This is a genomic window from Paenibacillus sp. J22P169 (assembly GCF_059691995.1).
In genome coordinates, this window is record NZ_JCAUAO010000001.1 from 2767188 (window position 1) to 3203519 (window position 436332).

Below are 436332 nucleotides of genomic sequence, written 5' to 3' on the forward strand. Positions count from 1 at the left end.
AAAAATCGGTTGAGCCAAACGGAAAGCGGTTTAGATTATTATTATTTGCTTCGCTATCCGTATAGGGACGCAAATCGCCTGTAGCTGCTAGTGAAATATCAGAATGATTGGTCAGCTCAAGATCTTGAATGGTAATATATTCCTGATCTCTGAGTCTTACAGTAAAGTGAGAAGTGCCATTGGTATGAATTTGAGGCTTCTCTCCCACGCCATATTTACCGATTGTAATGGGTTGACCCTCGCTTCCTGAACCTTTAGGCCAGAGGTAGGTATTCTCCCACACAGACCCTGCCTTTAACAAGATATTGTCACCGGGTTCAAACTTTCTGTTGTTAACGTTTTCAAATGTCTTCCAGGCACTGCCTTCACTAGTACCATTATTAGCGTCATTACCTTGTTCATTATTAATATAATAGGTAATTCCATTGCCTAAAGGATTATCTGTCACAGTTGAAGCAGTTGCATAATGCCCGAAAGGAAACAATGTAAACAACATCGTTAACATTAAAGTTATCGACAGTAATGATTTCATTCTTAGCAATTTCATTTTTTGTCCTCCTAATTTTGGAATAGCCTCTAGGCATTTGCCGAGGTAGATGGGATAAGGCTTTCCCCGACCCATCAAACTACTTTACCTGCGGTATCCTTGTCATCCATAGCAAACATTTGGCGCTAATATCTAAACTGTGGATTACAGATTTGTCTCACATTACGACGATTCTTGTGCCGCTTTTATGACGATAAGGGAAAAGGGAAAGAAAGCGCTTACCAATACTCCAGGAAGAGTTAAGCGATTAGTCGAATGGTTGATCCCACGACTTGATCAGAAGAAGTCTCTGCATTGTATGCGTTCTTCGAATACCAATTCCTTGCCATTTCTGCAAAGCTAGGCTTACTGGGGGACATGAGTCAGTTTAATGCCGCTTGTGATGGAACACCACTCGTCATATCCGCTCGCCTCCGCAGTAAGTCTACTTGCACTTGCAGTGCCCAAGGCCTTGCGAAATGCAACACCTTCGCACCTAACAATTAATTTATTTTTTTTTTGGAAATGAAGTTTTACGCAACAATGTATGTCCAATAGGAACGAAAGAAACTGACTGAGATTCTCCTGAGGAATCAGTTAGTTGGCCTTTCAATCGACTCGAAGGTTCATCCCACCCGATCGAATTCACTTCAGCCCGCTCATAGGTGAAACCAAAGTTTTCTTGAGAGGAATCCAGCATGGACTTACCTCGTTCAATCCCATCTGTTTGAGAAATCGCATCAAAATCAACAAAATCTTTGACATCATAGCTTTTTGTAATCACACGATGTTCAGAAATCGGTAATACATAAAGCAATGCACCTCTGTTAAGTGTGAATTCACCATTCGCTGCTTCTGATGATATAATCTCCGTTTTAAATAAAAGACGAACCTGATCTCGTGTTTTCCATCTTTTACTGATGATGAGGTATCCATCTTTCTCTACAATCTCCGCACCTTCAGCAACCACATCTGTATGAATAGACCATGCTGGAATACGGAAATAGATGGGACATGTCACCTCCTCTTCAACAGAAATGCTAAATAAAAGCTGCTCATCAAATGGATAGATCGTTGTAGTCGTAATTTCAAACTTCACACCTTGCACTTTGGTGTTGACACTGCTTGGGCCATACAAGACGGCAGCGAGTCCTTCTTGCTTCCCCGCTCCAACCTTCATCCACATACGGCTTACATAATTCGGCATATACTTCACCGAATTTCCCGCACAGCAAAGCGCGCCTGTTTCATGCGTGGGCGAATATTGAAACTTAGCTTGATGTCCATCGCTAATGGCTGCGCTATATCGGTTATCTTTGGTCAAATAAGAAATGGCTTTGCCATCCGCCGTCCTTGCTCCTTGTGCTGCATTAAAAGCAATACGTTCAATTCGATCTCCCCATTCTGGGTTACCCGTTTTCTGCAGAGCAGACTGAAGACTGACCGTCAGTTCGGTTATTCCGCAATATTCATAGGGTAAGGATGGATCTGGGTTACGACCCTCAACATTTTCATCACCGATACAAGAACCACTAGGAGCCAAATATCTTTTGATTTTGGTAAATGCGTTCTCGCTTGCTTGTTTCAACCTTCGATCGCCTGTTTCAACATATAACCAAATCGGAACACGCAAATGCTCCGTTGTATGTGGTGCGTGCCACATGAATGGCTTTTCTAGATCCAACAAATTTTCTAACTGATTATCCGTATCTCGAATGTTTGTTGCTGAGGAATAATCTTGATAACACCACAACGCAAATGAAAGAAATTCTCCCTCTTCCGTAAGCCGATACACCCATTCCAATGCCTCAATAAACATAAGCCCGTGACCCGTGCCTCCAGCAGGTTCTTCATTTCTAAAATATGATTTCCCAGTTTCAGGTCCATAATGACGCATGGTTAAGCGAATTGCCTTTGTCACTGCTTCCAAATATTCTGTTTTCCCAGTCAATTCGTAGTAAACCAGCATGACCATAAAGATACGGCTTTGCGTCCAAAACTCGCCGTTCTCCTTCTTATGCTGAAAACGCGATTGTTTTGTGTAGATGCCTAAATAGCCATCCTCATCCTGAGAATGCAGTATTTGTTCCATATATTGATCTGCTCGCTGAATGGCATCATCGTTCTCTGTTAAATAAGCCATCCGAACAAATCCGTCCAGCCAAAATGCCGTCTGTTCACCGCTCCACCAAGTTCTAGGTGTGTCATGAACCATGCCGGAAGGTGATATTTCGAAGCTGTTTACCCTCTCCTCATTAAAACCTTTTAGATTCACACTTGAAGTTAATTCATTTAAATGTCCTGCGATCCCCTCCTTTAAATCTCGTTGCATTTGATCTAAAATCCAACCTGTTGGTTTAATTTCTCCAATATCTAACATGGTGAAATATGGTGTGGGCTTTGTCTGATCTGTATTCATCTATGTCACAACCTTGTGGATTTATTATTGTTTAAACAACTTAGTATGCAGGCATTAAAATGTGGTTCAAATAGGTTTGTGGTGATTTTCCCACCAACAGCTGATTCCCGTCAGTATAACCTTCTTCCCTTCCAGACAATTCATAAATCAACCTGTTTCTCCAATTTAGAATTTCTGTTTCATAGTCCTTAGACATAATGAGGTTCATTAGTTCACTAGGATCACGCTCAAGGTCGAAAAACTGCTCATCTCCTGTTTGAGAGTACCAGATATATTTTCGCTTCCCATCAGTAACAAAATGATAGGACAAGTCACCATATTCATGCTCCCCATGAATGTAAGATCTCCAACTTACCGCACTAGCTTCACTACCGAGTGGCAGAACACTTGCGCCATCGACGGAAGCAGGAATAGCCACGTTTGCCGCATCAAGTAAGGTCGGCATAATATCGCGGAGCTCAACCACTTTATCTACCATTTTCCCTTTTTCTACCTGCAGTATCCCTGTAGGATCATTGAGAATAAAAGGAATTTTGGCACTGCCTTCGTAAGCGAGTCTCTTCTGGTAAAGCCGATGATCCCCCATTAAATCCCCATGATCAGAAACAAATAGGATAACGGTATCCTGACTTACCCCAAACTCGAACAGAGCATTACGCAGCCGTCCAATCTGATTGTCGATATGCGTAATTAGTGCATAGTACGCTGCGAGAGATTTTTGACGCATTCTTTCCTGCACAATCCCCCGTTTCGTGGTAGGATTCATCCCTTCTTTATCTGGATCATCCTGCATCGCCCAATCACCGATCGGCGGTTCTGGAAGCTCTATACCGTCATAGATATCGAGAAATGCCTGCGGCGGATCCAAAGGAGAATGTGGACGTACAAAAGAAGTCCAAAGAAAAAATGGTTTACTTGGATCTCTTCTTCGTAAGAAATCAATAGATTGCGTAACCGCCCAATTCGTTGGATGAAGTGACTCATCCAAATGCCACGGTCTTGCCACTGTAGATGAATTACAATCTAAGCCATGATCCATAATGTCTTGCTGATAGCCTGCTCTCTCCTTTAACCAAGGCAAGTAATCATCCGTTTGATCCCACCACTGTAGGGCAGTCGTTTGTGAACGATCCCGGTTATAATGCATATAACCGTCATGAAGAACAATGTTATGAAATCCACATAGGTTCCTAGTGGGATAAACGTGCATTTTCCCGATACACTGTGTGTGGTACCCTGCTTTAGACAGTTCTCCTGGCAGCGTATGCTCATACTTCCAAGGAATATTGTCTGCATAGCCTACTCGTCCGTGATGTTTAGGCTCCATCCCCGTGATAATAGAGGCTCTTGCTGGTACGCAAGAAGGTGTAGCCGTATATGCGTTTGTATATGTGACTCCAGTACGGGCCAAATCGTCTAAGTTAGGTGTTTGTATGACAGGATGGCCAAGATAATGGAGACAATCTCCACGCATTTGGTCCACAGAAATAAGCAAAATATTAGGTCTACTAGTCACAAGGGCACCTCACAATATGATATCTTCTTCCTAAAGGCGCAAGCCCATAAATTGTTATCCTTTAACGGATCCAAGCATAACGCCTTTATTAAAATGTTTCTGCATGAATGGAAAAACAATTAACAGCGGCAGCGCCGTCAAAATAATGGCCGACATTTTAGCAGCTGGCGTGTATCTGAAGGCAATACTTGACGCATTCGCGATAGACGGATCATCCTCAATCAACATTTGTCTTAGGAATACTTGTAATGGCATCAGTTTAGTATCGTTTAAATATAAAATGGCAGAGAAGTAGGTGTTCCAATTGTTCACCAAGTAAAACAGCGTAAATGTCGCAATGGATGGCAATGATAAAGGTACAATAATACTCCATAGCAAGCGCCACTCCCCACTGCCATCCATTTTGGCCGACTCTTCAAGCTCCATTGGAATAGACTGAAAGAAGCTTCTCATAACAATTACATTGAAGCCTGCGATTGCAGAACTTAACCAGATTGACCAGAAGCTGTCTAATAGATGAAGGGAACTAACAACCAAGTAAGTCGGAATCATACCGCCAGAGAATAACATGGTAAAAAATACCATAAAATTCAAGACACCGCGTCCCTTTAGCCAGCTTTTAGACAAGCCATAAGCCATCAAAGTCGTTAATGTGATATTGATTAGCGTACCTATAAAACTAATGATAATTGAATTACTGAAAGCACTTTTAAAGCCAGGGTGAGACATCAAATATAAATATCCGTCCAGTGTAAATGTTTTGGGAATAATATAAAACCCACGAGTCAAAAACTCCTTCTCCGTAGAAAATGAAACCGAAAGCACATAAAATAGTGGGAATAATACGATAAGTGAAGCTATAATTAACAGGCCGTATACCAGACTTTTAAATAATCGGTCTGATCCCGTTTCGCGTATTTCCATTAAAATACACTCTCCTGTCCCATTTTCTTAGCTAGTTTATTAACAGTGAGTACCATGATTAATCCAACAACGGATTTAAACAAGCCAACTGCTGTTGAATAGCTGTAATCTCCTTGATTAAGACCCACTTTATAGATGAACGTCTCAAACACTTCCGAAACTTGTTGATTCATAGGGTTCTGCAGCAGAAAGACATGCTCAAAGCCCATATCCATGATATGTCCAATTCTTAAAATGAACATAATCACAATAACGCTGAGAAGCGCCGGCAATGTAATATGCCATAATTGTCTCCATCGGTTTGCACCGTCCATGACAGCAGCTTCATATAAAGTTGGATCAATTGCTGCTAAAGCTGCAAGAAAAATAATCGCTCCCCAACCTGCGCCTTGCCATATGTTTTGAAACAACCACACCCAACGGAAATACTTCGGATCGGTTAATAATTCAATACGGTCGAATCCCCAACTTTGCAGAAGTTGATTGACTCCTCCTGACCCATTTGCGAATAAAACGATCGTAATCGAAACAATTACCACCCACGAAATAAAGTTTGGAGCATACAAAATCGTTTGGACGGAAGTTTTAAATTTACGCGACTTCACTTCATTTAATAACAGTGCTACCAAGATCGGAGCAGGAAAAAAGAAAATAACATCAAGTGCATTTAATACTAGCGTATTTTTCAAAATCAATAAGAAATCCCCTTCTGAAAACAGCCTACGAAAATTATGCATGCCTACCCATTCGCTACCTGTCATTCCTTTGAATGGACTATACTTCATAAATGCTATAGAAATGCCCAGCATAGGCACATACTTGAAAATGATAAAAAACAATAAGCCTGGTAAAATCATCATATAAACGGGAAGTGCCCGTTGCCAATATCTCATTACCATATACCTCCCGGGGGTATCATATTCATTAGAAAAACCGTGCGGCGACTCAAGCTACCGCACGGTACATTTGTCCAACTAACTATTTTTTTGCTTTGTAAGCATCATTCACTTCTTGAATAATTTTATCTCCGCCGCCTTGCTTCCACTCTTTTATCGCATCATCAATGCTATCAACAGGCTTTTTACCGGCAATAATTTCAACGACTGCTTTAAGGAATTTATCATCTAATTGTTTTCCTTTTTCCGTCAATGTAGGCGAAGCGTTGAGGTAACCATCAGATGCGTTCTTATACGGAAATTTCCCTGCATTATTGATAGATTTCTCAATAGCTTGTGCCCAGTCTTTTTCGCTCCATTTATACACATTGAACGTATTGGAATTTCTACGTAATCCCCAGTTCCATAATAAGCTTTGTCGTCCTTCACCTTCTGCTTTAAGGGAATCGGTCATTTCATACGAAGTTGCATTCTTTTTATAGTGAACACCTTCGATACCGTTCTTAAGAATATCTTCACCTTCTGGAGATACCCACCAATCCAGCATCTTCAAGATACGATCACGTTTCTTCGCATCCACATCTTTACCTAGAACAATCTTCGCCAACCCACTGCTAGGAGTAAGAGTTCCTCTCATGTTGTTAGCACCGATTGGAGGAGATAGCTCTACGAATTTAGCATTTGGACTACTTGTTTGAAGCTGCTGATTCGTTTGCTGGCTTAATTGAAATTGCATGTCACCGAATCCAACTTTACCTTGCGCATATTTCTCATTTATGTTCGTGTTGGTAATAAAATCTCGATCCAAAACACCTTCCGTATAAGCCTTATTTAAGAAGGTTAAATAAGCTTTCCATTCACTTGTTTGTGTTTGCATAGGAACGAGTTGTCCGTTTACATCTTTCCAGCCGTTAGCAATACCAAATGCTGCCTCTAGCTCTGGAATTCCCAAATTAATATTGTTACCAACCGCAGAGAAACCATATGTGTCTGGTTTGCCGTTGCCATCTGGATCCTTCAAAGCAAATGCTTTACCGATTTCGTAAAATTTATCGATTGTAAAATCGTTTTCGGATGGAGCAGGAATTCCTAACTTTTCCATCCAATCAGCCCGTCCATAAATGGAAGTTTGAGCAGTGTTATAATTCGGGATCCCATATATTTTGCCTTTGGGATTTAATAAGGCCCATTCTTCTGGCTTCGCAACGCTCTGTAGTGTTGGGTACTTAGCAATAAATGGCTGAAGATCCAAGAACACGCCTTGGTCAGCCCATTTCAAGAACAAATTTGAACCATCAAAGTCCATGCGGGAGACATCAGGAATCTTCCCAGAAGCCGCAACAACATTCATCTTCTCTGCAAAATTAGCTCCAGGAACCCATTGAATTTGCAAATCAATATTGAATTTTTCGTTGATATACTTGATGATCGGATGATTGTTATCCGGCCAGCCTCCGCCCTTCCACGATGAAAGCAACATATCAATCTTTATCTTTTCTGACATGTCGGAGGTTGCCGCGGGCGCTGCACTTACAGTTGTTTTTGAAGTCTCCTCTTTCGTGGTAGCACAACCAGCAGTTAAACTAATTACAATGGTGACCGCAAAAATTGTCGCAAACGTTTTTTTCATTTCTTATTGACCTCCCAATTGATATCCTTCATGTTGACCTTCATGTTGTTACTTAATTATATCTCTCGGTATGCGCCCATTTTTCTACTTTCTTATGATCTATTTATCTTATATTCTGATATTATTTTATCTTTTTCGGTACTTTCAACGTTACTACGCTCCCCATGCCAGGGAATGAATCAATACTCACGCCATAAGAAGTACCATAGTTCAATACCAGTCTGGCATGCACATTGATGATTCCTACCGACTCCTCCGAGGCAAATAATTCTGGCTGTTCAGTTACAAACGTTAGTCTCTCATTAATATGCTGTAGGACTTCCGCAGGAAATCCTTTACCGTTATCAGCAATTTCAATCTTCAAATCCCCTCGTTCTTCATATGCATTTACGATGATGCTTGCTTTTCCATTTCTTGGTTCAACTGCATACTTCACGGAATTCTCCACAATAGGTTGGAGAGATAGCTTAATAATATGACATTCCAGAAATTTATCTTCGACAATAATTTGACTCTTAAAGTTTTTAGAGAAACGAATGTGGATAATTTCTAGGTAGCTCCGCAGCGTATGTAATTCACTCCGAAGCTGTACTTCTGTGCCAGGCATTTTGGTTGTATAACGGTAAACACTAGCCAAATTAGTCGCCATCTTTTCAATCATCGGAACTTTTTGAATAAAAGCAATGCTCTTAATAATTTCAAGGGTATTATAAAGAAGATGCGGATTTATCTGATTTTGCAAGGCTTGGATCTGCGCTTCTTTCTGCCTAAGCTGCAGTTGCATTTTCTTAATTTCTAGGTCATGTACCGTATGAATTAAATCGTCCAGTCTCTCAGTCATCCTGTTAAAACTGCCATTTAGCCCCTGGATCTCGTCATGCCCTCTAATAACCTCTAATCTGACCGTCATATCACCATCTTCAACTCTGCTCATCGAATTTCTTAAACTGATAATAGGGCGTACGAGATTACTTACGATTCTTGGAATAAATAATAACGAAATCAGGATAATTGCTGCTAAAATGACTATCGTAGAATTTCTTGCTACAGTTAATCCACTTGCCATTTCATCCATCGGCACAATCGCAACGATATGCCAACCTGTTATGTCTGAGTGGTTATTGGACACCAGCATCGTCTCGCCTTTTAACTTCAACGTATCATTTTGTTTCGTCAAATCGAGATCTCTCAGCATGGTATCTAATAGTTCCAGACCGACCAAATTAACATCTGGATGGTATACAATTTCTCGATTTGAATTCACGATAAAGAGATAACCCGTCTTGCCCAATTTTGCTTGTCCGAGAATACTTTGTATTTCGGTTACGGACAAAGCGATATTTAGGTTGCCTATTAATCTGACCGTATTGGGATCATAAATAGGCACTACTAGTGTTATGTAAGGGTAACCGGATACTTTCATTCTTTCTCGATTTACATATGTAGGGAAAACCCTTAGCTTTTCTGCTAAAGGACCCACAAACCATGGAGGTGTAACGTACACGGGGAGGTTTAAAGCATTATCTTGGGAATAGACCAGCCTATTGTCTAAAGCTCTCAGTACAATGCCCAAAATGTTAGAGTAGTTGATAGCAATATATCTAGTCAGAATTCCCTCAACAAGCGCCTCCTGCTCCCGATTGAAGGTTCCCCCTGATTTAAGCCAATATTGAATCAGCCCACTTTCCGGATTTTCCCCAAGTAGAGGATTAGTTGGAAGTGGGCCAGCTACGGATGCATAAGTGGATTGTGCAAGTTGATTGAAGTAACGGTCAATCTGATGATTAATCCTATCTGTAGAATCTTGAGCAATCGTAAAAAAGTCATTCTTAGCAGACTCCGTGTAGTAATAGGAAGTGAAAGCCGCCATTAGAGCAATCGAGATAAAACTTAGGGAAAGTGCAAGAGCAAGTATTTTGGTTTTAATGGAGAACCGATAGTGCCAATAGCGTAACCTCATGGATTTAACCTCTTCCTATATTCGAGCGGCGCATGCCCTACAATCGCTTTGAATACTCGCGTGAAATATGGTAGTGTCGAGAACCCTACCATCTCTGCAATTTCAGAAACTGAAAATGATTTCTCAAGAAGTAACCGCTTGGCTTCATCGATCTTTAAACGGTTCACATAATTCACAAGAGAAGTACCCGTATGTTTCTTGAAAAGAGCACTGAAATGGGAGACACTAAAGTTCGTATATTCAGCCATATCTGTTAAAGTAATATCTTCTTTAAAATGAGTTTTTATGTAACTACAAGACCTTTCTATAGCATCAGGCAAACTGGATTTAGTTGTTGTTGGATTTGACAGATACCACTTTTCAAGTAAACTCTTGAAATAAGTCATTATGGAATTATCATTATTTGAATCATAAGTCGGTATATCTTTTATTATGATACCGAGTTCACTAAAAATCATTTTCAGCTTGTTTTCAAATATGTTAAGCAGACCAACCCTAGCGTTCTTGTTTAAATAATTTAACTGAAGAACAGATTGAACGAGTTCTAGTTGCTTTTGCATAGCTAATTTAGGGTTAATCCCTTGGCTATTATCTAATAAGGATTGAAATTTGATGATATATCTGTTTAAATCCTTTAATGATTCCAGTTTTTCCTTAGAGCGATGCAACGTTTCCTGCAACACCTCAAATTCAACAGGCTTCAGTAAATATTCTGACACACCAAAAGACATCGCTTTCTGAGCGTATTGAAAGTTATCATACCCGCTGATGATGATTGAGACTAGTGGTGTACGATGGTTTGCAATTCTCTGAATAAGAGACAATCCATCTAACTCAGGCATCTGAATGTCCGTTATTAGCAGCATTGGCCAGACTTCATGGATCATAGCCCAAGCTTCTTCTCCATTGGTACATGCACCGACGACTTCAAACTCTTCGCCTGCTGCTTCCACCATTTCAACGATCCCTTTCAAAACCCATGGTTCATTTTCAGCGACTAACACAGTGTACATGCCATCATCAACCTTCCCTGATAGTAAAACCAATCGGTAAAGACAATCTTACAAGTTTCATCATAGAAATAAAAGAAGCATCTTAGCCTCTATTTTTCCCAATCTTCAGGAGAAATAGAGGCTAGAAATGCGCCACTAAAAATGTTTTCTTAAGCACTTTGCGTAGCTGAGCTTTTATACCTAAACTGTTCAGGCATGAGAGCTAGCCAAGAAAGTAATAATTTCGAGTCGCTTCAATTGAATTACTCCACTAGGACTTACTATGATTACCTTAAATTATATCCCCTTTAGGTATTATTTTTTTCATAATTTTACGATGTATTTATCTGATTTTCTGATATTTAAGAATATCGCTAAAAACATTCTATTGCTTGTTTCGGAATACATCGCTGATCAGGCCTGCGAATTCCTCCGTGACTCCCTCCATCATTTTTAGGATTTGTCCTCTTACAAATGAAAGCCATCTCCTTAGATAAAAAGTGTTCCTTAGCCCATACTCCAACTCTGTTCACAATTAGCGATTATTTACCATATTTCAGCTGCGTGTACTACATTTTTCAAAAAATATCCTCCCGTTACTTTAATAAAGACACTTTCGTTAGAAACAAGGAGGAGACTTCATATGAAGTCTCCTCGCCATTATCCATTCAATTCGTAAAAGGAACACTTCGCTACGTTGAAAGGGGGCATCCTAAACCTAAATGCTTCAAGAACCTACATAGTAAAAAGACAGTTCCCGAATGTCAGGAATACCATCACTCCCTGTAACCTCCAGTATAACCCCAGCCACTTTAACTGTTGGAATCCTTATAATAGCTTTGTGACCTATGTTATTTCCTTCATAGATGGTGACAGGACTACGGGATTTCGCAGTTATAATCGAGATCCTAAAGCTGCATACGATTTCGCCGTTCAACAAGTTTTCTTGAATCACAATGTGGTCCAGTAAATGAGCTTCTATCGGCTCATAAAGCCATTTTCGTTCCTCATTTGAACAGTGCGCAATCGTTGCAATAGGATTCCCGAAGCGCCTGTGGATTTCTTCACCGAAACGGAGCAGCTGCTCAGTATCTTTTAATGGTAATAGTCCTTTGCGGTCAGGGCCGATGTTCAGCAGCAAGTTTGCTCCCCGGCCGATGGAATGATAGTAAAGCCCCATTAGCTCATCGACGCTTTTAACCATATGCTCATCATTGTCGCTGTAAAACCAGTTACATCGCATTTGTACGTCGCATTCCGCAGGAAGCCAAAGAAGCTCGGACAAATTTTCTTTTTCGTTGTTTAGAACAGAGAAATGAGTTGAATCGACTACATTCCAGCATGGACTCGGCGCAATGCCATCTTCGTTACCTACCCACCGGAAATCGGGATCACCCATATTAAAAATTAGAATTTCGGGCTGCATGCGTCGTATTTCACTGATAATCCGATTCCAGTCATACGTATGCCCCTCGGAGCCACAGCCGTCAAACCAAAGAATATCAATCTCGCCATATTCAGTGAGCAGCTCGGTTATTTGATTCACGAAGTAGTCGTCATACGCTTTTGCATCTTGTGTATAAAAATTGGCCGAACCGTCGAATGGGGAGTAATATAAGCCTGGTTTCACATCATACTTCCGGCATGCATCCACAAATTCGCGAATCACATCTCCTTTCCCCTCTTTCCATGGAGAGGCAGCGACGGTGAATTCACTATATCTGGATGGCCAATTGGAAAACCCGTCATGGTGCTTTGCGGTCAATACGGCATAGTTCATGCCAGCTTCTTTTGCTGTGCGAATCCACTGCTCGCAGTCTAAATTCTTAGGGTCGAAAGCTGATGGCATCATCGGCCTGTCATCAAAATCGATATAACCTTCATAAAAAGTACGCAATCCAAAATGTAAAAAAAGTCCGAATTCCCAGTCCTGATAAGCAAGCTTTCTTGCGGAAGGCATTACTTTTTGAACACTCTGCATATTCGCACTACCTTTCTATTCGCTGCAAATTTCACAAGTTCTGAAAAAATTGAATGTAATAACCTCTGTTATTGCCATCCTCATTTCCTCCAACACTTTATTACTCACCTTTTCTAAATTGCCCTGGCGTAATCCCCTCATATCTTTTGAATACACGAATGAAGGTATTGCTGTTCGAGAAACCAACTTTTTGCGTGATTTCTATTATCGTTTCATCGGTTTCCAGCATGAGCTTTTTGGACAATTGGACACGCTGTTTATTAACGTAATCCATAAACGTTTCCCCAGACTGTTCCTTGATGAATCGCGATAAATACGGAGCATTCACTTCGAATTTTAGAGATAGAGACGTTAAGCTCAAATCCATATCCGCCAAATGATCATCGATGTAGTTCAACACCTGATCTTTCAATGTCGTATTGTGGCTCTTCTTCTTAGAGTCAACATAGTCACACACCGTCTTCAAAAATGTATAAATCTCATCTTCAATCTCCGCGAATGACTCGCACTGGGTCAACAGTTTAATAAGCTCATGCTTCTCGACAGCTAACTCATTTGGACCATGATCCAGATGCTCAATGGCCTTTAAGATCGTGCCGATCAGCTCAAACATAAGAAGCTTACCAAGCTGAAGGGATAACGTACCATCTGATACATTCGTAACGATCAGCTCGCTGACGGCCTCCATGGCCTCCTCGTACTGACCCGTTTTAATATGATTAATTAACTGGCGCTCCATATCAAGCGGATAGTACAATTCATTCTTCGGCCGTTTGATCCGATCGTAAGTAATAATTTGACTGGGACCAATGACGAATTTATATTCTAGTGCCTCCAGCGCCTCCTCAAATCCATGCGGGATACCCGCCAAGGACGGATGGATATCGCTGATACCTATCGTCAGCTGAATGTAAAACTTCTCTTGCATGATGGTCTGCGCCTCTTGAGCTGCCTCAATCAAATCCTGTTTTGCAAGAACTTCATCTAATCCTTGTACATTGACTAGAAAAGCGACCATGCCATCCACTTCGGTCGTGAATGCGGTATGCTTTCGTCCGATTAACTCTTCAGTGATGTTCGTTACGATATAATACACGTATTGCAATTTGGACTCCGCATCGCGGTGACCGCTATCTGCAAACAGTGCAGCATAATCACCGATATGAAACAGCAATACAGCAAATCGGTTCGTCTCGAACCGCATGTGAAACGATTCCATGGACTGAGCCAGCGCAGAACCACTTTCTACTCTACCTTTCAGTAATCGTGCCAAGAAATGGCTTCGCAGTACATTTTGCTGCATCTTAATAGTTCGATCGGCCGTATCTTGCAAAGCTTCTTTCTCCGACATGAAGGATTGAAGCAATGAAAATTCATTTCCAATGCCTTCTAAATTCAGTTTCACCTTCGGTGAAACCAAATCTACCATACGACGGATAGGCATATAATGTCTCCGCGTCAGCCAAATGGACATTGGCCCCCCGACAAAAATACACAAAAATAAACCCGCATAAATCCAATTGCGCAGCTGACTTACCTTGGCAGAATAAATTTCCGTTGGAACGATGGATACATACTTCCACTCATTTTCAACCGAAGTAACGTAAGATACCGTCACTTCTTCCTTGTTCCATTGCTGGTTAAACGAACCTTCCGCAGAAGTGATCTGCTCGACATTCATATCGGATATATGCTCCGATTTACCTGCAATCATTATCGGTTTGTTCGTAGAATCGAGAATTAGCACAGTGCCTGCTTTGGCAATTTGAATATTCGAGATGGCTTCTTTCAATCGATCTGTATTCAACATGACAACAAGAGATGCTGGTGCTTCGTTCATATTCTGAATAGGCAAGGATTGCATGTAGACCATATCAACTGGAGATAATTGAAGAAAATTCCCGAAATAGGGTTGCTCAATTAAATCGCTCCATTGTTTCACTGTTATCCCCTTACTCTCGTGGAGTAATTGAAAAAGGAGCTCGGCTTGATTCATCGTCGAGGTTGTCACGCCGAAACGCTGTTTCTTCATATACACGTACAATTCTTTTATATTTCCATTCGATATCGCATACGATCTTAGCGAGTTGATGATATCCAATGTCTCTGTCTTCGCCTGTGAATTGTTAAAATCAGCATGATTAACATACTTTATAATCTTCGGATCCAGAGAAAGCTGCAGCCCCATCTGTTTAATATCTTTGAATTGATTGTCCAGTGATTGTTTAACCTGATTGAGCAACGCTTTATTGGAACGGATAACCTCTGAGCTCAATAAATGCTGAGACTGAATAAGAACTAACATCGTGATGAGGATGGGAATGCACAGAATCGTTAAATTCGAGTAAAGCCAAAATAAAAATACGCTCCGCTTCACAAAGAAGTCCTCCCTTACTCTTGCTGTACGTCGTATTATCCCATCTTCATCAGCGCATGTACATCTACAATTTTTGTTTCATCTTCATTTTTATTGATTTCAGTTGTTATTCTTTGATAGCACCGATCATAACTCCTTTTACAAAGTATTTCTGCAAAAAGGGGTAGACGATCAATATTGGCAGTGTGGCCACCATGATTGTTGCGTATTTAATACTCTCTCCAATGGCTTGCGTGTCGTTTGTGTTACCTGTTCCTGTTGTCATCGAATCTGTACTGTTCTGTACGAGAATTTCCCTAAGAATGAGCTGTAGTGGAAACTTCTCCCGATCTTGAAGAAACAACATTGCATTGAACCAGGAATTCCAATGAGCAACTCCATAGTAAAGCACCATTACAGCAACAACTGGCATAGACAGAGGCACTACAATCTGGAACAAAATGCGATATTCGCTTGCACCATCAATTTTCGCCGACTCTAGCAGCCCTTCAGGGATTGCTTCGAATGATGTTCGCATAATAATCAAATTCCATGTACTGACTGCTACGGGAATGATAAGCGCAAGCAGACTATTCCCTAAATGCAAGTAATTATTAATTAATAAATAGGTCGGAATTAATCCGCCGCTAAAATACATGGTAAAGACGATACCAATCATCAAAAACTTTCGAAGTACAAATTTTCTGGAAAGTGCATAAGCTCCGATTGTCGTAAAAAATAGGTTAATCGCTGTTCCAAGAATTAGAATAATTAATGTATTCCCATAACCTGTCAAGATATTCGGGTTATCTATGACCTTTTGGAAAGCACTGAGATTAAAACCAAGCGGTTTTAACAGCAGGCCTGTATGTTGGATAAGCAAATTCGAATCACTAACGGAAGCCATAAGTACATAATAGAACGGGTATAACGTACAGACGATAAGCAATAACATTAAAATAATATTACCGATATCGAATAAACGTTCAGATGCGCTTACTTTCATGTAAAGTTCCTCCTACCATAACCGGCTCCCAGAGAATCTGCGGGATAAGCTGTTTGCGCTAATAAGTAAAATGAAATTAATCATCGATTGGAATAACCCTACGGCTGTTGTATAGCTATAATCATTTCCTTGTGCAAGACCTTCACGATACACGAATGACGAAATTACATCTGAGGTCTCATATGTATTGGGATTATAAAGTAGGACAATTTTCTCGAAGCCTACCTCCATCAAACCGCCAATTCGAAGAATTAGCAATATCATAATCGTTGGAATAATTCCCGGAAGCGTTACGCTCCAAATTTGTCGGAATCTTCCTGCCCCATCCACACGAGCAGCTTCGAATAACTCTGGATTGATCCCACTTAGAGCTGCCAAATAAATAATGGACGACCAACCAAGCTCTTGCCAAATCCCAGTACTGATGAAGATCGTTCGGAAATTGTCCGCAGCATTCAATAGTGATGAGTCCTGACCGCCAAAGAAAATAATAATGGAGTTCACAAGTCCACCACGGTTCGTAAAGTCAATAATTAATCCCGCAATAACGACAATGGAGATGAAATGGGGCAAATAAGAAATCGTTTGTACGACTGATTTGAACAGCTTCAGACGAAGTTCGTTCAGAAGAATCGCGAGAATAATAGGTGCAGGGAAACCGAATATTAAGCTATAAAAGCTGATCAAAAACGTATTTTTAAGTACGCGAACGAAATAGTAGCTTTTGAAAAAAGCAGTGAAATGCTGAAATCCTACCCAATCACTTGCCCAAATCCCTTTCGCGGGACTGAAATCTTTGAAAGCAATAACTGCGCCGTACATAGGAAAATATTTAAAAATAAAGAAATACAGCGCAACCGGCAGTACCATCAGGTAGATTGCGCGATTTTTTCTCAAGTCAGCTGTTAGAACCTGAATGGACTTCGCCATGTTCTCACTCCTTACTGTTATATAAGAAGGGGAGGCCTTACCTCCCCTATCCATCGTTCAATTAACGTTTGTTGTAGCGATCCAGTGCCGCTTGGTTAATTTCTACAGCACGGTCGATGTTCATCTTTTTCACTTGCTCTAGCGTATTTTCATAATCTTCAAGCTTTGAGGAGCCCATGATTGTTTTGGTAACTTGTTCTTTCAATAAGGTCGATACATCGTTCATAATCTTTGCTGATTCCTTCGCTTCTTCAGGTGTAAGCACTACCGGAGGCAGCATCACGTTATACGCATTTTTCGCATACTTCGCATAGATATTCACAGCATCTTTTTGTTCTTGTAGTTGATAATATTGCTCATTGTAACGGTCATCGTCCAAACCTGTGAAGGAATAGTTGGCAATAAAATATTTAGCCATCGCTTGAGGAATTGGCAAGTTGTCCGAGTTTTTCAAAATCATATCTGTGTACTTAGGCTGGCCGTCTACTTTCTTGTAAGTTTGACCTTCTATACCGAAGTTTTTGAGTATTGATCCTTCATCACTAAATAAATAGTCCATTGCTTTGACGGTTTCGGCAGCATGCTTATTTGCACTTGTAATAACCGTCCCTACATTATCATATTCCCAAGCTGCTTGAACGAATTTAGGCTCATCACCTTTTTTCAATACAGGATATTGTACGGCAGCAAGCTTCGCTTTTGGATCAATTTTCTGCAAGGATGGCATATAAGTTCCTAGGCTTCCTCCAATGTAACCGAAGAATGCGCCTGCTTTGCCTGAAGTTATTTTCGCATCCATCGTTTTGCCATCATTGGATGCGAAATCCGGATCGATCAGGCCATCTTTATACCATCTCTGCATTGTTGTTAGATATTGCTTATATTCCGGTTGCGTCGGTCCGTACTTTACTTTGCCATTATCTACATAGAAGCTAATTCCCGGGAGACCGAATGCGCCTGCAAAATCAACATTTGAAATCGTATTTCCTTTATTCATTGTGAAAGGAATTGCACCCTTCTTTTCCTTAAACGCTTTAAGCACCGTTTCCCAATCGTCCATTGTTTCTGGAGCTTTCAATCCAAGCTCATCGAGCCAATCTTGACGAATCATCATGCCGGAGAACGTTTTGAATTGGCCGTATTGACCTACTCTCAAGTGAGGTAGCACATAAATATCACCGTTGTCCGCCTTGATTTGCTTCGCAATCTGAGGATTAGCATCCAGAATCTTTTTCAAGTTGGGTGCATTCTTCTCAATTAACTCATTTAGTCTAATGATCGTACCATCTTTAAACATTTTCGAAGTTCCGCCCTGAACATTACTCCAATTCCACAGCATAGAATCTGGCAGATTATTAGAAGCAACCATGACACCATACTGCTGCGTGTGATCCGAAGTAGTACTACCTGATGGATGTTGAAAATCAAACGTTACATTGGTTTTCTTCGCCCATTCCTGCACCATAGGCATTTCATTCATGCTCTTTACTACAGCCAATGCATTTCCATTTAGCGGTGTCCATAATGTCACCTTCACTGGATCTTTAGAAACTGATGACGTTGCTGCTGGAGCTACACTACCTGCCGCCTCTTTCGTTGCTCCTGAGTTACCGCAAGCAGTTGCCAACGATAGTACTAGAATGGATGCTAATACTGGCAAAACGGTTGAACGTAATTTTCTTTTCATGGATACACTTCCCCTTTTTAGTTATCTGACACTCCCACGGTGAAGTGGACTTGTCCTGTGATTGGAGCATACATCACGTTTATCCAAATCGTATATCGGCGATTTTTCAGTCGTATTGTTTTCTTCAGAATTGTCATCGCTTCTTTTTGTCGTATCCTCATTTAATGAGAAAACGCTATAATAACAGGCACAATCATTTTATCATCGACGATTCAATATGTATTGTGAATGAAGAAAAGCCCTCATTTTTCTGCATGTCACAGAAAAACGAGGACATCTATCCTATCGTTTAAGGCAGAATTCGTAAACCAGGTCTACTCGTAGCCGAAGCGTTCTCTTTCGTGGCGTAGCTCACAAAACTGCTCGATCCGCTGGTTATGGAAGAAATCTCAATGCCCACCTGTTTGCTTGTTGAGGATAAGGCATCCCTCACTTGATCTGTGACATCAATCCACACGCTATTCCCAGCTGCTGGCACTTTCCACTGTGCGATAAGCTGACCCGATGCTGGCTTATTGTTCCACGTCAACGCGCTCTCACTCCAAGGCTCCGTCACCACTTTGGCCTGATGATCAACCTCAGTATCCGGCGTTCCCGTTGGAGAAATCATAATCGCCGCTTGCGAGACGGTGCCTGTGTAGGCAGAAAGATCAAATTGCAAAAAAGCATTCCGGATATAACCTGCGGTATCTTTTTTTACTTCCATATAGCTAGTGCTACTATAATTCGTATTCGCATAACTGCCATCCCGCACCCAAGCGTCATCATGAGCGGATACGATTGTAGGAATCGCTGTGTTGAATCGAGCGTGGAACGTTTTCCCATAGGAGCCGTTCACGTCAATAGACAGCTTCAATGTCGGACTATATTGCGTCACGGTTATGCCATTATCCAGAAAAGCCGCGTTACTATAACTTCGATTCAATTCCACTTCTATCGTTCCTGTATTCGCCTGGGTTGGATCGGATAGGGATAAATCGAGTGTTCCTCCTTCTTCTTTGACCATCACGGACGATTTCTTATTAACGGTTATAAGGCTTCCACCGTTCCCATCGCCAATTGTTTTGCTGCCATCCGTCCAAATGTTAGCCCCAACGATATTCAAAGTCTTTTCTTTGACGGCTTGCGCGCTCGAAGTATTCTCTAAAATCACAATATCCGGATTAGCCGCATAGCTCTGAACTTGAGCACTGCTAGCATTAGGTAAGGTTACATAACTATAAGTGGCATTGCTTGGATTCGTGCCATGATCCAGCCACATGGTCATATAATTGGCCGTAATAGGCTCTTTGTAATTCGTTAATACGAGCTTAGGACGATAAGTGGCGTTTGCATGTTCCCGACTAGCGTAGTTGACCCAACTATTCGAATCAAAGGGAGAAGTTGCGTAAATCCGCAGTGAAAACACGTTCTGATTGTTCGCCAGCGCTGTTTGGAGTGCACTTGTAACATCAATGTTAATCGGGATGCCAACCTGCATGCCACTCCATCCCTGAATCGGATTCAATGAAACAGAACTAGGCTTGTTTGCCCATAGTAAGCCTGATTCAGACCATGAATTGTCCGATACCCACTCTGCTTTATGCTGAATCGGATTAGAAGTTGGACCTATTGCAGCGGGTACCAACGTGATTTGAGCGCTATTGAATGTAGCGCCATTCGGTACAAAAGAGCTCACATCGAACTTAACATAGCTCTCCCTTGCATAACCGCCTGAATCATTCTTCACCACCAATGTTGATTCAGTTCCATGATTGGCTTCATTTTGACGGACATAAGAATCCTCCGTATCGAAAACGGTGTATACATTCGGTGTAGCCTGATTAATTTCGTTCCATGTTCCGGTTCGTACTTCACGCTTGGCAAGGAGTGTAGTATTACTTGGGAAATAATAGCCGACACTGGAGCTATCACCACTCGTATTTCCCTGTAATTGAAGCCAATTTGTTCCTGTTAATGCTGCCGACCATCCCAAAGCAGTCGATTGGGCATTTCCATTCACTGTCAGTGCGTTGCTCCCATCAATTTTCCGATTCTCAACAATCGTTTCTACTTTACGCAGACTACCATCCCAACCATTACCCACCTGCCCTGAATTGGTAATGCCTGCACCTAGCGCAACAATCTCATTGTCGAAGGTGAACCAAGACTTCTTTGCAGTCAGGCTAGACGGCGTAAGTATAGCTCCTCCGGTACCAATATCTCCGGGAGATTTCAAATCCATACCTGTCGCGCCGTATAAACCAAGAAGCTCCGAGCCGCCTGTCCATGTGTTTGGACTCAAATAATTCAACCAGTTGCTGCTGGTGGTTCGTGTCTGGGTATCAATGGTTGTTCCCGGGAGACGATATGGATTCACCGTAGGCCAATAGTTATCGTATTGAGCAGTATCCGAATTATATAGATACGTCATTCCATCGCCGGTATACCAGCCTTTCACGTTATTTTTGTTCCCAGATTCGTACTTGTCTACACGCTTGGATGACATACTTATCCCGTAACCATATCCTGGTCGTAATTGAACCACACGATCTTGGTTTGGGTATTGAAACTGTCCGAATTTCTCTCCTCTGGAAGGAATCGTTAAGTCATTCATAATAGCTTTCAACTGAAAGTATTGATAGATGGATGCTGTAGACATGATTTGGTTGCTGCTATCTAACGTAATCCAATATTTTAACATGCTCTGAATCGCTTGCTTCGGATTCGCCGGGTACGCGGCCCCCATAAGTTGATTATCCTCAGGAGCTGAAATTAATAAATAGCATATAGATGAAATCAGTCCTTTTCCCGTAAGAACAGGGATCATATCCTTCACACCTAACGAGGGACCAAAAGCAATATTTCTCCCTCTGACCATATCCATGACATTCCCGTTATATATAAACGGCTCGACGGAGTCAAACACCCATTTGTAAGCATGCCATTTATTAGGATCCGTTACATCCCAACTTGAACCGCTGAGTATATACAACAGGATCCCAACATCGTTGAGCAGAGCAGTTCCGTACCCACCAATGTAGGGTATCGTTGCGTGCTGGATGAATGAACCGTCCGCATAGAAACCGTCACGAGCCGAAGTCCCCAATGCTGCCGAAGGAGCAACATAGCTAAATACACTACTAAGCGAATCGCGAGCATTCGTAATCTTGGCTGCTTCTTTAACGATAATGCCTCTATAAGCAACCCCAATCGCTTGATCCAGTAGGTTGGCTCCTGTCATAATTGGACTTCCGCTTACCGTTCGGGCGGTTGCAGTAGGAATAAAGCGATTTACCGCATTCATATAATTGGTAATTTGTGTGGAGGTCAAGTCGTTATACATTAGAATAACCGTCTTCGTCAGCAATTGAGGCACACCAATCTGCCAGTGAAACCAGTTACCATACGTCGTAACCGTTGTATTATATTTCTGTACATACAGCCAATCGAGTGCACTAATCACGTCTGCTTTTAGCGCAGCATTCTGATAAAAAGTAGATCCAGGTGTATAAAGGGTAGTAATCATCGCATATAAACGTCCGTAAGATAGAGAGATATCGCCGGAATTGGTAAAGCTATCCGTGCTCGTAAAAGGTAAGTCGATCCAAACATACGTGCGACTCACACTGCGATTCATGAGATCCCAATACCCTTTGCCACTGGAGCAAGGAGCCTGTGAAGCTGAACATGTGGAGACCGTGCTATCCATCTTAGTAATTTTGGTCTGGAGAATGACATCAGTAACAGGCAACGAGTACATCTCATCGCCAAGCAGCAATCGTTGAAGTTTGGCTCTCAATCCATCATATTCGTCACTTGCCTGCGCAGTCTGTGGATGAGCACCGAGGGTCGAAACAAACATGACAACCAAGCATAGAAACAGAATATTAACCGATCGATGCAACTTTAACATATTAATAATCCCTCCTCTATTTAAACTAGCTTTCGCTATTAAGATAGTTTGTAAACGCTTTCTAGTAAATCGGCAATTTTTTCCGAGTCGTTTATTTTTGCGAAAATGAGCTTGGTGTTGGGCATTCATACCTAAATATTCGAGATATTCGTCAATCCCCGATAACTATTCCAATACTAATTTTCCATCGAACTTTTTATAAAGTTGAAACTGATATAACTTCCAATTTTGTTTTACCATTGGTGCTTTTGAATCATGATTTAAAAAATCACCTACGTTAATATCCTCGAAAGCACGTCCTTCTATCGTCCAGAACTCTTTACTTAAGTATTGTACTCTTCCAACAACAACCGCTTCAATTCCATTCATCCCTCAGTTTCCTTCCGTGAGATAGGTTATCGTACCTCTTTACATAGAGAAGTCAACCAGTCTCTTCTCATATTGCTATTGAGCCACCATCGATAGAGACTAAAGTAACCTTAGCTACGATAGAAATTCCCGTTAAAACTCCTATTCTTATAAATGCGTCTTTTGTATCTCCTCTAACAAAGCTGACCAATATGTTGGTACTTTGAGCTGGAACAAAAACAACAGGAAAACATGAAATGATGTCAAGTCCGTGTCGTAAATCATTTAGTCTCTCTTCATTTGAGTACGCTTATCATTCCCTATAGAGTTTCGGTAAAACTGTTGCTGCTACCAATGACTAATTCTCCAAAAATATATTAAATAGAACACCTCCATAAACAACTAAATGGAGGTGTTCTATTCAATTGGACTAATTAATTAACATTATTATGACTTATCTCGTATTAGAGCAATAAATATTATACCCTGTACTAGTAATGATATTGAAAGTAAGCTAGGGAAAAACATGCTAATTACAAATGGAGTCACAATTATAACGGTAATATATAACCATGTTCTTATTCCCAACCCTCGTCTCCATTTTCCTTCAATAAGTATATTAAAAATTGAAAGCAAAAAGAGACAAGAGATCAGTATAGTCAAGTAGCTTGCCATCACATCTATTTTTGATATTAGAGTAGTTGCTTTTGAATAAGCCGAAAAATTTGCACCTAATATTAATAAAATAATAATGACCGTAAATAAAGGCCAAAGTGGTCTTAGAACTTTGCAATAAACGCAAAAATTTGGTCTAACATTAGAGTTTTTCCGCCAAAGGTCGATATCTTTTCTAGCTCTGAAGTTATTAATTTTTTTAGTGTTAGAATTGTCGCATCAGAACGATTTTCATAAAATAAACGGATCTTTTGTTTTATTTCCCAGGGGAGATAACCATAGCCTTCGCCGAGCTTTTCAATCAATTTATCTTGACATAAACGATCTTTTTCACTTTTTTCATAAATAACGATAGCTGCTTCAATTTTTGCTATTACTTCTCCTCCCTTTATCTTAATAGATTGAGATTGCTTATCTTCTTCAGAATACATATTAAAAAATGTTTTGTATAAAAAAACACAAATTCCAATAAAGAGTGAAACATAGAACTTTGAACTTGCGTCTAAATTATTAAATTGAAAATAAAACTCCCTAAGATCCACTAGCTACACTACCTTTGCTAATCAATATTTGTAGCATTCAAATTGTCTGTACCTATATTTCATTTTGGATATATTAGTCCTCAAAATCACTTTCATTTAAAATGCTCGGATAATTTATGACCAGTTTGCTGAATGAGATGAAACAGTTGTTCAAAATCTCTAACAGTAAATTCATTAGCACTTTTTTTTGCAAAAGACTCTCCTTTGTATTCAAATCCTTTGATTTGAATGTCATTATCCCATTCAACTAAATCTACGTGATATCCAAAAGGCACTAATTTTCTATGTTTAGTAATATTCACATACCCATTTAAATATTTAAACTCATTCGATTTCTGAAATTGTTCTAATTGTTCAACCACTTTTGAAGCAATATTTACTTTACTCATCAGTTCATATATTTTAGAAAGACTAATATCTCTTTCATTTTTAATAAATGATTCCAATTTCAATGAAAAAAATAGTACATGAGCAAAAATATCCGCTATTGAATGCAATGATTGGGCAAATGCAATGATATGTGCCTCAGCCTTAAAACAAGCTTCAGAAAACTCCTTTCCTTCAGTCGTTCTAGCTGCTTGGTTTAAGGCTTTTCCAACTGCATTAACCATAGGATGAAGATCGTCACGAAATGTTTCTAACAAAATTCGTTGATACTCTCCAGCATGATATTTACAAATATTAATTTTCCATACTATACCGTCCAACGATGTATTCAATTTTTCTAACGCATCTTGAGAAAGATGGGTTTTAATCAATTCCCGAAATTCAATTATGTTCCAGGATACATTTTGCATTTTGGAGCTCCCCCTTTCCAATTATTATTCATATACAAGTTCTCAAAATTTCTGTTTGTATCAACTTAATGGCTCTCTAAATTAATTAAATAGTAATTTGTGAAATATTATAATACGACTTTGGCCGCGGGCATCTTGTTAACAAAATCAGATGTTTTGTGAAGATGTAGTCTTGATAACATATAACAGTTCTTTATGCTGCTGCAACCACTTTTAATTCTATTCTATTTTCAAAAAACCGTTGGTTCAGCTGCGATACGAGATCTAGGTCTCTACCTCTCAGTTTAAACAAAGTTATTGGGAGGTAGTGTGAGAACATATCTCCAGGGTTTCCCCCATAAAAGCCCTTTGTTCTCCTCGCTACCGCAATCTTATATCAAAGCTAAATTAGCAAACTATATTTCCATGGTTTTTAGAGGGCTTCATTTTTCATCAACCTTAGGAAGTTGTTTTTGGATATTCTCGAGTACATTTAGTGCATGAGCAAAGAGATTTATCAGCATTATCATACTTTACCACAGTATTGACAGCAGGGACTTCCAAAAGTATTAACGGCATTATCAATTAAATCATAAACTTTGAATATTAACTATTAATTGATTTGATACAAACTTCATCATTTATTTTAACAATAATTATTACTATTAATTTCAAGAAGATCAAATAGTTTAATCTATGTAGCTCATCGTCATTTGTTTGTGTTCCATGTAAGTAACTATTACGCAAATCTAACGAATTACTAAACTTAGATTTGTTTAAGTGATAGTCGAAATAATCCTGCTCACCTTTATTAAAGAGTTTGTTATCGGTGAGAAATACATTTTCATTAATAAGAATATCAATCTCATCTCTTAATTCGGGGACGCAATTCCAATAACTAATTACTTCATTGAAATACATGTCAGCAAATAGATTTATCCTAATTGGATTTGTAAATCGCAAATATCCATTTTTGTCTTCTTCAACTAACTGATTATTGATAAGCCATTGAATACGATTGATCTGATACTCTTGAAAATCATTTAATTTAACTCTTTCATTACTTAATAATTGATAAAAGTTATTATATTGTTCACCCAATCTCGGTAAATAAAATATTGTGCTTTGGTCGGAGAAAAGAAGGTTTGAAGCAATATCAAATATGCCCTGGACGGAATACACATATTTTTTTTCAATACAAGTATTGCAGTCCTTGAAGAAGGTATGGGATGAGGATACCTGTAATAATTCTTGATCAATCACACCATCTTCCAAATAAAGGTTATATTGCTTTAAGATTCGGTCAATTTCTGGTAATACTGCTCTACACTTTTCAAAATAAGAGGACGCATCTGTTGGCATCTTTACAATAAAATTGCTAATCCCAAATTCTTTGGATAAATACTCCGTAAAGAACCACTCAATCATATCTTCTATCCTAATATGATAACTATTTAATACTTGCACATAACTTTGCATTTGAATTGTTGCCATCATATCCTTATGTCTAAATGCTGAAGAGATATTATAAAAATGTTGTGATCTAGTTATAAGAATTCTTTCGAAAGTTCCTATTTCATTTGATAGATTGACTAAGTTTAGCCTCATTTGTAAATCAAAAAACTCATAAATATAAATAAAGTTATTCCATAAGGTATAGAAATCTAGATTATTTTCAATCCAACTTCGATTTACACTACATTCAGAAACTAAACCATTTCGACTATAAATAACAGCTTCTTCTTGATCTGCAGGGTATTTTATTGTCACACCTGTTTCAATTCCATTTTTTCCATCAAATATCTTATCTATCTCTTCTTTGTACCTTCGTTTAGCTTTTAACTTAAGCCTGTCTCCGATTTTCAATTCGTTATTACTCGGAAAATTAACAATCATTTCAAGATGATTTATATTTGGACGTTCTGATTCGATATAATTTAGCACTATTTTTTCTTTATCGTTATCTGTTAATGAATTAGGTAAAAATGTTATATCCCCCTTTTCATTGTTATAAATGTATTTGTGAAGTAAAATTTCTGCCCCTGTACTATCTTGTAACATATGATTACGTAAAACCTCATCGAAATTATCTACTGTTTTCATATATTTTAATATTACCGAGTAATGAAGATTGCTTTCTTTTAGGAAGCTTCCAAATTCCACGTTTTCAATGTGTTTATAAATATTGTATTTATCTATTAACTCCCAAAAATCTTCTTTATAACTTATGTCAACATCATTATATAGACTTAAAAAATTATACGATTTGTTAAAACCAACATATTTGCCGATTACTCCTTGTATTATTTTTATTACTTCATCATCAATTTTTCCTTCTGTCTCTGTTTTAATTATATTTTTGAAATTCTCAACAGAATAAAACTTGATGATGTTGAAGTATTCAAGTATTCTATTAATCTCATCCTCACCAATAGCAACACTATAACAATTAGCAAATTCAATAATTCTGCTAATATTCATTCCGCTTGTCATATCATACTCCGAATAAAATTTAATCCGCTCCATATTTTTACTCCCATCTACGAATAAATATTCATATATCCATTTATCTCACAAATAACTAAGCGCTTTTATAAGCCTATTTTATAGGAAGTACTACAGAAAAGCCCCTTAACGCATACAATTTAAATTTGAATCATAATATTTTGGTGTGCATGTTGTCATCTCACTTCGAATATCATCATTTGAAGTACCTCTACAGGAACTCCTTTACGCAAACGAAATTTGGATACAACTTTTCCATTTTTTTATCCATTGCTGAAATATATCTTGGGCTTTATCCAAGTCCGTCAAATTTGTTTTGAAGGTTAACGTTACGAAATTTGTCCAACGGTTCCAATTCGCTTTTACAAGCGCCTTAAATTCGTTCAGTCGCCTTGCCTCGTTGTCTTATCTTGCCTTCAAAATAGCAAGTAAACCAAATAGTGAAACCAGACAATGAAAATGAACAAGTACTAAAGCATATCATCCAACGGCTGATATGCAAGATTGAAGTAGATGCGGAAGGTAGCATCAAGATAATCTCAATATCACCGCCCCGCTTTCGTTGGGGCATAAATCAAGCGGGGGACATCAATCTCCCGCCCATTTAAGTAACAATGAACTTTCCACATGTGACGAGGTGACAGGGAGTATAGGGCTAGCAACGGAATGATATTTGATCACTTAAGGGGCGGTTAAATTAACCCGCCCCTTCTTTATTCCATTTTATTTCATCATAAGCGAAGTGGGATGTAGCTTTAGTTTATCTAGAATTCTAAGTTCCTCTTCGACTACGACACCATTCTCTTCTATGTGATGGTAAAGCTTATCAACAATATCATCATTTCTTCCAATATTAATTGGGTGGTACATAGTACCAATAAACATATAGTCTCTCTCTAACTCCCTAGTTCTCAATTCAGCCTTACCATCGAGTACGACAGATTTCTTATCAATCTCAGCAACACCATCATCATACTCACCTCTTGTAATATACCTATCATTGAACCAAGCCGCTTCTTCATATTTATAAGATTGATTCCCATAAATCCCAAAGCTAGGCATAGGAGCGCATTGTAGCAATATATATTGATGATCTAATGAATAGCCATCTTTCTTTATCCATATTTCTTCAATTCTATGTTCTCCGTAATCTATAATCCAAGTATCTTCATCTAATTTCCTAATTTGATTATTAATAGGACAATTTGAGGAACCTTGCGTCCACCAAAGCCTTAATACATCAGCATTTTCTGCAAGCATTTCAAGCACGTCATTTATCTTTTCCTTGTCAGTCACTCTAATAATCCCAGTTTTTCCCGGGCATGCCAATCTTAATATCTCATCAAATTTTCTTAGAGCTTTCAAAACTTTTTCTTCTTCAGATTCCATTCTCTCTGGTGGTTTAAATGAACTATCCAGTAAACCCTGCACTTCATTAATATCTTGTGGTCTATTTTTGGGATCTTGCTGTAATAGTTTGTCTACAACATTGTCAAGAGGAGCAAACGAGTAATTGTAACTACTTAGTAACTCTCTTCCTAATCCTCTAGAAGGAATGTCCGTCACTAACCATTGTATGATTTGTCCCAAAGCGAATAAATCCATTGTCGGTTTCGGATCAGGATTGAGATGGAATTGTTCCGGTGCTGAAAACCCAAAATTGGCTAGTCTCTCTCTTCTCTCTGTCTTGACCAATCTTTCATAATGATTAGGATCAAACCATGAAATTCCAAAGTCACTTATGACTATTTCATTACTGTCATCAATGAGAATATTTTGTGGTTTCAAGTCTCTATGAACAATATTATTGTTATGAATGACATTAATACAATAAAGAAGCTGATTAATAATATCTAAAAGAACTTCTAGATTATCTATATTATTTTTCTTTTTCCATTCACTTAAAGTAAGAGGATACTTCTTCATAACCATGTAAGGAAAAACTTCATTATTGGCTTGTAAATGCCCCATAAAATAAATTGGTACTACTGCTTGAGTATCTGAAAGTAAAATAATCTCTTTAATTTCCGTTAGGAATCTTAAATATCGTGAAGATCTCGTTTGCGAACAATCTTCAGCCAACACCTTCACAGCAACTTTACTCTTTCCCCAATTTGCTGAATAAACTAAGGCGTTACCACCCTGTCCGATTTCTTCTTCAACAGTAAGACAACCAAGCATAGTTTCAATATCTTTATTTACCTTCAAATAATCTCTTATGCTATTTTTATGATCATCAACATTCGACAACATAAACACCGCTCTTCCACTAGTTAGTTCTGTAACACCTTAATTGATTCGACATTATCCATCATTTTCCTTTATCAAGGTCTACCCAGTGCCTAGTACTTTATAATTAATCTCTTCCGCAAGGTTTACCCTCATCTTATCCGCACAAAATTTTCTCAATATGCTCTACCTGTACTTATAAGTCTACATTTATGATCTATTTGTCTTATCCTCTTCACTCCATTAATCTCTAGAATTACTAGATTCCACCGACAAACACACTTGAAATGTTATCTTCGCTTTCTCGAGTTATTTACTTTTATTAGCGAGATGAAATCCTTTCCCACTTCTTGTTATTTCATGACAACCTGTTCTTATAATGTCATCAAAAGTATTTAGGAGGTGAAACATGATTATCAAAAGCAATAGGCTGATGTTAAGAGGCTGCTTACTTTATGAATCTTTCTATGCGAACCATTTACAGAAAGGTTTATGAGGGAGAACTTCTTGCCTACAAAGTCGGGGGAGTTTGGAGACTATAACCACAACTTGTCTATGAATATATTCATCAAAACAAACGAGTGGGAGCGAATGGGAATGGATAGATACTACACGTTGTCAGAAATAGCTAGAATGTTGTCCAAGAGAAAATCGTGGCGGTTCTTTACCGGAGATTCTGTTTGGGGTTGGGTAAGAATAGAAGATTACATGTCGAATTAGTCCCTCCAAATGTTCAGTCATAGGGAAAATCTTCGAGTAAAATATCTCAAACATTCCACTCCTAATAACGATGACCAATATGATATCATATAGAGCACTTCCAGTGGCTTTGGGGTAGCACACGTTTAATAACCGCCTCTGCGTTCACAAATAGGTGTTATCCCGTTAGATTGATAGGTAGTTTATTTGGAAGTGTGCTTCATCCTCAGATTCTACAAACATTTGTAGCCCCGTCACAGTCGCCTTAGAGCGAGGTATTCATGACAGAGATGTTAATAATATACATGCACGTGGTAAAGTCGTACCTGAGCCTACCTATGGCAAGCCCTTCTGTTTCTGCTTGTAACGGCCTTAATAAGCCCTATCGTCTTCAACAGGGCCTTTGTTGCACAGGATCACAAAAAAATAGAAATAGGACAGTGTAAAACAACACTGTCCTATTTGATTGCACCCCAGCCAAAAAAAGAGGGATTACGAGGCGGTCAACGGCTCCTGAGTCAATCGTTCAACCAACGAACGGCTCCAGTCGGTTGGTAAAATGACTGGCAATTTAGCTTCATGAAATCTAGACCATTTTTCCCAATCCAAAAACCGTTGTTGGAGGCTCACTAAATCGCACGGGATTAACTTTTCGGAATCATCGGGGCGGTAGTCACGAGAAATGTACATGTAACTCTCCGGCTGATGCGCGGTTTTACCGAAGATATACATGAAGGTATGACCGTGCAAGACGGACATCTCCTTGTACCATTGCATTTGAGCTTGATTGTTGTCATTACGCAACAGGTCTACACAAGTCTTATGCTCGTAAAAAATGGCATTCCCATTATAAAACTTCAGCCCTTCTACATCCCGAAGAAATCCCTTTTCCCACTTCGCCCTCAATTTCTTGAAGTCGATGAGAGTACTGAGATAAGTGAATTTATGATTAATTATCTCAGGTAGCTCAACCTCCTTGACACTAACACCGATGTGATTCAGCACGGTTGTAAGCTTATTAACCTCTTTTTCCAAGAATTGCTCTTGGTATTGATTTTTGGCTTTCATTACGAAAACTCGTTCTTTAATGGCTATCGCCTCTTCTCTGGGTATTCCCGCAGGAAAAAGAGATGCATAGAGCTAGAACGTTACCCCTGCTAAGAGTATGATTTTTCGGCATTTTTTTTGGGGGGCATTCATTTTCAGTCTTGACAGTTCTAAAACAATTAATCATAAAGTCATTTGAAAAATGTTCTATCTTAACTTCTAATTCATAGATTATAGTGACCCGCGCAACTGAGTGGAAAATTATAAGATGTACGCCTGAACTAAATTCCCCTGCTAAGAAGTAAATAAAACCATTCTCGCTAACCTGTGAGGATGGTTTTATTTTCGATCTGTTAAACCTTAATGTTGATAAACAGCAAATTACGAACGTTTGTGTATAATTGGAATAACAAATTCCCCGATTCCGTGAGAGTCAGCTCAAACGCAGCGGCAAGTCCAAAATGAGCGGTATTTCGCATGAGCAAGTTTGTGTTTTGGCCGTTCGCGACAGAACCAAAGCCATCGTATCCAAGGTATGACGAATCCTTAAAACTGAAGTCGACAAAGTGAACGGTTCCAAATTAACGTCTGACAACATGGGTCTACTCGCTTATTACATAATGAAAACAATTATTCTCACCAAATAATCTGAGTATCACTCTACGTACCCAGATTCAGCAGCGCCTCACTTCTAGTCATTGAAATAGCGTTTAGCATATTTTGAATAACGATAGGTGAAAAATGTGAACCATTACTATTTGAGCTACTGTTAAGTTTGAAAATGTGTTGTTTGAAAGAATAAAACTTAACAAAATCATTGTAAGAAAAACCAAACGGTCCTTTAATGTATCCTTTCACACTTAAGTGTTCGTATCCAAAATTAATAATAATACTTCCCCCTACACCGTTAAGTAAAAGAATAAGCCCACCTTAACCAAGGACAGCAGGTCAACGTTAATTCTCGTCGTTATTTCCGTTCCAAACTAATAGTTTGCAGCACTCCACAAGTGTCGTATGGCGGAAACCTCCCTGCTCGTCCAACAAAACTACATAGCTTCGTGTCCACAACCTCTTGTCTTTCTGGATGACAGCCACTTTAATTGCTTGTAAAATGATTCTGGGATTACTTACTTTAATTTTTCTTGTTTAAACTTCTTGGAAGTTCCTCATCATCCAGTCAAAATCCTATAAACACACAAATATTCTATTTATGTTCTGCTTTGTGATGAAACAAGTACTTACTTTTTATTATTGGAGGTTTACTATGAACAAGGTTCTAACAACAAATATTGAGCTCTTTACAGCTGCACTATCACAAACGTATGTGGTCGTTAGCAAAAACGATTTGCTCGAAAATGCAGGCATTATACGCGAGTATTGCGAAAATTATGTCAGAATCGGTGACTCTTGGTTCGCACGATCAATGTACCAATTCAACATTATACAGAGATAAATACCAAAGAAATAAGCAGCTAATTCCCTGAAAATCGCTTTACGCTCTTAGTTTTCTAGTAAGGCTTATTGTTTAAGTGAATGGGGATTTTTGTGTTTTTTACAGTAAATTGAACCCTTGTCCCAACTGAATATTAATTTACTTTTAAGAATTACAAAAAAGGGACACTCGCCAAATAGACGATATCCCTTTGGTTTGCATATAAGTGCCCAAGCTGACTACGTGCCCGCGCGCTGTTGTCTTTTCGTCACACTTTTAGTCTACATCAATCCACTCGTGACTAAATATAGCCTTTAATACATCCTTGTAGTTAATCCAGTCCCACTCATCAACTTCACGATCAATTCTAAATTCTCCTTGTTTACAGCGTGTCACAATGCCTGTAACGGTACGCATCTTATATTCACCGTATAAGGTGAGCTCCACCGACCTTTTGTACATTTGCGACTGACTTAACGTAGCTGAAATGTTTTGTACTTCTTGCTCATCGAGAACTAGCCTTTGGATACGATGCGATTCTTTCTGGCTTCCTATTGCTGACTCTTTATGTTGAGGAAGCATCATCCTACTAGATTCCCATAGACCATTCATTTCTAGTTTCTTACTCATCTATAGTGACCTCCAATTTTACTCGCTCTGTCTGTTGCAAGTCCTGCTTTCATAAGACTGGAAGCACGAACGATTGCTGTATTTCCAAATCGATCCTTTATGCCATCTACTACTCGATCAAGGTCACGTAATTTCTTTACATCTTCGAACAAATCAAGTTGAGTAACTTCTTCCACTGCAAGAGTTCCCAGTGTAACTCCTACCTTCCGTACGGGCAATCCGTTCCAATTGCGACGAAATATTTCACGTACAGAGTCGTAAACTTTCAACGTATGATTCGTATTCAGTGGCATCTTTCGTTGTTGACTGAAGCCAGTTGGAGAGTCATATGGCGAACACATACAGAAAACGTGAACTGTCCCGCTTGTAAAACCCTTCGATCTAGCATCGCGGCACACTTCTTCCGTTAATTCCAAAAGGACTATATCAACCTCTTCAACTGTCAAATAATCCCGAGGAAGCGTCATAGCGTGGCCGATCGATTTTGGTGCAATATCGAACGTTCCAGGCGTAACCGGACTATCGTCTAGTCCGTTTGCCGTTCTCCACATAACTTCCGCTTGAATATCCGATTGTTTCCCAAAACGTGCGCGGAATTTTTGTTTGAGTGTCGCCAGCGGAGTTTTAGCCACATGACCTATCGTGGTCATACCAAGTGCAACAAAATGACGCGTCATTCGTGAGCCAACTCCATACATCTTATCGATGGATAACGGCCAAAGGACTCGCTCAACATCATCTTTGCCTAGCGTAAAAATTCCACTAGCATTCTTCTTTGCAAAATTATCTGTTGCCTGCTTTGCAAGTATTTTAGTCGGTCCGATGCCTACTCGGATTCTTACGTTCATAGATGCAGCAACTTTCTGTTGAATCATTACTGCGAGCTCAGTTGGTGTACAGCCGAAATGTTTAAGCGAACCTGTCACGTCCAAGAACTGCTCATCAATTGAGAATATCTCAACTAGATCAGTATATTTTTCGTATATAGCTGTAATTGCGAGAGAGACATCAATATAACGCTGCATATGCGGGCGCATCACGATAGCATTTGGACACAGTTGCAACGCTTCACCAAGCCGTTGGGCCGTGGTAACTCCAAAGCTTTTTGCAATTGGACATGCCGCCAAAATAATCCCTGATCTTCTTGCGGGATCCCCAGCCACAACTACTGGCAGATTATCAAGTCCTGGATGAGTAGCCTTTTCAACGCTTGCATAAAATGACTGACAGTCTGATAGAAAAATTGTCCTCTCACATTTCTTGCTCATCTAAACGCGCCTCCGCATGTTCATCAGAGTAGTCATTAATTCTGCTTTAACTAAACTTCGTAGCATTGTGAAATAGTAGATGTATCCGCGGACTTTGTATTCTACATTAATACCGATAGCATTTGTGGTTGTGTTTAGCACTTTGATATCACGCTTTTTCATATTGTTCTTAATACTTTGTATTTGAGGGTAGATATCGCTCTCCACTTCTTTCAAATAAAAGAGAACATGGTTATATACGATTTTATCTTTATATATCTTCAGCTCCTCCATGTCCCTGGTTAACATATCGAGCAAAATGGGTAATAACGTATACTCTTTAATAATTTGAACATCCTCCGCATTCTCAACTCTTGATACAACACTCATCTTTTCACCACCATTATATAAAACATATGTTCGTATAAATTATTATATACCGAACACGTATTCGTTATGCAAGTACTAAAAATAAAAAAATCCCCACTGACCAATTACGGTCAATCAGGGATTTGCTATCTTTACTACTTCAACAAGTGGGGTTTTCTTCAATCAAAGACTAGTTACATCAATAAGCTCCGGAATGTGTCATTTAACGACAGCTTGTATTAATGCTATGCTAAGTTAATTACAAGGCTGCGAAGCCTAACTCGGAAATCATGACTCCGGGCTTATTCACCCCTGTGGTTCATCTTCCTTTAAGAGCGAAATATACTGGAAATGAGATAGCAGTTGCAATGCTCAAACAAACAAATGAACTAGGGATTACTATTTTTTTCATTTAACAAGACTCCTTAATTCCTCTAAATTCCATTAGTCACAGACTGCTCTAAGGTGTACCATTATTATGGGTGATGAAGAAAATGTTTATTCCTCCAATGCTTTTACAATACAGTAAAAACAACCTGGCATTTGATGACTCTGCCACTTTTGCCGAACTCAAGTGGGATGGCATAAGGTTGATTGTTTCTAATTTAGATGAACTAAATCTATATACAAAAAATACAAATGCAACAGCTAAATATCCAGAGCTACACAACCCGCCTATCCCGAAAGGGACCATACTAGATGGCGAAATTGTAGTACTTGATGAACAAGGTCGAGCCGATTTTGAAGCGTGTAACACAGGATTTCGATCCAGCAAGAGTAGAAAGCCAGTCGTATTTATGGCGTTTGATATCTTGTACCACCGCGGCGTAGATGTAACTAGTATGCCATTAGAACAACGAAAGCAGCTTCTTGAAGAGACTATGCAGGAAAGTGAAAACTACAGAATTGTACGGCCAATACAGGGCAGCACACAGGATTTCTTTAATATCGTATGTCAGCATGGGCTTGAAGGAATCGTGATAAAAAAGAAGGCTTCAAAGTATGAAACCGATTTACGATTATCGCGCTCAATTCGCTCGTGGTCATGGCAAAAGGTAATTAATTATCAAATAGCAGAAGTCTATATAACTGGATATAGCAAGAAGGAACATTCATGGCTACTTGGTTATCCCGACGGAGACAAGATTAGACCAATCGGTGCTTTGGAGTTGGGAATAACGCAGTCAGCTCGCCAATCCATGTGGCCAGTATTCCAGGCATACAAAAGTGGCGAGAGCAAAGATCACGTATTTGTCAAACCATTAGTTCGTTGTAAGGTAAAGTACCGGGACTGGTATAAATCAGGTTTAATGCGGTTGCCAGTCTTCGAGGAATTTATTGTTTAGGGGTTGAGGTCATGGAATACAAAGTAAAGCATAAGGTATCGGGCGAAGTTAAAACACTGAGTCATTTAGAGATTAATGACATGGTGTATAATGATGCTAAGCAGATAATTGTGTTTTTGATATAAGAATGGAAGCCTATATTTTACTTGATGATATTTATGAATAAAGTAATAATCAAAACCAAACAATTAAGCACAAAAAAGCCCTGGGGATGCTCCCTATGGGTTTATTCTTTTTGTTCGATAAAATTTATATCTTCATTTCATTCCTCGTTCTAAGCACCAACAGATGTAAAAATAAAATATTAGATTGATGTGTTGATCCCACACAACAAACTGCCAGAGTTCGTAAAATATTATTAGACTGACTCCAATAATAGAAACAGCGGCAGCCATGGACGAGAAAACAAAGTCCTGATACAACCATTAATTTCGCTTATTTATCTGAATAACATATTTTTTTTACACAACTTAAAGACGTTTAGGAGGTGAAAAAAATGTCTAATCTAAACAACAACCGTAATTCTCAAAATGTCTCAGAGAACATAAAGGATACCGCAGGGGCTGTATTTCATTCTGTTCATAAAGGGTTAGAAGCAACTGAAAATGCTGCAATGAATGCTGTTGATGCAACAACTAACGCAATTAACAATTTAACAAACAATGATAAGCGTTAATAGGGGTACCGCACGCGGATTACAACGTTAAGAACGTCTTATATGTGAAGTAGGTAAATCCCCCATTAATGTAGGCTACCATAAAGCAAAAAAGGCTGCCGCGGCAGCCTTTTTGTTATTCAACTATAGGTAACAATAGGTAAGCATTTGAAGTTATCTCCAGCTTTTTCCCTGTCCCACACGGAGCGTTCGCCGCGGGTAGGATTCATATAATAGTCCCATGTATCCGTGATTAAACGGTATCTCCTCTTCCCCATAGCATCTTCCTACGCAAAATTTTTAGCAATCATATCCGTAAAAGACTGCCTTTGTGTTTTAAAATAACTTCATGAGCTTGAGTTCATGAAGTTTTATTTTTCGGATTGGTGTGAAAACATATTTTTTTTTATTAAAAAGCGGCCTGGGGTAAGGCACATAATATAAAGAGTTTTTCGCATTTTTTTATCGGCTGACTTCAACACGTCGTAGCAATATGTTTTACTCGAGCCTTTTTTGTAAGTATTAGCCATTATAGAATAGCTTTGTTTTTGTACTAATAACCCTAATTGACCCTTAATTCCCCAACCAAGAAAAACAAGTTTTGCTTCTTTAATGGCTTTAGTGGTAAAAGACCAATTAATAGCCTCATATGCAAATTTTGATTGATTTAAATTACTACTCTTTCCATCAATAAAACTGGAAATGTTCACAACATATAATGCATTACACGCTTGAGCTTTAGCAACTTTTATTAACTGTTTCACTGTAGCATCAGTTTGATGATGTGCAGCTTTACTAGGATTCATCATTATCGCGGAAAGGATATCTCCTCCGGGTGCCCAGCGTTTTTCTAAAAAATAGCGCCGTGTACCATTTGTACTGAACACTGCACTTCCTGAAATACCTGCATATGCTCCACTTTGGAAAGATAATTGCTTACTTTAAGCCTATATTTTAAACCACAATTTTTATCCTCCCCTTCTAATATATCTACAATGGAAGTGGGTGTTTCTTTATCGAAGAATATAAGGATGATCTCTCGTTATCTATTGACTTGACGAATAATTCGTCCAGTCTGTTATATTGATTTCAAAAATATTCATAATTGATTTTTATCTAATACCATTAAGATTACTCCATCCTTTGACTTTCCCGCTTGCATTGAAATTAATGCTAGATAATCCATACATCCATGTATCTCCAGTTGCCGGAAGGTCAATAAGTGTATCGGGAGTTCCGTACAACTCAATTACTTGTTGTTCGGTTGAACCCTCTTGAATTGGGGCAGCGCCGGCGGTTTTTGAACCCATGAATGCTTTTCCGTTTTTGATGCTAGCCCATCCTTTGACATTTCCGCTTGTATTGAAATTAATGCTAGATAATCCATACATCCATGTATCTCCAGTTGCTGGGAGATTTATAAAAGTATCCGGCGTTCCCATGGCATCTACGACTTCTTGTTTGGATGAATTTAAAGTGAATGTAACATTGCCTGCTTTTTTATCGCCTAAAGTCGCTTTTCCGTTTTTGATGCTAGACCATCCTTTGACATTCCCACTTGTGTTGAAATTAATGCTAGATAACCCATACATCCATGTATCACCAGTTGCAGGGAGATTAATGATAGTACTCGGTTCTCCCATTACGGCTTTGACTTCATCTTTCGTTGAGCCAAGGGTGAATTGAGTTTGCGGTGGTTTTGGTTCAGGTGGTTTTGGTTCTGGTGTTTTAGTTTCAACCTGCTTTACTTCAGCCGGTTTTGGTTCAGGTTTTGAACCTTCTTTTTCTATCTGCTTCACGCTCACAGTAGCGGATTGCTCAGGAATGCTTTTACCTTTTTCGTTAATTGAAACCGGATCAGGCGTAGAGCTGGCTTCCGGAGTCGCGATGGGTGATTCACTGCTGCTTTTTACAGTGGATGCAGTAGGAGACGGGGTTGTAGTTGTATACGCCGTCAATGAAACACCACTTGAAGATGATTTCGTTTGGTTCCTAGCAAAATCTGAAACAACTAACGTAATAATCACCGTACCTAAAACAAGCGCAAAGGGTTTCCAGTGAAAACGAAAAACAGGTGCATGCCCCGCTCTCACATTTCCACTTGGTTCTTCGGGCTTATGATTTTCACTACTCGGTGCATTAAAACTAGTTTTTGAATCTGTGCAATGAATAAGTTTGTCATATTCTTTTCTTGATTTGGGATTGGATAAAATGTCATACGCAATTTTCAGACGCATGACATTCGCTTGATTTCCTGAGTCGAACTGGTTATCTCCTTTCATTTTTTTATGGTAAGCCATCCTTATTTCTTTTGTTGTAGCTGTTGTCGGAACGCCCAAAAATTTGTAGTAGTTATCCCGCATGATAAGATACCTCCGAATTAAGCGTCTAGATTTTGCGGTGAAGGAACATTGCCAGTGACCAAGTGTTTGAGCGCAACCAACATTTTGTAAGCGCCAAAGATAATAGGACCGTAAGCGACGAGGTAAGTCCCGCCGTCATTAGAGGCTTCGCCGTATGTAACTAGTGTGATGATGCCACCGATAGCAAGAAAAATTAGACCTATAAAGAATGGCTTTGCTGCTGCTTTTCGAACCGCTTCTTTCCTGTAATCCACACATGCACGGGCAATCGTCTCCGCGATATGTTCAGGGCATCCTTTTTGCATTAACAAAGGTGCAATTTGATTCCAACTGTTATTCTGAAAAGCCATTTCAAAAGCAATCGCATACATTTCTTCCACAAACATATTGGCAGCAGTTGCATCATCCATATGCCGCGACTCGTGCTGCGCAGCTTCGGTTTGGTCACCTCGTGCAGCATCATACTGTCTGCGAGATTCTGGGTTCGATAGCACTTCGTAGGCATAACTGATTCGTTTAAACCGCTCTGTAGCAACGTGAACATTGTCTCTATGTTTATCCGGATGCCACTTCATAGCCAGTCTGCGATACGCCTGTTTGATTTGTTCGTAGCTTGCATTTTTATCAATTTCCAAAGATTCGTAAAGCGTCCCAGATGACAGAGGCATTTTGCAAATTCCACATTTGGCGAGTGCTCTTTTTTCTGTTAAAACACGATTTTCATCACCGCAGTGTAGACAAGTAATCAATTCATAACTGTTCACTCTATCACTCACCTCACACGTGGAAATGGACTGTTTTTGTCAATTTAATCTCTACTGATTTTTTACCAGCAACGTCCACTTTGGCCATTTTATATCGGACTTGATCCATTCCAGCCGCGCATACATTGTGCACCTTTTAATTATTCCGATTAACTACTTCCGTACCAGCTATAAGGTCATGGAGACCTCTTTTACGAGCATGAAATGCTACCATGAAAAATCCTATACAAAAGAAAGCTCCTGAAAGGAAACTTGCCAAGTATCTTCCAATAGACCTGTCAAGTCTCAATCTATTACCATGGATATCCGTAATTTTTGCCCCAATAGCTGCCTTTCCTATCGTTCCTTGCAGGTTCGTTATGGGGAGTAAGATATAATACAAGGACACAACAAAGAATGGTAATACATTACCTTGGGCATGCAAAAACAAGGAGATTATCCCTAGAACAATCGCGTCAATAAATGTGGCAAACACTCGTCTCCAAAATCCCACTGAAGCTTTAATATTTGGATCCGAGGCATAATTATTAATGATAACGACTTTCTCATGTCCATCCTGTTGATTAAATCGTTCATGTGGCTTAATAGCTTGATACTTACTTTGTTCCATCTTATCTTTCCATTGTTTGAGTCTATCATTATTATTCGGCATGGGCTAAACTTCCTTTGATCAAATTGTTATATCCATATTACAACAAATAATTAATAATTCAGAGGTTTAATTTGTCAATTTTCCCATTTTGTATAGAGCGAATTATATTCTCCCCGTTACGCTAACTCGGGACGGGATAAATCGGAAAAAGTCCATGCTATGGTGTCAAACACCAGTTGCCGCGGCAACCTGCTCCCTGTTTATTGTGCTATCGTTATTTATTTAACTCTCTGTTCCCCGTTAGTCATATTGAACGAGGCGGACCTCATTCGCCTAACGTAGGTTGCTTTTGGTCAGAATGTGTAGTGGATTCTACTTAAAACCAAATGCAGAGCTACATTCGAAAGGAGCCGCTATTATGAAGGATTATACAAAATATGTTGGTCTAGACGTGTCAAAAGATTTAATCTCTGTTGCTGTTGCAGATTCTGGACGCGGTGAACCTCGTTTTCTTGGAAATATTCCGCATACACCTGAAGCAATCCGTAAGATCATGAAAAAAATTGGTCCTAATGAACAATTACATGTTTGTTATGAAGCAGGACCAACTGGATATGGCCTTTTTAGGTTTCTACTTTCTCTCGGAATTGACTGTATCGTTGTTGCACCAACACTCATTCCAAAGCGCGCGGGAGATCGCATTAAAACGGACCGAAGAGATGCATTAAGGCTTGCACAGCTTCTTCGAGCTGGCGAACTTACACCCGTTTGGACTCCCGACGAAGACCATGAGGCTTTGAGAGACTTGGTTCGCGCTCGTCATGACACTAAGGAAGACTTACACCGAGCTCGACTTCGCCTTGTTCAATTGCTTCGCCATGATCTGCGCCCAGAAAAAGGAACACGGAATTGGTCTGTTAAGCATAGAGAGTGGCTGGACAGTCTTCGTTTTGAAAAATCATCGTTACGAATCGTATCAATTGTATCTTCATACCATTGATGAAGTGACTGACCGAATGAAGCTCATCGAATCTGAAATTCACGAACAAGCAACAAGAAGTGTTCATGCGCCTGTTATCCAAGCCCTTCAAACTATGTGTGGAGTAGCAGAAATGGATTTTAGTACACAGGGGGAAATTCAAATAATTCAATATCTACCGCTAAATCCTGCCTCATAATGCAAAAGTGGTCTATAGGAGCTGGTATTTATATTCGATAAATTTATAGAATCTCTATTTTATGAAATAAGAAGACACGTAATGAGATCTTTTATAAAGGTCTTTTTTTTGTTGTCGCCTAAAATCGCCATGTATAACGTATTGAGATATATTTAAATAAATTAGGTATTCTGATTTTCCTATGGGTAGTACATAATATTGACCTACAAATCAGGATGAGGATGAAAAGATGATAAATCAATGATTAGGACGAAGAATGATGCACGAAAAGTAATTGGAAGGCTTGCAGACGATGAGATGATTAAGCTATATCCAAATGGATATTATGGTAATTTGGAAGTTTTCATCACCAAAGATGGATGCCGAGAATTTTGGAATGGATCGTTTGGCGAGATTGGAGATGATGATCAAGCTTCATCGCATCTATGCTCTATAAGTATCGTAAAACCTTTAATGAGAGATTAAAGCTAATGGTCTGACAATTTGGACACGAGTAAGATAGGTATATGGACTGGATGGCGGTTTACTATCGACCATTCCTCTAACACGTATGTTCACCCCGTACTCGTCGTTCCTGATGGCAAGGCATATGGGCAGGGAGACATCCAAAAAGAAATCGGCGAAAATCTCGGCTGGATCGAGCAGCGAGTGACTAATTACTACAAGGATGATCGCTTACCTTAACCCGACCAAAAAGTAGCTAATCGCCCATTATGGAAGAGTAAAATGATTGAGAATTTACGCAACTCTCAAAATGAGGTTCTTAACTATTTCCAGATCTTCCACCATAAAATCCGAATAATTTACTTAAAGGGAGTGGAGTCCATGATTACAAACATTGAGTTTGCTGCAGACATATTAAGAACTAAGAGGAACATACTTGTGCTCACTGGTGCTGGAATTTCAACTGCAAGCGGCATACCTGATTTCAGGTCAAAGACCGGTATATATAAAAACAACCCGAAATTAAGGGGAGAACGGATCCTTTCCCGAGAGTATTTCTATAGAAATCCTAAGAAATTCTATGAATTTCTAAAGGACGCTCTCTATTATCCCAAAGCACAGCCAAATTTTGGTCATCGAGTATTGGCTCGATGGGAACAAGAAGGGCGCATATCCCATATCGTCACTCAGAATATCGATGGACTTCATTCAGATGTCGGCAGTCAAAACGTCATTGAGTTTCACGGTACTATGCGTACAGCGACATGTAACGGATGCAGGAAAAAATACCTCATGAAGGAATTGTTGGAAAGTGAATCAGAGGAATTCTTTTATTGCGGCTGCACTGAAGATCGAAATCAGTGCATCATCAAACCAGACTTTGTTTTGTTTGACGAAAGTGGGTATTGGTTAAATGGTACTCCATTTTACAAAGTGCAATGTCTTGCCTATGATTCGGATGCGATCTTAATTCTGGGTACTTCACTTCAAGTCTATCCCTTTGCAAGCATTCCGGAATATCGTAATCAAGATGCCAAAACACCGATTATTATCATCAATCGAGATGAATCACCATTAGACAATATGAGAGATTTATATGTATTGCGTCATGATATTTGTAAATCGTTAGAGATGATCACAGCTTTGTTTAATCCTTAAAGAAGTGGGTGAAAATGCCCCCCTACTTTGCCTTACCATCCAGCGCAACACTTGAAAATATATGGTATTACTTTCTTGTGCCGGAAGCACCGGACAAAACGAAAAGCCCTAAGGGAAAGCATCCCCTAGGTCTTTTCGTTTTTTGTATTTTAAAGGTGTGTAGATCCTCTTCTCGTTGTCAGTGTTCTCCCATCATCTCAAGCGCCTTACTAACTGATTTACACTGAAAAAAGAAACAAATGAAAGCTACGAGCTTAAAAACCTAAACCAGTGTATTAAACTATTTTATGGCATATGATTATGGTCTTCAAAATCTGGAAAATGCCCCCGGCGGATTGACCGTTAATATGATACTGAAAACATGCGAGTTGAGGACTATGAGAATCAGAAACTATCAGTTTGAGTTAGCAAAAAGAAATCCAAGCTTTCGCAAGCACTTCATTTCCGGTCATCATTGCCCATTTAAGGGTGTTCGATAGGAGTCAGCTCTTCACTTATCACTACCCTCAGTAACATAATTATAAAATAAACTCTCGAGTAATCAAGCCAGTGTTTGATCGATTGCCATTTCTGTTGAAGTTTAAGCCAGGAGAGTACCTTTCCCCTTATTTCTAATTAAGGGAAACGGTCTTTATTGGTCTCCCATATATGGTTGCAATCAGGACATTGCCAATGAGTAATCCGATCCAATTCAAGATCAGTAATGCCGATTTTCCTTCGCCAATATTACGGTGGTTTATAGTGATGCCTGATTTCAACAGGAATTTCATCACCGATAATATCGGCTCCGCAATGCGGACAGAACTCTTCCGGTCTTTCCATACAAATTCTCCTTTATCGAACATCTTTATCCCATCTCCAACTGCGTCTTTTCACAATCGCAAGCTTGTTCCGCGCAACTTCGTCCGCTTGACCATTTTCAAAAAGAATAATCTAGTAATACAATTCCGCATGCATGATGTTAACGTTACACAGAACAATATTAAAACAACAAAGGTTTGCCGCGTTGCAACCCTTTGTTCCTCGTTGAAGCCAACTAATGTTCCTCTAGAAAATAAATCTTTAAATCACTCGCCAAAGCCTTAGAACCATTTATTCCTTTAATATACTTAAGTGGACCAGTTAAAGACCAATCCATTTTATTCATTTTCTTAATTTTTCGAACAATTCTACTATAGTCTATCTGCTTTTTTTCATTATTACTTCCCATTTGCAAAACGTCAGCGCCTGCAATGGCCAAAGCATTTAAGCAAACGATATGAGTTATTCGATATTCACTATAATCTAGCCATTCTTTATTAAACAGTTCTTTCACTCCGTTGAAATATACTAATGCAAGCATCAATTTTTCTTCTCTAGATACCCCACTTACATTTTTAAATAGAAATTCTAATATCTTATATAAATTTTGTAACGTAACATGCCTGCCAGCATTTCTCTTTCCAGTTATTGTACCAATATTATGAAATGGACTGTCACTTCTAGTTATTAATTGAGTAGAAATCCAGCTTAACTCATCAGTGTTTCTCGATAAATATCTACTTAGTGATGCTCCAATTCCTTTCTGTTTTGTATTAATAGTATCGAATAATTGAACTTCTTCATCCTCATCTAGAAAATGAAAGGCTAGAAAAGGAACATTTAAATCCGAATTCGTATCCTGTGTGTACCGCTTAACTCCACCTAGACGATGCTGACCATCCATAAGAGATGCCTTATCTTTACACAAAAGTCGTCCATATGTGGGGCGTGCTCGATCATACGGGATAAAGTCCCACCTTGATTCGGCATTTAAAAGGATCGGGGTAAATAGAGAGTTGTCTCCTTTCGAAAGATACTGTGCAAAATCATTGCATCTTTTTAGATCTACAGGTCGCTGATATCCTTTCCCAGACGGATGATCGAAAGGCTTAACATAAGTCAATTGCATTGCCGTAGATGCTGCTAAGTTACCTAGATAAGTAACTTTCCCACGCATTTTTGATAAAAGTACATTTTCTATTACATGTTGCTGATTTGTCATGTTGTCATCTCCATGGTGTAATTTCATTTAAAAATTTCAAGCAAATTAATGGGACAATCGACTTCACCGATTAGGATTTTAATACGCATGTTTGGTGGTTCATGATTCACCTTAGCTAAGAGACTCACCCCAACTGCAAAAAAAACTTGTTGTGTTTCACTATCAATGATTCGAGACATGGCATCAGATAATCGAATATAAAATGATCTAATGATATTATCGCTTTCTAAAATTAAATAAATCGCTTGTTCATCCATGTTGAATGTTCTAAGTTCATAACATATTGGATTAGATGAATCCCCACTTAAAATAATCTTTTTTATTGCATATGTTTCTTGTTCCTGTTGATTTCCTTGTTCGATAAAATCCCCTCCGGAAAAAGCACTTTATCTCTTTAATTAATATTATACCAAATTTGATTTATTTAAAATACCAAATTTGATCTTGTCGTTATTTACCAATCACGATAAGGTGAATTTGAGGTGAATGTATGAATATACTTCGAGGAAATCTAGGAGATTTGTTAAGAAGTCTACGTAAACAAAGAGGATTAACAATTGAACAAGTAGCAACAAACTGCGGGCTTCATTCTACCCATATTGGTAAAATTGAACGTGGCGAAACAAGCCCTTCTATTGAAAAGCTTGAACAAATCGTTGAAACCTATCATATTACATTAGAAGATCTATTTTCGATACTAGAGAAAAATAAATATAATGAACAATATACTCATGTCGAAGTTTCAATTACTAGTCGAGTTAAATCAATGTCGTTAGAAGAAAAAGAGAAGTTATTAAAATTTATTGAGTTGTTTTTTGAATAAAATCCAATTATTGAACACATTCAGCATGATACTGCACCTATTTATATGGAATTTTAGGAAAGGACACCTACTCCTGAGCTTTCGTCTCAGTAGTGGGTGTTTTTTACGTCCCATTTATATATCGCCGTCAACAGGCCTCTGAGATCTCGTAGGAGGGTCTCGGAAATAGGTTGCACAGGTTAGAACGAATTAAGAATAAATATATTTTCCTGCGAGTAAGAAGTATTTGGCACAGCAGCACATGCATTATCGATTCAAAGACGATTTCGTCATCGTGCCTTGGTGTTCACCTAATAAATAACGGCATTAAACGCGCATGAGTGCATCCATCAAATTTCAGAGATAGCTTCATTAAGTGTTCATTCATACAAGTAAAAAGGACTTTTCCTGTACACAATTAGGGGGGATCCTTTCAGCCTCCTTTTTCTTCTGCATGTATACCATTAACACAAAGTGTGTAAAATGTGTTATGTGAGGAGGTTTAATCGTAATGGAAAAACATGTGGACTTGTCCCCCCTTTTTGACATCCCTGATGATGTTGTAATGCATATCGAAGATATTGCTGAGCTGGTTGGAATGCACCAAGAATCTGTTCGCCGTTGGTGCAGAGATGGAAAAATGGCTTCATACTGTTTCGGGAACCGGTATATTGTAACGGGGCATGATTTTAAAGACTTTATGAAAGCATCACGAGTAAGACCAAAATGGACAAGGGAGTAATATAAATGGGGAAACATTATGTTATGTTATCCTTTTTTAAAACCAAAAAAATAGACTATATTTTTGATTCCAAAAATATGGTTATTCTTTTCCCCTGTCCACATTGTTGGGAACAAGCCAAAATGGATGCCGTATCAAGTCAATGGAAATGCAACAGTTGTAATCAATTTGGAAACCTCATTTCAGTGCTAAAAGCAAATGATAATGATCCTATAAAAGCGAAAGTTGAAGTTTATGATCCAAATAAGGAAAGGATACAAATTAACCATATTTTTGTAAAAATCTTTAACAATCAAATAGACTCTAGGTTAGAAAGTGATTTAATAAAGTTAAAGAATCAAATCAACAACCTTCTTGATTATCATGAAAAAAGCTTTATAACCAAGGCTTACTAATTACTGTATATTTTTAATAAGATCTTTGCGTGTTCTATGAAATAAGAATTCCTTTAAGTCTGATCCTTTTATAAAATAAGGTGGCCGTCCTGTGGTTGTCCTCAATTTCCAGGAACGACACCAGCGTCTAATCGTTTCTTCGGAGTAACCTGTTATCTCAGAAACATCCATCGGTGTTAACAAATCTTCATCATGGATTTTTTCAAAAACGTAAGGAATTCGCCCCTGAAGACCAAATTCAACAATATACTTTTCAAACTCATTCCATGTTGAATAATTTAAAATCAGTTCTTTGTCCAAGTCGTTCATTCCACAACTCCCCCTTTTGAGTTTACACCTCGCTAAGTAGCTTTTTTCTAGTCACTCCCTAAAGTAGGCATCCTCCGCGTAACCGTGTCGTTATAACATTTTAGATTTCAATAAATAAATCAAAAAGAAGCATCGGAAAATTGGGATTAAAATGTCAGCAGGTAAGGGACTACCATCATTTGATCCAAATAATCCGAGTGCTTCTCGTTGACTTATATTATATCTTCTTTGTTTGGGCATGGATAGAATGAGTACTTAAACATACTTTTAAACTTTTCGTAGTGCCCAAATAACTATAAAAAATCATTGGTAATTTCAACATCCTGCTCCATTACTAATGGATTTCATCTCACTTAGAAGTACTTCTCGGTTTTTTAACCATTCCTCCACAGTTAAGCCTTTAGGACGTTTTCGTAATTTATTATATTGTTTCTTGACCTCAATTAATCTTGGAGATTCATCAACTAATTTAACTGAATCTTCAATAGATCTATTCACATCGTTTAATGGCGTATGTGCATTTTGTTGAAGTCCACTGTTCGAGACTCCTACTTGGTGCCCTTGCATCACTTTTTTTTCCCATTCTGGTAATTCATTTAAATTCCACGGAAAGTTTATCGTATACTCCAGAACGGTATAAAAATCTTCTTCTGGAATTACGTCTGCATATCTCTTTTCACCAAGATCCTTTGCAAATTCATGACGCATTTGTATATCTGCTGCAACTTTTTGAATACGAACAGTCAACCGTTCGTCAGGTAATTTTACTGTATAGCCTTCAATTAAATTATTCATGCTGCGACGAGCTGCTTTTAGTTCAAAATCTTTACGTTGCTCAAGAGTAAGGAAATCTAATTGTTCTTTTAATCGCTTCCTATCAACCAATACCGATGATTTGTAGCCACTTTCCGGAAATAAATCAACGGGACGAAACATGAACCCTATCCCGACCGGTTCATTCCTTTGTTTCTTATATAAACGTTTGAGATACTCATTAACTTGCTTCACAGTACCCGGTGGGATAGGTGTACCAAAAGTAGGATGAGATGGAGTTCTTTCCTGTTTGGATGCTTCTTTGGGAAGGTGTAATACCCCCCAGCCTCTGTGATTAAGGTCTAAGAACCCTTTATTGTCTAACATAAAGTGTTCAATTCTTAACTTTTTAACCTCGTAGGGACGGAGGCCACTAACAAAACATAGTTCCCAAATAGTTGCATCTTTAAATGGATCCTCAGCGCAAGGATCGTTTAGTAATTTCATTTTCACAATGATTCCTTGCTCACGAGTCAAAAATGCTTTGTTTTTATAAAAGATCTCTTCCCCGGATGGGTGCTCATTATAATTTGTTGGGAACTGATTCAAGAAGGATTCTACCCTTATGTCCAATTGACCATATTCAAACCACTTTTCAGGTGTCGAAGATTCTGCTTTTTTTTTTTGCAAAATCCATGCGAAGAAAGGTTTAATACTTTGATATACGCTGACTGCAGATGTTGTTTTCAAGATAGTTGTAAAAGCAAAAGCATCATTCACCTCTATTTCTAATGGATTAAAAACATCAGGATTATAAAGATCTTTTTCTTTCTGAGTGAATGAATAATGTCTCATTTTCTGCTTTTGTTTTATTCCGCATCGTTCACAAATAACGCGGAGGAAGAATGTACTTAATGCACTTTTTAAAGTTTGAATAGTATCTTCTTTGTTCGCAATATGCAATTTTGGCCTAAAATTATTATGCGATATACGGCCACCTTTTGTCCGAAAGGATAAGTAATCTTCAATCATCTGGCGTTGTAACTGATTAAGTTGATTAAAATTCGATTTTTTTTGTTGAGTTTTTGTTGATACTGTTGCTTTTTCTTTCATAATATTTAATATAAGTATCTCTGCCTCATTTAAAGATACGGTATCCAGTCCATATTGATTAACTTTTGGTGTCAATTCACCGTTATTCTTATGCCTCAATATAGTAGTACTTGAAACTTTAATACCCCTTTTTTTAAGTGCTTTTACTACAAAACTCGTAGTAAGATACTCACATTTCTCTAAAAACTCATGTTTAAAGAAATATATATAATGACCAAAAACAGGATCGACTTTTTTACGTCGCAAGATCTTAACATACAAATGATTGTATTTATCTGAATCGACCATTTCTTTAATCTCAGTACTTGTTTGTAAAACACCTTTGATTAGGGTCCCAATATTAATATATTGAGGATCTTTGGTAAGTTCATCAAATTGCTGGACCGTTTTTATATACAATTCTTTTATTATATTCAAAGCGCTCACTAAGACTAAATCATCGCCATATCTTAAAGCATTCCCATTAAACCAAACAATGTTTTCTGGAATGGATTTCAACACCCCAAAGAATTCTTCTGGTATGCCCCATTTTCCACTTGCAGCATAAATGGTAATATAATTTTCATTTTTCATTATTTCACCTCTAATAGTTAGTTTATCCACATTAAAATTAGGCATACACACACAGCGCACAATATAACACTGTTTTTCCTATTCCCTGCACCAATGGAAAAGGTTAAACTGTAGGGTATTGTGTGTGGTGTGTGTATGTATTCGAAATCAACATTTTCCTTTTCCATAAACAAAGAGCACCATAAAATGGATCTACTTGTTTCGTAGACATTTTAATGGTGCTCCCACTATGTTTGATTATTCAATTTTTTTGAAATTGGATGTTTATATATTTATTTAAACAAATTAATTAGTATCTGGCAAGAAAGAGGCTAAAAGATTATTTTTTATAAAAGATCTGAAGTAAACAAGATCAAATTCATCTATGAACGACAACTCGATTTTCGCATTCCAAAAGAGTACCGCGACTTAACTAGAAACAAGCTAGGTAATTTAGAAGGCTCATGTAACTAAACGGTTTACCACTTTGAGAATAACTTTGCAAATGCTAGTTCAGGGTTTTAAAAAAACCTGCCATGGATGTTTTTGATCCATGACAGGTTTTAGATTGTTTCCTGCGTATGCAGCTCAAGGACTATGGTTGATCTATTCACGTCATTTACTGGAGTAAGTGCATTTTGTTGAAATTAACTGTGCGAGATTTTGCTTGATGACTTTACATCACTTTTTTTTCCCATTCTGGCAATTCATTTAAGTTCCATGGAAAGTTTATCGAATACTCCAATACTGCATAAAAATCTTCTTCTGAAATTGGTCTTGGATTAGTAATTTCACCAAAACCCAATGCAACTTGATGACGCATTTGTATATTTGCTGCTACTTTTTGTATATAACCATTCAACCGTTCATCAGGAAATTTAACTGTATAGCCATTAATTAAATTATTCATGCTGCGGCGAGCTGCTTTTAGATTAAAATCTTTACGTTGCTCAGGACTAAGAAAATCTAAATGTTCTTTCACTCGCTCCCTGTTAGCCCAAACCGATGATTTATACCTATTTTCCGGAAATACATCTTGAGGCCGAAACATGTACCCTATCCCGACAGGTTCATTCCATTGTTTACTATATAAACGTTTGAGGTACTCATTCACCTGCTTTACTGTACCCGGTGGGATTGGAGTACCAAAGCTAGGATGAGATGGACATCTTTCTTGATTGGATGCATCCTTAGGATAAAGTAGTACCCCCCAACCTCTGTGATTAATGTCTAAGAATCCGTTATCGTCTAACATAAAGTGTTCGATTCTTAGTTTATTAACCTCATAGGGACGTAGACCGCTAACAAAACATAGTTCCCAAATAGTTGCATCTTTAAATGGATCCTCAGCCCGAGGATCGTTTAATAATTTTATTTTTACGTTAATCGCTTGTTCACGAGTCAGAAATAACTTATTTTTATGCATGATAAATTCCCTATCAGTTTGCTTGTTAAAACTTCTTGGGAACTTATTCAAAAAGGATTCAATCCTTCTTTCCAATTGCATATATTCAAACCACTTTTCTTTTGTCGTAGCTTCTGCTTTCTTATTCTGCAAGATCCATGTGAAGAAAGGTTTGAGAATTTGGTATATGCCAACTGCAGTTGTTGTTTTCAATATTGCTGTATATGCAATAACATCGTTCGTCTCTATTTCAAGCGGATTAAAAACATCAGGTTTATAAAGATCTTTTTCTTTCTCACTTAATGAAGCATATCTCATTTTCTGCATCTGCTTTATTCCGCACCGATCACAAATTACGCGGAAGAAGAATGTACTTAATCCACTTTTTAAAAATTTAAAGGTATCTTCTTTATTCGCTATATGCAATTTATGCTTAAAGTTATTATGTGAGATACGCCCACCTTCTGCTCGATAAGATAAGTAATCTTCAATCATTTGTTGTTGGAAATTATTAAGGTGATTAAAGTTTGAGTTTATATAGAGAGTTTTTGCTGATACTGTTGCTTTTTCTTTCTTACTTTTTATTACAAGAATTTCAGCCTCATTTAAAGATAACGTATCCTGTCCATATTGATTAACATTTGATGTCAATTCACCGTTATTCTTGAGCCCCAATATAGTAGAAGTTGAAATTTGAATCCCCCTTTTTCTAAGTGCTTTTACTATAAAACTCGTAGTAAGGTACTCGCATTTCTCTAAAAACTCATGCTTAAAGAAATATATATACGGTCCAAAAACAGGATCGACCTTTTTATGCCGCAAGATCTTAACATACAAATGATTGTATTTATCTGAATCAATCATTACTTTAATCTCAGAACTTGTTTGCAATACACCTCTAATAAGAGTCCCAATATTTATATATTGAGGATCCCTATTATATTCATTAAATTGCTGAACCGTTTTTGTATACAGCTCTTTAATTCTAGCCGAAGTGCTTGCTAATACTAAATCTTCGCCATACCTTAAAGCATCCCCCTTAAACCAACTAGCGTATTTTGGAAAGGACTTCAAAACCCCAAAGAATTCTTCTGCAATGCCCCATTGTTTACTTGCAGCATAAATGGTAATAAAATTTTCAGTTTTCATCATGTCACCTCTAATAGTTTGTTTACCCTATCAAAAACAGGCATACCATAGACAAAGAGCACCATAAAATGGATCTACTTATTTCGTAGACATTTTAATGGTGCTCCCACTATGATTGATTATTCAATTTTGATATTGGATTGTTTATATATTTATTTAAACAAATTGAGAAGTATCTGGCAAGAAAGAGGTACAAAGATTATTTTTCACTAAACTCTGAAGTAAACAAGTTCAAATCCATCTAAGATCACCGATTCGATTTTCGGATTGCAACAGATATACCTGGACACTCAGCTTTAAAAAATGGTTATTATAATTTACATAAAGCGCACTGCAAGCAACCGTCTAATTAAAACTGGAAAACTTTAGATATTTCGAAATGCCCCATCTTGAAAGCCGTAAGGTCTAAATACCGCGGCAAATTACAAAGTTGTTCCCGTCCCTATATTTGCCTTGTGAGTGCCCCAACAGACCTTCAAGTGGATTTTTCATTCAAGGCTAAAGTAAGGCTTCACGGGCCTGTCAGAGTTATTTTGGATTAGATACATCTATCGCATACAGATTATTTTAGGAACAAGCCCAGTAACCCCAGGGAATTGAGCTCTTATACGTCGAATTATTCACGTAACAACTTATTAAAATGGATTAAAACATAGTTATTAAATAAAGTAAGAAATGAAAATGAAAAAAATTTCATTCTCTTTGCAGATGGATAGATAACAATTTTCATTACAGTTTTTATTACATATTTCATAAACAAAATACATAACAAAAACCATAGTGAATCAATCGCAACGTTATTATAGTTGGCTAAACTCCTTAAGAGATAAGGGGTTACCTAAATTTTTGATTTTTCAGAAAATAGAATTTTTGTTTAGGTCATTTGATGTAGAAGTCATAAAATTTATTACTATTTACCTAAATTGATTTTTAAACAGAAAGCTTTATTCTAATCTATGATAATAAATTCGTATTAAACGTTAGTTGAATCATTTTGTATAAAATTGGATGACTAGGCTTAAAAAAAACCTGTCATGGCTTATTCTTGCTTCCATGGCAGGTTTAAAATTATTTTCTGGGGATGCATCTGATTGTGTTTCTACACGATCTATCCTTATGTGAATAGCGAAAAAGCCGTTTGTCCAACTTTTTTAAAAAAAGTGACAACAGCTTATCTTTCTAATATCCAACTGTATAAAGGTTTCTCTTTCGTGTGCACGAGTTTGGATTCCTTTGGTTTTTCCTTATCAAGTTTATACTCGAATGGTAAGCTCTTCTTTTTAAAGAACCGAACAACTTGTTTGATCTTTTTAGTCTCTTCCTCAAGATCTTTTTGTTGTGAAAGAAGTGATTTTTTAGCTAAAGATACAATAAGCTCTCTAGTATTTATTTTGGCTAACGCCTCGAGCGTTGGAACCATTTCATTGCTTCTAAATTCTTTAGCGACCATTTGTTGTAATGTTATACCATGTCGAATGTAAACCGTTTCTATGGATTCGTGTAAGATTGTCCAAGGTTCGTCGCTTGATAATGAATCTGGATGCATGAGTTCATGGGCATATTTGATCATTTGAATATCCTGATCAATGAGAACTTTATGTTCATCACTGGAGTAAGTGATGAAATAATCTACTAATTTTGGAATAGATACTTCATCCAGGTTGTAGCCTGCAACATCCTCAGTTACCCCCTCCCCTATCGCTGATTTGAGCGCACCTAAAATAACCTTTTTGACCTCCTCTAATAGATAGAAGTCAGAAAAGTGATTCGCAGCTTTCCCTTGAAGATCGTAATAAAGAACATCAGAGTTTTTCTCTTGAAAATATTTCTTTAAGGAATATCGGTACATATCCAACCCGGCTTGTCCGAACAATTCCATAAATTTATTTTTCCTGCCGGTAATGTAATTAATCGTCTCGCCTCTCAAGTCCTCGTGGAACAACTGATAGCGGTCAGCAAACATGCGAAATTCTACTTCACTTGCGTGATTAATAATCGACGGCTGGTTAAATACATTAGGATTTACTCTTAATCCGATCACATGCTTATGTTTATTATATTTGCTTGTTCTTCCTTTTCTGTTATTAACAAAATCACAAGTACGATGGAATAGATTTTTGTGTTCAAGATTAGATCCTTCCAACGTTAAATAAGAGGAATCGCCTTTTGGGATACGGATGTTAATTAGCCCTTTATCATTAAGGACTAATATATCATCAGACACCCTTTTATAGGCATCATAAACACGCAAACCATGTTTGCTGTCATGAAGCTTGTTGTCGTATAAGTTTTCAATGGCAACCTTGTTGTATTGATTACGAATATTTGAAGTCAGGATATACAAGAAAAGACGTGTTTGGTTCAATGTTAAATTTAAAAATTCGCTTGCAAAGAGGATGGGCAAACTCCTCTGGTACGTGTTTTCACCGTTTGAAGACACATGAAAACCAGAAACATAGTACCCATTGACGCTGGATAACAGTTTCTTACCTTTGTATGTAGTTTCTATCAATTCATTAAGTGCACGTTTAAATACATGGCGGTCGCAAACCATTTCTTTCCTTAGAACTTCTTCGTCCATATGTATACGGCCATCACGATCAATATAGGGGGTTAGGCGGATAATGAGGTTAATGGCTGTTTTTGTGAGTTCGAGCTTTTTGTTAGCGAAATCTCTAAGTAGAAGTCTATCTAACTTTGGCGCACTAACATTAAACTTTGTCATTCTCCACCCCTCCTAACATTGTTCGGATATATTACTTTTTCATGAAAATGAAATTTTAAATAAAAAGGACACAAAGATTGCGAGGTGCAATCCATGTGTCCTGGTGCTTCCAGCGACCACTATCGATTCGATAATAATATGTAGTTAATTATGTACATTTAATACATAATTTTCATGTTGAATAAGATTTAAAATGTCTTTTTAAGACAGACATTAACCATTTTTGTTCGTCAAGTAAATATGAACAATTTCCTCTAATTATATTGTAAAAACTTCTTAATGTAAAGCGACCACGTGCATTACCCTAATTGTTCACAAATGTTCACATTAGTTTTTAACAAGGGAGTTATTCGTTAATTTAGATACGTTAAATCGCCTGATTTTAAGCCAAATTAACGCATTTTATTAAAATAACTTCGCTGGCAGCGATGAGGTCAGGGGTTCGATCCCCCTAGGCTCCATACACGAAAACCCTTGAGGAATCAGGGGTTTTTCTTATTTTACGGTTATGCATAAACTGTATATTTACCTGCTTGGGGACGAATTGGTGCCATATTGGTGCCCGTTAGTCCACTAAAGAATAATTTGGTGCCATTTTTGGAACAAAAAAAGAGAAGGGTTATCCCCTCCTCCATCTATCTATGCGCCTTGCAGCCACTTCTTAAATATCTCTTTATCCACGAAAACTCTTCTACCAACCTGGACGACATGAAACTTTCCCGACTTAAGAAGGTTATAAGACTGATCCCGGCCACTCCCTAAAAACTCTTTGATATGATCCGCGCTTAATACTTCTGGATACTCTTCAAGGCTTTTCTTGGGTTCACTCATTCTCATTGCTCTTCCCTCGAACGATTCTTTACTTATATCTAATGCAATCACCATCTTGTATGATTACTTCTCTTTACTCGTCTTCTTTTCCGCCGCTATACTCACCTTATACACTTCAATATCCAAAGCCAGCGCTATCTTATAGAACGCCTTATTCCTAATCTTCCTGTAGAACGTCTCACCGATCGGTGGGCTGAACTCATGGCAGTACACTTGATAGTCCTTAAGATAGTCCGCATCGTCGGCCAGATAACGTTTCTCCATCAAAAACCGTTCAAGTCTTGGTAACTTCCGTACAGCTACCTCTAACCTCTCGCAGTGCTTCTTCCTCCTGGCCGGCTCATCAACGTTGAAAATCGCGATATTGGCTGTTTGATCTGTCGTGACGTTCGAACGTTGGCTTTCTGTTGGTGTGTACGATGCTGTGATTGTAGCCTCGCGGGCTTCGAAATCAATGTGCTTATACATCCGATACTCCGCCAAATACCGCTCAACAGCCTTTTGTGTCAACTCTCTATCGATGTCCTTCAGAAAGTCATCACCCAAATTTAACTGTGCCAATTCAAGGGTCACTCCTTTGCTGGAGTTATTCTCCGTTACATTTACTTACGGTCTTGCTAGTTTTCGTTACCTCGCGGGCATACCTGTCCCTATAGATACACCCGCAACCATTGTTATAAGTCCTGCTTGATGTTCCCGACTGGTGTGATAATTGTTGTATACTGATCAATCTCGATAACTGCTTCTTTCTCAATGCTGTAGTATTCGGTTACTGTTCCGCTCTTGCCAGCTAAAGCACCTTTAAGGATTGTGGCTGATTCGTTTAGGATTGGTTGCATAGGCGACTCCTTTCATGCTAATTTACATTCTATCCCTCTGATAGGTCACTCCTAAGAAAAATCCCCACATGAACATGTTGGCGAGTAATAATTTCTCCGTGAAGTTGTCGTGGACCATAAGTCTTACGATCATGCTGGGTCACTCCTTATGAAACTTAATATTCAATATGTTGTATCGTCGTACTGTGTAGTAGTGCGCATTTGTTAGTGGAAAAGTTCTACACCACCTGCTACAATCAAAGAAAAAAGGTGGTGCGGTTTATGAGTTCGGATCTGGAAAACGATGTGAAAGCACTAGGATATACTGATGAAGAAATTGAGGCCATTAAATACCGGATTTCGTTAAGGTTATCCTATGAAGAATGGAAGTCCTTTGTAATTCAAGACGAAGGGTTTATCTATGATCCCTATGATGATGAGTATTTAAGACTCCCTACGGGTAGAGTAATCCTCATTCCTTATGATATTTACAGTAGGGATATTCTCAGCCAAGTTGATTAGTAAGGATCAAACTATGCAACAGACTTCATGTCTTACCGCCCTTTCTATTGAACAATATGAATCAACACGCCTGACTTCACTTTTCCGGTCGAACTGTACATTAGAATGCTCCGTGAGATTTATAGGTACTAGTTTTAAGAGGGCACTTGTGCGGACTAGTCGAGCCTTTAAAAATAATCGCCAACCCTTTTCATGCTTACATGTATGTGCATTCAAGGCGGCTGCCCACCGCCTAAATTCGCATTCGCTGCATTTCTTCAAATGGCACACTTTCTTTCACAATATGGATCTACTACGAACATTCGTATTCATTAAGTATCTAACTTCTTCCCCGACAGCTTCTTCTTATAAGTCATCTCATTCATCACATGATTAAGCTGCAGCTTCGTGACTCCTAACTCCTTCGCCAGCGAGGTTCTGCTCGATGTATTCAGGTTGTCTCGGATCTTCTGCGAAACAGCATCACTAATCTTTATGTCAGCCAACCCGTTGAGGAGTTTATCTTCCACTTCGAGATATTCACTTTGTTTACGCTCTTCTACGACCACATATGGCATATCAACTACAGAATAGATATAATGCTTTGCTGATCCTTCGCGGTTTAGTATCCCAAGATCAACCATTCTTTTGGCGTATCCATACGTTTTACGATCCTTATCATTTATTTCCTTGATGATTTGCGGCAGCTTCTTGCCAGCCTTAACACCTTCATAAATAGGGACTTCGTATGGTAGAAGTTTTATGTAGTCCATAATCAATATCCAGTAGCTTGCCGCTCATGATTGACTGCGTTTTTGTCCATGTAGGCAGCTTCGATCTGTTCCCAGGTGAATCCAAGGAGTTCACCAAGTGTAATGAAGACACATACCAGACTTTCGTAACACTTGCGCGTACCGGATACACTAATCTTTCTGTAATACTCCAAGTTCACTATCCAGTTAAAAGCATGCTGGAATGCTTCTATGGTTCCTGTTAACTCGTCATCATCTAGATTTTTATAAACTGAATCGCTGAGATCCAAATGCAACCCGATCGACAAGATGAAGTGGAGACAATCAACGTATTCGGTAAGCATCTTCTCAGTACGCGGTTCCCGACCCTTACTCCAATACTTGAACCCGCGCCATTCATTCGCACATTCCCCGAGCTCTACCTGAAGCGCCAGGATCAAGTAAGGCAGCCTATCCATGTCTTGCAAACCTTTTTCCTCGATGATCTTTGCATCCAATACCTTCTGCATCTCGTACATTTTTGTTAAGTTCTTCATCTAATCACGCCTCCTCATTTTATCTTTGATCCCATAGCAGCCTAGCCACCATTGTGATCTGATCGTAGTCATGCACGACTTGCCAGCCTTTTCCTTCGATCCAACAATCAACCTCTGCCCACTTCTTGCCTTTGATGTTCCATGTAAAGTTACTGGCCCTATACGTCCTCTTTCGAATTACAATAACAGGTAGGAGTTTTATCTCGACTTTGAGTTTGTTCATGGTGAGTTAGCCCTCCTTTATAGGAGCCCCCGCCGCAGCAGGGGCATTGACTGATTACCAGTTGTCTACTTCGTTGCTATCCACGAACGATAGGGGAGCATCAGGGTCTACCGGCTGTTCACGCTCTTCCTGAGAAATTTCACTTTCCATCGACTCGATTTCAAGCTCATCCTCGGAGGGCTCGCCGTCGTTCTCAGTCTCTGCAGCAGTTTCCTCAGTTTCTGAATCGATCTGCTCTGTATCGTCCTCATTAATCTCGTCGAATTGTTCTGCATCTGTCGCTTCAGTCTCTACATCTTCTATCGCCAGCTGCTCGCCTTCTTCGTCGGCCTCTTCATCAGACTTAACCGACTGCACTACGCCTGATCCTTCCACTTTTGCTTGATATCCGCGACGCGGTTCCAGGTAATCGCGCACTTCCATTTGTGAAACCCCGAGTGAAATGTAGAACTCATCGCGCTGCTTCAGCTCGCTCAATTCATCAAGGCTAACGCTGGATGGTAGTGAAAGAACGATCTCTACACCTTTGCCACTCGTAATTTTCTTGATATTTGCCGTTGTTTTAATAGTTGTCATATAAGATCACTCATCCTTTTGGTTTTAGTTTTCAGTGCTGTCTAGCACAGATTTGATTACTTCTAACTGATAAGGCATCCGGTCTAGTTCTGGAAGCAGTTCTCTGCGGCGATACACATTCCAAGCAATACGAGCGATCACATAAGCATCAACCACGTTATCTGACTTGTGTGTAAAGCCAAAGTGTTGTTCGACTGCTAGGGCCATTGCTGCTTTCTTCTCTTTATCCACGAGTCTGCGCTTTTTTCCGTTTTCATCCGTAGTCCAACCAGTTACTCCGACATACTTTTTCACTGAGTTTGGCGATACGATATTAAAGGCTAATTGCTTACGATAGATCATTGATCGGAGACCGCCGTGGACCATCCCTGTTGTAATCCCTTTTTGGGTACCTGGCGCCGCAGCCTCAATTACAACTTCATCACCCTTCATTAGTCTCTTAAAGAGCATATCTTCGAGTGATACGAGTTGCGGGATATCTAAAGGCGGCTTTCCTTTACCTTTTAAATCCTCAGCCTCAAGCACGTTTCCTCGCTCATCTAAAGCTACAAATCCCGTTTTAGTAGCTGGATCGACCCCTACATATCTAATGACTACCACCGCCATTAACGGGCATTGGCTTCTTCACAGCAGTGCCATTCTTAGTAACAGTCTGTGCATACAAAGGAGTTATCTCTTTAATTAGCCTGGCTATTTGCAAGTAATATTGGCGATGTTCATACGGCATTCTGTTGGCGTAATACTTCAACGTTTCTAACCGAATCGTTTCATGGTGATCGAGGCATAAAGGGAGTAATGCCCATGTCTTTCTCCCAACCGCTGTATGTTGTACTGGATGCTCGTGAGATAATTTTTTAATTCAAGTATGTTGTTCTCAATACGATTCCAGTCAGAGTAATTAATCCAATCGTTTTCGTTCCAGTCCACTTTAGGAGTAATCCACGCCATTAATTAACCACAGCCTTTTGATGATCCTTCCACCTACTTTGCAGAGCTTAAGTGGGACGGTATAAGATTGATCGTTTCTAATTTGGATGAACTAAATCTATATACAAAAAACACAAATGCAACAGCTAAATATCCCGAGTTGCACAATCCGCCTATCCCTAAAGGAACTATTCTGGATGGTGAAATTGTGGTCCTGGACGAACAAGGGAAAGCGGATTTTGAAGCGACCAATGCGGGATTCCGATCCAGTAAGATGCGAAAGCCTGTTGTCTTTATGGCCTTTGACATCTTGTACCACCGCGGCGTAGATATAACGGGATTGCCGTTAGAGCGTCGCAAGCAGCTGCTTGAAGATACACTTCAAGAGACAGAGCATTATAGAATCGTTCGACCGATACAGGGCAGCGCTGAGAGTTTCTTTGATATCGTTTGCCAGCATGGCCTTGAAGGTATTGTGATAAAAAAGAAGAATTCGAAGTATGAAACAGATCTACGCTCGATTAAATCTATTCGTTCCTGGTCATGGCAAAAGGTAATTAATTATCAGGGGACAGAAGTCTTCATAACGGGATATAGCAAGAAGGAACATTCGTGGCTTCTCGGTTATCCTGAGGGTGATAAGATCCGCCCGATCGGTGCAATGGAACTGGGAATAACCCCGTCAGCTCGCCAATCCATGTGGCCTGTATTTCAGGCTTATAAAAGCGGGGAGAGCAAGGAACATGTATATGTGCAACCGGTCGTTCGCTGCAAAGTAAAATATCGAGATTGGTATAAGTCCGGAGCAATGCGGCTGCCAGTGTTCGAGGAGTTTATTGTTTAGGGGATGAGATCATGGAATACCGCGTCAAACATAATGTTACAGGCGAAGAGAAGACGCTGAGCCATATAGAAGTGAATGACATGGTGTATGGCGATGGTGGGCAAGTAATAGTTTTTGATACAGCTATGGAACCATATTTGTTGCTCGATGATAATTAGTAATTGGTACAAAGTGGCTGCTTACATTACCCCTTAGATGAGTACAATATTTATGTTTTCAATAACTCAGATAGGTGGGCTAATGTCATGACAAATCAAAAGAAAAGTGTGAAATCAGAAAAGCAAAAAAATCAAAAACCAAGTAATAACAATAGTCAAAAAAGTAGCAGCAATAACGATATCTGATGCAAATATAAGAAATAAAAAAAGCCCTAGGGGATGCTTTCCCTCAGGGCTTTCTTTTTGTCCGATGCTTTCGGTACAAGAGTAATATTACCATCTACTTCCAGTCTTGTATATTATTATTTATCTTTTTTGATTTGCGTCTTTTAATTTTTTTATTTCGATTTTATTGCCCGGTCGATAATAGCAGCGGCTTCAGCGCGTGTAATCGTCTGACCCGGTTTATACGTGCCATCTTCATAGCCGTTAATAAAACCAGCATTTTTGGCAGCTGCAACGAGTTCCGGATGGAACGTTACCGAGGACGCATCTTTAAAGTCGCTAGTTACAGTTGCTTTTAATTTTGCTGCTCGTGCTAGATACACTGCGGCTTGCTGACGCGTAATATTATCTCCTGGGTGAAATGCTACGCCTTCTTCACTGCTAATAATTTGGTTTGAATAAGCAGATTCGATATATGTAGCGGACCAACGATCAGGCGTCACGTCTTTAAATGGCTGTTTGACTGGGTTGGTAGGAGTCGTGTTGTAAGCCGAAGCAAGCATTTTAACGAACTGTTCTTTTGTTATAGAGTCTTCGGGGTGAAAGAGCCCATCTTCAAAGCCGTTAACAATCCCTTTTGAGGACAGAGTTTTCACAGATGTGTAAGCCCAGTGATTAGCAAGGTCAATCAGTTTTGGTGTATACTGCGTAACTAAAATTCGGTTTGTAGCGCGGTCGCTTTCGGCAATATACAAAATGCCTTGATCGTCATAATAATACCGCGGCTCTGGATAGGGTAGTTTGGCAAGTAGATTGCCATCCAAGTCAAATATAAATGAACCCCAGTAAATCTTATCCTTTATGTGATACAGGTGTATAAAGGAGGCATATTGATATTTGGGTGTGGTATAGTCCCACTGAAGTTCTCCTTTGTCATCAAAAACATAAAGATGGTTACGAACTAGAGAATTTACCGCAATTTTTCCACTTGGTAAAGCTTGTATGATCTCTGTTGAAAAAGTAAGTGGGGTTGACCAATTGATAGTACCATCTAAATTTTTAGAGAAAAGTGTGCATTTGCTATTGGAATGCTGACAATCTGCATAAAATACGTGCTTACCGTCAGCAGATTCCGAAGCATATCTGCCTACATTATTTGCGATAGAGTACGTGTCTTCAAAGAGTAACTCATCACCTCTGTACCAGCGCTCTTTTCTATCAGTACCTTCTGAAGTTGTAGTCGAGTATACATTAGATCTGTCCAGCAATCCAATACGAGTTTTACCATCTACGTTGAGACGGGAAATTACTTCTCCATTTCGATCTATCTTTATCGCTGTATCCATATTTGGATTTCTTAGGATCGCGAGGTCTCCGAGCACTTCTAGTCCGTATTCACCGTTTAGGGGTTTTGACCACTTTAAGACACCGCTGCTGGTTATAAAATGAAGCGTCTTATCTAAATCGGGTTTCCCAGATAATACAAAAAGATTTCCTTCTGAGTCAGGCACTTTGTTGAGTATTTCTCCAGCTTTTCCGAGATAATCCCATAGAAAATCTCCACGTTTATCAAGAGAAATAATTTGAAAACGTTGTTCAGATGAATTCTTTGCGGTGATGTACACCGTGCCGCTGGGACCAAAAGAAAATCCGGCGTCTTCGTAACCTTCCGGAAGCGTATACGTAAAGCCTTTGACAAAATCACTACTCATCGGCTCGCTTTCTTTGGCAGAGGCAAAACCAATAGAAAAACAAGATAAAATCAACATCAAAGCGACCAACATAGCAAATTTTTTTCTCATAAAATCTATTCTCCTTTTAGGTGCAAATAAAAGAAAACTTGGAACGATCGTTATGTTTCGGTGTAAACTCTGATGGAATATTGCTGTGATATAACCAAGATTATAAACGCAATCTGAAGTATTGTTTGTCGATTGATGGAATCATAATTTTTTTTTGCATCTTTAGTCCTATATCCACCGACAATATCCGGCTCTTCCCCAGTATTGTTAGGTAATCAAAGATGGAGCGCTAAGAAAGAGTAGCAATTCTGTTTAACTTAGATTTGAGATAGTAAGACTAATTCCACCTAAATTTTTCCTAAATCCGATATTAATAGAACATTTGTTCGTGTATACTCAATTTAAGAGAGTATTCACGAATAATCTTTTAAAGAATACATACCTCAGGGGATGATTTTATTTGCACAAAAAGAAGATAAGTGACGCAGAAGACAATGCATATGAATTGGCGAAAATTCTAAACGTAGACATAGTTAGATTACCACTTGGGGATATCAGTGGAATATATAAGGAGCTATCCACCGATTGTTACCAGATATTTCTGAATAGTATCCTAGATGATCATGAGATTTTCGAAAAGACTTTATATTTGCTTTTGAAACACCACAGCAGTAGCCAAAAAGGAGCGACAAAGGTTTTATGCAACAATGATATTGAATATCTTTAGATGTCAAGTGTTCGAATGGTGTAGGACGTAGCCCAAGCGAAGGTGCGGGAGCGTTCTTTTTATTGAACTAACGGGCAGATTAACGTAACAATCAAGTTTTGTTATTCCATAATTATGGTAAAATAAGGGGTTACTATTAATTCCTTCGCTGTTGTCTCATCCACTTTGTAGATAGGTCCCCAAAAATTATCCAGAGGTAAATGAAATATTGAGACGAATTACTTACTTTATCAAGGCTGTTGGTGATTTTAATCAGTAGCGGACATAGTAGTACGCACAGCTGGTAAAAAGCAATCGAATTAAAGGCAGAGTCTCGCCTAGAGGTTTAGAGGTTACATATAAGAAAGCTAGGTACATTGATAAAACAAGAAAAACCGTCAGTTTCTCACTGACGGTTTTTTACATGGTATTAATCTTGTTTGCTACCTTTATTTTTCTCGTTCTTGTTGCCGTAGTCGTGTCCGTTGCCGTTCCCTTTTTCGCCGCCTTTGTGTTGGCTATGGTTCTTTTTCTCTTTTGCTATACTAGATTTATCTATATCCTGTTTGTCTTCGCCCTTCTTCGTTTGATCTGCCTTTTCCGTTACGAAGTGCTCCTGTATCTTTTGGTCCGAGACAGGCTCCTTTGTAACTGGCGTTGGAACTGGTGTTGAGGTTGGTGATGGAACCAGCGGAGCAATGAACTGCTCTTCCTTAGCTGTAACGTTTTCATTCTCCTGCCCCAGTTTCTCTTTACGTTCGATTTTGGCCAGTTTTTTATCTAGATGAGTAAACGACTTCTCTATATTTTTCATTAAAGCTAGCTGGGCTTTCGGATTCCCCGCCTTTTCCAATGCCGAGGTCAGGGCTAGAATGTTATGCTGCAAATCGGTCTTTACCTTCAGGACCTGCTCCGGATTTTCAACTTCCTTTACAGGAGTGGTCACGTCTTCGGTCTGCTCAGGATCTGCTGTCTGTTCACTGCTCGATATAGTTGCGATTGTTGTTGCAATATCTTTATGTGTTGAAGCCTCTGCTTCAGTAGCCGCCGCTTGGGTCGTATTTTCTGCTAGCGTAGTCTTAACGGTTATCGAAATACCAGTAGCCTGGTCTGTTTTTTGAACAGCACTTTGCTGAGTTTCCAGTGACTTCTGAAGAGATAGACTCGCCTCATTCGATTTTCCTTGAGCCATTAAGGCGTTCGCTTCTTTTAGTCGCTCTTGGGCAAATGCGGTAAGCAGTCGTGCCTCCTTTACGTCATTGACAGTTAGGGCCATTCGAATACTTTCGTACATTGTTTTTACAAAATAGAAGAAGTCTCCGGGCAAAAGATCTGGAGTCTCCGTTTCGGATTCGTTCAAAGTCGTGCCTGCTTGCGAGGAGACAGACGTATTCTGGGTGACGCTCACGGATGTGGGATTAGACGACGGTGCTGTTGTTGTTGTAATCTCCGAAGCCAATACGTTACCGGTACCCACGCTAAAAACGAGTATGCTGAGCATGACGCTCTTAGCGAGAAGGTTGTTTCTTTTGGACTCTTTTGTTAACTTCAATATCATGAGTATTACCGCCTTATTAAGGTATTTTAGCTGCAGCTGATACTAAGGTATACGAGATTCAAAAGTATTTTTAGGGGGCAGGTAGGATTAGGTGCGTAACGGTAACAATAGCTAAACAAACAAATAGGCTGCCACAAGGCAGCTTAGGGAATACTGTGAAATAATATTTGTAGAGTAAGTATACCCTCACAAAAATAGAAGAAGAATCCGAATATATTAACGTAGACAACTTAGGAGGCGTAAAAAGATGAAAAAAAGATGGATGGTTATCGCGTCATGTGTACTGGCAACGAGCCTTATGGCAGGATCGGCATTTGCAAAATCCGAAACAAGCAATGCTAATGAGGGCAAGTCGGATAATGTGAAAGTTAACGTTGATCTCAAGGTGAATGATAAATTGGATGTGACTGTTACATCCGATACTTATGGCAATCAAGGTCATAATGGATACAAGGGGCTGCTCAACGCGATCAACAATGTGAAGGACAAGCCTGCAGGGGCTGTTATTGCCGAGCTTCTTTTGACAAAATACGAGACTCAGCTTACTGCTGAAATGAAAGCTGAGCTTGAGGCCATCAAAGAGAAGGACGCAGCCTTATCGGCGTTTGCTGATCTGTTAGATAGAACCGGGAGCGTAACCGACGCGGTTTACGTTCAAAAGGAAGCTATTATTGCAAACGTTACAAATCTTGATTCTTACAAAAAACTTGGTAAATTGTACGATAAACTAGGGAAAAAAGGTGTGAAATTATACGTAAACGGTGAAGAGCCAACTTTCGAGGTAGCTCCATTTATCCGCGAAGGCAACACTTTAGTTCCATTCCGCGCTATCTCTGAGGCGTTGAAAGCAACGGTTACCTGGAATGAAGAAGAGCGTTCAGTTACTGTTACACGTGATGGTATCACAGTGAAACTCTTTATTGATAGTAAGACAGCAACTGTCAATGGGAATGAAGTTACTCTCGAAGTTCCAGCAGCGATTGAAAACGGCAGCACGGTTGTGCCGGTTCGTTTTGTAAGCGAAGCCTTAAAAGCAGCAGTTAAATGGGAGTCAGAGACCCAGTCTGTCGTTATTTACGAAGATTAATCCAGTATCAAATTCTAGGAGCCATCCAGTCGCGGATGGTTCTTTTCTCATTTACAATAGTTGAGGAACTATAATTCAGCAAACAGATGGATCCTAATATTAGGAGTGTTAATAATATATCCTCTTGGTTATTGATTCACTGCGAGGAGATCCGGATTGGAACCAGCCAATTTATCGCTTTAATTCACGAAACTTAGAAGAAATAACTAATAAAATCGAAGATGTATTAATCGAGATTTTTAAAGGGAACATGTAATCATTCGTTAAACTAACGAGGAACGTTAATTCAATTTCAACAAAAGAAGGCAGCCGACCTAGTGATCGGTTGCCTTTTCTCAACTAATGGGCAGGATTCTTGAGTAAATGCTTTACTATCTACAAAAGGAATTGGAAGAAAAAAGTAAATGTAATCGGGGTGTCTTAGTGGCATTGGAATTAATTGGAAGTGTTACATTTTTGGCGATTGCTATTTTTTACATATTGTTAGCTATGGGTTTACCTTACGGAGAGTTTGCAATGGGCGGTAAGTATAAAGCAATGCCAAAACAAATGAGAGTTGCATGTGCAATTTCGGTATTAATTCAGTTGGTTGCAATTATCTTTTTACTTCAAGCAGGGAATGTAATCTCGATAGATGCTTTATCAACCATTGCGAAAGGAGTATGTTATTTTTTTCATTTTATTTAATAGTAAATACCATAATAAATGCTTTGTCCAAAAGTAAAAAGGAAAAGTTTGTTATGACACCATTATCTTTTCTCACTGCAATTTGTTTCCTAATAACAGCGATGAATGGATAGATAACTCGTTATATATTCAGCTAACGGATAGTAATAGTTCAATAACAAAAGGGCTGCCGCGTGGCAGCCCTTTGCTGCACTAACGGGCAGGATAATGGAGTTATAGTTGGGGTTACTAAAGATAAAGTGATTTTTCAGTATGAAGAACGAGACTATTATCAATTACAATCTTCCTAACCGAGAACGGTCTAGAATACTCAACTTATGCAGACTGGCAGAAATTTCATTAAGTCAAGCCGATGCTCTTCATTTACTGCTTCCAAATTCTAGCATATCATTTATTTCAATGATATAATATTGTCGAATTATAGAACTTTGAGGGGGAAGGTCAAATGTTGAAAGACAAATTGAAAGGATTTGCGTTAGGTGTTATTGTAAGCACGTTGTTTGCGGGTACGGTTGCTTATGCGGCGACAGGTGGAAACATGATTGAAGTATTTTATAACGTCAACAATATTAAGATCGATAAGGTTTCTAAAATACCTACCGATGACAAGCCATTTATTTATAACGGTTCTACTTATGTTCCGCTCCGATTTGTCGCTGAAAATTTGGGTAAAAAAGTAGGTTGGGATGGTAATACAGGTACCGTATTAATTGGTGAAGTAGAAGGACCGAATGATGAATACCTTGGGGAACGTGTTCAGCCAATGAGTACCCAAGGAGTATCCATCTACGGCGATAGTATTTATTTAGAGTATCAAGGAAAAAAGATTCTTGACAATCTTTCGAATGAATATGGAAATTATATTTCCTTTATTGCAGGTTCTCATGGATTGGGTGAAGGGAAATCTATGTATCAAGATTATCCTTTAAACGGGCAATTTTCTACTTTTACTGCAAAATTGGGATTGAGGAAGGACTATCAAAATTCGAATAAAATATTAAAATTCGCAATCGAAGGTGACGGTAAGGAGCTCTATTCCCGTGAAATTAAAGCAGGTGATTTTCCGGATGATGTGTCAGTAAGTGTGAAAGGTGTAAATAAACTCACGTTTAAAGTTACATTGAAGGTGAATGGAATCGGAGATAGTGGAGGTATAGGATTATTTAACCCGACACTTGCAAAATAGTAAAATCCTTACGGGACTGCCAGTACAGTCCCGTTTTTATCGGGTGACAAGAACATTATCTTGGGACGCGGCAACTCATACAGTTAAAATCAATACACAGAACAATATTGAAAATAACACTTTAATCACTCTAATATGCAATGTAAGTAATTTTGATAATTGGTTGAGCTAACGCAGAACTATAGTTGAGGGGTTTGCTTCGCGGCAGCTCCTCTTTTGATTATTGAAGTAACGGGCAGATACCTTAACTGACTGGAGATAAACAACACAACCAACAAAATTAAGTGATACCGGTTCCCAGATAGTGCTATATTTGAATAATAAAATTAATTAGGGGGCTACTGCAGGTGTCTACAGTCAAACAACATTTTGTTCCACAATTTTATCTTAATAGTTTCCGAATTATGCCGGATACCTCAAATCGTAAAAAGATCTGGAGAATAAAGAAGTCTGATATTTCAGCAGGAGCAGTAGATCGTAGAATTGAGAACTATTGTTATGAAAATTTCTTTTTTAGTTTCACAGACGAAGTAGCAAAGTATTGTATCAGTTATATGAAGGATAACTTCGGAATAGACACCCCTACTGAATTCGTTGAAGACTATTATCTAAATAAAATGGATAGTTACATGTCTACGTACTGGCAGGAATTTTTTGCTTCAATTGAGGCAAATCCTCGACCTCTTACATTGCAAGAAATAAAAAATTTTGGTTTTATTATAGCATTTCAATATCTAAGGACAAAAAATTTCCGAGAGTTCCTTGTAGAACAGTTGAAGAATGACTCCGGGACTAATATTGAGGAAGGCATACTCCATTATCTTGTATTAAATAACGAGGAGTTAAGAAAGTTAGCTGAAACACTCTCACAAGGTACAATGCTTCTTGGGATTAATAATTCGGGTGTTCCTTTAGTGACGTCTGATACCCCCGTTGTAATTGATAAAAACTTTAGGGCTATATATTTCCCAATCTCACCTGTATACTTCATTGCAATTTATAATAAGGAACTCGAACAAAGTGGTATTTCACCTGAAGTAAATTATTTAACATTAAATAGTGATCAATCTCAATTTGCGATTCACCTTAATCAATTACAATTTCACCAGTGTCAAGAATATATTTTTTGTAATACGAACAATTTTCAGTTCCAATAGGGAGAATAACGGCAGTAGTATGACCAAGACTTATGATAAAGGTTGCGTATTGAAATTGTCGAATGACATAGTTGGTTATTGAGCTAACGAGGAACGTATGCTCAATAAAACAAGAGCAGACCTAAAGACAACAAAAAAGGAACCTCTGGAATTTATTCTCCAGAGGTTTCCTTTTATATAAGTGGGCGGTAGATTATTTTTATGCTACAAATGAATTACTACATATCAAGCAAAATAGGTAAAAGCGTGTATTCCTTGATAATTAAAACATCTTCTTCTTTCTCAATTCTTGAATTTAAACTCATATTACTTCACCGCCATACGCGAACATTCATTCGTGTTATTTATTATATACCGAACACGCATTCGCTATGCAAGCGAAATTTGTGAAAGACCAACAATTTACCGAACATGGGATAAAAGGATATTTAATGAAACTTTTGGTAGAAATTCCCGTATGTAATATGAATATTAATTTGATACAATTATTTCAGTCTTACCCATGATTTAGGGTATTGATATTTAAGGGGGAGCTATTTTGAAGAAGAAATTATTAGTATCGCTTGGATTAACAGGGATTATCGCAGCTTCAGTTGCTGTAGGAGCTTATGCTGCATCGGATATTAAGTTATTCATAAATGGGAAGTTGATCAATGCGGATCTTCAAATCGTGGATGGATCGAGTTATGTTCCACTGAGGGTTGTAAGTGAAACATTAGGTGCTGAAGTAAAATGGGATGGAGATAAGCGTGAAATCCAAATCACAGCTCAAGGATTCGACCCGGTTAAAGCGGCAAATCCTGCGAAATCCTACGATGTTAAAGTGAATGTCGCAAACGGACCCATGACAATGGACATATCGAAAGTAACTCTTGATCCTGCATTTAAAGAATACTCATTTTCTGAAGCAAAAGCAGCCATCATTCTTGATGTTACTGTTGAAAATACATCAAATGATAAAGTCCAATGGTATGTAGATCAATCCACAGTCGTACTGAATACAAAAGAGCAAATTGAAGATACAATATCTAGCGATGATCGTATTACTTCTGAATTCAACGGTAAGGTTGTCAAAAAAGGAAAGATTATCTTCCCTGTAAAAAACAGCAAACTTGAGGATATTTCAAACATCAAACTCTTGGTTAAATACGTTCTTGGTGATAAATTTAATCGGATAGCAGATGACAAAGAAACGCAAATCATTCTAAAATAAAAAAATCCCCCCACCAGCCATTTACGGCCAGTGGGGGATTCGTCTTTTGATTAGGAGTTTTCTTTTGGTCTTCCTGATGCAACACGTAGTACATCGGCTAACCGGCCAAGTTCAGGATTCGGCGCCAGCTTATAAATAGCCTGCAATAACTCAATCATTTCATCAGCATCTTCAACAGACAACATCGGCTCTTCCTCCTTCTTCGTACTGTTCCAAGATCCTTCGTTTCCATAGCCTTCGTTGAGATCTACACTAATTCCGTTCATCGTTATACCCAATCCTTTTGGCCCGCAGTCGTGTTGATATATGTTGGTATACGGGTGTATTGCCCCATAACTCCATGCCTTAGTTTGCCAATACCGGGAGCAAGCCTGAGATTTCCATGCCGCATCTACTACTGCATAAGAACCATACACACCACTTGTATATTCTGGAGTGGCTTCACTAGATGCCTTAATGTACTCAATAACCGTTGCCATTTGAGCCGCCGTAGCTTCAAAGTCCACAGCAAAGTAAATGCAGGACCCAACAGGCTGACCAACTTTCTTAGCGACCTGAACAGCAGTAGCACCGACCGCCAATCCCGCAGCGCGACCGCCTCTTGCTCTATCCGCAGTCGTTTCAAATACTGACACAATATCCATGCCTGCTTTATTAATTGTCTCAGCTTCACTCTTAGTCAGCGCCTTCCATCCACTCGGTACCAGGTAACGAGCTGCAAAAGAATATCCATCTAATGCGAACGCAGCAGCTGTTTTAGTTGTCAAAGGCGTAGCACAATCAATTCCCTTTATCATTGGAGACATCTCCTTTGCTCTTTAACACCTGGATAACCTGCTTCACTCCCGGTGGCAATGGGTAATTCATTCTACCTAGATTCTCAGTTATGCTGATTAACTCATTTGCACAATAAAAATAAATGGCCCCAGTCATTACGACAGTGGAGCCAAATAAAGTATCTATTTTGTGTGCGAGCATAACTACGAGAAGCATTACCCCTTTTTTCGCTAACCCCCTAGAACCTATACTACTGCTTAGGCCAGTCCCTTCTTTTAGAGAAGCACCAATACCACTAAGGTAATCAACGACCATCGCCCATAAAAATAAACTTAGCAAGTCACTCCACCCCCCGAATGAATATGTAAGTATCGCACCTAGAACTCCGGTGGAGGTTGTTACTGCTGCCTGTTGAGTAGTTGAGATACCAAGTAGATCGGTGAATAGTTTTTTAAGCATGATTTACGCTCCCGAAATAAAAATAGCCCCCAATGGCTCGGAGCTAGTTCTATGTTTTTTATTCAAGCAAATTTTTCTGACTCAACACTTTTGATATGTTTAGGGGAACGAGTTACAGTCAGGTACCTACCCAACTTAATTGAAGGTTTTTCAATAAACTTGTACATCAAAGTAGCGACCAAGAAAGAGAACAGCAATGACCCAATAAGAATTATACTGATCGGTACGCCCCTACTATGCAATGATTGCAGCAGCGTTAGAAGAATAACCACATGGATAAGATACAAACTGTAAGAAATATTTCCCAAGAAACTTACAAACTTGTTTCTCAATACTTTTGAAAACAAGTTCGAGTTAATGGCGAATATGATTAAGATCGTTGCGCCCAAAGTAACTGCCCATGAATCAATAACTGTTCTGTAAAAAGGAGATATCCCTTGATAAACAAAAGCTTTTATTGCAAACGATGGATGTATCAATAAGTAAGTTACCAAGCCTGCTGCGAAAATTAACGATTTAACCTTTTTGTTTAACAGATTAAATATACTTGAAATGAATGTTCTATATTTGGCTAGTAGAGCACCAATGATAAACATTGCAGTGTAATTAAGTGATGCTACGTACTCTACACCTGTGTTTTCAGGTTGGAAAATTCCAAACAATACTACCGACCCTAAAGTACAAAGAACACTCAAACTCAAACCTTTTTTCCAATCAAGTTTAACGATGAACAGCATAATTATTGGGAAGATAATTGATATCCTCATTTCATGTACAAGCGACCAAATTACTGGGTCTAGATTGCTAAGGAAAGTACCTAGCATAAGTAAATGATCCTTGACAGTTTGGAGAGTAACCTGCCCTGTCCAGAATGAATTTATCCAACCACTTAACCCATTCATTTTTCCAGAATAAAAGATCTCTCTACATCCAATTGCGATGAAAACCGCAACTAAGTAAGGTAAGTAAATACGGCAAAATCGCTTAATGATGAACGATGGATAACCAGATTGCTTGTTATTAAAATAGGGAAGAGATAAAACGAAACCACTTAGAATAAAAAACAAGATCACAGCCTCCCCGCCTGAAATAAACAAACGAAGAGGACTGAATTCAAAGATTATTTTAGATAATTTACTAGGTGGAATCACTTGGTACATGTGAAAAAGCACAACACATAATGCTGCTAAGCCTCGCAAGGAATCAAGTTCCTCATAACGTTTTAACACAAAAACACTCCTTATTGTTCTTAATATAAAACATATTGTTCTATATAAAGAATTTATCAGAGTATCTCATAAAAAACCATCTAAATTTTTAATTCTTTTTTGGGCAGAAAAATAACCCCGTTCGGCTCGGGGCGAAGTTTAGATTTTACCATATGCTTGACTCTTCTTTTTCTTTTTCCCTGTCAATTTCGCCATTTAAAATGTTCAGCGCCTTTTTTACAATGTTTTTAGAAACTCCGAAATAATGTTCGCAATCCTTTGATGCCCTGTCGTGTTCGGATGCAATCCATCAGGCATGTAGAGCGTTTTATGAGAACTAAAAGTAGGTTCTATTCCCGAGTTTCTATGCAAATCAAGTACGGGGATCGAGTAGTAATGACCAACTTCTAAAATAATGTCGGCCAAATTTTCAAGAGTCATGCCTGCCCCATTTGCTCCACGGCCCAATTTAATAACTCCTGTAGTTGCATTGTAGCCTGTAGACCTTCTTAATGGCGTGAATAAAGCGTACTTTGCATTAGGTTTATTGTTGATTAAATATTGACAGATATAATGCAAAGCTCCGTAGATTGTTGTGTCCGCAGTATTATTCATACTTCCAACTGCAATATCATTTCCAAAGTCATTAGTACCGCCGAATAATGTGTATAAATCTGCATTAGGTGCTGTTGTAACTTGATGCACCATATTATTTCCACCTAAGTTGGCTAATATAGAACCTGCAAATCCATTACTGTTGACGGTTGCCATATTTAGTTTAGCTTTAACAAATATTTGATACATTGTTGTAGAAGGCGCTTCGAAAACATCAGTTATACTATCGCCAATTGGAGTCCATGTTTTACCTTCCCATTGGTTAGATACTACAGTCGTAGATGTAGGTAAAGTTGTTGGAACCCACTTCGCACCGTTAGTTACGTCGCCGGCTGCGGTCGTGTCTGAGATATCAAACGTGACACGTGCTTTGGTTTTTCTGTCGGGGGCATAGATCCTAGTTTTAAACTTTTGAGATGTGCTTTGCACGTCCGGCGCACCCTATCTTTCCACTACATTGAATTTAAAATTTTGATACCTTGGTACACCTTGAAGGAAATCATACATTGGCACAGTGCGATCACCAGAATAAAACTTCTTTGTTAGGAAGCCGCCCTCTTTGGGATCGAAGTATCTTACATCAAATAAAAATGGATCTACCGCTGTTAGAATTTGACTCATCTGCGTTACATTGAGCAACTTCCAAGATAGTTCAAGTTTTATTTTTGTTGCGATTAACTCACCGATCAGATTCCCGTTAGTGTTTCTCTCGGCATCAGCTAAATCGGAAATGATTATCGTTAAATCAGAGGGGGTTGGCATATCGACCCCGCCGATATTTAATAATGCAGTCAATATATCCACCCGCCCCTATGTCGTTCTGATCATTGCGCCGCCGATCCGGCCGCTCTCTTTACTCATATACGGAGCAATAGCGCGAGCAATAGCAGTCCCATCAATATTCAATGTGACTTCTACTGGTCTCGAATTATTATTACCGCCCGATGATAATGCCCTTGTTATTGCAGATTGTATTGCATCCACTAGTGAAGTGTTTTCTCCTCCAGCAGCAGTCGTCTCGGTTATCTTTGCTGTGCTCGCCATCATTGTCGCCACCTTCCGGCGGCTTGACTAGGCCTGCGACCTTCCGATCTGATGCCGGTGTAAGCTTTAGCTCAGCCTGTAATTTACGTTGCTGCTCAACAATCTTTAAGACAGCATCGACCGATTTGTTCGACCTATACATTTCCTGCGTTCCGTTTTTGAATAATTCTACCGATCCGCGTTTCCGAATATCCTCAATATGCGCCCGCTTCAGTTGCTCAAGTAGCACGATATTATCAACCAGCATGATTGTTCGTTCACTCAGGTTGTTATCTATCTCAAGTTCCCTCACCAGAGTTTTGAATAACTCCCTCGCCGCAACCGTCGTTATAATAGCTTTGGGTTTAAACATTTGACCCCCCCTCCCATACGAAAATTTGTTATGCGCCGAAAACGAATGTGGACACGCGGTCTTGCCATTTAAAGCCCCTCAGAATCGAAGGCAGGGGGGCATGTCCCTGTTCTCGTCTGATCGGTCATCGGACATGCATGACGCCTCTGAAAGCCACTGAGAGCGTCTCATGATGTGCTTATTTTTACTTGTGTTCGCGATTAGCCACCGATTGAATGACGCGTGCCGCTCTCTTCTTAATCTTCGCCTTCTCTTTCCCTCCATGCTCTTTGTTATGGCATGGATTGCACAGACTCTCCAGGTTCTCGAGCTCTAATGCTTTATCCTTATCATCCCGAATAGGTACGATGTGATGGACCATCTCTGCCGGCACTAACTTCTTTTCTTTGAAACAGTGTTGGCATAAGTAATGGTCACGAATAAGAGCCTGCTCACGAACACTCAACCAGGATGAGGAGTTATAGAATGCTTTGGAATCTCGATCACGCTTGAACTTATCGTAATACCTATCCACTGCTGTCCTATCTCTAGATTGTGGATCCAAAGGTATCACCAGTCACCATCTCCCATTTAAGAATCATGTATCCATCGCTCCTCCATTTATGTTAATGGTAAGGCTATGTTAGACTTAGTTGTTGATTTTTGATTAAACTAACGGGCAGGATTGCGCAACAATACTATACTAGTTTCGTCTAATTACATGTGGGTTATTTAGAAATAAATTCAAATTATGATAGTCTAATGTATATATTGGTTATCGTTCCAATGCTTTAAAGAATATTTAGAAAAAGGGCGATAAGATGAAAAGAAATAGTAAAAGATGGTTAATAATTATGCTCCAATTACTAGGTATTTATATTATCTTTAAAGGAATCATCTATCTTTATCAAGTAATACAACTTATGTTTCTTTCAGCTAAGGGAATAGGGGTTGCAATAATAATAACTGATTTTGGTTTCAGAATACCTGCTAATCTTATTGTTCTATGTTTATTTGGAATAGCATTTTTACTAATAGGTTTAATTCTAGTTTTCTTACCAATAAGAATAAGTAAAATAAAGAGCGCTCGTTAAGCAATATGGTGTAGCCTCTACCAAGCAAATCCGCCCGTTATTTTACTTTTTTGGTGATCTACACATCAGGTCATTAAGCATTGAACGGGCAGTTTAACGCACTAACTGGAACCACAAACATTTTGAAGCGTATATCTCTCTGTATGATCGGAAGGAGGACCGCTTTTGAACAAGGAAATCTTTTGTGCTGAATGCAGTGGTGAAATCGAATCAAGGGATGATTTAATAATAGCTTATTCGATGTTTTGGGTTATTCCATACCATCACTCTTGTTATTCTAAAGCCTTAAAAGGTTGCCAAACATTTTTTGTGGGGAATGAACCGATAAATGGGGCGTCAGGCTTATTTAAAGTGTTCGTCTCGCTGTTATTTCTTGTATTCTTGTTCTTCTTACCAAGTGATTTTATTAGTTCTGGGGGCTGGTTACTAATCCCCTTGTCATTGCTAATTCCTTCTGTAAGGCTATATTCATGGATCCGTTACGAACGACATTTGCCATAAAAAACAATTTCTTTGATTAGTCTTTGCTGAACTAACGGGAGACGATAGTTAAATTGACCACCTCTTAACTGGGTGGTTTTCTTTTGCTCGAAAATCAACAACCAACGATAAAACTATTCATTTCATTTCGGTAACCGCTCGCCACGTCTTGGTGTGTTGATATATCTATCCATTCAACTTCTGTACACAATGAAATCCCTCCCTTTCCCCAGAAATAGAAAAAGCCCATTCTCGAAAGAACAGGCTTCGTTATCTTATGTAGTTTATTTAGAGCACTATAGAAGCGCCGCCAAGCGGTGACGTATGAGATAAGAGACCGTGGAACTCACCGTCGTTCCACACCTCACTCGACCATTTCATGGCCGTATGTTTTTATAATCGTTTAAATGACTCTGGAAGATCAGGTCAAGAGCACACAATTGCTGCGCTCTGTGTTTAATATCCTTGTACTTAGTTACTAGAGAGAAGAGAAGGACAAGGTCATTATACTTATAAAGCTCGACCTCGCAAAATTCCATTTTAGGTCATATTCAGTCATTTTCAGATGCAGATGATACTCGATCTTACGAATATTCGTTCCTGCGAACGTTTATTCTCTTAGTATTATAAACGTTGCGATTTTTTATCAAACCATTAAAATAAGTAATTAGGAATTCACCACTTGAAAGAAGGGGACAAATTGATAAGAGATCCATTTGAAAATTATCGAAATATGCAACAAGCATTAACAAAAATGATGGAACCGATGTTGCTCTATCAAAGACAAATGTCTAATGCTATTTCACCATTAAGACAGTATTTTGAGAATATTGATACGTTACAAAGGGACTCTCTTTCTCCAATGATAGTGGCCATTCAGGAACAGCAGGAGTTACTCCAACGCGTATTCCAACAAAGTTCAATAAGAACCACTATCGACAGTATTTATCAATCAATGGAGTTGTTGGCCAGATCTCCGTATAGCGATCAGGTTATAGACAGGCCAGATGATTGGTATGAAACGATAAATGAAATTGTTCAGCCGTTAATCGAATCTGAACCAGTCGAAAGCCAGTCTGATTTAGCATCATCTCTAATTGTTAGGACATCACCGGTGGCTCAAGATAATAAGTTTTCCTGGAAAGAATTAATTATGTTTATAACCAACATTTTAATACCTGCCATCATCGCTTATCACATCGCGGCTGGTGACGACAAACAACATCAAGAAGTAATCGATACACTCCAAGGACAAATCCAATTGCAACAAATGATGATCATGAGTTCAAACAAGAACCACATTAGCTTGGACGAAACGAATGAACGTCTAGAAAAATTGGAGAAAAAGTTAGATCAAATAATCGGTGAAATGGATGATAACCACTAGCCCCCGCTGGTGGTTTTTTGTAGTTTTCAAGCAGCCAATTAATAAACAGAGGTACTCGTCGCTTTCATAAACCTAGTAGGTCAACCTAACGGCTTAGATAGTGCCCAAAAGAACAATATCATGATGACGATGGCTGTACATAATACTCGTATCACCATTGTTTGTTGTTCGATTTTGTTTTGAAGTCTAGTAATGTACTTTGATAATTCAGGGTCAATTTGAGCCTCTTCCTTGCCTTGTTCCTCCATGACATCCTCCTTTTTAGTCTTTGATGTTATGATTATGATTGTCTTTTACTTTAATCTTCTTATTTTCATTTTCATGAGATGAATCTTTACGTGTAATTTGTTCCAACGCCACAAGAATTGCTACTCCGAAGCCGATAGCCCCTGTGTACTTATCATTTATATCAAAAAAACCCAACAGTAAAGATAAAAACAAACCACCTAAAATCCATACCAAAAGAAAAGTCATAATAACTTTAAACCAATTTACAGGGTTTCGTTTGGACTCGTTAATCTCTGTTGATTGATGGGACTCGTTAATCTCTGTTTCACTGGATAGTCGCACACCCTCAGCCAGTAACCTATTCCCACAGTGTCCACAAAACGCCTGCATGACGAACAAGTTACCATGTAAATCCCCCTTAACTCTTTTGATGGTACATACAACACATCTTTCCGAAGATTATTCTTCATGTTAGGTTTGTATACCTTTATTAAAATCAAACTGGTACCAATTAAGCGTAGATAATAGTAGAAATAGTTAGGTGTATCTTAAAATCACCTCATACAAAGCCCTCAGCGTCCGTATTAGCGTTTTGCGCTCACAGAACACACATTCGTGAGTGCTAAACCCAAAACGCCCCACAGACGCTTCTAGCCCCTTAACTCAACTTGTATCCTGCTCAATATCTCCTCGGTGCTTAACCCATTACTTTGATACCTTCGCCATAACCGGAAGAAGCTTTCCTTACCCATCTGATACCCATGCTTGTATCCATCACTGTAGATATTGGCATCATGCGCTTTCTCTGCTGCCCGGAGCTGCTTGGGCTTCTTCTTTTCTCGTTTGGGTTTGTTCAATGGGATCACCTCAATGAGTTTGTCGCGGTTTGTTGGGCAATAAAAAAAGCACCCGCAGTGGAGTGCCTCTATCCTTACTTGTAAATTACTAAAGCAGAATAAGTGGTTACGACCTCATCTTCTTTATTCATTACTGATGAGATTGAAAATTTTATATCAATTATTTCATGTTTCACTATCTTTTCCAAAAAAGTGTTGACTTTGTTGTTTAAGTACAATTCAAAATCAGAACTGAATGCTTCTACTTTTACCATTTCAAATTCACCTCCAACCTATATTTTCCAACATAGGTCATGGCTTGTCTAATCAAGTTTTAATAAAGAAAAAAGCACCCACAGTGGAGTGCTTATGAACTATGATGATTTTAGCTGCGTAATATAAATACCAATTTTATTTCCAATTATTTCGGATTGTTCCCTTACTTTAGCGACCTCATCTCCATCAAAAAGATCTTTGTATTGACCGATTGGATTTAGCCAGCAATCTTTTAAATATGTGTTAAATGTTTCCCAAGATTGTTTGATTAATAAGGCTTGATTGTCATCAAAATATTTTGCAATTTCAACTTCTGTAAGTCCAGATGTTCTTGGAATTGCTTTTATCATTGTAATATTAAACATCTGTTTCTGGTGTACCACCGCTTCCATGAGCTCATTCAGTTTGATTATTATATTATCAAGATATTGTTTTTTTGATGCTTTCTCCAACAACTCGTTTTGCTCTTGGATTCTCTTTGAATATTCAAAGCTTGAACGTGCTACTTCAGCGCTAACTTCTGTTGCTATTGCGCTTTGTTTTGTAGCTTTCCAAACAAGAACACTAAAGTATGCTGTTATCACAATTCCTAGTAAAGTCACAAGAGATCCAAATAAAGCAGCCCAATCACTAGGTTTTAATTGATCATTAGGATCAAGCCAATATAAAAAAGGATGTATTACTTCGAGCAAGTTAATTCCTCCATCGATTCATTATGACATCCATTTTCTAACATAGACTTCGACTTATCTAATCAAGTTTTGATAAATAAAGCAACCTAAATGTAACCCCATATGCTAGCAGTAATGTAGAATGTGGCTGCCGATACCCCCGCAATAATTATTAATTCTAGAATTTTTATTAATTCTTTACTCAAACCTTTTGATGAAGCTAGTATCGGTAGTAAAATAAATGCCGTAATCAATGCAGCCGCGGGTGTAATTAAAAACGGCCCTGCTACTTCCCAAAGTTTGCTCCAACTAAAAATATCAAAATCCAAATTCATCATCCTCCATTTAAACCCATTTATCGGAATAATGGAGAAGAATCTTTACTAAGAAAACCAAAAGAGGGCGACGATCCCCGCAATGAGTCGGTCTCACACGCATCTCTGCGCGGCCAATGCTCGTTAGCGTTCGGGGTGTCTTGCCCTCTTCTCGATTTCCTATGCTATAAATATACCATGGTTAAAACCTAATAACACACGCGGAACCCGTTTTACATCCTCTTCATTCCGTTGCGAGTTGATCTATAGTTTGCACTTACTAAAATGAACCTCGTGTAAATAAAGTCTTTTCAAGGATAACTTCGGATCCTTTAGTAACTTTAATGCTTGTTATAGGAATTCTTATACTTTCAAGTAATTCATTTAATTCGATTTCAAGTCTTTCTTCAGATGGAATAACTGTTGATAAATACTCTTTCCCCTTATGCTCATAGAATATTTTAATATTATCTGGGTTGTCTATATTCGCTCCAGATTTAATTACTGTACCATGGGCACCAGTACGCTTGCCAAAATCCCATCCAGGATCAATATCGTAATTAATCCAACGAGGGACGTCTTGACCCGCGTGTTTGTATATCTCGATAATTGCATCTCGTGCATCTGAAACATAGCTCTCAGCCACTGTTGATTCAGGAAAAAGCTCACTTTGTATTTGTATACTATGAATTAATTTATGTCTTTGGACTTGTAATTTAAGTAGTTTTTGCCAAACACCTTCACCCCAATTCACCCTTGGTAAACCTAGATTATTTAATGCACTATCGACATCTTCTTTAAATCGGTATCCAATGCGAGTTTCATTTAAAACTTGCCTAAAAACCATTTCTATGCAAATCCATGTTGTGATAATACACCACCTAACATAAGTTCCTCTATCCCAAGAGTTCAATGATTGTCTAGCTAAACTCCTAGCATGTAACACATCCGTCCAAAGGTGATTCTCGGAAGAATTAATATTAATATCAATTATCGAATTACTCAAGAAAATGCCTCCTATTAATCACTTGTGTTTTTTTAATTTTCCCTCATCTGAAGTATTCGAGAAGTAATTAAACTATTCTACCTAAAGCCTAAACCAATTTCTCCTGAGCGTTTATTTCTTCCCATCCCTCATCCTACGCTTCCACTTCTGCTCCATATGCAACTTAAGTAATCCTCGCCTCTCCAGTGCTTCATTACGCTTCAGCATAAACTTGAATGCCTGCCGCTGCGGTGTGATCGGGCCGCCGAATGGTGAGTTAAGAAAATGTTTCACTTTCTGTATTTAAAATATCACTATCGATATTTAATGTCAAATATTATATTTGCCTTTCTGTACTTTTTTTATTAGTATTGGTACATATAATACAGAAAGGGTGTTTTTATGCCATTTTCATATAAACCATTGTTTAAGCTCTTGATCGATAAAGAAATGAAGAAAACTGATCTACGACAACTAGGATTCGGTCCTTCAACAATAGCTAAGTTCGATAAAGGAGAAAACGTATCTCTCGATGTTATCGATAAGCTTTGTACATTCTTTGGAGTGCAGCCAAATGATCTTATTGAACATAAGGCTGGTGAATAGTCATGCCCGTCTACAAAGACGAAAATGCTAAAAAAAATCCTTGGTATTATGTAATTGAGATCGGTGCAGGTAAAGATCGGAAGAGAACAAAGAAGCGCGGTTTCAAAACGAAGAAAGATGCTGAAAAGGCTATGGTCGAGGTTCAGAGCGCAGTGAACTCTGGGACCTTCGTTGCGACAAATAAGAATAGAATCGGCGAGTTTATGGATACGTGGCTTGAATCTAAAGAACTAAAAAAAGTTACAAGAGATACTTATGAGCGGCACATCCGTATTCACATTGTTCCATTCCTTGGCCATATTGAACTACCAAAGCTATCCGTAACAGATTGCTTAGAATTCAAGAAACACCTTAGCGTAGAAAAAAAGCTAGGCGATCGATCGGTATTGGATATATTCAAAGTCCTTAAAAGCGCAATGGAATCCGCCTTCGCTTGGAGTCTTGTTCCAAAGAACGTTGTTGGTTTGGTGGACATGCCTAAGGTTGTGAAACAGGAGATTAAGGTTTGGGATTTCGAAGATGTTAGAAAGTTTGATAGTGTCGCCAAAGACCATCGAGAATATGTGGCTTTTCTATTGGCATTTGCCGCGGGTTTACGACAAGGTGAAATTCTCGGGGTTAGGTGGAAGGATCTTAATTTTGATAACAGAGAGTTGTCAATTGTTCAAACACTGTCCCATGATGGAAAAGAACTCTCCGCTGGTACTAAAACCTTATCCGGCACAAGACTCATATCACTTGATGAAAAAACAATCAGCAACTTAGGAAACGTAAAGCAAAGGTAGCCGAAGAGAAATTGAAGTGTAAACGTATATATCAGGATAACGATCTGATTATTGGCACTGCACTTGGCACACCAATTTCACCTAGGAACTTGCTTCGAACATTTTATGGGTTAATGGAAAAAGCTGAAGTCCCTCCTATTACTATTCATGATTTGCGACATACTCATGCAAGCATGCTGCTGAAACAAGGTGTTCATCCAAAGATCGTTTCAGAACGTCTGGGACATGCCAATATAAAAATCACATTAGATACGTACAGTCACCTATTGCCTAATATGCAAAAAGAGACGGCGGACAAGTTCGGTGAATTACTATTTGGAACAAAATAATGAATGGTGCCATTTTTGGTGCCAAACTGCAAATTTTTACTCAGGATTACTAAGTATTACTCAGAACGATAAATCGATGAAACCGCGATTCTAAAGGGGTTTCAAGTTTTTTCAAGTAAGTGAAAGTAATAACTCCCTTAGCTGGCAGCGATGAGGTCAGGGGTTCGCCCGCGCGGACGAAGCGAATGCGTAGGAGCACGGCGTCTGAATCCACCGCTAAAAGTCCTCCTCGAATAAGCTTCGTCAGCCATTTATTATGTGTCCTAATCTTTCTTGGACAACTTTTGTGTTTTCTTAATTGTAAGATGGTTGTTGAAAAGGAAGAGAAGCGTTTAACCTACGGAAATAGTTGATGTCCGTAGGTTAACGCTTCTTCTTGCAATCAGTGGAAAACCGTGAATTTATTCCAATTTCAATTTCGCCAAGTCGTGTTGTAAAGCATTGTTTCCTGTTTGCGGATTAAACAAAATATCACTAAGTCCAAAAACATTTGTAACAACATCTTTGTCCTCAGGATGGATTATTCTTACTTCATAAGCATAAAGTGTACCTGGAAGAGAGAATGATCTAAACGTTTTGTATTGATTAGGAAATAGTGTTTGTGACGAAGGATCTACCATTGGTAGAACAATAGGTGAACCTGATGACCAGTCAAACATTTGAACAGTTACTGTACGCACGTCATCTGGATCAACGTTCATAGCCTCAACAGTGAGAAACAATGTACTAGAATGCCTCCGTAATATACCAGTTGATAAAATGTTACTCATAGTAATCCCTTCCTTTTCTCATTATTATTTAGACAGTCCGTGCAAATTTAGAAATGTGTTAAAAGGTTTGATCTTTATAGCAATCTATCAACTCCTTTTTTAATAGAGTCAATAACATAATATGGAAAGTTTAGTAGTTTGTTCTAGGGAGCAGCTGAAGTTCCTTAAAATCAAACAATTTGTACACCCTCAAGCATTTCTTATCCTGCAATACTGTGTATCACATTCCGTATCATGTATGGGAAGACGAAAAAGGAGCACGCGAAGAAGGCTCATGCTTCTATCGGTACTCCTGGCGCGGTTACGAGGAAAGATTCGGTTTTATGCGTGATGTTGTTAAAGCCGAGATAATCAGGTGATTAAACTATACGTTCTTAAAAAGCTATGGGATAAAGAACTTCCAGAGCTTTTTTGTAATCAATACACTCAACCTGTATTTATTATCTTAATCCAAGTCCCAAGATCCTCAGTATTCAAAGCTGACCATTCCCAACCGTTCGCCTATATCGCAATTGAGTCTTTCGCAATGTTGAACCATCCTCAAGTATTTGATTATTCTTCAAAAATTTAATCAGCCAACGCCCATACCCTGAATGAATGTTTTGCATAAATTATGTTGCAAGTACTTGTTCAGGGAAGTGGTCATTTGCAGCTATACTATTTAGTATCTAAGCAAGACGTCATTGAACTCATCCGCGAATTTATTGATCATGCAAACTATAGTGCTGCCATTTATTTGCTCGAGATTATTCAGCAGATGGAGGAGGACAATCGAACCTCAGTACTCATTACTGTAAAAAATGATGACAACTCGGAGTGAGGTGATTCTCTCCCGGAGGTCCTGCTAGTGGTATTCATTTTGTCTCGGATCTTCTGCAAAACAGCCTCGCTAAACTTTAAGTCAAGCACCTTGGGGAAACCTAGAGGCTGCTTCTTTTATGTTAGATCACCGATAATTAACTAGATTAATAGCTTGTGTTTGGACTTTGCTGGTGCATGTTTATTTTACGTTTCAACTATTCAATCTCATTTATGGGGAAAATCATAAATAGAGATCATCTATCGTTATTCGGTAATACGCCTAATTTTCTTTGCCTGCAAAATCGTACAAACTCCCTAGCTAAGCTCTCCATATCTTAATAGAAAGCGAGTAAGGGAGGAGTTTACGATTAGCAAAATAAAAGTCATCGCGACGATCCAAGTGGGGAGTAAACCGTCGGATATTGCATTAAACAAACGAACGAATTTGTTATATGTGCCGAATAACGGAAGCAGCAGTTTATCCGTGATTAGCAGCCGAACGAATCGCGTGATCGCGACAATCGAAGGACTCAATGGGGCCGTCGCCGCGGCTGTCAACCCGCGAACGAATCAGGTTTATGTAGCCAGCTTGTCAGGTAAGCTTTTCATCATTGACGGCAAGAAGAATAAGCTGACTCATACTTTCGACGTTGGAGGTGGCTTTGCTTCCATCGCGGTGAATGTCAAGACGAATAAGGTGTATGCGGCTAATCTTGATAGAAATTCGGTCACGGTCATAAATGGCAATAGGAAGAAAATTGTTGCGACAATCGGGGTCGGTAAACAGAATCCGAACTTCGCGGCTCCTCATACGGTTGCCGTTAATCCGTTCACGAATCGTATTTATATACTGAATCCGGCAGAAGACACCGCGACCGTCATTAACGGTCGCACGAATCACGTGATTACCACGGTCAAAGTAGGTCAGGGACCCTCTTCACTCGCTTTTAATCTGCGCACGAATCGCCTATACATCGCGGTCGCAGAGAATAGCAGCGTCTCCATAGTGAATGGACGAACGAACAAATTGATCAAAACCATTCCGAATGTCGGTGATATCGACACGTTCGCGGTCAATCCTGAAACGAACCGCATCTATGCGCCGGACGATACGACTCAGAGCTTTAAGATCACCGTCATTTCAGGGAAAACCAATACAATCATCGACACGATCCAAGATGGCGAATCGCCTCGTATCCCAGTCGTCAACAGCAAGCTGAATCGCATCTACGTCGCAACTGCGGGGGAAGAAACTCCGCCAAGCAGGGCAAGTGTCATTAACGGAGCAAATAACAAAATCATTAAAGCGAACCTCCCTCTCGGACTTGGCGTATCGGCAGGCGTAGCCAACGAGAACAACAATCGTGTCTACTTTGCCAACGGGGCTGGGGATACGATAACCGTTCTTTCGGGATAGCCCTATAAAGTAAGAAGCCTTTAAACACAAGGATTTGCGTGTGTTTAATGGCTTTTTCTTTTTCTATGACCGCTACATGTACGCCTCGAGCAATCTCCATAAGCCTTTCCAACAAATACATCACAATAATTACTTTACAGGACACCAAATGGTGTTATATTATTAAATAAGACACTAATTGGTGTCATATAATAAAAATATAAATAAGAAAGAGGTCTCACATGTATATTCTAACCATCATTCTTCAAAGCTGGTTGCTTTTCTCCATGGCATTCTTTGGGGTAAGCAAGCTTGTAGGAGCCAAGCATCAAGTCGATCTGTTTGACTCAATTAAGCTTCCTCAATGGTTCCGCGTCATTACGGGCTACGTTCAAATTGTTGGATGTATAGGACTTATCCTCGGCTACTGGTATCCAGGAATTGCCGCATGGACCGGAATATTGATCGTCATTATGATGCTGCTGGCGTGCCTCTCGCATGTCAGAGTCAAACATCCAATCGGAAAAATGATACCGGCCTTATTGAATCTCGTAATTGCTATTTCAGTAGTACTCTTATATGCAGACGAACTGTCCAATCTTTTGGGGTAAGTTCATATCTACGCGATCCTTCGGGATCGTGTTTTTTTGTATAGCGGTCTTCTTCTTATTTATTTGGTATAATGCTAGACATACACAATTTTCCATACTGAACCCAGACATATGAAGACCACATTTAGGAGGTTGAATATGATAAGACGATACAGCCTGGCAACAATATGCCTACTCCTGTTGATTATTCTTGCGGCTTGCTTGGGGTCAAAAGATTCAGAGCCTTCCAGTATAACAACGAAAAGCATCTCGTTAGCACCTATTTTTGAGTCAACGATCTTCGATCATCCCGTAGGGCTTGAGCATCGCGTTGGCAAACCAGAACTTTTGTATATCGTAGAGCAGCCAGGCAGGATCAAAAGCGTAATTGTCGATAAGCCGAAAGAAAAGCCCTCTCTTATCCTCGATATTACTGATCGTGTCAACGACAAAGGGAATGAACAAGGATTACTTGGGTTAGCTTTCCATCCGAAAGATCCAACGCAGGCTTTCGTGAATTACACAACGGAGACCCATACGGTAATTGCCCGCTACAAAACGGATCCAAAAAATCCAGCTCTTCTAGATCCTACTAGTGAGCAAGTACTGCTAACTTTCAAGCAACCTTTCCCGAATCACAATGGCGGACAGCTCGCTTTCGGGCCTGATGGCTATTTGTACATTGCAACTGGAGACGGTGGAAGCAGCGGAGATCCCCAGAACAATAGCCAAAATCTGCAGTCACTGCTCGGTAAAATACTTCGTATTGACGTAGACAAGCAAGCTAGTGGGCTTCACTATGCAATCCCCGCTGACAACCCTTTTCTCAAAAGTGGAGCTAAGGAAATCTATGCTTATGGACTGCGGAATCCTTGGCGATTCAGTTTCGATACCGTTACTGGGAAGTTGTGGGCAGCCGATGTTGGACAGAATAGATTCGAAGAAATTAATATCGTGGAAAAAGGAAAAAATTATGGCTGGCGTATTCAAGAGGGTTTCGAATGCTACGAACCAAAGGTTGGCTGCAATAAAACAGGCTTAGAACAACCACTGTTTACTTATGGTCGTGATCAAGGCGTATCGATAACCGGAGGATATGTCTATAGGGGCAAAAAAAGGCCTGAGCTCGAAGGTTGGTACATATACGCGGATTTTGGTACAGGAAACATTTGGGCATTGTCTCAAAACAGTGATGGGACAGTCACGAACAAGACCCTACTACAATCGGGCTTGAATATTACTTCCTTCGGAACGGACGCAAGCGGAGAGTTATATTTGTGCACCATGGATGGCAAAATAATGAAAATCGTTTAACGGTTTATTCAATGGGGGGAAGCCAGTGTTACGGCTTCCCTCCTATTCTTGAACTGTAATGAAAGCTATTATAGCCGATCAAAGTTCAAATCTTTAAATTCAATCTTCCCGCAGAAAGCAAAATGTTTAATACTGCGCTTCTCTTCCTCAGGTAGCTTGGCGAGTTCGGGATTGCCTTGCAGGCTGCCAAGGCCAGACTGGTCCTGGTCAATCCACCGATTCATGATATCGCGGATAATCTCGTCTAGGCTCTGTTCTTGTCCAGATCGGTTCTTATGCATTACCGGTATCCACTTTTTACCAAACTTAACATGAGTTCGTTCGTCGATAATATCGATTTCCGCGGTCATTCCGGACAGCATATCACCTTTCTCGTAGAAGGACTCCATCGCATCCAAATAATCAACTCAGAAACCCCCATGTGATCATGAGGGTTTTAGTCAACGCTTCGTGTGGGTTTTCACATTCTTAGGTCTCCGTCATGATGCCTCCATTCACATGTAGAACTTGACCTGTCACGAAAGATGAGTCGTCTGAAGCTAAATAAATGTACGTAGGAGCCAGTTCGAACGGCTGACCAGCTCGTTTCATAGGCGTTTCTAAGCCAAAGGTTTTCACATATTCAGCTGAATAGCTGGAAACGATTAAAGGTGTCCATATGGGACCTGGTGCCACTGCGTTTACCCGAATTCCACGCTCTACTAGTTGAAGGGACAAAGAACGCGTAAAGGATACGACAGCTCCTTTCGTTGATGAATAATCAACCAATAGTGGCGCTCCCGCATAGGCAGTAACAGAGGCCGTACTGATGATAGAGCTTCCGGGGTGCAGATAAGGAAGTGCTGCTTTCGTCAAATAAAAGTGAGGGAAAATATTGGTTCGATACGTATCTTCCAGCTGTTCGTTCGTGATGTCCATGATGCTCTTCTGAGGGAATTGAACACCTTGATTTAATACTAATACGTTGATTTTGCCATAACACTCCAAGGCTTTTCGGACTATTTCAGTAGAGAAATCCGGATGGCGGAGATCGCCTTCGATCAACAAACAACGACCACCGTAATGCTCCACCATCTGCTTGGTCGCGACTGCGTCTTCCCGTTCGTACAAATAGACAATAGCTACATCTGCGCCCTCTTTGGCGAATCCAATCGCTACTGCACGGCCAATACCACTGTCTCCACCTGTAATGATGGCAACTTTGCCTGACATTTTCCCGCTTCCCTTGTATTCGGGGTTGTCGGATATGGGAATAGGGTTCATTACATATTCGAGCCCAGGCTGTCGGTCTTGATGCTGGGGTGGAAACGTAATGGGTACCTGCTTGCATTTCGTTTCTTGGCTGTAGTACGGATACATCGGAATCATTGGTGGACCTCCATTTTCGTATGTTGATCCATGATATTCACCTAGTCGATGAATGGTCCCCTTACCCTCTGCTCTCTCTCCAGCCCATGTTCTTAGTGAATATCGCTACGCCAAGATTCGCATTCTTTTCAACGTAACTACGACTTCAATCAAAGCCCTGTAGCTTCGAACAATCGACGTGCTTGAACCGAAGTTCATGACGATATGCGTTTCGGATTCAGGATGGCTGAACATATGCGTTCCCAGTATCCCGCTGTGCCCTTGGAGCCGTGGTAGTCCTCTGAGCAGAAAGAAAAATCCCTCGAAATGAAGCTCCATCATACCTAATCCATAATGAATACCACTTCGAAATTTGTGCGTGAAGGTAGTCATTGCCTGTAACGATGCTTCATTAATACATGTTCCATGATGGAGTGCTTTCTGAAAACGCAGGAGATCTTGGGGAGTCGTCACGATGCCCCCACCTGCCCAATCGCAGCTTAAGCTTGGAAAACGGCTGATTTCAACCTTGTTCAACCAAATGTCCTGAATCGGTTCGGTTGGGGTATGTTTCGGCTGCGAATAAAGCATCAAGTACGAATCGTGCATTTGTAGGGGCGTGAATAGCTCAAGATGCAAGTTCTCGCTAAAGGATAGGCCTGTGACACGCTCAATAATCCGCCCAAGCAGGATATACCCTGTATCCGAGTAATGATAACGCGATTCAGGCGGTCCCAGGTTGAATTGATTGTTCCTCGTAAAATCTATCAACGTATCCGGCGTCCACATTTCATTGGGATTGGCAATGATTCGTTGCATGAACGTGGGCTTGCGGACGACAGGGTCTTCAAAGTAATCAGCCAAACCAGAAGTGTGACCCAAGAGCTGTTTGATGGTCACTTCACTGGCATAGTCAACATCTCGATACACGAAGAGATTTTCCAACTCCAACAGTGTTAAATAGTTGCAAATCGGATCTTCTAGCGAGAGACTACCACGCTCAACGAGCATCATGATTAATACAGCAGTAAAAACTTTCCCAATACTTGCCGTATGAAAGGGCTGATTGGGTAAGATAGAGGCGCCCTTATAGGCTGTTATTCTCCCTGCGGCATAGCGATATGTAAATCTACTACTTTCAATCCATACTTGTAATCCTGTTTGATAGCGGCTGCTCTTAAGTGATTTCGTGAAGTACGCATCGAGATGCTTGGAAGCTCTTTCCTTGCTCCATGACTTTCGAACAATCATCGCCATATGGATCCTCCCTGACTCATTGTGTTCACGAACATCCAATGCTACTATTAGTAATATATCTCATCGTAGTGTAAGGACAAGTAGTACGTCAACACCAATAAGGAGAGTCGCAACATGGAATTTGTCATTCTCGGTTTATTAATTTTGAAGAATCAAACGGTTTATGAGCTCAACAAAGCATTTCAACAAGGAATTGCCTTGTTCTATAGCGCCAGCTACGGAAGCCTGCAAACGGCATTAAAGAAATTGCTTCTACAAGGTGATATTAGCTATGAGGAGCATGTGGATCGGGGACGGAATAAAAAAGTTTATGTGATTTCCGATAAAGGAAAAGAGACTTTCTACACTTGGATGGGCTCAGAAATACCAACAAGCAGATTAGAATCCACTGCCCTAGCTAAAGTATTCTTCTTGGGGCTAGTTGAGTCCATTGAAGATAAACGAGCCATACTAGACCAAATCATTGCGCAAATTGAAAAGGTTGAGAATGAACTCCTCCACATGGATGAGGGGCTTCAGAACGTGCAAATTCCAGCCCCTTATGCAGAAATCCTTACTTATCAAATCAAGACGCTTGATTATGGTATTCGTTCACATTCTTTTGCTAAACAGTGGTTTAAAGCCCTGCTAGCCGAGCTCCCACCCCATACACCCTAATTCGTAGTCAACGACAAATCCGCATTTCCAATTTAACGTCAGCTGCATATGAAAATAAGTTTGAAGCAAACTAAGCGTTGTCTTGCCTAACCAAACAAACTGGAGGAGTGATGTTCATGCGCGAGGGATTGATTCCTGCTGTTCTTGGAACTGTCGTTTCTGCATCTGGTGCTACCATGCTAAAAAGCAAGTATAAGCTTCTTGGTGTCGGCGTGCTCGGCTTTGGAGTTGCTCATGTGATTCTTGGAGCAATTGATTTAGTGGAACATCGTTAGGTTGGTGAGATTAACGAGGGAGGTTCTTTAGGACCTCTCTCTTTTTGTGTTTGTTACGCTATTCCTCATCGTTTCCAAACCTCTAGGCCAACTTTGCGCCAAGCTGCTTCACTTTCTCCAACCATTGGGCTCGCTTCTCAACAGAAGATGGCTTGACCGGTCCGATCTCGGTAATGCGCACGGGGTTAATTCCGCAGAATTGCAAAATGTTATGCTTCATTACGCGGTATCCCGCATGCCTGTTAATCCATCGACTGTACCAGGCAGGGGTATCGGTTGTTACAATGAGATGTGCAGATTTACCTATTAGCAGCTTATCCCACAGCGCAGATTTATCCCGATATTTGAAGGCGAAACCAGGTAAAAAGATACGATCAATAAATCCCTTCATCATCGCCGGCATAGCCCCCCACCAAGTGGGATAAACAAAGACGAGATGATCTGCCCAGCGGATTAACTCCTGCGCATGAAGCAAATCTTCCTCAAGCTCGGTGCGCTTGCGATAACCAAACTGCAGATTCGGATCAAACGTTAATGCGTGAAGATCAATCCGTTGAATGTCCAAGTTGCTGTTTGAGTTGCTGTTTGAGTTGCTGTCTGAGACCCCTGTAATATAAGCATTGGTTAAAGCTGCACAGTAGCTGTGTGGATCAGGGTGCCCGTTAATAACGAGAATATGTGATTTCAAGATGATTTCCTCCTTGTTTGCGTCTATAATCAGCATAGAATGATAACGACGAGAAATGAATGATCAAGTACGCAAAGCAATTGCTTATTTGCGCAAGGAGGGATTATGAACGTGATCAATCAAGGTGTGGCCATCTCGATGGTGTACCCCATTATGAAAACCATTGTGCATAAAGGCTATGACACCGAACAATTTTGTAAATATGCGTCATTCGATGCTAATCTCCTGCTGGATGTGGAGAAGCGGATCTCAGGTGAGGAATTACAGCGATTAACGTATGCGGCTGCCAGCTTCACAGAGGATGAGCATTTCGGTTTGCATCAAGGACAAATCATGGAATTCGTCGATATGGGCATCCTCGGTTATGTCATGATGCACTCCCGATCGGTCATCGATGCGCTAACCGCTTATCAGCGATATAATGTCATTCTTTGTAGTGGATTTAATTTGGGCTGGGACATTCAAGGCGACAATGTACGCATTACCATGTTTCTAGAATCCCTTGAACAAGATAAGCAGTCCCGTCATTGTATGGAAGATATGGCAAGCTCCTTATACCGATTGATCTGCAGACTGACTAATCGGCCTATCCCTTTGCACGAGGTAGCGTTTGCGCATGCAGCAACTGCTGATTTAACCCCTTACCAGACTGTATTCGGGGGGATCCCCCGTTTTGCAGCCTCTAGCAATTACTTACAATTCAGCAAGCATATCCTGGATTGCCCTGTTCTCTATTCCGACGCTAAGCTGTTGAGCATATTTGAGGGCGTTGCGCAAGCAACTAGACAAGAACTCACGTACACAAGCCGGTTTACAGACCAAGTCATGCAGTGGATTCGCACTTGCATGCCCTCCTATTTTCCTACCTTGCAGCAGACCGCGGACTACTTCCATATAAGCTCACGAACACTGCAACATAAATTGAAACTAGAGAATGCCTCCTACAATGATCTATCCGCCCAGGTACGCAAAGAATTAGCCATGGGTTATCTTCGAAAATGGGAGTTCTCCGTTGGGGAAATTGCTTACGCGCTGCATTTTTCGGAGCCTAGTGCATTCCAAAACGCTTTTAAGAAATGGACGGGTGTAACGCCTGGGCAATATCGAGCTAATATCCAAAGCGGTCAAGTTGGCATGAATGGATGAATGACAATGCTGAACGGCATGTTTAGCGAAATGACGATTCTACGAGTATGACGCTTGTAGCGTTGTTCATTTTCCCTATTTACAAACCGACGGTCTGTTTATATAATTACATAAAGGATAATTTCCCATTTACGGAGGAATAGCCACATGAAGAATGAGGAACGCAGAGAAATTACCACACGCAAACTACTTGAGGCAACGAAGATACTGCTGCAGGAAAAAGGCTGCCACGCCATCACCATGAAGGATATCATGGACCAATCGTCCCTCTCGAAAGGAGCCATCTTTCATTATGTGAAAAGCAAAGACGAAATTTATGCTTGGGTGCTGCATGAACGGCTCGAAGAGACCAATGCGAGATTCATACATGAGACGGAACAAGCAGCCAAAACCTTTGATGGACCGATGCGAAGCATCAGCAATAATCTTGCTGCCCTAGAAGATCCCAACGAGATCACAAACAAAGTACTCAAGTACTTGCTTGGCAAGGAAGATGATCCCACTGTTGCGGAAGTGCTTCAACATTTCTATGAGCGGTCTGTGTCATTTGCTAAGAAGTGGATCACTCTTGGCCAGCTACATGGTGTAATTATTGAAACCGTTGATCCGGACCAGACAGCTGAAATGTTCGTTCTTCTATCTCTAGGGTTACGGGTCCGCTCATCTTTTGCCTCGACAACCGCGCAGATCTCAACTGAGGTATCCACATTTATGTCCACGATTTTGAAAGCACAATCTTCATAAAATCAAGGAGGTATAGCATGGCACCTTTTATTGCACTTGTTTCATCATTTTTACTGTTACGTAGTGTTGGTTTCCTCGGATGGACCTATTTCAATGATTGGCACTCCGCGTTGCAAGGCGCTGTCGCTGTCATGTTTCTGCTCACAGCCTCAGCTCACTGGGGCACGAAACGCCAGGATTTAATCCGAATGGTCCCCCCTGCTTTGCCAAGACCTAACCGGATCGTATCGATAACAGGATACTTAGAAATTATGGGTGCGATCGGAATTGTGATTCCTGCAACTTCACTAATTGCTTCCATTGGTTTATCGCTCATGCTTATCGCTATGTTCCCCGCTAACATCTATGCCGCTGCTCAGCAGTTGACGATTGGCGGCAGGCCAGTTCCGCGCTTGGGGGTTCGGATTGTACTACAAGTTGTGTTTATGATTGCCGTTGTGCTCGCGGCACCTGTGTTTGAAGGATGAAGGTAAAGGATTCATCGACATTTGTGATACAATGGTTAAAAAAATGAAGGAGCTGCTGACATGCAAAAAATCTCGCCATTTTTATGGTTTGACGGCAATGCCGAAGAAGCAATGAACTTCTACACGTCGATATTCAGCGATTCCCAAATTGAAAGTATTAATCGTTCTGGTCCTGGCGACAGAGTCATCTCAGGTACGTTTTTGCTCAATGGGCAGCGGTTTATGGTTTTAAATGGCGGTCCTCATTTCAAATTCACGCCTGCCCTCTCCTTATTCGTGAACTGCGAGTCACAGGGTGAGGTAGACACCCTCTGGGAGAAGCTGTCTGAAGGCGGAGAACCGCAGCGCTGTGGTTGGGTACAAGATAAATTTGGTGTGTCGTGGCAGATCATTCCAACCACATTGGGGGAATTGCTTTACGACAAGGATCCCGTGAAAGCGGCACGCGTGATGAACGCAATGCTAGGCATGCAAAAGATTGATATTGCGGCACTCAAGCAAGCTTACGAAGGATAATCATTCAGAAATAAAAGCCGAACGACACCTGCTGTCGTTCGGCTTTTCGCATGCTATGGGCCTTACCTCATCATACTTCGCGTACTTACTCGCGCTGAGCTTCTCGGCGCACATTTGACGCACTAATTTGCTATCCATTATGATAGTAGCGTACAAATAACTTATTGAGGTGATCCTATCGTGGCGGCGGTTCAATCGGATAAAATTTTTGTGAATTTACCAGTTAAAGATTTGGACAAGTCTGTCGCTTTCTTCACCTCTATGGGGTTCACGTTCAACCCCCAATTTACAAATGAAAATGGAACTTGTATGGTGATCAGTGAGCACATTTACGTCATGCTATTGGTCGAGAAATTCTTCCAAACTTTTACCAAAAAAGAAGTAACCGATGCAACAAAAACGACAGAAGTAATCGTTGCTTTAAGCTTCAATAGCCGAGAAGAAGTGAACGAACTCATCGAAAAGGCCGTAGCTGCTGGAGGTACGCTTTATAGTGACCCTAATGATCACGGTTTCATGTATCAACACAGCTTTCAAGATCTTGACGGACACCAATGGGAATTGTTCTGGATGGATCCGAATGCAGCGAATCAATGATTACTATAGAGGCGGTGAGGGAGAATCTCGCCCCTCTTTTTTTATACCCTTCTCCCCCCATCCATTCACCTAACGAATACCATGCATATTCTTTGTTTTATACGGCATATTCTTTGAAATACTTCACATGTCGCCACTCTCTCTAGCAGGAAAAGATGCATCGTTGTATGATAGAAGAGATTCCTAATCCTAGTAGATAAGGGCATGGTGTGACCTCCATGAAGCTACTGCGTAGTCCAATAAAGACATTACGTGGAAAAATTCTAATTTCTTTATTTTTCTTGATTATTCTCCCCGTCGTTATCATTCTCTACCGATTCTATAAATCTTCTGAAGATATCGTGCAAATTCAGCTCAACCAATCCAATCAAGCGGCCGTAACTCAAAAAGCAACTGCTATGAACGATATGGCCGTACGTATGATCACTGCTTCAAGTCTAATTATCAACGACCCAGAAACAGAAAAATTTTTGAAAGAACCTGCAGATTGGTCTAATAACTACCTCTCCTTCATTAAGCTCACGAGCCTGCAAAAAAAAATGTCCAACGTTAAGGATCTTCTGCTCGACAGCACTACTCAGCTTGGCCTATTTGACAATAGAGGATATACCCATACGACATGGTCAGCCGTCACACCAACGAATGTCCAATCCTTCTATAAGGAAAGCTGGTACGAGCCCACTCTCAAGCGAAATGGCTTTCCCTACTGGACGGTTCCCTACTCACTTCCTTCACCCAACAATAGTCAAGATCTGATTGTTATGACGAGACAAATTAATGGTGAATACACGAGTAATTATGGTGTTTTTTTCATCAGCGTGCCGATCTCAGTCTTCTTCTATCCGAATACCGAGCTTCGCAAGCAGCAAGCTTCAGGCATCACCACTGTTCTCGTCGATCAAGACCAAAAGCTGTTAATCGGCGATCGTGAGGCTGCAGATTTATTAGCTAGTCATGCCCTTCAGAACGTGCGTACCAACGTAAATGGCATTCAAGAAGTGAAGGTCAATGACCATGTCTATTTTATGAATGACGCTCACGTTCCACAACTCGGATGGCGGCTAATTCAATTCATGAATCAGAAGGATTTCGCTACACAGCTTAGTCGAGAGAAAGACAAATCGATCACCTGGGTTGTCGCTTGGTTTCTCCTATTTGCTATAGCTTTCATCGTTCTCATGCTTCGTGTGACGAGTCCGTTCAAGCAATTGGCGAAGTCGATGACAAAGGTGGGTAAAGGGGAATTCAATACGCTGGTTACGATAAAAGGGGAAGACGAGATTGCCATGCTTGGCAATTACTTCAATCGCATGGTGCTGCATCTGCAAGATCTCATCTCCGATTTATACGATGAACAGCGGCGCAAGCAGAAAGCGCAGTTCCAAGCGCTGCAAGCTCAAATTAATCCGCATTTTTTGCTCAATACACTCAACTCAATCAAATGGATGGCGCTGCTCTCTGGGGCTGATCATATCAGTGAAATGATTACCAAGCTTGGTAAGCTGCTTAATTTCACCATGCGAAATGAACAAGAATTCGTCACGTTACAAGAAGAATTGGACTATCTGCAAGTGTACTTATCTCTCCAGGAAATACGCTATCATGATCAGATCACGTTTACTTATCGCATTCCTGAAGCTCTGCTCGACTGCGAAGTGTTAAAATTCACACTGCAGCCTGCCGTTGAGAACAGCATCATTCATGGCAATCGGTTCCCGCTTCTCATCGATCTTCAAGCGGAAGAAATGGGTGGGAATCTACACATTGTGATGCAAGATAACGGCGTTGGGATGAGTATGGAAATGATTGAGCAGGTCGAATCTTCCCTGAATCAGCCTCACGCAAAGTTCAGTGGCATCGGTATACGCAATGTCAACGAACGAATCAAGCTCCACTTTGGCATGCAGTATGGCATGCAGATCTCAAGCGTGGAGGGAGAAGGCGTCCGACTACTACTAGTGCTGCCTTTGAAAAGGAGGAATACAGATGCTGAGAATACTGATCGTTGATGATGAAATCCTTGTACGCATTGGCTTAAAAACGATCATTCCAAGAGATAACGAGGAGTTCCTCGTCATAGGTGAAGCTGCCAATGGATTGGAAGCGCTGAAACTGTTAGAGGCGCAGGCTTGTGACGTCGTGCTCACGGATATCCGTATGCCAGAGATGGATGGACTTGAATTGCTGAAACAGATTCGTGAACGTTGGCCAGCGATCAAATGTCTCATTTTATCCAATCATCACGACTTCAACTATGTGCAGCAAGCCCTAAGGCTAGGTGCAATCGAATACGTAACGAAATTAGAAATCAATCCCTCCGAGCTGATGGAGAAGCTGCGTGCCATCCGGGATCAACTGCTTATCGAAAAGCAAGGCCAGAACGCGAGAACCCAGCTTGAGCAGAAGGTGAATCAATATAGCAATGAGGTGAAAGAAAAACGGTTGCGCGAGCTCCTCCTCGCTCACGTTTCCCGTGGGGAAATCGAACAGGTCTGGCGAGAATTCCAGCTTGAGTTATTCGCAGCCCCCCTATCCGCAGCAGTGATCCAAATCGAAGCCTATGAGGAATTAACGCAGAATAACAGATTCCAAAGCGATCGTCTATTGACCTATACTGTTAAAAATGTCCTCAATGAAATTCTGAAGAAGTATGGGAATGGAGAATTAGTTGAAATTACAGCTGGCAAGTTTTGTGTGATTTCAAGCCAAATCAACCCAAATATGTTGTTAGAAATGCAGAGCGCTGTACAAGCTTTCCTGAAAATATCACTGGCCATCGGTGTGTCTCCCTCCTACGAGGACAAATTTGCGCTGCATCATGCCTACGAAAAAGCAGATCATGCCTTAAGTTACCGATTCTACTACGGGGGCTCCTGCATCATTTACTATGATCACTTAGATGTATCGCTTCCCACGCTATCTGAGCCATGGCAGGAAGAAGAATGGATGAAACATATTGAAGAAGGTGACGAAATCAGCTTGCGTGAGAAAATCACCGCTTGGACGGAGGACCTTTGCCGCAATAAGAATATCCCTCCCGCCCTATTGCGAGAGCAATGGCTTCGTCTGCTTCATATTTTTGCACGCTGCTTGAAGGCTGATGGCGGCGACATATACTCCGTCACGCTGCACGAACAGCAGTATCCGTACCATGTCATTCGTAATGCCGAAACCTTGCAAGCATTATCCAACTGGTTCATAGGATGGCTCCCCGTCTTCTTGGCATACAAGCGCGAACATGGGAAAGAAAAGCTTCGTCCTGAGATCCAAATGGTGATCAAACAGATTATGGAGAAGTATAATTTACCTCTCAAAGTAGCTGATTTAGCCAGCACGGTTGGCTATACCGAGAATTATTTGAGTATCTTGTTCAAGAAAGAAACCGGTAAAACCATCACTGACTATATGACGAATGTTCGGATGAAAAATGCCCGCGAGCTGCTCAAGAATCCTGATTATAAAATATTTGAAATTTCCGAGCTCATCGGGTATGCCGACCCGAATCATTTCAGCCGCAGCTTCAAGCAAATGGAAGGGATGTACCCTACCGAATTTCGAAAGCTCGTATTCGGTCATCGAACATCATAGAATAATGCTTACTTCGTAAAGAATACTCCGTGTCTTTTTGGGATCATTTGCATTACGATTTAACTACCAAAAGAAAAGGGGATGAACAAATGAAAAAAGTACTAGGCATGGGAGCATCAATCGCACTTGCTGTAAGCGTTCTCGTAACAGGCTGCTCCAAAGCACCTGAAGCTTCACCTTCTGCAGCTGCATCTGTTGCGCCTGCTGCAACTACAGCAGCGGCTACACCTACACCCACACCTGAACAGAAACCAGTTACACTTAAATTCTGGGGTGGTGTACCACCAGAAAGCGGACCGCAAGATGCGGTTGATGCATGGAATAAAGCTAATCCTAACATTAAGGTTGAATATACGCGCTATGTGAATGATGATCCTGGTAACCTCAAGCTGGAAACAGCCCTGCTCTCCAATACGGATGCGCCTGATCTTTATATGAACTACGGCGATGCTTATATGACGAAACGACAAGCTGCGGGTATGGCTGAGCCACTAGACGACCTGATCGCCAAAGCTGGCTTTGACGTTGAGGGTATTATCGGAGCCGCTAATATCAAGAAATTCGCAGACGGCAAATATTATTATCTACCTGCTAATAAGAACTTGGGTGCCGTGCTATTCAATATGAAAGCTTTAGATGCAGCCGGCGAGAAACTCCCAACCGCCTGGACATGGGATGATTTCAGTGTAATGGCCACCAAACTTAACAAAGGGGCAATGAAGGGTACAATGCTAGATCCAGCTTTGGGTTGGTTTGGTGATACGGTTCTACAAACAGCCAAACCTCAAGACTGGGTAATCGCTGCAGATGGCACTTCCAATTTCAACAGCCCAGCCATGAAGAAAGGGTTGGAAATGCAGAAGAGCCTGGAAGACAAGGGCATTATGATGAAATATTCCGAGGCTGTTGCTGGGAAAATTACCGTGCAGAATGAGCTTCTGACGGGTAAAGCTGCCATGATGGCTTCCCAAATTTACATCATCCGCTATATTAAGGATATTAAGAGCTTCCCGCATGATTTCAAAGTTGCTTTCGCTCCTTATCCGCAATTCACTGCTGGCAGCAACATCAATCCAGGCGGCGGTATGGGCGACTACATGTCTATTAATAAAAACAGTAAAAACAAAGAAGCGGCTTTCAAATTTATCTCATGGTATTTACAAGAAGGTAATATGGCCATGGTGCCAGGCGGACGTATCCCAACTAGCAAAAAGGCAGATCCTGCTAAAATCGCCTCTATCCTGATTGGTGATGCGAAAGATCTTATTGACGAAGCCTCCTTGAAAGCACTACTAGCTGGCAATTACACATTCCCAACTTCCTACAACGTACCTGTACCAACAGAATTACGTGCCATTTTTAAAGATGAGATGGAAAAATACCTGCTTGGTGCTCAACCGATCGACAAAGCTATAGAAACCATGAAAACGCGCGCCGATACGACGATCAAAGGTGCCAAAAAATAAGTCATATTCATTCATGCTTCATCGAAACCTCCGGCAGCTTCTTGTCGGAGGTTTTTTCAATCAAACTACAGAAAAGGTCACGTTCACGCTATGTGAATTCACTCTTGCGCTTGGTAAAGTGAAGGTAACACATGAATTCGAAAGGGTGTCCTACAATGAAGAAACGACATTTCTGGCATAACGCGAAATTCAGGGAAAACCTTGCAGGCTACCTGTTCATTTTGCCCAACTTCTCTGGGTACTTCATCTTTATATTGCTGCCGATCTTATTCAGTCTGTACCTCGTATTCGTCGATTGGGAATATTTAAAAGGATTTGCGGGGATTGAATGGGTTGGCTTCGATAACTTCAAAGCGCTGGGCAGTGATCCGAAATTCGTGAAAGCGCTGAAAAATAATTTGATTTTCACGCTAGTCAGTGTTCCCGCTTCCATCATCTTAGGACTCCTGTTTGCGGTTGTTCTCAACAAGTATGTGTTTTTCAAGCAAACACTACGGACGCTGATCTTCCTTCCCTATGTCAGCTCTCTCGTGGCCGTATCCGTCATTTGGAGCATCATGTACCGTGCTTCCGATGGTCCGATCAACCAGTTGCTCAAATCAGTTGGCATTGATCATCCACCAGGCTGGTTGTCGAGCCCCAATTCTGCTCTTTTCGCTATTATCATTATGCAGGTGTGGGTAACGATTGGGTACTCGATGGTCATTTACTTGGCCGGACTGCAAGGAATTTCCAAGGATTTGTACGAGGCTTCCGATATTGATGGGGCTTCGAAAATACGCCAGTTTTTCCAAATCACCATTCCTATGCTTACGCCAACAACCTTTCTCGTTGCCATAACGCTCATTATTGGATCATTCCAGATATTCGGACCGGTCAACATTATGACGCAAGGTGGCCCCATTGATTCGACGATGGTGTTATCCTATCACATTTACTTACTTGCTTTCCGATTCTACAAAATGGGCTATGCAGCTACCGTCTCTTGGGTGCTATTCGCCATCATCTTCGTTGTCACGATCATTCAATGGCAGAGCCAGAAACGTTGGCAGCAGCACTTCTAATTGTAAAGGAGCAACCCCCTATGGAAACTATCGTACCAATCGAATCTACACGCAATACATCCATTTCCAAAATCAGAAGGGGCAGCCTTTGGCTTAAGGTCCTCCTTACGATCATCTTGGCAGCGATCTCCATCGTCATGATTCTACCCTTTATATGGATGATCTCTACTTCCTTCAAAATTAATGGCGAGGTATTCAAATATCCGATCGATTGGATTCCGAATACGTGGCATTTTGAGAATTATAAGAAAGTCTGGGCCGGCACTGACCCCTTCTATTTATTTTATTGGAATTCGATCAAAATCACAGGAATTACGGTTGCAGGCAACCTTTTAACAAGTGCCATGGCTGGCTATGCTTTTGCCAAAATACGCTTCAAAGGCCGTAACTTCCTGTTTCTGCTCTACTTATCAACGATGATGATTCCGGGGCAGGTTTTGCTTGTTCCCCGCTTCATCTTGTTCGATCAGCTGCAGCTGATCAATACACATGCTTCCATTATTTTACCAGGTTTGTTCACGGTATTCGGCACCTTTTTAATGCGTCAGTTCTTCATCAGCCTTCCGAACGAACTGTTGGAGGCAGGTCGTGTTGATGGATCGGGCTACTGGCGAACCTTCTGGCAAATTTGTTTGCCGTTGATTAAGCCTGCGTTAGTCACTCTATTGATTCTCTCTTTTACATGGCATTGGAACGAATACGAAACCCCGCTCATTATGCTTCGCGAGAAAGACTTGTACACGATTCCATTAGGCTTAACGAGTTATGTTGAAGAGTTTGGAACGAATTATGTCCTCACCATGGCAGCTTCCGTTTCTGGGCTTGTTCCTCTGCTCATCGTCGTGGTTGTATGTCAAAAATGGTTCGTAGAGGGGATTGCAAGCTCGGGATTGAAAGGCTAGCCTCACAAAAGGAGGCCTCACCATGCTTTCCTTCAAAAAGTGGTTCATGCTTCTCTTCGCTGCTTTGCTTGTTCTAGGCGCTCTCCCCGCGAGTCGTGCGGAAGCGTCTAGCACAGCCGTTGTACCTATTTCTTGGAGCACATTTACAGCAGGCAATCCGACAGACGCCAATTCCTTACGGGTATTGGACATTTTACTGAATACGAACAAGTATGCATTAAGCACGTGGTGGACGAACAAAGGGTTTGCCGCACAAACCGGCAGCTATCTCACCTTCGGTGGTATTGATGAACCGAACATTCGGCCACCTGCCAGTGAGGCATTAGCATTGGCGATATCGTTAAAAACAGGCGCCTATAACGCTACGACCACAGGTGTCACACAGACGAATGCCTTGGCGATTGCAACCAAGCTTACGGCATCGCTCGCCTATCAGCACAAAATCAATACAACTTCAGGCTGGGGCAATGGCTGGCAGACGGCTTTCTGGGCATATCTTGCTGGAACTGCTGGTTACCTGCTATGGGATGACCTCTCCGTAACCGATCGTGAGTATGTCCGCAAAATGGTCGAATATGAAGCGAACCGTTTTAACAGCTATACAGTCCCTTACTATCGTAATGAAGCAGGCACCATCATCTCTGCTGGCGATACGAAAGCTGAAGAAAATGCCTGGAACTCCTCCTTGCTCCAACTTGCCACCGCCATGATGCCCGATCACCCCAATTGGAGCCTATGGATGAACAAAAACATCGAACTCATGATCTCCGCCTACTCTCGCCCATCCGATACGACAAGCACACGCGTCCTTCATGGCCAAACCGTAGCCGACTGGCTGCATGGCTCTAATGCGAACGAAGACGGTACCGTTGTGAACCACAGTATCATCCATCCCGACTATATGAATTCCATCACTCAACTGCTGAATGCCCCTCTTTTATACACACTGGCAGGTAAAGCTACACCTGAGGCAGCGCTCTTTAATGCTGATATTGTTTATGACTCGCTGGTTGATCTCAATTTTGCAAATCCGCCTTATGCTTCGCCTGGTGGAACGATTTATATGGATGGGAGCGCGAATGCCTACTATCCACAGGGGAATGACTGGGGAACGAAGCGTCGTATGCATTTTGCTTATATGGATGCTGCAGCATCTGCCTTCGGATTCGATACACTGGCCAGCCAAAAGGGTGACTATTGGGAGCCTTATCATGCCCAAATGGTGCTGGATATGCAGAATCGCACGGGTCACACCGATGGGCACACCTATGAAGCGTCATCGGAAGACACCTACGCAGGAAGAGAAGAATGGGTAGCGCAATTCGCAGGTCGAGACTATTTGACCAAATGGATTATGAAGCAAAATAAATACGTGGTCACCAACGAGACCTATACCGCACCACCGCCAGATCCAGCCCCCGTCAACCCTTTTAACTATACATTTGAAGACGGTACTTCAGTTGGTTGGACGCCTGTGAACGGCAGCTGGAGCGTGATCACGGATGGCACTAAGGTGTATAAACAAACCTCAACTTCGGGAGAAGCACTCGCCTTAGCTGGTGATGCCTCGGCATGGAGCAATTACAGCTATGAGGCTACCGTCAAATTATACGATGCGATTGCCAACAATGCCTCTGGTCTTGTCGGTCGTTATGCGGATAATAACAACTATTACTTGTTCAGGTTAACCACGTCTGGAAAAGCACAGCTGTATAAGAAGTCAGGAGGAACCTTTACCCTTCTACAGGAAGTGTCGATGACCGTAAGTACGAATACCGCCTATACGCTAAAACTCGTCCTGGACGGCTCTTCTATCTCCGGCTATGTGGGTGGTGTATTGAAGGTATCTGCAACCGACAGCACGATTCCTGCTGGCAAAATCGGCTTCCGGACCTACAATCAGACGGCAAGCATTGATAATATTTCCGTCGTGCAGAGTCTGCCTTTCGGAGATATGTACGAAGATGGCGATGCCTCATCTTGGGTTCCTTCGACTGGCGTGTGGAACGTTGTCACCGACGGAACCAAAGTCTTCAAGCAAACCTCGACATCGGGTGAAGCCCTCACTGTTACTGGCAACGCGAGCTGGAGCAATTATACCATGCAAGCTAAGCTCAAAATGTATGATGCCCTCTCCTTCAATGCCAGCGGCATCATTGGCCGTTATGTCGATGACAATAACTATTACTTGTTTCGATTGATCACAGCAGGATCTGCGCAGCTATACAAGAAATCTGGAGGAACCTTCACCCTGCTCCAAGAGGTTCCACTGACGGTGAACACGAACACCGCGTACACGCTTAAGTTAGTCTTGTCTGGTAGCACATTGACTGGCTATGTGAATGGTACACAGCTCGTCTCAGTGACGGATAGTACGTTCGCCAGTGGTAAAGTTGGTTTCCGAACTTATAAGCAAACAGCAAGCTTTGATGAGGTTGTGGTGAATTAAGGATTAGATCTCATGCGAAAAGGCTATCTCATGTAGATATTCTACTTGAGATAGCCTTCTTATTTGTTATTTGGGGTAATGAGAAAACTTCTATCGAAGCCATTCAAAGATGAGCGACCGCGTTTATCGGAAGGTTTTATCGCCAAATAGAAAGATGTTTTCGGGATCCGAAAACTTTACTTTCTATTGTGGTAGGAAAATCCAGGATATTTGACGACAGGCCACTTCTCCTTGCGCAACGCATTTAATAGTTCGGGTCCAACATGCAAATTCGTACTGACAAGGTTGCGTGGAGTAAGTGCCATCCATTGGTTCAACGACACATCCTCGAATCGATCACTCTTGAACATCTCCAAAAACCATAACGGTTGCGTACCTGTATTTTGTACATAATGTCCCGTTGCAAATGGCACATAGCCGACATCGCCAGCACGATAATCAAACGTACGTGCATTTCCATTACCTGTAAAAACGGTCATACGTGCCTGCCCCGTGAGATAATATTGCCACTCATCGTTATTCGGATGCCAATGCAGTTCCCTCATACCGCCGGGTTCAACTTCAACTAGCGCCGCTGCAATATTTTTGGAAATAGGGAAATTAGTTGAGTCTACGATTCGCACGCTGCCGCCTGGCGTTTTAATAGGGGTTTGCGCCAAAAGTTGATGCTTGAAGCTTTGGGGAATCGTTCCATAAGGTGACTGTACTTTCTCACTTTCCAGCGGACCGGGAACCTTGTCTTGATAAATATAAACCTGCTCAGAAGGAATTTGGTCAAAAGCACTCATGGGTACTCCGAAATTGGCTGATAGCACATCTTTCGGTGTTCGAGAAAACCAGTCGGAGATGGATATGGTATTCAAATCAGAAAAATTGCCGTCATCGAAAACAAGTAGAAACTCACAATGTTCTAGCCCCTGAATGGAGTGCGGGAGTCCAGGAGGAAAGTACCACAGATCTCCCGGACCTATATCCGCAATAAAATTTCGCCCTTCCTGGTCCATAGCGGTAATACGTGCTCGACCTAAGATCATATAGGACCATTCTGCTTGTGTATGCCAATGTAATTCGCGCACACCACCAGGAGATAAACTCATATTTACGCCCGCAAGTGTCGTCGCAACGGGTAATTCTCGAACCGTTACTTCCCGTGACCAGCCCCCGTAATTTAATTTCATTGAAGTGTCTGAAAAGGAAAACTTCAAATTAGGAAGCAAACCAGCATCCGTAATGGGTGGAACTAACATGTTGGGGTTCTCGATATCCCGCATAACATCTCGGGGCCCGGTATCTATTCCACCAGCGCCATCCGGTCGGATCGGTTGGGGCACATTTCCATACATGCCCTGATTCCTTTTCGGATTATCCATGCGGTCGTCTCCTCTCCATTTAAGTGAAATACGTTGTATCTCATCCTAATTGATATATGAGACTATTTCTGCGTTCATACATTAGAATCAACGAATGCCCCCTCATACAGTCATTTTAATTATTCGGAAAGAAGTTCACATATTTTCCATTAAAATTGGAATAATAAACCTGCTCCACTAACAAATTATAGAAGGAAATTTTTCATGGATATACAAAAGTTGTTCAGAAAAAGTAAAGCAACAGCACCAACTCCGGCGCCAAACACTAACATCCCTCCTCCTTCAGTGGAATTTCCTATGGCATTAACCATAGTAGAGAATAGAAAATGGATAGAGCAACAACTCGCGAATTGTTCCGATATTTGCTATCTCCCTAGATACTTTGGTGAGGATTTGCAATACGGAGCACTCGTTGTTTATTGCGATTCACTTATTAATGACAAAGAATTGATTTATCTAAAAGATGTGCTCCAAGATCTTGTTTTTCAAGAGGCCGACTTAGAAGCAGCAACCATTGATCTTAAAAAATTAATCTCATTCTTCGAGAATCATGGTGTCTCTTCTCGGAATGTGACGATTATTGATCAATTGCCAATTGCAGAATATAACATCCTGCGTGGTCAAGTTGTGATTTTTTTCGATCAATGGAATAAGGCACTGAGCTTTGATGCGCTTACTTTGGAAACAAGACAAATTAGTGAACCCATGAATGAACCTGTCGTTAGAGGACCTCAAGAAGCTGCGGTTGAGAATCTGAGAATCAATTTGGGGTTGCTGCGGAACCGTTTGAAAAGCGCCAATTTCAAGATTGAAAAGTACATTGCAAACGGAGAAACACAGACTGAGATTGCCATCGGTTATTTAGAGGGGACCGTGAACCCAACAACGTTAACCGAATTTAAAAAACGCTTTGATAAAGCTATTCAAGAAGAAATTTTGGAAGTCGCCTATATCGAAGAATTGATTGAAGACTCTACGTACTCTCCTTTTCCGCAATTTCGTCATACGGAACGTACGGATACGGCAGTTGCTGCGCTTCTTGATGGGAAAATCATTGTTATCACCTCGGGTTCTCCTTCCATTATGATCTGTCCTGGCCTCTTTATCGAGTTTTTCCAATCAAGTGAAGATTATTATATACGTTCCCTGTATTCCTCACTCATTCGATTACTTAGACTTTTCGCTTTTATTATGGCTCTTACATTGCCGAGTCTTTATATCGCTATCTCAACTTTTCACTCTGAGCTCATTCCAACAGTATTGCTATTAGCCATTCTGGATACCCGTGAAGGCATCCCTTTCCCCGCATTCATCGAAGCTTTGTTGATGGAATTTTTCTTCGAAATCATGCGCGAAGCCGGTATCCGTCTTCCTAAACCCGTAGGTTCAGCAGTGAGTATCGTCGGAGCTCTCGTCATTGGGCAAGCTGCCATTGAAGCCAAAATCGCTTCACCCATTATGGTCATCATCGTGGCACTTACAGGAATCGCTTCTTTTTCATTACCCAATTACAATATGGCCATCTCTCTACGCATCTTGCGCTTCCCCCTAATGGTTCTTGCTGCAAGCTTAGGAGGATTCGGTTTCATGATTGGTTTTTTATTTATTTTCCTTCATTTAGTTGGCCTACGATCTTTAGGACAGCCATATTTGACTCCATGGGCTCCTCTGAAAATGAATCAATTGAAAGATGGATTCATACGAGCTCCATTAAAATTTCTCCTTCGCTCACCGCGAAATCGACATCGGCATAACAGTTACAAAAAGTAACTGCATGACTGAGAAAGAAGGAAATACAACATGAGATGGTTAATGGTGACGACATTATCTGGACTGTTATTATTTTCCTTAACAGGCTGTTGGAACAAAGCCGAACTGGTTGAATATGCTTTTGTACAAGCTGTTTCTGTAGATCTATCCGACAAAGGCAAAATCAAATTAACCACACTTTTTTATAAGCCGAGCGGCAACAGTGCACTGTCAAAGGGAACTGATACTAAATCCTCGTTCACGATTAAGACGGAGGGCGAAAATGTCTTTGATGCTATTCGGGATATCACCATACATCTAGGACGAAAAGCCAAATGGGATCACATGCGTGCCATTCTAGTTAGTGACGAGGTTCTCAAGACACATGATATAGGCGTCATTCTTGACTTTTTTAGTCGAGATCATGAACCCAGACCTACCAATCTGCTCTTAGTTACAAAAGGGAATTCTGGCGAGTATTTGGATCTAGAGCCGTTTATAGAATATACGTTGGGACAACAATTGCGATCTATGGATGAAGGCTCCTCGCGATTTGCTGCTAAATCAATGAATCAGAATATCCTGAAAGTGATGATTCAAATGAAAAGCGAAACAGGAGTTGCTGAGATCCCTTACTTATATTTGAATAAAAAACGTGGGAGTGTCCCTAATATTGCTGGAGTCGTTTTAATCCATGAGCAAAAAATAGCCGAAATTATTCCGCCAGATGAATTAAAAGCCTTTCTTTTACTTACTCATCAATTTCGGGGCGGTATTATCATAACGTCTTGTGAAGGGGACAATGGTGACAGCAGTCACTCGCTGCAGGAATCATTCGAAATTTCCCAAGGAAGTACGAAGGTAACCACCTCTCTTAAGAATAATGCGGTGACCGTGAATATCTCGACAAAGTTGATCGGCGCAGCTGGGGAGCTCATCTGTACTTCTGTGAACACAGAAAAAGAAGAACAAGCTTACCAAACCCGTTTAAGTAACCAAGTTAAGAAAGAGATTCTTACATTAATTCATCATTTACAATCCAAAAAACTAGATGCCATTGGCATTGGTAACATGATTTATGCCAAAAATCCTCGTTTATGGCTAGCATGGAAGGATAACTGGGGAGAGCGTTTTGCAGATGTTCAATTTCATATCAAAGTCGATGTGACGATTACTAACTCAGGAATGAGCGGCGGTACGCCTCTAAATAAGTAACTGCTAAGTCAACGAGAGGATAAGATTACCTATGTTGCTAAAGCTAGTAATCCTACTAATCATTTGTGTCCCGTTACTGTTAATCGATAGGGTCCATTTAAAGAAAGAAAAGTCCCACGCCAAACTTATTTACACCTGCTTAGTTTTGGTAACGATCTATCTTAGCAGTATTTTCGTTTTTGACTTACATTGGCCCATCCTCTATGATGCAGCTGATTACTTGCTTGGAACACCTGCCCGTCTAATTGTTGAGTTCTTACATGTCACCCCTCAATAGCAACAGAAAGTCTAAGGAAAGGTGGGGGCTATGCAATGAGAATTGGAGAAGAAATTAGTCCGGGCCAAATGTCCGTCTTATTTTTCATCTATTTAACAGGCTCTTCGATCATCAACATTCCACAACCCTTAATTAGCTTCGCTAACAACGGAGCTTGGCTATCGCTTATCCTTTCCTACTTATTAGGCATTAGTTTTCTTGGTTGTATTTTGTATATGCACGGGAAATATCCTGACTTGACCTTTATTGAATATAGTAAGAAAACAGTTGGTACATGGATGACGATTCTACTCGCTATCCCTTTCATTTCTTTTCAGTTCCATATGGTAACTGGTATCGTCTTGGATATTGGCTTATTCATGACCACGACTTTAATGCGTGAGACACCGATCTATGTGTTTAACTCTCTCATATTTTTACTGGTTTTTGTGACGGTTAGAATGGGAATTGACATTATGGCTCGCATGTTTGTTTTACTTACGGTAATGGTCATGTTTTATGTATTGCTTATATTAGCATTGGCCAGCTTCAATTATCATCCATCTTACCTATTGCCTATCATCCCGTTTGGGGTTAAGCCTATCTTGCTCGGGGGTTATTTTTCCTATGGGTTTCCTTATGTTGAAATCTTTCTCTTCAGCATGATACTTCCATTTGTTTCCACAAACCAAAATAAACCACTAAAACGTGGTTTATTTTTAGCTCTTTCCATGAACGCTTTAAGCTTGGTTACTGTCACACTATGCACACTTATGACATATGGACCTATCGCTGGCGATCGCAAGTATTCCATGTTTCAGTTAGCTCGAACCATTGAATTTTACGAATTATTCCAACGTATTGAGTCGCTCATCGGTATTTCATTAATTGTAGCTTCCTATATGAAAGCCACCATCGTTTTATTTGCCTTAAATTTGACCTTTACTCATTTGTTTAATTTGCAAAACAATCGCTTGCTCATTTTGCCTCTAACCATGATTTGCTGTTTGTCATCTTTTATTACACAAGTTAAAGGTGAAGCTTTTTGGGACAACTTAGTATCCGTTATACATCCCTTATGGGGAACCTTCGGGTATTTAGCTCCTGTTCTTATTGTGACTCTCATACATGTTGTGAAGCGGAAAAGCAAATCTTCCTTCACCTCGAATGACTAGCCCTCTCATCAAATTGCTTTACCCATTCACCCTTACCTCAATCACTTCCGCACATGGACAGCCATTTGTCGCTTCCACGACAAGCCGCAAGCGATCGGTTGAAATGGCTGCCACCAACGTCAGCCTTCTTGTACGCTTCCGATTGTTCTCTACGCGCTGAAGCACCTTCCAGTCTCCGTCTTCCCACACCTCCAAGCGGTAGTCCCTCACCAACTCAGGTCTAACTTCATCGCTCGTTCGAAATGCATGAAGATTGATCAAATCCTCATGCACATTATCATTAAAGGTCACTTGTATCTGTCGCAGAAGATGAGGTTGATCCCAGCTAAGCTCCAGCCACTCTTCTCTCGCTGGAGTCATCGGCTCCGACATCCATTGATGTGGGGCGCCATACGGACGCAAATAACCATTCGTAGCCTTTTCTGCTGAGAAAGCACTCGTCTCTGAAGGGAGTCGGAAGCAGATTGGCTTGCGATCCACGCCATTTTTCATGCTCCACTGGACGACTGGCTGATCAGGTTGATGATTCTCCAGCTTCGGATCAACAATCGGCCTCGTGCCTCTTACAAAAGCAATCGCTCCCGTCTGCTGTTTATCGGAATGATAGACCACTACCTGTTCATTGGCTTTGATAATGACGAATGCATTCTGCGTCTCGTCAGGCTGCCAACTCAGTGGAAAGCTGATCCACTGCTGTTCCCCAGCTTGCGCAGCTGTCTCCGTCTGCATGATCATCATCGATGGCACATAGTTCTCTGCTCTGCCTGTATCCCACAGCTCCACTTGAATCGTCGTTGCTTCACTCACATCAACAAGCAGCTCGAAGCCACACAGTAGAGGTTCTACGGGGAATAACACCGCTACATCGTCGATCAGTCGCCTAGGCTCCACGGCATGCGACACACTCAGCTGCGTTAGTGTAGATGACGCCTTCAACCTGGCTCGGCGTCCAAGATCCAGCTCATCTTCATTGCGTATACCAATCAAGGAGGCATCCTGCCTTAGCAGTACCTGCTGAAGCTCCTTAACATGCTTTTGAACCAGCTCACGCGGTGTCACTTGCTTCTGAACACACAGAGCCGCACCCGTTCCAGCAGCCTCCCCAATCACAGCGCAAGTCGCCATGACGCGTGTTGTGCCAAAGGCCACATGGGATGCGCTTATATTGCGCCCTGCCATCAGCATATTGGCTACATTAACGGAATACAAACTGCGAAACGGAATATGATAGATGCCATCCGCATGCAAATGCTTTGAACCGCTTTCCGTTGAATACATCCCTTGCGGCGGGTGTAAATCTATGGACCAACCACCGAAGGCAATGGTGTCCTCGAACCGCGTCTGAGCCAGAATATCATTCTGATTCAGCATATAATCGCCGATGAACCGGCGGTATTCTCTTTTGCCAGGTAAAGCACCTACCCACTCTAGCGTCATATTCGCCGAATCAAATTGACCTGAATTTTTGATATAATCCCAAATCCCATAAATAACTGACCATAACTCGTCCCGAATACGTTCATTCTCATGTACAGTATCCAGCTCGCCGCCCCACTCAATCCACCAATAATGACAGCCCGAATCGCCGCTTCGAATCACACGTTTGATCGGAATTGAGGTCGTTGTGATGTCTTTGGCAAAGCTCGGCGGATGGTATTTAACAGGGTGGCCCACATCTTTGGTATAAAATAAAATCGTACTCCCGAGTGTAATGTCATCTGCTGTCTCAGGTGCCCACTCCTCTTGAAACTCTTCACGTGCCTCCCGGCCGATACGAAATTTAGCCCCCGCCAAAAAACCAATTAGGCCATCTCCCGTACAATCTAGAAACACTTCACTCTCAAAACGAATGCGACGCTCCGAGCCCATCATCCATCCCGTAACAGCGCGAATGATCCGATTGCTCTCATCCCCATCCGCTTCCACCTCATGCACATCCGTGTTAAGGAAAAGCTGGATATTCGCCTCAGCACGAACGGCTTCCAGCACAATCAAATCCCATAGATACGGATTTCCATCTGAATTCTGGTACTGATTCTCGACAAACAGCTCGCCCATGATGCCTGTTTCTCGTGCATAACGATTAATGCCATGCGCTGTTGCACCGCAAACCCACACACGAACCTCACTTGATGAATTCCCCCCGAGTACGGGTCTATTTTGAATCAGTGCCACCGACTGACCTAATCTCGCTGCAGCTATCGCTGCGCACACGCCTGAAAGCCCACCGCCGATGACGGTTATATCCCTTTTTACCAATTCTTCTCTCATAGGATAACCTCCATGAAAACTGTGATTACCCTTATTTTAAAGGATTAACAGCGCATTACACCATGCACGCTATTATCAATTACTTATACAAAATTTCAGTTATAAGCTTTCATCAGCAAAGCAAATCCACTATGATTAAAGGAGATATTTCCTTGTCAGTGTGATTCGAAATAAGAGAGGATGGCCAGGACTATGCAACCACAAGATGCAGCACGGGTACAACCAAAGCTGCTCAGCCATATGTATTGGAAGGAAAAGACGGCCTTCCAGCTTCACGAGGATTCCAATGAATTTTGGGTACTATTTGCTGTCGAGAACGGGAGCTTCACCTACCAAATCCAAGAACATGAAGGGACAGCTGGTGTCGGAGATCTTGTCTTGTGTCCACCAGGGGTTATTTTCCGAAGAAAAGTCGTTCAGCCCTTATCTTTCCACTTAATGCTGCTGCAATGGGTAGATGAGACAGGTTGTCCGCTAACTATCGAGAACACGATCCCATCAGGGAAAATTACTATTCATGACCTTCATCGACTATCTTCTAACTTTGCGTATTTGAAAAAATGGTTCCACCACGAAGGAGCCGTTGCCTCATCCCTGCGTCAACATGTGCTCACCGATCTATGGATGCAGGTTGTGGAGGAAGCCTATTCGGCAAGCCCGGAGGCGGCTTCCCATTGGACAGGCGGTAATTCGAACAGTAAAGACGCGCTTATTCAAGCAGCTGCGCAACGCTTGCACGAACAAGCGACATCCACCTGCATCATGAAAGAAATAGCCACGGAACTCGGTTTGACACAGGTGCAGTTTACCCGCAGATTCAAAAAATCGACCGGCATGCTGCCAATCGATTACTTAACTTCTCTTCGTATTCAGCATGTACAGAAACTGTTATTAGACGGCGATATGACATTAGCGCAAATTGCTGGACAATCCGGCTTTGAGAATGAATTTTATTTGAGCCGCGTATTCAAAAAGCGCGTGAACATGACGCCGTCCTCCTATCGCAAGCTGCATCGACTGTAAGCGGATGCCTACCACTCTATATAAAGACATTTTTTCGGAGAGCCTATACGTAGTTACTTAAACTTAGTATGATACAAGCAGTGCTGACAACCCCATTGCTGCTCGTTTGCGGGTAATTTTCAAATATCAGGAAAAGCTTAAATCGAAAGGTGGCAACCTATCTATGAATGTTCTCATTTTTGGAGCTACGGGTATGGTCGGACAAAGCGTTCTGCGTGAATGTTTACTCGATCCTCAAGTTAACCAAGTGCTATCTATTGGCCGGACGGCTTCCGCTCAATCTCATCAGAAGTTCCGTGAGCATGTCCTCAAGGATATCACCGATTTATCTACTTTAACGGATGAGCTTTCTAGTATCGATGCTTGTTTCTTCTGTCTCGGCGTTTCGTCTGTGGGGATGAGCGAAGAGAAGTATCACGCGATCACCTACGATTTGACCATGAACATTGCCACCACATTAGTCAAAATCCAACCACAGATGACCTTCGTCTACGTGACAGGTGCCAGTACGGATAGCACGGAACAAGGCAGCAGCATGTGGGCACGTGTAAAAGGTAAAACGGAAAATGCCCTCCTCAAACTGCCTTTCAAGTCAGCTTTTATGTTCCGACCTGGCGCGATTCTGCCGAAGAACGGCGTCAAATCCAAAACCAAGCTCTACCAAACCTTTATTGTCATCTTGAGTCCTATCTTCCCTCTTTTACAAAAATGGTTCCCTAATGCCGTCATTGATTCCGAGCAAATCGGCCGTGCCATGATCTCTGTGGCTAGAAACGGATACCCGAAAGCGATTCTGGAGAGCACAGATATCCGTGATGCGTCAGGGAGATAGCAGGTTGGGACTCTCCATCATAGAGTTGAAAGAATTCGATGAAAGATTACTTTACTTAAAAGAGATGAGTTTAGCGGAAGGACATCGCCATATCCAGAAGTTAGTTCGCGAATATCAAAATGGCGAGAAACAATTTCGAGCTAGCGGAGAAATACTTTTAGCAGCTTTGGTTGATGGGAAAATGGTAGGTGTGTGGCCTCAATCAAGCTAAAATCGACAATGGTGAGCACATTGGACGCGTACGAAGACTTTATGTTTTGAAAGCTTACCGAAAAATTGGCGTTGGAATTACTTTGATGACAGCTATTATCCAAGAGGCACGGCAACATGATCACGCATTAGTTTTATTTACCGATAACCCCGAAGCCGATGCATTATATCAAAATCTTGGGTTCATTCGCTGTTCAACAATAGGAAAATCTTCTCATTACCTAGATTTACGTAATGTAAAAAGCAGTGATCCGCTTTTGTGATCACTGCTTTTTGGGTTTTCGCTGGTAAGTCGTACCACTTGTGCGGCTATGTACGTGTCATGTGCGAAAATAGATGGATTTATTACAGCTAAATTTACTCGAATTAGCTTCTCTTTAGCAATAACTGGATTTTCTACAGTTAATTTTGGCAAATTGCTGCGTATGGCTCAAAGCCAGCTGAAATAACTACATAATTTCCAGTTAACTCGCGAAAAGGTGGAAATTCGGGATAAATAACTGGATATTATCCAGTTATTCGTGGGGGAGGTGTGCTGGCGGCATTCTTTGGCCACTGCTTTGGCAATCTTCGGCACCGCGTTGTCACTGCTACAACACTGCTTCAACACTGCTACAATATTGCTTCAACACTACTCCAGCACTTCGCACTGCAACAACACTGCTTCAATACTGCTTCAACACTGCTACAACACTTCTCCAACACTTCTCCGCGCACCGCTCACTCGCTACCCCACCACAAACGGATGCACGCTCGCCCCATCCGCCGACTCGATCGTCCATACCCCATCCTGGTAGGCGATATGGTACACACTTCCGCGGAAGTAGATATGCTTCATCGTGAAGTTCCCCCAAGGTGGAACCTTCAGATGCACCTTCTCCGCGTCCAAGCTAGGAAGTAGTCCGACGCCTCCCATGAGCATCGCCGCGGCAGGCATGGAACTCCAGCCTTGCAGGTTGGAGCCTTTGCCATACGTGGGACCATAGTACTCCACCGGAGTCAGCCAGCCATTGTCCATAGAAACCTGGAACCAGCGCGTTAGCGGATACCGCCACTCGGCATCCCCGCTCATCAGCTTGGCTAACGCATAGACGCCATCCCAATACGGCCAATCGCCGCCATTGTGATAACGGTAAGGCGCCATGCTTTTCTCCACCTGATGATGCACCTGATGATAGAATGGGAACACCGTCATAATACCCCAGTCTCCGTACTGCTGCGCTGTATTATTTCGAGTTTCCAGTTGAGCCGACATCTGCTCAAGTAATTCCGTCTTTTCCGCCGCATCCAATAAATCAAAAACGATCAATAAGCTCAGCTCGACGGATATATTCGGTTCCACGAAGCCGTTGCTATTTTTATAGTTAAAATAGCCGTGCTCACGGATCAGCTTCTGCAAGCTCTCTTTAGCATCATGATACAAAGCGCCATATTGCTCAGCTTTATCCATATCGCCAATAGCTGCAGATATCTTCTCCGACGCAAACAACGCACGGCAATACAGTGCCGAATCATACAACACATCACCTTCACGATAAACGTTGTCTACCCAGTCTCGGCGATTATCCGGCTTCTTGGCCAGCGATGAGCCTGCCATGTCATCCGTATGTTGAAGCAAATAGCCGATGCTATTTGCCATATGCGCCTTGATGGTTCTGCCATTCACGCTTTCAACCAATAGCTCGAAATCATGCGTCCACGCCAAATAATCATGAATCATCAATACGAAGAAGGACGGTGAGTCAAAATGGTCCGGCCAAAACGGCTCATACTTCCCACTCTCCTGATGATAGATCACAGCGCTAGGGCATTGACCGTCTGCGCCAATCCCTTGTGCCAAGGTAAGGATCTGCCCTCTCACTCGCTCTGGATGATAAGGCAAGCTCGGGGTCAGTGTCCAGTAGCCGTCTCTGTAATAGGTCCGAGGCGGACTTTGATAATCAATCCCAGCGAAATACCCCGTAAATCCCTCACCTAGATGCTTATAGGAAGAAATGGATGCATTCAAGCTATATCCATATAACGCATTCAACTCGTCATCCTCCGAGTGAAAGGTTTCCTTCAACCATGAATTCGCCCCATCTACCTCAGCAGAATACGTTTTCCAGCTCGCCAAATCGGCTTCTGCCGCAGTGCGATCGTACCCAACATTTGCCGCGCTGAGCAGCCATACAATTTGCCGCGTCGCGCCCGGCTGAATCGTGATTTCATGATGCAGATTCAATCGATTTTCCTCATTGAGCGCGAAAGAAGTCTCTTCGTTACTTGCCACATGAACGATGAAATCTTCGGCCAATTGAAACTCAAAATACGTTTGATTAACAGCACGGAACTCCGCCTCAACTTGTCTAGTCTCACCGAGTTGTCTCAGTTTCTCCATATGATACGAGATCATATCAACTTCAAAACCGACATGCATGTCCAACTGAGCCGGCTCAGAGCCATCATTTTGAACGTCATATACAACAAAAAGAACATTCTCACTCGGATGACTAAACAACGCAACACGCATACGCGTATTCGCGAAGAATTCGTACGTGATTTGCTGCTTTTTGCCAATACAAACAACTTGCTTCGTCAAAGTAAGCGGCATCGGCTGACCATTAATCGTCCAACCCGCATACCAGGAACCTTCTTTCACGATCTTCCACTTGCCTGCTACAGAATATTTACTAATTCCGCCAACACCATCAAATTGCCCCATTAACTGATCGTTCGCAATATCATAGGTAACAGGCAGATTACTATCGCCTTCTGAGCTAGAGCCTCCCCAAATCGGTACATGCTTCATAACTTTCTGGGTTCCCTCCTAACTGTTCGCTCCTCTAAGCTTCTTCTCGGAGGATTGATATTTTTTCAGACAAATGTATGCGATGACCAAAATCAGAACCGGCAATCCCCCAATGAGGAATCGGAAGCCATGAATAGCGCTAGTGACCTGAACTTCCTTATCCGCATCATAGCCGCTTGTCGCGAAGAAAATACCCATAATTCCATATTGAATGGACATCCCAATTCGAATGATAAAGCCATTCACGCCATAGTACATCCCCTCACGACGACGCCCCGTTTGCAGTGCATCGAAATCAACAACATCGGAAAGTAGAACATGCAAGGACAGCATGAAGCCTGAAACCGGAATACCTAATAAGGCACCAATGATGATAACCGTTACGGACGAATGGGCAAATAGGAAGCCCAGTGAGATGATCGCGTACAACACCGATGAAATCATCGCGACACGAACCGTCGATAAACGCACGCCGCTTTTCGCCCAAATGAACGACATCGGGATAGCCACGATAAATACAGCGCCTAGGAAAATCGAGTTTTGCGTGCCATTTAACACTACGACATATTTCGTGTAAAAAGCCGTTAACGAAACGAACATCGTCGTCGTCAATTGAATCAATAAATTCGCTACGACGTAGGAATTAAATAGTTTATTTTTGAACGTCTGAACCGTTGCTTCCTTGAAATGAAGGGGCTCTGACTTACTAGCTGCTGGATTCTCGAAGGAACCATACAGGGACACATACAGGGAAATGACCGCAATTATCGAAAATATTCCTGCCATAAGACCCCAACCTAAGGAGAGTCCTAACGACTTCGCAAGCGCGATACCGATGATCATACCGATGATGCTGAACATTTGCTGGAAAGCAGACACTTGATAACGATCCTTCTTGGTTTGATACATTTCCGGAAATAATGCGCCGGTATTAAGCCCGATGAACGAGTAAATCAAATCGAAGAAGAACGTTAACGTAAAAAAGTAGATTAACAGCATCGTCGTGCTGCCCGCAGGCGGATTAAAGAGGAAGAAGAAAAGCACACCAAACGGCAAACTTCCAAACAGGATATAGGGAATACGCCTGCCGAAGCGCGTTTTGGTACGGTCACTCACATACCCCGCAACCAGATTAAACAGGGCATTCAGGAAACCGTAAATGATCATCCCAATGGAAATCGATGTCCCGGAGACATTCAACACCGTAACATAATAGAAAACCGCAATGGCGCTAAAAGCTTGCCACAAGACGCTAAGTCCAATTTGATTTGAGCTGTAAGCGAGTTTCTTAGATAGGGATACCATTGGACTTGCCTCCTCCATAATTTGTATCAGCTTAGCTGTATAGTGCGGATGGGAAGAAGTGCAGCTGATGCGAAGTCAGTACTTTAAAAGCTTCAGCATAGCCCCTTGCTTCTGGGTCCTGTTTTAACTTGCCAAACAATTGTAGCGCTTGATAGTCAAAATACCCCTTAACCAAGGGCCAATTAATGTTGTCGAATTGACTCTTATGGGCCAAGATAGACGCAATTTTGGTTTCCCAATGTGCCGTAACGTCAATGAACGTATTCGGGTGCGAAGTCGCATAGAACGCGATTTGCGGCACTTCATGCGGCTTAGAGCCTGGGAATAGAATCTCATTTGATGAGAAGAGCATCGCCGAAGCAACCGCTTTTCCTGTTTTGATATGATCCGGATGTGCCTCATAGGGCATCCACGGATCTACCGTCATCAGTAAGTCCGGCTTCTCTTCACGGATAATCGGAATGAGCTTGGCAAGCAGTTCCTCTTCCGTGTAGTTCCCCATGTCTGGTAAATCAAGTGCAATTTGCTTGGACACGCCTAAAATGTCACCAGCAGCCATCCGCTCTGAACGGCGAATCGCAGCGATCGCTTCTGGCTCTACTTCGCCAGTTGATCCACTGCCTCTGCCATCCGTAACCGTAATGTAAACGATTTCACAACCGCGCTGTGCAAGTTCGTATAACGTTCCAGCTGCCCCAACTTCATTATCATCAGGGTGAGGTTGAACGCATACGACTTTTTTAACATCCAACAAATCAGGAAGACCTAATATTCGTCTAATATCCATGTGACATCCCTCCAATATGTCACATTCTATCATAAAAAGTGGAGAATTGTCGAAAATGTTCCCTCGTTAAATGAAGGGATTTCAGTTATGCTTATTTCCAAGAGACGAAGAACGTCCCTGTCCATTTTTCATTCATGGCACAGGGGCGTTTTTCTCATTTTATAGGAGGAGAAGAGCACATGAATTTCGAGCACGTACATGCTTTATGGATGCAAAACCATCTGGACCGTAGAACCGGAGAACGCAGAGGCCGCTTGGCGCGCGGACATCGGGAGGCCGAAAGACTCTTTTGTCAGGGAGTCTGGTGGGAGCTCCGAGGAAATTTCGATGAGTTACACCCAGAATTCGAAGTGTTGGATTGGCGTGGACGTTCGTATTTCTGCGATTTCGCCTGGCTGACGAAATTTGTGAAATTGATCATCGAGATCAAAGGATACGGCCCGCACGTAAGAGATATGGACAGGCAAAAATACTGCAATGAGCTAAATCGAGAAACCTTTCTTGCTGCGATGGGGTATCAAGTCATTTCATTTTCTTATGATGACGTCGCGAATCGCCCTGACCTATGTATCACACTGCTTCGCATGTTGATTAGTCGATTTCAAGCCATCTCTACGCCCACTAGTCTGAGCAATGTGATGGAACGGGAAATCATCCGGCTTGCCTATACGCTCGCGCAACCACTACGCCCAATTGATATTAGAACACATCTTGATATCAACTACCGCTCAACCGTTCGCGTGCTCCAAACACTCTGCGACAAAGGCTGGTTTATCCCACACACCGGAGCTGAGGGAAAGCATATTCTTCGTTATGAGCTAGTAAAAAGGGAGCATATTCGCATGTGGTGAGTTACGGTGGGTTTGGTGGGGGATGGTTGATGATTGGGTGGATAATGGTGGATGCATGGGTGGGGATGGTTGATGCGTCAGGATGGTGGGTCTGGTGAGTTCGGTGAGTTCGGTGAGTTCGGTGAGTTCGGTGGGTTCGGTGGGGTTGGTGGGGCGATGATTTGGATGCTTGGGTGGCGGTAATGAGGATGCGTTGATTGGCGGGGTTGGTGGGGTTGGTGGATAGTGATGGGTAGGTGGGGCGATGATTTGGATGCGTGGATGGCGGGGATGAGGAGGGGTGAATTGGCGGGTGATGGCGGGTGATGGTGGATAGTGATGGGTAGGTGGGGCGATGATTTGGATGCGGGGATGGCGGGGATGAGGAGGGGTGAATTGGCGGGTGATGGCGGGTGATGGTGGATGCGTCAGGATGGTGGTGGAGCTCTGGCAAGCTATTTAATTGGAAGTTGTTTGAGGCATATGCTGAGTAATGCTGGATTGATCTCTATGAAAAATGCAAATAGGCAACCTTTTCTCCTCATTCATGCCCGAAATTAGCAAATGCGTGCAAATAGGCAACCTTTTTATCGAATTTCAAGAATATCTTCTCAAAATACTCCAAATTGATGCCTTTTTGCATCAATTTCCAATACATGAGGGAAAACCGATTTCAAAACTGCACTTTTGCAGTTTTGACAGTGTTATCTGCCTTGAGGACTTGTAGTCCCCACTAGGTCATCTACCTAACTCTATCGGACATTTCATTCCTTGATTCCCGCTCCCAATTACTCAGTTCTCTCATTACTTAACTACTCTCACTACTCAATGCTCATACTACTTAACTACTCTCACTTTACTCTCCTAATTCTCTTTAATCTACCTACTCTCACATAATCCACCTTACTCTCCTTACTCCCCCTACTCTACCCAATCACCTTACTTTACCGTACTCTACCTAATCTCCTTACTTTACCTTACTTTACCTTACTTTACCTTACCCTCCTGACTCCACCTTACTCTCACTACTCTCACTTCTTTCACTAATCCACATTGCTGCTCATTTCTCCGTTTACGCCCACTCCTCCCATTACGCCTCATCAGGACATCTCATCCGTACATCGTGGCTTCAAACGCCATCTCAACGTAAAACGCCCCGCAACATCACATAAATTCTCTCCATGCCAATTGACATTAAATTTCAGGGATGTTATAAAGTTAGTGTATAGCACTCACGGCGTGCGAGTGCTAATTATTTATAAAACCCTGCTACATATCGAAAGGAGATCTATCCGTGGAAAAGAAACAGTTTCAAGCCGAATCCAAGCGTCTTTTGGAAATGATGATCAATTCGATTTACACACAACGTGAAATCTTTCTAAGAGAGCTTATCTCCAACTCCAGCGATGCGATTGACAAAATCTACTACAAAGCACTGACAGACGACTCGCTCGTTTTTGACAAAGATAGCTACTTCATCAAAATTACTGCCGATAAAGAAAATCGCATCTTAACGATTCGCGATACCGGTATCGGGATGACCAAAGAAGATCTTGAGAACAATTTGGGGATTATCGCAAAGAGCGGCTCACTTGCTTTCAAGAAAGAGAATGAAGCCAAAGACGGTCACAACATCATTGGTCAATTCGGGGTAGGCTTCTATTCCGCCTTCATGGTCGCTGACCACATCGCAGTAACAAGTAAAGCCCTTGGCAGTGACACAGCTTACAAATGGGAATCCGATGGCGCAGACGGGTATACGATTGCACCAGCAGAGAAGGATTCGATTGGTACGGAGATTGTCCTTTCCATCAAAGCGAATACCGAAGATGATAACTACGACGAATACTTGGACGAGTATCGCTTGAAAGCTATCATTAAGAAATATTCCGATTTCATCCGTTATCCTATTAAAATGGACATCACAGGCAAGCGTTTGAAAGAAGGCAGCGAGAGCGAATTCGAGGACTATCAAGAAGAGCAGCACGTGAACAGCATGGTGCCGATCTGGCGCAAAAACAAAAGCGAGCTTACTCCTGAGGATTACGAGAAGTTCTATCATGAGAAACACTACGGCTTCGACAAGCCGCTTAAGCATATTCATGTGAGTGCAGATGGCGCGGTAGTCTACCAAGCGATCCTCTTTATCCCTGAAAACATGCCTTATGACTACTATTCCAAAGAGTATGAGAAAGGCTTGGAGCTTTACGCGAACGGCGTTCTCATTATGAATAAATGTGCGGATCTGCTTCCTGACTATTTCAGCTTCGTTAAGGGTATGGTCGATTCCGAAAGCTTATCGCTTAACATCTCCCGCGAGATGCTGCAGCACGATCGTCAACTCAAATTAATTGCGAAGAATATCTCCAGCAAAATCAAAGGACAGCTGCAAAGCCTCCTGAAGGACGAGAGAGAGAAATACGAGCAATTCTACAAGTCCTTCGGCAGACAGCTTAAATTCGGTGTTTACAGCGACTACGGTACGCATAAAGAGCTTCTTCAAGATCTATTGATGTTCTCCTCCTCCAAAGAGAAAAAGCTCGTCACGTTGGACGAGTATGTAGCGAGAATGCCAGAAGATCAGAAGTACATTTACTATGCTTCCGGTGAGTCTATGGAAAGAATTGATAAGCTTCCGCAAACGGAGCTTGTGACCGATAAAGGCTACGAGATTCTATACTTCACAGATGATATTGATGAGTTCGCAATTAAAATGATTATGTCTTATAAAGAGAAAGAATTCAGATCGGTTTCAAGCGGGGATCTCGGTATTGATGTAGAGGATAACCAAAACGATTCTGAGTCTGACAAGAAGGAAAATCAAGATCTTTTCGACTACATGAATGGCTTACTGGCTGGTAAAGTGACAAGCGTTAAGGCTTCCAAGCGCTTGAGAAAGCATCCGGTATGCTTATCCACAGATGGCGATGTCACCATCGAAATGGAAAAAATCTTGAACGCAATGCCGAACAACCCTAATGTTAAGGCTGAGAAAGTATTAGAAATCAACGTCAATCATGACGTGTTCGCTTCCTTGAAGGATGCTTTCGAAAAAGATAAAGAGAAATTGAACCTGTACACGGCGCTCTTGTATAATCAAGCCCTTCTTATCGAAGGTTTGCCTTTGCAGGATCCAGTTGAATTCACGAATGATATTTGCAAAATCATGGTTTAAAGATCCATTCAAGCACAGCAACTTCCTTGTTGCTGTGCTTTTTTTATTTTTAGCTAGGATGGTTCCGAAGGAGAAACAGGCTCTACATGCGCATAGGCGTGAATAGCTTCTGGTCGATTATAGACATAAGCGAGTAAGCGAGCTTGATCAAGGCCAAGCGCCTCCGCTACCTTAACAATATCCAATTCATAAATATTTTTACTGGATTGTGGGCTATTGACGGACATATGCTTCAACCATCCTTCGAATTAATGTATTAATAGCACGATAATCCTAACCTGTGATATAGTTTTCATATAAAGACTCTATCGGTATGACAAAGGCAAAATCACTGAAAAGTGGTGACGCAAAGCTAGAGGGACTAATTTGGCAATTTGTCTATTGTCCAATATGTCAGCCAGCTACCGCCTCCATCCGATGATGAGAGTACGACAAAGGAGGAATCTACATCATGAATAAAACGGTGATTGACGGCAATATGAGTCTAGACGTAATGCAATTGATTGATAACTTGCACCTTCCTGATCATGATATTTTGGACATGTTCTCTTTCTCTTTTGGCAGTGACCTATTGACAGCTGAGGAAGCTATCCGATTTATTCAATTTCTTCGAGAAGAACTGGACAAACGCACTCAATAACCGAATTATGCCTTATCGCTAACAAAAATACAGTCGGTTGATGTCAATAGAATATTTTTTTTTCAAAAGCTCATGAGGGCGCGTCGTTATTGACTTTTCTCTCATAAAACAGCAAAAGACAGCGCACGAGTCGCTGTCTTTTTTTTATTTTTTGTCACATTTCGAAAAAAAACAAATCAATTCGTGTCATCCTCTGAATTTCCCAAACAAACAAGCTGTTTCTAGCATAATATATAGGACTACTAGATTGACAACTAATCACTCCCTGAAAGGAGGACAACCATGAGCTTACACTTGATTACCCTCCATTTAACGGCGACTAGTGTGGTTACTGGAACGATTACAACAACGACGACAACGACCCTTACCCCGCTTGTCAAACGATTCACAGCAAATGTGGTATTAGGAAACATTCTTGCAGGTGTGACAACGATTCCTTCATCTAGTTTCAGAGACGACTCAGGTGCTAACCTTCCTGCCAATAGCCTAACGGTACCTGGAAGTAACGGGTACTACAATGTATTCGTAAATGGTGTTCTTCTATTAGGCTACTTAACAACTTTAACGACCGCTAATTTAGTGATTAATAATGCGCTCACCATTGGGGTTACCGTCAATTTAGAAACGTTATCGTTCACAGCGTCCTCTACCTCCACCTCAACAACGAACAATCTGATTGTCACAACAACTATTCATACAAACTAGCATGGAATATAAACATAGAAAGCCGCGTCACCTCATGATACGTTCACGAGGTGACGCGGCTTTTGTAATTGATCAGTTCTACTTATTTGTCCCTAAGTAGACTGACATCATGCTTTCCCAATATTTGCGTTAACTCCTTCAAGAACATGTTAATGTCCTTGAACTGCCTATAGACAGAGGCGAAGCGAATGTAGGCCACTTCATCGACGGGGTACAATTGTTCCATCACAATTTCACCAATGCCTAGGCTATCGACTTCAGCATGTGCCGTAGTTCGAAGCTGCATTTCAACTTCAGAGACGAGCATCTCTAGCCGCTCCATGGAAACCGGTCTTTTTTCACAAGCGCGAATTAAGCCCCGTAAAATTTTCTCTCGACTAAATTCTTCCCGACTTCCATCTTTTTTAATCACAATTAAAGGTGTTTCTTCTACCATTTCGAAAGTCGTGAATCTTCTCGCGCATTTCTCGCATTCACGGCGCCGACGAATGGATTTATTCTCATTGGCAGACCTGGAATCAAGCACTTTCGTACCAGAATGGTCACAGAACGGGCATTTCATTCGCTTTCCTCTCCTTTCTCTCTTGGAAATATCTTTACCAGATGTTACATGTCTTGAAGTTTGGAGTTCTGCACACAATAGATTTACCAACCGACAAGGAGGTGAACAGACATGAGCTCAAGCAATACTTTAGTCGTTCCACAAGCTAATGCAGCCTTGGATCAGTTGAAGTACGAGGTAGCTCAGGAGCTAGGTATCGCTATCCCACAAGATGGCTACTATGGCAACATGACTTCTCGTGACACTGGCTCTATTGGTGGTAGCATTACTCGTCGCCTGGTGCAAATCGCAGAACAATCTCTAGCAGGTCAATTCAAGTAATCTTGATTAAACCAAGCTTTTGATTCTGCCAACAGGAAGTATTGGACTCTTCGCTCCCCCGGGAGCTAGTCCAATGCTTCTTTGTTTTGCTGAGATCTACTAAGCATCCCCGCTCCCTTGCCATTGCTCCGTGTAAAGCTTCGTATACTTCTCATAGTAATAGAGCACACGTTGCACATAATGTCGTGTTTCTCCAAAGGGAATATCACTGATATTCGACTCTGTTCCGTCCCACACATTATTGTTCTTCCATTTATTCACATTGCCTTGTCCCGCATTATACGCCGCTATCGCGTAGACTAAATTCCCGTTATAATGCTTGATCAACCAATTCAGATACCAAGATCCCAAATAAATATTAATATCTACACGAAGCAAATCTTCTTGCGTATGAGGCCCTAAATTCGACGATTCAACAATCCACTCTGCGGTATCAGGCATAAGCTGCATAAGCCCTAATGCCCCTTTTCTTGACTCTAAATGATATTTATAATTCGTTTCAACGCGAATAATGGCTGCAATTAGAAACGGATCTATATTGTGTTTCGCCGCGCTTTGCCTAATCTCCTGCTGAAAGTAGATCGGGTATAGCTTTCTACCTATAATTGCGCTATTCATGAAGAGGATCATGACAAAAGCAATAAGCAGAACAGCAAACATTCGTTTTTTCCGAAAGAACGTCATGCTAATCCCTTCCCTGCCCAAAACCGCTCCACCCTCATGTTGGTTTCTTCCCAAGTCCCACTATTATCAATTACGATATCCGCGAGTTTTCGTTTCTCTTCAATCGACATCTGTGCATCTAGCCGAAGCTGGGCAGTCTCTGCAGACAAGCCGTCTCGCTGCATCAGTCGTTCCAACTGCAAGTGCCGCGGAATATAAACAACCATGATCTCCTCAAACATGGAAACAAGATTTGATTCTATGAGTAAAGGAACATCGACCACAACCAGCTTTGTGGGAAAGTCCCGTTCATACGATGTCATCTGCTCGCGCATCCTTGCCCGAATAGGGGGATGAAGCAAGCCCTCTAACTGTATTCGTGCTTCAGGGGATCCAAAGATGATTTCACCGAGCTTCTTACGTTGCAGAGATCCATCAGGGCCAATCATAGCTTGTCCAAAAGCAGAAGCAACCTGTTCAAGAACAGGGCTGCCAGGCTCGACAACATCACGAGCGATCTGATCGGCATCGATTAAAAGGGCGCCACGGCTAACGAGCATGCGGCTGACCGTACTTTTTCCACAGGCAATACCTCCTGTTAAGCCGATATTCATAAGCTCTTCTCTCCTAAAAGTTCATTGATAGTGAACTATAGCATTTTCAAAAGTCCCATGATAATAAGTACACATCCTGGAAGGATAGACAGCTTTTTCATCCAGTTCATCTCGGCATATCGGAAACCAATCCGCAAACCGACTGCAAGCAAAGAACCACTTGAAATGGAAATGACAGAAGCCGTTAACAACGGCACAAAGCCGATAAGAGCAGCACCAATTCCCGCTCCGAAAGCATCCAAAGAGAGCGCTAAGCCGAGCAAAGTAGCCTCAGAAGCTGAAATATTCCCTGACTTATCTACATCCGCGATGGAAGGCGTTCTTAATATTTGAATCACAAGCCCAAAGCGTTTCAGCTCAATACTGAGAATCTCTTTGGTTCGCTGCAACGTGTCGAACGTCACAGGCTCTACATATCCGGAGTTGCGAATATCCGCATAGGGCATGCTGCTGACCATTGCTTGGTCTAGCGCAGCAGCTGTTTGCTCTTGTTGCGTTTGGTTCTTCTGCCCTTGTCTCATTTGAATAAGGGCCCACACGCCAATACCGATTAAAATGATAGCCCCAATACGCCTCGCAAATCCAGGGGACATGAAGGAAGACATCAAAACGCCGATCTGCATCGATGTAAAAATGATGATACCAGACCATAGCGATATAATTCCAATTGAAACAAGTGGTATCCGGATTTTGCGTAACCCATACATGACACCAACACCGAATCCGTCCAATGAAACCGCAAATGCCAAAATGAGCAGAGAAATGACAGGGAGCATACAAACCCTCCTAAGCGTTTTACCTAAATAACAAGCCTTGCGGGCTGTTTATCTGGGCTAAGTACTCCATATCATATGGGGAGGGTACGCTTCTCGTGCCTATTTCTCAGACTTCTTTACTGACCGCTTGGGCTTCATTGGTTGACAAGTGAGACAAGTGTGTGTCCCTCTGCCACCAACAACCGTTTTCACAATTTCATTACCGCACGTTTTGCAAGGCTGTGATTGTCTGCCATAGATGTTCAATTGGTGCTGGAAAAGGCCGATTTCGCCTTGACCATTCACATAGGATTTTATGGACGATCCGCCTACCTCAACCGAATCTTGGAGGGTACGAATGATCGACTCATGCAACAAGGCAAGCTCCTTCTTACTCAGTGAGGAAGCTTCCCTTTCGGGATGGATGCCCGCCAAGAAGAGGGACTCGTCTACATAAATATTCCCGATGCCCACGATATATGCTTGATTGAGCAGCAGCGGCTTGATCTTCGTAGCTCGATGGGCAATGACCCCACGAAAGGCTTCGAAAGTGAACGCCTCATCGAGCGGCTCAAGACCGAGTTTAACGAGCGGAGGCTGCGTAAGCTCTTCCCCCTTAGGGAATAGATGCATCGTGCCGAATTGCCGCACATCCTTGTACCGCAGCTCACTGTTATCCGTAAAACGAAACAATACATGCGTATGCGGCTCTAGCGGGTCATCGCCTGCATACAAGCCATAGCGGCCTTCCATGCGCAAATGGGAGACCATTACGTAGTCCGTGAGCACGAAGCGAAGAAACTTCCCTCTTCGTTCAATCGTTTCAACGGTTTGTCCTTGCAGCAACGTCTCAAACTGCTGAATATCATCAGGCTTTTGAATAATCCGAGGCAGCCTAACCTGGACATAGGCGATCGTTTTTCCAGTAATTAACTCATTAAGTGTTCGTTTGACGGTTTCGACCTCGGGTAGCTCAGGCAAGGTGTTCACCTCCTTCTAGTTGTTGGGAGCAGCTCTTACGCGGATGCAACCAGTTTACTTCGCATCATACCAAGTAAGTCCGAAATCGACGTCTGCACGTAACGGAACGTCCAGCTTCAGCGCAGCCGCCATGACTTCAGGCACAAGCAGACGCATCGTTTCCAGCTCATCTGCCGGCACCTCGAAGACCAGCTCATCGTGTACTTGAAGCAGCATGCGGCTCTTCAGTCCATCTTTCACCAAGCGATCTGCCATTTGAACCATGGCCAGCTTAATGATATCTGCGGCAGTACCTTGAATTGGTGTATTCATCGCCGTACGTTCGGCGAAGGAACGGATATTAAAGTTCGAATGTGTAATTTCAGGCAACATCCGCCGACGTTGCAGCAACGTCGTTACGAACCCATCCGCGCGAGCATCCTTGACGATTTCATCCATATATCGGCGAACCCCTTGGAATACTGCGAAATACTGTTCAATGAATTGCGCAGCTTCCCGACGGGTTATGTCTAAGTTTTGAGACAAACCATAATCGCTAATTCCGTATACGATACCGAAGTTAACGGCTTTCGCTTGACGGCGCATATTGCTGTCGACGGCACCTTCTTCCACACCGAAGACGTCCATTGCTGTCTTCGTGTGGATGTCCATATTCTGAAGGAACGCTTCCTTCAGCTTCTCATCCTGCGAGATATGCGCTAGCACGCGCAGCTCGATCTGGGAGTAATCCGCAGCAAGAATGTACCATCCAGGCTCGGATGGAACGAAGACCTTGCGGATCTTACGGCCCTCCTCCAGACGAATCGGAATGTTCTGGAGGTTCGGGAACTGGCTGCTGAGGCGCCCCGTCGCGGCAATGGTCTGCCGGTAATAGGTATGCACCTTACCGGTCTCAGGCCGCACCTCTTTGAGCAGCCCCTCGACGTACGTCGATTGCAGCTTCGCTAGTGAGCGGTAGTGCAAGATCTGCCCGACGACTTCGTTGTAGGGCGCAAGACGTTCCAGCACCTCGGCATCCGTCGAGTAGCCGGTCTTGGTCTTCTTCGAAGCTGGCAGCCCCAGCTTCTCGAACAGAATCTCACCGAGCTGCTTCGGTGAGTTGATGTTGAACTCGACGCCAGCGAGCTTGTAAATGCTGGACATGATCGTGTCCAGCTGTTTACCAAGCTCCATGCCGAGCGTTTTAAGCCCCTCGGCATCCACCGCGATGCCGCGCATCTCCATCTCCGCGAGAACGCCGGAGAGGGGCAGTTCAAGCTCGTAGAAGAGGCGGTGCATGCCGCTCTTCTCTAATTCATCGCGCAGCACGGGGACCATGCGCGCCATCGCCATCGCTTTGCGGCCCAAGTGGTCGCTAAGCGCAGCCAGTTCCGGCAGGCGAAACTTCGCGCCCTTGCCGAACACATCTTCGTCTGCCTTCACGGCCGGCAGACCATATTTCACAGACAGGCCGCTCATGCTGAGATTCGACTCCGTCGGATCGAGCAGATAGGCGGCCAGCAGCACGTCGAAATCCACCCCTGCGAGGTGGATGCCCTGCCAAGCCAGCGCCAGCTGCGCACGGTGCAGGTCGAAGAGCTGCTTCTTCTTCGAAGCATCGCTGAGCCAATCACGCAGCGGCTTGCCCGCATCGCTTTGCAGCAGAGCAAATGGGACGTAATACGATGTATTCCCACTCCCATCATCCACAAACCACACGACGCCTACCATGACGGCTTGATGGGGATTCTCACCAACAGCTTCCACATGGATAGCGGCATGGTCGTCCAACTGGGCAATCAGTGTACCTATATTGGCTTCAGTAACCGCAACAGCTTCCAGACTCTCGACGACGAGATCTTCCGCCTCAACGCTGACAGTACCGAAATCCAGCTTCTCTAGCAGTGATTTGAACTCCAGTTTGCGAAACATACTGGATAACGCTTGTCCATCGAAGCCATCATATCGGAACGAATCCCAGGCTGTTTCCATCGGAACCTCACGGTAAATGGTCGCCAATTCCTTACTCATGAGGGCACTCTTGGCATTTTCTTCAACTTTTTCTTTCATTTTGCCTTTCAGACTTGCTGTGTTTGCTAACACTTCTTCGACAGAGCCAAAGTCATGCAGCATTTTGAGAGCCGTCTTCTCACCTACACCGGGAATACCTGGAATATTATCGGACGTATCGCCCATGAGACCTTTCAAATCAATGATTTGATTCGGCGTAAGCCCGTATTTCTCTTTGATAGCTTCAGGATCGAAGCGGTCCATTTCACTGATGCCCTTGCGGGTAATCGCGACCGTAACTTGCTCTGAAGCGAGTTGCAGCATATCCTTATCCCCAGATACGAGAAGAACCTTCTCCCCTTTCGCATCCGCAGCTTTCGTCAACGTACCAATAATGTCATCCGCTTCATAGCCTGATAGCTCGAATTGCGGAATTTTGAAAGCCTTCAACAAATCTTTTATTAACGGAAATTGTTCAGAGAGTTCTGGAGGCGTTTTGGCGCGACCACCTTTGTACTCCGCATATTCTGTATGTCGAAACGTAATTTTCCCCGCGTCGAAAGCAACGAGAAAATGGGTTGGCTTTTCTTCTTCAATCAATTTCAGCAGCATGGTCGTAAAGCCATAAACCGCATTGGTATGTAATCCGCTTGAATTGCTGAGCAGCGGCAACGCATAGAAGGCACGAAACGCAATTGAGTTGCCATCAATAATAATAAGCTTATCCATAAGTTCCACCTCAATTTTAGACATACTTCCTTCATCATAGCATACGAAATTAAAATAAAAAAACGGTTCCCTACATAAACATGTAAGGAGTGCATGTAAGGATGGTCCGGTCTTCAGAAGGAGGTTCTCCGTATGAGTCCTTTTTTCTCACCCACACGTAAAAAGGTTATATTTTTTGATATGAATAATACAATCCTAGATCGCAGGCAATGCTTCGATTCCGCTTTTATTGAAGTTATGCAGGATTTCACGGCAAGGTGGGAAACAGAGGATACGAAACTGACCGCACAAGAGGCTCTGATTAGCTATAAGGCCGAGTGGAGCCGCCATCGTAAAACACCTATCCGAAGCCCCATCTCGCCCGACGAGCTGCGGCATATTTGTTTAATCAAAGCGCTCCACCCTTTTCCGATGCAGGTAAACACCGCGTTTACTCGCTCCTTTTTCCATCAAATTGAAGAAAAAGAGGACAATTTCGTCGCCTTATTCCCGGGGGTTGAAGATACGCTGGAAGTGCTGTCTCGTCACTATAAGCTGGCTATCATCAGTAATGGGAATCGGAATAGGCTGCAACGTAATTTGGAGAAGATGAAGCTGACCTCATGGTTTGATCAGGAGCGTTTATTTACGACGGAGAATGATGGACCGCGCAAGCCGCATCCCGCGATTTTTGAGCAAGCCCTAAAATCGATGAGTGCGGCTGCGTCTCAAAGTGTGATGGTTGGAAATTCATGGCGTAACGATGTGGTAGGCGCGGCTTCAACGGGGATGGATGCGGTATGGATTCACCCGGCCAATATTAAGAAAATATCGGAGAGGCGAATCGGTAAGCAAAAAGTCATCATCGTTCGTTCCTTCAAACAATTGATTTATACGTTCTGAGTGTTGTTAGATCATGATCTTATGTAAGCTCTATCCTAATGCTTGGAAAAAGTAAATACTGCCTTGATGCGCCTTCGCTTGCTTCTTTAACTGAGCAGCCGTTTGCGAGATGTGCTCAAGCGCAATGGGGGACTCACAACTGCACATGACTAACGACAGCGACAACGTGACCCCCTCGCTCTTCACCTGCATACCGCTCCGATCAACCACATGCTCCCATTCTTCTCCCTCGTAGAACAGCCTTACACCCGCTTCAAAGCGATTAATGATTTCCTGACAGAGCAGCATCGGCGATAGGGTCGTAGAGATCGCGATAAAATCGTCTCCCCCAACATGCCCTACAAAATCATGCGGTGTTCCATAAAAGGCAATCGATTGCTGCATCACATCCGCTGTGTACTGGATGAGTTGGTCCCCTTTTTGAAAACCAAATCGATCGTTGAACCATTTGAAATAATCCAAATCTGCATAGATGACATGAAAGGGCTGTTTCGCCGTAAGTCGCTTGTTCAATTCTCGATTAATTTGCAAATTCCCTGGGAGACCTGTCAGCGGATTAGCCACACGAGCGGACTCCATCCTTACATTCGTAATACTCTCAAGAATCGTTCGTATCGACGCAATACCCGCCATTTTCCCATGACTCGTAATAATAACAAGATCGTACAGATGGTGGATGGCACGCGAGGTTGCTAGAAGGGACACTTGCTCAACAGCCACCTGCTCGTCAACAATCAATGGGGAAGCATCCATCAGGCTATCAATTGTCCGATTCCAGTACAAGGAGTAAGCATATTGCCCCGCCAAATGCTGAAACAAGCGATCTCTCATCACGAGCCCCATCGGCCTCTCTTCATGAACGATGACCACCCCGACGGCTTCTTGATTCTTCTTGAAGTAATCCGCTACCTGTGAAATCATTGCTTGCATATGAAACATGCCTACAGGTGTTTTCAGCCCGCCGATATGCCAAGTCATATTGCCTCCTTGTACATTGCGATACTGCCAAATGATCATTTTATGCGTATCCTGAAGCTGTGCTGGTGATGTGGAGGGCTTTCCGAGCAGGAAGCCTTGCGCATAATGCACACCCATTTGTGTTAATTTGGCCAGCTCCTCTATTTGTTCAATCCCCTCAGCGATCAATGAAATGTTCATTTTATGGGCAAATGTAACGAAGGTTTCGAGAATATACGCTTTCACTTTATTCTTATGAATATTTTCAATCAGAGAACGATCTATTTTAATAAAATCCGGCTGCAGCTCAGCAATCGCTTGGAGTGACGAATAACCTGCTCCCGCGTCATCGATCGCGATTCGGTAGCCTTGCGTCCGATAATGGGCAAGAATTTTCTTGGCAAGAGAGAAGTCCTCGATTGAGCTCCTTTCTGTAATTTCAAACACCACATTGCTAGGGCTAAGTCCATATTTCTGCAAGATATCCAGTGTTTTACCTGGTACAAATCCAGGATCCTCTAAGACGTGAGATGAAATATTGATAAATAGCAACTGATCTTGGTGCTCCAAAATGGCGCCTTGGATGGCCTTCTCGCGTGCCAACTGTTCCAAACGATACAGCTCGCCTTGTTGTTCTGCATATTGAAACAATCCTAACGGGGAATGAAACGGAGAATCGGCGGGACCGCGGGTTAAGGCTTCATAGCCCATTACTTGACCATCCCGTAACGAAACAATCGGCTGATATACGGAAGAAATACGTTGATCCTCCATTAGCTTTTGGAACTGTACTGCAACGTCTGCCTGAGCATTCATGTCCATCATCCCTCATCTATTTCTGCATGTATACCCAGTCTATCAAACCAAATGATAGGCTTGATTAAGCTAATGTAAAATGTAGGTAAAGACTTTTGAAAAAAAAGAGGGAATTACACTTTTTCCTCGAAAAAGTGTGGTATGGATTGTTAGGTGCCTATAGCAGATCACGTGCGGAAAGGACAATAGATGGAACAACAAGTAAAAATCTTGGCGGTAGATGATCGCTATGAAAACTTGCTGGCTCTGAATAGCATTCTGGCCTCTTCTTCCTATGACGTTATTTCTTTACAATCAGGGGAGGAAGCACTTCGCTATTTATTAAAAGAACCTGCTGATCATATTGCAGTTATTTTGATGGATGTGCAGATGCCAGGGCTTAGCGGCTTTGAAACCGTAGAATTAATAAAGCAACGGAAAGCTTGTCAAGATATCCCAATCATTTTCTTAACCGCACTGAGCACCTCGATCGAGCATGTCTTGCGAGGCTATCACGTGGGCTCGATTGACTACTTATTTAAACCTGTGCATCCCAAAATGCTGCGCATGAAGGTCGATGGTTTCGTAAATATGCATCTGAACCATCAGAAACTGAAGGCACAGAGTGAACTTTTACATAAACGCACTTTGGATCTAGAAGAAACGAACCGCAAGCTCGCAGAAGCTGAGGAGAAACTCATTGAGCAAAACTTGCTTCTTGAGAATTGGGTAGAAGAACGTACGTCTGAGCTCGTCGATGCCCATGAGAGGCTTATGAACTCACAGGAGCATTTCAAGAAAATGTTCATTCTTTCCCCTTCATTAATGGCGATCCGGCGTTTGCCTGATCTTACTTATCTGGATGTCAATGAAAGCTGGAAGCAGCATACAGGCTATGGCGACGAGGTTATTGGTACATCCATGAATCTCATGCGCGACGATCTTAACAATGCAGCGAAATATGGCGATATTGTTCGTAATGAGAAGGTCCGCTACGTCACCAAGTCTGGCGACATTCGTACTGCTCTACTATCCACTGAGATTATCGATATTGAGGATGAAAACTGCTTGCTCCATGTTGCAGTAGACATTACTGAAAGCCTTCGTTTCGAAACCGAAATGGCGCGCTTAGCTCAATTAAATCTAGTCGGCGAAATGGCCGCAGGTATTGCTCATGAAATTAGGAATCCGATGACAACCATTCGTGGTTTCCTTCAACTTTTTCAAGAAAACGACCGCCATATGCAAAAAGAATATATCCCTATCATGTTAGAAGAATTAGATAGAGCCAACGATATCATCACGGAATATCTTTCTCTTGCCAAAAATAAGCAATCTTATCAGCGTCCTGAGAATATTAACCGCATCATTGAAAGCTTACTGCCATTGATTCAAGCAGAAGCTGTCATGTCAGGTAAGCATGTGAATGGTCAATTCGGCTATTGTCCGGAGATCCAGCTCGACGACAAAGAAATGCGTCAGCTTATTCTGAACATGTGTATGAACGGACTTGAAGCGATGAGCATCGGTGGAACATTGAATATTGAAACCTATCAGGAGACTGAACACGTCGTTCTCTTAATTGCTGACCAAGGCAGTGGCATCAAAACAGAGCACTTAGAGAAGCTAGGTCGCCCCTTCTTCACCACGAAGGATGAAGGAACTGGGCTAGGCTTAGCCATCTGCTACAGTATTGCTGCTAGGCATCATGCTACGATTGAAGTGAGCTCCAGCACGAAAGGCACGACCTTCTTAATTCGCTTCCCGCTACAGTCACAATGAAGAAAGGGCCATCCCCGCTAGTAGATTAACCTACTTGTGGGGACAGCCCTTTTATTTATTTCTTATACGTTCAGATCTTTACGTTTTCCAGTAACCATATAGATGACACCTTCGCCGATGTTCGTGGTATGATCTGCCACTCGCTCCAAGAAGTGTGCGACAAATAACAGATGAGTCAATTGACGATTCCGATGATAATCCGTCCCCATCATCCCCATTAACTCCTGCATCACCGTGCTATAAAGCTTATCGACACGGTCATCCTTCTCGGCAAGTGATGCCGCCCTATGTACATCACGTTCTGTATAGGAGAGAAGGCTCTCGTGCAGCATTTCGATGGCAATTTCGGCCATTTGCGGAATGACTTCAAGCGGCTTCACTAACTCTTCCCCCGCGAAACGAATCGTTATTTTGGCAATATCAACGGCATGATCCGCGATACGTTCCAAGTCCGTGGCAATCTTCAGTGCCGTTCCGATGATCCGAAGATCACTCGCCATTGGTTGTTGTAAGGCAATTAATCGTAAACACAGCTCATCGATGGTCGTTAAATAGTCATCAATGAGATCATCCTTCTGGATGACTTGCTGCGCAGCCTTCTCATCCAACTTAGCGAGCGACTCCACGGATGTATAAATTAAATCCTCAACACTTTCTCCCATTTGCTGTAATTCTTTTTGCAATAGTGCCAACGATTGATGAAACCCTGGTCTTGCGTCCATGTAAATCTCTCCCTTTGTGTGTTTTAGCCGAATCGTCCCGTAATATAATCTTCTGTACGTTGATCATTCGGATTCGTGAAGATCTTATCGGTTTGATCTGTTTCAACTAAATAACCGTTAAGGAAGAATGATGTCATATCTGATATTCTAGCTGCTTGCTGCATGTTGTGCGTCACGATGATGATCGTATACTTCTCTTTTAAGGTTTGTGTTAGTTCTTCAACTTTCAGTGTTGAAATAGGATCCAAGGCCGAAGTTGGCTCATCCATCAGCAGTACATCAGGCTCAACCGCAAGGAGACGGGCAATACATAACCGTTGCTGTTGTCCACCCGATAATCCCATAGCAGACTTATTCAGTCGATCCTTAACTTCGTCCCAAAGCGCAGCTTGTACGAGACTGCGTTCTACTATTTCATCTAACACTGCCTTCTTCTTGATACCATGAATCCGCGGACCATAGGCGATATTATCATAGATGCTCATTGGAAATGGATTCGGACGTTGGAACACCATGCCTACACGCTTGCGCAGCGAAACGACATCGGAATCAGATCCATAAATGTTGTTTCCGTCTACGGCTACATTCCCAGTGATCCGCACGCTATCAATAAGATCATTCATGCGGTTTAAGGTACGAAGGAAGGTAGATTTCCCACAACCGGAAGGACCAATCAACGCTGCAATAGTTCCGGTTTCAATACTTAAATCTACGTCGTGAAGTGCTTGATTATCTCCATAAAATAAATTTAATTTCTCTGCTTTAATCTTATACTTCGTCGCAATAGCCATGTGTTATTTCCCCCCGGAAAGTCTTTTTTGTAAGATTCGACTTGGTATCGAAACCAGAAGATTGAAGATTAGGACAACGATTAGCAGTAAAGCAGCACTGCCTTTAGCGATTTCTTTCGCATCTGGAACAAGTGATTCTGCACCGATGTACCAAAGATGTACGGAGAGCGTCTCTCCCATTTTGAGCGGATTGAAATCAGGGAAAAAGCGTGAAACGGACAAGCCAGCTGTATAAATGAGAATCGCTGATTCACCAAGCGCACGGCCGGCAATTAACGTGATTCCAGTAATCAAGTTTGGTAAAGCCGCTGGAATGAGTACTTTACGGATAGCCTGCCATTTCGTCGAACCCAGCGCCAAGCTAGCTTCCCAATAGGAGTCAGGTACCGTGCGAATGGCTTCCTCGGTAACCCGCACCATGACGGGTAAATTGAGCAGTGCAACGGTGGCCGCGCCACCAAGGATTGAAAATTTGAGCCCCAATAAATTAGCGAATAGTAGAAATCCGAAAAGACCAAAAACGATGGATGGTACAGAAGATAGTGCCTCAACAGAAATTCTGACGAGGTCAGTGAACCAGTTCTTTTGCGCATAAATAGCTAGGTAAATCCCTGAAAATAAACCGATCGGAATCGAAATTACGAGTGACAGGAACAACACATAAAATGAGTTGAAAAGCTGTGGTCCGACCCCGCCGCCTGCTTTAATTTCTTCCGGTTTACCGAAGATGAAATGCCAGGATAAGTGCGGGATACCATCGCCTAGTATGCGAATGAGAAACCATGCCAGAATCCCAATAATAAGAATGCCTGATGACCAGAAATAGATGGTTGCAATGCGGTCCGTTGTTTTACTTGTCATTTGAGTTCACTCCTCTTAGCTACAATACGAATAATGAGAATGAGAGATAAGGAGATGACAAGTAGAAGCAAAGCCATCAGATAAAGCGCATTGTTCCATGTTGAACCGTAATTGGTATTCCCCATATCTTTGACGATCGCGGTAGTTAGCACCGTTGTAGAGTCGAGCAGCGATTTCGGCATTTGCGGTGAATTCCCGATCACCATGAATACAGCCATTGTTTCGCCAATTGCGCGACCCATCCCAAGGATGATTGCTGTCAGAATCCCAGGTCTCGCGGCTGGCAAGAGTACACGCCACATGGTTTGCCAACGTGTTGCTCCCAAAGCCAGGGAGGCTTCTTCCAAACGACCAGGAAGCGAACGAATCGCATCTTCGGAAATGGACAGAATAGTAGGAAGGATCATAATGGCTAAGATAATGGCCGCGGGCAAAATACCATAGCCGACTCCGCCTGTTATTTTACCTAAAGCAGGTACAATGACGGTCATCCCGATCAGTCCGTATACAACGGATGGGATACCTACGAATAGATCCGTAGCAGGACGCATGATCTCGCGCATCCATTTGGGTGCGATTTTAGCCATAAACAAGGCACCTGACAAAGCTAACGGAACGGAAATGATGACAGCCACAAGTGTCATTAGCAGCGTGCTGTATAGAAAAGGAAATGCTCCGAATTTATTTTGGCCAGGCGTCCAATCTGTAGAGAAGAAAAATTCTAGCGGACTTACACCTTGAAAGGTCTTGATACCTTGCATACCTACGAAAATAATGATAGAGAAAATGATGGCAGAAACTAGTGCAGCACTACCTACAAACAACCACCTCATTATTCTATCTTGTCTATGCTGTCTTTGGGTCCATTTGGTGATGACTGGACGATTCCTCTCGTCCGCTTTGGCGCTGGTTAGTTGATCTACTATGGAATTCACGTCGTGATTCCCCTTTCTCTACATTACACAAGACTTACTATTATCATAGAATATGAATGTCATTGGATCGTAAATGATTTGTTAAGGGAATGTAAAAGTTTTGTTTTTATTAATAAAAAAAGAGCGCTGCATGGTATGCAGACGCTCCTTGAAGTTGTTCCTTATTTTTTCAACAAATCAGCTGGTAAGAACTTCAACTCACGAACTTGCTTCGCTTGGAATTCTTTGCTGGAGATATACTCGATGAATGCTTTAGCTGGATCTTTTGCTTCACCTTTTGTATACATGTGCTCAACACCGAACAATTTGTATGTGCCGTTTTTGATGTTATCTTCTGTGAAAGCTACGCCATCAAGTTTCAACGCTTTTACTGTGTCATCGATATAAGGTGTATCTACATAACCGATTGAACCGGATTGACCAACAACTGCTGTTTTCATTGCACCGCTGTTTTCTTGTGTAATACCATCTTTGGTAAATTCTTTACCATCAAGAATGATATTCTTTACTAGAGTACGGGAACCTGAGCTATCTGGACGGTGAACAAGAACGATTTTCGCGTCATTGCCGCCAACTTCTTTCCAGTTCGTGATTTTACCCATGTAAATATCAGCTGCTTGTGCTTTCGTTATGCTATCTACTTTCACATCTTTATTAACGATAAATGCGAATGGTGCGATAGCTACTTGGTGATCAACAAGGCCTTTATCTTTATATTCAGCAGCTGGCTCAACGTCGGAGTTACCAATGTCGGAAGTACCGTCAGCTACGTTCTTGATTCCTGTACCTGAACCACCAGCTGTTACGTTAATCGTTACCTTTGGGTTCTTTTCCATAAACTCAGTTGCCGCTTGTTTAACTAATGGAAGAAGTGCGCTGGAGCCAGAAGCTGTTACTGTACCCGTTAATTCTGTTTTAGGTGTATCAGAAGGTTTGGCAGAAGCTGATGCTGCTGTCGTAGCTGCTGTTGTTGCAGCTGCATTGTTCGTCTCTGTTTTAGCGCCGCAACCAACCAAAGTCCCCATCATTAATACCGCGGATAATGTAAATGTAATTCCTTTTCTCGACATGAAGTTAAACATAGTTAACATGTCCTCCTTTGAATGTATGTTGCTGGATTTGGTTTTGTTCGATCCCCATCTTCTTGTGTGTGTCGAACGACCTTACTTCCATATGGTAACAAGCGAATGTAAAATCCAAACCCTCGAAACGTAAACGTAATGTAAAACTTTTAATTTACAAATCGTTTACATAGTTCGACGCTTTAGTTAATAGAAGCCCCCTATATTAATAAGTAATTAGACGGATCATGTCTAAGCTTGTCTATTTATAGGAGGTATACATATGCGTTATATGTCTTTGTCCAACTTTTCTATGCGTGCCAAATTGATCGCAAGCTTCAGCGGCGTATTGCTCATTTTCTTGGCCGTGGCCCTGTTCAATCTTCATCAGGTGACGCAAATTAAGCAGCATATGACCGATCAGAACGATAAAGTGGATTTGAAAGTGATGGCGCTTGAGCTGAAAAATATGGTTCAGGAGATGAACATCATCGCTTCTGGCCTTGAGATTTCGAAAAAGCCCGAATTTATTGAGAAATACAATAGTAAACGAAAGCCCTACAACGATTTCATTAAGAAGATAGGCGATACCGCCAGTACCCCCGATCAGCAAAAATGGCGAAGCCAGTTAATCCAAGCATCCGTTGATTACATCAATAATTTCGATACCGCTGCTAAAATGGTTCAAGATCCGAGCATCAAAGCGAATGATCTACAAATTAATCTCCTATACTTATATAGTGAATCGCAAGAACTGAAGGATAATATTTTCGGATTAGTTGATAAGTTCTACATAACCTATGCGGACGGCGCTGCGGCTGCAATTGCTGACTCCTCCAAAGCACTGAATAATAGCCGCACGATCATGTTGGTTGCTTCCGCTTTCGTCTTCTTCCTAACCTTAGTCATCGCGTTTCTCATTATTACATCGTTCACACGACCTATCTTGATCCTGCAAAAAGCAGTAGCACGCATAGCTGCAGGCGATCTAACCCACACCATTAACTCCGCCGCTACCGATGAGCTAGGACAACTAAGCAACAGCTTTGACCAGATGATTAAGCAGGTTCGGCTCATGCTCGGAGCAACGAAAGGTATCGCTTCTTCTTTATCTGCCCATTCTCATGAATTTCATCGTTTCTCACAACTGACAGCTTCAGCTAATACAAATATTTTGAAGGCGATCCATGAGATCTCCACAGGTGCGGATGAGCAAGCGATGAAAACAGAGAGCAGCTCGATACTCATTGCCGAGCTGGAAGATGAGATTCGCGACATCAGCGCGTATACCAATGAAATGAAACGCAGCAGCGACGAGGCTGCTGTCGATGCGCAGCAAGGTACTGCGTCCGTGCAGGCGCTTAAAGCATCGACTGCACAGTCGCAGCTCCTGCTGCAGAAGGTCGACGCGGCGATGCAGACGCTGAGCGCCAGCTCGAAGCAGATCGGCGCCATCGTGCGCTCGATCATGGATATTTCAACGCAGACGAATGTACTTGCGTTGAATGCCGCGATCGAAGCGGCGCGGGCCGGCGCGCACGGGCGCGGCTTCTCTGTGATCGCGGACGAAGTGCGCGAGCTGTCCCTGCAAACGAACGGATCGTCGAAGACGATCAGCGGCATGATCGGGACGCTGCAGGCACAGATTAAGGAGCTGCAGCATTCTCTCGTTGATGCACGTGAATCTGCGTTAACGCAGAGCAACCACGTGGAGGAGACCTTCGGCTCCTTCAGCAGAATTGAGCAATCGACATTAGTCATTCGTGAGCAGATTGTACAGATTCATCAGAAAATCGAGCAAGCCCAATCGAAAAACGACCATCTGGTCGATTCCGTTCAGTTTGTTGCCGCCATTGCGCAGGAAACCGCGGCTGGCGTGGAAGAAGTAAACTCGACCAGCATCCAACAGGACGCTTCGATCCGGCGAATTGCCGAAGAGTCGGATGATATCCTTGAGCTGGCTCAGCAGCTTTTTGCAGAAATCAGTAAGTTTCAGATTGCTGAGGTTGTCGATGCGGATGAGAGCATGCTGATCGAATCAACTGGAGGGCCGATCGTGGAACAAATTGTGGAACAAATCGTTGCGATCGAAGAGGAAATGAACGTAGAGCGGGTATTTGAACAACATCGCGATCCGCTTAAACAGAAGGACATTAAGGGACGAGGAGCCGCTGCTTCAATCTAAAAAAGAATTGGTCGGGGTCAAATAACGACACAAGCGGAGGCAAAAAACAAAGGAGCTAAGCGCATATAAGCCGCTTAGCTCCTTTGTTTTTCAATTTTATTTCGCTATCTCATCGGTTGCTTTGATGTTACGGAGGATGCTTACTTCTACTCGGCGGTTTTTGGCTCGGCCATCTGTCGTCGTATTCTCGGCAATAGGACGATACTCGCCATAGCCAACTGAGGAATAAGACGCTGGCTGAATCTTCGTGTTAACGAGCAACAATTTCATAAAGTTCACGGCGCGCTTGGCACTTAAATCCCAATTGGTCTCAAAATCCGCACGGTGAATAGGGATATTGTCCGTATGCCCAGCCACCTCGACCTGATAGCCAGAGTATTGGCCCAGTAGATTAGACATTGACGTCGCCAGCTTTTGTGACTCTTGCTTGATCGTGGCAGATCCGGAATCGAATAGTGCCTTATCACTTATCGTAATCGTTAGCTTCTCATTATCAAGCTTTGTCGTCAGCTGCTCACTCATGTTGTTTTCTTTAATATAAGCATCCATGCTTTCCTTTAATTCTTTGAGATCCTTCTCTTCTTTCTGGAGCTTAGCAGCTAGCTGGCTTTCGATCTTATTCTCCTCTTTCGAGGGTGGATTCTGGTTCTTATTATTATTTTTGGTTGAATTCGCTGCATTATCAATGGGAATTAAATTCGACATGGCGAATGGCGCTTCGCCACCCGTGAAAGCACTGTTTAATGAGCGCATGATCGTGTCATATTTCTTCTGATCAACCTGTGTTGAAGCAAATAGAATAATAAAAAGGGCAAGTAGTAACGTTAATAAATCCGCATAGGGAATGAGCCAGGTTTCATCGATATGTTCTTCATGATCCTCATGCTTCTTTTTTTTACTCACTGTACGGATGCCCTCCCCTCCGCTCCTTCTTCATAAGAATCACGTTCTTTATTCGGAACGAAAATCATCATTTTTTGCTTCACGGAATTCGCAGAAACGCCAGATTGAATGGAAAGCAAGCCCTCAACCACCATAAGCTTGATTTCGACCTCTTTTTTGGACTTCTGCTTGAGCTTGTTTGCAAAGGGGTGGAACACAACATAACCTAAGAAAATGCCGAACATGGTGGCAACGAACGCTGCTGAGATCAAGTGTCCTAATTTCTCAATTTCACTCAAGTTACCAAGAGCAGCAATAAGTCCGACTACGGCACCAAGTACACCTAATGTAGGTGCGTATGTACCTGCTTGCGTAAAAATACTTGCAAATTTCTTATGTCTAGTTTCCATCTCAGCAATATCTTCAAGAAGAACATCGCGAACAAAATCAGGGTCATTCCCATCGATGATCAAGCGCATACCGCTTTTCATGAAAGGGTCTGAGAGCTCCTCTGCTTGCTTTTCCAACGACAATAGTCCTTCTCGACGAGTAATGCTTACCCAGTTAATGAACGTCTCAATCAACTCTTTTTTGGGCATTAATTTCTGTTCTGTAAAAATAATTTTTAATAAGACCGGAATTTTCTTGATCTCGTCCAGTGAGAAAGCAATAAGCAGTGCTGAAGCTGTTCCACCGAAAATGATTAAGGCCGCGGCTGGATTTAATAAGGCAGCTAGACTTGCTCCTTTTAATACCATTCCAAAGCCAATGGATACTGCAGCTAGCGCAATACCAATAATTGATGATTTTTCCATCCTTCATGCACCTCTTCAAGTAATCGATTATGTATTTCAACTTGTTCGACCAAGCTTTCGACAGTAAATGAGTCCTATATTCATAATAAGTTTAATTGCACATTACCACAATCCTTTTTCACAAAAATATTAGGTCTAAAGACCCATTCGTTCATGATTTCGAACTAATTAGGTCGAATCTTGACGATTAGCTCTTCCTTTTAAGTTACATGGAGATAAGTTGAATTCCTGCTTGTTTCGCTCTCTAACGAAATTCAAATCATATGTGATAGAATTGGTATGTCTTGGTATTCATTTTGGGAACGATAGGACAGTACAACTTCAGCATGCCATTGTAGGAGGAATGATTGGATTGGAGAAAAGACCGTTTGGCTCGACGGGAGCACATTTCCCACTATTAAGCTTTGGCGCTCAGCGTATTGTAGATGAACATAATTGTACGGAGGAACAAGCGATTCAGATTGTGAACCGTGCTATTGACGAGGGAATTACTTATTATGATACTGCGCCAAGCTATTCCAAGGGGCAGTCGGAAGAGCGCTTAGGCAAAGCACTTGCTCTACAAAACCGCAGGGATGAGGTGTGGATTGCCACCAAGACCAATGATCGCACGAGAGATGGCTCCTTGCGGCTTCTCGAAGAAAGCCTGAAGCGTCTGCAAACAGATCATGTCGAGGAATGGCGTCTACATAACATTATGAAAATGGAGGAGCTTGAACAATGCTTTGCCAAAGGCGGAGCACTTGAGGCCCTGATCGAAGCGAAAGAACAAGGCATGATTAAGCATATCTCGATCAGTGGTCATACGAATCCTCGGGTCCAGCTGGAAGCGATTGACCGCTATCCGTTCGATAGCGCACTTGTCGCACTGTCTGCGGCTGATCACCTCGTCTATAGCTTTGCTCATGAATTTCTGCCGAAGGCCAATAACAAAGGCATCGCAATCATCGGCATGAAGGTCATGGCGCTTGGTAAATTAGCGCCGTGGTATGAGAAAGCATTGCGGTATACATTGTCCTTACCGATCTCAACTGCCATTGTAGGCATGGAGTCTATGGAACAGCTCGAACAGAATCTGGCCATTGCTAACAACTTCACACCAATGACCGATCTCGAGCAGCTCGATTTTCTGAAGGAGATTATGCATCTGGCGAACCCGGACGTTCTGAAATGGAAATCGACAGATTGGGTTTCCGGCGAATGGTATGTGCGATAGAAACAGTGAAAGCCCGATAAGCTCAGATGAGCCTATCGGGCTTTATTTACTGGATAACTATCGTGTCAATGCAGGCTATTGTTTCGAATCAAAATAGAAATGTTCAGCCTTCCATTGCTCCCCTAATTGGAGAATCCCATACGAGTAGCGAGGCTGTCTTCTTTTATCCGTAGGTGAACCAGGATTGAACATGATCGTCCCTTGAACATTTTGCAGGTACGGAATATGCGAGTGTCCAAAAATCACCATATCAGGCCGCTCAACTTCGAATGCTTCACGAGCTCTTACCTCTGTCGTTTTCCGGAAGCCATCCCCATGGATAAGTCCTACGCGGAAATTACCGAAGGTTAATAGTTTCTTTTTCCCAAACCTCTCCACAATGTCTTCACCATCATTATTACCAGCCACAGATTCACACGGCGCAATCTGCTCGACAAGCTCGATGACATGCTCACTTACCCAATCTCCTGCATGAATAATCAGATCGACACCTTGTAAGCCTGCTATAAGAGCATCGGGCAGCTTCTGTGCTTGATAAGATAAATGAGTATCTGCTATAACACCTATTCGCATCGCCTTTTTACTCCTTCCAACATCAATTAGTCGTTTAATGATATACTAGTCAGGAAAAGGTAGGAATGCAAATAAGTTATTGGGATTAGTAAGTCAGCATACAAACAGCCGCCCCACATCACGTGGGACGGCTGTTTGTATGCTAATCCAATTGGCGAACATGCACGCCTTTGTCGCGAATGCGCTCGAGCGCATCCTTGCTAGTAAGTCGATCCGTAATCACATGTTGAATGTCGGACCAATCTGCGACTTGTGTTAAGTCTTGCATGCCGAATTTACTATGGTCAGCCAGCAGATACGTTTCGTCTGCGATGCTGATCATTTTGCGTTTAATCAACGCTTGAAGCTCATTCGATTCGCTGATCCCTCGCTGCACGTGAACCCCTTTGCATGAGAGGAAAAGCTTATGCGCATGGTACATATCCAAGGATCTCTCCGATAAGGGACCCACGTAGGATAAAGACTTCGGAGAAAGCAAGCCGCCCGTGGAGATGACTTGAATCTTCTCTTTGCTGCTTACCTCCAAGGCCACCTTCATCGAATTGGTGATGATGGTAATCGCCATATCTGGAATCATTTTCGCCATATACCAAGCCGTAGTACTCGCATCGAGAATGATGCGGTCCCCCTCCTGAATATGTGAAACAGCTTCCTTCGCAATGCTATTCTTGAAATCCGCGTGAGCCGTCTCCCGCTCCATAAAAGGAACTTCGGTCTGCGCCTCCTTCACACTCACCGCACCGCCATGGCTGCGCATGAGCTTTCCTTCGGCTTCTAACCGATCCAAGTCACGTCGAATCGTTTCTTCCGTGACCTGACACAGCTCGCTTAGCTCGGTCACCCGAATACTTCCTCTTTCATTTACCAATTGAATGATTCTCTGCCATCTTTCCGCTACCAGCATCGTTACCCCTCATTTCACCGTCGATCGGGAGGCCACTTGACAAAACACTGCATACGCTGCCTGCCAACCCGCGCCATCCGCTGGATGATACGTTTTGACCGGGAACGAATTCCGAATCAGCTTCCTGGCTTCGCGCAAATTCGCGATATACCCTAGTGCTATCCATTGTACTACAAGGTTTCCTAAGGCACTACCCTCTACTGGTCCCGCCCATACCTCTCGCTGTGTAGCGTTCGATGTGAATTGGCAAAGCAGCTCATTTTGAATCCCGCCGCCAACGATGTGAAGACCGCGATATGTTTTACCAGAAAGCTGCTCTGTACGCTCCAAAATAAAGCGATATTTCAGCGCTAAGCTTTCCATGATGCAACGCACGATTTCACCATCGGTTCGAGGTACCGCTTGCTGCGTGTCACGACAATATTGCTGAATTTGTTTCGGCATATGTGCAGGGTTAAGGAACATATCGTCATCCGGATCGATGAAGAATTGGAATGGCTTCACGACTTCCGCTTGCTTCACAAGTTCAGCGAAGCTAGCTGTCTTGCCTTCCTTTTCCCACGTCCGCTTACATTCTTGAATGAGCCATAAGCCCATAATGTTCTTCAATAAGCGGTTCGTGCCGTACACGCCGCCTTCATTCGTGAAGTTCCACGCTAAGGCTTGTTCAGTGAGCACAGGCGCATTCGTCTCTGTACCTAACAATGACCATGTTCCACAGCTGAGGAAGGCAAAGTCATCATCTAGCGCAGGAACGGCTACAACGGCAGACGCTGTATCATGCTCGCCAACGGCGATCACAGGAATGGAAGGAACATCCAGTTCTTCACAAACAGCTGGACTCAGCGCACCTACTCGTGTTCCTGAAGCAACGGGTTTCAAGAAGATATCCGCTGGAAGCCCAAGCTCGCCAATTAGTTCCATGTCCCAGGTTAAGCTAGTCGCATTAAATAACTGAGTCGTCGTAGCATTGGTATATTCGCTATGCTTTTCACCTGTTAAGAAGTAACGCAGCAGGTCTGGAATCATTAGAAATGTTTCCGCTCTGCTCAGCAAATCGGGATTGCTTTTTTGGATCGCATAGAGCTGGAAAATGGAGTTGAATTGCAAAAACTGCAGCCCTGTTAGCGCATACAGCTTTTCACGTCCGACGATATCCATTACTTCGCTCATGATACCGTCCGTGTGATGATCCCTGTAATGATATGGATTCCCTAACAGCTCACCGTTTGCAGCCAATAGTCCGAAATCAACTGCCCATGAATCTATCGCCAAGCTTTCGATATTTGAATAACCCAGATGCTTTGTTTGTAAAATGCCTTGCTTCAGCTCGTGAAGCAACCGCAAAATGTCCCAGTGAAGGTGGTTGCCCACCTGCACCGGATCATTCGAAAAGCGGTGAATTTCCTCGATCGTTATCCGGCCCGCTTCAGAATCAAGACGTCCGACGATCGCTCTGCCGCTGCTTGCTCCCAAATCAAAGGCTAGAACAGTCGATGGGATACTCACCAGCTTGCACCGCCTTTGCCACGCGCGTTAATTTTCTCGTCGTAGCCGCTTGCCAAGTAAGCTTTCATTGGATCTGCTGGCACTCCCATGTCCTCACGAACCGCTTGAAGCAGAGGCGTAACATCGAATTCAAATGCTTTGCGAACCGCATCTTCGGCGCCCAAAACATCTTGATTCTCTTGCGCAGCCCTAACTTCTTCGAGGTTAATTAGAAGTGCTTTGGCATATTGCGTTTGTACGTTAAGTACGGAACGCAGCATCGCTGGGATTTTACGCTCGATATTATGGCTTTGGTCAATCATATAAGCGATATTATTGGCTGCTTGACGAATCTGTGGATTCTTGTCATTCGCTGCATCAATGATTTGGTAAAAAATTAGGAACAATTCATACGGATTCACAGACCCAACGATCAGATCATCATCCCCGTACTTGCGGGAGTTGAAGTGGAATCCACCTAGTTTATTTTCATCCAACAAGTACGTCACGATATGCTCGATATTCGTTCCTTGCGGGTGATGACCTGTATCAACAAGCACTTCTGCTTGAGGACCCAATTTGTTCGCCAAATTGAACGCCATACCCCAGTCAGCAAGATCTGTGTGGTAGAAAGCTGGCTCGTAGAATTTGTATTCGATCAACATGCGCATGCTTGGTGTCATAGCATTGTACATTTCTTTCAGTGACTCATACATCCATGCTTTACGCGCACGAATGTCCACTTGACCAGGGTAGTTGGAACCATCTGCGAACCATAAACTCAACACATCAGAACCCACAGTTTTGGCAATGTCTACGCACTCCAACAGGTGGTCCGTTGCTTTGCGACGAATCGCAGCATTCGAGTTCGTTACACTTCCGAAGATATAATCATCTTCTTGGAAAAGGTTCGGGTTTACCGCACCGATGGAAACGCCGAGATCCGAAGCATGCTGCTTCAGCTTTGCGTAGTCATCTACTTTATCCCATGGGATGTGGATCGCAACCGACGGGCAAACACCCGTCAGTTTGTGCACTTGCGCCGCATCTTCGAATTTCTCGAAGGGATTACGCGGTACGCCTGTTTGTTTGTAGACTTTAAAGCGTGTGCCGGAATCTCCGTAGCCCCATGAAGGTGTCTCTACTTTCAATGCTTTCAGCTTCGCTTTGACTGCTGCTATATCAATGCCTCTTAGGGCTTGTTGCTCTTCGAATAATGCGTAGGCTTTGTCGCTCATCGGTTTATTGCCTCCTAATATAGATGAATTAGCGCGTGAAGGCAGCAGGTACGCCACCATCAACAGTGATCATGCAACCTGTTGTTTTTGCTGCTTTGGATGATGCGAAGTACACGATTGCTTCTGCCACATCTTTCGGGAAAATGTTAACGAGCAATGTTGTTCTTTTACGGTAGTGCTCTTCCAGTTGATCTGGTTCGATTCCGTAAGCCGCAGCACGCTCATTGCGCCAGCCGGAGTTCCAAATCGCAGAGCCTTGTAGAATAGCATCAGGCAATACGGAGTTCACGCGAATTCCGAATTCGCCGCCTTCTGCCGCGATACAACGAGCCAAGTGAATCTCTGCCGCTTTTGCAGTGGAGTATGCGGACGCATTTTTCCCAGCGAATACGGAGTTCTTGGAGCCTACAAATACCATGCTGCCGCCAACTTTTTGTGTTTTCATAATTTTAAACGCTTCTCTGGCTACAAGGAAATACCCTGTGCTAAGAACGTTCATGTTCAGGTTCCACTCTTTAAGCGAAGTTTCGTCAAAAGGACTGGAAGTCGCAAGTCCAGCGTTATTCACGATAATATCGATTCCGCCGTAGCTAAGGATGGATTCACGGAACGCTGCCACTACTTCCTCTTCCTTTGTTACGTCCATGCGAACAGCAATTGCTCTGTTTTCGCCATATTGTTCGTTCAATTCAGTTGCAAGCTTCTGTGCACCTTCAAGATTCAGGTCAGCCAATACAACATGCGCGCCATCTCTCAAGAATTGACGAGCTGTTACGCTTCCGATTCCGCCCGCGCCGCCAGTGATGAACGCGATTTGACGGGAGAATTCAGCTTCTGCAGGAGCCAATGTTAATTTATAAAGTTCAAGAGGCCAGTACTCAACATTATAGGATTCATTTTCGCTTAAGGAAACGAACGTTCCAAGAGCTGTAGCGCCTCTCATAACGGAAATTGCACGGTGGTAAAGCGCGCCGCTAATTTGTGCCATTGCCCAGCTTTTACCTGTGTTGATCATCCCGATACCAGGAATAAGGATAACACGCGGAGCTGCTTCATTGATAACGTCGCCTTCATTTTTGTTACGGTCAAAATAAGCTTTGTACTCTTCTTTGTATGCTTCGATACCGGCTTTCAAAGCTTCTGTTAAGCTTGCTGCGTCACCAGTTGTCGGATTCCAGTCGATATATAGTGGCTTCATTTTCGTATGAACAAGGTGATCTGGACAAGCTGCTCCTACTTGGGAAAGAACAGCAGCTTCGCGGCTATTTACAAATTGAAGCACATCGTCTGCACTGTCAATGGTGAGGATCATTTTCTTCTCGTTGCTAACTGCACCGCGTACGATCGGAAGAACTTGAGCCAATAGTTCGCTGCGAGCTTCAACGCTAAGGGATTCGTATTTGGAACCGCCGTATAGGTTTGCTTCGTTCACGCGAGCTTCGATGAAGCTTGCTGCCTCATTGATGATGGCAATTGTTTTCAAGTAGCTTTCTTCGGACGTTTCGCCCCAAGTCACTAAACCATGCTTCTCCATAAGCACAAGCTCAGCTTTTGGATTGTTGCGAACGCCTTCAGCGATCATTTTGGAAAGTGTAAAGCCAGGACGTACATAAGGTACCCACACGAAACGGTCGCCGTAAATTTCTTTCGCAAGCTCACGTCCATTGTGTGCGCAGCAGAGCGAGATAATCGCATCCGGATGTGTATGGTCAACGTTCTTGAATGGTAAGAAAGCATGTAAAAGCGTCTCAATGGAAGCACGCGGATGTTTGCTGTCGATCATACAGTTTGCAAGGTAAGCAACCATTTCTTCATCGGACATTTCGTCACGCTCGATCAAAGGACGAATATCTTCCATGCGAAGACCTGTGAAATTCTTTGCTTTCATCGTGCCAAGGTCGGAACCGCTTCCTTTGACCCACATCACTTCAACATCGCGACCACGGAAATCCTTCTCGATTGTTTTGTAAGAGGTGTTGCCGCCGCCCCAGTTACATACAGCGCGATCCGTGCCTAATAAATTAGAACGATAAACAATTTCCTCTACGCCTTTCGATACAGCATTTGCTTTTGATGCTTCCCATAAATTCGCAACCATTTAAGTACCCTCCTAAGTTTTACATCCCATGAGTATGTGTTTGTTTTTGATGGTTTCATCGTAACACATCTTTGTTTATTTTTGAATCATTATTTTTATGTTTGTTTTCTTGTGGGAAAAGTAGGTTCCTAATGGTAGCAAATGTGTTATTTGTTTTGTTTTCGATTGTCTTTATCTTTGTTTGTCTTCCTTTATAATTCTGAAAATGAAGAAAAGAGCTGCTGTAAGGGGGTTAACCCTGAGCGCAGCCCTATGATTCATTGCATTGTCAGCTTTCATGGCTCTCATTTCATTAATAACTGGAAAAACTCCAGTTAATTCTCGGACTATCTGCAAGTTCGAACCATTAACTGGAAAAGCTACAGCTAATTTCAGCCGAGACCGCTGATATCAGCTATTTACATAAAAATAACATCATAAATTCCATTTAATTCTCGAAATTGGCTCCAAACCACAGAATTAACTGTAGAAATTCCATTTAAGTTGCTCGATGGGGAGTTAGAGTGGCAAGTGGCCGGCAGGGGAACCGCTAGAGGGGAAATTAACAAACACAAATAAAAGTGGCTGCCTCAAGGTTTACAACCCATCCAGTCCAGCCACTTCCCGTTAGATATCATCATCGTAATGCCATTTATCTCCGCCGCTACTGTTACTGTTCGATTCGCCTGGCAGGTCATCCTGCATGTCACCAGGGTAATCCCCCGGTTCATCCTCAGCTACATTTTGCAAATCAAAAGCATTGATCGTCATAATCGGATACGTATGATTCGCCGCGATTTGAGCTGCCTGGAGCTTCATAAACTTCGGAGAGCCTTCTGTCTCTTCATCATAGACAAGCAAGATGCCATCTGAGTTGCGCAGGAGAAACTTGTCCCGCTCCTTGAACTGCCACGGTCCCTCATACTTGGTCTTCGTTACACTGTTCACGTAATTAGCACGCTGCATAACGCTCGCATAGCAGCCTTTCTTATCATCGCTCCATTTCTCTTCCTGCTCCAGAAAAGGAGTAATCACTGCTAGCTTCAATTCTGGATGCGTGCTCTCTCTCAGTTCAAGCACAGCCTCTGCCGCCCACAGCTCTACGCCCCATTGACCACTGACGACAACCCATTCAAGTCCATCATCCAATAAGGCGATGAGCCGCTTTTGAATTGCTTTTTTAATTATGGGAATGCCAGGATGCTTCAACGAGAATATCCCCAGCTCATTCGCCTTATAACCTGTAATAAGTACTCGTTTCAAGGAACTCACCCCTTGTTGATTATCCTAACAGGTTAGCATAGTTAGATCTAATAAGGAAGATTCAAACACCGCACCTCTATTATGTTAGAAAATGTGACACAATTGTTAATATTTGCGAATCAAAGACAACTAAATGACTGAATTTTTCAAAATAATGATTGAAATTAATAAAATTTTAAGTTAATCTGTACTCACACTCACATCAACGTCAGATTATATTACATATAAAATAAAGAGGCGGAGAGAAAATGAATATTGCACTTGTCGCGCATGATGTTTACAAGAACTTGCTCGTGGACTTTGTCATTGCTTATAAGCATATTTTCCAAAAGCACCAGCTTTATGCTACAGGTACTACAGGAAGAAGAATTAGTGAAGCCGCCAAGCTCGATGTCATTCGCTTGCGCTCAGGTCCATTTGGCGGGGATCAGCAGATCGGCGCGATGATTGCGATGGATGATATTGACTTACTTATCTTTTTTCGCGATCCGATCTCTGCATTGGGGCATGAACCCGATATTACAGCCCTCCTTCGCCTCTGTGATGTTCAACAAATCCCCCTTGCTACTAATCTAGGTACCGCAGAAATGTTGATTAGAGCCATGGAAAACGGCTTCCTCTCCTGGCGGGAAGAAATACGCAAATATGATTCTCCACGACTGAATGGTACAGAAAACAAATAATGCCCGGATTCGCTAATTTTCGCATTTGCAAGCCATTTGACCAAGCCAGTCCACTATGATTTGCATATCTTAATATCATCTCTTATTGAAAGGATGATAGAAATATGGCAAGAATCAAGCAAGGATCCGGCGGGTCCGTACAGTTCAGACATCGCATGGAGGGCTTAACGTCACGTGTAGAGAACCATCGGCATTCCTTTGGTAATTTAAGTGATATTGTAATCCCAGAGGATGGCAGACACCGCCACACCTTCCAAGGCATTACGACTACTGCTGACGGGCATCGTCATTCCTATTCTGGCCGTACTGGCCTCAACATCGGTACTGGACCGAACCATTTTCATCGTTTTCAAATTTCAACTAACATTGCAGATGGACATCGCCACATCATTTCCGGAAGAACAACAGGTGTCATTCGTCTTGGAGTCGTGGTTGGACACAAATTGATTATTGAGAGTATCGTCCGTCAAAGCGTAAAATAAATGACAAAAAAGACTACTGAACCATGTTCAGTAGTCTTTCTATTTATATTTACAAATTTTTAACCAACCATGGATACGCCTGACTCCCATTTACTTCATGCGCACCTTCATAGAGATGTACACCTAATCGCTCACTAGCGCTAACATCCGCATACACTTGTTTCAAATAGGCGACGGCCGTTTCCACGGTTTCAATTGGAAATATGGGGTCCCGTCTACCCGAAGCAATGAATAAAGGGCGCGGTGCAAGTAAACCGATCAATTCAGGAAGCTCTGCGTAGTTAAGCGCACTTGGCAGGTAGTTGTCGATACAATGGCGCATAGCCATAATACTGCCTTTGAATGTATTCGTAAACGCACATAGAACCGTAGCCTGGATGCGCTCATCCAAAGCGGCGGTATACGCAGCGAGCAGCCCGCCCCCTGAGAAGCCGAAGCACCCGATTCGACTAGCATCTACCTCGTCACGCGATACCAAATAATCGAGCGCTCGCATCGCTTCTTGTACACGCAGTCCAGCCAATGATAGTCCATATAGTAAAAGATGGGAGGCTAGCGTCTGACAAGACGAATTGCCGACTTGCCCATCACGTTGGTCAGCTTCCAACCGCCGATCACCGAACCCAATGATTTCCGGAACGACAACTACGAAGCCTCGTCTCACCATTTCCAAGGCATAGTTCCCATGGAGATCCGGCGCCCCTATATGGGCAGTGCCATCAGCTCTCAGACCAACGATCTGTCTGCTGCCAAAACCATGCCCGTGCAACGCGAGTACGGCAGGTAATTTTCCCGATGCTCCTTTGGGCAGCAGCACATAACAAGGAACTCGAAAACCCCACATCGTACCGAATTCAATTCGTTCACGAATGTGATCACCCAGCTCCACACGTTCAAGAAGAACAGGACGAAGCTCGTCCTGCCCTTCCATTGGCACTGCTAAGGAACTCGCCAATCGCTTTTTCATTTGATCCTTCGTCAGTTCTGCCCATTCCGCACGCTGCTGCTCGCGTTTCAGTGCGAAGGAATGGTAGAGCTTCTCCATGCTAGCATCCGGATTCCACATGCTTCTTTCCTCCGTCAAATCTTAAAATTTAACGAGCTTATCAACAGCAACCGGTTGCCCTGTACGTAGTGAGATATTTCCAGCAATACCTGTTAGAATCGACATCGCTCCGTCCACATGCGAAGCTGCACGATTGAAACGGTCATCAGATGGCTTATCAAAGATATCTTTCAACAACACAGGATCTCCGCCGCCGTGACCGCCAACACCTTCTTCGATTTCCACTTCATACGGTGCCGCAAACATCGGGAATACAGTAATCGTTTTTGCTTTCAATGCACCCTCATCTGCTTTTTCACCGCCGGAGTTCACGTAGGATTTCTCGACAACTTTCATTTCAATACGTCCCTTGCTGCCGTTAATATTCACATTGAAGCCTTCCCAAGGTAAATACGCATTCAGGGAATAAGTAAGAATCGCTTTGTTTTTATATTTCACCATCACACCCATTGTATCTTCGATGGAGATTCCGTCACCAAACACGCTTTGATCACGTTGATAACCATCCTCATGCTCAGCGTCCAAATATAACCCTTTCAGATTCGGATTGCTGTCCAGATGCAACGCAAAAGGATCCTCTTTCGCATACGCATTCCCTGTTGCACGTTGATAAAACTTTGTTTCTCCACGCTTCTCGGCATTGGCTTTCCCGTAGAACATCAAGTCACCCATAGCAAAAACCGTCTCAGGCTGTGTCCCTAACCAGAAGTTAACGAGATCAAAATGGTGGGTCGACTTATGCACGAGCAAGCCGCCACCATTGCGTTTATCGCGATGCCATCTGCGGAAATAATCGGCACCATGCTCCGTATTTAGCAACCATTCGAAATGGACAGAGTGCACATCGCCAATCGTTCCATCCATAATTAACTCACGAATTTTCGTATTATGTGGCGCGTAACGGTAGTTAAAAGTCACGCGAAGTTGTTTGCCTGTCCGTTTGATCGCATCAAGAATTTCTTGGCATTTCTCTTCATCAACTGTCATCGGTTTCTCTGAAATAACATCGCAACCGAGCTCCATCGCTTTGATAATGTACGTGTGATGCGTACGGTCAACTGTTGTTACAATAATCGCGTCCGGCTTTTCTTGACGAATCATTTCTTCGAATTGGTCAGCCTTATACGTAGGAACAGCATGATATTCATACTTCGTAGCAAGCAAGTCATTCGTAAAATTCATGCGTGTTTGATTAATATCACAAATCGCAACTAGCTCCGATGTATCTTGAAAATCCTTCACCATAGAACCATAGAAGAATTCAGCGCGTCCTCCGGTACCTACAATCGCATAACGTGTTTTTTTCATTTGGTCACCATGCCCCTCTCGATTAAAAACCTTAACAAGCCTTACAGCAAGATTAATACAATATTTGTTGCGTTTCTAATCAAATATTACTTAATCACTTTATTTCCTTGCATATATTGCTGTAAAATAGAACAGATATTGAGAATCAGAGAGGTGTCCACGTTGATTCATTACGAGATTGAACGACTGCGCAGGGAGCAATCCTACTCCATGCCAGTAAATCATTTTCATGACCATTACGAAATTTATTATTTGCTCAGTGGCAAACGTTACTATTTCATCCAGGATCGCTCTTATTTGATGCAAGAGGGTGATCTCGTTTTTATCAATAAAAATAAACTTCACAAAACGCTCGACGCCAATACGATGCCGCATGAACGTATTTTATTGAGTTTCAATGACACCTGGATCAGTGCGGCAGTTCATGATAATCATGAACTCGCGTTGGCTCCTTTTCGGCAAAAGCAAATCATTTTCTCACTATCAGGTGCGAATCGTACACTCGTCGAGAATCTTCTCTTTAGCTTAATACGCGAACAGCAGCAAGGCCAAAAAGGCTGGGAGCTGAATAGCAAAGCGCTGCTCACGCAATTACTCGTCTTTTGTACACGGCTGATTGATCAGCAAGGTCCTACGGAAGAGCACCCGCAGGCACATAATCCCAAAATTTTTGAGATTGTCAGCTTTATCAATGAACATTTCCAGGAGCGACTCAGTTTGGCGTCCATTTCAGAGAAATTCCATATAAGTCCCAGCTACTTCTGCCGTTCCTTCAAGGAAACAACCGGTTTCTCCTTCGTCGAGTACTTGAATAACATCCGTATCCGTGAAGCACAGCGGCTGCTGAGGGAGACGAAGCTAAAGGTCATTCACATCGCCGAGCAAGCCGGATTCGATAGTGTCGCTCACTTTGGGCGGGTATTCAAGCAAGTTACTTCGCAAACGCCTTTGGAATGTCGGAAGATGATGCATCTCGGGCTGTAACCATTTTCCGATATTCCGTCGGTGTCATCTGTTTAAGCGCCTTAAACGTTTTGATAAAATAACTAGGGCTCTCAAAGCCCACCTCACTGGCTACATCAATAATTCGGATCTTGGGATCTTCCAGACACTTCATCGCTTTCTCGACTCGATAAAAGTTGAGATATTCGATGGGTGTCTTTTTGACGATCGCTTTGAAAAAGCGACAGAAATGCCCCTCACTCATTGGTATCAAGGAAGCCAGCTCTGGAATGAGAATGCGCTCTTGATAATGCTCATGCATATAGTAGAGCACCGGCTTAATTCGCTCGATTTTGCCTGCTTGCGAGGAGCTGCGCGGCAGATCCGAAGACGGGTCACCGTGTGGCAGCAATACGGCAAATATAGCGAGCAAATCCGCTTTTATTTTCAACTCATAGCCTAACGGCGTCTCCTCATATTGCTTGATAATGTCCATTAATAGTGTCAGAACCTCTTGTTCCCAGTTATCCTTTGAACGATAGAGACCAGGCAGGATCAATCGTTGTTCGATCCACGGTTGCATGTATTTCCTTTGGATGACATCGTAAGCACTGCTGCTGAGCAGCTGAGGGTCGAATACAACCGCGTGAAAATACGCAGGTTGTTCATTCAAAGGATAACAGGCATGCAGCTGCCCGCTTGGAATGAGCAAGGCTTCACCTTGCAGCAGTTCTGTCATGGACGAGCCTATATAGAAGGATGCGCTCCCTTCTGTCATATAGATGAATTCGATTTCTTCATGCCAATGATAGTTGAAGAACACGTCATTTACTTTTTCAACACGGTACACACTCAGCGGAAACATGAGATCACCATGAATTCGTCCTTCATGCAAGTTTTCCAAATTCATTGATCCAGGCCTCCTAATATCAAAATTGTTATATATGAATGTCAGCATTCTGCAAGACAAATATACCATACTATTAGTATTATTTTGTTATACATGAATTCACTTTATCAATATCGTTATATGATTCGATGACGAGGAGATGGCAACATTGAAATTTAGTGATGGTCAATGGATGACACGTAAGGAATATCAGATTATTAGTCCTGTTGAAGTACATGATGCCTATACAACCGATCATTCGCTTACCCTATTCGGTCCGCCTAAGCCAATCATCGACCGTGCCGGTGAGCTGGATACGCCTCTTATTGAAGTGAAATTGTCCTCTCCAATCAAGGATGTCATTCGCGTGCAAATTTTTCATCATAAAGGTAAAAAACAAGTCGGACCTTATTTCTCGATTAATACCGATGAGGGGCATGCAGTTCACATTGAGACTAATCAACTAGAAGCAAGCTTAACCAGCGGCAGCCTGCGCGCAAGCATTCGAAGAGACCAGCCCTGGCATCTGCAATTTGATTATAAGGGGCGTAAGCTTACTTCCAGCGGATTCAAACACATGGGCTACGTGCTCTCAGATCACGGAACCACATATGTCAGAGACCAGCTTGATCTTGGCGTTGGTGAAAACGTTTACGGACTTGGCGAGCGATTTACCTCTTTTGTCAAAAATGGTCAGAGCGTTGATATTTGGAACCGCGATGGCGGAACCAATTCTGAGCAGTCCTATAAAAACATTCCTTTTTATGTAACCAATAAAGGGTATGGTGTCTTCGTCAATCATCCTGAGAACGTTTCCTTTGAGGTTGCCTCCGAGAAAGTATCGAAAGTGCAATTTAGTGTGGAAGGCGAATACTTGGAGTATTTCCTTATTGGCGGCGCTAATTTGAAAGAAGTCCTTGGCAATTACACGACGTTAACCGGAAAGCCTGCCCTGCCGCCAGCTTGGACATTCGGTCTCTGGCTAACGACTTCCTTCACGACGAATTACGATGAGTCTACGGTTACCAGCTTCATTGATGGGATGGCGGAGCGTGAACTGCCACTGCACGTTTTCCACTTCGATTGCTTCTGGATGCGCGAATTCCATTGGTGTGATTTTGAATGGGATACACGGATTTTCCCTGAGCCCGAGAAGATGCTGCAGCGCCTCAAAAACAAAGGTTTGAAAATTTGCCTGTGGATTAATCCATATATTGCACAGCGATCACCGATGTTTGAGGAAGGCATGGCGGATGGCTACTTACTGAAACGACCAAACGGCGATGTGTGGCAGTGGGATATGTGGCAGCCAGGTATGGGGATCGTTGATTTTACGAATCCTGCCGCGTGTGAATGGTATGCTGGAAAGCTGAGGAAGCTCGTGGATATGGGGGTTGATTCCTTCAAAACCGACTTCGGCGAGCGCATTCCGACCGATGTTGTGTATCATGACGGTTCTGATCCTGTTAAAATGCATAACTATTATACGCATCTGTATAACAAAGTCGTCTTTGGCGTGCTGGAAGAGAAGCTTGGCAAAGGTGAAGCTGCCTTGTTTGCCCGTTCTGCAACAGCTGGAGGACAGCAGTTCCCTGTACACTGGGGTGGCGATTGTACAGCCACGTACGAATCGATGGCCGAAAGCTTGCGAGGCGGCCTGTCCTTAGGACTTTCTGGCTTCGGATTCTGGAGCCATGATATCGGCGGCTTTGAAAGTACTTCCAGCACAGACCTATACAAGCGTTGGGCGGCATTTGGCCTGCTATCCAGCCACAGTCGCCTGCACGGCAGCCGCTCATACCGAGTTCCGTGGATGTACGATGACGAAGCTGTGGATGTATTGCGATTCTTCACTAAGCTCAAAAGCAAATTGATGCCTTATATGTTCCAAACGGCTGTTGATGCCACCCAACTGGGATTGCCGTTCATGCGTGCAATGGTACTCGAATTCGCCAAAGATCCAACTTGTGATCACCTAGATCGGCAGTATATGATCGGGGATTCGCTTCTCGTTGCACCGATCTTCGACGAGTCAGGTATTGTCTCCTATTACTTGCCTTCCGGTACGTGGACACATTTCTTGACCGGGGAGAAAGTCGAAGGAAGTCGTTGGTTCAAGGAGCATCATGACTACATGAGCATCCCACTGCTCGTTCGATCGAACACGTTACTAGCGGTCGGGACAGTTGATGCGAAGCCAGACTACGATTACACAGCCCACAGCGAGTTCCATCTATTTGAGCTGGAAGACGGACATGAAGCCGTTTCCCGTGTGTATCATCCGACAACGAAGGCTGAGCTTGTACTTACCGTTACGCGCAGCGGAAATGTCCTTCAAGCCGCAACATCCGGCGAGGTTGCGGCTAGTGGCCATGCATGGAGTATCGTGCTTAGAGGCGCCTTCTCGACTCCTCAGGTGGAGAATGGTACCGCAGCTTCACATGAATTCGGCGTGCGAATAACCGCTGACGATGCAAATACAGCAGTACGTATAACCTTCTAATATGACATCCAATGGCTTCCCTTTCACGATTTTATCGTTGTGAAGGGGAAGATTTGCTTCTATCCGTTATCCTGAATACGAAAATCACAGACTGAGTAGTGTAGTTGCAAGGTAATGATGGCGGAGGCTGTTCGGTACGGGATGAAAGGACCATTGGGTCGGTTCTTTGCAGCTAGGCTTCATTTAACTGGAAAATGTACAGCTATATTGGAGAAAACACCTCGGAATGCGATCTAGATGGAAAATATGTAGTTAATACAGCTGGTTTGATCCATGCCGAGTCGGATGTGAGAAATTAACTGTAGAAAATACAGCTATTGCTCATGAGTAGCCAATTTAGGAGAAATTAACTACAGAAAATCCATCTATTTTAATAGTGAGTCTGTCTAGTGGTGATTCTGCAAACCAGAGAGTCCGAACAACATGTTGCAAGTAACTCATCAAATCGATCGCGCGCAAGTAGCTAATCTCCACTAGGGCGGTGTCCCAGTGTTCAAAAGTAGAGGGACACCACCAACCACTCACCCCACTCACCCCGCCGCGGCAACCTGCCAAATAAAAAAACCTTCGTGCAAGCTCTCGCTCACACAAAGGTTTGTCACTTAAAATCCGAAATATTGCTTCGCATTGTTGTACGAAATGCCTTGAACCAATTGCTTCAACAGCTGCTCGTCATTCGGGAACTCGCCTGCTTCCACCCATTCACCGAACATGTTGCACAGAATACGGCGGAAATAATCATGACGCGTGTAGGACAAGAAGCTGCGCGAGTCTGTTAGCATACCCACGAAGCGTCCAAGCAAGCCGAAGTTACCTAGCGACTTCATTTGGGAGATCATGCCATCGCGCGTATCATTGAACCACCATGCTGCGCCTAGTTGGATTTTTCCTGCGATGCCGTCTCCTTGGAAGCTGCCCATCAAGGAAGCGAGGATTTCATTATCGCGCGCATTCAAGGAGTACAAAATTGTTCTTGGCAGCGAATCCGCTACAGCCAGGGATGACAACAAGCCAGTCAATGCGCCTGCTACTGGGCTGTCACCGATGGAATCAAAGCCTGTATCCGGTCCAAGCTTAGCAAATGCCTGTCCATTATTGTTTCGGGAAGCGTTGATATGGTATTGCATCGCCCAATCCAGCTTCTTATAGATGCCGCCTAGGAATAATAGCGTGTATGCTTTGTATTTCTTCTCGTCTTCTAAGCTAACCGGCTGACCAGCAAGTCCAGCAGCGAAGATCGCGTCCACTTCTTCTTTCGTCCCTACCGCAAATGGCACATAATCCAATGCATGGTCAGAAACTTTACAACCTACGGAATCAAAGAAAACCGCGCGGCTTTCTAATCCTGCTAATAGGTCATCGTAAGTACGAATCGGAGTACCTGTAGCTGCTTCTAATTGCGCAATCCATGGAAGGAACGTCGCGCGATTGATTTCTAGTGCTTTGTCCGGACGGTAGGAAGGCAATACTTGCGTATCGAAACCTTCAATGTCTTTAATTTTGATGTGGTATTCCAAAGAATCCACAGGATCGTCAGTTGTACAAATGACCGTTACTTTGGAATTTGTGATCAGATCTCTAGCGCGTGATCCACCTTCAGCCAGCTTTGCGTTCACTTTCTCCCAAATTGCTGGTGCATTCTGCTCATTAATGATATCGTACACACCGAAATACGTTTGAAGCTCCATGTGGGACCAGTGGTACAACGGATTACCAATGGCCATAGGCAGCGTGGAAGCCCATGCTACAAAGCGATCATAATCACTCGCTTCACCCGTAATCTTGGACTCGTCGATACCATTGGCACGCATCATCCGCCATTTGTAGTGGTCGCCATATAACCAAGCTTCCGTAATGTTGTTAAACTGTTTATTTTCATAAATTTCCTTAGGACTTAAATGGCAGTGATAGTCAATAATCGGCAATTCTTTGGCATATTCATGAAAAAGATGTACTGCGGTTTCATTCGTAAGTAAGAAATTCTCATCTAAAAACGTTTTCATAAAGCGATTTCCACCCTTCTCAAGCTGAATGATCTGCCCTCTATATTAGCAAAAGATCAGCTCGAAAATCTTGCGATTTCGTGCTTTTATTTCATAAAATATGCATATATTGACCTCCAGAAAAGCCCCCAACGCTATGGGAGCTGTTTGCCTACATTCGAATTCGTTTCAATTTCCTCTGGAATGGCTTCGGTTGCACCCGGTACATGGCGTGCTTTGAAATTAATAAGCTCCGAAGATGTAATACTGATTTGGACCCGGCCAGGCAACGTGTGCGCTCGAATTAAGATTGGCTGATTATAATCGTTTCTAAAACTAAAATCAGGCCCGCCCCAATTGACTGTCGCATCTCTTCCATGCGGTACATAGGGCACCGATCGGCTGTGCGAATACCTTTCAATAATGGTGAGGCCCGCTCGGTCTACAGCATTAAATAGCGTTGAGGATATTTGACAAATGCCACCGCCAATCCCCTCTGAGAATTCCCCTCTTACAATAATCTTAGCAGGCATATACCCCCTGTTTGGTGTTCGAACGCCGACTACCCGATTAAAGGAAAACGTCTCATTCGGTTGCACGACATAATTATTTATCGCTTGAGAGGCTAGTTTGAGATTCGTTACTCGATGTGTATTGCGCGAATTAAAATAGGTAACATAATAGCCGATTGGACGGACGCGTATGCTGGCAAGCAGTTCACTGTCTACTTTGGGATACATAGTCTGAAGCGGCAGATCCACCTTCATCGGTCCTTCTGCATAGAATTGCGCATAAAATTGATTGAGAAAAGCACGACGATTCAGCCTTACTCCCGCGACCTCTTTCACAATTCCCCCGCCATCATTAATACTGGCATTTATTGGTTTTCGATAAATCGACTTGTCAATCTGCTCCGCAAGACGGTCTAATTTCTGTGTGTCAACCATAGGAACGTCAAGAAGATGCAGCGTGTACGGTTCCCTCTGGATCTGGGCCATCCGTCCGCCATCCGAATTTTCTGATAGTTGAAATGTCATTTCTTTGGGCTGGGCAAGCAGCAGCAAGCCCAATAGCCATTCATAGCGCATGAACGCAATTCACCTCCTGCACCTAGTGTAAACAAATGTAAAAATTCCATTCAATGTAAACACAGATACATTTTGAAAAAGGATCATCTCAGACGGTAAAATTTATTTGACAGTCGGCGAGTAGAGCGATAAACTTCAAGCAAGACGTAGAAAAAGGAGGATTTTTCTAATGACTTTTGAACAAAATCTCGAGAAATATGCAGAGCTGACGGTACGCGTTGCTCTCAACATTCAATCCGGTCAATCGCTTTGGATTAATGCGCCCATTCAGCACCCCGAATTCGTACGACTCATTTCCCGCAAAGCCTATGAAGCTGGTGCTAAGCATGTACATATTGAATGGCAGGATGAAATCTGCACACAAATCCGCTACATACATGCGCCGGAGGAAGCTTTCAACGAGTATCCAACTTGGCGCGCGCAAGCACTAACAGAATTAGCTGAGATCAATGGCGCTTATTTATGGATCGATGCCGATAATCCTGAGCTGCTGAAGGATGTGGATCCTGCTCGTATTGCTGCAAATGGCAAAGCGGCGGGTCCTAAGCTAGTCAAATGGCGTGAATACATGTCCTCTTACAAAATGACATGGTCCATCATCGCAGCACCTTCACTCGCTTGGGCACAGAAGGTATTCCCTGATCTGGAAGATCAGGCAGCGGTAAGTGCCTTGTGGGATGCAATCTTTGAAGCCACCCGCGTACATCAAGAAAATCCTGTACAAACGTGGCAGGATCACAACGCTACTCTCCGCAGCAAACGTGAACAACTAAATGAGAAGCAATTCCATAAAATTCATTACCGTGCGCCTGGCACTGAACTTACAGTTGAACTTCCACCTCAGCACATCTGGCGAGGCGGTTCCGCAACGAATGAAACGGGTGGCTTCGATTTCAACCCGAACATCCCGACAGAGGAAGTGTTCATTTCCCCTAATCGTTTAGGAACGAACGGAACTGTCCGCAGCTCTAAGCCGCTTAGCTACCAAGGAAGCTTGATCGATAACTTCTCGATCACCTTCGAGCAAGGCCGCGTCACACACTATACGGCAGAGCAAGGCTTTGAATCGCTGCAAGCGATGATCGAAATGGATGAAGGTGCACATTTCCTAGGTGAAATCGCGCTTGTACCGCATGTGTCCCCTATTTCGAACACCAATCTAATCTTTTTCAACACACTCTATGACGAAAATGCTTCAAATCATTTGGCCCTCGGCAGAGCCTTCCCTACTTGTATCGAAGGCGGCACGAAGATGACCAAAGAGGAGCAGCTTCAAGCTGGATTGAATGACAGCCTCATACACGTTGACTTCATGATCGGCTCCGCTGACATGGATATTGACGGCGAACACGCAGACGGCACCATGGAACCGATCTTCCGCAAAGGAAGCTGGGCATTCTAATACAAAAAAGGCTCGGATTGTAGGTAACAAACTACGCTCCGAGCCTTTTCAATTAAGACTTATCTATTTTCTAATAATCTCCATTCTTCGAATTCGATTCGTGTCGCGTTCACGCACGATGAATGTCAAGTCTTGAAACAGCCATTCTTCACCGATTTGCAGCTCTGAGTTCGTACTGTACAGCCATCCACCAATAGAATCCACGTTCTCGTCTTGAATATCGAGTTCCAATATTTGGAGGTAACCGTTTGAACAGCTAGTGCATTTTTCTTGCCTTCCAGAACCATTTGATCGACACGGCTTGGATGAATTCGAATAACTGCAAATTCTGTCGCTACAAAAAAAGCGGTAAGTACAATCAAAACTGCAATTAAAAATAGATTGATAAACATGGTGACCTTCTTTCAGAGAGTAGTTTACAAGATTATCTCTCTTCGCCGAACTTATCAATATTTGCAAAACTTAGTAATTTTGTTTTCTCAATTCCATCTTTCTTAATTGCTAAGCTTTCTACCTTTACGTGTACCCCCACAACATCAAGCCCCGTTAAACTTTCGACATCTCCCCTAACGTTTTCTTGAAGATCAAGGCATACCCCCTGAATATGAGTACCGTAATGGACAATGACTCGAAGATGGATGGCCACTTTCGACTCCATAACCTCGACAACCACGCTTTTTTTCGCATTTTTTTCATTTAGGCGCTTAGTAAAGCCCTTGGAGAGTCCGCCTGACATTGAAGCAACACCGTCTGATCTTAGCGCGGCGAACGCAGCTATAGTTGAAATAACATCGTCTGAAATGCGTATTACGCCAGATGGCGATTTCTCGGACATATGGATCACTCCCTATTTTCAATGCTTTTTAGTGTCTGTTGAAATCCATGAAAGTCTTTAATTAAGTAATTAAGCCTCTTTAACTATTGCTTCGCGATATCCGAAGTTTTAGCAAATTCAATCTCATCGATTAGTTCATCCAACTCAGATCAACCCTTATATCCATATTTTTAAATAACAATATATTTGATTTTTTAGATATTACTAATTAATACTATAACTGAAAAGTAATAAGAAACGCAAAGGCTTTTGAAACTTGCTTCCATCCTTTCCGGTTTGTGATATGATAATTCTATATATTCAAATGTTCGAATATGAATTGTAGGGGAGAACGTTATGTATCAAGAAATACAGCATTTTAAAGCCGATTTTTTCAAGGCGTTAGCACACCCATTGCGTATAAGAATTCTTGAGGTTTTGGTCCAAGGCGATAAAAACGTAAATGAGATACAAACCATATTGGGCAGCGAAGGTTCTGCCGTTTCACAACAGTTAGCCGTATTAAGAAATAAAAATGTCGTCCGCGGGATTAAAGATGGAACCTCTGTGATTTACTCTCTGACAGACCCATTAATTAAAGACTTGCTTGTTGTTGCCAAACAGATTTTCGACAATCATCTTGTTAATGCTATTTCCATGTTAGAAAATATAAAAAATCAGTAAATGATTCTATTTTCACAAAAAGGAGTGAATCGGGTCCATTGTTCTCGATTTATATCCTTTTTTTGTTGTGATTTCTTAGTAGAAATATCAAATTGACACCCGTTTGTTTTAGATATATGATTTTATATATATTCAAATAATCAAATATTTAAGTTGGTGATATTCGATATGAAACTTTCATTTAGAGGCAGATTCCAAGGTTACAATAGAAAAAAATTCCAAAAAGACTTGGTTTCAGGTCTGATTGTAGGAATTGTCGCCATTCCCTTAGGAATGGCGTTTGCAATTGCTTCAGGTGTAAAGCCTGAGTACGGGTTATACACGACTTTTGTAGCAGGCATCCTCATTTCATTATTCGGTGGTTCCAAGTTTCAAATTGGCGGTCCGACAGGCGCATTTATCCCCATTCTCTTCGCGATTGTTATGCAGTATGGGTACGAAAACTTGCTTATCGCAGGTTTTATGGCTGGCGTCTTGTTGTTATTCATGGGGATATTCAAATTAGGTGGCGTCATTAAATTTATTCCACGTCCTGTCACGATCGGCTTTACCACAGGAATTGCCGTTACTATCTACACAGGACAAATCGCCAACTTTCTTGGCTTGCATGATCTCCAAAAGCATCAAGAATTTCTTTCCAATATGAAGGAATTAGGCATTCACATTTCAACAATTAATATGTACAGTGTTCTAACTGCAGTGATTTGTCTGATTCTTATTCTTCTCACACCACGCCTGTCTTCAAAAATTCCTGGCTCCTTGGTAGGCTTGCTGATTTCCGCAGTTGTCGCATCCCTCTTCTATCCAGACAAAGTTGCAACCATCGGTTCAATCTACGGCGCAATTCCGAATAGCTTGCCTAGTGTACATTTCCCTGCACTCACCCTAGAACGTATCCAATTTCTAATAAAGCCCGCTCTTGTCATCGCAATGCTTGGCGGAATTGAATCGTTGCTTTCTGCCGTAGTCGCTGACGGATTGTCCAGAACAAGGCATAACAGCAACCGGGAATTGATTGGTCAAGGTATCGCGAATATGATAACGCCGTTGTTTGGAGGTATCCCTGCGACCGGGGCTATTGCCCGAACGGCAACGAATATAAAGAGCGGTGCGGAGTCTCCTTTCTCCGGCGTCTTCCACGGTATTGTGGTGCTGCTGGTCTTGCTGATATTTGCTCCCTACGCTTCAATCATTCCGCTTGCAAGCATGGCGCCGATCTTAATGGTCGTTGCTTGGAATATGAGTGAACGCAAAGAGTTCGCTCACGTCTTAAAAACCAAAACTGCGGAGTCAGCTGTTTTGCTTATTACCTTTCTACTAACTGTGTTTACGGATCTAACCACCGCAGTCGAAGTTGGATTACTTTTGTCTGGCATCATTTTTGTGAAACATATGAGCGACTTGCTCAGTACTGCCAAGGTCTTGCCCAACCCGTCTGATAAGCATGAACACGTAGCCGCACATATCGTTACTGAACAGCATAATTGTCCTCAAATTAGTATCTACACCGTGGAAGGCGCTTTATTCTTTGGGGTTGCCAGTGCGTTTGAGCAATCCATTATGGCAGAAATCAATACTAACCCCAAAGTATTACTACTGAAAATGGGGAATGTCCCCTATATGGACACAACAGGGGCAGCCCATTTATCATGTATTCTCAAACACTTTAACGAGCACGGTTGCACCGTCATCATTTCCGAAGTACAAAACCAACCACGCCAGATGATGATAAAAACCAGATTGGACGCTTACATTGAACAGGAACACTTTTTCGATAAAACAGGGGATGCCGTTAACCTTGCCTTAACGAAACTTAACCACTCGCTATGTCTGGGGTGCAAGCACTTTGCATTCCGTGAATGCCAACACCTGTCTGACCCGAGGGTTATTAACGTTCGAACGCCCTTTGATTGATTAACGATTTCAAAAACAACCAAGCTGGACGCAGATGCGGCTGGCTTATTTGTTATTATTACCCCACACAAAAAAGGATTTTCCCAAACGAACAAAGAAAACATAGCTTCATATAGTAAAGAAGGATGGTTACATGAAGATTGCGAATGTTAGTCAAAGGAGCGAGGGCCCGAGGATTTATTGTCTAGTCATCCAATCAAAAGGAGTTGATCCGATGAGTATCAAACCGAACATCGCTGCAATCAGTGTCAACTTTGATCTGGGGGCAGGTCGCCGTGGTGCAAGTCATGGACCTAAGGCTATTTTTGAAGCAGGATTACTTCACGAGCTGCAGCAGTTAGCTTATACCGTAGATCATGTTGCTGATCTTCGTCTTGTAAATGACACAGCAACTCCCTTAGATGCACAAGTGGATTCACGCAACCTCAATTATTTCCCTGAAGTCATAGAGATTAATACCCAACTCGCCGAACAGGTTTCTCAGGTTGTTAGCCAAGGCAATTTCCCACTCATTATCGGTGGCGATCATAGTATAGCGATTGGCACAATTGCAGGGTTATCCTCTCACTATTCGAACCTCGGGGTCATCTGGATTGATGCCCATTCTGACTTAAACACACCGGATACAAGCCCTTCAGGCAATATACATGGCATGTCGCTTGCTGTCAGCATGGGAATCGGGCATCCCTTGTTAACCGATATCAAGGGAAAGAACCCGAAGGTGAAGCCGGAGCATATCGTTCTCATCGGGGCCCGCTCTCTGGATGAGGGAGAGAAGAAGCTGATTCGCTCGCTGGGAATCAAATGCTTTACCATGTATGATATTGACCGCAAGGGCATGGCCCATGTGATGCAAGAAGCCATTGATTATATTAAACCCAAAACGGATGGCGTTCATCTCAGTTATGATGTGGACTCCGTGGATCCGATTGAAGCGCCAGGAACGGGGACTGCTGTCAAAGGCGGGCTTCATTTCCGTGAAGCTCATCTCGCCGTCGAGATGCTGCATGAAGCAGGGATTGTGACTTCCGCTGAATTTGTTGAGGTAAATCCATTACTGGATGACAGTAACAAAACCTCACAACTAGCCGTAAGCCTCATTAGCTCCTTATTTGGTGAGCAAATACTTTAATAACCAAATACCCCCACTCTGTCAACAGAGATGGGGGTATTGTTATGTGAGCACCTGTGTTAGTCTGCTGGTCGAAGCAATCTATCGCCTGCTATGCCAGGCGTAGTCATTTGAATCGGATTCAGAATTTCTTCGATCTCCTCTTGCGTGAGAAGACCTCTTTCTAAGATGAGTTCCTTCAATGTGAGGCCTGTACGAACCGCCTCTTTCACAAGCTGCGCGGCAACCTCGTAGCCCAAATGAGGGTTGAGCGCTGTGACAATTCCGAAGCTTTGTTCCACATAATTCTTACAGCGCTCGCGGTCGGCCTCCAAGCCCTCAATGGCGAAGCGCTCAAATACGCTTGCTGCGTTGCGTAATATTTTTAGTGACTGCAAGAGATTAAAGGCTAAGACTGGCCCCATTACATTCAACTCGAATTGTCCCGCTTCACAAGCTAGACAAATCGTATGGTCATTCCCGATGACTTGGAAGGCTACTTGATTCACGACTTCCGGCATCACGGGGTTTACTTTGCCCGGCATAATCGAAGAACCAGGCTGTCTTGGCGGCAGCTTCAGTTCACCTAGCCCAGCGCGAGGTCCAGAAGCCATCATGCGAATATCATTGCAAATTTTCGAGAGGTTCACAGCACATACTTTCAAAGAAGCAGACAATTCCGTGTAGGCATCCATATTTTGGGTCCCATCGACCAGGTGCTCCGAGATCTCGACTGGAATTCCCACAGCGCCTTTCAGATGAAACATAACGCGTTCTACATACTCTGGCTTCGCATTAAGCCCCGTTCCTACGGCAGTAGCCCCCATATTAACGATTAATAGCCCACGCATCGCCTGCTTGATTCGATTAACATCACGCAGCAACACGCGCGCATAAGCGCCAAATTCTTGTCCCATTCGAATAGGCACGGCATCCTGTAGATGGGTTCGGCCCATTTTGATCACATCATCAAACTCAATTTCTTTCCGTGCAAACGCACTTTGCAAAGAGCTTAATGCTTCTATTAACTGCTCCGATAAGCGGTAAGCTGCTATTTTAATCGCGGTTGGAATTACATCATTTGTTGATTGCGACATATTCACATGATTGTTAGGGTTACAGTGAAAATAACTCCCTTTTTGCTCACCTAACACCTCTAAGGCCCGATTCGCCAACACTTCGTTCATATTCATATTAATGGAGGTACCTGCTCCGCCTTGAATGGAATCGACGATAAATTCCTCTACGAGACGTCCTTGGCTTACTTCTTCAGCTGCTTGTACTAAAGCCTCACCAATCTTCTTAGGCAGCATGTGGGTATCCATATTCGCAAGTGCGGCAGCACGCTTCACTTCAGCAAGCGCCGTAATTAACTCCACATGAATTGTAACACCTGTAATCGGGAAATTCTCAATTGCTCTCATCGTTTGAATGCCATAGTAGGCATGAGAAGGGACTTGCTTTTCACCTAAAAAGTCTTTCTCAATGCGAAAAGTCATCGGAACCATCCTTTACCACTTCATATTTCATTCCCTAAGCTTCCATGGAACCCATCGTGGCATCTAGCCCACTATCGTGGTTATTTTTAGCTTAAAAGTCAGGGATATGCACGGTCAGACTAATTTGAATAGCCTTACCTATTAATCAATTATATACTTAGGATGTCATCGTACGCTAATCCTAGAATACAATGAAGTACACCTGAAGAAGCTAGGACCTAATGACAGGGAGGAATTCACATGGCTAATCAAAGCTCCTATATCATTGAACAAACAGAGAAATATGGTGCACGTAATTACCATCCACTCCCGCTTGTTATTTCCAAGGCAGAAGGCGTTTGGGTAGAAGACCCCGAGGGCCGCCGGTATATGGATATGTTGAGTGCTTATTCCGCTTTGAATCAGGGTCATCGCCATCCGCATATCGTGAACGCACTGATTGAACAAGCAGGCAAGGTGACTTTGACTTCGAGAGCCTTTCACAGTGAAACGCTCGGGATGTTCTATGAGAAATTATCACAATATACAGGCAAACCTATGATCTTGCCGATGAATACAGGCGCAGAAGCAGTTGAAACAGCTGTCAAAGCCATTCGTCGATGGGGTTATGATGTCAAAGGAATTCCAGAAGATCAGGCTGAGATTATCGTCTGTGAGGGCAATTTCCATGGTCGCACCGTGACCATCACATCGTTCTCTTCCTCGCCCGAATATCAACGAGGCTTCGGTCCTTTCACGCCTGGCTTCCGCATCATTCCTTATGGAGATACACAGGCGTTGCGCGAGGCTATCGGGCCGAATACAGCCGGGTTTATTGTTGAGCCCATTCAGGGCGAGGCTGGTATTGTTATTCCACCAGAGGGCTACTTGCGTGAATGTTATGAGCTGTGTGAGGCGAATCAGGTTTTGTTCGTAGCGGACGAAATCCAGACTGGATTCGGCCGCACTGGCCGCCGCTTTGCCAGCGACTGGGAAGGCGTTACGCCGAACCTGTATGTCTTGGGCAAAGCCCTAGGCGGCGGTGTATTCCCGATCTCGGCGGTGGCCGGAGATCGGGAGGTTCTTGAGGTGTTCGAGCCCGGCTCGCACGGCTCGACGTTCGGCGGGAACCCGCTCGGCTCCGCCGTGGGGATCGCCGCTCTTGAGGTGCTCGAGTCGGAGCAGCTCGCAGCGCGCTCGGATGAGCTTGGGGCTTATTTCCTGAAGCGGCTTCAGGAAATCAAGTCGCCGCAGATCAACGAGATTCGCGGCCGCGGTTTGTTTATCGGCATTGATCTGACCGTAGCGGCACGCCCCTTCTGCGAAGCACTGAAAGAGAAAGGGTTGCTATGCAAGGAAACGCACGATCATATCATTCGCTTGGCGCCTCCACTTATCATTACGAAGGATGAGTTGGATTGGGCGTGGCAGCACATTTATGATGTGCTGCATGTTCGTTAACCAACAACAAACATTAGTCGACCTTCACCGTTACAGCTATCTAGCCGAATCTCAAACAGCAAAAGACTCTCACTCTTCCGTAAGGAAGGGCGAGAGTCTTTCATTAATCTTTAACAAACACGATCTCCCTGAATTGCTGAGGAATATGGAAATTGACCTTCCCCGTCGGGGACCATGCCGAATATTGCCGGATGCCATCGCGATCATCATCAATCCGAAAGACATTCCAATGCCAAACCGTTCCCGGCCCGGGCACGCCTGCATCATCCAAATCGGCAAATGGGATCTCGACTTCATAGATAAGCCAGCCTTCATCAGCACTTGGTGTGACCTTGGCCTGAAATCCTCTGGCGATCCAAGAAGTATCTACCTCTTTATTTCCATCCCGTGTATTATGGATCAACGCATCGAATAGTACGCCCCGTGGACTTACTTCAAACTCATAGTAGGTCGTGCCACCGCCGAATGGGTCAAGGAACACCTCTACGACGTCTTCCTCATATAGAGGTTCGTCGCGCTCCGTCATTGTCGCTACAACATGATCATCTTGACACTCGTATCGGATATGTAAAGATTCCTTTGTCCAACAGGCACGAAACTGTGTTTCGAGCCGCGGAGCTTCCTCGGTCACGACATCACGTAAATACGCAATTTGGGACTCTGAATAATCCCATTCACTAACTTCTTCCACGAAACGACATGTATACTTCATCCTCGTTACCTCAACCTCACTTTTTCATTTAACATTATCAACTCTTATACACAATATTAATATCAAACTCATTCGATAGATAGCGAGAAATTCGATCGCGTGATTCCGACTTCACATCTTTGAGCCATGAAGCATCAAATCGTTCAATCACTTCTATACGTAAGTCTTCATACTTACTCTTCGCCTTCTCTGTTTCGCGCGCACGGTTAGAGGTGTAGAGAAATAAAGAAATACAAGCGAGCAACAAGCCGCATAATAATTTATTCGCTATGATTAGCTCCAAAACAAGCAGAGCATTCCCACCTGAACGAACGATCACATGACGATATAACAAATAAATGACTAAAAGTAAGATGGCGCCTGTTGCAATCGATAGAATAGGTTGCATTTTTTTCATTTTGTCCCATTTGATCTTTCTATCTTGCAACTCTTTCAGCAACGCTTCTGTATCATCACTTACATTAATAGTAGGTCCAAGCACAGCATCTCCCCCTCATAATCATGCTATGCTTGTCTATTCTATTTCATCACTTTTCACGCCTCGCTCTCACCATATCGAACAAAAAAAAAAGACCCAGAGCATCACTCTTCACGCGTCGCTGAAGATGCTCTCGATCTTGACTTATAATTAGAAGAAATAACTTCAATAATTCCGATTAGAAGCGTTTTTTTCCTACAAGGAACTTTTTGTTTCCTTTTTTAGACGTTACGGGCACATGTTTGTAGCTACGCACCATTTGCGTTTTACAAAGCGGGCATGTCGGTAAAGCTTCCGTCACGAATTCTTTACGAACCCAAGCTTTACATTCTGTAGCTTTACATTTCCAAATCTCAATCTGTTCAACTTCTGGCTTCTGTTCTTCCGTTACAATACTCGTAGATGTAGACATTTCAATTATGTGCTCCCTGCTTCGTAGATTAGACTACTTATTATTATACAGATTGGATCGAATATCAAGTCTTTCCCGTGTTCAAAAGTATTTACCAGTGGTAGAATAGACAAAGCGATTGCAATTTAGACACAAAATACAAAGGCAGGATTATCGCATGACTAGTTTACTCCATGAATGGAAGCAGCAACTGCAAGGCTACAGCCGAAATATCAAGCTGTTTTTCTGGTTTAATTTTGTTTGGAACTTAGGCATCAGCATGTTTGGCCTCGTGTACAACCTATATGTACGCAGTCTAGGCTACGAGCAAACCATGGTCGGCAGCTTAGTCGGCATGACCTCTCTCGCCGCGGCCATCATTCTGATTCCAGCGGGTATTATGAACGATCGCTTCGGACCGAAGCGCGTCATCTCTTTCGGACTTATTTTTACAATTGCCGCACTCACCGCACGTTCCCTTATTGAATTGAAAGAAGGGATGATGATTTCAGCCTTCTTAGGCGGTATGGCACTAGCTGTTGTTTCAGCTACGATTCTACCATTTATGGCGAACAACTCTTCCCCCCAGCAAAGGGTGCATTTATTCAGCCTCAATATGGCGCTGGTTATGCTTGCCAATGTCATTGGGATTTCCCTCGGTGGCGTGCTGTGTGATTTCTTTCAGTTCTTAATCGGTGTAGACGAGATACATAGCCTTCGGTATACCCTATTAATTGGTGTGGCGATTGCAGCGCTTGGCGTCCTCCCTATGTCTCTATTCAAAAAGAGTGAACAGGAAGAAGCTGTAGCAGCACCACATAGCGAATCGTTAAACTGGAAACATACTTGGCGTGAACACAAAACGTCTATCCAAGTCATAGGTATTTTCTGTTTACTTGGCTTGCTCTCTTCACTCGGCGGCGGGATGATCGTTCCGTATCTTAACGTTTATTTTGAGGATCGTTTTGAAGCTTCCAAATCCGCCATTGGGATTGTCGTTGCCTTGGGACAAGCGGCTACAGGCGTAGCCTTCCTAATCGGACCTATGATCGCTAAGCGATATGGTGAGGTCAAGTCGGTTGTATATTTGCAGCTTAGCTCCATTCCTTTTCTGCTCATAACGGCCTTCTCAGCTAACTTCTACTTATCTTCTGGCGGGTATTTATTCCGTCAAGCACTCATGAACGCGGCAAATCCTTTCTATAATTCAATCAAAATGAGTTATGTACATCGCTCGCTTCGCGGGCTTGCATCGAGCTCAGGTGAAGCTGTTTTTAACCTCGGTTGGTTTATTGCTTCTCCCATTAGTACAGGCCTCGTCTTCCGATATGGCAGTTACTTCGGTTATGCGTACGCCTTTTGCATTACGGCAGTCGTATATTCCGTCATTTCCTTTTTATTTTATTTCTTCTTTGGGAAACAACGATTTAAAACCCTTGAATAATTAAACATGAATTACCTCTTTTCCATCGTTGACGTAGACGAAGGAAAGGAAATACAATAGAATGAGAGCGCATTCATGCTTACTTCTCGGTGCTCAAAGAAGAAACTTCGAATACGAGGGGGGTCGCTATCTATGCGAAATAAAATCATCTTTAATGGGCAAAGTATTGTATTAACATGGTTAATTTCATATATTGTAATCCTCTTGTTACCAGTAGTTATTGGCCTATTATTATATATTGAGTCCAACCGAACCCTGAAAGAAGAAATTCAACAAGCAAATGATTCCTTGCTAAAGCAAGTACGAGAAGTAATGGACAACCAGTTCAAAGCCATGGAACAGCTCAATTTCGAGATCACATGGAATGTGAGCATTCAAGAGTTGCTGTATTCCAACAAGTATGAAACGTATCCCAAAGATTTTCCTTATGATATGTATCAGATCGCAAAAAGCTTATCCCTGTACAAAACCTCCTACCCTTTGATCGACTCGTTTTATGTGTATTTGAACAAAAATCAGTCCGTCATTCTCCCAACAACCGTTCGTTCGAAAGATTTTGCCTACGAGACTTTACATAAAAGTGATGATTTCTCTTTCGATTCCTGGCAATCCATCATGACACACAGTAATTTTAAAGGATTTATCCCGATGTATCGCATTGGCGACGATAATAGTCTTCGCAAGACTGTTGCCTATGTTAGTACGTATCCAGTTGAACACGGACAACCACTAGCCACGAATGTGATTATGATCGATCAGTCACGCATTCTAGGTGCCATTCAGAATATGGAAATCTTCAATAAAGGCCATGTCCTCATTCTGAATGAACAGAATCAAGTTCTAGCGTCCAGTTCGGAGGGCACAATGCCCGTGGATTTCCCTTATGCGAACCTGGATCTTGCAACCAATTTCTATTTCAATAGTAACGATGGCGAGAAATATGAAGTGTTTAATATTCAATCTCCACGTTCGAAGCTCAAGTACGTCTCGATCATGCCTAGCACGACTTATTGGCAGAAGGCCTCACATATACGCAACCTGACTTACCTAAGTTTGATCATCAGTCTTTTAGGCGGGGGTTTATTGACGTTTGTCTTCCTAAGAAGAAATTACAACCCCGTGCGCCGATTAGTTCACGCCTTTTCCAAGAAACAAACCCTAGAATCCGGTAGAACCTACAATGAATTTCATTTCTTACAGCAAGCCGTGGACAGTACGTTAATCGAGATGGCTGATTTCAAAAGCAAAGTCGAGCAGCATCGGCATATTGTAAGGTCTCATTTTGTAGAAAAGCTGCTAAAAGGAAAGCTAGATGGTAAAATCCCGATCGCAGAGGCCCTAACCACCTTTGACATGAAGCTGGATCGGAAAGAGTTTGCCGTTATGCTCTTTGTTATTGATAAGAGTGAGTCCTTCTTCGAACGAATTACCCATACATCCGATGAGGAGAAATGGAAGCTGCTCCAATTTATTGTCAGTAATGTGGTAGAAGAATTAGTCTCTCAGCAGCACCGCGGCTATGTGGCCGAAATTGATGATACACTTGGCTGTTTAGTCAATCTGACAATGGAAGAAGGTCGCAGCTCCAAAGACGAATTAGTTCGCATTGCGGATGAGGCACAAACCTTCCTTGCCTCCACCTATGATATTCACTTGACTATCGCAATTAGTGCTGTTTACGAACATATTTCGTGTGTTCCGCAAGCTTTTTTGGAGGCTTTAGATGCTATGACCTATAAGCTCGTTATGGGCGGGCATGAAATTCTAGCTTACAATGATCTCACTCCCCATAGTCACTGTGATAATCCTTCCGGTTACTATTATCCAATGGGCGTGGAACAACAGTTTCTGAATGCTTTGAAATTCGGAGAACTGACGGAAGCTCGCGATATTCTTCGTGACATTATCCAAAAAAACTTCGAAGGCTCTGGCATTTCCGTTTCTTTAACGAAATGTCTCATGCTTGGCTTAGTAACCACCATTATGAAGAGTATGAATGATACAGGCGGTATTCAAGAAAGCTTCTTCATCCGAAATCCTAAGTTACTGGATCGCCTGTTAAACAGTAAAACCATCCAAGACATGGAGCTTCAACTCGGTGATATGATTACACAGGTCTGTACGTATACAGCTGCCAAACGACAGCATGCCAACTCATTAACGAAGCAGAAGGCGCTGCAACAGCTCGTAGACCAAGTGAACAGCTATATTGAGCATAATTATACGGATGTGAATTTGAATGTAACGATGATCGGCAGTCATTTTGACCGTAAAGCAACCTATTTATCCAAGCTGTTCAAGGATTACGTCGGTGAAGGATTGCTGGATCGGATCAACAAAGTTCGGGTTGAGAAGTCCAAACAGCTGCTCAAAGGGAAAGAACAATCCGTCGGAGATGCTGCTTACGGTGTTGGCTTCAATGATATTAACGCTTTTATTCGCGTATTCAAAAAGGTGGAAGGGATTACGCCAGGTAAATATAAAGAAATGCTGGAGAAATAAGGTTTGGAGGGGCGGCTAATAGCTGCCTTTTTTGCTTCTTATGTAACATTTTCACTTAAATTTAAGAGCATTTCCACCGAAATTGGCTTTTTTGATGAAGGAATTGGATATTTTGAAGAGTCTATCGCTAATTATCGAGATGAAATTGGAGAATTTCAAGATACCAATAATGTAAGCGTTACCATATAGTTAAGGCATAGCACAGGCAACAACATACGAAGACTTCCGAAGCCTGTTTCTCTGATCCATTTCTCATTACACAGCTCTCTTGCCAGCTTGTTTGGCGAAAAACTTTGAGGAGGTCAACACATGAAAAGAAACAGTAAAAAAATGTTCACCATGTTGGTTACCACATCTTTAATGGGAAGCTTAGTTGTTGCCTGTTCCTCCAACTCTTCAACGACAACTACGCCTAGTCCAGCAGCATCATCAGGTACAACACCTAAGGCTTCAACAGCGCCAGCTGGTGCAGCCGTTACTTATCCGCTCAAAACGGACAAAACCTTAACCTATTGGGGAGAGCTTCCTGGTAACTTGACTGGGGTAAAAGCTACACATGCTGACACGCCATTCTTCCAAAACTGGCAGAAAGTCGCTGGTGTTCCTCTGAAATTTACAGCACCACCAACTAACCAAACGACGCAAGCACTTAACGTCTTGCTAGCAACTGGCGATCTGCCAGACATGATCGAATACAACTGGCAAGGTGAGTTCCCGGGCGGACCAGAGAAAGCAATCAAAGACGGATACATTCTCAAATTGAATGATACCATTGATAAATTCGCACCTAACTTGAAGAAATATCTCAAAGAACATCCCGATGTAGATAAGCAAGTGAAAACGGATAACGGCAGCTACTATGTATTCCCTTTCATCCGTGGCGATGATTATCTGCGTGTTTTCCAAGGTCCAATCGTACGCAAAGACTGGTTAGATGAGCTTGGACTTCCTGTTCCTGAAACCATCGATGATTGGTATACAACACTGAAGGCCTTCAAAGAGAAAAAAGGTGCAACAGCCCCCTTCTCGGTTGTATCTGTTCCTAGACCATTCAACGAATCCGGTAATGGCGCTTTCCTCAGTGCTTTCGGTGTAACGCGTGACTTCTTTATTGATGATAAAGGCGCCATTAAGTTTGGTCCGGCAGAGAAAGGCTACAAAGACTATCTGGCTACATTCCACAAATGGTATGCAGAAGGCTTGATCGATAAAAACTTTGCAACTGCAGACAGCAAAGCAATGGATGCGAATATGGCGTCCGGCGCAACTGGCGTAACAGTCGGTAACGCAGGTGGCGGTATCGGTAAATTCCAGCCGCTCATTACAGCGAAAGATCCAAAAGGTGTTCTGATCGGAGCTCCTTATCCAGTTCTCAAAAAAGGCGACATTGCGATGTACGGTCAAAAAGACCCTGCGAATGCACCAGGGGGATCCGTTGCGATTACGGCTTCTTCCAAAAATATCGAAACAGCTGCCAAGCTTCTTGACTATGGTTACTCTGATGAGGGGCGCATGTTCTTCAACTTCGGAACACCAGGCGTTTCTTATAACCTAGATAGCTCCGGTTACCCGAAATATACGGATTTGCTCATGAAAAATCCAGATAAATTAGCACCAGCTCAATCCATGTCCTTGTATATCCGCGGTAACTACAATGGTCCTTTCGTTCAAGACAAACGTTATGTTGAGCAATACTTAGCTATGCAATCACAACGTGATGCGGTATCCACTTGGACGAAAACTGACGTAGACAAACACAAAATTCCACCTGTAACTGCAACACCAGAAGAAAGCACAGAACTTGCTAAGATTATGACAGATCTGAACACGCTCGTTGATGAAATGACGCTCAAAATTATCTTAGGAACTGAGCCAGTAGACAGCTTCGACAAATACATGGAGAAATTCAATTCCGTTAAGTTAAGTCGTGCAATCGAAATCAAAAAAGCATCCTTAGATCGTTATAACAAACGTTAAAATCTAACATGAGGGAGGAGCATATGCTCCTCCCCCCATGGATTCAATTTCCTCGGCGAAAGGAGAGATAATATGCGTAAAACAGCGGAGGCTAGCTTTCCTGTACGCTTCAAACGCGATTTTCTATTAAATAAATACTTATACCTGATGATGGTTCCCGTTCTGGCTTACTACTTTATCTTCCACTATGCGCCGATGTATGGAGCCATCATTGCGTTCAAAGAGTATACGCCTATTAAAGGGATACTCGGTAGTCCATGGATCGGATTCCAAAACTTTCATGATTTCTTCACTAGCTATTATTTCTGGCGCATCCTCAAAAATACGGTTCTCATTTCACTCTATACATTATGCTTTGAATTTCCTGCCCCGATCATTTTGGCCATTCTCATTAATGAGCTGGCGAATAAGAAGTTTCAACGTTTTGTGCAAACGGTTACTTACATGCCTTACTTTATCTCACTTGTCGTTATCGCTGGTATGATCAAAGATTTTACGAATAACGGCGGCTTAGTGAATACGCTACTGACCTATTTTGGCGCGAATGATACAGCAATGCTCCAGAAGCCAGAGCTGTTTCGAACCATATATGTGTTATCCGAGATTTGGCAAAAAATTGGTTGGGAATCGATCATTTATCTAGCTGCACTTATGAGCATTGATCAAGAGCAATATGAAGCTGCGAAAATGGACGGAGCCACACGACTCAAATCCATTTGGCACATCACCTTGCCTGGTATTCTACCTACCATTTCGATTATGTTCATTCTTCGGATGGGGAATTTGCTCAACGTTGGCTTCGAGAAGATTATTCTACTCTATAACCCGAGCACCTACGATACTGCGGATGTTATCTCTTCCTTCGTTTACCGTAAAGGTTTGCTCGAATTTGGTTGGAGCTATAGTGCGGCGGTTGGCTTATTCAATTCCGTGATTAATTTAGCTTTGCTCATTACTGCCAACAAAATAAGTAAACGAATTAGTGAAAATAGCTTATGGTAGTGAAGGAGGCGCTTAGATGAAAACCAGCTATTCAGATCGCGTATTTTACGCAGTGAACCATGTCCTTTTGATTTTATTAGTCATCGTTACACTCTATCCGCTCATCTACGTCACTTTCGCTTCCATCAGTGACGGGGCTCAGCTAATTACACATAAAGGCTTTCTTTATCGCCCTCTGGGCTTCAGTCTGGAAGCTTACAACAATGTATTTAAAAACCCTTCGATATTAAAAGGCTACCGCAACACCCTATTTATCCTCGTCTTCGGCGTTACGACCAACCTCATTGTCACGGCATTAGGCGCTTATGTGCTTTCACGTAAAAATGTCATGTGGAACAAAGTGTTTATTTTCATCGTGATTCTCACTATGTTTTTCAGCGGTGGACTTGTCCCTATGTATCTCGTCGTGAAGGGCGTCGGGTTAATCGACTCCTTATGGGCAACGATTTTACCTTTCGCAGTCAACACCTTTAACCTCATTATTATGCGTACAGCCTTTATGGCCGTTCCCGAGAGCTTGGAAGAATCAGCCAAAATGGACGGTGCCAACCATTTTGTCATCCTGTTTAAAATCATTATCCCGCTTTCCATGCCGGTTATCGCGGTCATGATCTTGTACTATGCCGTCGAGAAATGGAACGGATGGTTCTGGGCTTCGATCTTCCTGAAGGATCGAGAATTGTACCCGCTCCAGCTCACCCTTCGGGAAATCTTAATCGCGAATAACACGGATATGATGTCCGCGGGCGCTAATGCCGCCGATCAACATCAGATCGGGGAATCGATCAAGTATGCCACCATCATGGTTGCCTCTGTACCGATTCTGATCCTCTATCCATTCGTTCAAAAGTATTTCGTAAAAGGCGTCATGATCGGCGCTGTCAAAGGGTAATAACATAACGCCGTCCTCTCCGCACTGGAGGGACGGCGTTTGTGTGTGTGGTTATTATTCGTATTGATCATTCGGAGGAATAGTTGAGAATAAAGCCGAGGCTACAATAGCCCTCGGCTTGTATGTTAATTACGATCATTAATCGCTTTAATGATTTCCACGGGGATTTTCGGCTTCCGATCATACGTAAGCAACCCGTTGATCTCTTGCTCAACATCCGTCAATTGCGTGTAACAATAGCCTTGCACAACGCCGGAGTTCAGGAGTGGACGAATGACGGCGCGCAGTTTTTGCTCATAATCCTCGTCATTGTCTGCCCCGGAGTAGCCCCAGCCCTCCCACTCACTCTTCTTGTACGCAATCCCGCCAAATTCGGTGACAAGGATCGGCTGGTCTTGATAAGGGTACCCTTCCACAAATAGACGACGATTCGCTGGCATCGCATGTACAGCCTTTTCCTTGGAGCTGTAACGCTCGCGTAGCACCTCTTCCCGCCACTCATAATCATGAATCGCGAATAAGTCAGTTGTCACAAGCTCCCATCCATCATTCGAGATGACAGGACGCATCGCATCCAGTGATTTGCTCAAATGATACATTGTCAAAGCATGCTGCTGCTGCAGCTTATCGATTTGAATGTTCGGCACGCCCCAGCTTTCATTGATCGGTACCCAAGCAATAATCGACGGGTGATTATAATCCCGCTCCATCGAGGCCATCCATTCTTTGGTAAATTGCCCCACATATTTATCCGAGTACTCATACGCATTCGCTGCTTCACTCCATACGACGAGTCCCAGCACATCGCACCAGTACAGGAATCTTGGATCCTCCAGCTTCTGATGCTTACGAGCCCCATTGAAGCCCATTGTTTTGGTAAGCTCGACATCTTGTTTAATCGCGTCGTCACTCGGAGGCGTTAAATTTCCATCAGGGAAATAGCCTTGATCCAGCACCATTTTCAGAAAATAAGGACGATTATTCAAGCATAGCTTGCCATCTTCAATGGAAACTTTGCGCATACCGAAATAGCTAGCAACAACATCCACAACCTCATTATCGATCAGCAAGGTAAAAGTAACATCGTATAAGTTCGGCTTCTCAGGCGTCCACCAACCACCCAATCCATGATCATTGAAATCATTCAAACGGATCTTCCGTGTCCCCGTCCCGCTTCGAATACCATACACATCTTCGGAAACTTGCTCGCCTTTAAAAGAAATGTCAACTTTCAGCTGATAATTAGACGTTGCGTGTGCGTCAATCCCATCGATTTCGTAGCTGATTTCAATCTGCTTCGCATCGATGTCCGGTGTCATTTTCACCTTTTCTAAGTAGGCGCTTGCAGATACAGCCTCCATCCACACCGTTTGCCAAATCCCCGTTGTTCTCGTATAGAAAATACTAGCGGAATCCGCTTTCCAATATTGCTTTCCACGTGGCAGCGTCACATCTTTACTGAAATCTACGGCCTTTACAACGAGCTGATTGGTCCCGTCCTGAAGCGCATCTGTGATGTCCGCATGAAAAGGCGTATGACCACCTTCGTGCGTTGCTACCAGGATGCCATTCACCCAAACCGATGCTAGGTAATCGACTGCTCCAAAATGAAGAAGAATACGTTTATTCGCAAACGCTTGTGGAATCTCGAGCTCGCGGCGGTACCAGACGATATCGTGGAACTCATTACTGCCAATCCCGCTTAATTGACTTTGAAAAGCAAAGGGCACTTGAATCGTCTGCGAGAATGCCTTATCGCCTTTATGCCACTTTTGCTTTGTTCCTACATTGGCATCATCGAAATCAAACTGCCACTCACCGTTCAAATTGATCCAGCTATCGCGTACAAATTGTGGTCTAGGATACTCAGCTCTTGGTTGGTTGCTCATTGTGTTGGAAAACCTCCAATTAGATAATTTAAAAGTTAACTAAATAACGTAATAATTCCTGATTTCATTATGCAATCGCGCGAATATAAAGTCAATACGTGTTATTCAATTAACTTTTAAGTTAATACCAAAGCTTATTCATCACTTTCTTTCACACTCCACCTACCTCCCCCTCCAACAAGCTACTCATTTCCTAACTTCGAAACCACAGATTGAAATAACTGGAAAAAGTACATCTATTTCAGCGCTTTCCCATCGAAATATGCGATTAGCTGGAAATAGTACATCTAATTCCCTCCGTTTCCCTGTTTTCAGAAGAAAAGAGTAAAATTAGCTACATAAAACCCAGTTATTTCTTCAAAACCGAGAATTCCGCAAAATATTACTGGATATTTTCCAGTTATTTCAAGTTGCAGGCAGGTGGGGCTTCCATTCCCCTCTCCGGTACCACTTTCCCCCAAAAGAAAACACATCCTACCTCCCCCTCCAACAAGTTACTCCTTTCCTAACCTCCGAAACCACAGATTGAAATAACTGGAAAAAGTACATCTATTTCAGCGCTTTCCCATCGAAATATGCGATTAACTGGAAATAGTACATCTAATTCCCTCTGTTTCCCTGTCTTCAGAAGAAAAGAGTAAAATTAGCTACATAAAATCCAGTTATTTCTTCAAAACCGAGAATTCCGCAAAATATTACTGGATATTTTCCAGTTATTTCAAGTTGCAGGCAGGTGGGGCTTCCATTCCCCTCTCCGGTACCACTTCCCAAAAAAAATAAAAAAACCCCACATAGATGTTATCTACGTGAGGATCCACTAAATCACATTTAGTCGATATAGCCGGCCATGCCATTCTTCATTAAATATTCCATCTCAGCTTCCAGGATCGTATCCACCGCAAGCTCACTCAACTTCACATCGGAGCGGCTTAGAATATGATCGATCAGATCATCGCTATCAATATCTACAGGGCCTTTCGAGCCTTGTTCAGCTTTTGCGATATATGCTTTCTCATGCTTCAGAACGAGCTCAATTTGCTTCGGATCTGCCTTTGTCTTGTTGATGATAAATTGTAAAAGCTCCTGTTCATTCATGGGCGCAGTCATTCTTCTCACTCCTAATCTATTTATACAGCTTATTGTACCATATATGGACAAAAAGACCGCTCTGGAATCACTATCCCTTCATGCGAAGGAACCCAACTTCGCGGATAAACTTCTTTCGCAGCGACAGGTAGAACAGGATATTGATGAGCACGAACAGGCCATACATAGTGCCCACTTGCCCCATGAGATAACCGGTATAGCCGGTGAACGTCAAGGGCAAGTATACGAAGAACAACCCTATGACGCCGCCAATGACGAGCGGGGCAAAAAACAAAATCGCCAGATGCTTGCTTAAATACGACCTGCATTCGCTGCCCAGCAGTCCGATTTTCTGCAGCTGTGCGATATTCTCCTTCTCTTCATCGATGCCGGTAACGATTTTGTAATACAGCACGATAACCGACGACAGCAGAAACAGCAGACCTAGAAACGCAAATGAGAACAACATAAACCCGCCGATTAGGAACGCCACCTCGTAACGTTCTTCCTTATAGATCGGACGCAAATGTTCGGGCTGGTCCTTGCTGTCGGCCTGCGAATCCGCTTTTGCCCACAAGCTGCTGTCAGCATGGTTATGAGCCCGAAGCGCATCCAGAATGCCCGCAAATACCTGTTGTCCGTTCCCACTTTGCAAATTAAACAAATAGAGGGTGTTGCGCTCGGCCTTCCGCAATCCTTCATAGACCGTGTCGTCGACAACGTTGGCCATCACGCCATCAAATTCGATGTTGCCGTAGGAGTTCATGAAGGCTGCGTACATGCTGCGCGTTCGGCTCTGCTCATATGTCAATCGGGACGTATCGCCCAGAGACTTGATGAACGAATCGACATCGACCGGCGGTTCGCTGCGGAACGCTTCGGCTCGCTTCACTCCGGCGCGCCATGGCTCCATAGTTATAATGGAATCATAATTAATAGCCTTGTCGGCCGCCGCTTTATCATTGTAGACGAGCAACAGTTCATCCGGTGCTACCTCCACCGACAATCCCATATGCTTGTTGAAATTCGTTTCGCTAATAATCATACTATCTATACCGTAGTGGACGAACCAATTCGACGATTTCCGATAGTCCTCGTTGCGAATAAATTCAAGCGAGCTGAACGTACCGACCGTGCCGCCGCTTGTTTCCACCATCTTTTTGACCTCATTCGAACTTACGGCATTAATGTCGCCGCTCGTCTCAATCATGTAGTCGTAAGGGATATATTCATCAATCGACTTCTTCGTAAAGCTGTACATCGATAAACCGAAGCTCGAGAAGAAGATAGCGAGCGCGATTAGTACTGATACGATATAGATCGAAACTTTATAAGTGTAGAAGCGGTGCGACAAACTCGATAAAATGAGGATGTTTCGATTATACAGCGCCGGGAACCTCGCAAACACCACTCGTACGACATCAATGCAAGAAGCAATCGTAACGTAGAGCGATACTCCCAGCGTCAGTATAGCAATCATCCATGTAAGTGAGCCATGTTTCGCAAGCAGACCCTTGAGCAAGTCATTGCCTGTAAGGCCAGCGTGAAAAAACCACATCGAAAAAGCAAATACAATGACCGAAATGCCACCGACGACCGGCCGCGACTTCGACACCCCTTTCGTCTGGCTGGCCTTGGACATTTGAATAATCGAGAGCTTGCGAACGAACAACGCTGTAAAGAGCAGATTGCATAGAAAGATGATAAGAAATATGCCAAGGCTGAACAGAAAGGTTTTGTAGTCGATGAAATAAATCTCTGCAGTCAGTCCTAGTATTTTGCCCAAAATCAAATAGAACAGCTTCGAAAACAGCAAGCCGGCAACGATGCCGCATGTAACGGACCCTATGACGATGACAAGGCTCTCGATCACAATCATTCGAAATAGATCGCGGGTCGTCATGCCTAGCGTCAAATAGACGCTGAATTCCCGGCCCCTCGACGTTACGAAGTAGATGCCGGTGTAGGTGACAAAGACGATGCTGAACAAAATAATCGCAAAGGCCGCAACCTCAATAAAGGGTGATACCATCTGCATCGCATCGTCCTTTGCCAAAATATCATTAAGCAGTAGACTGCCGTACATGAACAGAACTGCGACGACAAAGCTGTTGACGAACAAATAGGACACAAACCGTTTGAAGTTGTATCGCAAGTTCTGGATAACGATATGCCGGAATGTCACTCTGCTTCGCCTCTCATCACACTTAAAATTTCTAATATTTTGCCAAAGAACCCTTGCCTGTCTTCTCCCGCTCGTTGAATTTGCAAACTAATTTGGCCGTCCTTGATAAAAATAATTCGTTTGCAGTAAGAAGCAGCGAAAGCGTCATGCGTCACCATCAGAATCGTCGCGGCCCGTTGCTCATTCATCTGCGTCAGCATGTCCATAATGTTGGCCGCTGACTTCGAGTCCAGACTGCCGGTCGGCTCATCGGCGAAGCAGACGGCAGGATCGGAAACGAGCGCTCGCGCCGCCGCAGCGCGCTGCTTCTGTCCGCCCGATACATGGTACGGATATTTCGCCGCAATGTCGGCAATGCCGAAGAAGCGAAGCAACTCGTCCACACGAGCATTGATGGCTTGCGGCTGCATCCGGTCCAGAATGAGCGGCAGTGCAATGTTTTCCCGCAACGTCAGGCTGTCCAACAGATGAAAGTCTTGAAAAATATAGCCAATTTTACGGCGTCGGAACAGCGCAAGATCGTCCTTCTTAAATTTGGCGATCGGTTTACCATCGATGATGACCTCGCCTGAAGTGGCGTTGTCTACGCCGGACAGCACATTGAGCAGCGTTGTTTTGCCGCTGCCGCTCGGCCCCATAACGCCGATAAACTCGCCTTTCCCCGCAGTAAAGCTAAGGCCGTCGAGCGCCTTGACTTCCTTGGCGCCCTTGAATGATCTGTATATTTTCGTTAACTGTTCAACCTCGATAATCTCGTTTACCATTGTGCACATCCTCCATTCTGCTCCATCATAGAAAAAAAACCGAATCACAGAAATGGATTCGGCTTACGTTAATCTTACATTTTTGTAAGAAAAGTAAAGGTAACCGTTGTGCCTGCGCCGACTTCCGACGTTAAGCTGACTTCATGACCTAGCCTTCGCGCAATATGCTTCACCATGGCGAGACCAATTCCCGTAGCATTAGGCCTTCTCCTTCCGTTGCGCCCGGTGAAGAATAGCTCGAACACTCTTGGCAAATCATCGGGTTCAATCCCCTCGCCTTCATCGCGTATTCGAATCGCCGCTGTACGGTTTGCCTCTTGATCAGGCTCAATCTCGAAGTATATACTATTTCCCTGCTTGCTATACTTGATGGCATTCGTTATGATCTGCTCCAGCATATATGCGCACCACTTGCGATCTGTATACACATAAGCGGAGCTCCCTGTAAGCTTCGGAAATACACTTGCATAAATGAATTCGCGCCGCTTATCGTTAATGACGAATTGCACAAGCTCCAGCAGATCGACGCGCTCCGGCACGTAATCGTTCGAGAACTCGTCGAGTCGAAGCAGGTTCAATAGCTGCTCCATGTTCGTTTGCAGCTTCTCGTTCTCTAGCGCAATGTCCGCTATCACATCGGGTGATTGCTTGGCGCAAGCGAGCTCGATGACGGCAAGCGACGACTTCATATTATGTATGAACCTAGAGAACAAGGCGTTGCGGCCATCCAGCTTCTCGTTCAGCACGGCAAGCTTGTCATGATAGGCCGCATGGATGTCGACAATTGTATCAAACACCCGCTTCTCTTTGCCGCTCTCCGCTTCATATTCGAAATCGGCGCCGACCTTGGCGGTATCAAGCGTTGCGTGAAAGCTGTGAAGGGCATTCGCTTTGAATGCCAGGTAAACAACGAGAATCGCGATGCTGACGCAGAGCGGATAGGCAATGCTAATCCCCGAATCCAGCATCAGATTGTAAATGAGCATGAGAACGGCTGTGTTGACAAGGTAGAAAATGATCGCTTTCCGCTCGTAATCAATCGTTCGCGCTATAAGCTGCATCAAGGACATAGCCTACTCCTCTTTTCGTCTGGATCGCGTTCTCAAGCCCGAGCTCGGCAAGCTTCTTCTTCACGCGGGTCATATTGACCGTGAGCGTATTATCATCCACAAAGCTCGTATCGTCCCACAGCTCCTCCAGCAACTGCTCGCGGCTTACAATTTGCCCGGCGTTACGCATAATGAGCCGCAGAACACGCAATTCATTTTTGGTCAGCTCCGCGGACTGATTGCCCACCTTTACCCTCATCGTATCGCTGCAGAGCGTCAACGGCCCTAAGCTGATTTCGTTACTCGTTGGCGATTGCGGACGCTGCTCCGCTCGTCTAAGCACAGCATTTATCTTCGCCAACAATACGCCGATTGCAAACGGCTTCGTCACATAATCGTCCGCGCCAGACTCGATGCCTCGTATTTGCTCACTCTCATCGCTGCGCGCCGAAATGACGATGATCGGCGTCGTATACCTTTTGCGGATCAGCTTCAGGAAGTAGAAGCCATCGAACTTGGGTAGGGTAATATCGAGCAAAATCAACCTGGGCTGAGCCAACTCAATCGTCTCCAGCACAGCATCGTAATTGTCCAGCACCTGCACGTCAAATCCGTATGCGCTCACATATTCGCTTATGTATTTCTGCAGCTGCTCATTATCCTCGATGAGGAGAATTTTGTTCATTGTCAATGTCCTTCCTGCCTCTCCGTTCATGCGCTGCGTTAGTAACTCCGATTATATCATACAAAAAATAAACAAAAAGAGACCCACAGCAACGGGCTGCGGGTCTAAAGGTTTATATTTTAAAAGGGGGTCGTCTTTTATTATAGGCGATTAACATGTATGGTAGATGACTACTATATTTCTTTTATATTACATTTTTACTTCAATCACATAAGGAACGATGAAAACTTCATTGTTCTGCTGAAATTGGCCCCAAATTTTATAGATCCCTTTCTTGGGAAATAAAATCTTAAACGCCGCGGTAGGCCCCGAAGTTGCCCCAGGCTCAGTCGGATGCACATGGACGTACTCCTTGCCATCCTCGCTAATCGCGACAACATGGCCTGCGCTGCCCAAATAAGGCTGCAAATTCGTAACAGGTGTTTTCGCTGCACCCTGCTTAAACGTGAAAACCATGTCCAGCGTCATGCCCGCCATGAGATGATCGAACGCTAAGGTGACTTCCTTGTCACCTACTTGTTTCGTTAAGCTTTTGTCCGGCTGAAGCTTAACAGCCTTTGGTGCCTTCCCATTAATGGTCACCCAATGGGACTGTACCGTCTCGCCTGAACCAGTCGGCGTAAAATCAGCAATAAGCTGATAATACCCTCCGCCGGGGAATGACGTTTGGACATCGAATCGCCCAGCGCCCGCGTAGGTTGGATGTAAATGTTCGAAGTAGGACAAATCCTTACTAACCACGATCAGGTGCATCAGCTTCTCATGCATCACATCAAACTTCTCGATGGGCCGATTCCATTTATTTTGAACCAGAATCGTAATGTTAGATAACTCTTTCGGTAAATAATGCGGTGAATCCACAGAGAAACGGGTAATTGTGTCACTCGTGTGTTGATGTGTAACTGATGACGAGGCCATCGTCATGCCTGACATCCCCGACATTTCGGACATATCTATCGTCGTTGTCGATGACGAACTGCAAGCCGATAGGAAGACTATCAAGCAGATAAGAGGAAGCAGTTTCCATCTCATCTGCTTTGGCTTGTTGTAACCGGTGCTGCAAGAATACTTAAGCCAAGTGAGGATAGTGCACACAGGAATATCGTTCCCCCCCAAAGCTCTGGAGACCAGTCCAAGGTATGAAATAATTTCAAGTTAGCGAAATACAGTCCCCAGATCAAGATAGGAAGAACAAAAAAGACAGCCTTATATCGCCAATCTGTGACTTCCCTCCCTTTGATCTCACGAAATAGCATATCTCCGATCACGCCGCTAATGAGCAAAATGATAATCGAACCGTAATCCCTAAATCCATCAAGGACCGCTAGGAATATGGACTCAAACAGGAAGAAGAACGTAACCGTGCCGAAGGGGAGCTTCCATCTCCGCTGGACAAACATAATTGGAATCACAAGAATCATCGTTGTCAGCATGAAATCGACCACAACTTTGGCAACCGCATCATAGTCTTTCGCCATCCATAAGTTCTGGCGAAAGGACCAAGCATACATGAGGAAGAAAGCGAAGACGGTGAAGGTTAGCCCAATCGAAGTTAAGGCAGGCAGCAATTGACGAAACGTCGGATCTGTACGCTTTTCGGTAACGCTGATAGCACGATAGGGACTTGTCAGAATTAAGAGCGCACCCGATAACAAGAGGAGATGTGTCGGGCTTAGTAGAGCTTCAATATTCACTTCAATGCCGAAGACGGTGTGCCAGTACATATCACCAAGCCCGCCTACGAAGAAGAGGATGACCCCTGCTACACCAAGCTTGTAGCCATCGGGGATCGCCGCGATCCAAGAGGGGGATTGGCTATTAATTTTGTTCGAGCGAATCATCATAAAAATCCAACCTGCACAAGCCAAGTACCCGGAGTAAAGAATCGCGTGCCACGGTGTAAAAAAGGTTTCTACAGCTCCATGGTTATGGGCGAAGCCATCAATAAACAAGCCAATAATGAGCCACATCCCCATAATCATCGTGATCGAATGTTTGGACGTCTTCGTGGTTACTTTTGCCTTACTTACCGTTACTGGGAGAGACACAACAATCAGCTCCTTATGAAATGGATAGATTTAATTCTTCGGGGGTGCTTAGTCCATCATATAATGCTTGCTGACGCAAAGCCAAATATAACTCTGCTTTCGTCGTATTATAATACGGTAATACGAACAACACACCTACGCCAAGTGCTAAAGCACCAAGAAGAAACCACCCAATAAAGGAGAGATCTAGCACAAACATCCGCCATTTAAAACCTCGAGTCATCTGATTGCTGAGCTGAACGGCTCTTTTCCTGCCAATCCTAGGATTATCACCCAGAATATACGGAACCATACTGTAGGCATAGGTCTTCACAATGCCTGGGATAATGAGCAATAAATACCACAAGAAGTTAAGTAATCCACTCCAAAACATGGCAGCGACCGTACCTAGATATCTCCCTTTGCCAAATGCGTAAAGGAGGTAGTGCATATCGACATCACCTTGTGAGGCTTGTTTGAAATATTGCTGTGCGTTCACTTTGAAAGGTGCAATTACAAATATGTTGAAGGCCAAAACAGCCAATCCAACCACGATCCCAACAATAATGATGATGATCAGAATAAGTACACCGACACCATCCGAAACATCCCCAAATCCTTCATGCATGCCGGACAGGTTTATGGAAGAGCCATGATCCGAATTCCATGAGCAGCGTGGGACTCCTCCACTAATAATGGCTAGCAGCAAGCTGACCAGAAATGCCTTCCAATATGATGTACGCAAAACTTGTTTCGCTCTACTCTTCAACTCTTTACGCGACCAATGCACGCAATCCCTCCTCAGGTAGATCTATATACACCATCTTATTTTATCTCGGAAAGTCATAGAACAGTACCTGTTTTTACCAAATTCATTTTGGAAACGCTATGGAACATTCATATCGCTTTCCATTCCTTACGAACATGAAAAACCCGATGGGTTTATGCCCACCGGGTTTTTCATGTACCTATTTATTTATTAATCTCCATAAAGTCCATTTACTTTAACGATCCATAGATGACCGAGCGCAGACGCGGGTGAATATATGGCTCCAAACTCGGCAGCATCTGCTGCATATACACAACGGTCAGTTGTTCTTGCGGATCGATCATGACCCATGATCCAGCTAGACCTGCCCATCCAAATTCGCCTATCGAACCGTTACAGCCGCCTGCTGCAGGATCCATCATAACTCGGACGCCTAGCCCATACCCATAGCCTTTTTGCTGCGGCCAATCATAATCTTGGAGCTGCTGCGGTCCTAAGTGATTGGTAGCCATCAATTGCACTGTCTTCCGGCTTAGAATCCGCGCGCCATCCAACTCGCCGCCTCTCGCCAATGCCTGCGTAAACCGGCTGTAATCACCGATTGTTGACAGAAGTCCGGCTCCACCACTTTCATACCTGCATCCAGGCTGATAAGGGACATCCGCAGTCATATTGGGGGTCAGCGCTCCGTCATCTGTACGATTATACATCTTGCATAACCGATCACGTTTATCTTCGGTAATACGGAAAGAAGTATCGGTCATCCCTAACGGATCAAAAATTTCCTTCTTCAGAAATTCCCCTAAAGTTTCACCAGAGACTACCTCAATCAACGCGGCAAGGACATCATGGCTTGACCCATACTTCCAATGTGTGCCTGGATCGAATTCGAGCGGAATCTCCGCAAGAGCTTTCGATAAGGTACGCATATTCATTGTTCCAGCGGCATTTCCCATTACCTTAGCGGTCAATCGTTCGGTTTCTGTGCCGTCCCCGCCGTATGTGAGCCCCGAAGTCATGGTGAACAAATCTTTGATTAAGATCGGAGATGTTGCCGGAGATACTGATCTTACACCGAATTCATTATGCCGGTGCACTCTCTGATTTTTAAACTCCGGCAAATAATCTTCGAGCGGATCGTTTAGAAGAAACAGTCCCTTCTCGTATAGCTTTAATGCAGCTACGCAAGTAATCACCTTGGTCATCGAATAAATGCGGAAGATAGTGTCCGCTTCAATCTTCTTTTTTAGTTCTACATCTGCGTATCCAAAGCTTTCCTGATAGACAACTTCACCATTTTTGATCACTGTACAGGCACATCCAGGAGGTCCTTTTTCAATCCATTCCTTCAGTAACGGCGTTAGACGCTCTTGCAATCGTTCCACGAAGTTCTTCACCCTTCCTATATGAGTACCAAGAATTGATTGAGATTCATAGGTGATTATTTCTTGATCATAACTATTTCCTTATTTATCCTGTAACTCCTTCGTGCCCTGCCCTATTTTCTTTCAGCCAAATCGCTCTTAACCCCAAGCACTCTCACTCATAGAAGCATCTCACCCAGATATCTTGCTCGTAATTCCCAAAGCCTTTACCAAAAAGCGTTAAGCCTCCTCGCCCCCGCTTGGTATCCTCCGCGCTAATTCGAAATACCCAATACTTCGGATCAACCCGCAGGTCAGTGATGCTGACATCTGAAAGACGTTGACCATCCATATACGTACCATTGTCCGTAATACGAAGCACCTTCAGCAACCCATATTGATTCACGTCCGAGTGCCACCACTCTGGCGTCAGCTTCCCTCTCGTCTCACCATAATCGCCTGGACTTGTCCATGTACCCAGCCCCGTCCCATTCAGTGTAAAACAAATATCTGACGGCCAGTTTTCATTCACTTGCGGAGCCTCGGATCCAATTTCCAGCGAAATTTCTATCTCCTTTAAACTGTCATCTTTTAACAGGTAATTGGGCACTTTATACTCGACAAACCCTTTCGCAAACCAAAGAATACCCGCATGTACCCTTTCTGGATCCATAAAATAGGTCGGATTATCATAGTGGCCAATTATCTTCTCTCTAGTGGCAAGCCCGCATGTCGGCCATGCTTCATAATCGGTGTAATGACCTATCGGCACGGACACCTCCTTACATTTGTGCAGCGATGTTCGTTCTGGAGAGAGCTTGATCTGCAAATATGACGTATTCACGAAGCAGAATTTATAGGTTCCACCGTTTACACGCTTCATCTTACTCCCTACAAGTCCTGCTTGCTCGAGTTTGTTCACATGGCTGCTCACAATTGCATTACTGAGATAAAGCTCGGCAGCGAGTTCTTTAATGTGCATTTCCTTGATGAATAGTTTATCTATGATTTTCAGGCGAACTTCGCTCGCCAATGCTTCGTACACCTGTAGAGACGCTGCGTCCGTCTTTAGATACATCAGTTCACACCTCTTAGAATACGCAATTTTATTAATCCTACAAAATAATTATTGAACATATACTTCATTATCATCCATAATATAAAAGAAAGCAATGATGTTAGAATTCATGAATAAGCTAATTCTTAATTTAAGGAGCGAGATCACATGTCTTTACGTTCACAGATGCTCATTGACAAAAATTTTATAAAAGCACAAATTGACCCGCGTCTATATGGATCTTTTATTGAACATCTAGGACGCGCTGTTTATGGCGGTATTTATGAACCAGGTCACCCTACTGCAGATGCGAATGGTTTCCGACAAGATGCCATTGAAGCCATCCGTGCACTGCAAGTTCCGATTATTCGCTATCCAGGAGGCAACTTTGTTTCCGGTTATAATTGGGAAGATGGTGTTGGACCTAAGAAAGACCGAAAACGACTTCTAGAGCTCGCTTGGTGGACAACGGAGACGAACGAAATCGGTACCAATGAATTCGCCGATTGGGCGAAGTTAGTTGGTTCTGAGGTTATGATGGCGGTTAATCTCGGCACACGCGGCATCGACGACGCTAGAAATTTGATCGAATACTGTAATCATCCATCTGGCTCCTACTGGAGTGATCTGCGCATTACTCACGGCTACAAGGAACCTCACCGTTTCAAAACCTGGTGCTTAGGCAACGAAATGGACGGGCCTTGGCAGATTGGCACGAAGACAGCTGTTGAGTATGGCCGCCTCGCGAATGAAACCGCAAAAGTGATGCGTTGGGTTGATCCTTCCATCGAATTGGTAGCTTGCGGAAGCTCATCTAGCGGCATGAGTACGTTTGCTGAGTGGGAAGCAACGGTTCTCGATTTGACTTATGAGAATGTTGACTATTTGTCCTTACATGCCTACTACAACAATAATAACAATGATACCTCCAATTTCCTTGCCACATCGCTAAACCTTGATCAGTTCATCAGCAGTGTTGCCTCCATCTGTGATTATGTGAAAGCCAAAAAGCGCAGTAAGAAAAAGCTTATGCTCTCCTTAGACGAATGGAATGTCTGGCATACAATTGGAACTAGTCGCGCTGAGGAACGTTGGCAGGTCGCTCCACCAGAATTTGAAGATGTCTATACCCATGAAGATGCACTCGCCGTGGGCTGTTTCCTTATTACATTACTCAAACATGCGGACCGGGTCAAAATGGCTTGCATGGCACAACTGATTAATGTTATTGCGCCAATTACTACAGAAACAGGTGGTCCTCTCTGGCTGCAAACAACCTACTATCCATTCCTTCATGCTTCCATCTATGGCAGAGGAACTGTTCTTCATACCGTCAATTCTTCACCCAAATATGATTCCAAAGATTACACAGATGTCCCTTATCTGGAATCGATTTGTGTATATGATGAGGAGCAGGGTCATATTACGGTCTTTGCCGTCAATCGGCATCTGACAGAAGCTATGGAACTGGACCTCGACATCCGCAGCTTCGGAGAGGTTAGCTTGATCGAGCATATCGTGCTTGAGCATGAAGATCTTAAAGCGGTGAATACAAAAGCTAACCCGTATCAGGTTACGCCGCATAATGGCGGCCAATCTTTCATTGACAATGGCCACGTCAAAAGCAATCTAGCCAAGGCATCTTGGAACGTTATTCGTTTGCAAGCTAAAAGAGGTTAACAACGAGAAAGGAGCTAAGCAGCTTTTATGTGCTTAGCTTTTTATTTTGCAAGAGTCGTCGATCCACGCCTTTCCTCCATTGACCGTCTCCCAGCTATGGGAATACAATTAGTAATAATCCCCTGTGAGAGGAACCTGTATCATGCGCAAAAAGGTTGTATGGACATTCGCAGCCCTACTAGGCTTGGCGGGTTGTATCGCAATTACTCTACTAGTTATGGACACTGAAGTAGATAAGCTTGAGCACAATCAACCTGCTGCGGCTGCCGTGCTAACTCATCCCACGGTTACTGACTCTCCCTCACGACCTAAGCAGCCTGATCTTCTCACTTTTTGGACCAACCAAGAGAAGAAAACCGTGCAAGATGGGCTTCCTGAGGCTGCAGCAGCATACCGCGAACGGATCGCTGCCTACTCAGCCGGACTTCCTTCGGCACCTGCTATTTGGCCTGCCATCCAAAATCCAACAGCGAATCTGGAGCTCTATCTCCGCACTCCAATGACAACTGAACCGTTAAAAACGACTACAACACCTACCCCTTCGACTTCCCTGTTAGCCAAACATGAGCCAGCATCAGGCGTATATATTGGCATGCTTGGGGCAGATCGCAGAGTAGGTTACGATGTTAATAAAATCGAAGACGTATACGGACGAAAACACGCACTTTACTTGGCTTATGTTGGATGGCGGAAGGTGCAGACGGACACCAATACATATTTCCCTGCACGGACTGCGGAAAGAGTGAAGGATCTTGATGGAGCGCTCCAGATCGGTTGGGAACCGCGCTACGGCTTGGACGACGTACAGGATGACGAATACGTCCGCCGTTTCGCACGAGAAGCCAAAGCCTCCGGGATTCCAATCTTCTTACGCTACGCTTCGGAGATGAACGGAGCCTGGGTGCCTTGGCACGGGGAGCCTCAGAAATATAAGGAGAAATTCCGCCTAATTCACGATATTATGGCCGAAGAAGCGCCGAATGTAGCCATGGTGTGGTCGCCAAACTTCTGGCCGCCAGATACGATCGATGACTACTATCCAGGGGACTCCTACGTGGACTGGGTTGGTTTTTCACTGTATAGCACCCCTGTCTCGGCGGATAAAGAACAGTTAAAGGGCACCGTTATCGATACCTTTGCCCCTCTCTACGAACGTTACAGCCATAAGCCAATTATGATATCAGAGGGTGCTGTTGCCCACACGTATTTGCCAAATAATCAAACTTATTGGAGCTGGGCAGAAAGCCAATTGGGATACATGTATGGTCTGTTGCCGCGATTATTTCCCCAAGTTAAAGCAATTACCTACTTTAACTACAGCCGCGCTCAGGCGATTCGAACGAACGGGAATTATGTCTACGATATCGGGGAGAATCCCTTCATGGACGGGTACTATCAAAGGCTGATCGCATCCGATTGGTTTTTGAGCAAAATCGAGCAGGGCGTGAATCCCATTCCATACCGGTATACCCCAGTTATAACTCCTTCTCTTCCGACTGGGAAACAAACTGTACTCGTCTATCCTAAGCTTGCAAATGAACAAGGTGAACCCCCATTTACAATCGCCATCTACCAAGGCAAACAGTTGCTTGGCGTGAGTTATGAGGCTCCTTGGGAAATCGACATTCAAGTACATGCTGAATCGGCCTCAGAACCTTGGTCCTTGTTGGCATACAATAGCAAAATGGAGTTGACGGCTGTCAGCACGGGAATTGGATTAGCGCAGAAGTAATACTTTATCGTAACTTGGCTGAAAAACGAAATTAAGAAAACCGTCAGGGTATCCTGACGGTCCTTTGCATTTATTTTATTGTAATTAGTTTTGCAAATACATGCCTAGACCACGCTGCGCACATTTCCTGGGCGCACCAGCCCCAGAGTTTCCCGAAGGGTTCTCCCTTCGTAAGCAGTACGAAATAATCCCCGGTTCTGAAGCTCTGGTATAACCTTTTGCACAAAAGCCTCCAACCCGCCTGGAAACGTCTGCGGCAAAATATTAAACCCGTCGGAGGCACCTCCACGAAACCATTTCTCGATGAAATCGGCAACCTGCAGTGTCGAGCCAGTGAACGTTATATGTCCATGGCCGCCAGCATGTCGATAAATGAGCTGCCGGATCGTCATTCCCTCTCTGCGAGCAGCGTCGAGAATAACTTCCTGACGGCTTCGAATCCCGTTAAACGCTTCAGCGGTTTTGGCTTTGTCCAGTGGTACTGGGCCGTCGATCGGATACGCCGCCAAATCGACATCGAAACGCTCCGACATGTCCCGTAACGCTTTAGGCAAATCCATCAACCCATTCAGCTCAGCCTCAATGTCACGCGCTTCCGCTTCCGTATCCGCCACGATTGGGCTCAGTCCGGGCAAAATATGCAGCTCATCAGCTGACCGTCCGTACTTCTTTAGTCTTGATTTGACATCCGTATAGAAAGCCTGCCCGGCGCCGAACGTTTGTTGTGCAGTAAAAATCACCTCTGCCGTCCGCGCAGCCAGCTCTCTGCCTTGCTCAGATGAGCCGGCCTGTACAAGCACAGGATGGCCTTGCGGAGGGCGTGGAATGTTGAGCGGTCCTTTGACAGCATACACATTGCCCTTAAAGTTGATTTCTCGCACTTTATTCTCCGCAATCAGAATACCGGCCTGTTTATCGTACACAAGCGCGTCATCCTCCCAGCTATCCCACAACTGCTTGACCACTTCGACGAATTCCTCTGCGTTTATATAGCGTTCGGTAAGCTCCGGGTGTGCGGAGCGGCCGAAGTTGTGTGAAGCATCTCCAGCACCCGTCACGATGTTCCACCCTGCGCGTCCTCCGCTAATGTGGTCTAGAGAAGCAAACTGTCTAGCTACGTGGAACGGCTCATTGTAGACGGTCCCAACCGTAGCAATTAATCCAATATGACGGGTTACCGCAGCTAAGGCAGCCAATTGGGTAAATGGCTCAAGTTTGGCCGTACGTCCGGCATAGCCGTCAGCCAAAAAGACTGAGTCCATTAACCCGCCCTCGGCGATCAGTGCCATTTTACTCAAATAATGAATGTCGAGATCGCCTTCTGGATGCACCTCCGGATGACGCCATGCCGCTTCATGATGACCGGCTGCTCTTAAAAACACGTTCAAATGCAACTTCCGCTTCGTTTCACTCATCGAGCAATCAACTCCAATTTCGAGCCGCTTGTGATGGCATCAATCTGTTTAAGCTCCTCGCTGCTTAGCTTCTCGCCTAGAACAGGCAGCGCTTCGGTAATATGCTGCGGCTTGGAGACACCCAGTATAGCTGACGTTATCGCTGGTTGACTAAGAACCCAGTTCAGCGCTAGCTGACTCAGCGTCCAGCCCCGTCTCTCCGCAATCGGCTTCAGCTGCTCCACGATGTGGAAATTGCGCTCCTGCTCTAGCAACACTTTGAGACGCTGTTCGCCGGCTGCTCCGCGTGTTCCGACCGGTGGCTGTCCCCCGTAGCTGTACTTCCCTGTCAGCAGGCCGCGTCCGAGCGGGCTGTACACAATGACGCCTACGCCTTCAGAAACGGCCAAAGGCAACAACTCCTGCTCAATTCCTCGAGCAATGAGGCTGTATTCGGGCTGGATGCTTTCGTATCTTTCCAGTCCAAGCCGAGCTGAGATACCGTGCGCCTTCGCGATTTGCCAAGCTGCATAATTAGAGGCGCCGATATAGCGAACTTTCCCTTTGCGTACAAGGTCGTCCAGCGCTCGCAAGGTTTCTTCCAGCGGTGTTTCTTCGTCGAAGCGATGCACCTGATAGAGATCAATATAGTCTGTCTTTAATCTTCTTAAGCTGTTGTCTATCGCGCGTTCAATATGATATCTGCTTTGGCCCGCATCATTAGGTCCCAACCCCACTCTGCCATGTACCTTGGTGGCGAGAACAATTTGATGTCTGCGCGCACCTAACAGATTGCCAAGAATCGTTTCGGATTCACCAGTTTCCAACGGATTCCCTTTATCCATTCCCGAGCCGTACACGTCCGCTGTATCAATCAAGGTAATCCCCGATGCTAACGCCGTATCAAGCACTTCTGCCGAGGCCTTCTCATCAATCCAGCGACCGAAAGCCATCGTACCGAGACTCACTTCCGATACTTTCAACCCAGTTCTGCCTAACCTTCTCTGTCCAATACTCATGCTCAACATCTCCTTATGAATAGATTGCATTTGCCCTCAAGGCGTTCTTTCAATTATCCATTAAAACTGTCTCGCCATTTCAACAGCTTTTTCTCTAAAATTCGCACCAACGAATCCGAACCTTTTCCGACAAAAGCAAAAATTAAAATACCGACAAACACAACCGCCGTCTGCGAGAACTGTCTGGCATCCATGATCAAATACCCTACGCCTTCGCTTGAGCCCATGATTTCAGCCACGACTAGGCCTAGCCATGCCACCCCAATGGATAATCGCAAACCTAACAAAATATTCGGCAGCGCTGCCGGAAGAACCAACTTCGTGATTTGTTTAAATCGATTAAATTCCAGTACGCGAGCTACATCAAACAATTTGGAGTCCACATTCCGAATTCCTAGAAACGTCTGCACATAAAGCGGAAAAAAGGCGCCCTTCGCAATCAATAAAATTTTCGAAAACTCCCCAAAACCGAACCATAGAATGAATAACGGGGTAATGGCTAAGTGGGGAATGGTCCGTAGCATTTGTACGGAAGGGTCCACGGATTGCTCAAACTTGCGGAATAAGCCGACCAATAGACCGAATAGCAGCCCCAAAGTTCCTCCTACCAAAAATCCAACCGCTGCGCGCCAAATACTGATTCTCAAATGCTTAAACAACTCCCCTGTAATTAACAGGTCATAAAAAGCAACCCCAATTTCAGCAGGCGTTGGCAGCAGCGTTTTCGAAATAATGCCTAACGATCCAACGATTTGCCAAAGAATTAGAACAGTTAGCGGCAAAATCGATCCTCTTACGACGAGAACCCATTTCGAATCTTTTTTGGCTACTTTAAGTGTGCCTTGACTTTGATCAGGAGCCTTCGCTTCTTTCGGAGACTTTGATTGTACTAGTCCCTTTCCAACTCCAGTTACCACTTCTGCTTGACTCATACGGTATCACCTCTTCCCTTATTTTCAATTAGATGCCTGAGCTGTCGATAAGCTCTAATTCCTCGACCCGCTCGAATTCACTCATAACGACCTTGCGCAATTCCAGAAACGAAACCGATGCTTTCTTTCTCGGAAAAGGTAGATCAACCGGAATAATGTTTCGAATTGTACCCGGCCTTGCATTCATCACTACAACACGGGTTGCTAGAAAAACAGCCTCATCGATATCATGGGTAACTAGAACCATTGTCGTTCGCTTCGCTTCCCAAATGTTCAGCGCAACCTCTTGGAGATGTGATCTTGTAAAAGCGTCCAACGCTCCAAACGGTTCATCGAGCAGCAGTACTTTAGGATCACGTAGGAGTGCTCTGGCAATCGCCACACGTTGCGACATGCCTCCGGACAATTCTCGTGGGTAAGCTTTCTCGAAGCCCTTCAGCTTGACCAATTCAATCAACTCATCGACTCTTTTGCGCACCGCAGGATCCTTTAATGAAAGATCGGCTGCTATATTTTTCTCAACGGTTAACCATGGAAATAAGCGATGCTCCTGAAAAATAAATCCTTTATCAATGCCTGGCTTAACTACCTGCTGCCCATCCAACGACACTTTTCCCTCATGATCCGTATCTAGTCCTGCGATTATCTTCAGAAGTGTGCTTTTACCGCAACCGCTAGGTCCGATAATCGTAATAAATTCACCTTGTTTAATGGTTAGTTGAATGTTGTTCAGAGCTTCAATGCGAGTGCCTTGCGGTGTATGAAACCATTTGTGAGGCAAATTGATATCTAATGTGATTACACTCATCGTTGACCCCTCCTTACTTGCTTCTGCGAATGAATACTTTGCATAACACATCACTCCTTCAGGAATCTTAGAAACACAAAGACTCCCGACTCGATTCTACGCAAGAATCGAATTGGAAGCCTCCAGTTGTCCGGTGGACTTATTTGTATGAGATGTTGCCAAACTGTCAAAGTTTGGGTGTAAACCGATCATAACACCGCATTTTCATTGGGTCAATCATTATTTCTCATAAAACCCACTTGAATAATCGGAATAAACCTGATAACATGACTCCAACACCAAATATAGCCCATTGGTCATCCAAAGGCTCCCTAACTGATAGCGTCTAAGACGTGATCTGATTAAGGAGTCTTTTTTCATTATTTAGATGGATCCCACGAAATGGAGGCAGTCATTATGAGTCATCACAATCAGCGGCACATGCATCTAGGCGCATTTTTATTTCAGGTTGGCCACCATGTAGCCGCCTGGCGATATCCGGAAACTGATGCGAACGGCATTCTGAATCATACCTTCTATGAAAAGTTTGCTCAGCTTGCGGAACGAGGAAAATTCGATATGATCTTTTTGGCTGATACGCTAGCGGTTATAGACCGCCATCATACAGGTATCAAGCACACAGTTTCCGTTAGACCCGAGCCATTAACCCTCCTCGCTTATTTGTCTGGCGTGACGAAGCGGATTGGACTTGCGGCTACGGTCTCAACGACATATAACGAGCCTTACAATTTAGCTCGCGAATTTTCTACACTTGATCATCTCAGTGGAGGTCGCTCCGCATGGAACGTAGTGACATCGGGCCGTGATGAGGAAGCACAAAACTTCGGCCTCGCTGCTCATCCTGGTCATGAGGAGCGATACGAACGAGCGCGCGAATTCGTTGAAATCGTCAATGCACTCTGGGATAGCTGGGAAGATGACGCGATCATCGCTGACAAATTAAGCGGACAATTCGCTGATCCTGACAAAGTGCACGAACTTCACCACCGAGGTCAAACCTTCTCGGTCCGTGGTCCTCTTAACCTACCACGTTCCCCGCAAGGCAGACCCGTGATTATCCAAGCAGGATCTTCGGAAACCGGACGTCGGCTTGCTGCCGAAACAGCTGAAGTCGTCTTTACAGCATGGCAGACATTAGAAGAAGCGCAGCGTTTTTACCGTGATGTCAAATCGCTTGCCGCTGTAAATGGTCGCTCACCGGAGGATATCAAGATCATGCCTGGCATTTATGCTGTCATCGGAGCGACAGAGGAAGAAGCAAGGGTCAAGGAGGCGCTTCTCCAGGAACAAGTGTTACCCGCCGTTGGACTTTCCATGCTCTCCGCTTCACTGAATGTCGATTTGACCGGCTTCCCTCTCGATGGCCCATTGCCGGATCTCCCCGAGCTTGCGGTAGTCAACGGCGGCAAAAGCCGATTCCAGCTCGTCTCCGAAATGGCTCGACGAGAAGGATTGACGATTCGCCAGCTCATCTATCGCGTGACTGGAGCTCGCGGACATCGCACAATTGCCGGTACCCCCATTCAGATTGCTGACCAGCTCGAAGAATGGTTCACGCAAGGCGCGTGCGATGGCTTCAATATTATGCCGCCCACGCTGCCAGGCGACCTCGAAGAATTCGTTGAGCTCGTCATTCCTGAGCTGCAACGAAGAGGCTTGTTCCGTACCGAATATACCGGAACAACCTTGCGTGAACATCTCGGTCTCTCTCGTCCGGCAAGCCAATTTGCCAGCAGCCCATCGACTGTATAATCATTCATGCTAGGAGGCAAGCATTATGGGGAATACGAAAAAACAGCTTCATCTGGGAGCATTTATATTTGGTGTCGGTCATCATGTAGCCGCATGGCGACATCCGCATACCGAAACTAACGGTCTGCTTACGTTTGACTTCTATCGGAAGTTTGCGCAAATCGCAGAACGAGGCAAATTCGACATGATTTTCGTGGAGGATATCCCTACACTGCCAGAGCGTCTGGACACTGCCGTTCGGCATACCGTGCCTGTTCGGGCAGAGCCGCTTACGCTGCTCTCTGCACTTGCATCGGTCACCAAGCATATTGGCCTTGCCGGTACTGTTTCCACTACCTACAGCGAACCCTTTCATGTAGCACGAAAGTTCGCTTCACTCGATCATCTTAGCGGCGGCCGAGCGGCATGGAACGCTGTGACAACAAGCATGGAAATCACCGCGCAGAACTTTGGCAGGGATCATCACTTGGACCATTCGCTTCGCTACGAGAGAGCTAAGGAATTCGTCGATGTGGTCACCGCGCTCTGGGACAGCTGGGAGGAGGATGCTCTTCTTATCGACAAAGCTTCCGGCATTTTTGCTGATCCGAACAAGGTGCATACAACGGCTCATCGGGGCACTCATTTCGCTGTGCGAGGTCCATTGAACGTCTCCCGTACCCCGCAAGGAAGACCTGTCATCGTTCAAGCTGGTTCTTCCACAACGGGTCAGGCGTTTGCGGCGCAAACCGCTGAAGTCGTGTTCACAGCTTGGCAAACCCTCGCGGAAGCGCAAAGCTTCTATGCCAGCTTGAAAGGTCAGCTGTCTGAGTACGGTCGCTCGCCAGATGAGTTAAAGATATTGCCTGGTGTCCTTCCAATCATCGGAGTTACCGAAGAAGAAGCGCGTGAGAAGGAAGCCGCTCTGCAAGAGCTTGTTCACCCAGCCGTTGGCCTCTCGATGGTATCTGGCGTACTGCGGCATGATCTATCCACCTATCCGCTAGATGGTCCGCTGCCAGATCTGCCAGATTCCACCGACATTAACGGTGGCAAGAGCCGGTATCAGCTTATTCTGGATATGGCGAGAAGGGAGCAGTTAACTATCCGTCAGCTTATTGCTAGAGTAACCGGTGCACGCGGACACCGCACGATAGCAGGAACACCTGTCCAAATCGCAGACATGCTTGAAGAGTGGTTTGTTAAGGAAGCCTGCGATGGATTTAACATCATGCCGCCCTATTTGCCAGAAGGTTTAGAACAGTTTGTCGACCTCGTTGTCCCTGAGCTTCAGCGACGCGGATTATATCGCACAGCCTATACGGGCCGAACCTTACGTGAACATCTCGGCCTTGCCCAGCCGAAGAATCGCTATACGAAGTCAGCCCTGCCATTATGAGATTCAACAATATTCCTATATAAAGGAGTTTTTAAACTATGTCTATTCAAAGAGGGTCATCCAAGCACTTATCTGTTTTCGTCTTTCTGATTGTTGCACTTACATTAACAGCTTGCGGCCAAGGAAGCAGTTCAACTACAACGGGATCAAATGCCGCAACCCCTGCCACCGCTGCCTCCCCGGGAACGACTGCTGCCCCGGCGTCGACGAAACCGAAGGAAAAAGTGAAGGTAAACATCGGCGTACAAGGCAAAACAGGTATCCTGGTATATGCACGTGAGAATAACTTCTTCGAAAAAGCGTTTGCTGCTGTAGGTGCTGAAGTAACTTGGAACGAGTTTGCCAGCGGTCCTCCCCACTTTGAAGCGTTAGCTTCAGGCAGACTCGATTTTGGAAGCGTCGGCGGGACCCCGGTCGTCTCAGGCCAAGTTGGCGGTATCGATTTCAAAGCCATCGGTGTCACCAGTGACGGAAGAAAAGGCAATATGATTGTCATTCCGAAAAACAGCCGTATCAAAGAGCTGAAAGATCTAAAAGGCAAAAAAATAGCTGTTGCTAAAGGAAGCAGCGCTTATAACTTCCTTTACATGGCTATCGCAAAAGCGGGTCTAAAAGACGACGATATCAAGGTTATTCAACTGCAGCCAGATGAAGCCAGACCTGCTCTGGACAGCGGCGCTATTGATGCCTGGTCCATCTGGGATCCGTATGCGACCATCGCTGTGTTCCAAGCAGGCGCCAAAGTGCTAGTCTCTGGTGAGGATCTTAATATTAATGCGCCAGGCTTCCTCATTGCCAGAACGAAATTCACGCAAGATCACCCTGATCTCACTGTGCTGTTCCTCAAAACCTATGAGCAAGCTCGTAAATATTACCTGGATCATCAAGATGAAGTGGCGGATAGCTTTGTCAAAACACAGAAGCTGGATAAACCTATTATTGAGACTGTACTCAAAAACTCCTTCCCATTGCTGTCTCCGATCACACCGGAATATGCCAAAGCCCATCAGGAGCAAGCTGACTTCCTATTTTCACAAGGAGCGATTAATAAGAAGCTAGACACGGCACAAGTGTTGGAAAGTAAATTCGTGGAACAAGCGCTTAAGGAATTAAGTGCCCAGAAGTAAGGTGCACGTTGGTTTTTATATCCTAGAAGGAGAAGATGACGATGACAGAAACGAAACGACAAATGCGACTAGGAGCATTTCTCAGCGGAGCAGGACATCATCTGGCCGCGTGGCGGTATCCTGGAGCTAATGAACAAGGTATTCTAGATTTCCAACATTACAAATACTTAGCACAGCTGGCCGAACGGGGTAAGTTTGACATGATCTTTTTTGCCGACATTTTGGCTGTTTCCGATCATTTCGATACTGCAATCACACGTATGGCCACCATTCGTCCTGAGCCTATCACCTTGCTTTCCGCTCTTTCGGTGGTCACTGAGCGTATTGGCTTGACCGGAACACTGTCCTCCACCTTCAGTGAGCCCTATAATGTAGCAAGACAATTCGCTATGTTGGATCATTTAAGCAACGGACGCGCCGCGTGGAATGTAGTGACAACGTCCAATCAAGGAGCAGCCGGCAACTTTGGTGAAACGCCTCATATGGAGCACCATCGTCGGTATGAGCGGGCCAAAGAATACTTGGATGTCGTAACCAAGCTGTGGGATAGCTGGGAGGACGACGCGCTGATCCTCGATAAAGAGAAGGGTTTATTTGCTGATAAGGATAAAGTCCATCCTGCCAATCACAATGGCGCCTGGTTTTCCGTTAAAGGACCGCTTACTATCCCCCGTTCGGCGCAAGGGCGCCCCGTCGTCATTCAAGCGGGCTCTTCGTCGGATGGACGAGATTTTGCAGCTCAAACTGCGGAGGTTATTTTCACAGCGTGGCAAACGCTTGAAGAGGCACGTGCTTTTTATCAAGATGTGAAAAGTCGAGCAGTAGCGTACGGACGTTCTCAAGGTGATCTCTTAATCTTGCCTGGTGTTCTTCCCATCATCGGGGCAACTGACGACGAAGCTCTAAGGAAATATGAACATTTCCAGAGCCTCATACATCCTGAAGCTGCGATTACGCTACTTTCTGGTATGATCGGCTATGACCTCACTTCATACGATCCGAATGAGCCCTTCCCCGATCTTCCCGATACCTCCAACGGTGTGAAGGGCAGGCTGCACTTGATCAAAGATATTGCCAAACGAGATCAACTCAGCATACTAGAAGTAAGCAGAAAAATCGCTGGCGCTCGGGGACACTGGACAATCTTTGGCACACCTTCCTCTATTGCTGATCAACTCGAAGCGTGGTTTGTTGGGGGAGGCTGCGATGGCTTCAATATCATGGCTCCTTATTTCCCAGGAGGACTCGAGGAATTTGTAGATCTCGTTCTTCCTGAATTAAGGAAACGCGGTCTATTCCGCAACGAGTATGAGGGTACGACGCTGCGTGAAAATCTAGGCTTATCAAGGCCGGCAAACCGCTATGCCAAAGAAGCGACGCCAATCTAAATAAAGAAGCCATCCCTATTCAAAAAAGACATCCAATAACTCCTATTGGATGTCTTTTCATATAAACCTGCTTCAGCTGAAGGTTAGATGCTTTTTTATCACATTCAAATAATTCCTTCGAATGAACAAGAAATAAACAATCTGAAGGAGCAAGAAGATGCCCAAGATGATAACCGCGGCTGTGCCGACTTCTAGTTTAAACAGCCTTTGCAGAGCTGCTAAAGCAACGGCGGCATGAAGGCTTGCCACGATGTATGGAAACAAGAACAATACCCCAATTTCGATCGAAACCACTTTCTTCATTTCTTTAAAAGTTACACCGATTTTATGCAATTGCTTATATTTCTGTTTATCGGATTCCTGATCCATATAAAATTTGTTGTAGATAAAGCTTCCAGAAGCCACGAAGAAGATGGTGCCTAAGAATATCGATAAGAACATAATCGTGCCGTATGCTCTTTTTTCAGTCTCATAAATATGGGATTTGGACAAAAATAGCGAAGTCTGATTACCTCCATATATCTTCTCATATTCGTCATAGACGACATAAGTGCCAGACCAATCCTTGACTTGAAACACATACTGGGGCTGTGCCTCCTCTGTGACTGCAATGCGATCAAATAACTGATCGGCAACGACATATATGGCATTAAATTGATCCTGTAATAGCGTCGCGCGTATTTCTTCTTTTATTTCGATGCTATTTCCTTCAATCACTAGACGATTTGTGCCATCGTTTTCCTCTGGGGGTACGATTTTTAGCGCTTCTCGATCACGAATAGACACGTTTTTCAAGTTCAATTGCTTGGCGAATTGATTATAAACACTTGCTTTTATTACAGGTAAAGCAGACTCATCCTCTTGGATAAGAAATTTAATGTCTACAACTATTTTTTCATATGGGAATTGGTTTTTCTTTAACTGATCTTCAATAAAACGGATCTCCTCAGCAGCAGAAGGATTTACACCGAAAGTTTGATAAGTAAAAGCCAGCGGATATCGCTCTTCTATATTATTTAAGGTATTCGTCCAAAAGGCATAGGAGGAGCCGCTCAATATGACAGCAGCTGTCGATGTGATGGTAATGATGAAAAACATGCTGGCATTGTCCCGTACGCGATAGAATAAATTAGATATCCAGATCAGATTGGTGTTTCTTAAATAATAGAACCTATTCTTTTTTAATACAGCGATCGCAAACACGCTGAACTGCGAAAATAACAGATAAGTGGCAATGACGACCATGCCCATAATGATTAAAATATATATCACTAGATTGCCTTTGATTGTAATAAATGATAAAACATAACCGGCAATTAGAAGAAGGAAGCCAAAGACTGCAATAAGTTGCGAAAATTTAGGCGCGGGCTTAGGGGCCTTCGTTGCTTTAAGCAGATGTAAGATATCATTTTCCTTTACGATCCATGATGTGAAAAAAGAGACGAATATGCCGAGAAGCAAGAAGGATACAAGCGTAATCAGAATCGCTTTAATCGGAAAATAAAACGGCAAGGAAGAAAGCCTCAACAGCTTCTCGATAATCGTCAAAAATAGTTTGGAGAACACCAAGCCTGTAACGATGCCGCCGATTGTTGCCGCGACACTAATAATTATATTTTCAATGGCGATCATCTTGAGCAGCTGGCTCCTCGATATGCCAAGCATATATAGGATACCGAATTCCTTATAACGCTTTTTTAATAATACACTGATGGAGTAAAAGACAAAGAAAAACAAAAATAAATAGGCTATTATTTCAGCACCCATAAGGGAAACCTTGATATAGGATTTGAAGGTTCCTTTATCGGGATGAAGAATAAACATGGTCAGAGAGAAAAATAAGGTAACGGATATCAATGTACTTAAGAAATAGGCGAAATAGGCCTTTCCGTTGCGCCATACATTTCTCGTTGCGAACTGTTTAAATTCCACGATCTGGACCTCCTAAAAGCGAAAGCACATCAACGATCCGTTGATAGAACTGCTGCCTGCTGCCTCCGCTATGGATTTCATTATAGATGGAGCCGTCTTTAATGAATAAGATCCGGTTGCAGTAACTTGCTGCCACAGGATCATGCGTCACCATGATCGTGGTCAACTTATGTTCTTTATTGATCTTCTCAAATAGTTCCATGACGGTTCTTGCTGCTTTGGAGTCCAAATTCCCGGTCGGTTCATCCGCCAAGAGGAGAGAGGGATTATGGATGATGGCTCTGGCAATAGCCGTTCTTTGAGCCTCGCCTCCGGAGATTTCATAGGTTCTTTTGCCCAGCAGATGCTCTATGCGCAGCGTTGTGGCGATACTGTTCAGTCTACTATCCTGCTCTTTCACCGAGATCCTATCCAAGGTAAGGGGCAAAACCACATTCTCCCCGACGGTTAACGTATCGAGCAAATTAAAATCTTGAAATACAAAACCAAGCTCCCTGCGTCTAAAAAGTGCTAGTTGATCCCCCTTCAAATGTAACGGATTGAGACCTTTAATCAGAATGTCCCCTGTTGTGGGTTGATCGACCGTAGAGATCATATTTAACAATGTCGTCTTGCCGCTGCCCGATGGCCCCATCACGCCGACAAATTCTCCAGGTTCAATGGTAAAGCTTATTTGATTTAAGGCATGATACATCACTTCTTTACCGTAGGTTTTACTTATATGACTGACCGTTAACATGTCTATTCAACAGCTCCTTTTTGATTGGTTTACATGTATCATCGTACTTCGTCTCCTCTCCTTGAGCGATTCATCTTTCTTACTCGATTCTTACATTGTTGTAAGGTTGGAAGTAAGCACAAAGAACATGCATTAGAAATAAGGCACGTTCTTAATTAGTATTAGATATGATCCGTTTGGATATGATCAAACAGAATGCTGACTTTAGTACCTCGATTTACTTCGGATTGAATAGAAATCTTATGATTTAAGTTTTCGCATATCTTCTTTGCAAGATACAGACCCATTCCCGTAGATTCTCCCAAGATTCTTCCGTTTTCACCCGTAAAGAAAGGATGAAAGACTCTCCTAATATCTTTAGGATGTATGCCAATGCCCTCATCTACGACTTCCAGCACAGCATGATCTTCTGTTTGATAGGCGGAAATAGTCACATATTTTCCTTTTCCCTTGGAATATTTGATGCCGTTCGTTATCAATTGCTCAATGACAAATTTGATCCATTTCACATCGGTGTAAACCTCAATGGTGTCGTCGACATCTGCTTTAGGCAACATATTATTTTTGATGAACAGCTTTTTCTCTTGGCTGATGCTGTCCAAAATTAACGGTTTCAAGCTTGTCCTTTCGATAACAAAGTCTCTTTCAAAAGCATCGATCCGCGCATAATATAAGGCCATATTCAAGCCCTTTTCCATTTTATAAACCTCTTCGCTCATACCGTGTGCAAAAGGTTCGCCAGCGTGTGCTTCAAGCTGAAGCCTGATGACCGAAAGCGGCGTTTTCATTTGATGTACCCATTGATTAATAAAGGTTAAATGCTCTTGATGGTTGTTGTTAATTTGCTGCATGTTCCTTTCGTATAAACGGTATTGCTGCTTGAATAGGGCAGATATATGGCGGCCCCAGAAGGAATCACCTTGATCCAAGGAGAATTCCTCGATGGCATTGAAGTTACGTTTTAGGATTACATAGATGTCTTTCGACTTCACATATTTCCATCCTAAAAAAACAAGTAGAATAAAAGAATTGAATAAGAGTGCATATAAAACATCTGAAAATAGAAAACCGCTCGCAAGGACACAATAAAAAGTGGTTAATATCACGGAGAAATAATAAACAAGGATGTAACTCTTGTGCTCCTTTAAAAATAAACTCATCTGACATCACCTCCTACCAGCTCTTGTTTAATTTGTAACCCGTACCTCTTATCGTTTCGATTCCATTCTCAATATCAATGTCTTGCAGCTTTTTCCTTAACCTCGTGACATTTACGTTGAGCGTGTTTTCTTCAACAAAATCGGAGTGATCCCACATTTGTTCCAACAGATAGTTTCGGTTAACCACCTTAGGGTAGGTCTGAATCAGACTTTCGAGCAAAATCGCTTCTTTTTTAGTCAATATGGCCGTTTTACTTTGAAACTCCAAATCTAATCTTTCCGGATATAATTTTAATCCTTCCAATTCGACTACCCGCTCGCCAATCGCATTGGCATAATCCCCGAATACCCGTCTGATATGGCTGTTTATTTTGGCCATCACGACCTCATAAGAGAATGGTTTCGTTATGTAATCATCTGCACCATTTTCAAGTGCTCTCACTTGATCTATCCCGCTCTCTCTTGCGGATATAAAAAGGATAGGAACCTTAGACGTTTCTCTTATTCTCCTGCACCAATAAAAGCCATCGAACTTGGGTAAATTAACGTCCAGCAGGACAAGATGAGGTTTGAGGATATGAAATTCTTCCAATATGCTTTCAAAGTTTTCCGCAACGGTTGCCGTGAGTCCATATTTTTCAATATGTTCTTTCAGTAGACGGCTGATTGAACTATCATCTTCAATAATATAAATAGCATATTTCATTACAAACGCCACCTCCAAGTGCAGCTACACCGATATTTGATTTACAAAGTGCAATTTACTTATTGTTCGCTTAATGGAATTGCTTTGGTTCCTGAATTACGTATTTTTATTTTAACATTAACATGAAAAGGAACTGCTGGAAAAACCTCATCCCATTCCGGTTTAAATTTAATCATAATCTTTAGTTATGTTCATTCTTCTTCTAAATTATGTAAAAACCCCGTGAAGTCTTTATCAGCATAATGAATAAAGGAGCTACCCTAGGCAGCTCCCTTCATACTATTATATGGATTTTCCACAATCAAAAAACTCGCTGCAGACCACCAAATGCTCGGTCAAACTAACTGAATCTTTTTCGCTGCTTAACTCATCTAACTTTTTGACCATTGCCGTAACTTCATCAAACATGATGGCGCGGCCTACATATGAAATCGAAAACTCCATCAAATAATAACCGTTTACGTTATCAGTTGTTCGGTTCAAGGTTAAGGTTACATCCGGTGTTGAATCGTCTTCATCATCATACGAATAAATGAAGATGACCCAATTTTGTAAACAATCGGAGCAATAACAATTATCGTGCTTGTACTTGTCCAGTTCAAACCAGCCCTTTTTCATTCTTCCCTTTCCTTTCTCTCCATCGTATGATCGCTCCCCAAAAATTCGCCATGTATGAGAACACCTACGGTTGAACTTACGTACCCCTTCTATTTTCAACGTTCCGGAAACAGATTGTAACAAAAATAAAAACGAAGCAAAACTGAGAAAAGTCATGAACTGCATAATAAAAAGGCAAAACATTTGATCGAAAAGCATGCTAAATTTCATGCTCCTATGCCAAAAGTCATGCCCTCTTCATTTTAAAAGGTAACGTACGGAAAATACGGCTGCTTGTGTCCTGTCACGTAGACCCAGCTTCGCTATCAGATTCGAAACATGATTTTTGACTGTACCTTCCGTAGTATGTATCATGCCAGCAATTTCTTTATTATTGAGCCCTTGACCCAATAATGCGAGCACATCTTTCTCTCGTGCAGTCAGCAGTCTCAGCTCATCTGGCGTACTTTTACATAATGGGTGAGTCTGATCCAGGCTTAAATCAGACATTTTTTTTAATTCTTTGAGCAGCATTGCTGTGATATCGTGTTGAAGTACCGTCCCTCCACTGTATACCGATTGAATCGCACTGACGATTGCCTCCGAAGGCATATCCTTCAATAAGTAGCCATGAACGCCTTTCTCCAATACTTTCATAATGAGTTCAGCATCATCGAAAGTGGTCAGTATTAGTATCTTCGTCTCCGGAAAGTGCTTGAGGATTAATTCGCTTCCTTCCACGCCATCCATTCCAGGCATTCGAATATCCATCAACACGACGTCAGGCCTCAGTTCGATTACTTTGGCATAAGCATCTCTGCCATCCTCAGCGGTTCCCACTACTTCCATACCCGGCTCCAAACCGATGATAGTCTTAAGTCCGTCTCTCATCAGTCTCTGATCGTCAACAATCAGGATTCTCAATTTTGCCGCTCCATTTCCGTTTTAGAATAAGGAAACTTAACTTCCATACGCGCCCTTTGATGAAATTTAATCAATGCTCTCACAATACAGGCGAACACAATGAAAGACGAGGAAACATAATAACTTGTTGCATCAAACCGATGATATAAATACCAATTTATACTGCCCAACGTAACCACATGCAAGCCGAGTCACTAGCTAACAATTGAATTGAATGTTACAATAGACATATTCTTCATATAATAAGGAGTTGCAGCGCGATGTTATGGGACGATTTTCTGAAAAGTGATTATCACGATTGGAGAGGCAGCGGTCATTCCGAAGACCTGTTGGCCAAGCATGGATGGTTAGAACAATTGCTTACTAACCATAGCCTTCCCTATCCGGGCGCTCCCTCAGCAGTAGAATTGGATGATTTGAAACGGTTGAGAGCGCACATGTTTCGAATCGTCCAAAAGTCGACGGCGAGTGAGCCCGCGGACCTCGTCGATCTCGAAGTGTTGAACTTGGCGTTATCTGGCGGACCGATCATTCTGCGCATCGCGGATTCGTATTCGGGATATCGCTTGGAATCTACGCCATTACGAGCAGGCTGGTCCCGCATTGCAGCTGAGATCGCGGCCTCATTCGGCCGCATACTCGCGGAAGGCGAGCCCTCCCGCTTACGTATATGCGACAATCCGGACTGTCTGGCGGTTTACTATGACGAAACCCGGAACCGTTCCAAACGGTTTTGCGACGATAAAGTTTGCGGTAACCTAATGAAAGTTCGGCGGTTCCGCGCACGCCAAAAAGCCGCGAAAAACGGCGGCTCCTCAATACACGGTGCCACCGAAACTTGATTCTCACAATGATACAAAGAAGAGGCTGCCGACCGTTGCTGGCAGCCTTGAAGGGCTTGTATTGTAGTCCAGATAGAGATCCGTGTTGTTCATCTGCAACTTACTATGATTTCTTAAGCTCTCCCGTATGTTGAATATTCACATGAACATCAATTCGGTTAAGCGATGAAGAAGCAAGCTTAATATCTTGCCAGTTTTTCATTCTTTTCTTAAACATCACATTTCTAAAATTGTAAATATCCGCATCTATGCGTAACCCAGCTTCATATGTAGAACGGATTTCTACTTTTATTCGATCCTCCGCTTCTTTCTCCATTTCTTGCTCTGACGGATGCTTATCGAGTAATTCAACAATATTTCCCCTGACTCTGACTTCAATATTGAAAATCGTTTCCCCGTTTTCTTCTGTTATCGTTATCTTAGGTTTTGGTTTTTCAAGTGAAATAATTGCCGGTTTGATTTCCAGTGATGATCTTGAAGTCTTTCTCTCCATCCACCGCAATCCGTTCAGCTGATTATTTGCCATCCAACCCTGAATATTATTTTTTTGAACGATAAATACACCGTTAATTTTCAATTTATTTTCGGATTTCTTCTCGGACTGCCATGCGGTTTTATCAATGGTTAGCGTTGGAACTATAGCTGATTCACCAGGCTCATTGAGATTAATTTGATATTCTTGAGCAAGAATAGGCTTTACGAACGATTTCTGAATATAATTTTCTTCCGGTTGGCCAAGAATGGTGGTAATTGGCGATAACTGAAAAAATGAGGGGGCTTTTAATATATCCTCAATAGATCCTTTTGTGCCGAATATCCATGGTGTATATCTAAATTCTCTGTACCTCTTTAAATTATCGAAGTAATCATCGCCGCCAGCTTGCATGGCGCTTTCGGTAAACAAATACGTGCGGACGTGACTCCAATATAATCTTCTTTGAACCGTATTATAAATTTCACCTAATGCCAAAGCTAGCGTCTTCCCGCTCCCTTTGCCAATATACACTTGCGGACCACCCCCTCCACCTCCGGTTTCCGACTTAGCTACATTGTTAAAATTTACCGTTTGTACGTAAACATCATACAAATTATTTTTATAATCTACCCCTATGGCAGTAACATACATCAGATCTTGAAGATTTTTATTGTCCCAACATCCAGAAATGAACATCGTAGAACAGAGCATGAATAAGAGTGCGACTGGTTTCATTGTCTTTCTCCTTGTGACGTTGAATCTGTTGGTTGCAGCATGCTCGGTCGTTTGTTTTTGGATTTGAAAGGCCGATCAAATATCGCTAAGATGGAGGATCTCACATTAAGTTCTGCGATCGGAGACCAGTAGGATATACCAAAAGATGTTAATGTGGAGGTATACCCCACCACAGAAATTAGACCGATAAAAAATCCGTATATGCCCAACAAGGAAGATATCAATATCATGTAAATTCGAAGAAGTGTGACGGTACCTGTCAAGGACTGGTTAACCAACGTAAATGAGGCAACGGCTGAAGTTGCCGTAACCATGAGCAACGCTGAGGAAGCTAGCCCGGAACGAATCGCAGCATCCCCAATAATAAGCCCCCCAACAACCGTTACCGTTTGTCCCACTGGTTTTGGCAGTCGTATGCCTGCTTCACGAAACAGTTCGAATAATCCCAGAATCAATAAGTTTTCCAATGTCGTTGAATAGGGGATCCCCATACGCGCTACAGATATGGTTGCAAGTAAGGGGAACGGAAGCTGGTCGATATTAAAGCAGGTCAAAGAAATGTAAAATCCCGGCAAAAACATAGCAATAACTAAACCCACAAGTCGTAATATGCGTTGTAAAATCGTGTAATAGTAGGAAGAATGGACATCTTCGGGAGATTTTAATTGCTCAGTCAAATTCGATGGACCGATGATCGCCATAGGAGATCCGTCCAAAAGGACAACAAATCTGCCGAGCAGCAGAGCCTCCGCTGCAAAGTCAGGTCTTCCAATGGTGTCAACCAACGGAAAGATAGAGTCGCTGGAATCACTTAAATATTCTTCCAACTGCCCGATTCCAATAATAGAGTCCACATCGATTTGGGAAATCCGATGCTTCGCTTCACGAACAAATTCGGGATGTATAATATCTTTGATATACAGAAGGGCTAAACTCACGTTTCCCCTTTTGCCAACAATGAAGTGTTCATATTGAAGGGAGCTCGTTTTTAATCGTTTACGAATGAGGGCAACATTCGTAATCACTTCCTCCGTAAATCCATCGCGTGGGCCGCGAATCGATATTTCACTAATGGATTCTTCAGGCTGCCGTTTTGGCGGGTCGGCTATATCTGCTTCATACACATGTGTTTCATTTTCATAAAAAAATAAGAGGATCACGCTACCTGAAAAGACTCGCTGTTCAATTTGACTAAGTTCTTCGCTTTCGTCTATTAGCTTCAGCTCATCGTTTTGAATCATTTCAGTCATTCGAGGAAGAACATTTTCATTTAACTGCTTGCTATCCACCATGCCTTCGCAATAAATAACCTGTGCACCGCTGTAAGTCTGGATCTTCACATCGAAGCAAGAAGAGAATAATGCCTTGAAATCCGCTTCGTTGGCATATTTGATGATCATAATAACCCTCTTTTTCTTGTTGTAAAGTGTGCTAATACTGTCCAGCAGAGAATAAACAAAGCTGATATCGGATAAAAGTAGTTTTTTGTTAAAGCTAAAAAATCGCTATCATTGAATGGAATCTCTACACCGAAAAATAAGGCCGTTGTTGATAGTATGATGACAATTTTTTTATTCCCTGGTTTGGAAGTCAACAAATCGCCAATTAAAAACAACCCCAAACTGATCAGAATAGCTGTACTGCTAAGCCACTGATAGATGGATAAAAAGTCAAGATGCTCCACGAAACTGCTGATTCTAACTAATCGCCATTGCGAAAAGAGAGGAAATCGTTGTCTTGTAGCTTCATAAGCGCCAAATATCGTCAACACACTCATTACCGCATTAATGAAAAATAAAGAAATAACAGACACCATGGCTACAAAATGCTTCCACTTGAATTTGCCTTCGATATAAGGTGATAGTAATAATAATAAAAACAATTCCATCCCAACTCTAACCGTGGATCTCGTACCTGCTAAGATTGGCCGCGCACCTTCTCCGAATAGGGGGAGCAATAGGTCAAAATGTCTATATCTATAAGTAAACACCGCCATAAATACAACCAGCGCCAATACCGTAGGCAGTAATAATGAAAAGGAAATGGCGATTGGTTTGATTCCTTTAACGGCTAAGTAGGCACAGACGATCAGTAAGGGCAAAGAAATGGCCCAAATCGGCGTAAAAGGCAGAATCATGGATTTAACCCATGTGACAACATTTTTGTCAATAATATATAGTTCACAAAACAAATAGAAAGCAATCCAATATTTCACGATCCGTACGAACCAACTTCCCATTTTAAGTTCAATGACATCTAGGAAGGATTGGTTAGGCGTTTGTTTGATTACGATGCGATATATCCAAAACGCATATAATAAGTAGATTATGCACCCAATGATACTGCTAACAAACGCATCCCGTTTGGCTTGTTCAATGATGATAACTCCGCCTGAAATTTGGCCTAAGGATAAAGTAGCGCTCATACATAAAATTAAACCGTGCAAGGGACTGATTCGGGGATTGGAAAACGATGACATCTATTTCACCTCCTGCTCCTATATTTTCCTACAAAGTAATTTTCTATCCCAAAAATAGGTAATAGGAGGAGCATAGCGAGTCTTAACCGGTGAATTCATTGCTTGATAACAAAATGATTGAATTAATGAAGGGAACCGAATTCCGAACCCCTTGATACATCAGACTTTTTCCCCATATAAAAAAGAACACCTGTTACGATAACAGGTGTTCTCGGTTACTACTTGCTTCCATGCTGGTCGAAGCTTTTATCGTTTTATAATCAAACCTGCAATAGGAAGTCTTCTTCCCTGAAGCTGTACCCTCTGATTTGCCCTTTAGGCGCATCGTCTACAATATATTGGACGACGTAAATTTCTCCATCCTCGAATTGCACCCAGCCGGAGTAGCCTAAGTCGGCGGATGGGCTTCGATCGTAATCGAGAGGAATGATTCGGGTCCATTGCTCTCGTCTCCCCTGTGCCTTGGCTGACTCCTGATCCGTAAAGGCGGCGAAGAAGTTTTGTGTCCACTTTCCAAGCCAGCCCTTCCCCCCTTGCATGAAACGGTAGGTGATCAGGATGTGACCGCTTTGCAACAAGCCAGCGACAGGACGATGACATCCGGGTAAAGGCATCCGATACAATTCGCTCCAACTTTCTCCTTGATCGTAGGAGATCGTTTTGTAGCAATCCCAACCTTCTCCGGAGTTTTCCCGGAGAAATGCTACAAGCGTACCGTCCGGAAGCGGAAGAATGCTCACTTCGCACAATTTGAGGCCTGGATCATATGCGACGAGAACCGGATTCGACCAGCTTTCACCCTGATTATCAGAGTATCGCAACCACTGTCCGTCGACTTTATGCGCGGAGAGCAGCCAGCGTCCTGAAGGCAGCTCGCATAGCTGATCAGGTACGATGCCCTCCAGTGGAGTTGAAATGGGACCGTTCCAATGCATCCCTTCAGGATCGCCGATCCAAAGGAAGTTCTGGCCGCCGCCTTCCTTTTCTTTCGTAATCCGGTCAGCGACAATCATTAGCCTTCCGTCACGCAGACGGGAGATCCGAGCGCAATTCCAGTAAGGCAAGCCATTCGTAAGCTCGGTGAATGGCCGTTTGTTGACCCACGTTCTTCCCCGATCCAAACTCTCCGTGATCATTAGGCGTGTTTGTGCGCGATTTCCGTGGTGCGTGCATTGCGAAAATACGCAAACCAGCTTCCCGCCAACCGTCAGCGTCACATCCGGCCAAGCTTCATACCAATCATCGTCTCGGCTTACAGCAAATTTCTCAATCATTCCATGCCATCCTCTCTTATCTGAAATCCGGTGCTACTTCGATTGATCATGCTTAACATGTACGTCAGTTGTACTCGTGGTGCTATGTCCAGCTTGGTCCGTTACCACATATGTGATCGTGTAAATGCGTCCAGCACCATTGCCTTTCCGCTTAGCTCGCAATGAGAAGCTGCGATCATCGGTGCCGTAATCCGCACCTATAACATCATCTTGAATGTCTTCGTTGCTTGTAATCGAGACAAGCTTGATACCTTCTACGCCAGACACAGCGTCCGTCGATTGAACGTCTACGCTTATTGGGATTAGCTTGCCATTCGGCGGCCATATCTCCGTAGGATCTGCGGTAACTTTCAACATCGGAACCAACTTATCGATGAGGAAGGACTGGCTGCGAACATCTTCGATGTTTCCGGCACGATCCACGCTTCGATATTCCAATACGTTGGAGCCCTCTGCAGAAACGATAATTACGCCATCATAAGACTTCCACACGCCACTGTTCAACCGGTATTCCGTGCGGGCCACTCCGGACAAATTGTCGTAAGTGGAAAGTGTGACCGTTACATCGCTCGTATACCATCCATTCGCACCATTCGGGGCAGCAGGTTCGATCGCAGATTCTGTCAATGGTTTCATTTTATCTATGCCGTTCCAGTAATGCTTTCTGACATCGGCCTCATTCATCGCATATTTATAAAGCTTCAGATCATCGATGTACCCTTTCCAATCGCGGTTCGCAACGGTACCCTTATCAAAGCCTACTAGAGGAGGCGAGCTTTGATTGGTAAGGTCCATGGAGACTGGATCGTACTGAACTGATGTGGCAGCCAATTCGCCTTTGACGTAAATTTTATTAACGGAGCCCTCACGGACTACTGTAAGGTGAGTCCATTCGCCCGGCTTGACTAACCCAGCGGCAGTCGCTACCCCCACTTCTTTACCAGATGGCACTCCCGTCATGTTGATGCGAACCGCACCATTCTTTTCTACGGAAAACCACCACTGCGGAAGCTTCGCACCGGCTACACCATACCAATACAGAATGTGCCTTTGCTGGAATAAGGCATCAGGATTGACCCAAACCGAGAACGAGAAATCATCCGTACCCGGGTGCAAATCCGCTGTATTCGTAATTTCTACATTGGCCCGTTGTCCATTCAAATAAAGGGCGTTTCCATCTAGGCCTGGCTTCAGCTCTGCACCATTTGTCAACACGCCTGTGTGCCTCTTACCGGTCAAATCCTCGATCCCTTGCCCATTAGTCTGATCGAAATTCCAGTGTACAAGAAGCTCTGGCTTCGCTTTCGTCTGATCCAGATGGATCTTGTAATGGCGGACTCGTTCACCAAGCTTCGCTTCGACCGTAATATCCGATAACCCGTTCAGCAAAATCTGTTTTGCAATTCCAGAGGTCGTCGGTGCCCCGTTTACCGTAATGAAGATGTCCTTGTTTGAGGTAACTGGAGTTAAGGTCACCTGCTCAGTCCCGTTGTACAAGTTAAGAATGTATTCCGTCTGATCTCCCCGAAATATAGGGGTTAAGCTTCCATCTGAAAACTGCAGATTGTCTAAATCGGCTTCCTGAACAGAGAACCAATCCAGATTAAACACTGCATACATAATCTTGTCGTAAGCCGTGTAGGCTCCGCCTTCGAAGAGAAGACCTGCCTTCCCATCCGGCAAAACCGTCAATGAGGAATAAGCAGCATTCCCTTTATACACCGTCTTTTGTGTAGCCCAAGACTGACCGTCGTTATTGCTGATCCGAACGCTCATATTGTCCCGGCGTTCCGTATTGGCTGGGTTCGCGAACAGCAGCATCCGATTGCCTTCGCTGTTGTCTGCGGGCTTATAACGTACGATACTCGCTTCACAGATCGCATCAATTAACTCATCGTCATAGACAATTGGAGACCAAGTAGCTCCTTGATCCGTACTCGTCGATATCCCCCGTCTTTTCATCTGCGGATTAGCTGATATCCGGTCATTTCGCATTAAAGTGCCGTCTGTCAGCTCTACGACAGTCGCTTCGTTCAAGCCGTCCGGCAGTCTTCCGCTCTCGTACCACGTTACGCCGTGGTCATCGCTTTGAATATTCCGGCCGATAGCCGGAATCACGAGCCTGCCTTGAGCTGGTCCATGCTGAAGCTGAATCCCGATCCCTGGTCCAGTTGCATCCCAACGGGTTCCGGGATTCTGAACCTCATTGAAACGATTAACGATTGGAGCCCAAGTCGCTCCTTCGTCATCGCTGTACGTACTCCATACAGTGCGAACGCCTCGGCTCGTCCCATTATTAATTTTGTCAATCGTATCGTCGCCGTAATTCTGAGTCATGAACAGCCAGACTCGTCCCGTACTCTCATCTTGCACGGCCGTTGGGTTCCCGCAAGTATCTACGCCTACATCGCAGACGATCTGCATCGGCTGCCACGTCCGCCCCTGGTCAAAGCTGCGCTTTAGCACCAAGTCGATATTGCCCGTATCAGAGGCGCTGTTTTTGCGGCCTTCGGCAAATGCCAACACAGTCCCCGCCTTAGTCGTCAAAAGGGATGGAATTCGAAACGTATGATAGCCTTCAGTACCCGATACATATAAGTCCGTGTTTTGAAAATAAGGGGCTTCTCCCGAGGAAGCAGCTGCCAATTCGTCCCCAGTTAACGAAACCGGAATTAGAGAAAGCACCAGAATGGCGCTGAAAATGCATACAATCACTTTTTTGAACATGCCACGATCTCCTTCCTAGTTACTTTCTAGAAAAGCTTGCTAGCGAAATGCGCTCGTAAGATTTCTCTTCTCCGCATTCATATAGACATAGAACGTTCCCATCCTGCGTAATAGCCAAGTCGGAATAGGCGGAAGGACCTTCATGAATAACCTTCTCCACAGTCCAGGTGCGGCAGCCATCCACGCTTGCTTTCACTGTCATATTGGTTCTCTTCACACTACTCGGATTGGAAAATAGAACGCCCCCTTGTCCGTCTGCAAGGACACTGCCTTGGCATACCGGCTCCACAAGCGCTTCATCCAGCGTGATATCCGACCAAGTCATACCGCTGTCATGACTCCATGCGATGGCCCGCTGATTGTGCCCGTGATAGCTGCGCATATTCATATAAATCGTGCCATCCGGCATTTCGGCGAGCGAGCATTCATTGGTGCTTTCACCAACGATCCCCCCAAGTTGCCATGTCGTTCCGTGATCGTCGCTGTAGAAGACATGCGCTGTGTAAGGACCGGACGTCCCCGTCTCCGGGTTCAAAACTGCGTGGTTGCACGGAACGATTAAGCGCCCGTTCTTCAGCTGAACCGCATGACAGGGCCCGGCCGCATACCAAGTCCACTCTGGTCGCTTCACGTCTTGCGTAATATCTCTCAGTTCCGACCACGTCAAGCCGTCATCGTCGCTTTTCATCACCAAGACGTCTCTGGACTTCTTACCTGCTAGAATATCCTTCTCGTGGCCATCTTCCGCGTTTCGGTTAAGCAGCAACCAGATAGTTCCCGTCTCTCTATCCTGCACCGGGCATGGGTTACCGATCGTACTGAGCCCTTCAGAGGCGATGGTCTGCATCGGCCCCCATGTAAGCCCATTGTCCTCACTTCTTCGGAGCACGACATCTATTTTGCCAGCATCGCCTGCCCCATTCATACGAGCTTCGCAGAAAGCCAGCACGGTTCCCTCATGAGTCACAAGCAAGGACGGAATGCGGAACGTATGATAGCCAAGTTCTCCCGCCATGTACAGATTTTGTTTATTAAGCAACTTAAGCTCTCCTTTCGCGATCAGCCCTTGACCGAACCGACCAGCATGCCTTTGACGAAATATTTTTGAATAAACGGATAAACGAATAGGATAGGAAGCGTGCTAATAACAACAACGGCCGACTTCAACGAAGCTGCAGGAGGAGGGTCCCTTATGAGCTCAACCTGAGTCTCATCCTGAAGCAATCCGGTCAGCAAAATATTGCGCATAACCACCTGAATCGGCAGTTTGCTCTGGGAGTTGATATAAATAGAGGCATTGAACCAATCGTTCCAATGATGCACGGCATAGAACAAACCAATCGTTGCAATAGCCGGCATAGACAGTGGGACGACAACTTTCCATAAAATAAGCGCAGGTGAAGCGCCATCCATGACGGCCGATTCCTCCAACTCCTCAGGCAGCGTAAGAAAGAAATTCCGCATAATGAACAAGTTCCACGCACTGACCAAACCTGGGATAATTAACACCCACAAGGTATCCTTCAATCCCAAATTATCAATCAGCATGTAGTTCGGGATCAGTCCCCCGTGGAAAATCATCGTAAGAAAAATGATTAAGACGAGAGCGTTTCGTCCAGGGAGCGTCCTGCGCGCTAGTCCGTATGCCAAAGTGGCAGTGAACACCAGATTAAGAAACGTTCCGACAACCACTCTGAATATCGTTACTTTATAGGCGTTATATATGATCATGCCACGGTTCAGCAGCATGTCGTAAGCACCGAAATCGATCTTTTCCGGAATGAGGACGAAAGCTCCTCTTCTCATTGATTCTTCCGCGCTTATAAAGGAAGTGGCCAGCACCGACAAGAATGGGATTAAAAATAGAAGTGACATCACGGTCAAAATCACAAGATTAAATACATCAAACGAACGTTCACCTATGGTAGGTTTCATAGCGCTCATCAACTGTCCACCCCCTACCAGATTCCCGTCTGGTTCATTTTTTTTGCAAGATAGTTGGCTCCTAGAATGAGAACCATAGCTATCATATTTTTAAACAAACCAACAGCGGTAGCAAAGGAATAATCCAGTTTCGTCAAACCTTCTCTGTATACATAGGTATCGATAATGTCCGCCACTTCGTAAACCGCAGGGGAATACAGCAGCAACACCTTCTCAAACCCGGCATTGAGTAACCCTCCGATCGACAAGATCAGCAAAATGACGATCACCGGAGTAATACCTGGTAATGTAATATGCCATGCTTGACGCACACGTCCGGCTCCGTCCATTCTTGCCGCTTCGTATTGTCCTGGATCGATGCTGGTCATAGCGGCCAAATACAAGATGCTCCCCCATCCGATTGACTGCCAAACATGGGAAAAAACGAGAATGCTCCGGAAATAATCAGGGCTGCCCAGAAAATGGATCGGTTCTCCGCCAAATTTAACGACAATCGCATTAATCATGCCGCCGTCGGTGGAAAGGATCATCATCGTCAACCCCGCCAATACAACTGTAGAAATGAAATGAGGCAAATATGAAATGGTTTGGACGACTTTCTTAAACGCAGCAAATCTCAATTCGTTCAACAGGAGTGCCAACAGAATGGAAGCCGGGAATCCAAACAGCAGCTTATAAAGACTGATCAGCAGCGTATTCCGCATGACATTCCAGAAATAAATCGAGTTCATGAACCGGATGAAATGCTTAAATCCGACCCACTCGCTTGTGAAAATCGCGCTAACTCCCTCGAACGGAGAGATCTCCTTAAACGCAACAATGATTCCAAACATCGGGATATAATCAAAGATTAGAAAATAAAGCATGCCTGGAAGGATCAGATAGTAATAAAATCGGTGCATCTTCATGGACGACCACAGCCCCCGCTTGGCAGCAGGTTTGCTGCGCGTGGATTTGATAACCGCTGGATTCATGGATGACAAAGGCGATCCTCCTTTCTTAACCGTTCACGGCGGCTAGTGTGTAGCTGTTTCCAACGCAAGCCGCCGTTTCGCGATTGTTTTATGCAATTAGCCTATTCATTCATGGATTACCTTACTTTTTCTTCTTTTCGTTATATTGCTTCGTGTATTCTGCGATCCACTTGTCGAGGCCCGCTTTGTTCAGCTGATCGATATATTTATCGAAATCAGCGATCGGCCTTGCGCCCGTTACGAATTTTACCAGCTCCTCACTTCTTAACCGGTCGATATCCCCTAGTGTCGGAACATTATCCTGCAGCGCTTTTTTGTCGTACATAATGGTGGCGTCAACTGGCATTTTTGCAACTTCAAGCTTTAATAAGTCTTTGTTCAAATATTCGGCATGCATTTTCTTTATAGGATCTTGGAATGCATATTTGGTTTCAATAGCCGTAGCCAGCGAGAGCCAATATTCACCAGCGTACGTAATGTCTTTATTTTTCAATTCAATATCGAACTTGCTGTTTCCGACATAATTCCAGTTCGTTCCAAATGCTGCATTCAGCGAATTCGTCGGAATATCTTGATATTGATGGTTGATAAATTTCATGACCGCTTCTGGATTTTTTGCTTTTTTCGTAATCACTTGCGCCGTAGTGCTTCCCGGAGAAGCCGTCATCAGCTTGCCTTTTGGTCCTTGGATGCCTTGGATCATTTCATAGTTAGCATCGGCTGGCAGGTTCGGCTTAACTTGCGGGAATAGAAGCGTGATCCGAGAATACCACATCGACGATGTGCCTACCCGGTTCGTTTTTAACAATTCTAATGGATCAAACTTGGCAAACGATTCTTTGTAGATATAGCCCTTCTGGTACCAGTCCGCCATCTTGGCTGCAAAGTCTTTAAATCCAGGCGCAAGCTCCATCGGTTTTACTTTTTGGTCTGCAGGGTCAATCCAGTTGCTATTCCCATGTTCGGTGAATCCACCCAGCAGAGCGTTTTTAATTCCGTTCAGATCCGTCATCATCGGGATGGTATCGTCTTTTCCGTTTCCGTCAGGATCCTTTTCTTTAAACGCTTTCAAAACAGCCTCCAATTCATCCAACGTTTTAGGCATTTGCAAATTCAGTTTCTTAAGCCAATCCGTACGGATCCAAAGCGGATAGTGCGTTGCCGGCATGCCCCGTGGAATACCCCAGATTTTCCCATCCTTATCCATCATATAATCCCATGCTTCCTTAGGCCAAGCCTTCTTGATGTCCTGTCCGTACTTATCCAGCAAGTCGTTGAGCGGGATGATCGCGCCTTTCGAGGCATAATCGTCCCAATTACCCTGGAAAGTATCGAGCTCATCTTTGGAACCTAAGAGGAGGTTAAGCTTTTCCTTAGCGGCATCCGCTCCTTGCGGCGGGACGATGGCAAGGGGCTCGATGCCAAGTTTATCGACATACGTCTTTTTCATCTCTTCCAGCTTTTCAGGCACGCTGCCTTCCGGCTTCGCAGTCAATGCCCCCGTGTTTTGGTAGATATAAATTTTAGGAATTACTTTTGGCTCGTTAGCCTTTGAGGTATCACTAACTGCTCCCTTATTGTCTGAATTGGAACATGCCGCCAATGTGAACGCGGATAACAACACTATCGCGGTAGAAGCGCTGACAACCTTTCTCTTATTCATGTTTATTCCTCCCTTTTTTCTGTTCAATCCCCAGGTTCCTTTATCAGGTCCCTTGGTCTGTACTAACGATAGCACTCCAATGAAAGCGTTTTATATAATAATGTTTCTACATCTGTACTACAATTTTTACATGTCAAAATAGTATTAACGCACAACATCCCGGCAACCGCTTCGTTTATACGGTAACCGGGATGCAGCTTACGAACCGTACATTTTTTTGTACTCGCCGGGTGTCAGACCCATCATTTCTTTAAACACTTTAATAAAGTAGTAGGAGTTGCTGTAGCCAACTTGCTTGCCGATCTCGCCTATTTTCATATCGCTTTGAACTAAAAGCTCTTTGCTTTTTTCAATCCTGACTTTCTTCAAAACATCAACAAACGGCTGACCAGTAATTTGCTTAAAAAGTCGGCTGATGTACGCTGGGTTCAAATTCAATTGCTCGGCTACGGTATTCAAGGAGATGTCTTGGCCATATTCCCGTTCGATCATTTCAATAATTTTGGAAATATGTTGGTTTCCTTTCGCATTCGTTTCCTGTTCAATATAAGCGGTTGTTAACCTTATGAGCCTTTGAAACCACCTTCCGATTTTATCCATTGTATCTTGTTCCAAAAGCTCCCGGTACGGATCCGTCTCGCTCCCTAAAACGTTCCTCATATCTGCTCCCAACTGATTGTAGGCATGAATAATCGCCGTCAAAAGCTGTACAAACAGCGGCTGAATCTGATTATAATGAAGTTTATTTTTATGTGCGTTAATCTCAGAAATAAACGCATCGAACATTCGGAGTGCTTCTTCCGTGCGCGCTGTTTTGAGATGGGCCAATAGTTGATCTTCCTGCAGCTTAGGGTAATGGAACCCACTTTTGTTATCGATTCGGATATCATCTATCGAAATGACGAATCCATCCCCATATAAAATCCTGTATTCCAATGCTTCCAGAGCGTCTTCATAGGCTTGCGGCAGATCCAATATCGTCGGACACATACCGCCAATCCCAATCGTGCAATGGGTTTGCAGTTCCTGATTGATTTCATCAAGAAGCTGTTGTCCGAGTAGAAATACTTGCTGCCGATCCATTCCACCGCTATTCATCACAATCGCAATCATATTCTTTTCGGCTTCAACGGCATAGAATTTCGGGGGAAGAGCCGCGCTGTTCGCGATCACATCAAGAATTTGAATTTTAAAAAGCTGCTCGGAAGTGACACTCGAAATCTCTCTGTCATCTAAGGAGAGGGCCCACACCACCAACTGTTCCGATTCGATATCAACGCCTAAATAAACTTTCTTGCTTTCGATTTCTTCCAGGGTCAGATTATGCCTGCGAAATAGCGAAGACTTGAATTGCTCCCGGTGAACGGGAAGACTCTCATTCAGCTTTTCTTTGTAATAGTCTCTTTCGAAAATCGCAAATTGCATGAAATTTCCGATGGTGCCAATTTCGTCTCCTTGCTCCACTTTCCGCTCGGACTCGCCTCCAATCATCGCTTTTAAACGGGAAATGGGCTTATAGAGGCTTCTGGACGATAAGTAAGCAAGCGTAAGTGAGATTATAATTAAGATGACTGCAGACAAGAAAATGGTTTGCTTAATGGAAGCCGTCCCTTTTGAAAGCGCCTCCATATCTGAGGTGTTTATAAACGTCCAGCCCAATAAAGAAGAAGCCGAGTGCGTGATCAATTTTCGTTGGTCGCTTATTTTTGCTACAAATGCACCTGATTTTCCGACGATATCCCGCTCATTTGGCAGCAAGCGACTTACAGGCTGATGCATGTGGTCCGGCTGGCTATGGAATAGGACTTTCCCTTCCGTGGACACGACGAAGATTTCATCCTGGTCGTTTAGCTTGCTAATCATTTGCTGGTGAATTAACTGAGCGTCTAGGTTAATAATTAACGCATTGTCGCCTTTTCTTGTTTTAAAAATTATCGTTAAAAGATTCTTTTCTTTTGACTGGTATTGTTTCGCGATCCTCGTGTCCATAAAAGTGGCATCCTCTGTGGCTGAGAGCAACGCCGAATACCAGCCCTTGTCGTAAAATTCATCCATCTCAAATTGCCGGTTCGAACCGTCGTTTTCGGAAGTAATGACTAGGTCTTTATTACGATCATAATAATAAACGCTATCCACGAATTCATTGGACATCCGAAACAGACTAATGGTCACAAAGGAGTTTTTCTTGGAGGTTAAATAGCCATTCAAGGCTGGTAGGTCCTCTTTGTTGATCTCCCCCTGCAAGGCCTCGTAATAACGTCCATTCGGGAATTGCTCAAACTCCTGAAAAGATTGATTTAGCACAAGCTGATTCGAGTTCTCCTTAATCCGTTTCAGTACGATTTCGATGGCATTCCGTGTCTGGTTCAAATATTGAAGCTTACTCTTTCCCGTCTCTTCTTCGAATGTTTGAGAAACTTTTTTATACGCGACTACGTCTGAAAGCAAATTAGGTATTACCGCAATGAGAACAGTAGTCATAATCAATTTGATAAAGAATGTTCTTCGAAAAATTTTATTAAACCAAGTAAACCTTTTGTTCTCTTTGAACATACGGCCTATTGCTCCTTTCCTGAAGAACTTTCCCTGAGGATTAATTCCGGTTCCAGTACAAGAATCTCCGGATTTTGAGAAGCTTGGTTTAAGAGGCATGTGGCGGCCTGTGCCCCTATCCTATAAGTCTGAAATTTCACAGAGGTCAACTTCGTTGGTAGTGTCTCGCAAATATTCGTATTGTCACAGCCAATAATGCCGATTTCTGGACCAACCCGTAATTCCATGTCTGCAGCGGCTCTATAGGCCCCCTGCGCAAGTCGATCGTTGAAGCAAAAGATAGCATCCGGTCTTACTGCTAACTGGAGCATCTTCAAAGAGCTAAAATACCCCTCTCCCTCTGACTCAAAAGCGGATTCGAAGGTCACCCATTCCGACCGAACCGGTAAATGCTCTTCTGTTAGCGCTCGAACATAACCCTGATATCTCTCGGATGATGCGGCATATAGCGGTCTGGATATGTAGGCAATCTTCGTGTATCCCGCAGCTATCAATTGCTTTGTGGCGATATAGCCAGCGGAAAAGTTGTTAGATATAACTTTCGTAGCTGCTATTCCTTCCACCATTCGGTGACAAAATACAAATGGGATATTCGCTTCCTTCAATTTGTAAAAGGGACTGAAATCCATGGTACCGTCGAATGCCGGAACTACAATGACTCCTTGTACCTTGCTGTCTATTAATTTAAGTATGTATCTGGTTTGTTTTTCATAACAATTATCTGTATTACAGATAATCAAGTTAATATCGTGATCGCTCGCGACATCACTGACAGCTCTCACAATATCTGGATAGTTATAGTGCAAGATATCGGGAATTAAAAGCCCCCACGTACGGATCTCTTTGGTCGCTTGAGCGCTCCTGCTATTGGTGTGACCAGAGACATACGTTCCGCTTCCATCCCGCGCGTACAGCAGTCCTTCGCCGATTAATTCCGATATGGCCCGTTCAATTGTCGTGCGTGCAGCTTGATAAGTTTCGGCCAGAACCGTTCTCGAGGGTAGACGGTCATGTGGTTTAAGAGAGGATATATTGTGTATCAATCTCTCTTTGATTTCTAGGTATCGAAGTGAATTCAAGCTCATGATTAAGCCCCCACCTTACGTAATCTGTATTACTGATTTTAATAACCATACATACTGATTATACTTTGGGATGTAAAGTGTGGCTATCCTTTTTATGCTAAAAAAATGGAAAAGAAAAACAAAATGACCTAGTGGAAAATTTCCCACTAAGTCATTTATGAGGAACAATGCAAATTTGATTGATTGCTATCTTAACCCTAAGCAGCTAAGCCGCCACGTCTCTTCGCGTGAACATAAGCCAAGAAATCAGATTAAATGCCAGAAAGTACACCGCAAGCACTCCGATGGAGAATGAAAGTGTCATGCCATTATGATAAGGTCTCCCACTCAGATACTGGGTGAGATCGGTATTTGCAAACAACAGGTACTTGCTCCAATCGAACCGTTGCAGCGCCTCCAGCAGAATATTGCCTCCAAACAAGGCGACGATGGAGAACGCGATGGCCATGGTGCTGCTGCGGAAAGCGGACGAGATCATAAAGGCCATAGTGACATACAGGATCGTGGATACCCCGTTAAGCAGATACGTTTTCCACAAGTTGAGAACCATATTCTTCTCGACGATATACCCATCATACGTCACTTCGATCAAAGGCAGATTCAGATCTCCAAGGCCGAATAAGACACCGTTCACCGTGACGGATACGACAAAAAGCGTGAGCAACAAAAGCATGCCGAACATCAACGAAGAGATATATTTGGCTATGAGGATCTTAAGGCGATTAGCCGGCCGGATGAGCAGCAGCTTGATCGTGCCGGAAGAGAATTCGCCTGCCAGGATGTCTCCCGCGATGATGATTGTGAACACGGTAATGACGAGCACCATAGAGGCCGAACCGTTAATGCCATCCCACATCGTGCCAACCGAAGTTGGTATATTTTTCTCCAGGTGATAATCGATGAGGGCGATCCGCTGTAGGTTATAAGTGCGGCTTTCTTCAGAAAGCTCGGGCTTCGTCAAAAGTTCGTTTCGGTGCTCTTTCTCCTGCTGCAGTTCCACCTGCCAGCCTACACTTTGCGATTGTTTTCCATCAGAATGCCATTCTATGATATTAACAAAAAGCACCAATGCGATCATAAATCCGACCAGAATCCACGTTCTCGCCCTTCGATAGATCTTCATATTTTCGTTGCGCACAAGATTAACCAATCTGCTTCCCCCCTGTACCCGTAATTTCCAAGAAACGATCTTCCAGTGACAGGCGAACCATCTGAACGCCATAGATTCGAATATGGTGCTGCATCAACCCTGCCAGCATGTCCGGAACGCGTTCCCGTTCGGTCGTGACCTCTATGAGCCCCTCCTCGAGGAGCTTAACCCCCTGGATTCCTTCCATTTGTCCCAAGACCTCCAACGCTTGTTCCGTCGGCTGTGCTTCGATCCGATACGTTGGTGCTTGCTCGCTCCCCTGGGTAAAATGCTGGATCGGCTTCACGTCGACCAGCTTGCCCTGCTGCAGGATCGCGACCCGGTCGCACATGAGTTCCATCTCGGACAACAGATGGCTAGAGACGATAACCGTCATGCCTTCCGTACGGGTCAACTGCCTCAAATAATCGCGCAACTCGCGAATCCCTGCCGGGTCCAGACCGTTCGTCGGTTCATCCAGAATCAACAGGGACGGTCGATGCAGCAGCGCCTGAGCGACCCCCAGACGCTGACGCATGCCGAGCGAGTACTTTTTGACTTTGTCGTGAATACGGTTCTCTAGCTTGACCAACTTAACCACTTCGTCGATCCTTTCTTTAGTCACACCCGGCACCATACGGGCGTAATGAACGAGATTCAGATACCCGCTCAAATACTTGTACATTTCCGGATTTTCAACGATGGCTCCGACGTGTCGGATTGCTTGCTCGAATTCGGTTTTGATATTTTTCCCTTTGATCAGGATCTTTCCCTTGGTGGTCGACATCAGTCCGACGATCATGCGGATGGTCGTTGTTTTGCCGGCCCCGTTCGGGCCAAGGAAGCCGAAAATTTCGCCTTGCGGCACATCAAACGTAAGATCGTCGATGACTGTGGTTCGGCCGATCCGTTTCGTCACATTTTGCAAACTGATGATAGGTTCGTTACTCATATACGGCCTCCTTTCTTTACTTAGCGCTGTTCCTTAAAGTGTACACATTTTGTTAATGGTAGCTTGAATTTATCATAAAATTTATCGTTTTACAATATATAATTGTTGTTATAAATTATTTTCAACTAACAACCCTTAGTAGAATAGGTTGCCTTTCATGCGACAGCCTGCTGCGATGAAGTATCGTTTTTCGTTAGTGTTTAACTAAAGAAACCACTCCATTATTAGGAGTGGTTTCTACTTGTTCTCTATACCTGGCGGTGAATAACCATTTACATACCTTTTTTTTGTAACTCACTTGAAGTTCGCGCCCAACTGCGGTATTTCCGGTAGCCTCGGCGCACAAGGTGCAGCAGGAGCTCTGGGAACGGCAGCCTACGTAGCCACGGGAAATAAAAACGATCGTAGGCGCGCTTCAAATCGTCCCACATCGTGCAATCGTCTTCTTTCAAGAAATCCGATACGTCGACGACTAAGCCTCGGCCGCCCCGCTGCATCACATTTTTACCATGCACATCATGCGGTTTCAGTCCCCGGCTAACCGCATACTTCAACGCATCATCGATATCGTGCAGCACTTGACGCGAAATCGGGATGCCACGCAACACACATTGATATAGCGTAACGCCCGTTAGTCGGCGCAGCACGAGATAGGAATCACCCGAATACAAGCATTCGGAATAAGCCGGGTGCTTGCCCAGCCGTCGATATATTTCTATTTCATCCTCCAAGCCCGGCCGTCCCGGCGCGTACACCTTCACTACCATATCCGGATTGCTTGGATGCATCAGCACAGCCGCATAATTACCCGCTCCGACAAGCTGCCACGGTTCAGGGACACTATAAACGACGATCGGGTCAAAAGGCCGCTCACTGGCAAGCTGCAAATTCGGAAGCAATTGTTCTTCAATTACTTCGATCCAGCGCTTCTGCATGCACCTGTCACCCCCATCTATTATTTTGTGGTATTATACAAAACTATTTAGCAATTTGCTAGAACAAAATTCCCCTGCACATTTATCCAAAATGAAATTAGGAACTGGGCCTACTTGACGATATGGTCTACAAGCGGATTGAAGGGCTGCCAAGCGGCAACCCCTCAAGTGTTTATCTATCGTTCACCGATAGTTCAATTAGAAATATTTTTTAAATCCTTTACTAACCGATCCGTCATATCCTTCTCGTTCGAAGAACTGATGGGCTCTTTCACGCGTTGCGTTGCTTAGAAGCATAATCTTATGACAATTTATAGACCTACAATACTCCTCAACATATTGTAAAAGTTGTTGTCCTATACGCTTACTTCGATGATTCTCATGAACAATAATGTTCTCGACAATACCATACGGCCTTGTACCATGCAATGCTTGGATACATATATTTAGCGTTAATGTTCCTAATAGTTCGCCGTCTTCATCGAAAACAAGTAGAAAGTTATTAGGGTCATTTCTGATTGTATCAATTTGTTCTTCGAGAACATTCATTTTCTTACTATTTGGCACCAACATACGATAGAGTTCGTACAGTTGGTTTCTATCAGATCGTTCAGCTTCACGAATCAAATCCATATCAACTCCTATATAACCCTCGTCAATACATTTTATTCCACATGATATTTTAGGATTCCTGCCTTTAGCCTAGTGGGCGCTGACAACTCTACTGTTATTTAATCACTGCCGTACTTTATTTTGGAAACCAAAAGGGCGGTTGCAATGAACCGCCCTTCCATTTACTTACGAATATTTTTAGACCAATAAATCAATACGTTGAGGAGTGATAAAGCTATAATAGCTAAAAACATAAAAAATGAGACTTCATCTCCGCCCAAATTGTATTCATCTACAATGTATCCACTTGCATAAGTGGTTAATGCAGATACACAACAGCAGATTATTAATATGAATAATACTGAAAATAAGTTTAATATTTTTTTCCTTTGGAAAACAACAATAACCATCACAAGAAGTAATGCTAAAATAAATGCAATAAACACTGGTCTTAAAAATATAAACTCTGGAAATACATGACTTCCCACTGTTAATTACCTCACTTTACAATTCTCGAAATTACTTATTTCGGTACCGCTCTCCATAAAGATTTCGTGTAAGCAGTTCGCAATCCTATACGCTCCATATTAGCCTTACTTATTGACCCAAAACTAGCTTGACTTACTACTAGATCACAGTCAAGTTGTGCTGCTTCATTTATTCGGGTAGTCAATAACGCAGACTGACATCCCCTTCCCTGAAACTCTGGCAACGTTGCCGCGGCAGCAAGTGAGCCTACACGATCTTGAACAAACAGAACTGCAATAGCTGCAGGTGTGCCATTATAGCTAGCCATATAGAAATGCCACCCCGTTTTGTTATAAAGAATATGATTGTTTTTAGCAACAGCAGGTGCTAGAAATTCAGGCATTTTGAAGGCTTTTGTGTAAATTTCACCGAATATATTAAATTCATTTTCGTTAAGTTTCCGTACTGTCAATCTATCATTTAATTCCCATGTATGCTCTCTAGCCTCTGCAATACCGTATAGGGAAGAATGGAAACCATATTGATAGAATCCTCGTTCAGCCAGTTTTATCAATAGTTCTGGATTAGCATCAAATGGCGTAATATCAAATCTGCAAGTGGTGTTATAGGAACGATAGAATTTTAATATGTCATCTAGGAAATCAATAGCAGAACTATCTACTCCCCTAACAGAATTGAAATAAGGATCCGGAATACCTTTAACAATAAAGGCTTTAGCGTTGCCAAAATTCTCAATGTGTACTTCCTGCGGATTCCCTTCTAGATGACTAATCGCGGATAAACGTGAATGAAGAGTATTGGTTTCGGACGTCTCCACTCTTCTTGCTGTTGAATTTGTAAATGGCGTAATATTGATCTCCCCCAATCATTTATTTCTTATATCTTCTTTACTTCTTATTGAGTTTGTAATGGTTATATGTCACGTCTTCAATTTCAATAATATCTAGAAAAACGAAGTCACATTTTTGAATGACTCTATTCGATGATATGTTACGTATCAGAGCAATCGCGTTAAGTTCATCTACATTCGTGTTCTCAAACAGATACTTGACTAAGCCTTTTACCGCTTGAGTGGTATAACCTTTATTTTTGTGCTTATTTGATATCCCAAACATAATCTCTCTGTTAGGGGACGGTAATTCTTCTTTTAATCCCGTACAACACCAACCAATAAACTCACCCGTGTCCTTAGATATAATGCCTAAACGCAGACGGAGTTGCTTCACATTGCCGCCTCTCGATACTTCCTCTAAAAACTGTTTATTTTCAACTGTTTCGTAATTCACTAGCCAATCCAACCGCTGTTCCTTAGGAACACTCCATCCTGGCAAGAATTCTATTATCTCTGGTTGCATGGATATCGCGTATAATTCGTCCAAATCCTCCACTCTGTACTCTCTTAAAATGATATCCTTACACTCAATCGTAAAAGCATTGTCTGTGGAGCCATAGTGTGTATCTGGGTTCATGTTCACCCACCCTTTGTGGTCTGTTAACTAATTAATACGCAATGCCAATAGTTCCAGTTTAACAGGGAAGCTATAACCCATTGACTCTAACAAAAGCTTGCGTTCCTCATCTAGTTCATTTACCAACGTCTCAACATTCATTCGACCATTTTTAAGGTGATATTCAAAAGCCTTAGTAATCAGAAACTCAGCAATTCCTTTGTTATGCCAACGTGGAATTACGAATAACCTTTCGACAGCACCCGTTTGCCAACACATAACACTACCAATAAGCTCATCGCCTTCAAATGCCGAAATCGTGTGCAATTCTGGACCACCCATCATCCATTCCAGCATATTGACGCTTCTATATACAACACCTTGATAATATTGATTTTCAACTTCAGTGTATTTAACTCGTTCTTCTCTCGCTGCCATTGGATAATGACGGACATCAACACCAATGGGCATTTTGACTTCCGGAATAGATTTATCGAGCGATCGCTTTGCAAAATAATACGTTTGAAACGAGGAAAAACCTTGCTCACCGAAAAATTCTCGATCGCCATCAAACTCATCCCAAGCAACCAATTTCGTCTTCTTGAAGGGATTACGAATCGCATGAAAAATGTCAACAAAGGAAGGATACAAAGCAATTCTTACTTCAGAAATACGCTTTGAGCCTAATTCATTTACATGCATCACAATTTCCATGATGTCGTGATCATCAGCTAATCCTTGACGTAAATATCCCACCGCGATTAAATTTCCGTCCTCATTGATTACGCAGCTCATCTTCTGATGCTCAAAGTCTTTGTTGTATTTAAATAGCACCCATGCCTTATGGCTTAACTTCATTACACTATCCTCTAGTTCTGAATTATACGGCCGAACTTCCAGTGACATCCAAATAATCTCCTCTTTAAAGTATATATTTAGTTTCCTTTTTTAACCAATTATACTTCATATCTTAGATACAGAATCAATCCTTAACAAGATCATTTTCAACTATAATTAATTTTACTGACATTAGTTGAACTTACCTTCCCGATTGTTGAGCTTATGACTGATAAATGCCGAAAAGCGATGGATCTGCTCCATCGCTTCCCTCTTGTTCTCTGTTTTAGCTTTTTATCTTAGCGTTTGTGGAAATGAAGTCAATGACTTCCTGAATGCTCAGCACTAACTCCGTCTGTTCGTCCATGTCTTTCAAACGTAGTTTTTCAAGTTTCGCTTCATTTTCACCGATTAGAATCACATATCGGATTCCCTTAGATGAGGCTGTAGCTAGTGATTTCCTTAACTTTCGTCCACTTGTGTCTGTACTTGTACGAAAACCACCTGCCCGCAGTTTCGCTGCTGTTTTAAGCACCTCTGTAACCGTTTCACCAATAGGAATGACAACGACTAAAGCGCCTGGTATGTGTACTGGGCGATTTTCAAGCATCTCCATGATTGATTCCATTCCAAAAGAAATTCCTACTGTTGGATATTGAATATCCTCTCTACCGATAAGCTGTCCAATTATGGCATCATAACGACCACCGCCGCCTAAGCTTGAAGTAAAAGAGCCAGAGGCATCGAAGATCTCGTAAACTGTTCCTGTGTAAAACGATAACCCACGTGACAAATAGGGATCAAACTTACATATTTGCTCTAATCCTAGGTTTTGAATGATATTTTGAAGGGACTGGACTTCTAGCGCGCCGGGGTTTTCTTGGATTCCATATTTTCTTGATACAATTTCAAACGTTGGGTTATCCAATTCAATTAAATCCTTTATTGCACGGGTTACTTCAGCATCTAGCCCTTTGCTAATGAGCTCTTCTATTACCCCATCAATTCCGATTTTCCCAGTTTTGTCGAGTGTCAACACAACAGATTGCTTTTCATCGGATGGCACGCCAATTGATTCAAGAACTTCACCCAAAAAACGTCTATTGTTCCATCTAAGCGTAATCGGAATTTCCAGCCTTTTGAAAACCTCAACTGCTAACTGCATTAACTCAGCCTCTGCCTCAGGTCCCGCAATGCCAACGACATCAACATCGCACTGTAAAAATTCACGTAGACGACCTCTTTTTACTGGTCCATCCCGAAAAACCTTTCCAATTTCGTACCTCTTGTATGGAAGTTCAATACTTGGATTTAATGCGATCACTTTTGCAAAAGGAATAGTGAGGTCATATCGAAGTCCAAGATTTCGCTTACCTTGATCCGTTAATTGGTACATTTCTTTCAGTATTTCATCGCCGCCTGCATACTTGGATGTCAATAGTTCGAGTTCGCTCAATATAGTGGAATCCATCCCATCGAAATCATACAGTTCAAATACCTCTTGAAGTATGGTTTGAACTTTTTTTCTGAACGATTGTTCCTTTCCGAAGAAATCATAGGTACCTTTTACATTTTGCATAATCATCTTTCCCTTCGTTTTAGATAAAATAAAAAACGCGCCGGACCTCTTGGTCCTGCGCGTTCAATATGCCGCAGGGAGGCCAACGCGAAAAGCGTTAGCCCACCCTGAATTTTTTACAGGTGTGCTAACGCCTTTTGTGATGATGAAGTTGATTCAACATGATTCTGCTCATGGATTTCAATCCCCTTCGACACTTGAATACAAAGATTATAACGGATCACTTCTACTCACGCAAGAACGATTTCCATATCATAACCCTACCAAAATGTCATATCACTTCCGAAACTAGGCATGCATAGAATAGTGCTTAGGAGGAGACAAAATGCCCAACTATCGAATTATCGTCGATTTGTCCGACCGTAATCTGTATGTGCTTGATGGAAATACAGTTATAAGGCAATTCCCAGTTGGAATCGGTAAAATGGTTACGAAGACACCGAAAGGCGAATATACGATTATAAATAAACAAGCCAACCCCGGAGGTCCTTTCGGAGCCTTCTGGTTGGGCCTATCTAAACCCCATTACGGCATCCACGGAACAAACGATCCTTCTTCGATCGGAAGGGAAGTCAGTCACGGTTGTATCCGAATGTACAACGAGGATGTCCTGCAGCTTTCTTTGCTCGTCCCCGTCCATACTAGGGTTACGATTCGGCCTTAAAATTACCATCTAAAAGGCCTTTCCATTTATCGCAATGAGCTATGCGTAATACAAGCTTGCTGTATAATTAAATATTTTAAATATTCCTTTTTTATCCATTTATCGATATAATGGGATTTGTTTACATTTGGATGAAAGAGGTGTATGGCATGCATATTAAGTCTGACCAACCTTACAAGGGTCGGCCAGTTCTATTCTCACTCTTCCTCGGCATTGTGCTGACCTTATTGGTTTCTGTAGCATCAGCTGTAGCCACCGTTCAAGGCTTGGGAGATACGGGAATGATGGTTGCCCAAGGATGTGCATTCTTCGTCATGGCGATCGCTGTTACAATGTATATGCGAAGGAAAGGCAGCACGATGTCCGTCTATGGCTTCAAGCGGCTGGCAAGAGAGGACAATAAAGCCGCGCTGTACTATGTTCCGCTCGGTATCATTGTCTTCGTTCAGCCTGTGATTGGTGGATTAAATAATGAACTGTCCTTAGGTAAGGTTGTCTTGATTGTCCTTTTTTCACTTGTGGTCGGGTATACCGAGGAGTCTGTCTTCCGAGGGATAATTTGGGAAAAGTTGAGGGATAAAGGTTCTCTGTTTTACATCCTGTTTTCCTCCATTTTTTTTGGTATCCTACATATGGCCAACGCCCTAAATGGTCGGGACTGGTTGTCGATTTTACTTCAGATAATAAACGCGTTTCTTATCGGACTCATTTTAGCCTTGCTGATTGAAATGACAGCTCGCATTCTCCCGTTAATCATTTTTCATTTTATGTTCGATGCAATGGCCCAGTTGACGAACTCAACAATAACTGATAACGAAGTTTTTGTTGTTTCTGTGCTGAATATCTGTTACTTGCTCTATGGCACTTATTTAGCTGTCATGTTAACACGCAGACGCAAAACGAACATTCAAATTTCTGCCTGAGTCTTATTCAGTTGTAAAAAAAAATGCAGTCCCTGCTGACGTAGTCAACTTGGAATGCGTTTTTTTGCTTTTAAATGAGGGCGACTTCAGTTAGTTGAACGAGCAGTACATTAATTTGGTAACAAGATAACATTTGTCCAAACCTTACGGTTAAGGATCTCATATTTTGTTGTATTCATCCCATCATCTCTATCAAGTGATGAGAAAAACAAGGAGGGCAAATCATATGCAGCTTAACAAAAAAGCTGTCGTAAAAAAGCAGACGGACAACGTTCAGACTCAACCCATTACCGTGAAGGGACTGCGCATCATATCCCGTCGTATACTACCTCTTTATGAACGCATAGCAAACGACCCTCTGTATGCGATGCGACTGATAAACGCCATGAAGACATTTAATTTAGATCGAACCACAAGAGTGATCCAGCAGGTGCTGCCAGGCGCAGGGGCCTCTATTGGTGCCGGCTTCAGTGCAAGCTACAGTCTCAGGATCACAAAAAATACGAAGGTTTATTTGGACACTGGTATCTTTTGTCCGGGGCAACTACTAAGTATACAATCTGAGGATATCCGTAGAGTAAGCCTAGTCATGCTGCAGCTGCTGCGAAAACTTGCCAACGATCGAATATTTGCAGCACAGTTCATCAGGCTCGTGAGAACGAGAAAACAGGCTGAGCTACTGCGGTTGGTCAATAACGTCAATTCGAAGCTTATTGTTTCCACCACTATCAGCATATATGGCCCTTTATTTGTTGTCCGCTTGTCTAACGGAAAGCGCTATAACCTTTCCTTTGAGCAGTCTTGATGAGAAAGATTCTTCAAATCTTGGTATAGTGCTAGTAAGAAACACAAGAATCCTGCCTTGAACTGAGAAGGCTGCCGATGGTTTACGCTCGGCAGCCTTCTATTCAACTATCGTTTTCCAGAGAGCCCGCGACCACCTGTGGCTCTTTTCAATTTGTGCACAAATGCCCACTCCATAGCATATGTTGGAAGCAATGTATGATCAGTTCACTCGGAGGAGTATCGTCCAAACTTAAATTTCAAAGGAGATAATCATATGTGGAATAGCTTCCCATCATATCCCGATAACAGACAAGGGCTTTCAAACATTTTACAATGTATGAATAAATGGGTGACCATCCAATTAGAAGATGGGACTAGTTTGCAAGTATACGTGACCTCTGCCGATTTCAACTATGCAACAGGATTTTTAACCCGCCTATCTTATAATTCATTAGTTTGCAACGGGACTCCCATTCAAAATTCACAACAGGCAGAGGCTTGCAAGGGTCAATGGGGCCAGCTTGTTCTTCCCAATCATATTTCGCTCTCGTTTTATTTGACACATTATGATGATCAAATGGTCGGGGGCAGTTTCCAATCGAATCAGCTTCTCGGACTATCAAACCGTGTCACTTCAGTTAAATGTTGAATAGAAGCAGGTCTCATGAGATGAACTAACGTTCTGCATTAGTTCAATGATCGCCTCAAATATTTCAGTGTATTAGCGGGATAGCAACGATTTATAAAGTTTAATGACGCTCAAATGCATACCCTCATGGTATAAATTGAAGCTGAGGAATTGTTCCGGCGTTTCCAGGGTCATCCCAGCAGACGTAGTATAAGGCGGAACAATCTTTTCCTGCAAGCGATGCTCCAAAACTTTACGTACCCGCTCTTGTTGTTCTTTTAGCAGAATCTCTAGCTCTTGCAAGGTTGGTACGGGAATGGAATCTGGTTTGTTTGTATGACTCCCACCTTCATTTTTAGAGTTTGGCTTCTTACAAATGCCATCTGCTTAAATAAATAGTGTTCCATCGTCCTCACTCCCACTCTGTCCATTTAGCGATAATTTACCACATTTTACCTCCATGGACTACAGAATTTTTAAAACTAACCTGCCGCTAGTTGAGAAAAGGCAACCGATCATATTGCCGGCTGCCTTCTTATATATTTATTCAGCTATCGTTTTTCTTTAGATTAATTTAGTTTTCCGTTCCTCTCTATTTTAAAGAGGGAAAAGGCGGTTCATTGAGCTATCGTCCTCGTAGTTAAATAAATTAGTTGTGTCTGTTTTTAATGAGTGTCTTCGTCGCTTTTGTACTCCAAAAATTACCTGGCTGACAATTCAAAGTCTTACATATCGGTTAATATTCATTTTTCACTTTATTTCTGGGGCATTTTTTAATGGCTTTTGAAGTGCGTCCACAATGGCTGCGACGATACTTGTTGCTAAAATAGCCATTAGACATAATGATGTAGGACCCGCTGCATCATCACTAGCTGTAACTTTAGCAAGCACTCTCAAGCTCACGATTCCTACCAAAATGAGGAGAATGACTGTAAAAGCACATTTCTTTATAATCTTCAAAGATTTAAAAGATAATTCAGAGAAAGCATTGTTCTTTTCGATGTAGGTTAATAGTTTAAATGCTTGATACAACGCAACAGAAAACGCAATACAAAATCCGTAAGCACATACTAAAAAGGGGATTAGGAAGTAAGCCGTATCTGGATGTACCCTTGCATCTCTAGCGGCAATCACAGGCAACCAGATACACAAAGCAAGCACTGCAATTCCAGCCAATAAAATAATTACCTTTAAAAAAGTGGTTGAACCTCGTTTAACATCCATTTAAAACACCTCACTTATTTAATGACAACATGATTCTAGCATATGTTTTATCGTTTTACAATAAATTTGTATTGTTTTTATTATATTATTATTGTTGTTGAAATATCCTTTTAATTTAAACAAAAATAAAAAGCATTTCTCCTTACAAAGAAATGCTCCCGTTAACGCGGAGAAGGCTAGCTTACGAATCTTATCTATTTATCAATACCTGAACACTTCGACCTTCTGTGTTTCGACCTACTAAGAATCCATCAATAAATCTGATCGTCCAAATATCTAAGTTCTGATCATATGCAATGTCTTTAACCTCTTTGATTTTATAATTTCGTAATATATCCATTGATATCTGGTCCAATTAGACGCAGAAATCCGTGCAATTTTTTCAACATTTATTGGGATAAGCACTGTAGTAGCAAGCTATTAAATGCAACTTGATCGTCTTTGTAATCACTAGTATATTTGTTCAACATTCGAATACCAATCGCATTATGTTGAGGTAGTACTACGCAGTGACATCCTGCTGCACCTGTAGCATAGTACATATCTTTTTGATGATACCACCCGAGTATACGCTTGGATTGATGCTGTGCTTTTAATTCCTCAGTAAGGCTAAACAAACTATTGGAAATAATCTGAGTATCACTAATGCTTCCTTTATTTAGATGTAGATATCCCCAAGTGGCCAAATCTCTCGTACTTGAATACAGATTCCGTTCATGACCATCAGATGATTCAAGCCTAACAAGCGCGAAGGTGTCCGAGGAAGTGTAATCGCATACTAAAAATCGATGTGGGATGCTTGCCCAAACCGTCCCCTTCATTACCAAGGGATTAAAGACTTTTTCATGGAGGTACTCGGATATAACTTTCCCAGTCAGTGCTCTTACCACAAAGCCTTGTATACCTTCCCGTTCGATCCTTTGTTCGCCATAATACTTAGGTCCAGTCGCAGTTGCAAGATCACTCAACGTCAAATGTCCTAACTCACTCTCTCCCAATTCATTGATTATCTCATGAACATGAGTGGTGAACGGAATGTTTTTTTCTAAGGCAGCCATCGCCATTGCTAAGCAAACATAAGTTTTTCTTGTTGAATAAATATTAAATAAAGATTGCTCTGAAACGGAAAGGGCTCCCTTTTTGTGATGATGGAATCCATGATACTGTTCCAATACAATCCTGTCATTTTGTATGACCATTACCGATGCCGCAGATGCTCCAAAGCTATTTTTCACCTCTTGTACATAGGAAGTAAGCGGTTCAAACTTTTCATTTTCAAACTGAACAGGAAATTCCACCCAAATATCACCCCTTATATAATCACCGAGAATAAACGTTCGGCATCTCGTTAACTCAATGAGCACCAGCTTATGTTAAGATGTTCTTAACTTAACAAACTACCAAACATAGGATTGGTGATCATATGACAATTGACGATTTGAGCAAATTGATAGAACTGCGCGAAGAAGGACGAGCCAAGCAAGATCAAGCGATCTTAAGCGAGGTTCGCGAGCACTTATTAGAACTATTGTCAAATTATCCGGATAATGCGGTGATCTACTACCAAACCGGAATCGCGCATGACAATTCTGGCATGGGACTTCAGGCTATTCCATTTTATGTGCGAGCACTTGAATTGGGCCTGTCTGGTCCTGATCTAGAAAGATGTCTAATGGGGCTAGGGAGTACATACCGCTACTGGGGGGACTACGAAAAAGCGGTGATGACATTGCGCAGAGGCATGAGGGAATTTCCGGAGAACAGGGCAATTCAAGTGTTTCTCGCCATGGCGCTGTACAATAGCCAAAACTACAAGGAAAGCGTCGAACTTTTGGTGAACAATCTAATGGAAACTACCTCTGACGAAAAGCTTCATTATTTTAAACGCGGGATATTGGCTTACAATGAAGACCTTGATGAAACTGCTGAATGAAAATTACCTTATGTATCAACTTTTCAATGGTATAACCAACCTCTAATCCGTTATTTCAGCAACAGGCAGTTCATTTGGAAGACTGCCTGTTCCTGTTCCTGTTCCTGTTGCATGTTCCAATTCCTACATCAGAACACACCATTCTCATTGGGAGAATTCTCCGGTATGGGCTGACCCACATCCCAGAATTCGACGATGAGGTCGTTATGGAAGCGGAAGATATGGACCACAACTCCTCCAGGGTCTTCTTGATTTTGTTTTACATGGGAGTGAACCGCAACAATATTACCCTCTTCGATGGCACGTTTGATCTCAAGTGTTTTCTGAGGATTCTTCGCGGCGTTCTCTTCCATTGCAAGCATAAGAGAATCAGCATCTCCGCGAAAAAAGGGATTATGGTGGCGGAAACCCGGACCAATGTATCTCCGGTATGCTTCGTATACTTCACCCGATGCCACCAGTTGCAAAAACGACACCGCTTTATCTTTGAGAGAAGTCTTCATTGCAATCAACCTTTCTTTATAAGGGTTGTCCTTGTTAAATAAATAATCTAACCAAATATTAAGCTACAAACTCTTATTTTGTGTAAACTAATTGTTAGCTAAATTATATCCCATTTCTGCCAGCAGCATTAATGAATTAATCAATAAGAAGAACAATTACACTACAATGACTGCCTCTGAAATCGTACATGAAAAACTCGTGATATAATTATCGGAGCTTATAAACAAAGGAGAGCGATAGGAATGGACAATATTGTAAACTGGAAAAATGGCGCTCACGGGCATAAATTTATAGCTTCTTTTAGCGGGGGAAAGGATAGCGTCCTGGCGCTGTATAAATCCATGAAGGTTGGGGAACCGATCGGACTCATCGTCATGCTGGAGGAAGAAGGGAAACGTTCCAGATCCCATGGAATGCCTCCGGAGCTTATCCGCGCTCAAGCTGAATCTATCGGCTTGCCCGTTTATACTGCTGCCGCAAGTTGGGATGACTATGAATACGTGTTTATGGGCCTTCTGGAACAAGCTAAACGTCAAGGTGCAGAAGTGTTAGTCACAGGTGACTTGGATATGCCTGTTGATGGCTGCTGGCATGACAAGGTTACCCAAAATGCCGGCTTAAAGCTTGGAATGCCTCTATGGAGAATGGACCATGTTGAAGCTGTAAAAGAATTTATAGATCTTGGATTTATATCCGTACTGGTCACTGTAAATTTATCATTAGGGATGCGGGAAGAAGATCTTGGACGAACGCTAACTCACGACTATGTAAAGGAACTGCAAGCTCGTGGTATTGACCCGTGTGGAGAAGGTGGCGAATTCCATACAACAGTAATCGATGGCCCCATCTTCAATCATCGAATTCCTGTTCGTAAAGATACCATTGTTAAGAACGGAGATTATGCCTTTTTACCTCTGGAGCTCTATTAAAGAGCTATTTCTAAATGAAAGAGAGAGATGTACGATGAAACGGTGGTTACCGATTGCTATACTGATCACGAGCGCGCTTTACATTCTTGAAATTCGACCTGAGCATCAAGCATTCAAATTCTTTTTCAAATTAATTCCGATGTGGCTCATTTTGTATTACGCTTACTCGCATATGCCTCCTGTCAAAAAAAACGTTCATTGGTTGATGTTAACCGGCTTATTCTTCGGCATGTTGGGCGATGGACTCATTATGTATTGGTTCGTTCTTGGGCTTGCTGCTTTTCTGATCGGTCACTTGTTTTATACCGCTGGTTTCCTCGTCCAATGGCGTTTCTCTTGGTTACGCTTTTCCTCGATCGTACCTATCGCCATTTATTCCTTCATAATGGGCAGAGAGCTGGTGATCTCGCTCATGGATCAAAATAACACTGGACTAGTGGTACCTGTCTTATTTTACATTATCGTTATCTCTCTAATGGGCTGGTCTGCGATTATGTCTGGTAATAGACGGGCGATTATCGGCAGTCTCCTATTCTTAATTTCCGATTCCATTCTGTCCTGGGACCTGTTCGTCTCCCCAATTTCCTCTGCGGATATCCTGATCATGACTTCCTATTACAGCGCCCAGTTCATTATCGCTCGGAGCACAGCTCTTCCTGAAAAAAGAGAAATGAAAGTGCACCCCTGAGTGGGAGCACTTTTTTTCATTAATCTGAAACTCCAAATTATTTCTGCGGTCGAAAAACGCGATAATCGTTTAATTCATATCTGTTAGTAATTCAGTTAAGCCATTAGGATAAAGAATCCTCTCTCCAAGTTCAAATTCAATAATTGGTACCCACTTGGCATAGGTGGTTTTCTCTCCTTCAATGACTCTAAATTGTTCTATCTCGTAAAGCTTTGGATCAATGAAATCAACGAAAAAAATTTGTGTAATTTCATGTCCTATATTCTCATCAATTTTAAAAATGTTCTCTATACATTTGACATAACATTTGATCGATATTTGAATACCTAGTTCTTCTTTGAATTCTCTTATTAGAGTCTCTTGAGAATATTCCCCAAGTTCGATTGTTCCACCTATTGGCCTATAGTAGATGCCCATACCTTTGGAATGTTTTCCAGTTTGTTCTTCAACAAGAATTGTTTTGTTCCGAGATACAATTCCTAATACATTGGCCCGTGGATACAAGACTCTCCCTCCCTTAACTCTCTACACTTTTTCAATTAATTTTACCACAATTTAGGTGATAAAACTTAGTGTTACTAAACAGAGGAGAGATCTAAAAGCGTTAACACAATTGATTCATTGCTCAATAATACAAAAGCAGCAAACCCAGGATCAGATTTGCTGCTACTTCATCAAATCGAAAAGTTTTTCATCAATGGCATGATAAAAGAAATTACTCCCATCCCCAGCTTAAAAAAGCTGCCTATGTTACCAAAGAAACCCCCAGCACCAGCAGTGCCTGCAGCAGAACCTTTTCCAAGACCACCTAGTAATCCGCTTGAGCCTCCTCCCAAAAATCCCCCAGGACTCCCACCGCCAAAAAGACCAAGCATGCTTCCAAGTCCGCCTCCACCAAGTAAGCCTCCCAAACCTCCTAAACTGGATATTTGCGCTTTGCCTTTGGCTTTATTTCGGGGGAGCCTTCGATTCCCCTTAAAACCTTGAAGAATGACTTTGTCACCATGTATTTCGTTTAGAACTCCGTAATACACAGAACCGTTCTTGAGCACTACACAAACCGGTGATCCTAAAATGCCTTTAACTTGTGCGGAGATAGAGGGCGATGATGCAGGAATGGCTTTTTGTCCGTTCACGCGTCCGCTTTTCTTTTTTCGCTGCTGAATAGTTTTCATTCCCGGCTCACTCATCCTTTTAATGAAATAATACTTCTTGTCATCTTATGTTGTTTCGTCATGTTTGGACTATGCTCTCTTAAAGATGTGTGATAATTAAATTGATGACTATCTCGCCGATCAAACGTTCTACGTTTTAAGAGATGCGAATAAATTTGATCTTACATATATCAAATAAAGGAGAGATCGAATGGCAGGCGAATCGAAGCAGTTATACCAATTGATTTTTGGAGGATGGATTCAACAATCCATTTCCGTTGCCGCGAAGTTGGGCATTCCGGACTTGTTAAAAGATTCGCCTAAAGGCCTTGAAGAACTCGCTATAGAAACAAAAACGCATGCACCTACGCTATATCGTCTATTGCGAGCGCTTTCAAGCACTGGGATATTCAAAGAGTTGGACGATATGTGCTTTGAAAATGGTCCGCTTGGTGTACTCCTACAAACTGAAATTAAAGGTTCTGCAAGAGGCATAGCCATTATGGTAGGAGAAGAATGGGATAGAAATTCATGGAGTAACCTTCTACATGCCGTTCAAACCGGGGAACCCGCCTTCCGGAAAACGTATGGCATCCCCTTCTTCGATTACTTATCGGAGAACCAAGAAGCTGGAGAAATTTTTAATAATGCGATGTCAGGTTTTTCTAAAGTAATTGGTCCTATGTTGGAAGTTTACGACTTTTCTCCATTCAACAAGATTATTGATATCGGTGGTGGACATGGCCGATTGATGGAAGCCATATTGCTCAAACATCCTCATGTTACAGGTGCAATTTATGATCTTCCCGCTGTCATTGAAGGAACAAAACCATTTATTCAGCGTGTAGGGCTTGATAATCGTTGTGAATGTATCGCTGGGAGTTTCTTTGATTCTGTTCCTATTGGCGCAGATGCTTACATTTTAAGAAGTATTATTCATGACTGGAGCGATGAAGAGTCCCTCAAGATCCTGCAAAATTGCAGACAAGGAATACTTGATCATGGAAAAATTATATTAATTGAAAATGTCATTCAAACAGATAGCGCATCTGATCCCTTTCTTAATTTTGTAGATTTGGAAATGGCTGTGCTCTTAACTGGAAAGGAGCGTACGGAAGCAGAGTTTAGTGATCTATTCGAAAAAGCTGGATTTAAATTATCGAAAATAGTCCCTACGCCAATGAATAATTTTATTATTGAAGGGATCCCCGTATAAGGCTCACGATAAAAGAAACAGCGGCAGCCCGAACTCAAAAATAAAGTTTTGACTGCCGCTGCATTATGCAATTATCCTTCGTTGTTAAAAGACACATTAAGCTTTTCAAACTCATCTTTTGTTTGTCCAAATACATACTCGTCGTAATGCTTACCCTTTGTAAAAATCATTTCTCTGAGTATCCCTTCTTGGACGAATCCAAGATGCTCCTGCAAAGCGTATGAGCCATCATTGAAGGCATAAACATAAGCGTTCACCTTACGGTACCGTAATTCCTCAAAGTAATAACGAAGCAAGATCCTTATAGCCTCGGAAGCATAACCTCTTCGCCAATAGTTACGAAAGATAGCTACACCGTATTTAAAGGTGCCATTACGTGTGTCACAACTGCTTGCCGTTATGCTGCCAACAAGAATTCCATCAAGTGTTTCAATTGCAAGAAATACATGATCACCTTCGGATGCCTTAGAGGCTGTGCGTTCCGCCCAAGCTTTTGTTCCATCTTCAGACCTAGGAAAATATAGGGAATCGCATAGTCTTGCCCCCTCCGAATCCTGGTCATTTTCATGGAATTCTTTCCAATCTGATGGTATCACAGGGCGTAATCTGACTTTTGAACCTGACCAAATATTCACGACCATTCTAATTCCCCTTATTTTGTTGACCTATAGTTATTAAATTTTAGATAGTATAATTGAAACAATGATGCCAGCGACAGGAATCCAAAACAGAAATGATTTTAATAGTCTTACCAACCGATTGTTTTGCGTACCCAACATTTTTTTGTGGTCGTGATTCATTTGTAAATCTGTTAAAGCACCTGTGGCATTGGAAATATTGTTATAACTAGACATACCTCCACTACCCAAGAAAAATATCAAGACGGTTATTACCAAAAAGATTAACGAACCCATAAACAGATAATCAGAAGCAGCTTGCATTTGCCATCACACTCCTTTTGTCTATTATAGCATTTTTTACCACTCTCGCTATCTCTGCAGTTTTTCCATTCTTGTAAACAAAAAACACGAAACCCTATCATTCACTTCAAATGGGTCAATACAGGAAAATGGAAGCCCAATGTTAGCACATAGATAATAAAAAGTAAGCCCCTGCATAGTTGCATGAGCCTCTTACCAAACCGTACGTGAGGGTCATCACATACGAGTTCAGCAATTCTCCTATTTACACATCGACATATAACTGGAAACAAAAACGCTACTTCCTCTTAGATAGTTTTTTGTGATACAGGCTTCAATTTTATGGAATCGGGGGATTTACATAATAATTGCCCGAACAAGGAAGCGAGCAGTTGTTGAAAAAGCATACACATAATAACAGGCATTGCGACGGGTGGCGGAAAAAACGAAATAGCCAGCACCGCACCAGCGCTATTATTTCTCATCCCGCTATTAAACACCATGGTAACCATGATATCTCGATCCCAATTTAGCCATCTGGCGATCAGCCAACCAATGACATAGCCAGATGAAGCCATCACGACAATCACACAAGCTGTCAGGACCAACTTACTGTCAATTTTAGTGAAATAAGGTGCTACAGCAGCGCTGTTAATTGCAATGGTGAAAGCCAATCCTATTTTGGAGAAAGGCGATAAGGGGCGTCCCAGTTTCTCCTTCACCTTTCCTTGCGAAAGTTGATTGAGCAGCATACCCAATAATGACGGAAGGACGATCATGAAGAAAAGGCCTTTCATCATACCAATCACATCCATCTTCACTTGTACGCCGAGAAATGCCTCCATCGTAAAGGGCACGAGAAACGGCGATAATAGTGTATCAATCAAAATAACCGACAACGTTAGTGCAATATTTCCCTTATAAATGGAAACCCACATGAAACTTACGACACCAGTAGGAATGACTACCATTAGAATTAGCCCTGTTCTCAGATAAACATCATCATGAAAAAACACATTGCCGATGATCCATGCAACAGCAGGCATCAACACATGCAGAGCAATCATCGAGACGAAAATTGGGAACGGCTGTATTAATACTCTTTTTAAATCTTTAAAGTTCATACTTAAGCTGCCTGTAAATGTCATAAAACCGAAAATCCATGGTACTAAGTAAGTAAAGGACTTTAACCATACTGTCAAAATAATTCCTAGAATAACACTCGTAGGAGTAATCAGCGGAAGCCATTTCTCCAGGCTCTTGTTTAATTTTTGCAGCATTCGTTTCTCTCCCAACAAGACTTTACTGCTCTAATAGCTTAACCTCGCTATAGGCCATAAGCAGTGGCGCTACACCATGTCCATTATTACTCACGATAACTTCGTTCTCCGTATAGTACTTAAATGTCCCATCACGTACCTTGCCCGTATCAGGGTTAGTACCGAGTCCTGCACTTTTGCAGATCCCGCCAAGCAGCACTTCTCCATTCTCCTCACGGAGATATTGCCGAACAGTGCCATCAAATGCAGACTTCCCTCGCTCGGCGTATTCTTTAGCCAGATAGCCAAGACGCGTACCTTTCAACATCGCATAAGCTAGCATTAAGGTTCCGCTAGACTCCAAGTAATTCCCTGGTCGATCCCCCTTATCAACGATCTGATACCACATGCCCTCGCTATGCTGGTATGGCAGCATACCTTCTAGCGTTTCTTGCAAAATCACTTTTAGCGGTTCGCTATCAGTAGGTTCATCTTCCAGAAGCTCAAGCACGTCCACCAAGGCCATCACAAACCAGCCCACAGCCCGTCCCCAGACATTCGGAGACATACCCGTCGTTTTGTCGCACCAAAACATGGTTCTGCTCTCGTCGTACGCATGGTAGTATAAGCGATTCTCTTCATTAAAAATAAACTTTTTGACGTTTAAAAATTGATTTATTGTATCGGAATAGTCCTTATTTTCCTCAAACTGCTTGATATAACGCACATAAAACGGTTGCCCCATGTAAAGTCCATCCAACCAAATTTGGTTTGGATAATTTTCTTTATGCCAGAAACTTCCTGACTCTGTTCTTGGGTAGGTTTTCAATTGTTCATAGATCAAATCTAGCACTCTCTTATATTTGGGATCGTTCTCTCTTTTGTATAAGTCAAAAAGAATAGTCGCTGGTCTAATTTGATCAATACTATAATAACACACATCAATAGCCGGGATGCTGCCACTCTCATCATAAAGTCGGTCAATATAACTTTTGACGAACTGGTAATAGTCTTCTTGGCCCGATTGCTTAAAACTGTCCATATACGATTTGAGAATGCAATTTTCAATATAATGCCATCTCAAAGAAAACCAAGTTCCTTCACTTTTCATATATTGATTTCTCATTTGATCCAACAGTTGATAATTCATATGAACCCCCTTATGATGATTAGCTTACGTCTCACGATATTGACCAGGTGTCATCCCTGTAAGCTTTCGAAATGTCCGGATAAAACCAGTGGAATTAGCATAATTAAGTCGCTCGGCTATTTCCGAAATCTTCATATCTGTCTCTTTCAGCCATTTCTTCGCCATGTTAACCCGATAGTTGGTTAAGTAATCAATAAAAGTAACGCCTGTCTCCTTCTTAAAAACACGACTTACATAAACAGGATGATATTTAAGCTGCGCGGCACACGATTCAAGCGTTATATCATGCTCATACCCTTCGTGGATCATTACAACCATTTGATGCGCGAGATTAATATATTGCGAATCTGCGCGTCCTTTAAAGAAGGCGAGTGCAGGTGGCAGCAAATCCGTCTTAAACCAAGACGTAATTTCTTGTACTGTGTTCAGCTTCATAAAAGAATGGAGCACCGATTTCGTACCGATTATGCCTTCCAACGTACCGCCTTGCTGCTGGATAAACTTATGAATCTGGTTGATCAGTTGGACCATCAAAAATTGATAATCATTAAATCGGATATCTCTTTCCATAATGGATTCAATGTAATGATCAAAATGTTCAAAAGTAGACTTTGCATCACCCGTTTTTAATGCATTTACGAAATAATCTTCTACGTAATTCATGGTAGCAGATAATTGCATGCTATTCTCATGGGCCGTTTCGATATCTTCATAATGTATGATGATATCATCCCCAAGACGAATCCTTCTCTTCAGCGCTTCCAAAGCCTCTGCATGAGCATTCATGGCATCCGTATACCGGGAAAACACGCGACTGATACCGATGCTGACTTTCAATTGAAGCAGCTCATGAACCTTTGATTTTATTTCCTCTGCTGCCTGATGAAAACTCAATTGCAGTACTTGTGGATCTTCCACATCCCCAGTAAGCAGGGAAACTTGAGATTGATCCAGCAACAGCGAACCCAGCAGCCGATTAGCTGGCAATAGTTCACTGACAATGTTATGGATAGCAAAGAGCAGCAGCTCTTTATCAGTTTCCATGTATCTCGTATCCTGCAGGGAATCGATTTGCAGCGCAATCACACCCATGAGCTTCCCTTTTTCAGCAAAGCCATAAGCTTCGCACTTGAAAGCAAATTCGCTTTCCGTAACTTGGCCCATGAACAGCTTCAATAAGAAAAACTCTTTCATCTGTCCCTTTTGACCTTGAAGCTGTTGTTGAAACTGTTTTCCGGTATGAAATAAAGCAGTAAACCTATCCTCAATATAAGCAAATTCATCTTTCCTGCGAGATTCTGCGGTTTCGCCTCCGAATTGCTCCATCCGCTGAAACAAACGACGGATAGGTGAATACATCTGTCTGCTCCCGTAGAATGCGGCGGCTGCGATAACGATAAAGACAATAAGGCAAATATTAATTGTAACGAGTGCAATCTTCTTGGATTCCATCGTCACTTGATCAATGGAAACGACGGAAGCATAAATCCAATTTGTAGAAGAAACTCTATAACTCACTGCCGAATCTTTTCCTTCATAATATCCGTTCATTTCTGACACCGTTTTCAAAGGCTCCAAGATTGAATCAGAAATTGCGACTGCGCCCGCATTACTCAAGAACGGTTTGTGCTCCCGGTTCAATACGTAAATATCTCCCAACTGCTTCGTTTGTGCTAACCCTTTTTCCAACTCCTTCTTTGACATTTCTATGATCAACAACGCCTTTGGAGCTGCCAACGGAGCAATCATTGGCAGCTTTACAACCATCCGAATCCCATAATCATCTGCTATCCAGAATAAATTTTTGGGGTTCTTTTCGTAATCTTTCAAAAGTTTTTTATCCGAAAAGTCCTCTGTTCCCGTAAAACCTAAATTGCTGATCATCCAATCCTTTTCCAGATTAATGAGATGGGTGTCAGCCACTCCCGATAAAGAGTGCAAATTATATAAACCTTTGGCAAGGCTTGTAATCGTTTGGAAATCATCCTGTGTCAAAGCATTGTAGAGATTATCCGTTACCAACGGTGAACTTAAATATTGCACAGCGCCCATTTCTACATTTTTCAGTACTTGCTCAATTCTCATCTGGTTCTGCAGCAAAATTTGAGCATTGCTTTCTTTAACCTTTTTCTCTATATCCTGGGAGGAAATATGATAGGAAATCATTCCGATTGTAATGACTGGAATGGCTACCAGCAACATGGCAAATAGGATCATGCGATATAAATAGGTGGGCAATTTAATTCCTCACTTCTGTTTACTTTCGTATCAATGACCCTTATTATATCAAAACCAGCCGTCCGGTGTTAATTTGCGGACGGCTGCTGCTTGTATGATTACTTCTTGGTTTGCGAGGTGCGGTCCTGAAGTTGATGAACGGAAACGTTCCCCCAGCTTAAATCTTCTACGCGATATTTGTTAATTTGATCCCAGTCAAGCTCCATACCTAGACCAGGTAAGTCGCGACCTGGAACAAGTAGGTATCCGTTCTCGTATTGAACTGGATTCTTAACGATATCGCCAATATACAATTCAGGTCCTGTCGGGTCTGATGTATAGTTCAAATTCACAAGTGAGCTTCCCAGATGTGCCATAGCAGCTGTACCTACAGACAGTTCCTGGGTTGTGCCAATCAAGCACGATTTCCCAGCGACTTCTGCCGCTGCCGCCGCTTTCCTAGCAGCGGTTATTCCACCGATAAAAATAGGAGAAATGTTAAAAATATCGATAGAATCATGCTTAATCATTTCGGATTGCTGACGGAAGCTCCACACGTGCTCGCTTACTGGGTATTCCGTGTTCATTCGGTAATGATGAAGTCCCTCGAAATCATTTTGAACAGCTGGACTCTCCACCATTTGGAAATCATATTGGGACAATCGCTTCGTGGCCTTCAACGCCGATTTCCAGTCCAGCAAATGGCTGAAGTCCAGCGATTTAATCGTCACTTTCGAACCAAATTCTTTTTTCACGCCATCCAAGAATGCCTCATCGGCATCCAGGTTTTTGCCAACATAAAGTCGGAATGTATCAAAGCCTTTACCAAGTCTCTCGCGAACAATCGCAAGATTTTCTTCTACCTCTTCCATGAAGCGATGTCTGAAGATCGGATAGCAGACTTTAATTTTCTCTTTGATTCTTCCACCAATAAATTCAGCCACGGAAATTCCAAGTGATTTCGCGCAAAGATCGTGTAACGCTGCATCAATCCCGTTGCGGATAAAGTTGCCCTTTTCATAATAAAACATCGTTTCTGGGAAATTGCTGAGCAGCTCCTTATTGAGCAGTGAGATATCAAATGGGCTTTGGCCTAATAGAATAGACTTGAGCACCACAGCCATGTCCTGAATGTCTAATGAATAGTGAGGAAGATGAGAAAAGTCCGACATTTCACCAATACCCGTTAATCCGTTATCCGCATCAATCTCCACGATGACATGTTTGCAAACAAAACCTGTATTACGCGGCATTGCAATAACCGTAAGTCTAAGATCTGAAATTTTCATGATGTTAGCAGCCCCCATGCTCTTAGTATGTTTGTTACTTCCTTCTTATCTAATTCATTCAAAGGATCAACAGGTTCGCGCGTGACACCTGCACGAAGTCCCAATTGTTCCATCGCTTCCTTCACAGCTACCACATTGTTACCGGCATTATATTTGGCACGCAAGTTCTCGAAAGGCAGAACATCTTCCCACAACCTCCATACGGTTGGCCAATCTTGATCGCGTAATGCTTGCAGCATCCCTTGCGAGATACCGGGATTTACATTGATTAAGCCTGATGTAAATCCCTTTGCGCCAGCATTGTAAAAGTAGGGCGCCCACTTTTCCGCCGTACCACAGATCCAGGCGATGTTATATGCTGCGCTTATCTTGCGCACAGTTTCGGTAAAACGAGGCAGATCGTTGATGGCATACTTCACACCCACGCATTTATCCAGCGGTGCTAGACTAACCAAAATATCGTCCGAAACATGAGCGTCTTTCAAATAAAGAATAGACGGAATATCCAGGCTTTCAATCACATTACGGTAATAGGACACCGCACCTGGCGTCGTGATGTAGGGATGAATGGGCTGATGGATCATAACGCAATCTGCACCAACCTGCCCGGCATGCTTACCGAGCTCTACCGCAGTTTCAACCGAATACCCGATTCCAGCCATGACAATGGCACGATGATTTACGATTTCTACGACACGTTTGGTCACTTCCTTTGCTTCTTCCAGCGTTAACGCATAGAATTCGCCCGTGTTTCCGCAAGGCACAATCACTTCAGTACCATTCGCCAGCAAGAACTCAATATTTGCTTCCAGCCCTTCCCAGTCAATGCGGCGCGACTCTTCTTCAAAAGGTGTAATATTGATAGCTGAAATCGTTTCCAGCCTTTTACTGAATGCAGCATAATCCATCTGGCTTCTCATATCCTTTCGTTTTTCTCCAACTACTACGGCGTAACCACGACGGTTTTGACCTGTGTGAAAAACTCGATTGCCGCTCTTCCTTGTTCACGAGAATACGAACTGGAAAGCTTCATACCGCCAAAAGGAGCCTGCGGTTCAACGCCAGCAGTTTCACCGTTCACCTTAATCAAACCTGCTTCAATCCGGTTTACAAAGTGGTGAATATGCTTTTGGTTTTGTGTAAAGACAGCTGCAGCCAATCCGTAACGAACGCTATTAGCCAGATTGATTGCATGATCGAGATCATCGGCCTCGTTAATCACTAAGACCGGACCGAAAATTTCCTCTTGAGCCAACGTAGATTGCGGGTCGACATTATCTAGAATCGTAGGCTCAATATAGTAGCCTTTGGCAAATTCACCTTCTGTCTTCGCTTTACCACCAGCAAGAACTTGTGCGCCTTCTCGGATTCCGATTTGGATAAAGTCCAGGATAGATTCGTATTGACGCTTGGACACAACAGGTCCAAGATAACAGTCGTTTTCTTGCGGATTAGACAGCTTAATGCGGTTCGCGCGTTCGATCAACAGAGAGGTCAATTGTTCCTTCACTGGCTTCTCGACAATGACACGACTAGTGGCAGTGCACTTCTGACCAGCAGACCGCATGGCAGCGCTAATGATGACATCGGCCGCTTTCTCCAGATCGGCGTCCGCAAGCACAATTGTCGCGTTCTTCCCTCCCATCTCCAATTGATATTTCGCATGACGGGACGATGCGGCTTGTGAAACTTGCTTGCCGACGGTATCCGAGCCCGTGAAAGAGATTCCTATTACATCAGGATGATCCAGAATGCGTTGTCCGACAACGGAGCCCGAGCCGCTAACAAGTTGGACGACACCTTTCGGCAGGCCGCTCTCTTCCAATAGCTGCATGAGCTTGGAAGCCGTAATGGTTGAATGTTCTGCAGGCTTCCATACGACTGTATTTCCGAATATTAAAGCTGGCGCCATCTTCCATACAGGAATGGCAACAGGAAAATTCCAAGGAGTAATAAGACCAACGACCCCAAGCGGTACCCGAGTCGTATATAAGTGGGATACCCCATCTGTGGATGGCAATACCTCGCCGATGCTACGAAGCCCTTCTCCAGCGTAATAGCGGAACAGCACGACAGCACGATTAACTTCACCTCTTGCCTCGCCGATCGGTTTACCCATCTCAGCAGTGAGAAGCTGTGCCAGCTCCTCAAGATGATCCTCAATCTTTTGCGCTGCTTTAAACAAATAATTTGCTCTTTGTGTTCCTGACAAGCTAGACCAATTCGGAAGCGCTTTCTTTGCACTCACAACGGCAAGGTCAACATCTTCCATGTTCAATTGAATGCTGCGTCCTACTAATAACTCCGTATTCAGGGGACTGTAATGATCTTTAGAAGAGCGGCTGCCGGGTTCTACCCAGCAGCCATTAATATAAGCGGTTTTTTCGATGACATTCACATTTGTAAGCATGTTCTCACTCCGTCTCTCAAGTTCTATATATATTGAACTCTCTACTTTTTCTGTTTAGCGTATTCTGCCGTATATTCAGCAATTACCTTCTCACCGCCGGCTTTCATCCATTTATCTAGTTCTGCCTGCCAGCCAGCATCGTCAATTTTACCCATAATGTATTTGGTTTGGGCGTCACGAATTAAGTTATCGAGCTCTACGCCTTTTTCAGTGTATGTCTTCGAATTGTACGTTAAAGCCACATTCGCAACGACACTTTTCAAGTTGTCTTCCGCTATTTTCGAACCTTTTGCTTGAAGCTCGTTTTGCTTCAACGGCAGACCTTTTCCAGCTGTCTCAAATGACGGCAGGCTGTCGCGGTATGGTTTAACTTCAAGATTGAACAATGTCAAATCTTTAATTTGGCCTTTGCCATCATCTGTTTTGTTAAAATGTTTACCTTCAATCCCTCTTGTCAGCAGTGTTGACATTTCAGCATCAAGCAGCTTATCGAAGAAGCCTAATAATCGTTTCAACTCTGCTTCCGTCTTCACGCTTGATTTAGGAAATAGGAAGAAACCGTTATTCCCAGACTCAGCAGGCACTTTAAGTCCGGAAGGACCTACAAAAGGCACGACATCTACAACCGCGCTTGGCGTTGATTTCGAAACATTATCAGAAGAAAGCGCAGCAGCTGTCGCTACCGTGTTAACACGGATGCCGACTTTACCCGCATTCCATTTATTATCGGAATCCGCTGTTTGCACGATAGAGAAGTCTTGATTAATTAATTTTTCCGAATACAATCTTCTCAACAGCTTCAATGAATCCATATAAGGCTTCGTCATAAATTCAGCTACGATTTTCCCGTTCTCCACGCCCCATTTGTTAGGTGCTCCATTCGGAACAGAAAGACGAGTCAAAAAGCTGCTGCTAAGAACCGGATCGTTATAGTTTTTATCTAGGAAGAATCCGTACGTATCCGCTTGACCGTTCTTATCTGGATCTTTTTCAGCTACGGTTTTGGCCATATTGTACCAATCATCCAGTGTAACTGGCGGTTTCAGTCCTAGGGTACCAAAGAAGTCTTTGCGGTAAATGATACCGGCACGTCCAATGTCACGATATAACGGCAGCCCGTACAGCTTGCCATCCACTTTAATGTTGTCGTAATACATCGGACTAAGCTCCGATAAATTTTTGTAATCCTTTAATAACGGACCAATTTCCCAGAACAAGCCGGACTGGATGGCATTTAGGGTCGAAGCGTTAGCTTTCACTTTAAAGGCTTTCGGCATTTCGCTAGAAGCAATCATGATGTTTTTCTTGTCTTCAAAAGCAGCATCTGGAATCCATTGGATATCGATTTTGGCATTTGTATATTTCTCTATCGCCTGCTCAATGTCGCTGCCCTTTTTAGGCGCTTCACCAACTTGCGGCGTAGCAATGGTCACCTCTAGCGGTGTGTTATCCATCGCTTTTTCATCTTTCTTAGGATCTGTGCTGTTTCCGCATCCTGCAAGTGTACCTGTTGTCAACGCGATGGAGCAAAGTAAAGCCATATACCCTTTTTTAATCATTCTTACCCCTCCATAATTATGAATAATATGGTACATATGCAAAGATAAACCTATACAGATTATCCCTTTACCGAACCTAATAAAACGCCTTTCGCGAAATGCTTCTGTAAGAACGGATATACGAGAACAATGGGTATTGTCGCCACCACAATCGAAGCCATCCGAATCGTTTGAGGCAAATAATCCGTTGGATCGGATTGTGAGGTCGAATCTCCAATTTTATCTTGAGACATGAGCACAATTTGTCTAAGCACAACCTGTACCGGCCATTTCTCAGAATCGTTGATATAAATAACTGCATGGAAAAACGTATTCCAATGTCCCACAGCGTAAAACAGTCCGAATGTCGCCATAGCTGGCATGGACAAGGGCAGCACGATTCGGAACAAAGTTCCGATATCGTTGCATCCATCAATTCTCGCTGCATCTTCCAAACCATCTGGAATTTGCTGAAAAAAGTTTTTTAGAACGACTAAATTAAACGCACTAATTGCTGTTGGAATCATAAGAGACCAATATGAATTGATCAAACCAACCGATTTAACGACGAAGTAGGTCGGGATCATACCGCCACTGAAAAGCATCGTAATAAGGATCAATAGCATGAATGTTTTACGACCACGTAATGTGGCCCGAGCCAATGGATACGCTGTAAACGAAGTGAGTATTAGATTGATCAATGTTCCTAAAACGGTTACATAAATCGATACTCCGATACTTCTAATCATGGTGTCCGTTGAAAAAATGTATTTATACGCACTAAGCGTAAACTTAGTAGGTATCAGAAGCAATCCGCCCTTGACAACCTCCGAAGGGGCTGCAAACGATACAGAAACAATGTAGACAAACGGTATAATCGTGATCAGGGAAACGAGGGTCAATAGCGCGTAGTTAACCCAATCGAACATTTTATTGCTTAATGTCTTGTCATTCGTTGGCATTTGATATCTACACCTCCTAGTAAACGCCTTCTTCGCCAAACTTCTTCGCTAGTCTGTTAGCTCCTAGCACAAGTACAAGTCCGACCAACGATTTGAACAAACCAACTGCGGCGCTGTAACTATATTGAGCCTGTGTTAAACCCTTCATATATACATAGGTATCGAACACTTCACCCACTTCTCGGTTCATTGAGTTCAACATAAGAAAGATATGCTCAAAGCCTGTATCCAGGAAGCTTCCCAACCTTAGAATAAACAGAATCACAATTGTACTTCGAATAGCAGGAATCGTAATGTGCCAAAGTTGACGCCAGCGACCAGCCCCATCCATCCGAGCGGCCTCATACAATTGCAAATCGACTCCGGATAAAGCTGCTAGGAAGATAATCGTCCCCCAACCTGCCTCTTTCCATATCGACTGACCAATAATCATCGGTCTGAACCACTCTTCACTTAGCATAAACGGAATTTTCTCAAACCCGAACTGCGCAAGCAATTCATTAACGATGCCACCCTCTGTTGTAAATAGCACATAAAATATACCGACCGCGACGACCCACGAAATGAAATGAGGCAAATAGATCAGTGTTTGAATAACTCGTTTGAACAGCTCTCTCCGCGCTTCATTGATCATTAGAGCAAGTAGAATCGGAAGCGGAAAGAAGAACACTAAATTATAGATGGCTAACAATATAGTATTTCGAAAAAGTGTCCAAAATTGGGGCTCCATAAAAAATCGTTCAAAATGTTTGAAGCCAACCCATGGACTGTTTATAAATCCGGTAAAAGGCTTGTAGTCCTGAAACGCCATGACTAGACCAAGCATCGGCACATATTTAAATACGACGAAATACAATATCCCGGGAAACAAAAGTAGATACATCCATCGATCTCTTATGAGATCTCGTACTAGCTGTGATCGTTTAAATGAGCTTAATCGAGCTCTTTGCATCTGTGTTTCCAAGGGTTGCTGCACTCGACTTCCTCCTGACTGAAATGTGATTGGCTTCCCTTGTATAATAAGTTATAAAATGAATATCAGGCTATCGTACTCATTTAACTTCTTTCACCCAAGCTTGAAAACCCTTACATGACGGGCGATTTAGCGGATGCTTAATCTTCAAGTTATCATTCTTTGCTGCAATAGTAATAATTTAACTGCTATCATCATTCTGTTATATCGTACTTTTCAATTACAAATGACAGTCCAAATGATCGCTTTTTCCACGAAAAAATGGAACTATGATGGGATCATAGTTCCTTCGTTAACTGAACGATTTATATACATTCATTGATCCTATTAGTATCATTACTAAGCCAATCAGCCCAATCAGTAATGCCCAGATGCGAGGATTTGTGAAAACAAATTCGAAGAACACATCATGGATTGCTTCCAGAAAGGTTGCCCAAATTGACTCAGCATTACTTAAATTTAATTTTTCTCATAGACCCCACTCCAAGTCCTTTCACTTCATTTGAATATGATAACTAGAAGCTAACCAGAAACGTATCGCAAATTCCCAAGTAAAGGTGCTGTTAAGACGATGAATCGAGCAAGAACAATAAGCAGTAAGTGGGTAAAAACGAAGATTCTTATGCAAAATCAAGAACTTCGCACATTTATACCGGAAACCATGCTCTACAGTCAAACGAACCTGCTTCAAATGCTCATCAAACACAAGATGGTTTATGTGAAGCCCAGCAGTGGCACTGCCGGACAAGGCGTTATTCGAGTGGTAAAAGGTGATAACTATCGCTTTCAAGTCGGTAAGGTTACTAAATCTTTTAAAACCTTTCTTGCCTTATACACTGCTCTGAACAAAGCCAAATTAAACAGAACTTATTTGGTACAGCAAGGCATTCATCTGTTAACCCATCACAGTCGGATATTCGACATACGAATTATGGTCCAAAAAAGCCCGAAGAATATTTGGGAGGCCACTGGTTATATTGGCCGCGTCGCACACCCTAAAAAAATAGTGACGAATTTTCATAATAGCGGAAAACCACTTCCATTAGAATTGTTACTAGGTTCCTATGTAAATGAACAAAAGAAAAAAGATTATATTCGTAACCTACGAAACATAGGGTCTCAAATTGCAAAACATTATCAGAAGAGTTACCCGAGATTCAAAGAAATCGGTATTGATATCGGAATTGATAAAAATATGAAACCATGGGTACTAGAAGTAAACACGGCACCTGATCCTTTCATTTTTAACCAATTAAAAGATAAAAAGATGTTCTTTAAAGTTCTACGTTATGCACGAGTAAACGGACGGTTCTTACGTCTGAAACGCAAGTAAGTACAAACTCCAAACCCTTTTACATGTGGGATTGGAGTTTTTTTGATTTAGATTAAGACAAATCGAAGAATTTGGCGAATGAAAAGAAATCTAAAAACGATGAAACCTCTTGAGTTCATGAATTTGATACGTATTCTAGTTAACCCTCTTGCCACAACTCGTGCATTAAAAACAGTAGTTGTTCCATTAGCGTTTCTGTAAACTATTCCATAGAATTGGTTGACCAAAAGCATCATATATCAACTCCTTTCCAATGAGTTAATATATAGTATTCTTATGATTCATAGATGCGAGGGCTAGTTTCATAGATTAATCTAAAAAAAACCTGCACAAGATGTGCAGGTTAGTTCTAATCCGTTAAATCCCGAAGTCGGTTATTTTTCTGTTGGACCGATCTCATTAAATCGACGTTAACATCTTTATCTTCGGCAAAGCTGATGAGTGCGTGAACATCTTTAGGCAGGCATTTGCCGCCATAACCACGATTATCCTCATAGACGAACGTATGACTTCGACCAATTCGAGGGTCCTCCAGCCACACTTCACGCAGTTCATTGTAGTCAATGCCGTGAGCGCCAGCGATATCATAGAACTCATTGCAAAACGATACCTTCAGCGCCAGGAAGCAATTCTCCATGTACTTCGCCATTTCTGCCGTACGGGCATCCGTCAGCCGAATCCTCACTTCTGCGTTATACACCTGCTGATACGCACGAACCACAAAGCTTGCATCTGCTGATGCACCGCCCAAAGTGAGCCACGTGCGGTGACGCAGGTCCGCAAAGTGGTGATCCACCGTTTCCCCATAATATTCCGGCTGGAAGACGATTCTCTTGCCTGTTTGTTCCCTCATGTCATCCGTGAAGCCAACGGGTACAGTAGAACGAATAACGATCACTTTGGCTGTCAGCCATAAAATGACTTCTTCCACTATGGACGTATCGCATTTGCCACTTGGAAGCGAAGGTGTCGGAACACAGACGAATGCCACATCACATGCGTTCACTTCATCTTGGCTGCCCATCTCTAGAGGTCCATCATATACATCAGCCTTGGGAAATAAGGCATGAATCGCTTTGCCTACATGGCCATATCCAACAATTCCTATCTTCATCAGTATCCGCGCTCCTCACGTTGATCATTCATCCATCGTCTCTTCCTCATCTTTTAAGCAGCCACTTTATCTTCCTGGATCTGCTCCTTTTCCTGACGCTTTTTCTGTACAGCCAGTAAGATGAACACTAAGAAGTAATATCCCCAGTAACCAACAAATTCTTCTAGCGAAGGATTCTGTGTATACCCAAGGAATGCTTTAAAGAAAATACCGACTTGGCCGTTAATCAGCGGCTCTTTTCCATAGTCACGAAGATATTGTACACCATCAATGGGATGCTCTGGCATAAATGCTGTAATATTGTAAATTTCACCAATCTGGTGACCAGCTGTTCGATATAAACTACCGATGATGCCTAAATCCTGCATGATACCAATTGCTTGAACAAAAAGTCCCGCAGAAATCATCATGAGGAAGACAGCGGTTATGCGAAAGAAAGTACTCAAACGAATCTTCTTTGTCCCTTTGAAAAAGAGAAGTCCCACCACGACCGCTAGAATTAGCCCGAATAGAGCTCCCCAGCTTTCAAGTGCCTTCTGAATGTTGCCTCCCGTAATGGCTGCAAAAAAGAATACCGTCTCCACCCCTTCACGCACAACAACTAGAAAGGAATGAAGAACCATATTAATGGCGCCGCCAATGGTCAGAATATGAGCAACCTTGCTCTGTACCTTGCCTTGCATCTCACTGCTTTGCTTGCCCATAAACATAATCATATGCGTCAATAAACCGGAAGAGATGAGCATGATCCCGATTTTCAAGTAATTCTGACTCCCCATACTGGCAAATCCGGTTAATAACACCTGGAAAGCCAGGGCTAATCCGTAGCTAACGATTAAAGCGAAGAACACGCCCACCCATACCCATTTATGCCAGTGGATCGCATCAATACGCGTTAAATAAGTAAGGATAACACCTACAATGAGAATGGCTTCAAGCGCTTCGCGAAACGTAATGAGAAATGCCTGTAAATCCATGATCTGCCTCCTGTTCTCTACCTTGCATCTGAACATTGAAAGACACTTGCGCTATATAGCACAAGTGTCTTCATTATGAACGAAATGATTAACGAAGAATGATGATATCACCATTTTGGTAGAATACGCCATAACCGAACAACTCAGCTACTGCACGCAATGGGATGAAAGAGCTGCCGTTTTGAAGAACAACCGGCTGATCCAATTTGATCTTCTCATTCACTTTACCATTCTCAACAACTTGATCGGAACCCGCTGTGATTTCTGTTTTCTTGCCATCTTTCGTGATTACAACTGTTCTTGTAGCTTCAACCCATTCAACTTGCGCGTTGATTGCTTGAGCAATAAGACGAACTGGCACTAGCGTACGACCGCTTTCTTGATTGATGAACGGAGCGTTCTCTGCTGTAAAAGCAGCGCCATTTACTTTGTATCCTTTGTCACCAACTTTTAAGCTGGAACCATCTTTATCAACAAGGAACTTTAATATTTCAAAAATAGACGCATTCGTAGCAGCAACATCGGATTTATCTACAGCTTCTGTTAATTTTGTAGCCGCAACACTTGCAGCCGCAAATTTCTCTTTACCTAAGAATACTTCTTGGCTAGCTAGGAACATTGTACCCTCAGCCACATAACCACGAGCGCCTTGTAAGTCGCCAGCTTCTTGTTTCACTAGAATTTGGCCAAGGTACTCCGAAACCTTACCGATCATCGTACGTTGAAGTGCGTCACCGATTTCATCTTTTTTGATTTTGCTAGCATCGCCTGATGCGAAGGCATTTTTAACAAAATCAGCGTCAGCTGGACTTCCGCCTTTGAGGTACGTGTAGACAGGCATGAAGAGGAAGTAGCCTTCTGTGATAGCTTTTGGTTGGTCAGCTGGTGCTGCCAATCCAACGTTTTCTGCATATGTATACGTTGCGAGCGCATAGTTTTTGATTAATGTTTTGTCAAGAATTTGACGGTGGAAGTTAAAGTCATTCACGTTGTTATCTTTGATATCTTTTTGAATCAATTCAATTGTCGTTTTCAAAAGTGCAACCATGTTCAAGCTGTACTTCGTATCACGTTTAACCACGTTTGGTTGAAGCGCGCCTTCATAAATTTGAACGACTTTATCGAAAGCAGCTGTTGCTCCAGCAATATCACCTTTGGTCAAAGCAGGACGTACTTGGTTGCTCATCAAATCACGAAGGGCAAAGAAGAAATACCATTGCAAACCTTTGTCGATCGCTTCTTTTGCTTGACCAACTTGCAAGTCGCCTTTAATCGCAGCGTCTAACACAAGTAGAATGTTAGCATCAATTTTAGGATCATCTGCTTTAATGTTTACATCTAGACGTTTAACATCAGTTTGGAATTTATCTACATATAATTTCTTTACATCAGCAAGAACGGTTTTATCTGTAAAAAGTGCTTTGATATCTGTAAAGGATTGTAGTCTAGCAGAGATCGTTTGATCTTCTTTGATTTGGAATTTAGTTTCTGCAAAAGCAACGGATGTAACAGTAACAACACTAGATAGAGCGATTGAAGCACTTAAAACTACAGCTAAAAATTTACGCATGATAAGTTTCTCCTCTATTCATCTCATTTTTTGGTTGACCTAACGGTTAAATCCACTTTCTTTTGCGGGCGAACCATACAGCTCCACCCAGTATAACGATAACTCCACCAATAACAGCTACACTGACCCATGGATTCGTTTTGTCTGTGCGTTGCATAGGCGCATGTGCCGACGCTTCTTTCACAGGCTCAGTCTTCACAGCTGCGCTTGCTGTCTCTGTTGCTTTAGCAGGTGCCTCTACTGTTGCTGTAGGCTTAGCGGCTTCAGCAGTCGGTGCCGGTGTTGGGCTTGGACTTGGACTTGCCGATGCGGATGCAGATGGCTCAGGCGCTTTCGTCTCCACAGCTGCTGCCGCGTCAGGCGCCTTTGTCTCTGCTGGTTTGGCATCCTTCGTTGCGGCAGGCTGTTCTTGTTTAGGGCTAACTTCCACCTTCACAACGGGCTCTGTCTTAGGCGTCTCTACCGGCTTCGCAGTAGGCGTCGGGGTACTTGTGGCAGCTGGTGCACTGTAAGCTTTATAAGGAAATAGCGGTTTTACCTTACCGTAGATGAAATCAACCTTTTCCTTAAATACAGCTGGCTGCACAGGCTTCTTCCCTACTCCGAACAATCCTGGGTTACCAAGTGCATCGAGAGCAGCATCGAACGCCTTATCAATCTCCGCTTTACCTGACCCCATGTAGGGCTCTAGGGTATCATAGGTTGCCTTGGCTTTGGCCAATAGAAGCTTTGCTCCCGCATAGTCATCAATTCCTTGCCCAGCATAGGTAAAACGACGATCTAAGTTCATCACCAGAACAGCTTTGAAATTAGAAATGACTAATTTATTATCCTTAGCTTTAAAATTAGCATCTAATGTAGTCCCAACTTCTTCACCAAAGTGTGCAACAATTTCAGCTCTTCGCTCTTTGTAGGCACCTTCAGCAGCTCCCCAGTCATTCCCACCATCAATACTGGCTTGCACCAGTTTAAAAGTTTCAGCGACATCTTCGGTATTCGCGTCACCGTAAGAATAGGCTAGCGCGGAAGTCGGCAGGATTAATAATGCCGCGAAAACTAGCGTCAATCCGGCTAGTAGCCATCGTTTCATAACTTCACCTCTGCAAATGAATTTCATTCTCAACTTCATTGATAATGATAATCATTGTCCCGAGAACTGTCAACCATTATTTAACAAAATTATCATAGTAATTTTACATTTTTTTCACAACCATTTTACATATCGATTGCAATGACAACTAACGCACCCACTCGAATAAAATAAGATGTCCATACGCAGGATCAAAGAGTGGATCTGATGTAAACTCAGCAACCTTCTTCAGATGTGCATCGACCGATTTGCCTTGCTGCGCAAACCCTTTCACGACATGATCCGTTAGGAAAACCCTACGATCAGAATTCGCACTCGCCAAGGACTGAAAATACCCATACGTATAAATGCGCTCATGTTGATAGTCAGCCTGCAAGTACTGAAGGACTCTTGTTTCTTCCCACGTAAACAGGATGTGAGGCTCCTGTATGCTGCTTAAATAGTCATGCAGCTGATAGACCGCCGGCTTATCTTCCGCTTGCCTTTTCAATAGCTGGGAGCCATAGAATAGTTGGACAGAAATGAAGCCGGCTAGGAGAAGGTACACGATCTTCGGAACTAACCTATGTAGAGTCGTCTTAGTTTCTGATGCCCTCACCGCATCTGCTATTTGTATCATATAAACAAATATTAAGAGTAAGATTGGCGCAATGACCGGTACGATATGACGTGGTTTTTCAATATTTTGACCAATTAACGCCCATAGGGTATATAGGACTGCACAGCCTACAATCCAGAGTAGAAAGCGCTTGTTCTCATCATCATGCTTAGGAACAGCAACGAATCTCAGCGCCACTGAAGTAACAACTAGCAGAACGGTAAAACACAAGCCAATAAGGATCGAACCGCCAAATAAAGCTGCCCCCAGCAAGTTATGCCCAAATAGCTGGATGATTCTATCTCCTATCGGCATTGACGTTGAGACCACACCACCGCCCCATTCAGAGAAATGGCCTTCCACGAAAGCTAAGGACAACTTCCAAAACCCTGCAATGTTTCCTTCGGATAGTACCAATCCAGCTACCCAAATCAACTGAAACAGCCCCGCTGCTAGAGCAGATGCTCCCATTCTAAGCCATCTCCTCCAACGGGTAGCCCCATGCTGCCATAGCGAATACCAGAGGGGAACTAAGGCTAAACCGTAAGGAAAGAAGGAAAGGCGTATGCCCATTAAAAAGCTGAAAAAGAGCAGCACTAATCCGTGGCGAAACACTGAATTTGGACGATCCATCGCAAAGCGGATACTCCAAAGAAACCACCACAGCATGGCCATGCCTGCGCATTCCGACATGGGACGCGAGGACATTAGCCAAATGTAGGGGCTGCTTAATACGAGTGCGGGCAGTAAAAGACTCTTGATACCACTGCCCGTCAGTCGATGCGCTAATAAAAACATTGGAATCGCGGAACTTAATGCCGCTAAGGTATTGAAGACGGATAAGGCTATTGCTGGATTATTGATCCAATGGTTAATGAACCAACCACCTAGTATAAAGTAGGGATATCCAGGAAAATGAGGCTGCATGGCCAGTAAATCATATCGATGCAGAGCTAGTGTGAAGTCCACCTCGTCCCATGTACGTACATAGGGACTGGCATATAGCAGACTAAGGCAGGTAACACCGGCTATAACCGCAGCTGCAAAAAGCGCCATTACTAGCGCGTTACGTGTCATATGCTCGGTTCATCTCGATGCATCTGGATAGTGGCTTTACGCTTGCGGGAGACGGGACGTCTCATTTCTTTGTAGATCGCCGGAAGCACAGAAGACACATACTGTCTGAATTTGATGAAGGATTGGCCTTTGGTTCGAACCTGGTACGATATCGGAATCTCCTCCAATCGGTAGCCCTGACGAACCAGATTAATCGTGAGGACCTGGGCGTAGTTATAGTCATGGATAATGGCGGCATTCTCCATGGCATCGCGTGAGAATCCGCGCATCCCTGACTGGCCGTCATAAATCCACCTGCGCAGCAATATAGCCTGCAGCAATGTAAAGGTATAGTTGCCTAAGCGGCGATGCAGCTTCATCCCTTGAATGTGGCCTTTGAAGCGTGAGCCAAAGGTGTAGTCCGCGCGCCCGCTGATTATGGGCGCAAGGACGTCCGGGATTTGTTCCGGCGGATACTCATTATCCGCATCGATCATTATGCCAATGTCGCCGCCGAGCTGGCAGCATTGCTTCAGCCCTTCGCGAACGGCTGCGCCGAGCCCTCGATTGTGCGGGAACGACACAATGTGGTCGGCCCCCGCATCGCGCGCTACTTGGACGGTGCGGTCCTTGGACCCGTCGTCGATCACGAGCACTTCCACCTCATACTGCGGGTGGAAATCTCTCGGAACGCGGGCAATGACCCCGCTGATATTTTCTTCTTCATTATGTGCAGGCATGAAAACGATAATTTTTTTCTTAGTCATGATGCTTTATAGCCTCCGTTAGAACAGGTCCGCGACTATGGCTTGGGAAGGGTGCTCCCAGTAAGTAAGCCAGCGTCGGCGCCATGGATACGAGTGAATGCTTCTCATCAATACGACGGCCCGCTTCGATGGTTGGACCATGCAGGAAGAATGGCACATAACGCTCGCCTTCGTCGAGATGACCATGCCCGCCAATACCGTCTGCCTGCCCGTGATCAGCACAGATGATCAATGTCGTATTCGCCATCATCCCACGCTTTTCGAGCCAGCCGACGAACTCTTCAATGAGTTGATCTGCTTCGGCGATCTTTTGCGTGTAATCATCGTAGAGAACGCCTCGACTGTGCCCCGTTTGGTCAACCCCAATCAACTGGGCTACGAGTAAGTCCGGATTTTGTTCCGCCATAATCTTCTTAGCTCGTTCTATGATATTGCGATCCGCAACATCGTTATGCATGACAGCCGTCACACTCTCTACGTCATCTCCCATGGAGTCGATTAAGTGTGCGATCCCCAGCAAACGCCCTTTTTTCCCCACTTTACGAAGTGAATCGAAAATACTCTCTACCCGAATACCGAGCCTCCACACCATATTGGAGCGAATGCCGTGCTCGCGAGGATACGTTCCAGTAAACATTGAAGAGAAGCAGACAACTGTACGCGCCGGATAGACGGTCTCCATTTGCGCATATTCAGTGCCTTCTGCTCTCAATTTCTTCATAAATGGTGCATGTGCTTCCTCAAAGCGCTCTTTGCGCATACCGTCCACAACAATAACGATAACCTTCTGGTTGAGAGCTTCTCCGCCTGCTTGCACAGTACTTGAATCTCGTGTATAGGTAGGAATTTCAGCTGGCTTCCAATCGAATAAGTACCGGTGTAGAATAAATGCGTAAATCAATAAGCCAACCGCAAATAGCAGCCCCGTTCCCACATCAGCAGAAACACCCGCCTCAAACTGACGATAATAATGACTCCATACGAATAACAGCAACAAAAACTTAGGCATCTGCTCCTGTGCATTCCCGCTCGTTGAGTCACTATTCTTGAGGACAAGCTTCCAGAAGCGTGTGAAATTCCACCATGTCGTACCAATTCTTAAGTGATAGTAAAACGTGCCCCAGAAATAAATCGTGAAGAAGAAAAACAATCCTAGTGCCAGCACATATAGCGAGAAATCATTTCGTTCCCAAATCAGAAGTGCAGCAATAAGCGGCAGCCACAAATAATTTCGTAAGAAGAGCGGGAAATCGAAGCAATAATAGAGTACAAATAGAGGCATGGTTATCACCAACCCTAGACCTGCCGAACTCCAAAAGCTAGGATCAGACCACACGCCGATATGGTAAAGCAGGAAAACGCCAACAACGAAGATAGGTGTAAATGGTTTCCCCTCGTTCAATAAGTTCCAGCAGCGAGCTGCAACGATTTCAAAGGATGATGCTTTTTTCATATTAATCTTCCTTCCGCACTTTGCTATGTAATGGTGACTTGGATCGACTTGTAACTCGGCCCATCCATTCTTTCATTTCCCGCCAACGCAGCGGCATCCGCAACAGGGAATAGCCGCCTAACGCATAGGCAAATAAAAATTTGAACGTATGCGATAAAAGCGCCGCTCTATACGCTTCCTTCCCATCTACACCCAGTAGGACCAATGAGCCGCTCATCGTGCTTTCATAGGTGCCGATGCCCCCTGGTGTGATATGAAAGATTTGTCCAGCAATTGTCATACTATTGGCCCAAACGAGAGAAATACTCCCCAGCTGCAAACCTATTATTTGGGCAACTGCAAAAATAACACCCGCTTCCAGCACCCAACTTAGCGTGATTAGACTTAGAATAATAAACCCTTTGCCCGAAAGCATTTTCATCTGAAAATTGGCTGAATGTTTGGCGATAAATGGTATTCTTCGAATGACAGGCAAGTAGTGTGCAGTTGCGAGTATCACCGTGCCGCTTGCCAGCAAGATCACCCATATCCATGAAGAAGGCAAACCCATGCGGACGATACCTATGCCCCCAATGCCTGCAAGCACCAGCATATCGAGCAGACGCATAACGGCGACGGAATGCAGCGCGTCTTCCCAAGACTTCCCGCCATTTTTCATTAATAAGCCTGTACGAACACCATCACCCACCTTAATCGGAAGCAAGTGGTTTACAAGCAAGCTATAGCTAATGGCATGAAAATAAACCGCGAATTTAACCTCTTGTCCCGTGTACATACGCCACGCTGACGCTTTGAGAAGAAAGGAAGCCAGGTAGATGACAATCATGAAAACCAACCACTTCGGTTGATGGAAAAGCTGCTCTACATCGCGGAGCCATTCCTTGGAATCGAACCATTGCCATGTTAAGAAAATAGAACAAACGACCAAAAAAATCGCTATGAAACGTACAAATTGTTTCTTTGTTAGCATAAGTGTCGAGACCTTCTTTTACACAAATCTATTTCGTAAGAGTGATAATCGTAGGCAAGAAGGCAAATAATATTGATAATCATTATCGATTCACTCAGTCCTATTTTACTACCCTGCTTCGAACTGTCAATTGCGATTTTTAAAAACTCTGTTTTGAATTGGTTCCTCCTAATATGGCGCAATATCATGCGAATGGCGAGAGTATCCTCAAAGTGCGGACTTTGGCAACAAAAAAATGCTTAAGTGTTGACTTCAGTTAGTCAAACTTAAGCACTATTGGTAATAATCTAATCATAAACTTCTTCTTAATATTGTCTCGGATAAATTGAATTTTTCGAAAGACTCATTCCTCAGATAGATAATTTAGTTTTTTGATTAAGTTTCTCTTAAGCTGCCATCTTTTCCTAACCCTTCACTGCACCGTCCATGATGCCTGATATTAACTGCTTTTGGAATAGAAAAATGATCACGATTAATGGAATGACACTTATGACAGAGCCAGCCATGATTAACTCATACGGTGTCTTCGGCCCGGATTCCAATGCTCGGATTGCAACCGAGATGACTTGATTTTTAGGTGAGCGTAAAATGATCATGGGCCACAGGAAATTATTCCATTGGTTAACAAAGAAGATAATACCCAAGCTAGCAAAAGCTGGTTTTAAGTTTGGCACAATCATTTTAAAGAAAATGCCATATTCCGAGCATCCATCCACCCTAGAAGACTCCAACATTTCATTATGGATGCTGGCACAATACTGCTTCATGAAGAAAATACCAAACGCATTCGCTATACCCGGCAGGATGATTCCCCATAAGCTGTCTACCAAGCCTAATTTACGATACATGACAAACATCGGAATTAAGATCGATTCTGTCGGAACCATCATCGAGGCTAAAACGATGGCAAATAAAATACCCTTACCCTTGAACTGGTACTTGGCATAGGCGAATCCGGACATCGTACAAAAGAGTAATGTACCTGCAGTATAGATGCTTGTTGCAACAATACTATTAACCAGAACACGCCCAAACTGCTTTTCCTGAAATAAGGTTGTAAAGTTCTCCCAATGAATGGTGGTTGGCACCCAAACAGGCGGATTTATGAAGATTTCACTTTTATGCTTAAACGCCGAACTGAACATCCAGAACAGAGGAAATAGCATGAGCACAGCGCCTACAGCAAAAAGTAGGAACATCCCCCATACGAGGTAAGGACTTGGTGCCATCTCACTTGTTGTTCGTACCTTCGCTGGTGATACGGGCACTCCTGCAGTTCGAATGGTTTTGCTAGTCATCGTCAATCCCCCATTAATCCTTAGTATCAAATAATCTAAGTTGAAGCAGCGTAAGTCCCAGCATCAGAATAAAATACGCCACCGAGATGGCCGACGCGTAGCCAAAATAGAAATTTTGGAAGCTTTCTCTGAAAATCAGAAGAATGGTCGTCAGTGTCGCATCTATCGGTCCACCTTTGGTTAGAATTAACGGTTCTGTATATAAAGAGAAAGATCCGATTGTCGACAATACGGTGCAGAAGATGATGATCTTTTTCAACAGAGGCAACGTAATAAAGAAAAAAGTCTGAATCGGGCTTGCGCCATCAACCTTAGCCGCTTCGCTCAGATCTTGCGGAATATTTTGAAGCCCCGCAAGCAGCAGCAGCATATTATAACCAGTCCAGCGATATAAGACCATAACAACCAGTGACACTCTCGCTGGGCCTGGCGACTCCAGCCACGGAATACCCTCTTTCACAATCCCTAACTGCGTTAGGATACTGTTTAACAAGCCGTCATGTGTGTTTAACATGATAAAAAATACGAAGCTGATCGCGACCACAGAGGTAATATTGGGAATGAAAAATACGGTACGAAAAAATCCCCTGAGTTTCATCCATCTTTGATTTAAAAAGACAGCGAGAATCATCGCAATGAACAGCATGATGGGCACTGACATCCAGAATATGAGAAGGCCATTCCAAAGGGTCAACCAGAAGGTTTCGCTTGAAATTAACTCCTTATAGTTAGCCAAACCAACGTAGGTTTTCACTCCACTTCCATTCCAATCCATGAAGCTTAGATAGATGGAATAGCCAAAGGGATACATCATGAAGATGGCGAAAAACAGGAAAAAAGGAGCAATGAATACATAGGGAGCTGTTCGGTACTGGAACTGCCAGATCTGGTTTCTCATCATCGTCCACCTCTGTAATAGATGCAATGGAGCGGTGCTCCATTGCATCTTTCTGTAATTTATAGTCTATTGGTCTACTGCCGTTTCGTTTTTTGCTTCAGTTGATCAGCTTTATCCTTAAACACTTCATCAACCGTCTTATTTTTCAAGAAGATCTGTGCGAATGCATCTTGGATCATTTGATTCGCAACTGGGAAATCCTTGGTGTAGGCTTGTGGCTTCACTTGCTTAACTGCTTCTGTAAACAATTGCCGTACAGGCTGGTTGTTGAAATATGGAACTGGCTCTTTAAAAGCCGGGTCACTATAAGTGGTTTCTAGAGATGGAAACAATCCGCCTTCTTTTAGCATTTTCACCTGCGAGTTGTCTTGACCTAGTACAAACTGAATCAACTTCCAGGATTCTTCCGGATGTTTACTTCTTTTATTAATCGCCAGATTGGAACCACCGTCGTTCGCACTTCCGTATTGATCATTCGCTGACCATTTCGGCATTGGCGCTACACTCCATTTGCCTTTGGCATCAGGAGCGATCCAATTTTGAAGCAATCCGTCAAACCAAGAAGCACCTACGATCGTAGCGACTTTTCCATCTTTGATCCCATTTAACCACGCTTCAGCCCAAGGCTCAGCATCATATACATAACCTTGCTTGGTTAGATCCACATAATAGTTCGCTACTTCTTTCACTTCTGGCGTGTCTAGCGTTACCTTGCCTTGACTATCGAAATACCACAAGCCACGCTGCCACATCATCGTCTCGAAGAAACGGCTGTTGGATTTGGTTTTCGAATCGCTAATCATAGCTGCGCCAGTCTTGTCTTTGACAAGTTTAGCGGCATTCTTGAAGTCTTCCCACGTATTGATTTTCTCAGCAACCTGTTTAGGATCAGTCGGCAGCCCTGCTTGTGCAAACAGGTCATTTCGATAGAACATGACAACAGGACCACTATCCCAAGGCATCGCATATTGCTTATTATCCTTCGTTGCATCTGCCCATTTATAAGCATTCATTTTGTCTTTATACGGCTTCACTTTGTCCGTTATATCCAACAGACCGTCGACATCCACCATTTGCGCGAGATTACTTGTCTCTACGGCAAGCACATCCGGCACTTGATCACCGCTGCTTGCAGCAATGAGAAACTTTTGATATAAGTCGCCTGACTTCATAATTTGTAATTCGACATCAATATTCGGGTTCGCTTGTTTAAATGCAGGCAAATTGAGTTCCAACTGCTTCTGATTTTCTCCCCATGTCCATAAAACTAACTTTACTTTTTCACCTGCTGTAGCTTTCTGAGTGGCAGCCGTACTCACTTGTGGTGATGGTGCCGCCGTATTTTCTGTTGATTTACTATCTCCACAACCGCTTACAATTGTAGAGAGCACCATAGCAGATACCAGCGTTAATCCCAACTGCTTTTTCATTCTGTAGACCTCCCAAGTCATTGTTTATTTACAACCTAAGTGTAAGACAATTGAAAACCCTTTCAAACCTCGAAATGTCTGATCAGGAGTATCAATGTGTCATAGAAAAACACCCACCAAGCTGAGTGATTCCAGCTCTTGGGTGTCTTTATGTCCGATTAGTTATCTTGTTTTTGTTGTATCCGATATTCCGTCGGGGTAACCCCTGTGCTCCGCTTAAACCATTTGAAAAAGTGCTTATAATCCGACATACCCACCCGCTCTGAGATTTCACTAATTGTCCAATCCGTGATTCTTAGGAAATGCTTCACTTGCTCCAGCTTGCGGTTACTGACATAATCAATGAAATTCTCACCGATTACTTTCTTAAAAAGAGAACTAAAGTGTCCCCTACTGAGGCCAACATAACCAGCTACATCCGTCGAGCTTATATTCCTATCTAGGTGCTCATTCATATATTGAATTGCTCGCAAAATCGCGTCATCATTCATTTCGGTCTTCAAGACATGTTGAACTTCTAGCTTCAACGCTAAGTAACCAGCAGTGACAGCACCAGTCCAATCTTCGATATTTCGCATGGGGCCACGCTCGAGCCATCGCATATTTGGATGGTGCGGCAGCATGAGTGCAAGCTTTGAGATGACACGGCCTCTAGTTCTCTCCTCAATAAATAGAAAGGTAAAGGGCCCGACACGTAAGACTTCCGAGTTATCCATTGGCACTAGTCCTATTTGCAGATCAATCTGATCTTCATCATGAATGATAAACAAGATGCACCCTGATTCAAGCATCCAACGCCACTCTTTCGTGAGCAACTGTACCATGCTGGACGTTTCCGAATAGCCCCTCTCGTTTGTAATCCATCCTTTAAATGCTTCCTGCTTATCTGTTTCTCGCAACGGTTGCTGCGCTTGATCGAACTCCTGTCGAAACTGTGCCAAATATTCTTCAAATTCCTGATCATGAAAGGTTGTCTTCAGAATATAACCAGAAGCACCATAGCGCATTCCTTTCTGTGCATAATGAAATTCACTATGACAGCTTAGCAGCAAAACCTTCGTTTCAGGAAAACTCTCTTTAATTTTTCGTGTAAGCTCAATCCCATCCAATTCGGGCATGACAATATCCGTAACAACAAGATCTGGACGATGCTGAACCATCTCTTCAAGCGCCAAAGCGCCATTCGCCGTATCCGCGACAACTTCCATGCCGTATTTGGACCAATCCACCGTCACTCTCAGGGCTTGTCGAACAAGCCGCTCGTCGTCTACTAAAAGCACTTTCATCGCTCTACTAACCACGTGGTTTCACCTCAATTGGACTTTTCAATCGGATCAGTGTTCCTTCTCCAGGTGTAGAAATCACCGTTATCCCGTACTCCTTACCGAAATGTAAGATATATTTCTGATTCACATTATACATTCCTGCGCCACCTCGACCTTTTGCCGAAAAGTTGGGGAGATTAACATCGGGGAAGCGATCCGCATGAATGCCTTTCCCGTTATCTTGAAGTTCGATCACCATTTCCGCTCCTTGCTGCTGAACGCGAAGAAGGATGGTACCTTCCCCATCCGTAAAGGCATGGAAGAAAATATTTTCTAGCAGCGGCTGCAATGACATTCGCGGTATAAGCTGTTTCTCTAACCCAGGAGCTATGATTTTATTGAATTGAAATACGTCTCCAAACCGATGCTTCTGAATAAGTAAATAATGATTAATCAATTCTAATTCATTTTCTAACGGGATCAGTTCCTGGGTATTATCTAATCCATTGCGAAGTAATTCTGTGAGATGTACCATCATATCGTGAATATCATGTTGCTTCTCCAAAAGGGCTTTCCATTGGATTAAATTTAGCGTATTAAACAACAGATGAGGGTTAATCTGATAATGGAGCGCTCGTAATTCGGCTTCCCTTTTTAACGATTCCGTATGGGTTACTTCGATAAGCAACGATTGAACCTCTTCCACCATATAGTTGAAATTATGACTTAAATTCGCAAGTTCATCACTGGAAGTCACTTTGGTTTGAACGGATAAATCGCCTTTGGCTACCTTATGGATTGCACGATTGAGTCTCTTTATTCGCCTCGTGATGTGGTTGGAGAACAATTCAGACAACACTAAGGATAACAGCATAGCGCCAATGACCACCGTAAGCGTGTATTTCTTAATAATTTCAGATGAAAGATAGAAGTTCTTATTGGGCACCCTGACTTCCATGTTCCAATCACTAGTGATTAATTGACTCTTCCATATGATGTCATCCTGATTTTCCTTATAAGACTCTGACATATAGATGATCTTACCGTCATAGTTCGTAATTTTTAAGGCGGAGTGGATATCTCTTTCAAAACTTTGAATTAAATTAAGGATATGTTTGGCATCCATGTCTATCAGTAATCGTGCACTTGAATTCATCATACTCGTATTCTTCACTTTGAGAAAAAGGCTGATTACAGGTCCGTTGAGCAGGCTATCATTAAAATAGTAATCTGGTTTATGAAATCCTAGCCACTGCTTGCCCAAGCGATCTTCAGACCATAAAGGCTTTTGTAATAAATTCGCAAATTGTTTCGTATTGAGCGTGTTCGTTCCGTACACTTTTCCTAAATCTGTGATTAAAAAGATACCTTTCACGTCCCCGTTATGATGGGCCCGCAAGAAATTAAAAAGCTCGTTCTCTACAAGCAAATCCTCGTAGGTACCACCCGCCTGTCCATCCATAAAACTCTGTTTGGTTCTCATCGCATAATTAATAACATCGTCAGATATACTGCTCATTTGTCTGAAATTCATATCCACCAATTCACTGAATTGCTTAACTGAATATTCACCATAATCCCCAAATTGCGTATTAACAATCGCAGAGGAGCGGCTATATGACAAATACCCCATAATGAGCAAGGGAATAACAGATGTAGCTAAGAAAAATAGGAGAAGCTTGATATGAATACTTTTTCTAGGGAAATCCATTATCTTTTGAAACATACCTGTGTCTCCTTACGAAAAAAAGCCTAGTAAGCGCTTTAAAAGTAGTAGTTATAGACTATAAGGAGAAGTGAACTTTGTAAAGGCAAGAAAGGTAAATAAAAAAACGATGACGAGCCAAGGGGATCATGGGCATTCCCTTTTCAATAACATGAGAAATTAAATAGCCCTACGATTTCTCGTAAGGCCCATTTCAATTCATAAATTCATTTTTCAATAATTATTTCCAATAATTCAACAATGTTAGACGCCTTCAACAATCCAGATGGAACCAGCTTATAAGCCATCGAAAATGCATCCCCTTCCGTAATCCAATGCTCAGGGCCATAAGCTTCCGAATACACAGGGACTAAATGCAAAGGACCAAAGGTGTTTCTGCGGGTCAGAATAACATCCAACTCGATGTTAACTGTTTCTGCTCTTAAATCTGCCTCTACATATGCCGTTATGTCAGCTGAATAAGGCTGCCAAGCAATCAATGTCGATTCGCCATTCTTGGCTCTGACTTTTGCGCAAGCACCTTCAAATCCAGGAAGTGAGAGTTGTACTTTCCGATTGTCTGCAGCAGAGTTCCTTACAACCTCCCCAAGACTTAGCTTATAAGTAACTGTCCCAGAATAAAAGGGCAATCCCTGTTGCGTTAGGTCACCTATCGTAATTTGCTCTGGAAGAACGCTTAGGATTTTTCTGGTTCCCATCAGTTGAATACTAAACTCGCCAATGAGATAAAGTGCCTCCAGGTCAATTCCCTGATGAAAGTCTGTACTCAGTTCAATCGTATTGACTCCGTTTAGAAAATATTCCGCGGGTATGTGGATTCGCTTAAAGCATTTATCGACCCACCAACCCTCATCCCCATTACTGTCCACGCTATGTCCATTAAAGAGGATTGTAAAATTCTCCGGATGCTCTAGCACTAATTCTACTTTTTGCTTAGGCAGGTCCTTTACTTCAAAATCAAAGCATAAAGTAAGCCGCCCTTTATGATCATAAGTACTTTTCTGCGCATACCACGGCTGAACCATGTTCCCGGCTCGATAATCAAGTCCGAACTCTTTCCTTACATAACGATCGACTTTAAGGATCTCCAATTCATCCTGCCAAGCTCCATCATTCAGGCGGAATCGCGCTAAATCCAACACACAGACATTAGGCTCGCTCAATGCATACTCAAATGGACCGTCCAAGGTTTCAATTATTCTTTCGGCATGTTGTAATTTATCCGTAACTCCCTCATGTTCTTCCGTTGTAATCACATACATATGTTCACCCGACGCCGGGAAGTCAGCACTAAATTCAAGTAATCCATTCTTGTGCTCTGTTGTTATACTTGACTTTGCCCCCATGACACAGCACCATTCCTGGACATATCCATTACTCGTTATTTGAATTCTCACATTCGTATAGGCTTTCTCACGATTCACATTGATGATAAACACATATTTGTTCTCTCCGTCCACACGGATATGGCAGAACAGATCTTCCATATTCTCTCCAGTGATCCCGTCTAACGCTTTTATCCGGATACCAACCGCAGGTTCACACGCTTTAACTACCTCTTCCCTCACAAAAGCAACCTGCATCGCCTCTTTCGCAAAACTTTTGACTTTCTCTGAGGGGACTGCATCCAGATAAGCTGATGCTTCACCTGCAAAAATAACTTTGCCGCCCGCATGCTGAAACTGCTGCAAGATCTGTAAGGTTGTCGAACGCATGGTTGTCATTCCACTAACAAGAACAGCTTTATACACCGCTTCTCCAACATAGAGAACTGGTGTTCCATCAGGATTGGTATCTAATCTATACAACCGCTTTAACATATCTTCATCACCATAATCAAAATCCAACTGAGAACCGGAAAGCATATGGAATAAAGCTGCATAATGATTCTCTAGTTCCTTCACAGCCGTGGAGTTGGGACTCAATGTGTTTGACCATCCAGGGTACACTTGGCACCATACACTTTCAACCGGATTCAACACCAGAATGTCGCAGGACGGCTTCCCCTGATTGAGCATCCAACCAATTCTTGAGAAATACGTTTCTACATGGCTATATTCCTGCCACCAGGCCGATTGATGCGATATGCTTGCAGGGTAATCCCTTTTCGATTCTCCTTCCATGGTGTACCAAGATAAATGGTGGCAGCGTAAGTTAATGCCAAATAGCGCTTGCCAATCTCCGATCGATTTATGTGCTTCCAGAGGCATCTGCCAGCCCGTGCAGCCATAAAGCTCAGACAGCAGCCATTTTCGGCCTAATTGACGGGCTGCGGACTGTAGTTGTTTGGCTATCCAATAGTTGTTGTTGCCTTCCGTCAGCACATCAATCCCGGGATATTCCATATGCTCGTAATAGCGCATAACAGAACCTGACATCGCCGTTTGGGCCGTGAGATTATCCTCATGCAGGACATGTCCGGTCAATATTAAATCATTCTTTCTGCACCATTCATCCATCGGTTTAGCAAAGTTGTCAAGGAACATCATCTGGAGCAACTCCACATAGTGCCATTTCACTTGAGAAACAGCATGTCCTTCCTTCTGGAGAAACAGTTCCGGCAATCGATCAGTCAGATCACAGCCAAATAACTCGTTAAACTCCTCGAATAAACGATAGGTCCAAGGCGCATGCCATTCCTTGTTTTCATTGTTGATACCAAATCCATCCATGATCTGCCCACGGTGTGGTTCATCTGTGAAAATGCCTTTAATCGATTTCCCAAACTTATCCCCGCAGGCTAGCTTGTATTTATCATGGGTTAGTTGCAAGAAATATTCAGTAGCTTCGCGATTTAATGTGTCGACGTAAGTAAACCCGTTGTAGAAGCTTTCCTTCTCCATTTCAACAACCGTAAAGATTAGGATGCTCTGATCTTTCAATTCCTTCAATTCCTCGGATGAAGCCTGTGGCTCCAACCTTTTGCAATCATAGAAGGCCAAGCCTTCCAGCCTGCATGAGAACGCAGCGATCCAATCATCTTTCCAGACATAATCCTTGGCATCTATAATATCCAGCCTGATGAACTTCATTCGATATTTAGGCTCTTGGGTCACCATGCCTCCAGCCGTTCCACTGGGCCAACGATCTTCATCATACAGCCAAGCTTCCATCCCGAGCGCTTCAGCTTCGTCCGCACACCTATTAATTAATTCAAACCATTCTTCACCCAAATACTCGGTTGCAAGCCCCGTTCGGGAATGCATAAAAAAACCGCCAAATCCCATTTCCTTAAACACATGAATTTGCCTTAACATCTCTTCACGTTCCAGAATGCCATTCCATGACCAGAATGGTTTCCCTCTATATGCAGCACCTGGCTCCAAAAATTTATCATATAGCTGTTTCATTAATAACGAACCTCCACCACAATCTTACCTATCCTTTTACAGCACCCGCTGTCATGCCTTCCACGATGTATCTTTGTGCAATCGCATACGCTGTGATTGCAGGTAAGGTTGACATCAATAATACGCTGAAAACTTTTTCCCACGCGGTGTTGTACATCGAATTAAATACATAAACCATCATCGGGAGTGTATATTGACTTGAGCTCTTCAGATAAATAAGTGGACCGACAAAATCGTTCCAAATCCCCAAAAAACTAAGAATGAAAGTCGTTGCAACAATAGGTGTAAGCTGTGGAAGTATAAGAAAAAAAAACAACCGCAACACCTTAGCGCCTTCCATAATGGCCGACTCATCCAGCTCCCTAGGGACGGTTTTAATAAATCCGGTCATCAAGAATACAGCGATTGGCGCTCCTCCAGCAATGTAGATGAGTTCTAGTCCTGCGAAAGTTCCATAGAGTCCAATAGATTTCAGTGTATATATGGTAGGAATCAAAAATCCGGAAGGAATGATACCGAACACAAAATAATTATAAGTAAACTTCGTCACAGATGACTGTCTTCGATCTATGATAAACGCAGTAATGGAGGCCATCAGTAGAAGAATAAGAACGCTTGATAATGAAATAAAAGTACTGTTCTTCAAGCCCAGTAGGATATTGGCTTCTTTGAATACCTTCACATAGTTGTCAAAATGCAGACTTGTAGGCAATGAGAAATTCAGCAGAGCTGCTTCTCCAGGTGACTTCAGAGAATTGAGCAAAGCAAAGTAAAAAGGAAGCATGATGCCGATGCTCAATACAATCATTACTGCTTCACTAAGCCCTAATACGATGTTGCGACTTTTTTTAATCTTCATTATAAATGTACCTCATTTTTTCTTAGCAGCTTCAGCATAGGAAATGTAAGCAGGCAAACGATCATGAATAATACCAAGCTCATCGCTGTTCCATACGCATACAATTTATTACCAAACTGAGCATAGACCAAGGTATTAATGACATGTGCCTGTTTTCCTGTTAGCAGATACGGAAGATCGAACACTTTTAAACTGCCTACAAGCGACATGACCATGTTGATCGTTATCGCAGGAGCAATTAATGGAAGGGTAATATTGCGAAAAGATTGCCAAGGGCTTGCTCCATCGACTCGCGCAGCTTCCTTTAAATCACCCGGTATCGTCTTTAAGCCAGAAAGATAGATCGTGGCATTAAACCCCAAAAACATCCATATATTAATCGCGCTGATGGAATAAATGTTAATATTCCGATCCGTTAGCCAACCTCGAATGAAATCAGCCATGCCAAAGTTGATAAGAACCTGGTCAAAAGGCCCATCTGGATATAAAATGGCAGAGAACGTAAAAGCGATGATTAATGGACTAAATATACAAGGAAGAAAAAAAGCACTTCGGATAAACCCTTTAAATTTAAACGGTAGATTAAACATGAGTGCAAGCATCAAACTAAGGATATTGATGAAAATCATGACGGTAATGGCATACTTGAATGTATTGGCAAATGCACTACCTTCATCGCCAGATAATCCCATCAGTTTAATTTGATCTAAAATGTTTCTGAACTGATACAATCCCACAAAGTTTACTTTGAATATACTTTCACTTGTTGCCGTCCAATCCGTAAATGACATACATAAGCCCATTATGGCCGGAAACAAAGATAACACAGAATAAATGATTAATAACGGCAACATAAAGATATAGGAGTAATATCGCTTAGTCATTATGCCGAAACCCCCTCTGTTAAAGAGAAGAGTAACCACATTTACTCTGGCCCACTCTTCTCTGACATTTAGTATGATTTAAAATCCAGTAATTTTATTATCTTTACCTGATTTGATATAGCCTGCTTGCGTTTCCTGCAGTGCCTTATCTACGGGTTTGGCTCCAAGGATGACGCCTGCTAAATCAAAACCAACATTGAGTCCTGGTGTTATCAGGTTGGAATAGAACGGTACTGTTTTACCTGCTTCAAAGGATTTCACCAAATCGCTTGTTCCCGGATTCAGATCAGCTTTAACGCCTTTATACGGAGGAAGCGCTTTTAATTTACCGTAGTAGCCATTCAGTATGTCATCTGAAGTAAAGAAATTAAAGAAGTCCTTCTCTGCTGCTTCATTTTTCCCCTTCGTAATGGACATCCCGATGCTTAGATCAATAGGAACTACCGAATTTTCATCCCAAGGAAGTGGAAACATGCCGATAAATTTCGCTGAATCAGGAAACTTCTGCAGAGCGGCTGGGATTAAATTATCAACCTGCACGACCATTGCCGCTTTGCCTTGCCCAAAAGCAGCAACTTCCATATCGTAAGTGGCGGAAGCAGCATCCTTATTCATGTAACCTTTAGCAAAAAGTTCTTGATGTCTGCTTAGCAGCTTTTTAGCTGCTTCCGATTTGGTAAAATCGAATGTACCCGCATTTATCTGATCAATAAAACCTTTTTTGGTAAACTCATTAGCAAAACCGATGAAATTATACAATAATGGCGGCCAGCTATCCTTAATACCTTCAAAGATTGGGGTAATACCTGCTTGTTTTAATTTCTCACATACAGCCAAGAATACATCATAGGTTTTAGGAATCTCAATACCATTTTTAGCAAAAATGTCTTTATTGTAGATAACGCCGGCACCATTAAATCCACCGACAGGTATTTGATAGAATTTCTTGTCTGACTTCAGCCAAACTCCGTCTTTCGTGATGGGATCTGATAATTTCTTCATGAATGGCTCATTCGTTAAATCCACCAGCAATTTTTCAGCATTCATATTTCGGAGCCAAGTTGGATTCGTGTAACTAAATACGATGTTCGGTAATTCGTTTACCGCTGCTTTTGTCGTGACCGCATCATTAAATGCCTGCCCGCCGGGTGTGACTTGAATGTCTAATTTATTGCCTGATTTCTTCTGATATTCGTCAAATACCCACTTAATCGGCTCATCATACCAGTCTTTACTGATAATCACACTTAATGTAACGCTTTCATTTTTCTTCGCTTCAGAGGTTGCCTTTGCTTCTGTGGAAGCTTGAGCGGGTGATGAGGAGCTTGAACTTGTAGGCGTACTGCTGCCGCAAGCGGTGAAGACAATCGCCATGAGTGAAGCAAGACTGACAGTAAATAATTTCTTTTGTTTTCTTTGCATCTGTAAACCCTCCATTTTTTATGTTTAAGGTCAAGACCAACCCTTGCTTAAAGTATATGAAGAATAGCTGCATATCTAAATGGAGGATATCAACTTGCCGTTTGGATTATTCTGCAGCGCTTACATTTGCGTATTTTCTGCCCTGAACTCGGTCGGCGCCATGCCTGTTATGGATTTAAACACCCGGCTAAAATAATATTGATCACTAAAACCGGTAATTTCGGCAATTTCCTTCAACATCACATCAGGGTACTCCTTCATATAGCGCTTGGCTTTTTCTATTCTCAATTTAATGAGATAGTCGATAGGGGAATCACCTGAATACTTTTTGAAAATCTTGCCTAATTGGGATTCGGTAATGCCAAATAACTCTGCGGTTTCCGGCAGGGATATTTTCCGATCCAGATTATGAACGAAATATTCCGCTATGCGATTCGTCAATTGCTGATAGTTCGTAAGATCGACTTTTCCATCTGTGCCAAAGAGCTGATCGATGAGCTTTAGAAATTCAACACGAATACTATCCATCTGATTGTTCTCTAGAAATAGCTTTTCAATATCCTCTTCGAAATAAAGCGAGGGGCTTTTCAAAAGAACACCGCTATTCTGACAAATAATTCGAATCACATTCTTTAAATTGATCTCCAAATTTCTCTTTGGCATGGAACCATTGATCCAAGCATCCAATGTTTTGACCAATTCACTTTTTACCAATTTGCTTTGGCCATTCTTGCAGAAAAAGATCAGCTTTTTCTCCAGCTCCGAATGATGAGCTATCCATTCCATGCCCAAATCGTCTTGTTGCAGCTCAAATAACACTTGATTGCTACCTACAACAGCTCTCGCATGTACGATTTGCCTTAATTTCTGCACGGTCCCGGCGACTTGAACATTCTTCACTTCAGCCTGCTCGAAAGCAATAGTTACATATTCGGAAGTATGGTTAATCTTATGCAAGATTTGTTTTGCGAGTATGGCGAGGTTTCGTTCACTTTGAACATGCCAATTCATGACGACTATGATTTCATTAGGAAATTTACCTTCAAGAATCCAATAATTAGGTTCTAAAGTGGGGCTGCTCGCTTGTAATATACCGTCCAGATCCAGTTGTTGGATGAACCTTTGCATGTTATCGCAATACGCTCTTGTGTCGGGAAAATGGTTTAATGGGTTATTGATACATAGACACATCAAGCCAAATGTCTCTTCATGAAAACTATCCAGCATAGAGCTGTCACCATTGGAATGGATGACTTTATTTAAAACATAGGCACAATGTTGATGTCTCTTATCTCTTAGTTTAATTTTAATTTTGGCAAGCACATGAGCCAAATCTTCGGATGACAACGGTTTCAGTAGATAGTCCTCGACGCCTAGTTGCAAGGCTTGTTTGGCATATTCGAATTCCTCGTATCCGCTTATGATGACGCAAGTCAGATTTAGGCCGCTCATTCTTAACTTCTTGATCAGATTCAGGCCATCTACAATGGGCATTCTTATGTCGGTAATCAGCAAATCTGGCTGTAAGCGAATGATCTCGTTGTACGCATCCTCGCCATTGAAAGCTTGTCCAACCACTGCAAAATCGCCATCCAATTCGTGAACCTTCTTCACGATACTTCTTAATAAAGGCGGCTCATCTTCTGCAACAAATACATGAAATTTCACCTAAATATCCCCCTTTTTGATCGTATATGGCTTTGTATGCACCTAATTCGCATCCTCAAATGATCCTCCGAAAGTGACAGAAAACCCGCCATTCTCATTGTTTTCCAGTTTGAAATAGAATGAATCCCTATACATTAACTTTAATCGCTTGAGTGTGTTCGTTAATCCCAGACCTGATTCGGCGGTGCTATCACTTTCCATCACGTTCAAATTATCATACTCTGCTACTTCTTTGCTTATTTCTTCAAGCTTGTTTACTGCCATACCACACCCGTTATCAGCAACGGTTATCGTCCAACTGCCATGAGCCACCCTGCCATAAATTGAAATTTTCCACGGTGGCCTGCTTTCACTGAAGCCATGGTTTATGCAATTTTCAATTAAGGGCTGCAGGACTAGCTTAGGTACAAGGATTGCCAACATTTCTTTGGGAAGTTCAACATCGTATACCAGATGCTCTTCGTAGCGGAATTTCATCAACGCTAGATAATGACTCATATAATCAGCTTCATGCTGCAAATTTGTTTGTAAATCTGTAAATTTGGTGACATATTTAAGCATCGAGGACAATTTTCTGCACATATCAGACACATGGTTCAGACCACCTTCCTCACTTGTAACGGCAATTACAGAGAGGGTGTTATAGAGAAAATGGGGGTTCATCTGCGCCTGTAAAGCCATCCAGTGAGCCTTCGCTTCCTTGGATCGCGCCTCTATATTCTCATTCATGGCTGTATGGAGACGGAGCCGAACATCATTAAAGGCCGAATAAATTTCGGTGACTTCTTCGATACCGGATTCCAACCTGGGGTTATCCGATTCTTTCATTAAGTTGGTCATATCTGATTTTTTAATATATCTGTGCAGCAGTTTCATTGGATACGTGATACTTCTTGAGGAAAAGTAGGCAAATAGTAAGGTTGCAGCGAGTACCATAACAAGAACAGTTAGGAACCATAGCCTGAATTTGTTGGCTTCTGAATACAGCAAATGGTCTTTAATGGCATAAATCGTCGTCCATCCTGTCAAGTTTGAATAGTTATAAACTAAGGTCTCATATTTATGGGAATTCGGGTTCCATACATGTTTCTGATCCGAAGCCTTGTTGGATGCTGCATCCATTAAATAGTTAAAGGATGGATTATCCAGATTTTCTCCCTGTATGGGTTCCATCGCTGGAAACATTAATTGGTTATTTTCATCAAACACATAAAAATCATTGTATTTATCTGTTGTCACGAGTTTCATCATATTTTCTAGCTTCGAATAATTCTGCTGCACCTCGATGATGCCTGTTTTTGTTCGGCTTACCGTATCACTGAATGATCTGGCTAACGAAATAACCAATTGGTTATCACCGTTCCAATCACTATTATGAGGGGGCAACACGGCTTTGCTGCCATTCATCTGAACTACTTTATCAATCCATGCCGTATTGGAAATTCTTTGTTGTATCTCCTGTTTGCTAAACGTATTGCTTACTGGAGCACTAAAGAATGTACCTTCCTGATCAAATAGCACAATTTCATTCGTTTTCATTTCCGGACCATTTAATGAATTGATCACATTTACAATGTTACGTTCCTGCAAAATGGTATACATTTGATATTTATTATCAGATGGATTTTGAATAGGATTGAAAAAAAAGTAATCCGTCATAAAATTTGACCCTGTCTTAGGAATCTCAAACAAGTCAAAATTATTTTGTAAATAATAGAACATATCGCTATCATAATAGACGCGCGAGAACAAAATATTGCGGGACAGATTGTCCATGTCCTGGATGAATATATCCAATTGGTTCGACGTGGATTTAACTAGATTATGATAAGTCCCTAGTACATTGTTTTGAATTACGGATGAGGTATACAGAAAGAAAGAAACCCCGGTGATCAATGAAAAAATGATAATCGTCGCAATATGGCTAATAAAAAGTCTTTTCTGAAGGCTCCGAAACTTAAACAATTGTATACCTCCCGTTTACTCCTATTAATTCTATTAAAGAATATTAGCCCTCAATCTTTCCCATAATTTAGCATACTCTGACGGTAATTATATAGCATATATTAGGCAATTGGAATCTATTAAAGTGAATCCTGAAACTGCTCAAAAGCTTTATACATTAAATACAAAGATGGATTACAACAGCACTAATCAACAAAACTCCCGATCAGCAAATGCTAATCGGGAGTTAATGATAAGCTATATTAGATTACTTTTAAAAACTCGCTACGCCTAGAAATCTCTGCGTCTATTGGGATTGGAATTCAAGTATCTTTATGTCGCTGCACAGCTCATTCGGCTCTTCATTTGTTATGCAAACCATCTCTGTATTGACCCGGTGTTTTTCCTTCGTACTTTTTAAAGATACGTATGAAATACGGCGGTTGATAGCCAATCTGCTCGGCGATATCATTAATTTTGTCATCCGTTTGGTATAACAGCTCTTTTGCCTTCTCCAGACGTACTTTTGTTAAATAGTCAATAAAATTCATGCCTGTAATCTGTTTGAAGCCTAGACTCAATTTCTTCGTATAAGTGGCGTGCTGCTCAGCGCATGATTCAAGCGAAATATCCGTCATATACGCATTGTGGATCATAGCGACCACCTGCTCAACCAGCTGCTTCAGCTTAATATCCTGGTTATCCCCAATCCATTGCACATAAGGTTCAATCACACTTGAACGGAACCAACCCAACATATCGCTAGGCTCGTGTAGTTGTGTCAGCTCTACATGCAGCTGTTTACCTCCATAAATCGCATGTAAATTGTACCCAGACTGAATGATTAAATGATGTATGCTTCCGAGCAGCTGCAGCATGCCTTGCAGGACGTAGAACTCCTTGGCGGAATTCCGGGTCAGCTCGGAGATGAACGTTTCTGTTAGCCGGATGGCTTCCTCGGCATCCCCCATTCGTACCGCTTGCAGTAACTCCTTCTCTACCGTGAGGGGATATGTAAATGGCTCGTAGTCATTTTCAGACCAGCTGCCCATATCCAATACTTGATTGCCTTCCTCCAAATCACGGAAACGAAGTGCCTGGCGCGCCTGAACAATCAAATCGGGTATGGCTTTTAACTGAGAGGATACCTTACCAATACTGATGGTTACCTTTACTTTCAAAATCGTATGAAGGTTATGTATGATTTCTTCGCCTAAGTTCATAAGCTGTTGTCTGATGCGTTCTATGTCCTCTTCTTCAGGAAACATCATAAAGAGACCAATCGATAAATCCTGAAAATTTATAACGCTTGCACCCTGCATCTGACTATTAACAAGCTCCTCAACGATATTCGCCGCAGCAAAGGTTACTAATTGCTCATCGCCTTTCTCAAACTTCCCTTCAACTTGAGAAAGTCCTAGCAGTTCAATGACTGTAAATGAAAACTTCTTGTTCGTCACATCCCAACCGTAAGTCTTCATTCGCGTGCTAATTTCATGCTCGGACATGTAATAATAATGCCCTTCCACAAATTTCAGCAAAAAGCCGTCACGCAGCGCTGGCAAGCTCATCTCCAACCGCGTTTTAAACACTTCGCTCTCCTGGGTTACATGCAGCCAGCGATTCTCAATGAACGCTATCTCATCCTTGCTGTTGTTTAAACCATCATCGCTTCGCCCAGAACGAAAAATGCCTACTAGCCTGCCAACAGGCTGATAAAGCTTATTTGAAGCAAACCAAGACAGCACAATGGCAATAACTAAACCGAGAATACTCGCAACGATCATCAAGTGCGACATAATGACAACCGGCTTCGTGAGCAGCGTTAGTGGAATCGCCGTCACATACGTCAAGCCAATCTTCGGCATTTCCAGTTGAGCAACCGCGTATTTCTGTCCTTTATAAACAAATTTAAACGAAGCATCCTTGTTACCGCCGACGATTTGCTCCCTTAATGCGGATGTAAGCGGACTAATAGGCTGCTTTTCCTTATTTCCAGTTGTCACCCACGCCATGTTTTTATCCAGAATAAAAGCTGCTCCTGAGCCATCTGGGTTCAGCCCGCGCAGTAAGTTGTTCATCTCATCTGGATTCAAATCGACAATAAATGCCCCGTAGGGCTGACTGCTGATTACCGGCAGCTTATACACCAACGTCATCTTCGACAATTGATTATCCTTGCCTGGTATAAATCCGAATTTCCAGAAAAATCCACCATTAAATTTCAAGTTTTCCTTGTACTGGTCGCTCTCGTCCTTTGAAGCGATCGGGACCACTCCTTTATCCGGTGAAATCAGCACATTCTTCTGTTCCACATAAAGCTGAACTTGCTGAATCATTCGATCGGCATGAGAAAAAGTGGTCAACAACTCAAACATATTTTGTGCCAGACGAAAATTTTCTTCATAAGAATCAATCCGTAATTGATCGTTAAATACCTGATTTTGCGCCAATTGGTTGGTTATGATTTCTACCCGCTCAAATTGCGCGCTAAGCTGCTCTGCCGCTTGCTTCAGCCTCAATGAGTGCGTGTGCTCTACCTCGCGCTCAATGTGTGCGGTGCTGATCACATAAGTGCTGACCGCGATCAGCGCTGTCGGCAAGCTAGAGATGAATAGTACAATAGCAAGGCTTTTGCGGAAAAAACGTCCTTTTTCTGTTCGCTTCCTTACTAAATTCCTGAAACGCCAAAGCCAAGGCTTCATGTTGACTATCCCCCAAAATCCCTCTTGAAAGCGTATACTATTTACTAAGTATACCAAGATTGTTAGGTAGAAACCAGCAAAACGCCAAGCTGAATACGTCAGGCAGCTTGGCGTAACTGAACATGGTACTATAATTGCGACTTCATAAATGCAATGGACTGCATAAACGTTTCATCGGTCTTCTCATACTGGAAGCATTCCAGAGACAGCCATCCTTCATAACCGATTTGCTGCAGAGCGGCAAATCCGCTGCGGAAATCAATGTGTCCTTTCCCAGGAACATCCCGATTTGAATCGGCCAGATGCACGTAGCCGAGCCATTTACGCGACTCGATTAACGCCTTATTCATGTCTGCCTCCTCCATATTCATATGGAAAAAGTCAGCAAGCACAACCATATGCTGTGAGTTAACTCGCTCGCATATCGCTACAGCTTGATCCACCCGCTTCAAATAGTGCGTTTCATACCGGTTGATCGGCTCCAGAATGACTTTAGAACCAACGCTCCCAGCATACTCCGTTAATTCATGCAACTGTTCAATCAATAGCTCATCTTCTGCTTGAAGCTCTGTTTTCCATGGTGATAGATCCGGCAGCTTCGCATCGCCGAACACAGGAACCAGAATCAACCCTGAGGCGCCTACTTCAGATGCCAAGCCAAGCAAATTTTTAATTTCCTTCTTCGATTGCTCACGAACAGACTTCTCCGCATATAGCAGTCGTGAGTTATATCCTTCGCATACCCCTGCGGCTTGAACCCCATACTCCATAAGAGCTGATTTGACTTCACTGGTTTGCTCAATTAGTGTACTTCCATGCAATTCCATGCCTGTGTATCCGTAACGTGCCGCATTTCGCACTTTGTCTCTAAACGAGTTTCCCGGGGTAATCGCTTCTTGAATAGAAAATTTCATCCGTCATTTCTCCTTTGTATAGGTATCTGTTCTGCTTATTCAGCTTCAAATAGCTGTTTGATCCGTCGCAAGCCTGCTGCAATTTCCTCTGTATGGGCCCTATAAAAGCGATCGCGCACTTCAGCAATCACCAGTCCTTCATAACCTTTGAATTCACGAATAATCGTCTCATAGGGAATGCTGCCCCAACCAATTGGCAAATGCAGGTCGCCTCTGCCAAGAGCGGTCCAGTTTTTATTGCCGAACGCGTTATAAGACGGACGATCTGTCAGGCGGGTTTCCTCGAATTGCCCGAAGTTATCGTTAATGTGTACATGAGCGGCCAATCGGGCGCAGCGCGCTGCTGCAGCCTCATAATCGTAGCCGTAATAACTTGCGGCCAAATGATCGTGTCCGATATCATACGTCATTCGGATGCCTGGATGGTTTAACCGCTCCACCAGCTCGGCCACCTTCAAGGAGCTTTCAATTTCTATGTTTTCCACCGCTAAAATTACGCCATCCGCCTGTTCCGCCGCAGTTAACAGCATTTCGGCGAACTGCTGCTCCAAGCTTTCGTCATCGGATTGCTTCTCAAAGTGGACGACAAGAATATCACTGCCGATGAGGCGGCAGAATGCCATACTGCTAAGCATGACTTCCAGCGTCTTCTCCGGCATGCTCCTCGTGCGCAGATTCATTGCTCTAGACTGGTGGACGCTGTAACGAAACGGATATTGTTTCAACGTGTCGAGTACCCACTGAGTTCGACCTGGGTGTAAGTTGCCGTTGAAAATCAAATCCAAACTCTCGGCATTCAGCTCTACCGCCTCGACGCCCATTTTCGCTGCCATATCCAGCGCCCGTGGTAAATCTTCCGCATCACAGTTTAAGGAGACGCCCATTTGAACCATGTTCATTCATCTCCTTTCCTGTTCCATTTGCCACGATTTGCAGCTTTGCTACAACAGGATAATGGTCCGACGGATACTTCCCGTCGATCATCCGACGGTCGATCAGTACAGAGAGCACCTGCAAGTCCGAAGTCACGAAAATATAATCGATAGGCTCGCCCTCAGTCTCACCCGCGTATTTGGCATTTGCCGATAAACCGATCGGCCCCTCCAAGACAGAGTAAGCGTCCGACATGTCCACGAATCCTTCGCGAATCGCCACTTCCCCTCGCATGATACGAATAGCTGACTCCTCAGGAGTCGCATTGAAGTCACCCATCAGCACGGCAGGGGCATTCTTCTGCCTACGAATTTGCTGAATCCGTTCCCAGATTAGCTCAACACCTTTCTCCCTTGCCTGCATCCCTAGATGATCCAGATGGGTGTTGAATACCAACAACTCTTCTCCGCTGTTCTTGTACCTCAAATGCGCCCAAGTGCAAATACGGGGCAGCGAACTATCCCAGCTTTTGCTGCCCTTCTTCTCTGGCTGCTCAGATAACCAGAACGTATCATGCTCCAGGAGCTCTATCTCTTCCTTTTTATAAAAAATGGCGCAATGCTCATCCTCACGTCCACCAAGGCGTCCTTCGCCAACATAGCTGTATTCGTCCAACTTCAGATCTTCCAGCATATGAAAACGCGTTTCCTGCGTTCCAAATACAGCTGGATTATGCTCTCTAATCATCCGTGCCGCCTTATCACTGCGGTGGCCCCAAACATGATCACCATCATTGCCTGTACTTGTTCTAAGGTTGAAAGTCAGAACTGTCATGTTCATAATTTCATCATTCCCTTCCTTCACATCTATTGTCTTAACTCACGCGTTGAAGAGGTTTGCGTTCCAGCAACATAAACGCGCCGATCACCATCGTGAGCAGTAGCAGTACACCCACGACAGATGAAACGCCGAAGGTCTGCATCCACAGCGGTGCATCATTCAACTGCTTATACACATAACCGCCCAAGATCGGCCCTAGAAATCCGGCGAGCCCCGTCATCGCATTGAACACGGCCAGGAACATCGCTCGTTCACTTCTAGGCGTTTCCCCAATGGTAAAATTAAATATGAGAAGATTAAAACCACCTAGCCCGATTCCAAGCAGAACATGGACGAGCAGCAGAACTGGTATTACGGGAAGTACGGTAATCAAGCCCCATACAAGGCAGCACAAGGATAAAAATGGCAGTGTCCAGAATAGCAGCGTTCGGGTGGGATAGCGCAATGTCAATCTTCCCCATATGTAATAGCTCGCCATCATGACCAAATTCTGCACGATCACGACGTACGAAATCGTTTCGTAACGAATATGCATAATGTTCTGCATGACATAGTTAAAAAGTGGAATGGCGATGTTCATCACAAACAACCATGATGCTATAAAAAACATCGACCTCCGGAACATCCGATTCCGAAACGGGGCAAGCAGCATATCCCGCTTTAGGGCTTCTCCTGACTTCTCTAACGGTGGATTCGCATAACCAAAAAGACATAGCAAATTGGCTACCGTGCATACACCGCAAATTATGAACAGAATTTCAAACCCATACCCGCCGGGGTATCTCTCCAGCACATTTCCGCCCAACCATACGCATATACTGCCAACGCCCCATAGAATCATGTTGCGTATCCCGAAGTATCTCCCTCTTATTGGGGCTGGTACAATGTCTCCCACCAGAGATGACCACGCAGGCGTGGAGAAATATTTGCTCAAAAACGAGATCGCGCAGAACACTAAATACATATTCGCTTGATTAGCCCCCGAAAACCAAAACGGAATGAAGCCACAAGCCACCCAAAATGCCCGGTGCATAAAACCGAACAGGGTATGAACAAGCAGACGGTTCGACACCCCTTGGATGAATAGCGCACCCAGTACCTGTGTCACATTCGCCAAAACAGGAATGGCGAGTGCAATACCAATCTGCACTGGGGTGGCGCCTAGATAAAGCAGATAGCTCGTTTGGAAGGGTCCGCCCAAGATAAAGACTACGGAAACTGCAGGAATTCCTTCGAGCGTGATGATGTACAAATTTTTACGATGAGTGCTAATCTTTCTTTTAAACAGCCTTCCTTTTCCTAACCGCTGCAGTGTAAGATTCATCGTGTGACTCCTTCCTCAGCAGCATCCTGGAACCGAGCGTCAGGGCGATAAGCAGCAGCAAAACTCCAATGACCATGAAGATGCCATACGTTTGCAGCCAAAGGGACGCATTGGCCAGCTGTTTGTAAGCATACCCTCCCAGAAGCGCACCGAGAAACCCGGAAATTCCAATAATTGCATTGAATATGGCCACAAACATAGCTCTTTCGCTTTGCGGCGTATCGCCAATCGAAAAATTGAAAACCAACAAATTGAATCCGCTTATTCCCAATCCGAGCAACACGTGGACGATTAGCAGCACGATCACCGCAGGCATCACGGTTAGCGCTCCCCAAGCCAGACAGCAAAGGGAAAGAAGTGGCAGTGTCCAGAACAGCAAAGTGCGTGTCGTATACCGTGAGGTCCATCGACCCCAAAGGTAAAAGCCGGCCATCATAGCCACATTTTGCACAATCGTGATGTACGAAATGATTTCAAAGCGGACATGCATAATATTCTGCATGACGTAGTTGAACATCGGAATTGAGACATTCATGACGAGCATGCATAGCGCAATAAACCACATTGATCTTCGAAAGGAAGCATTTCGAAATGGCGCCATCAACATGTCTTTTTTATAGGAATGATGGGACTTCTCGAACGGCGGATTGGTATAGCCGAAAATGCTGATCAGATGCGCCAATGTACAAATCGCACAGATCATGAACAACAAACGGAATCCTTCCCCTCCTGGATACGCATCCAATATGCGACCGCCGATCCATAGACACAGACTAGCGACACCCCAGAGAATCATATTGCGGATTCCGAAGTACTTTCCTCGGATTTTGGACGGGATGAGGTCTCCAACCATGGATGACCACGCAGGTGCCCCCACATATTTGGACATAAAGGAGAGCGTGCAGATCGCGATATACATGCTTGCCTGTACGGACTGCGCGAACAGCAACGGAATTAAGCCGCACGTAACCCATATACTACGATGTCCGAACGTGAAAAGCATGTAAAAATATTTCCGATTTGTAATCCGCTGTATGTACAGTGCGCCTATGATTTGCATGAAATTGGCCAAATGCGGAATGGAGAGCGCAATGCCGATCTGCAGGGGGCTAGCGCTTAAATAAAGTAAAAATGCAGTTTGTACCGGCCCGCTCAATAAAAAATTAACGGCATACGACGGTATGGCCTCAACTGTCATGACGTACAAACTTTTACGGTGTGTGCTAAATTTCTTTCTGAACCGTCTTCCTATCCGAGCTGATATCTGAACATGGTGCATCATGAACCTCCAATCCGCTCAAACAAGTCGGCTGCAGCTCATCTAAGCTCCATCGATGGATAGTCCATCATAGGCAACGACAACTTTATGACCAGATTGGTCAAACGTCATCTGCATCTCGTCATGTAGCAAATGATGCGCGGTATTGATATGCGTCGCCCAAACTTGTGTCTGTTCCCGAACGAGGCCGATTTCTTTCATGCGTTCCAGCATGAGCAAATAATTCGGAATATCTAGATGGGAGTCTACGTGCATAGGACGCCCCTCCTTATTGCCAAATGTACATTCCATAATTAGAAGATCTACTGACTTACCTGCTAGGAAGTCCCAAACCTCTTGGGTATACCAGCCTGTATCAGACGCGTACAGCATCTTTCTGCCATCCGGTAATTGGATGAGATAATTGATCGCTTTTTCGTTCTGGCCGAACGCCTTATGATTCCCACACAATGTCGTGATCTTCAATCGACCGACGTCATAGCTTTCGAAATAACGCAGGGGATGCATGATGAATTTGGCTCCTAGTTTCTCTATGTTCGTAGCGCCGCTTGCGTTGTAGACGGCAAGCATCTTCTCACACCACTCGGCTGCCGGTTCGCTCAAGTAAATATGAATCGCCTTGCCGTTATGCTCGAGTTGGCACATCTTGCTGAGCAATTCCCCAATATCAAAGTGATCTGTGTGTGTATGTGTGATCAGCAGATGCTCCAAATCGTACGCATCTAGCCCAAGCGTGACCATTTGGTAAAAAATATCTGGACCAAAATCAATTTGATGCTGGGAATCAATTCGAAATGATGTACGACTGCGAATGTTTTTGCCCCCTGCCGCTCGAATTCTTTGGCACAATTCGCAGCGACAAAAATAAGAAGGCGAGCCTTCCGCAGCCCCTGTGCCTAGAAATGTCATGTTCATATACGAAGTCCTCCTTCTAGGGATCATGCTGTTATAAACGACCCGCTGCTGGATAGCAGCGGGTAGCGTTTCTTACTTAGCAAATCGTTCTTTATACGCCGCATTCATCTCTGTGATGATCGCTTGGTACGTTTTATCCGCCTTCAATTCCACGATATATTTATCCCAAGCGTCGATTGGTTGTTTGCCCATGATCACTTGAATTTTCAAATCCTGAAGCTTCTTCATATACTCCGCGCCTAATTTATTGAACGTTTCGCTTTGCAGTCCGACAGCAGGATCACCGATGCTGATCTGTTCGCGATCATCAATCAGCTTCTTATACTTTTCAAATTGTTCACAGGTGACCAAAGCACTCGCACCAGGCGCACGCGCATATTTGTTGTACGAACTGAAAATTTGACCGATATCACCGAAGTTGTCTTTATCTTTTTGCGGCAAGGTCTCATATCCACAGGCTGTCTTCTTGTAGTGGACATTCTCGAAGCCGTAATTTTTCAGCATGTCGCCTTCTGGAGACGCGCCGTAGTCGAGCATAGCAAGAATCTTTTTCAGCTTAGCCTCATTAACGCTTTTCTTTGGTATAACCAGTCCGCCATAAAGACCTGTACCGCGGATGGACATTTTTTTGCCATTAGGGCTTGTCATATAAAGCGGTGACATGAGTACTGACTTGGGTTCGACTTTAATCAAGTCTTTACCGATATTATTAATATTGTTCAATGTGTTGTTAAAGCTGCCGGCTTTATTCGCTTTCAATTGTTCTTCATGCTGCGTTGTTTTCAAGAGGGCAAAATCTTTCGGAATGATGCCTTCGCTGAATGCCTTGTTCAAATAAACAAGCGAGTCACGCGTACCTTGAAGAAGATCGGTATCGAGCAGCTTGCCGTCCTCCAGCTTCCATTTACCGTTCGCATTATTAAATATATTTTGGAAAATAATGAAGTTACCCATTTTCTGTGATTCGACGCTTCCGGTGAATCCAAACGTATCCTTTTGCCCATTGCCATCCGGATCTTTCTCTGCAAATGCCTTCATCATGGTATACATATCATCCAGCGTCTCAGGTGCTTTCAAGCCTAGCTTATCCAACCAATCCTGACGGATAATCGGGAAGCTGTCGCCATCTAGTGGACGAACACGCGGAATCATATAATTCTTCCCTTTGACCTTCGTATTGTTCCAAATATCAGCCGGGTATTTCGCTAGATTCGGATAATCCTTGAGATATGGCGAGATATCCCAAAACGCTCCCTGCCCCATCATCGTCTGCACGTTAGAGGCAAACGGGTCGGAGACGACCATCAAATCAGGAATATCGCCGGAAGCCAGCGTGACATTCGCCTTGTCATTGTAATTATTATTCGAGATTAATGTGACATTCATCTTCATGTTTGTTCGTTTTTCAATTTCTTTCTTGATCACATTGTCATCCGTAAACGGTTCATTTTGAAAGTATGGCGACATGACAGAAATTTCGGTCACGGTCTTATCTTCTTTCCCTTGTGCCGCATTACCGGCGGCATCTTTGACCGCTCCACCTCCACAACCTGTTGCTAACAACGTAAGTGCAAGTGGTGACAACAACCATTTTTTCCCCTTAAGTTTCATATAAATCCTCCTCTTGGATTAGCTATATCGTTAGCACATCTATGATAAAAGGCACAACAGAAACCTCTTATTCCTTCACAGAGCCCACCATAACACCTTTAGCAAAGTGCTTTTGAAGAAATGGATAAATGAGTAGAATCGGTATCGTTGCTACGATAACTGCCGCCATCTTCAACATCTCAGACGGCATTCGCTTCTGCAAGGCCATCTCAGACGCCGCTTCTACCCCCATGGAAGTAGACGAGTCAATCAGCATGTTTTGCAAGAGCACCTGCAAAGGGTACTTATTCGCGTCATTGATATACAGAATAGCATTGAAGAATGTGTTCCAATAGGCCACTGCGTAAAACAAGCCAATCGCTGCCATGGATGGGAGAGAAAGCGGCAGGATAATTTTGAACCATACGCCGATATCGGAGCTGCCATCGATTTTCGCAGCATCTTCCAAGCTAGCTGGCACGCTATCGAAAAAGCCTTTCATCAGAAAGATATACCAACCGCTTGTAAGCGAAGGAATAATAAGTGACCACAGGCTATTAATCAATCCCAAATCGCGGACGAGCAAGTACTGCGGGATGATGCCTGGACTAAACAAAGTCGTTAACAGCACCATCAATAGTAGAGGTTTTCTGCCTAACATCTGCTTCCGAGAAAGCGTGTAGGCAAACATAGACGTTACAATCAGGCTGAGTATCGTCCCGACCGTGGTTAGAAACACGCTTACGCCTGTCGCTTTCACAAAAGCACTGGTGGAAAGCAAGTACCGATAGGAGGCTAACGTCCATTTTTCAGGGAACAGGATGATGCCGCCTCGGAAATATTGCTCTGGCGATACAAATGAAACAACGAATACATAGTAGATTGGGAACAAGGTAATTGCTGCCATAATCGTCAACCCAATTAGATTGGCAATATTGAACACTTTGCTGCCTACGCTCTCTTTCATCCTAATACACCCCTTCCTCTCCGAAGCGTTTGGATAAGCGATTCGCAAGGATAACCAGAATCAGTCCGACAACGGATTTGAACATGCCGACTGCCGTTGTAAAGCTGAACTGTGCCTGCTGAATGCCAAGTCGGTATACAAAGGTATCGAATACATCGGCAACACTGGCTACAGCTCCGTTGGACATCAAGTATACTTGTTCGAAGCCGACATCCATCATATGGCCCATACGCAGAATAAATAAGATAACGATGACATTACGGATAGCAGGCAGCGTGATATGCCAGGCTTGCCGAAGGCGACTTGCGCCGTCGATTTTAGAAGCTTCATAAAGCTGTGGATCGACACCCGCAATGGCTGCGAGGAAAATAATCGTTCCCCATCCTGCTTCTTTCCATATGGACTGTGCCGTAAGCACACCCCAAAACAGCTTCGTATTCGTTAGAAAATCAATAGGCTGCATATGGATTGCGATCAACATCTTATTGATAATCCCTTCTGAGCCAAGAAGCAGGAAACAAAGTCCTGCAATGATAACCCAAGATAGAAAGTGCGGCAGGTATACAATCGATTGTACGATGCGTTTGAACACCGCATTTCTAACTTCATTCAGCAGTAACGATACAACAATAGGTAAAGGGAAAAAGAACAGCAGGTTCAGCAAATTAATCGCTAGCGTATTACGAAATAACAAGAGAAATTCTGAGTCGGAGAAGAATCGTTGGAAATGCGTTAAGCCAACCCAATCACTGTGCATAACCCCCAAGAAAGGCGAGTAATCCATAAATGCGATAATTAATCCCCACATCGGCACATATTTAAATAAGATCATAAAGATGATTCCCGGTAGGGCCAGTGCATACAAGTAGCGATCACGGATGATGCGGCTCCTGAAAGATTGCCATTTCGTCCGCTTAAGTGTAACCGTTTTCTCGGTTGTGTTTACTTTTAATTCTGAATACGTGTTCACCCTGCATCCCCTCCTCAACCCTCAGTTCGTTCATGGCTTTATCGTAACCAACTGCCCTATTTCCGGCAATGAGATAAATTTTCCGTGCTGATTTCATCCTATGAGACTTTTTTTCCGCCCCGTAGCAGTGCCGATTCTGACGCTTTAATCCCTAAATCATACAGAGGAGGAGCAATACCGATTTGAATCCTTACTTCCCCATAATCTCAGCTTGTAAGGCCGTTCCGATGGTGAAGAATATTTGTCTCATTGTTGGAAATAAAGTCCAGCGTTACCATGATTACAAACATGTAATTTCATCTTTTTAATTGAAAGGGAGCGTACACTGTGAATCTAAGCAGCATTCTGAAAACTCCTCTAACCGAGGAACAGCTATACGAGCGGGTAAAGAAACGTAATGCCACTTACAAAATGCACTCTCTAGAAAATATGAATTGCATTCGGGACGAAGATCCTCTTTGGGAAGATGAGATTATTGCCCAGGCTAATTTAGCAATGGAAGGCAAGCTGGTATTACCCGGTACTTCTGGTAAACCGTTCTTTGTCGGTCTACCCCCAAAATGGAATGAAAATACCGTTGGTGATAATGAGTACACATGGGCGCTCAATCGCATGTCCCATTGGGAGTATTTAATTCAAGCCTATCTATTGACGAATAAGGGTGCCTATGCGAAGAAAGTGATCGACGAATTGCGCAATTGGATTGCACAATGCCCTCCGCTCGCTTTTACCTCTGTCTCACAGGAAACGGTTGATTTTTATAACGGACCTCGCGCATGGCGCACGCTTGAAGCAGGTATTCGGATGTTTAAGACGTGGCCGCTCATTCTAAAATATCTCATCGATTCGGAATGGATGACACCCGAGTTGCTTGGCGAGATTGCCGTCTCTGCCTACCAACATTGCGAAGTTTTATCTGCTATCTGTCCTGTGCTTTGGCCGGAAGCGGACCATAACCATTACTTGCATGAATGTTTGGGACTACTTCAAGCGGTGTGCCTATTCCCCGAGTTTGACAAGTCTGACACTTGGAAAGCCTTCGCCATGCATGAAATTGAACGCTGCATGGCGAAGCAAATTACAGAAGACGGCGGACAAATTGAAGGTTGTCCACACTACCACAATGACTGCCTCCTCTTTCTATGCAAAGCAATCATGTTAGCGAATGCGCATGACTTTAGCTTTTCACAGGCGTATGTATCCAAGTTGGAGAAAGCCGCGTTTTATTCCGTCTATTCGTACAGACCGAGCGGATCTATTGTCCCTTGGGGAGATTCGGATGCGGCTAATAATGCGCTGGATGCAACCTTTTATTATTATGCGGCTACCGGTAACACGCTGCCCTTGCAAGTCATTTTAAAATTGACTAAGGATATGAGCGGATATATCCCATTAATATGGAACATCCCTCACGGCAAGCAGCTTGCGGAAAACCTGGCTGTACTGCATCAAGCATCTCCTATTGATCTTCCAGAGGCTTCGTGGCAGCGTCAACTGAAACAGGCTATGTATAGAACCGGCTGGGACAAGGATGCCATCTCCTTATTCTTTGCTTGCTTGACCCCCGTCTTCCACAGCGGTCACGGTCATATCGATCCAATGAGCTTTGACCTGACTGCTTTCGGTAAACCGCTTGTTGTCGATCCTGGCCGGTTCTGCTATCGCGAAGATGAAGATCGGAAGCAGTTTAAGTCAGCCTCCTATCATAACATGCTGACTGTCAATCACCGCGATCCTTTTGACTACGTATCCAACTGGCGATATACGGAGCAGAAGATTGGCGATATGGTTCAGTGTTACCAAACCGACGATATCATCGCTTTTGAAGCCTATCATGAAAATTATGATCCGTTCATTCACAAACGTCTTATCGGCATCATCGATCAGCAGTTTGTACTCATTCTCGACCATGTCACCAACCTAGAGACTTCCTCCACGATTCAATTGTATTATCACATCGACTCAGAACATGTCGTGTTGTCGGAGGACCGCGTTAGCGCTCTAACTGTTGATGAAGGAGCTAACATATGGCTAACCGTAACGGCTGCTTTAAAAGGAGAACTACTGCCAGGTCGAGTATCCGATTTTATTGACGTAAGCCGCCAGTCAACCCGCGTGTGCTTCAATGATACGGAATTACGCCAGGGAACGCGCGTTTATGCTACGCTCCTTATCCCTTTTAAGGAAAGCGTAATTGCACCTGTCATTTCTTCGTTCGAGGTATATGAACATAACGCCTGCACCATATGCAATTTGCATCTAAATGGCACTACCCATACATTCACATGGTCAGAAGGCTTATTTGAACGAAAAATGGAAGAAACCAACGATAAGAAGGAGTGTCGAACCGATGAATTTGCCAGCTATTAAAAAAGCATTGGACTATGGCAGCCGCCATGCACAGGGTCTTTTTACCGAAGGAACGAATCCAGATCGCTGGAAGGAGATGCAAGCTTCTCCTTTTTATCAACCGATCCTGGAGGAAGTACGAGTAAAAGCGCAGCAGCTTCTGAACGAACCGCTGGAAGCTCTGCCTTTTTCGAAATATCGCATTTTTGATGAAAGCGGTTCGCGAAAGGAATACGAGAAACCCTATTTTCGCCGCCGTCTGCATTTGAACACATTTGCAATTATGGCTATGATCGACGACGATCCGGCCTATATGCAGGCGTTAGAGGATACGATTTGGACCCTCTGTGACGATTATACCTGGTGTTTGCCAGCCCATCTGTTTGGTAATTCGCTGAAGGTGATTGAACGGTTGAATTACGAGAACTCTTGCCTTGATAAGTCAAAGTCCCGCTACCGCGAGCATCGTCACATGGTCGACCTTTTCGCTGCTGAAACGGGATTTGCTCTTGCCGAAATCCTCCATCTGCTTGGAGACCGCATGGCCGAATTGGTTGCATACAGAGCTCGCAAGGAAGTTATGGAACGCGTCATAGAATCGTTTACGGATCAGAATCACATGTTTGAATTCGAGACAGCCACCCACAACTGGTCAGCTGTCTGTGCTGGCTCTGTCGGCGCTGCGGCCCTATATCTCATTGAGGACAGCCTGGTATTAGCGCCTATCCTGTATCGCCTGCTTGGTGCTGTTAGTTCCTACCTCAGCGGATTTGAAGAAGACGGCGCTTGTACCGAAGGCCTTGGCTACTGGGGTTACGGTTTCGGCTTCTTCACTTATTTCGCCGCATTGTTGGAACAGCGTACAGCCGGGCAAATCAATTTATTTAATAATCCAAAAGTTGAGCAGATTGCTATGTTCCATCAAAAATGCTACTTGTATGAAAATAACATTGTCAGCTTCTCCGATTCCTCGCATAAGGCTGCATCAAGTCTTGGGCTTACGCATTTCTTAAAAACGAAGTTCAGCGAGCTAGCCGTTCCCGATACTCGTTATCGTGCTCCCTATGCTTCCGACCACTGCTTCCGATGGGCCAGCACGATCCGCAGCATAGTGTGGGCTAATCCAGTTTACAGCAGCTTGCCTCAACAGGATCAAGCCAGCTATCTTCCGAATGCGCAATGGATGATCAGTCGCAAAATGACACCGAACGGGGCAGTCAGCTTTGCGGCAAAAGGCGGTCATAATCAAGAACCGCACAATCACAATGATGTGGGCAACTTCATCTATCATATTAATGGGGAAACGCTCCTTACCGATACAGGGGCAGGTGAGTATTCCAAGCAGTATTTCGGTGATGAACGGTATACCTTTATCGCCAATCGGTCTATGGGGCATTCCGTCCCTATCGTCGAAGGGTACGAGCAGCAAGCTGGCCCGTCATACAAAGCGAAAATTATTTCCCACGTAATCAGCGACGAAGCAGACAGGCTTAGTCTCGATATCGCCAGAGCGTATCCTAACGAAAACTTGCGTTCACTCATCCGTAACTTCCGCTTTAATAAGGCGTATCCGCCTGTGTTAGAGCTGGAGGATACTTACCAGTTTAATCAGCAGCCTGCTGCTCCGGTTGTGGAACGATTCGTCTCCTTCCAGAAACCTCAGTTGCTCAAGTCAAATACGGTGAGAATCACAGGTGAGCAGCACTACGTTGATATTCGGTTTAGCGCCGCTCAGCTGGATTACGAATGCAAGCGCGTCGATTTCGTGGACCACCACGGCGTAACCGTCGATTTGTTTCTATTGGATTTCACATTGAAATCCCCTTCTTCAGAGGAAACGGTTGCCTTCCGCTTCGAGGGAGCTCCTTTGGCATTATCAAGATAGCGGTTAGATGGACGCCAAAAATCGAAACAGCGACAGTCAGAGACTAGAAAGTCTTAGACTGTCGCTGTGTGGCGTTCACTTGGTGACAACAAAGTAAAAATGATCACTTAATCAAAATCCTGTCCACTGTTCGGACCTCGATCGGCTTTATATAATTCAGACGTATCGAACCGAATAAGATGGAGGGAGTTAACAAAATTATTATGTCCCTAATTCTATTTTATGAACGCGAAGACGATGTACACAGACCCAAACGAACTTTTCAAGACCCTGTGTTTCCAACTCGACTGTTCTCATTTTATAATCTCCTCCAACTGACCAAGTTATTCACCATTTGCTCTATTCACGATGGCTCATGTCAAAAGTTCTTCACTGATTGTCCAAAGCTTCTCAGCCGACTCCGGATCAATGGCCCACAGGCGAACCCCCCGTTGGAGATCGCTGTCTGCCGGTAGCAGTTCTGCGATATCGCCATCTTCGCAATAGACGCCACCTTTACCATTCAGCGTCGGGCTGACTGCACACCACACGGATGTGGCAGCCCCTTGCTCGGCGGTTTTGAAGCCTCCGGAAGATGTATAGGTTCCGTCTTCGTTACGTATTACGCCCCAAGCAGCTAAATCCCCATCGCTCAAGTGCCGGACCAAGCCGGATAGGATGGCGCCGGGATGAACCGCAAAAGCGCGCACGCCGTGCTCTCTTCCTCGTTTATCTAGCTCAATGGCAAACAACGAACACGCGGTCTTTGACTCCCCGTAGGAGACAAACTTGTCGTACGGTCTCCTTGTGAAATGCAGATCGTCAAAATCGATCGGTCCTGCCATATGAGCAATGGAAGATAGAGCGACAACCCTAGCGTCCCCCGAACTCTTTAATTCTTCCCATAAGCGTAATGTCAGTTGAAAATGACCCAAGTAATTCGTCGCGAAATGAGTGTCGAATCCCCGCTCGTCTCGAATATTAGGAGGGAAGCTGACTCCTGCATTTAGAATCAGAAGGTCGAGCGTACGATAAGAACTCCGGAATACGTCGGCGAACTCGTCTATTGAGGAGGGATCCGCAAGATCAAGGCGGATCACCTTAACATTACTCAGTGGTGCTAGAACTTCCTGTGCTTTATTAATATCTCGGGCACCGACAATGACAGTAGCACCGGCTCCGGCAAGCGCGCGAGTCGTTTCCAGTCCGATGCCTCCATGTCCCCCTGTGACGATTGCCACCTTACCGCTAAGGTCTTGTCCAGCCATTACCTCTTGCGCGGTCGTTTCGGGTCCAAATCCTGATTGCAACGATTTTTGCTCGATTGTCATTGTTGTTGCTCCTCTCAAAATCGCATTAGACATTAGACACTTAATGTATATGTGTCTATATTATACGAGTGTACAAAATCTGTAAAGTGTATAAAATAGGAATATGGACGATAAAAAGAAGCTTCATATTGTTGCAACGGCTTTAGAGATGTTCTTCAAGTACGGTTACAAGCGAGTATCGATGAATGAAATTGCGGAGGCTGCGGGCATCTCACGCGCAGGTCTCTATTTATTCTTTAAGAGTAAGGAGGAAATATTTAGCGCCGCAATTATTCAGTACGGCGACATCCTCATCGAGGAAATCAATAATGGGCTGTCGTCCCATCAAACAATGGAAGACAAAATGTTATTCGCCTTCGAAGTATGGGCGATCCGCAAATTCGACGAATCGCTCCGCTCGCCGGAATTTAAAGAGATAACGGATATCTATTATCTGTTTTCTCGAGAGGCACTCGAGATGAGCTACGTTAAATTTGAAGCCCTACTTACTTCCTTGTTGGAATTGCATCCTAGGGCCGCGAACAGCGCTATTCCTCAGGAGAGATTGGCTCATTTAATAACAGGCGCTTTTCACGGCTATAAACTTGTTGCCAAGAGCTCTGATGAGCTCCGCCAAATGATTCAGGACTTGCTTAAAATCGTCGTCTAAGAAGGTCAATTTGGAGCCTCTTGGACAAAAAGATCGTTCTATCGCCGTTTTCGGCTGAATAGAACGATCTTTCTTTTTTTGCTCAACTCTTTTTGAGAATATTGAAGTGTTCCCGACATTTTAAGGATGCGGAAACTTTCATAATTAGTGAGACTATCCGCAAAGTGAAGCAATTAAAAAATCCCGCCCCAAAGACATTCTCTTAGGGACGAGATTATTGTTCCAATTCATGAATCACCCGGGTAGCTAGGTCACGAATCGATCTAGATGATTATGATCTACCCCACCCATTAAGCCAATCGATTCTCTTCTGGATCTTCCGTATCATAGCCAAAGGCATCAAGCGCCGGCCATAGCTCAGGGGCAATCGGGTAATTCGCGAGCTCCAACGTCTGGGCTACCCGTTCCGGTTTGCTCATGCCGACGACCGTGCTGGCGATCCGCGGGTCGCGAAGCGAAAATTGAAGCGCTGCAGCGGCTAGTGGTACATCGTATTCCTGGCAAACTTTGGCGAACATGCGCGCTCGTTCCACTACGATTGGCGAAGCATCGCTATAGGCATACCGAGCGTATGCTTCCGGACCTTTAGCTAATATGCCGCTGCCATAAGGAGCGGCGTTAATGACGGCGACGTCCATGCGATTAGCGACATCAAGCAATGGTTCGGCAGCTCGATTGAGCAACGTATATCGATTGTGGGTTTCTACAGCGCTGAACGCTCCCGTTTCGACATAACGAATGAGCATATCGATCGGTCCGCCGGATATGCCGATGTGCTCGATGACTCCTTGCTCTTGAAACTTTTGAAGTACTTCTAAAGGTCCGCCGGGTCCCATCACATTTTCGAAGGTGGTATGTTCAGGATCGTGGATGTAAACGTATTGCAGACGCTCAAGTCCTAATCGTTCGAGACTTCCTTCGATGGAACGTTTGATCTGTTCGCCACTGAAGTCGCCGGTCTTGAAGTCGCGGTCGGCTTTGGTAGCCAACACGTAACCAGCCGGAAGTCCACCATTCGCTCGAATAGCCTTGCCAATCCGCCGTTCGCTCTCACCTTCGCCGTATGCTGCAGCCGTATCTATAAAGTTGATCGGGCTTTCGAAAGCGGTCCGGAGCGTTACCAATGCTTGTTCTTCCGACGTGCCGTACTGAAAGGTCTCCGGCATATCCCCGAGCGGAGCAGCTCCAATACATAGCGGTGATATGAGTAGGCCAGTATTGCCAAGTGGCCGTAGGGATAATAATGCGTTCGTCATGGAGTTTGCCTCGCTTTCTGATATTGTCTGCATTATAACGACACCCCCAAAAAGCCCCGTGTCATTTGAAAATCGATATTACCTTGCTGGTAGAGACGTGGTACATAAGTATGTTCCAAAATTTCTTTGCTACGCTCGAGTATATGATCCACCCATAAGCTCGGGTTGCCCTCGAGTACCAAATCGACATCTTGCTTATGGTTATGCAGCACGTCCAGATCCGACGTCAGTTGCAGCATTGGGACGAAAGGATGCGCCTGCATTGGACGATCACCGATCAGCGCGATTATTAATTCAACACCTGTGGCGGCGAGTCCTGTGATCGTCTCTACCCCATGCGTTGTTGGAGTCTCCATGATATGGAATCCAGTTCGGCGGACATGTTCCCCATAGGCGATAGACGGCCCAACTTGAGAAGCGCTAAATAGATGCTGACTGAACGCATCCTCGGCAAGCAATCCGCTGTTCTCGGGAACGACGACCAAGCCTCCGGCCCCGACAATCATCTTGGTCAGTGCCCCCAGCTGCTTGCCAGCATCTTTGTTAATGGCACCAACGCTTACGAGCCCGATGCGCAGCCCTTCCAAACCGACCGTTACCTTCTCCGCAGTATCGGTCGCAACCAATCGATCGGCGAACCAGGCTTCTACCTTCTCGCTAACCTTGGCAATTCCGCCGTCGAGCTGGATGCTGGCATAACCAAGACGGCTTGCATCGACGCCCATCACATCCATCTGATGGCGCATGTAGTCGTTATGTGTTTTCTCGCAACCATGCTCCAGCAGCAAACAATGTTCCACCATCGGATGCGTAATATAGCCGATCATCGTGCGGGCAAACAGCGATTCGGCTGGCCCCCCCGAAGTTCCACAGCCTTCCGTGTGTGCCAATGTGACAAAACGCGAGAGCTCAGGCTGTCCTGCTCCTTGCTCGTTCAGGCGCCTTGTGATCATGCCCGCTACCTGTCCGGCACAAAGACTGGTCGGCACGATCAAGCCAATATTGTCACTAGACTGCCGATTGCGATGTCGAGTAAAGGAAAATTGGATCGGGTTAGCCTTCATTATAGCATCATCTTCAATTTCTATCGGATCTCCTGTAGGTACAAGAGTGTGAAGCAGCGTCTCCAGCTGACTCGCATCGCTCTGCTGCCAGTTGCGCCAAATTTGTACTTGGGCATGGCCCGCCTTCTCGCCGACGCTTCGCTGACCAGAGGCAATTTGGAGCGCCAACTCAAATACCTCTTGGCCCAGCTCATCCATCGACTTGCCTTCCAAATACTGCCCCGCGTTCACATCCATATCGTTCGAAAGCAATTGGAAGCGGCGAGTTGTCGTGACCACCTTGACCGTAGGCACATATGGAAAGTTGGTGATCGAACCATTTCCCGTTGTAAAGAAGATCATGTTGCAGCCTGCGGCTACCTGTCCGGCGATGCTCTCCAGATCATTGCCAGGGCTATCCATGAAATAATAGCCGCCATACTTCATAAGCTCCCCGTACTCAGTTGCATAATCAATCCGTGTTGTCGGGTCTTTCTTCATAGCGGCGCCTATAGATTTGAGATAGATGTTGTACAAGCCGCGATACATGTTGCCACCTGACGGGTTACCTTCCGCACTGGTGCCGTGCCAGGACGTGCGCTCCTTAAATCGGTTCACAAGTTCCAAAAATTTGCGCGCGGTTTCAACGTTGCGTACTTTTGAGAGGACATAGGGCTCCGCGCCAATCAACTCGTCAGTTTCGGCTAGACTAGCCGCACCGCCGTAACGCACCAATTGTTCCGAAACCCAGCCGAGCAGCGGATTCGCGGATACTCCGGAAAATGCGTCCGAACCGCCGCATTGCAAGCCGATTCGCAAGTGGCTGATGGATTCAGGAGTTCGCTGCATCGTGTTGACCGTTGATAGCCATTCGCGTATTAACGCTTCACCATTAACTAGCTCCTCTTCGAAGCTTCCTGTGAGCGACACAAACTTATGCAGGACTTCATCGATCGGATAGCTATGCTCACGTGCATAAGCCTCCACCATCTTGTTCGTGACCGATTCATTGCCATAATCGACAACCAATACCCCTCCGACGTTCGGGTTGACCATGAAACCTGCGAGCGTCCGCAGCAGCAAGTCCACATTATTCGGCTTCTCTGTGCCGCCCTCCGTGTGAGCGACGGGAACGATCCCGTCTATATTCGAATCGTTCTTCCATTCTCCTTGCAGACGAGAGGCAAGCTCATTCACGTAGCTCCCCGTGTGCGAGGTGGTGCCGAGCAGTACGATGTAGTTCCGGGTGCCAACCCCGCGATCTTTATGGCGGCGATATCCCATGAAAGTGCGCGTATCCGTAAAAGCTGGCGATGCCTGAGCCGGCTGGAAGTTCTCCTCGTCAAGGATATAAGGAGAAACTTGATCCGCGAAATTGGGCTCCGCCGGCACCGCGAATGTCAACTGGCGCACACTGAGCGCTTTCCGCACTGTTTCGTTGATCACATAGTGGCCAGGCTGAATCGGCTTAAGCGCCACGCCGAAAGGCAAATGCCACGAGAGCAGATCTTCGCCAGGAGCGATCGCTTTCACCGCAAATCGATGGCCTTCCATAACCGTGTAATCCAAGGTGAGGATTTGGCCTTCATACTGAATGGCGGTACCAGAGTTCAATTGGTGAATCGCAACGGCGCAGTTATCCCCGGGCAAGGGAAGTCTTGCTACTTCTTCAAATTGGTAAACGACGTCCATCGATGACTAGCTCCTTTTGATGAGATTTTCCGAACAATCCAAATACTACGTTGGCAACACTTAAACTACCTGCCATTATCCGCAACCTAGAGTGTTATTAGGACGAATTCCAGGATTCGATTCAGCCTATGATAGAATAAATTAATTTTCTTCCAATGTTGGTGCTGCTTAATAATATTGTACCAAGATTATGGCATTTGTTAATTCTTTACCTTTGCAAAAACATACTCTATTTTGATATTCTATATATAAGACAAATAATGAAGTGAGTTGATCTGGGGAGGCTCGCAAAATGCAAAAACCGCTTATAAAGAACTTTATTAACGACCACCTCCTGCCATTTGACATTGTATTTAAGGACAAAAAGACACCAATTCGAGAACTTCCAGAGCATCTTCATGATCGCTTTGAATTGGTTTATGTTTATAGTGGAAAAGGTACGTTTTTCTTAAACCAAATGCTCTATGAGATGAATGAAGGAGACCTCTTCATCATTCCTGGCAATACTATTCATCAGGCATTGCCAGATTCTGAATCTCCTATTACTGCCACTGCTGTCTTTTTTGATCCGCAACTGATCGGACATTATTCAGCAGGTGATTCGTTTACGAATATGCAAGTTTTTGAGCGAGCACGAAAATATAAGAGCTATAAGCTTGTTGTCCCAGCAGCCATGCGCCCTGTGCTTGAAGAAAAACTCAAACAAATGCATGATGAATTGGAACGACACGAAGCTGGTTTTAGATACGCAATTCAACTACATTTAAATAGCCTTCTGATCAGCATTAATCGTTTGATATTAAAAGAATCCCATCATCAACTGGCCGAGTCGGATGTCGGACCCTCCTGGTTACTAAACATACTTCAACACTTAGATCAGTATCACACTGACCAAATCGTTGGACTTTCGTATTTGGCTAAGCAGACTTCAATCTCAGCCGCTCATTTATCTAGGGTGTTTAAACAATTAACCGGGATGAACATCACCGACTATGTGAATGCCAAGCGAATTTCAACTGCAAAGGAGCAGCTTTTAACTACAAACTTAGGTATTGATACCATCGCCCACAATTGCGGATATGAGAGCTTACCTTATTTTCATAAGTTATTTAAGAAGTTTACTGGCGTTACCCCAGGTCTATATCGAAGAAAAGTAATTAAAGAAATTAGCTTTCAAAAAGACAACATGAATTAAAAATGTGAAAGTATTTCAAGAGCAAATTATTGTAATAGTACTCACTGAAACTAATTATGAAGAGCCTGCTTATAAGAATAGCAGGTTTTGAAATTTTCTCAGTAATTATGACACCACCACACACAAGGTTTACATATCAATATAAACAAAAGCCCACTCCTTTGACGGAAGTGGGTTTTTGAACAGAACAACTTCCTTTTGTTACACTATCGTTTCCCGAGGGAGCTCAAGAACCTTACTCATGATCAAATTACATTTATTCTTTATCTGAAATTAAAGGCTTACTTTCATTCAATTGGTCTTTATTGAAAACTAGTTCCCCACGTGTCCAAAATCCTTTTTGTACAAATCCGTCTCGATGAACTTTGATTCCATAACCATGTTCCAAGTTATCTTGCCAACCGCCTTCAAAGACAGTTCCATCTTTCCACTTATAGATTCCATTGCCATAAAACAGTCCATCTCTCCATTCTCCCCGATAACTATCACCATTAGCGTATTCTTTAACACCAAATCCATATTCACTATCATTAAACCATTGCCCTTCATATTTAGACCCATCGGACCAATGATACACGCCAGTTCCCCACTTTAGTCCCTTCTTCAATTGTCCCTGGTAATTTTCACCAGATTCATACTCAATGGAGAACATATTTTCAATTTCATTTACCCAATTTCCTTCAACCGCTATATTGTCAATATGAAAAATGGATTTTATTTCCGAAGGTTGTCTCTCATGTTTAGATGGAATACTTAATGTTGCAACTCGGGGTTTGAGCAATAAAGGGGCTGGAATAAATTGATCATCTATGAAGGTTCTATAATACCACGATGTCAAATCATATATTTCAAAAAAGAGTTGTTCCACTTGATTAAGCTCAATAAAAATAGAACTCTCTCTTGTGTCAAAGTATTCTAACTGTTTTAACGTAGTTACCATTTGAGTTGGAAGGATATCAATCCTCATTATTGCTGTTAAATTAATAAAAGGTTCGGAATCATCATTTTTTACATTTTCATTTACAAGAATCATTTTAATGAGTAAACGACCTATTTCTTTTAATTGATTTAATGCAATAGTGTGATCAAAATCAATGGTTTGTTCAACTTGATCAGCTAATATATAGATTTCAGGCAGTTCACTTTGAAATACTTTAAAGCTCATCCCTTACCCCTCTTTTTACCCATATTTACCCAAATAATTTCTACATGATCATTAAACTATCCTGCCCGTTAACATAATGAAGCTGCCAATCAACGGCAGCTTCTCTAATTATGTTTATTCAACAAACGTTATCCGTTACTTCAACGTTCTATCTTTTAAAAAACCAAATATCAACTGAAACCACTTGCAATATTCCCGTTATTTGTACTGGATGAGACCAAACCGTATGCCCTGTGGATCGAACAAGTAGGCAAGATAAAAATCACCGAAGTCCATTTTATCCGTATCTTGCTTTGCACCGTTTTCTACGGCTTTTGAAATGGTTTCGTCGATGGAATCCACTTGAATTGTGATTTGTACTCGTTGTGAAATATCCTTCGGGGAGCGTGTAATACCACCGTCTATACCAGGTAAATCACTCGATCCTGTCGTTACAGGCCAGTAATCCCAATTGGGTTTCCCTATTTTCCAATCAAACACATTGGCATAAAACTGAGTTGCTCCTTCCGGATCCTGAGAACCCAGATCAAACAAAACGACACGGTTCATATTAACACTCCTTTGTCTATTTCCATACAATAAACATTATAAGATTCCAATAACTGGAAGGTCAATCGATTTATCCTGTTTACACTATAACTGCTGGAAGTATTTTTAGATTACTAATTCGTTAATCTCCCGTTAGCGGGGTAAAGGGCTGCCACGCGGCAGCCCTTTACTGTTCTTTAGGAGCTAACTCACACATTTCCAGTTCGGTAGCATCCTTGATTCGCAATTCACCAGATTGATCAAAAATCGGATCAGAATACATGAAAGAATTTGCTCCATTAGAACTCAGAACCTCGAGAATACCTGTAATTAAATATTCCGATATATTGTCTTACCGAGGATAGTAAAGCTCTTTGGATAGATTGTAATTTAGTAATTCTGCTAAATCTTCTCGAGCAAATTCTTTCTTTAATGCTGATATAGATGTCTTTAGTGCAACAGCGAGTTCTTCATATGATATTATCCCTGTCTCTTGCATGACTTCTTTCCAAGGCTTGGGTTTGCAAATTCTGTATAAACATGTTCATATTCACTCTTTTTCTTCATATCTGTCCAACCAATTGGCATTATAATAAACGGATTGAGTAATATCGCCGCTTCTTTAAACGGGTGAGGTAACTGCTCTAAGATTGGCGTTTCATAATTAAAGCATATGTAATTCATAGAGACCTCCTTCAAGCGATAAACAACGCTAACCATACTATATTCATTTAGCTAATCTCCTGTTACGTAAGAAAAGGCCGATCCACTTTGGTTCGACTGCCTGATGCTGTTATTGAACTCTCGTTCTCCGTTAGCTCAATGGTTGGTAATCAGTTACGGTCCAATATTCATCCGCTTCACTTAGATTTTTTAATGCCTTGTATGCAACTTTATCGTAGATATTACCGAACAAGTTAAATTTGTCATACCTAAACCAATTGTCTTTATCTCCAATCCTTTTTCTATTTTTAAGATTCAAATCATATGGGGTTACTTTGTTCGGCGGGACTTTTTCTCCCCAATGATGAGTATGACCTGCTGGAGGACAAACGGCTACTTCGATGATGAAACCACCACCATACTTATCGAATTGAAATGTTAGGAGGTCTATTTTCTGTTCGGTTACTCTTCGAAAATGCGGAAATGTACCCTTGAAGCCACGCTCGCGCAAGCTGGGAATAACGATGTTTTTCAGTGAGTTTAGCATTTTATCTCTTTCTACTGACAACTACAATCACCCCACCTTATTTCTTTATTCGGTAGATGTTAGGATTCGATAATTCGTTGCATTATCCTCCCGTTACTTTAACGAAACTAGGGAGCAACTGCCGCGTGGCGAGTTGCTCCCTGCTTATTACGTTATCGTTACCCGCTAGCGTATTGAACATCCACAATTTAGTTGAAGTTTCGTAAGAACTAAGATCACTTTATTTCATTAAATATGCGTAACCATTCACTATACAACTCGTCATCATCCATATCGTCTTCACTATAGAATGCATATAACAGGTAATCGTAAAAGGATGTTGTTTGAGGTAGAATCCCATCTTTCTCATGATTTGACCACGACACAACTTTACAATCACCATTACTTATTGTTGTTAGATCTAAACAAGTTACATACTCATCGCAATTTTCTACTACTACAAGGTGTTCTGGTAATCCAAGTGCTCTGTATTTATTTGTGACTTCTACAACTGTTAGACTTCCATCCTTCCCTATTCCTTCTATACAACGACCCGAAATTCCACCATAACCATAATTCCTAACGAACCACCTGTAACTATCAGGAAGTTCTATTTTTAAGGCTTTATCTATTTCTAAAATCTGCTCACTAATTGTTTCTCCGATAAAGAAACCTAATTTTCCGAAATTCGAGATTAATCTCTCTACGTATTGCTTACTCAGAATATTCACCCTCAATTGTGTTGATCCATCTAATTAGAGAAGTTAGCGATAAATTACTCGAAGGCAGGTTTATAACATTCTAATTCTAGGTGAATGTTGCGTTAACCTGCCCTTTAGCTTAATGAAAAAGGAGCAGTTGCCGCGTCGGCAAACTGCTCCTGGATCTCTGAACTAACGTTCAGCGTTAGGGAGTTTAATGACAAAAATAATGTTGCCTCTCGATAAATGTACGTATTCACCAATCACTTCAAGACTCTGTCCATTCATACTTAATATCATCAAGCTGCTCTTCATTTTCATTTCCTCTGCCAACAATTCTAAAACCGTTTATCTCATAAAATTTCTGTGCTTTCTTGTTGACATCAAAAGTGAATAAAAACAGATTACCTTCAGATTGCTGTTTGGCGAGGTTCAAGAGCCTGTTCCCTATTCCTCTTCCTTGATATTGCGTATGAACGTATAACTGATTGACCCAATTCTCGTTACAAGCTAGTATGCCTACTACTTGCTCCCCTGAAGCTTCAATTGCAAGATATACTTTATTATTTGTGACCAAAATGTTATTAAAAAAAATACATGATTCTCTAAAGAATGTATCGCTTTTTGCCCAATCGCTTGTTCCTTGCTCTCTCTCCACATTTTAACCGTTTGTAACGCATATGAAGGGTCATATTCGATAATTGTAAATTCCATTCGAATCATCTCCTTTTGTATTATTTATTCATATGCGGTTTTATGGAAAACATTAACATTAACCACATGGTCGAATGTACGTGACCAAAGTTGCTTTAACCTGCCCGTTACTTGAATGAAAACAGGGAGCAGCTGCCTTGGCAATCTGCTCCCTGTTTATTGTGCTATCGTTTCTCGCTAGTGCAATGCATTTTCTTCTTTTAATTCGGAAAAATTGGAATAAAATACGTTATCTGTTACTGTCATACGCATATACTTCATTGTATCCTGTGCGTTAATGTCGTGCGGGTGGATGTATGCCATAAAACCAGTAGTCTTATCTAATTTATCAAGAATAGGTGTTAATCGCTTTATAACATTCACAAGCATTTCTTTAAATTTTTCACTATGTTGATGTGAAATTTCCATCTGTGCATCCATTGCTTCATCATCGTCTGGATCAATTTCATCCATATCTCCGACGCTTACCTGATAGAATATATCGAGAAATTCACTTACGTCTTCTGAAAAATCAATAAAGTCTCTAAAAGAAAAACCACTTATGTCATATTTATAACCACAAATACCATCGATTCCATATTCCCTATAAAGATGTTTATACTTTTCTTCATATTCATTTATCCTTTTTGCAAGACCACCTTCTGTTTCTAAGCTTGCCAGGATACTTCCATGAACCTCATCACAATCGAAAACAAACGCATATACTTTTAAGTTGCCTTCTGATTTACTGAAGTTTTCTAAAGCAACGGCACATTCCTGAAATAAAGTATCTTCAAACTTTCTATAATTAATGTTATCCAAGTTCTCAGCTCCAAAATTCAATTATTATATAAAATAGTCCTCTTCTCCAACTATACAATTCTGCCCGTTCTGGGAAACAAAAACGGCTGCCGAAGCAACCGCTATTCCGCTATCGTTTCATATTGAACAAACGTTCACCGTTAGTTGAATGGACTGTCGTACATTCGGTTTTTAAACACAATCCGTTCACAGAATGCGTTGAAACGATCGAAAATCGGATGGATTGAGGCCCGACATTCGGCATAGTCTCAGATAACTGTACGCATATTTATAATAATGGCCATGCCTGCTTTCAGCAAATGCCTTTTCCCAGTAGGAAGGTTCCAATGGATTCAACTCGGTTTCCGTAACCACCGAATCGGATTCAACCCAATTTTCCTCGAGTGTATTTGCATAAGTCAAGATGTTGATTCTTGCGTAAAAGGCCGGATCGAGGTTGTCGTGTACATAATTGCGATAAGCTTGTTTCATTTCCACAATAGCGTGACCATGCGTAAGGATATGCCCCAACTGCATATCGCCTTTCTCCATTTGCAACGGTCTTTGAAAGTCTTGGAGTAAGCCTAGCACAGTCTCCGGAGTCAACTGCAAGCTTAAACCTGTATTCGGTATGCCGTCAGGTTCAATCACGATATTCTCCCCATTCACAGTAACAAAACCAGGACCTGATGCTGCGAAACTTCTAACAATTTTCCCCATGGCATCAAACATTTCGGCAGTTGCCGGAATGTTTGAACGAGAGAGCGTACTCAGCAAATAGAAAGTGTAAATCACGTCATGACCAAGAGCATGGCATGTATGGTGATTTTGGACAAGCATTCTCATCATTTGGGCAGTAAAGCCTTCGTATTCTTTGTTTCCCCGATACTGCTGTTCGTTTGCATGTTCATCCACAATTTTGACAAGATTTTTACAAATCAAATCTTCCAACAAGGCAGGTACAAGTTTTTCTTCCAAGAGTTTAGTCAAGGCTATAACCGCACATGCCCAATGTCCTTCCCACATATTGCTTTGTGAGGATTCGATCATTTTTTGGCAAGCCCATTTCCTATAGAAATCTATCTCCAAATCAATCATCACCTCTCACTCTGATAGAGCTTTTCTTATAATGCAATATGTATCTCAAGTCTGTTTTAGACTTAATTCAACTGCCCGTTAGCAGGGAAAACAAAAACGGCTGCCGAAGCAACCGCTATTTCGCTATCGTTCTGCGTTAGTTTCATGAATCACTTCACACGAGGGGTCTTTTACAAATCCTTTGAATTCTGATATATATAAACAACGTATTTTTCTCCCAGTTGTACAAGAAGCAATTCAGATTGCATTTGACCTTGAATCGTAAATATCTATGTCCCAACTTGGAGTTTAGTTGCCATGTAATCTCCAAAAATATTGCCATCTTTGTACTCTTTTCTTACCTCGCCTAACTCATGATTTATTTTCAAATCCATTTGTTTGTATTGCTCCTGCTCTTCGACACGTTTATAAAAACGTGCACCATAGACACATAGAATGTCCGCGTCTTTGTTCTGTTTAAATATCTTCTCTGATGCGGAGGTTCTCTCCATTTGACTAATCTTATTTGCCCCTTCAATTTTTGGGTCTTTATAGCGTCCAATTATCATTAATAGCAAAATGCATGAGACGATAACAACAGGTCCCGCCACGATAAATATTATTTTTTCACTGATTCGCCCCCTACATTATCTGACGTACTTGCCATGTATTTGTTTCGTTCATATTTAACTTGCCTGCCGCCCCTTACTATAATAAACAAAAGAGGAGCTGCTGCGAAGGCAAGCCCCTTAACTATCGTTTATCGTTAGCGGAATCTCTTTTGTACTATCGGTACTGGTTCGGATCATATGGCTTAAAAATATCTCACAAAGAAATCACGGAGAGCGCGTGCGGGAACAGAAGGCGTTATATATTTTTACAACATTTCCCATAAAAAAGGCAAGTTGCACGCTTCTCTCCACAAGCTCCTTGGGGATTCAATCTCCGTGTGATATTGGTTAAATGATAATTTTATTTGGCACTGAGTAGCCCACAAAATAAAACAAACCGCAACAGCATTAGCTGATGTGGCCAAGAATTATTACCAGTTTCCATTTTCAAAGTCTTTATTATCAAGTTCTTTTATAAATACCGATACCTATCTAACCCTCTTCCACAGAACTAAGATACAGTTTAATCGGCAATGTCTTTTCTTTCAAGTCTTACTGCACAGTTCACATGTGTGGTATGTATATATTTTGTTACTGGTGCTGCTCCTACGGATGATCATTTATACATCTATCTTGTAATCATTCGTAATATCAGCAATCTTAGGATACGTTCTGGTCATTGTAACGGACGTATCACCGACATTTACCAAACGAAATGATACTTTGTTATACTTAATAATAGCTTAATTATAGAAATTAGATTTTTGAATATAGGAGGTTCACTTTATGGAGTTTAATATATTTATTGTTGAAGATGACCATGCTTTATTTGAATCGTTGAAAGAAGGGCTTGAAGCTTGGACGTTTCGGGTTATGAGACCAAATGATTTTAACGATGTCATGCGTTCGTTTATTGAACAACAACCTCATCTCGTTATTATGGATATCACGCTCCCTAAATTTGATGGTTTTCATTGGTGTAGAGAGATTCGCTTCGTATCCGAGGTGCCTATTATTTTCTTATCCTCTCGCGATCACCCATTAGATATGGTCATGGCGCTGAATATGGGGGCAGATGACTTTGTTCAGAAACCATTTCATACGAATGTGCTAACTGCCAAAATTCAAGCGCTTCTTCGCAGAACCTATGCTTATGGGGAAGGCCAGACAGATTTTCATGAATGGAACGGTGCCTTGATTGATTTAAAACGAGGCGTTATCCGAAAATCAGACGAGGAAATAGACTTGACGAAAAACGAATGTTTTTTGTTGATCACGCTCGTAAAGGCAAACAATAACGTAATCTCACGTGATGATTTGATACGAAAGCTGTGGGATGACGAGCAGTTCGTGAACGATAATACCCTTACAGCCAATATCACCCGTTTGCGAAAAAAATTAGAGCAGTTTGGACTTTCAGATGCGATTGTAACTAAGAAAGGAATGGGTTACATAGCCATTACTTTATAGGAGGAATAAGTGCAATGTTACTTCACTATATTGTTACAAGAAAAAGCTGGATTCTGCTGTTTGTCAGCTTGCTAGGTTTGACCGACTTACTTATCCTTTTTGAACAAGGTTATAGGGTGGAGTTTACATCTCTCATCTATTTAAATGCTCTCAATATCATCATATTTCTTTTGTTTTTCCTATGTCGTTTTAAGAAGGAAACCAAATATATAGCAGAAATTTCCAAACTGCAAGAAGTCATGGCTTCAGATTGGATCGAGAGCCTCCCAGACCCTGTTAATGAAATGGATAAGATAACGAATAATTTATTACTAAAAGCCTTTTACCAGTTCAAACGTCAACTTTCACAGTTTAAGGAGTTCCAATTGATTGAAAATGATTTTACAGCCTCTTGGATTCACGAGGTTAAAACGCCTCTTACCGCAATGAAACTAATTTTAGACGCACAAAAGAGTGATCCGGGCATACGTAAAATTGAAACAGAATGGCTGCGAATCCATTTACTCTTAGATCGTCAGTTGCATATGACACGTCTTCCCGCCTTAGAATCCGACTACGTTCTTGAACGAGTTTCTATACAACGTCTTGCCGCACAAGAAATCCGAGAACTTGCCCCCTGGTGTATAGAGAAAAATTTGGCAGTTAGCATCGAGGGAAATGATGCCATGGTCGTTACAGATCGTAAATGGTGCCGATTCATCATCCGGCAATTACTGACCAATGCCATTAAATACAGTCCCTCAGACAAGGCTCTAACTTTCATGACAGATGTGACGGAGAAAGAGAATGTCATCTTAGATTTGATAGACGAAGGTCCGGGGATACAGCCACATGACCTGCCACGTATTTTTGATAAAGGATTCACAGGCGAGAATGGAAGAATTCATAACGCCGCTACTGGACTCGGGCTATATCTTGCCCAGACTGTTGCAGGTAAAATAGGGATTACACTTCATGTCCAACCTAGTCAATCGCAAGGAACAACGATGCGAATCATCTTTACTGATATCAATGCATTCGAAACGATTAGAAGAGGGCAAGTGTAAATATTCCGTTATAAACAGCCAAGATTATTCTTGACTGTTTTTTATTTAACATGACAATTTCGTCACTTACCTATTCAACTTGTCACCTAAAACGTGCGACAAGACGGCGTTTCAACCGTAAACTTAAGCAGTAATCAGATTTGGGAGGTTCACTATGAATGAATGGAATGAACAAGGTACGGTTCTACATGCTCGAAATGTTCACAAAACATATGGTTCAAAGGGCGGAGCCCAACAGGTTTTAAAGGGAATTGATTTACGAGTTCTCCGCCAAGAATTCGTTGGGATTATGGGTCCCTCCGGTTCTGGTAAGACAACATTGCTTAACGTACTGGCGACAATTGACCGGACTACAGATGGCACGATTTTAATCGAAAACGAAGATATCTCTACCATGAGCAATACCGCCCTTTCTGCATTTCGTCGAAACAAACTTGGATTTATCTTTCAGGATTACAATCTACTTGACACGTTGACGGTAAAGGAAAACATACTTCTGCCAATATCTCTTAGCAAAATAAGCAAACAGCATGCAGAGAACGAGTTCACAGCGATTACAAATGTGCTTGGAATCAAGGAATTATCGCAAAAATACCCGTACGAAATATCAGGCGGACAAAAACAACGCACTGCTGCTGGACGTGCCCTTATCCACCAGCCTTCCATCGTCTTTGCTGACGAGCCTACTGGAGCATTAGATTCCAAATCCGCTTCATCGTTATTGTCTGTCATGGAAGAGGTTAATCAGAAAAGAAAGGTCACGATAATAATGGTCACGCATGATCCAGTCGCATCCAGCTACTGCAGCCGCGTGGTGTTTCTGAAAGATGGGAAGATTTATTCCGAACTGTACCGAGGAGAGAAATCTAGACAGTCGTTCTTTAAAGAAATCATCGATGTGCAGGCTGTATTAGGAGGCGACCATGTTGACGGTTTTTGATTTAGCGCTTCGCAGCATGCGACAAAATGTGAAGCATTACTATTTGTATTTCTTTTCTCTCATTTTTAGTATTAGTCTGTTCTTCGTCTTCGCTTCCTTGCAGCACGATCAGCAGGTTCAGACAATGATGGAATCAAGTATTAACTTTCTAGCAGCTTTTCAGTCTGCAGCAGCACTGCTCATTGTGATTGTCGGAATCTTTACCGTCTCATCTAACCGTATATTTCTACGTCGTCGCAGTCGTGAATTCGGATTGTATCAACTTATCGGCCTATCCAGGGGGTGGGTTGCCCGTTATTTAATCATTGAGAATGTGCTTCTCGGATTAGGTGCACTACTAGCGGGAATTATATGCGGAGCGTTGGTATCACGTTTATTTGTTTTGATTTTAATGAATTTGCTTAGTTTGGATGGCGTACCTGACATAAGCTTTTCTGTATCTGCAGCTTTTGAGACGGCAATGGTCTTTATTCTCATTATTGCCATTACTTTCGTTCAAGTGATATGGATGATTTATCGTAGTACGCTTCTACATTTATTCCAAGCAGATCAGCAGTCTGACCTTTCTAGTCGGCCTCCCTCTTTTCTTACGGCTATTGTTGCCGTGCTTGGTGCTGTGCTTATTGGATACGGCTACGAATTATCGGGTCGTATGGTAGATAAGCAACTAGTCTTCAATGCGCTGTTGGTCCTTGCATCTACTGTAACAGGAACCTATATATTGTTTCGTGTGACGATTAGGTGGTGCTTCTCCTGGCTTCGCAAACAGAAACAAGGACATCTTGGCTTGTATGATAGCCTGTCACTTGCACCGCTCATGCACCGAATGAAGGCTAATGCCAACTCGCTTACCTTAATTACTGTGTTATCAGCTTTAACAATTACACTTGTTACTACGGCCTATTCTTTCTATTACTCTGCAGAGCAAGACACCCGTATGGCGATGCCTTATGATTTTACTTTTGAGAATAAGCAGCAAGATGCACAGTTGTTTAAATCCGAGCTGGAGAGCCAAGGAATTAACTTCGACTACAACACAATTAAGGCGATTCGAACAACTGGCGTAATCCTTAATCCACTTCAAGGTTCTAGTTATAGAGAGGGAAGCTTGTTATGGCTCTCAGCCGAACAGCTTCAGAGAGCAGGGGCGAAACTATCCGTGCCTTCCTATGGCGAAGCCATAGAATACAATGCCTGGGCATCGAATGAATACGACGACATTGACACCTCAAAGCGTTATCCAACAACGATCGAGCTGCTGGCAGATGGACAGACTGATAGCTATCGGCTGAATGAACTAGTCGTAGAAAATCTCGTGAATTTCAATATACTAGGCAGCCAGGTGCTAGTGTCTGAAGCTACTTTGAAAGATATCGAGGACAGAATTTTCAATACTGCCGATTTTGAGACGGTACACATAGATAATTATCGCATTTCAGACAAAGATGGGCTTGCTCTAGCTGCCTCCCTCTACGAGAAATATAGAAATGGAGATCGTTTTATGAACGATTTCTATACAGATTATAGAAAGGCACTACAAACTTCCGGATTATTTATTTTCATAGCTGCCTTTCTAGGACTCGCTTTTCTTGCCTCTACCGGCAGCATCCTATATTTCAAACAAATGACCGAAGCAGAACAGGAAAGACAGAGCTTCAAGACGCTGCGGCAGCTAGGGTTCGACGTGCAGATGATTATGAAGGGCATTTTGCGGAAGCAGATCGTTGTGTTCCTTCTCCCCTTAGCTATCGGGGTTCTGCATTCGTTTTTTGCAGTGAGAGCAGCTTCTTTCATGATTATTTCGGACATTACCATTCCAACGATTGTTTCGGTAGTAGTTTATATCACCATCTATTTTCTGTTCGCACTGTTCACACTTAGTTACTATCGGAAAATCGTTCAAAACGCTTTAATATAAAACTTTTTAAAGGAGGTTAATTTTTATGAAAAAAGCAGTTTCTATTATGCTTATCGTTCTAGTTATTTGCTCAGCCATGTATGTCATATTCAAACGGGAATTTGATCAATTCAATCCACTGTATAAGGAGGAATATGTCTATGCAGTAATTACTGAACCAGCTAATTATGAGAAAAAATATGACCGCTACAGATATAATCTGTCTGGCTACACAAAGCAGGATGAAAAGAAAAAGATTTCGTTCTCTTCAAGCAAAGAATTATTACAAGAGACCTATGTGAGAGTGCTTGCTAAGGGGGCATATACGAAGGAATGGATATTAATACAAAAGGAAGATATTCCGAATAATGCTTTGAGATAAGTATTTGTTTGCGGGAGACCAGGCGTGTGACCACGATAACTTTATTCTGCATAGAAAAGAAGCACTCGGAAATATGTATAAGAGGATGGTTTTTCATTATCCTGCAAAAGGCCCCAGTAATATACTGAACCGCAATCGCGGTTATCTTTATTCTTTTTAACTAGGTAAGGATTAACCAGACTATTCTGCCCGTTCGTGGAAAACAAAAACGGCTGCCGAAGCAACCGCTATTTCACCAATGTTTTCCGTTAGTTGAATTGATGACCTTTAACATCAGAGAGCCACACCTACTCCGTTATATATTCTTTATCGAGAAGTTGTCTTAATTCCTGTATTTTTGTTGACTTAAGAACTAATTTTTCCGTGTTGAAAACAAGTATGGTCGGAAAATCATCTATGTTGAAAGCTTTCTTTACTTCTGGCGTATGCATCACGCTTAAATTTCTTATTTTCTCTAAATATTTTCGGTGTAAGGCGTTTATTTCTTTCATAAAATCTGTATCGCCCATCTGTTCACCATTTAAATCAACAATATATATTTGATATTCACCCTGATTCTTCGATTTTAATCTTGAGGTTAGTTCTTCATTGGACGAGGTACAACTAGTAGTAGTAAATAATATTAGCATGATGATGATTGAGATTGATTTCATATGAGCCCTCCCCTCACAAATCTGAAATCTTCAAAAGGCTGGCAGACATGATTTAGACGCATAAAAGTAGACCGAAGTTCAGCTATACTGCTCGTTAACGTAATGAAGCTACCGTTCATTCGCGCGGCAGCTTCATTTAACTTGTTTGTTTATTGAGCTCTCGTTATCCGTTAGCTTAATCATCAATTAACTATAAATGTACAAGTCAAAATCCACGTCTGCATTTATTGAATAGGCAAAGCTAATGAACCTATGATGTAAATACATCGCAGGTTTTTCATTATTTTCAATTTTTATTACCACCATAAACTTAAACGATACATTGTACTCATCCCGGATTTTGTTAAGTTCAACTACCTTACTTTCCAGTGCATCTAAGAGGTAATACAACTGGTCATTAATATCATAGGACTCTTGATAGTCTGAGCTAAGTTCCCAGGACGATTCCTTTCTATAATGGATGATTGAACTAATCAGATTATCATTCTTAGGTCCAACTATAACATCACCTATGCTATACGATTCGGATGGTTCGATACCAAGCAATTGCGTAACTTCATTTACAGGAAAACTGTCTCCGAAAATGCTGAAATACGCCATGACAGTGGTTTTATCCATTATCAGTCACCCCAGTCTAATCATGACTTTCTGTAATTGTATCTAAAACTCAACATAAGTTATCCGTTAGTTCAATTATGAAAGACAGATGGGCTTTTTTTACTATCATATCATTTTAATACTACATGCTCTAACCTCACTTCAACAGGCATCTTAAAAATAATGAAATTAGCAGTCCACATTTGTGATTCAATAATGAGCTTATCTCCTGTTTCCTTTGATTCAAACTCATATCCAGAGCCGATTGCTCAAAGTTCTCTACCTCATTAATCGGACATAGGCACCAAATCGAATAAATTCCGATACATACTAGAGATAATTGCGATGTAACCGGCTGTAATTCTCTATTTGTATTAACGTAAGCGAAATAGCCCTCATCTGGCAATCAGATGGGGGCTATTTTAAACTTGCGACTAAGGCAGTGTGACCAGTCAGTTGTAGGAGTCCAAAGTGCTCCTATTTATTACCGAAGGAGATTGGTTTTCGCCAGTTCGATGACTTCGTTGCCTTGCCCGTTCAAAACGGCTTTCAGCATCCACATCGTAAATCCGCGAGCCTGCTCGAGGTTGATTTTCGGCGGCATCGCCAGCTCCTGACGATTGACGACGACGTCCAGCACTACCGGACCGCTATGTTCGAGGGCTCGGCGAACGGCGCTTTCCAAGTCATTCGGATCCTCGACGCGAATTCCTTCGATTCCCATGGCTTGAGCAAGTGCCGCAAAGTTTGGATTGTCGAGTTCCGTACCGAATTCTAAAAAGCCAGCTGCTTTCATTTCCAATTCCACGAATCCAAGCGCGCCATTATTAAAGACAACGATCTTGATCGGGAGCTTATGCTGACGAAGGGTCAATAGATCTCCTAGCAGCATAGTGAGTCCCCCGTCCCCAGACAGCGATATGACCTGGCGTCCCGGTTGCGCAACCTGCGCCCCAATCGCCTGGGGCATGGCGTTCGCCATTGTCCCGTGGTTAAACGAGCCAAGTAGCCTTCTTTTTCCATTCATGCTCAAGTATCGGGCAGCCCACACAGTCGGCGTACCAACATCGCAAGTCAAAACGGCATCCTCATCTGCGAGATCGCTGATTACCTTCATAAGGAATTGCGGATGAATAGGAGCTCGACCAGGAGCTGCAAGGTTGTCCTGTTCCTCGCGGACTTTGGCATAATGTGCTGCAAAGTGCTGCAGGTGATCAGGGGAGTGCGGTTCCATTAAAAGGGGTAACAGCATGTCGACCGTCGTCTTTACGTCTCCGCACACCCCGTATGCGAGCGGCGTTCGCCGGCCTAGACGGGAGGAATCCAAATCAACCTGAAGGATGGTCGCTTCTTGCGGATAAAATTGCCGGTATGGAAAATCGGTACCCAGCATGAGTAGGACATCGCATTCCATCATGGCGTGGTATCCTGATGAATATCCGATGAGACCGGTTAATCCGACGGAATACGGGTTGTCATATTCCAGATATTCTTTTCCTCGCAGTGCTATGACCATCGGGGATTGCAGTTTCTCGCACAGCTTCATGAGCGAAGCATGAGCTCCCGAGCAGCCAGCACCACACAGCAAGGTGATCTTCTTGCCTTTGTCTAAGTAGTCGGCAAGCGTCTTCAATTCGTCTGTAGAAGGGCAGATAATTGGCCGGGTGGAATGGATGACGTGTTCTGGAACCGGGCTTTCGTCGTATTCGAAAGCGGCTACATCGCCAGGAAGAACTATGACAGACACTCCAGACCTTGCCGTCGCGGTTTGCATCGCCATCGTAACCGCTCGAGGTATTTGCCTCGGTCCGGTTACGACTTCACAAAAGAAGCTGCATTCCTGAAACAACATGTCCGGACGAGTCTCTTGAAAAAAGCCGCTGCCAATTTCACTGCTCGGAATATGAGCGGCAATCGCAAGTACTGGCACCCGGTTTCTATGGCAATCGTACAATCCGTTAATGAGATGTAAATTACCAGGTCCGCTGCTACCCGCACAAACGGCGATTCCTCCGCTGAGGGTGGCATCCGCGCCAGCCGCGAACGCTGCAACCTCTTCGTGGCGGACATGGATCCATTCTATTTTTCCGGAACGACGGATCGCATCGAGCAAGGCATTAAGCGAATCGCCGATAATGCCGTAAATTCGCTTAACGCCGGCGTTCAGAAGGGATTCCACGATGGAATCAGCTATCGTTCTTTTCAAGGGAATCTCTCCTTATTGTTTTTATTATTTTGCCATAATATGAGCAGTATATTCTTAATTTCACTACGATCGGGTTTGTTGGGCTTTAATCTTAAATTAAGTAGTCACATTTCGGTAAATTCATTCCTTATTATAGGTACTTTATCTAACTTTAACCTATTCGATCCGCTTGCGGTTTTCCATAAACCTAATATTTTGTTCAGACGCGAAGAGAGGTCTTGGATGGATGGAAGAAATCCAACCCTTTTGCTCCCGCACACTCGGCTGAGTTAAATAAATCACCACAGGATGCATAGCAACAACTAGATCTGCGATTCCTCTGATATGTTACTTCACATATCTAAGCGCCTAAAGTACGTTTGACCATAAATTTAGTGCTTTTCTTCAGAACCCATTGCAATTGCTTTGGTTTCATGTACCGTACCATATGGATGCTGAGGTGGTGCATAGATAACGTAAATTTTAAGTTGTTTATTACCTGTATTAGTTACATTGTGCCATTTTCCAGCAGGTATCATAATTGCATAATCATCAAAGACCATTTCTTGAAAATCCAAATTATCTTTACTATCACCCATTTGAACGAAGCCCTGACCTTCTTCAATACGTATGAATTGGTCCGTTGTGGGATGAACTTCTAAACCAATGTCATCTCCCACATTAATACTCATTAGGGTCACTTGATAGTGTTTCCCTGTCCATAAAGTGGTTCGGTAATTATCGTTTTGCTTAGTTTCTTGGTCAATATTCACTACAAATGGTCTTGGTCCATAATCTGTTAATTTAATGTTTTCATAACGATTCCAGTTGGTATTGTTCCAATTGTAATAATGAGGATACCAATTATAGTTCCATCTGAGGTTATTCCAGTTGCAATGCATAGGATTTTGCCATTGATAGTGATAGTACGAATTATGGTACAATTCATGTTCCTCCAATGATTTCATTTTCACCTTTTATCCTATGCGGTTGCCTAATTAAAGGATTGAAAAATAGGCAAAAGCCTATGTAGTAATCTGCCCGAAAGTTCAATAAAAAAAGGAGGCCCCCGCGCCTTCGCTTGGGCTACGTCCTCCACATTATATTCCATTTCCAATTACTAATTAAAGAACCTACGAGCGTAGCATGTAATGCTTTAATAGGAGCCCAATCTTAATTTAAGCACTAAGAAAATGTTTTATATTCTGCTGACACATTCCGTCTGATGTGTCCATAAGAATACTTGCACTAGCACCGTTAGGTTGCACATTTACAATATGATTTACGTTAATGTATTCTGTGCTTTTATTTTAAACATGAACTTCTAAGAACAAGTTGTTCATGTTGTTCGATGTAGAAGAACATCCCATAATATTTACCGATATAACCCCTACTAATAGTAGTGTTAAAGCTAATTTCTTAGTTAGCATAAATGTTGGATGACAAACTGGTTTTGAAGCGGTATTACGGTCTAATTGACTTCGGCGAAACACGCTGTCCCTATCTCAGTTGCATACAAAATAGCAGATACCGTTGACCAGCACCTGCCGAATTCAAGCAAAGCTATTCTTCTATTCTACATCTAGCAAATGACCAATCAGAGACATCATCTCTAATAAAACAATACTTATAAGATTACTTTACTAAACCTATTGTTGGCCGCGATAAGAGTATCTTTATGCTTCTGTTGCTTTCATTTCAGCGCGTTTTGCGTCGAGTTGTTTATTGATACTGTCAACGTCTTTATCCGTCAGTGGATAGAGTTGCATCACAATCATAGAAATAACAGCAAGAACAGCAGGTATCCAAATAGCAGTCATATTAATCCCTGAAAGGGCATTAGCTGTTTGGTGCTCAGCATTTCCATTAAATCCATGAGCGGCAAGGAACCAAAGTGGAATGGCACCCCCAAGCGTGAAGCCAATCTTGAAGAACAGCCCCATAATAGCGTTGATAATAGCAGCATTACGTTTACCAGACTTTAGTTCGCCATAAGAGACAACTTCAGGAACAAGTGCCCACATGAAACCAGTTGCTGAAGTCAAGCCCCATTGCTTGATGAAAGTTGAAACATAAGCCAACCAAAGTTGATCGTGCATACCATTAAGACTCCAAATCCAAGTCAGTATTTCGCCGACAACAAACATACCGAGGAAGAAATGGAAGAAGCCTTTTTTACCGAAGATTTTCTTGAGTTTTGGCCAGAATACTGTAAAAGCGATACCAGGAATTGAGGCAATCAGTCCCACAGCACCCATCCAGTCCGAGTGATTGACGGTATATTGGTTAAAGAATCCATTAACCGTATTCATGAAAAACATAAATGTAAATGCCAACATGAAGAAAATTCCTAAAATGACCAATGGTTTATTATTCTTAAATTCAACAAAGAAATCATAGACTTTAACTTGTGCCGATTGTTCAGCATTGGCGACAACGCGTTCTTTCGTGAGCTTGTAGCAAAGGAAAAGCGCTACGGCACCAATAACCATATAAACCGCATAAACGTTAAACCAGGCATGATCTGCAGAAGGGTCAGTATAAGTCCCCATATTAAGTTTTAATCCAAACAGACCGGTGTCTTTGAGTGAACGGTCTTTTGGTGCCACCATTTGAACAAACATGGGGAACAATGTATAAACGAGAAGATTTGCACCGTTTGCAAGCATCATACGAGTCGTTGTGAGTTGGTCAACAGAGTCAGGGTTACGGGTCAATGAGGCGTTCAGCGAGCCGTAAGGAATATTGACGACGGAATACACCAAGTCAAGCAACAAATAAGTGATGAAGACAAAGGCGACAGAGCCACGGACACCAGGAATGGGCGCAAACAGCAGCGCAGCCAAGATAATCAGCGGAATGCCTGCACGAAGTAACCAAGGACGATATTTACCTGCTCTTGATGAGCGTTTATCGATAAAGGTCCCGACCATTGGATCCCAAATAACATTGATGATACGGACAAAGAGGAAGATAAATCCTGCTGTTACTGTACCGATAGCATTGACAGTCGTCAAATAGAGGGCAAGGAAGCCTCCGACTGTACCAAAGACAAGATTTTGAGCAAAGTCTCCAAAACCGTAGCCAATACGTTCAGTAAGATTGAGCTTGCGATACTCATCTTGCTGAACATTCTGTGTGTTATCACTCATTATGAATACTCCTTTTCGCTAGCTGACATTTCTAAAATCCTTTTTAAGTCATATCAAAGCAAAAGTCTGTTTACGAAACAGAATAAAAGCCCTTACATTTTTACAAATTCGCTTAAATATTTTGTAAATAAAATAAAAAAAATTACCTCAATTTCTTATTTAAAATACCTGTCATATTATCAATTATATTCCTCCAGCCATGATGTATTTTTGAAAACGAGTAACTTTCTTTGTTTATTGAACAAACCAAGATAAGAATATATCATAGATATTATTCATTATCAACTTCACCTAGGCAACGATCAAATATATCCAGACCCGATCACCGTTCCCCAGTCAAAGCTCACTGATACGGTTCTATTTTCATAAGTAAAGTCCTCCCAGTTATTGAGTTTGTTGTATGTTAGCTCTAGTTGGGAGCGTCTTCAAGTCATACAAATGCTCCATAAAAAGGAAGCACGATTGCTCCTAAAAAGAAGCTAAAATCACAATTAAACTACATCCACATAAGCGAACCTGCCACGATTCCTGACATTCAACTTCCGAAATACCAATACCGCAGTCAAATGCTTACTGTTACTTCTCCAAAAGTACTTCAGACAAATAATTGAAGTTAATCGCTATCAGCTATCGTTCTCCGTTAGCTTAAAAATTGATTTGAAATTAGTTAAACTTATGCGTGCTAAACACCGTCGTTATGATATTGAAAATTATGTCTTACTTCTTGCATATTGCCCCTGTTATATCTCCCCCGACTGCAGATTTACGGATTACTTCGCCGCTCCATCTAACGTTTATTAAGTCACTTATAAAAAGAATAAAGAGTAGGATTACTCCAATAGTAAGCTTTTTCATTGACAAAATTGCCCCCTCTGGGATTTTCTTACTCTTAGACGTTTTGTCCCCCATCATAGTTCGTTATCCTGACCGTTACTTGAGAAAAGGCAACCAATCCACCTGGACCGGCTGCCTTTTCATATTGTTATTAAGCTATAGTTTCCCGTTAGCGTAATCTGGGCTATGAGTAATTCATTATGAAATAACATTGCCTATTAATGAGACGATAATATGGATAATACAGCGTTTGCTAGTTATGAGCTTATCATTCTTGACACAAGCGATCAAACGGGCGGCTGTAGGGATGGCTAGCTTATGAGCTGCTCCTCCAGCAATTTGTGAATCACGACTTCATGTGCGGGAAAAGCGATTCTGGGGAGCTCCTCGTAAGAGAAATAAGCTACTTGGTCGATGTCGTCTCCCGCACGAAGCTCCCCGCCGGTCTCTTTGGCCAGAAACCAGATCATGACGCTCTGTTGCTCGGGATTATACCATTCAGTGCCTACGTACGGCTCGCCATAAAGGGAACTGACGGTATAGAGAGAGGTAAGCTCTATGCGCAGCCCAGTCTCCTCCATCATTTCACGCTTTGCCGCCTCATACACATCCTCTCCCCACTCCACATAACCGCATGGCACACACCATTGCCCGCTGTAGCGCCCCCGCTTTCGGCCAAGCAATACCTTGCCGTTTTGAATGAGAATCATAGCTACGCCCGCCGTTGGATTCTGGTAAAACACAAATCCGCATACGCTGCAGACGGGCTTCGATTGCTCCTTGTTCTCGTTAAGTCGCAGGGTACCCCCACACTTTGGACAATAGCTGTATTTCATCCGCAACCCACTCCCATTATAAGGAAATCTTTATCTTGCTCCGATTGTACCTTACTTCTGGCGGTTCCTCCAATACATGTTTGCGAAGAATTTGTTCTCGCTATGCGATCAAGGAAACCGGGTAGTCCTACCGGTAGTCGTTGGCTTCACCAGCTTAATATGGAGCAACGGACTCTTACGTACAGCGCCTCCTTGATGATGGGTAGATGAAGAAAGTGGTTTAATTTATATCTCCTGTATAGCATCCATGTGGTATTTCACCATTTGCAATCTCAATTATGTTTTTAATCAATCCTTTTGGGAAAAACCTAAATTCATTAAGACTTGTTACTGGAATCCACTCAATCCCAATGTAGTCCTCATCTGGGGCAATCCCATTTCCGATATTATGCTCATCCACTATTTCACAAATAAAAATGTGGTCCACCACATGAGTTTTTGGGTCTATCAAATTGTTCCCATGATGATTCTTACCAATGTACTCCCTAAGAAACACAAATTGCTTTACTTTTATAAGGCATCCTACTTCCTCTAGAAATTCTCTCTGAAGGGCTTCAACTAAATTTTCACCATGTTCTTGACCGCCACCTGGTAAAGTATAATCAGCTTCGAATTTATCGTCATGTTTCTTGATGGTTAACAAACTATTATTTTTAATTACAATGCCTTTTACACCACTTCGAACCTTCAAAACGTTCCCTCCGCTCAAAAGGAATATTATTTAGTTACTAATTCGAGGGGGATTTCGTGACTCCTGTATGGTTTCTATTGAAGTAATCTGCCCGTTAGCGGAATAAGCTACCGAGATTAAATTCTGCGGTAGCCTGTTTTATGTACTTATTGAACTATCGTTTTTCGTTAGCTTAATGTCCCGACCAATCTTATACTTATTTTCCTAGTCTACAACCAAGCCTGTGGCGAATATGTCGGGAATACAAAAAACACCATCGTATGATGATGCCTTTATTACTTTATTATTCTGTCACTAACCATTTAAACTCCAAGCCTGTAGTTTCGATTATTTTCAATAAATTCTCTTCAGAACAACAGCCAATCAATAAATCTTGTCCTCCTAAATCTAAATATGTAAAACTGATTGTCGTGTCAACAGTTTTTAGCAGTTCGTAAAATTTAACAAATACATTTACATCCACCCAAGCCCTATCAACTTGAAAGTCCCAATGATATTCGACACCATTATGTTTAAATCTAAGCCAAGCTTTTTCTTCTTCAATATCCACATAATCTTCAACTTCTTCAAGTCTTAACAAGTCTTCTGTTAAACTACATAGTCTATTTGAAATCTTAATATAGTCCCCGTGATTCAAAATACACTTAGTATCAAAATACCATATATTATTTGAATATGGAGTAAAAGTACCATTTGTATATTTGTTGCTTCCCATTGCTACTAATAATGTTCTATATGGTCTTTCTTCATATCGTTCCATCTCGAATTTATTCATCAAATCTTCTTTGGATAATCCATTACAAAGGGTAACGCCTAATGAACTCAAAGTTTCAAATTGTTCTTCAAAAGAAATGAATTTTGCCAATGGTTTCAACTCCTACTATTTAGGTTAATATTAAAGCTTGTCTGTAATTAAATGGAGCAGTTTCTCATCCTTCCAATTTGTTGTTTACATACACCTAATATTTCGAAGCATGCTTGGTAATTTAAGGGTAGTCTGTGTAAAATTTCTCTAATAGTATGGTCGATGGAGCAAAAACTCCTACCACGCTCTACTGCCCTTTAGTTTAATGAAAAGGGAGCAGCTACGGCCGCGGCGATCTGCTCCATTACGATTCAACTACCGTTCCTCGATAGCGTATTGTGCTGCAATATCGGCTGAGTTCCTTCACTGATCAAACTAAGCTTCCCAAACCTTGAAAACTTGTATGTTCTCAGGGAAGAACCGATCCAACCAATTGTCGACTCTCGCTTTTACTTGGTTCGATTCAACCGAACTCTATTTATCAATCCAAAAAGTAGATTTTATATATTCAATATCATAAAACATATTGTGGTAATCATCTGCCAGATTTTTATCATCTTGGCTGAACTGCACATCCGTCGGAGTGATTAATAAGACAACATTAGCGCCAATATCTCCAATCTTTGACACATGGTTTCCTATCAGCTCCTGCAACTGTGACCCCTCTGTTTACCACTTATTTGTTGGCCAGACATTAATAGTGAAGAGTAGTCCTCCATGTTTTTCTTTATTGGCAATATTGTAAAAATCTCAAGCTTAACTTTGGTTCAATTTCTTCACTACTTCTACATTGCCATGACGCTAACCTGCCCTTTAGCTTAATGAAAAAAGGAGCAATTACCGCGTCGGCAAACTGCTCCAGGATCGCTGAACTAACGTTACCCGTTAGTTCAACAGGATCGATTTGTTGGCTAACCTCCACTAGATCTGATAAAATATTCTTACCGTGAAAGTAATGGCGATATCACAGCCGAAGGGAAGGGGACAATGGATATCCTGCTTCTATACATTTTTTTTGCGGCTATCGTGCTTCAACTTTTGTTTATCGTCCCCACTCAGTGGCAGATAAAATGAAGATGATATAAAGATGATAAAAAAACAACTATACTGCCCGTTAGTTGAGTAAAGGCAGCCGTTCAATTAGACGGCTGCCTTTTCTTGTTATGATTGAACTCTCGTTTTCCATCCCAAAGGAGAGATGGATCAGTCATCTAAAATCCAAAATGTTCACTAACTAATTTAAATTGATCTTCAATACTCTTGTTAGGTGTTCTTTCAAATGTTCTGATGCCATTCTTAATACAAGCATTTTTAATTTCATTGGAAAATTTAATCATAGATTTGTTACTATGCTTAATCGTTTCCTCTGGATTTGTTGTATGGGTGTTAATGCAGTCCGTTATTCTACCCGTTACTCTAATAAACAAAAGATGAGCCTCCGCGAAGCGAGCCCTCAACAATAGTTCTCCGAGTAGAACTATGCTTATTTAGTAGCATGTAACGATAGCCATTGAGGAAGAGCTGCCAACGGGTTTAATTGCCAATTGCAAAACTCATCAAGCTCTTGCTGTGTCAATGAATCTACATCTTCTTTTGATTCATCAACCCAAAATGAACCATCTTCAGCAAACATTTCTTCAATATGATTTATGTCTAGCCCTGATGTAATCATAGCATTCATTATGTCTTGTAAACGCCATTTAAAAGTTGGTACTTCTCCGAAAGGTCCTGTTGAATTATACGGTTTTACTGCATTTATTTTCTTTGTAGCTTTAATACCAAACGGACGCATAAACGGGTGGATATCAAACATGATATATGAACCACTTGTTTTAAGTATTCTATGGATATTATTGTACATGGAATTTAAATCATTGATCCATACATGGACACCATTTGAAGTATATACAAAATCATATTCGCTACTTTTTATTTTACTTAACTTCATTGTATCATCGCATATAAATTCAATATCCCAACCATGTTTACAAGCTATATCAGAACTGTTTTCCAATTGTTTTTCAGAAATATCACATGACGTTACTTTTGCCCCCATCAAATGAAAAGCGAATACAGCATGATTGTCACCACTTGAAGGAACACATATTCTTTTGTCTTGTAAATTCTGCAATACTTCTTTTATCATCGAAAATGTTGTTTGATGAAATGCTGATTCAGGAGCTTTAATTATCTTTGATATAGCATCTTCATCTCTATATCTTTGATACCATGTTTCGGACCATTCGTTCCAACTATCTTTAATTATTTCAATATGTTTATTCATTTGGCTCCCCCATACTTGAAATTAATATTATTGTATCAAGGTTCACGGTTATAAAATGTATACTAAACAATTAGAAATTAAATATTACAAAAAAAAATCACATCAGAATAATCCGATGTGACCAAAATTTCTTTATTTTTTTGAATAAATTATTTTCTTTATACTGTAGCAGGAAAGATAGAATAGATCAGATAATTGATCAATAGAATAGCCAGTTGCAAATTTTTCGCATATCTCTTTATTACGATCTTTCAAATATTTCCTGCTCCCTGAATTCTCGCCCCATTTTTTATGCAATCCTTTAGGGTTAGGGATATATATCATTCCACCATGTGTGTATTTCTGTATTTCTTTTATTAATTCTTGTGGAAAGATGGTCTCAGCATTTACATATTTCATAATAGCTCTACTCCTTAAAATTTATTGATGATTTTAAGGTAGCAAGGTCTATTCTATAAACAAATAAACAGCATTCATGAAGTTAAGGGCGGTAACTTATCTTTGCTCCATACAAACAACCGCCGTTGTTTATAGATTAGACTTTGCACGGAGCGAAACTTGATCGTTTAAATTTTGTACGAAGCAAATCCTTAGCATTGTTAACCTCCTATAAAAAACAAGCACAATCAAACTACTTTTCATTTAAAAATTCGTAATGATCAGCCTGAATCCCTCTTCTTAATTTTTAATATATCCCAGTTTTCATGTAACTGGTTCATAGGGAGCAATTCAACATATCTGCCCGTTACTTGAACGAAAAACGGCAACCGATCGTTTGTCAGCTGCCGTCAAGTAATGATTAATCTATAGTTTTCCGTTAGCTCAATGAAATTCGATTGTTTTTTTTATTTACTGTGTTCTATATGTTTTTTCGTAAAAACGTAACATCATCAGTAAATTCTAAGTGTTCATTTAGTCTAGTTTCACTTACAGTAACTCTCCAATGTAAACCATATTCAGTAAACACCAATCTTGAGTTTTTAATTTCATATTTCCCAGCTCCCAAATGAGAGTAAACTTTCTGCTTTGCTTCTCTTTGTAAGATAAGAACCCCTATCAAGCAAACAACCATGAAGATAAGCAAAAACCACATGATTTTTTTCATAATTACATCTACACAGCTCCTATTGAATCACTATTACCTCTAACCCTATTCATAAATTAGACGTTATATTAATAGCAATAGTTGCATTATCCTGCCCGTTTTAAAGGCAGCCGTACCATTAGGGTCAGCTGCCAGTTATTGAACTCTCGTTCACCGTTAGCTTAATGAGTTGGGTGCCAAAGTAACTTTCAATAAATTCAAAGCTTTCCTGTATACTTTTACTGCCATCGACTTTTAAAACGTTAAAATTTAAATCAATTGCTTCCTGATAAACAAATTCAGCAAACAAAGCATCTCTCGACATCCAATTATTAAAAGCAACAACAGGGTCTTCGGTCCTTTTTAAAATACCTTCTAACCAATCCCTTTTCTTATAATACTCCTTTTGAAAACTTTCAGTAGGAATGATCCAGATTGCTTTATGATTTTCTTCTAGATGAGGTAAAACCAATGATGGTAATAATTGATTACTTTCTACAATAATTGGTATGTCATGCTTATTTGCAAGATCCTTCAATACAAATGAAAAGTCTTCAATAAATGATTTGATATATACTCTCAACTGTTCTTCAATTTCCCTAGTATAAAACGCTTCATTCGGATTCATCGTAGAAATTTTTACATTGCAGGTTGTTCATTAGCCGAGATTTTTTCTAAGTGCCCATAAAAATGTTCATCACAAGAAAATAACTCCATACCATACTTTTTGCATACATCTTAGCTAATGTACTTTTACCAGCACAAGACGAACCACCTATCCAATAAATCTTTTTATTACTTAAAATTCGTCCTCACCTCAAGTTGGATATATCCATCTTTTCAAAGCTATTCGTTTTTCAATATCTAGTTTCCTTCTTCAACTCAACTGCCCAATACTTTAACAAACAAAAGAGGAAGCGCTGCCGCGAAGGCAAGCTCCTCAACTATCGTTTCTCGTTAGTTCATTAGTTGAATGCTACTTTATATACTCTATTATAGATTTGAATGCCTGATACTCTTGGCAAAATTTAAGATAATCACCTTTTGAAAATATAGCGGAAACAGATAACCGGAAAATGATTGCTCGAATAATCATTTCTTTATATAGTTCATTATCTAGAAGCAGATTTATCTCAGAAATATAGCTTCCTTGCCATGCTATACAATCACAAACTAAAATGGCTTCTGCATATTCTACTGGAGCAATTGTTGGAGAAAAATCAATTACTAAAGGACTCAATACATGGTCAAAAAGAATATTTCCCGACAAATCGCTATGAACAATCTGCACCTTATATTGCTCTTTTAGGCTTACCCTACTTAGTAATCTTTTTATAATTTCTTGTGACTCTCTCGGTAAATCCCCTGGCAATTCATCTATTTGCCATGCTATACGATGACCCTTGGACCAAGGATTATCAGTATGAGGGAAGTTCCGAAAATCAATGAAAGATAGGTCACGGTGAAATAACTTCGATACCAGAAGTTTTTCTTCTATTCGCCCTTTTACATCCTTACCTACCTCATACTGAGTGCAAGCCCATCCTTTACTTACAAAAGTACCATGTTTACTTCTAATAGGCTTTGATACCCTATAACCTTGAGGGTTTATATTGTAAATAATATTCAGTAACCATTCACAATGTTGTATATCATCCACAGGTTTTAATACAGCATTACTAACTCTAACTGATGTATTCTGCCCACCGCTCAATGACACAATATCCCCGCTAAGATGAAAAGAATTTAGTATTTCTTCTGATAGCCCCATTTGTTCACCATAAAGTAAGGACGACTAACTCAAGTAACGATTTCGGATGACCCCCATGTGATGAAGCTCGTGTCCTGCGATGCCGTAAGCGAGGGCGCGCGCCGTAATGCTTACGTTGTTGGCTGTGCCCTTGCGGGACCACGCCTCCGTCGGTAACCCGCGCAGCAGTGTGATCGTCGATTGCCGTACGGCCCGGTAGTCTTCGGCCAATTGCGCGGTTGTCCAGCTTCCGAAAGGAGGAATGAACAATTCCTGGTCGAAACCGGGCAGAGGCGTCTGATCCCCTCTTGCAAATCGGAGCAGGCGGTAGGTCATGACGCGTTCACTGTCTGCGATGTGGCCCACGACTTCTTTCAGCGTCCATTTTCCTTCCGCATACCGATAGGCGCTCTGGCTTTCGATCAACGATGCCAGCAGCTCGGTCATTTGCTTTTCCTGGGCGAGCAGAATGTCGATGATGTTGCCTTCCGGCACCAACCGGATATACTCGCCGGCGTCCCCGGCGTATTCTTCTTCTGACGGTCTTTGGTTCATGCGTAATCACCTTTCTATGAAGATATAGAAAACTAAAATGCTCTTTCCCATGCTCTACCGCGATTTTTTTGCGAAATTCGTAACTTCGGCATGTCTAATGAATTCGCGAAAGAATAGAACTTTCCTTCCAAAAATTGAGAGTAAGCAACCACTTAGTTGGTTGGCCGCCACGCTAAACTACCCGTTTGTTGAGCGAAGAAGGGCTACCACGCAGCAAGCCTTTCGGTAGATCACGTTTTTTTGCGTACGAATACAACGGGAAATATTAACAAATCCTATAAAAAAGCAAAAAAGAAGGAGAAATAAATGAAAGAAGTTTTTCTCCCCTTTCTGGCAGGAGCGGATAGTTGGTGTTATCTTCAAGTTGTTTCGCCTTCCATTGCCAGCACCACCTGTATTTTCTGCTGTTATGGGTGTGATGGGTGTTTATGTAGGAGGTAAACTCGTGGAATGGTTAATCCGGCATTATACATAGGGCAAACGAAATCATACGGTCACTGGGGCCAGTAGGTCCCGCATACTTGGTGAGATATATACTGACCCCTTAGAAAATGCCCTGTGAAGGGAGCTCCCATAATGAAATCATTAAAACCGCCACTTAACTATGCTGCCCTTTAGCGAAACAGGCTGCCGCGATTAATTTATCTGTGTATCTTTCAATCCATTTGGAAAAAGAAAGGCTTTTATCCCACGTGAAATTATTAATTGCTTTGGCACATCCCCCAATCTAACACCAGTTGGTGGAGCATATGTACTCTAAAACGTTCACGGAAGGCTCTTTTTACTTCGGAACAATTATTTTTACTATAAATGGTTTTTCTTTTTTTAATGCATTCTTTAATTCAGTCCTACTTGTACGTTCTTTTCAACTATTTACTTTGGTGTGAGCGCCATCCACTGATTAAGTGAAACATCTTCAAAACGGTCACTCTCATATTGGTCTGAGAAGTAGTACTTCATATTTGCATTTAATTATATCCATGAAATAAAAGTTTTTTCGTACTTTAGATAATAATTTTTACTGGTGCACGACTTTCTTTCCCCTTTTTCTGGACTTGCATCCATGTGCGACCTTCCCGATTCCGATATTGGATGTTTGCGCTTTTCCGGTCCTCCCAGTGACATACGTCCAATCAAACGTTATGTACCGAACGTATGATTATACCGTATTGAAAATTCACTTGAGGGGAATGAGTTACATGGGCGTAGGAGTAGGTTATGGTGGAAGTTGTGCAGGTTATGGTAACAACGCAGCAGCTATTTTGGTTCTTTTTATTCTTTTGGTTATCATCACATCAGCTTTTGTATGGTAATTCCTTAAACCAACATCATAATAAAAACAAAAACGGGCTTATCGCGAAATAGATGCGAATATAGACCGTTTTTTTCTCGTTGTTCAACTGAGGGTGATCAATGAGTTTTGAGTCTTGCTGACAATATCAATATAGGGTCAAGTGGGTGGTTCCGCACGAGGTCGATATCCCATTTCGTTACATAGGCCAAAAATCGTGTGCCTTAACGTTAGGACCATTGCCACATTTCCGTTAGTTGCTATTGGACATGTGTACATACAACTGATCTCCTATTCTTCAGCAACCATCCGGCCGCCGTCTCGTCTTTCGTGTTTACTTCCCTTCTAGCTAGTTCCAGAGCAATTTCTTCGATACTTTGATAAATCTCCATTTCCACTCAGAATCAACGTTATCGTTGCGCTAAAGAAAGATAACGTCATGGCGTGGGCACCAGTAACGCCGCCAGCTCCGGCACCATTGAAAGATTTAGTGATTTGAGTTGGCGCCATAATTATTAACGATTCACCGTTGATTATGGTCCCTGAGTTAGTGACTACTTTTGAGGCACCGATTATAGATGGCATCTGCATCAACCCTTTTCCTTATGATGTCCCTATTATATGTGAGCTTGACCTTTTTGCTTGGTTTAGTGAACATGTCCAGACCCATTTTTCAGTGGGGTTTAGTAGCAGTCTCGAGAAATTCCAAAGAAAACGAAAAAAGCTCTGTTTGATTTAATTGCTCGGCTATTTTGAAAAATGCATATCTGGCTTCCAGTGGTACAAATTCACCAACACCAACATAGCTGCCGTCACTAACCTGTAGAAGTATCCGTTTACGAATGCCTGCTATTCCAACACGTTATTTGCTTCATATGTCCAATCAATCACTAATTAACGAACATATTTTATACAGTAGTGACAAATCACCAGAGGGGAATGAGTAAACATGGGAGCAGTAGGCTATGGTGGAAGTTGTGCGGGTTACGGCACAAGCGCAGCAGCTATTTTGGTTCTTTTTATTCTTTTGGTTATCATCACATCAGCTTTTGTATGGTAATTCCTTAATCCAACACAAAGAAACAACGAGAAAAAGCGGCCGCGAAATAAAACACGGGCCGTTTTTTCGTTGTTCTTATCATAAAAAGATCACCCTTAATCTTCATCTAAGGGAGACCTTTTTATTGTAATTGAAGGTTGAAATATGGGCTGTGGGGGCTTAATATATAAGATTCAAATTTTATAATAATGCGTGGGCACATAGCGGGAATTTGCGGTTATTCTTTCCAGGTGTTATGAAGAGGTAGTTAACCCGGCACTGAATGAGCGGATCAAGATAATACTAATTCTCAGTTTCAGTTCAATTTAGTTGCTCGGCTATGGTTCATACGTCCAATCAATCACTCTATAACAATCATATTTTATCCCGTAGTGACAAATCACCAGAGGGGAATGAGTAATCATGGGAGCAGTAGGTTATGGTGGAAGTTGTGCAGGTTACGGTTCAAGCGCAGCAGCTGTATTGGTTCTTTTTATTCTTTTGGTTATCATCACATCAGCTTTTGTATGGTAATTCCTTAATCCAACACAAATAACAACTAGAAAAAAGTCACCCTTCATCTTAAACTCAGGGTGACTTTTTTCTGGTAAATGAAGGGTGAAATATGTGGTAAGTAGCTGTGTCCGCTAACATCCCCTCACCAACAATCATAACGATAACACTCACCGGGATACCCCCTCGCGCAGCAACACGCCAAACACTCCTGCCATTTCCTCTTTCAAAAACGGTTCTACTGCTAGATCTAAGACCAAAAGTTGCTTATGGTTCCGTTCCAAGACTTGCAAGGCGGACTGCAGAACAACCGATTCTAACGTCACTTCACATGAAGGGATCTCAACGATTAGCGGCACCTGTTCAGCTGAATGAACGGACGATACCTCCAACACTTTTGATGTGAGGCAAGCCGGTTGGTTTTGTGCCTCCAACAAAGCCTGCTGCAAAGCATCCCGCAATGCCAGGGTCACATTCAAGCCTACACCACCATACCAACGATCATTTGTACCGACCCAAATCACAGGGAATCCGAATATTTCCTCTCCTAAACCAATCATTGGTGCTCCCTTCATCGTCGTCAGGGCCTGCAAATAAAACTGGCAGTGTTTATCTTCTATTGTAGACAACTGTACTCGAAAGACAGAAGGCAAATGACATACCATTCGCTTGCCCAGTTCGTCGGCCAAACTCCGTTGTAGCCCTCGGCCAATACCCTCCGCAACCGTTTCTCCCGCTCCAACGCCGATAAATTCATGCTGATCTATCTTGTAGCCCTCTGATTCCTGATAGGATGGAAGCGTCGAAACGAGCAGGCAGGCCATTCGCGACACATACGCTTCAATCCCGACCAGCCCCGCTTCCCGCCTCGCTCCCTCATGCGTCAAATTTGTACAAACAATGTCTGGCATAAGACCAGCCGGCCCTTCCGATAGCGGATCGACTGCCTGAACGCGACACTGAGAGAGTGGTAGCTGCTTTAAGTCTCCCTCCTCCCAAATATGAAAAATCCCTGATTCAGTCGATGTCAATCGGCTGAGGTAAGGAAGTAAACCGTTCTCACTTTTGCTTGATCTCCGTTCGAGCTGCAGATCGATATCGTGAATCCATTCAGCTGCATTACGTCCGGTCACAAGCGGATGGGGCATAAACGAATGCCATTTTCCTTCCAATGTCTCCAGATTAAGCAGGAAGAATTGATTCCTTTGTTCCGCATCGTTCGCTCCCGTAACCTTTTTCAATAATTCAAACACGATCACATTTGCTAACATCGCTCCCGCTGTAAAAGAAAAGGTGTGCAGCCGAGGGTCTTTATAAATCGCAGATTCGTGAATGCTGCGAAACGCTGACTCCCAGCATCCCTCAAGGTCCGGATGCACTAGCGGACCCGCCAGACCCACCTGCTCCAGACATATTGCAGGAAGAAACAACTTCCTCTCCTCCCTACAAACAGCGTGTAGAACCCGCAGTTCTTCGATTTCACCCTCTTGTGACACAAACAAGATTGAATCAAACGGCCTCACAGCCTCCCGCAAACTACTAACCCCTTTCTTCTGCAGGGTAACTTCCTCTATTCTTACCTCGGGGTCTGTTTTACGGGCATGTACCGCCAGTTTTTGCATCCGTTGCCGATCAGTCGGCCCTGTGCCAGAGACTAGCACGTGAAACTTAGGAATTCCAGATACAAGCAGTTTAGAAATGACCGATATCAAAAATGGACCAGAGCCGACCACCAATACTTTGGCATGACGATAGAACTGAAACCGGTAAGCACCCGAATTACCGTAATTGTCCAAAAATTCAATTTGAGAAGCATACTCTTTGAGAACCCCTTCCGGCAATTGATGTGGAGTGTCTTGGCTCATATCATTTTCCACCTCCGTAATTCCCGATCTGTCCCAACTCTTCACAAGTAATTTTATGTACAGCTATTTGTCCCTCATGTCATATACTTAAGGAAACCCCCACTCGAGGAAACCCACCCTTATAAAGAAAGTTCAATTAAAAAAGGGCTGCGCCGAAATAATCTTTCGGTACAGCCCCCTATTTTCACTTACCACCAAAATCCTGGACCACCGAAGCCAAAGCCCCCGCCAAATGGGAAACCTCCAAAACCACCGAATCCAAAAGGTTCAGTGCCGATTGCTAAGAGATCAAACAAAACCAATGGGATGATCGCTTTAACCTGTACTTTTTCACCTTTTTGTGGAGCTACAATCAATTTGTTTCCACTAATTCTAACCAATTTGCCTGATACGATTGTTCCGTCTTTTTTCAGTGCCATAATTTCTTTACCGACCATTTTACGTACGTCCTCTTTCCGAATTTGGGATGTCAAGAACGTCCACCTCTTCTGCCAACAGAGATACATTGCACTACAATGTACTCCTGTGTAGGTAACATCGATTGGATACTAGTCCACTCATGCGTATAAACAGTCGTTCACCTACTAAAAACGCCACTTTTCCAGTCAAAAGATCTGAAAATTCATATAGGATCTCTTTAAAAGTCCAATACTTGCATATACTAGTCATCACTAAAATATAATGAAATCATCTTATAGGAAGGTTGGTAAAAGAAGAAAATTGACTTAGAACGGCTTTCTATTGGAGATATAAAATGCTATACCCCTTGTGTTATTAAAAAAGTGGATGGATAGATTCCAAGGCGTTGCAACCAAATACATCGACAAAGTTCTACAATCAGGAATTAAACCAAGATATCAATAATCATAAGGGCTGCCAACCGGCAGTTCCTTCTCTTCTGTCTCGGGGAGATTAGCGTAGTAACCCGACGAAACGAGCTGGGCACATTGCTGCGAGATGAGGTGAACTCGTGAATGCTATCATATCAGTTGTCGGAGAAGGTTTATTGGCTGACTACGTATGCGGAGAGCTATATGACCATTATCAGGTTGTTCGACAGATAGATTTCACTTCAGACATACCGAAAGCAGCGAAATTGGTTGTGGTGCTGCACGATGACTGGCCTTCCTCCGGATACTTCGAGGCTGAAGAGGCTCTGCAGAAGGCCAGCATACCATGGTTGCGGGGCTTTATTTCAATGGATGAGGGCATAGTCGGGCCTTTGGTTCGTCCGGGTACGCCGGGATGCTCCCAATGTGCGGATAACAGGCGTTTCACGGCGTCGCCTGGGGACATACAACACGCAAGATCTTCGCCTTCAGGACTTTGGCATACAGCTCACTTGCTGATTGCCGAGACACAGCGAGTGCTACGGGGCAGCCGAGCCCATACGGAGGAGCATATGTATATCGTTGACCTAAAAACTCTGAATAGCTCGCTCCATTTCATTCTGTCTGACCCACTCTGTGAGGTGTGCGGTCATTTGCCCGACGATTCATCGGTGGCGGCCAACATTTCGCTCAAGCCAAGGCCGAAGATAAGACCCGATAGTTACCGCAGCCGGCCGATAGACGACCTGAAACAACATTTGGCCAAAGATTATATGGATTCCCGGACCGGCGTTTTTAATGCGAAGATGCTTGACCTCGTGTCGCCGTTTGCCGGTGTGGGGGTCAACATGCCGTCGTTTCTGATGGGAGATGAGGTAACGGGAGGCCACAGCTTTTCTTATGCGGAAAGCGAATTAACCGCGATCTTGGAAGGATTGGAGCGACACTGCGGTATGACCCCCCGTGGCAAACGGTCCGTAACTTGTGATAGTTTCAACCATGTTGCTGATCATGCGCTCGACCCCTCCAAGCTTGGGTTATACTCAAAGGAACAGTATTCGCAGCCTGATTTCCCGTTCGAACCGTTTGATCCCGACCTCCCGATCGATTGGGTATGGGGTTATTCGCTAGTGCGAGAGTGTCCGATCCTTGTTCCGGAGAGTCTCGCATATTACAGTTCGGGATTCGGTGACAGTTTTGTTCAGGAAGGCTCCAACGGGTGTGCGTTAGGCGGAAGCTTGGAGGAAGCCATCTTGTACGGGATTTTGGAAGTGGTCGAACGCGACTCGTTCCTGATGACGTGGTACGCGCAGTTGCCTATCCCGCGCTTGGCCCCCAATTCTGTTAACGATCTGGAACTGCGCCTCATGATCGAAAGGCTCCGCGAAGTTGCTGGATACGATGTACACTTGTTTAACATGACAATGGAGAATGGGATTCCGAGCATTTGGGCGCTCGCGAAAAGCTTGAGCCCCGGAAAGATGAATCTTATCTGTGCGGCGGGAGCTCATTTGGATCCGGTACGGGCCGCAAAAAGTGCCATTCACGAATTGGCCGGTAGGTTTAACTTCCTGCAAGAGAATTTTGAGGAGGGCCTGGCTCATATTAAGCAAATGCTCAACGATCCGTTTCTTGTTTTGCAAATGGCGGATCATGCCATGCTGTACGGTTTGCCACAGGCACAAGATCGGCTGCAATTTTTGTTGGACAGAAAACGTCCGCTCAGAACGTTTGACGAGGAGTTCAAGCGTAAGGCAAGTCATGCGGATTTGACCGATGATCTGAAGGACACAATCGAGGTGTTTCGCCGCTTGAACCTCGATGTGATCGTGGTTGATCAGTCGTCGCTGGAAACGCTGCGAAACGGGCTGCATTGCGTAAAAGTTCTGATTCCGGGAATGCTTCCGATGACGTTCGGACATCACTTGCAACGCTTGACGGGGCTGAAAAGAGTACTTCAGGTGCCGGCGGATCTTGAATATGCGAAAGAGGCTCTGACTGCCGGACAACTCAATCCGCATCCGCATCCGTTTCTATAAGACCTGATAAAGCCCCGGTTGCCACCACGCTCTACTGCCCGTTGGTTTAATAACAAAAAGAGACCCTCAGCAACGGGCTGAGGGTCTAAGTATATATTTTAAAGGGGGTCGACTTTTATTATAGGCTTATTTCATTAATGCCACATGAATATAAGATTTCAATTTTGTTACAGTTACTTACCGTACCAGGCGCGGGCTCGGTATCAGTCTTCGATCGCCTGGTAGACCGTGGTCCAGAAGTCGTGGATAAGCCACGATGAATCCGGAGTGGAAGCCCCGACCTGGGTGAGCAGGATTCCGGTGAGCTGTTTGTCCGGATCGGCGTACGTCGCAGTACCGCTTCCGCCGTCCCAGCCAAACTGGCCGATGGACGCGTAGTCACCACGGTAGGTGCGCACCGCCATCCCAAAGCCCCAGCCGCCGTGTTGCCCTTGGCCGAATGACACATGGACGTTGTTTCTGGCCATGGCGTCTCGGGTGGCTTGTTGCTCTGGCGTGAGGCAGTTGGTGGTCATCAGCTGGACGGCCGGACGGGACAGGATCCGTTCGGTCCCGTGCATCCCTTGGTTCAGCAGCATCCGGAAGTAAGCGTGATAGTCGTCGACGGTGGAAACCAGTCCGCCGCCGCCGCCCTGGAACGCCGGAGGCTGGCTATAGCGTCCCCCCTTGGCCTCGTCCCACACGTTGAACTCTCCGGTCTGCGGGTCGGGGGCGTAGAGGGTTGGCAGCCGGTCGATCTTGTCGGCGGGGACGTGGAAACCGGTGTCCTTCATGCCCAGGGGGTTGAAGATGCGTTCGCGCAAAAATGTCTCAAACGGCTGGCCCGTGACCCTGGCGACGAGCACGCCAAGTAGATCGTTGCTGATGTGGTACTGCCAGCGCTCCCCGGGCTGGTACATCAGCGGAAGCGTGCCAAGGCGGCGCATCCACTCATCCGGCTCGGGTACCGGCTCCGGTAGATTTGGCGTGAGCCCCTGCTCGAAGATCGCGTTCATGATCGGAGTGCCTAGCGACGTCATATCCATGCCTAGCCCAAACGTGGAGGTTAGGAGGTCCCGTACAGTGATCGGCCGCCTCGCCGGCACGGTATCGTCAAGTGGGCCGTCGATCCGCTTCAGCACCCGCCGGTCGGAGAGTTCCGGCAACCACTGCTCTACCAAGTCATCCAGCCGTAGCCTGCACTCGTCGAGCAAGACCATCGTCGCCGCGATTGCAACCGGCTTGGACGTCGAGGCCATCCGGAAGATCGTGTCCCGGCGCATCGGCGCGCCACCGTCATGGCGCATCGTCCCGATCGCATCGACGTGTGTCTCACCGTTTCGGCTGACCAGGGCGACGAGCCCAGGAATCTTCCCGGATTCGACATGCCGTGCCAGCACGTTGCGCATTCTGCGCAGCCCTGTTTCGGAGAAGCCGCTGTTGCTTTGTCCCGTTGTAATCTTTGTCATTTGGTTTTCCCTCTCTTCGCCTTTTTATCTGCCCTATTGATCTACAAATTCTCTTTTGTTATTCATGCTTGAAAGCGTGTTTGATGCATCAAAGGGACTGAATATTGGCAATCAAAAGATGACTCACCTCCAGTTCTGGGTGATCAGAATCGAGATATGTCTTGCCCGCCATTGGAGCCGAGCAAGGAGAAAATACTGCCCATTTGATTAGTTCTAATAAATTAGACGAAGTGAACAAGTGAAAAGTTTCCATTTTATTACTTTCTTTACACAAGCTATTGCACTAATCTGCCCATAGCGTCAGTTGCCTTGCTCCCGCGTCCAAACAAACGTAACCACCCCGCCGGAAGGAAGCGAATAGGAAAACGCTTTACTTCCCCGCAGCACCTTAAACTTCCGGCTTTCTTTCGCCGAGTTATATGCTATTAGCACCTCGGATCCATCCGGATTTTGGAACGCAACATCCTCAATATTCTCGTTCCCAAATGTATTCGATTCGATCCGATAAGCACCTGATCTAACGAACTTACTTGCGTGTCCAAAAGCGTAGTATTCCGAATTGTAGGTGACATCTCCGTTCTTCTGATCAATCTTCACGAAACCGCGACAATTCGGACAGCCACCGTTCTTTGGCCCGTAGGAAGCATCCAACGCCAAATTCCATTTGAGCACGGTTCTTGCCCAGTAACGGGTTGATCCGATAATGAGGTTCTGCATATCCCATTTCAGACTGGCTGCGAAGTCAGGATTCCAATCACCTCCAGAGCTTTCGGTGAAATAGATATCTTTGCTCGGAAATAAATCATGCACTTTTTGCTGGCTTGACACTTCGCCCGCATACCCGTGGAAGGCTGATCCAGCAATGTATTGGCTAGCCTCAGGATCCATGAGGATCTGAATTGGATAATACGGTTCATCCCAGTTGTGATCCCATATCACGATCTTCGTTCCTATTTTCTCCTTTTCAAAAGAAGGGCCTAGATACGATTTGATGAAGTTTAATTGATCCGCAGGTTCCATTCGCATGCCAGGGTAACCATCAGGCTCAAAGTGCGGCTCATTCTGCGGTGTTATGGCATCAATCGTAAGTCCTTCCGCAGCATAAGCTTGAACAAACTTCGTAAAATAATCCGCATAGGCTTGATAATAATCGGGATTTAAGCTGCCCTTGATCAAAGAGCTCGTCGTCTTCATCCAGGCTGGTGCGCTCCAAGGTGAACCCATTATTTTCAAATCGGGATTCATTTCCTTAGCCTTCAGAAGCGTTGGAATGATATAGGCTTTATCATACTCGATAGAAAAATTCCTAAGCTCAGGATCCGTCTGCCCATCTGGCATATCGTCGTAGGTGTAATTCTTTAGTGAGAAATCCGTCGCCCCCATCGGAAGCCGCACATAACTGATCCCTATGCCTTGCTTGTGGTCAAAAAGCTTGTTCATCACATTCATTCTCTGCTCAGGGTTCAGCTTGTTTGCAATTAGCCAAGCAGATGAATCGGTCATGGCTGCACCAAAACCATCGATCTGCTGGTACTTCTTCTCTGGATCGACCACTATTGTACTATCATCCTGCCCATTATCCTCACGCCATGACAATTGGGCTTCCTGATGAAGCAACTTGCTTTGATCTGACGTGGTAAGCCAGACGTCCACTGTTTGCTCCGCCGTTCCAAAAGCGAACTTCATCAGTCCAATCATCGCTACGATTGCAATCAGAACAATAAGGGTGATCAAGGAAAAGCGTACCTCCCCAGCCTTTTTACTCATCCTCTCGCCACACCAAAGTAACAGCCGCTTCCCCAGCAATCGTATATGAGAAGCTAATTCCTCCGTTTACAACGTCAAACTTTTTCGCATCCGTAGTCCGGTTCGACACGATCAACACCTTAGAGCCATCTTCGTTTCGGAAGGCTACCGTTTCCAAGTCATCTTCATAAGTGGGTGAAGCAATACGATAAGCTCCTGGCTGCACAAACTTACTGATATGACCAAGCGTGTAATAATCAAGATTATAAGTAAGCTCCCCCGTCTGTTGATCGATTTTTACGATCCCTCGGCACGTGCTGCGTTTAAGGACGGTAGGTCCATTCTTCTCATCTAAGGCGATATTCCACCAAATCACAGACTTCGACCAGTTCCTTGTTGTGCGGATGACATGCTTCATCTGATCCATAAAAGCATCATGAAACGGCGGTATCCACTGCCCGCCGGATGCCTCTGTGAACCACACATCCTTGTCGGGGTACTTCTCCTTTATTTGCGACATTGCTTCATGTCGTCCACCATAAACATGCCACGCTGTCCCAGCAACATACTGGCTAGCTTCGGTGTCTTCGTAGATCGCTTCGGGATGCATCGGTACATCCCAGTTATGATCGTAGCACATAATCTTGGTAGGTTGGTTTCGATGCGCTAGTTGAGGACCCAAATGCCGCTTAATAAACAAAGCTTCCTCCTCAGGTTTCACGATCATCCCCGGATACTCTTTGGGCTCATAGCCTGGCTCATTCTGCATCGTAACCGCGTAGATCGAAATCCCCTCAGCTAGATAGGCATCTAGGAATTTTACGAAATAGTCGGCATACACAGCATAACAATCCGGCTTCAACGTGCCGCCGATCATGTTATCTGACGTCTTCATCCAGCCAGGCGGGCTCCAAGGCGAAGCCATCACTTTCAGCTCAGGGTTCAGCTTCACAGCTTGATGTAGAAGGGGCAGAATATATGACCGATCATGATCGATGTTAAACCGTGTAAGTTCATAGTCGCTTTCGCCAGGCAACATATCGTTATAGCTGTAGATTTTCCATGCAAAATCACTAGCCCCCATCGGCTGACGCAGGAACGATATTCCAATTCCGTCCTCTCGGTCGAATAGCTTCCGCATGAGTTTTTCCCTAAGCTCATCCGTTAAGGAGTTCGCAACTAGCCATGCCGATGCATCGGTGAACGAAGCGCCGAACCCGTCCATTTGCTGGTAAGCCACCGTTTCATCAACCGTGATTAAATATTCCGTCTTTAACTCCATGCCCTCACGAATTGGAATCGATTCCATTCGTGTCAACTTTCTCGTCTCATCGATCGTAGATTCCCATACTTGTACATTACGCATTCCCATGACACCTCCATTGGTTTCATAAAAACGAGAGGCCAACAGCCAGCTCCGACGTTCCCGTCGTTTGCCGCCTTTTGGCCTACAAGTGTTCCTTACATCAATTGGTACTTATTTTATGCCTTTTTCATCGTAATAAGCCGTTGCTTCTTTTTTCACATAGTCAAGTACCTTATCAATACCAGCTGATTTCAGCTTCTCTTGGTACGTTTTGATCGCTTGATCTACGTTCGGAACTAATCCCATCATCAGTGGCTTACCATACTGCTCCATCACTTGATTCACAGCGGCGTATTCCGTTTTCACTGGGTCGTAGTCCATTGTTATAGGTGAGAAAATATCCGGCTTGCTCATTTTTGCAAATTCATCATTTAACTTATCTAAACCATCCCAGCCACCAACGCCAACTTTCATAAGTGGTTTGTTTCTCCAGCCCCAATCAGCAATACCATAACCGGTTACCTTGGTTGCATCTTGACTCTTCGACGGAGTGACGATGTTTTTGCCATCGTTAATCAAATCATAGTTATATCCTTCTAGTCCGTATGTGATCAGGTTATAATACTTCGCATCGGTTCTGATTTTCTCCAGCACCATAAGTGAACGTTCTGGATTGGCTGCGCTCTTCGGAATAGCCATACCGTTGGCAATCGCCATCGTAGGCATGGCAAAGCCTTGCATACGAGTGAACGGGAAGTAGCCGATTTCCATCTTCGGATCTTTCTTCTGTACATCTGTAATGAAGCCCGCAGCGCCCGGCGGATTCCTCCAATACATAGCACCTGTGCCTGCTTTGATTAAATCGCCAGCTTCTTGTTTAGATGAAAGTGTATTCTTGGACCAGTAGCCTTTGTCCGCCCACTCCTTCATTTTTTTAACCCAGTCCGCATATTCAGGTGTAAAAGGATACGCAACAATATCTCTTGGCGTGTTATAGTTTTTGGCTACAATGACTTTACTCTCGCCGCCAATCGTCTGATAACCAGTCACAGCAGAGAACAATGTGCTCACTTCGTTCCATGCGCTTCCGTTGATTGGAATCACGCCAGGCTTATTCTTCTTAACGCCGTCGAGATACGCCTCAATGGACGCAAGATCTTTGATTTCTGGCAGGTTCAGCTCTTTTCTCCAGTCTTCACGGTAAACAATCCCATTCGGTGTAAATTCTGGGTTCGTGTTAGGGACCGCATAGATCTTGCCGCCAATTGTAACATCGCCCCAATCTTGCGCAGGGACTTGCTTCTGAACTTGTGGTGCGTATTTCGGAAGCAATGCAGTCAGATCCAAGAAAGCACCTTGCTTCGCATATTTGAAGTACCCTGCCCATGAGGAAGCAAAGATCATGTCGATCTTCTCGCCAGCAGTCAGCAATAGATTATATTTCGTCTGCCAATCATTCCATGTCGTAAAGTTTAATTTAACTGTCGCATTCAAGTCTTTTTTCAACATTTTATTGAATTCTTCCATAACTTTCGGTGTATCTTGATGAACATCACCTACCAAATACCACACAAGTTCCACGGATTTAGATGTATCCGGTCCGGATGGTGTAGGCGCTGTTGTCTGATTCCCTTCTGCTTTTACAGGTGCGGATGATGCACTAGGCGATGTTCCGCTATTGCTGCTGCATGCCGTTAGAGCAGTTGCTGCCAACAAAACAACGGCTAAAAGGGTGCCGATCTTTCTTTTCATTTTGACTCCTCCTTATAATGGACAAAAGATATCTATGTTAGCCGATTTACCGGTTCTAACCGTTGTTCTAACCTTTGACTGCACCGATGGTCAGTCCTTTAACGAAATATTTCTGAACGAATGGATACAAGAGAACGATCGGACCTGTAACAACAACAGCGACGGCCATTTTCAGCGTTTCAGCAGGGGCTTTGAAATTGACGGCCGCCAAATTAGCGGCAATGTCCGTACGCAATACGGCGGCATTGGCAAGTATTTTGTATAAGAAGAACTGCAACGGGAACTTGCTTGCTGTCGTAATGAAGATGTTGGCGGTGAACCAATCATTCCAATAATGCAGAGCAAGAAACAAGCCTATAGTTGCGAGTCCTGGTGTGGATAAGGGGATAATGAGGCGACTGTAAATCGTGAAATCATTCGCGCCATCAATACGTGCGGACTCAATAATGGAGTCTGGAATCGATTTCATAAAATTCTTCATTAAAATAATGTTCCAAGCACTGATCATCGCAGGTATCAGCATGGCTAGATAACTATCCTTCCATTCCAAGTATTTCACCATCAGAATGTACCACGGGATTAAGCCCCCGCTAAATAGAGTTGTGAAATACATGAAGAACGCGACCGAATTGCGGTACTTGAAATCTTTGCGAGCAATGACGTAACCAGCCATGGATGTTAGGAACAATCCGAAGATCGTACCTATAAGTGTGATGTAAATGGTCACTCCATACGCACGGAATATTTGATCAGGATTCGAAAAGACCGCTTTGTAAGCATCGATAGATAATGCGTTCGGCCATAGCTTAAACCCTTCTCCGATAATCTCATTTTCCGAAGTAAATGAACCCGATATTATTAACCAAAATGGCAGCAGACAAAGCACCGATAGAAGCGCTACCGTTCCGTACGCAATGGCTATAAAAAGCATCGTCTGTGGATCTCTCTTGCGTCTCATGTCAGTCCTCCCTAACGTATTGCAATTGCAAAACTGGCTTCGTAAGCAATTGCTTAAAACAATGCGTAATCCTCACGGACTTTTTTCACGATATAATTAACTGTCAGAACAAGTACGAAACCGAAGAACGATTGGTACAACCCTGCCGCTGAACCCATGCCAATATCGAAGTTAACCGCTAGCGCTCGATACACATAGGTATCAATAATATCTGTTGCGTCATACAACAACCCGTTGCTGCCAATGATTTGATAGAACAAATCGAACTGCCCCTTGAGAATCCCACCTAAACTAAAGATGATGAGTAAGATAAAAGTCGGTGTCAACAGAGGAATTGTAATGTGCCTAATTTGCTGGAAAATATGAGCCCCATCGATCTCGGCTGCTTCGTAATATTCATCACTAATGCTCATGATCGCTGCCAAATAAATGACAGTACCATACCCGAGTCCTTTCCATACATTGAAGAACACGATGATGTACTTCCACGGTGCCGTATTTAAATAAAAATCATACGGCTGCGCACCTAACTGTTTCAAAATGGTGTTAATAACGCCTGTATCTGAGTTGAACAAGTTGAAAACGAAGGCGCCAACGAGAACCCATGAGATAAAGAAAGGCAAGAACATAATCGACTGGGTTATTTTCTTGAAATATTTGTTCATAATCTGACTCAAGAAAATAGCGCAAATTAGCTGAAGGAAATTACCGATGAATATAAAGGCTAAGTTAAACAAGACCGTATTTTTCGTCAGATTCCATAGTGTACCGGATTGGTACAGAAATTTGAAATTTTCCATGCCGATGAATGGACTGCCGAAGATTCCCCCATCGAAGCTGAATTTCGTGAAGGCCAAGTAAATACCGACCATGGGGGTATAGCTGAATACGATAAAAAAGAGAATTGCGGGAGCTACCATTAGAAACATAATTTTGTTCCTGGACAATTCCGTCCAGAAGCCTTTCAAAGCTGTCATCCTCTACTCCCCTCCAACCTTTGTGGATTGTGAATTTTCTTGGTTGCAAGCCCTATACTAGAGCTTTTTCCATGTTTGGAGCAACTAACCATATCCGACTATTATCATTTTTCACTGCCTGAATACATTATTTTCCACGTCCGTACTCACTTTTTACGCTTTTTAGGTCACTCATCCAATATCTTGCATGTTTCCATCAAGCATTCGTCCGTTTCTACGGAAGTCAGCAGGCGTGACGCCATTTATTTTCTTGAACGCTTTATAAAAATATGGACTGTTTGAGAATCCCGTTCTTTCTGCGGTATCCCCAATAGGAAGTTCTGTAGTGAGTAGAAGTTCCCTTGCTTTGGCCATGCGCACCTCGATGATATAATTCAGAATCGTATTTAAGGTTACCTTTTTAAATAAACGACCAATATACGTTGCAGATAAGCCCATTTCCTCAGCAATGCTATCCAGTGAAAGCTCATGTTGCATGTAATTCTGCTGCACAATGGCCATAATTTTAGCTACGACTTCGTCATGCCTCGTGCTTTTCTTATCATCCAAGCTATTCGAAACCTGCTCGAATACATCGAAGAAAGGTTGGTACATGTGCTCAACCAGTTCTGCCTCGTTTAAACCGGAGAGCAGTGCATTGACACTTAAATTCAAAGAGATATCATTGTTCTTCTGAATGGTGGAAACTGCGTTGTTCACTGCGAAAGCCAAGTGTGAAACAGCCAAATGATAAGACATGTAGGAATAGCCTGCGGTTTCCTCAATGACCTCACGGAAAATGCGCTGCACCTCATTAATCCGCCCCAGCATCAGTTCTTCAATTAATAGCTTCTCCTTCGAAATCGGATACACATAGGCTTTGTTCTTCAGCGCTTCAATGTGATCCGCATAAATCAAACAACTGTAACCAAAAAAAAGCCGATGAAATAGAGCTTCCGTGGCCTGTGCATATAATCGACTTACGCTTCGCGTATCCTCTCCTGTCATACTCACAGCAATTGAAACGGAAACTTTGATGAAATCCGCTATGGAGGATTGAATTTGTCGCCAAAGGCTTTCAGGCATAACAGACTGGCTATTCGTCGCATTTTCCTCTAAGTTAAATAAGACTGCTATCCGTTCGTCCCCCATATCTACGGCAAACGACTGGCACGAAGGTCCGAGTAGCTCTTGTGTAATGTTCATGATGCCGATTTTGAGCAAACTCCGATCTCCTACGCTATATTTGGCCACTAGCTCTTGGTACCCGTCAATCTTCAGCACACTTACTGCGAATTGTTTCCTTGCATCTAAGCCAATTTCAAAGGATTTGAACTTGTCCCCCAATACGTCTGGATTGCTGCTTCCCGATCCCAAGAGCAGATTACGGACCAAGTCTTGTCGCAGCGCGAGGAAATGGTTTCTTCGTTCCAACTCCAGTGTCGATAATTTCACGAGCTTACGGTTCACATGTGTGGACCATCTACGTGTGATGAAATATGAGCTAAATAATCCGAGTATTAAAATAGCAACGGCAATCGCAACGGTGTAAAGCCTCATATCATTAATGCGACTCGTAATGTCGGCATAAGGCACAATCCGTATGTATCGCCAGCCAAGCACATCGGGTGCTGTGTAGGTGACTAATGATTTAACGCCATCTGAGTCCGAGACAAAATAACCTTCCGATTCGCTGTCTCCAAGCACTTTATGTATGTAAGGTTTACCTGACAAGTCCGTCAACATGCCATCCTTCCAACTATTCGTAATAAGGATGCCCCGATTGTCGAGAATAAAGGTGTTTTTATCCGAGTTGGAGATCGTCCCATCGATGTTTTTGTGCATTTGTGTTTCGGAAATATTTACGATAATGACGTTCTTATCATCCTTAGGCGAGAGTGTGTCATAGAGCAGGAAACTGTAACACCCTCTTTCCTTTTCCTGCATGTTCAATTTCAAACTCTCAAATGGAATCTTCCGAGGAATCGGCATTAAGGTTTGATAATCGGAGGCGTGCCTTACAAGATCCACAGCCGTTGTGTCGTAGAACTCGTCTGACTTCCACACCGAATTCGTGCTAATATCCGCACTTGTATAGAACGTATCCTTCTGATAGTTATATATGTAAATAGAGTCAATGAATAGCGATGTCGCCCGGTACGAATTCAATTGGGCCATGGCAATGCTTGTATCCAGCGGATCTCCCGAAGAAAAATAAAGCAGCTTGGATACGTTCATATCGTTATAAATTTGCTTCGCCAATGTTCTGGCATTGAGTGCCATAATCGAAGCCTCTTGACTAGTTTGGGCAAGACTCGTTAACGTTTGACCGTATGTCTGATTTAACGAGATATCTTCAAAATAAACATGTAGAATGCCGGAAAGCACCACAATTGTTATAACGATGGTTACCGTAAAGGACCTGAAAATGGAAGCCGAGAATTTCATGTTGGAATCCGTCGCTTTTATTTTCAATATCGTCACCTCTTTTTTGTTGTGAAATCGATTTCATATTCTCCATTATAAATTACCTTGTAACCGCATTCAATTCATTTTTAATAACCTATGAGCATTGCTTGAAATCGATTCCAAAGTATCCTATACTTGATTCAGATGAACACACAGTTTTGTGTAATTTGGATAAAAGGTTGATACTCATGGATACTACGATCAAAATCGTCGATGTCGCTCACCGAGCAGGCGTTGCCCCCGCTACAGTTTCACGTGTTCTGAATAATAGCAGTCAAGTAACACCGAAGACAAGAGCGAAAGTGATGAAAATCATTAACGAACTTGGCTACCAACCTAATTCCGCTGCGAAAAATCTTCGTTCGCAAAAAACAATGACCATCGGCGTCATCGTTCCTGATATAAGTAATTCCTACTTTTCCGAAATCATTAAGGGTATTGAGAACATTGCTTATTCTAAAAAGTATAAAGTCGTCATTTGCGATACGGCTAATAATGAAGAAAAAGAACTCGAATTTCTGAATCTATTAACAACACGTACAATTGATGGGGTCATTCTTGTTGCTCCGATGATATCTGATGAAGAAATTCTGAAAATTGCTGATCATGGCCACGCGATTGGCATTGTTGGTAAGCGAATTGATCATGAGCGGATCCCCTGCATCCTTACGGATAACGTGAAATTTTCCATACAAGTTGTTAACCATTTGGTTGAGCAAGGGCATCGGAATATTGCCTTCATCAATGGCTCAGCTCGCGCAGTTGATAGTTATGATCGTTTGGAAGGTTATCTGAAAGCATTGAAAGAGCATCATATCCCCTTTCAACCTGAATTAATCGAAAATGGGGACTTTAATGAAACCGGTGGATATGAAGCGATTCTACGACTTTTTGATAAAAAGCTCCCCTTTACGGCTGTTTTTGCAGCAAATGACGAAATGGCTCTTGGTGTCTATCGGGCTTGCTCTGAGCGTAATATTCAAATTCCAAATCAGCTTGCCGTATTCGGCGTCGATAATAATCGCATCAGTCGATATTTAACGCCTCCATTAAGCACTGTCAATCAGCCGAATTACACCATGGGTGCTTTGTTGGTTGAGAAATTAATCGACATGATGCATGATAATGAATTTTCGGAGAATCGCGTGTTTAAAATAGATTCCGAGCTACTCATCCGCGGCTCATCCGTCAACCGTACACAACAAAAAGACCTGGATTAGAATCCTGGTCTTTTTGTTGTAGCAATTTTAGCGTTTTTTCACTTACTTCATGTTACCTTAGGAGGGGATAATTAGGTTGTAATTAATCAGCTGAATTTATCTCTGTCTTTTTTCTAACTGGCATCCAAATTTCACTATATACATTTTCCGAAGTACCATTGTGCTTTGTAAAAGAAATCCCAGGTACATCTGCTGCTACATCATACCCTGAAGAGGGCAACCATTCAGAATAAATTTTAGCGGTAGTTTCTTGAAGCGTAACAGGAAAAGGTCCTTTATTTGGGAAAATTGCCCATAAATTTTCTTCAATAGAAAGTTGTTCTAAGTCATCGAATGTATTTTCTTTTGTAGTTGCAAATCCAATCATATGAGTCAAGTATCCTTTTTCTTCTAAGAAACTATCATCAAAATCATAAGATACATTCAAGACTTGATGAGGAAATAAATCAGCTAATTGATGCATTTCATTTCTTTGTTGTTCTGTAATTGAATAGGCTAGTTCCAAGATAGCATTATTTACACCTTCGAATTGAATGGGTACTCTTTTCGATACACCTACGATATTAAACTTCTCTTTCTTTTCAATTTTAAATTCCATTGATATTCCTCCTCTTATATCAATAAAGAATAAAAATTTGGGAAATGATTTTTGAATTTTGTTTTTAGTTACTTCTGAAGGTAAAAAACCACTCCATTCACGAAAGGCTCTTGAAAACCCTTCTATAGATTGAAAACCATATTTATAGGCAATCTCTGTCACTCTTGCTCCGTTAATTAGTTCAACATTTGCAACTGATAGTCTCCTATTCTTGATATACTCATTCAATGACATTCCAGCCATATACGAAAACATTCTTTTAAAATGATAATCAGATAGACCTACAATTTTTGATATATCCTTTCCTGAGATTTCTTCCGTCAAATGTGTTTCAATGTAGTCCATTAAATTATTGAGTTGTTGTAACATTCATTTCCCTCCTTTACAAATACATTTTATCTGTAAAATTTATTGTCCGCTCGATATTTATTATACGTAATTGATCGGAACAACTAACTTATATTGAGTTTGTTAAGTAGGTTAGCTCCGGTCGAGAGTGTCTTCAAGTGATTTCTGTACATAAAGAAAAGCCCAAGCATCCTTACCGCTTGAGCTGTAACTGGCTATATATAAATTATTTTGGTAAATGTAGTTCTAAAAATAAAACTTTCAGAGACAATGGTTCACGCGTGTTCTAAGGGGTGTACCTTTTTCTCGCCGCTGGCTTTTTTAAATTTTACAGCTCTGAAAATTTAAAAAGTGAAGTGAAAACCAAGAATGCCTACTCCTGGGTTACAGCCCTCATATCCATATACGCAATTCCCCATAAATGCCCATCCAGGTCTTCAAAGCTTCTAACGTACATGAAGTCATGATCCGCCGGATCTTTGGACTGCTCGCCTCCCGCGGACAACGCTTTGTTTGTCTTATTTATAAATGAGTTTTGAAGTACTTCTGACAAATTAGATAAAATCAGTCGACTTGTTGAACTAACGTTCTCCGTTAGATTAATGACTTACTCTGTTGAATTTCCTGTTCTTCAACGTAATTTCGGTACTTATCGCCGTTGTAATAATTAATAATGTCCTCATTAATTTCTGGATATAGTTGAATAGAACATAATTCTGAAATAAGAATCCACTTTACACCAATTTGCTGGGGATCAGGATTAACAGGTATTTTGGGGCATGAACCTGTTTTGAGTTTACATTCAAATGTAACTCCTACAGAGTGAGTGTCACCGTAGATGTAATTACTTTTCGTGGGTTGATATTCATAAACAAATGCAACTGGACCGACTTCTACTTCGACACATGCTTCTTCTTTTGCTTCCCGTACTACAGCTTCTGTCAGTGTTTCACCTGGCTCAAGTCCTCCTGCTGGAAGGTTGTAATGTACGCCATCATCATTATCGTTTTTGAACTCAACAAGTAAAATAGAACCTCTTTCAATAATTAATGCACAAGCACGAAGTCGTATCTTTTCCATCTCATATCACATCCCATGGTAAATATTATTAGCATGGAATATTGTACCATTAAATTAATATTGTACCTATGACTTATCAATATGAGGAATATTATTGAAGATAACTGCCCGTTAGTGGAGTGAAGGGCTACCACTGGGCAGCCCTTCAAAATGATTAACTATCGTTATCCGTTAGTTCAATGGTTTATCAAACAATCCTTGTTTAGATTAAGGGGAGAATTCATCAATAATTTCTACTACTTCAATTTTTCCGTTAATCAACAGCTCAGGAAGTTCGTTTTTTACATTGCCTTTCCAATATTCTCTGGCTTGTTCGATTTTTTTAGAGAAAGGAATTCCATCTTCCTTTGGTAACAGGTTCCCGTCACCCTCAAAGATATTCCCAATAACTCGAAGTTTAACTATCTGCAAAACTTTTCGGTGGTAAGAATCAAATAGTTCTTTCCATCGCAAAGCATCCTCATAGTTTTTCGTAGCGTATAAGCAAGACAATCGTGAAGGATATTCAGGATGTTCTTGCAGTCTAACCATTTCAACTATGACTTCTCTAATAGCTCTGATTGTTTGACCTACATACCTAATAGCAACATCTGCATTTTCTTTATCCATCTTCAAGCCTTCATTTGAATAATGACCGTGCAAAATTTGAATAAAGTCTTCACCTTTGGAATTCATCTGTTCCTTCTCAAAAAAGAAGTGAGATAATGTGTTTTTTTGGTTTTTGTCAAAGTTTATTATCTGACCAAGGTCCATTTTTTTCCTAGTGACAATGTGATAAACATACAATTCGCTTTCTTGCATGGAATGCCCCCTATTAACCATTATTAACGTAGGTTTATTCGGCATTTACCAGTATTATCCTGCCCTTTTCTTCAATAGGCTGCCTATCGATGCCGGCAGCCTCTTCATGGTTTCTTATTGAACAAACGTTCCCCGTTAGTTCAGCTATCCTTTCTTTAAATAACTTAAAGACAATAAGCCTTTGACAAAACATGCCATACTGATAGCCCAAATTATGCCGATCACGGCAATAGTCACAGAGTTATTTATTGAACTTGTAAAAGCCCTAGTTTCAAGTATTCTTATCCAAGTCAATGCACCAAAAGTAAATAATATCAGATGACTCAAAAACCACCCAAAGCCACGCTTATTAAATTTTATCATCAAGCCAATCACTAGCACTACAACAGGAATTATTACAATTAGTAAGCCTGCTCTCAGTAATACAGTGACTTCTTCTTCCATAAGCATAAAAATCACCACCCGTTCTCAAACCTAACAAATATTCCCATATATTCAGACTCTGTAAATACAGTAAAAGTTGCGTTAATCTGCCCGTTACTTGAGATTAGGCAACCAATCCGCCCAGACTGGCTGCCTATTCATGTTTCTATTGAACTCTCGTTACCTGTTAGCTGAGCGATCAATCCTAGATGCCAAAGAATCGCTGTTTCGCTAGCTATAATTTTGGTTATAGTAGCTTAAACATGGCTATCTCAAACTGTTTCAATAATCTACTGCCAATTCTAGTTTTCCTGTAATCCTCTTTGACAAATAAATAGTTAAGGTACGCATGCAACGTAGAGGTCTGGTCAACCATGCCTAATGCGAAACCTACAACTTCACCATTATGTACAGCAACCAAACATGTATCACGGAAAAAACGATAAAAATTGAGATAGATTGAATCTCTATCCTTTGGTAGTGGTGAACAATCCATTTCAGCAATTTGAAGTGCAGTCACATCGTTAATCTCTTGAATAATTATTTACAAAATAGAAGCTGCCGCGAATCAAGCCCCTGAACTATAGTTATCCGTTAGCGTAATAAATATGGATTTATTTCCTTTTAAAATAAGCAAAAATCAAGATCCAAAGAATGCATCCAAGTATAATTTGAACTCCACTTTCTTGAATATGAGTGCCATTCCCACTCATTAATATTCCCGTAAAAAAACCCAACATAAGACATACAAGTATCTCAAGCAATTTGGCTGTCATATTTATGCGTTCCTCCTTTTCTTTTGGAAAAGATAGTGACTAAATGCAAAATTACATGGATAATAATTCCACACGTCTATCATAGAAACCTGCCCAATTGCTTAATGACAAAAGGAGCAGCTGCCACGGCAATCTGCTCCTTGTTTTGTTCAACTATCGTTTCCCGTTAATTAAATGTTTTCCAACCTAATCACTGTTACTCCATAATTAGTATACACTTTGGCGCAAACTGCCCGTTAGTTAGGAAAAGGCAACCGATCATTAGGTCGGCTGCCTTCTCTTGTTGTTATTGAACTAACGTTCTGCGTTAGCTCAGCAATACTCCTCTTTTAACTTGCAACCAATCTTTAAAGTCCTCTTCGGAATTTATGTCATCTTCAATAACTGCATTATAAATATCTACACTAAAGAATTTTTTGCGGTATAAGGGATGATTAAATACACTGTTCTTCAACTTTAAAATCGCCATTCGTTGCACCACATTAATTTGGGATTTCAATTCCTCTATTTCTTGTTTTTTTTGGTCGAAATCCTTGGATGAAATCGCCCAGACATCTACCTTCCAAGCATTTGAAATAATAGTTGCATAACACCCCCAATAATATCCCTGCGGTAAGTGTTGTGTCTGCCCAATAAACTCATTACGATAATTCATTTTTGAGGGTTTAATACATAAAGAAATTTCCTTACCCAATTCAAAAAATGTTTCCTCATTCATTTTATCGTTAGCTAAATAAATATCTAAATCTCTCCAAGTCATTAAGTCCAGGAAGTAGCTTCCACTAATAAATACTTTACCGTATCCTTCCAATACCCGAATTAAGCCGTTTTCATGTAAAAGTTCGTCTGCTTCTGTTTTAATTAAGGAATTAAGTGCTTCCAGTCCAGAATTCATCCTTTACCTCCAGCAGAGTTAGTTATTTAATTGCTTCCGCGTACTACATACATGAATACATTACCATATATTGTAACTTCCCTGCCCGTTAACGTAATAAAGCTACCGTTGCTTCGTCACACGGCAGCTTCTTATAATCGTTGATTGAGCTCTCGTTCTGCGTTAGCATAACAACTATCATGTTGCGTTTTTTATTTGCTCTTCTAAAATTTCTATGCGTTTATTAATGGATTTATCGTATTGAAACATGACTCTTAGGAGAACAAGAGCACTGGACTGAATAGCACTTACAGCAATAGCCATGTCATGATTTTTAACAGTTGTGTCTTGCTTTGCTTTTTCAATAATTTCTGGTAAAGAGGCATATACGTTTTCAAGTTGTCTTGAAATTTCCATCTGTAATTCATCAAATTCTTTACTCACTGTTCCACCTACCCTTGAAATTTACAATTCTGTACGTTATTAAAAAGTAAAAGTTTCAATCTCCGTTCCGTTAATCTGCCCGTTACTTTAACGAAAGCAGGGAGCAACTGCCACGTGGCGGGGCTGCTCCCTGCTTATTACGCTATAGTTATCCGTTAGTTTAATGACCTCATCTTTAACTATAATAATAAATCTTATTTGTACTCCCAACTTTTAATAATATTATATGTGTATTTTGAAAAATCCTCATAAGTTACACTGCCATAATACACAGAAACCTTTAACCTTTTTGTTATTAGCTCCCCTTGTTCTTCTACATTTGAAGGTAAATTTTTCAATAACAATATCACAGGACATTCGTATTTTCCATGCTTCCAATTGTGTTCTCTTGCGATATCGAAATAACTATTAGTTCCATTTCGATCTCTAGATAAAGCTTCACACCATTCCCATGTATCCTCATAGTCACTATAATAGTCAGGTAACTTTAGACTTAGTTTCAGGTTTTCAGTAATCTCTGGTAGTTCTCTTTTACTAAAAAACCAAAATTGATTTTCATTCACTAGTTATCCTCCTAATAATGCATTAGTTCGGCATCCCATCTCCTGATGCATTATGCTATAGTTCTGCGTTAGCTTAATCAGAAATGCCTCGAGCAGACGGGGGCGAATGCCCGAAGCGTGAATATGGTTTTATACGACGGATTTTAACCTTCTTGAATAAGCTTCCATGACTTCTTCGAATAAACTAACCAAATCTTATAGTCTGTTATTTCATCCTTTAATTCATAAACTTTATCCATGTCTCTGTAATGTCCAACTGTAGTTATTGGTATCTGAATCTCATCTTTACCTTTTTTGATCTTTGATAAATCTATAAATAAACCTTCCTTTGTGAATACCAATAGAACTTTTGAAATATCACTTGGGATATTAATGATCGATCTTCTCGTCAATTTCTGTGATTTGAATACAAGTACTTTTGATAAAATCATTTCATAATCCTCTAGCTTTGTTACGTAGAGTTTATTAAACCAACCATCATCATGTGCATAATAAGCAAATCTTACCTTTGGTATCTCGTGCAATGGCTTTGCAAGATGACCAAAGAATAATAATTCAGCGATTTGTATTTTAGTCAATTGATCGAGATCTTCTTCTTTATTAAAATCAACCCAGCAAAAATCTCCATAACCATATACGTAATCATCAATTAATTCATTTATTTCTTGAGATGTTACATAATCAAATCTGGAGTGCTGATTCCACTCAGCATTATCAAAATTATGTTTAAGCAAAATTAGGTTTTCTGGTCTATTATCTACACAAGCCATAAATTCACTGAATTCAATACCATATGAATAAAAGCATTTATTATCTATGTCGCTACCACTTACATAGATTATCTCTCTAATATTCTGTTTTTTCTTCATTGGATTTGCCCTCATATCTTATATGTATATTGATTTGTTACATCTGTCGTATAACGTCATATTTGCGAACTTTGCAAACACCTTAATGTTTTACATATTCGTGAATCGATTAAACTATCCTGCCCGTTAGCACAACAGGCTGCACGCGGCAGCCTATTTACGTTTGTTCAACTATAGTTCACCGTTAGCTTAATAACGTGACCTGTCTTATTCATGATACAGTTCTCCGTAATGTATTTAATGTATCTAAACCAAACTTGTATATATAGAAGAATAAGCCACTCCTGATAATGACACCTACTTAGGCTGCTCCTAATTACTATGACTCACTTGTGTTTCCTTTTGTATTCCGTCGGGGGTTATAACAATTTGCCAAATTTCACCATTATCCCCTTTATAAAAATAAGAGAACATAATTGTTTTGTTCTTAATCACATTGATATAGAGTTGATATTGTAAGTTCCCATTCTTAATTTCACCATGTGCTACACGCTGAATATCAGGTGTATATTTAAAGCTTTCCTTTGTTTTATCAAATATCCATACATCACTTCCATCCCCGTAACCTCTAAATGCCTCTTGTCCAAACTTATTTTTAATTTCATTTTCAGTCATTCCAATTTTTGCATTGTCTTTTAAATATTCAATTGTTATCAATGGGTTTGGGTTTTGGTCACTACACCCACTATTCAAAAACAATATAGATATAAAAAGGATGATATGGCAGTATATCTTTTTCATAAAAGGCTCCTCCTTTGGTTTTATAGTCTTATTACGTTTCCAAATCTTGGAAAGTTCCGCTATACTGCCCCTTAGCTTAACGAGCTGCCGAATTGCTCAAGTAGCATGACTTGCAGCGAAACTGGTTAATACAATAGAGCATCCAGTCCTACTTTTTTCAAATTATCGCAACTAAGAAAGCCATAGTAACCTTCAAATGCATCTTCGGAATCCCTGATTAGGACGATTAATAGTGAACTTGTGGATTTTTCTACAGGTTTTTTTATGTAAAAATTGGACAATATAACCATGAATGAAAATACTCAAGAAGGGGGTACATTTTATGTTCCAACGTGATTTGGGGATTGATTTAGGGACTGCGAACATTTTGGTGTATCTGAAGGGAGAAGGAATCATTTTAAACGAGCCGTCCGTCATTGCAATCAATGATAATGGAAGCATTGTTGCCGTAGGTGAAGAAGCCAAAGCGATGGTCGGACGAACTCCCGGGAATATATCTGCATCTAGACCTCTGAAAGATGGAGTAATTGCTGATTACGAGACCACGGTTAAGATGATGAAATACTTTATTGATAAATCTAAAAAAAGTCGGTATTTTTCTAGTAAACCCAGAGTCGTTGTCTGTGCACCCACATGCGTTACCTCTGTTCAAATCAGAGCGTACAAGAATGCTGCCAAACAAGCGGGGGCCAAAGAAGTCTATATTATTGAGGAGCCTTTTGCGGCGGCGATTGGAGCTAATCTCCCGGTATCAGAACCTGTGGGTAGTATGATTGTAGATATTGGAGGCGGGACTACAGAAGTTGCGATTATCTCATTGGGTGCTATTGTGATAAGCGAAACCTTGAAAGTCGGCGGGGATGAAATGGACAGAATCATCGAAAGTTACATCAAGAAAAAATACAATTTATTAATCGGCGAGCGGACTGCTGAAAAATTAAAAATCAACTTAGGCTGTGCCTTGGTTCCAGAGGAAGAAACCACATTCAATATTAGGGGAAGAGATATTGTTTCGGGGTTACCGAGGTCTTTAGCTGTAAAATCTCATGAGATACACGAGGCTTTAGCGGATATCATTAAACAAATTAGCGACATTGTTAAACGAACGCTCGAGCAATGCCCTCCGGAATTATCGGGAGATATCATTGAACGGGGTGTTGTTTTAACAGGAGGTTGCGCATTGCTTGCGAGATTGGCTGAATACCTACAAGCTGAGATTCGAACTCCTGTATTTGTTGCAGAAGATGCTCTGAATTGTGTTGCTATTGGGACAGGAAGAGCATTAGAAAACATTGCAGTGTTGAGATGACAACAAACAAAATAATATTTTTTACAAAGAGCCTGTGAGAATCTTGCCGTCGGGTTCTTTTTTTCGTAAAAATAACTAAAATCAGTAAAAATGTATTCATGTTAGCGTAACAAACTTTCTCGTTTATGTTAGCGTATTAAACCTGATGATTCTAACTCTCGAAGAACTTCCTCTGAATCACTTTCTGAATTTTACAATTGAATCATCTCTGCTGTAATCGAGAAACCGTTATAAATCTTTTCAATAATTTCAATTGATGGTGTTATTTCAAAGTAATCTTCAGCAAATTTCACAAAATCCTCTGGTGTGTGGAAAATTGCATTCACCATAAACAGGCAGTCTATGGAACACAAACTCTTACCACGCTCTACTGCCCGTTAGCTGAGAAGGCTGCCGTTCTATGCTGTCGGCAGCCTTCTCCTGATGTCTATTGAGCTATCGTTACCCGTTAGTTCAACAGGTTCGATTTGTTGGCTAACCTCCACTAGATCTGATAAAATATTCTTACCGTGAAAGTACGGCGATATCACAGCCGAAGGGAAGGGGACAATGGATATCCTGCTTCTATACATTTTTTTTGCGGCTATCGTGCTTCAACTTTTGTTTATCGTCCCCACTCAGTGGCTGAAAGTCGAGCGGATTCGGTATCCTTCCGGACTTGGAATCCGAGTTCTACAAATCAGCGACTTACATGTGGAAAGACTTAGGATCGGATGCAGCAGACTGCATCGATTGATTTTAGAAGAGAAGCCAGACTATATTGTGCTAACCGGTGATTTCACCATGAAATCTCGCCATTTGCCCAAGGTAAGTCGATATGCGGAAGTAATATGCTCTACTGGAATTCCAGTGCTCGCCGTATTAGGCAATCATGATCATAGACTGCTTTCTGCTGACCTGGACCGCCTTGTACAAATTCTTAAGCACGCAGGCGTTAAAGTACTGATCAATGAATCCTTCGAGACAGCGGGCATACAATGGATCGGCATTGATGATTTTACGAGCAAGAAAAGCAGAGTGCACAAGGCCTTCCATCAAGCGGATCCAAACAAAGCTTGCTTGGTTTTGACCCACACGCCGGAATTGGTACTTAACATAAATTATAAGTATACCTACTTAATGGCTGGACATCTGCATGGTAAACAGTTTAACATCCCCTTTTTCTTTCGTATCATAAACAAGGGAAAGTTGGCAGCCAGTGGCGTTTATAAAGGGTTGCATCATGGAAAAAATGGGCCGTTCTACATCTCTGCAGGCATAGGACAGGCAGGTCTTAATGCTCGTTTTCTTATACGAAGCGAAGTGACCATTCATTACCTTTAGTCAAATGAATTGAACTAGCGTTACCCGTTAGCTTAATAATTTACTTTCAACTAAGTCGCAAAATTCTTGGTTTCTTATGGATTTTAATAAAACTTACTTATTTGAATTTGTAGTAACTTGTTGAACCTTTTTAGATAGTAGCTCAGCTAGTTCATCTTTTGGAGGAGATGTAATGCCTGGCTCCTTATTTTCTACTGCTCGTAGTTGTATTTCAACTTGAGCTTGTATAATTACATCGTTCACTTCTTTTTCTGATACATTCTTTGAAGCTGCAACTTCAATAACTGTCTTACCTGTATCTAATTCTTTTTGTAGTTCCGCTGCATCCATTTGCAACAATTCAAATAGTTTAGCGTTATTTAACATACCAGCACCAAATCCTTTGAGGATACCCTCTTCGGCTTTCACATAGATCTTTTTTTCTTGGTTAGAAATTTCATTGACTTGTTCACTTTTTTGTACACTTTGAATCGGTTTTACATTTTCTTTTTCATCAGCTAGAGCTTGTTCGTTATCTAAATCCCATATATTTCTTTCATTAATCGCGGATTCCGTCCATTTAATCATTGCCTCTTTTTTACTAGGATCGGGTTCAATTCCTTGTGATGCATTAAACTCTTCCTGTGATTTTGCTGCAATTTCAGTAAAGAAATCAATTATCTTCTGTTTTGGAACATTTTTAGATTCTGCAATTTCAACGATGGATTTACCCGAAGCTAATTGTTCTTTCACAGTGGCGGCATCCATTTTAAGTAAACTAAATAATTTATCGTAATCTAAGTATTCTGCGCCCGGCCCTTTATATTCAAAATCTTGCGGTTGTCCTTTGGGTGCATCGAATACTTTTCCGCTTGCACTTATTACTTGCTTATCTTTTAATGATAACTTAGAACTAGCAAAGGCGCTTCCTGCTCCTACAACTAATACTGCTGCTGTCAAACCCATAATTAATAATTTCTTTTTCATATAATCACCTATTCCTTTGTTTTTTCTTACACATGAAATATATCACCCGTTTGTCAAGTTCAAATGAAGATAAAATGAAGATAGAACGAAGATAAAATGAAGATAAAATAAAGATAAAATGAAGATAAAATGAAGATGATATAAAGATGATAAAAAAACAACTATACTGCCCGTTACTTCAACGAACGACGGTAACACATCGTGCGACAGGTTACCGTCATGTCGTGATGCTAACGTCTACCAATAGAGCACAATAACAACAATGGACAGAGAACAGAAAAAACGAAGATCGATTTCTCTTTCATACAAGGCAAAACGCGCTCTGCCGTCCTTTGGAGGCAGAGCGCGTTTCGTTATATTCTTATGATGCTTCCGTATATCGTTTGAAATTATCCAGAATCGCTTGCCAACCCGCCTGTTGGAATTCAACGGGGTGAACGTTCTCTGCGTCGAAGATTTCAACGACCTTCGTGGCCTCGCCTTGATCCAAGAACGCAATATCCACTTTCCGTCCATCTCCCAATGTATAGGCAATCGTCTCATGCAGCTTTACTTCGTCGTAAATTCCGCTAAAATCAAAACCCATGCTACCATCCTTGGCTTCCATCCTTGTCAAGAATTCGCCGCCGACCCGCAAATCGTTCTCAGCTCTTGGCGCATGCCATTCCTCGGAAGGTTGATTCCACTTCGTAATGTGATCGGGCTCGGTCCAGTAGCTCCATACTTTTGCTACAGGGGCTTGAACGATGGTCTCTACGGTTACTTTGGTTGGGTTACTTGTTTCCATTGTGAAGGACACCTCTTTATGGGAATTTTGTTTCTCATTAATATAGACGAATGCCAATCTCCAAATTCATCGGTCTATTTGTTCAGGAAGCCCTAATCGGGAAAATAATTTTGCATTGATGAAATTTTGAACATGGAATATCCGATTATCTTTCACTTCAATCACATGAATGCCCCAAGGCACCAGGACGGATGCCTCCATACTCGGCACATACTGCGCCAGAGCGGGATAACCGCCATTCACTGTAGTTGGTAAAAATTTGGACCCCTCGCAATGCCAGCGCGTAAGAGCAAAAAACGCGGACAAATCTTCTTGCCCGCTTATCCACATGGCGAAAGGCGGCATGGACATGCAACCTTCCTCATGGAATAACGACACGAGCGCATGGATATCGAATTGCTCAAACGCTTCCACATACCGCGAGAGAAGATTCTGGTCGGGATTGACATCCATCTTACTAAATTCGTCGGAGCGAAGCCGTGTTCGGTCCATCGTCTCCCTCGCTCGTTGCAGCGCACTGTTCGCCGCTGTCGGCGACATTCCCAACGTTTCCGCAATTTGTTTTGATGACCATTCAAAGACATCCTTCAGAATAAGAACCGCGCGTTGACGAGGCGGCAAGGTTTGCAAGAGTGCGATAAAGCAGAGCTGAAGGGTATCCTTGCGAACGAGAGCATCTTCCGGATTTTCTTCTAATACGGGTGATGGCCAAATCCAGGACGAGTCTGGCAGCGTTTCATTCGGTTCGACAATCTTGATCGCCGGGTCGGACAGATCAACGGGAAGCATACGGCGCTTCGCTTGTCTCAGCTTGTCCAGGCATAAGTTCGAAGCTATGCGATAGATCCATGTTTTAATGGAGGAGTCCTGTCTGAATCGATCCCAGCTCTGCCATGCCCGAATATAGGTTTCCTGTACAGCATCGTCCGCATCATCAATGGATCCCAACATTCGATAACAATACGAGGTTAACCCGGGCTTGAAGCTCTCAAATAACGTTATATCAAAAGCGGCTTCGTTCATCTTCGCCTCCTTAGGTCGATCTACTTGAAACGTCCTCCTTCCATCATATTCGATTCATCCGACCACCACAAGGCGAAGCGGCTAGGTCGTCCGTTGGCGTAGATGATATAGATTTAAACTTTGTGTACTCTAGTTAGTTCCCCCTGATGTTTGAGCTATCTCTAGATCGGGTATGTAATAATAGGGCTTTTAGCTGCTTTTACAATCGTTCAGGAGGTGTTCGTAATGAGTAATTCTATTCAACTATTAGAGCGTACCGGTAAATTAAAACAGATGAGAAAGCAAGGGCAAATTCCGGCAGTCGTATACAGCAGCAGAATGAAAAGCGAACATGTAGCAGTTGAGGAAAAAGTAATCCGCGCCGCACTTAAAAGCAATGCGCACGCGATTCTGGAAGTCATCCTGCCTTCCAAGAAAAAGCATCCCGTGATGATTCATCAAGTTCAAAAGGACAGTTTATGCGGACGATTGATGCATATCGATTTTCTGCAAATCAATATGCAAGAGAAGCTTGAAACTGTTGTGGCCGTTCATTTTAGAGGAGAGCCCCTCGGCACCAAAGAAGGCGGCATGCTGCAGATTGAAATGCATGAGGTCATGATTCACTGTATGCCAAATAAGCTGCCAAGTTCATTGGATGTGGATATCAGCAAGCTGCGCATAGGCGACAAATTGCATGTTTCTGACTTGGATGCTGGCAATGATGTAGAAATCTTAACAGATCCGGATACAATTCTTGTAACCATCCTGACAGCTCAAAAGCTAGATGAAACACTTGAACCTGCAGCCGAAGAACCTCAAGCAGATTCAGATGCCACGGATGCGAATAACAAGGTAAAAGTTTAATCTATGGTACAAAAGAGCTTGGCTTAAATGCCGGGCTCTTTTTGTACTTGAACAGATTGAGCGGAATACTTTCACAGTTGTGAGAAGAAGTTGACGTCATTACACCAATAAGGCATTTTCCTTAGCTCCGTAAATTGAAAAAGGGAACAGCTGCCGGCGGCGATCTGCTTCCTTATCATTTAACTATCGTTTCCCGTTAGCTCAATGCAAACTGGTAAAATGAGCTCTGAGGTTATACGGTCAGCAGCCGGTCATTATTGACCGGCTGCTGCACTTTTAATGTTTTTGAGCTAACGTCTCCCGATGTATTAAGCTTTGTTGCGCTTACCTCAGTTGAAAAAACGGAAGCTCATTAATTAAACCGGCCCTCCAGCTTTACAAGAATAATTAAGCGTGTTATTTTTGCATTGCATTTTTTGTAACTTTGTTTCATAGAATGAAATTATTGAGGGGGTGATGAAATGGATATTAAGGAACAAGTGAAAGCGCAATTCGGAGCCAACGCTTCTAATTATGTTGCTAGCACACGTCATTCATCCGGCCAGGATTTAAAAACATTGATCGAATGGGCTCAATCGGAGAATGCCGTTCAGGCGCTCGATATTGCAACCGGAGGCGGACATTGCGCCTTGGCACTGGCCTCCCTCGTCGGTGAAGTGACCACGCTGGATATTACGACCGAGATGCTTCAAGAAGCGGAAACTTTTCTTGCCGGCAAGGGCTGTACAAATATTAAGTACGTTGTTGGGGATGCGGAAAATCTTCCCTTTGTGCAAGAACAATTCGATATGGTCGCCTGCCGAATCGCTGCTCATCACTTCCCTAACCCCGACCGGTTCGTAGAGGAAGCATGGCGTGTATTGAAGCGCGGCGGGAGCTTCATTCTAATGGACAACGTCGCTCCGGAAGCAGAACGGATTGACACTCTTTATAATTATATTGAACAACGACGAGACCCCAGCCACTTCCGCGCATGGAGGAAAACAGAGTGGATTCGTCGCATCGAGTTGAACGGCTTTCGGGTTGAACAGCTGTTGCAGACAGGTAAGCCCTTCGAATTCTCTGACTGGTGTGCACGAATGAATGTCTCCGACCAGATCCAGCAAGAGTTGGAGATTGATATTCTGAACTGGCCTGAAGCAGATCGACAGCAACTCAAGGTCCACAGCGAGAATGGTAAGTTGCTCAGCTTCGAGGGAAGCTACATGATGATGAAGGTCCGTAAGGTATAGCTTGGGGTTCGCGCGATTCATGATCTCTTTTCATTGTTTATTAACATAGGTAAATAAATAGCATCTTTTCTTCAAAATAATCACAGACGTATCCTTTACTTAAACATTGTAGGTTCTGGTCCGTAATCGAGAGTGATGGAAGTTCTTGTTCGACGATTATGACAAGAACTTGCAACCATAGAATAAAGACTCCGCGCTACTTACGGAGTCTAAAATAAGTAGGTTATAATCTGCTGCCGGTTTGTTGTTTTAAACTAATGTTCTCCGTTAGCTGAACAGGGGACCTTTTTGTCGGCAGCTTTTTTTGCTATGCTAGCGTTCCAAGAATCATATCTTCACATTTCTTGTAGACTTCGTTCTTATTTTCACGGTAAAATAAACTAATTTTTTCTACTTCAAAAGTTTGTCCTTCCCTTACCTCTCCTGTAATTAGTTCTTTCATCTGTTCGATAATTTCGTCGTCTAACCAAGATTTCCTAGCAATTGTTATATGTGGACGATATAAATCAAGTTCAAAGCATTTTCGTATTTGCTCATCATCAGGTGTAAAAACAGAAACTAATTTTTTATGTAACCTCACTAAATCAACAGAACTGTGACTTATGTTTTCAGGTGGAACAATCCCTAAAAAGTATTCCATATTAAGTCTCTCCTTATAAAACATTATCGAGAAGAAAATCACCATAATTATTCCACAATCGATTTAAACAATCCTGCCCTTTAGCTTAAATAGGCTGCGCTGCAGCCTGTTTTCATGGTGATTGCTCTAATACATCATTTACAAAAGCCCTATAACGGACAAGCACTCTCCTGATAACTTCATCATATCTTTAAATAACCCAAAAAACGCTCATAATCAGTTTGGAATTCAAGAATCCTTCCTTTATAACACTTTGTAATATCCTCAATTAATTGTCCTGTTTCAAGGTTTATTTTATTAATACAGACTCTAATATTTCGAGTAGTTCCTTATCCTCAGCGTTTGTAACATCTATATTGAAGAGTGCATGATCCTGATTTCCTCATTCGACTCGAACATACCAACGCTCCTACAGGTATGAACCAAAATAGTGTAATATAGATATATATTAGCACGGAAGCCAGATACGAAGGTTCCCTCCGGAAAATTCATAATGCAAAAAGTAAAGGGGGATCTGCGCATGGAGATCATGACATTAAAAAATCATTTACAAGTCGTGCTGAAGCCAGACTCGTCTTCGCGCAGTGCGGTCTTTGCCTACGCGATTAAAGCAGGATGCAACATGGAAGTAGGCGTCCCTGCCGGGACTGCTCATTTTCTCGAACATATGCTCTTTAAAGGCAGCGCCACGAAAACGGCAAAAAAGATTAACCAGGACGCCGCGGACCTCGGCACGTTTCCCAATGCCTATACCTCGGAGGATGAAACCAAGTACTACATCCAGGTGCAAAGCAAGTACGGCATGGAGGCGCTGGACCTTCTATCGGACTTTTTTTGGCAGCCGGCGCTCCCGGAAGAAGAAATCGAAAAAGAAAAGCAGGTCATCATCGAAGAAATTCATATGTATGCCGATCAACCGTCTTCGGTTTCCGGCGAGGTGCTCGAAGGTCTGTTGAAGCGAAGCTCGCTTCTGGGTACTAAGAAAAGCGTGCGGAAGATCCAGCACTCACATCTCCTTCAGTTTTATAACGCGCACTATCACACAGGCGCTGTGATCTTTGTAGCGACGGGCAATTTTGATGAATTTGCGGTGCTCTCCTATTTGGAACGCCTAAAAGTTCATCAGCCGAAGGATCGTGCCGAGCAGGAGAGGCGTGAATATGATCTGCAGCAAAAAGAGGCGGTTGTCAAACGCAGCGTCAAACAGGCGCATATTTCATGGGCAATTCCGGTAGCAGGTTACGGGAGCGGCGATGAGCCGACGCTTGAGGTTATTGCCACGATTTTAGGAGCGCATGGAAATGCGTCTTCTCGTTTGTATGATGAGATTCGTGAAGAAAAGGGACTCGCGTATGCGGTCGATGTGGATTACGAGTCTTTTCATGACCGCGGCTACCTTTTGGGATATATGGGACTGCCGGCAACGTACGTAAACGGGGCAAGAAAAATTCTGTTTAAGCACCTGGCGGATCTGGAGACAAGTCTCGTCAGTGCTGCGGAGCTCCGCCGCGCCATTGCCTGTTTGACCGGACAGCTGGTAATCGGTATGGATGATGTGCTCACTCAAAATGATTCTCTGAGTTATAGCACACTGTATGGACTGGAGTTTGATGTTGATGCTTTCGTAGCCAAAGTAGAGGCGGTGACCGCAGATGAGGTACTGCGGGTGGCGCAGAAATATGCCTTGGCTGGGAACGTCTATGTGGCATCCGTGGTGCCGAAGACATGGAGCGCCATCGAACAACTTTCTTAAAACCCTGTTAAAATTCGGTGTGATTTATCGCTCCCGTCTTAATCGTTTTTCAATATGGAATAACAACTGAACAACTAATATTGGATTTTTATTAAATACAACTTCTCTTATTGATAATACTGCTGTGTTCTCCGAATCATTGAATTTTCATTTCTTCTTTATCATTTAACTATTAAACTCCCTCTAACAATACCCTTTTTGTTTGAACTAATCTGCCCGTTACTTCATTAAAAAAAGGAGCTGCATCGCGGCATACTCCTTCAACTATCGTTCTCCGTTAGTTGAGAACTTACTAAATTCCTTCGTTGTCACATTCTAAACTAAATATAGTTTGAGGAGTATATAAATTCCCATGGCAATCCTCTACAACTGTGTCAGAATACTCATTCAAAAAACTTTTACAGAACTCTTGTGCCATTTTTTCGCTCAGTTCATATTCCAAACTACTTGGTTCAATCTGAATAATTAGCTTAGGCAAAAGATTGAATCTTTTGCCTTATTTCCATTAATTCTTTTTGAAAGAAATCCTCAATTAATCAGATACACAGATCATTTTGGTTGCTCGTGTAAAATTGAGGTTCCATATGTTGCACCGGGTACATGTGGTGGGGTGTTTCTACGTAAGGCAAGGTTGGCTGCCCAGGGGAGAAATGGTAAGGTGTTCCCTGATACGGTTGGCGGAAAAAGAAAGGATTACCAAATGGGCTTCCAAAGCCTCCAAAGCCAAACGGGCTTCCAAAACCTCCAAAGCCAAATGGGCTTCCAAAGCCCCCAAAGCCAAACGGGCTTCCAAAACCTCCAAAACCAAACGGACTTCCAAAACCTCCGTGCCCAAAACCTCCATGCCCAAATCCTCCGTGCCCAAATCCTCCGTGCCCAAATCCTCCGTGCCCAAATCCTCCGTGCTCAAAGCCTCCCAAGCCTCCGTGAAAGCCCATATGTGTTGTCCTCCGTTTATGATGATATAGAAACATTTAACCATGTATTGTATGGGCTTCTGTCATAACAAGTTCGAAATGAGATGTAAAATAGGCTTGTCCCATGTAGTGTAGTGAACTCTTCTGTCAAATCGCTCAACAGGCTACCAATGTTATGCCGGCAGCCTGTGTCATAGTGCTATAGTTTCTCGTTAATCATTCTCATTAGTATATTTTTAAGTCTACTTTTTTTCTTCTCTATTTCAAATGGTCGCATCATATCGTAATCTTCATGTTCGAGCATGTGACAATGCCATACAAAAAGTCCAGCGAAAGGATCGAATCTTGCGATAAAAGAGGTCACGTAACCAGCGGGAGCACGAATCGTATCTTTAAAGCCCCTCTCGTTAGGTTCAGGAGGAACCGCAGGTCCTGTAAACTTAAGTTTATCTGTGGCTTGGAAATGAGCATCAAAAGGCTGGCGCTCTAGAATTTGCATGTCAACGACATGTAGATGGATGGGGTGGTCATCCGCAGACAGATTAATTAACCGCCAGATCTCAACAGTTCCTAAGTCCATTTTCTCGGATATAGGATCATTCCACATTTTACTGTCAAGTAAATTTAGCGATCTTCCATATTCATCTTCCACCCTAACGAGTGTGAGATCTCTTGTTCTTTTTGACATCTCTCTAGAAAGGAAATCAATTTTCTTTAATTGATCAGGAAGGAAGCTGGCATCTTTGCCTTTTAACGGAGTGGTTACTTTAAACTGCATGACATCGGTTGTTTCGGGGGAGGCACCCTTGAAGACATTTTTAAGAATAATCGTTTTGCCAAAGGATCGAGAAAAATCAACGATCACATCCGCACGTTCGGTCGTTAAAAGGAGGATCTCATTCATTTTCACTGGTTTCTCCAGTAAGCCGCGATCTGTTCCAATTTGATAAAATGGCTGTCCAGAGTCCAGTTTGAATGTAATAGCTCGACTATTACAGTAATTTAACATCCGAAATCGGTATTTTCGCCCAACGATCGTGTCCCTAACACTCCCCGCAGTCGAATTAATCGGCTTCGCATATGCCTACGCCTAGGCGAGGTTGTGTACTGCACAGAATTTCATTTGTTGCTTGTCTAGGTATAATAAAAATCAGTTAAGCGGCCCTGGTCTTGAATTCTATCGGACTAAGGCCGTTTAGTTTTGCCTGCAAACGCTCGTTATTATAAAAAATAAATGTACGCATCGATGTCCTTATGAAGTTCTTCGAAGGTTGGGTAATTACGACGGCAAATAATACTTCTCGCAGCGAGGGGGAGGCTCTTTGTTTTCTTTTCAACGGAAATTTAGCAATTTAATAATTATAACATCCAGACGCTCTATGAATCTCTAACATATATTGATCTATAAAGGAGGGAACAAAGATGGTCAAATCTGCCCCTTATAGAATACGTCAAACACGACAAACGCCTATAACGTTGCAACAGAGATTATCTCAATTAATAGGTGCTAAATTAACTACGTTAATCAATCCATTTGGACAAGTTGAAGAGCAAACAATTCTCAGAGTTTTACGATCAACGATCGAAGTCTCAGGTGGATTAGTTCTTTCCCCTTCCGGCCTTCAACTTATGTCGATAAACCGTAAAGCACAAAATCCTACAGCCAGAAGGTTTAGCATAGCTCTAAATTCCATAGCGAGAGACGGCCAAACCAATAGCCCAACAATCTTAAATAGTAGACGGATCGTTCAGATAGGCAAAGATTTTTTGGAAATAACAGTGAATGGTAACTCAATCCAATTAATCCCTTTGTCAAATGTAACGGTCATCTTTGGCCCACAAAGCAGCAGTCAACGCAATAAGCGCAACATCAAAAGATAGATTTATAGTACACTGGAGGCGGGATAATTTGATTCTTCGAGGACTTGTTGATTTCGGCATTAATCCTAACCAAGCTCAAAACATTCTTTTTATAAATGAGTGCGGTGGAGGACCCGGAGGTAATTTATTTCAAATTCCTGATGGTTCTGTAGTTATACTTCAACGAGGAGCCATAAAGAAAAAGGTCCGTGTTGTTAAGGGAGAGGCTTCCGAATGTGATTTCAGTATGGCTTCATTAAATCCCAATATAGCTCAGTTATTTAGAGTGAAAAAGGAACAACGTTTTTTACTTGTATTTAATGAAAAAACGAGAATTATGAGAATGTTTCGAGCACCTGTTACCCGTTCGCAGGCCCTATTTAAACTTGACCCGAATAAACTTCACGGAGATAACATCACTTTAGGCGGTCCATTCATAGATGACCTAGGAATTTACAGTACAAGAACAACGATAACCGTTATTCGCGGAGGTAGATGTAAAACATTTAAAATTTTGAAGAGTAATGTAGAAACACCTGATTTATTCTTCCAGTTAACGGCTAATAACGCGTTGCAATTCGGGCTGAAGAATGGAAAAAAATATCTTTTGACCTATAATCAAATAACCAATAGGCTTATTATTGGAACTCAAGTGTAATAAATATAACTTAACCTGTAGGTTAAGGTTTGACTCCTGGGGCATCCCTCTTGATCTTTTTGGATCATAGGGGATTGGTTTTGGGGAGTGGTTATTCAGAGTTTTCAAATCGAAACCTTTAATGTTTAATAATATCCTTTATTTTACCATATGGATTCACTTCAAACACTTGTCAATCACCACGCTAAACTGCCCTTTAGTTTAATAACAAAAAGAGACCCACAGCAACGGGCTGCGGGTCTAAGTTTATATTTTAAAGGGGGTGTTTTTATTATAAACTTTAATGATTAATACCAAATGAAAATAATATTTCAATCGTGTGACATTTACTCAACTCTCGTTCACCCTTAGTAACGATATCCCGAACACCCTTGGCGAAATACCGATCGCGCGGTGCAAATCCTATTTCGGACTTCTTCGGTTTCTGGAAAAGACCACGAGCGCGGCGATTACCATCGCACCGAAACCCATGGTTTTGGCTGACTCGGATTCCATTCCCAGCAACATGCAAAGATTGGTAACAAAGCTTTTCGTTAGGAGTGCAACCACAATCAGAATGATAGGACGAATAATATTGTACTTTTTCATATGTGCCACCCTTTCTTATGTGTCTGCTAATTTAATTCTTTGCTTCCATTATTTAGCTTGTACATTTCCATTTGACCATTTATTAAACAAACCTGCCCATTTCTATTATAAACAAAAGAGGAGTTGCCGCGAAGCAAGCCCCTCAACTATCGTTATCCGTTAGTTCAATCTCTATTGTAAGTTAAATCGAACACCACCCAATATTGCAGTGTAACAAAAAGCCAATCGGTCCTCTCTCCGATTGGCTTTACTAATTCTGAGCAGACTACCGATCCACTACCTCTGAATTAATTGTTATAAATAATCTTTCTTAGTGCATTTGTCTGATCTTTATGGTGTTTTTTGTTGGTTGACCAAAAATATAGCGTATTGCAACGGTCGCCGTACCGATTCTTTATAAAGCTCCAATTGACCCGTCTTTAAAAAGATTTTTCTGCTCGGCTTAGGATTTACTTCTATCAACCAAACTTTTCCATATATATCAATCCCAATATCAAGCCCAAACTCCATCATGGAACCGAACTTCAATTCGATCGTCTCCACGACAAGTTGGGCCATCTTTTTACAATTCTGCCGAATGGTCTCCGCCTTCTCCCGTCCAAAGCGACGAACCATGAACTCATCGAAACGAATTGCTTTGCCTCCTTTCCAAGTGATATTGGATGTCGGACTGTGCTTTCCTCCTAATCTTAGACCTATACCAGTGACGCTCCATTCGCCTTGAGCATCTTTTTGTATCATCATCCTTGCATCTATCACCCGATTCGGTATCAATTCCAAGCAAAGACCCTGTTGAATCATGAATATTCCCGATCTTATCCGCTCGGTAAACACCCAATTCTTTATCCAACGAATGGCTGTAGCTTCAGAATTTAGTTTGGTTCTCACTAAATTGCCTACTCTGTTCCGTCCAGTTAATGTGAAATATTCTTTAATACGTGCAACCTTCAATATGCTGCATCCTCCGGTTCCATTACTTGGCTTAATGTATAATTCAGGAAATTCTCTTATCATTAGCCGGAGTTTCTCTGTGGAAAAAATTACAGTTTTAGGAATGTATTTCGCAAGCGAAGGCGTATTGCTAAACAACAGTGTCGCCTTTGACTTGTAAGTAAATTTATGACTTGTGTACGGAAACCAATCTTTCCGTCTCATTTCCTTATACGGTTTATCTAACTTGCGACAGCGATCGATGACCACATCAGGCCAACGGAAGATTCCTTCATTCCATCCTCCTGTCGCAGATGGCACAAAACCTCGAATTTGTTTTGCTTCGGGCATGATATCCAAATGAGAAAACAAGAACACTTTCGCACCCAAACTCTGACCTTCTCTGACCATATCTAGAAAAAATTCAGACTCAGAAAACTTGTTTCCGTTTCGATGAGTTAATATTCCAATTTCCGGTTCGCTCATTTGAAAGCCTCCTACGAAGATTGCAATGTTAAACGGATGGAAAAGCTCAGAAAAAACTCTGTAGATGCTTCTGACCTGAAATCCAGAAACAAGAGTTCAACTTGTGTAAAACTACTTCTTTGCAGGATATGAGGTATAAATATGATTAAATGAAGAGATAGGTGCAACGATCGGGAATGAGATAACTGTTTCTTGCTTTTGATTTGTAAATCCACTAACCTACAAGCTTCTTGACTTTGTCCATCTCTTTCTAGTGTTTCAGTTTCTGATCCTTCTTTTTACATTTTACGCGAATGGAACCTACAGATTTTGCTTGCCTAAGTCCATGCTGTTCTAGTGCCAGACCGTGATCGGATGTAAAGATGACGATCGTCTGCCTTCATCCCTATCGCGCAGAGCGCCTTCTTCGCGAATTTACCTTGGCATTATTCTATATGTGATTGTCGTTTTTGTTTATTCGTATCGAAACAGATAGGCTTTATAATTATAAAGTAAAGAAACCTGCAATATTTTGACGGAGATGGATGCAAGTCATCACATGGAGGTATTTGAATGAACGAAATTCTGAAAATTACAACGACTCGCTACCCGGAGTTAGAAGCATGTATACCGGAGATAGAAGCAGCATTTGAGCTTATGCGAGTTTCCTTTAGCCAAGGCGGTAAGCTCCTATTATGCGGTAATGGCGGTAGTGCGGCAGATTGTGAGCATGTTGTGGGAGAATTAATGAAGGGGTTTATGTCCAAACGACCGCTTCCAGCATCAACAATTGAACGATTTGAATCTGAATTTCCTGGAGAAGGCGCTTCGATTGCCACGAAGCTCCAAGGTGCTTTGCCCGCGATTTCTCTAGTCAGCCATTCCGCTTTTTTAACCGCTTATGCAAATGATGTAGCTTCGGAAATGATTTTTGCTCAGCAGGTTTATGGATATGGCCGCCCGGGAGATGTATTGATCGGTTTTAGTACTTCAGGCAACTCAGTAAATGTGCTTCGAGCTTTACAAGTCGCTAAGCTGCAGGGGATGAAAACGATCGGTTTCACCGGATTTAGCGGCGGCAAAATGAAAGCGCTTTGCGATGCTTCGATCTGCGTGCCATCGGAACTAACCCCTAACATCCAGGAGAGGCATTTGCCCATCTATCATGCGCTGTGCATGATGCTGGAGGAGGTGTTCTTTCCCTCATGACAGTATTAGCTGCAATCGATATTGGCGGAACAAAATGCGCAGTCAGTTTAGGTGCTGTAGAGCAAGACAAAATGGACATTATGGAAAAAATACGTTTTCCTACACCGTCGAATCCAAAAGTTGCAATTCAACAGATGATTTCCTCTTTGGAAATCTTACTTGCCAAGTATCCCAATGAAAAAGTTGCTGCGATTGGCATTAGCTGCGGTGGTCCGCTAGACAGTCGGAAAGGGCTTATTCTCTCACCGCCAAATTTGCCGGGTTGGGATCAAATTGATATTATTACTCCTTTTCAAGAGCGATTTGGCATTCCGGTCAGCTTACAAAACGATGCGAATGCATGCGCATTGGCTGAGTGGCACTGGGGTGCTGGCAAGGGCTGTAAGAACATGATCTTTCTTACGTTTGGCACAGGTATGGGCGCAGGATTAATTCTGAACGGACAGCTTTATAGCGGAACGAATGATATGGCTGGCGAGGTCGGGCATATCCGTTTAGAATCGGATGGTCCAATCGGATATGGCAAAGCGGGCTCGTTCGAAGGCTTTTGCAGCGGTGGCGGAATTGCACAAATTGCAAAAAACATGGCAGTAACCGCATTACAACAAGGACAAGGTCCCTCCTACTGCAGAACATGGGATGATTTGGCGGCAGTTACATCGCAAAAGGCAGGTGAAGCTGCGCAAGCAGGAGATACAACCGCTATGCAAGTTTTTGATCTGGTAGGTCGACAATTAGGTCAAGGTTTGGCAATGTTGATTGACCTGCTCAACCCGGAACGGATTGTGATTGGCAGCATCTACGGCCGCCAGCAAGGACTCCTTGAGCCTATTGTAATGAACGTGCTGCGGCAAGAGGCATTATCCATTTCCTTGAATGTTTGCGAGATCGTTTCAGCCGGATTAGGTGAACAAGTTGGCGATTATGCCGGTTTGTCTGTCGCTTTGGAACAAGTCTATCAAAATGAAACAAAATTTAATTCATAGTAAGACAACATACGGCCAAATTGGAACAGCCTGTCCGAAAATGGACGTTTCATTTCCTATTTGGTTAAGTTAACCTGAAATTGTTAAGTAAAAAAAAGAAATGGGGAATTCGTTTGATCATCGACCGACTGGATCATAGTCATTTGTACAAAGACCTGCACCCTAAATTCATAAGAGCCTTTAACTATTTAAAGGAAGCCCCGCTCATTACCATGCAGCCTGGCAAATATGAGATTGAAGGTGATAATATTTTTCTGCTGCTGCAGGAGTATCAAACAAAAAGCGAGGAAGCTCAATTCTGGGAAGCCCATAATCGCTACATCGATATCCAATATATGGTACAAGGCTCAGAACGGATGGGGTATGCATGTGTAGAGGATCTGCAGCAAACGGAAGATTTCCTGGCAGAAAAAGACTACATAGTTTTGGAAGGAAAAGGACATGACTTTGTAGTTCATGAAGGTGCCTTCGCCATATTTTTCCCCCAAGATGCCCACATGCCTTGCTTATATGACAAGCAGCCAGCACTCATAAAAAAGGCAGTAATTAAAGTAAAAAGGTAAGAAAAGAGGAGACTCCATATGAACAATAAAGAATTGCAGAATCACCTCCGCAATGGACAAAGAGCTTATGGGACACTGATCGTTTCTACCTCACCCCGCTGGCCTACCGAAGTAAAAAAATTAAATCTCGACTTCGTTTTTATCGATACGGAGCACATGTCCATCGACCGAGACATGCTCTCCTGGATGTGCAGAACCTATACTGCGCTCGGGCTTGCTCCAATCGTGCGCATACCATCACCGGATCCCTACGAGGCAAGTAAAGCTATGGATGCAGGAGCTGCAGGAATTGTAGCCCCTTATATTGAAACACCGGAGCAGGTGCAGGCGCTTCGCGGAGCAGTTAAGCTGCGGCCAATAAAAGGGAAGAAGTTAAGTAATATTCTAAGTGGAACAGACAAGCCGGAGGAACCTCTGAAATCCTATCTGGAAGAGTTTAATGCAGGCAATATTCTGATTGTTAACATCGAAAGCGGACCCGCTCTCGAGGCACTAGATGAAATCCTGCAGGTTCCTCAGCTGGACGGAGTATTGATCGGCCCCCATGATTTATCCTGCAGCCTGAATGTGCCCGAACAATACGATCACCCTGTGTTTAAGGAAGCTGTCAGCACGATCATCCGTAAGGCAAGGGCTGCTAATGTAGCTGCCGGTATACATTACTTTTGGGGTGTAGAGCAGGAAATCGCTTGGGGGCAAGAAGGGTTGAACCTCTTCGTCCATGCCTCCGACATGACATCTTTCACAGCCCAAATGTCTCGCGACATCAACGAAATTAAACAAAGGCTAGGCGATCGGTTAGATAACGCAGATAACCGTATCCATATTTGATTTCAAGAGAAAGGAGCATAGGCTTTGCCTGTGCTCCTTAAGTTTTTCCTATGCTTTATTATTCCTGTTGGAATTGCGAAATAGATGAGGAGTTGTGCCTTCGTACTTTTTAAACAAGCGAATAAAAGTCGTTCTGCTGTAAACACCTACCCGATCCACAATTTCATTAATCGTCAGATCTGTTTCTACGAGCAGCTCCTTCGCTTTGGAAATTCGGTACCAGCTGATATATCCGATAAGATTAATGCCTGTCTTTTCTTTGAAAATCCGTGAGATATACTTGGCGGAAACCCCCATCCCCTCTGCAATTTTCTCTAGGCCCAGATCACTGTGATAATTCTCCTCAATATACTTGATAATTACCGAGCTGATCTCATTGGATGTGTTACGATTTCGTGTCGTAGTCTGTTCAATGATCGTCTCGAAAAACAGGAGTAAATTAACCTTTTCCTCTTCGTTGTCGTCGCCTTTGAATAGAGTTTCGTTTCCGGCAATATTATGTGGAATCAAACCACGCTCAATTAAAAACCTGCAGCCCGTATTATACATTTCTCTAAGCAAATTAGTTAGAATATGACGAGGCAAATGCTTCTCTTTATTTTTCTTCACAATCTCGTCGACTTTTAGTTGCAAATTTTCCTTATCCCCCGCCTTTAAACAGTTAATTATGCTGTTTTCATCCAAAAAGGAATAGGAAACATGCATGAGCTCATCCGAAAGCGTCTCCGCATCGATGATCTGAAAATCCGCTTTCTCATCGCTGGATTCCAAGGCGTTCATTGCGTCCGAATATGATTTGGCGATTCCCAATACATCCTGGTACTCCTTGCCGAGCCCGATACGCATAAGGCAATACCGCGAATCATATTGAAAGGTATCGATTATTTTCAGCAAGGCTTTCTTCAATTGAGTGGTTTCCTCGAGGTCCTTTAAATTAAATATGCCGATGTAGAGGTTTTCTTTTTCCTCAAGCAAATAGACATCCACATAAGAACGCAGCAATCCCCCGATCAAATTTCCCATCTTGCTCAAAATATTCATTCTATCCACATCTTGAATTTCGTTATAAAATGACTCTTTGAAGTAGAATCGAATGGCGAAGCACTGATACATTGGTTTCAGAAACATCATATCATTTCTTAGCATTTCCCCAATTTCTTCTTGCCCATTCTTCGATTTCATACCACGGAATAAATTGATCAAACACTCCTTGAGATATTCGGCAGATTGCATTTCCAGCTTACTTTGGATTTTATGATTACGTTCGATCAAGCTATTGATCCTCTTGCCGATATAATCAAACTCATTGTATTTGCCCGTTTCATTATTGATTTCGTCCGTGATATCATTTGCATCACTGAGAACATCGCGAAACCTTTTTATGGGGCTGTACAGGTTATAGGCAAAGATGAAAGAAAAAATAATACCGATTAGAATAAGGGTAAAACAGATTATCGTGATGGAAGCAACGTAATAACTGGTATCCTTGTTAAATTCACTTATAGGTGTGACGGTATAATAATTCCACCCATAATTCTCTGAAATGACGCGGTTTACGATAACTTTTTTATTTCCAAGCTTCACTTCACTGTGGGACATTTCAGTTGAATTGAAAATTTTGTTCAGTTGCTCAACAACAGAGGGATGACTCAAATTCGGATCACTGCTCACAATGACCCGATTGCGGTTGTCCGTGACAAGCATTTGAGTCGTATCCATCACTGCATGGTTCTGAATTGTCTTCAGAATCATATCCGTTGGCACAGTCGTCACCAGAACAACCTTATTTCCGCTGCTCGTGTTTGTGAAAACGAACGGTATCACATTTCTCTCATGCGAAGTACTCTGACTAACTCGGGATGTAACATCCAGAATCTCAAGGAAAGCCCCGCTCGTAAGCTTATTTTCCCAAAACTCTTTATCGTATGCTTTCATTTGATAATATTGATCGAAAAAAAAGTTGAAATCGTTAAGTCCTTCAGAAAGATAGACTCTTTTCGTATCTGCGTAAGCAAATATGTAATCAATCAGCACACCGAGATTACTAGAAATGCGTCCTAACGTTGCAGGGATTTCTGGAATACGAACTCTGTCTGCTAGCGTGTATTCGTCATACGGACGCAGGAGATCTTTATTTTCAGAGAAAAAATTTGCGCTTGAATCTTGAATCGTACGCAAATAAATTTCAATTGTATCAACAGATGAACGTAAATTCATTTCTACTTTTTGCGTATAGTTCTCTTGCATTCGGCTGGTTGAGTTAAAATAAAAAACTGTCCCTATAATTAATATAGGGACTAAAAGGGATAAGAAATAACCTAGAATACGATAAAAAAGTCGGTTCAACGGAATGAACAATTTAATTCTATGTTTGAACATCATTGAACCTAACCTCCCCTTCATCAGGTATTATGGTGTGTTAGCTCGAATGTAAGCTTCATTGTAAATTTTCTCAATTTCCGCCACGCCATTGTCTGCCAAACTCTTTATAAACTTATCATAGTCAGATATTGGACGAACGCCGATAATAAATTTATCCATTTCCTGATCTACCAACGTATCTACCTTTGTAATTAATTTCTTTAATTTTTCACTTTCTTCCTTATTAAAAGGAGGAATACTGCGTACTTGGAAATATCCATTTGCTTCTGTCATTTGAGAAGCCCAACGGGTTAATTCCGGATCGGATACTTGAGCCATCGGGTGTTCATCTACATTCGGATCGAAAGCCTCAAATCCAACAGCGATATCCTTTTGCATGAAACGATATGGATCTTTCGTATCTGCATACTTCTTGACGATATCTTCCTTCATCATTGGTTGGCCATTTACCACCGTATAGTGTTGACCCTCAATACCATAGTTCATTAAGCGTGTGCCTTCAGGGCTATACAGCCAATCCATGAATTTAACAACTTTCTCAGGATCCTTCACTTTTGCACTGATGGCGTAGTGACTCAGCCAATCCTTAACATACATAGCCGCTCTAGGCTTTGCCTGCCCGTACTGTAGTGGAGATAGTAGATCGAATTTCGCATTTGGGTCAACTGCTTTCAACGCACTATTAAAATTGATACCAAAGGAGTTATTGTCCCAGTAGAATAACGCTTTACCTGAAGCCAATTTTTCTTTCATTTGGTCACCGGTATTCACCGCATAATCCGGATCTAGCAGTTTTTCTTTATAAAGTTTGTTGAGGAACTCCAGCACCGGTTTAAATTCAGGATGAGCTTGCCCATAAGACCAACTGCCGCCATTTATAGCCGGGTCGAAGTACATCCGGTTTCCTGAGCCCATCGCAAAGGATATTTCATTTAGCAGCTTCTTGGCGTTTTCTCTACCTGTGTAAGGAATCGAATCCGGATATGCTTCTTTAAATTTCTTTAGAACCGTATATAAATCGTCGAAATTCTTAGGCATTTGCAATCCTAGCTTTTTAATTAAATCTACTCGGATCATAGGTGCACCAGCAAGCTGTAGTCTCCAATTTCCCAATTGCGGGAAGGAGTAAAATTTGCCGTCCACTTTGTTGTTGTTGATAGCCGGGTTTTCCTTTATTAATCTAGAGAGGTTCGGCGCATATTGCATATAATTACTAATATTAAGCAGAAGCCCGTCTTTTGCTGCATTGGCAAAAAGTTGATTACCATTAGCCACCTTCATGATATCTGGTAAAGTATTCGTAGCGAAGATGGTTTGCAACCGTTGATCTAAGTTAGCGGGTGCAAGCTCAAAGTCCAATTTGACATTTGTCTTCTCAAATAAAGCATCAAATACTGGCGATTTGGTGTTGATTTCACCATATAACACTTTAATGGTTAAAGGAGCGTCCAGCAGTTTACCGCTAGGTTGAGCAGTGCCAGGTTGTGTTGTCTTCGGTTCATCCGCACTCTTTTTTGCCGTATTACTCGAACATGCCGAGATAATCAAGACCAGAACCAAAACAATGGATAAGATGATAGCTGGTTTGCTTTTTTGATTAGCCAATTGATACCCTCCTAGAATACTATTTTTGTTTTAATTTTTCAATTTTCTAATATTCCGATAGATTATAATGAAGCGTCATCACTCCTTTCAAGGCTAGTTTTATCCTTTTAACGATCCAACCATAACGCCTTTGACAAAATACTTTTGAATAAACGGATATACAGCAAGAATCGGTAAAAGGGTAATAAAAATAAATGCATATTTCATGCTGGTCACGATCGTTTTCGAATCACTCTCAGCATTGCTGCCGCTACTGACCAGCCCGTCAATCACATAATTGCGCACAATAACCTGGATTGGGTACAGATCGGAATCGCTCAGGTAAAGTGTTGCCGGAAAGAAGCTGTTCCAATGGGCAACCGCATAAAACATGCACATGGTTGCAATGACTGGCATGGAAAGCGGGAGCACGATTTGAAAAAAGATTTTCATATCGTGCGCACCGTCCATATGAGCCGACTCGTAAATCTCGTTTGGAATGTTCTGAAAGAATGTTCTCATGATGATCATGTTCCAAACATTGATTGCCGTAGGAATGACGATTGCCCAGATGGAATTCAACATATGCAAATTATAAACAACGAGATAGTTGGGGATTAAACCACCGTGAAATAACATGGTAATAATAATGAAAACGGTAAAAACATTTCTTCCATAAAACCGGTTTCGAGATAACGGGTATGCGCATAGGGCAGTCATCATAACATTGATGAAAGTTCCGACGACCGTGTATAAGATCGTATTTCCATACGCACGAACAACTAAAGGATTGTCCAGTACGGCACGGTAGGCTTCAAAATTGAATCCAACGGGTAACCATTTGACATCTCCCCTCATGACGCTAAGTCCATCACTGACAGATACAATAACGACATAATATAGGGGGTATAAAAAGGTGAACAGCATGACGATTATCATCGAATAAATGATGGCATTAAAAAAGAAAGAACCGATTCCGATTTTTCGCGTTACCATAGACTAGTTTCACCGACTTTTCGGGAAATTTTGTTCGCTGAAGTAATAAATACTAAGGCAATTACCGATTGAAAAAGTTCAACAGCTGTACCATAACTGAAATCGCTGGAAAGCAATCCGCGTCTATATACATAGGTCGAAATCACATCTGCTGTTTCATAGGTAGGTCCGGTATATAAGAGCAGTATTTTTTCAAAACCGATTGTCATGATGTTACCCAAGCTAAGTAAAAACATAATCGTCACAACAGGAATGATCCCAGGGATCGTAATGTTCCAAATTTGCTGCCACCGATTGGCTCCATCCATCTTAGCAGCCTCATACTGCTGCGGGTCGACAGAAGTAAGGGCAGCTAAATAAATAATGGAGCCCCAACCTACACCCTGCCAAATTTCCGAGCTCACATAAATACTGCGAAACCATCCCGCATCCATCAAAAATGGGATAGGCTCCTTTCCAAAGCTCCCTAACAGCTGATTGATTAATCCACCATTGGACATTAAATTTACGACCATTCCGCATACAATGACAGTTGATAAAAAATGCGGAAGATAGCTGATTGTTTGTACGAGTTTTTTAAAACGTAGAAATTTGATTTCGTTTATAACCAGAGCCAGTATAATTGGGGCAGGAAAAGAAAAAACGAGCATGTATATATTGATCGTAACTGTATTCCGTACAAGTTTCCAAAAATAGGGATCTGTTAAAAACTCGCGGAAATGTGAGAAACCAACCCACTCGCTATGTAAGATACCTCTCACAAAATTGTAATCTTGGAATGCTATGACAATGCCAAGCATCGGAACGTACTTGAACAGGATAAAATAAACAATGGGCAAAAAAATCATGATGTATAAATACTTGTTTTCCACGAATCTCTTTCTCATTGTTTTGCCAACGAATGTATTAAGAAAAGTCAAATCATTTCTCCTCCTTATTGAATCAAGTTAACGCTTTCAAAATATATCACTTCTTTTGCGCTAAATTAACATCCACTTTGGTATTTTACGTTTCATTTTAGCTCCTGTTTTGTTTTTGTTTCATTTTTCTACCTTGTATCATTTAGGGATACGTCACACTTTGGAAAAAAGCTACTACACCTCGCCTATTAAAGGAGTGTAATAGCCTTTTTAGTTTGTCGTTTTTTTTAAAAAGATAGGTTAGCTGTGTTAAACTTTGTTAGCTATGGTTTGGTTTGGCGTGCAAGGGGTTAGCCAAATCTCTCCAATATTCATCCGCTTGGTTCCTTTCATACGGAGGAAGCTTAGCTTCAATCTCCCCTCACTTATAATCTCGTGAGGGATAAAAGATTCATGGATAGTAACCGTTGACCCATTCACAGGCAGATTCTCATAAACGATGAAGGAATCATTCGCTGTTAATTTCACTTGAACAGCTCTGTGTGCCTCCACCCCAATTTCTCCCACATAGGCCACTTTCAATTTATAATCGGCCGATGGGTCAAGGTTCTCATAACGAACGATGATCGGAGTGTCGAGCATCACGTTCACATGATTAATCCAAGCTAATGGTATGCCGCCAAGCTCCTTTTCTTTTTCCTCCGCGCGACCTTTTGATAGCAAATAAACGGCATGAGCGGTTCTTGGCGAAGCCAAATAACCTGGATCGTTTGCCCAGCCCTGCCCCGGATCGATACGGTGGTTGCTGCGATACGATCCCAAATTATCATAAAAGCCACCAGGTCCTGGATTCGTCCGATTCAGTATTTCATCAATAATCGCCAATCGTGCTGCCTCATCCTTCGCCTCATGGATCATGGCGCATCGGATGCGCAGCCAACGGTAATCATTCAAGGGAAAGTTGATCGCATCTATGAATGCCCCGCGATCCTGAGCAATCGCGAAATGTCGTGTCACAGTAAGCTGGTACCCAATATTCTCAAATAAACGGTCTGCCAATTCATCGCACCGTCTTCGATAATCTTGGGCAACGGGTTCAGATACAGCACGAGCAAGGATTTGTTCCACACGTTTCGCAGCAACCAATGCTCCCGTTTGCTTCACTTCCCGCAGCGCATCCTTGGCTCTATATTCCAGCTCTGTTTCATAGACAAGTCTACGTTTTGTGTACGCATCAAAATAAGCCCGAAGCAATCCCATCTGAAAACGGTAATTGTTCAGTACGCTCTGGGGTGCTTCCCTTTCCATTTGCTGCCACTGCAGCAAGGTCACTTCCACTCCTTCGTTCGCCAGGAGCGGACCAACCCAGTTGTCCTCCAGTGCTAGCAGTCCTTGAGCTACGCCATCTGCTTGCTCATAGCCGATAAACCACCTGCCGTAATCTCGTAACGTTTCCACCACCGGTATTTGTGGATTCCAATCTTGATCGCTCCATACGAATTTGTTTACATCGTCATTAATGCCCTCAGAATAAGAAATGTTGCCAACAGCATAAGAGGCAAGTACATTATGAATTTGTTTTTGCGCCAAAGGACGTGGATTGGTGCTTTCTCTGCCTAAGGTGAGCGCAAATGACAGATCCCAATCCGCTACTGGATATTGACAATGAAAATTATGCGTGATGTCTTCATAACGGCGAATCGGATATTTCTGTGGAACGATCTTTCTTAGCTCTGGCAGCGTTTCATCGACATGAGGGCCGAATACGATGCCGCCAAGCCAATCCGGCTCCTTGCTCAGTTGCTCATAAAACCCCTTCTTCCATGCGGACGGATCCTCATTCATAACCTGCGATGACAACCAAATCTGAGCATCTGGGTGATAGGTGTGCAGAAGTCTCGCAACTTTTTCGCACCAAACGAACAGCGGTTCAGGATCCAAATCGCCAGGATCACTACCAGGAATGAAGACATGTTGAATATGGGGGACCTTGCTGAATATTTGTTCGCGTTCGGCCAATTCGGCTTCGACTATTTTCGGATCAGAAAAATCCTTTCCGAGGTTTGGGTACCAGACCCATGTGTCGAGACCATATGAATGAATGACTTCCGAAAGCCGAATCATCATTTCCATCGGTTCGACCTTCATCACTGGCCCTGTGGCATCATCATCGGTTCTCGGCGGCATGATTTCAATGCTGTTGGCACCGAAAATGGCTAAATCCCGGATATATTGGTCAAACTGCTCCACGCTCCAGGCATCATATGCATTGTTCTTAGGTCTGTACCCCAGCTGATGTCCCCGGATTGGAAAGCTAGGAGCTTCGGTCAAATTGACCTCATTATCCAGCTGTATTACATTGTCTCCCCAGTGCAATAAACGCAAAAGCTTTCCCGTTCCGTAGAGAACGCCCCGGGCATCTGCACCGACGACGAAAACAGCTTGGCGTGAAGCTTCAGACACCGTTCTCAGCGCAAACCCTTCTGGTGATAAAGCAGGAGTGTCCTCATCTAGATGGATCGGGCCTATTCGATCTAACGATTCAGGCGTTCCAATTGCAATAAATGGTACATTACCATCCGGGTAACTGTGCGAGCGATGCAGCTTAATCCCCGTGCGTTTAGCCAATTCTTCGATCAGGACATCCGCCGCTTTGGCTTCTGCGCCCTTAGCATCCTTGGAATATACGACGGTGGCTTGTATCAAATTCAAATATGTCATTTAGAGACAACTCCATTCATGTTCATTTTATTATCATGATTTAGCTAAAGCGTAATTCTTCCATCACAAAACTATTTGTACTGTTCGGAGTATTCCTTGGATACTGCATAAAACTGCTCGACCATTTGCTTTCCCGTCTCGTTGAGGTCCTTAAATTGCCTTGAGCGTGAATGTAGGCCTATACGCACACCATCCAAGCCCATAAAATATTTAGAATTAATCGGATAAGGCTGTCCTTCATGCGCAGAGGCCATTCCGATAAAGTTCATCAACCTTTGCGCTTCTACAGGCTGGGTAAGCCAATTACGGCATAGCCAGACGTAAAGTTCTGGATGAAAGTTAGCCATGATCCCGCTAAAGCCTGCAGCTCCAGCTTTTAACGAATCAAGCAGCGTTGTTGCATTCGCATTAAAAATTTTAAGTTGGCTTCCTTCTACAGCTTTCAACTTGGCCTTCATTAGCGGAAGCGAACAGCTGGTATCTTTCAGAAACAGAAAACGTCCAGTTGCTGCGCACCATTCCAGCAAGGCTGGTGAAAGCTCCCTTTTATATGGATGAGGGCATTCATAGAAACCGAGTGAAATGTCTGCAGGCAGCTTTTCGAGTAATCGTTCCAGATTCGCTTTCCAAACAAGATCAGATTCATCTTCCCTAGCTAGCCGATTGGTAACCAGGACGACTGCATCCGCTCCGGCTGCAGCAACCGTAAGAATATCTTCCACCTGCTCTTCAAGCGAATCGGAAACGTGCCCCGATGCTATAACCGGTACCCGGCCTGACGCTTTACCTACAATAAATTGGGTCAATTCACTTCTTTCCTGCCGTGATAAATAGAACATTTCACTTGATAAACAAACGGCAAAAAGTCCGTCTACGCCATGAGCAATATACCACTCCACTAAATCCCCTAAAGCAGGATAATCAATTTCATACTTCTCATTGAAAGGCGTAATCATCGTACTCCAGACCCCATTAATAATCTCTTTCCCCATAGCCTTCACCTCCAAATTTTAAGTTTCTCAAGGGTTGATTCTTTCTATCCTGTTAACATTTTCAAAATATATCACTTCCTTCGTGCTAATTTAACACCCACTTTCGCACTTTTCGTTTCATTTTAGCTCCTGTCTTGTTTTTGTTTCATTTTTCCACCTTGTATCATTAATGGCTATGTCACATTTTGAAAAAAAGCTATTACACCTCGCCTATTAAAGAGAGTGTAATAGCTTTTTACGTTGTCACTTACTATAAGTTATCGCTTACTTTAAGAGATAGGTTAGCCAATTTCAATCATTCACTACATGAATAGGACTTCCCGCTAAAAAAGCTCTAAGGTTGTCTGCAGCCGCAGCCATTAGTCGGCTGCGTGCCTCCTTCGTTGCCCATGCTATATGCGGCGTAATAATACAATTCCGTGCGCTGAGCAGCGGATTGTCTCCCCCAGGCGGTTCTACGCTGAGCACATCAAGTCCTGCCCCGCCAATGCGGTTTGTATTTAATGCATCAGCCAAATCTTGCTCCACGACTAACGCGCCTCGCGAAGTGTTAAGCAGCAGCGCTGTCGGTTTCATTCGTGATAGACTTGCTCGATTAATCAACCCCTGCGTATCCGGAAGGAGCGGACAATGCAGTGATACGACGTCGGAATTAGCAAGCAAATCCTCCAACGGGACGAACCGGGTGCCCACCTCAGCAGGGTGGTGATTGCGACCGCTGGTGCTGGCCAGCACTTCCATGCCTAGGGCCCGGCATACTTTAGCTACTTCTTGGCCGATTCTGCCGTAGCCGATTAAACCGATTGTCTTCCCGTGGAGCTCAATTAACGGCTTCAGACTAAAGCAAAAATCGCTGTTGCGGCTCCATTCGCCTCTGCGCACCGCCTCATTATGCAGCCCAATGTGATGACATAATTCCAAGAGCAACGCAAGTACAAATTGAGCGACGGAGGACGTACCGTAAGTTGGAACATTAGTCACGGGAATGTTCCGGTACGATGCAGCATGAATATCGACGATATTGTAACCCGTTGCCAGTACACCGATGTAACGCAGATCAGGAAGCTGGGCGATCGTATCTGCAGAAAGCGGCGTTTTATTAGTGAACAGGACATCCGCACCGATTGACCGTTCCACGATTAACTCAGCGGGCGTTCGTTCATATACCAAAACCTCCCCCATAGCCTGCAGTTCCTCCCAGCTTAAGTCTCCTGGATTCAAGGTATATCCATCTAATATTACAATTTTCATTTTTCTCACCCTTTCATGCTGTCCTTTTTAGCAACTTCATGACAAAGTCTATTTCTTGCCCAAATCTTTGTCAATAGCCTTGAGGGCGCTTACAATACATACAAAAACTGAGAATAGGTAGGTTTCATGGAGCAATATAGCTGATTATTAACCAAATTGAGTGTTATCGAATAAAACAAACAAATATTTTTGGCTTAATACTATAAACGAAAGTCATTATTTCACATTCTTATCCACCTCAAAATCCGTTACATTGAAAATGAAAAAGACGCAATAACACAAAAAATAAGAGAGTAGGGGAAGAATAATTGGAAAAGAAAACGCAATTACATCTTATCGGAAACGCTCATTTGGACCCTGTGTGGCTATGGCAATGGCAGGAAGGTTATGCTGAGATTAAGGCAACCTTCCGGTCTGCACTTGATAGAATTAAGGAATTTCCTGATTTCATCTTTACCTGTGCTTGCGCAGCCTATTATCAGTGGATTGAGGAAAATGCGCCTGAAATGTTTACAGAAATCCAGCAGCGCGTTGCTGAAGGAAGATGGGTCATCGTCGGAGGTTGGTGGATTCAACCGGATTGCAATCTGCCTTCTGGAGAATCATTTGCCAGACAAGGTCTGTACAGCCAAAGATACTTCCTTGAAAAATTCGGCGTCATGGCCAATGTTGGCTATAATGTCGATTCTTTCGGTCATCATGGCATGCTGCCGCAAATTTTGAAAAAGAGCGGGCTTGATTACTATGTGTTTCAGCGTCCGAATATTAAAGAGAAAGATCTCGCGAATAGTCTATTCTGGTGGGAAAGCGAGGATGGCACACGCGTTATGACGTTCCGCTTGCCAACCGGCTATACGGACCAAGGACCGGCGCGAATGGAAGAACGAATCCTTAAGCATATGGATTTGGCTGAGAATGAGGGGAATCCTGTTATGTCTTTCTATGGTGTAGGAAACCATGGAGGCGGACCGACAATTGCCGCACTTCTTAAATTGGAAGAGCTGCAGAAGCAGTACGGAGAAGACAACCTCGTGTTCAGTTCGCCGAAAGCATTCTTTGCTGACGTAGAGCAGCTGAATCTGGATATCCCTACGCTAAAAGAGGATCTGCAGTTGCACGCCATAGGCTGTTATTCAGCCCACTCGGAAACGAAAGCTTACAACCGCAAGGCAGAGCACCGCTTGTTAACAGCAGAAAAATTCTCAGCGTTGACCCATCATATCCTTGCACTCCCTTACCCGCAAGAAAAGCTTCAACACGCTTGGCAGCTCGTCATGTTCAACCAGTTCCATGATATAATGGGCGGCTGCAGCATTAAAGAAGCTTACGAGGACTCACGCGAGTCCTATGGCGAAGCATTGAATATATCAGCTGTCGCGCTTAATGCAGCACTGCAGAAAATTTCATGGTCGATTGATACGATGCTGCCCGAAATAAAGTCATTAAGCAAAGAAAATGATTGGATGCTCTGGGAGCAAGCAGATCTAGGCGTCCCGCTAGTCGTCTTTAATCCCTTGTCATGGGAAGTGAATGCTCCAATTTATCTTACAACTGAGCTTACAAGTATTACGGATGAAACCCTGCAACCTATCACGAGCCAAACGATCCGAGCTTCACGTACAAACGGAAGGAATGACAAGTGGGGAAGTATGTTCATTGGCCGTATCCCGGCTATGGGTTACCGCGTTTACTGGATTTCCAAAAAGAAAAACCAGGAGCAACCGCTGCCGACTGCTGCACTTACTGTCAGCTCAACACTTTTGGAAAACGACTTTGTCCGTGTTGAATTTGATCCCCATAACGGCAGCATCGTCAAACTTTGGGACAAACGTCTTGAACTCGATATTTTCAACGGTAAAGGGGCTGTCGCTCAAATTATCGACGAGTACGATTCAGATACCTGGAGCCATGAACTCCGATCGTTTCCAAACCTAATAGGTCAGTTCACAGATGCGAAGTACCGAATTCTGGAGGAGGGCCCGCTACGGGCAGGAATACGTATTACCAGTCGATATAATCAGTCCGTGTTGCAGCAAGACTTCTATCTTTATCACGATCGTGCTGATATCGAAGTAAAGGTGCAGCTTGACTGGCGAGAAAAGCATAAAATGCTTAAGTTTGCATTCCCAATTAATGCCCAACAGCCTGAGGCCACTTATGAAATTCCATATGGTTATATGGTTAGACCGGGAGATGGAGAGGAAAAGCCTGGTCAGCAGTGGGTAGATATAAGCGAAGCTAATGTCGATGAGAACAAAGCGAAATACGGATTTGCACTGCTCAATGACAGTAAATATGCTTATGATGTCAATGAGCATACCCTTCGTATGACCGTCGCACGCGGAGCCATTTTTGCCGACCACTTTGGCTACCACCATGGTTCGCGAGATGATTTATGTGAATATATGGATCAAGGGATTCAGGAATTCAAATATACCATGGTACCCCATGAAGGCACATGGCAAGAAGCAAGTATTGTGAAGAAGGCTTATGAGCTTAATGTACCGCCAATCACCATAATCGAAACGTACCATCACGGTTCACTGCCGCAAAAGATGGACGGGATTCACATTTCCAACGATGGAATCATTGCTACAGTATTCAAAAAAGCAGAGGACGGAAATGGCTACGTGCTGCGCTGCTATGAGACTACAGGCTACAAGACAGATACAACAATTGAAATTCCTTTCCTCAACCGCAAATGGTCAGCCACCTTTGGGAAATGCGAGATCTTAACCTTCTTGATCCCTGATGATCCGACTCAGCCAGTTAAGGAACTAAATTTATTAGAAATGTAATCAACAAGGTATTCTTACCTTGCCGGGATGCAGTACAATGAAAAGACACACCAAATCCCGCAAGGAGTATCCTGTCCCCATGTCTATTCAGATTGAAAGCTATGTCGAACAGCTGCGTGCTCTGCAAAAATGCATCATGCAGCCTATTACCTTTAACGATATGTCATTTGTGCTTCTTGATGCATTACCCGCTTATCATGAACCGGATTGGACCTGTGAAGAACATCGTCATCCTTGGTTTGAGTTTAATTATGTCATGAAGGGCAGTACGATAACTACATTAAACGGTGTTCCCTTTCGTATAGAAGCAGGTCAATCCTACTTAATTCCACCTGGCCAAATACATGGCCACTACCATGAAATTAAGGAAGTAGAGGATGGCTTTTGCTTACGCTGGCAACTTCAACTGCTTGATGTTAATTCCAGTCATGCAGCCACCAGCTGCGGAAATGACTGGATTCGCTGCTTTTCACAACCTAGACCAATTGCTGTTGAGGCAAAGCACAACTTACCGCTGCTGAAACTAAATCGTGACATGAGTGTGTCAACCATACAAGCAACCCTACTCCACTGGCTCAGCAATATATATGAAGCCTGGCGTCCTGAACAAAACAAAACAGTTGAATTGAATCATAATGTGAATTTCCTTCTCGTTCAACAAACAGACCTCTACTTGGAAAAATATTATGCCACAGAGTTTAAAGTGCATGATGTTGCCAATGCTTTACATGTGAGTTATCGCAACCTGTCGAGAATGTATAAACGTGAAACAGGACTTACTTTAATCGAAAAGTTAAACGATATCCGAATACGACATACAAAAAGATTAATTAAAGAAACTAATCTATCCCTAAGAGAAATCGCTATGGCCGTTGGCTTTAAAAATGAATTCTACCTTTCCAATATGTTTCGGCGCTATGCATTAATGTCTCCAACACAATTTAAGCTACAGATAGACCCGTCTATCACCCCACCTCTTGATTTTGAACGGCATAAATAAGGAAATGAATTTGGCATATAAAAAGAACCCTTATATAACAACAACAAAAGATGTTATATAAATAAGCGAAAGATAAAAAAGGCAGAGAAGTGGAATAACCACTCCTCTGCCTTTTTTATCTTAACAATAGTTGTTCAAATTCAGAATCCTCATGAATGAAATCACAAAAGGGTATTCTTTTCCCCTTCTGATACTTTAAGGTGTGTCCACCAGGAAGCGAATCCTCAAGGGCTTTGAGCCTCAGGAGGAGTGATGCCTACTACTGATTGATTCGTGCTGCATCGGTCGAAGACGGACGCCACGCTCTACTTCCCATTAGCATAACGCCACTGCCAGTCTAGCACTTATCTTCACAAGATAATAATGTGAATATAAAACAAAAACAAGCCCAAGGGATGCTCCCCTTGGACTTGTTCACAAGTGCTTCTGGATTCAAGGATATCTCAATGCATAATTTACCATTAGTTGTAAATAATTAATTTCACTCAAGCAAGTTTTTATCAATTTCTTCAAAAATTCCATTGAATCCATGCCAAAATGCGGTAAGATAACAATTGAAATCAACAGTGTTAATGATCAAGAGATGTTGATTCGTCTTTATGAACTTAGAAAGCCTGCCGATCATTTCGGCAGCCTTCTCTTGATGTTATTGAACTAAAGTTCCTCGTTAGCGGAACGAACTCTTACTTTACAGTATAGTTTACATACTAGTAATTAGGTGAATAGTTTACCTTAACTATTGATCTTTATTTTTGTTATTTCTAAACATAGCGATTGCTAATCCGACTACACTTCCAAATACAATTCCAAGACCTACATTACCGAATACTGCTCCAAATGCGACACCAAAAGCGGCACCTAAAGCAATTCCAACGCCTATGAAAGCACCATTTCCGACATCTTTCATTTTCAAATAATCACTCCTCTTCTTAATTTCATTCCAAAGGCTTTACTGCTGCTGTGACAGTTTCGCCTCATACAACGACTTTCCAAAAGATGTAGGTATAACTCTATACGTTGCCAACTAGTTAATGTTTCGCTACGATATTCTGCCCGTTAGCGGAGTGAGGGGCTGCCATACGGAAGCCCTTCAGATGTTTAACTATCGTTACCCGTTAACTGAATAAAGGATAAGGAATTAAAGAATATCTTGTCAAAATCGGGAATGGGATAAAGTTCTTGTCAATTGGCCATGACAACAACTTTATCCCATTAAACAAAAAAACTGCGATGTAACTCCCTGTATGTGGGATCAGCTAACTTACGGAACTAGCATAGGTTAAATCGGAAAGGATCAGAGTTCCTGTCTGCGACCAGGAAACACTTTATCGCATCAAAATCAGCGTTTATGTTAAGAAAGTTATCTCTCTTGTACATTGATTATAGGCGACTTTATACGTCTTCCCAGCATTAAGTCCCAGCCTACGAATGTTAAGTGGATTTAGGCGGAAATCGTTATTAAAAATGTCCGCAATACGAACATAACGAAGCCGTAACCGCGTTGCACCGTGTTTCAAAGTTAGAAGAGCTCCCCCATCTAAGTAGTTCCCCATCGAAATCGCCAGTCCGTCTCCAATAGCTACGTTTCCTATCCTTATATTCGAACTAGAGGCTACCAATACGTTACGGACCGTCACTGGTTTTCGACGCAAGGTTAATGTTTTATTTGCGAGCTATCGTTCCGCGACGCAGCGTAATAATGGCACCGTCAGGAATTATACTCAAATTATTTTCAATGGCACCGCCACATTCTGTATCAAGAAGTACTTGCGATTTGAAATCGGTTGCTCCGACGAAAACATCTATTTATCCGGAAACTGTCTTTTGGACTTGTTTGATTTTTGTCGCCATAGAATTACCCTCCTTGGACATTTCAAATTTCATTACCAAGGATAAGGTATGCATTCTTACAAGGTGAAGCGTGGGATTTAGTTATGGTTTAATCAAATTCGGGTAATTTTTTTCATACTCTCTTTAGGTATCGTTATAAATGACCACTATCAATTTTTTCTATTTTCACTGCAAACACACTTGACAAAATTATACCGTATTTATCGTAAAGGGTTGCACTAATCTGCCCGTTAGCACAGCAGACAAAAAACGGATGCATCGGCATCCGCTGTTCAACTATCGTTCTCTCGTTAGTGTAGCAACAACAAAAAACTCGGTATTTTATGGTGCAGTTTCTTTGAATTTTTCTACCAATTCCCTAAGTATTTTGTTACGTTCTTTCATACCTCTTACATAAGAAACGGCAAACCAAATGATAAAAATTGGACCACCAATACCAAGTAAAAAATAATAAAATATACTTAACCACGATAAGGTTGCGAACGCAATCATACAAGCACCTCTTCCTAAGTTACCTAAATTAAATACGCTTGTTATTGTGAATATTTTCCAAATATAACCATATTAACGTTATTGTACAGATATTCGTGGGAGGGACTCACATTACATTAAACTGCCCGTTAGCACAACAGGCTACCGTTGATATAATCTCGGTAGCCTGTTGTGGTATTCTTATTTTAACTATCGTTTCCCGTTACTTTAATAAAAACACAATTCAATGAGTAATGTGACTACGTCAGGAATGTTACTATGTTCTTGTCACCCGACAAGTAGCAGTAGCGGCGGCGATATATTGTGTTGTCGGATAACTAGAATTTGTTCAGATAAATGAGCTTGCTTAATCAATCAGAACAACTTCCAATATAGCACACCTCACTAAAATTGAATATTTTAACAACTCCAATTTAAATCTCACTCCCGTAATAGACAGCCCTTTTGTATTAGTTATTCAAGGAATTTTGACTGAGATGTTCTTTTTGTAAAGCTTCCTCATACATTTCCAACAAATTTTCTCGGGTCTAGTGTTCACCTCAATAACCCATGGTTTTAAGTTTTGATCCAAGCCAATATCAATCCCAAAAAGCAGAATACCAGGATAATTTTTTTCGAGCTGCTTGCATATACGACTTCCCAATTTATTTAAGTTCATGATGACTTTTTTTTGAGTAGTTGGATTGGTATGCGAGGCTAACAGGTCCTCGACGGATAAAACGGTACCTCCACTGCGGATATTCGTCACAATTTTTTTGTGATGCGCAACGCGACCAACAAAGCCTTCATTTCGCCAAGTATGATCCTTTTGTTTTGTAATCATTAAGCGAAGGTCAAACGGGCGTTTGTTCCATCGGAGCAGGTCTATGCCTTGTTGGATGAGATAATCGGCGTTCACTCTTTTGCCCAAAAAAAAGGCATATACTTCTTCTTTTGCTTGAAACTTATGTTGCTGGGTTCCTGAATGGATACGAAAATACGGTTTTTTTTCATGTACAATCCTTCGAACCTGCATGACTCCCACTCCAAAAGCTCCTTGATTAGGTTTCAAATAAACAGTCTTATAACGAGAAAGCATAGCAAAGAAAGATTGTTTATTTAGTTTCATCGTTGCGGGAAGGTGTCTGTTAACGTGGCTGTTCTTCATTAATTCACGATGTTGATCCCACTTGATACCTTTTGCAGGTTTTTTCGGTTTGATAGGAACGGCAGCATTACTTTGTCTCATCGATTAGTCTCCTCACACTAATATTTCCATATCATATTCAGCTAGCTGTAACAGGCTATAGGACATCGCCTATTCTGCAAACAATAATTCCTTTCATTGAATAAATTAGTCAGGGAAGGAGTGAGTGCATGTGATCAAAATAACGATTGCCGCTGTCGGAGATTTATTGATGAAAAGTGAAATCATTGCCTCAGCTAAAAGATCAAACGGATATACGTTCAGTCCTATTTTTGAAAAAGTTAAACCTTATCTAAAAAAACACGATTTAACGATCGGGAATCTGGAAACGACGTTCTCCGGTAAAAGGAAATTGGGCGTTATCGGAAGCCGTCCAAAATGTAACTGTCCGAGAGAGCGAAGGAATCCGAAAACTGGTTTTCCATTATTCAACTGCCCTGATGCGTTGGCGTCAACTTTGAGAAACGTCGGACTTCATGTATTAACTACTGCAAACAACCATTGTATGGACGGAGGAGTAACCGGTTTAAAACGAACATTGAATGTCCTCGATAAACAAGGAATCAAGCATACGGGAACCTTCCGTTCCATCCAAGAATCTAAGCGTCATCTGATTATGCGTGTAAAGGGAGTGAATATTGGAATTTTATCGTATACGAAGGGCACTAATTCCATGCAAGTACCTAATCGGTGGTTGGTTAACCACATCGACCAAAAGAAGATGATAGCGGATATCCGTGAAATGAAAAATAAAACAGATTTCATTGTTGTTTACCTCCATTTCGGGAGAGAATATCGGCCATTTCCGAGCAAAAATCAAAAACAATTGATGCATTTACTTTTTAAACAAGGCGTGAATGTGGTTTTAGGTGCACATCCTCATCTGCTATACCCGGTAACTCAGGCAAAGGTGAAAGACATCTATGGTCAAGTACGAAATCGAGTGGCAGCTCCTTCTTTAGGTAACTTTGTATCAACGAGGCTAATAAGAAATAATAATACGATTCGGGGAATGATTTTGTCATTGACTCTATCTAAAAATGAACGAGGGATAACAGATATCTTAAAAATTGATCGTATTCCTACGATTGTTGAGAGGAGAAAGACTAATAAGAAAACTTTTACAGTTATCCGAAGAAAGGAACATAAACATGTCGCTCAACGGAATTAAGAGTATAAACATTCCTTTTATCCTGAGCATATAATTACTGGATTCTGGAGTATTAGAAGAAATATGAGGACAAAGCGGTCCATTACTCGATCAATCATTGAGGTATCGTGCATCAAGACTGTACCAGTTGAAAGACACCCTTCAAAATCTATCTTATTGAGCCCCTTAACCGAATTTATGTACTTAGCACCGGAAGTAATACCTACCACATATTGCAACTAAACTGCCCGTTCGTATTATGAGGTCAGCCAGTTTTTTCTGGTTGACCTCTTTTGTATTTAAGGGGTTTAGTAAACGGTAGCCGGGGGCGAACGTAACTGCCCGTGGGACCGTGATCCCGTGATGTAAACTGTTCACCCCCTACTTGTAGAAACATGTTTGAGGCTGGTTGAGACAACGATCTCGAATAACAATTTAACCGAGATTACTAGGTTAAATTGTCCGTTTCATGGAGTAAAGTGTCCGCTAAGTAAGTTCGCTCTAGTAAAAAAATAAAAATAATTTTTGATATATATGTCCAAGCAATTTTTGCACGGTCCACATAAAATAAGTCTATCAATCTATCAATCTCGTAGAAATAGGAGGGCCAATGATGCAAACCATGTGGGGTGGATATACCGTTGATCTTAACTTGATCGGGTCCGGAGCTTTAGGCAAGGTCTATAAAGCTTATGATTCGAAAGGGCGCCAGCTAGCAATTAAAGAGACTTCCAACCGTGAGGCGGCAAGACGCGAAGCGCGGATTATGCAGAGTTACCGGATCGGTGAGTTTTTGCCACGCTATTATGATTATTTTGAGATCGGGGAAAAAGGCTATTTGGTTACTGAGTATATCCCGGGGTCGACTTTGGGCAATGACTTTCATAATACCTTCACCAAGAAGCGGGATCAGGACTTAAGTGTAGAGATTACAATCAACATCCTCAAGGGTCTTAGACAACTCCACAAAACGGGGTATATCCATGATGATATACTGCCCAAAAATGTAATGATACTTCACAATAAGCCAGAGACGGTCAAAGTAATAGATTTCAACATTGCCAAAGAGATTGTGAGTCCTGCTGTCATGAAAAAGGAGCTACAGGATGCGTGCAAAATATGCGCTTTCCTTATGAACGGGACGCTAGCAGATATCCATAAGGCGGAAATTCGCGATAGAGATCTTAGGCGTGTGTTATTAAATCCCTTTGACGCAAACAATAAGGACAGGTATTCATCGACTGACGCACTCATTGCCGCATTGAGGCCTTTTTGCTAAGGCACCGACTCGACAATAAAATGATTTCTTGTTCGCTTAAAACTCTCTTCTTATATCTCGCTTTTATCTCATAGAGACAAGTTCACATAGCTCTTAGGTAGATATTTGTTGTAATTGAATAATATAAAATAAAGAAATAAGGCATGTATCTGCTCTGCCCTGAAGACTAAGGACTTCCTCCTCCCTCCATACACAAAATTAATTTGTTACTTCAATACTTTAATGTCCTCCAACGCAATCACCAATCAAGTCAAGTGTTGGGAGACAATTAAGTTTTGAAGTGGCAAAAAAGCAGCAAACTCTATAGTTAGCTGTCTTTTCATTTAAATATAATGGCAAATAAAGTTTTGAAGTGGTTGTGGGGATAAAATAGGCTGAAATACATTTAAATTTTGAAGTACTTCAGACAATTAATTGAAGTTAATCGCTATTCAGCTATCGTTCCCCGTTAGCGTAATCAACTATGGACAAATCATTTCGCTTTCTTTTTGTATTCGTTATTCTTTTCCTCTATATATGCTAGAAAACTGTCTTGCAGATCTCCATCAGTATCTATTGAATCTAGAAGCAACTTTGGTTCAACAGTACAACCTTTAAGAGTTGAACTTCCGTCAATAATGCCAAGTACATTAGAAATAGTATCTGTCATCGTTTGCTCAATAATATTAAATAAAATCTCCTGTTGTTCTACAGACAGAGAGTCATATAGCCCAATCGCTTGTCTCCAATACACATTTGTTTTGTCAGTAACCTCAGTTGTTTCATACAAATTTTTGTAGATCTCAAGATTCTCTTCAATAATTGAACCGGATAAGTTTTTAACAAAGTTCTCTAACATTTTCCCCTCTCCTTCGCAATCGTCTTGAAGCCGTCCTCTCCTTTGTCGTTGCTTTTTTATTATAACAGTAGGTTGAATTGTTATTGAAGAAATCTGCCCTATAGCTTAATGAGGATGCCACTCGTTTTGAGGTGGAATCCTCATTTTGTAGTTTATTGAAGTAACGTTCCTCGTTAGCGTAACAATTAGGTAGGTAGTATCTTATAAATCACCTATTTGAAACCTTGATTAGATCGTCGCAGAAAGCCGCTACATCTCTGCCCGTTACTTCGAAAACACCTTTCCCTATGGCTGCTCCCTCTTCAAAGAGCTCGAAAATCCCCGAGAGCAACCCTGTACTGTCGGTTTGCTCAACAATGCACACTTTAAAGACATATTTTTGAATCTCTTTATAAACGATTTGATAATCTTGCGGGAGCGCTTTGATACGCGCCACGTGCGTTCGCCACTGTTTTTTGCCTTCAATGATATCTCTTATGCTCATTTTATCCTCCTACTTCCCTATTTTTTTTGAGATATTATTATTGAGTTGCTCGCGCCACTTATCTCGATATGACTTTGCCCCTTCTTCGCCGGCTAGCGCTGAACTGAAGTCTTTAATATCGTCACCTAAAACTTCTTGGACACTCTGACCGTCCGCCACCGACTCTTCAAGCAGGCCAAGCACACCATCAAGAATTGGCATAAGGTTGCGACCGGTGAAATCAGAGTATGGAAAAAGATAGGCATTAATTTTTGCCCATGCAGCTTGATATTCAACTGGCAGCTTTTTTACTCGAGATTCAAAAATTTTTAAATCTCTAGTCATGTCGTTGCCCGTGATTTTATCCCAAAAATTCATTATATTCACTCCTTTAACTCGTTAATTTTTGATGATACAAAGTCCCACTTTTCCCAGAACCTCCGCAGTTCCTCACGCCCAGCGTCGTTGATCGCGAAAAACTTTCGCGGCGGTCCCATGTCGGAGGGTTTCTTGGAAATCTCCATCAACTTGTTTTTTTCAAGTCGGATCAAGATAGTGTATACCGTTCCTTCCACAATGTCTGTGAAGCCGAGGGCGTTCAACCGCCGTGTGATTTCGTAGCCATAGGTTTCTTGACGGCTTATAATACGATCGCTCTGACACGTATTTTACAATTCAACTATCCTGCCCGTTAGCACAACAGGCTGCACGCGGCAGCCTATTTAGGTTTGTTCAACTATCGTTCCCCGTTAGCTTAATGATGCAATGCGGTTAGGTGGTGCAGAGTTGCCTGGCTCTAATGGGCAGCAATGTTATAGTTACTAATAACTAATAATAAGAAAAGCCGCCCTATATATTAGAGCGGTCAATGAAATTAACGTCTGCTTTAAGACAATAATTTAATAGAGTAAATTATTCGCCTCCCTCTCTTTCACATTCTATTCTAATAATTTCGCGTCGAGGTATTATCAACGTTAAATCTATCGGTTGTTCACCACTATTATCTACTCCAGTTATTTCAACAAAATCTGTTCCAATTCTAACTAAAGGACCATTGAATTCTCCTTGGTTTTTTGTCTTGATAAAAGCGAGAAAATTTAGCTCTCTATTAGGCACTAAGTCAGGGAAATCATATTTCCCAATATCAGAAAAATTGTGCCTAATTAGCCTACCATTTTCTGCTTGCACGACAAGAGACGATTCGTTAACTTCCCTAATTAGACCATTTTGATTCACCAGGTCTCTCCCGCGATTATCAGCCAAGAATACAATAAATTTGTTTTGAAGTTGTGTAAGCCGCTGTTGAAGGGTTATTTTCCTAGTAGCAGGACAAGCAATAATTTTCAATAATACCACTCCTCTTGTAAATTTACCTTTCTTCTATGTTACTTGCTGGTTCTAAAATAAATTATCCTTTAGCTTAATGAGGCTACCGTTCAATTTCGCGGCAGCCTCATATTGTAGTTATTCTACCTTACTTTTTATTATTTTTTTCGTTTGGTTTAACATGTTTTGAAATCGTTCACGCTGCTTTGCACTTAATTTCGGATTGTTTTCATTTAAGGCTTCATGTATGGAGATAACCTCTGTTTTATTACGACCGTTTTCAAATTTTCGATGCACTAAAGTCGGAATATAATTAGTCTCCGAAATGATTATTTTCCCTTCTTCATTTTTTTTGACTTTAATATTAAGAATGATACTGCTTTGAGTATGGGAGTTTTTCATTAATTTTGTAGAAATAAAATTACCTAAGGAATACGCAACAAATTGTTGCTCTCCCCTCGTACTTAACGGCTGAAGAACATGTGGGTGTGACCCTAAAATTATATTGGCTCCGTGTTTAAATAAAAGTCTTACCAATTGCTTTTGTTTCAGGTTTGGAGTATGACTGTATTCATTTCCGAAATGCAGATAAATGATCACAAGATCGACGTGTTTTTTCAAATGATGAATATCCTCAATTATTTTTTTCGTTTGGATTAAGTTAACCATCCAAGATTTATTTGATGGTATTGAAATACCGTTGAGTCCCGAAGTAAAGGATAAGATTCCGGTCTTTACACCTTTGATGTTTTTGATAAGATATTCTTTCGCCTTGTTTTCAGATTCAAATGTACCGGTATGATCAATCCCATTTTGTTTCAAAATCCTTAACGTTCGAAGTAAACCTTTGGCGCCGAAATCCATACAATGATTGTTTGCTGTTATTAAAACATCAAAACCGGCTCTTTTTAGGACTGGAGCCAGTTCATCAGGACATTTGAACAAAGGACCACGTGATTTCCGTCTCACTCCCCCTTTAGTTCCAGCGAAGGTGGTTTCAAGATTTCCTATCGTTAAGTCCGCTTTTCTCAGAATTGGAGCTACCTTTTCTAAAAGTGGGTCGAAAGAGTAAGTCCCGTTAGCCAGTTTAGCATCGGAAATGATGTATCGTTTTACCATAAGGTCTCCGACAGCAGCTATCAAAATTTCAGACAAATTCGTTCACCTTCTATTTTTTATCTGTATAAGCGCTCTCGAAAAGACATTCTTGTAAAGAAGGACAATGCTGAGATCGCTGAGATCTGTGTAAAATCAATTCTCTTCCATAAAGTCTGTGTATCTTCATAATATGAGCAAGAGTCCAATTGCGCTTGGGCAAAACTATTGACTTCAACCTTGGTTTTGATATTTAAAATTACCTTGGATCCAAAAAACAAATAAGGCTACCATCAAAGTGAACTGCATCCCGTCAAGTAGACAGACTGACCCTAATAATAGAAACTGCGGCAGCCATGGACGAGAAAATAAAGTCCTAGACTGCCGCTGTTTTATTGAACTATCGTTTCCCGTTAAAAGGGGGATTGTGGTTGAATGGACGATTGGCGGGTACGCGCAGTTTAGGATAGGGGAACACGGAGCAGCCTTGCACGAACCGGTGTGTCCAATCCGTTTAGGAGGGGGACTTCGACCGCCACGGCTCATCCGCTACATGGAGAGGGCTATCCAATCTGGCGAACGGGCCGCGAATGAAGTTCCCGCTTATCGATATGCGGGCTTGGTCTCGTTTAATTCATCCTTTTTACTATCAAATTTTTATGCAGCACCGTATTGCCCTCGAACAATCGACTATTCAATGGCGTGTTGAACTGTCCTCTTCGGCCTCTTCGTCTTAAGAAATTGTTCCGCTAAACTGCCCGTTAGCTTAATAAGGAAATTCTTCACGAAACGATAAAAAAAAGACGCTACGATATTCTGCCCGTTAGTTGAGCAGCCGATCAATTAGTCCTATGACATTGCAAATTTATGTGCGTTTGAATGCAGTTTTTTAAGTTACTAAATGAAAATGTATTTACTAACTGCATTCGTACATTTGTAGCGAATATAATAGGTAAAACGAGTAGGTCTTTTGTTCTAAATAGCGTGGGGTGATTGTGTTGAAAACTACAGGAATCGTTCGCAAGATAGACCAATTGGGACGTATTGTTTTGCCGATTGAACTAAGGCGAATATTGAATATTGATATTAATGATTCTTTGGAAGTTTTTCATGATGGAGAAAGAATAACATTAAAGCGATACGCCCCAGCTTGTTTATTTTGTGGCAGTGATGATGAGAATCTTTATTTTAAAGGGAAATTGATTTGCAGAATATGTATAAATGAATTGGTTTGAGAAGTTGAGATGTTCTTTGAGCAGCGTGCCTTTTGCAAGCGCTTTTAAATCTGTTCTGACATGCAAGTCATCGGAAACTGTCTAAAGAAAATAAAGTTGTAGACTGGAACTGTTGATTTTATGTGCTTTATACCTAAAAAATCTTTTACCTTTCGAGAAACAAGTTTTAGACTATAAGATTTTAATAATCAAAAACCCAGTCAAAACACGAAAATAAAGTGTTAGACTGGGTTTAATTTATTAAGCTATAGTATCCCGTTAGCGTAATCAACTCTTTGTTCAAGGGTTGTTAGAAAACCACATGAAAACAATGATGTTTCAAATGACGTTTGACTTCGCTAGGAAAGTCATTATTATCAAACACGTTCCAACTGTAATTATTAGTCCGAAAATAACAAATGTAAATTTCTTAAACATGAAGATATTCAAAACGATGCAAGCCAGTAAAAAACCAATTAGTAAACTTGAACCGAGCATTAAGTCACCACTTGAAACGTTTCCCCAAATTTCAATCATGAGATCTAAACTATAATTTAATAAAGGAATCAAAACTATTCCTAAAATGATGTTAATAAACAAAAATAGTATATATTTCTTCATATTATTTACACCCTTATCTTGACATCAAAATTTTGTCTTTTCGAATAGGGTCATTTTATCATGCATCGATAGAACGAAATATAATACATGTGTTTTATTACTTCTTCTGTCCGATTGTTGAGCGAAGTTAAGCTAAACTAAAATAAGCGTGGATCGGTTCCATAGCCACGCTAAAGTTCCTCGTTAGTTTAGAAATAATCTGTTACTTCTGTGGTACATAATTTGCATCATTGTAGAAATTTTGAAAAAAATCTTTTAAAGCGATGTCGGAAGTTCCACTGCTGTTGGCTTTGTACCATACATTGTCAATTGAATAAGTGTTACCAGGTCCTGAAAGAATGGAATGCCTGACACCCTTGGCATCAATGAGGGCTATTGATGATCCGCCCGTGAAAGCAGGCACAGGCAGGAATTTTTTGCGAAATTTTATGGATTCCATGGCTCCTTGATACTTGGTTATCAATGACTTATCATTCGATTCGTAGAACTTTCCATTGCCTGAATGACGTGACTCCAATGAAATAATCGGTTCCTGTATTAACTGCGTGAACCCATAGGATCTGTAAAAGAAACTTAGACACAAGGCAGAAGCAAATACTAGGAGGACTAGCCATTTGATTAAATGGTGTCCCTTTGATTTGAACTCCATTAAATCACCACTCTTTCATGTATCAAAACTTCCACTAAAGTTATCCGTTACTTCAATGCACACTCTTTCTATATAGCTATATCGGAGTTCTCACTCCAATCAATTATCTCTACATGTTCGATATCAACTTCTCCTTTGATAAAAATATGAGGAACGAAATGGTACACACCAAATTTATTTCCTATCCTTATTTGTTCTCTAAAATAGTTAATTGTATCTTCTGGTAAGCGATCAAGTTCTCTGTATCCTTGGATTTTAAACAACTCTATTTCGGAATTGTCCACTTCATCAAATATTCCTTTGAAGTTTTCTTTACTGTACCTATAAAGGGCAATGGTTGCCTCATCATTAAATGTGGTAATCGGAATCTTATAGTAATACCGAGGAGATGCAGGCTTTCCACCTGACTCAACTAACCCTCTGTAAACCAAATTGGGATGTATAGGGAGAAAATGAATTACATCATTCCATAAACAGTTTAATTTAGGAACCATTCTCTCTAGGATGATCAATCTATTAGGTTTGTATTTGGTTATGTACTGTTCGTAGAGTTCTGGATTTGTTTCTTTTAAAACATTTAAAGACATTAACTTAGTTCCAATCATATGGTTTGGGACCGCATGATATATGTTCATAATCACTTCATCTCCGTTTCTCTCCATTTGACTGGCTTTGACTTCAAGGGAGTTATGCCTTATGAATATTCTCCATTAAAATAATTTTTCCTTTATTTGGATTAAAAAGACCCCTTTTTTCTAAATTAGAGTTTCAAACTAACCTGCCCGTTAGCCATCCATGCGTCTCTCGCACTGCATCACAGAGCATGAAAGTTAATCAGTTCTTTCATGGTAGTTGAGAAAACGGCAGCCATTATGCAGGCTGCCGTTTCTTCGTATTTATTGAGCTATCAGTTCTCCGTTAGTTGAACTCTGTCCTCACTTTTTTGTCCTTAGTCACCAATCGTTGCAACAAAATGTCCGTTTATAAGCCGGTATTTTCATCAAGACTATTAGTCAAAATAATGTAGATAACCAAGGATGCGGGCATTGTCAAAATAAAAGTTAACCTAATACTAAATGAAGAAATGCCAAAGAATTCCGCAATGCCTCCGCAAACTCCTTGCAACGATTTATCACGTGAAGATCTTTTTAATTTATTCTTATTCAAAGTAACCCCCTCCTAATTCAACTTTTTATTGGTTAATCCATTGTACCATATATTGGAAGTATTCTGCCCGTTAGCACAATAGGGTGCACGCGGCAGCCTAATTACGAGTGTTCAACTATAGTTCTTTCGTTAGTTGAGAAGAGTGGTCACTAGCTATACTTTTCTTTACTGTGATTACTAAAAGTAAACTCTGAATGTTTCTTAATTGGTCTAAATTCAACCAGACCTATCCGCTCTATTATCACATCCATTGGACGAAATCTTTCTTTAATAATATCTAATGCTTTAATTCCAAATTCTTTTGAATTATTCGTTGCCATTGTACAATGAGGCACCCATTTCCCAGGAAGATAATAATCCCACTTTTTCTCATCGTATTCGTTGGTGAGTTCGTGGATTATTCTATGTATAAATAAAAGTTTCTCTGTTACAACAGGTGCCAAGAATACGGTCCCCTCATCAGTCAAGAAAGTGCCAACACTATTTAGATGCAGACTAAAAACACCCATATCTTGAGAAACTTGATTAAGATATGAACTGATATTACTGACATCCAATGTGTCAAAAACAGCCAGAGTAATATGTGGTTGACTTCCAGAGTCAATTAGATAGGAACCTGTTCCTTGTTCGCTTAAATTAGTCCATGTATCCATTATTTGTGAAGTACTTGCACAATCAAAAAATAGTTCGATAGCAAATGCCATTAAACTCTCATCCTTTTTTGCTTTTTACCAATATATATTCCATAATCATCCAAACTATCCTGCCCGTTAGCGGGGTGAAGGGCTGCCACGCGGCAGCCCTTCACTGTTTAACTATCGTTTCCCGTTAACGTAATCGAGCGTTTTCACTTGTTTTTGTTATTTCTAAAAATACCGACTTGTAATCCGACTACAATTCCAAATGAAGCTCCATATACAATTCCAAGACCTACATTACCGAATACTGCTCCAAATGCGACACCAAAAGCGGAACCAAAAGCGGCACCTAAAGCAATTCCAACGCCTATGAAAGAACCATTTCCGTCATCTTTCATTTTCAAATAATCACTCCGCTTCTTAATTTCATTCCAAAGCTTTACTGCTGTGGCAGTTTCGCCTCATACAACGACTTTACAAAAGATGTAGGTATAACTCAATACGTTGCCAACTACTTAATGTTTCGCTACATTATTCTGCCCGTTAGTTTAACAAACAGAAGAGCAGCTGCCGCGAAGCAAGCCCCTCTTCTGTGGTTTCCCGTTAGTTCCAATTATTTCTTTATAACGAAATTGAAATAAACCAATTATTAAATGTGTTATAATTTTAAACGAATTAATCAATACAAAGAACAATTATGCGGGAGAGTACAATGAAAAAAATCATCTTCTTTTCTTTTGCTATTTTAATGCTAAGTTGCCTTTCGTGGTGGTTTTTGATTGAAAAGCCAACTGTGTATCATACAAAACTAAGTGTAAGCGATATTTCGAAAATCACAATAAACAATGGTTCTAAAATTAAAGAAATAGAAGCACAAAACTTTGAAACTTATTGCCGTCTTTTTAATGAATCTAAATTTGAGCGTGACAATGATAGTGGTGAAGGAACCACATTGGATATGGGTATTCATATTGATTTAAAGTCGGGCAAACGAATCGGGGCTTGGCAATACGGCGAGGTATTTTTGGTTCAAAGGGACGATAACATAAACCGACTAAATACAAATGACTTTAAAACATCAGTTCACTATTATATTTCAAACAGTGCTTTGAGTGAATTTTTACAGTCTGAATTGAAAACATTGTAATGACTCATTCTGAATTTCGAACATAAATTAATATTCAAAAATAAGAAAAAAGCGTGGGATTTGTGATGCCAATCCGTACGCTTTTTTATGTTATTTACACTGTTTTTCATGAAATTATTCTCTAATAGTAAACCCGTTCTGTTATAACTAAACTGCCCGTTAGCACAATAGGTATGTTCAACTATCGTTCACCGTTAGCGTAATGATAAATTGCAAAAGATTCGTCATGAATATCCTTTTTTTATCCTATTGTAATTTATTAATTCCTTGAGCCAAATTTCAATTAGTTTCCTAAACCCACCCGTTTCAATCAGAGATTCATATGGGATATCTAATGTTCCTTCTCTTTCTAACTCATCTTCCAGAAAGTGATTATAAACGCGTGAATAATCACTCTTTATTTCAACTCCAAATACATTCCCGTACCAGTCATAATATTCTTCTTGCCCAGATAATATTTTATCTATTTCATTAGTAACAAGTTTCATATCTGCCTCTGTATGTATTTCAGTCTGTAAAAATCCAGAAACAATACTTAAACCTTCTGGTAACGTAATTCTTAAACTATTTGCATTTCTTGTATCTATCCAGAATTCATATTTGTATTTCATACAAAATTACCTCCCAAACTGATGAACCATCATTTCCAGTTATTTTTACTTTCTCAATTCATACTCTGTCTCTAACCCATTGTAACCTGCACGTTAGCACAAAAGACTGCACTGCGGCAGCCTTTTTAGGTTATACAACTATCGTTATCCGTTAGTTTAATCCATTTCCAGTTACAACTTTTCTTTTCTAAAAGACAGAATTCTAAGTTGGTCATCATCCTTGTAATTTTTACATTTTGATAATTCAACATCAATAAATTCACTATCTCTTTCGTGTATTCGAATTAATTTACAGACATATTCCGTCTTGCCTTTGTCTGTACTCCATGCATCTCGTGAGTTATCAACTATCCAATTTATTTCTTTACCATTTGAAATTACGTCATGAATGGCTGGTCCGCTATCCATTCCTGGTTCTATAATCATTAGATTGTCTCCTTGCCCCTCATTAAATCTTGTTACCATTTTATCAACTCGTTCAAGGTCAGCTCTGTCAAGATGAAAAATAACCGAGTTGGTAGCGGTATCGTTCACTTTATTTGATTGATTTACAAACACAAAAATGAAGACAATCAAAGCAATAATTATGAATGTCTGAGTAATAATTAAAGTTTTTTTGGATTTAATATTTTTACCTCCTTCAAAGTTTTATTTACATTCTTTTACGAAAACGGCGAGAATATGTTGTGCTAAACTGCCCGTTAGTTGAGAAAAGGCAACCGATCACTAAGTCGGCTGCCTTATTTTGTTGATATTGAACTAACGTTCTCCGTTAGTTGAACGATTCATTAATGCTTAATTATGAACCGTAGTCGCTACCTATTGCAGTTCCTCTTGATTAACTAATGTCCATATATTTTCTTCTTTATTCATTGTTGTGGATTTGATTTTTAAAACGATATCCGCTATATGAAAGCTTCCGTTTGAACGTTCCCATACTACTCTGGCTGCCTTTTTATCTTTACTCAACAAAATTCCATATTGAGAGTCACCCGTTCTATATGCTTTTTTAGCCTCGTCTAGTGCCATAAAGAACGATTGTGCTTCCACATTTGAAAGTTGATTTGTGAAATGTCTGTCAATGTCAACTCCGTATATTAAATCCTAGTCATCCCTTTTAAATTTTTCACCTTTACTCTCCTGAATCTTAATGATTCCATTTTCCCATGATTTGTACAGTCGATCTACGACTTCCTTCTTTTGCTGTTGCTCTGCTGGTACAGTTACTACTTTAAAGGTCGTTGCATTTTCTTTTGGAGTAGAAGTAGCGAATGCAGGTGTAAGCGAGAGTATTCCTGCAATAACCGCTCCAGAAATTGTAATAGTAATCCACTTTTTTTTCATATTTGTATCTCCTAATAGTACCAAATTTCTTCCTTCTTCCATGAGCACAGAAAACATTTTTCTCCTTTCCAATACTAACAAATAATCCCATATATTTAGACGCTGCCAATGCATTGATAGTTGCTTATTAATCCCCAACAGTTCAAAAAGTGGTAGCTTTAACACAAAATACCACCACGCTAAACTGCCCGTTAGTTTAACAGGCTGCCTAGAAAGCCGGTAGCCTGCATATGCCCCGAAATGAAGCTACGACTTGCTGATGGGTAAGTCAAAAACACCATCGAATGATGGTGCTGGATCTAGTTTGATTTTTTAAACATAGTATACTGTATCGGGCATAGGGGACAAGTTTCATATCTAAGTAGTTTACATAACTATTTTGCTAGATTTTAGAGAGTATAACCGAAATAATCATTCCAGCAACTGGGATCCAGAAAAGATATGATTTTAGAAATCTAACCAATCGATAGTGTTGGGTATTCATCATTTTTTTGTGATCATGATTCATTTGTAAGTCTGTTAATGCGCCTGTAGCATTTGCGGCATTGATATAGTTAGACTCACCACCACTCCCGGAGAAAAATATCATAACGGTAATTACCATAAAAATTAAAGAGCCCAAAAATAAATAATCCGAAATCTGTTGCAACATGTTAAGTGCTCCTCTCAAAGTTTATAGATCATTATATATTAGCCAAGAAATTTATACCATTTTATCTTATTATTGGTTGTATTAATTCATGTTTGTCGAAGAAACCTGCCCGATACTTCAACGAAATAAAAAAGAAGCCCGCCAACAAGCAAGCTCCTCCACTATCGTTCTCCTTAATTCAATCTATTTAATCATCGATTTATAATTCCCCATAATATCCAATCCCAAAAGAAGAGTATAATCATAATAACGATAAAAATCCCAACCGGATTCGGACCAAGATCTAAAAAATAAAGAACAGCGCTGAGTATGATTGTCAAGATAGCGGCGATTACTACTTTTACAAGAATGGACTTAATCATTTTCCTCATTGTCATGTTCTCGCTCCTGTGATTTCCTCTATTTCTTAAGTGTTGTGTTGTATCCTTCATTATCAACTTAAGACCACTACCTTATACTGTCCGTTAACTTAACAAAAGCTGCCGATCAAACGTCCGGCAGCTTCACTTAGTTGTAATTGAACTCTCGTTATCCGTTAGCGGAATGGGCTAACTAGTGTAGCTTTATTCTAAAAGGACAAGAATCATAAAAGAAAAAATATGGTTCCAACCAAGAATGAGATTAATGAAACTTTATAGCCAAGTTTTTTTATAAAAATCACACCAAATACAACTACTAAAAAGGGAATGCCACACAAGAAATAAGGCAAGAACTTCATTCCACTGTTGGAGTTTAAAATTCTTGGCAATGTTGAAAGTGAGTTAATATAAAGAATACTTCCAAATTGAAATCCATTAAACTGAAAATAGAAGCCCGAGCATTATGTTAGAAAGTAATTTAAATTTACTCACCAAATCCCCTCCATCTCAAGGTTGAATCATAATAATTTTATTTGAATACATTACTAGAGGGAATACATTTTGTTGTGCAAATCTGCCCGTTACTTCATCAAAAATAGGGATCGTCTGCCTGCACTTCAGCAGTCGATCCCTATTTAAGTAACGTTATCCGTTAGCGCAATAGCGCGAATGTGCTCAACCGAGGGCCAACTTGTGCTGCCGCAACAATGCCGCAATGTCGACGCCGTCTATCGTCAACCCTTCGATATCGCACCCTTCGATACTGACGCCTCGTAAATTAGTTTCGCGCACGACCGCGTCCTCCAAGTTGCATGAAGTGATTCGTACTGGCGGTTTCGCCGCAGTATGCCCGTCCTCAGGCCGATCCTTGTCCCCGTAGCCGATATGCTTAAAATGTGCGCCACCCCATTGTGCGCCGTCGATTGACATTCCGGTCAGATTGGCGTCCGAGATCGCCATACCGGTCAAGTTGATGTCGTTGAACGTAGCGCCGGCCAAGTTACAGCATTGGAAGCTTACCCCCTCCGCCCCAACATTCTTGATGCTAGAACCACTAATGTCCGCATTCACGATGGTCAGCGTTTGTCTGTCATTTTCAATACGCATCGCTATCCCTCCTGTTTCCAGTTATTACCTACTCCATCAATATAGCTAGACCGCTTACTTTTGTAAATAAAATTATACTGTCACTCCACTAAACTGCCCGTTAGCATAATAGGCTGCACGCAGCAGCCTATTTACGTTTGTTCAACTATAGTTTCCTTTTAGTGAAACGTAATACTTGACCCAATTCGATATATTGCCAGCCCAAAATAATTACCTACCTTTTCTAACTCATTCATGACACGGCTGATTTTTTCCTCATCAAGAAACCAGTTATCTCTTGAAATTCCCGTTTGATCAATCACAGGGCTTACATGTAATTCGGTCTCTCTTGGGAAAACAAATCGATAAGTTAAAAGCGCCCTTCTTGCGTGATAGTTTTTGCACACAAAACCACTTTCTTAGGTTGAACTCCATGTTGGTGTAAAACTCCCACTCAGTTGTCATCTAAAATTCTCCATGCTTGCTGCGCGTCACTATACCCGAAACAGCTCGCGACTGGTATTTGTCATATATCGTGAGTTGTACGGTTCTTTTGTATATACAAATAATTATAGACACCTCCCAACACCGCGTGGTATCTTATTGGTATTACATTGAATCAAAATGGTATCACCCAGATTGGTGGTTTGGTCACATGGAGAAATCTCCACTTATTAAAGAAAGACTGGTTGAACAACTTCGTGTGCAAATTCAATCCTTACAGAAGAATCAACTCGTCAAGATCCCATCTGAACGAGATTTGTCCGAGAACTTCGAGGCAAGCCGTGTTAGTGTAAGAGCAGCGATCAAGACTTTGGTACAGGAAGGCTTACTCGTTCAATTACGAGGCAAAGGAACCTATATCGTCCCTGCCGTTCTCTTAGACACGCTATACGTTATGTGTTCACCCGATATTAAGGCGAATGACCCTTACTACACGAACTTTCTCGTTGAAATTACAAATTTATCTGCCAAACAAGCGATCAAGATTTCCATGCTGCATCCAGATCAGCCGAGCGGAGCTTCACTTCCGAGCCCACTCATTCTAATCGGACAGATGGATGATGCACAGCTCGATCGGCTCCAAACAGCGTCGGGACAGCTTTTCTCCATTCAGCGCTATGCCCACCGTGAGGATATTATCCAAATTTATTTCGATGATTATCGGATCGGCAGCAAAGCGGCCAAAACGTTATACGAGGCAGGACATCGCTCATTCACTCTGCTTGCTGGGCCAGATAAGTACGATTCCTCCAGGCTTCGTAAGCAAGGCTTCCTAGCTTATTGCCAGTCGAAAGATGCTAAAGTCCAAGTCATTACGGAGAAAATGAACTGGGAAGGCGGACGCCGCGCAGCGGACCTTTTGATTACAGCTGAGCTGCCGAATGCCATCTTCGCCGTAAATGATTGGATGGCCGCTGGATGCATGCAGGGCCTTCGCGAGAATGGCCGCTCCATCCCGGACGATGTATCCATCATTGGCTGCGATGATATTCCGCTAGCCGCTCAAATATCACCAAGACTGACGACGTTTAGCTTGGATGCCAAGCATCTCGTCGAGGAACTGCTTTCCGCCATTCATCATCATCACGCGGAGGCTTCTAACACCAAGGAACAAATCATACTTTCGGCTGCTCTGATCAGTCGGGAGTCGGTTTCCAATATGAATCACTAAGGAGTAGATACCTTTCATGGCTAAGCTGACTATTCACGCGGATTCACCGCTGCAAACGATTAATCGAAATATTTACGGTCATTTCTCTGAGCATCTAGGACGTTGTATCTATGAGGGCATCTGGGTTGGACTCGACTCTCCTATCCCCAATACAGAGGGTATGCGTAACGATGTACTTGAAGCGCTGAAAAAGCTGCAGATTCCTGTTCTCCGCTGGCCCGGCGGCTGCTTCGCTGATGAGTATCACTGGAAAGATGGTGTCGGTCCTGCCGAGAAACGCAAACGAATGATCAACACCCACTGGGGCGGTGTTCTCGAGAATAACCATTTCGGCACGCATGAGTTTCTTCGCTTATGTGAATTAATCGGTGCTGAGCCTTATATTAGCGGCAATGTTGGAAGCGGTACCGTGGCGGAAATGTCCGAATGGGTCGAATATATGACCTTCGACGGCGAGTCCCCGATGGCGAACTGGCGTCAAGAAAATGGCCGTGAGAAGCCATGGAAGCTTACTTATTTTGGCGTGGGGAACGAGAATTGGGGCTGCGGTGGTGACATGCGTCCTGAATACTACGCTGATCTTTATCGTAGATACGCTTGCTATGTAAGGAACTACGGGGATAATAAGATTTTCAAAATCGCCTGTGGCGCCAATAGCGCTGACTACAATTGGACCGAAGTCTTGATGCGCGAAGCAACCAAATATATGGATGGTATCAGCCTTCATTACTATACTCTCCCTACAGGAGTGTGGAAAGACAAAGGCTCAGCAACAGATTTCAATGAACAAGACTGGTTCAACACACTAGAGAAAACCTTATACATGGATGAACTCATTACCCGTCATTCTGCCATTATGAATACCTATGATCCTGACAAAAGAGTCGCCTTAATCGTGGACGAATGGGGCACTTGGTACAACGTAGAGCCTGGCACAAACCCTGGCTTTCTCTATCAGCAAAATACGATCCGCGATGCGCTCGTCGCTGGCATTAATTTAAACCTTTTCCATCACCACAGTGATCGTGTACGTATGGCCAATATTGCGCAAGTTGTCAATGTATTGCAATCGGTCATCCTTACAGAGGGTGCTGATATGCTGGTTACACCGACTTATCATGTGTTCGATATGTATAAGGTGCATCAAGATGCGAGCTATATTGCTACGGAAGCGGTGAGCCCTTCCTATGAGATGGATGGCAAGCAAATCGACCAATTAAGTGCATCCGCTTCATTAAATGCAGACAACCAACTACATATTTCCCTTTGTAATTTGCACCATGCAGAATCGCTTGAAGTCCAATGCGACATCAAGGGACACATGGGTGGAACAATCTCAGGTTTGATTATCACCTCGGATACGATGGATGCGCACAATACCTTCGAGGAGCCCAATGCTGTGAACTCACAACCTTTTACCGATTATCGGGTCGAAAATGACGTGCTACTCGTTTCCCTTCCTGCCCACTCCGTAGTTACACTTTGTCTAAAGTAGGAGTGCTAAGAAATGGATATCTCAGTCTCAGCTAGAACCAGTTCAGATGTTGGATCAGATTGCAAAGGTTGTTCAGCCTCCGTGCACGTAACACCCGAAGAAATCGCCAAGCTTTTCGGTGAAACGCTCCGCGTACGTAATCTAAAGCTGACCACGGAAGCTGAGTATGAGCGTCGCATCGCGGTCTGCACGAGCTGCAGCGACTATCAATGGGGGACAACATGCCGACATTGCGGCTGTTTGATGGGCGTCAAAGCGAAGCTAAGCAGTGCTCGCTGTCCTTCACCTTATGGGAGCAAATGGTAACCCAGCTGCATTTTCGCTTGAATTAAAAAAGATCGCTTCCTCACTTTTACAGTGGGGCAAGCGATCTTTACTTATTATTTGCGGCTAAATAACAATGGATTCAGTTCAGAAGCAGCAAGCTCCCCTGGCTTCAAGCCAGGAAACCACCTTTTCAAATCACTCTCACGCGCTTTACTATCCGGTTCAGCAATCCGCAATCCATCCGCATAATAAATGACAGTCATGACTTTACGCATCGTATCCGTCGGATTACCTGGCGCGCTGTGCAGCGTCCATCCGGCATGGAACGTGGCATCCCCGGCCGCCATCGCACCGTGAGACTTGGTTTCGAAGCCCTTACCTTCGATATACCCCGCTAGCGTTCGATGGGACTCATCCGAAATAACCATCTTATTAATGTAGCCCATGAGATGGGATTTCGAAGCAAACGTCATGGATCCAACGGCCTCCGAAATCGGCACAAGCGGCATCCACATCGTAATCGTCTTATCGGTATCCAGCGGCCAATAGATTTGATCTTGATGCCAAGGGGTATGTCCGCCATGAGGCTCCTTATATAAAGCCTGATCATGATACATGCGAACGCCATCAACACCCATTAAATCTGCGGCAATTTTGGCAAAACGTTTGGCAAACACGAAGCGACGGATCTCTTCACTTTGCTCCCATAAATTCGAAATCTGGATGAATGCCTTCCCATACGTATCACGCTGATCAAGCGGTTTATCTTGGTTATTCAGCGTTTTCACCAAATTAGAAATGATCGGCTCATACACATTAATCTCATCTTCGCTTGCTATCCCGCGAAGAACGATATGACCGTCTCGTTGATATCCTTCCAGCTCCTCCTGTGACAACGTATAACTGTCTTCCAACAACGGCAATCCATGGACTTGGTTCGCTTCAAGATTACTCATCCGCTTTGCACCTCGACTTGTCTATTTATAGCTTTATTATAGGACTCCGTAGACGAAGTATCTTTGTCAAACAAGGTTATTGATTTGTCAAAAACAACTGGATTTTAGTCGTCCTTCTGCACTAGAATAAGAGTAGAGTAGGAGCATCTACTGCCCGAAAGATACTTCGGATTTTATATGAAAAGAGGCTCTTCCATGCTGCACAAATTGCTGGATTCCCCGCCGATTGTCCCTTACATCAGAGAATGTGACTTTGCCGTACGCAAACCATGGAACTATCCAGAGCGCAGACTCTTGGATTATTTATTGGTATACATCCAAGAGGGTACCTGCTGTTTCTGGGTCGATCATCAGAAATATATGTTCTACCCTGGCCAATTCTGCCTAGTCCAACCTGGGAGCCTGCTATCCTTAGAAGGATTAACGAACACAGTCACGCCTTATTTACATTTTGATATCGCCTACAATCCCGAACGAGAAGACAGTTTCCCAACGCGACCTGGCCAAATTGATCTAACCGCATACAGTCATCTTATACAGCCTACGATACAAGACCTTTTCCACATTCGAGTTCCCGTAGACATTCAATCGCAGAATCCATCTCTTTTAAAAGAAAAACTCTTACATACCATTGAGCTTGTTAATGTTCATAATCCGCTTACCCAACTAAGAACACAACAGCTCATGTTAGAAATTATTCTTTCTATTTTAGAATCTTATCAACACGACGTCCCTTCCATACCACCAACCTTAAACTGGATCACCTCCTATTTTTCGAATCATTTGAGTGATCCTCTTTCTGTTCAGGACATGGCGGATCGCGCCAATTTATCTGTTTCTAGGTTCGGCTTCCTTTTCAAGCAACGCTACGGGACTTCTCCTCACCAGTATTTATTGCAAATGCGCATTCACCATGCGAAGGAATTACTTACGAATACAGACCTCAGCCATGAATCCATCTCGGATTACTGTGGCTTTGCAGATTTGCATCATTTTTCTAAAATATTTAAACAACGCACAGGCACGACGCCCGGCGAACACAGAAAAACAACAAAAAATCCCTCCAACCGATAATCGCTATCGAAAGGAGGGATTCTCCACATCATTAACCATTTCCCAGGAAATAGAACTTCTTTGCCTAGTCGAAATATACAGCCTTGCCTGTTTTCGCTGACTCATAAATGGCTTCTAAAATCTCAGAAACCACACACGCTTGCTCAGGTGTAACAACTGGATCCGTGTCGTTCTCTATCGCTTGAATCCATAATTTCATTTCTAAATCCGAAGCTGTCTCGGCTTTACCATCATAGAAGGCAACGCCTCCTGCTTTCAATTCTACTTCTGTTGTGAACAAACGACTGTGTTTCTCACCGTTAATGCGTAGGCCGCCTTTCATATCAGCGCCGCCTTCTGTGCCGGAGAGCGTACATTTCGCTTCATCCACTTCAAGCGTATTCAATGCCCAGCTGGATTCAAGAATAATCGTTGCGCCGTTTTTCATCGTAATCATGCCAAATGCGGAATCTTCCACTGTGAACTTAGCTGGATCCCAAGGTCCCCAAGCATTCGCCGCGTTCTCACGTTGGGAAAGCTTGTGATAGGAAGTACCCAAAACAACCGCTGGCTCATAATTGTTCATCATCCACATCGTCAAATCCAGAGCATGGGTACCAATATCGATCAACGGGCCTCCGCCTTGTTTCTCTTCATCAAGGAACACGCCCCATGTTGGTACCGCGCGGCGACGAATCGCATGTGCCTTCGCGAAATAAATTTCGCCAAGCTCTCCTTCGGAACAAAGCTTATGTAAATGTTGGCTATCGCCACGGAAGCGATTGTTATAACCAACTGTTAACTTTTTGCCAGTACGTTTCGCTGCTTCAACCATACGTCTTGCGTCAGCTGCTGTTTTCGCCATAGGCTTCTCAGACATAACATGCTTGCCAGCTTCTAAAGCAGCAATCGTAATTTCCGCATGGGAATCATTCGGCGTACACACATGTACGATATCGATGGAGCTGTCCTTCAATACCTCACGATAGTCTTCATAGACACGAGCTTCTTCCTTACCATACTTCGCAGCTGCTTCTTGTGCTTTTTCCGAAACGATATCACAGAACGCTACCATTTCTACATTGTCCAACTTGCTTAAGCTAGGCATGTGTTTGCCATTGGCAATCCCTCCACACCCAATAATCGCGATTCGATAAATCGTTGACATGATGTTCCTCCTCTATAATGATCCTGCAAATTCTTATAATGACAGTAGTCGTATGTATACCTTAATTATACCCCATACCGTCGTGAAAAATATTCCCGATTTTGCGAAGATTGTATGCAATTGTGTTATCTCAACGAATGAACGCTCTAATACCCAATCCTCCCACAGCACTTAACTGGAAAAAATACAGCTAATTCGAAGAAATACCCCCGATCAGCGATTTAGATGGAAATTATGTAGTTAATTCTCGACTTTTAGACCGTATCGGCAATATCGCCTAATATTAACTGTACAAAATCCATCTATTCGTCATCTGACCCAAAATTGAAAAGAATTAACTGTATGAAATCCAACTATTTGCTTAAGCATACAGTGGAATACTCTTCAAACTGTAGACTCCTATCGAAGTCCTCCTAAATAGAAAAAGCATGGCCGCCGCTTGCTCAGCATCCATGCTACTTACTTTTTAATCGTTGTGGCTATAAGCTTGTACCCAACGCCGCGTATCGAATCAATCTGTACGGATTGTTGATTCATTTCCAGCTTTTTGCGCAATGAACTCACATGCACATCAACCGTACGCTGTCCTCCGATATAGTCGAAGCCCCAAACGATATTCATGAGATCATCTCGGGTTACCACCACACCTGGTCGCTGAACCAGATACAGCAAAACCTCAAACTCCTTAGGCCGTAAGGGAATTGACTCCCCATTTAACACAACCTCATATTTCTCTGGATAAATACGAAGCTCACCCGCCTGAATGACTTTCTCATTCGATTTGGCCATATCTGATGCTGCCTCATCCGTTTGTGTTCGCCGGAGAACAGCGGCCACACGCGCAAGCAGCTCAGCTACCCCAAATGGTTTCGTGATATAATCATCTGCCCCGTGCTTCAATCCCTGTACGACTTCATCCTCGGCATTGCGTGCTGTCAAAATAATGACAGGCGTACGGTTTCCTTTTTGCCTCAGCTTAGCCAAGACCTCAAAGCCGCTAAGTCCCGGAAGCATAATATCCAAAATAATTAAATCATACGACTGCTGAAGCGCCTCTTGGAGACCATCTCCACCATGATCAATCACCTTCGTATCATAGGCTTCCTGCGAGAGGTTATAAGATAATAACCGAGCCAATGTCGGCTCATCTTCAATTACTAGTATTTTTTGTGCCATGGGATCCCCCGCATTTACAGTTTATTTACATTGCACATCTTGAGTTTATCACATAAATGTAAAGGCATTGTAAAGCCTTCGTCATCGCGGTGTAAATCCGCACCAAATATCTACCTATTTTTAATGAATCACGGGCAATTCAATGATAAATTTCGTCCCTACCCCAACTTCACTTTCGACGCGAATTGTTCCTTTATGCATTTCCACCAGATGCTTGACGATCGATAAGCCTAATCCAGTCCCACCTGAGCTTCGGGATCGCGCTTTATCTACCCGATAGAACCGTTCGAAAATACGCGGCAAATCCTTCTTAGGTATACCCATCCCCGTATCCGATACAATGATTCGCAGTCGTTCGTAATCACCGTCCACATTGGTCTCCAAGGGTTCAACACGAAGCCTGACTTTCCCGCCATCTTGCGTATAAGCAATGCCATTGGATAGTAAATTGATGATGATTTGTCGCAACCGATCCTCATCCGCTTCAATATACATATCATCCTCAACCGTCATGCTGAGCTCGATATTCTTTTTCTCAGCTTCTTTCCGCAATACACTCAATGATCTCTCCAGAAAATCAGGCAAATAGACAGGAGAGAAATTCATCGGAATCCGCTTCGATTCGATCTTCGATAACTCTAGAATATCACCAATCAAGCGATTTAACCGTTCACTCTCATCAAAAATGATTTGCAGAAACGATACCGCCGTTTCCTTATCATTCAACGCGCCAGCCAGCAGTGTCTCCGCAAAACCTTTAACTGCTGCAATCGGCGTCTTCAGCTCATGAGAAACATTCGCCACGAACTCACTGCGCATACGCTCTAATCTACGCACCGCCGTGATATCGTGGAGCACGATGAGCACGCCAGACCATTCTTCATCCTCATGTGCGATTGGACTCAAGTGGATATCCAGGATACGCTCAGACGGGTAATAGAACATCATCTCGTCCGAAATCGGTTCCTGAAGCTCAATGCATTCTTGAATCAACTTCGTAAAGTCATATTGCTGCTTCGCTTCATTATATTTCTTCCCTAACAGCTCTTGCGAAGAGAAGCCCAGAATGGCTTCAGCCGAAGGATTGAGCAGCATAATCCGCTCTTCACGGTCAATCATCATGATGCCGCTCATCATATTTTCCATGACACCTTGCAGCCTGCGTTCATTTTCCTGTATGCGTGCCATTTGCCCCTGCAAGCTTTCAGACATACGATTAATCGCTTGCCCAAGCTGCCCCACCTCATCATTGCGGTAAGCAGGAACACGAGATTCATAATTCAAATTCGTGATTTGCTGCGCGACTTTAGTCATCCGCTCGATCGGGCGTGTGATCCCTTTGGCAATGCGATAGCTGACAATACCTGCAATAACAAAAAGGATCAATAGGCCAGAAATAAGGAAGTACCATAAGCTGCGGATGGATTTATCTACTTGCTCTAAACTCAACGAAATTCGCAAATACCCAATTGTTACTTTGGCTTCATTTTTAACCGGAATAGCTGCATACAGCATGTTCTCTTTCAGAGTGTCACTATAACGTGTCGTATAGCCGACCCCATCCTTCGCTGCTGCTGCAATTTCCGGTCTTGTTAAATGGTTGTCCATCTGCTCAGGCAGTTGATCCGAGTCACCAAGAACTTTGCCATCAGCACGCACATACGTCAAGCGTTCCGTTGTTGCGTCTTTGAGTCGGTGAGCTTGCGCAGTATAATACTTGTAAAGCTCGGCGTCGGTCCCTTGATAATCCCAAACACCGCTAGTAGCAATTACATGAAGCTCACGCTCCATATTTTCTTGTAATGACTTCACATGTGAACTCTCGAGAACCTTCGCCATGAAAATGCCGGCAACCAACATCGAGCATCCAATTAGTAAGATTAAAATCAGGGTTAGCTTTGCACGAAATTTGGTCATGGACGCGTAAACCTCCAACAGGGTTGTGTGCCGATTTATTCCAAACATAAAGAAAAAGGGCTACTCTAAATAGTAACCCTAATTCGCAAAGCTAATCCAGTATTTTTTTTGTAAATGTGATCAAAAGGCAATTATTTAAATACAGGCTCTTTCAGAGCTGCCAGTTTTTCTAACGAATTCTTTTCCACATCTGCATGCAGACTATTGCCGTGTGAATCCATCGTTACGATTGCAGCGAAGCCTTCTGTCTCCAAGTGCCACATCGCTTCTGGAATTCCGAATTCCAGATAGTCAACGCCTTCAACCTTTTTGAAGCATTGTGCATAGTATTGTGCCGCTCCACCGATCGCATTCAAGTATACGCCGCCGTGATCTTTCAAAGCCGCTAACGTCTTCGGACCCATGCCGCCTTTTCCAATGACTGCGCGAATACCGAACTTTTTAATAATATCGCCTTGGTAAGGCTCCTCACGAATACTCGTTGTCGGTCCAGCCGCCTTCACGTGCCATTCTCCCGCATCATCCTTGGCCATAACTGGGCCGCAGTGATAAATAGCAGCTCCATTAAGATCGATTGGCGCATCGTGATCCATCAAATATTTGTGCAGCGCATCGCGTCCAGTGTGCATTGTCCCGTTAATAACGACAACGTCACCGACCTTCAAGCTGCGAATTTGTTCTTCCGAGATCGGAGTCGTCAATACAATCTCGCGACGATCCTCTTGTGGCGTGTTTCTAGCTTCTTCCGCACTTGCTTCGAAAGCCTCTTGGAAGGATACCTCAACACCTCTTGGGTAGGACCAGCCATTAATTTCACCAGTTTCTGCATTGAGAATCACGCCTTGACGACGGAACGCCCAACAGTTGTACGCAACAGAAACGAAGAAGCTAGCTGGCAAACGGTTCATGACGCCTACTTTACAACCAAGCAAGGTTACCTGACCGCCAAAGCCCATCGTACCAATCCCTAGCGTGTTTGCGTGCTCCATCACGTATTCTTCAACTTTACGAAGGTCCGGATGCGGGTTCACATCGTCTACATGGCGGAACAATTGATGTTTAGCAAGCTCATAGCCGCTTGTCCGATCGCCGCCGATTCCAACACCGATAAATCCTGCGCTGCAGCCCTGACCTTGTGCTTGGTACACGGCATGCATGACGCACTTGCGAATTCCATCGAGGTCACGACCTGCTTTGCCTAAGCCTTCAAGATCAGTTGGCAGACTGTATTGGATGTTTTTGTTCTCGCAGCCGCCGCCTTTGAGAATAAGCTTCACTTCAACATCATCACGTTCCCATTGCTCGAAATGGATAACAGGTGTTCCAGGTCCGAGGTTATCCCCGCTATTAGCACCTGTAAGGGAATCTACGGAATTCGTACGAAGTTTAGAAGCTTTCGTCGCGTTAGCAACCGCTTCAAGAATATGTTTCTTCATTACAATTTGGTTTGCCCCAACTGGACAGTGTATAATAAACGTTGGCATTCCTGTATCCTGACAAATCGGGGATACATTCGTCTCCGCCATGTGAATGTTATCGGCAATTCGGGAAAGTGATAACGCTGAACGCGTGCCATTATCCTCTTTTATTTGCGCGGCTTGTACCGCACGACGAACATCACCAGGAAGATTCGTGGATGTTTCCACAATTAAATCATAAACGCTTTGATAAAAATGTTGCATAGCACTTTCTAGCTCCTCTCAATTACCCGCATAATCTTAAAGAATATGTTCTATTATACCATACCTCATAGGAACAGTTCGACGGTTCTTGTGAGCAAAACAAGGAGATTCGCTGACATGTATAAAAGGATTGCGATTTCGGTTCTCGTTAGTCTACTAGGGCTTACGCTTTTGCTAACCCCCTTGCAGGCTGAACGATCCGAAACCATTTACTATCAAGATCAGGTTGCTGTCCTGATGTATCATCACATCCATGACACAGATACGAGCTCAAGCACAATCACGAGTGCCCTGTTTCAAAATCAGCTAACCACACTGCTCAGCAAAGGCTATCATTTTATTTCATTAAACGAGTTTAAAATGTACATGGCAGGCGCAACGGTACCCTCGAACGCGGTGCTGGTAACTTTTGATGATGGGTATCAAAGCTTTTTTACAGGGGCATATCCCATACTCAAAAGCTTACGCATACCCGCTGTCAACTTCGTCATCACGACGGATTTAGCGAACCCCTTGGCCTCCTATATTCCGTCGATGTCCAAGGAACAGATTAGTGAAATGACGCATGCCACGAATTTCATTGACATTGGCTGCCACACAGACAACCTTCACCACAAGCTGCCTAGTGGAGAAGCCGCGCTTGTGGGCAGGGTTGATGGCGACACCGCCGATACGTACCAGCAGCGCGTGTTCTCAGATGCGCAAGCCTGCATTGGCAAGCTTGCACCACTTACCGAGGCACCGCTCGACGCGATGGCGTACCCGTTCGGCATCACGTCGCCAGCGGCGACGGAGCAAGTGAAGAAGGCGGGCATCCGCTACGCCTTCACGATCTCGCCCGAGATGGCGACGCGCAGCGCCGATCTTATGTTGATCCCGCGGATCAACGCGGGCAGCCCGAACATCACGCCGGAGCTGCTGCACCGCTCGATCCAGCGCCGGGTTACGGCGCAGCGTGACAGCGCGCCGCTGCGCGTGGACGCCGCCGCTGCTGCCGCGCAGCTCGGCGGCAGCGCAACGGCTGAAGGCGGAGAGCTCCGCCTCCGCCTCGGGGAAGCGGCATTCACCATGCAGGTGAATGCCAAGACCGCGACGCGCGGCGAAGCGCGCGTCCGGCTGCGGGAGCCCGTGCTGCGCGAGCACGGGCAGGTCACGATCGCGCTTGACGATCTGCAAGCGCTGATCGGGCAGTCGCTCGTCTACACCCCGGCCACCGGTAAGGTGGCTGTGCGGGTGGCGCCGAGCGTGAAACAGCCCTAAACACAAATAGATGCTGTCCCATAAGTAGATTTTTCTACTGTAGGACAGCATTTTTTGTGTAATCTTTTTATAACCCTTTCACGAATACCGCTGCAAAAAGGGATACAACACTACGATCGGTGCTGAGGCCAGCACGACTGACTGCTTGTTGACTTCAAATAAGCGAAGTGATATACCTGTTAGGTACCATAAATTGCGGAATGTTTGCGATCCGTCTTCAGGAGGAACTTATGAATCATCACTTTTTTGCTTACTTATATCGTCTCAAATATATCGACCGCTGGAGCCTCATGTGGAACATGCGCCGCGAGAACGTAGCTGAGCACTCCTTCTACGTCGCTTCGATTGCGCATATGCTGTGCACCATCTCCAACGAAGTCTATGGTGGGAATGTACCCACCGACCGTGTCGTCTCCATCGCCTTGTTCCACGATGCTTCCGAGGTGCTGACTGGTGACATCCCACAGCCTGTCAAACACAACAACGAGCAAATTCTGCGGAATTTCCGTGAAATCGAAGACGTTGCGGTAGAACGGTTGATCGGCACAATTCCACCTGCGCTCAGCAGCATCTACCGCGGCCTCATTCAAGATCCTGACCCTGAGCTCTACCGCTGGGTCAAAGCCGCTGATTTAATCGAAGCCTACATTAAATGCTTAACTGAGCTCTCCACGGGCAACCGAGAGTTCGTCGTCGCCAAACAGCAAGTGCTCGATAGCTTGAAGAAGATGAACATGCCGGAAGTTGATTACTTCTTGGAGCACATGAGTGCCTCCTTCGAGAAAACGTTGGATGAGATCACGTTGGATATTGCAGATCCGAGCTAATACGCTCGCAAGCTTATGTAAGCTTACAAGATCTGTCCTATGATATTCCCCCTCCATGCTGTCATTGTTCCAGAACGAACGAGCTCCACACCCAGTCTCGAATCCGAATAACTGGAAAAACTCCCGCTATTTTCTCGATATCTACCTCAATTTGCGACTTAGATGGATTTCTGCTCTTCTGTCAAGAAAGTGGACGTCACTAAGTTAAGCTAACCGCTGGTAGTAGAGCTGCTCGAATTGTGCGGGGGACATGTAACCAATTGTGCTATTCGACCTTGTACG

Annotated in this window: 403 protein-coding genes, 5 pseudogenes and 1 riboswitch (1 of these 409 cut by a window edge); of the genes and pseudogenes, 128 read left to right on the forward strand and 280 right to left on the reverse strand. The window is 42.6% G+C overall.

Annotated features, from left to right (window positions below; genetic code table 11):
• The 19 genes from AC58QG_RS12610 to AC58QG_RS12700 all read right to left on the reverse strand — a co-directional run.
• Positions 1–547 carry the 5' portion of an S-layer homology domain-containing protein gene (locus tag AC58QG_RS12610; RefSeq protein ID WP_497362368.1) on the reverse strand. 4295 nt of this gene lie to the left of the window's left edge, so only the first 547 of its 4842 coding nucleotides appear in the window; it begins with the start codon at positions 545–547; its stop codon lies beyond the left edge, outside the window.
• Positions 548–1034: 487 nt separating this feature from the next.
• Positions 1035–2945 (reverse strand): beta-L-arabinofuranosidase domain-containing protein, encoded by a 1911-nt coding sequence (locus AC58QG_RS12615; protein WP_497362369.1) that lies wholly within the window; start codon positions 2943–2945, stop codon positions 1035–1037.
• Positions 2946–2985: 40 nt separating this feature from the next.
• Positions 2986–4461 carry an arylsulfatase gene (locus tag AC58QG_RS12620; RefSeq protein ID WP_497362370.1) on the reverse strand — a complete coding sequence of 492 codons (1476 nt, stop codon included), beginning with the start codon at positions 4459–4461 and terminating at the stop codon, positions 2986–2988.
• Between the two features lie 54 nt (positions 4462–4515).
• The gene (locus tag AC58QG_RS12625) at positions 4516–5385 is read right to left on the reverse strand and encodes a carbohydrate ABC transporter permease (protein ID WP_497362371.1); all 870 of its coding nucleotides are present in this window, start codon (positions 5383–5385) and stop codon (positions 4516–4518) included.
• Positions 5385–6278: an ABC transporter permease gene (locus AC58QG_RS12630; RefSeq protein ID WP_497362372.1), complete on the reverse strand. Its 894-nt coding sequence runs from the start codon at positions 6276–6278 to the stop codon at positions 5385–5387. Before AC58QG_RS12630 ends, AC58QG_RS12625 begins: the two co-directional genes overlap by 1 nt.
• Before the next feature lie 85 nt (positions 6279–6363).
• Positions 6364–7911 (reverse strand): type 2 periplasmic-binding domain-containing protein, encoded by a 1548-nt coding sequence (locus AC58QG_RS12635; RefSeq protein WP_497362373.1) that lies wholly within the window; start codon positions 7909–7911, stop codon positions 6364–6366.
• A 121-nt stretch (positions 7912–8032) separates the two neighbouring features.
• A complete protein-coding gene (locus AC58QG_RS12640; RefSeq protein WP_497362374.1) occupies positions 8033–9871 on the reverse strand; it encodes a sensor histidine kinase in 1839 nt (612 codons plus the stop codon).
• On the reverse strand, positions 9868–10884 hold the full coding sequence (locus AC58QG_RS12645) for a response regulator (RefSeq protein ID WP_497362375.1): 1017 nt from the start codon (positions 10882–10884) through the stop codon (positions 9868–9870). The genes AC58QG_RS12640 and AC58QG_RS12645 overlap by 4 nt, the downstream gene beginning before the upstream one ends.
• Positions 10885–11590: 706 nt before the next feature.
• Complete coding sequence (locus AC58QG_RS12650; protein ID WP_497362376.1) at positions 11591–12844, reverse strand: alpha-L-fucosidase; 1254 nt, start codon at positions 12842–12844, stop codon at positions 11591–11593.
• Positions 12845–12944: 100 nt separating this feature from the next.
• On the reverse strand, positions 12945–15221 hold the full coding sequence (locus AC58QG_RS12655; protein ID WP_497362377.1) for a helix-turn-helix domain-containing protein: 2277 nt from the start codon (positions 15219–15221) through the stop codon (positions 12945–12947).
• 106 nt (positions 15222–15327) lie between these two features.
• On the reverse strand, positions 15328–16206 hold the full coding sequence (locus AC58QG_RS12660; RefSeq protein ID WP_497288101.1) for a carbohydrate ABC transporter permease: 879 nt from the start codon (positions 16204–16206) through the stop codon (positions 15328–15330).
• A gap of 12 nt (positions 16207–16218) precedes the next feature.
• Entirely contained in the window at positions 16219–17136 is a 918-nt protein-coding gene (locus AC58QG_RS12665; protein WP_497362378.1) for an ABC transporter permease, read from the reverse strand.
• A gap of 61 nt (positions 17137–17197) precedes the next feature.
• Positions 17198–18823, reverse strand: a complete 1626-nt coding sequence (locus AC58QG_RS12670; protein WP_497362379.1) for a type 2 periplasmic-binding domain-containing protein — start codon at positions 18821–18823, stop codon at positions 17198–17200.
• A 289-nt stretch (positions 18824–19112) separates the two neighbouring features.
• Entirely contained in the window at positions 19113–22718 is a 3606-nt protein-coding gene (locus tag AC58QG_RS12675; protein WP_497362380.1) for a polysaccharide lyase family 8 super-sandwich domain-containing protein, read from the reverse strand.
• Positions 22719–22883: 165 nt separating this feature from the next.
• Positions 22884–23087, reverse strand: a complete 204-nt coding sequence (locus tag AC58QG_RS12680; protein WP_497362381.1) for a hypothetical protein — start codon at positions 23085–23087, stop codon at positions 22884–22886.
• Between the two features lie 758 nt (positions 23088–23845).
• Positions 23846–24172 (reverse strand): hypothetical protein, encoded by a 327-nt coding sequence (locus AC58QG_RS12685; protein WP_497362382.1) that lies wholly within the window; start codon positions 24170–24172, stop codon positions 23846–23848.
• Between the two features lie 203 nt (positions 24173–24375).
• Positions 24376–25080, reverse strand: coding sequence for a hypothetical protein (locus tag AC58QG_RS12690; RefSeq protein ID WP_497362383.1), 705 nt, complete (start codon positions 25078–25080; stop codon positions 24376–24378).
• A 585-nt stretch (positions 25081–25665) separates the two neighbouring features.
• Complete coding sequence (locus tag AC58QG_RS12695) at positions 25666–27585, reverse strand: hypothetical protein (protein ID WP_497362384.1); 1920 nt, start codon at positions 27583–27585, stop codon at positions 25666–25668.
• Between the two features lie 702 nt (positions 27586–28287).
• Positions 28288–29817 carry a protein kinase domain-containing protein gene (locus AC58QG_RS12700; protein WP_497362385.1) on the reverse strand — a complete coding sequence of 510 codons (1530 nt, stop codon included), beginning with the start codon at positions 29815–29817 and terminating at the stop codon, positions 28288–28290.
• A 428-nt stretch (positions 29818–30245) separates the two neighbouring features.
• Between AC58QG_RS12700 and AC58QG_RS12705 the strand changes: the two are divergent.
• A pseudogene (locus AC58QG_RS12705) lies at positions 30246–30335 on the forward strand (helix-turn-helix domain-containing protein); the annotation flags it as partial.
• Between the two features lie 649 nt (positions 30336–30984).
• Here the strand turns inward: AC58QG_RS12705 and AC58QG_RS12710 are convergent.
• Positions 30985–31560 carry a hypothetical protein gene (locus AC58QG_RS12710; RefSeq protein ID WP_497362386.1) on the reverse strand — a complete coding sequence of 192 codons (576 nt, stop codon included), beginning with the start codon at positions 31558–31560 and terminating at the stop codon, positions 30985–30987.
• A 419-nt stretch (positions 31561–31979) separates the two neighbouring features.
• On the opposite strand from AC58QG_RS12710, the pseudogene AC58QG_RS12715 reads away from it, so the two are divergent.
• Positions 31980–32138: pseudogene (locus AC58QG_RS12715) on the forward strand (IS1595 family transposase); the annotation flags it as partial.
• Positions 32139–32803: 665 nt separating this feature from the next.
• The gene (locus AC58QG_RS12720; RefSeq protein WP_497362387.1) at positions 32804–32992 is read left to right on the forward strand and encodes a hypothetical protein; all 189 of its coding nucleotides are present in this window, start codon (positions 32804–32806) and stop codon (positions 32990–32992) included.
• Positions 32993–33247: 255 nt separating this feature from the next.
• Here AC58QG_RS12720 and AC58QG_RS12725 read toward each other — a convergent pair whose 3' ends face one another.
• From AC58QG_RS12725 to AC58QG_RS12735, 3 genes are read right to left on the reverse strand one after another with little or no spacing between them, the layout of a single operon-like run.
• A complete protein-coding gene (locus tag AC58QG_RS12725) occupies positions 33248–33601 on the reverse strand; it encodes a YolD-like family protein (protein WP_497362388.1) in 354 nt (117 codons plus the stop codon).
• Positions 33598–34869: a DNA polymerase IV gene (locus AC58QG_RS12730; protein WP_497362389.1), complete on the reverse strand. Its 1272-nt coding sequence runs from the start codon at positions 34867–34869 to the stop codon at positions 33598–33600. Before AC58QG_RS12730 ends, AC58QG_RS12725 begins: the two co-directional genes overlap by 4 nt.
• Positions 34870–35238, reverse strand: coding sequence for a YhjD family protein (locus AC58QG_RS12735; protein ID WP_497362390.1), 369 nt, complete (start codon positions 35236–35238; stop codon positions 34870–34872).
• Positions 35239–35702: 464 nt separating this feature from the next.
• Here AC58QG_RS12735 and AC58QG_RS12740 point away from each other — a divergent pair, with 464 nt between their 5' ends.
• Positions 35703–36563, forward strand: a complete 861-nt coding sequence (locus tag AC58QG_RS12740) for an ATP-dependent DNA ligase (protein ID WP_497362848.1) — start codon at positions 35703–35705, stop codon at positions 36561–36563.
• Between the two features lie 496 nt (positions 36564–37059).
• Positions 37060–37239, forward strand: a complete 180-nt coding sequence (locus AC58QG_RS12745) for a hypothetical protein (RefSeq protein ID WP_497362391.1) — start codon at positions 37060–37062, stop codon at positions 37237–37239.
• Between the two features lie 350 nt (positions 37240–37589).
• On the opposite strand, the gene AC58QG_RS12750 is transcribed toward AC58QG_RS12745, so the two are convergent.
• From AC58QG_RS12750 to AC58QG_RS12765, 4 genes are all read right to left on the reverse strand, one after another.
• Complete coding sequence (locus AC58QG_RS12750; RefSeq protein ID WP_497362392.1) at positions 37590–38105, reverse strand: DUF1643 domain-containing protein; 516 nt, start codon at positions 38103–38105, stop codon at positions 37590–37592.
• Positions 38106–38330: 225 nt separating this feature from the next.
• Positions 38331–39581, reverse strand: coding sequence for a DnaJ domain-containing protein (locus tag AC58QG_RS12755; protein WP_497362393.1), 1251 nt, complete (start codon positions 39579–39581; stop codon positions 38331–38333).
• A gap of 17 nt (positions 39582–39598) precedes the next feature.
• The gene (locus AC58QG_RS12760; protein WP_497362394.1) at positions 39599–40345 is read right to left on the reverse strand and encodes a J domain-containing protein; all 747 of its coding nucleotides are present in this window, start codon (positions 40343–40345) and stop codon (positions 39599–39601) included.
• A gap of 136 nt (positions 40346–40481) precedes the next feature.
• Positions 40482–40997 carry an RDD family protein gene (locus tag AC58QG_RS12765; protein WP_497362395.1) on the reverse strand — a complete coding sequence of 172 codons (516 nt, stop codon included), beginning with the start codon at positions 40995–40997 and terminating at the stop codon, positions 40482–40484.
• Between the two features lie 358 nt (positions 40998–41355).
• Here AC58QG_RS12765 and AC58QG_RS12770 point away from each other — a divergent pair, with 358 nt between their 5' ends.
• The 3 genes from AC58QG_RS12770 (at position 41356) to AC58QG_RS12780 (ending at position 43717) form a co-directional block, all read left to right on the forward strand.
• Positions 41356–41937, forward strand: a complete 582-nt coding sequence (locus AC58QG_RS12770; RefSeq protein ID WP_497362396.1) for an IS110 family transposase — start codon at positions 41356–41358, stop codon at positions 41935–41937.
• A gap of 661 nt (positions 41938–42598) precedes the next feature.
• On the forward strand, positions 42599–42799 hold the full coding sequence (locus AC58QG_RS12775) for a hypothetical protein (protein ID WP_497362397.1): 201 nt from the start codon (positions 42599–42601) through the stop codon (positions 42797–42799).
• Positions 42800–42940: 141 nt separating this feature from the next.
• Entirely contained in the window at positions 42941–43717 is a 777-nt protein-coding gene (locus AC58QG_RS12780; protein ID WP_497362398.1) for an SIR2 family NAD-dependent protein deacylase, read from the forward strand.
• 611 nt (positions 43718–44328) lie between these two features.
• Here AC58QG_RS12780 and AC58QG_RS12785 read toward each other — a convergent pair.
• From AC58QG_RS12785 to AC58QG_RS12795, 3 genes are all read right to left on the reverse strand, one after another.
• On the reverse strand, positions 44329–44562 hold the full coding sequence (locus AC58QG_RS12785) for a hypothetical protein (RefSeq protein ID WP_497362399.1): 234 nt from the start codon (positions 44560–44562) through the stop codon (positions 44329–44331).
• A gap of 191 nt (positions 44563–44753) precedes the next feature.
• Positions 44754–45740 (reverse strand): DGQHR domain-containing protein, encoded by a 987-nt coding sequence (locus AC58QG_RS12790; protein ID WP_497362400.1) that lies wholly within the window; start codon positions 45738–45740, stop codon positions 44754–44756.
• Positions 45741–45763: 23 nt separating this feature from the next.
• Positions 45764–45997: a hypothetical protein gene (locus AC58QG_RS12795; RefSeq protein ID WP_497362401.1), complete on the reverse strand. Its 234-nt coding sequence runs from the start codon at positions 45995–45997 to the stop codon at positions 45764–45766.
• A gap of 233 nt (positions 45998–46230) precedes the next feature.
• On the opposite strand from AC58QG_RS12795, the gene AC58QG_RS12800 reads away from it, so the two are divergent.
• The 3 genes from AC58QG_RS12800 to AC58QG_RS12810 all read left to right on the forward strand — a co-directional run bounded on the left by AC58QG_RS12800 (position 46231) and on the right by AC58QG_RS12810 (position 47679).
• Positions 46231–46563, forward strand: coding sequence for a helix-turn-helix domain-containing protein (locus AC58QG_RS12800; RefSeq protein ID WP_497362402.1), 333 nt, complete (start codon positions 46231–46233; stop codon positions 46561–46563).
• 490 nt (positions 46564–47053) lie between these two features.
• Complete coding sequence (locus tag AC58QG_RS12805) at positions 47054–47284, forward strand: helix-turn-helix domain-containing protein (RefSeq protein WP_497362403.1); 231 nt, start codon at positions 47054–47056, stop codon at positions 47282–47284.
• 5 nt (positions 47285–47289) lie between these two features.
• Positions 47290–47679, forward strand: a complete 390-nt coding sequence (locus tag AC58QG_RS12810; RefSeq protein ID WP_497362404.1) for a hypothetical protein — start codon at positions 47290–47292, stop codon at positions 47677–47679.
• On the opposite strand, the gene AC58QG_RS12815 is transcribed toward AC58QG_RS12810, so the two are convergent.
• The 7 genes from AC58QG_RS12815 to AC58QG_RS12845 form a co-directional block, all read right to left on the reverse strand.
• Positions 47680–47988, reverse strand: coding sequence for a helix-turn-helix domain-containing protein (locus AC58QG_RS12815; RefSeq protein WP_497362405.1), 309 nt, complete (start codon positions 47986–47988; stop codon positions 47680–47682). It abuts the gene before it with no gap.
• A gap of 315 nt (positions 47989–48303) precedes the next feature.
• Positions 48304–50427, reverse strand: a complete 2124-nt coding sequence (locus AC58QG_RS12820) for a hypothetical protein (protein ID WP_497362406.1) — start codon at positions 50425–50427, stop codon at positions 48304–48306.
• A gap of 655 nt (positions 50428–51082) precedes the next feature.
• Positions 51083–52963, reverse strand: coding sequence for a site-specific integrase (locus AC58QG_RS12825; protein WP_497362407.1), 1881 nt, complete (start codon positions 52961–52963; stop codon positions 51083–51085).
• Between the two features lie 1168 nt (positions 52964–54131).
• Positions 54132–55685, reverse strand: coding sequence for a hypothetical protein (locus tag AC58QG_RS12830; RefSeq protein WP_497362408.1), 1554 nt, complete (start codon positions 55683–55685; stop codon positions 54132–54134).
• Positions 55686–56324: 639 nt separating this feature from the next.
• Positions 56325–56570: a helix-turn-helix domain-containing protein gene (locus AC58QG_RS12835; protein WP_497362409.1), complete on the reverse strand. Its 246-nt coding sequence runs from the start codon at positions 56568–56570 to the stop codon at positions 56325–56327.
• Between the two features lie 9 nt (positions 56571–56579).
• The gene (locus AC58QG_RS12840; protein ID WP_497362410.1) at positions 56580–57077 is read right to left on the reverse strand and encodes an ArpU family phage packaging/lysis transcriptional regulator; all 498 of its coding nucleotides are present in this window, start codon (positions 57075–57077) and stop codon (positions 56580–56582) included.
• Positions 57078–57190: 113 nt separating this feature from the next.
• Positions 57191–57355 (reverse strand): hypothetical protein, encoded by a 165-nt coding sequence (locus tag AC58QG_RS12845; RefSeq protein WP_497362411.1) that lies wholly within the window; start codon positions 57353–57355, stop codon positions 57191–57193.
• Between the two features lie 261 nt (positions 57356–57616).
• On the opposite strand from AC58QG_RS12845, the gene AC58QG_RS12850 reads away from it, so the two are divergent.
• Positions 57617–57856 (forward strand): hypothetical protein, encoded by a 240-nt coding sequence (locus tag AC58QG_RS12850; protein WP_182301585.1) that lies wholly within the window; start codon positions 57617–57619, stop codon positions 57854–57856.
• Positions 57857–58167: 311 nt separating this feature from the next.
• On the opposite strand, the gene AC58QG_RS12855 is transcribed toward AC58QG_RS12850, so the two are convergent.
• The 6 genes from AC58QG_RS12855 to AC58QG_RS12880 all read right to left on the reverse strand — a co-directional run bounded on the left by AC58QG_RS12855 (position 58168) and on the right by AC58QG_RS12880 (position 60870).
• Complete coding sequence (locus tag AC58QG_RS12855) at positions 58168–58608, reverse strand: hypothetical protein (protein WP_497362412.1); 441 nt, start codon at positions 58606–58608, stop codon at positions 58168–58170.
• Between the two features lie 2 nt (positions 58609–58610).
• Positions 58611–59123, reverse strand: coding sequence for a dUTP diphosphatase (locus AC58QG_RS12860; RefSeq protein ID WP_497362413.1), 513 nt, complete (start codon positions 59121–59123; stop codon positions 58611–58613).
• Positions 59124–59142: 19 nt separating this feature from the next.
• On the reverse strand, positions 59143–59346 hold the full coding sequence (locus tag AC58QG_RS12865; protein ID WP_497362414.1) for a hypothetical protein: 204 nt from the start codon (positions 59344–59346) through the stop codon (positions 59143–59145).
• A 54-nt stretch (positions 59347–59400) separates the two neighbouring features.
• Positions 59401–59922 (reverse strand): hypothetical protein, encoded by a 522-nt coding sequence (locus tag AC58QG_RS12870; RefSeq protein WP_497362415.1) that lies wholly within the window; start codon positions 59920–59922, stop codon positions 59401–59403.
• Positions 59923–59946: 24 nt separating this feature from the next.
• Complete coding sequence (locus AC58QG_RS12875) at positions 59947–60528, reverse strand: hypothetical protein (protein WP_497362416.1); 582 nt, start codon at positions 60526–60528, stop codon at positions 59947–59949.
• A 147-nt stretch (positions 60529–60675) separates the two neighbouring features.
• Positions 60676–60870: a hypothetical protein gene (locus AC58QG_RS12880; RefSeq protein WP_497362417.1), complete on the reverse strand. Its 195-nt coding sequence runs from the start codon at positions 60868–60870 to the stop codon at positions 60676–60678.
• Positions 60871–60913: 43 nt separating this feature from the next.
• Between AC58QG_RS12880 and AC58QG_RS12885 the strand changes: the two are divergent.
• From AC58QG_RS12885 to AC58QG_RS12895, 3 genes and pseudogenes are all read left to right on the forward strand, one after another.
• Positions 60914–61357: pseudogene (locus AC58QG_RS12885) on the forward strand (ATP-dependent DNA ligase); the annotation flags it as partial.
• 75 nt (positions 61358–61432) lie between these two features.
• A complete protein-coding gene (locus AC58QG_RS12890) occupies positions 61433–61693 on the forward strand; it encodes an ATP dependent DNA ligase (protein WP_497362849.1) in 261 nt (86 codons plus the stop codon).
• An 11-nt stretch (positions 61694–61704) separates the two neighbouring features.
• Positions 61705–61851: a hypothetical protein gene (locus AC58QG_RS12895; protein WP_497362418.1), complete on the forward strand. Its 147-nt coding sequence runs from the start codon at positions 61705–61707 to the stop codon at positions 61849–61851.
• Between the two features lie 338 nt (positions 61852–62189).
• Here AC58QG_RS12895 and AC58QG_RS12900 read toward each other — a convergent pair whose 3' ends face one another.
• Complete coding sequence (locus AC58QG_RS12900) at positions 62190–63818, reverse strand: S-layer homology domain-containing protein (protein ID WP_497362419.1); 1629 nt, start codon at positions 63816–63818, stop codon at positions 62190–62192.
• A gap of 1076 nt (positions 63819–64894) precedes the next feature.
• Positions 64895–66022, reverse strand: a complete 1128-nt coding sequence (locus AC58QG_RS12905) for a DUF5667 domain-containing protein (protein ID WP_497362420.1) — start codon at positions 66020–66022, stop codon at positions 64895–64897.
• A gap of 247 nt (positions 66023–66269) precedes the next feature.
• Here AC58QG_RS12905 and AC58QG_RS12910 point away from each other — a divergent pair, with 247 nt between their 5' ends.
• The 5 genes from AC58QG_RS12910 to AC58QG_RS12930 all read left to right on the forward strand — a co-directional run bounded on the left by AC58QG_RS12910 (position 66270) and on the right by AC58QG_RS12930 (position 71352).
• On the forward strand, positions 66270–67109 hold the full coding sequence (locus AC58QG_RS12910) for a copper amine oxidase N-terminal domain-containing protein (protein WP_497362421.1): 840 nt from the start codon (positions 66270–66272) through the stop codon (positions 67107–67109).
• A 363-nt stretch (positions 67110–67472) separates the two neighbouring features.
• Entirely contained in the window at positions 67473–67796 is a 324-nt protein-coding gene (locus tag AC58QG_RS12915) for a hypothetical protein (RefSeq protein ID WP_497362422.1), read from the forward strand.
• Between the two features lie 445 nt (positions 67797–68241).
• The gene (locus AC58QG_RS12920) at positions 68242–68982 is read left to right on the forward strand and encodes a stalk domain-containing protein (RefSeq protein ID WP_497362423.1); all 741 of its coding nucleotides are present in this window, start codon (positions 68242–68244) and stop codon (positions 68980–68982) included.
• A gap of 347 nt (positions 68983–69329) precedes the next feature.
• Positions 69330–70139: a DUF4238 domain-containing protein gene (locus AC58QG_RS12925; protein ID WP_497362424.1), complete on the forward strand. Its 810-nt coding sequence runs from the start codon at positions 69330–69332 to the stop codon at positions 70137–70139.
• A gap of 538 nt (positions 70140–70677) precedes the next feature.
• Positions 70678–71352, forward strand: a complete 675-nt coding sequence (locus tag AC58QG_RS12930) for a stalk domain-containing protein (protein WP_497362425.1) — start codon at positions 70678–70680, stop codon at positions 71350–71352.
• A 50-nt stretch (positions 71353–71402) separates the two neighbouring features.
• Here the strand turns inward: AC58QG_RS12930 and AC58QG_RS12935 are convergent, their stop codons facing one another.
• The 7 genes from AC58QG_RS12935 to AC58QG_RS12965 form a co-directional block, all read right to left on the reverse strand.
• Complete coding sequence (locus AC58QG_RS12935; protein ID WP_497362426.1) at positions 71403–72119, reverse strand: DUF1906 domain-containing protein; 717 nt, start codon at positions 72117–72119, stop codon at positions 71403–71405.
• 13 nt (positions 72120–72132) lie between these two features.
• Positions 72133–72588, reverse strand: a complete 456-nt coding sequence (locus AC58QG_RS12940; RefSeq protein WP_497362427.1) for a phage holin family protein — start codon at positions 72586–72588, stop codon at positions 72133–72135.
• A 62-nt stretch (positions 72589–72650) separates the two neighbouring features.
• Positions 72651–73817 carry an acyltransferase family protein gene (locus AC58QG_RS12945; protein ID WP_497362428.1) on the reverse strand — a complete coding sequence of 389 codons (1167 nt, stop codon included), beginning with the start codon at positions 73815–73817 and terminating at the stop codon, positions 72651–72653.
• A gap of 216 nt (positions 73818–74033) precedes the next feature.
• Complete coding sequence (locus tag AC58QG_RS12950; RefSeq protein ID WP_497362429.1) at positions 74034–74840, reverse strand: SGNH/GDSL hydrolase family protein; 807 nt, start codon at positions 74838–74840, stop codon at positions 74034–74036.
• Between the two features lie 12 nt (positions 74841–74852).
• On the reverse strand, positions 74853–75206 hold the full coding sequence (locus AC58QG_RS12955) for a DUF6711 family protein (RefSeq protein WP_497362430.1): 354 nt from the start codon (positions 75204–75206) through the stop codon (positions 74853–74855).
• A 139-nt stretch (positions 75207–75345) separates the two neighbouring features.
• Positions 75346–75807, reverse strand: a complete 462-nt coding sequence (locus AC58QG_RS12960) for a P27 family phage terminase small subunit (RefSeq protein WP_497362431.1) — start codon at positions 75805–75807, stop codon at positions 75346–75348.
• Positions 75808–75991: 184 nt separating this feature from the next.
• Positions 75992–76360 (reverse strand): HNH endonuclease, encoded by a 369-nt coding sequence (locus AC58QG_RS12965; RefSeq protein WP_497362432.1) that lies wholly within the window; start codon positions 76358–76360, stop codon positions 75992–75994.
• A gap of 685 nt (positions 76361–77045) precedes the next feature.
• Here AC58QG_RS12965 and AC58QG_RS12970 point away from each other — a divergent pair.
• A complete protein-coding gene (locus tag AC58QG_RS12970; RefSeq protein ID WP_497362433.1) occupies positions 77046–77381 on the forward strand; it encodes a hypothetical protein in 336 nt (111 codons plus the stop codon).
• Positions 77382–78042: 661 nt separating this feature from the next.
• Positions 78043–78747 carry a hypothetical protein gene (locus AC58QG_RS12975; protein ID WP_497362434.1) on the forward strand — a complete coding sequence of 235 codons (705 nt, stop codon included), beginning with the start codon at positions 78043–78045 and terminating at the stop codon, positions 78745–78747.
• A gap of 80 nt (positions 78748–78827) precedes the next feature.
• On the opposite strand, the gene AC58QG_RS12980 is transcribed toward AC58QG_RS12975, so the two are convergent.
• From AC58QG_RS12980 to AC58QG_RS13015, 8 genes are all read right to left on the reverse strand, one after another.
• Complete coding sequence (locus tag AC58QG_RS12980) at positions 78828–78995, reverse strand: hypothetical protein (RefSeq protein WP_497362435.1); 168 nt, start codon at positions 78993–78995, stop codon at positions 78828–78830.
• Positions 78996–79008: 13 nt separating this feature from the next.
• Positions 79009–79374: a hypothetical protein gene (locus AC58QG_RS12985; RefSeq protein ID WP_497362436.1), complete on the reverse strand. Its 366-nt coding sequence runs from the start codon at positions 79372–79374 to the stop codon at positions 79009–79011.
• 251 nt (positions 79375–79625) lie between these two features.
• On the reverse strand, positions 79626–79832 hold the full coding sequence (locus tag AC58QG_RS12990) for a hypothetical protein (RefSeq protein WP_497362437.1): 207 nt from the start codon (positions 79830–79832) through the stop codon (positions 79626–79628).
• A gap of 74 nt (positions 79833–79906) precedes the next feature.
• Complete coding sequence (locus AC58QG_RS12995; protein ID WP_497362438.1) at positions 79907–80086, reverse strand: sporulation protein Cse60; 180 nt, start codon at positions 80084–80086, stop codon at positions 79907–79909.
• A gap of 99 nt (positions 80087–80185) precedes the next feature.
• Complete coding sequence (locus tag AC58QG_RS13000; RefSeq protein WP_497362439.1) at positions 80186–80779, reverse strand: hypothetical protein; 594 nt, start codon at positions 80777–80779, stop codon at positions 80186–80188.
• 86 nt (positions 80780–80865) lie between these two features.
• The gene (locus tag AC58QG_RS13005) at positions 80866–81087 is read right to left on the reverse strand and encodes a hypothetical protein (RefSeq protein ID WP_497362440.1); all 222 of its coding nucleotides are present in this window, start codon (positions 81085–81087) and stop codon (positions 80866–80868) included.
• Positions 81088–81352: 265 nt separating this feature from the next.
• Positions 81353–82078, reverse strand: a complete 726-nt coding sequence (locus tag AC58QG_RS13010; RefSeq protein WP_497362441.1) for a hypothetical protein — start codon at positions 82076–82078, stop codon at positions 81353–81355.
• Positions 82079–82189: 111 nt separating this feature from the next.
• Positions 82190–82351, reverse strand: a complete 162-nt coding sequence (locus AC58QG_RS13015; protein ID WP_497362442.1) for a hypothetical protein — start codon at positions 82349–82351, stop codon at positions 82190–82192.
• A 129-nt stretch (positions 82352–82480) separates the two neighbouring features.
• Here AC58QG_RS13015 and AC58QG_RS13020 point away from each other — a divergent pair, with 129 nt between their 5' ends.
• Genes AC58QG_RS13020 through AC58QG_RS13030 form a run of 3 tightly spaced genes read left to right on the forward strand, consistent with a single transcriptional unit; the run spans position 82481 to position 83777 of the window.
• Positions 82481–82663 (forward strand): helix-turn-helix domain-containing protein, encoded by a 183-nt coding sequence (locus AC58QG_RS13020; protein ID WP_497362443.1) that lies wholly within the window; start codon positions 82481–82483, stop codon positions 82661–82663.
• Positions 82664–82665: 2 nt separating this feature from the next.
• Entirely contained in the window at positions 82666–83448 is a 783-nt protein-coding gene (locus AC58QG_RS13025) for an Arm DNA-binding domain-containing protein (RefSeq protein WP_497362444.1), read from the forward strand.
• A gap of 11 nt (positions 83449–83459) precedes the next feature.
• Entirely contained in the window at positions 83460–83777 is a 318-nt protein-coding gene (locus AC58QG_RS13030; RefSeq protein ID WP_497362445.1) for a site-specific integrase, read from the forward strand.
• Positions 83778–84178: 401 nt separating this feature from the next.
• On the opposite strand, the gene AC58QG_RS13035 is transcribed toward AC58QG_RS13030, so the two are convergent.
• Entirely contained in the window at positions 84179–84547 is a 369-nt protein-coding gene (locus AC58QG_RS13035; protein WP_497362446.1) for a hypothetical protein, read from the reverse strand.
• A gap of 613 nt (positions 84548–85160) precedes the next feature.
• Here AC58QG_RS13035 and AC58QG_RS13040 point away from each other — a divergent pair.
• The 4 genes from AC58QG_RS13040 to AC58QG_RS13055 all read left to right on the forward strand — a co-directional run bounded on the left by AC58QG_RS13040 (position 85161) and on the right by AC58QG_RS13055 (position 88648).
• On the forward strand, positions 85161–85367 hold the full coding sequence (locus AC58QG_RS13040) for a hypothetical protein (protein ID WP_497362447.1): 207 nt from the start codon (positions 85161–85163) through the stop codon (positions 85365–85367).
• A gap of 381 nt (positions 85368–85748) precedes the next feature.
• A complete protein-coding gene (locus AC58QG_RS13045) occupies positions 85749–86765 on the forward strand; it encodes a YncE family protein (protein ID WP_497362448.1) in 1017 nt (338 codons plus the stop codon).
• 221 nt (positions 86766–86986) lie between these two features.
• Positions 86987–87355: a DoxX family protein gene (locus tag AC58QG_RS13050; RefSeq protein ID WP_497362449.1), complete on the forward strand. Its 369-nt coding sequence runs from the start codon at positions 86987–86989 to the stop codon at positions 87353–87355.
• 138 nt (positions 87356–87493) lie between these two features.
• Positions 87494–88648 (forward strand): PQQ-dependent sugar dehydrogenase, encoded by a 1155-nt coding sequence (locus AC58QG_RS13055; protein WP_497362450.1) that lies wholly within the window; start codon positions 87494–87496, stop codon positions 88646–88648.
• Between the two features lie 68 nt (positions 88649–88716).
• On the opposite strand, the gene AC58QG_RS13060 is transcribed toward AC58QG_RS13055, so the two are convergent.
• The 3 genes from AC58QG_RS13060 to AC58QG_RS13070 form a co-directional block, all read right to left on the reverse strand.
• On the reverse strand, positions 88717–89037 hold the full coding sequence (locus AC58QG_RS13060) for a hypothetical protein (protein ID WP_497362451.1): 321 nt from the start codon (positions 89035–89037) through the stop codon (positions 88717–88719).
• Positions 89038–89116: 79 nt separating this feature from the next.
• On the reverse strand, positions 89117–90016 hold the full coding sequence (locus AC58QG_RS13065; RefSeq protein ID WP_497362452.1) for an SDR family oxidoreductase: 900 nt from the start codon (positions 90014–90016) through the stop codon (positions 89117–89119).
• Positions 90017–90121: 105 nt separating this feature from the next.
• Positions 90122–91252, reverse strand: a complete 1131-nt coding sequence (locus AC58QG_RS13070; RefSeq protein ID WP_497362453.1) for a serine hydrolase domain-containing protein — start codon at positions 91250–91252, stop codon at positions 90122–90124.
• Positions 91253–91366: 114 nt separating this feature from the next.
• On the opposite strand from AC58QG_RS13070, the gene AC58QG_RS13075 reads away from it, so the two are divergent.
• On the forward strand, positions 91367–91909 hold the full coding sequence (locus AC58QG_RS13075) for a PadR family transcriptional regulator (protein WP_497362454.1): 543 nt from the start codon (positions 91367–91369) through the stop codon (positions 91907–91909).
• Positions 91910–92025: 116 nt separating this feature from the next.
• Positions 92026–92184, forward strand: coding sequence for a hypothetical protein (locus AC58QG_RS13080; protein ID WP_056616564.1), 159 nt, complete (start codon positions 92026–92028; stop codon positions 92182–92184).
• An 82-nt stretch (positions 92185–92266) separates the two neighbouring features.
• Here the strand turns inward: AC58QG_RS13080 and AC58QG_RS13085 are convergent, their stop codons facing one another.
• On the reverse strand, positions 92267–92872 hold the full coding sequence (locus tag AC58QG_RS13085) for an NAD(P)H-dependent oxidoreductase (protein ID WP_497362455.1): 606 nt from the start codon (positions 92870–92872) through the stop codon (positions 92267–92269).
• A 105-nt stretch (positions 92873–92977) separates the two neighbouring features.
• On the opposite strand from AC58QG_RS13085, the gene AC58QG_RS13090 reads away from it, so the two are divergent.
• The 11 genes from AC58QG_RS13090 to AC58QG_RS13140 all read left to right on the forward strand — a co-directional run bounded on the left by AC58QG_RS13090 (position 92978) and on the right by AC58QG_RS13140 (position 105811).
• Positions 92978–94018: an AraC family transcriptional regulator gene (locus AC58QG_RS13090; protein WP_497362456.1), complete on the forward strand. Its 1041-nt coding sequence runs from the start codon at positions 92978–92980 to the stop codon at positions 94016–94018.
• A gap of 147 nt (positions 94019–94165) precedes the next feature.
• Positions 94166–94762, forward strand: coding sequence for a TetR/AcrR family transcriptional regulator (locus AC58QG_RS13095; protein ID WP_497362457.1), 597 nt, complete (start codon positions 94166–94168; stop codon positions 94760–94762).
• A gap of 17 nt (positions 94763–94779) precedes the next feature.
• Complete coding sequence (locus AC58QG_RS13100) at positions 94780–95229, forward strand: DoxX family protein (protein ID WP_497362458.1); 450 nt, start codon at positions 94780–94782, stop codon at positions 95227–95229.
• A 60-nt stretch (positions 95230–95289) separates the two neighbouring features.
• Positions 95290–95745 carry a VOC family protein gene (locus AC58QG_RS13105; RefSeq protein ID WP_497362459.1) on the forward strand — a complete coding sequence of 152 codons (456 nt, stop codon included), beginning with the start codon at positions 95290–95292 and terminating at the stop codon, positions 95743–95745.
• Between the two features lie 180 nt (positions 95746–95925).
• A complete protein-coding gene (locus AC58QG_RS13110) occupies positions 95926–96342 on the forward strand; it encodes a VOC family protein (protein WP_497362460.1) in 417 nt (138 codons plus the stop codon).
• 218 nt (positions 96343–96560) lie between these two features.
• On the forward strand, positions 96561–98351 hold the full coding sequence (locus AC58QG_RS13115) for a sensor histidine kinase (protein ID WP_497362461.1): 1791 nt from the start codon (positions 96561–96563) through the stop codon (positions 98349–98351).
• A complete protein-coding gene (locus AC58QG_RS13120; protein ID WP_497362462.1) occupies positions 98329–99930 on the forward strand; it encodes a response regulator in 1602 nt (533 codons plus the stop codon). The genes AC58QG_RS13115 and AC58QG_RS13120 overlap by 23 nt, the downstream gene beginning before the upstream one ends.
• A gap of 89 nt (positions 99931–100019) precedes the next feature.
• Positions 100020–101396 (forward strand): ABC transporter substrate-binding protein, encoded by a 1377-nt coding sequence (locus tag AC58QG_RS13125; RefSeq protein ID WP_497362463.1) that lies wholly within the window; start codon positions 100020–100022, stop codon positions 101394–101396.
• A gap of 155 nt (positions 101397–101551) precedes the next feature.
• Positions 101552–102460, forward strand: coding sequence for a carbohydrate ABC transporter permease (locus tag AC58QG_RS13130; protein WP_497362464.1), 909 nt, complete (start codon positions 101552–101554; stop codon positions 102458–102460).
• A 20-nt stretch (positions 102461–102480) separates the two neighbouring features.
• Positions 102481–103362 carry a carbohydrate ABC transporter permease gene (locus AC58QG_RS13135; RefSeq protein WP_497362465.1) on the forward strand — a complete coding sequence of 294 codons (882 nt, stop codon included), beginning with the start codon at positions 102481–102483 and terminating at the stop codon, positions 103360–103362.
• Between the two features lie 22 nt (positions 103363–103384).
• Positions 103385–105811 carry a 3-keto-alpha-glucoside-1,2-lyase-like domain-containing protein gene (locus AC58QG_RS13140; protein WP_497362466.1) on the forward strand — a complete coding sequence of 809 codons (2427 nt, stop codon included), beginning with the start codon at positions 103385–103387 and terminating at the stop codon, positions 105809–105811.
• Between the two features lie 176 nt (positions 105812–105987).
• Here the strand turns inward: AC58QG_RS13140 and AC58QG_RS13145 are convergent, their stop codons facing one another.
• Positions 105988–107181, reverse strand: coding sequence for an oxalate decarboxylase family bicupin (locus tag AC58QG_RS13145; RefSeq protein WP_497362467.1), 1194 nt, complete (start codon positions 107179–107181; stop codon positions 105988–105990).
• Positions 107182–107385: 204 nt separating this feature from the next.
• On the opposite strand from AC58QG_RS13145, the gene AC58QG_RS13150 reads away from it, so the two are divergent.
• The 3 genes from AC58QG_RS13150 to AC58QG_RS13160 all read left to right on the forward strand — a co-directional run bounded on the left by AC58QG_RS13150 (position 107386) and on the right by AC58QG_RS13160 (position 111576).
• The gene (locus AC58QG_RS13150) at positions 107386–108951 is read left to right on the forward strand and encodes a spore germination protein (protein ID WP_497362468.1); all 1566 of its coding nucleotides are present in this window, start codon (positions 107386–107388) and stop codon (positions 108949–108951) included.
• Positions 108952–108981: 30 nt separating this feature from the next.
• On the forward strand, positions 108982–110145 hold the full coding sequence (locus AC58QG_RS13155; protein WP_497362469.1) for a Ger(x)C family spore germination protein: 1164 nt from the start codon (positions 108982–108984) through the stop codon (positions 110143–110145).
• 312 nt (positions 110146–110457) lie between these two features.
• Positions 110458–111576, forward strand: coding sequence for a GerAB/ArcD/ProY family transporter (locus tag AC58QG_RS13160; protein ID WP_497362470.1), 1119 nt, complete (start codon positions 110458–110460; stop codon positions 111574–111576).
• Between the two features lie 18 nt (positions 111577–111594).
• Here the strand turns inward: AC58QG_RS13160 and AC58QG_RS13165 are convergent, their stop codons facing one another.
• Positions 111595–113847 (reverse strand): FAD-dependent oxidoreductase, encoded by a 2253-nt coding sequence (locus AC58QG_RS13165; protein ID WP_497362471.1) that lies wholly within the window; start codon positions 113845–113847, stop codon positions 111595–111597.
• Between the two features lie 192 nt (positions 113848–114039).
• On the opposite strand from AC58QG_RS13165, the gene AC58QG_RS13170 reads away from it, so the two are divergent.
• The 4 genes from AC58QG_RS13170 (at position 114040) to AC58QG_RS13185 (ending at position 116175) form a co-directional block, all read left to right on the forward strand.
• Entirely contained in the window at positions 114040–114870 is an 831-nt protein-coding gene (locus AC58QG_RS13170) for a helix-turn-helix domain-containing protein (RefSeq protein ID WP_497362472.1), read from the forward strand.
• A gap of 163 nt (positions 114871–115033) precedes the next feature.
• Positions 115034–115702: an NAD-dependent epimerase/dehydratase family protein gene (locus tag AC58QG_RS13175; protein ID WP_497362473.1), complete on the forward strand. Its 669-nt coding sequence runs from the start codon at positions 115034–115036 to the stop codon at positions 115700–115702.
• A 4-nt stretch (positions 115703–115706) separates the two neighbouring features.
• Positions 115707–115913, forward strand: coding sequence for a hypothetical protein (locus tag AC58QG_RS13180; protein ID WP_497362474.1), 207 nt, complete (start codon positions 115707–115709; stop codon positions 115911–115913).
• A complete protein-coding gene (locus AC58QG_RS13185) occupies positions 115891–116175 on the forward strand; it encodes a GNAT family N-acetyltransferase (RefSeq protein ID WP_497362475.1) in 285 nt (94 codons plus the stop codon). Before AC58QG_RS13180 ends, AC58QG_RS13185 begins: the two co-directional genes overlap by 23 nt.
• 464 nt (positions 116176–116639) lie before the next feature.
• On the opposite strand, the gene AC58QG_RS13190 is transcribed toward AC58QG_RS13185, so the two are convergent.
• Genes AC58QG_RS13190 through AC58QG_RS13200 form a run of 3 tightly spaced genes read right to left on the reverse strand, consistent with a single transcriptional unit; the run spans position 116640 to position 120795 of the window.
• On the reverse strand, positions 116640–118703 hold the full coding sequence (locus tag AC58QG_RS13190; RefSeq protein WP_497362476.1) for an amylo-alpha-1,6-glucosidase: 2064 nt from the start codon (positions 118701–118703) through the stop codon (positions 116640–116642).
• Positions 118704–118721: 18 nt separating this feature from the next.
• Entirely contained in the window at positions 118722–120008 is a 1287-nt protein-coding gene (locus AC58QG_RS13195; protein ID WP_497362477.1) for an MFS transporter, read from the reverse strand.
• 31 nt (positions 120009–120039) lie between these two features.
• Positions 120040–120795, reverse strand: a complete 756-nt coding sequence (locus AC58QG_RS13200) for a PIG-L deacetylase family protein (protein ID WP_497362478.1) — start codon at positions 120793–120795, stop codon at positions 120040–120042.
• 179 nt (positions 120796–120974) lie between these two features.
• Here AC58QG_RS13200 and AC58QG_RS13205 point away from each other — a divergent pair, with 179 nt between their 5' ends.
• From AC58QG_RS13205 to htpG, 3 genes are all read left to right on the forward strand, one after another.
• Positions 120975–121646, forward strand: coding sequence for a DUF559 domain-containing protein (locus tag AC58QG_RS13205; protein WP_497362479.1), 672 nt, complete (start codon positions 120975–120977; stop codon positions 121644–121646).
• Between the two features lie 51 nt (positions 121647–121697).
• Positions 121698–121829 (forward strand): hypothetical protein, encoded by a 132-nt coding sequence (locus tag AC58QG_RS13210; RefSeq protein WP_497362480.1) that lies wholly within the window; start codon positions 121698–121700, stop codon positions 121827–121829.
• A 1090-nt stretch (positions 121830–122919) separates the two neighbouring features.
• The gene (htpG, locus tag AC58QG_RS13215) at positions 122920–124800 is read left to right on the forward strand and encodes a molecular chaperone HtpG (RefSeq protein ID WP_497362481.1); all 1881 of its coding nucleotides are present in this window, start codon (positions 122920–122922) and stop codon (positions 124798–124800) included.
• 53 nt (positions 124801–124853) lie between these two features.
• Here the strand turns inward: htpG and AC58QG_RS13220 are convergent, their stop codons facing one another.
• Complete coding sequence (locus AC58QG_RS13220; protein WP_497362482.1) at positions 124854–125027, reverse strand: hypothetical protein; 174 nt, start codon at positions 125025–125027, stop codon at positions 124854–124856.
• 84 nt (positions 125028–125111) lie between these two features.
• Positions 125112–125209, forward strand: a riboswitch (cyclic di-GMP riboswitch).
• Positions 125210–125251: 42 nt separating this feature from the next.
• Between AC58QG_RS13220 and AC58QG_RS13225 the strand changes: the two genes are divergently transcribed.
• Together AC58QG_RS13225 and AC58QG_RS13230 are read left to right on the forward strand one after the other, a co-directional pair.
• Complete coding sequence (locus AC58QG_RS13225; protein ID WP_497362483.1) at positions 125252–125440, forward strand: hypothetical protein; 189 nt, start codon at positions 125252–125254, stop codon at positions 125438–125440.
• A gap of 282 nt (positions 125441–125722) precedes the next feature.
• On the forward strand, positions 125723–126145 hold the full coding sequence (locus tag AC58QG_RS13230) for a DUF4183 domain-containing protein (RefSeq protein ID WP_497362484.1): 423 nt from the start codon (positions 125723–125725) through the stop codon (positions 126143–126145).
• Between the two features lie 82 nt (positions 126146–126227).
• Here AC58QG_RS13230 and nrdR read toward each other — a convergent pair whose 3' ends face one another.
• Complete coding sequence (nrdR, locus tag AC58QG_RS13235; protein WP_497362485.1) at positions 126228–126707, reverse strand: transcriptional regulator NrdR; 480 nt, start codon at positions 126705–126707, stop codon at positions 126228–126230.
• A 111-nt stretch (positions 126708–126818) separates the two neighbouring features.
• On the opposite strand from nrdR, the gene AC58QG_RS13240 reads away from it, so the two are divergent.
• On the forward strand, positions 126819–127028 hold the full coding sequence (locus tag AC58QG_RS13240) for an alpha/beta-type small acid-soluble spore protein (protein WP_065855582.1): 210 nt from the start codon (positions 126819–126821) through the stop codon (positions 127026–127028).
• A gap of 99 nt (positions 127029–127127) precedes the next feature.
• Here AC58QG_RS13240 and AC58QG_RS13245 read toward each other — a convergent pair whose 3' ends face one another.
• From AC58QG_RS13245 to polA, 5 genes are all read right to left on the reverse strand, one after another.
• On the reverse strand, positions 127128–127712 hold the full coding sequence (locus tag AC58QG_RS13245; protein ID WP_497362486.1) for a lytic transglycosylase domain-containing protein: 585 nt from the start codon (positions 127710–127712) through the stop codon (positions 127128–127130).
• Positions 127709–128305 carry a dephospho-CoA kinase gene (gene coaE, locus AC58QG_RS13250; protein ID WP_497362487.1) on the reverse strand — a complete coding sequence of 199 codons (597 nt, stop codon included), beginning with the start codon at positions 128303–128305 and terminating at the stop codon, positions 127709–127711. The genes AC58QG_RS13245 and coaE overlap by 4 nt, the downstream gene beginning before the upstream one ends.
• Before the next feature lie 35 nt (positions 128306–128340).
• The gene (locus AC58QG_RS13255) at positions 128341–129081 is read right to left on the reverse strand and encodes an MntP/YtaF family protein (protein WP_497362488.1); all 741 of its coding nucleotides are present in this window, start codon (positions 129079–129081) and stop codon (positions 128341–128343) included.
• A 99-nt stretch (positions 129082–129180) separates the two neighbouring features.
• Positions 129181–130041, reverse strand: coding sequence for a DNA-formamidopyrimidine glycosylase (gene mutM, locus AC58QG_RS13260; protein WP_497362489.1), 861 nt, complete (start codon positions 130039–130041; stop codon positions 129181–129183).
• A 54-nt stretch (positions 130042–130095) separates the two neighbouring features.
• On the reverse strand, positions 130096–132759 hold the full coding sequence (polA, locus tag AC58QG_RS13265) for a DNA polymerase I (protein ID WP_497362490.1): 2664 nt from the start codon (positions 132757–132759) through the stop codon (positions 130096–130098).
• A 132-nt stretch (positions 132760–132891) separates the two neighbouring features.
• Here polA and AC58QG_RS13270 point away from each other — a divergent pair, with 132 nt between their 5' ends.
• A complete protein-coding gene (locus AC58QG_RS13270; protein ID WP_497362491.1) occupies positions 132892–133641 on the forward strand; it encodes an HAD family hydrolase in 750 nt (249 codons plus the stop codon).
• Positions 133642–133671: 30 nt separating this feature from the next.
• On the opposite strand, the gene AC58QG_RS13275 is transcribed toward AC58QG_RS13270, so the two are convergent.
• Positions 133672–135414: a GGDEF domain-containing protein gene (locus AC58QG_RS13275; RefSeq protein ID WP_497362492.1), complete on the reverse strand. Its 1743-nt coding sequence runs from the start codon at positions 135412–135414 to the stop codon at positions 133672–133674.
• Positions 135415–135603: 189 nt separating this feature from the next.
• On the opposite strand from AC58QG_RS13275, the gene AC58QG_RS13280 reads away from it, so the two are divergent.
• Positions 135604–137175, forward strand: a complete 1572-nt coding sequence (locus AC58QG_RS13280) for a response regulator (RefSeq protein WP_497362493.1) — start codon at positions 135604–135606, stop codon at positions 137173–137175.
• Between the two features lie 62 nt (positions 137176–137237).
• Here AC58QG_RS13280 and phoU read toward each other — a convergent pair whose 3' ends face one another.
• The 5 genes from phoU to AC58QG_RS13305 all read right to left on the reverse strand — a co-directional run bounded on the left by phoU (position 137238) and on the right by AC58QG_RS13305 (position 141566).
• Positions 137238–137897: a phosphate signaling complex protein PhoU gene (phoU, locus tag AC58QG_RS13285; protein WP_056616685.1), complete on the reverse strand. Its 660-nt coding sequence runs from the start codon at positions 137895–137897 to the stop codon at positions 137238–137240.
• A 23-nt stretch (positions 137898–137920) separates the two neighbouring features.
• Positions 137921–138688 carry a phosphate ABC transporter ATP-binding protein PstB gene (gene pstB / locus AC58QG_RS13290; protein ID WP_497362494.1) on the reverse strand — a complete coding sequence of 256 codons (768 nt, stop codon included), beginning with the start codon at positions 138686–138688 and terminating at the stop codon, positions 137921–137923.
• A 3-nt stretch (positions 138689–138691) separates the two neighbouring features.
• The gene (pstA, locus tag AC58QG_RS13295; protein ID WP_497362495.1) at positions 138692–139549 is read right to left on the reverse strand and encodes a phosphate ABC transporter permease PstA; all 858 of its coding nucleotides are present in this window, start codon (positions 139547–139549) and stop codon (positions 138692–138694) included.
• Positions 139546–140484: a phosphate ABC transporter permease subunit PstC gene (pstC, locus tag AC58QG_RS13300; RefSeq protein WP_497362496.1), complete on the reverse strand. Its 939-nt coding sequence runs from the start codon at positions 140482–140484 to the stop codon at positions 139546–139548. Before pstC ends, pstA begins: the two co-directional genes overlap by 4 nt.
• Positions 140485–140645: 161 nt before the next feature.
• A complete protein-coding gene (locus AC58QG_RS13305) occupies positions 140646–141566 on the reverse strand; it encodes a phosphate ABC transporter substrate-binding protein (protein ID WP_497362497.1) in 921 nt (306 codons plus the stop codon).
• Positions 141567–141828: 262 nt separating this feature from the next.
• Here AC58QG_RS13305 and AC58QG_RS13310 point away from each other — a divergent pair, with 262 nt between their 5' ends.
• On the forward strand, positions 141829–143730 hold the full coding sequence (locus AC58QG_RS13310) for a methyl-accepting chemotaxis protein (RefSeq protein WP_497362498.1): 1902 nt from the start codon (positions 141829–141831) through the stop codon (positions 143728–143730).
• 96 nt (positions 143731–143826) lie between these two features.
• Here the strand turns inward: AC58QG_RS13310 and motB are convergent, their stop codons facing one another.
• Both motB and motA read right to left on the reverse strand, forming a co-directional pair.
• Positions 143827–144633, reverse strand: coding sequence for a flagellar motor protein MotB (gene motB / locus AC58QG_RS13315; protein WP_497362499.1), 807 nt, complete (start codon positions 144631–144633; stop codon positions 143827–143829).
• Positions 144630–145427: a flagellar motor stator protein MotA gene (gene motA, locus AC58QG_RS13320; RefSeq protein ID WP_497362500.1), complete on the reverse strand. Its 798-nt coding sequence runs from the start codon at positions 145425–145427 to the stop codon at positions 144630–144632. Before motA ends, motB begins: the two co-directional genes overlap by 4 nt.
• A gap of 352 nt (positions 145428–145779) precedes the next feature.
• Here motA and AC58QG_RS13325 point away from each other — a divergent pair, with 352 nt between their 5' ends.
• Positions 145780–146643 (forward strand): aldo/keto reductase, encoded by an 864-nt coding sequence (locus AC58QG_RS13325; protein WP_497362501.1) that lies wholly within the window; start codon positions 145780–145782, stop codon positions 146641–146643.
• A gap of 75 nt (positions 146644–146718) precedes the next feature.
• On the opposite strand, the gene AC58QG_RS13330 is transcribed toward AC58QG_RS13325, so the two are convergent.
• The 6 genes from AC58QG_RS13330 to AC58QG_RS13355 all read right to left on the reverse strand — a co-directional run bounded on the left by AC58QG_RS13330 (position 146719) and on the right by AC58QG_RS13355 (position 154186).
• The gene (locus tag AC58QG_RS13330; protein ID WP_497362502.1) at positions 146719–147216 is read right to left on the reverse strand and encodes a metallophosphoesterase family protein; all 498 of its coding nucleotides are present in this window, start codon (positions 147214–147216) and stop codon (positions 146719–146721) included.
• A gap of 142 nt (positions 147217–147358) precedes the next feature.
• Positions 147359–148120 (reverse strand): DeoR/GlpR family DNA-binding transcription regulator, encoded by a 762-nt coding sequence (locus tag AC58QG_RS13335; protein WP_497362503.1) that lies wholly within the window; start codon positions 148118–148120, stop codon positions 147359–147361.
• A gap of 9 nt (positions 148121–148129) precedes the next feature.
• Positions 148130–149632, reverse strand: coding sequence for a rhamnulokinase (gene rhaB / locus AC58QG_RS13340; protein ID WP_497362850.1), 1503 nt, complete (start codon positions 149630–149632; stop codon positions 148130–148132).
• A complete protein-coding gene (rhaI, locus tag AC58QG_RS13345) occupies positions 149626–150846 on the reverse strand; it encodes an L-rhamnose isomerase (protein ID WP_497362504.1) in 1221 nt (406 codons plus the stop codon). Before rhaI ends, rhaB begins: the two co-directional genes overlap by 7 nt.
• Positions 150847–150874: 28 nt before the next feature.
• A complete protein-coding gene (locus tag AC58QG_RS13350) occupies positions 150875–152944 on the reverse strand; it encodes a bifunctional aldolase/short-chain dehydrogenase (protein WP_497362505.1) in 2070 nt (689 codons plus the stop codon).
• 606 nt (positions 152945–153550) lie between these two features.
• The gene (locus AC58QG_RS13355; RefSeq protein ID WP_497362506.1) at positions 153551–154186 is read right to left on the reverse strand and encodes an SLOG family protein; all 636 of its coding nucleotides are present in this window, start codon (positions 154184–154186) and stop codon (positions 153551–153553) included.
• Positions 154187–154434: 248 nt separating this feature from the next.
• Here AC58QG_RS13355 and AC58QG_RS13360 point away from each other — a divergent pair, with 248 nt between their 5' ends.
• Together AC58QG_RS13360 and AC58QG_RS13365 are read left to right on the forward strand one after the other, a co-directional pair.
• Positions 154435–154869, forward strand: a complete 435-nt coding sequence (locus AC58QG_RS13360; protein ID WP_056616729.1) for a methylglyoxal synthase — start codon at positions 154435–154437, stop codon at positions 154867–154869.
• A 104-nt stretch (positions 154870–154973) separates the two neighbouring features.
• A complete protein-coding gene (locus AC58QG_RS13365) occupies positions 154974–155351 on the forward strand; it encodes a YmaF family protein (RefSeq protein WP_497362507.1) in 378 nt (125 codons plus the stop codon).
• Positions 155352–155400: 49 nt separating this feature from the next.
• Here the strand turns inward: AC58QG_RS13365 and AC58QG_RS13370 are convergent, their stop codons facing one another.
• Positions 155401–156417, reverse strand: coding sequence for a dienelactone hydrolase family protein (locus tag AC58QG_RS13370; protein WP_497362508.1), 1017 nt, complete (start codon positions 156415–156417; stop codon positions 155401–155403).
• Between the two features lie 21 nt (positions 156418–156438).
• On the reverse strand, positions 156439–157725 hold the full coding sequence (locus tag AC58QG_RS13375; protein WP_497362509.1) for a Gfo/Idh/MocA family oxidoreductase: 1287 nt from the start codon (positions 157723–157725) through the stop codon (positions 156439–156441).
• A gap of 153 nt (positions 157726–157878) precedes the next feature.
• Here AC58QG_RS13375 and AC58QG_RS13380 point away from each other — a divergent pair, with 153 nt between their 5' ends.
• Entirely contained in the window at positions 157879–158709 is an 831-nt protein-coding gene (locus AC58QG_RS13380) for a helix-turn-helix domain-containing protein (RefSeq protein WP_497362510.1), read from the forward strand.
• Here AC58QG_RS13380 and AC58QG_RS13385 read toward each other — a convergent pair.
• Complete coding sequence (locus AC58QG_RS13385) at positions 158657–159577, reverse strand: AraC family transcriptional regulator (protein WP_497362511.1); 921 nt, start codon at positions 159575–159577, stop codon at positions 158657–158659. The two genes, AC58QG_RS13380 and AC58QG_RS13385, sit on opposite strands and share 53 nt — an antisense overlap.
• Positions 159578–159725: 148 nt before the next feature.
• Between AC58QG_RS13385 and yicI the strand changes: the two genes are divergently transcribed.
• Positions 159726–162059, forward strand: coding sequence for an alpha-xylosidase (yicI, locus tag AC58QG_RS13390; protein ID WP_497362512.1), 2334 nt, complete (start codon positions 159726–159728; stop codon positions 162057–162059).
• A gap of 602 nt (positions 162060–162661) precedes the next feature.
• On the opposite strand, the gene uxaC is transcribed toward yicI, so the two are convergent.
• Entirely contained in the window at positions 162662–164062 is a 1401-nt protein-coding gene (gene uxaC / locus AC58QG_RS13395; protein ID WP_497362513.1) for a glucuronate isomerase, read from the reverse strand.
• 134 nt (positions 164063–164196) lie between these two features.
• Complete coding sequence (locus AC58QG_RS13400; protein WP_497362514.1) at positions 164197–165129, reverse strand: VanW family protein; 933 nt, start codon at positions 165127–165129, stop codon at positions 164197–164199.
• 169 nt (positions 165130–165298) lie between these two features.
• Here AC58QG_RS13400 and AC58QG_RS13405 point away from each other — a divergent pair, with 169 nt between their 5' ends.
• Positions 165299–166531 (forward strand): aminopeptidase, encoded by a 1233-nt coding sequence (locus tag AC58QG_RS13405; RefSeq protein ID WP_497362515.1) that lies wholly within the window; start codon positions 165299–165301, stop codon positions 166529–166531.
• Positions 166532–166594: 63 nt separating this feature from the next.
• Here the strand turns inward: AC58QG_RS13405 and AC58QG_RS13410 are convergent, their stop codons facing one another.
• The 3 genes and pseudogenes from AC58QG_RS13410 to AC58QG_RS13420 all read right to left on the reverse strand — a co-directional run bounded on the left by AC58QG_RS13410 (position 166595) and on the right by AC58QG_RS13420 (position 167366).
• Positions 166595–166735, reverse strand: coding sequence for a hypothetical protein (locus AC58QG_RS13410; protein ID WP_497362516.1), 141 nt, complete (start codon positions 166733–166735; stop codon positions 166595–166597).
• A gap of 32 nt (positions 166736–166767) precedes the next feature.
• Positions 166768–166923 (reverse strand): annotated as a pseudogene (locus tag AC58QG_RS13415) (CNNM domain-containing protein); the annotation flags it as partial.
• Between the two features lie 32 nt (positions 166924–166955).
• Entirely contained in the window at positions 166956–167366 is a 411-nt protein-coding gene (locus AC58QG_RS13420) for an Asp23/Gls24 family envelope stress response protein (protein ID WP_497362517.1), read from the reverse strand.
• A 336-nt stretch (positions 167367–167702) separates the two neighbouring features.
• Here AC58QG_RS13420 and AC58QG_RS13425 point away from each other — a divergent pair, with 336 nt between their 5' ends.
• The 3 genes from AC58QG_RS13425 to rocF all read left to right on the forward strand — a co-directional run bounded on the left by AC58QG_RS13425 (position 167703) and on the right by rocF (position 171075).
• Complete coding sequence (locus tag AC58QG_RS13425; protein ID WP_497362518.1) at positions 167703–168029, forward strand: ArsR/SmtB family transcription factor; 327 nt, start codon at positions 167703–167705, stop codon at positions 168027–168029.
• A 168-nt stretch (positions 168030–168197) separates the two neighbouring features.
• Positions 168198–169943: a SulP family inorganic anion transporter gene (locus AC58QG_RS13430; RefSeq protein WP_497362519.1), complete on the forward strand. Its 1746-nt coding sequence runs from the start codon at positions 168198–168200 to the stop codon at positions 169941–169943.
• A gap of 220 nt (positions 169944–170163) precedes the next feature.
• Positions 170164–171075 (forward strand): arginase, encoded by a 912-nt coding sequence (rocF, locus tag AC58QG_RS13435; RefSeq protein WP_497362851.1) that lies wholly within the window; start codon positions 170164–170166, stop codon positions 171073–171075.
• A gap of 59 nt (positions 171076–171134) precedes the next feature.
• Here the strand turns inward: rocF and AC58QG_RS13440 are convergent, their stop codons facing one another.
• The gene (locus AC58QG_RS13440) at positions 171135–172562 is read right to left on the reverse strand and encodes an aspartate ammonia-lyase (RefSeq protein ID WP_497362520.1); all 1428 of its coding nucleotides are present in this window, start codon (positions 172560–172562) and stop codon (positions 171135–171137) included.
• Positions 172563–172793: 231 nt separating this feature from the next.
• On the opposite strand from AC58QG_RS13440, the gene AC58QG_RS13445 reads away from it, so the two are divergent.
• On the forward strand, positions 172794–173993 hold the full coding sequence (locus AC58QG_RS13445; protein ID WP_497362521.1) for an ornithine--oxo-acid transaminase: 1200 nt from the start codon (positions 172794–172796) through the stop codon (positions 173991–173993).
• Positions 173994–174096: 103 nt separating this feature from the next.
• Here AC58QG_RS13445 and AC58QG_RS13450 read toward each other — a convergent pair whose 3' ends face one another.
• The 3 genes from AC58QG_RS13450 to AC58QG_RS13460 form a co-directional block, all read right to left on the reverse strand.
• On the reverse strand, positions 174097–174705 hold the full coding sequence (locus tag AC58QG_RS13450; protein WP_497362522.1) for a carbohydrate-binding family 9-like protein: 609 nt from the start codon (positions 174703–174705) through the stop codon (positions 174097–174099).
• 37 nt (positions 174706–174742) lie between these two features.
• Positions 174743–175186, reverse strand: a complete 444-nt coding sequence (locus AC58QG_RS13455) for a DUF2663 family protein (RefSeq protein ID WP_497362523.1) — start codon at positions 175184–175186, stop codon at positions 174743–174745.
• A gap of 175 nt (positions 175187–175361) precedes the next feature.
• Positions 175362–175595 (reverse strand): cold-inducible protein YdjO-related protein, encoded by a 234-nt coding sequence (locus tag AC58QG_RS13460; protein ID WP_497362524.1) that lies wholly within the window; start codon positions 175593–175595, stop codon positions 175362–175364.
• A 157-nt stretch (positions 175596–175752) separates the two neighbouring features.
• On the opposite strand from AC58QG_RS13460, the gene AC58QG_RS13465 reads away from it, so the two are divergent.
• The 6 genes from AC58QG_RS13465 (at position 175753) to AC58QG_RS13490 (ending at position 183391) form a co-directional block, all read left to right on the forward strand.
• Complete coding sequence (locus AC58QG_RS13465) at positions 175753–177018, forward strand: MFS transporter (protein ID WP_497362525.1); 1266 nt, start codon at positions 175753–175755, stop codon at positions 177016–177018.
• A 132-nt stretch (positions 177019–177150) separates the two neighbouring features.
• On the forward strand, positions 177151–179520 hold the full coding sequence (locus AC58QG_RS13470; RefSeq protein ID WP_497362526.1) for a helix-turn-helix domain-containing protein: 2370 nt from the start codon (positions 177151–177153) through the stop codon (positions 179518–179520).
• A gap of 3 nt (positions 179521–179523) precedes the next feature.
• On the forward strand, positions 179524–179709 hold the full coding sequence (locus AC58QG_RS13475; protein WP_497362527.1) for a hypothetical protein: 186 nt from the start codon (positions 179524–179526) through the stop codon (positions 179707–179709).
• Between the two features lie 120 nt (positions 179710–179829).
• Entirely contained in the window at positions 179830–181497 is a 1668-nt protein-coding gene (locus AC58QG_RS13480; protein WP_497362528.1) for a type 2 periplasmic-binding domain-containing protein, read from the forward strand.
• Positions 181498–181569: 72 nt separating this feature from the next.
• Entirely contained in the window at positions 181570–182499 is a 930-nt protein-coding gene (locus tag AC58QG_RS13485; protein ID WP_497362529.1) for an ABC transporter permease, read from the forward strand.
• Positions 182500–182515: 16 nt separating this feature from the next.
• Positions 182516–183391: a carbohydrate ABC transporter permease gene (locus AC58QG_RS13490; RefSeq protein ID WP_497362530.1), complete on the forward strand. Its 876-nt coding sequence runs from the start codon at positions 182516–182518 to the stop codon at positions 183389–183391.
• Positions 183392–183516: 125 nt separating this feature from the next.
• Here AC58QG_RS13490 and AC58QG_RS13495 read toward each other — a convergent pair whose 3' ends face one another.
• From AC58QG_RS13495 to AC58QG_RS13545, 11 genes are all read right to left on the reverse strand, one after another.
• Positions 183517–185280, reverse strand: coding sequence for a glycoside hydrolase family 2 protein (locus tag AC58QG_RS13495; RefSeq protein ID WP_497362531.1), 1764 nt, complete (start codon positions 185278–185280; stop codon positions 183517–183519).
• Positions 185281–186108: 828 nt separating this feature from the next.
• A complete protein-coding gene (locus AC58QG_RS13500; RefSeq protein ID WP_497362532.1) occupies positions 186109–186387 on the reverse strand; it encodes a hypothetical protein in 279 nt (92 codons plus the stop codon).
• 70 nt (positions 186388–186457) lie between these two features.
• Entirely contained in the window at positions 186458–188551 is a 2094-nt protein-coding gene (locus AC58QG_RS13505; RefSeq protein ID WP_497362533.1) for an FtsX-like permease family protein, read from the reverse strand.
• On the reverse strand, positions 188548–189315 hold the full coding sequence (locus AC58QG_RS13510) for an ABC transporter ATP-binding protein (RefSeq protein WP_497362534.1): 768 nt from the start codon (positions 189313–189315) through the stop codon (positions 188548–188550). The genes AC58QG_RS13505 and AC58QG_RS13510 overlap by 4 nt, the downstream gene beginning before the upstream one ends.
• A gap of 74 nt (positions 189316–189389) precedes the next feature.
• The gene (locus tag AC58QG_RS13515) at positions 189390–190385 is read right to left on the reverse strand and encodes a sensor histidine kinase (protein ID WP_497362535.1); all 996 of its coding nucleotides are present in this window, start codon (positions 190383–190385) and stop codon (positions 189390–189392) included.
• A complete protein-coding gene (locus AC58QG_RS13520) occupies positions 190351–191049 on the reverse strand; it encodes a response regulator transcription factor (protein ID WP_497362536.1) in 699 nt (232 codons plus the stop codon). The genes AC58QG_RS13515 and AC58QG_RS13520 overlap by 35 nt, the downstream gene beginning before the upstream one ends.
• A gap of 189 nt (positions 191050–191238) precedes the next feature.
• Positions 191239–192051: a DUF8832 domain-containing protein gene (locus AC58QG_RS13525; RefSeq protein ID WP_497362537.1), complete on the reverse strand. Its 813-nt coding sequence runs from the start codon at positions 192049–192051 to the stop codon at positions 191239–191241.
• A 26-nt stretch (positions 192052–192077) separates the two neighbouring features.
• Positions 192078–193097, reverse strand: a complete 1020-nt coding sequence (locus tag AC58QG_RS13530) for a hypothetical protein (RefSeq protein WP_497362538.1) — start codon at positions 193095–193097, stop codon at positions 192078–192080.
• Positions 193098–193110: 13 nt separating this feature from the next.
• A complete protein-coding gene (locus AC58QG_RS13535) occupies positions 193111–193866 on the reverse strand; it encodes a DUF975 family protein (RefSeq protein ID WP_497362539.1) in 756 nt (251 codons plus the stop codon).
• 209 nt (positions 193867–194075) lie between these two features.
• The gene (locus AC58QG_RS13540; protein ID WP_497362540.1) at positions 194076–195230 is read right to left on the reverse strand and encodes a serine hydrolase domain-containing protein; all 1155 of its coding nucleotides are present in this window, start codon (positions 195228–195230) and stop codon (positions 194076–194078) included.
• A 154-nt stretch (positions 195231–195384) separates the two neighbouring features.
• The gene (locus tag AC58QG_RS13545; RefSeq protein WP_497362541.1) at positions 195385–196287 is read right to left on the reverse strand and encodes an ArsR/SmtB family transcription factor; all 903 of its coding nucleotides are present in this window, start codon (positions 196285–196287) and stop codon (positions 195385–195387) included.
• A 147-nt stretch (positions 196288–196434) separates the two neighbouring features.
• On the opposite strand from AC58QG_RS13545, the gene arfA reads away from it, so the two are divergent.
• Entirely contained in the window at positions 196435–197946 is a 1512-nt protein-coding gene (gene arfA, locus AC58QG_RS13550) for an arabinosylfuranosidase ArfA (RefSeq protein WP_497362542.1), read from the forward strand.
• Positions 197947–198088: 142 nt separating this feature from the next.
• A complete protein-coding gene (locus AC58QG_RS13555) occupies positions 198089–199678 on the forward strand; it encodes a glycoside hydrolase family 26 protein (protein ID WP_497362543.1) in 1590 nt (529 codons plus the stop codon).
• A 104-nt stretch (positions 199679–199782) separates the two neighbouring features.
• On the opposite strand, the gene AC58QG_RS13560 is transcribed toward AC58QG_RS13555, so the two are convergent.
• Genes AC58QG_RS13560 through AC58QG_RS13575 form a run of 4 tightly spaced genes read right to left on the reverse strand, consistent with a single transcriptional unit; the run spans position 199783 to position 203831 of the window.
• Complete coding sequence (locus AC58QG_RS13560; protein WP_497362544.1) at positions 199783–201093, reverse strand: LLM class flavin-dependent oxidoreductase; 1311 nt, start codon at positions 201091–201093, stop codon at positions 199783–199785.
• On the reverse strand, positions 201090–202091 hold the full coding sequence (locus AC58QG_RS13565; RefSeq protein ID WP_497362545.1) for an aldo/keto reductase: 1002 nt from the start codon (positions 202089–202091) through the stop codon (positions 201090–201092). Before AC58QG_RS13565 ends, AC58QG_RS13560 begins: the two co-directional genes overlap by 4 nt.
• 53 nt (positions 202092–202144) lie before the next feature.
• Positions 202145–203023 (reverse strand): ABC transporter permease, encoded by an 879-nt coding sequence (locus AC58QG_RS13570; protein WP_497362546.1) that lies wholly within the window; start codon positions 203021–203023, stop codon positions 202145–202147.
• Positions 203024–203051: 28 nt separating this feature from the next.
• On the reverse strand, positions 203052–203831 hold the full coding sequence (locus AC58QG_RS13575; RefSeq protein WP_497362547.1) for an ABC transporter ATP-binding protein: 780 nt from the start codon (positions 203829–203831) through the stop codon (positions 203052–203054).
• Between the two features lie 396 nt (positions 203832–204227).
• Here AC58QG_RS13575 and AC58QG_RS13580 point away from each other — a divergent pair, with 396 nt between their 5' ends.
• From AC58QG_RS13580 to AC58QG_RS13595, 4 genes are read left to right on the forward strand one after another with little or no spacing between them, the layout of a single operon-like run.
• On the forward strand, positions 204228–205583 hold the full coding sequence (locus AC58QG_RS13580; RefSeq protein WP_497362548.1) for an LLM class flavin-dependent oxidoreductase: 1356 nt from the start codon (positions 204228–204230) through the stop codon (positions 205581–205583).
• Positions 205584–205608: 25 nt separating this feature from the next.
• Entirely contained in the window at positions 205609–206961 is a 1353-nt protein-coding gene (locus AC58QG_RS13585) for an LLM class flavin-dependent oxidoreductase (protein WP_497362549.1), read from the forward strand.
• Positions 206962–206999: 38 nt separating this feature from the next.
• Positions 207000–208088, forward strand: coding sequence for an aliphatic sulfonate ABC transporter substrate-binding protein (locus AC58QG_RS13590; protein WP_497362550.1), 1089 nt, complete (start codon positions 207000–207002; stop codon positions 208086–208088).
• 41 nt (positions 208089–208129) lie between these two features.
• Positions 208130–209476: an LLM class flavin-dependent oxidoreductase gene (locus AC58QG_RS13595; protein ID WP_497362551.1), complete on the forward strand. Its 1347-nt coding sequence runs from the start codon at positions 208130–208132 to the stop codon at positions 209474–209476.
• A 72-nt stretch (positions 209477–209548) separates the two neighbouring features.
• Here the strand turns inward: AC58QG_RS13595 and AC58QG_RS13600 are convergent, their stop codons facing one another.
• The 7 genes from AC58QG_RS13600 to AC58QG_RS13630 all read right to left on the reverse strand — a co-directional run bounded on the left by AC58QG_RS13600 (position 209549) and on the right by AC58QG_RS13630 (position 215534).
• Positions 209549–211408, reverse strand: coding sequence for an FtsX-like permease family protein (locus tag AC58QG_RS13600; protein ID WP_497362552.1), 1860 nt, complete (start codon positions 211406–211408; stop codon positions 209549–209551).
• A complete protein-coding gene (locus tag AC58QG_RS13605; protein WP_497362852.1) occupies positions 211398–212153 on the reverse strand; it encodes an ABC transporter ATP-binding protein in 756 nt (251 codons plus the stop codon). Before AC58QG_RS13605 ends, AC58QG_RS13600 begins: the two co-directional genes overlap by 11 nt.
• 155 nt (positions 212154–212308) lie before the next feature.
• Positions 212309–213307 (reverse strand): sensor histidine kinase, encoded by a 999-nt coding sequence (locus tag AC58QG_RS13610; RefSeq protein ID WP_497362553.1) that lies wholly within the window; start codon positions 213305–213307, stop codon positions 212309–212311.
• A 13-nt stretch (positions 213308–213320) separates the two neighbouring features.
• The gene (locus AC58QG_RS13615; protein ID WP_497362554.1) at positions 213321–214013 is read right to left on the reverse strand and encodes a response regulator; all 693 of its coding nucleotides are present in this window, start codon (positions 214011–214013) and stop codon (positions 213321–213323) included.
• Between the two features lie 59 nt (positions 214014–214072).
• On the reverse strand, positions 214073–214189 hold the full coding sequence (locus AC58QG_RS13620) for a Ger(x)C family spore germination C-terminal domain-containing protein (RefSeq protein WP_497362555.1): 117 nt from the start codon (positions 214187–214189) through the stop codon (positions 214073–214075).
• Between the two features lie 106 nt (positions 214190–214295).
• On the reverse strand, positions 214296–214841 hold the full coding sequence (locus AC58QG_RS13625; RefSeq protein WP_497362556.1) for a hypothetical protein: 546 nt from the start codon (positions 214839–214841) through the stop codon (positions 214296–214298).
• Between the two features lie 27 nt (positions 214842–214868).
• Positions 214869–215534, reverse strand: a complete 666-nt coding sequence (locus AC58QG_RS13630; RefSeq protein WP_497362557.1) for a response regulator — start codon at positions 215532–215534, stop codon at positions 214869–214871.
• A gap of 260 nt (positions 215535–215794) precedes the next feature.
• On the opposite strand from AC58QG_RS13630, the gene AC58QG_RS13635 reads away from it, so the two are divergent.
• A complete protein-coding gene (locus AC58QG_RS13635; RefSeq protein WP_497362558.1) occupies positions 215795–216376 on the forward strand; it encodes a CGNR zinc finger domain-containing protein in 582 nt (193 codons plus the stop codon).
• A gap of 103 nt (positions 216377–216479) precedes the next feature.
• Here AC58QG_RS13635 and AC58QG_RS13640 read toward each other — a convergent pair whose 3' ends face one another.
• From AC58QG_RS13640 to AC58QG_RS13735, 20 genes are all read right to left on the reverse strand, one after another.
• Positions 216480–217586 carry a Ger(x)C family spore germination protein gene (locus AC58QG_RS13640; protein WP_497362559.1) on the reverse strand — a complete coding sequence of 369 codons (1107 nt, stop codon included), beginning with the start codon at positions 217584–217586 and terminating at the stop codon, positions 216480–216482.
• On the reverse strand, positions 217583–218986 hold the full coding sequence (locus AC58QG_RS13645) for a spore germination protein (protein WP_497362560.1): 1404 nt from the start codon (positions 218984–218986) through the stop codon (positions 217583–217585). The genes AC58QG_RS13640 and AC58QG_RS13645 overlap by 4 nt, the downstream gene beginning before the upstream one ends.
• Positions 218983–220065 (reverse strand): GerAB/ArcD/ProY family transporter, encoded by a 1083-nt coding sequence (locus AC58QG_RS13650; protein WP_497362561.1) that lies wholly within the window; start codon positions 220063–220065, stop codon positions 218983–218985. Before AC58QG_RS13650 ends, AC58QG_RS13645 begins: the two co-directional genes overlap by 4 nt.
• Positions 220066–220325: 260 nt before the next feature.
• Positions 220326–221339 (reverse strand): sialidase family protein, encoded by a 1014-nt coding sequence (locus AC58QG_RS13655; RefSeq protein WP_497362562.1) that lies wholly within the window; start codon positions 221337–221339, stop codon positions 220326–220328.
• Positions 221340–221372: 33 nt separating this feature from the next.
• Positions 221373–224066 carry an exo-alpha-sialidase gene (locus AC58QG_RS13660; protein ID WP_497362563.1) on the reverse strand — a complete coding sequence of 898 codons (2694 nt, stop codon included), beginning with the start codon at positions 224064–224066 and terminating at the stop codon, positions 221373–221375.
• A 19-nt stretch (positions 224067–224085) separates the two neighbouring features.
• Positions 224086–225105, reverse strand: a complete 1020-nt coding sequence (locus tag AC58QG_RS13665; RefSeq protein WP_497362564.1) for a sialidase family protein — start codon at positions 225103–225105, stop codon at positions 224086–224088.
• A 20-nt stretch (positions 225106–225125) separates the two neighbouring features.
• Positions 225126–226010: a carbohydrate ABC transporter permease gene (locus AC58QG_RS13670; protein WP_497362565.1), complete on the reverse strand. Its 885-nt coding sequence runs from the start codon at positions 226008–226010 to the stop codon at positions 225126–225128.
• Positions 226011–226024: 14 nt separating this feature from the next.
• Positions 226025–226984 (reverse strand): ABC transporter permease, encoded by a 960-nt coding sequence (locus tag AC58QG_RS13675; protein ID WP_497362853.1) that lies wholly within the window; start codon positions 226982–226984, stop codon positions 226025–226027.
• Positions 226985–227105: 121 nt separating this feature from the next.
• Positions 227106–228647 carry a type 2 periplasmic-binding domain-containing protein gene (locus AC58QG_RS13680; protein WP_497362566.1) on the reverse strand — a complete coding sequence of 514 codons (1542 nt, stop codon included), beginning with the start codon at positions 228645–228647 and terminating at the stop codon, positions 227106–227108.
• 198 nt (positions 228648–228845) lie between these two features.
• Positions 228846–231200, reverse strand: a complete 2355-nt coding sequence (locus AC58QG_RS13685; protein ID WP_497362567.1) for a helix-turn-helix domain-containing protein — start codon at positions 231198–231200, stop codon at positions 228846–228848.
• 5 nt (positions 231201–231205) lie between these two features.
• Positions 231206–232285 carry a LacI family DNA-binding transcriptional regulator gene (locus AC58QG_RS13690; RefSeq protein ID WP_497362568.1) on the reverse strand — a complete coding sequence of 360 codons (1080 nt, stop codon included), beginning with the start codon at positions 232283–232285 and terminating at the stop codon, positions 231206–231208.
• Between the two features lie 205 nt (positions 232286–232490).
• A complete protein-coding gene (locus AC58QG_RS13695) occupies positions 232491–233435 on the reverse strand; it encodes an ABC transporter permease (protein WP_497362569.1) in 945 nt (314 codons plus the stop codon).
• Entirely contained in the window at positions 233428–234366 is a 939-nt protein-coding gene (locus AC58QG_RS13700) for an ABC transporter ATP-binding protein (protein ID WP_497362570.1), read from the reverse strand. Before AC58QG_RS13700 ends, AC58QG_RS13695 begins: the two co-directional genes overlap by 8 nt.
• A gap of 272 nt (positions 234367–234638) precedes the next feature.
• Positions 234639–235301: a protein kinase family protein gene (locus tag AC58QG_RS13705; protein ID WP_497362571.1), complete on the reverse strand. Its 663-nt coding sequence runs from the start codon at positions 235299–235301 to the stop codon at positions 234639–234641.
• A gap of 198 nt (positions 235302–235499) precedes the next feature.
• Positions 235500–235934 (reverse strand): GNAT family N-acetyltransferase, encoded by a 435-nt coding sequence (locus tag AC58QG_RS13710; protein ID WP_497362572.1) that lies wholly within the window; start codon positions 235932–235934, stop codon positions 235500–235502.
• A 161-nt stretch (positions 235935–236095) separates the two neighbouring features.
• Positions 236096–236401, reverse strand: a complete 306-nt coding sequence (locus AC58QG_RS13715) for a hypothetical protein (protein WP_497362573.1) — start codon at positions 236399–236401, stop codon at positions 236096–236098.
• A gap of 35 nt (positions 236402–236436) precedes the next feature.
• Positions 236437–237267 (reverse strand): GNAT family N-acetyltransferase, encoded by an 831-nt coding sequence (locus AC58QG_RS13720; protein WP_497362574.1) that lies wholly within the window; start codon positions 237265–237267, stop codon positions 236437–236439.
• 22 nt (positions 237268–237289) lie between these two features.
• Positions 237290–237871 (reverse strand): GNAT family N-acetyltransferase, encoded by a 582-nt coding sequence (locus AC58QG_RS13725; protein ID WP_497362575.1) that lies wholly within the window; start codon positions 237869–237871, stop codon positions 237290–237292.
• Between the two features lie 27 nt (positions 237872–237898).
• Positions 237899–238756: a GNAT family N-acetyltransferase gene (locus tag AC58QG_RS13730; protein WP_497362576.1), complete on the reverse strand. Its 858-nt coding sequence runs from the start codon at positions 238754–238756 to the stop codon at positions 237899–237901.
• A 217-nt stretch (positions 238757–238973) separates the two neighbouring features.
• Positions 238974–240266: a histidine--tRNA ligase gene (locus AC58QG_RS13735; RefSeq protein ID WP_497362577.1), complete on the reverse strand. Its 1293-nt coding sequence runs from the start codon at positions 240264–240266 to the stop codon at positions 238974–238976.
• A gap of 325 nt (positions 240267–240591) precedes the next feature.
• Here AC58QG_RS13735 and AC58QG_RS13740 point away from each other — a divergent pair, with 325 nt between their 5' ends.
• The 4 genes from AC58QG_RS13740 to AC58QG_RS13755 all read left to right on the forward strand — a co-directional run bounded on the left by AC58QG_RS13740 (position 240592) and on the right by AC58QG_RS13755 (position 243288).
• Positions 240592–240930 (forward strand): L,D-transpeptidase, encoded by a 339-nt coding sequence (locus AC58QG_RS13740; RefSeq protein WP_497362578.1) that lies wholly within the window; start codon positions 240592–240594, stop codon positions 240928–240930.
• A 149-nt stretch (positions 240931–241079) separates the two neighbouring features.
• Positions 241080–241853, forward strand: a complete 774-nt coding sequence (locus tag AC58QG_RS13745) for a CPBP family intramembrane glutamic endopeptidase (protein ID WP_497362579.1) — start codon at positions 241080–241082, stop codon at positions 241851–241853.
• A gap of 226 nt (positions 241854–242079) precedes the next feature.
• Complete coding sequence (locus AC58QG_RS13750; protein WP_497362580.1) at positions 242080–242658, forward strand: hypothetical protein; 579 nt, start codon at positions 242080–242082, stop codon at positions 242656–242658.
• A 255-nt stretch (positions 242659–242913) separates the two neighbouring features.
• Positions 242914–243288 (forward strand): hypothetical protein, encoded by a 375-nt coding sequence (locus tag AC58QG_RS13755; RefSeq protein WP_497362581.1) that lies wholly within the window; start codon positions 242914–242916, stop codon positions 243286–243288.
• Positions 243289–244017: 729 nt separating this feature from the next.
• On the opposite strand, the gene AC58QG_RS13760 is transcribed toward AC58QG_RS13755, so the two are convergent.
• Both AC58QG_RS13760 and AC58QG_RS13765 read right to left on the reverse strand, forming a co-directional pair.
• Positions 244018–244491 carry a DUF2975 domain-containing protein gene (locus tag AC58QG_RS13760; protein ID WP_497362582.1) on the reverse strand — a complete coding sequence of 158 codons (474 nt, stop codon included), beginning with the start codon at positions 244489–244491 and terminating at the stop codon, positions 244018–244020.
• Positions 244492–244880: 389 nt separating this feature from the next.
• Entirely contained in the window at positions 244881–245789 is a 909-nt protein-coding gene (locus AC58QG_RS13765) for a serine hydrolase domain-containing protein (RefSeq protein WP_497362583.1), read from the reverse strand.
• Positions 245790–245914: 125 nt separating this feature from the next.
• Here AC58QG_RS13765 and AC58QG_RS13770 point away from each other — a divergent pair, with 125 nt between their 5' ends.
• Positions 245915–246424, forward strand: coding sequence for a tetratricopeptide repeat protein (locus AC58QG_RS13770; protein ID WP_497362584.1), 510 nt, complete (start codon positions 245915–245917; stop codon positions 246422–246424).
• Positions 246425–246552: 128 nt separating this feature from the next.
• On the opposite strand, the gene AC58QG_RS13775 is transcribed toward AC58QG_RS13770, so the two are convergent.
• Complete coding sequence (locus tag AC58QG_RS13775) at positions 246553–246927, reverse strand: nuclear transport factor 2 family protein (RefSeq protein WP_497362585.1); 375 nt, start codon at positions 246925–246927, stop codon at positions 246553–246555.
• Between the two features lie 243 nt (positions 246928–247170).
• Here AC58QG_RS13775 and AC58QG_RS13780 point away from each other — a divergent pair, with 243 nt between their 5' ends.
• Entirely contained in the window at positions 247171–247857 is a 687-nt protein-coding gene (locus AC58QG_RS13780; protein WP_497362586.1) for a Dph6-related ATP pyrophosphatase, read from the forward strand.
• A gap of 34 nt (positions 247858–247891) precedes the next feature.
• Entirely contained in the window at positions 247892–248545 is a 654-nt protein-coding gene (locus AC58QG_RS13785; RefSeq protein ID WP_497362587.1) for a lysoplasmalogenase, read from the forward strand.
• A gap of 69 nt (positions 248546–248614) precedes the next feature.
• On the opposite strand, the gene AC58QG_RS13790 is transcribed toward AC58QG_RS13785, so the two are convergent.
• On the reverse strand, positions 248615–249049 hold the full coding sequence (locus AC58QG_RS13790; protein ID WP_497362588.1) for an NUDIX hydrolase: 435 nt from the start codon (positions 249047–249049) through the stop codon (positions 248615–248617).
• Between the two features lie 170 nt (positions 249050–249219).
• Complete coding sequence (locus AC58QG_RS13795) at positions 249220–249720, reverse strand: hypothetical protein (protein WP_497362589.1); 501 nt, start codon at positions 249718–249720, stop codon at positions 249220–249222.
• Positions 249721–249910: 190 nt separating this feature from the next.
• Here AC58QG_RS13795 and AC58QG_RS13800 point away from each other — a divergent pair, with 190 nt between their 5' ends.
• Complete coding sequence (locus AC58QG_RS13800; protein ID WP_497362590.1) at positions 249911–250915, forward strand: methyltransferase; 1005 nt, start codon at positions 249911–249913, stop codon at positions 250913–250915.
• Between the two features lie 71 nt (positions 250916–250986).
• On the opposite strand, the gene AC58QG_RS13805 is transcribed toward AC58QG_RS13800, so the two are convergent.
• From AC58QG_RS13805 to AC58QG_RS13855, 11 genes are all read right to left on the reverse strand, one after another.
• Positions 250987–251556, reverse strand: a complete 570-nt coding sequence (locus AC58QG_RS13805) for a GNAT family N-acetyltransferase (protein WP_497362591.1) — start codon at positions 251554–251556, stop codon at positions 250987–250989.
• A 33-nt stretch (positions 251557–251589) separates the two neighbouring features.
• Positions 251590–251856 (reverse strand): hypothetical protein, encoded by a 267-nt coding sequence (locus AC58QG_RS13810; protein ID WP_497362592.1) that lies wholly within the window; start codon positions 251854–251856, stop codon positions 251590–251592.
• Positions 251857–252143: 287 nt separating this feature from the next.
• Positions 252144–253115: a bile acid:sodium symporter family protein gene (locus AC58QG_RS13815; RefSeq protein ID WP_497362593.1), complete on the reverse strand. Its 972-nt coding sequence runs from the start codon at positions 253113–253115 to the stop codon at positions 252144–252146.
• Between the two features lie 22 nt (positions 253116–253137).
• The gene (locus AC58QG_RS13820) at positions 253138–254244 is read right to left on the reverse strand and encodes a glycoside hydrolase family 88/105 protein (protein WP_497362594.1); all 1107 of its coding nucleotides are present in this window, start codon (positions 254242–254244) and stop codon (positions 253138–253140) included.
• Positions 254245–254268: 24 nt separating this feature from the next.
• Positions 254269–256482: a helix-turn-helix domain-containing protein gene (locus AC58QG_RS13825; protein WP_497362595.1), complete on the reverse strand. Its 2214-nt coding sequence runs from the start codon at positions 256480–256482 to the stop codon at positions 254269–254271.
• A 98-nt stretch (positions 256483–256580) separates the two neighbouring features.
• Positions 256581–257750, reverse strand: a complete 1170-nt coding sequence (locus AC58QG_RS13830) for a mandelate racemase/muconate lactonizing enzyme family protein (RefSeq protein ID WP_497362596.1) — start codon at positions 257748–257750, stop codon at positions 256581–256583.
• Complete coding sequence (locus AC58QG_RS13835) at positions 257747–258658, reverse strand: dihydrodipicolinate synthase family protein (protein WP_497362854.1); 912 nt, start codon at positions 258656–258658, stop codon at positions 257747–257749. Before AC58QG_RS13835 ends, AC58QG_RS13830 begins: the two co-directional genes overlap by 4 nt.
• Before the next feature lie 35 nt (positions 258659–258693).
• Positions 258694–260160 carry an aldehyde dehydrogenase family protein gene (locus AC58QG_RS13840; protein ID WP_497362597.1) on the reverse strand — a complete coding sequence of 489 codons (1467 nt, stop codon included), beginning with the start codon at positions 260158–260160 and terminating at the stop codon, positions 258694–258696.
• Between the two features lie 41 nt (positions 260161–260201).
• Positions 260202–261719 carry an extracellular solute-binding protein gene (locus AC58QG_RS13845; protein WP_497362598.1) on the reverse strand — a complete coding sequence of 506 codons (1518 nt, stop codon included), beginning with the start codon at positions 261717–261719 and terminating at the stop codon, positions 260202–260204.
• 59 nt (positions 261720–261778) lie between these two features.
• Complete coding sequence (locus AC58QG_RS13850) at positions 261779–262660, reverse strand: carbohydrate ABC transporter permease (protein WP_497362599.1); 882 nt, start codon at positions 262658–262660, stop codon at positions 261779–261781.
• A gap of 16 nt (positions 262661–262676) precedes the next feature.
• A complete protein-coding gene (locus tag AC58QG_RS13855; protein ID WP_497362855.1) occupies positions 262677–263612 on the reverse strand; it encodes an ABC transporter permease in 936 nt (311 codons plus the stop codon).
• A 592-nt stretch (positions 263613–264204) separates the two neighbouring features.
• Between AC58QG_RS13855 and AC58QG_RS13860 the strand changes: the two genes are divergently transcribed.
• Positions 264205–264966 (forward strand): YheC/YheD family protein, encoded by a 762-nt coding sequence (locus AC58QG_RS13860; RefSeq protein ID WP_497362600.1) that lies wholly within the window; start codon positions 264205–264207, stop codon positions 264964–264966.
• Between the two features lie 349 nt (positions 264967–265315).
• Here the strand turns inward: AC58QG_RS13860 and AC58QG_RS13865 are convergent, their stop codons facing one another.
• The 29 genes from AC58QG_RS13865 to AC58QG_RS14005 form a co-directional block, all read right to left on the reverse strand.
• Complete coding sequence (locus AC58QG_RS13865) at positions 265316–266080, reverse strand: Rossmann-fold NAD(P)-binding domain-containing protein (protein ID WP_497362601.1); 765 nt, start codon at positions 266078–266080, stop codon at positions 265316–265318.
• 53 nt (positions 266081–266133) lie between these two features.
• Positions 266134–267057: an FTR1 family iron permease gene (locus AC58QG_RS13870; protein ID WP_497362602.1), complete on the reverse strand. Its 924-nt coding sequence runs from the start codon at positions 267055–267057 to the stop codon at positions 266134–266136.
• Positions 267058–267145: 88 nt separating this feature from the next.
• Positions 267146–268627, reverse strand: coding sequence for a copper amine oxidase N-terminal domain-containing protein (locus AC58QG_RS13875; protein ID WP_497362603.1), 1482 nt, complete (start codon positions 268625–268627; stop codon positions 267146–267148).
• Between the two features lie 46 nt (positions 268628–268673).
• Positions 268674–269717: a hypothetical protein gene (locus AC58QG_RS13880; RefSeq protein WP_497362604.1), complete on the reverse strand. Its 1044-nt coding sequence runs from the start codon at positions 269715–269717 to the stop codon at positions 268674–268676.
• Between the two features lie 148 nt (positions 269718–269865).
• Positions 269866–271392 carry a hypothetical protein gene (locus AC58QG_RS13885; protein WP_497362605.1) on the reverse strand — a complete coding sequence of 509 codons (1527 nt, stop codon included), beginning with the start codon at positions 271390–271392 and terminating at the stop codon, positions 269866–269868.
• Positions 271389–272138: a glycosyltransferase family 2 protein gene (locus tag AC58QG_RS13890; protein WP_497362606.1), complete on the reverse strand. Its 750-nt coding sequence runs from the start codon at positions 272136–272138 to the stop codon at positions 271389–271391. Before AC58QG_RS13890 ends, AC58QG_RS13885 begins: the two co-directional genes overlap by 4 nt.
• Entirely contained in the window at positions 272131–273591 is a 1461-nt protein-coding gene (locus AC58QG_RS13895; protein WP_497362607.1) for an alkaline phosphatase family protein, read from the reverse strand. Before AC58QG_RS13895 ends, AC58QG_RS13890 begins: the two co-directional genes overlap by 8 nt.
• A gap of 1 nt (position 273592) precedes the next feature.
• Positions 273593–274561 carry a lysylphosphatidylglycerol synthase transmembrane domain-containing protein gene (locus AC58QG_RS13900; RefSeq protein WP_497362608.1) on the reverse strand — a complete coding sequence of 323 codons (969 nt, stop codon included), beginning with the start codon at positions 274559–274561 and terminating at the stop codon, positions 273593–273595.
• 404 nt (positions 274562–274965) lie between these two features.
• On the reverse strand, positions 274966–275859 hold the full coding sequence (locus AC58QG_RS13905; RefSeq protein WP_497362609.1) for a carbohydrate ABC transporter permease: 894 nt from the start codon (positions 275857–275859) through the stop codon (positions 274966–274968).
• A gap of 13 nt (positions 275860–275872) precedes the next feature.
• Positions 275873–276760: a carbohydrate ABC transporter permease gene (locus AC58QG_RS13910; protein WP_497362610.1), complete on the reverse strand. Its 888-nt coding sequence runs from the start codon at positions 276758–276760 to the stop codon at positions 275873–275875.
• A 71-nt stretch (positions 276761–276831) separates the two neighbouring features.
• Positions 276832–278187, reverse strand: a complete 1356-nt coding sequence (locus AC58QG_RS13915; protein ID WP_497362611.1) for an ABC transporter substrate-binding protein — start codon at positions 278185–278187, stop codon at positions 276832–276834.
• A 158-nt stretch (positions 278188–278345) separates the two neighbouring features.
• Entirely contained in the window at positions 278346–279473 is a 1128-nt protein-coding gene (locus AC58QG_RS13920; RefSeq protein ID WP_497362612.1) for a response regulator transcription factor, read from the reverse strand.
• 7 nt (positions 279474–279480) lie between these two features.
• Positions 279481–281178: a sensor histidine kinase gene (locus AC58QG_RS13925; protein ID WP_497362613.1), complete on the reverse strand. Its 1698-nt coding sequence runs from the start codon at positions 281176–281178 to the stop codon at positions 279481–279483.
• A gap of 206 nt (positions 281179–281384) precedes the next feature.
• Positions 281385–284528 carry a glycosyl hydrolase gene (locus AC58QG_RS13930; protein WP_497362614.1) on the reverse strand — a complete coding sequence of 1048 codons (3144 nt, stop codon included), beginning with the start codon at positions 284526–284528 and terminating at the stop codon, positions 281385–281387.
• A gap of 28 nt (positions 284529–284556) precedes the next feature.
• Entirely contained in the window at positions 284557–285387 is an 831-nt protein-coding gene (locus AC58QG_RS13935) for a carbohydrate ABC transporter permease (RefSeq protein WP_497362615.1), read from the reverse strand.
• Complete coding sequence (locus AC58QG_RS13940; RefSeq protein ID WP_497362616.1) at positions 285387–286271, reverse strand: carbohydrate ABC transporter permease; 885 nt, start codon at positions 286269–286271, stop codon at positions 285387–285389. Before AC58QG_RS13940 ends, AC58QG_RS13935 begins: the two co-directional genes overlap by 1 nt.
• 78 nt (positions 286272–286349) lie before the next feature.
• Entirely contained in the window at positions 286350–287693 is a 1344-nt protein-coding gene (locus AC58QG_RS13945; protein ID WP_497362617.1) for an ABC transporter substrate-binding protein, read from the reverse strand.
• 120 nt (positions 287694–287813) lie between these two features.
• Entirely contained in the window at positions 287814–289361 is a 1548-nt protein-coding gene (locus AC58QG_RS13950; RefSeq protein ID WP_497362618.1) for a response regulator, read from the reverse strand.
• 42 nt (positions 289362–289403) lie between these two features.
• A complete protein-coding gene (locus AC58QG_RS13955) occupies positions 289404–291326 on the reverse strand; it encodes a sensor histidine kinase (RefSeq protein ID WP_497362619.1) in 1923 nt (640 codons plus the stop codon).
• A gap of 341 nt (positions 291327–291667) precedes the next feature.
• Positions 291668–294010 (reverse strand): helix-turn-helix domain-containing protein, encoded by a 2343-nt coding sequence (locus AC58QG_RS13960; protein ID WP_497362620.1) that lies wholly within the window; start codon positions 294008–294010, stop codon positions 291668–291670.
• A 128-nt stretch (positions 294011–294138) separates the two neighbouring features.
• Positions 294139–294924, reverse strand: a complete 786-nt coding sequence (locus tag AC58QG_RS13965) for a sugar phosphate isomerase/epimerase family protein (protein ID WP_497362621.1) — start codon at positions 294922–294924, stop codon at positions 294139–294141.
• A 35-nt stretch (positions 294925–294959) separates the two neighbouring features.
• The gene (locus tag AC58QG_RS13970; protein ID WP_497362622.1) at positions 294960–295823 is read right to left on the reverse strand and encodes a sugar phosphate isomerase/epimerase family protein; all 864 of its coding nucleotides are present in this window, start codon (positions 295821–295823) and stop codon (positions 294960–294962) included.
• Positions 295786–296637, reverse strand: a complete 852-nt coding sequence (locus tag AC58QG_RS13975; protein WP_497362623.1) for an endonuclease/exonuclease/phosphatase family protein — start codon at positions 296635–296637, stop codon at positions 295786–295788. Before AC58QG_RS13975 ends, AC58QG_RS13970 begins: the two co-directional genes overlap by 38 nt.
• Positions 296638–296671: 34 nt before the next feature.
• Entirely contained in the window at positions 296672–297961 is a 1290-nt protein-coding gene (locus AC58QG_RS13980) for an MFS transporter (RefSeq protein ID WP_497362624.1), read from the reverse strand.
• Positions 297918–299159, reverse strand: a complete 1242-nt coding sequence (locus AC58QG_RS13985; RefSeq protein ID WP_497362625.1) for an MFS transporter — start codon at positions 299157–299159, stop codon at positions 297918–297920. The genes AC58QG_RS13980 and AC58QG_RS13985 overlap by 44 nt, the downstream gene beginning before the upstream one ends.
• A 123-nt stretch (positions 299160–299282) precedes the next feature.
• On the reverse strand, positions 299283–300155 hold the full coding sequence (locus AC58QG_RS13990) for an MBL fold metallo-hydrolase (protein WP_497362626.1): 873 nt from the start codon (positions 300153–300155) through the stop codon (positions 299283–299285).
• A 72-nt stretch (positions 300156–300227) separates the two neighbouring features.
• Complete coding sequence (locus AC58QG_RS13995) at positions 300228–301766, reverse strand: extracellular solute-binding protein (protein WP_497362627.1); 1539 nt, start codon at positions 301764–301766, stop codon at positions 300228–300230.
• 67 nt (positions 301767–301833) lie between these two features.
• Positions 301834–302712 carry a carbohydrate ABC transporter permease gene (locus tag AC58QG_RS14000; RefSeq protein ID WP_497362628.1) on the reverse strand — a complete coding sequence of 293 codons (879 nt, stop codon included), beginning with the start codon at positions 302710–302712 and terminating at the stop codon, positions 301834–301836.
• Between the two features lies 1 nt (position 302713).
• Positions 302714–303682, reverse strand: a complete 969-nt coding sequence (locus tag AC58QG_RS14005; protein ID WP_497362629.1) for an ABC transporter permease — start codon at positions 303680–303682, stop codon at positions 302714–302716.
• 327 nt (positions 303683–304009) lie between these two features.
• On the opposite strand from AC58QG_RS14005, the gene AC58QG_RS14010 reads away from it, so the two are divergent.
• Together AC58QG_RS14010 and AC58QG_RS14015 are read left to right on the forward strand one after the other, a co-directional pair.
• Positions 304010–306052, forward strand: coding sequence for an alginate lyase family protein (locus tag AC58QG_RS14010; protein ID WP_497362630.1), 2043 nt, complete (start codon positions 304010–304012; stop codon positions 306050–306052).
• Positions 306033–307916, forward strand: coding sequence for a hypothetical protein (locus AC58QG_RS14015; protein ID WP_497362631.1), 1884 nt, complete (start codon positions 306033–306035; stop codon positions 307914–307916). Before AC58QG_RS14010 ends, AC58QG_RS14015 begins: the two co-directional genes overlap by 20 nt.
• A gap of 353 nt (positions 307917–308269) precedes the next feature.
• On the opposite strand, the gene AC58QG_RS14020 is transcribed toward AC58QG_RS14015, so the two are convergent.
• A complete protein-coding gene (locus AC58QG_RS14020; RefSeq protein WP_497362632.1) occupies positions 308270–309226 on the reverse strand; it encodes an SDR family NAD(P)-dependent oxidoreductase in 957 nt (318 codons plus the stop codon).
• A 103-nt stretch (positions 309227–309329) separates the two neighbouring features.
• Between AC58QG_RS14020 and AC58QG_RS14025 the strand changes: the two genes are divergently transcribed.
• Positions 309330–309875: a TetR/AcrR family transcriptional regulator gene (locus tag AC58QG_RS14025; RefSeq protein WP_497362633.1), complete on the forward strand. Its 546-nt coding sequence runs from the start codon at positions 309330–309332 to the stop codon at positions 309873–309875.
• Between the two features lie 290 nt (positions 309876–310165).
• Here AC58QG_RS14025 and AC58QG_RS14030 read toward each other — a convergent pair whose 3' ends face one another.
• Complete coding sequence (locus tag AC58QG_RS14030; protein WP_497362634.1) at positions 310166–311131, reverse strand: aldo/keto reductase; 966 nt, start codon at positions 311129–311131, stop codon at positions 310166–310168.
• Positions 311132–311163: 32 nt separating this feature from the next.
• Entirely contained in the window at positions 311164–313866 is a 2703-nt protein-coding gene (locus AC58QG_RS14035; RefSeq protein WP_497362635.1) for a UxaA family hydrolase, read from the reverse strand.
• Between the two features lie 292 nt (positions 313867–314158).
• Here AC58QG_RS14035 and AC58QG_RS14040 point away from each other — a divergent pair, with 292 nt between their 5' ends.
• A complete protein-coding gene (locus tag AC58QG_RS14040) occupies positions 314159–315061 on the forward strand; it encodes a helix-turn-helix domain-containing protein (protein ID WP_497362636.1) in 903 nt (300 codons plus the stop codon).
• 256 nt (positions 315062–315317) lie between these two features.
• On the opposite strand, the gene AC58QG_RS14045 is transcribed toward AC58QG_RS14040, so the two are convergent.
• The 9 genes and pseudogenes from AC58QG_RS14045 to AC58QG_RS14085 all read right to left on the reverse strand — a co-directional run bounded on the left by AC58QG_RS14045 (position 315318) and on the right by AC58QG_RS14085 (position 321784).
• The gene (locus tag AC58QG_RS14045; protein ID WP_497362637.1) at positions 315318–316226 is read right to left on the reverse strand and encodes an MORN repeat-containing protein; all 909 of its coding nucleotides are present in this window, start codon (positions 316224–316226) and stop codon (positions 315318–315320) included.
• Positions 316227–316424: 198 nt separating this feature from the next.
• Positions 316425–316775, reverse strand: a complete 351-nt coding sequence (locus AC58QG_RS14050; protein ID WP_497362638.1) for a VOC family protein — start codon at positions 316773–316775, stop codon at positions 316425–316427.
• A 166-nt stretch (positions 316776–316941) separates the two neighbouring features.
• Positions 316942–317474, reverse strand: a pseudogene (locus tag AC58QG_RS14055) (DUF2711 family protein).
• 94 nt (positions 317475–317568) lie between these two features.
• A complete protein-coding gene (locus tag AC58QG_RS14060; protein ID WP_497362639.1) occupies positions 317569–317985 on the reverse strand; it encodes a DUF4304 domain-containing protein in 417 nt (138 codons plus the stop codon).
• Positions 317986–318179: 194 nt separating this feature from the next.
• On the reverse strand, positions 318180–318674 hold the full coding sequence (locus tag AC58QG_RS14065; RefSeq protein WP_497362856.1) for an SMI1/KNR4 family protein: 495 nt from the start codon (positions 318672–318674) through the stop codon (positions 318180–318182).
• Between the two features lie 238 nt (positions 318675–318912).
• Positions 318913–319302 (reverse strand): GNAT family N-acetyltransferase, encoded by a 390-nt coding sequence (locus tag AC58QG_RS14070; protein ID WP_497362640.1) that lies wholly within the window; start codon positions 319300–319302, stop codon positions 318913–318915.
• Positions 319303–319535: 233 nt separating this feature from the next.
• Complete coding sequence (locus AC58QG_RS14075) at positions 319536–320159, reverse strand: hypothetical protein (protein WP_497362641.1); 624 nt, start codon at positions 320157–320159, stop codon at positions 319536–319538.
• A 186-nt stretch (positions 320160–320345) separates the two neighbouring features.
• Entirely contained in the window at positions 320346–321188 is an 843-nt protein-coding gene (locus AC58QG_RS14080) for a hypothetical protein (protein WP_497362642.1), read from the reverse strand.
• A 317-nt stretch (positions 321189–321505) separates the two neighbouring features.
• Positions 321506–321784 carry a hypothetical protein gene (locus AC58QG_RS14085; protein WP_497362643.1) on the reverse strand — a complete coding sequence of 93 codons (279 nt, stop codon included), beginning with the start codon at positions 321782–321784 and terminating at the stop codon, positions 321506–321508.
• Between the two features lie 828 nt (positions 321785–322612).
• Here AC58QG_RS14085 and AC58QG_RS14090 point away from each other — a divergent pair.
• From AC58QG_RS14090 to AC58QG_RS14110, 5 genes are all read left to right on the forward strand, one after another.
• Positions 322613–323296: a response regulator transcription factor gene (locus AC58QG_RS14090; protein ID WP_497362644.1), complete on the forward strand. Its 684-nt coding sequence runs from the start codon at positions 322613–322615 to the stop codon at positions 323294–323296.
• Positions 323297–323310: 14 nt separating this feature from the next.
• Positions 323311–324342 (forward strand): sensor histidine kinase, encoded by a 1032-nt coding sequence (locus AC58QG_RS14095; protein WP_497362645.1) that lies wholly within the window; start codon positions 323311–323313, stop codon positions 324340–324342.
• A 154-nt stretch (positions 324343–324496) separates the two neighbouring features.
• On the forward strand, positions 324497–325282 hold the full coding sequence (locus AC58QG_RS14100; protein WP_497362646.1) for an ABC transporter ATP-binding protein: 786 nt from the start codon (positions 324497–324499) through the stop codon (positions 325280–325282).
• Complete coding sequence (locus AC58QG_RS14105) at positions 325266–327200, forward strand: FtsX-like permease family protein (RefSeq protein ID WP_497362647.1); 1935 nt, start codon at positions 325266–325268, stop codon at positions 327198–327200. Before AC58QG_RS14100 ends, AC58QG_RS14105 begins: the two co-directional genes overlap by 17 nt.
• 25 nt (positions 327201–327225) lie before the next feature.
• A complete protein-coding gene (locus tag AC58QG_RS14110) occupies positions 327226–327561 on the forward strand; it encodes a YxeA family protein (RefSeq protein WP_497362648.1) in 336 nt (111 codons plus the stop codon).
• A 287-nt stretch (positions 327562–327848) separates the two neighbouring features.
• Here AC58QG_RS14110 and AC58QG_RS14115 read toward each other — a convergent pair whose 3' ends face one another.
• The 15 genes from AC58QG_RS14115 to AC58QG_RS14185 all read right to left on the reverse strand — a co-directional run bounded on the left by AC58QG_RS14115 (position 327849) and on the right by AC58QG_RS14185 (position 342987).
• Positions 327849–328214, reverse strand: coding sequence for a hypothetical protein (locus tag AC58QG_RS14115; RefSeq protein WP_497362649.1), 366 nt, complete (start codon positions 328212–328214; stop codon positions 327849–327851).
• 186 nt (positions 328215–328400) lie between these two features.
• Positions 328401–328814: a DUF4279 domain-containing protein gene (locus AC58QG_RS14120; RefSeq protein ID WP_436239502.1), complete on the reverse strand. Its 414-nt coding sequence runs from the start codon at positions 328812–328814 to the stop codon at positions 328401–328403.
• A 481-nt stretch (positions 328815–329295) separates the two neighbouring features.
• Complete coding sequence (gene poxB / locus AC58QG_RS14125; RefSeq protein WP_497362650.1) at positions 329296–331017, reverse strand: ubiquinone-dependent pyruvate dehydrogenase; 1722 nt, start codon at positions 331015–331017, stop codon at positions 329296–329298.
• A 371-nt stretch (positions 331018–331388) separates the two neighbouring features.
• The gene (locus tag AC58QG_RS14130; RefSeq protein WP_497362857.1) at positions 331389–331898 is read right to left on the reverse strand and encodes a cupin domain-containing protein; all 510 of its coding nucleotides are present in this window, start codon (positions 331896–331898) and stop codon (positions 331389–331391) included.
• 774 nt (positions 331899–332672) lie between these two features.
• The gene (locus tag AC58QG_RS14135) at positions 332673–334148 is read right to left on the reverse strand and encodes an MFS transporter (protein WP_497362651.1); all 1476 of its coding nucleotides are present in this window, start codon (positions 334146–334148) and stop codon (positions 332673–332675) included.
• Positions 334149–335293: 1145 nt separating this feature from the next.
• Complete coding sequence (locus AC58QG_RS14140) at positions 335294–335818, reverse strand: NUDIX hydrolase (protein WP_497362652.1); 525 nt, start codon at positions 335816–335818, stop codon at positions 335294–335296.
• 220 nt (positions 335819–336038) lie between these two features.
• A complete protein-coding gene (locus AC58QG_RS14145) occupies positions 336039–336509 on the reverse strand; it encodes an NUDIX domain-containing protein (RefSeq protein ID WP_497362653.1) in 471 nt (156 codons plus the stop codon).
• 283 nt (positions 336510–336792) lie between these two features.
• Positions 336793–337374 carry a hypothetical protein gene (locus AC58QG_RS14150; protein ID WP_497362654.1) on the reverse strand — a complete coding sequence of 194 codons (582 nt, stop codon included), beginning with the start codon at positions 337372–337374 and terminating at the stop codon, positions 336793–336795.
• 414 nt (positions 337375–337788) lie between these two features.
• Positions 337789–337944, reverse strand: coding sequence for a hypothetical protein (locus tag AC58QG_RS14155; protein ID WP_497362655.1), 156 nt, complete (start codon positions 337942–337944; stop codon positions 337789–337791).
• 853 nt (positions 337945–338797) lie between these two features.
• The gene (locus tag AC58QG_RS14160; protein ID WP_497362656.1) at positions 338798–339598 is read right to left on the reverse strand and encodes a class I SAM-dependent methyltransferase; all 801 of its coding nucleotides are present in this window, start codon (positions 339596–339598) and stop codon (positions 338798–338800) included.
• A gap of 132 nt (positions 339599–339730) precedes the next feature.
• A complete protein-coding gene (locus tag AC58QG_RS14165; RefSeq protein WP_497362657.1) occupies positions 339731–339997 on the reverse strand; it encodes a CD3324 family protein in 267 nt (88 codons plus the stop codon).
• Positions 339998–340457: 460 nt separating this feature from the next.
• Entirely contained in the window at positions 340458–340703 is a 246-nt protein-coding gene (locus AC58QG_RS14170) for a hypothetical protein (protein WP_497362658.1), read from the reverse strand.
• A 124-nt stretch (positions 340704–340827) separates the two neighbouring features.
• The gene (locus AC58QG_RS14175) at positions 340828–341310 is read right to left on the reverse strand and encodes a hypothetical protein (RefSeq protein WP_497362659.1); all 483 of its coding nucleotides are present in this window, start codon (positions 341308–341310) and stop codon (positions 340828–340830) included.
• A gap of 348 nt (positions 341311–341658) precedes the next feature.
• A complete protein-coding gene (locus tag AC58QG_RS14180; RefSeq protein ID WP_497362660.1) occupies positions 341659–342453 on the reverse strand; it encodes a hypothetical protein in 795 nt (264 codons plus the stop codon).
• 24 nt (positions 342454–342477) lie between these two features.
• Positions 342478–342987: a DinB family protein gene (locus tag AC58QG_RS14185; protein WP_497362661.1), complete on the reverse strand. Its 510-nt coding sequence runs from the start codon at positions 342985–342987 to the stop codon at positions 342478–342480.
• A 379-nt stretch (positions 342988–343366) separates the two neighbouring features.
• On the opposite strand from AC58QG_RS14185, the gene AC58QG_RS14190 reads away from it, so the two are divergent.
• From AC58QG_RS14190 to AC58QG_RS14205, 4 genes are all read left to right on the forward strand, one after another.
• Positions 343367–343462 carry a XapX domain-containing protein gene (locus AC58QG_RS14190; RefSeq protein WP_497362662.1) on the forward strand — a complete coding sequence of 32 codons (96 nt, stop codon included), beginning with the start codon at positions 343367–343369 and terminating at the stop codon, positions 343460–343462.
• A gap of 724 nt (positions 343463–344186) precedes the next feature.
• Positions 344187–344300 carry a YjcZ family sporulation protein gene (locus AC58QG_RS14195; protein WP_497362663.1) on the forward strand — a complete coding sequence of 38 codons (114 nt, stop codon included), beginning with the start codon at positions 344187–344189 and terminating at the stop codon, positions 344298–344300.
• Positions 344301–345227: 927 nt separating this feature from the next.
• On the forward strand, positions 345228–345338 hold the full coding sequence (locus tag AC58QG_RS14200) for a YjcZ family sporulation protein (RefSeq protein WP_082595659.1): 111 nt from the start codon (positions 345228–345230) through the stop codon (positions 345336–345338).
• A gap of 402 nt (positions 345339–345740) precedes the next feature.
• Positions 345741–345851 carry a YjcZ family sporulation protein gene (locus tag AC58QG_RS14205; protein ID WP_497362664.1) on the forward strand — a complete coding sequence of 37 codons (111 nt, stop codon included), beginning with the start codon at positions 345741–345743 and terminating at the stop codon, positions 345849–345851.
• Positions 345852–346000: 149 nt separating this feature from the next.
• Here the strand turns inward: AC58QG_RS14205 and AC58QG_RS14210 are convergent, their stop codons facing one another.
• Together AC58QG_RS14210 and AC58QG_RS14215 are read right to left on the reverse strand one after the other, a co-directional pair.
• Positions 346001–347695, reverse strand: coding sequence for a putative thiazole-containing bacteriocin maturation protein (locus AC58QG_RS14210; RefSeq protein WP_497362665.1), 1695 nt, complete (start codon positions 347693–347695; stop codon positions 346001–346003).
• Between the two features lie 188 nt (positions 347696–347883).
• Positions 347884–348132: a hypothetical protein gene (locus AC58QG_RS14215; RefSeq protein WP_497362858.1), complete on the reverse strand. Its 249-nt coding sequence runs from the start codon at positions 348130–348132 to the stop codon at positions 347884–347886.
• Between the two features lie 533 nt (positions 348133–348665).
• Between AC58QG_RS14215 and AC58QG_RS14220 the strand changes: the two genes are divergently transcribed.
• Positions 348666–350564 (forward strand): TOMM precursor leader peptide-binding protein, encoded by a 1899-nt coding sequence (locus tag AC58QG_RS14220; protein WP_497362666.1) that lies wholly within the window; start codon positions 348666–348668, stop codon positions 350562–350564.
• Between the two features lie 203 nt (positions 350565–350767).
• On the opposite strand, the gene AC58QG_RS14225 is transcribed toward AC58QG_RS14220, so the two are convergent.
• The 7 genes from AC58QG_RS14225 to AC58QG_RS14255 all read right to left on the reverse strand — a co-directional run bounded on the left by AC58QG_RS14225 (position 350768) and on the right by AC58QG_RS14255 (position 361205).
• Positions 350768–352012 carry a serine hydrolase domain-containing protein gene (locus AC58QG_RS14225; protein WP_497362667.1) on the reverse strand — a complete coding sequence of 415 codons (1245 nt, stop codon included), beginning with the start codon at positions 352010–352012 and terminating at the stop codon, positions 350768–350770.
• Between the two features lie 300 nt (positions 352013–352312).
• Positions 352313–353779, reverse strand: a complete 1467-nt coding sequence (locus AC58QG_RS14230; protein WP_497362668.1) for a glycoside hydrolase family 30 protein — start codon at positions 353777–353779, stop codon at positions 352313–352315.
• The gene (locus AC58QG_RS14235) at positions 353772–355124 is read right to left on the reverse strand and encodes a glycoside hydrolase family 30 protein (RefSeq protein WP_497362669.1); all 1353 of its coding nucleotides are present in this window, start codon (positions 355122–355124) and stop codon (positions 353772–353774) included. Before AC58QG_RS14235 ends, AC58QG_RS14230 begins: the two co-directional genes overlap by 8 nt.
• Positions 355125–355235: 111 nt before the next feature.
• On the reverse strand, positions 355236–356816 hold the full coding sequence (locus AC58QG_RS14240; protein ID WP_497362670.1) for an extracellular solute-binding protein: 1581 nt from the start codon (positions 356814–356816) through the stop codon (positions 355236–355238).
• Between the two features lie 67 nt (positions 356817–356883).
• Positions 356884–357747 (reverse strand): carbohydrate ABC transporter permease, encoded by an 864-nt coding sequence (locus tag AC58QG_RS14245; RefSeq protein WP_497362859.1) that lies wholly within the window; start codon positions 357745–357747, stop codon positions 356884–356886.
• Between the two features lie 80 nt (positions 357748–357827).
• Positions 357828–358751, reverse strand: coding sequence for an ABC transporter permease (locus tag AC58QG_RS14250; RefSeq protein WP_497362671.1), 924 nt, complete (start codon positions 358749–358751; stop codon positions 357828–357830).
• 171 nt (positions 358752–358922) lie between these two features.
• Positions 358923–361205, reverse strand: a complete 2283-nt coding sequence (locus AC58QG_RS14255; RefSeq protein WP_497362672.1) for a helix-turn-helix domain-containing protein — start codon at positions 361203–361205, stop codon at positions 358923–358925.
• A gap of 182 nt (positions 361206–361387) precedes the next feature.
• On the opposite strand from AC58QG_RS14255, the gene AC58QG_RS14260 reads away from it, so the two are divergent.
• Positions 361388–362419: a LacI family DNA-binding transcriptional regulator gene (locus AC58QG_RS14260; protein ID WP_497362673.1), complete on the forward strand. Its 1032-nt coding sequence runs from the start codon at positions 361388–361390 to the stop codon at positions 362417–362419.
• A gap of 82 nt (positions 362420–362501) precedes the next feature.
• Here AC58QG_RS14260 and AC58QG_RS14265 read toward each other — a convergent pair whose 3' ends face one another.
• The 12 genes from AC58QG_RS14265 to AC58QG_RS14320 form a co-directional block, all read right to left on the reverse strand.
• Complete coding sequence (locus AC58QG_RS14265; RefSeq protein ID WP_497362674.1) at positions 362502–363386, reverse strand: AraC family transcriptional regulator; 885 nt, start codon at positions 363384–363386, stop codon at positions 362502–362504.
• A 352-nt stretch (positions 363387–363738) separates the two neighbouring features.
• Positions 363739–363918: a VOC family protein gene (locus tag AC58QG_RS14270; RefSeq protein WP_497362675.1), complete on the reverse strand. Its 180-nt coding sequence runs from the start codon at positions 363916–363918 to the stop codon at positions 363739–363741.
• Positions 363919–363959: 41 nt separating this feature from the next.
• Complete coding sequence (locus AC58QG_RS14275) at positions 363960–364445, reverse strand: NUDIX domain-containing protein (protein ID WP_497362676.1); 486 nt, start codon at positions 364443–364445, stop codon at positions 363960–363962.
• Between the two features lie 207 nt (positions 364446–364652).
• A complete protein-coding gene (locus AC58QG_RS14280) occupies positions 364653–365246 on the reverse strand; it encodes a DUF2441 domain-containing protein (RefSeq protein WP_497362677.1) in 594 nt (197 codons plus the stop codon).
• Between the two features lie 144 nt (positions 365247–365390).
• Positions 365391–365696 (reverse strand): hypothetical protein, encoded by a 306-nt coding sequence (locus AC58QG_RS14285; protein ID WP_497362678.1) that lies wholly within the window; start codon positions 365694–365696, stop codon positions 365391–365393.
• 220 nt (positions 365697–365916) lie between these two features.
• The gene (locus AC58QG_RS14290; RefSeq protein WP_497362679.1) at positions 365917–366189 is read right to left on the reverse strand and encodes a GNAT family N-acetyltransferase; all 273 of its coding nucleotides are present in this window, start codon (positions 366187–366189) and stop codon (positions 365917–365919) included.
• A 94-nt stretch (positions 366190–366283) separates the two neighbouring features.
• Positions 366284–366445 (reverse strand): hypothetical protein, encoded by a 162-nt coding sequence (locus tag AC58QG_RS14295; RefSeq protein WP_497362680.1) that lies wholly within the window; start codon positions 366443–366445, stop codon positions 366284–366286.
• Between the two features lie 307 nt (positions 366446–366752).
• Entirely contained in the window at positions 366753–367340 is a 588-nt protein-coding gene (locus AC58QG_RS14300; protein WP_497362681.1) for a hypothetical protein, read from the reverse strand.
• Between the two features lie 177 nt (positions 367341–367517).
• The gene (locus AC58QG_RS14305) at positions 367518–367763 is read right to left on the reverse strand and encodes a hypothetical protein (RefSeq protein WP_497362682.1); all 246 of its coding nucleotides are present in this window, start codon (positions 367761–367763) and stop codon (positions 367518–367520) included.
• A 194-nt stretch (positions 367764–367957) separates the two neighbouring features.
• Entirely contained in the window at positions 367958–368326 is a 369-nt protein-coding gene (locus AC58QG_RS14310; RefSeq protein WP_497362683.1) for a hypothetical protein, read from the reverse strand.
• 143 nt (positions 368327–368469) lie between these two features.
• Entirely contained in the window at positions 368470–369195 is a 726-nt protein-coding gene (locus AC58QG_RS14315; protein WP_497362684.1) for a hypothetical protein, read from the reverse strand.
• 312 nt (positions 369196–369507) lie between these two features.
• Positions 369508–369936 carry a hypothetical protein gene (locus AC58QG_RS14320; protein ID WP_497362685.1) on the reverse strand — a complete coding sequence of 143 codons (429 nt, stop codon included), beginning with the start codon at positions 369934–369936 and terminating at the stop codon, positions 369508–369510.
• Positions 369937–370258: 322 nt separating this feature from the next.
• On the opposite strand from AC58QG_RS14320, the gene AC58QG_RS14325 reads away from it, so the two are divergent.
• Positions 370259–371245 carry a rod shape-determining protein gene (locus AC58QG_RS14325; protein ID WP_497362686.1) on the forward strand — a complete coding sequence of 329 codons (987 nt, stop codon included), beginning with the start codon at positions 370259–370261 and terminating at the stop codon, positions 371243–371245.
• Between the two features lie 191 nt (positions 371246–371436).
• Here the strand turns inward: AC58QG_RS14325 and AC58QG_RS14330 are convergent, their stop codons facing one another.
• Positions 371437–371574 (reverse strand): hypothetical protein, encoded by a 138-nt coding sequence (locus tag AC58QG_RS14330; protein ID WP_497362687.1) that lies wholly within the window; start codon positions 371572–371574, stop codon positions 371437–371439.
• Positions 371575–371794: 220 nt separating this feature from the next.
• On the opposite strand from AC58QG_RS14330, the gene AC58QG_RS14335 reads away from it, so the two are divergent.
• A complete protein-coding gene (locus AC58QG_RS14335; protein WP_497362688.1) occupies positions 371795–372568 on the forward strand; it encodes a metallophosphoesterase in 774 nt (257 codons plus the stop codon).
• A gap of 93 nt (positions 372569–372661) precedes the next feature.
• Here AC58QG_RS14335 and AC58QG_RS14340 read toward each other — a convergent pair whose 3' ends face one another.
• From AC58QG_RS14340 to AC58QG_RS14350, 3 genes are all read right to left on the reverse strand, one after another.
• Entirely contained in the window at positions 372662–373534 is an 873-nt protein-coding gene (locus AC58QG_RS14340; RefSeq protein WP_497362689.1) for a hypothetical protein, read from the reverse strand.
• A gap of 361 nt (positions 373535–373895) precedes the next feature.
• On the reverse strand, positions 373896–374321 hold the full coding sequence (locus AC58QG_RS14345; protein WP_497362690.1) for an SRPBCC family protein: 426 nt from the start codon (positions 374319–374321) through the stop codon (positions 373896–373898).
• A 66-nt stretch (positions 374322–374387) separates the two neighbouring features.
• On the reverse strand, positions 374388–375398 hold the full coding sequence (locus AC58QG_RS14350) for a sigma-70 family RNA polymerase sigma factor (protein WP_497362860.1): 1011 nt from the start codon (positions 375396–375398) through the stop codon (positions 374388–374390).
• A 171-nt stretch (positions 375399–375569) separates the two neighbouring features.
• Between AC58QG_RS14350 and AC58QG_RS14355 the strand changes: the two genes are divergently transcribed.
• Together AC58QG_RS14355 and AC58QG_RS14360 are read left to right on the forward strand one after the other, a co-directional pair.
• The gene (locus tag AC58QG_RS14355; RefSeq protein WP_497362691.1) at positions 375570–376190 is read left to right on the forward strand and encodes a 50S ribosomal protein L25; all 621 of its coding nucleotides are present in this window, start codon (positions 375570–375572) and stop codon (positions 376188–376190) included.
• Between the two features lie 461 nt (positions 376191–376651).
• Positions 376652–377422, forward strand: coding sequence for a class I SAM-dependent methyltransferase (locus tag AC58QG_RS14360; protein ID WP_497362692.1), 771 nt, complete (start codon positions 376652–376654; stop codon positions 377420–377422).
• 307 nt (positions 377423–377729) lie between these two features.
• On the opposite strand, the gene AC58QG_RS14365 is transcribed toward AC58QG_RS14360, so the two are convergent.
• Complete coding sequence (locus tag AC58QG_RS14365; protein ID WP_497362693.1) at positions 377730–378062, reverse strand: 2'-5' RNA ligase family protein; 333 nt, start codon at positions 378060–378062, stop codon at positions 377730–377732.
• A 520-nt stretch (positions 378063–378582) separates the two neighbouring features.
• Between AC58QG_RS14365 and AC58QG_RS14370 the strand changes: the two genes are divergently transcribed.
• Positions 378583–379815: a M16 family metallopeptidase gene (locus AC58QG_RS14370; protein WP_497362694.1), complete on the forward strand. Its 1233-nt coding sequence runs from the start codon at positions 378583–378585 to the stop codon at positions 379813–379815.
• A gap of 616 nt (positions 379816–380431) precedes the next feature.
• Here AC58QG_RS14370 and AC58QG_RS14375 read toward each other — a convergent pair.
• Together AC58QG_RS14375 and AC58QG_RS14380 are read right to left on the reverse strand one after the other, a co-directional pair.
• On the reverse strand, positions 380432–380725 hold the full coding sequence (locus AC58QG_RS14375; RefSeq protein WP_497362695.1) for a hypothetical protein: 294 nt from the start codon (positions 380723–380725) through the stop codon (positions 380432–380434).
• A 206-nt stretch (positions 380726–380931) separates the two neighbouring features.
• A complete protein-coding gene (locus tag AC58QG_RS14380; RefSeq protein WP_497362861.1) occupies positions 380932–381636 on the reverse strand; it encodes a multicopper oxidase domain-containing protein in 705 nt (234 codons plus the stop codon).
• A 518-nt stretch (positions 381637–382154) separates the two neighbouring features.
• On the opposite strand from AC58QG_RS14380, the gene AC58QG_RS14385 reads away from it, so the two are divergent.
• Both AC58QG_RS14385 and AC58QG_RS14390 read left to right on the forward strand, forming a co-directional pair.
• A complete protein-coding gene (locus AC58QG_RS14385) occupies positions 382155–382613 on the forward strand; it encodes a hypothetical protein (RefSeq protein WP_497259501.1) in 459 nt (152 codons plus the stop codon).
• 28 nt (positions 382614–382641) lie between these two features.
• Positions 382642–383250: a hypothetical protein gene (locus tag AC58QG_RS14390; RefSeq protein ID WP_497362696.1), complete on the forward strand. Its 609-nt coding sequence runs from the start codon at positions 382642–382644 to the stop codon at positions 383248–383250.
• Between the two features lie 402 nt (positions 383251–383652).
• Here the strand turns inward: AC58QG_RS14390 and AC58QG_RS14395 are convergent, their stop codons facing one another.
• Positions 383653–383838 carry a hypothetical protein gene (locus AC58QG_RS14395; protein ID WP_497362697.1) on the reverse strand — a complete coding sequence of 62 codons (186 nt, stop codon included), beginning with the start codon at positions 383836–383838 and terminating at the stop codon, positions 383653–383655.
• Positions 383839–384168: 330 nt separating this feature from the next.
• Complete coding sequence (locus tag AC58QG_RS14400) at positions 384169–385254, reverse strand: YheC/YheD family endospore coat-associated protein (RefSeq protein ID WP_497362698.1); 1086 nt, start codon at positions 385252–385254, stop codon at positions 384169–384171.
• Between the two features lie 552 nt (positions 385255–385806).
• Between AC58QG_RS14400 and AC58QG_RS14405 the strand changes: the two genes are divergently transcribed.
• From AC58QG_RS14405 to AC58QG_RS14420, 4 genes are all read left to right on the forward strand, one after another.
• Entirely contained in the window at positions 385807–386442 is a 636-nt protein-coding gene (locus AC58QG_RS14405; protein ID WP_497362699.1) for a D-sedoheptulose-7-phosphate isomerase, read from the forward strand.
• The gene (locus tag AC58QG_RS14410; protein WP_497362700.1) at positions 386439–387428 is read left to right on the forward strand and encodes an ROK family protein; all 990 of its coding nucleotides are present in this window, start codon (positions 386439–386441) and stop codon (positions 387426–387428) included. Before AC58QG_RS14405 ends, AC58QG_RS14410 begins: the two co-directional genes overlap by 4 nt.
• A 113-nt stretch (positions 387429–387541) precedes the next feature.
• Positions 387542–387991 carry a NanQ anomerase/TabA/YiaL family protein gene (locus AC58QG_RS14415; RefSeq protein ID WP_497362862.1) on the forward strand — a complete coding sequence of 150 codons (450 nt, stop codon included), beginning with the start codon at positions 387542–387544 and terminating at the stop codon, positions 387989–387991.
• Positions 387992–388009: 18 nt separating this feature from the next.
• Entirely contained in the window at positions 388010–388822 is an 813-nt protein-coding gene (locus AC58QG_RS14420; RefSeq protein WP_497362701.1) for an HpcH/HpaI aldolase family protein, read from the forward strand.
• Between the two features lie 48 nt (positions 388823–388870).
• Here AC58QG_RS14420 and AC58QG_RS14425 read toward each other — a convergent pair whose 3' ends face one another.
• The 7 genes from AC58QG_RS14425 to AC58QG_RS14455 form a co-directional block, all read right to left on the reverse strand.
• Positions 388871–391204, reverse strand: coding sequence for a helix-turn-helix domain-containing protein (locus AC58QG_RS14425; RefSeq protein ID WP_497362702.1), 2334 nt, complete (start codon positions 391202–391204; stop codon positions 388871–388873).
• 27 nt (positions 391205–391231) lie between these two features.
• Positions 391232–392809 carry an extracellular solute-binding protein gene (locus tag AC58QG_RS14430; protein WP_497362703.1) on the reverse strand — a complete coding sequence of 526 codons (1578 nt, stop codon included), beginning with the start codon at positions 392807–392809 and terminating at the stop codon, positions 391232–391234.
• Positions 392810–392908: 99 nt separating this feature from the next.
• Entirely contained in the window at positions 392909–393784 is an 876-nt protein-coding gene (locus AC58QG_RS14435; protein ID WP_497362704.1) for a carbohydrate ABC transporter permease, read from the reverse strand.
• Positions 393778–394704 (reverse strand): ABC transporter permease, encoded by a 927-nt coding sequence (locus AC58QG_RS14440; RefSeq protein WP_497362705.1) that lies wholly within the window; start codon positions 394702–394704, stop codon positions 393778–393780. Before AC58QG_RS14440 ends, AC58QG_RS14435 begins: the two co-directional genes overlap by 7 nt.
• A 249-nt stretch (positions 394705–394953) precedes the next feature.
• Complete coding sequence (locus AC58QG_RS14445) at positions 394954–397365, reverse strand: alpha-glucuronidase family glycosyl hydrolase (RefSeq protein ID WP_497362706.1); 2412 nt, start codon at positions 397363–397365, stop codon at positions 394954–394956.
• 71 nt (positions 397366–397436) lie between these two features.
• Positions 397437–398357 carry a dihydrodipicolinate synthase family protein gene (locus AC58QG_RS14450; protein ID WP_497362707.1) on the reverse strand — a complete coding sequence of 307 codons (921 nt, stop codon included), beginning with the start codon at positions 398355–398357 and terminating at the stop codon, positions 397437–397439.
• Positions 398358–398648: 291 nt separating this feature from the next.
• Entirely contained in the window at positions 398649–399608 is a 960-nt protein-coding gene (locus tag AC58QG_RS14455) for a D-2-hydroxyacid dehydrogenase (protein ID WP_497362708.1), read from the reverse strand.
• Between the two features lie 308 nt (positions 399609–399916).
• Here AC58QG_RS14455 and AC58QG_RS14460 point away from each other — a divergent pair, with 308 nt between their 5' ends.
• Both AC58QG_RS14460 and AC58QG_RS14465 read left to right on the forward strand, forming a co-directional pair.
• Entirely contained in the window at positions 399917–402406 is a 2490-nt protein-coding gene (locus AC58QG_RS14460) for an alpha-mannosidase (protein ID WP_497362709.1), read from the forward strand.
• A 79-nt stretch (positions 402407–402485) separates the two neighbouring features.
• Positions 402486–403406: a helix-turn-helix transcriptional regulator gene (locus AC58QG_RS14465; RefSeq protein WP_497362710.1), complete on the forward strand. Its 921-nt coding sequence runs from the start codon at positions 402486–402488 to the stop codon at positions 403404–403406.
• A gap of 736 nt (positions 403407–404142) precedes the next feature.
• On the opposite strand, the gene AC58QG_RS14470 is transcribed toward AC58QG_RS14465, so the two are convergent.
• From AC58QG_RS14470 to AC58QG_RS14485, 4 genes are all read right to left on the reverse strand, one after another.
• A complete protein-coding gene (locus AC58QG_RS14470; protein WP_497362863.1) occupies positions 404143–404313 on the reverse strand; it encodes a glycine zipper domain-containing protein in 171 nt (56 codons plus the stop codon).
• 439 nt (positions 404314–404752) lie between these two features.
• Positions 404753–405058, reverse strand: coding sequence for a hypothetical protein (locus tag AC58QG_RS14475; protein WP_497362711.1), 306 nt, complete (start codon positions 405056–405058; stop codon positions 404753–404755).
• 520 nt (positions 405059–405578) lie between these two features.
• Positions 405579–405749 carry a hypothetical protein gene (locus AC58QG_RS14480; RefSeq protein WP_497362712.1) on the reverse strand — a complete coding sequence of 57 codons (171 nt, stop codon included), beginning with the start codon at positions 405747–405749 and terminating at the stop codon, positions 405579–405581.
• A 457-nt stretch (positions 405750–406206) separates the two neighbouring features.
• Positions 406207–406977, reverse strand: a complete 771-nt coding sequence (locus tag AC58QG_RS14485; RefSeq protein WP_497362713.1) for a YheC/YheD family protein — start codon at positions 406975–406977, stop codon at positions 406207–406209.
• A 130-nt stretch (positions 406978–407107) separates the two neighbouring features.
• On the opposite strand from AC58QG_RS14485, the gene AC58QG_RS14490 reads away from it, so the two are divergent.
• Positions 407108–408106 carry a CapA family protein gene (locus AC58QG_RS14490; protein WP_497362714.1) on the forward strand — a complete coding sequence of 333 codons (999 nt, stop codon included), beginning with the start codon at positions 407108–407110 and terminating at the stop codon, positions 408104–408106.
• Between the two features lie 589 nt (positions 408107–408695).
• Positions 408696–409364: a protein kinase family protein gene (locus AC58QG_RS14495; RefSeq protein WP_497362715.1), complete on the forward strand. Its 669-nt coding sequence runs from the start codon at positions 408696–408698 to the stop codon at positions 409362–409364.
• Positions 409365–409836: 472 nt separating this feature from the next.
• Here the strand turns inward: AC58QG_RS14495 and AC58QG_RS14500 are convergent, their stop codons facing one another.
• From AC58QG_RS14500 to AC58QG_RS14525, 6 genes are all read right to left on the reverse strand, one after another.
• Positions 409837–410202 (reverse strand): transposase, encoded by a 366-nt coding sequence (locus AC58QG_RS14500; RefSeq protein ID WP_497362716.1) that lies wholly within the window; start codon positions 410200–410202, stop codon positions 409837–409839.
• A 208-nt stretch (positions 410203–410410) separates the two neighbouring features.
• Positions 410411–410686 (reverse strand): DUF1048 domain-containing protein, encoded by a 276-nt coding sequence (locus AC58QG_RS14505; protein ID WP_497362717.1) that lies wholly within the window; start codon positions 410684–410686, stop codon positions 410411–410413.
• A gap of 9 nt (positions 410687–410695) precedes the next feature.
• A complete protein-coding gene (locus AC58QG_RS14510; protein ID WP_497362718.1) occupies positions 410696–411043 on the reverse strand; it encodes a DUF1048 domain-containing protein in 348 nt (115 codons plus the stop codon).
• Positions 411044–411048: 5 nt separating this feature from the next.
• A complete protein-coding gene (locus AC58QG_RS14515; protein WP_497362864.1) occupies positions 411049–411312 on the reverse strand; it encodes a PadR family transcriptional regulator in 264 nt (87 codons plus the stop codon).
• Positions 411313–411577: 265 nt separating this feature from the next.
• Positions 411578–412012 (reverse strand): hypothetical protein, encoded by a 435-nt coding sequence (locus tag AC58QG_RS14520; RefSeq protein WP_497362719.1) that lies wholly within the window; start codon positions 412010–412012, stop codon positions 411578–411580.
• Between the two features lie 117 nt (positions 412013–412129).
• Positions 412130–413146, reverse strand: coding sequence for a CapA family protein (locus tag AC58QG_RS14525; RefSeq protein ID WP_497362720.1), 1017 nt, complete (start codon positions 413144–413146; stop codon positions 412130–412132).
• 935 nt (positions 413147–414081) lie between these two features.
• Between AC58QG_RS14525 and AC58QG_RS14530 the strand changes: the two genes are divergently transcribed.
• A complete protein-coding gene (locus tag AC58QG_RS14530; protein WP_497362721.1) occupies positions 414082–414321 on the forward strand; it encodes an AbrB/MazE/SpoVT family DNA-binding domain-containing protein in 240 nt (79 codons plus the stop codon).
• Positions 414322–415123: 802 nt separating this feature from the next.
• Here AC58QG_RS14530 and AC58QG_RS14535 read toward each other — a convergent pair.
• The 5 genes from AC58QG_RS14535 to AC58QG_RS14555 form a co-directional block, all read right to left on the reverse strand.
• Positions 415124–415360, reverse strand: coding sequence for a hypothetical protein (locus tag AC58QG_RS14535; RefSeq protein ID WP_497362722.1), 237 nt, complete (start codon positions 415358–415360; stop codon positions 415124–415126).
• Between the two features lie 278 nt (positions 415361–415638).
• Positions 415639–416205, reverse strand: a complete 567-nt coding sequence (locus tag AC58QG_RS14540) for a group-specific protein (RefSeq protein WP_497362723.1) — start codon at positions 416203–416205, stop codon at positions 415639–415641.
• Positions 416206–416551: 346 nt separating this feature from the next.
• On the reverse strand, positions 416552–416737 hold the full coding sequence (locus AC58QG_RS14545; protein ID WP_497362724.1) for a PspC domain-containing protein: 186 nt from the start codon (positions 416735–416737) through the stop codon (positions 416552–416554).
• Between the two features lie 149 nt (positions 416738–416886).
• Positions 416887–417441 (reverse strand): 2'-5' RNA ligase family protein, encoded by a 555-nt coding sequence (locus AC58QG_RS14550; protein ID WP_497362725.1) that lies wholly within the window; start codon positions 417439–417441, stop codon positions 416887–416889.
• Positions 417442–417584: 143 nt separating this feature from the next.
• Positions 417585–417773: a hypothetical protein gene (locus AC58QG_RS14555; protein WP_497362726.1), complete on the reverse strand. Its 189-nt coding sequence runs from the start codon at positions 417771–417773 to the stop codon at positions 417585–417587.
• A 314-nt stretch (positions 417774–418087) separates the two neighbouring features.
• Between AC58QG_RS14555 and AC58QG_RS14560 the strand changes: the two genes are divergently transcribed.
• A complete protein-coding gene (locus AC58QG_RS14560; protein ID WP_497362727.1) occupies positions 418088–418522 on the forward strand; it encodes a hypothetical protein in 435 nt (144 codons plus the stop codon).
• Between the two features lie 224 nt (positions 418523–418746).
• On the opposite strand, the gene AC58QG_RS14565 is transcribed toward AC58QG_RS14560, so the two are convergent.
• The 6 genes from AC58QG_RS14565 to AC58QG_RS14590 form a co-directional block, all read right to left on the reverse strand.
• Positions 418747–419133 carry a hypothetical protein gene (locus AC58QG_RS14565; protein WP_497362728.1) on the reverse strand — a complete coding sequence of 129 codons (387 nt, stop codon included), beginning with the start codon at positions 419131–419133 and terminating at the stop codon, positions 418747–418749.
• A 171-nt stretch (positions 419134–419304) separates the two neighbouring features.
• Entirely contained in the window at positions 419305–419691 is a 387-nt protein-coding gene (locus AC58QG_RS14570) for a DUF4362 domain-containing protein (RefSeq protein ID WP_497362865.1), read from the reverse strand.
• A 261-nt stretch (positions 419692–419952) separates the two neighbouring features.
• Positions 419953–420183, reverse strand: coding sequence for a hypothetical protein (locus AC58QG_RS14575; RefSeq protein WP_497362729.1), 231 nt, complete (start codon positions 420181–420183; stop codon positions 419953–419955).
• Positions 420184–420237: 54 nt separating this feature from the next.
• On the reverse strand, positions 420238–420642 hold the full coding sequence (locus AC58QG_RS14580) for a hypothetical protein (protein WP_497362730.1): 405 nt from the start codon (positions 420640–420642) through the stop codon (positions 420238–420240).
• 217 nt (positions 420643–420859) lie between these two features.
• Positions 420860–421129 carry a hypothetical protein gene (locus AC58QG_RS14585; protein ID WP_497362731.1) on the reverse strand — a complete coding sequence of 90 codons (270 nt, stop codon included), beginning with the start codon at positions 421127–421129 and terminating at the stop codon, positions 420860–420862.
• Between the two features lie 1034 nt (positions 421130–422163).
• Positions 422164–422595, reverse strand: a complete 432-nt coding sequence (locus AC58QG_RS14590; protein WP_497362732.1) for a pentapeptide repeat-containing protein — start codon at positions 422593–422595, stop codon at positions 422164–422166.
• Positions 422596–423229: 634 nt separating this feature from the next.
• Between AC58QG_RS14590 and AC58QG_RS14595 the strand changes: the two genes are divergently transcribed.
• From AC58QG_RS14595 to AC58QG_RS14605, 3 genes are read left to right on the forward strand one after another with little or no spacing between them, the layout of a single operon-like run.
• Positions 423230–424249, forward strand: coding sequence for a GntR family transcriptional regulator (locus AC58QG_RS14595; RefSeq protein WP_497362733.1), 1020 nt, complete (start codon positions 423230–423232; stop codon positions 424247–424249).
• A gap of 16 nt (positions 424250–424265) precedes the next feature.
• A complete protein-coding gene (locus AC58QG_RS14600; RefSeq protein WP_497362734.1) occupies positions 424266–425744 on the forward strand; it encodes an alpha-N-arabinofuranosidase in 1479 nt (492 codons plus the stop codon).
• A gap of 12 nt (positions 425745–425756) precedes the next feature.
• A complete protein-coding gene (locus tag AC58QG_RS14605; RefSeq protein ID WP_497362735.1) occupies positions 425757–426050 on the forward strand; it encodes a DUF6171 family protein in 294 nt (97 codons plus the stop codon).
• A gap of 74 nt (positions 426051–426124) precedes the next feature.
• On the opposite strand, the gene AC58QG_RS14610 is transcribed toward AC58QG_RS14605, so the two are convergent.
• Positions 426125–426967: a phytanoyl-CoA dioxygenase family protein gene (locus AC58QG_RS14610; protein WP_497362736.1), complete on the reverse strand. Its 843-nt coding sequence runs from the start codon at positions 426965–426967 to the stop codon at positions 426125–426127.
• A gap of 195 nt (positions 426968–427162) precedes the next feature.
• Here AC58QG_RS14610 and AC58QG_RS14615 point away from each other — a divergent pair, with 195 nt between their 5' ends.
• Positions 427163–428041, forward strand: a complete 879-nt coding sequence (locus tag AC58QG_RS14615) for a helix-turn-helix domain-containing protein (RefSeq protein ID WP_497362737.1) — start codon at positions 427163–427165, stop codon at positions 428039–428041.
• A gap of 64 nt (positions 428042–428105) precedes the next feature.
• On the opposite strand, the gene AC58QG_RS14620 is transcribed toward AC58QG_RS14615, so the two are convergent.
• The 4 genes from AC58QG_RS14620 to AC58QG_RS14635 all read right to left on the reverse strand — a co-directional run bounded on the left by AC58QG_RS14620 (position 428106) and on the right by AC58QG_RS14635 (position 433963).
• A complete protein-coding gene (locus tag AC58QG_RS14620) occupies positions 428106–429188 on the reverse strand; it encodes a Gfo/Idh/MocA family protein (protein ID WP_497362738.1) in 1083 nt (360 codons plus the stop codon).
• A gap of 459 nt (positions 429189–429647) precedes the next feature.
• Positions 429648–430364 (reverse strand): response regulator transcription factor, encoded by a 717-nt coding sequence (locus AC58QG_RS14625; RefSeq protein ID WP_497362739.1) that lies wholly within the window; start codon positions 430362–430364, stop codon positions 429648–429650.
• A gap of 120 nt (positions 430365–430484) precedes the next feature.
• On the reverse strand, positions 430485–432281 hold the full coding sequence (pnpS, locus tag AC58QG_RS14630; RefSeq protein WP_497362740.1) for a two-component system histidine kinase PnpS: 1797 nt from the start codon (positions 432279–432281) through the stop codon (positions 430485–430487).
• A 131-nt stretch (positions 432282–432412) separates the two neighbouring features.
• On the reverse strand, positions 432413–433963 hold the full coding sequence (locus AC58QG_RS14635) for a fumarate hydratase (protein WP_497362741.1): 1551 nt from the start codon (positions 433961–433963) through the stop codon (positions 432413–432415).
• Between the two features lie 117 nt (positions 433964–434080).
• On the opposite strand from AC58QG_RS14635, the gene AC58QG_RS14640 reads away from it, so the two are divergent.
• Together AC58QG_RS14640 and yfbR are read left to right on the forward strand one after the other, a co-directional pair.
• A complete protein-coding gene (locus AC58QG_RS14640) occupies positions 434081–435223 on the forward strand; it encodes a polysaccharide deacetylase family protein (protein ID WP_497362742.1) in 1143 nt (380 codons plus the stop codon).
• Positions 435224–435453: 230 nt separating this feature from the next.
• A complete protein-coding gene (gene yfbR, locus AC58QG_RS14645; protein ID WP_171637869.1) occupies positions 435454–436050 on the forward strand; it encodes a 5'-deoxynucleotidase in 597 nt (198 codons plus the stop codon).
• Positions 436051–436332: the final 282 nt, after the last annotated feature.

Coding starts and splice junctions, on each gene's coding strand:
- AC58QG_RS12615 (WP_497362369.1), bottom strand. CDS start 2,945: ATGAATACAGATCAGACAAAGCCCACACCATATTTCACCATGTTAGAT.
- AC58QG_RS12625 (WP_497362371.1), bottom strand. CDS start 5,385: ATGGAAATACGCGAAACGGGATCAGACCGATTATTTAAAAGTCTGGTA.
- AC58QG_RS12630 (WP_497362372.1), bottom strand. CDS start 6,278: ATGAGATATTGGCAACGGGCACTTCCCGTTTATATGATGATTTTACCA.
- AC58QG_RS12635 (WP_497362373.1), bottom strand. CDS start 7,911: ATGAAAAAAACGTTTGCGACAATTTTTGCGGTCACCATTGTAATTAGT.
- AC58QG_RS12640 (WP_497362374.1), bottom strand. CDS start 9,871: ATGAGGTTACGCTATTGGCACTATCGGTTCTCCATTAAAACCAAAATA.
- AC58QG_RS12645 (WP_497362375.1), bottom strand. CDS start 10,884: ATGTACACTGTGTTAGTCGCTGAAAATGAACCATGGGTTTTGAAAGGG.
- AC58QG_RS12650 (WP_497362376.1), bottom strand. CDS start 12,844: ATGCAGAGTGTTCAAAAAGTAATGCCTTCCGCAAGAAAGCTTGCTTAT.
- AC58QG_RS12660 (WP_497288101.1), bottom strand. CDS start 16,206: ATGAAAGTAAGCGCATCTGAACGTTTATTCGATATCGGTAATATTATT.
- AC58QG_RS12665 (WP_497362378.1), bottom strand. CDS start 17,136: ATGGCGAAGTCCATTCAGGTTCTAACAGCTGACTTGAGAAAAAATCGC.
- AC58QG_RS12670 (WP_497362379.1), bottom strand. CDS start 18,823: ATGAAAAGAAAATTACGTTCAACCGTTTTGCCAGTATTAGCATCCATT.
- AC58QG_RS12675 (WP_497362380.1), bottom strand. CDS start 22,718: ATGTTAAAGTTGCATCGATCGGTTAATATTCTGTTTCTATGCTTGGTT.
- AC58QG_RS12680 (WP_497362381.1), bottom strand. CDS start 23,087: ATGAATGGAATTGAAGCGGTTGTTGTTGGAAGAGTACAATACTTAAGT.
- AC58QG_RS12685 (WP_497362382.1), bottom strand. CDS start 24,172: ATGTATTCTGAAGAAGATAAGCAATCTCAATCTATTAAGATAAAGGGA.
- AC58QG_RS12690 (WP_497362383.1), bottom strand. CDS start 25,080: ATGCAAAATGTATCCTGGAACATAATTGAATTTCGGGAATTGATTAAA.
- AC58QG_RS12695 (WP_497362384.1), bottom strand. CDS start 27,585: ATGGAGCGGATTAAATTTTATTCGGAGTATGATATGACAAGCGGAATG.
- AC58QG_RS12700 (WP_497362385.1), bottom strand. CDS start 29,817: ATGTTGTCGAATGTTGATGATCATAAAAATAGCATAAGAGATTATTTG.
- AC58QG_RS12710 (WP_497362386.1), bottom strand. CDS start 31,560: ATGAAAGCCAAAAATCAATACCAAGAGCAATTCTTGGAAAAAGAGGTT.
- AC58QG_RS12720 (WP_497362387.1), top strand. CDS start 32,804: ATGAACAAGGTTCTAACAACAAATATTGAGCTCTTTACAGCTGCACTA.
- AC58QG_RS12725 (WP_497362388.1), bottom strand. CDS start 33,601: ATGAGTAAGAAACTAGAAATGAATGGTCTATGGGAATCTAGTAGGATG.
- AC58QG_RS12730 (WP_497362389.1), bottom strand. CDS start 34,869: ATGAGCAAGAAATGTGAGAGGACAATTTTTCTATCAGACTGTCAGTCA.
- AC58QG_RS12735 (WP_497362390.1), bottom strand. CDS start 35,238: ATGAGTGTTGTATCAAGAGTTGAGAATGCGGAGGATGTTCAAATTATT.
- AC58QG_RS12740 (WP_497362848.1), top strand. CDS start 35,703: ATGAAGAAAATGTTTATTCCTCCAATGCTTTTACAATACAGTAAAAAC.
- AC58QG_RS12745 (WP_497362391.1), top strand. CDS start 37,060: ATGTCTAATCTAAACAACAACCGTAATTCTCAAAATGTCTCAGAGAAC.
- AC58QG_RS12755 (WP_497362393.1), bottom strand. CDS start 39,581: ATGCGGGATAACTACTACAAATTTTTGGGCGTTCCGACAACAGCTACA.
- AC58QG_RS12765 (WP_497362395.1), bottom strand. CDS start 40,997: ATGCCGAATAATAATGATAGACTCAAACAATGGAAAGATAAGATGGAA.
- AC58QG_RS12770 (WP_497362396.1), top strand. CDS start 41,356: ATGAAGGATTATACAAAATATGTTGGTCTAGACGTGTCAAAAGATTTA.
- AC58QG_RS12780 (WP_497362398.1), top strand. CDS start 42,941: ATGATTACAAACATTGAGTTTGCTGCAGACATATTAAGAACTAAGAGG.
- AC58QG_RS12785 (WP_497362399.1), bottom strand. CDS start 44,562: ATGTTCGATAAAGGAGAATTTGTATGGAAAGACCGGAAGAGTTCTGTC.
- AC58QG_RS12790 (WP_497362400.1), bottom strand. CDS start 45,740: ATGACAAATCAGCAACATGTAATAGAAAATGTACTTTTATCAAAAATG.
- AC58QG_RS12795 (WP_497362401.1), bottom strand. CDS start 45,997: ATGGATGAACAAGCGATTTATTTAATTTTAGAAAGCGATAATATCATT.
- AC58QG_RS12800 (WP_497362402.1), top strand. CDS start 46,231: ATGAATATACTTCGAGGAAATCTAGGAGATTTGTTAAGAAGTCTACGT.
- AC58QG_RS12805 (WP_497362403.1), top strand. CDS start 47,054: ATGGAAAAACATGTGGACTTGTCCCCCCTTTTTGACATCCCTGATGAT.
- AC58QG_RS12810 (WP_497362404.1), top strand. CDS start 47,290: ATGGGGAAACATTATGTTATGTTATCCTTTTTTAAAACCAAAAAAATA.
- AC58QG_RS12815 (WP_497362405.1), bottom strand. CDS start 47,988: ATGAACGACTTGGACAAAGAACTGATTTTAAATTATTCAACATGGAAT.
- AC58QG_RS12820 (WP_497362406.1), bottom strand. CDS start 50,427: ATGAAAAATGAAAATTATATTACCATTTATGCTGCAAGTGGAAAATGG.
- AC58QG_RS12825 (WP_497362407.1), bottom strand. CDS start 52,963: ATGATGAAAACTGAAAATTTTATTACCATTTATGCTGCAAGTAAACAA.
- AC58QG_RS12830 (WP_497362408.1), bottom strand. CDS start 55,685: ATGACAAAGTTTAATGTTAGTGCGCCAAAGTTAGATAGACTTCTACTT.
- AC58QG_RS12835 (WP_497362409.1), bottom strand. CDS start 56,570: ATGGTGATTGCATTAGATATAAGTAAAGAATCGTTCGAGGGAAGAGCA.
- AC58QG_RS12845 (WP_497362411.1), bottom strand. CDS start 57,355: ATGCAACCAATCCTAAACGAATCAGCCACAATCCTTAAAGGTGCTTTA.
- AC58QG_RS12850 (WP_182301585.1), top strand. CDS start 57,617: ATGAGTTCGGATCTGGAAAACGATGTGAAAGCACTAGGATATACTGAT.
- AC58QG_RS12855 (WP_497362412.1), bottom strand. CDS start 58,608: ATGGACTACATAAAACTTCTACCATACGAAGTCCCTATTTATGAAGGT.
- AC58QG_RS12860 (WP_497362413.1), bottom strand. CDS start 59,123: ATGAAGAACTTAACAAAAATGTACGAGATGCAGAAGGTATTGGATGCA.
- AC58QG_RS12865 (WP_497362414.1), bottom strand. CDS start 59,346: ATGAACAAACTCAAAGTCGAGATAAAACTCCTACCTGTTATTGTAATT.
- AC58QG_RS12870 (WP_497362415.1), bottom strand. CDS start 59,922: ATGACAACTATTAAAACAACGGCAAATATCAAGAAAATTACGAGTGGC.
- AC58QG_RS12875 (WP_497362416.1), bottom strand. CDS start 60,528: ATGGCGGTGGTAGTCATTAGATATGTAGGGGTCGATCCAGCTACTAAA.
- AC58QG_RS12880 (WP_497362417.1), bottom strand. CDS start 60,870: ATGGCGTGGATTACTCCTAAAGTGGACTGGAACGAAAACGATTGGATT.
- AC58QG_RS12895 (WP_497362418.1), top strand. CDS start 61,705: ATGGAATACCGCGTCAAACATAATGTTACAGGCGAAGAGAAGACGCTG.
- AC58QG_RS12900 (WP_497362419.1), bottom strand. CDS start 63,818: ATGAGAAAAAAATTTGCTATGTTGGTCGCTTTGATGTTGATTTTATCT.
- AC58QG_RS12905 (WP_497362420.1), bottom strand. CDS start 66,022: ATGATATTGAAGTTAACAAAAGAGTCCAAAAGAAACAACCTTCTCGCT.
- AC58QG_RS12910 (WP_497362421.1), top strand. CDS start 66,270: ATGAAAAAAAGATGGATGGTTATCGCGTCATGTGTACTGGCAACGAGC.
- AC58QG_RS12915 (WP_497362422.1), top strand. CDS start 67,473: ATGCTTTACTATCTACAAAAGGAATTGGAAGAAAAAAGTAAATGTAAT.
- AC58QG_RS12920 (WP_497362423.1), top strand. CDS start 68,242: ATGTTGAAAGACAAATTGAAAGGATTTGCGTTAGGTGTTATTGTAAGC.
- AC58QG_RS12940 (WP_497362427.1), bottom strand. CDS start 72,588: ATGCTTAAAAAACTATTCACCGATCTACTTGGTATCTCAACTACTCAA.
- AC58QG_RS12960 (WP_497362431.1), bottom strand. CDS start 75,807: ATGTTTAAACCCAAAGCTATTATAACGACGGTTGCGGCGAGGGAGTTA.
- AC58QG_RS12980 (WP_497362435.1), bottom strand. CDS start 78,995: ATGGAGGAACAAGGCAAGGAAGAGGCTCAAATTGACCCTGAATTATCA.
- AC58QG_RS12995 (WP_497362438.1), bottom strand. CDS start 80,086: ATGGTAAAAGTAGAAGCATTCAGTTCTGATTTTGAATTGTACTTAAAC.
- AC58QG_RS13025 (WP_497362444.1), top strand. CDS start 82,666: ATGCCCGTCTACAAAGACGAAAATGCTAAAAAAAATCCTTGGTATTAT.
- AC58QG_RS13035 (WP_497362446.1), bottom strand. CDS start 84,547: ATGAGTAACATTTTATCAACTGGTATATTACGGAGGCATTCTAGTACA.
- AC58QG_RS13040 (WP_497362447.1), top strand. CDS start 85,161: ATGTTGCAAGTACTTGTTCAGGGAAGTGGTCATTTGCAGCTATACTAT.
- AC58QG_RS13050 (WP_497362449.1), top strand. CDS start 86,987: ATGTATATTCTAACCATCATTCTTCAAAGCTGGTTGCTTTTCTCCATG.
- AC58QG_RS13055 (WP_497362450.1), top strand. CDS start 87,494: ATGATAAGACGATACAGCCTGGCAACAATATGCCTACTCCTGTTGATT.
- AC58QG_RS13060 (WP_497362451.1), bottom strand. CDS start 89,037: ATGGAGTCCTTCTACGAGAAAGGTGATATGCTGTCCGGAATGACCGCG.
- AC58QG_RS13065 (WP_497362452.1), bottom strand. CDS start 90,016: ATGATTCCGATGTATCCGTACTACAGCCAAGAAACGAAATGCAAGCAG.
- AC58QG_RS13070 (WP_497362453.1), bottom strand. CDS start 91,252: ATGGCGATGATTGTTCGAAAGTCATGGAGCAAGGAAAGAGCTTCCAAG.
- AC58QG_RS13075 (WP_497362454.1), top strand. CDS start 91,367: ATGGAATTTGTCATTCTCGGTTTATTAATTTTGAAGAATCAAACGGTT.
- AC58QG_RS13080 (WP_056616564.1), top strand. CDS start 92,026: ATGCGCGAGGGATTGATTCCTGCTGTTCTTGGAACTGTCGTTTCTGCA.
- AC58QG_RS13090 (WP_497362456.1), top strand. CDS start 92,978: ATGAACGTGATCAATCAAGGTGTGGCCATCTCGATGGTGTACCCCATT.
- AC58QG_RS13095 (WP_497362457.1), top strand. CDS start 94,166: ATGAAGAATGAGGAACGCAGAGAAATTACCACACGCAAACTACTTGAG.
- AC58QG_RS13100 (WP_497362458.1), top strand. CDS start 94,780: ATGGCACCTTTTATTGCACTTGTTTCATCATTTTTACTGTTACGTAGT.
- AC58QG_RS13105 (WP_497362459.1), top strand. CDS start 95,290: ATGCAAAAAATCTCGCCATTTTTATGGTTTGACGGCAATGCCGAAGAA.
- AC58QG_RS13115 (WP_497362461.1), top strand. CDS start 96,561: ATGAAGCTACTGCGTAGTCCAATAAAGACATTACGTGGAAAAATTCTA.
- AC58QG_RS13120 (WP_497362462.1), top strand. CDS start 98,329: ATGCTGAGAATACTGATCGTTGATGATGAAATCCTTGTACGCATTGGC.
- AC58QG_RS13125 (WP_497362463.1), top strand. CDS start 100,020: ATGAAAAAAGTACTAGGCATGGGAGCATCAATCGCACTTGCTGTAAGC.
- AC58QG_RS13130 (WP_497362464.1), top strand. CDS start 101,552: ATGAAGAAACGACATTTCTGGCATAACGCGAAATTCAGGGAAAACCTT.
- AC58QG_RS13135 (WP_497362465.1), top strand. CDS start 102,481: ATGGAAACTATCGTACCAATCGAATCTACACGCAATACATCCATTTCC.
- AC58QG_RS13140 (WP_497362466.1), top strand. CDS start 103,385: ATGCTTTCCTTCAAAAAGTGGTTCATGCTTCTCTTCGCTGCTTTGCTT.
- AC58QG_RS13145 (WP_497362467.1), bottom strand. CDS start 107,181: ATGGATAATCCGAAAAGGAATCAGGGCATGTATGGAAATGTGCCCCAA.
- AC58QG_RS13150 (WP_497362468.1), top strand. CDS start 107,386: ATGGATATACAAAAGTTGTTCAGAAAAAGTAAAGCAACAGCACCAACT.
- AC58QG_RS13155 (WP_497362469.1), top strand. CDS start 108,982: ATGAGATGGTTAATGGTGACGACATTATCTGGACTGTTATTATTTTCC.
- AC58QG_RS13160 (WP_497362470.1), top strand. CDS start 110,458: ATGAGAATTGGAGAAGAAATTAGTCCGGGCCAAATGTCCGTCTTATTT.
- AC58QG_RS13165 (WP_497362471.1), bottom strand. CDS start 113,847: ATGAGAGAAGAATTGGTAAAAAGGGATATAACCGTCATCGGCGGTGGG.
- AC58QG_RS13170 (WP_497362472.1), top strand. CDS start 114,040: ATGCAACCACAAGATGCAGCACGGGTACAACCAAAGCTGCTCAGCCAT.
- AC58QG_RS13175 (WP_497362473.1), top strand. CDS start 115,034: ATGAATGTTCTCATTTTTGGAGCTACGGGTATGGTCGGACAAAGCGTT.
- AC58QG_RS13190 (WP_497362476.1), bottom strand. CDS start 118,703: ATGAAGCATGTACCGATTTGGGGAGGCTCTAGCTCAGAAGGCGATAGT.
- AC58QG_RS13195 (WP_497362477.1), bottom strand. CDS start 120,008: ATGGTATCCCTATCTAAGAAACTCGCTTACAGCTCAAATCAAATTGGA.
- AC58QG_RS13200 (WP_497362478.1), bottom strand. CDS start 120,795: ATGGATATTAGACGAATATTAGGTCTTCCTGATTTGTTGGATGTTAAA.
- AC58QG_RS13205 (WP_497362479.1), top strand. CDS start 120,975: ATGAATTTCGAGCACGTACATGCTTTATGGATGCAAAACCATCTGGAC.
- AC58QG_RS13210 (WP_497362480.1), top strand. CDS start 121,698: ATGCATGGGTGGGGATGGTTGATGCGTCAGGATGGTGGGTCTGGTGAG.
- AC58QG_RS13220 (WP_497362482.1), bottom strand. CDS start 125,027: ATGTCCGTCAATAGCCCACAATCCAGTAAAAATATTTATGAATTGGAT.
- AC58QG_RS13225 (WP_497362483.1), top strand. CDS start 125,252: ATGAATAAAACGGTGATTGACGGCAATATGAGTCTAGACGTAATGCAA.
- AC58QG_RS13230 (WP_497362484.1), top strand. CDS start 125,723: ATGAGCTTACACTTGATTACCCTCCATTTAACGGCGACTAGTGTGGTT.
- nrdR (WP_497362485.1), bottom strand. CDS start 126,707: ATGAAATGCCCGTTCTGTGACCATTCTGGTACGAAAGTGCTTGATTCC.
- AC58QG_RS13240 (WP_065855582.1), top strand. CDS start 126,819: ATGAGCTCAAGCAATACTTTAGTCGTTCCACAAGCTAATGCAGCCTTG.
- AC58QG_RS13245 (WP_497362486.1), bottom strand. CDS start 127,712: ATGACGTTCTTTCGGAAAAAACGAATGTTTGCTGTTCTGCTTATTGCT.
- coaE (WP_497362487.1), bottom strand. CDS start 128,305: ATGAATATCGGCTTAACAGGAGGTATTGCCTGTGGAAAAAGTACGGTC.
- AC58QG_RS13255 (WP_497362488.1), bottom strand. CDS start 129,081: ATGCTCCCTGTCATTTCTCTGCTCATTTTGGCATTTGCGGTTTCATTG.
- polA (WP_497362490.1), bottom strand. CDS start 132,759: ATGGATAAGCTTATTATTATTGATGGCAACTCAATTGCGTTTCGTGCC.
- AC58QG_RS13270 (WP_497362491.1), top strand. CDS start 132,892: ATGAGTCCTTTTTTCTCACCCACACGTAAAAAGGTTATATTTTTTGAT.
- AC58QG_RS13275 (WP_497362492.1), bottom strand. CDS start 135,414: ATGAATGCTCAGGCAGACGTTGCAGTACAGTTCCAAAAGCTAATGGAG.
- AC58QG_RS13280 (WP_497362493.1), top strand. CDS start 135,604: ATGGAACAACAAGTAAAAATCTTGGCGGTAGATGATCGCTATGAAAAC.
- phoU (WP_056616685.1), bottom strand. CDS start 137,897: ATGGACGCAAGACCAGGGTTTCATCAATCGTTGGCACTATTGCAAAAA.
- pstB (WP_497362494.1), bottom strand. CDS start 138,688: ATGGCTATTGCGACGAAGTATAAGATTAAAGCAGAGAAATTAAATTTA.
- pstA (WP_497362495.1), bottom strand. CDS start 139,549: ATGACAAGTAAAACAACGGACCGCATTGCAACCATCTATTTCTGGTCA.
- AC58QG_RS13305 (WP_497362497.1), bottom strand. CDS start 141,566: ATGTTTAACTTCATGTCGAGAAAAGGAATTACATTTACATTATCCGCG.
- AC58QG_RS13310 (WP_497362498.1), top strand. CDS start 141,829: ATGCGTTATATGTCTTTGTCCAACTTTTCTATGCGTGCCAAATTGATC.
- motA (WP_497362500.1), bottom strand. CDS start 145,427: ATGGAAAAATCATCAATTATTGGTATTGCGCTAGCTGCAGTATCCATT.
- AC58QG_RS13330 (WP_497362502.1), bottom strand. CDS start 147,216: ATGCGAATAGGTGTTATAGCAGATACTCATTTATCTTATCAAGCACAG.
- AC58QG_RS13335 (WP_497362503.1), bottom strand. CDS start 148,120: ATGCTGGTAGCGGAAAGATGGCAGAGAATCATTCAATTGGTAAATGAA.
- rhaI (WP_497362504.1), bottom strand. CDS start 150,846: ATGAGCGACAAAGCCTACGCATTATTCGAAGAGCAACAAGCCCTAAGA.
- AC58QG_RS13350 (WP_497362505.1), bottom strand. CDS start 152,944: ATGGTTGCGAATTTATGGGAAGCATCAAAAGCAAATGCTGTATCGAAA.
- AC58QG_RS13360 (WP_056616729.1), top strand. CDS start 154,435: ATGAATATTGCACTTGTCGCGCATGATGTTTACAAGAACTTGCTCGTG.
- AC58QG_RS13365 (WP_497362507.1), top strand. CDS start 154,974: ATGGCAAGAATCAAGCAAGGATCCGGCGGGTCCGTACAGTTCAGACAT.
- AC58QG_RS13370 (WP_497362508.1), bottom strand. CDS start 156,417: ATGTGGAATCCGGATGCTAGCATGGAGAAGCTCTACCATTCCTTCGCA.
- AC58QG_RS13375 (WP_497362509.1), bottom strand. CDS start 157,725: ATGAAAAAAACACGTTATGCGATTGTAGGTACCGGAGGACGCGCTGAA.
- AC58QG_RS13385 (WP_497362511.1), bottom strand. CDS start 159,577: ATGAATTTGGAAAACTTGCATGAAGGACGAATTCATGGTGATCTCATG.
- uxaC (WP_497362513.1), bottom strand. CDS start 164,062: ATGAAAACGTTTTTAGATGAGAATTTCTTACTTACGAATGAAACCGCA.
- AC58QG_RS13400 (WP_497362514.1), bottom strand. CDS start 165,129: ATGCGCTATGAATGGCTATTGGGCTTGCTGCTGCTTGCCCAGCCCAAA.
- AC58QG_RS13405 (WP_497362515.1), top strand. CDS start 165,299: ATGACTTTTGAACAAAATCTCGAGAAATATGCAGAGCTGACGGTACGC.
- AC58QG_RS13420 (WP_497362517.1), bottom strand. CDS start 167,366: ATGTCCGAGAAATCGCCATCTGGCGTAATACGCATTTCAGACGATGTT.
- AC58QG_RS13425 (WP_497362518.1), top strand. CDS start 167,703: ATGTATCAAGAAATACAGCATTTTAAAGCCGATTTTTTCAAGGCGTTA.
- AC58QG_RS13430 (WP_497362519.1), top strand. CDS start 168,198: ATGAAACTTTCATTTAGAGGCAGATTCCAAGGTTACAATAGAAAAAAA.
- AC58QG_RS13440 (WP_497362520.1), bottom strand. CDS start 172,562: ATGGTTCCGATGACTTTTCGCATTGAGAAAGACTTTTTAGGTGAAAAG.
- AC58QG_RS13445 (WP_497362521.1), top strand. CDS start 172,794: ATGGCTAATCAAAGCTCCTATATCATTGAACAAACAGAGAAATATGGT.
- AC58QG_RS13450 (WP_497362522.1), bottom strand. CDS start 174,705: ATGAAGTATACATGTCGTTTCGTGGAAGAAGTTAGTGAATGGGATTAT.
- AC58QG_RS13460 (WP_497362524.1), bottom strand. CDS start 175,595: ATGTCTACATCTACGAGTATTGTAACGGAAGAACAGAAGCCAGAAGTT.
- AC58QG_RS13465 (WP_497362525.1), top strand. CDS start 175,753: ATGACTAGTTTACTCCATGAATGGAAGCAGCAACTGCAAGGCTACAGC.
- AC58QG_RS13470 (WP_497362526.1), top strand. CDS start 177,151: ATGCGAAATAAAATCATCTTTAATGGGCAAAGTATTGTATTAACATGG.
- AC58QG_RS13480 (WP_497362528.1), top strand. CDS start 179,830: ATGAAAAGAAACAGTAAAAAAATGTTCACCATGTTGGTTACCACATCT.
- AC58QG_RS13485 (WP_497362529.1), top strand. CDS start 181,570: ATGCGTAAAACAGCGGAGGCTAGCTTTCCTGTACGCTTCAAACGCGAT.
- AC58QG_RS13490 (WP_497362530.1), top strand. CDS start 182,516: ATGAAAACCAGCTATTCAGATCGCGTATTTTACGCAGTGAACCATGTC.
- AC58QG_RS13495 (WP_497362531.1), bottom strand. CDS start 185,280: ATGAGCAACCAACCAAGAGCTGAGTATCCTAGACCACAATTTGTACGC.
- AC58QG_RS13500 (WP_497362532.1), bottom strand. CDS start 186,387: ATGACTGCGCCCATGAATGAACAGGAGCTTTTACAATTTATCATCAAC.
- AC58QG_RS13510 (WP_497362534.1), bottom strand. CDS start 189,315: ATGGTAAACGAGATTATCGAGGTTGAACAGTTAACGAAAATATACAGA.
- AC58QG_RS13515 (WP_497362535.1), bottom strand. CDS start 190,385: ATGTCCTTGATGCAGCTTATAGCGCGAACGATTGATTACGAGCGGAAA.
- AC58QG_RS13520 (WP_497362536.1), bottom strand. CDS start 191,049: ATGAACAAAATTCTCCTCATCGAGGATAATGAGCAGCTGCAGAAATAC.
- AC58QG_RS13545 (WP_497362541.1), bottom strand. CDS start 196,287: ATGTATCTAAAGACGGACGCAGCGTCTCTACAGGTGTACGAAGCATTG.
- arfA (WP_497362542.1), top strand. CDS start 196,435: ATGTCTTTACGTTCACAGATGCTCATTGACAAAAATTTTATAAAAGCA.
- AC58QG_RS13555 (WP_497362543.1), top strand. CDS start 198,089: ATGCGCAAAAAGGTTGTATGGACATTCGCAGCCCTACTAGGCTTGGCG.
- AC58QG_RS13560 (WP_497362544.1), bottom strand. CDS start 201,093: ATGAGTGAAACGAAGCGGAAGTTGCATTTGAACGTGTTTTTAAGAGCA.
- AC58QG_RS13565 (WP_497362545.1), bottom strand. CDS start 202,091: ATGAGTATTGGACAGAGAAGGTTAGGCAGAACTGGGTTGAAAGTATCG.
- AC58QG_RS13570 (WP_497362546.1), bottom strand. CDS start 203,023: ATGAGTCAAGCAGAAGTGGTAACTGGAGTTGGAAAGGGACTAGTACAA.
- AC58QG_RS13575 (WP_497362547.1), bottom strand. CDS start 203,831: ATGAGTGTAATCACATTAGATATCAATTTGCCTCACAAATGGTTTCAT.
- AC58QG_RS13580 (WP_497362548.1), top strand. CDS start 204,228: ATGAGTCATCACAATCAGCGGCACATGCATCTAGGCGCATTTTTATTT.
- AC58QG_RS13585 (WP_497362549.1), top strand. CDS start 205,609: ATGGGGAATACGAAAAAACAGCTTCATCTGGGAGCATTTATATTTGGT.
- AC58QG_RS13590 (WP_497362550.1), top strand. CDS start 207,000: ATGTCTATTCAAAGAGGGTCATCCAAGCACTTATCTGTTTTCGTCTTT.
- AC58QG_RS13595 (WP_497362551.1), top strand. CDS start 208,130: ATGACAGAAACGAAACGACAAATGCGACTAGGAGCATTTCTCAGCGGA.
- AC58QG_RS13610 (WP_497362553.1), bottom strand. CDS start 213,307: ATGAGTTTATTTTTAAAGGAGCACAAGAGTTACATCCTTGTTTATTAT.
- AC58QG_RS13615 (WP_497362554.1), bottom strand. CDS start 214,013: ATGAAATATGCTATTTATATTATTGAAGATGATAGTTCAATCAGCCGT.
- AC58QG_RS13620 (WP_497362555.1), bottom strand. CDS start 214,189: ATGATTAAATTTAAACCGGAATGGGATGAGGTTTTTCCAGCAGTTCCT.
- AC58QG_RS13625 (WP_497362556.1), bottom strand. CDS start 214,841: ATGAAATTTAGCATGCTTTTCGATCAAATGTTTTGCCTTTTTATTATG.
- AC58QG_RS13635 (WP_497362558.1), top strand. CDS start 215,795: ATGTTATGGGACGATTTTCTGAAAAGTGATTATCACGATTGGAGAGGC.
- AC58QG_RS13640 (WP_497362559.1), bottom strand. CDS start 217,586: ATGAAACCAGTCGCACTCTTATTCATGCTCTGTTCTACGATGTTCATT.
- AC58QG_RS13645 (WP_497362560.1), bottom strand. CDS start 218,986: ATGATCATCAAATATGCCAACGAAGCGGATTTCAAGGCATTATTCTCT.
- AC58QG_RS13650 (WP_497362561.1), bottom strand. CDS start 220,065: ATGTCATCGTTTTCCAATCCCCGAATCAGTCCCTTGCACGGTTTAATT.
- AC58QG_RS13655 (WP_497362562.1), bottom strand. CDS start 221,339: ATGATTGAGAAATTTGCTGTAAGCCGAGACGATGATTGGTATGAAGCT.
- AC58QG_RS13660 (WP_497362563.1), bottom strand. CDS start 224,066: ATGTTCAAAAAAGTGATTGTATGCATTTTCAGCGCCATTCTGGTGCTT.
- AC58QG_RS13670 (WP_497362565.1), bottom strand. CDS start 226,010: ATGAGCGCTATGAAACCTACCATAGGTGAACGTTCGTTTGATGTATTT.
- AC58QG_RS13675 (WP_497362853.1), bottom strand. CDS start 226,984: ATGAATCCAGCGGTTATCAAATCCACGCGCAGCAAACCTGCTGCCAAG.
- AC58QG_RS13680 (WP_497362566.1), bottom strand. CDS start 228,647: ATGAATAAGAGAAAGGTTGTCAGCGCTTCTACCGCGATAGTGTTGTTA.
- AC58QG_RS13685 (WP_497362567.1), bottom strand. CDS start 231,200: ATGTTCAAAGAGAACAAAAGGTTTACTTGGTTTAATAAAATTTTTCGA.
- AC58QG_RS13690 (WP_497362568.1), bottom strand. CDS start 232,285: ATGAGCTTGAATTCACTTCGATACCTAGAAATCAAAGAGAGATTGATA.
- AC58QG_RS13700 (WP_497362570.1), bottom strand. CDS start 234,366: ATGAGTAACGAACCTATCATCAGTTTGCAAAATGTGACGAAACGGATC.
- AC58QG_RS13705 (WP_497362571.1), bottom strand. CDS start 235,301: ATGCAGAAGCGCTGGATCGAAGTAATTGAAGAACAATTGCTTCCGAAT.
- AC58QG_RS13710 (WP_497362572.1), bottom strand. CDS start 235,934: ATGGATTTGATTCGTGAAGCTGAACGATCTGATAGAAACCAACTGTAC.
- AC58QG_RS13725 (WP_497362575.1), bottom strand. CDS start 237,871: ATGAACCCAGATACACACTATGGCTCCACAGACAATGCTTTTACGATT.
- AC58QG_RS13730 (WP_497362576.1), bottom strand. CDS start 238,756: ATGTCACTGGAAGTTCGGCCGTATAATTCAGAACTAGAGGATAGTGTA.
- AC58QG_RS13735 (WP_497362577.1), bottom strand. CDS start 240,266: ATGCAAAATGTAAAAGGTACCTATGATTTCTTCGGAAAGGAACAATCG.
- AC58QG_RS13740 (WP_497362578.1), top strand. CDS start 240,592: ATGCCCAACTATCGAATTATCGTCGATTTGTCCGACCGTAATCTGTAT.
- AC58QG_RS13745 (WP_497362579.1), top strand. CDS start 241,080: ATGCATATTAAGTCTGACCAACCTTACAAGGGTCGGCCAGTTCTATTC.
- AC58QG_RS13750 (WP_497362580.1), top strand. CDS start 242,080: ATGCAGCTTAACAAAAAAGCTGTCGTAAAAAAGCAGACGGACAACGTT.
- AC58QG_RS13755 (WP_497362581.1), top strand. CDS start 242,914: ATGTGGAATAGCTTCCCATCATATCCCGATAACAGACAAGGGCTTTCA.
- AC58QG_RS13760 (WP_497362582.1), bottom strand. CDS start 244,491: ATGGATGTTAAACGAGGTTCAACCACTTTTTTAAAGGTAATTATTTTA.
- AC58QG_RS13770 (WP_497362584.1), top strand. CDS start 245,915: ATGACAATTGACGATTTGAGCAAATTGATAGAACTGCGCGAAGAAGGA.
- AC58QG_RS13775 (WP_497362585.1), bottom strand. CDS start 246,927: ATGAAGACTTCTCTCAAAGATAAAGCGGTGTCGTTTTTGCAACTGGTG.
- AC58QG_RS13780 (WP_497362586.1), top strand. CDS start 247,171: ATGGACAATATTGTAAACTGGAAAAATGGCGCTCACGGGCATAAATTT.
- AC58QG_RS13785 (WP_497362587.1), top strand. CDS start 247,892: ATGAAACGGTGGTTACCGATTGCTATACTGATCACGAGCGCGCTTTAC.
- AC58QG_RS13795 (WP_497362589.1), bottom strand. CDS start 249,720: ATGAAAACTATTCAGCAGCGAAAAAAGAAAAGCGGACGCGTGAACGGA.
- AC58QG_RS13800 (WP_497362590.1), top strand. CDS start 249,911: ATGGCAGGCGAATCGAAGCAGTTATACCAATTGATTTTTGGAGGATGG.
- AC58QG_RS13805 (WP_497362591.1), bottom strand. CDS start 251,556: ATGGTCGTGAATATTTGGTCAGGTTCAAAAGTCAGATTACGCCCTGTG.
- AC58QG_RS13810 (WP_497362592.1), bottom strand. CDS start 251,856: ATGCAAGCTGCTTCTGATTATCTGTTTATGGGTTCGTTAATCTTTTTG.
- AC58QG_RS13815 (WP_497362593.1), bottom strand. CDS start 253,115: ATGCTGCAAAAATTAAACAAGAGCCTGGAGAAATGGCTTCCGCTGATT.
- AC58QG_RS13820 (WP_497362594.1), bottom strand. CDS start 254,244: ATGAATTATCAACTGTTGGATCAAATGAGAAATCAATATATGAAAAGT.
- AC58QG_RS13830 (WP_497362596.1), bottom strand. CDS start 257,750: ATGAAAATTTCAGATCTTAGACTTACGGTTATTGCAATGCCGCGTAAT.
- AC58QG_RS13835 (WP_497362854.1), bottom strand. CDS start 258,658: ATGGATTATGCTGCATTCAGTAAAAGGCTGGAAACGATTTCAGCTATC.
- AC58QG_RS13840 (WP_497362597.1), bottom strand. CDS start 260,160: ATGCTTACAAATGTGAATGTCATCGAAAAAACCGCTTATATTAATGGC.
- AC58QG_RS13845 (WP_497362598.1), bottom strand. CDS start 261,719: ATGATTAAAAAAGGGTATATGGCTTTACTTTGCTCCATCGCGTTGACA.
- AC58QG_RS13850 (WP_497362599.1), bottom strand. CDS start 262,660: ATGCCAACGAATGACAAGACATTAAGCAATAAAATGTTCGATTGGGTT.
- AC58QG_RS13855 (WP_497362855.1), bottom strand. CDS start 263,612: ATGCAAAGAGCTCGATTAAGCTCATTTAAACGATCACAGCTAGTACGA.
- AC58QG_RS13860 (WP_497362600.1), top strand. CDS start 264,205: ATGAATCGAGCAAGAACAATAAGCAGTAAGTGGGTAAAAACGAAGATT.
- AC58QG_RS13865 (WP_497362601.1), bottom strand. CDS start 266,080: ATGAAGATAGGAATTGTTGGATATGGCCATGTAGGCAAAGCGATTCAT.
- AC58QG_RS13870 (WP_497362602.1), bottom strand. CDS start 267,057: ATGGATTTACAGGCATTTCTCATTACGTTTCGCGAAGCGCTTGAAGCC.
- AC58QG_RS13875 (WP_497362603.1), bottom strand. CDS start 268,627: ATGCGTAAATTTTTAGCTGTAGTTTTAAGTGCTTCAATCGCTCTATCT.
- AC58QG_RS13880 (WP_497362604.1), bottom strand. CDS start 269,717: ATGAAACGATGGCTACTAGCCGGATTGACGCTAGTTTTCGCGGCATTA.
- AC58QG_RS13885 (WP_497362605.1), bottom strand. CDS start 271,392: ATGACACGTAACGCGCTAGTAATGGCGCTTTTTGCAGCTGCGGTTATA.
- AC58QG_RS13890 (WP_497362606.1), bottom strand. CDS start 272,138: ATGACTAAGAAAAAAATTATCGTTTTCATGCCTGCACATAATGAAGAA.
- AC58QG_RS13895 (WP_497362607.1), bottom strand. CDS start 273,591: ATGAAAAAAGCATCATCCTTTGAAATCGTTGCAGCTCGCTGCTGGAAC.
- AC58QG_RS13900 (WP_497362608.1), bottom strand. CDS start 274,561: ATGCTAACAAAGAAACAATTTGTACGTTTCATAGCGATTTTTTTGGTC.
- AC58QG_RS13905 (WP_497362609.1), bottom strand. CDS start 275,859: ATGACTAGCAAAACCATTCGAACTGCAGGAGTGCCCGTATCACCAGCG.
- AC58QG_RS13910 (WP_497362610.1), bottom strand. CDS start 276,760: ATGATGAGAAACCAGATCTGGCAGTTCCAGTACCGAACAGCTCCCTAT.
- AC58QG_RS13915 (WP_497362611.1), bottom strand. CDS start 278,187: ATGAAAAAGCAGTTGGGATTAACGCTGGTATCTGCTATGGTGCTCTCT.
- AC58QG_RS13920 (WP_497362612.1), bottom strand. CDS start 279,473: ATGAAAGTGCTTTTAGTAGACGACGAGCGGCTTGTTCGACAAGCCCTG.
- AC58QG_RS13925 (WP_497362613.1), bottom strand. CDS start 281,178: ATGTTTCAAAAGATAATGGATTTCCCTAGAAAAAGTATTCATATCAAG.
- AC58QG_RS13930 (WP_497362614.1), bottom strand. CDS start 284,528: ATGAAACAGCTATATGATAAATTTTTGGAGCCAGGTGCTGCATATAGA.
- AC58QG_RS13935 (WP_497362615.1), bottom strand. CDS start 285,387: ATGAAGATTAAAAAAAGTCGCAACATCGTATTAGGGCTTAGTGAAGCA.
- AC58QG_RS13940 (WP_497362616.1), bottom strand. CDS start 286,271: ATGACTAAGCGATATTACTCCTATATCTTTATGTTGCCGTTATTAATC.
- AC58QG_RS13945 (WP_497362617.1), bottom strand. CDS start 287,693: ATGCAAAGAAAACAAAAGAAATTATTTACTGTCAGTCTTGCTTCACTC.
- AC58QG_RS13960 (WP_497362620.1), bottom strand. CDS start 294,010: ATGAAGCCTTGGCTTTGGCGTTTCAGGAATTTAGTAAGGAAGCGAACA.
- AC58QG_RS13965 (WP_497362621.1), bottom strand. CDS start 294,924: ATGAAATTTTCTATTCAAGAAGCGATTACCCCGGGAAACTCGTTTAGA.
- AC58QG_RS13970 (WP_497362622.1), bottom strand. CDS start 295,823: ATGAACATGGTTCAAATGGGCGTCTCCTTAAACTGTGATGCGGAAGAT.
- AC58QG_RS13975 (WP_497362623.1), bottom strand. CDS start 296,637: ATGAACATGACAGTTCTGACTTTCAACCTTAGAACAAGTACAGGCAAT.
- AC58QG_RS13980 (WP_497362624.1), bottom strand. CDS start 297,961: ATGAATCTTACACTGCAGCGGTTAGGAAAAGGAAGGCTGTTTAAAAGA.
- AC58QG_RS13985 (WP_497362625.1), bottom strand. CDS start 299,159: ATGACAGTTGAGGCCATACCGTCGTATGCCGTTAATTTTTTATTGAGC.
- AC58QG_RS13990 (WP_497362626.1), bottom strand. CDS start 300,155: ATGAACATGACATTTCTAGGCACAGGGGCTGCGGAAGGCTCGCCTTCT.
- AC58QG_RS13995 (WP_497362627.1), bottom strand. CDS start 301,766: ATGAAACTTAAGGGGAAAAAATGGTTGTTGTCACCACTTGCACTTACG.
- AC58QG_RS14000 (WP_497362628.1), bottom strand. CDS start 302,712: ATGAAAGAGAGCGTAGGCAGCAAAGTGTTCAATATTGCCAATCTAATT.
- AC58QG_RS14015 (WP_497362631.1), top strand. CDS start 306,033: ATGAATTTGCCAGCTATTAAAAAAGCATTGGACTATGGCAGCCGCCAT.
- AC58QG_RS14020 (WP_497362632.1), bottom strand. CDS start 309,226: ATGACAATCGAGCAAAAATCGTTGCAATCAGGATTTGGACCCGAAACG.
- AC58QG_RS14025 (WP_497362633.1), top strand. CDS start 309,330: ATGGACGATAAAAAGAAGCTTCATATTGTTGCAACGGCTTTAGAGATG.
- AC58QG_RS14030 (WP_497362634.1), bottom strand. CDS start 311,131: ATGACGAACGCATTATTATCCCTACGGCCACTTGGCAATACTGGCCTA.
- AC58QG_RS14035 (WP_497362635.1), bottom strand. CDS start 313,866: ATGGACGTCGTTTACCAATTTGAAGAAGTAGCAAGACTTCCCTTGCCC.
- AC58QG_RS14040 (WP_497362636.1), top strand. CDS start 314,159: ATGCAAAAACCGCTTATAAAGAACTTTATTAACGACCACCTCCTGCCA.
- AC58QG_RS14045 (WP_497362637.1), bottom strand. CDS start 316,226: ATGAGCTTTAAAGTATTTCAAAGTGAACTGCCTGAAATCTATATATTA.
- AC58QG_RS14050 (WP_497362638.1), bottom strand. CDS start 316,775: ATGAACCGTGTCGTTTTGTTTGATCTGGGTTCTCAGGATCCGGAAGGA.
- AC58QG_RS14080 (WP_497362642.1), bottom strand. CDS start 321,188: ATGATCGAATCCTCACAAAGCAATATGTGGGAAGGACATTGGGCATGT.
- AC58QG_RS14085 (WP_497362643.1), bottom strand. CDS start 321,784: ATGATAATTGGACGCTATAAAGACCCAAAAATTGAAGGGGCAAATAAG.
- AC58QG_RS14090 (WP_497362644.1), top strand. CDS start 322,613: ATGGAGTTTAATATATTTATTGTTGAAGATGACCATGCTTTATTTGAA.
- AC58QG_RS14095 (WP_497362645.1), top strand. CDS start 323,311: ATGTTACTTCACTATATTGTTACAAGAAAAAGCTGGATTCTGCTGTTT.
- AC58QG_RS14100 (WP_497362646.1), top strand. CDS start 324,497: ATGAATGAATGGAATGAACAAGGTACGGTTCTACATGCTCGAAATGTT.
- AC58QG_RS14105 (WP_497362647.1), top strand. CDS start 325,266: ATGTTGACGGTTTTTGATTTAGCGCTTCGCAGCATGCGACAAAATGTG.
- AC58QG_RS14110 (WP_497362648.1), top strand. CDS start 327,226: ATGAAAAAAGCAGTTTCTATTATGCTTATCGTTCTAGTTATTTGCTCA.
- AC58QG_RS14115 (WP_497362649.1), bottom strand. CDS start 328,214: ATGAAATCAATCTCAATCATCATCATGCTAATATTATTTACTACTACT.
- AC58QG_RS14120 (WP_436239502.1), bottom strand. CDS start 328,814: ATGGCGTATTTCAGCATTTTCGGAGACAGTTTTCCTGTAAATGAAGTT.
- AC58QG_RS14130 (WP_497362857.1), bottom strand. CDS start 331,898: ATGCATTGCAACTGGAATAACCTCAGATGGAACTATAATTGGTATCCT.
- AC58QG_RS14135 (WP_497362651.1), bottom strand. CDS start 334,148: ATGAGTGATAACACACAGAATGTTCAGCAAGATGAGTATCGCAAGCTC.
- AC58QG_RS14140 (WP_497362652.1), bottom strand. CDS start 335,818: ATGAAATACAGCTATTGTCCAAAGTGTGGGGGTACCCTGCGACTTAAC.
- AC58QG_RS14160 (WP_497362656.1), bottom strand. CDS start 339,598: ATGAATAAACATATTGAAATAATTAAAGATAGTTGGAACGAATGGTCC.
- AC58QG_RS14165 (WP_497362657.1), bottom strand. CDS start 339,997: ATGAAATATGTAAATGCTGAGACCATCTTTCCACAAGAATTAATAAAA.
- AC58QG_RS14170 (WP_497362658.1), bottom strand. CDS start 340,703: ATGAAAAAAATCATGTGGTTTTTGCTTATCTTCATGGTTGTTTGCTTG.
- AC58QG_RS14175 (WP_497362659.1), bottom strand. CDS start 341,310: ATGAATCCGAATGAAGCGTTTTATACTAGGGAAATTGAAGAACAGTTG.
- AC58QG_RS14180 (WP_497362660.1), bottom strand. CDS start 342,453: ATGGGGCTATCAGAAGAAATACTAAATTCTTTTCATCTTAGCGGGGAT.
- AC58QG_RS14185 (WP_497362661.1), bottom strand. CDS start 342,987: ATGAACCAAAGACCGTCAGAAGAAGAATACGCCGGGGACGCCGGCGAG.
- AC58QG_RS14195 (WP_497362663.1), top strand. CDS start 344,187: ATGGGCGTAGGAGTAGGTTATGGTGGAAGTTGTGCAGGTTATGGTAAC.
- AC58QG_RS14200 (WP_082595659.1), top strand. CDS start 345,228: ATGGGAGCAGTAGGCTATGGTGGAAGTTGTGCGGGTTACGGCACAAGC.
- AC58QG_RS14205 (WP_497362664.1), top strand. CDS start 345,741: ATGGGAGCAGTAGGTTATGGTGGAAGTTGTGCAGGTTACGGTTCAAGC.
- AC58QG_RS14210 (WP_497362665.1), bottom strand. CDS start 347,695: ATGAGCCAAGACACTCCACATCAATTGCCGGAAGGGGTTCTCAAAGAG.
- AC58QG_RS14215 (WP_497362858.1), bottom strand. CDS start 348,132: ATGGTCGGTAAAGAAATTATGGCACTGAAAAAAGACGGAACAATCGTA.
- AC58QG_RS14225 (WP_497362667.1), bottom strand. CDS start 352,012: ATGACAAAGATTACAACGGGACAAAGCAACAGCGGCTTCTCCGAAACA.
- AC58QG_RS14230 (WP_497362668.1), bottom strand. CDS start 353,779: ATGAGTAAAAAGGCTGGGGAGGTACGCTTTTCCTTGATCACCCTTATT.
- AC58QG_RS14235 (WP_497362669.1), bottom strand. CDS start 355,124: ATGCGTAATGTACAAGTATGGGAATCTACGATCGATGAGACGAGAAAG.
- AC58QG_RS14240 (WP_497362670.1), bottom strand. CDS start 356,816: ATGAAAAGAAAGATCGGCACCCTTTTAGCCGTTGTTTTGTTGGCAGCA.
- AC58QG_RS14245 (WP_497362859.1), bottom strand. CDS start 357,747: ATGCTTTTTATAGCCATTGCGTACGGAACGGTAGCGCTTCTATCGGTG.
- AC58QG_RS14250 (WP_497362671.1), bottom strand. CDS start 358,751: ATGACAGCTTTGAAAGGCTTCTGGACGGAATTGTCCAGGAACAAAATT.
- AC58QG_RS14260 (WP_497362673.1), top strand. CDS start 361,388: ATGGATACTACGATCAAAATCGTCGATGTCGCTCACCGAGCAGGCGTT.
- AC58QG_RS14265 (WP_497362674.1), bottom strand. CDS start 363,386: ATGTTACAACAACTCAATAATTTAATGGACTACATTGAAACACATTTG.
- AC58QG_RS14275 (WP_497362676.1), bottom strand. CDS start 364,445: ATGGAAAAGATACGACTTCGTGCTTGTGCATTAATTATTGAAAGAGGT.
- AC58QG_RS14280 (WP_497362677.1), bottom strand. CDS start 365,246: ATGCAAGAAAGCGAATTGTATGTTTATCACATTGTCACTAGGAAAAAA.
- AC58QG_RS14285 (WP_497362678.1), bottom strand. CDS start 365,696: ATGCTTATGGAAGAAGAAGTCACTGTATTACTGAGAGCAGGCTTACTA.
- AC58QG_RS14295 (WP_497362680.1), bottom strand. CDS start 366,445: ATGACAGCCAAATTGCTTGAGATACTTGTATGTCTTATGTTGGGTTTT.
- AC58QG_RS14300 (WP_497362681.1), bottom strand. CDS start 367,340: ATGAATTCTGGACTGGAAGCACTTAATTCCTTAATTAAAACAGAAGCA.
- AC58QG_RS14315 (WP_497362684.1), bottom strand. CDS start 369,195: ATGAAGAAAAAACAGAATATTAGAGAGATAATCTATGTAAGTGGTAGC.
- AC58QG_RS14320 (WP_497362685.1), bottom strand. CDS start 369,936: ATGAAAAAGATATACTGCCATATCATCCTTTTTATATCTATATTGTTT.
- AC58QG_RS14325 (WP_497362686.1), top strand. CDS start 370,259: ATGTTCCAACGTGATTTGGGGATTGATTTAGGGACTGCGAACATTTTG.
- AC58QG_RS14330 (WP_497362687.1), bottom strand. CDS start 371,574: ATGGTGAATGCAATTTTCCACACACCAGAGGATTTTGTGAAATTTGCT.
- AC58QG_RS14335 (WP_497362688.1), top strand. CDS start 371,795: ATGGATATCCTGCTTCTATACATTTTTTTTGCGGCTATCGTGCTTCAA.
- AC58QG_RS14340 (WP_497362689.1), bottom strand. CDS start 373,534: ATGAAAAAGAAATTATTAATTATGGGTTTGACAGCAGCAGTATTAGTT.
- AC58QG_RS14345 (WP_497362690.1), bottom strand. CDS start 374,321: ATGGAAACAAGTAACCCAACCAAAGTAACCGTAGAGACCATCGTTCAA.
- AC58QG_RS14355 (WP_497362691.1), top strand. CDS start 375,570: ATGAGTAATTCTATTCAACTATTAGAGCGTACCGGTAAATTAAAACAG.
- AC58QG_RS14360 (WP_497362692.1), top strand. CDS start 376,652: ATGGATATTAAGGAACAAGTGAAAGCGCAATTCGGAGCCAACGCTTCT.
- AC58QG_RS14365 (WP_497362693.1), bottom strand. CDS start 378,062: ATGGAATACTTTTTAGGGATTGTTCCACCTGAAAACATAAGTCACAGT.
- AC58QG_RS14370 (WP_497362694.1), top strand. CDS start 378,583: ATGGAGATCATGACATTAAAAAATCATTTACAAGTCGTGCTGAAGCCA.
- AC58QG_RS14380 (WP_497362861.1), bottom strand. CDS start 381,636: ATGAATGAGATCCTCCTTTTAACGACCGAACGTGCGGATGTGATCGTT.
- AC58QG_RS14385 (WP_497259501.1), top strand. CDS start 382,155: ATGGTCAAATCTGCCCCTTATAGAATACGTCAAACACGACAAACGCCT.
- AC58QG_RS14395 (WP_497362697.1), bottom strand. CDS start 383,838: ATGAAAAAGTACAATATTATTCGTCCTATCATTCTGATTGTGGTTGCA.
- AC58QG_RS14400 (WP_497362698.1), bottom strand. CDS start 385,254: ATGAGCGAACCGGAAATTGGAATATTAACTCATCGAAACGGAAACAAG.
- AC58QG_RS14405 (WP_497362699.1), top strand. CDS start 385,807: ATGAACGAAATTCTGAAAATTACAACGACTCGCTACCCGGAGTTAGAA.
- AC58QG_RS14410 (WP_497362700.1), top strand. CDS start 386,439: ATGACAGTATTAGCTGCAATCGATATTGGCGGAACAAAATGCGCAGTC.
- AC58QG_RS14420 (WP_497362701.1), top strand. CDS start 388,010: ATGAACAATAAAGAATTGCAGAATCACCTCCGCAATGGACAAAGAGCT.
- AC58QG_RS14425 (WP_497362702.1), bottom strand. CDS start 391,204: ATGATGTTCAAACATAGAATTAAATTGTTCATTCCGTTGAACCGACTT.
- AC58QG_RS14435 (WP_497362704.1), bottom strand. CDS start 393,784: ATGGTAACGCGAAAAATCGGAATCGGTTCTTTCTTTTTTAATGCCATC.
- AC58QG_RS14445 (WP_497362706.1), bottom strand. CDS start 397,365: ATGACATATTTGAATTTGATACAAGCCACCGTCGTATATTCCAAGGAT.
- AC58QG_RS14450 (WP_497362707.1), bottom strand. CDS start 398,357: ATGGGGAAAGAGATTATTAATGGGGTCTGGAGTACGATGATTACGCCT.
- AC58QG_RS14455 (WP_497362708.1), bottom strand. CDS start 399,608: ATGAAAATTGTAATATTAGATGGATATACCTTGAATCCAGGAGACTTA.
- AC58QG_RS14465 (WP_497362710.1), top strand. CDS start 402,486: ATGTCTATTCAGATTGAAAGCTATGTCGAACAGCTGCGTGCTCTGCAA.
- AC58QG_RS14470 (WP_497362863.1), bottom strand. CDS start 404,313: ATGAAAGATGTCGGAAATGGTGCTTTCATAGGCGTTGGAATTGCTTTA.
- AC58QG_RS14480 (WP_497362712.1), bottom strand. CDS start 405,749: ATGATTGCGTTCGCAACCTTATCGTGGTTAAGTATATTTTATTATTTT.
- AC58QG_RS14485 (WP_497362713.1), bottom strand. CDS start 406,977: ATGAGACAAAGTAATGCTGCCGTTCCTATCAAACCGAAAAAACCTGCA.
- AC58QG_RS14495 (WP_497362715.1), top strand. CDS start 408,696: ATGATGCAAACCATGTGGGGTGGATATACCGTTGATCTTAACTTGATC.
- AC58QG_RS14500 (WP_497362716.1), bottom strand. CDS start 410,202: ATGTTAGAGAACTTTGTTAAAAACTTATCCGGTTCAATTATTGAAGAG.
- AC58QG_RS14505 (WP_497362717.1), bottom strand. CDS start 410,686: ATGAGCATAAGAGATATCATTGAAGGCAAAAAACAGTGGCGAACGCAC.
- AC58QG_RS14510 (WP_497362718.1), bottom strand. CDS start 411,043: ATGAATTTTTGGGATAAAATCACGGGCAACGACATGACTAGAGATTTA.
- AC58QG_RS14535 (WP_497362722.1), bottom strand. CDS start 415,360: ATGGAATCCATAAAATTTCGCAAAAAATTCCTGCCTGTGCCTGCTTTC.
- AC58QG_RS14540 (WP_497362723.1), bottom strand. CDS start 416,205: ATGAACATATATCATGCGGTCCCAAACCATATGATTGGAACTAAGTTA.
- AC58QG_RS14550 (WP_497362725.1), bottom strand. CDS start 417,441: ATGGCATTTGCTATCGAACTATTTTTTGATTGTGCAAGTACTTCACAA.
- AC58QG_RS14555 (WP_497362726.1), bottom strand. CDS start 417,773: ATGAAAGATGACGGAAATGGTTCTTTCATAGGCGTTGGAATTGCTTTA.
- AC58QG_RS14560 (WP_497362727.1), top strand. CDS start 418,088: ATGAAAAAAATCATCTTCTTTTCTTTTGCTATTTTAATGCTAAGTTGC.
- AC58QG_RS14565 (WP_497362728.1), bottom strand. CDS start 419,133: ATGAAATACAAATATGAATTCTGGATAGATACAAGAAATGCAAATAGT.
- AC58QG_RS14585 (WP_497362731.1), bottom strand. CDS start 421,129: ATGTTGCAACAGATTTCGGATTATTTATTTTTGGGCTCTTTAATTTTT.
- AC58QG_RS14590 (WP_497362732.1), bottom strand. CDS start 422,595: ATGCGTATTGAAAATGACAGACAAACGCTGACCATCGTGAATGCGGAC.
- AC58QG_RS14595 (WP_497362733.1), top strand. CDS start 423,230: ATGGAGAAATCTCCACTTATTAAAGAAAGACTGGTTGAACAACTTCGT.
- AC58QG_RS14600 (WP_497362734.1), top strand. CDS start 424,266: ATGGCTAAGCTGACTATTCACGCGGATTCACCGCTGCAAACGATTAAT.
- AC58QG_RS14605 (WP_497362735.1), top strand. CDS start 425,757: ATGGATATCTCAGTCTCAGCTAGAACCAGTTCAGATGTTGGATCAGAT.
- AC58QG_RS14610 (WP_497362736.1), bottom strand. CDS start 426,967: ATGAGTAATCTTGAAGCGAACCAAGTCCATGGATTGCCGTTGTTGGAA.
- AC58QG_RS14615 (WP_497362737.1), top strand. CDS start 427,163: ATGCTGCACAAATTGCTGGATTCCCCGCCGATTGTCCCTTACATCAGA.
- AC58QG_RS14620 (WP_497362738.1), bottom strand. CDS start 429,188: ATGTCAACGATTTATCGAATCGCGATTATTGGGTGTGGAGGGATTGCC.
- AC58QG_RS14625 (WP_497362739.1), bottom strand. CDS start 430,364: ATGGCACAAAAAATACTAGTAATTGAAGATGAGCCGACATTGGCTCGG.
- pnpS (WP_497362740.1), bottom strand. CDS start 432,281: ATGACCAAATTTCGTGCAAAGCTAACCCTGATTTTAATCTTACTAATT.
- AC58QG_RS14635 (WP_497362741.1), bottom strand. CDS start 433,963: ATGCAACATTTTTATCAAAGCGTTTATGATTTAATTGTGGAAACATCC.
- AC58QG_RS14640 (WP_497362742.1), top strand. CDS start 434,081: ATGTATAAAAGGATTGCGATTTCGGTTCTCGTTAGTCTACTAGGGCTT.
- yfbR (WP_171637869.1), top strand. CDS start 435,454: ATGAATCATCACTTTTTTGCTTACTTATATCGTCTCAAATATATCGAC.